Source organism: Vibrio sp. NH-7, from assembly GCF_053643215.1.
The window spans coordinates 518,033-979,405 of the sequence record NZ_CM132188.1 but is presented as its reverse complement, the minus strand read 5'-3'; the positions used below and the strand labels follow the sequence as shown (position 1 = coordinate 979,405).

General features: G+C 45.9%; 385 protein-coding genes, 9 tRNA genes and 4 pseudogenes (1 of these 398 running past the window's edge). 198 read left to right on the top strand and 200 right to left on the bottom strand.

Going from position 1 to position 461,373, the window contains the following annotated elements; genetic code table 11:
- Nucleotides 1–992, bottom strand: partial view of a GGDEF domain-containing protein gene (locus ACUALS_RS18605; protein ID WP_454449358.1) — the 5' portion only. Its footprint begins 70 nt before the window's first position; 992 of the gene's 1,062 nt are visible here — the first part of the coding sequence; the start codon lies at nucleotides 990–992; its stop codon lies off the left edge, out of view.
- 118 nt (nucleotides 993–1,110) lie between these two features.
- Nucleotides 1,111–1,587 carry a MarR family winged helix-turn-helix transcriptional regulator gene (locus ACUALS_RS18600; protein ID WP_038137240.1) on the bottom strand — a complete coding sequence of 159 codons (477 nt, stop codon included), beginning with the start codon at nucleotides 1,585–1,587 and terminating at the stop codon, nucleotides 1,111–1,113.
- 389 nt (nucleotides 1,588–1,976) lie between these two features.
- Here ACUALS_RS18600 and ACUALS_RS18595 point away from each other — a divergent pair, with 389 nt between their 5' ends.
- The 7 genes from ACUALS_RS18595 to ACUALS_RS18565 all read left to right on the top strand — a co-directional run bounded on the left by ACUALS_RS18595 (nucleotide 1,977) and on the right by ACUALS_RS18565 (nucleotide 11,984).
- Nucleotides 1,977–3,554 carry a BCCT family transporter gene (locus ACUALS_RS18595; RefSeq protein ID WP_038137237.1) on the top strand — a complete coding sequence of 526 codons (1,578 nt, stop codon included), beginning with the start codon at nucleotides 1,977–1,979 and terminating at the stop codon, nucleotides 3,552–3,554.
- A gap of 305 nt (nucleotides 3,555–3,859) precedes the next feature.
- Entirely contained in the window at nucleotides 3,860–5,497 is a 1,638-nt protein-coding gene (locus ACUALS_RS18590; RefSeq protein WP_454449357.1) for a methyl-accepting chemotaxis protein, read from the top strand.
- 57 nt (nucleotides 5,498–5,554) lie between these two features.
- Nucleotides 5,555–6,073 (top strand): NUDIX hydrolase, encoded by a 519-nt coding sequence (locus ACUALS_RS18585; RefSeq protein WP_454449356.1) that lies wholly within the window; start codon nucleotides 5,555–5,557, stop codon nucleotides 6,071–6,073.
- Nucleotides 6,074–6,367: 294 nt separating this feature from the next.
- Nucleotides 6,368–8,131 carry an extracellular solute-binding protein gene (locus ACUALS_RS18580; protein ID WP_334474168.1) on the top strand — a complete coding sequence of 588 codons (1,764 nt, stop codon included), beginning with the start codon at nucleotides 6,368–6,370 and terminating at the stop codon, nucleotides 8,129–8,131.
- Nucleotides 8,132–8,266: 135 nt separating this feature from the next.
- Entirely contained in the window at nucleotides 8,267–9,352 is a 1,086-nt protein-coding gene (locus ACUALS_RS18575; protein WP_454449355.1) for a microcin C ABC transporter permease YejB, read from the top strand.
- Nucleotides 9,353–9,354: 2 nt separating this feature from the next.
- A complete protein-coding gene (locus ACUALS_RS18570; RefSeq protein ID WP_038192249.1) occupies nucleotides 9,355–10,389 on the top strand; it encodes an ABC transporter permease in 1,035 nt (344 codons plus the stop codon).
- 2 nt (nucleotides 10,390–10,391) lie between these two features.
- On the top strand, nucleotides 10,392–11,984 hold the full coding sequence (locus ACUALS_RS18565; protein ID WP_454449354.1) for an ABC transporter ATP-binding protein: 1,593 nt from the start codon (nucleotides 10,392–10,394) through the stop codon (nucleotides 11,982–11,984).
- Between the two features lie 51 nt (nucleotides 11,985–12,035).
- Here ACUALS_RS18565 and ACUALS_RS18560 read toward each other — a convergent pair whose 3' ends face one another.
- The 3 genes from ACUALS_RS18560 to ACUALS_RS18550 all read right to left on the bottom strand — a co-directional run bounded on the left by ACUALS_RS18560 (nucleotide 12,036) and on the right by ACUALS_RS18550 (nucleotide 16,290).
- Nucleotides 12,036–13,169 (bottom strand): insulinase family protein, encoded by a 1,134-nt coding sequence (locus tag ACUALS_RS18560; protein WP_454449353.1) that lies wholly within the window; start codon nucleotides 13,167–13,169, stop codon nucleotides 12,036–12,038.
- 235 nt (nucleotides 13,170–13,404) lie between these two features.
- On the bottom strand, nucleotides 13,405–15,177 hold the full coding sequence (locus ACUALS_RS18555; RefSeq protein WP_454449352.1) for an EAL domain-containing protein: 1,773 nt from the start codon (nucleotides 15,175–15,177) through the stop codon (nucleotides 13,405–13,407).
- A gap of 312 nt (nucleotides 15,178–15,489) precedes the next feature.
- Nucleotides 15,490–16,290, bottom strand: coding sequence for a substrate-binding periplasmic protein (locus tag ACUALS_RS18550; RefSeq protein ID WP_454449351.1), 801 nt, complete (start codon nucleotides 16,288–16,290; stop codon nucleotides 15,490–15,492).
- Between the two features lie 104 nt (nucleotides 16,291–16,394).
- Between ACUALS_RS18550 and ACUALS_RS18545 the strand changes: the two genes are divergently transcribed.
- The 5 genes from ACUALS_RS18545 to vctC all read left to right on the top strand — a co-directional run bounded on the left by ACUALS_RS18545 (nucleotide 16,395) and on the right by vctC (nucleotide 20,667).
- Complete coding sequence (locus ACUALS_RS18545; protein ID WP_454449350.1) at nucleotides 16,395–16,847, top strand: RNA-binding S4 domain-containing protein; 453 nt, start codon at nucleotides 16,395–16,397, stop codon at nucleotides 16,845–16,847.
- A gap of 197 nt (nucleotides 16,848–17,044) precedes the next feature.
- On the top strand, nucleotides 17,045–17,956 hold the full coding sequence (locus tag ACUALS_RS18540) for a siderophore ABC transporter substrate-binding protein (protein WP_038137209.1): 912 nt from the start codon (nucleotides 17,045–17,047) through the stop codon (nucleotides 17,954–17,956).
- A 69-nt stretch (nucleotides 17,957–18,025) separates the two neighbouring features.
- Nucleotides 18,026–18,970, top strand: coding sequence for an iron chelate uptake ABC transporter permease subunit VctD (gene vctD, locus ACUALS_RS18535; protein WP_039480271.1), 945 nt, complete (start codon nucleotides 18,026–18,028; stop codon nucleotides 18,968–18,970).
- Nucleotides 18,954–19,904: an iron chelate uptake ABC transporter permease subunit VctG gene (vctG, locus tag ACUALS_RS18530; protein WP_454449349.1), complete on the top strand. Its 951-nt coding sequence runs from the start codon at nucleotides 18,954–18,956 to the stop codon at nucleotides 19,902–19,904. The genes vctD and vctG overlap by 17 nt, the downstream gene beginning before the upstream one ends.
- Before the next feature lie 7 nt (nucleotides 19,905–19,911).
- Nucleotides 19,912–20,667: an iron chelate ABC transporter ATP-binding protein VctC gene (gene vctC / locus ACUALS_RS18525; protein WP_038137202.1), complete on the top strand. Its 756-nt coding sequence runs from the start codon at nucleotides 19,912–19,914 to the stop codon at nucleotides 20,665–20,667.
- 50 nt (nucleotides 20,668–20,717) lie between these two features.
- Here vctC and cueR read toward each other — a convergent pair whose 3' ends face one another.
- The 3 genes from cueR to ACUALS_RS18510 all read right to left on the bottom strand — a co-directional run bounded on the left by cueR (nucleotide 20,718) and on the right by ACUALS_RS18510 (nucleotide 24,161).
- Nucleotides 20,718–21,104 (bottom strand): Cu(I)-responsive transcriptional regulator, encoded by a 387-nt coding sequence (cueR, locus tag ACUALS_RS18520; RefSeq protein ID WP_038137199.1) that lies wholly within the window; start codon nucleotides 21,102–21,104, stop codon nucleotides 20,718–20,720.
- 43 nt (nucleotides 21,105–21,147) lie between these two features.
- On the bottom strand, nucleotides 21,148–22,119 hold the full coding sequence (locus ACUALS_RS18515) for a helix-turn-helix domain-containing protein (RefSeq protein ID WP_454449348.1): 972 nt from the start codon (nucleotides 22,117–22,119) through the stop codon (nucleotides 21,148–21,150).
- Between the two features lie 440 nt (nucleotides 22,120–22,559).
- The gene (locus ACUALS_RS18510; protein ID WP_454449347.1) at nucleotides 22,560–24,161 is read right to left on the bottom strand and encodes a putative bifunctional diguanylate cyclase/phosphodiesterase; all 1,602 of its coding nucleotides are present in this window, start codon (nucleotides 24,159–24,161) and stop codon (nucleotides 22,560–22,562) included.
- Nucleotides 24,162–24,451: 290 nt separating this feature from the next.
- On the opposite strand from ACUALS_RS18510, the gene ACUALS_RS18505 reads away from it, so the two are divergent.
- The 5 genes from ACUALS_RS18505 (at nucleotide 24,452) to folM (ending at nucleotide 28,221) form a co-directional block, all read left to right on the top strand.
- Nucleotides 24,452–25,645 (top strand): acetate/propionate family kinase, encoded by a 1,194-nt coding sequence (locus ACUALS_RS18505; RefSeq protein ID WP_038192271.1) that lies wholly within the window; start codon nucleotides 24,452–24,454, stop codon nucleotides 25,643–25,645.
- A gap of 225 nt (nucleotides 25,646–25,870) precedes the next feature.
- On the top strand, nucleotides 25,871–26,392 hold the full coding sequence (gene folK, locus ACUALS_RS18500; protein WP_454449346.1) for a 2-amino-4-hydroxy-6-hydroxymethyldihydropteridine diphosphokinase: 522 nt from the start codon (nucleotides 25,871–25,873) through the stop codon (nucleotides 26,390–26,392).
- Between the two features lie 88 nt (nucleotides 26,393–26,480).
- Nucleotides 26,481–26,858: a dihydroneopterin triphosphate 2'-epimerase gene (gene folX / locus ACUALS_RS18495; protein WP_454449345.1), complete on the top strand. Its 378-nt coding sequence runs from the start codon at nucleotides 26,481–26,483 to the stop codon at nucleotides 26,856–26,858.
- Nucleotides 26,859–26,869: 11 nt separating this feature from the next.
- On the top strand, nucleotides 26,870–27,508 hold the full coding sequence (folE, locus tag ACUALS_RS18490) for a GTP cyclohydrolase I FolE (protein WP_269978911.1): 639 nt from the start codon (nucleotides 26,870–26,872) through the stop codon (nucleotides 27,506–27,508).
- Nucleotides 27,505–28,221 carry a dihydromonapterin reductase gene (gene folM, locus ACUALS_RS18485; protein WP_454449344.1) on the top strand — a complete coding sequence of 239 codons (717 nt, stop codon included), beginning with the start codon at nucleotides 27,505–27,507 and terminating at the stop codon, nucleotides 28,219–28,221. Before folE (ACUALS_RS18490) ends, folM begins: the two co-directional genes overlap by 4 nt.
- A 126-nt stretch (nucleotides 28,222–28,347) precedes the next feature.
- On the opposite strand, the gene ACUALS_RS18480 is transcribed toward folM, so the two are convergent.
- Nucleotides 28,348–28,686, bottom strand: coding sequence for a hypothetical protein (locus ACUALS_RS18480; RefSeq protein ID WP_005471376.1), 339 nt, complete (start codon nucleotides 28,684–28,686; stop codon nucleotides 28,348–28,350).
- A 156-nt stretch (nucleotides 28,687–28,842) separates the two neighbouring features.
- Between ACUALS_RS18480 and ACUALS_RS18475 the strand changes: the two genes are divergently transcribed.
- Together ACUALS_RS18475 and ACUALS_RS18470 are read left to right on the top strand one after the other, a co-directional pair.
- The gene (locus ACUALS_RS18475; RefSeq protein WP_454449343.1) at nucleotides 28,843–29,166 is read left to right on the top strand and encodes a Fis family transcriptional regulator; all 324 of its coding nucleotides are present in this window, start codon (nucleotides 28,843–28,845) and stop codon (nucleotides 29,164–29,166) included.
- Nucleotides 29,167–29,500: 334 nt separating this feature from the next.
- Nucleotides 29,501–29,866: a winged helix-turn-helix transcriptional regulator gene (locus tag ACUALS_RS18470; protein ID WP_454449342.1), complete on the top strand. Its 366-nt coding sequence runs from the start codon at nucleotides 29,501–29,503 to the stop codon at nucleotides 29,864–29,866.
- 82 nt (nucleotides 29,867–29,948) lie between these two features.
- Here the strand turns inward: ACUALS_RS18470 and ACUALS_RS18465 are convergent, their stop codons facing one another.
- The 3 genes from ACUALS_RS18465 to ACUALS_RS18455 all read right to left on the bottom strand — a co-directional run bounded on the left by ACUALS_RS18465 (nucleotide 29,949) and on the right by ACUALS_RS18455 (nucleotide 31,964).
- The gene (locus ACUALS_RS18465) at nucleotides 29,949–30,488 is read right to left on the bottom strand and encodes a peroxiredoxin family protein (RefSeq protein WP_454449341.1); all 540 of its coding nucleotides are present in this window, start codon (nucleotides 30,486–30,488) and stop codon (nucleotides 29,949–29,951) included.
- Between the two features lie 85 nt (nucleotides 30,489–30,573).
- On the bottom strand, nucleotides 30,574–31,230 hold the full coding sequence (locus tag ACUALS_RS18460) for a DsbA family oxidoreductase (protein WP_454449340.1): 657 nt from the start codon (nucleotides 31,228–31,230) through the stop codon (nucleotides 30,574–30,576).
- Nucleotides 31,231–31,379: 149 nt separating this feature from the next.
- Entirely contained in the window at nucleotides 31,380–31,964 is a 585-nt protein-coding gene (locus tag ACUALS_RS18455; RefSeq protein WP_454449339.1) for an NAD(P)H-dependent oxidoreductase, read from the bottom strand.
- A gap of 377 nt (nucleotides 31,965–32,341) precedes the next feature.
- Between ACUALS_RS18455 and ACUALS_RS18450 the strand changes: the two genes are divergently transcribed.
- Nucleotides 32,342–32,608, top strand: a complete 267-nt coding sequence (locus tag ACUALS_RS18450) for a low temperature requirement protein A (RefSeq protein ID WP_454449338.1) — start codon at nucleotides 32,342–32,344, stop codon at nucleotides 32,606–32,608.
- Nucleotides 32,609–32,653: 45 nt separating this feature from the next.
- Here the strand turns inward: ACUALS_RS18450 and ACUALS_RS18445 are convergent, their stop codons facing one another.
- Nucleotides 32,654–33,871, bottom strand: coding sequence for an EAL and HDOD domain-containing protein (locus ACUALS_RS18445; RefSeq protein WP_454449337.1), 1,218 nt, complete (start codon nucleotides 33,869–33,871; stop codon nucleotides 32,654–32,656).
- 267 nt (nucleotides 33,872–34,138) lie between these two features.
- Here ACUALS_RS18445 and ACUALS_RS18440 point away from each other — a divergent pair, with 267 nt between their 5' ends.
- Nucleotides 34,139–34,387: a TIGR03643 family protein gene (locus tag ACUALS_RS18440; protein ID WP_052125181.1), complete on the top strand. Its 249-nt coding sequence runs from the start codon at nucleotides 34,139–34,141 to the stop codon at nucleotides 34,385–34,387.
- A 47-nt stretch (nucleotides 34,388–34,434) separates the two neighbouring features.
- Here the strand turns inward: ACUALS_RS18440 and ACUALS_RS18435 are convergent, their stop codons facing one another.
- From ACUALS_RS18435 to ACUALS_RS18425, 3 genes are all read right to left on the bottom strand, one after another.
- Nucleotides 34,435–35,118, bottom strand: a complete 684-nt coding sequence (locus ACUALS_RS18435) for a flavin reductase family protein (RefSeq protein ID WP_454449336.1) — start codon at nucleotides 35,116–35,118, stop codon at nucleotides 34,435–34,437.
- A 55-nt stretch (nucleotides 35,119–35,173) separates the two neighbouring features.
- The gene (locus ACUALS_RS18430) at nucleotides 35,174–35,674 is read right to left on the bottom strand and encodes a fasciclin domain-containing protein (RefSeq protein ID WP_005471256.1); all 501 of its coding nucleotides are present in this window, start codon (nucleotides 35,672–35,674) and stop codon (nucleotides 35,174–35,176) included.
- A 78-nt stretch (nucleotides 35,675–35,752) separates the two neighbouring features.
- Nucleotides 35,753–37,231, bottom strand: coding sequence for an FAD-binding domain-containing protein (locus ACUALS_RS18425; protein ID WP_454449335.1), 1,479 nt, complete (start codon nucleotides 37,229–37,231; stop codon nucleotides 35,753–35,755).
- A gap of 271 nt (nucleotides 37,232–37,502) precedes the next feature.
- On the opposite strand from ACUALS_RS18425, the gene ACUALS_RS18420 reads away from it, so the two are divergent.
- From ACUALS_RS18420 to ACUALS_RS18360, 13 genes are all read left to right on the top strand, one after another.
- Entirely contained in the window at nucleotides 37,503–38,525 is a 1,023-nt protein-coding gene (locus ACUALS_RS18420) for an ABC transporter permease subunit (protein WP_038217409.1), read from the top strand.
- Entirely contained in the window at nucleotides 38,526–39,569 is a 1,044-nt protein-coding gene (locus ACUALS_RS18415) for an ABC transporter permease (protein WP_005471394.1), read from the top strand.
- A 17-nt stretch (nucleotides 39,570–39,586) separates the two neighbouring features.
- Nucleotides 39,587–41,410: an extracellular solute-binding protein gene (locus ACUALS_RS18410; RefSeq protein ID WP_454449334.1), complete on the top strand. Its 1,824-nt coding sequence runs from the start codon at nucleotides 39,587–39,589 to the stop codon at nucleotides 41,408–41,410.
- Nucleotides 41,411–41,430: 20 nt separating this feature from the next.
- Nucleotides 41,431–42,300: an ABC transporter ATP-binding protein gene (locus tag ACUALS_RS18405; RefSeq protein WP_454450048.1), complete on the top strand. Its 870-nt coding sequence runs from the start codon at nucleotides 41,431–41,433 to the stop codon at nucleotides 42,298–42,300.
- 2 nt (nucleotides 42,301–42,302) lie between these two features.
- Nucleotides 42,303–43,133 (top strand): ABC transporter ATP-binding protein, encoded by an 831-nt coding sequence (locus ACUALS_RS18400; RefSeq protein ID WP_454449333.1) that lies wholly within the window; start codon nucleotides 42,303–42,305, stop codon nucleotides 43,131–43,133.
- A gap of 41 nt (nucleotides 43,134–43,174) precedes the next feature.
- Nucleotides 43,175–44,011 carry a hypothetical protein gene (locus ACUALS_RS18395; protein ID WP_454449332.1) on the top strand — a complete coding sequence of 279 codons (837 nt, stop codon included), beginning with the start codon at nucleotides 43,175–43,177 and terminating at the stop codon, nucleotides 44,009–44,011.
- 23 nt (nucleotides 44,012–44,034) lie between these two features.
- Nucleotides 44,035–47,985, top strand: coding sequence for a zinc-dependent metalloprotease (locus tag ACUALS_RS18390; protein WP_454449331.1), 3,951 nt, complete (start codon nucleotides 44,035–44,037; stop codon nucleotides 47,983–47,985).
- 213 nt (nucleotides 47,986–48,198) lie between these two features.
- Nucleotides 48,199–48,900: a response regulator gene (locus tag ACUALS_RS18385; RefSeq protein ID WP_454449330.1), complete on the top strand. Its 702-nt coding sequence runs from the start codon at nucleotides 48,199–48,201 to the stop codon at nucleotides 48,898–48,900.
- Between the two features lie 22 nt (nucleotides 48,901–48,922).
- The gene (locus tag ACUALS_RS18380) at nucleotides 48,923–50,230 is read left to right on the top strand and encodes an ATP-binding protein (protein ID WP_331402013.1); all 1,308 of its coding nucleotides are present in this window, start codon (nucleotides 48,923–48,925) and stop codon (nucleotides 50,228–50,230) included.
- A 131-nt stretch (nucleotides 50,231–50,361) separates the two neighbouring features.
- Nucleotides 50,362–50,736, top strand: a complete 375-nt coding sequence (locus ACUALS_RS18375) for a nuclear transport factor 2 family protein (RefSeq protein WP_038137150.1) — start codon at nucleotides 50,362–50,364, stop codon at nucleotides 50,734–50,736.
- Nucleotides 50,737–50,755: 19 nt separating this feature from the next.
- Nucleotides 50,756–51,256, top strand: coding sequence for a flavodoxin family protein (locus ACUALS_RS18370; protein WP_039624472.1), 501 nt, complete (start codon nucleotides 50,756–50,758; stop codon nucleotides 51,254–51,256).
- A gap of 13 nt (nucleotides 51,257–51,269) precedes the next feature.
- A complete protein-coding gene (locus ACUALS_RS18365) occupies nucleotides 51,270–52,010 on the top strand; it encodes an SDR family NAD(P)-dependent oxidoreductase (protein WP_039480321.1) in 741 nt (246 codons plus the stop codon).
- A gap of 233 nt (nucleotides 52,011–52,243) precedes the next feature.
- A complete protein-coding gene (locus tag ACUALS_RS18360) occupies nucleotides 52,244–52,978 on the top strand; it encodes a beta-ketoacyl-ACP reductase (protein ID WP_454449329.1) in 735 nt (244 codons plus the stop codon).
- Nucleotides 52,979–53,028: 50 nt separating this feature from the next.
- Here ACUALS_RS18360 and ACUALS_RS18355 read toward each other — a convergent pair whose 3' ends face one another.
- Complete coding sequence (locus ACUALS_RS18355; RefSeq protein ID WP_454449328.1) at nucleotides 53,029–54,411, bottom strand: aminotransferase-like domain-containing protein; 1,383 nt, start codon at nucleotides 54,409–54,411, stop codon at nucleotides 53,029–53,031.
- Between the two features lie 94 nt (nucleotides 54,412–54,505).
- Here ACUALS_RS18355 and ACUALS_RS18350 point away from each other — a divergent pair, with 94 nt between their 5' ends.
- Nucleotides 54,506–55,396: an EamA family transporter gene (locus ACUALS_RS18350; RefSeq protein ID WP_038137144.1), complete on the top strand. Its 891-nt coding sequence runs from the start codon at nucleotides 54,506–54,508 to the stop codon at nucleotides 55,394–55,396.
- A gap of 36 nt (nucleotides 55,397–55,432) precedes the next feature.
- On the opposite strand, the gene ACUALS_RS18345 is transcribed toward ACUALS_RS18350, so the two are convergent.
- The 7 genes from ACUALS_RS18345 to ACUALS_RS18315 all read right to left on the bottom strand — a co-directional run bounded on the left by ACUALS_RS18345 (nucleotide 55,433) and on the right by ACUALS_RS18315 (nucleotide 62,488).
- A complete protein-coding gene (locus tag ACUALS_RS18345) occupies nucleotides 55,433–56,398 on the bottom strand; it encodes a sensor domain-containing diguanylate cyclase (protein ID WP_038217391.1) in 966 nt (321 codons plus the stop codon).
- Nucleotides 56,395–57,366 (bottom strand): response regulator, encoded by a 972-nt coding sequence (locus tag ACUALS_RS18340; RefSeq protein ID WP_039480329.1) that lies wholly within the window; start codon nucleotides 57,364–57,366, stop codon nucleotides 56,395–56,397. Before ACUALS_RS18340 ends, ACUALS_RS18345 begins: the two co-directional genes overlap by 4 nt.
- Nucleotides 57,367–57,538: 172 nt before the next feature.
- The gene (locus ACUALS_RS18335; RefSeq protein ID WP_454450047.1) at nucleotides 57,539–58,444 is read right to left on the bottom strand and encodes a hydroxymethylglutaryl-CoA lyase; all 906 of its coding nucleotides are present in this window, start codon (nucleotides 58,442–58,444) and stop codon (nucleotides 57,539–57,541) included.
- 13 nt (nucleotides 58,445–58,457) lie between these two features.
- Nucleotides 58,458–59,261 (bottom strand): enoyl-CoA hydratase-related protein, encoded by an 804-nt coding sequence (locus ACUALS_RS18330; RefSeq protein ID WP_005471382.1) that lies wholly within the window; start codon nucleotides 59,259–59,261, stop codon nucleotides 58,458–58,460.
- A gap of 17 nt (nucleotides 59,262–59,278) precedes the next feature.
- A complete protein-coding gene (locus ACUALS_RS18325; RefSeq protein ID WP_454449327.1) occupies nucleotides 59,279–60,883 on the bottom strand; it encodes a carboxyl transferase domain-containing protein in 1,605 nt (534 codons plus the stop codon).
- 9 nt (nucleotides 60,884–60,892) lie between these two features.
- Nucleotides 60,893–62,062: an isovaleryl-CoA dehydrogenase gene (locus tag ACUALS_RS18320; RefSeq protein WP_454449326.1), complete on the bottom strand. Its 1,170-nt coding sequence runs from the start codon at nucleotides 62,060–62,062 to the stop codon at nucleotides 60,893–60,895.
- 57 nt (nucleotides 62,063–62,119) lie between these two features.
- Nucleotides 62,120–62,488: a MerR family transcriptional regulator gene (locus tag ACUALS_RS18315; protein ID WP_005471363.1), complete on the bottom strand. Its 369-nt coding sequence runs from the start codon at nucleotides 62,486–62,488 to the stop codon at nucleotides 62,120–62,122.
- A gap of 120 nt (nucleotides 62,489–62,608) precedes the next feature.
- On the opposite strand from ACUALS_RS18315, the gene ACUALS_RS18310 reads away from it, so the two are divergent.
- The 24 genes from ACUALS_RS18310 (at nucleotide 62,609) to ACUALS_RS18195 (ending at nucleotide 86,182) form a co-directional block, all read left to right on the top strand.
- The gene (locus tag ACUALS_RS18310; protein ID WP_454449325.1) at nucleotides 62,609–63,823 is read left to right on the top strand and encodes a thiolase family protein; all 1,215 of its coding nucleotides are present in this window, start codon (nucleotides 62,609–62,611) and stop codon (nucleotides 63,821–63,823) included.
- Between the two features lie 13 nt (nucleotides 63,824–63,836).
- On the top strand, nucleotides 63,837–65,330 hold the full coding sequence (locus ACUALS_RS18305; protein ID WP_454449324.1) for a CoA-acylating methylmalonate-semialdehyde dehydrogenase: 1,494 nt from the start codon (nucleotides 63,837–63,839) through the stop codon (nucleotides 65,328–65,330).
- A 9-nt stretch (nucleotides 65,331–65,339) separates the two neighbouring features.
- Nucleotides 65,340–66,494, top strand: a complete 1,155-nt coding sequence (locus tag ACUALS_RS18300) for an acyl-CoA dehydrogenase family protein (protein WP_454449323.1) — start codon at nucleotides 65,340–65,342, stop codon at nucleotides 66,492–66,494.
- 12 nt (nucleotides 66,495–66,506) lie between these two features.
- Nucleotides 66,507–67,283: an enoyl-CoA hydratase gene (locus tag ACUALS_RS18295; protein WP_454449322.1), complete on the top strand. Its 777-nt coding sequence runs from the start codon at nucleotides 66,507–66,509 to the stop codon at nucleotides 67,281–67,283.
- Nucleotides 67,284–67,292: 9 nt separating this feature from the next.
- A complete protein-coding gene (locus ACUALS_RS18290) occupies nucleotides 67,293–68,423 on the top strand; it encodes an enoyl-CoA hydratase/isomerase family protein (protein WP_454449321.1) in 1,131 nt (376 codons plus the stop codon).
- Between the two features lie 32 nt (nucleotides 68,424–68,455).
- The gene (gene mmsB / locus ACUALS_RS18285) at nucleotides 68,456–69,361 is read left to right on the top strand and encodes a 3-hydroxyisobutyrate dehydrogenase (RefSeq protein ID WP_454449320.1); all 906 of its coding nucleotides are present in this window, start codon (nucleotides 68,456–68,458) and stop codon (nucleotides 69,359–69,361) included.
- 8 nt (nucleotides 69,362–69,369) lie between these two features.
- Nucleotides 69,370–70,128: an SDR family oxidoreductase gene (locus ACUALS_RS18280; protein WP_454449319.1), complete on the top strand. Its 759-nt coding sequence runs from the start codon at nucleotides 69,370–69,372 to the stop codon at nucleotides 70,126–70,128.
- Between the two features lie 178 nt (nucleotides 70,129–70,306).
- A complete protein-coding gene (locus tag ACUALS_RS18275) occupies nucleotides 70,307–72,619 on the top strand; it encodes a methyl-accepting chemotaxis protein (RefSeq protein WP_454449318.1) in 2,313 nt (770 codons plus the stop codon).
- Nucleotides 72,620–72,802: 183 nt separating this feature from the next.
- Entirely contained in the window at nucleotides 72,803–73,147 is a 345-nt protein-coding gene (locus tag ACUALS_RS18270) for a HopJ type III effector protein (protein WP_454449317.1), read from the top strand.
- Nucleotides 73,148–73,180: 33 nt separating this feature from the next.
- Entirely contained in the window at nucleotides 73,181–73,552 is a 372-nt protein-coding gene (locus ACUALS_RS18265; protein ID WP_454449316.1) for an MmcQ/YjbR family DNA-binding protein, read from the top strand.
- Between the two features lie 150 nt (nucleotides 73,553–73,702).
- Nucleotides 73,703–73,776 (top strand) — tRNA-Cys (locus ACUALS_RS18260).
- Nucleotides 73,777–73,837: 61 nt separating this feature from the next.
- Nucleotides 73,838–73,924 (top strand) — tRNA-Leu (locus ACUALS_RS18255).
- Nucleotides 73,925–73,956: 32 nt separating this feature from the next.
- Nucleotides 73,957–74,030, top strand: a tRNA-Cys gene (locus ACUALS_RS18250).
- A 297-nt stretch (nucleotides 74,031–74,327) separates the two neighbouring features.
- On the top strand, nucleotides 74,328–76,943 hold the full coding sequence (locus tag ACUALS_RS18245) for a nitrate reductase (RefSeq protein ID WP_454449315.1): 2,616 nt from the start codon (nucleotides 74,328–74,330) through the stop codon (nucleotides 76,941–76,943).
- 9 nt (nucleotides 76,944–76,952) lie between these two features.
- Entirely contained in the window at nucleotides 76,953–77,837 is an 885-nt protein-coding gene (gene cobA, locus ACUALS_RS18240) for a uroporphyrinogen-III C-methyltransferase (protein ID WP_454449314.1), read from the top strand.
- Nucleotides 77,834–78,787 (top strand): glycosyl transferase family protein, encoded by a 954-nt coding sequence (locus ACUALS_RS18235; protein WP_454449313.1) that lies wholly within the window; start codon nucleotides 77,834–77,836, stop codon nucleotides 78,785–78,787. Before cobA ends, ACUALS_RS18235 begins: the two co-directional genes overlap by 4 nt.
- A gap of 65 nt (nucleotides 78,788–78,852) precedes the next feature.
- Nucleotides 78,853–79,434 (top strand): ANTAR domain-containing response regulator, encoded by a 582-nt coding sequence (locus ACUALS_RS18230; RefSeq protein WP_454449312.1) that lies wholly within the window; start codon nucleotides 78,853–78,855, stop codon nucleotides 79,432–79,434.
- A gap of 270 nt (nucleotides 79,435–79,704) precedes the next feature.
- A complete protein-coding gene (locus tag ACUALS_RS18225; RefSeq protein ID WP_005471254.1) occupies nucleotides 79,705–81,078 on the top strand; it encodes a CmpA/NrtA family ABC transporter substrate-binding protein in 1,374 nt (457 codons plus the stop codon).
- A gap of 68 nt (nucleotides 81,079–81,146) precedes the next feature.
- A complete protein-coding gene (locus tag ACUALS_RS18220; protein WP_331425312.1) occupies nucleotides 81,147–82,115 on the top strand; it encodes an ABC transporter permease in 969 nt (322 codons plus the stop codon).
- 12 nt (nucleotides 82,116–82,127) lie between these two features.
- Nucleotides 82,128–82,994, top strand: a complete 867-nt coding sequence (locus ACUALS_RS18215) for an ABC transporter ATP-binding protein (RefSeq protein ID WP_454449311.1) — start codon at nucleotides 82,128–82,130, stop codon at nucleotides 82,992–82,994.
- 12 nt (nucleotides 82,995–83,006) lie between these two features.
- Nucleotides 83,007–85,490, top strand: a complete 2,484-nt coding sequence (gene nirB / locus ACUALS_RS18210) for a nitrite reductase large subunit NirB (RefSeq protein ID WP_454449310.1) — start codon at nucleotides 83,007–83,009, stop codon at nucleotides 85,488–85,490.
- Complete coding sequence (gene nirD, locus ACUALS_RS18205) at nucleotides 85,490–85,816, top strand: nitrite reductase small subunit NirD (protein ID WP_005471343.1); 327 nt, start codon at nucleotides 85,490–85,492, stop codon at nucleotides 85,814–85,816. The genes nirB and nirD overlap by 1 nt, the downstream gene beginning before the upstream one ends.
- A gap of 173 nt (nucleotides 85,817–85,989) precedes the next feature.
- A tRNA-Leu gene (locus ACUALS_RS18200) sits at nucleotides 85,990–86,076 on the top strand.
- A 32-nt stretch (nucleotides 86,077–86,108) separates the two neighbouring features.
- Nucleotides 86,109–86,182: transfer RNA gene (locus ACUALS_RS18195), tRNA-Cys, on the top strand.
- A gap of 91 nt (nucleotides 86,183–86,273) precedes the next feature.
- Here the strand turns inward: ACUALS_RS18195 and ACUALS_RS18190 are convergent.
- A complete protein-coding gene (locus tag ACUALS_RS18190) occupies nucleotides 86,274–89,159 on the bottom strand; it encodes a hypothetical protein (protein WP_454449309.1) in 2,886 nt (961 codons plus the stop codon).
- A 470-nt stretch (nucleotides 89,160–89,629) separates the two neighbouring features.
- Here ACUALS_RS18190 and ACUALS_RS18185 point away from each other — a divergent pair, with 470 nt between their 5' ends.
- The 4 genes from ACUALS_RS18185 (at nucleotide 89,630) to ACUALS_RS18170 (ending at nucleotide 93,765) form a co-directional block, all read left to right on the top strand.
- Entirely contained in the window at nucleotides 89,630–92,455 is a 2,826-nt protein-coding gene (locus tag ACUALS_RS18185; protein WP_454449308.1) for a hypothetical protein, read from the top strand.
- 424 nt (nucleotides 92,456–92,879) lie between these two features.
- Nucleotides 92,880–93,389 carry a hypothetical protein gene (locus ACUALS_RS18180; RefSeq protein ID WP_454449307.1) on the top strand — a complete coding sequence of 170 codons (510 nt, stop codon included), beginning with the start codon at nucleotides 92,880–92,882 and terminating at the stop codon, nucleotides 93,387–93,389.
- Nucleotides 93,390–93,583: 194 nt separating this feature from the next.
- Nucleotides 93,584–93,670, top strand: a tRNA-Leu gene (locus tag ACUALS_RS18175).
- A 21-nt stretch (nucleotides 93,671–93,691) separates the two neighbouring features.
- Nucleotides 93,692–93,765, top strand: a tRNA-Cys gene (locus tag ACUALS_RS18170).
- A 146-nt stretch (nucleotides 93,766–93,911) separates the two neighbouring features.
- Here the strand turns inward: ACUALS_RS18170 and ACUALS_RS18165 are convergent.
- Nucleotides 93,912–96,803, bottom strand: coding sequence for a diguanylate cyclase (locus ACUALS_RS18165; protein ID WP_454449306.1), 2,892 nt, complete (start codon nucleotides 96,801–96,803; stop codon nucleotides 93,912–93,914).
- Nucleotides 96,804–96,954: 151 nt separating this feature from the next.
- Between ACUALS_RS18165 and ACUALS_RS18160 the strand changes: the two genes are divergently transcribed.
- Nucleotides 96,955–97,200 carry a hypothetical protein gene (locus ACUALS_RS18160; RefSeq protein WP_005471234.1) on the top strand — a complete coding sequence of 82 codons (246 nt, stop codon included), beginning with the start codon at nucleotides 96,955–96,957 and terminating at the stop codon, nucleotides 97,198–97,200.
- Nucleotides 97,201–97,228: 28 nt separating this feature from the next.
- Here ACUALS_RS18160 and ACUALS_RS18155 read toward each other — a convergent pair whose 3' ends face one another.
- The gene (locus ACUALS_RS18155; RefSeq protein WP_039474235.1) at nucleotides 97,229–97,666 is read right to left on the bottom strand and encodes a DUF4174 domain-containing protein; all 438 of its coding nucleotides are present in this window, start codon (nucleotides 97,664–97,666) and stop codon (nucleotides 97,229–97,231) included.
- A 106-nt stretch (nucleotides 97,667–97,772) separates the two neighbouring features.
- Here ACUALS_RS18155 and ACUALS_RS18150 point away from each other — a divergent pair, with 106 nt between their 5' ends.
- The 3 genes from ACUALS_RS18150 to ACUALS_RS18140 all read left to right on the top strand — a co-directional run bounded on the left by ACUALS_RS18150 (nucleotide 97,773) and on the right by ACUALS_RS18140 (nucleotide 101,561).
- A complete protein-coding gene (locus tag ACUALS_RS18150; RefSeq protein ID WP_454449305.1) occupies nucleotides 97,773–98,303 on the top strand; it encodes a GNAT family N-acetyltransferase in 531 nt (176 codons plus the stop codon).
- On the top strand, nucleotides 98,287–98,673 hold the full coding sequence (locus ACUALS_RS18145; protein ID WP_454449304.1) for a nitrous oxide-stimulated promoter family protein: 387 nt from the start codon (nucleotides 98,287–98,289) through the stop codon (nucleotides 98,671–98,673). Before ACUALS_RS18150 ends, ACUALS_RS18145 begins: the two co-directional genes overlap by 17 nt.
- 254 nt (nucleotides 98,674–98,927) lie before the next feature.
- Nucleotides 98,928–101,561, top strand: coding sequence for a glycoside hydrolase family 31 protein (locus ACUALS_RS18140; RefSeq protein WP_454449303.1), 2,634 nt, complete (start codon nucleotides 98,928–98,930; stop codon nucleotides 101,559–101,561).
- Nucleotides 101,562–101,615: 54 nt separating this feature from the next.
- Here ACUALS_RS18140 and ACUALS_RS18135 read toward each other — a convergent pair whose 3' ends face one another.
- Both ACUALS_RS18135 and trxC read right to left on the bottom strand, forming a co-directional pair.
- Nucleotides 101,616–102,776, bottom strand: coding sequence for an MFS transporter (locus ACUALS_RS18135; protein WP_038217345.1), 1,161 nt, complete (start codon nucleotides 102,774–102,776; stop codon nucleotides 101,616–101,618).
- Between the two features lie 198 nt (nucleotides 102,777–102,974).
- Nucleotides 102,975–103,409, bottom strand: coding sequence for a thioredoxin TrxC (gene trxC / locus ACUALS_RS18130; RefSeq protein WP_038187109.1), 435 nt, complete (start codon nucleotides 103,407–103,409; stop codon nucleotides 102,975–102,977).
- 126 nt (nucleotides 103,410–103,535) lie between these two features.
- Here trxC and ACUALS_RS18125 point away from each other — a divergent pair, with 126 nt between their 5' ends.
- The 4 genes from ACUALS_RS18125 (at nucleotide 103,536) to ACUALS_RS18110 (ending at nucleotide 111,119) form a co-directional block, all read left to right on the top strand.
- Nucleotides 103,536–104,621, top strand: coding sequence for a beta-ketoacyl-ACP synthase 3 (locus tag ACUALS_RS18125; RefSeq protein WP_454449302.1), 1,086 nt, complete (start codon nucleotides 103,536–103,538; stop codon nucleotides 104,619–104,621).
- 133 nt (nucleotides 104,622–104,754) lie between these two features.
- Nucleotides 104,755–105,885 (top strand): exonuclease SbcCD subunit D, encoded by a 1,131-nt coding sequence (locus ACUALS_RS18120; protein ID WP_454449301.1) that lies wholly within the window; start codon nucleotides 104,755–104,757, stop codon nucleotides 105,883–105,885.
- Between the two features lie 7 nt (nucleotides 105,886–105,892).
- Nucleotides 105,893–108,934 carry an AAA family ATPase gene (locus tag ACUALS_RS18115; protein ID WP_454449300.1) on the top strand — a complete coding sequence of 1,014 codons (3,042 nt, stop codon included), beginning with the start codon at nucleotides 105,893–105,895 and terminating at the stop codon, nucleotides 108,932–108,934.
- Between the two features lie 115 nt (nucleotides 108,935–109,049).
- Nucleotides 109,050–111,119 (top strand): ATP-binding response regulator, encoded by a 2,070-nt coding sequence (locus ACUALS_RS18110; protein WP_454449299.1) that lies wholly within the window; start codon nucleotides 109,050–109,052, stop codon nucleotides 111,117–111,119.
- Nucleotides 111,120–111,150: 31 nt separating this feature from the next.
- Here ACUALS_RS18110 and cqsA read toward each other — a convergent pair whose 3' ends face one another.
- From cqsA to ACUALS_RS18075, 7 genes are all read right to left on the bottom strand, one after another.
- The gene (gene cqsA, locus ACUALS_RS18105; protein WP_454449298.1) at nucleotides 111,151–112,332 is read right to left on the bottom strand and encodes an alpha-hydroxyketone-type quorum-sensing autoinducer synthase; all 1,182 of its coding nucleotides are present in this window, start codon (nucleotides 112,330–112,332) and stop codon (nucleotides 111,151–111,153) included.
- 283 nt (nucleotides 112,333–112,615) lie between these two features.
- Nucleotides 112,616–113,590 (bottom strand): TDT family transporter, encoded by a 975-nt coding sequence (locus ACUALS_RS18100; protein ID WP_038187122.1) that lies wholly within the window; start codon nucleotides 113,588–113,590, stop codon nucleotides 112,616–112,618.
- Nucleotides 113,591–113,702: 112 nt separating this feature from the next.
- Entirely contained in the window at nucleotides 113,703–115,103 is a 1,401-nt protein-coding gene (clcA, locus tag ACUALS_RS18095) for a H(+)/Cl(-) exchange transporter ClcA (protein ID WP_005471274.1), read from the bottom strand.
- A gap of 411 nt (nucleotides 115,104–115,514) precedes the next feature.
- Entirely contained in the window at nucleotides 115,515–116,498 is a 984-nt protein-coding gene (locus ACUALS_RS18090) for a CobW family GTP-binding protein (RefSeq protein ID WP_454449297.1), read from the bottom strand.
- A gap of 95 nt (nucleotides 116,499–116,593) precedes the next feature.
- Entirely contained in the window at nucleotides 116,594–117,529 is a 936-nt protein-coding gene (ylqF, locus tag ACUALS_RS18085) for a ribosome biogenesis GTPase YlqF (protein ID WP_334473896.1), read from the bottom strand.
- Between the two features lie 67 nt (nucleotides 117,530–117,596).
- Complete coding sequence (locus tag ACUALS_RS18080) at nucleotides 117,597–120,086, bottom strand: EAL domain-containing protein (RefSeq protein WP_454449296.1); 2,490 nt, start codon at nucleotides 120,084–120,086, stop codon at nucleotides 117,597–117,599.
- Complete coding sequence (locus ACUALS_RS18075; protein ID WP_454449295.1) at nucleotides 120,083–121,201, bottom strand: substrate-binding domain-containing protein; 1,119 nt, start codon at nucleotides 121,199–121,201, stop codon at nucleotides 120,083–120,085. The genes ACUALS_RS18080 and ACUALS_RS18075 overlap by 4 nt, the downstream gene beginning before the upstream one ends.
- Before the next feature lie 85 nt (nucleotides 121,202–121,286).
- Here ACUALS_RS18075 and ACUALS_RS18070 point away from each other — a divergent pair, with 85 nt between their 5' ends.
- The 3 genes from ACUALS_RS18070 (at nucleotide 121,287) to ACUALS_RS18060 (ending at nucleotide 124,993) form a co-directional block, all read left to right on the top strand.
- Nucleotides 121,287–122,372 carry a substrate-binding domain-containing protein gene (locus ACUALS_RS18070; protein WP_454449294.1) on the top strand — a complete coding sequence of 362 codons (1,086 nt, stop codon included), beginning with the start codon at nucleotides 121,287–121,289 and terminating at the stop codon, nucleotides 122,370–122,372.
- A gap of 178 nt (nucleotides 122,373–122,550) precedes the next feature.
- Nucleotides 122,551–124,104: a methyl-accepting chemotaxis protein gene (locus ACUALS_RS18065; protein WP_039480418.1), complete on the top strand. Its 1,554-nt coding sequence runs from the start codon at nucleotides 122,551–122,553 to the stop codon at nucleotides 124,102–124,104.
- A gap of 67 nt (nucleotides 124,105–124,171) precedes the next feature.
- Nucleotides 124,172–124,993: a LysR family transcriptional regulator gene (locus ACUALS_RS18060; protein WP_039480422.1), complete on the top strand. Its 822-nt coding sequence runs from the start codon at nucleotides 124,172–124,174 to the stop codon at nucleotides 124,991–124,993.
- 35 nt (nucleotides 124,994–125,028) lie between these two features.
- On the opposite strand, the gene ACUALS_RS18055 is transcribed toward ACUALS_RS18060, so the two are convergent.
- From ACUALS_RS18055 to tal, 4 genes are all read right to left on the bottom strand, one after another.
- A complete protein-coding gene (locus ACUALS_RS18055; RefSeq protein WP_038217305.1) occupies nucleotides 125,029–126,060 on the bottom strand; it encodes an HlyD family secretion protein in 1,032 nt (343 codons plus the stop codon).
- Nucleotides 126,061–126,063: 3 nt separating this feature from the next.
- Nucleotides 126,064–126,570, bottom strand: a complete 507-nt coding sequence (locus ACUALS_RS18050; RefSeq protein ID WP_005471228.1) for a hypothetical protein — start codon at nucleotides 126,568–126,570, stop codon at nucleotides 126,064–126,066.
- Between the two features lie 160 nt (nucleotides 126,571–126,730).
- On the bottom strand, nucleotides 126,731–128,722 hold the full coding sequence (gene tkt, locus ACUALS_RS18045; RefSeq protein ID WP_454449293.1) for a transketolase: 1,992 nt from the start codon (nucleotides 128,720–128,722) through the stop codon (nucleotides 126,731–126,733).
- An 82-nt stretch (nucleotides 128,723–128,804) separates the two neighbouring features.
- A complete protein-coding gene (gene tal, locus ACUALS_RS18040) occupies nucleotides 128,805–129,755 on the bottom strand; it encodes a transaldolase (RefSeq protein ID WP_038137037.1) in 951 nt (316 codons plus the stop codon).
- Nucleotides 129,756–130,192: 437 nt separating this feature from the next.
- On the opposite strand from tal, the gene ACUALS_RS18035 reads away from it, so the two are divergent.
- A complete protein-coding gene (locus ACUALS_RS18035) occupies nucleotides 130,193–131,173 on the top strand; it encodes a sugar-binding transcriptional regulator (RefSeq protein ID WP_038187140.1) in 981 nt (326 codons plus the stop codon).
- A gap of 139 nt (nucleotides 131,174–131,312) precedes the next feature.
- Nucleotides 131,313–132,605: a glycoside hydrolase family 18 protein gene (locus tag ACUALS_RS18030; protein WP_454449292.1), complete on the top strand. Its 1,293-nt coding sequence runs from the start codon at nucleotides 131,313–131,315 to the stop codon at nucleotides 132,603–132,605.
- Nucleotides 132,606–132,642: 37 nt separating this feature from the next.
- On the opposite strand, the gene ACUALS_RS18025 is transcribed toward ACUALS_RS18030, so the two are convergent.
- Genes ACUALS_RS18025 through moeA form a run of 4 tightly spaced genes read right to left on the bottom strand, consistent with a single transcriptional unit; the run spans nucleotide 132,643 to nucleotide 135,823 of the window.
- On the bottom strand, nucleotides 132,643–133,470 hold the full coding sequence (locus ACUALS_RS18025; RefSeq protein WP_454449291.1) for a sulfurtransferase: 828 nt from the start codon (nucleotides 133,468–133,470) through the stop codon (nucleotides 132,643–132,645).
- Nucleotides 133,471–133,486: 16 nt separating this feature from the next.
- Nucleotides 133,487–133,792 (bottom strand): hypothetical protein, encoded by a 306-nt coding sequence (locus ACUALS_RS18020; protein ID WP_454449290.1) that lies wholly within the window; start codon nucleotides 133,790–133,792, stop codon nucleotides 133,487–133,489.
- 36 nt (nucleotides 133,793–133,828) lie between these two features.
- Nucleotides 133,829–134,578 carry a molybdopterin-synthase adenylyltransferase MoeB gene (moeB, locus tag ACUALS_RS18015; RefSeq protein ID WP_454449289.1) on the bottom strand — a complete coding sequence of 250 codons (750 nt, stop codon included), beginning with the start codon at nucleotides 134,576–134,578 and terminating at the stop codon, nucleotides 133,829–133,831.
- 9 nt (nucleotides 134,579–134,587) lie between these two features.
- On the bottom strand, nucleotides 134,588–135,823 hold the full coding sequence (gene moeA, locus ACUALS_RS18010) for a molybdopterin molybdotransferase MoeA (RefSeq protein ID WP_454449288.1): 1,236 nt from the start codon (nucleotides 135,821–135,823) through the stop codon (nucleotides 134,588–134,590).
- 163 nt (nucleotides 135,824–135,986) lie between these two features.
- On the opposite strand from moeA, the gene folE (ACUALS_RS18005) reads away from it, so the two are divergent.
- The gene (gene folE / locus ACUALS_RS18005; RefSeq protein WP_038137013.1) at nucleotides 135,987–136,640 is read left to right on the top strand and encodes a GTP cyclohydrolase I FolE; all 654 of its coding nucleotides are present in this window, start codon (nucleotides 135,987–135,989) and stop codon (nucleotides 136,638–136,640) included.
- 111 nt (nucleotides 136,641–136,751) lie between these two features.
- Nucleotides 136,752–138,128, top strand: a complete 1,377-nt coding sequence (gene dbpA / locus ACUALS_RS18000; protein ID WP_038137010.1) for an ATP-dependent RNA helicase DbpA — start codon at nucleotides 136,752–136,754, stop codon at nucleotides 138,126–138,128.
- 39 nt (nucleotides 138,129–138,167) lie between these two features.
- Here dbpA and ACUALS_RS17995 read toward each other — a convergent pair whose 3' ends face one another.
- Together ACUALS_RS17995 and msrB are read right to left on the bottom strand one after the other, a co-directional pair.
- Nucleotides 138,168–138,905 carry a MipA/OmpV family protein gene (locus ACUALS_RS17995; RefSeq protein WP_454449287.1) on the bottom strand — a complete coding sequence of 246 codons (738 nt, stop codon included), beginning with the start codon at nucleotides 138,903–138,905 and terminating at the stop codon, nucleotides 138,168–138,170.
- Between the two features lie 137 nt (nucleotides 138,906–139,042).
- Nucleotides 139,043–140,173 (bottom strand): peptide-methionine (R)-S-oxide reductase MsrB, encoded by a 1,131-nt coding sequence (msrB, locus tag ACUALS_RS17990; protein ID WP_416200460.1) that lies wholly within the window; start codon nucleotides 140,171–140,173, stop codon nucleotides 139,043–139,045.
- Between the two features lie 188 nt (nucleotides 140,174–140,361).
- Between msrB and ACUALS_RS17985 the strand changes: the two genes are divergently transcribed.
- Nucleotides 140,362–140,652, top strand: a complete 291-nt coding sequence (locus ACUALS_RS17985) for a hypothetical protein (protein ID WP_454449286.1) — start codon at nucleotides 140,362–140,364, stop codon at nucleotides 140,650–140,652.
- A 61-nt stretch (nucleotides 140,653–140,713) separates the two neighbouring features.
- Here ACUALS_RS17985 and ACUALS_RS17980 read toward each other — a convergent pair whose 3' ends face one another.
- The gene (locus ACUALS_RS17980; protein WP_454449285.1) at nucleotides 140,714–141,916 is read right to left on the bottom strand and encodes an aromatic amino acid transport family protein; all 1,203 of its coding nucleotides are present in this window, start codon (nucleotides 141,914–141,916) and stop codon (nucleotides 140,714–140,716) included.
- Nucleotides 141,917–142,259: 343 nt separating this feature from the next.
- Between ACUALS_RS17980 and ACUALS_RS17975 the strand changes: the two genes are divergently transcribed.
- From ACUALS_RS17975 to ACUALS_RS17955, 5 genes are all read left to right on the top strand, one after another.
- Nucleotides 142,260–142,382, top strand: coding sequence for a hypothetical protein (locus ACUALS_RS17975; protein ID WP_005471320.1), 123 nt, complete (start codon nucleotides 142,260–142,262; stop codon nucleotides 142,380–142,382).
- Between the two features lie 92 nt (nucleotides 142,383–142,474).
- On the top strand, nucleotides 142,475–143,047 hold the full coding sequence (locus ACUALS_RS17970; RefSeq protein ID WP_331400967.1) for an acyl carrier protein phosphodiesterase: 573 nt from the start codon (nucleotides 142,475–142,477) through the stop codon (nucleotides 143,045–143,047).
- Between the two features lie 35 nt (nucleotides 143,048–143,082).
- Nucleotides 143,083–144,342, top strand: a complete 1,260-nt coding sequence (locus ACUALS_RS17965) for a DEAD/DEAH box helicase (RefSeq protein WP_454449284.1) — start codon at nucleotides 143,083–143,085, stop codon at nucleotides 144,340–144,342.
- Nucleotides 144,343–144,359: 17 nt separating this feature from the next.
- Entirely contained in the window at nucleotides 144,360–144,899 is a 540-nt protein-coding gene (locus tag ACUALS_RS17960) for a GNAT family N-acetyltransferase (RefSeq protein WP_331402253.1), read from the top strand.
- A gap of 11 nt (nucleotides 144,900–144,910) precedes the next feature.
- Complete coding sequence (locus tag ACUALS_RS17955) at nucleotides 144,911–145,324, top strand: GFA family protein (RefSeq protein WP_454449283.1); 414 nt, start codon at nucleotides 144,911–144,913, stop codon at nucleotides 145,322–145,324.
- A gap of 59 nt (nucleotides 145,325–145,383) precedes the next feature.
- Here ACUALS_RS17955 and ACUALS_RS17950 read toward each other — a convergent pair whose 3' ends face one another.
- Nucleotides 145,384–146,511, bottom strand: coding sequence for a fatty acid desaturase (locus ACUALS_RS17950; protein WP_454449282.1), 1,128 nt, complete (start codon nucleotides 146,509–146,511; stop codon nucleotides 145,384–145,386).
- A gap of 529 nt (nucleotides 146,512–147,040) precedes the next feature.
- On the opposite strand from ACUALS_RS17950, the gene ACUALS_RS17945 reads away from it, so the two are divergent.
- The 3 genes from ACUALS_RS17945 to ACUALS_RS17935 all read left to right on the top strand — a co-directional run bounded on the left by ACUALS_RS17945 (nucleotide 147,041) and on the right by ACUALS_RS17935 (nucleotide 151,976).
- Nucleotides 147,041–147,601, top strand: coding sequence for a GNAT family N-acetyltransferase (locus ACUALS_RS17945; RefSeq protein WP_005471216.1), 561 nt, complete (start codon nucleotides 147,041–147,043; stop codon nucleotides 147,599–147,601).
- A 99-nt stretch (nucleotides 147,602–147,700) separates the two neighbouring features.
- A complete protein-coding gene (locus ACUALS_RS17940; protein ID WP_039624526.1) occupies nucleotides 147,701–148,813 on the top strand; it encodes an efflux RND transporter periplasmic adaptor subunit in 1,113 nt (370 codons plus the stop codon).
- A gap of 10 nt (nucleotides 148,814–148,823) precedes the next feature.
- Nucleotides 148,824–151,976, top strand: a complete 3,153-nt coding sequence (locus ACUALS_RS17935; protein ID WP_454449281.1) for an efflux RND transporter permease subunit — start codon at nucleotides 148,824–148,826, stop codon at nucleotides 151,974–151,976.
- A gap of 55 nt (nucleotides 151,977–152,031) precedes the next feature.
- Here ACUALS_RS17935 and ACUALS_RS17930 read toward each other — a convergent pair.
- Nucleotides 152,032–153,792 (bottom strand): annotated as a pseudogene (locus ACUALS_RS17930) (methyl-accepting chemotaxis protein).
- A gap of 143 nt (nucleotides 153,793–153,935) precedes the next feature.
- Here ACUALS_RS17930 and ACUALS_RS17925 point away from each other — a divergent pair.
- Nucleotides 153,936–154,544 (top strand): beta-phosphoglucomutase family hydrolase, encoded by a 609-nt coding sequence (locus tag ACUALS_RS17925; RefSeq protein ID WP_454449280.1) that lies wholly within the window; start codon nucleotides 153,936–153,938, stop codon nucleotides 154,542–154,544.
- 39 nt (nucleotides 154,545–154,583) lie between these two features.
- Here ACUALS_RS17925 and ACUALS_RS17920 read toward each other — a convergent pair whose 3' ends face one another.
- Both ACUALS_RS17920 and ACUALS_RS17915 read right to left on the bottom strand, forming a co-directional pair.
- A complete protein-coding gene (locus tag ACUALS_RS17920) occupies nucleotides 154,584–155,888 on the bottom strand; it encodes an inosine/guanosine kinase (RefSeq protein ID WP_038217252.1) in 1,305 nt (434 codons plus the stop codon).
- Nucleotides 155,889–155,999: 111 nt separating this feature from the next.
- A complete protein-coding gene (locus ACUALS_RS17915) occupies nucleotides 156,000–156,470 on the bottom strand; it encodes a CreA family protein (protein WP_005471353.1) in 471 nt (156 codons plus the stop codon).
- A gap of 171 nt (nucleotides 156,471–156,641) precedes the next feature.
- Here ACUALS_RS17915 and ACUALS_RS17910 point away from each other — a divergent pair, with 171 nt between their 5' ends.
- From ACUALS_RS17910 to ACUALS_RS17900, 3 genes are all read left to right on the top strand, one after another.
- Entirely contained in the window at nucleotides 156,642–157,154 is a 513-nt protein-coding gene (locus ACUALS_RS17910; RefSeq protein ID WP_454449279.1) for a flavodoxin, read from the top strand.
- 71 nt (nucleotides 157,155–157,225) lie between these two features.
- Nucleotides 157,226–159,001, top strand: coding sequence for an HD domain-containing phosphohydrolase (locus ACUALS_RS17905; protein WP_231566723.1), 1,776 nt, complete (start codon nucleotides 157,226–157,228; stop codon nucleotides 158,999–159,001).
- Nucleotides 159,002–159,145: 144 nt separating this feature from the next.
- Entirely contained in the window at nucleotides 159,146–159,793 is a 648-nt protein-coding gene (locus tag ACUALS_RS17900; protein WP_454449278.1) for an HAD-IA family hydrolase, read from the top strand.
- Nucleotides 159,794–160,256: 463 nt separating this feature from the next.
- On the opposite strand, the gene ACUALS_RS17895 is transcribed toward ACUALS_RS17900, so the two are convergent.
- Entirely contained in the window at nucleotides 160,257–161,693 is a 1,437-nt protein-coding gene (locus ACUALS_RS17895) for an aminotransferase-like domain-containing protein (RefSeq protein ID WP_005471246.1), read from the bottom strand.
- A gap of 89 nt (nucleotides 161,694–161,782) precedes the next feature.
- On the opposite strand from ACUALS_RS17895, the gene ACUALS_RS17890 reads away from it, so the two are divergent.
- A complete protein-coding gene (locus tag ACUALS_RS17890; RefSeq protein WP_043886805.1) occupies nucleotides 161,783–162,688 on the top strand; it encodes a DMT family transporter in 906 nt (301 codons plus the stop codon).
- 37 nt (nucleotides 162,689–162,725) lie between these two features.
- Here ACUALS_RS17890 and ACUALS_RS17885 read toward each other — a convergent pair whose 3' ends face one another.
- Both ACUALS_RS17885 and torT read right to left on the bottom strand, forming a co-directional pair.
- Nucleotides 162,726–163,181, bottom strand: a complete 456-nt coding sequence (locus ACUALS_RS17885) for a methylglyoxal synthase (protein WP_005471369.1) — start codon at nucleotides 163,179–163,181, stop codon at nucleotides 162,726–162,728.
- Nucleotides 163,182–163,190: 9 nt separating this feature from the next.
- Nucleotides 163,191–164,201, bottom strand: a complete 1,011-nt coding sequence (gene torT, locus ACUALS_RS17880; RefSeq protein WP_454449277.1) for a TMAO reductase system periplasmic protein TorT — start codon at nucleotides 164,199–164,201, stop codon at nucleotides 163,191–163,193.
- 80 nt (nucleotides 164,202–164,281) lie between these two features.
- Here torT and torS point away from each other — a divergent pair, with 80 nt between their 5' ends.
- Together torS and ACUALS_RS17870 are read left to right on the top strand one after the other, a co-directional pair.
- Complete coding sequence (gene torS, locus ACUALS_RS17875) at nucleotides 164,282–167,155, top strand: TMAO reductase system sensor histidine kinase/response regulator TorS (RefSeq protein WP_454449276.1); 2,874 nt, start codon at nucleotides 164,282–164,284, stop codon at nucleotides 167,153–167,155.
- A 9-nt stretch (nucleotides 167,156–167,164) separates the two neighbouring features.
- On the top strand, nucleotides 167,165–167,686 hold the full coding sequence (locus ACUALS_RS17870) for a GNAT family N-acetyltransferase (RefSeq protein WP_454449275.1): 522 nt from the start codon (nucleotides 167,165–167,167) through the stop codon (nucleotides 167,684–167,686).
- Nucleotides 167,687–167,689: 3 nt separating this feature from the next.
- On the opposite strand, the gene ACUALS_RS17865 is transcribed toward ACUALS_RS17870, so the two are convergent.
- Both ACUALS_RS17865 and ACUALS_RS17860 read right to left on the bottom strand, forming a co-directional pair.
- Complete coding sequence (locus tag ACUALS_RS17865; RefSeq protein ID WP_038187214.1) at nucleotides 167,690–168,322, bottom strand: lysoplasmalogenase; 633 nt, start codon at nucleotides 168,320–168,322, stop codon at nucleotides 167,690–167,692.
- Nucleotides 168,323–168,387: 65 nt separating this feature from the next.
- Nucleotides 168,388–169,536 carry an iron-containing alcohol dehydrogenase gene (locus ACUALS_RS17860; RefSeq protein WP_454449274.1) on the bottom strand — a complete coding sequence of 383 codons (1,149 nt, stop codon included), beginning with the start codon at nucleotides 169,534–169,536 and terminating at the stop codon, nucleotides 168,388–168,390.
- Nucleotides 169,537–169,688: 152 nt separating this feature from the next.
- Here ACUALS_RS17860 and ACUALS_RS17855 point away from each other — a divergent pair, with 152 nt between their 5' ends.
- A complete protein-coding gene (locus ACUALS_RS17855) occupies nucleotides 169,689–170,576 on the top strand; it encodes an AraC family transcriptional regulator (RefSeq protein WP_039480509.1) in 888 nt (295 codons plus the stop codon).
- A 402-nt stretch (nucleotides 170,577–170,978) separates the two neighbouring features.
- Nucleotides 170,979–174,137: a chitinase C-terminal domain-containing protein gene (locus ACUALS_RS17850; RefSeq protein ID WP_454449273.1), complete on the top strand. Its 3,159-nt coding sequence runs from the start codon at nucleotides 170,979–170,981 to the stop codon at nucleotides 174,135–174,137.
- Nucleotides 174,138–174,196: 59 nt separating this feature from the next.
- Here the strand turns inward: ACUALS_RS17850 and glgC are convergent, their stop codons facing one another.
- The 5 genes from glgC to fruB all read right to left on the bottom strand — a co-directional run bounded on the left by glgC (nucleotide 174,197) and on the right by fruB (nucleotide 181,553).
- Complete coding sequence (gene glgC, locus ACUALS_RS17845) at nucleotides 174,197–175,423, bottom strand: glucose-1-phosphate adenylyltransferase (RefSeq protein WP_454449272.1); 1,227 nt, start codon at nucleotides 175,421–175,423, stop codon at nucleotides 174,197–174,199.
- A 140-nt stretch (nucleotides 175,424–175,563) separates the two neighbouring features.
- Nucleotides 175,564–177,465 (bottom strand): sensor domain-containing diguanylate cyclase, encoded by a 1,902-nt coding sequence (locus tag ACUALS_RS17840; RefSeq protein ID WP_454449271.1) that lies wholly within the window; start codon nucleotides 177,463–177,465, stop codon nucleotides 175,564–175,566.
- A gap of 215 nt (nucleotides 177,466–177,680) precedes the next feature.
- Nucleotides 177,681–179,414, bottom strand: a complete 1,734-nt coding sequence (gene fruA, locus ACUALS_RS17835; protein ID WP_454449270.1) for a PTS fructose transporter subunit IIBC — start codon at nucleotides 179,412–179,414, stop codon at nucleotides 177,681–177,683.
- 19 nt (nucleotides 179,415–179,433) lie between these two features.
- Nucleotides 179,434–180,408, bottom strand: a complete 975-nt coding sequence (gene pfkB / locus ACUALS_RS17830) for a 1-phosphofructokinase (RefSeq protein ID WP_454449269.1) — start codon at nucleotides 180,406–180,408, stop codon at nucleotides 179,434–179,436.
- A gap of 11 nt (nucleotides 180,409–180,419) precedes the next feature.
- A complete protein-coding gene (gene fruB, locus ACUALS_RS17825; RefSeq protein ID WP_454449268.1) occupies nucleotides 180,420–181,553 on the bottom strand; it encodes a fused PTS fructose transporter subunit IIA/HPr protein in 1,134 nt (377 codons plus the stop codon).
- A gap of 299 nt (nucleotides 181,554–181,852) precedes the next feature.
- On the opposite strand from fruB, the gene cra reads away from it, so the two are divergent.
- The gene (gene cra, locus ACUALS_RS17820) at nucleotides 181,853–182,833 is read left to right on the top strand and encodes a catabolite repressor/activator (protein WP_454449267.1); all 981 of its coding nucleotides are present in this window, start codon (nucleotides 181,853–181,855) and stop codon (nucleotides 182,831–182,833) included.
- 44 nt (nucleotides 182,834–182,877) lie between these two features.
- Here cra and ACUALS_RS17815 read toward each other — a convergent pair whose 3' ends face one another.
- Together ACUALS_RS17815 and ACUALS_RS17810 are read right to left on the bottom strand one after the other, a co-directional pair.
- Nucleotides 182,878–183,396 (bottom strand): hypothetical protein, encoded by a 519-nt coding sequence (locus ACUALS_RS17815; protein ID WP_005471192.1) that lies wholly within the window; start codon nucleotides 183,394–183,396, stop codon nucleotides 182,878–182,880.
- Between the two features lie 94 nt (nucleotides 183,397–183,490).
- Nucleotides 183,491–183,856: a YgiW/YdeI family stress tolerance OB fold protein gene (locus ACUALS_RS17810; RefSeq protein ID WP_039481608.1), complete on the bottom strand. Its 366-nt coding sequence runs from the start codon at nucleotides 183,854–183,856 to the stop codon at nucleotides 183,491–183,493.
- A 163-nt stretch (nucleotides 183,857–184,019) separates the two neighbouring features.
- On the opposite strand from ACUALS_RS17810, the gene ACUALS_RS17805 reads away from it, so the two are divergent.
- From ACUALS_RS17805 to modC, 4 genes are read left to right on the top strand one after another with little or no spacing between them, the layout of a single operon-like run.
- A complete protein-coding gene (locus ACUALS_RS17805) occupies nucleotides 184,020–185,483 on the top strand; it encodes a cobyric acid synthase (RefSeq protein ID WP_454449266.1) in 1,464 nt (487 codons plus the stop codon).
- 4 nt (nucleotides 185,484–185,487) lie between these two features.
- A complete protein-coding gene (modA, locus tag ACUALS_RS17800; protein WP_454449265.1) occupies nucleotides 185,488–186,234 on the top strand; it encodes a molybdate ABC transporter substrate-binding protein in 747 nt (248 codons plus the stop codon).
- A gap of 9 nt (nucleotides 186,235–186,243) precedes the next feature.
- Nucleotides 186,244–186,933, top strand: a complete 690-nt coding sequence (gene modB / locus ACUALS_RS17795) for a molybdate ABC transporter permease subunit (protein WP_005471222.1) — start codon at nucleotides 186,244–186,246, stop codon at nucleotides 186,931–186,933.
- Between the two features lies 1 nt (nucleotide 186,934).
- Complete coding sequence (modC, locus tag ACUALS_RS17790) at nucleotides 186,935–188,032, top strand: molybdenum ABC transporter ATP-binding protein ModC (protein ID WP_454449264.1); 1,098 nt, start codon at nucleotides 186,935–186,937, stop codon at nucleotides 188,030–188,032.
- A gap of 30 nt (nucleotides 188,033–188,062) precedes the next feature.
- On the opposite strand, the gene ACUALS_RS17785 is transcribed toward modC, so the two are convergent.
- Complete coding sequence (locus ACUALS_RS17785) at nucleotides 188,063–188,500, bottom strand: DUF3069 domain-containing protein (protein ID WP_038187250.1); 438 nt, start codon at nucleotides 188,498–188,500, stop codon at nucleotides 188,063–188,065.
- 166 nt (nucleotides 188,501–188,666) lie between these two features.
- Between ACUALS_RS17785 and ACUALS_RS17780 the strand changes: the two genes are divergently transcribed.
- On the top strand, nucleotides 188,667–189,599 hold the full coding sequence (locus ACUALS_RS17780; protein ID WP_038137375.1) for a GGDEF domain-containing response regulator: 933 nt from the start codon (nucleotides 188,667–188,669) through the stop codon (nucleotides 189,597–189,599).
- 79 nt (nucleotides 189,600–189,678) lie between these two features.
- Nucleotides 189,679–190,668 carry a Solitary outer membrane autotransporter beta-barrel domain gene (locus tag ACUALS_RS17775; RefSeq protein ID WP_454449263.1) on the top strand — a complete coding sequence of 330 codons (990 nt, stop codon included), beginning with the start codon at nucleotides 189,679–189,681 and terminating at the stop codon, nucleotides 190,666–190,668.
- Between the two features lie 18 nt (nucleotides 190,669–190,686).
- Here ACUALS_RS17775 and ACUALS_RS17770 read toward each other — a convergent pair whose 3' ends face one another.
- On the bottom strand, nucleotides 190,687–191,922 hold the full coding sequence (locus tag ACUALS_RS17770) for a GGDEF domain-containing protein (RefSeq protein ID WP_454450014.1): 1,236 nt from the start codon (nucleotides 191,920–191,922) through the stop codon (nucleotides 190,687–190,689).
- Between the two features lie 212 nt (nucleotides 191,923–192,134).
- Between ACUALS_RS17770 and ACUALS_RS17765 the strand changes: the two genes are divergently transcribed.
- The 10 genes from ACUALS_RS17765 (at nucleotide 192,135) to ACUALS_RS17720 (ending at nucleotide 202,989) form a co-directional block, all read left to right on the top strand.
- A complete protein-coding gene (locus tag ACUALS_RS17765; RefSeq protein WP_038136909.1) occupies nucleotides 192,135–192,503 on the top strand; it encodes a late competence development ComFB family protein in 369 nt (122 codons plus the stop codon).
- 15 nt (nucleotides 192,504–192,518) lie between these two features.
- A complete protein-coding gene (locus ACUALS_RS17760; protein ID WP_005476869.1) occupies nucleotides 192,519–192,797 on the top strand; it encodes an HlyU family transcriptional regulator in 279 nt (92 codons plus the stop codon).
- A gap of 298 nt (nucleotides 192,798–193,095) precedes the next feature.
- Nucleotides 193,096–194,646, top strand: coding sequence for a Re/Si-specific NAD(P)(+) transhydrogenase subunit alpha (gene pntA, locus ACUALS_RS17755; protein WP_005476855.1), 1,551 nt, complete (start codon nucleotides 193,096–193,098; stop codon nucleotides 194,644–194,646).
- Between the two features lie 13 nt (nucleotides 194,647–194,659).
- On the top strand, nucleotides 194,660–196,054 hold the full coding sequence (gene pntB / locus ACUALS_RS17750; RefSeq protein WP_038136900.1) for a Re/Si-specific NAD(P)(+) transhydrogenase subunit beta: 1,395 nt from the start codon (nucleotides 194,660–194,662) through the stop codon (nucleotides 196,052–196,054).
- 148 nt (nucleotides 196,055–196,202) lie between these two features.
- The gene (gene vxrA, locus ACUALS_RS17745) at nucleotides 196,203–197,657 is read left to right on the top strand and encodes a sensor histidine kinase VxrA (RefSeq protein WP_454450013.1); all 1,455 of its coding nucleotides are present in this window, start codon (nucleotides 196,203–196,205) and stop codon (nucleotides 197,655–197,657) included.
- Nucleotides 197,632–198,291 (top strand): response regulator transcription factor VxrB, encoded by a 660-nt coding sequence (gene vxrB / locus ACUALS_RS17740; RefSeq protein WP_038136895.1) that lies wholly within the window; start codon nucleotides 197,632–197,634, stop codon nucleotides 198,289–198,291. The genes vxrA and vxrB overlap by 26 nt, the downstream gene beginning before the upstream one ends.
- Entirely contained in the window at nucleotides 198,291–199,166 is an 876-nt protein-coding gene (locus tag ACUALS_RS17735; RefSeq protein ID WP_454450012.1) for a DUF2861 family protein, read from the top strand. Before vxrB ends, ACUALS_RS17735 begins: the two co-directional genes overlap by 1 nt.
- A gap of 60 nt (nucleotides 199,167–199,226) precedes the next feature.
- Entirely contained in the window at nucleotides 199,227–200,393 is a 1,167-nt protein-coding gene (locus ACUALS_RS17730; RefSeq protein ID WP_454450011.1) for a conjugal transfer protein TraF, read from the top strand.
- Between the two features lie 63 nt (nucleotides 200,394–200,456).
- Entirely contained in the window at nucleotides 200,457–200,609 is a 153-nt protein-coding gene (locus tag ACUALS_RS17725; RefSeq protein ID WP_005473247.1) for a YoaH family protein, read from the top strand.
- Nucleotides 200,610–202,620: 2,011 nt separating this feature from the next.
- Nucleotides 202,621–202,989: a regulator gene (locus ACUALS_RS17720; RefSeq protein WP_454449204.1), complete on the top strand. Its 369-nt coding sequence runs from the start codon at nucleotides 202,621–202,623 to the stop codon at nucleotides 202,987–202,989.
- On the opposite strand, the gene ACUALS_RS17715 is transcribed toward ACUALS_RS17720, so the two are convergent.
- From ACUALS_RS17715 to ACUALS_RS17660, 12 genes are all read right to left on the bottom strand, one after another.
- Nucleotides 202,986–203,933 carry a hypothetical protein gene (locus tag ACUALS_RS17715; RefSeq protein ID WP_454449205.1) on the bottom strand — a complete coding sequence of 316 codons (948 nt, stop codon included), beginning with the start codon at nucleotides 203,931–203,933 and terminating at the stop codon, nucleotides 202,986–202,988. The two genes, ACUALS_RS17720 and ACUALS_RS17715, sit on opposite strands and share 4 nt — an antisense overlap.
- Entirely contained in the window at nucleotides 203,930–205,111 is a 1,182-nt protein-coding gene (locus tag ACUALS_RS17710; protein ID WP_454449206.1) for a hypothetical protein, read from the bottom strand. Before ACUALS_RS17710 ends, ACUALS_RS17715 begins: the two co-directional genes overlap by 4 nt.
- A gap of 325 nt (nucleotides 205,112–205,436) precedes the next feature.
- Nucleotides 205,437–205,820, bottom strand: a complete 384-nt coding sequence (locus ACUALS_RS17705) for a hypothetical protein (protein WP_454449207.1) — start codon at nucleotides 205,818–205,820, stop codon at nucleotides 205,437–205,439.
- A gap of 358 nt (nucleotides 205,821–206,178) precedes the next feature.
- Nucleotides 206,179–207,558 carry a zonular occludens toxin domain-containing protein gene (locus tag ACUALS_RS17700; RefSeq protein WP_454449208.1) on the bottom strand — a complete coding sequence of 460 codons (1,380 nt, stop codon included), beginning with the start codon at nucleotides 207,556–207,558 and terminating at the stop codon, nucleotides 206,179–206,181.
- A 1-nt stretch (nucleotide 207,559) separates the two neighbouring features.
- Nucleotides 207,560–207,901, bottom strand: coding sequence for a DUF2523 domain-containing protein (locus ACUALS_RS17695; protein ID WP_454448018.1), 342 nt, complete (start codon nucleotides 207,899–207,901; stop codon nucleotides 207,560–207,562).
- Entirely contained in the window at nucleotides 207,901–209,508 is a 1,608-nt protein-coding gene (locus ACUALS_RS17690) for a hypothetical protein (RefSeq protein ID WP_454448019.1), read from the bottom strand. Before ACUALS_RS17690 ends, ACUALS_RS17695 begins: the two co-directional genes overlap by 1 nt.
- A gap of 130 nt (nucleotides 209,509–209,638) precedes the next feature.
- Nucleotides 209,639–209,845 (bottom strand): hypothetical protein, encoded by a 207-nt coding sequence (locus tag ACUALS_RS17685; protein WP_005473248.1) that lies wholly within the window; start codon nucleotides 209,843–209,845, stop codon nucleotides 209,639–209,641.
- A 35-nt stretch (nucleotides 209,846–209,880) separates the two neighbouring features.
- Nucleotides 209,881–210,123, bottom strand: a complete 243-nt coding sequence (locus tag ACUALS_RS17680) for a hypothetical protein (RefSeq protein ID WP_043887106.1) — start codon at nucleotides 210,121–210,123, stop codon at nucleotides 209,881–209,883.
- Between the two features lie 13 nt (nucleotides 210,124–210,136).
- Nucleotides 210,137–210,439, bottom strand: a complete 303-nt coding sequence (locus tag ACUALS_RS17675; RefSeq protein ID WP_005473268.1) for a hypothetical protein — start codon at nucleotides 210,437–210,439, stop codon at nucleotides 210,137–210,139.
- Nucleotides 210,430–211,692, bottom strand: coding sequence for a replication initiation factor domain-containing protein (locus ACUALS_RS17670; RefSeq protein ID WP_454448020.1), 1,263 nt, complete (start codon nucleotides 211,690–211,692; stop codon nucleotides 210,430–210,432). Before ACUALS_RS17670 ends, ACUALS_RS17675 begins: the two co-directional genes overlap by 10 nt.
- On the bottom strand, nucleotides 211,682–211,906 hold the full coding sequence (locus tag ACUALS_RS17665) for a hypothetical protein (protein WP_454448021.1): 225 nt from the start codon (nucleotides 211,904–211,906) through the stop codon (nucleotides 211,682–211,684). The genes ACUALS_RS17670 and ACUALS_RS17665 overlap by 11 nt, the downstream gene beginning before the upstream one ends.
- 10 nt (nucleotides 211,907–211,916) lie before the next feature.
- Nucleotides 211,917–212,477 (bottom strand): 3'-5' exonuclease, encoded by a 561-nt coding sequence (locus tag ACUALS_RS17660; protein ID WP_454448022.1) that lies wholly within the window; start codon nucleotides 212,475–212,477, stop codon nucleotides 211,917–211,919.
- Nucleotides 212,478–212,686: 209 nt separating this feature from the next.
- Between ACUALS_RS17660 and ACUALS_RS17655 the strand changes: the two genes are divergently transcribed.
- A complete protein-coding gene (locus tag ACUALS_RS17655; RefSeq protein ID WP_454450010.1) occupies nucleotides 212,687–213,055 on the top strand; it encodes a DUF3693 domain-containing protein in 369 nt (122 codons plus the stop codon).
- A 137-nt stretch (nucleotides 213,056–213,192) separates the two neighbouring features.
- Here ACUALS_RS17655 and yciH read toward each other — a convergent pair whose 3' ends face one another.
- Both yciH and ACUALS_RS17645 read right to left on the bottom strand, forming a co-directional pair.
- Nucleotides 213,193–213,504 carry a stress response translation initiation inhibitor YciH gene (yciH, locus tag ACUALS_RS17650; RefSeq protein ID WP_005473195.1) on the bottom strand — a complete coding sequence of 104 codons (312 nt, stop codon included), beginning with the start codon at nucleotides 213,502–213,504 and terminating at the stop codon, nucleotides 213,193–213,195.
- A 6-nt stretch (nucleotides 213,505–213,510) separates the two neighbouring features.
- Nucleotides 213,511–213,891, bottom strand: a complete 381-nt coding sequence (locus ACUALS_RS17645) for a DUF3319 domain-containing protein (protein WP_038136881.1) — start codon at nucleotides 213,889–213,891, stop codon at nucleotides 213,511–213,513.
- Between the two features lie 98 nt (nucleotides 213,892–213,989).
- On the opposite strand from ACUALS_RS17645, the gene ACUALS_RS17640 reads away from it, so the two are divergent.
- Nucleotides 213,990–214,949 carry a tyrosine-type recombinase/integrase gene (locus ACUALS_RS17640; RefSeq protein WP_454450009.1) on the top strand — a complete coding sequence of 320 codons (960 nt, stop codon included), beginning with the start codon at nucleotides 213,990–213,992 and terminating at the stop codon, nucleotides 214,947–214,949.
- On the opposite strand, the gene ACUALS_RS17635 is transcribed toward ACUALS_RS17640, so the two are convergent.
- Together ACUALS_RS17635 and ACUALS_RS17630 are read right to left on the bottom strand one after the other, a co-directional pair.
- Entirely contained in the window at nucleotides 214,946–215,938 is a 993-nt protein-coding gene (locus ACUALS_RS17635) for a D-alanine--D-alanine ligase (RefSeq protein WP_039480561.1), read from the bottom strand. The genes ACUALS_RS17640 and ACUALS_RS17635 overlap by 4 nt on opposite strands.
- A 161-nt stretch (nucleotides 215,939–216,099) precedes the next feature.
- Nucleotides 216,100–216,657 (bottom strand): SPOR domain-containing protein, encoded by a 558-nt coding sequence (locus ACUALS_RS17630; protein WP_005473290.1) that lies wholly within the window; start codon nucleotides 216,655–216,657, stop codon nucleotides 216,100–216,102.
- 217 nt (nucleotides 216,658–216,874) lie between these two features.
- Between ACUALS_RS17630 and ACUALS_RS17625 the strand changes: the two genes are divergently transcribed.
- Complete coding sequence (locus ACUALS_RS17625; RefSeq protein WP_454450008.1) at nucleotides 216,875–219,556, top strand: bifunctional acetate--CoA ligase family protein/GNAT family N-acetyltransferase; 2,682 nt, start codon at nucleotides 216,875–216,877, stop codon at nucleotides 219,554–219,556.
- Between the two features lie 32 nt (nucleotides 219,557–219,588).
- Here the strand turns inward: ACUALS_RS17625 and ACUALS_RS17620 are convergent, their stop codons facing one another.
- A complete protein-coding gene (locus ACUALS_RS17620; RefSeq protein WP_454450007.1) occupies nucleotides 219,589–220,485 on the bottom strand; it encodes a LysR family transcriptional regulator in 897 nt (298 codons plus the stop codon).
- Nucleotides 220,486–220,744: 259 nt separating this feature from the next.
- Here ACUALS_RS17620 and ACUALS_RS17615 point away from each other — a divergent pair, with 259 nt between their 5' ends.
- Nucleotides 220,745–222,928 carry a TonB-dependent hemoglobin/transferrin/lactoferrin family receptor gene (locus ACUALS_RS17615; protein WP_454450006.1) on the top strand — a complete coding sequence of 728 codons (2,184 nt, stop codon included), beginning with the start codon at nucleotides 220,745–220,747 and terminating at the stop codon, nucleotides 222,926–222,928.
- A gap of 420 nt (nucleotides 222,929–223,348) precedes the next feature.
- Here ACUALS_RS17615 and ACUALS_RS17610 read toward each other — a convergent pair whose 3' ends face one another.
- The 4 genes from ACUALS_RS17610 to ACUALS_RS17595 form a co-directional block, all read right to left on the bottom strand.
- Nucleotides 223,349–223,600 carry a hypothetical protein gene (locus ACUALS_RS17610; protein WP_043887103.1) on the bottom strand — a complete coding sequence of 84 codons (252 nt, stop codon included), beginning with the start codon at nucleotides 223,598–223,600 and terminating at the stop codon, nucleotides 223,349–223,351.
- Nucleotides 223,587–225,308 carry an SgrR family transcriptional regulator gene (locus tag ACUALS_RS17605; protein WP_038217509.1) on the bottom strand — a complete coding sequence of 574 codons (1,722 nt, stop codon included), beginning with the start codon at nucleotides 225,306–225,308 and terminating at the stop codon, nucleotides 223,587–223,589. The genes ACUALS_RS17610 and ACUALS_RS17605 overlap by 14 nt, the downstream gene beginning before the upstream one ends.
- A gap of 76 nt (nucleotides 225,309–225,384) precedes the next feature.
- Nucleotides 225,385–225,618, bottom strand: a complete 234-nt coding sequence (locus tag ACUALS_RS17600) for a DUF3389 domain-containing protein (RefSeq protein WP_331400015.1) — start codon at nucleotides 225,616–225,618, stop codon at nucleotides 225,385–225,387.
- Nucleotides 225,608–226,072, bottom strand: coding sequence for a hotdog fold thioesterase (locus ACUALS_RS17595; RefSeq protein WP_038190482.1), 465 nt, complete (start codon nucleotides 226,070–226,072; stop codon nucleotides 225,608–225,610). Before ACUALS_RS17595 ends, ACUALS_RS17600 begins: the two co-directional genes overlap by 11 nt.
- A gap of 82 nt (nucleotides 226,073–226,154) precedes the next feature.
- Here ACUALS_RS17595 and ACUALS_RS17590 point away from each other — a divergent pair, with 82 nt between their 5' ends.
- Nucleotides 226,155–226,946: a M48 family metallopeptidase gene (locus ACUALS_RS17590; protein WP_331403115.1), complete on the top strand. Its 792-nt coding sequence runs from the start codon at nucleotides 226,155–226,157 to the stop codon at nucleotides 226,944–226,946.
- Between the two features lie 26 nt (nucleotides 226,947–226,972).
- Here the strand turns inward: ACUALS_RS17590 and ACUALS_RS17585 are convergent, their stop codons facing one another.
- Nucleotides 226,973–228,052: a site-2 protease family protein gene (locus tag ACUALS_RS17585; protein WP_454450005.1), complete on the bottom strand. Its 1,080-nt coding sequence runs from the start codon at nucleotides 228,050–228,052 to the stop codon at nucleotides 226,973–226,975.
- A gap of 263 nt (nucleotides 228,053–228,315) precedes the next feature.
- Between ACUALS_RS17585 and ACUALS_RS17580 the strand changes: the two genes are divergently transcribed.
- Nucleotides 228,316–228,873 carry a PhnA domain-containing protein gene (locus ACUALS_RS17580; protein WP_454450004.1) on the top strand — a complete coding sequence of 186 codons (558 nt, stop codon included), beginning with the start codon at nucleotides 228,316–228,318 and terminating at the stop codon, nucleotides 228,871–228,873.
- A 131-nt stretch (nucleotides 228,874–229,004) separates the two neighbouring features.
- Here ACUALS_RS17580 and ACUALS_RS17575 read toward each other — a convergent pair whose 3' ends face one another.
- Nucleotides 229,005–229,970, bottom strand: a complete 966-nt coding sequence (locus ACUALS_RS17575; RefSeq protein WP_454450003.1) for a questin oxidase family protein — start codon at nucleotides 229,968–229,970, stop codon at nucleotides 229,005–229,007.
- A 309-nt stretch (nucleotides 229,971–230,279) separates the two neighbouring features.
- Here ACUALS_RS17575 and ACUALS_RS17570 point away from each other — a divergent pair, with 309 nt between their 5' ends.
- Entirely contained in the window at nucleotides 230,280–232,373 is a 2,094-nt protein-coding gene (locus ACUALS_RS17570; protein WP_454450002.1) for a hypothetical protein, read from the top strand.
- A 27-nt stretch (nucleotides 232,374–232,400) separates the two neighbouring features.
- Here the strand turns inward: ACUALS_RS17570 and ACUALS_RS17565 are convergent, their stop codons facing one another.
- The gene (locus ACUALS_RS17565) at nucleotides 232,401–233,183 is read right to left on the bottom strand and encodes a class II glutamine amidotransferase (RefSeq protein ID WP_454450001.1); all 783 of its coding nucleotides are present in this window, start codon (nucleotides 233,181–233,183) and stop codon (nucleotides 232,401–232,403) included.
- 154 nt (nucleotides 233,184–233,337) lie between these two features.
- Between ACUALS_RS17565 and ACUALS_RS17560 the strand changes: the two genes are divergently transcribed.
- The gene (locus ACUALS_RS17560) at nucleotides 233,338–233,763 is read left to right on the top strand and encodes a DUF3010 family protein (protein WP_005473307.1); all 426 of its coding nucleotides are present in this window, start codon (nucleotides 233,338–233,340) and stop codon (nucleotides 233,761–233,763) included.
- 37 nt (nucleotides 233,764–233,800) lie between these two features.
- Here ACUALS_RS17560 and ACUALS_RS17555 read toward each other — a convergent pair whose 3' ends face one another.
- From ACUALS_RS17555 to ACUALS_RS17540, 4 genes are all read right to left on the bottom strand, one after another.
- On the bottom strand, nucleotides 233,801–234,499 hold the full coding sequence (locus ACUALS_RS17555) for a DUF1223 domain-containing protein (RefSeq protein ID WP_454450000.1): 699 nt from the start codon (nucleotides 234,497–234,499) through the stop codon (nucleotides 233,801–233,803).
- 194 nt (nucleotides 234,500–234,693) lie between these two features.
- On the bottom strand, nucleotides 234,694–234,882 hold the full coding sequence (locus ACUALS_RS17550) for a hypothetical protein (protein WP_005473141.1): 189 nt from the start codon (nucleotides 234,880–234,882) through the stop codon (nucleotides 234,694–234,696).
- 290 nt (nucleotides 234,883–235,172) lie between these two features.
- Nucleotides 235,173–236,129 carry a TerC/Alx family metal homeostasis membrane protein gene (locus ACUALS_RS17545; protein ID WP_454449999.1) on the bottom strand — a complete coding sequence of 319 codons (957 nt, stop codon included), beginning with the start codon at nucleotides 236,127–236,129 and terminating at the stop codon, nucleotides 235,173–235,175.
- Between the two features lie 445 nt (nucleotides 236,130–236,574).
- Nucleotides 236,575–238,326 carry a bifunctional metallophosphatase/5'-nucleotidase gene (locus ACUALS_RS17540; RefSeq protein WP_454449998.1) on the bottom strand — a complete coding sequence of 584 codons (1,752 nt, stop codon included), beginning with the start codon at nucleotides 238,324–238,326 and terminating at the stop codon, nucleotides 236,575–236,577.
- Between the two features lie 231 nt (nucleotides 238,327–238,557).
- Here ACUALS_RS17540 and ACUALS_RS17535 point away from each other — a divergent pair, with 231 nt between their 5' ends.
- On the top strand, nucleotides 238,558–240,186 hold the full coding sequence (locus ACUALS_RS17535) for an ATP-dependent endonuclease (protein WP_039624564.1): 1,629 nt from the start codon (nucleotides 238,558–238,560) through the stop codon (nucleotides 240,184–240,186).
- 99 nt (nucleotides 240,187–240,285) lie between these two features.
- Here the strand turns inward: ACUALS_RS17535 and ACUALS_RS17530 are convergent, their stop codons facing one another.
- On the bottom strand, nucleotides 240,286–240,771 hold the full coding sequence (locus ACUALS_RS17530; RefSeq protein WP_005473221.1) for a DUF1097 domain-containing protein: 486 nt from the start codon (nucleotides 240,769–240,771) through the stop codon (nucleotides 240,286–240,288).
- 172 nt (nucleotides 240,772–240,943) lie between these two features.
- A complete protein-coding gene (locus ACUALS_RS17525; protein ID WP_005473250.1) occupies nucleotides 240,944–241,849 on the bottom strand; it encodes a LysR substrate-binding domain-containing protein in 906 nt (301 codons plus the stop codon).
- 241 nt (nucleotides 241,850–242,090) lie between these two features.
- On the opposite strand from ACUALS_RS17525, the gene focA reads away from it, so the two are divergent.
- Complete coding sequence (gene focA, locus ACUALS_RS17520) at nucleotides 242,091–243,542, top strand: formate transporter FocA (RefSeq protein ID WP_038136822.1); 1,452 nt, start codon at nucleotides 242,091–242,093, stop codon at nucleotides 243,540–243,542.
- A 121-nt stretch (nucleotides 243,543–243,663) separates the two neighbouring features.
- Here focA and ACUALS_RS17515 read toward each other — a convergent pair whose 3' ends face one another.
- From ACUALS_RS17515 to ACUALS_RS17505, 3 genes are all read right to left on the bottom strand, one after another.
- The gene (locus tag ACUALS_RS17515; RefSeq protein WP_005473202.1) at nucleotides 243,664–244,233 is read right to left on the bottom strand and encodes a YceI family protein; all 570 of its coding nucleotides are present in this window, start codon (nucleotides 244,231–244,233) and stop codon (nucleotides 243,664–243,666) included.
- Entirely contained in the window at nucleotides 244,230–244,769 is a 540-nt protein-coding gene (locus ACUALS_RS17510) for a cytochrome b (RefSeq protein ID WP_454449997.1), read from the bottom strand. The genes ACUALS_RS17515 and ACUALS_RS17510 overlap by 4 nt, the downstream gene beginning before the upstream one ends.
- Nucleotides 244,770–244,931: 162 nt before the next feature.
- Nucleotides 244,932–245,180 carry a DUF2164 domain-containing protein gene (locus ACUALS_RS17505; RefSeq protein ID WP_038136815.1) on the bottom strand — a complete coding sequence of 83 codons (249 nt, stop codon included), beginning with the start codon at nucleotides 245,178–245,180 and terminating at the stop codon, nucleotides 244,932–244,934.
- A gap of 103 nt (nucleotides 245,181–245,283) precedes the next feature.
- On the opposite strand from ACUALS_RS17505, the gene ACUALS_RS17500 reads away from it, so the two are divergent.
- The 4 genes from ACUALS_RS17500 (at nucleotide 245,284) to dcuC (ending at nucleotide 249,326) form a co-directional block, all read left to right on the top strand.
- Nucleotides 245,284–245,919, top strand: coding sequence for a hypothetical protein (locus tag ACUALS_RS17500; protein ID WP_038136811.1), 636 nt, complete (start codon nucleotides 245,284–245,286; stop codon nucleotides 245,917–245,919).
- A 66-nt stretch (nucleotides 245,920–245,985) separates the two neighbouring features.
- On the top strand, nucleotides 245,986–246,774 hold the full coding sequence (locus ACUALS_RS17495; RefSeq protein ID WP_454449996.1) for a lipase family protein: 789 nt from the start codon (nucleotides 245,986–245,988) through the stop codon (nucleotides 246,772–246,774).
- 167 nt (nucleotides 246,775–246,941) lie between these two features.
- Nucleotides 246,942–247,736 (top strand): EAL domain-containing protein, encoded by a 795-nt coding sequence (locus ACUALS_RS17490; RefSeq protein WP_454449995.1) that lies wholly within the window; start codon nucleotides 246,942–246,944, stop codon nucleotides 247,734–247,736.
- Between the two features lie 222 nt (nucleotides 247,737–247,958).
- Entirely contained in the window at nucleotides 247,959–249,326 is a 1,368-nt protein-coding gene (gene dcuC / locus ACUALS_RS17485) for an anaerobic C4-dicarboxylate transporter DcuC (RefSeq protein WP_005473305.1), read from the top strand.
- 50 nt (nucleotides 249,327–249,376) lie between these two features.
- On the opposite strand, the gene ACUALS_RS17480 is transcribed toward dcuC, so the two are convergent.
- Both ACUALS_RS17480 and narQ read right to left on the bottom strand, forming a co-directional pair.
- The gene (locus ACUALS_RS17480; RefSeq protein WP_454449994.1) at nucleotides 249,377–250,009 is read right to left on the bottom strand and encodes a response regulator; all 633 of its coding nucleotides are present in this window, start codon (nucleotides 250,007–250,009) and stop codon (nucleotides 249,377–249,379) included.
- A complete protein-coding gene (gene narQ / locus ACUALS_RS17475) occupies nucleotides 249,996–251,729 on the bottom strand; it encodes a nitrate/nitrite two-component system sensor histidine kinase NarQ (RefSeq protein ID WP_038137371.1) in 1,734 nt (577 codons plus the stop codon). The genes ACUALS_RS17480 and narQ overlap by 14 nt, the downstream gene beginning before the upstream one ends.
- Before the next feature lie 262 nt (nucleotides 251,730–251,991).
- Here narQ and napF point away from each other — a divergent pair, with 262 nt between their 5' ends.
- The 6 genes from napF (at nucleotide 251,992) to ACUALS_RS17445 (ending at nucleotide 256,573) form a co-directional block, all read left to right on the top strand.
- Entirely contained in the window at nucleotides 251,992–252,468 is a 477-nt protein-coding gene (gene napF, locus ACUALS_RS17470) for a ferredoxin-type protein NapF (protein ID WP_331399727.1), read from the top strand.
- Between the two features lie 20 nt (nucleotides 252,469–252,488).
- Nucleotides 252,489–252,803: a chaperone NapD gene (locus ACUALS_RS17465; RefSeq protein WP_038136794.1), complete on the top strand. Its 315-nt coding sequence runs from the start codon at nucleotides 252,489–252,491 to the stop codon at nucleotides 252,801–252,803.
- A complete protein-coding gene (gene napA, locus ACUALS_RS17460; RefSeq protein WP_454449993.1) occupies nucleotides 252,800–255,289 on the top strand; it encodes a periplasmic nitrate reductase subunit alpha in 2,490 nt (829 codons plus the stop codon). The genes ACUALS_RS17465 and napA overlap by 4 nt, the downstream gene beginning before the upstream one ends.
- A gap of 71 nt (nucleotides 255,290–255,360) precedes the next feature.
- Entirely contained in the window at nucleotides 255,361–255,816 is a 456-nt protein-coding gene (locus ACUALS_RS17455) for a nitrate reductase cytochrome c-type subunit (RefSeq protein ID WP_005473252.1), read from the top strand.
- Between the two features lie 29 nt (nucleotides 255,817–255,845).
- A complete protein-coding gene (locus ACUALS_RS17450; RefSeq protein ID WP_005473261.1) occupies nucleotides 255,846–256,424 on the top strand; it encodes a NapC/NirT family cytochrome c in 579 nt (192 codons plus the stop codon).
- Between the two features lie 11 nt (nucleotides 256,425–256,435).
- Nucleotides 256,436–256,573: a TIGR02808 family protein gene (locus tag ACUALS_RS17445; protein ID WP_005473113.1), complete on the top strand. Its 138-nt coding sequence runs from the start codon at nucleotides 256,436–256,438 to the stop codon at nucleotides 256,571–256,573.
- Between the two features lie 97 nt (nucleotides 256,574–256,670).
- Here the strand turns inward: ACUALS_RS17445 and galE are convergent, their stop codons facing one another.
- The 4 genes from galE to ACUALS_RS17425 form a co-directional block, all read right to left on the bottom strand.
- Nucleotides 256,671–257,687 carry a UDP-glucose 4-epimerase GalE gene (galE, locus tag ACUALS_RS17440; protein ID WP_039624572.1) on the bottom strand — a complete coding sequence of 339 codons (1,017 nt, stop codon included), beginning with the start codon at nucleotides 257,685–257,687 and terminating at the stop codon, nucleotides 256,671–256,673.
- Nucleotides 257,688–257,767: 80 nt separating this feature from the next.
- Entirely contained in the window at nucleotides 257,768–259,738 is a 1,971-nt protein-coding gene (locus tag ACUALS_RS17435; protein WP_454449992.1) for a diguanylate cyclase, read from the bottom strand.
- Complete coding sequence (locus tag ACUALS_RS17430) at nucleotides 259,735–260,226, bottom strand: YfiR family protein (RefSeq protein ID WP_038136785.1); 492 nt, start codon at nucleotides 260,224–260,226, stop codon at nucleotides 259,735–259,737. Before ACUALS_RS17430 ends, ACUALS_RS17435 begins: the two co-directional genes overlap by 4 nt.
- Complete coding sequence (locus ACUALS_RS17425; protein WP_454449991.1) at nucleotides 260,216–262,288, bottom strand: TonB-dependent receptor plug domain-containing protein; 2,073 nt, start codon at nucleotides 262,286–262,288, stop codon at nucleotides 260,216–260,218. Before ACUALS_RS17425 ends, ACUALS_RS17430 begins: the two co-directional genes overlap by 11 nt.
- 170 nt (nucleotides 262,289–262,458) lie before the next feature.
- Here ACUALS_RS17425 and ACUALS_RS17420 point away from each other — a divergent pair, with 170 nt between their 5' ends.
- From ACUALS_RS17420 to ACUALS_RS17410, 3 genes are read left to right on the top strand one after another with little or no spacing between them, the layout of a single operon-like run.
- Entirely contained in the window at nucleotides 262,459–263,208 is a 750-nt protein-coding gene (locus tag ACUALS_RS17420) for a 5-oxoprolinase subunit PxpA (RefSeq protein WP_038190541.1), read from the top strand.
- Nucleotides 263,208–263,915 carry a 5-oxoprolinase subunit B family protein gene (locus ACUALS_RS17415; RefSeq protein ID WP_454449990.1) on the top strand — a complete coding sequence of 236 codons (708 nt, stop codon included), beginning with the start codon at nucleotides 263,208–263,210 and terminating at the stop codon, nucleotides 263,913–263,915. Before ACUALS_RS17420 ends, ACUALS_RS17415 begins: the two co-directional genes overlap by 1 nt.
- Entirely contained in the window at nucleotides 263,912–264,844 is a 933-nt protein-coding gene (locus tag ACUALS_RS17410) for a 5-oxoprolinase subunit C family protein (RefSeq protein ID WP_038216439.1), read from the top strand. The genes ACUALS_RS17415 and ACUALS_RS17410 overlap by 4 nt, the downstream gene beginning before the upstream one ends.
- A 46-nt stretch (nucleotides 264,845–264,890) precedes the next feature.
- Here the strand turns inward: ACUALS_RS17410 and ACUALS_RS17405 are convergent, their stop codons facing one another.
- The 3 genes from ACUALS_RS17405 to ACUALS_RS17395 all read right to left on the bottom strand — a co-directional run bounded on the left by ACUALS_RS17405 (nucleotide 264,891) and on the right by ACUALS_RS17395 (nucleotide 269,734).
- Nucleotides 264,891–266,327: an FAD-dependent oxidoreductase gene (locus tag ACUALS_RS17405; RefSeq protein ID WP_454449989.1), complete on the bottom strand. Its 1,437-nt coding sequence runs from the start codon at nucleotides 266,325–266,327 to the stop codon at nucleotides 264,891–264,893.
- A gap of 288 nt (nucleotides 266,328–266,615) precedes the next feature.
- Nucleotides 266,616–269,057 (bottom strand): ABC transporter permease, encoded by a 2,442-nt coding sequence (locus ACUALS_RS17400; protein ID WP_454449988.1) that lies wholly within the window; start codon nucleotides 269,055–269,057, stop codon nucleotides 266,616–266,618.
- 2 nt (nucleotides 269,058–269,059) lie between these two features.
- Nucleotides 269,060–269,734 (bottom strand): ABC transporter ATP-binding protein, encoded by a 675-nt coding sequence (locus tag ACUALS_RS17395; RefSeq protein ID WP_005473293.1) that lies wholly within the window; start codon nucleotides 269,732–269,734, stop codon nucleotides 269,060–269,062.
- Here ACUALS_RS17395 and tesA point away from each other — a divergent pair.
- The 4 genes from tesA (at nucleotide 269,733) to ACUALS_RS17375 (ending at nucleotide 275,492) form a co-directional block, all read left to right on the top strand.
- Nucleotides 269,733–270,332, top strand: coding sequence for a multifunctional acyl-CoA thioesterase I/protease I/lysophospholipase L1 (gene tesA / locus ACUALS_RS17390; protein WP_005473191.1), 600 nt, complete (start codon nucleotides 269,733–269,735; stop codon nucleotides 270,330–270,332). The two genes, ACUALS_RS17395 and tesA, sit on opposite strands and share 2 nt — an antisense overlap.
- A 73-nt stretch (nucleotides 270,333–270,405) precedes the next feature.
- Nucleotides 270,406–271,608 carry an enoyl-ACP reductase FabV gene (gene fabV / locus ACUALS_RS17385; RefSeq protein ID WP_454449987.1) on the top strand — a complete coding sequence of 401 codons (1,203 nt, stop codon included), beginning with the start codon at nucleotides 270,406–270,408 and terminating at the stop codon, nucleotides 271,606–271,608.
- A gap of 201 nt (nucleotides 271,609–271,809) precedes the next feature.
- Nucleotides 271,810–273,732 (top strand): sensor domain-containing phosphodiesterase, encoded by a 1,923-nt coding sequence (locus tag ACUALS_RS17380; protein ID WP_454449986.1) that lies wholly within the window; start codon nucleotides 271,810–271,812, stop codon nucleotides 273,730–273,732.
- 104 nt (nucleotides 273,733–273,836) lie between these two features.
- The gene (locus ACUALS_RS17375) at nucleotides 273,837–275,492 is read left to right on the top strand and encodes a P-loop domain-containing protein (protein ID WP_454449985.1); all 1,656 of its coding nucleotides are present in this window, start codon (nucleotides 273,837–273,839) and stop codon (nucleotides 275,490–275,492) included.
- 27 nt (nucleotides 275,493–275,519) lie between these two features.
- Here ACUALS_RS17375 and ACUALS_RS17370 read toward each other — a convergent pair whose 3' ends face one another.
- From ACUALS_RS17370 to helD, 4 genes are all read right to left on the bottom strand, one after another.
- Entirely contained in the window at nucleotides 275,520–276,137 is a 618-nt protein-coding gene (locus ACUALS_RS17370; protein ID WP_038190561.1) for a DNA-J related domain-containing protein, read from the bottom strand.
- 195 nt (nucleotides 276,138–276,332) lie between these two features.
- Nucleotides 276,333–277,172: an isopenicillin N synthase family dioxygenase gene (locus ACUALS_RS17365; RefSeq protein WP_038190564.1), complete on the bottom strand. Its 840-nt coding sequence runs from the start codon at nucleotides 277,170–277,172 to the stop codon at nucleotides 276,333–276,335.
- Nucleotides 277,173–277,381: 209 nt separating this feature from the next.
- Nucleotides 277,382–277,702 (bottom strand): divalent-cation tolerance protein CutA, encoded by a 321-nt coding sequence (gene cutA / locus ACUALS_RS17360; protein ID WP_454449984.1) that lies wholly within the window; start codon nucleotides 277,700–277,702, stop codon nucleotides 277,382–277,384.
- 27 nt (nucleotides 277,703–277,729) lie between these two features.
- Nucleotides 277,730–279,796: a DNA helicase IV gene (gene helD, locus ACUALS_RS17355; RefSeq protein WP_454449983.1), complete on the bottom strand. Its 2,067-nt coding sequence runs from the start codon at nucleotides 279,794–279,796 to the stop codon at nucleotides 277,730–277,732.
- A 198-nt stretch (nucleotides 279,797–279,994) separates the two neighbouring features.
- Here helD and yccS point away from each other — a divergent pair, with 198 nt between their 5' ends.
- From yccS to ACUALS_RS17330, 5 genes are all read left to right on the top strand, one after another.
- On the top strand, nucleotides 279,995–282,151 hold the full coding sequence (gene yccS, locus ACUALS_RS17350) for a YccS family putative transporter (RefSeq protein WP_454449982.1): 2,157 nt from the start codon (nucleotides 279,995–279,997) through the stop codon (nucleotides 282,149–282,151).
- Between the two features lie 182 nt (nucleotides 282,152–282,333).
- Nucleotides 282,334–282,495 (top strand): hypothetical protein, encoded by a 162-nt coding sequence (locus ACUALS_RS17345; protein WP_005473120.1) that lies wholly within the window; start codon nucleotides 282,334–282,336, stop codon nucleotides 282,493–282,495.
- A 54-nt stretch (nucleotides 282,496–282,549) separates the two neighbouring features.
- Nucleotides 282,550–282,837, top strand: a complete 288-nt coding sequence (locus ACUALS_RS17340; protein WP_005473289.1) for a hypothetical protein — start codon at nucleotides 282,550–282,552, stop codon at nucleotides 282,835–282,837.
- 82 nt (nucleotides 282,838–282,919) lie between these two features.
- Entirely contained in the window at nucleotides 282,920–284,179 is a 1,260-nt protein-coding gene (locus tag ACUALS_RS17335) for a hydroxymethylglutaryl-CoA reductase (RefSeq protein WP_454449981.1), read from the top strand.
- A 144-nt stretch (nucleotides 284,180–284,323) separates the two neighbouring features.
- Nucleotides 284,324–284,989, top strand: a complete 666-nt coding sequence (locus ACUALS_RS17330; protein ID WP_454449980.1) for a PilZ domain-containing protein — start codon at nucleotides 284,324–284,326, stop codon at nucleotides 284,987–284,989.
- Here ACUALS_RS17330 and luxQ read toward each other — a convergent pair.
- The 6 genes from luxQ to ACUALS_RS17300 form a co-directional block, all read right to left on the bottom strand.
- Nucleotides 284,986–287,538, bottom strand: coding sequence for a quorum-sensing autoinducer 2 sensor kinase/phosphatase LuxQ (luxQ, locus tag ACUALS_RS17325; protein WP_454449979.1), 2,553 nt, complete (start codon nucleotides 287,536–287,538; stop codon nucleotides 284,986–284,988). The genes ACUALS_RS17330 and luxQ overlap by 4 nt on opposite strands.
- The gene (locus ACUALS_RS17320; protein WP_038136747.1) at nucleotides 287,538–288,635 is read right to left on the bottom strand and encodes an autoinducer 2-binding periplasmic protein LuxP; all 1,098 of its coding nucleotides are present in this window, start codon (nucleotides 288,633–288,635) and stop codon (nucleotides 287,538–287,540) included. The genes luxQ and ACUALS_RS17320 overlap by 1 nt, the downstream gene beginning before the upstream one ends.
- A gap of 215 nt (nucleotides 288,636–288,850) precedes the next feature.
- Complete coding sequence (locus ACUALS_RS17315; RefSeq protein ID WP_454449978.1) at nucleotides 288,851–290,011, bottom strand: conjugal transfer protein TraF; 1,161 nt, start codon at nucleotides 290,009–290,011, stop codon at nucleotides 288,851–288,853.
- 69 nt (nucleotides 290,012–290,080) lie between these two features.
- Complete coding sequence (locus tag ACUALS_RS17310; protein WP_039473950.1) at nucleotides 290,081–290,392, bottom strand: GIY-YIG nuclease family protein; 312 nt, start codon at nucleotides 290,390–290,392, stop codon at nucleotides 290,081–290,083.
- Nucleotides 290,393–291,052: a YceH family protein gene (locus ACUALS_RS17305; RefSeq protein WP_454449977.1), complete on the bottom strand. Its 660-nt coding sequence runs from the start codon at nucleotides 291,050–291,052 to the stop codon at nucleotides 290,393–290,395.
- Between the two features lie 33 nt (nucleotides 291,053–291,085).
- The gene (locus ACUALS_RS17300) at nucleotides 291,086–291,280 is read right to left on the bottom strand and encodes a hypothetical protein (protein WP_038137366.1); all 195 of its coding nucleotides are present in this window, start codon (nucleotides 291,278–291,280) and stop codon (nucleotides 291,086–291,088) included.
- A gap of 188 nt (nucleotides 291,281–291,468) precedes the next feature.
- Between ACUALS_RS17300 and ACUALS_RS17295 the strand changes: the two are divergent.
- Nucleotides 291,469–291,792, top strand: a pseudogene (locus ACUALS_RS17295) (DUF496 family protein); the annotation flags it as partial.
- Between the two features lie 301 nt (nucleotides 291,793–292,093).
- The gene (locus ACUALS_RS17290; RefSeq protein WP_038136740.1) at nucleotides 292,094–292,345 is read left to right on the top strand and encodes a YgjV family protein; all 252 of its coding nucleotides are present in this window, start codon (nucleotides 292,094–292,096) and stop codon (nucleotides 292,343–292,345) included.
- A 62-nt stretch (nucleotides 292,346–292,407) separates the two neighbouring features.
- On the opposite strand, the gene ACUALS_RS17285 is transcribed toward ACUALS_RS17290, so the two are convergent.
- Nucleotides 292,408–293,025 carry an OmpA family protein gene (locus ACUALS_RS17285; protein WP_038190593.1) on the bottom strand — a complete coding sequence of 206 codons (618 nt, stop codon included), beginning with the start codon at nucleotides 293,023–293,025 and terminating at the stop codon, nucleotides 292,408–292,410.
- A gap of 224 nt (nucleotides 293,026–293,249) precedes the next feature.
- Between ACUALS_RS17285 and ACUALS_RS17280 the strand changes: the two genes are divergently transcribed.
- Nucleotides 293,250–293,870, top strand: a complete 621-nt coding sequence (locus tag ACUALS_RS17280; RefSeq protein ID WP_039473941.1) for a thiol:disulfide interchange protein DsbA/DsbL — start codon at nucleotides 293,250–293,252, stop codon at nucleotides 293,868–293,870.
- Nucleotides 293,871–293,888: 18 nt separating this feature from the next.
- Nucleotides 293,889–294,362: an FKBP-type peptidyl-prolyl cis-trans isomerase gene (locus ACUALS_RS17275; RefSeq protein WP_039624588.1), complete on the top strand. Its 474-nt coding sequence runs from the start codon at nucleotides 293,889–293,891 to the stop codon at nucleotides 294,360–294,362.
- A 43-nt stretch (nucleotides 294,363–294,405) separates the two neighbouring features.
- Here ACUALS_RS17275 and ACUALS_RS17270 read toward each other — a convergent pair whose 3' ends face one another.
- From ACUALS_RS17270 to nrdD, 5 genes are all read right to left on the bottom strand, one after another.
- Complete coding sequence (locus tag ACUALS_RS17270; protein ID WP_038136730.1) at nucleotides 294,406–294,792, bottom strand: NUDIX hydrolase; 387 nt, start codon at nucleotides 294,790–294,792, stop codon at nucleotides 294,406–294,408.
- A 189-nt stretch (nucleotides 294,793–294,981) separates the two neighbouring features.
- On the bottom strand, nucleotides 294,982–295,626 hold the full coding sequence (locus ACUALS_RS17265; RefSeq protein ID WP_038216485.1) for an ATP-dependent zinc protease family protein: 645 nt from the start codon (nucleotides 295,624–295,626) through the stop codon (nucleotides 294,982–294,984).
- Nucleotides 295,627–295,715: 89 nt separating this feature from the next.
- Entirely contained in the window at nucleotides 295,716–296,897 is a 1,182-nt protein-coding gene (locus ACUALS_RS17260; protein ID WP_038136725.1) for an amino acid aminotransferase, read from the bottom strand.
- 168 nt (nucleotides 296,898–297,065) lie between these two features.
- Nucleotides 297,066–297,536: an anaerobic ribonucleoside-triphosphate reductase-activating protein gene (nrdG, locus tag ACUALS_RS17255; RefSeq protein WP_039480683.1), complete on the bottom strand. Its 471-nt coding sequence runs from the start codon at nucleotides 297,534–297,536 to the stop codon at nucleotides 297,066–297,068.
- Nucleotides 297,537–297,619: 83 nt separating this feature from the next.
- A complete protein-coding gene (gene nrdD / locus ACUALS_RS17250) occupies nucleotides 297,620–299,740 on the bottom strand; it encodes an anaerobic ribonucleoside-triphosphate reductase (protein WP_454449976.1) in 2,121 nt (706 codons plus the stop codon).
- A gap of 293 nt (nucleotides 299,741–300,033) precedes the next feature.
- On the opposite strand from nrdD, the gene ACUALS_RS17245 reads away from it, so the two are divergent.
- Nucleotides 300,034–300,921 carry an endonuclease/exonuclease/phosphatase family protein gene (locus ACUALS_RS17245; RefSeq protein WP_454449975.1) on the top strand — a complete coding sequence of 296 codons (888 nt, stop codon included), beginning with the start codon at nucleotides 300,034–300,036 and terminating at the stop codon, nucleotides 300,919–300,921.
- 47 nt (nucleotides 300,922–300,968) lie between these two features.
- Here ACUALS_RS17245 and ACUALS_RS17240 read toward each other — a convergent pair whose 3' ends face one another.
- From ACUALS_RS17240 to ACUALS_RS17220, 5 genes are read right to left on the bottom strand one after another with little or no spacing between them, the layout of a single operon-like run.
- Nucleotides 300,969–304,118 (bottom strand): efflux RND transporter permease subunit, encoded by a 3,150-nt coding sequence (locus ACUALS_RS17240; RefSeq protein WP_454450046.1) that lies wholly within the window; start codon nucleotides 304,116–304,118, stop codon nucleotides 300,969–300,971.
- A 2-nt stretch (nucleotides 304,119–304,120) separates the two neighbouring features.
- Nucleotides 304,121–305,125, bottom strand: a complete 1,005-nt coding sequence (locus ACUALS_RS17235) for an efflux RND transporter periplasmic adaptor subunit (protein WP_043887223.1) — start codon at nucleotides 305,123–305,125, stop codon at nucleotides 304,121–304,123.
- Nucleotides 305,126–305,165: 40 nt separating this feature from the next.
- Nucleotides 305,166–305,624 carry a YeeE/YedE family protein gene (locus ACUALS_RS17230; protein ID WP_038190620.1) on the bottom strand — a complete coding sequence of 153 codons (459 nt, stop codon included), beginning with the start codon at nucleotides 305,622–305,624 and terminating at the stop codon, nucleotides 305,166–305,168.
- A gap of 18 nt (nucleotides 305,625–305,642) precedes the next feature.
- Complete coding sequence (locus tag ACUALS_RS17225) at nucleotides 305,643–306,062, bottom strand: YeeE/YedE family protein (RefSeq protein WP_038190623.1); 420 nt, start codon at nucleotides 306,060–306,062, stop codon at nucleotides 305,643–305,645.
- 30 nt (nucleotides 306,063–306,092) lie between these two features.
- Nucleotides 306,093–306,401, bottom strand: coding sequence for an ArsR/SmtB family transcription factor (locus ACUALS_RS17220; protein WP_269978352.1), 309 nt, complete (start codon nucleotides 306,399–306,401; stop codon nucleotides 306,093–306,095).
- A 163-nt stretch (nucleotides 306,402–306,564) separates the two neighbouring features.
- Between ACUALS_RS17220 and ACUALS_RS17215 the strand changes: the two genes are divergently transcribed.
- The 6 genes from ACUALS_RS17215 (at nucleotide 306,565) to ACUALS_RS17190 (ending at nucleotide 311,914) form a co-directional block, all read left to right on the top strand.
- The gene (locus tag ACUALS_RS17215) at nucleotides 306,565–306,750 is read left to right on the top strand and encodes a YgaP family membrane protein (RefSeq protein ID WP_038137354.1); all 186 of its coding nucleotides are present in this window, start codon (nucleotides 306,565–306,567) and stop codon (nucleotides 306,748–306,750) included.
- Nucleotides 306,751–306,761: 11 nt separating this feature from the next.
- The gene (locus ACUALS_RS17210; protein WP_454449974.1) at nucleotides 306,762–308,465 is read left to right on the top strand and encodes an FAD-dependent oxidoreductase; all 1,704 of its coding nucleotides are present in this window, start codon (nucleotides 306,762–306,764) and stop codon (nucleotides 308,463–308,465) included.
- 149 nt (nucleotides 308,466–308,614) lie between these two features.
- Nucleotides 308,615–308,797 (top strand): hypothetical protein, encoded by a 183-nt coding sequence (locus tag ACUALS_RS17205; protein WP_039624597.1) that lies wholly within the window; start codon nucleotides 308,615–308,617, stop codon nucleotides 308,795–308,797.
- Between the two features lie 475 nt (nucleotides 308,798–309,272).
- Entirely contained in the window at nucleotides 309,273–309,842 is a 570-nt protein-coding gene (locus ACUALS_RS17200; RefSeq protein WP_454449973.1) for a hypothetical protein, read from the top strand.
- The gene (locus ACUALS_RS17195) at nucleotides 309,835–310,179 is read left to right on the top strand and encodes a hypothetical protein (RefSeq protein ID WP_454449972.1); all 345 of its coding nucleotides are present in this window, start codon (nucleotides 309,835–309,837) and stop codon (nucleotides 310,177–310,179) included. Before ACUALS_RS17200 ends, ACUALS_RS17195 begins: the two co-directional genes overlap by 8 nt.
- Before the next feature lie 493 nt (nucleotides 310,180–310,672).
- Complete coding sequence (locus ACUALS_RS17190; RefSeq protein WP_454449971.1) at nucleotides 310,673–311,914, top strand: SGNH/GDSL hydrolase family protein; 1,242 nt, start codon at nucleotides 310,673–310,675, stop codon at nucleotides 311,912–311,914.
- Nucleotides 311,915–311,985: 71 nt separating this feature from the next.
- Here the strand turns inward: ACUALS_RS17190 and ACUALS_RS17185 are convergent, their stop codons facing one another.
- The 9 genes from ACUALS_RS17185 to ACUALS_RS17145 all read right to left on the bottom strand — a co-directional run bounded on the left by ACUALS_RS17185 (nucleotide 311,986) and on the right by ACUALS_RS17145 (nucleotide 324,005).
- Nucleotides 311,986–313,155: an MFS transporter gene (locus ACUALS_RS17185; protein WP_454449970.1), complete on the bottom strand. Its 1,170-nt coding sequence runs from the start codon at nucleotides 313,153–313,155 to the stop codon at nucleotides 311,986–311,988.
- Nucleotides 313,145–313,843, bottom strand: a complete 699-nt coding sequence (locus tag ACUALS_RS17180; protein WP_454449969.1) for an aspartate/glutamate racemase family protein — start codon at nucleotides 313,841–313,843, stop codon at nucleotides 313,145–313,147. The genes ACUALS_RS17185 and ACUALS_RS17180 overlap by 11 nt, the downstream gene beginning before the upstream one ends.
- Nucleotides 313,844–314,002: 159 nt before the next feature.
- On the bottom strand, nucleotides 314,003–315,775 hold the full coding sequence (phaC, locus tag ACUALS_RS17175) for a class I poly(R)-hydroxyalkanoic acid synthase (protein ID WP_454449968.1): 1,773 nt from the start codon (nucleotides 315,773–315,775) through the stop codon (nucleotides 314,003–314,005).
- Between the two features lie 58 nt (nucleotides 315,776–315,833).
- Nucleotides 315,834–316,181, bottom strand: a complete 348-nt coding sequence (locus ACUALS_RS17170) for a phasin family protein (RefSeq protein ID WP_005474523.1) — start codon at nucleotides 316,179–316,181, stop codon at nucleotides 315,834–315,836.
- A 60-nt stretch (nucleotides 316,182–316,241) separates the two neighbouring features.
- Nucleotides 316,242–317,450, bottom strand: a complete 1,209-nt coding sequence (locus ACUALS_RS17165; protein WP_454449967.1) for an acetyl-CoA C-acetyltransferase — start codon at nucleotides 317,448–317,450, stop codon at nucleotides 316,242–316,244.
- A 10-nt stretch (nucleotides 317,451–317,460) separates the two neighbouring features.
- On the bottom strand, nucleotides 317,461–318,201 hold the full coding sequence (locus tag ACUALS_RS17160) for an SDR family oxidoreductase (RefSeq protein ID WP_454449966.1): 741 nt from the start codon (nucleotides 318,199–318,201) through the stop codon (nucleotides 317,461–317,463).
- 614 nt (nucleotides 318,202–318,815) lie between these two features.
- On the bottom strand, nucleotides 318,816–321,875 hold the full coding sequence (locus ACUALS_RS17155; RefSeq protein WP_454449965.1) for an efflux RND transporter permease subunit: 3,060 nt from the start codon (nucleotides 321,873–321,875) through the stop codon (nucleotides 318,816–318,818).
- Nucleotides 321,872–322,927 carry an efflux RND transporter periplasmic adaptor subunit gene (locus ACUALS_RS17150; protein ID WP_454449964.1) on the bottom strand — a complete coding sequence of 352 codons (1,056 nt, stop codon included), beginning with the start codon at nucleotides 322,925–322,927 and terminating at the stop codon, nucleotides 321,872–321,874. The genes ACUALS_RS17155 and ACUALS_RS17150 overlap by 4 nt, the downstream gene beginning before the upstream one ends.
- Nucleotide 322,928: 1 nt before the next feature.
- On the bottom strand, nucleotides 322,929–324,005 hold the full coding sequence (locus tag ACUALS_RS17145) for an efflux RND transporter periplasmic adaptor subunit (RefSeq protein ID WP_052131307.1): 1,077 nt from the start codon (nucleotides 324,003–324,005) through the stop codon (nucleotides 322,929–322,931).
- 184 nt (nucleotides 324,006–324,189) lie between these two features.
- Between ACUALS_RS17145 and ACUALS_RS17140 the strand changes: the two genes are divergently transcribed.
- On the top strand, nucleotides 324,190–324,912 hold the full coding sequence (locus ACUALS_RS17140; protein ID WP_005474588.1) for a TetR/AcrR family transcriptional regulator: 723 nt from the start codon (nucleotides 324,190–324,192) through the stop codon (nucleotides 324,910–324,912).
- A 71-nt stretch (nucleotides 324,913–324,983) separates the two neighbouring features.
- Here the strand turns inward: ACUALS_RS17140 and ACUALS_RS17135 are convergent, their stop codons facing one another.
- The 3 genes from ACUALS_RS17135 to ACUALS_RS17125 all read right to left on the bottom strand — a co-directional run bounded on the left by ACUALS_RS17135 (nucleotide 324,984) and on the right by ACUALS_RS17125 (nucleotide 329,164).
- Nucleotides 324,984–326,744 (bottom strand): hypothetical protein, encoded by a 1,761-nt coding sequence (locus tag ACUALS_RS17135; protein ID WP_454449963.1) that lies wholly within the window; start codon nucleotides 326,742–326,744, stop codon nucleotides 324,984–324,986.
- 363 nt (nucleotides 326,745–327,107) lie between these two features.
- Nucleotides 327,108–328,433, bottom strand: coding sequence for a sensor histidine kinase (locus tag ACUALS_RS17130; protein ID WP_052237890.1), 1,326 nt, complete (start codon nucleotides 328,431–328,433; stop codon nucleotides 327,108–327,110).
- A 26-nt stretch (nucleotides 328,434–328,459) separates the two neighbouring features.
- Nucleotides 328,460–329,164: a response regulator transcription factor gene (locus tag ACUALS_RS17125; RefSeq protein WP_005474552.1), complete on the bottom strand. Its 705-nt coding sequence runs from the start codon at nucleotides 329,162–329,164 to the stop codon at nucleotides 328,460–328,462.
- A 731-nt stretch (nucleotides 329,165–329,895) separates the two neighbouring features.
- On the opposite strand from ACUALS_RS17125, the gene ACUALS_RS17120 reads away from it, so the two are divergent.
- Entirely contained in the window at nucleotides 329,896–330,591 is a 696-nt protein-coding gene (locus ACUALS_RS17120; protein ID WP_005474567.1) for a VV20781 family protein, read from the top strand.
- Between the two features lie 79 nt (nucleotides 330,592–330,670).
- Here the strand turns inward: ACUALS_RS17120 and fusA are convergent, their stop codons facing one another.
- The gene (gene fusA, locus ACUALS_RS17115; protein WP_454449962.1) at nucleotides 330,671–332,692 is read right to left on the bottom strand and encodes an elongation factor G; all 2,022 of its coding nucleotides are present in this window, start codon (nucleotides 332,690–332,692) and stop codon (nucleotides 330,671–330,673) included.
- Nucleotides 332,693–332,974: 282 nt separating this feature from the next.
- Entirely contained in the window at nucleotides 332,975–334,975 is a 2,001-nt protein-coding gene (locus ACUALS_RS17110) for a HAMP domain-containing methyl-accepting chemotaxis protein (protein WP_454449961.1), read from the bottom strand.
- A 281-nt stretch (nucleotides 334,976–335,256) separates the two neighbouring features.
- Here ACUALS_RS17110 and ACUALS_RS17105 point away from each other — a divergent pair, with 281 nt between their 5' ends.
- A complete protein-coding gene (locus ACUALS_RS17105) occupies nucleotides 335,257–335,532 on the top strand; it encodes a hypothetical protein (RefSeq protein WP_005474527.1) in 276 nt (91 codons plus the stop codon).
- 60 nt (nucleotides 335,533–335,592) lie between these two features.
- Here ACUALS_RS17105 and ACUALS_RS17100 read toward each other — a convergent pair whose 3' ends face one another.
- The 11 genes from ACUALS_RS17100 to ACUALS_RS17050 all read right to left on the bottom strand — a co-directional run bounded on the left by ACUALS_RS17100 (nucleotide 335,593) and on the right by ACUALS_RS17050 (nucleotide 346,589).
- Nucleotides 335,593–336,366, bottom strand: coding sequence for a DUF5718 family protein (locus tag ACUALS_RS17100; protein ID WP_454449960.1), 774 nt, complete (start codon nucleotides 336,364–336,366; stop codon nucleotides 335,593–335,595).
- 24 nt (nucleotides 336,367–336,390) lie between these two features.
- Nucleotides 336,391–337,317: a triphosphoribosyl-dephospho-CoA synthase CitG gene (gene citG / locus ACUALS_RS17095; protein WP_454450045.1), complete on the bottom strand. Its 927-nt coding sequence runs from the start codon at nucleotides 337,315–337,317 to the stop codon at nucleotides 336,391–336,393.
- Nucleotides 337,318–337,333: 16 nt separating this feature from the next.
- The gene (citX, locus tag ACUALS_RS17090; RefSeq protein ID WP_005474538.1) at nucleotides 337,334–337,855 is read right to left on the bottom strand and encodes a citrate lyase holo-[acyl-carrier protein] synthase; all 522 of its coding nucleotides are present in this window, start codon (nucleotides 337,853–337,855) and stop codon (nucleotides 337,334–337,336) included.
- A 3-nt stretch (nucleotides 337,856–337,858) separates the two neighbouring features.
- A complete protein-coding gene (gene citF / locus ACUALS_RS17085) occupies nucleotides 337,859–339,328 on the bottom strand; it encodes a citrate lyase subunit alpha (protein ID WP_454450044.1) in 1,470 nt (489 codons plus the stop codon).
- 52 nt (nucleotides 339,329–339,380) lie between these two features.
- A complete protein-coding gene (gene citE / locus ACUALS_RS17080) occupies nucleotides 339,381–340,259 on the bottom strand; it encodes a citrate (pro-3S)-lyase subunit beta (RefSeq protein ID WP_039624612.1) in 879 nt (292 codons plus the stop codon).
- Nucleotides 340,256–340,558, bottom strand: a complete 303-nt coding sequence (gene citD / locus ACUALS_RS17075; RefSeq protein WP_038136616.1) for a citrate lyase acyl carrier protein — start codon at nucleotides 340,556–340,558, stop codon at nucleotides 340,256–340,258. Before citD ends, citE begins: the two co-directional genes overlap by 4 nt.
- 232 nt (nucleotides 340,559–340,790) lie before the next feature.
- The gene (locus tag ACUALS_RS17070) at nucleotides 340,791–341,477 is read right to left on the bottom strand and encodes a response regulator (RefSeq protein ID WP_038136612.1); all 687 of its coding nucleotides are present in this window, start codon (nucleotides 341,475–341,477) and stop codon (nucleotides 340,791–340,793) included.
- Complete coding sequence (locus ACUALS_RS17065) at nucleotides 341,474–343,111, bottom strand: ATP-binding protein (RefSeq protein WP_454449959.1); 1,638 nt, start codon at nucleotides 343,109–343,111, stop codon at nucleotides 341,474–341,476. The genes ACUALS_RS17070 and ACUALS_RS17065 overlap by 4 nt, the downstream gene beginning before the upstream one ends.
- 100 nt (nucleotides 343,112–343,211) lie before the next feature.
- Entirely contained in the window at nucleotides 343,212–344,516 is a 1,305-nt protein-coding gene (locus tag ACUALS_RS17060) for a sodium ion-translocating decarboxylase subunit beta (protein WP_454449958.1), read from the bottom strand.
- 9 nt (nucleotides 344,517–344,525) lie between these two features.
- Nucleotides 344,526–346,325 (bottom strand): sodium-extruding oxaloacetate decarboxylase subunit alpha, encoded by a 1,800-nt coding sequence (gene oadA / locus ACUALS_RS17055; RefSeq protein WP_454449957.1) that lies wholly within the window; start codon nucleotides 346,323–346,325, stop codon nucleotides 344,526–344,528.
- A 9-nt stretch (nucleotides 346,326–346,334) separates the two neighbouring features.
- Complete coding sequence (locus ACUALS_RS17050) at nucleotides 346,335–346,589, bottom strand: OadG family protein (RefSeq protein WP_005474536.1); 255 nt, start codon at nucleotides 346,587–346,589, stop codon at nucleotides 346,335–346,337.
- A gap of 269 nt (nucleotides 346,590–346,858) precedes the next feature.
- Between ACUALS_RS17050 and citX (ACUALS_RS17045) the strand changes: the two genes are divergently transcribed.
- Entirely contained in the window at nucleotides 346,859–347,344 is a 486-nt protein-coding gene (gene citX, locus ACUALS_RS17045) for a citrate lyase holo-[acyl-carrier protein] synthase (protein ID WP_454449956.1), read from the top strand.
- A 44-nt stretch (nucleotides 347,345–347,388) separates the two neighbouring features.
- Here the strand turns inward: citX (ACUALS_RS17045) and citC are convergent, their stop codons facing one another.
- From citC to ACUALS_RS17000, 9 genes are all read right to left on the bottom strand, one after another.
- On the bottom strand, nucleotides 347,389–348,486 hold the full coding sequence (gene citC, locus ACUALS_RS17040) for a [citrate (pro-3S)-lyase] ligase (protein WP_454449955.1): 1,098 nt from the start codon (nucleotides 348,484–348,486) through the stop codon (nucleotides 347,389–347,391).
- A 200-nt stretch (nucleotides 348,487–348,686) separates the two neighbouring features.
- Nucleotides 348,687–350,192 carry a tripartite tricarboxylate transporter permease gene (locus ACUALS_RS17035; protein ID WP_005474580.1) on the bottom strand — a complete coding sequence of 502 codons (1,506 nt, stop codon included), beginning with the start codon at nucleotides 350,190–350,192 and terminating at the stop codon, nucleotides 348,687–348,689.
- Between the two features lie 9 nt (nucleotides 350,193–350,201).
- Nucleotides 350,202–350,696 (bottom strand): tripartite tricarboxylate transporter TctB family protein, encoded by a 495-nt coding sequence (locus ACUALS_RS17030; RefSeq protein WP_039480757.1) that lies wholly within the window; start codon nucleotides 350,694–350,696, stop codon nucleotides 350,202–350,204.
- Nucleotides 350,697–350,781: 85 nt separating this feature from the next.
- On the bottom strand, nucleotides 350,782–351,771 hold the full coding sequence (locus ACUALS_RS17025; protein WP_038191486.1) for a Bug family tripartite tricarboxylate transporter substrate binding protein: 990 nt from the start codon (nucleotides 351,769–351,771) through the stop codon (nucleotides 350,782–350,784).
- Between the two features lie 277 nt (nucleotides 351,772–352,048).
- Nucleotides 352,049–352,384 carry a hypothetical protein gene (locus tag ACUALS_RS17020; RefSeq protein ID WP_331401301.1) on the bottom strand — a complete coding sequence of 112 codons (336 nt, stop codon included), beginning with the start codon at nucleotides 352,382–352,384 and terminating at the stop codon, nucleotides 352,049–352,051.
- A 21-nt stretch (nucleotides 352,385–352,405) separates the two neighbouring features.
- Complete coding sequence (locus ACUALS_RS17015) at nucleotides 352,406–353,086, bottom strand: hypothetical protein (RefSeq protein ID WP_454449954.1); 681 nt, start codon at nucleotides 353,084–353,086, stop codon at nucleotides 352,406–352,408.
- Nucleotides 353,087–353,163: 77 nt separating this feature from the next.
- Nucleotides 353,164–354,168, bottom strand: a complete 1,005-nt coding sequence (locus ACUALS_RS17010; RefSeq protein WP_454449953.1) for a DUF2955 domain-containing protein — start codon at nucleotides 354,166–354,168, stop codon at nucleotides 353,164–353,166.
- Nucleotides 354,158–355,222 (bottom strand): HlyD family secretion protein, encoded by a 1,065-nt coding sequence (locus ACUALS_RS17005; protein WP_454449952.1) that lies wholly within the window; start codon nucleotides 355,220–355,222, stop codon nucleotides 354,158–354,160. Before ACUALS_RS17005 ends, ACUALS_RS17010 begins: the two co-directional genes overlap by 11 nt.
- 384 nt (nucleotides 355,223–355,606) lie before the next feature.
- A complete protein-coding gene (locus ACUALS_RS17000; protein WP_454449951.1) occupies nucleotides 355,607–356,500 on the bottom strand; it encodes a tyrosine-type recombinase/integrase in 894 nt (297 codons plus the stop codon).
- An 802-nt stretch (nucleotides 356,501–357,302) separates the two neighbouring features.
- On the opposite strand from ACUALS_RS17000, the gene ACUALS_RS16995 reads away from it, so the two are divergent.
- The 5 genes and pseudogenes from ACUALS_RS16995 (at nucleotide 357,303) to ACUALS_RS16975 (ending at nucleotide 361,542) form a co-directional block, all read left to right on the top strand.
- Nucleotides 357,303–358,292, top strand: a complete 990-nt coding sequence (locus ACUALS_RS16995; RefSeq protein ID WP_454449950.1) for a replication initiation protein — start codon at nucleotides 357,303–357,305, stop codon at nucleotides 358,290–358,292.
- 225 nt (nucleotides 358,293–358,517) lie between these two features.
- Nucleotides 358,518–359,282 carry a hypothetical protein gene (locus ACUALS_RS16990; RefSeq protein ID WP_454449949.1) on the top strand — a complete coding sequence of 255 codons (765 nt, stop codon included), beginning with the start codon at nucleotides 358,518–358,520 and terminating at the stop codon, nucleotides 359,280–359,282.
- Between the two features lie 358 nt (nucleotides 359,283–359,640).
- Nucleotides 359,641–360,141 (top strand): transposase, encoded by a 501-nt coding sequence (locus ACUALS_RS16985; RefSeq protein ID WP_454450060.1) that lies wholly within the window; start codon nucleotides 359,641–359,643, stop codon nucleotides 360,139–360,141.
- Nucleotides 360,142–360,239: 98 nt separating this feature from the next.
- A complete protein-coding gene (locus ACUALS_RS16980; protein ID WP_454450059.1) occupies nucleotides 360,240–361,163 on the top strand; it encodes an IS3 family transposase in 924 nt (307 codons plus the stop codon).
- Nucleotides 361,156–361,542: pseudogene (locus tag ACUALS_RS16975) on the top strand (regulator). Before ACUALS_RS16980 ends, ACUALS_RS16975 begins: the two are co-directional and overlap by 8 nt.
- Nucleotides 361,543–361,588: 46 nt before the next feature.
- Here ACUALS_RS16975 and ACUALS_RS16970 read toward each other — a convergent pair.
- The 6 genes from ACUALS_RS16970 to ACUALS_RS16945 all read right to left on the bottom strand — a co-directional run bounded on the left by ACUALS_RS16970 (nucleotide 361,589) and on the right by ACUALS_RS16945 (nucleotide 367,346).
- Nucleotides 361,589–364,150, bottom strand: coding sequence for an HD domain-containing protein (locus ACUALS_RS16970; RefSeq protein ID WP_454449948.1), 2,562 nt, complete (start codon nucleotides 364,148–364,150; stop codon nucleotides 361,589–361,591).
- A gap of 416 nt (nucleotides 364,151–364,566) precedes the next feature.
- Complete coding sequence (locus tag ACUALS_RS16965; protein WP_454449947.1) at nucleotides 364,567–364,995, bottom strand: hypothetical protein; 429 nt, start codon at nucleotides 364,993–364,995, stop codon at nucleotides 364,567–364,569.
- A 38-nt stretch (nucleotides 364,996–365,033) separates the two neighbouring features.
- Complete coding sequence (locus ACUALS_RS16960) at nucleotides 365,034–366,362, bottom strand: tyrosine-type recombinase/integrase (protein WP_454449946.1); 1,329 nt, start codon at nucleotides 366,360–366,362, stop codon at nucleotides 365,034–365,036.
- A 76-nt stretch (nucleotides 366,363–366,438) separates the two neighbouring features.
- A tRNA-Gly gene (locus tag ACUALS_RS16955) sits at nucleotides 366,439–366,513 on the bottom strand.
- A 23-nt stretch (nucleotides 366,514–366,536) separates the two neighbouring features.
- Nucleotides 366,537–366,611: transfer RNA gene (locus ACUALS_RS16950), tRNA-Gly, on the bottom strand.
- Nucleotides 366,612–366,806: 195 nt separating this feature from the next.
- Complete coding sequence (locus tag ACUALS_RS16945; RefSeq protein ID WP_038193035.1) at nucleotides 366,807–367,346, bottom strand: DUF3332 domain-containing protein; 540 nt, start codon at nucleotides 367,344–367,346, stop codon at nucleotides 366,807–366,809.
- 543 nt (nucleotides 367,347–367,889) lie between these two features.
- On the opposite strand from ACUALS_RS16945, the gene ACUALS_RS16940 reads away from it, so the two are divergent.
- The 4 genes from ACUALS_RS16940 to ACUALS_RS16925 all read left to right on the top strand — a co-directional run bounded on the left by ACUALS_RS16940 (nucleotide 367,890) and on the right by ACUALS_RS16925 (nucleotide 373,076).
- Complete coding sequence (locus tag ACUALS_RS16940) at nucleotides 367,890–369,440, top strand: alanine/glycine:cation symporter family protein (RefSeq protein ID WP_454449945.1); 1,551 nt, start codon at nucleotides 367,890–367,892, stop codon at nucleotides 369,438–369,440.
- Nucleotides 369,441–369,881: 441 nt separating this feature from the next.
- Nucleotides 369,882–370,973: a pyruvate dehydrogenase (acetyl-transferring) E1 component subunit alpha gene (gene pdhA, locus ACUALS_RS16935; protein ID WP_454449944.1), complete on the top strand. Its 1,092-nt coding sequence runs from the start codon at nucleotides 369,882–369,884 to the stop codon at nucleotides 370,971–370,973.
- On the top strand, nucleotides 370,966–371,949 hold the full coding sequence (locus ACUALS_RS16930) for an alpha-ketoacid dehydrogenase subunit beta (RefSeq protein WP_038193042.1): 984 nt from the start codon (nucleotides 370,966–370,968) through the stop codon (nucleotides 371,947–371,949). Before pdhA ends, ACUALS_RS16930 begins: the two co-directional genes overlap by 8 nt.
- Complete coding sequence (locus ACUALS_RS16925; protein WP_454449943.1) at nucleotides 371,946–373,076, top strand: dihydrolipoamide acetyltransferase family protein; 1,131 nt, start codon at nucleotides 371,946–371,948, stop codon at nucleotides 373,074–373,076. Before ACUALS_RS16930 ends, ACUALS_RS16925 begins: the two co-directional genes overlap by 4 nt.
- Before the next feature lie 45 nt (nucleotides 373,077–373,121).
- Here the strand turns inward: ACUALS_RS16925 and ACUALS_RS16920 are convergent, their stop codons facing one another.
- The 3 genes from ACUALS_RS16920 to ACUALS_RS16910 all read right to left on the bottom strand — a co-directional run bounded on the left by ACUALS_RS16920 (nucleotide 373,122) and on the right by ACUALS_RS16910 (nucleotide 376,679).
- Nucleotides 373,122–374,768 carry a methyl-accepting chemotaxis protein gene (locus ACUALS_RS16920; protein ID WP_454449942.1) on the bottom strand — a complete coding sequence of 549 codons (1,647 nt, stop codon included), beginning with the start codon at nucleotides 374,766–374,768 and terminating at the stop codon, nucleotides 373,122–373,124.
- A 188-nt stretch (nucleotides 374,769–374,956) separates the two neighbouring features.
- Nucleotides 374,957–375,916 (bottom strand): electron transfer flavoprotein subunit alpha/FixB family protein, encoded by a 960-nt coding sequence (locus tag ACUALS_RS16915; RefSeq protein WP_454449941.1) that lies wholly within the window; start codon nucleotides 375,914–375,916, stop codon nucleotides 374,957–374,959.
- Nucleotides 375,917–375,926: 10 nt separating this feature from the next.
- Nucleotides 375,927–376,679, bottom strand: a complete 753-nt coding sequence (locus ACUALS_RS16910) for an electron transfer flavoprotein subunit beta/FixA family protein (RefSeq protein WP_454449940.1) — start codon at nucleotides 376,677–376,679, stop codon at nucleotides 375,927–375,929.
- 152 nt (nucleotides 376,680–376,831) lie between these two features.
- Between ACUALS_RS16910 and ACUALS_RS16905 the strand changes: the two genes are divergently transcribed.
- On the top strand, nucleotides 376,832–378,490 hold the full coding sequence (locus ACUALS_RS16905; protein WP_454449939.1) for an electron transfer flavoprotein-ubiquinone oxidoreductase: 1,659 nt from the start codon (nucleotides 376,832–376,834) through the stop codon (nucleotides 378,488–378,490).
- A 5-nt stretch (nucleotides 378,491–378,495) separates the two neighbouring features.
- On the opposite strand, the gene ACUALS_RS16900 is transcribed toward ACUALS_RS16905, so the two are convergent.
- Nucleotides 378,496–381,057 carry a DUF294 nucleotidyltransferase-like domain-containing protein gene (locus tag ACUALS_RS16900; protein ID WP_454449938.1) on the bottom strand — a complete coding sequence of 854 codons (2,562 nt, stop codon included), beginning with the start codon at nucleotides 381,055–381,057 and terminating at the stop codon, nucleotides 378,496–378,498.
- 365 nt (nucleotides 381,058–381,422) lie between these two features.
- Between ACUALS_RS16900 and ACUALS_RS16895 the strand changes: the two genes are divergently transcribed.
- From ACUALS_RS16895 to ACUALS_RS16885, 3 genes are all read left to right on the top strand, one after another.
- Nucleotides 381,423–382,880, top strand: a complete 1,458-nt coding sequence (locus tag ACUALS_RS16895) for a DUF3360 family protein (protein WP_038136561.1) — start codon at nucleotides 381,423–381,425, stop codon at nucleotides 382,878–382,880.
- A 329-nt stretch (nucleotides 382,881–383,209) separates the two neighbouring features.
- Nucleotides 383,210–384,442 (top strand): L-lactate MFS transporter, encoded by a 1,233-nt coding sequence (locus ACUALS_RS16890; RefSeq protein WP_039624628.1) that lies wholly within the window; start codon nucleotides 383,210–383,212, stop codon nucleotides 384,440–384,442.
- A 64-nt stretch (nucleotides 384,443–384,506) separates the two neighbouring features.
- The gene (locus ACUALS_RS16885) at nucleotides 384,507–386,117 is read left to right on the top strand and encodes a VRR-NUC domain-containing protein (protein ID WP_454449937.1); all 1,611 of its coding nucleotides are present in this window, start codon (nucleotides 384,507–384,509) and stop codon (nucleotides 386,115–386,117) included.
- 6 nt (nucleotides 386,118–386,123) lie between these two features.
- Here ACUALS_RS16885 and ACUALS_RS16880 read toward each other — a convergent pair whose 3' ends face one another.
- On the bottom strand, nucleotides 386,124–386,813 hold the full coding sequence (locus tag ACUALS_RS16880) for a M23 family metallopeptidase (RefSeq protein ID WP_454449936.1): 690 nt from the start codon (nucleotides 386,811–386,813) through the stop codon (nucleotides 386,124–386,126).
- A 520-nt stretch (nucleotides 386,814–387,333) separates the two neighbouring features.
- Between ACUALS_RS16880 and ACUALS_RS16875 the strand changes: the two genes are divergently transcribed.
- Nucleotides 387,334–389,691 (top strand): fatty acid cis/trans isomerase, encoded by a 2,358-nt coding sequence (locus ACUALS_RS16875; protein WP_454449935.1) that lies wholly within the window; start codon nucleotides 387,334–387,336, stop codon nucleotides 389,689–389,691.
- 40 nt (nucleotides 389,692–389,731) lie between these two features.
- Nucleotides 389,732–389,920, top strand: a complete 189-nt coding sequence (locus ACUALS_RS16870; RefSeq protein WP_005473708.1) for a hypothetical protein — start codon at nucleotides 389,732–389,734, stop codon at nucleotides 389,918–389,920.
- 51 nt (nucleotides 389,921–389,971) lie between these two features.
- On the opposite strand, the gene ACUALS_RS16865 is transcribed toward ACUALS_RS16870, so the two are convergent.
- The 4 genes from ACUALS_RS16865 to ACUALS_RS16850 all read right to left on the bottom strand — a co-directional run bounded on the left by ACUALS_RS16865 (nucleotide 389,972) and on the right by ACUALS_RS16850 (nucleotide 397,027).
- Nucleotides 389,972–391,888, bottom strand: coding sequence for a transporter substrate-binding domain-containing diguanylate cyclase (locus tag ACUALS_RS16865; protein WP_454449934.1), 1,917 nt, complete (start codon nucleotides 391,886–391,888; stop codon nucleotides 389,972–389,974).
- A gap of 234 nt (nucleotides 391,889–392,122) precedes the next feature.
- A complete protein-coding gene (locus ACUALS_RS16860) occupies nucleotides 392,123–393,385 on the bottom strand; it encodes a sigma-54-dependent transcriptional regulator (RefSeq protein WP_454449933.1) in 1,263 nt (420 codons plus the stop codon).
- Nucleotides 393,372–395,732 (bottom strand): ATP-binding protein, encoded by a 2,361-nt coding sequence (locus ACUALS_RS16855; protein WP_454449932.1) that lies wholly within the window; start codon nucleotides 395,730–395,732, stop codon nucleotides 393,372–393,374. Before ACUALS_RS16855 ends, ACUALS_RS16860 begins: the two co-directional genes overlap by 14 nt.
- A complete protein-coding gene (locus ACUALS_RS16850) occupies nucleotides 395,729–397,027 on the bottom strand; it encodes an ABC transporter substrate-binding protein (RefSeq protein ID WP_454449931.1) in 1,299 nt (432 codons plus the stop codon). Before ACUALS_RS16850 ends, ACUALS_RS16855 begins: the two co-directional genes overlap by 4 nt.
- Before the next feature lie 288 nt (nucleotides 397,028–397,315).
- Between ACUALS_RS16850 and ACUALS_RS16845 the strand changes: the two genes are divergently transcribed.
- The 5 genes from ACUALS_RS16845 to ACUALS_RS16825 all read left to right on the top strand — a co-directional run bounded on the left by ACUALS_RS16845 (nucleotide 397,316) and on the right by ACUALS_RS16825 (nucleotide 405,075).
- Nucleotides 397,316–398,695 carry an MFS transporter gene (locus ACUALS_RS16845; protein WP_454449930.1) on the top strand — a complete coding sequence of 460 codons (1,380 nt, stop codon included), beginning with the start codon at nucleotides 397,316–397,318 and terminating at the stop codon, nucleotides 398,693–398,695.
- A 167-nt stretch (nucleotides 398,696–398,862) separates the two neighbouring features.
- Nucleotides 398,863–400,317: a pyruvate kinase gene (gene pyk / locus ACUALS_RS16840; protein ID WP_454449929.1), complete on the top strand. Its 1,455-nt coding sequence runs from the start codon at nucleotides 398,863–398,865 to the stop codon at nucleotides 400,315–400,317.
- Nucleotides 400,318–400,569: 252 nt separating this feature from the next.
- A complete protein-coding gene (locus ACUALS_RS16835; protein ID WP_039473793.1) occupies nucleotides 400,570–402,318 on the top strand; it encodes a formate--tetrahydrofolate ligase in 1,749 nt (582 codons plus the stop codon).
- Between the two features lie 138 nt (nucleotides 402,319–402,456).
- Nucleotides 402,457–404,346 (top strand): DUF294 nucleotidyltransferase-like domain-containing protein, encoded by a 1,890-nt coding sequence (locus ACUALS_RS16830; RefSeq protein ID WP_038136539.1) that lies wholly within the window; start codon nucleotides 402,457–402,459, stop codon nucleotides 404,344–404,346.
- Nucleotides 404,347–404,355: 9 nt separating this feature from the next.
- The gene (locus ACUALS_RS16825; RefSeq protein ID WP_454449928.1) at nucleotides 404,356–405,075 is read left to right on the top strand and encodes a 3'-5' exonuclease; all 720 of its coding nucleotides are present in this window, start codon (nucleotides 404,356–404,358) and stop codon (nucleotides 405,073–405,075) included.
- A 48-nt stretch (nucleotides 405,076–405,123) separates the two neighbouring features.
- Here the strand turns inward: ACUALS_RS16825 and ACUALS_RS16820 are convergent, their stop codons facing one another.
- On the bottom strand, nucleotides 405,124–405,906 hold the full coding sequence (locus ACUALS_RS16820) for a sulfite exporter TauE/SafE family protein (RefSeq protein WP_454450043.1): 783 nt from the start codon (nucleotides 405,904–405,906) through the stop codon (nucleotides 405,124–405,126).
- Nucleotides 405,907–406,241: 335 nt separating this feature from the next.
- Here ACUALS_RS16820 and ACUALS_RS16815 point away from each other — a divergent pair, with 335 nt between their 5' ends.
- A complete protein-coding gene (locus ACUALS_RS16815; protein ID WP_038188856.1) occupies nucleotides 406,242–407,219 on the top strand; it encodes a DUF1852 domain-containing protein in 978 nt (325 codons plus the stop codon).
- A gap of 22 nt (nucleotides 407,220–407,241) precedes the next feature.
- Nucleotides 407,242–408,270: a methionine synthase gene (locus ACUALS_RS16810; RefSeq protein ID WP_454449927.1), complete on the top strand. Its 1,029-nt coding sequence runs from the start codon at nucleotides 407,242–407,244 to the stop codon at nucleotides 408,268–408,270.
- 90 nt (nucleotides 408,271–408,360) lie between these two features.
- On the opposite strand, the gene ACUALS_RS16805 is transcribed toward ACUALS_RS16810, so the two are convergent.
- Nucleotides 408,361–410,721, bottom strand: a complete 2,361-nt coding sequence (locus tag ACUALS_RS16805) for a Lon protease family protein (RefSeq protein ID WP_454449926.1) — start codon at nucleotides 410,719–410,721, stop codon at nucleotides 408,361–408,363.
- Between the two features lie 214 nt (nucleotides 410,722–410,935).
- Between ACUALS_RS16805 and ACUALS_RS16800 the strand changes: the two genes are divergently transcribed.
- Nucleotides 410,936–411,430 carry a hypothetical protein gene (locus tag ACUALS_RS16800; RefSeq protein WP_454449925.1) on the top strand — a complete coding sequence of 165 codons (495 nt, stop codon included), beginning with the start codon at nucleotides 410,936–410,938 and terminating at the stop codon, nucleotides 411,428–411,430.
- A gap of 18 nt (nucleotides 411,431–411,448) precedes the next feature.
- Nucleotides 411,449–413,071 (top strand): ABC transporter ATP-binding protein, encoded by a 1,623-nt coding sequence (locus ACUALS_RS16795; RefSeq protein ID WP_454449924.1) that lies wholly within the window; start codon nucleotides 411,449–411,451, stop codon nucleotides 413,069–413,071.
- Nucleotides 413,072–413,150: 79 nt separating this feature from the next.
- Here the strand turns inward: ACUALS_RS16795 and ACUALS_RS16790 are convergent, their stop codons facing one another.
- Nucleotides 413,151–414,050 (bottom strand): LysR family transcriptional regulator, encoded by a 900-nt coding sequence (locus tag ACUALS_RS16790; RefSeq protein ID WP_005473630.1) that lies wholly within the window; start codon nucleotides 414,048–414,050, stop codon nucleotides 413,151–413,153.
- A gap of 189 nt (nucleotides 414,051–414,239) precedes the next feature.
- Between ACUALS_RS16790 and ACUALS_RS16785 the strand changes: the two genes are divergently transcribed.
- The 4 genes from ACUALS_RS16785 to ACUALS_RS16770 all read left to right on the top strand — a co-directional run bounded on the left by ACUALS_RS16785 (nucleotide 414,240) and on the right by ACUALS_RS16770 (nucleotide 421,113).
- A complete protein-coding gene (locus ACUALS_RS16785) occupies nucleotides 414,240–415,931 on the top strand; it encodes an L-lactate permease (protein ID WP_454449923.1) in 1,692 nt (563 codons plus the stop codon).
- 134 nt (nucleotides 415,932–416,065) lie between these two features.
- Nucleotides 416,066–417,202: an FMN-dependent L-lactate dehydrogenase LldD gene (gene lldD, locus ACUALS_RS16780; RefSeq protein WP_454449922.1), complete on the top strand. Its 1,137-nt coding sequence runs from the start codon at nucleotides 416,066–416,068 to the stop codon at nucleotides 417,200–417,202.
- Nucleotides 417,203–417,331: 129 nt separating this feature from the next.
- Nucleotides 417,332–420,169 carry an FAD-binding and (Fe-S)-binding domain-containing protein gene (locus ACUALS_RS16775; RefSeq protein ID WP_454450042.1) on the top strand — a complete coding sequence of 946 codons (2,838 nt, stop codon included), beginning with the start codon at nucleotides 417,332–417,334 and terminating at the stop codon, nucleotides 420,167–420,169.
- Nucleotides 420,170–420,324: 155 nt separating this feature from the next.
- The gene (locus tag ACUALS_RS16770; RefSeq protein ID WP_454449921.1) at nucleotides 420,325–421,113 is read left to right on the top strand and encodes a PhzF family phenazine biosynthesis protein; all 789 of its coding nucleotides are present in this window, start codon (nucleotides 420,325–420,327) and stop codon (nucleotides 421,111–421,113) included.
- Between the two features lie 388 nt (nucleotides 421,114–421,501).
- Here ACUALS_RS16770 and ACUALS_RS16765 read toward each other — a convergent pair whose 3' ends face one another.
- From ACUALS_RS16765 to ACUALS_RS16730, 8 genes and pseudogenes are all read right to left on the bottom strand, one after another.
- On the bottom strand, nucleotides 421,502–422,047 hold the full coding sequence (locus ACUALS_RS16765; protein WP_454449920.1) for a lysozyme inhibitor LprI family protein: 546 nt from the start codon (nucleotides 422,045–422,047) through the stop codon (nucleotides 421,502–421,504).
- Nucleotides 422,048–422,236: 189 nt separating this feature from the next.
- Nucleotides 422,237–422,833 (bottom strand): chromosome partitioning protein ParA, encoded by a 597-nt coding sequence (locus ACUALS_RS16760; protein ID WP_454450041.1) that lies wholly within the window; start codon nucleotides 422,831–422,833, stop codon nucleotides 422,237–422,239.
- Between the two features lie 383 nt (nucleotides 422,834–423,216).
- Nucleotides 423,217–423,378, bottom strand: a pseudogene (locus tag ACUALS_RS16755) (L-threonine 3-dehydrogenase); the annotation flags it as partial.
- 558 nt (nucleotides 423,379–423,936) lie between these two features.
- Nucleotides 423,937–424,824, bottom strand: a complete 888-nt coding sequence (locus ACUALS_RS16750) for an NAD(P)-dependent oxidoreductase (RefSeq protein ID WP_008076621.1) — start codon at nucleotides 424,822–424,824, stop codon at nucleotides 423,937–423,939.
- Nucleotides 424,825–425,122: 298 nt separating this feature from the next.
- On the bottom strand, nucleotides 425,123–426,874 hold the full coding sequence (locus tag ACUALS_RS16745) for a sodium:solute symporter family transporter (protein ID WP_454449919.1): 1,752 nt from the start codon (nucleotides 426,872–426,874) through the stop codon (nucleotides 425,123–425,125).
- A 328-nt stretch (nucleotides 426,875–427,202) separates the two neighbouring features.
- Entirely contained in the window at nucleotides 427,203–427,826 is a 624-nt protein-coding gene (locus tag ACUALS_RS16740; RefSeq protein WP_454449918.1) for a bifunctional 4-hydroxy-2-oxoglutarate aldolase/2-dehydro-3-deoxy-phosphogluconate aldolase, read from the bottom strand.
- A gap of 48 nt (nucleotides 427,827–427,874) precedes the next feature.
- Nucleotides 427,875–428,807, bottom strand: coding sequence for a 2-dehydro-3-deoxygluconokinase (kdgK, locus tag ACUALS_RS16735; protein ID WP_454449917.1), 933 nt, complete (start codon nucleotides 428,805–428,807; stop codon nucleotides 427,875–427,877).
- A gap of 34 nt (nucleotides 428,808–428,841) precedes the next feature.
- Nucleotides 428,842–429,177, bottom strand: coding sequence for a cupin domain-containing protein (locus ACUALS_RS16730; protein WP_005450851.1), 336 nt, complete (start codon nucleotides 429,175–429,177; stop codon nucleotides 428,842–428,844).
- Nucleotides 429,178–429,509: 332 nt separating this feature from the next.
- On the opposite strand from ACUALS_RS16730, the gene ACUALS_RS16725 reads away from it, so the two are divergent.
- Both ACUALS_RS16725 and ACUALS_RS16720 read left to right on the top strand, forming a co-directional pair.
- Complete coding sequence (locus ACUALS_RS16725; protein ID WP_454449916.1) at nucleotides 429,510–431,675, top strand: heparinase II/III domain-containing protein; 2,166 nt, start codon at nucleotides 429,510–429,512, stop codon at nucleotides 431,673–431,675.
- A gap of 2 nt (nucleotides 431,676–431,677) precedes the next feature.
- A complete protein-coding gene (locus ACUALS_RS16720) occupies nucleotides 431,678–433,828 on the top strand; it encodes a heparinase II/III domain-containing protein (RefSeq protein WP_454449915.1) in 2,151 nt (716 codons plus the stop codon).
- Between the two features lie 93 nt (nucleotides 433,829–433,921).
- Here the strand turns inward: ACUALS_RS16720 and ACUALS_RS16715 are convergent, their stop codons facing one another.
- The 3 genes from ACUALS_RS16715 to ACUALS_RS16705 all read right to left on the bottom strand — a co-directional run bounded on the left by ACUALS_RS16715 (nucleotide 433,922) and on the right by ACUALS_RS16705 (nucleotide 437,299).
- On the bottom strand, nucleotides 433,922–434,950 hold the full coding sequence (locus tag ACUALS_RS16715) for a metal-dependent hydrolase (protein WP_454449914.1): 1,029 nt from the start codon (nucleotides 434,948–434,950) through the stop codon (nucleotides 433,922–433,924).
- Nucleotides 434,951–435,142: 192 nt separating this feature from the next.
- A complete protein-coding gene (locus tag ACUALS_RS16710) occupies nucleotides 435,143–436,501 on the bottom strand; it encodes an MATE family efflux transporter (RefSeq protein ID WP_454449913.1) in 1,359 nt (452 codons plus the stop codon).
- A gap of 81 nt (nucleotides 436,502–436,582) precedes the next feature.
- Nucleotides 436,583–437,299, bottom strand: a complete 717-nt coding sequence (locus ACUALS_RS16705) for a FadR/GntR family transcriptional regulator (RefSeq protein ID WP_454449912.1) — start codon at nucleotides 437,297–437,299, stop codon at nucleotides 436,583–436,585.
- 316 nt (nucleotides 437,300–437,615) lie between these two features.
- On the opposite strand from ACUALS_RS16705, the gene ACUALS_RS16700 reads away from it, so the two are divergent.
- The 3 genes from ACUALS_RS16700 (at nucleotide 437,616) to ACUALS_RS16690 (ending at nucleotide 441,050) form a co-directional block, all read left to right on the top strand.
- The gene (locus ACUALS_RS16700) at nucleotides 437,616–438,332 is read left to right on the top strand and encodes a FadR/GntR family transcriptional regulator (RefSeq protein WP_454449911.1); all 717 of its coding nucleotides are present in this window, start codon (nucleotides 437,616–437,618) and stop codon (nucleotides 438,330–438,332) included.
- 139 nt (nucleotides 438,333–438,471) lie between these two features.
- Nucleotides 438,472–440,334 carry a DUF294 nucleotidyltransferase-like domain-containing protein gene (locus tag ACUALS_RS16695; RefSeq protein ID WP_454449910.1) on the top strand — a complete coding sequence of 621 codons (1,863 nt, stop codon included), beginning with the start codon at nucleotides 438,472–438,474 and terminating at the stop codon, nucleotides 440,332–440,334.
- On the top strand, nucleotides 440,334–441,050 hold the full coding sequence (locus ACUALS_RS16690; RefSeq protein ID WP_454449909.1) for a 3'-5' exonuclease: 717 nt from the start codon (nucleotides 440,334–440,336) through the stop codon (nucleotides 441,048–441,050). The genes ACUALS_RS16695 and ACUALS_RS16690 overlap by 1 nt, the downstream gene beginning before the upstream one ends.
- A gap of 54 nt (nucleotides 441,051–441,104) precedes the next feature.
- Here ACUALS_RS16690 and ACUALS_RS16685 read toward each other — a convergent pair whose 3' ends face one another.
- Nucleotides 441,105–441,785 carry an oligogalacturonate-specific porin KdgM family protein gene (locus tag ACUALS_RS16685; RefSeq protein WP_454449908.1) on the bottom strand — a complete coding sequence of 227 codons (681 nt, stop codon included), beginning with the start codon at nucleotides 441,783–441,785 and terminating at the stop codon, nucleotides 441,105–441,107.
- A gap of 1,236 nt (nucleotides 441,786–443,021) precedes the next feature.
- On the opposite strand from ACUALS_RS16685, the gene ACUALS_RS16680 reads away from it, so the two are divergent.
- From ACUALS_RS16680 to ACUALS_RS16670, 3 genes are all read left to right on the top strand, one after another.
- Nucleotides 443,022–444,806 carry a sodium:solute symporter family protein gene (locus ACUALS_RS16680; RefSeq protein ID WP_454449907.1) on the top strand — a complete coding sequence of 595 codons (1,785 nt, stop codon included), beginning with the start codon at nucleotides 443,022–443,024 and terminating at the stop codon, nucleotides 444,804–444,806.
- Between the two features lie 77 nt (nucleotides 444,807–444,883).
- Nucleotides 444,884–446,497, top strand: a complete 1,614-nt coding sequence (locus ACUALS_RS16675; RefSeq protein ID WP_454449906.1) for a polysaccharide lyase 6 family protein — start codon at nucleotides 444,884–444,886, stop codon at nucleotides 446,495–446,497.
- 521 nt (nucleotides 446,498–447,018) lie between these two features.
- The gene (locus ACUALS_RS16670; RefSeq protein ID WP_454449905.1) at nucleotides 447,019–447,156 is read left to right on the top strand and encodes an integrase; all 138 of its coding nucleotides are present in this window, start codon (nucleotides 447,019–447,021) and stop codon (nucleotides 447,154–447,156) included.
- A 210-nt stretch (nucleotides 447,157–447,366) separates the two neighbouring features.
- Here the strand turns inward: ACUALS_RS16670 and tdh are convergent, their stop codons facing one another.
- The 5 genes from tdh to ACUALS_RS16645 all read right to left on the bottom strand — a co-directional run bounded on the left by tdh (nucleotide 447,367) and on the right by ACUALS_RS16645 (nucleotide 454,596).
- Nucleotides 447,367–448,398 carry an L-threonine 3-dehydrogenase gene (gene tdh, locus ACUALS_RS16665; protein ID WP_005473627.1) on the bottom strand — a complete coding sequence of 344 codons (1,032 nt, stop codon included), beginning with the start codon at nucleotides 448,396–448,398 and terminating at the stop codon, nucleotides 447,367–447,369.
- Between the two features lie 79 nt (nucleotides 448,399–448,477).
- Nucleotides 448,478–449,671 (bottom strand): glycine C-acetyltransferase, encoded by a 1,194-nt coding sequence (locus tag ACUALS_RS16660; protein WP_269978873.1) that lies wholly within the window; start codon nucleotides 449,669–449,671, stop codon nucleotides 448,478–448,480.
- A 212-nt stretch (nucleotides 449,672–449,883) separates the two neighbouring features.
- Nucleotides 449,884–452,208 carry a putative bifunctional diguanylate cyclase/phosphodiesterase gene (locus ACUALS_RS16655; RefSeq protein ID WP_454449904.1) on the bottom strand — a complete coding sequence of 775 codons (2,325 nt, stop codon included), beginning with the start codon at nucleotides 452,206–452,208 and terminating at the stop codon, nucleotides 449,884–449,886.
- The gene (locus ACUALS_RS16650) at nucleotides 452,205–453,137 is read right to left on the bottom strand and encodes a transporter substrate-binding domain-containing protein (RefSeq protein WP_454449903.1); all 933 of its coding nucleotides are present in this window, start codon (nucleotides 453,135–453,137) and stop codon (nucleotides 452,205–452,207) included. Before ACUALS_RS16650 ends, ACUALS_RS16655 begins: the two co-directional genes overlap by 4 nt.
- A gap of 58 nt (nucleotides 453,138–453,195) precedes the next feature.
- Nucleotides 453,196–454,596: an aminotransferase class V-fold PLP-dependent enzyme gene (locus tag ACUALS_RS16645; RefSeq protein ID WP_454449902.1), complete on the bottom strand. Its 1,401-nt coding sequence runs from the start codon at nucleotides 454,594–454,596 to the stop codon at nucleotides 453,196–453,198.
- Nucleotides 454,597–455,371: 775 nt separating this feature from the next.
- Here ACUALS_RS16645 and ACUALS_RS16640 point away from each other — a divergent pair.
- Entirely contained in the window at nucleotides 455,372–456,319 is a 948-nt protein-coding gene (locus ACUALS_RS16640) for a LysR family transcriptional regulator (RefSeq protein WP_454449901.1), read from the top strand.
- 2 nt (nucleotides 456,320–456,321) lie between these two features.
- Here the strand turns inward: ACUALS_RS16640 and ACUALS_RS16635 are convergent, their stop codons facing one another.
- From ACUALS_RS16635 to ACUALS_RS16625, 3 genes are all read right to left on the bottom strand, one after another.
- Entirely contained in the window at nucleotides 456,322–456,678 is a 357-nt protein-coding gene (locus ACUALS_RS16635) for a hypothetical protein (protein WP_454449900.1), read from the bottom strand.
- A gap of 141 nt (nucleotides 456,679–456,819) precedes the next feature.
- Complete coding sequence (locus tag ACUALS_RS16630; RefSeq protein ID WP_038136418.1) at nucleotides 456,820–457,203, bottom strand: cytochrome b562; 384 nt, start codon at nucleotides 457,201–457,203, stop codon at nucleotides 456,820–456,822.
- A gap of 79 nt (nucleotides 457,204–457,282) precedes the next feature.
- On the bottom strand, nucleotides 457,283–458,026 hold the full coding sequence (locus ACUALS_RS16625) for a PHP domain-containing protein (protein WP_454449899.1): 744 nt from the start codon (nucleotides 458,024–458,026) through the stop codon (nucleotides 457,283–457,285).
- Nucleotides 458,027–458,181: 155 nt separating this feature from the next.
- Here ACUALS_RS16625 and ACUALS_RS16620 point away from each other — a divergent pair, with 155 nt between their 5' ends.
- Nucleotides 458,182–461,061, top strand: coding sequence for an HD domain-containing phosphohydrolase (locus ACUALS_RS16620; RefSeq protein WP_454449898.1), 2,880 nt, complete (start codon nucleotides 458,182–458,184; stop codon nucleotides 461,059–461,061).
- Nucleotides 461,062–461,373: the final 312 nt, after the last annotated feature.

Genomic DNA, 461,373 nt, shown 5'->3' with positions numbered 1-461,373 from the left:
CAGTAGACAGAAACCCGATTTCGACCAAGAGCTTTGGCTTGATATAAGGCTAAATCGGCACGCTTGATCCAAGCTTGGCTGGTTTCAAATGGTACCGATTCAGCGACGCCACAACTGAGTGTGACTTTGACATCATGTGGGTAGGCTTGCTCTGAGATATTCCTTCCGATCAGATTCATAATCGTTTCTACCGCATACTTATCGACACCGTGAAACAGCAACAAAAACTCGTCTCCTCCGACTCTAAAGAGCAAGTCATTCGCTCTGGTATTGCTGTTGATGGTTGCAACCGCTTGTTTGAGGACCGTGTCGCCCGTGTCATGCCCATAGTTGTCATTAATGGTCTTAAAATTATCGACATCGATCATCACAATGGTTGAGTAGCCATACTGCTCAATGGCCCTGTCGAGGTAACTATGCAGTTGATGGCGATTCAATGCCCCCGTCATCGCGTCTCTTTCTAGCAGGTGCCTTAGTTCACTTTGCAATTTATGCACTTCCTTGACCACCACATGGACAATCGTAAGGGTTGCAACAAGGGAAAACGTGTATCGAGCGGTCACTTCCGGATCTTGCTGAGGGTAAATCGCAGCCGTCACACCGATAATGATGAGCAGGTTTGACAAAAGAGCCACCCGCTCTGAAAACAAGAAGACAATTGCTATCACGATAGGGAACACCCAGTAGGTTGCAAGTGTACCGAAAATGTCGATCGCCATAATAATCGAGGCGCCGAGCAATGTCAGTGGGATCAAATTGCCGATTACTCGTTGTTCATTGTAAACGATGGCTGCAACTTCAAGCAGTAAGGTGATTTCGAAAGCAAGTAGGACGATGGCGAGGACAGTTTCACCAATGAGGATGTTTTTAACCGCAAGTGGAACGAAAACAACCAGCGTGATGATGGCGATAAGTTTGAGGACGCGCTTCTTTTGATTGACGTCTAGGATGGTATCGTCTGCGTGGAGTTCAAAACTTGTCTTTTTAACCATCCGACACCTTTGCACTGGTTAATCAAAGTAGCTTTTGCGTGACGAAAAGCTACTAAGACGCGTTGTTTCACTTATTACAACTTTAGACCAATGCCCGGATAGTTCAATTCAGATAAGGCTATTCCGGTTTAGTGATGCTGCCCAGTTCAAGCACTGGCGCCACTTCAATATCTTCAGCGTTCATCATCGATGAAATACGTTGCACCGACGATAGCAGCAGAGATTGCTCCCACTCTTCGAGCCTTTGAAACTTATTGATGAAGTTCTGTTGCAGAGGCATAGGGGCTTGGCTCAGTACCTCTAAACCTTTATCAGTGATGTACGCATGAACTTTACGTTTGTCTTGATTACTGCGCACACGCTTAACAAGCTCGTTTCTTTCTAAGCGGTCAAGGATTGTGGTCGCAGTTGCTTGACTCATATTGGTATGATTCGACAACTCGCGTATGGTCACTTCACCTAACTCTTTGATTGAACGCATTAGAATCAGCTGAGGGCCTGTTAAACCAGACTCTTTGCTCAAGCGTTTGGAGTGTAAATCGATCGCGCGAATTATTTGGCGAATTGAAACGAGGACTTCTTCGTGCTTTTCCAATGTTCATCCTTAGTCAGCAAGCGTTTTAAGGCGTGAAAATACATGATATTGACGCCTAATTGAAGAGCAAAAATAAATAACAATCTCATTTAGAGATGCGGGTTGTTTAATTATGTTAGAAGACGGGTGAATAATTGCACATCTAATGTTTAGAATTCAAAGTTAATGGTGGTTTGGGTTGAGCGAGATCACAGTTACTGTTTAAACAAAATGGCCTTTTTGTGGTGGATTTGTGAGCGGTTAAGCGCGTTTGACTGGCAACTTACACTGGAAGGCGTACAATAATGTCGGTTCGATCAAGTCTTGAAATAAGATAAAATTACTTTCATCACTAATGAATTTTAGTTTTAGGCTTTGATTAGGGAAAGATAATTATCGAGAGAGGAAAAATGACGAAAGGTATCGATAAGTACAGTATCGACAGTACCGATTACACCATCGGTCAAGATAACGTGCAAAAGTGGGGGTTCGATGTTCATAACCCTGTCTTTGGCGTCAGTGCAGGATTTATCGCCCTGTTCCTATTTGGCGCTCTAGTTATGGATGCGGAAACGGCTAAATCCGCGTTAGATGGCCTGAAGTGGCAAATCATTGGAAGCTTCGATTGGCTGTTTATCTGGTCTGGCAACATCTTTGTCGTCTTCTGCTTGGCGCTTATCGTATCGCCTTTGGGTAAAATTCGCCTTGGCGGCCAAGATGCTACCGCAGATTACTCATTCATCTCTTGGCTCTCTATGCTTTTTGCTGCCGGTATGGGTATCGGCTTGATGTTCTGGAGTGTGGCTGAACCTGTCGCTTACTTTACTGGTTGGTATGAGACTCCGCTCGGCGTTGAAGCCAATACCGCTGAAGCGGCGAAACTGGCTATGGGTGCGACGATGTTCCACTGGGGTCTTCACCCTTGGGCTATTTACGGTGTTGTGGCGTTATCGCTCGCGTTTTTTGCATACAACAAAGGTTTGCCTTTATCTATCCGTTCCATTTTCTATCCGCTACTAGGCGATCGCGCTTGGGGCTGGGCTGGGCACATCGTTGATATCTTGGCTGTGGTCGCAACCCTGTTTGGTCTTGCGACGTCTCTAGGTTTAGGCGCGCAACAAGCGGCGAGTGGTATTCAACATGTGTTTGGCATCGATGCAGGCTTAGGTTTGCAAGTGGTTGTGATTACTGTCGTAACTTTACTTGCGGTAGTCTCTGTTATTCGTGGTATTGATGGTGGCGTTAAGGTCATCAGTAACATCAACATGGTGGTCGCATTCGTTCTGCTGATCCTGGTTGCGTTGATTGGTTACGCTGTGACTTTTGGCAATATCGGTACTACCTTGATGGCGTATGTTGAAAACATCATTCCTTTGAGTAATCCGCACGGTCGTGAAGATGAAGCATGGTTCCAAGGTTGGACTGTGTTCTACTGGGCATGGTGGATCTCATGGTCACCATTCGTGGGTATGTTTATCGCGCGCGTATCTAAAGGTCGAACAGTCAGAGAGTTCATGACTGCAGTACTGCTAGTCCCAACGGCAGTGACGCTTCTTTGGATGTCGGTGTTTGGCGGTATTGCGATTGATCAGGTCGTTAATAATATTGGTGAGTTGGGTGCAAATGGTCTGACGGACGTTTCTCTGGCGATGTTCCAAATGTTCGATGTTCTGCCGATGGGCACCTTGCTCTCTGTTATTGCTGTTGTATTGGTACTGGTGTTCTTTATTACCTCTTCGGATTCAGGTTCACTGGTTATCGATAGCATTACCGCAGGTGGTAAAGTCGATGCACCTGTCCTACAACGTGTTTTCTGGGCGTTTATGGAAGGGGCGATCGCGGTTGCTCTACTTTGGATTGGTGGTACAGAAGCGATTCAAGCGCTGCAAGCGGGTGCTATCTCTACTGCACTGCCGTTTACCATCGTCTTGTTGCTGATGTGTGTTAGCTTGCTAATGGGTATGCGTACAGAGAAGTACCAAAATTAAGATAAAGTTTGTTGATTAAAAGGGCGCTCGGCGCCCTTTTTTTGTACCTGCTCACGAATAAAGTTGAGTTTTGTGATCTGAGCAAGTCCGGTGGCAAAACTCCACTGTGTATCTACTCAATAAGTTAAAATAACCTTTTTGTTATTAACGAAATTTCATCGAGTTTTTCTCCAAGATTCATAAAGTTCGTCACTATTAGCTGCTACATTTTTACTTATTAAAACTATCAAATTTATACAAGTGCCGAATGCTTCCTTAAGAAGGTCTTGGCACTTGAACAATGTTTAGAGCTAGGGATCGGAATTATGAATATAGAAAGCTTATCGAAGGTGTCCATTGCGACACGGGCTTGGTCAATATTAGCGTTGTTCGCAATAGGCTTGTTGTTGAACACCTATTTGAATATCGACAAATCGCGTGAGCACATGCGTGAAAACTACGAGCGCGGCGTCATGACGATAGTGGAGTCTGCGCACGGTGTCGTGGAGCACTATTACGATCTTTATCGTGCCGGTGAAATGAGCGAGAAAGAGGCGCAAGCGAGCGCCCTAAAAGCGGTTTCCGCTATGCGCTTTGATGGTGATAACTATGTCTTTGTTGGTGACAATGCGGGTATCCAACTCGCGACGGGTGTGAGCTCGTTGTTGGGCAAAAACATCATGGGATTGCAAGACAGTTCTGGAGAGTACTTTGTTCAGAGACTCTATCAAACCGCGCGCAGTGGAGGAGGGTTTGTTGACTATACTTGGCGCAATCCAGACAAAGGGACAACAGACCCTAAAACCAGTTATGCGCTAATGTTTCAGCCTTGGCAATGGATGATAGGTTCAGGAATGAACATGGTTGCGTTGCAAGCTGCGACTGAACGTTCAGAAATGGCGTCACTCGGTTACGCGGTCGCAATTTTGTCGGTTCTCTCTCTCATGATTGCGTTCTTCATCAAAACCATTACGTCCCCCCTCAAACGCTCTGTGCGCGCCATGCAGGCGTTGTCGAAGGGCGAGGGAGATCTTACTCAGCGTTTACCCGAAGAGGGCAGCTCTGAGCTAATTCAACTTGCGCGCTACTTCAACCAGTTCGTCGCTTCTGTGCAGTCGATTATGCTGAACATTAGCGATGCGGGTAGCCAGGTATCGAGCGCGGCAAATCAGTTGTCGACGTCTGTTCACCATATTGACGACAGTTTAAATCAGCAGCAGTCTGATGTGGATATGCTGGCCACCGCGATGACACAAATGCTTGCAACGGTAGAGGAAGTGGCGAGTCGGACGGTTGAGGCGAATGATGCCAGCCGTCTAGCGGCCAATGAAACGAACAGCAGCCATCAGATCATAAGCCAAAATGTCAATGAAGCGAATCAACTAGCGCAGCAAATGGATTCGGCCAGTCATGTGGTTGAGCAGTTGGCGAGTGACGCAAAAAATGTCGACACTGTGCTGGAAGTGATTCGTGGGGTAGCAGAGCAAACTAACTTACTTGCGCTAAACGCTGCCATTGAAGCTGCACGGGCGGGTGAGCAAGGACGTGGATTCGCCGTGGTGGCTGATGAAGTGAGAAGCCTGTCGTTACGCACTCACGAATCGACGCTGGAAATTCAAAATATTGTTGAAAAGCTGCAAAATGGCGCTGGCAATATCGTTACGGTTATGGAGCAGGGCGCTGTCAAAGCCGTCAATGCGTCGAGTTTGTCTTCGCAAGCCGGTGAGGCATTAACCCGCATCAACAAAGAAGTTCACACGATTGAAGAGATGAATCAACACATCGCGACCGCCGCTGAGGAACAAACGGTCACGGTCAACGACATCAATCGAAATGTGGTGAGCTTAAATGACATGGCATCGAGTGTCTCTGAGGAATCAGCACAGATGGCGAGCGCTAGTAAAGAGCTGCGCAATGTGTCGGAAAACCTGATGTCGATGATCAATCGCTTCAAATTGGCGTAACTTGAGGAGACAGGGTGATGTGGTAGAATCGGCGCAAATTTTTTTGCTGAGCTGTAAATGAGACATTTAAACACCACCGTTCACCCTGACATCGACCATCTAGACGATAAAGTCATCTATCAACGAAACGCGGCTCGTGCCATTGTGGTTGATGGAGAAGACATCTTACTGCTCTACACGGAGCGCTATCACGACTACACGATTCCAGGTGGCGGCTTGGATGATGGTGAAGACGTCATCGCAGGTATGGTTAGAGAGCTAGAGGAAGAGACCGGAGCGCAGAACATTCACTCTATCAAGCCTTACGGAATCTATGAAGAGTTTCGTCCTTGGTACAAAGACGATGCAGACGTTGTCCATATGATCTCTTATTGCTACACCTGTAAAATTGACCGCCAATTGGGTGAAACCTCATACGAGGATTATGAGATAAAAAACGGCATGAAAGCTGTGTGGATGAACATCCATGACGCGATTGCTCATAATGAAAAAACAATGGCAGAGAGCCCGAAAAAAGGCATGAGCATAGAGCGAGAAACGTTTTTGCTCCATTTAGTCGCCAAAGAAATGCTCTAACAGTGAGTCCGCAAAATGCGGACTCTTTTTTATCCCAACTCCACTTGTTTTAGGAACACTTTCAGCGGCTCCGCGTACACTTTCCTTCAAGAACGGTTTTGCTTCACAATGCTTCCTAGTCTTAACGAAATCGTTTACATAAACATTGTTCCGCTTCTATACTGATCCAAGTAATTGAATTATTAATATTAATTATTCGTACTGTAGAGCGTATAAACCAGATTATTAAAGGATGAGTATATGGGGAAAGTACGTCATTTCGCGGTGGGTTGCTCACTGCTGTTGTCTGCTCAAATGAGTTTCGCTGATGTGATTGAAACGCAAGTTCTTGTCGGGTTTGGCGAGGCAAAATACGCGTCGGATTTCGCGCACTTTGATTACGTTAATCCAGATGCACCAAAATACGGCTCGGTGACCTTTGGTCAGGTTGGAACCTATGACAGCTTCAACCGATTTGGGTCTCGAGGTGTTTCCGCGGCAGGCATTGGTGAAATCTACGATACCTTAATGTTTTCCCCAAGTGACGAAATAGACGCTTACTATCCCCTTATCGCGGAGCGCGTCCGCTACTCAGACGACTATCAGTGGATTGAAATCGATATCAATCCTAAAGCCAAATTCCATGATGGCAAACCTATCACCGCGCATGATGTCGCGTTCACTTTCGACAAGTTTGTCAAAGAAGGTGTGCCGCAGTACAAAGTCTATTATCAAGATATAAAATCTGTCACGGCTAAAAATGATCGTACGGTTCGCGTAGACATGGTTAAGCCGAACCGAGAGAAAATGTTCCGCTTTGCGCAGAACACTCAAGTTTTACCCAAGCACTATTGGCAAGATAAAAACCTCGCAGAGCCGCTATCGACTCCGCCAGTGGGAAGCGCGGCTTACAAAGTGGTGGATTATAAGTCTGGGCAAAGCGTCACTTATCAACTTGTTGACGATTATTGGGCCAAAGACCTCCCGGTGAATGTAGGGCGCGATAACTTTAAAACCATCACCTACGATTACTATCGAGACGAAACCGTCATGCTTGAAGCGTTCAAAGCGGGCGAGTTTGATTTTCGGATTGAAAACGTAGCCAAGTTTTGGGCCAACTCCTACACAGGCGTCAATTTTGACAAAGGATTCATCGTCAAAGAAGAGATCGCTCACGAGCGTCCAGCCAATGCACAAGCGTTTGTGTTTAACACTCAACAAGCTATTTTTAAAGACCCAAAAGTTCGTCAGGCGCTGAACTACGCGATGGACTTCGAGTGGATGAACAACAACCTGTTCTACAACCAATATACCCGTACTCGGAGCTATTTCCAGAATACGGAATATGAGGCTAAAGGCACGCCACAAGGCGACGAACTTGCCTTGCTGACCAAGTACAAAGATCAGCTGCCTCCACGCTTATTTACTGAAGAGTTCCAGCCGCCAGTTACCGATGGCTCGGGTCGTATTCGTAGCCAGATGAGAAGTGCGTTCAAACTGCTCAAAGAAGCGGGGTGGGAGCTAAAAGATAAAGTGATGACCAACACCGCAACCGGTGAACCGTTTAGCTTTGAGCTGCTGATCTATAGCCCGACCACAGAGCGGATTGCGATACCCGTACAGAAAAACTTAAAGCGAATGGGTATTGAGATGAAGATACGAACGGTGGATACCACTCAATACATCAAACGCCTTCGCGATCGTGATTTTGATATGGTCTCTTCATCCTATGGCGCGAATCCATACCCAGGGCCCAACTTGCTGATCGTTTGGAACTCCAATTACATCGATTCGACCTACAACACGGCAGGAGTGATGGATCCGATTGTCGATGAATTGACTGAGCAAATCGCGAAAAGCCAACAGAATCCAGACAAACTGCTTACGCTTGGTAAAGCGCTTGACCGTGTATTGCAATGGAACTACTACGTGATTCCACAGTGGCACTTAAGCAAATACCGCGTCGCGATGTGGGATAAGTTTGAGCGCCCGGCGATTATGCCGAAGTATGACCTTGGCCAAGACACTTGGTGGGTCTCTAAAGAGAAAGCGCAAAAACTGCCTGAGAAACGTCAATAGTGATTGTCTAGTTCACATGGCTACTATGCTGTAGCGCTATCACAAGATGCGAACCAGAAGGTGACGCGTTACAGCAGTAATCGCTAAGAGACCAGAGCGCATTGATTCGCGGCTCTGAAATACGCAGAGGGAAACATGGCTGCCTATATATTTCGCCGACTACTTTTGGTGATTCCCACCTTGTGGGCGATTATCACCATCAACTTCTTTATCATTCAGATTGCGCCCGGTGGACCGGTAGAGCAAGCGATCGCCCAGATGGAGGGGCACACCTCTGGCATTATGGAGCGTTTTACTGGCGGTGGTGCCGAAGTGGAACTCGCGGACGACCAAAATAATGCCTCTGGCTATAAAGGCTCGAGAGGTTTGGACCCAGAAGTAGTTGAGGCGATAAAAAAGCAGTTTGGTTTTGATAAGCCACTGCTTGAGCGCTATGTGGAGATGCTCAAAAATTACGCTACATTCAATTTTGGTGAAAGCTTATTCAAAGGCGGCAATGTCATTGACTTGATTGTTGAACGCCTCCCTGTCTCCATCTCACTTGGCTTGTGGAGCACATTGATTATCTATTTGATCTCTATTCCTCTTGGCATTTTAAAAGCAATCCATCATGGTTCTCGATTTGATGTCTGGTCGAGTGCGGTCGTGATCGTGGGTTATGCCATACCAGGGTTTCTCTTCGCCATCATTTTGATCATTCTATTCGCTAGTGGTAACTATTTCAGTTGGTTTCCGCTAAGAGGCTTGGTGTCGAGTAACTTTGATCAGTTAGTCTGGTATGAACAGGTGATGGACTACTTTTGGCATTTAACCTTGCCGATATTAGCGATGGTGATTGGCGGGTTTGCGACCTTAAGCATGCTGACCAAAAACTCCTTTCTGGATGAGATCAACAAACAATATGTGGTGACCGCAAGAGCGAAAGGGCTCGATGAGCGCAGCATTCTCTACAAGCATGTGTTTCGCAACGCCATGTTGATTGTAATCGCAGGCTTTCCCGCCGCTTTTATCAGTATCTTCTTTACCGGGTCAATGCTCATTGAAGTGATGTTTTCACTCGAAGGGATTGGGCTACTTGGCTTTGAGTCGACCATCCAGCGTGATTACCCTGTCGTATTCAGTTCGTTGTACATCATGACCTTACTCGGATTGCTGCTCAGTATCATCTCCGACTTGACCTACACCTGGGTGGATCCACGTATTGATTTTGAGGCTCGTTAACTGTGATTGAAAAAAGACGCAACCCACTCAATGAAGCTCGTTGGTTACGATTTAAAGCCAATCGCCGCGGTTTTTGGTCGCTTTGGGTCTTTGCTTTGCTCTTCTTTGTTAGCCTATTTGCAGAGCTGATCGCCAACGACAAACCGTTATGGATAACGTACGACAATCAATGGTATTTCCCGATCGTTTCGCAGTATGCAGAAACTGAGTTTGGCGGAGAGTTTGAAACAGAAGCCGATTACAAAGACCCGTTTGTGGTTGAGCTCATTGAAGAAAAAGGGAGTATTGTTTGGCCGCTCATTCCGTTTAGTTACGACACGATTAACTTTGATATTCAAGGCTCGGTTCCATCGGCGCCTGATGCGGTGAACTGGCTCGGCACAGACGACAAAGGAAGAGACGTCTTGGCGCGAATTATTTACGGCTTTAGAATTTCGGTGTTGTTTGGTTTTGTATTGACCATTATCTCAAGCGTCATTGGCGTGGTTGTGGGGGCGACACAGGGCTACTACGGAGGTTGGCTTGACCTGCTTGGTCAGCGTTTTATCGAAGTGTGGTCTGGCATGCCTACCTTGTTTTTGTTGATTATCCTTTCCAGCTTCGTTGAGCCCAATTTCTGGTGGCTACTGGGTATTATGGTCGCATTTAGCTGGATGAGCCTGGTGGGGGTTGTTCGCGCTGAGTTTCTTCGTTGCCGTAACTTCGATTACGTACGAGCCGCTCTGGCAATGGGCGTCAGTGACAATCGCATTATGTTAAGGCACATGTTGCCCAATGCGATGGTAGCGTCACTTACCATGATGCCGTTTATCTTGTCAGGTTCGGTGACGACCTTAACCTCATTGGACTTTCTTGGCTTTGGTTTACCCGCGGGTTCACCGTCGTTAGGTGAACTCTTGGCACAAGGAAAAGCAAACTTACAGGCGCCGTGGCTAGGGTTTTCGGCATTTATTGTCTTGTCACTTATGCTGACACTGCTCGTGTTTATCGGTGAAGCCGTGCGCGATGCTTTCGACCCGCATCATCAAGGGAGATAGCCATGACTCATCCGATACTAACCATGGAAAATCTGTCTGTTGGCTTTGGCCGACAGGCGAACATAGAACAGGTGACCCATCAGGTCTCGTTGTCGATTTGTAAGGGGGAAACACTAGCGCTTGTCGGCGAGAGTGGCTCTGGAAAGTCGGTGACTGCAAACTCGATTCTAAAGCTATTACCCAAAGGCTCCGCGCACTACTTGGAAGGTAAAATTACATTTGATGATATCGACATACTTCAATGTTCTGAGCGGCAGCTGAGAGGCATCAGAGGGGGAAGAATCGGAATGATCTTCCAAGAGCCCATGGTCTCTCTAAACCCGCTGCATAAAATTGGTAAGCAGCTGGTGGAAACTCTCTCCATTCACCGTGGCGTTAGACAAAGCAAAGCGGAAACCATCGCCATCGAATGGTTGGAAAAAGTAGGTATTCGCCACCCAAGCGTCAAAATCAACGCCTATCCTCACGAGTTGTCAGGAGGTGAGCGGCAGCGTGTAATGATTGCGATGGCGTTAATTAATGAGCCAGAGCTTCTGATTGCTGATGAGCCAACAACAGCGCTAGATGTGTCAGTTCAGGCGCAAATCCTCGACTTGCTAAAACAATTGCAGCAAGAGCTCGGTATGGCGATGCTGTTTATTACCCATGATTTGAGCATTGTCCGCCGTATCGCGGATCGCGTTGCCGTAATGCAAGAGGGGCATCTTGTCGAAGTGGGCGAGTGTCAACAAGTCTTCCAGTCACCTAATCACGCTTATACCCAGTTACTCATTAATTCAGACCCTAGGGGGACGCCGGTTGTTGTCAGTGAACCGAGCGAACCAATACTGGATGTCGAGCAACTTAGGGTTTGGTTTCCAATCACTGGCGGCGTGTTCAAACGGGTGGTTTCGCACATTAAAGCGGTCACCGACATGCAAATCAGTTTGTCTCGTGGTCAATCTATCGGGTTAGTCGGAGAAAGCGGTTCTGGTAAGTCGACAACAGGTATGGCGATTCTTAAGTTGGTCAACTCGGAAGGCTCTATTCGCTACCAAGGGAATGAGCTTCAAGGACTAGATCGCAAGGCGATGCTGCCATATCGGCGCCGAATGCAAGTGGTGTTTCAAGACCCGTTTTCAGCACTTAATCCTAGGATGTCCGTTGCGCAAGTGATAGGCGAGGGATTGCGTGTCCATGAGCAGCTTAGCGATGAAGAGATCGATGAAATGATTGTTAAAGTGATGCGAGAAGTGGACTTGGATCCGGATTCCCGTCATCGCTATCCAAATGAGTTCTCCGGAGGTCAGAGACAACGTATTGCGATTGCACGGGCGCTTATCCTAAAGCCTGAATTTATATTGCTCGATGAGCCAACCTCATCCTTGGATCGAACGGTTCAAGCGCAAGTGCTCGATTTACTTAAATCGCTGCAACAGAAGTACGGGCTAAGTTATCTATTCATTAGCCATGACCTGAATGTCGTTAAGTCTTTGTGTCATTACACCATTGTGCTCAAGCAAGGAGAAATTGTGGAGCAAGGCGAAACGAAAGGGCTGTTTACTGATCCTCGGCACCCCTATACCAAAGAGCTTGTCACACTGTCGAGTTTATAGAAAAAGAAACGCCGTCTAAGTAGACGGCGTTATCGATTCAATCAGTGCCAATTAGCTGTTTGGGATGATGATCAGCTCCATCGGGCTTTTCCACACGCTTTCAAACTCATTGCTGATGTCGTACTCGTTCATATGAGCGACATGGAAGTTCATTAGATCTAAGTCGTAAGAAGGAGAGGTGTAGACTTGGCCTTCATCGATCGCTTTAATCAACTGGTCAGCTTGGTGAGCGGTGTATGCCTCATCATGTGGGCGAGTTTGCCCCTCAAGCTCTTTGCGAAGTTGCGACACCACCATTTCGTACTCTACTTGGCTAAAGCCGCTTGAGCGCGCACGGTTGATCTCTTTTTCGATTATCTGCTGTGCGGCTTTCGCCTGCTCGCTGTCTTCACTCGTGAGTGAAACTTGAGAAACCAAGCTAGATTGCGCCAAAATCTGGTTTGAAACTTCGACTTTAACATCTTGATTGGCAAACGCTTCTTCCAAGCGTTTCTCTAGAATTTTGTTTGCAATGGTCACAGTAAGTAGCTTTTTGCGTTGTTGTTTACTGTTTGCCGTATCGTCAAGTGAGGTATGGGCCGTGTATGCCACAGTTGGCTTTTCCTGTTTAGGAACGTCAGAAACACTTTTCGGCATTAGGCTTAGCTCAGCAGGTGCAGAAAACGCCTCGCTTGATTTCCAGTCAGAAAGATTGTCGCTGATTAACTCTGCCGCAGTACGGTTTTTAAAGTTGCCAGCAATAACCAAATCGGTTTGTGACGGCAAGAAAAGCCCTTTGGCTTCCTCGCTCTTAAATAGCGCTGCGAGCTGCGAGATTGCCTCTGCTAAGATTTCTTCTTTATTGTCAGCGAAGTCGCGTTTGAGCACACTTTTGCCATTAAATTCAACCAACTCCCAACCATTGTCTTGCGTCAACGTCTGTGCGACAGACGCATATTTAATTGGAAGATCAGTCAAACGAACGCGGATAGAAAGCGCTTGCGTATTACGGCTAGTCGGTAACAACACGTAGCGCATGGCATTGCTAAGTTTACCTGCTTTCGTGCCTTTAGGTAACGTGATGTCGCTTTGTTCAAACCAGTTAAATTGATTTTGCTCTGCACTTACCGATAGGGAGAAAAAAGGGGAAAGCAGTAAGCTCGCTGAAAGGGTTGCAGTGACGATTTGACGTAATGGTTTAAACACAAAGTTCTCCTAAAACAAGTTTATTATGACTTTCCTTGTTTCAAGCGCTGTTGATGACGGTGTGTGATCTGACAGGCGGTAACGAATCGAATCCTTGATTGCGTTAATTTGAGAGGTTACACGGAGCTTTTGAATGCGTGTCATGTCTCAAAAATCGTGCAAATTTTCTACAACTTAAGTGACGTAGTCAATCACTAAATATTGATATGTTAAATATGTCTTATTTTTGAGAGGGTTAGATCGCAGTATAGTGGCTAGCACTTGCGAATGAAAGGGGTTTAGAGAACCAATACCCTTGTAAATAGGAGGCTCCGAGGTCGGTGAATGCTTGGGCCATTTGCGCGTTTTCTATGCCTTCTATGACAATATCAACATCGTAGGCTTGGCATAACTTAATCACGAAAGAGAGATACTCAAAGGTTGCAGGGTTGGTGAAAGACCGCCAAGCGATGGATTTGTCGATCTTAATTTGTTGTAGCGGAAAATCAAAAAAGCTGTTTAACGAGCTGTAACCCGCGCCAAAGTCATCCAAAGAAAGTTGAAACCCGAGCGCGCTGAGCTTGTTAAGTTGGTCGGCCGCGTTCTTGTTGCCATCCAAAATCATGGTTTCGGTTAGCTCGAGTACGATGTGTTTTGGATCAATCAGGTACTCGTCAGCGACCTTTTTCACTCGCTCAGGAAAGGAATGATTGAGCAGTTGCAGCACAGACACATTGACGTTAACGCGTACCGAGTTGTTATGCGTGGCTTGATATTGCTGGATAAAATGACATGCTTTGGATAGCACCAGATAACCTAAATCAACGATAAGTCCTTTCTTTTCCGCAACAGAGATAAACTCGTCTGGAAATATTTCCCCCATATCTTTGCACTTCCAGCGTACCAGCGCTTCAAAGCTCGCAATGGCGTTTCGTTTGGTGCAAATAATCGGCTGAAACTTAATCGAGAGTAGGCCTTGTTTAATGGCGTTGCCTAACTCGCGTTCGATATAAAAATGGCGGTCTACGCGTGATTTGGTTTTGCTGGCATAAACGCTGATATGGCAATCTTTTTGTTCGCTGGCAAACTGGCTAGTACGGCTAGCGATTTTGATCGCTTCTTCGGCATCAAGCTCTGCTGGAATCGAAGGGTAGATACCGATACTGATTTCGGTGCCATACAGGTAGCCGAACGTTTTTACCGCTTCGTTATACTTCTCGGAGATGCGCTCACCAAGTTGCGTCAGTTGCTCGTCACTGTAATCCCCTTTTACCAAGATAGCGAAGTCATCTGAGCGAATACGATAGAAGTCAACCAAGTCTTCCGGGAAATGATTAAGCGCTTGAATGATGTGATTAAGCACATCACGCATGATTTGAGGACCATAGAGTGATAAGTAGGAACGAATATTAGCGACTTGGATGTAAAGCAAGCTATGCGGTTCACGAAGTGGGTCTATGTTGTCAATATCCATGACCAATCTGTGCTCGTTGGAAAGCCCAGACGCCCCATCTTTGAAAGAGGTTTGCTGTACAAACGCCTCCATCAGCTTTTTGTCGGAAATATCTTTGTGGCAACCAATCATAAACCGTTTACCGTTAACAGTCTTGGTTATCGCCGTTCCTTCTAGCCAAACGTATTGCCCATTGGTGCAACGTACACGATATTGAGTCGCCATTTTGAAATCGTCTTCGGCGATATGCTCGTCAACTTTGCTTTGCAGCATCAAACGATCCATCGGGTGAACGAGATCAAGCCATGTTTCTAGGCAGGTATGACCGGATTGGATGCCGAATCTTTGATAAAAGCTCGGGTTGTAGAAGCAAACATGCTCAGTATCAGACATATAAAAAATGCCATCGTTAAGCACATCGATCATATGCTTAAAATGGTCATCCATAAGCTCATCTAGCTCTGCGCCAGTCAGAGAGTGAGCAAGGTCTTGTGATACTGATTCGACCGCCACGCCACACTCTGAGACCAAAGTGATTTTAGGGCGAGGGACGATACTTTTAATAGTTTGCGACATAAGATTGGGACATACCTTAACAACGATCGGTAGGTCTATTATTCATCTCAATTATTACGACAATTCGTGCGACTTGTTAATGGGCTGCCAACTACTAAACGAAATTACGTCGGACATTTCAAACGTAATTAATGCTTATTGTGAGGTTTGTCGTTAAACGGTGATCAATAGTTGGAGGGTTATCAAACGTCTGACCCGATTCTTAACCGAAGTTAGGAGGCCTGCGACAATGAAATGCTTACTTTACGGGGTGTTATGCTAACAAAATGAGTATCTACTTGTTAATTTTGCGCGTTCGTTGTTTCGCGTATGTTATTTGTAAGCATCTAAATAGTCGACAACAAGTCTGTCAATCGTGCCATCTTGCTTTAACCGTTTTAAATGGCGGTTGAACTGCGTAATGAAGTCTTGCTTATATGGGTAGAGCTCAGGCTGTTGGTTGGTAAACCCTAAGTAACCTTGCTCACTACTCACCACGGAGCCGAGTTTTAATTGCCAATCTCGGTCTATCTGGCCATCTTTGATCATTTGATTGATGTACCATCGAATAGATATTCGGTCATTGATGTAACAATCTGTGCGCCGTTTGTACAGATTTAGCAAGCTGGATTCATTACCTTTTGACGGCCGCAGTGTCAATTTCCCTTGAGTTACGGCATCCCAGAATGCTTGCCCGCCTAATGCAAAACCTTCGTTAATACCAATCGTTAATCCCAGATAGTCGTCAGGCCAGGTATCAAGTTGACGATCCGCCACCTTGTCAGGGCGACAAAATACGACGACTTGTTCATCGAGAATCGGCTCTGAGTAGGGCGATATATAGAATCTTTGGTTGGCGTAGTAATAGGGTGGATAGAGGGCAAAGCCTTTGCCTAACTCCAACATTTTTAATCCCCGCTTCCAAGGGATCGGTTTGATTTTGACGTCGTAAGCCTCCATTTGGGCGAAAATGATTTGGAGTATTTCGGTGTAGATGCCCTTTGCTTCTCCATTGATCGCGTAGCTGTATGGCGGGTAGGAGTCATCCGCATACACAGTGACAGGTGTAGGTGGCTCGTATGCATTGGCATAGCTTGACCATAGGGCAATAGCGGCGAGTAGCCATCGAAACACATTGATACCTTTGGAGTTAGAACACTTATTAGTAACTTTAGTTTATTTCTATACTTATTGGCATTAGACTCTCCGAATTGACAAAACACACTACAGAGTTCGTTATGACTGAAGAGTACCAAGAAGGCGAAGAGATCGAGATTGAAGCGATTGGTATCGAAGTGTCTTCTCATCCCATTGAGTTATATAAGGTATTCAAAATCGCTAACTTGGTTGGCGGTGGTGGAGAAGCAAAACACCTCATTGCCGAAGGATATGTCGCTGTTAACGGTGAGTTGGAAACACGAAAACGTCGCAAAATGTATGATGGTGACTTTTTTGAGTTCAATCAGGAATATTACGTTGTCGTTTGTGATGCGCCAGTGACAGAGCCAGAAGAGAAAGCGGTAAAATCAAAGGCCAAAGAGCGCTCAAGCGCCAATCAACCTAAGCGCGACAACCGTTCTTCGTCGTATAAAAAGGGCAAGTCGAAGAAGAATAGTGAAGCTAAGGGTAAGGAATCTAAACCATCGCAAGGCAAAAAAAACAACGGCCGATCTTCCATCGATTTCTTCTAACGACAAGCTGGGGCTATGGTCCCAGCGCTCTTTTTCTCTTCTCACTTTTCTTCCTATCCTCTTAATACAAACGCCAACTTCCTCCGATTCAACTGATTACAAGACCATCACTTAGCCACATTTTTATTGTTTGAATAGTGACAATAATACAAATCTAAATGATAATGCGTTGCATTAAAATATTAAGGATGGACAAAATGAAACGTAAAGTTGTGGCACTAGCACTGGCGATGACCGCTCTTAATGCGAATGCAAAAATCATCGAAATTGAACATGCACAAGGGAAAACAGCGTTAGAGAGCAAGCCCGAGCGTGTTGTGGTCATTGGATTGGGGCCTTTGGATACCGTTAAGGCGCTTGGCATTGAGCCGGTTGCAGTCTCGACGGTAAGTATGTTCCCTGACTATCTGTCACAATACCGAAGCGGTGAGTTTGTCTCGGCAGGCAGCTTATTTGAACCAGATTTTGAGACTATCTACAGCCAAAAACCTGATTTGATCATCGTAGGCCCTCGTGGTGCCGAGAAATACAAAGAGCTTTCAGAAATTGCTCCAACCATTGTATATGCGCTAGATAAGAGCAAAGGGTACTGGGAAGCGACTCAGGAGGAGTGGCGCAAGTTAGGCGAAGTATTCGAGAAGCAAGATTTTGTTGAAGAGAAAATCGCGCAGGTAGATAAAGACTTCAAACAAGTTCAAAGCTACAACCAAACAAACAATGTTGATGCGCTGACAGTGATGAGTGCCGGTGGCAACATTACAACGTTTGGTGCCAAGTCACGTTTTGGCTCAATTTACAAAGATTTCGGGTTCTCTGAAACCGTGAAAGGCATCAAAGAGAGTCGACATGGTGATCTAATTTCTTATGAGTTTATTCGCGAACATAACCCATCAACCTTGCTGATCGTCGATAAAGATATCTTGATCAACAAAGGCAAAGGCAGCACGGTTCAGCGCGATTTTGAGAACGATTTGGTGAAGGCGACCAGTGCTTACCAAAACAAAAAAATGGCGTACTTAGACATCAACGCTTGGTACCTGTCTATCGCGGGCATGCGTGCGACTGAACAAATGTTGAGTGACGTTAAGTCGGCTACAGGCCTTAACTAATTATTGAGTAAGTATGAAGAACCTCAAGTTCACGCTTGAGGTTTTTTAGGTTCAAGAGGTTATAGACTTTTGAAGATGTTATCTTGGGTGCTCTTAGTTTTGAGTGTCTTGTCTCTATTTGTTGGTATTGGTCAGCTCAATGTCGCACAACTGTTGGCTGGCGATCCTCAAAGTTGGGATCTGTTATTTACCAGTCGAATTCCCCGTTTAGCGGCCGTGCTCTTAGCTGGCGCAGGCCTTAGTATCGCGGGTCTTATCATGCAGCAAATCAGTCAAAACCGATTTGCTTCTCCATCGACATCGGGAACAATTGAGTGCGCGATGTTAGGCTACGTTTTGAGTTTGGTTTTGTTTGGTAACGGCAACCAACTTTGGCTGATATTTTCAGTTTCTATGCTAGGCACGCTGGCGTTCGTTCAGTTTATCAATCGTATTCAATTTAAAAACGCGGTGTTTGTTCCTCTGGTTGGGATCATTTTTGGCAATGTGGTGCAATCGGTCGCGACGTTCTTCGCTTACAAATACGACGCAATCCAAAACTTATCGAGCTGGGCAGTGGCCAATTTCGCTAACTTGTTGCAAGGCGATTACGAACTGCTCTATGTCGCGATTCCGTTTGCCATTTTCAGCTTGTTGTACGCAACACGTATTTCTGCGGTGGGATTGGGAAAAGATTTTGCGGTCAACTTGGGCTTAAACTACCAGCAAGTGTTGGTTGTTGGGGTGTTGCTGGTTTCGGTCATGTCAGCATCTGTTGTGATGATTGTTGGTAAGCTCCCTTTTTTAGGATTGATTGTTCCTAACCTCGTGAGTCGTTTTTATGGCGACAACTTAAGGCGCAACATCCCGCTTACCGCGCTCCTTGGGGCGCTCATCGTCTTAGTCTGCGACCTGGCAGGACGCTTAATAATCTTCCCGTATGAGCTGCCGATTTCAAACATCATCAGTTTACTGGGTGGTGCAGTGTTCATTTACTTCATTCTACAAGGTGAGAAAAATGCACGATCGTCATAAGTTGGTTTGTTTGGCGTTGGTGTCTGTCGTTTTTGCTGGTCTCTTCATTGGTATTGGGCTTAACGCAGATAACTACGAGTACTTCTTGTCTCGCCGCGTACCAAAAGTTCTTGCGATGATTATAGCGGGCGTCGCGATTGGTTTGTCTTCGCTTTCATTTCAGACCATTACCCATAATCGGATACTAACACCAAGTATCATGGGCTTTGACTCGCTCTACTTGTTCACCAAGGTTCTGATGGTAGTGATGTTTGGTGGGTTAAGCGGTATTGCGATGAACAGCTACTTCAACTTTGCTGTGTCAGTGACGGCAATGTTGGGCTTTTCTGTGCTGCTGTTTGGCTTCTACTTCCGTGGCGCGCGACAAAACTTGCTTGTGCTGTTGTTGCTCGGCGTCATCTTAGGGCAGGTTTTCGATAGTGGTTCATCATTTTTGATTATGCTCATGGACCCCAACGACTTTGCGACTGTTCAGGCAAACATGTTTGCGAGCTTCAACAACATCAATGTTGATTTGGTCTATCTGAGCGCGCCGTTACTGTGTTTCATTTCGTGGCGACTCTACACCCTTCATCGACTGCTGGACGTCTTCTGGCTGGATAAAGACAATGCCATCAGCTTAGGGGTTGATGTGAAAAGCGTGACCTTGCAGATCTTACTGCTGTCTGCGGTTTTGATCTCGATCTCGACGGCATTGATCGGGCCTCTGCTGTTCTTTGGCTTGCTCGTGACGAACTTAACCAGAGAAATGTTTGCCAGTTATCGCCACAAAGTTCTATTTGGCGCGGTGTCGCTGTTATCTATTGCTTCGCTGCTGGCAGGGCAATGGATTGTTGAGAATCTGTTTGGTTTTACGACGACGCTCAGTGTCGTGATTAACTTTGTCGGTGGTATGTACTTCTTGTCGATGCTGCTGCGCAATAAGATTATTTAGGTTGAATATGATTACTTTAAAAAGCCTTAACAAGGTATTTGGCCAATCTGCGGTTGTTGATAATGCGAGCGCAGAGTTCGAGAAAGGCAAAGTGACCGCAATCATTGGGCCAAATGGAGCGGGGAAGAGTACGCTTCTCTCTATGGCAAGCCGCCTAGTTTCTCGTGACTCAGGGGAAGTCTACATTGATTGCAAAGAGCTGTCTGAGTGGGATAACAAAGAACTCGCTAAACGACTTGCAGTGCTTCGCCAAGCTAACACCATCACGATGCGTTTTACCGTGCGTGAAATGGTCTCATTTGGTCGCTTCCCTTATTCACAGGGCAACCTAGATGACAACGACCAATCGGTGATCGATAAGGCGATCCGCTATTTGGACCTCGACTCTATTCAACACAAATATCTGGATGAGTTGAGCGGCGGACAGCGTCAACTTGCCTTTATTGCGATGGTGATGGCACAAGATACCGACTACGTTTTTTTAGACGAGCCGTTGAATAATCTGGACATCAAACACTCGTTACAGATTATGCGAAATGTCGGGAAACTGGCCCATGAAATGAACAAAGCCGTTGTGGTTGTTATCCATGACATCAACTTCGCGGCTTGTTATTCGGATAAGATCATCGCGTTGAAAAAGGGAAAAGTGGTTGCGCAAGGCAGTGTTGAAGCAGTGATTCAAGCGGATATTCTTGAGAGCATCTACGAAACGCCGTTTAACATCGTTGAAGTAGACGGAAAGCGCATGTGTACCTACTACTAGCATCCAGAATTGAGTGAAGCCCCACTGGATGGCTTCACTCACTACAGCGTTTACTTCGTGAGATCCTCGATGATAGGACATTTGCTCCCTTCATCACCTGGGCAAGTTGACACCCATTGCTTCAATTGCTTTTCAATCTCTTTGAGTTCGCGAAGTTTAATTTCAACTTCAAGGAGTTTTTCTTGTGCTTTCGCTTTGACTTCACGGCTCTTTCTGTTTGGGTTTTGCGCGAGTTCGACAAACTCTTTACATTCAAGTAAGGAAAATCCGGCGTTCTTAGCCCGCGAAATTAGATTGAGCTCTTGAACATGCTGATCGCTGTACTCTCGGTATCCTGCATCGCTGCGACAAGGCGGCGTGATTAAGCCTTTTTCCTCGTATAAGCGAATAGATTTGCTAGACAAATTTGTCAGTTTAGCGACCGCACCTATGTTCATGTTTTCCTCACTCCTAACGTCTGAGTGTTATCTCTGTTTGTCGTTAAAGATGTTTTACTACTTTTGCTGGTGGAACGCCAAACTCTTTTTTAAACGCATTGGTAAAGTTCGCAGGGTGGTTGTAGCCCGCCTCGTAGGCGGCTTCTGTCACCGTCAGCACACCGCGTTCTAATCCAGTTTTGGCGACGTGAAGCCGTCTCTGGCGAATGTAGCTCTTTACGGTAACGCCTAACTCATCTTTAAAAACGCGCTGCAGGTTGGATGTACTCATCGAGAAACGGGCAGCCAAGCCATCTAAGCTCATCGGCGCGTCGAGGTGGGTTTCAATAAAATGCAAAATGCGTTTGATGCGTTCAGATTGCGGCGTGTCTTTTGACGCTTTGTGTGTAGAGGTGTTTCGATCAACCAGCGCAAACATTCTCTGAATAAGCTGCAAAGAGAGCGATTCAAGCGCTAGGCGACCCAATAGATCGCTTGGTTGCTCGCAGCTGAGAATGCGTTTAATGACTTCGAGAGTATCGCTATTAATGGGGTGTCTTAGGTAATTGAGATGAGATTGAACAAATTGGTTGGGACATTCGTTTTGATTAAGGCGAGCTTTAAGCCAGTTTGGCGAGATAACAAGGTTCACTTTGGTGAGTTGATTGTCTTTTTCAATACTGCGATGAAAACTCACAGGATGCGTTAGATTGACCATAAGAACTTCAGCGCACCGCGAGCCATCCAACTGAAACTCTAGATCGTCATAGCCAAAAGTGAGCGTGCCTTCCAAAACGATAGTCAAAACAATGCAGGGTTTGATTGACGAAACCACGTGTGTATTGACTAACTCATGGCTCGTCCCAGCATACAGAGTGTAGGCATCAGACGCCTCGTAATGGAGGAGTTTACCCTCAAGGATTGGGGAGTTTGCAAACCGGTTTTGGCTAAAGATAACCCTTCGATTTTCTTCTATCACAGTTTTTGTGAGTACTACCTTAGGGATAGAGGTAGGAGTGCGTGAACCCGGTTCCATGGCAGCGATTCCTCATAACCGTTATGCGATTTGGCATAACCGTAAATTCTTCTCGTTAATAAAATTGACACTTATCATACATGCGAATTGTTTTCATTACCAACTAGAGCAGTCTCCAAGACCAGGCGGCTTGAACCACCACGATTTTAATAAACTGCGCCATTTGCTGAGAATAACAATGGAAAAAAAGACCACGATTTACTCCGAACACGCGAGCAAGTATATAACAGTATTGTGTCGCCACTTTGCACGAAAAGTAGACGCCTAGTGGGATGAAGTGAGCGGCAATGTAGCCTTTCCTATTGGGGAGGTCGAAATGCGAGCTGACCCATCACGCTCAGCACTTACCATTTACTGTCGTGCTGATGGGAAGGACAAGCTCAACACCGTCATGGCTATTTTTTTGCTCGCCGTGAGCCTATTGAGCTAGTGTGGGGGCCCTAATTCGCTAGTTCGTCAATCAGCGGTGGGTTGTGGTTTAGCGTCCACAAAATCGCGTCTTCTAGCGGGATTGCCGGACTGTAATAAAACCCCTGAATATAATCGCAGCCATATTTATTTAAAATGTGCAAAATTTCTTGTTGCTCTACACCTTCTGCAACGACGCTATAGCCCAGCCCATGTGCTAGTGAGATAGCGTTAGACACAATCGAGCGATTGCGTTCATTTCGCTCTAACTGATACAAGAAAGAGCGATCGATTTTGATTTGATCAACAGGAAGATCGCGCAGGAGTGACAGTGAAGAGTAGCCCGTACCAAAATCGTCCAAGCTTATTTTAAATCCGAGCGATTTTAAGGACTCAAGACACTTTTCTGGGCTACGTAAGCGGTTAATTGCAGTACTCTCTGTTATTTCCAACACAATAGATTTGGTTAGTGATGGTGAGCGTGCCGTTAAGGCGATAAGCTGTTTCTCTAGGTTTTTGCCTATGAGATCTTTCGCTGACAAGTTGACATGTACGGGGTTGTGGATGCCATGCTGATGAAAAATTTCAATATCTTCAGCGACATGGTCGAGCAACCATTCGGTGATAGAGGTAATTTTGTTGCTTTGCTCTGCAACGGGGATAAACTCAACTGGGCTGATGGTCGTCCCGTCGGGTTTAACCCAACGCATCAGCGCTTCATACCCGCAAACTAGATTAAGCTTACTGCTCACAATGGGTTGATAGTATATTCTGAACTGTTGCTTCTCTAGCGCTTCGTCAATGGCGTGTGAGATGGCCAGTTTCTGCCTTGCGCCTTGGTTCATGGAGGGATCGAACTTAGCGCTTTCTCTGCCGCTGCGCTTCGCCCAATACATGGCCACATCGGCCGCGTTGATAACTTGCTCTGCGTCTTTACCTTGCTCTGGGTATCGGCTAATGCCAACGATAGCACTGCTGGTGAGCTCGAAGCCATCAATAGAGAATGTCTTCTTAAGTTCACTGTTGATGGTGTTTGCAAGGGATTGAATCGCGAGATCATTTTGGTTGGGGCAAATGACAATAAACTCGTCACCCCCAATTCTGGCGACAAAATCGCCGCGGCTTAGGTTGGAGGCGATGCGTTGACCGATTTGAACCAGCAACTGATCACCACAAAAATGTCCCATGCCATCATTGATCTGCTTAAAATTGACCACGTCGACCATTAAAAGGTGAAAGGGTATTTGGTTTTCTGTTAAAGCGTTAATCGTTTCAATGCAGTGTTTCCGGTTTGGTAGAGAGGTTAGGGGGTCATGAAGGGCGTTGTACTTTTCTTCTTCCGCCAAGTGGTGAAGTTTTTTGATGGTGTTGAGGCTGAAGGTGGTCACCATGTAAACAAACACACTGCCTGAAAAGAGAATAATGGATAAACCGAACACCACATTGTTGATTTGCTGTGTCACCAGAAGAGACACCAAAACTGACGTATAACCAATCACAAACAAAGCAATTAACAAGCTGAGTGCTTGCCAACTTTTATGTTTGGTTTTGGCGCAAATTTGGCGAGCAGGAACCAAGCCAAATAATAGCAACAAGATGCCAGCAATGATGAGAAGAATGGCTAATGTATACAAGTTGACACCGTTGATCGTCTATAAACCCTTCAGGCTACTTTCAAAAGCAGATGCGCAAATGAAATCGTTTGCACTACGTATAGTGTAGAGCTTTCGAGACTGTTTATAAAACTCACATTAATTTTTACAGTCGAATTAAATTGACAGTTGCTTTAGATCAACAAAAGTTATTTGTTTTGTTTAATTTAGCTAAAGAAAGTTGAAAGATTCAAAAAAAATTGAATAATGGTATCCATAACGATACAAGCATAGTGCTTTCAATACACGGTCTGAAACAGGATACATCCCTCATGTCAAATTCGTATGTGCTGGTTATTAACTCAGGTAGCTCATCACTTAAGTTTGCTGTTATCGATTCTAAGTCGGGTGACGCGATTGTCTCTGGTCTTGGTGAGTGCTTCGGTCTTCCAGAAGCCGTCATCAGCTGGAAATACAATGGTGAGAAAACGGAAGAAGCGATCACTGCCCCAGATAACCACCATCAACATGCCATCAACCGTATTGTTGCTTTGATGGAAACACTAGGCTTCACACAAGATTTAGTTGCTGTGGGACACCGTATCGTTCACGGTGGTGAGAAGTTCACTTCAACGGTTCGTATTAATGATGAAGTGCTCGCAGAAATTGAAAACCTGTCTGACTTGGCTCCGCTCCACAACCCAGCAGGCGCAAAAGGTATTCAAGCTGCAATGCAAGCATTCCCGAGCCTTCCTCAATTTGCTGTCTTTGATACTGCGTTCCACCAAACGATGCCGCAAAAGGCATTTACAGGTGCTATCTCGAACGAACTGTACAAAGAATACGGCATCCGTCGATACGGTTTCCACGGCACTAGCCATTACTTTGTTAGCCGCGAAGCAGCGAAAATGCTTAACAAACCTGTTGAAGAGGCGAGCTTTATCTCTGTTCACTTGGGCAATGGCGCATCAGTATGTGCGATCGAAAATGGTGAGTCAGTAGATACGTCTATGGGCTTCACACCGTTAGCAGGCTTAATGATGGGCACACGCTCTGGTGACCTAGATCCTGGTGTGATTGAGTTCCTAATCAAGAAAGGTTGGACGACAGAGCAAGTCTTCGAAACGCTGAACAAGAAATCAGGTTTCTTAGGTGTTTCCGGTCTAACGTCAGACGCTCGTGGCATCTTAGAAGCGATGGAAGAAGGTCACGAAGGCGCAAAACTGGCGTTCGAAGTCTTTACCTACCGCGTGGCGAAGTACATTGGTTCTTACCTAATCCCACTTAGCAACCTAGACGCGATTATTTTTACCGGTGGTATCGGTGAAAACTCACTGCCGATTCGCCGCGAAATCTTAAACAACCTTAAGTTACTGGGCTTCGTTGAAGATGAAAAAGGCAACGAAGATGCACGTTTTGGTAACGCAGGTATCATCGCGAAGTCATCAATTCTTGATGCTGTCGCTATGGTTATCCCAACCAACGAAGAATTTGTTATTGCGCAGCAGTCAGTAGAACTACTGTAAAAAAACTCATAGCGTTATTAGAAATATCTCACTGTCAGGCGAACCTTTTTGGTTCGCCTTTCTTGTTTTCAATAAACTTAAACCGGAATTAATATCCAGTCAGGAAGCAAAGAACAAAGAAAGATGGCATTTAGGCACATCGTTTACCTGACAAATAGATGGAACTTAGCTGATCGTCTCACTGAGTTGCTGCGTACAGATAGGCCAAAAAAGGAATAAAATACTATGGCCTTCGTTTATGTCAGTATCGGCAGCAACATTAACCGCGAATATCACGTTACAGAATCTCTCAAAGCATTAAATCGACATTTTGCCCCCCTAGCTGTATCACATTGCTACGACTGCGAGCCCGTTGGTTTTGAGGGAGATAATTTTCTGAACCTAGTAGTTGGTTTCGATTGTGACCTTCCTGTTGCAAAGTTGGCTGAAGTTCTAAATCAAATCGAATTTGATAATGGTCGTCAGCGTGAGACTAAAGAATACGCTTCACGCACGCTAGACATCGATATCCTTCTTTACGGCGATAAAGTAGGAATCATTGACGGAGTAGAGCTGCCACGAGGTGAGATCACCGAGTACGCGTTTGTTCTTCGCCCGCTAGTCGACTTAGCGCCTCAAGAGCGCCATCCAATCTTAGGCGCTCCCTTTCAGCAGTTATGGGATAGCTTCGATCAGCAGAGCCAAAAGACTGACGTTATACCGTTCAAGGTTAGCTTACCTTCGGCCATTACAGTGCCTTCAAAATAACGAATGGCGTCTTAATCGCACGCACTTTATTGATCTTTTGTTGCAACAAGCACGTACGTGACTTCACCTTCTAGGGAGAGAAACTGTCATGAATAACAACGCCATTATTACGATCACTAATCTCAGACTAAGAACCTTCATAGGTTTCAACGAAGAAGAGAAAACAAAGCAGCAAGATATTGTTATAAACGCAGAAATCCATTACCCCGCCAACAATCTCTGCCTCGCCGATGATGTAGATAACGCTCTCAACTACAAAAACATCTGCAAGACAATTATTCACCATGTCGAATCTGGCCGATTTCTGTTGTTGGAAAAACTGACCAGTGACGTACTCGGAATCTGCATTGACCACCCATGGGTGCAGTATGCGCAAGTAAGAATCGACAAACCTCATGCGTTACGTTTCGCTGACTCCGTATCGCTAACCTTGAGCTATCAAGCAGACCAAGATAATAATTCATAAGGATTGAGCCAATGTTGACCAAAGAAGCTGAAAAAGTACGAAATGCTCTACTCTCCAGAGGGCTTGAAACACCGATGACAACAAGCGAAATGAGCAGTGATCAAAAGTACAATCGCATTAAAGGACTATTAACGGAAGTTGTGAGTACGCTTGGGTTGGACTTAACCGATGACAGTCTCGCTGAAACGCCTCACCGGATCGCGAAAATGTATGTCCATGAGATTTTTTCAGGGCTTGATTACGACAACTTCCCTAAAATCAGTGTCATCGATAACAAGATGTCCGTAGACGAAATGGTCAAGGTTTCGGACATAGATTTAACCTCAACTTGCGAGCACCACTTCATCACGATCGACGGTCTAGCACAAGTCGCCTATATACCGGAATCTAAGATACTTGGGCTATCGAAAATTAACCGAATCGTTCGATTTTTTGCCCAGCGACCTCAGGTCCAAGAGCGTTTAACTCAACAAATATTGGTGGCGATACAGACGCTGGTCGAGACTGAAAACGTCGCAGTGACCATTAAAGCGACCCATTACTGCGTCAAATCAAGAGGAGTCATGGATGCAAACTCTGAAACCTCAACAACGGCACTCGGGGGCATTTTCAAGACCAACCCTCAAACCAGAGCAGAGTTTTTAAGATGAGTAAGACAATTCTAATAACCGGAGTGGGAAAACGTCTTGGCTTTGCGTTGGCGCAGAAGTTGTTGTCTGATGGATACCGCGTGATCGGTACTTACCGAAGCGATTATCCTCAGCTGCAACGATTGCGTGACGATGGGGCAGACCTGCAGCAGGTAGACTTTTATCAACATAGCAGCGTTGAGCGTTTTCTTGATTATGTCGGTCAGGAGTATAAGTCGCTAAGGGCCATCATACACAATGCGTCTGACTGGAAGGCGGAGAATAAAGAGAACCCGAACGAGAATGCGTCGCAAATTATGACCCAGATGATGACGGTTCACGTTAGCGTACCGTACCTGATCAATTTGACACTCAAAGATCAACTCATGTTTGGCGACAACACTTCAGACATCATCCACATCAGTGACTACGTGGCAGAAAAAGGCAGCAAGAAACACATTGCGTACGCTGCAAGTAAAGCTGCTCTCAATAACTTGACGCTTTCCTTCTCTGCGATGTTGGCGCCAAAAGTGAAAGTGAATACGCTTTCTCCAGCCATGATCAAATTCAATGATCATGATGATCACGCATACAAAGCCAAGGCGCTACAAAAAGCGTTGCTCCCAAGAGAGGCAGGTTTTGAAGAAGTGATCGATGGGATTAAATTTGTCCTAGGTAGCCACTATATGACTGGAAGAATTTTGCATCTTGACGGTGGGAGACACTTGAAGTGAAAGTCTTGTCATGAAAACGATGCTTATCGTTTTCTATGCTAACTGACTCTTAATGCGTGTGTGAGTTGTTACCAAAAGCGAGCCTAGCGCTCGCTTTTGAGTTCTATACGCTAAGGTGAGTGACGCCTAATCCATCCGGGTAATAAAGGTTTGCTCGTCATCAACAAAAGCGACAAAGCCACCGTGATAGATAAACACTCGACCGCGCCCCTCAACCAGACAGGCAAGCTGAGGATTCAAATCTTCTTCGATGTCCTTGCTTTGAAATGTGCCCGTATCAGTGATCACACCACTGAGTTTAGGCAGATACCCATAAGCGCGCTTGGCTTGATCAATCAAGCTCAACTCGCTGGTGGTAGAAAAGTAAGAGGGAATGGCACCGGCTTCTTCTATGAAAAGAGGCTTCAGCTCTTCAAAAGCGGTAATCACTAGCCAGTCGATATCGTTTACGCGATGAATAAACATAGAGTGTCTCAATAATTCTGATGGCGCGATTTTATCACTATAAGGTGAGCTAAGAACAGTTTCGTCAATAGGGGAGTGAATAAAATCCTCCGCCCAATCTTGTTCAAGACAATGTAGACTTGGACCCTTTCAAAGTTTAAAAACGGAGTTTTCTTTATGCGCAAATCAGATAAGAAGGTAGAGAACCTCATTAGAGAGGTACTGACTGACGTTTGTGAAGATACATTGAAGGGCTACGATGGCTTCCTATGGGTGACGCATACCGTCAAATACGCTGCGTTTCCGCAAAGCCTAGAAATCGTCTGCGTATTTGAATCGGACCAAGACCGAGCCAGTTTTCTCGCGGGCGAGGGCCAACAGCATGTCTCCACAACTATCCAAAACGCATTTAGTAAAGCTGGTGTGCAACTAAAAAACGCGAGCAAGCATATTCGCTACGATGTTCAGCAAAGTCGTAATGGCCGCCGACAAAGAAAGTGAATGAAGTGTTGTTGGGGGAACTCATTTGTGCCCCAAAATGAGTTATAGCCATGTATTGTGACGAGAAAAGATAGTCGAATTGGCCGAAGAAAAACTACTAGTACATTCTATTTATGGAGACTTTTACGTTGGTTGATTCAGCTCATTATGAACTAGGTTACTAAAAGTATACTAATTGTATTCAAACTCTAGGTAACTAAAATATACCGTAAGACGCTCGCCATTCGGTAACTACCCTTACACCTATTCGATGTGAGTATTCAATCACTATGAGTGACGTTTTTATTGTCAGAGCTGATTAGCTACGTTACTTCTCAAAATGACGCGGAGCTGTATGAAAGCAAAAGTTGAAGTTGATCCAAAAGGGCGTAAGAGCGTTGTTGATGCTTGTAACGAGCCTTGTGCGATCGAAAAAGGCATGAGGATTTTGGGTTCCAAATGGAAGGGCTCCATCATCTACCATCTGAAAGATGGCCCTGTGAGATTCAATGATCTTTCCAGAATGTTGGGCGGTGCAAGCAAGAAGATGGTCGACCAGCGTCTAAAAGAACTAGAAAGTGAAAACATGGTAATACGTCGTGTGCTCAATGAAAAACCGCTGGCAGTCAGCTACGAACTCACCGAGTTTGGACGCAGTGCGTTAACGATTCTCGATGAGTTGAGAAAATGGTCTGAAAGTAACAATGTGCAGCTAAAATAGTGTGAGCAACATTCATCCATCTCCCTCTTTTACGTAACAAGGCAACCAATATGGTTGCCTTGTTGCCTTTCGAGCTGAAGATTCAATAATCTAGCGTGCCACGGATAGGGTAGTGGTTTTCTGGGTTACGAATCCATGCCAAACCTCGGGTCAGTGCACCGAGCTCAGGTCTGACAAACGGGTTATTGGACAGGTCAACTACGTGTAAGTTGCCGTGTTCATTGATCACAAACAACCCTGGCTCTGAAAAGTTATGGTCGGTTTCAGCTTCGGAGCGTGGTTGCGATATATAAAGCCCCAGAGTCTTCATTTGCTGCTCAGTAAGACCATAGGCGATTGGAAAACTGATATCGAGCTTTTCTAGGTGTTGCTCCAATTGTTGCTTCGAGTCAGCAGAGACAGCCAGAATATCAACGCCCGCCTCACTAAAGGCCTGCTTATAGGTCTCAATTTCATTGAGGTACTTGGTGCAAAGTGGACAGTGTTTGCCACGATAGACAAACACCGCTTGCCATGTTGCATCACCTTGAGGTTGACCTAGCTTGACTTTGGTTCCATCAAGCTTTGTTGCCTCTAATGTAGGAAAAGCGTCACCCGCTTTGAGTTTTTGTGAGTATGTCATCTCGGCTCCTGGGATTGAGGTCACAACGAGTTTAAAAAAGATATGCCACTAAAAAACAAGTTGCAACCAGTATACTTTTAGTAACCTAGCTTTGATTTGTCTGAGCCATTAACTCAGTTAAGATCTGTTTGTAGCCTTCTACGGGATGCGCCCCTGAAACACCATGTTCTCCATTAAAAATCACCGTTGGCACACTCGATACGCCCATTTTTTGCCATTGTTTCTCTGTACTACGGACTGAACTGCGTCGTTGTGCGTCATTTAGCCAACGCATTCCTTCTTCTGGGTCTAGGCCCACAGAAACTAGCTCTTGCTTAAGAACTTTATGGTTAGAGACGTCTTTCTGCTCACTGAAAAAGGCGGTAAAGAAACGCAATTTTAGTTCAGTTTGCTTGCCCATACTCTTGGCGTAATCAAGCAAAAGGTGTGCGTCAAAGGTATTCACCATCTTCATTTCATCAAAGTAGTTAAACTTGAAGTCATGTTCAGCGCCAATGCTGGCGATACGAATGCGCGCGTTTTTACTTTCCTCTGCGCTACTTCCATATTTACGAGCAACGTGATCTCGAAGGTTTTCACCTTCGGCTGGCATATCAGGGTTCAGTTCAAAAGGCTGCCATTCAATCTCGATGCGATCTTCAATTCCAAGCTGTTCGAGCGCTGCTTTTAAATGGTTGTATCCGATGATGCACCACGGGCAGACGACATCACTGATAATGTCGAGCTTAATTGTATAGTTCATATGAGTTTCCTACTCAAAGCACTGTGCTCACGTGGCAAACAGTGCTTTGATTTGCGTTTACTTATTTTTGACAGAGTTACAAGCTCTTTAGGCTCTTATGGGCCGTTTATGGATTGTAGTCAGTAAATTCAGTGCTCATGACTCCATTCTTAGAAGTGTGCGTCTAGGTGTGCTTCAAAGCGAGCAAAGTCGTTCTCAATGTCTGCGTTTTTCATCACGTCGTAGCAAGCAAACGTTGGCAGTTCAGTCATGCCAAAGAAGCGGAAGTTTGCGTGCATGTGGAACATCAAATCATCAACACTGCGACCATGAAATAAGTATTCGCTATCATCATTAAATGATTCTTCTGGTGCATTGAATGTGAAAGAAAGCATGTATTTGGTATTGGTGCGAGTGCCGCCTGTTCCATAATTTTTCTTTGGTTCTTCAGGCGTTCTGCCATCAAAGGCACATAGTGCACCTCCCATCCCCGCAGTGAATACTTCATCCATGTACTTCTTGAAAGACCATGGGATGGTCATCCAGTTGACAGGTGACTGAAGGATCACTCGGTCGGCCCATTCAAAGTTCGCCAGTTGCTCATCAACTACGATGTCATCTTGCATTGTAACTACACGCACTTCGTGGCCCTTAGATTCTAACTGGGTGCGAGCTTTCTCAACTAAAGCCGCATTGAGTTTGCCTTCAGAAAATGGAGATGGTTCGTGTGCGTTAATGATTAGAACGTTACTCATGATATTAACCCTTCAATATTGGATGTTTACAGAGCGAATAATGATTTCGCTGTCTTGCGGTTTATTATGGTTACCTGCATTTCTAGTGCAATTAGTTAACTTTTAGTAACCACCATGAAGATCGATTAAAGTATGTTTAAGTCTTTGTTTAATCGTAATTTAATTTTTTAAATGAAGTAGGATATGAGTGGGTAGGCGTGGAAAGGTTACCAAAAGTATACTAATTGAAATTATTGAGGGGTTAACATACTGAACACAACATGCGGCTTAGCGCAGTGATTTTGTAAAGGGCGTAAAATTATGGATTTAGCCAAAAGAAACATCCATTATGGCGTAAACCCAAGCATCAGCTAAATGCGTAGACCTGCAGTGATCATGTGCACTGTATAGAGATTTTTTACGATTTGGCTCATGTCGTATCGATTTTCGTGCTGGGAAATTACTTGAGTCATCACCTTGGCATTACCGGATTCACCGTTTTTGCGTTGCTATTTATCGTGATTTGGTCTGCATGGTTTGACATAAGCCTTTTTAAATCGATTTATGTCAGCACTGATGTACAACACCGTTACATTATGGCGGCGCAGATTGCCACAATAATGATTATGTCATCCGCTATCGTGCATATTGGTGGTGCTGGGTAGCTCAATGCAATCTAGCATCATAAACAGTTAAACCATGGCACAAACCTAAAACACATCGCAAATCCAAAGGTCGCTTTCGACGGCAAGTGCGATGATGTCGTTTTCGGATAGACGCAAGTGTTTTGCAATAGGTTCGATGCTTACCCAATCGTTGGTCTCAAGCCATTTAGTGATCTGCAATGTGGCGCCGATCTTTCCTGAGTGGTGTACCAACGCACTGGTAATCGCGGAGTCTAGCTTCAAGCTTTGGCCAATATCTTCAATGTTCATATCTAACATGGCATCGGTTAAAGAGAGCAACCCTGTCAAATAGGCTTGTTCGGCTAAACTCTCTTGGTTTAGATAGCGCATGGTCAAATACATAAGACGTGCTCGCCTTAATGCAAACAACTGAAGGACTGGCGGCTTTTCGCTGCCTAGTTGCGAGAGTAGAGCATAGGAACAGTACTTAACCACTTTACTGTCGCCAAGATAAGCCAGCGCCTGTTTGACACTGGTAATTTCACCGACCAACCCCGCATTATTGACGTACCTAAGTAGTTGATAACTCAAACTTGCACTTTGATTGATTACATTAGTGATTTTGTTGTAATCCAATGGTGTTGATGCGATTAACTTGGATAGACTGACTAGCGTTTCAGTTGAAGAGCTCAGCCTAGTACGCTTGATAAGTTGAGGCTTAGTAAAGAAGTAGCCTTGGAATAGTTCAAATCCCCACTTTTTAGCTGCTTCAAACTCGTCATAGCTTTCCACTTTTTCTGCTAAAAAGCGGATGTCGTAACCTTGGAGACTGCGAATGGTTAGCCCGCATTTTATCATCGACATGCTCTGAATATCGAACTTAATGATGTCAATCAGAGGGTAAAAAGATTGCCATTCATCGCTAGGGGTAAAGTCATCCAGTGCCAGTGTGTAACCTTGTGATTTTAGGCCGCTTAACACTTCAAACAATTCTTCTGTCGGCGAGCAAGTCTCGAGTATTTCGACAACGATAGCTTGTGGAGGGAAGTCCATCGCCGCGCCATTGAGCAGTGAATCGTAGTCAAAATTGATGAAGGCAGGCGTTTTGCCCAAAAGCCCCACGATGTCACCCAAAAAGTGCTCTGCATACATTCTAGCGGTTGCTTCTGTGTCAGCGACACCTTGTGGATAACGATTGGCCATGCTGTTTCGATACAGAAGCTCATAACCAAAAACGTTACCATCAACCTCAAGGATAGGTTGCCTAGCGATGTAGGTGTTGGTGTCCAAATTTGTTTGCATGCTTGCAACTACCATTGTTTTGATTGTATTAGCAGTTATTAATATAACTAAAAATAAGTCACTTTTGTTACAAAAATATTTCACGCGCCAATTTGTTCATTTCTTAACTATAGCGAATAGCAGAGCCAACGATGTAATCGCTTCACATTTGGGCTCGCTCAACATTAAAATTTTAGGTTGCCTTTGACACATTGATTGGACGCAGGAGTGAACCGAGTCCAGCCTTTTACCGTAATTAAATCACTATTAACCAATAGGACCGATCAGATGTTAAAGGGTGACGAAGTATCTCGCGTTATTGAGATGGCATGGGAGGACCGAACGCCATTTGAGGCGATAGAAGTTCAGTTCGGGTTAACAGAGCCTGAGGTGATCCAGCTAATGAGGCGCAATCTAAAGTCTAAGAGTTTCAAGCTATGGCGAGAAAGGGTGTCTGGGAGAACAACCAAACACATCGCACTGCGGAGTCGTGATGTCATCAGGGGTTACGCGCCCACGCAATACAAACATCGTTAACAGGAAGGGGCACGGATAGCGTTTTCGCGCCCCCAATATTCTCATTATTAATCTGGCGCTAAGGCTCGCCAAGATGAGGGTTCTCCCTCTTTGGTGAGGGGAAAGAGCGCTTTGTCTGGTTTGGCATAACTCAAACGGTGAACGCGCTGGGTGACGTGATAGCTGTCCAAGCCAGAAATAGTGACGAGGTCTAGAGCTTCGAGGTCAACGTAACCGTCGGGCATGATGACCTGCTCTGGCAAACTTACGTGAACGACTTCCCCAATCACCATTTCCGTATCGTTGCTATTAATGATGATGTGCTCACGCAGTTCTAGCGCCATTTTTAGGGGACTTTCCAAAACAAACGGGGCAGAGATGTTGTCTTCATAATGGGGCGTCAAACCAGCTGCGTTGAATTCTGAAACGTTTTTAGGATAACGAGCAGAGGTTTGGTGAGCTTGCTGTGCAAAATCAAGCGCTATTGCATTGATGGTGAAACTGCTTGTACTCAAAATATTGTCTAACGTATGTCGTTCCACTTTGCGCGGTCGAACAATAAAGCCGAGCAGGGGTGGGTTCGAGCCCATATGGATCACAGAGCTGACAACCGATACGTTTTCATTGCCTTGTTCATCGCGTGTACCGATTAAGTTGGCACTTTTATAGCCCGACAAACAGTTGATAAGCCGGGTGCGTTGCATTTTTTCGAGCGCTTCAATGTCAGCGCGGGTAAATGTCTTATTGTGCATATGAATTGGGCAGCGAGTCGCTGCCCTCCTATTATTGACGGGTTGGTACGAACGTTTACTTCGGCATAATCACAGTATCGATGACATGGATGACGCCATTTTTAGCTTTTACATCTGTTGCGACAACATTTGCGTTGTTAACCATGACCTTATCGCCCATCACTTTCACCATCACGTCTTGGCCTTGTACCGTGGTTGCTTTGTCTAGCTTAACTACGTCTGCTGCCATCACTTTACCTGATACAACGTGGTAGGTGAGGATAGAAACCAACTTGTCTTTGTTTTCGGGTTTAAGCAGCATTTCTACAGTACCGTCTGGCAGTTTCGCAAACGCTTCATCAGTGGGTGCAAACACGGTAAATGGGCCATCGCCTTTCAATGTGTCCACGAGTCCCGCCGCTTTAACGGCAGCAACTAGGGTGTTAAATGAACCATTGCCAACAGCAACGTCAACAATGTCTTCCTTTTTCATTCCGTGGTCGTGAGCTTGCGCTGGCATTAAGAATGAAAAGAGTGCGAATAGTGCAGTTGTGATAACGAGAAGATATTTACTCATGGTATGTTCCTTGTAGGTGAGGGTACCGAATAATCCCTGTTAAAAGTGAAAGCTTGTACGCGGCTATTCTTAACTCGATCAACTGTGTTTCGGTTTTCCGGCTCGAATGTGTCGTTTTAAGATGCGATAGCCTTCCGAGACGACAGCGGGCTCTTTCTGCCAAGACCATAGACGCTCTCTAGCCTCACGGGCGCAGTTGTCTACATCAATGATGGGGTTCAGATAAAGGCTCTGCTTAGGAATCTCGTACATCATTATTTCCATCGGTGTCATTTTCCATGGTTCGAACAACAGGGGAGCGGGAAGGGCAGCAAGCTCAGGTAGCCACTTCTTTATAAAGTGACCATCAGGGTCGTGTTCTTGGGCTTGCTTGGTTGGGTTGTAGATACGAACGGTATTGATGCCAGTAACTCCAGCTTGCATTTGAAACTGTGGATAATGAATCCCGGGTTCGAAGTCGAGAAACAGCTGCGCAAGATGAGTGACGCCGTCACGCCAATCTTGGTTCATATGATGGCAAAGTACACTGACGAGCATGGCTCGCATCCTAAAATTTAGGTAGCCGGTATGATGCAAGCAGCGCATGCAGGCATCGACCAAAGGCAAACCAGTTGTGCCTGTTTTCCAAGCCTTCAACATCATTTCGTCTTTGCGTGTGCTTTGAACGATCAAGGGTTCGTAACCTCTGTTTAGGCAACGAAACTCCATTTCTACTTCAGACTCAAACTTTTGCATAAAGTGACAATGCCAATGTAAGCGTGAAGAGAGAGCAATTGCACTGCGTTTAAAGCCCTTTAACTGCCAGTGTTGCAACAGGTACTGATAAACTTCCCGCAGTGATACATTGCCCCAAGCGAGATAAGGCGAAATACGGGTACATGCGGACCTAGACAGTGAAGGGCTCGAAATGCGGCGGTAGTAGTCTTTACCACGTCGACGAAAAAAATCATCTAGTGTTTTCCAAGCGAGTTGACTGCCGCCGGTTTGCATGCCGTTAGCTTTGCCTTGCCACTCAAGAGGGGGCGAAAAGCGCATGTGTGGTTCTATCCCTTCGAGGTTTACCCAGCGAGCGTGATCGAGTTGCGGCTCGGCTAGGGGCGCGCGCATGAATGTGTGCCAACGCTCGTCCCACTGCTGGCGAGTTTTTGCCCCGCGTAGTACTGCCCCATGTTGATACTCGTGCCATTGAATTCCGTTGGATGTAAACCAAGCAGCGAGGCGTTTATCGCGTTCAAAGGTATTGTTTAGGCCAATTTCTTGATGGGAAAAGACCCTCCCAATCGAATAGTGATGAGCTAGAGACTCAAAACACTGTGTCGCATCGCCAAACAAAATATTCACCGACGAGCCGAATCGAGAAAGTGTCTCATTGATGTCGTCAAGAGATTGCAGCACAAACCGCCAATGACGCTCTGTATAATGAGGGTCATTAAGAAGAAGGGGTTCAAAGATGTAAATGAGCGCGAATGGCGTGCCATCTTGAATCGCATCATGTAACGGTTGATGGTCGGTGAGCCTTAAATCTCTTTTTAACCAGACTAGATTGATTGATTGCATTTGGGACCTCGTTGAGTTCCCTGGTTTTACGTATTTTTAGCCCTCTGTTGTCACTTTGGTTTAAAAATAATTCCGTGCGGCGCTGCCAGTCTGTAAGCCTTGTGCTCAGAAGGACTTTGAAGATATTCAAACACATAGCATTGGCTTTTATGACATGTTGTTATGTGTAGATATATTGTATGTAAATGTAGTGAAATGTAACCATTTGACTACTTAATATGTTTGTTTATATTGGCCGACCATCGCTTTACACGGAGTTTGGCTAGTAACAATGTTTGCATATTTAATGAAACGCTTGGCGTTAGTTGTACCAACGTTTCTAGGTATCACTATCTTGATATTCGCGATTACGCGCTTTGTCCCCGGGGGCCCTGTTGAACGAATGCTGGCGAATATGCAGCCACAGGGAGATGCGGGTGGAGCGAGTGTGGTTGGCCAAAATTCAGCCCTGTCTGAAGAGCAGATGGCTGATCTCAATAAATTCTACGGATTAGATAAGCCAGTAACAGAAGCTTACATAGATTGGTTGACTCGATTAGCGCATTTTGATCTGGGCGAATCTACGCGTTACTACGAGCCTGTTACCGATATGATTTTCGAACGCCTTCCAGTATCACTTTTGTATGGTGGCGTTACGTTTTTTGTTAGCTACTTCATTTCAATCCCACTTGGTTATTTCAAAGCGCTCAAACATGGCAGCGTGTTTGACTCCGCCTCTTCAATAATGATTTTTGTTGGCTACGCTTTACCCGGCTATGTGGTGGGCGTTCTGCTTATTACACTGTTTAGCTATCACTTGGAATGGTTTCCGATGGGCGGGTTCGTCGGGGAAGACTTTGATGACTTAACCACCGTCTACGACCAAATGATAGACATCGCTTGGCATGCGGTACTTCCGTTAATTTGTTATCTGATCGGCGATTTCGCGACGCTAACCATGACGATGAAAAACAACTTAATGGAGAACCTCTCTTCAGACTATATACGCACTGCGATTGCCAAAGGGTTGCCTTTTCGCAAGGCCGTACGTAAACACGCGTTGCGTAACAGCTTAATTCCTATCGCTAGTCACTTTGGTAATTCACTACTTTTCTTTATGACTGGCTCTTTCTTGATAGAAGTGATCTTCGATATTAACGGCATCGGTTTGCTTGGTTACGAGTCCATTGTCGAACGTGACTATCCCGTCGTGATGGGGATTGTCGCCATTAATGCGTGTATTTTGCTATTGGGCAACATTCTCTCGGATGTCTGCGTTGCGCTTGTCGATCCTCGCGTGAAATTTGGAGCTTAAATGATGACTGTGAATCCGTTAACACTTAAGCAAATCAAACGATTTAAAGAAATAAAGCGTGGGTACTGGTCATTAGTTCTTCTGGCGTTGATGCTCATGCTCTCTTTGTGCGCGGAGCTTTTGATCAACAGCAAAGCTTTGATGGTGAAATACCAAGGCAACTACTACTTCCCCGTTGTTTCTGATGTTTATGCTGGGAGCGATTTTGGCTTAGATTACGCGAGTGAAGCCAACTATCGCGATCTGCAAAAACAGTTTGAAATCCGTAATCAGGGGGATTTCGTCATATTGCCTATGGTGCCTTGGAATCCTTATGAACAGGACTTTTCCGGTGATTTCCCGCCCAACGAGCCGAGTGCAGAGAGCCAACACTACCTTGGAACCGATGTCATTGGGCGCGACATCCTGGCCCGATTGGTCTACGGCTTCAGAACCGCGATGGGCTTTGCACTTTTAACGATGGCGATTTCCTACGTGATTGGAGTGTCAGTCGGTTGTGCAATGGGCTTCTTTGGCGGCAAGTTTGACTTGATTGTCCAACGCATTATTGAGACTTGGTCAATGGTGCCATTCCTTTATGTGATTATGATTTTAGTCTCTATCGCTCAGCCAACGTTCTTCCTCTTCGTCTTGATCAATGTGACCTTCGGCTGGATGGGGATCACCTGGTACATGAGAACCATGACGTACAAAGAGTCTGCTCGTGAATACGTGATGGCCGCGAAAGCGCTTGGGGCATCGACATCTCGCATTATCTTCAAACATATTTTGCCAAATACGATGGTGATGATTGTGACACTTGCTCCGTTCACGATAGCAGCCAACATCACCGCATTGACGGCACTTGACTATTTAGGGCTAGGTCTTGTCCCTCCTACACCAAGCTGGGGCGAGCTACTTCAACAAGGAAAATCGAACCTTGATTCACCATGGATTGTGACGTCAGTCGTTATCGCCATTGTTTCTGTATTGGTTATGGTCACATTCATTGGGGAAGCGATTCGCACGGCGTTCGATCCAAAAAAATATACGTTATACAAATAATAATTAAGGAAGCAGTGATGATTAAAAAAGGACTATTAGCCTTGCTGATTAGCGGATCGGCCTATGCAGACGTGCTGCCTGAAAACTTGTTGTGGCACACGAATTGGGATGACCCTATTTTTTCTTCGCCGGAAGCGACACGTGGCGGCACATTGCGCAGCTATATGCTCAGTTTTCCTCAGACCTTGCGTTCGGTAGGGCCCGATGCCAACTCTGGCGTACGTTACTATTTGATGGACGGTGCTCCGAAATTGGCGCAACGTCATCCAGATACAGGCAACTGGATTCCTCAGCTCGCTAACGAATGGGCGTTTGGCGAGGACCAAAGAACGGTTTACTTCAAGTTAAATCCTTCGGCTAAATGGTCAGACGGCAAAGCAGTCACCGCAGACGATTATCTGTTTATGCTGACTTACTACCGTTCTAAAGACATCGTTGACCCTTGGTATAATGATTTCTTTCAGAACTCGATTTCGAGTGTTGAAAAATTCGATGACTACACCATTTCAATTGAACTGTCTGAGCCAAAGAGTAATGACGAACTTATGTCATTACTCAATACGCCAAGCAATGGCGTTCAACCCCGTCCTAAGCATCATTTTGCAAAGATTTCTGATGCCAACGGCGACGGCATGGATGACAACTTTGTTCGTAAATACAACTTTAAACCAGAACCAACAACGTCTCCTTACTACATAGACAAAGTGAAGAAGGGGAAAAGTATCACCTTCAAACATGTAGGGGCCGATTGGTGGGGTTACGAGAATAAGTACTATCAACATCGCTTTAATGTCGACAAGTTACGACTAAAAGTGATACGCGATAACGATATTGCGCGCAAACATTTTGAAAAAGGGTCACTGGATACCTTCGCGATGGTGCTTCCTCATTTGTGGCATGAAAAAGCGAACACAGAACCATTTCAAAGAGGATTTATCCATAAGTTTTGGGGCTTCAATCAAACGCCGCAAGGGGCTGGAGGGCTGTGGATCAATACCTCAATGCCATTGCTTAGCGACATTAATGTACGCAAAGGTATTACTTACGCCACAGATTTTGATGGGATGATCAAAAACGTGCTTCGTGGTGACTATTCACGTAAACCGCACGCGATGGGATTCGGCCATGGGAAATATGACTTAGCGTCGGCAACACCACCAAGTTTTGACCCCAAGAAAGCGGCTCACTTTTTTGAGCAAGCGGGATTTAAACAGATTGGCCCTGATGGGATTCGAGTGAACGCAGAAGGTCAGCGACTCAGTTTCAAGATCACTTATGGCTACACCATCTGGACGCCGAGAATTGCTTATCTAAAAGAGCAAGCGAAACAAGCTGGGGTGGAATTTGATTTGAACCTTGTTGATGGTTCGGCTGCGTTTAAGTTCATTTTAGAGAAGAAGCATCAGTTGGCTTTTCTCAATATGGGGGGCGGCGATATCCCTGCATACAAGGAGTACTTCCACTCGAGTAATGCGAACAAACCGCAAACCAATAACCACACCAACTACAGCACGCCAGAGTTAGATCAAAAAATAGCGGCGTTTAAGTCTGAGTTTGATGTGGAGAAAAAACAGAAACTGTCGCGCGACATTCAACAAGATATTAGTGATGCCTATGTCATTGTACCGGGCTACATGGTGCCATACACACGAGATGCCTATTGGCGTTGGATTAAGTTCCCAGCTAACCCGATGACGAAGAAAACTGGCGCCATGTTTAATATCTTAGGCACGAGCAACTTCTGGATAGATGAAGATCTAAAGAAGAAGACGCTTGAAGCCTACAAGAAAGGGGCTTCCTTTGAGCCAGTCACCATCATTGATGATAGGTACAAGCTGTAATGTCGAAACAAGTCTCTGAAATAAAGCAAGATGTGATTTTGCAAGTTCGCGATCTGGAGGTGGAATTCGACACCGATGACGGCGCGATAAAAATCATCAAGGGCGTCTCTTTTGATGTAAAAGCCGGAGAAACACTTGGTCTTGTGGGTGAATCGGGTAGCGGCAAGAGTGTTACCTCTATGTCAATCATGGGACTTTTACCTAAGCCCTATGGGAAGGTGACTGCTGGCCAAGTGCTGTATCGTGGTGAGGATTTAACCTGCGTACCAGATACGGAAATGTACAAGATGCGTGGCAACCGTATCTCAATCATCTTTCAAGACCCGATGACAGCACTGAATCCTGTACAGACGATTGGCAAGCAACTGGTCGAAGTACTTGATTTGCACCACGGGCAAATGACCAAACAAGAAAAGGTCGATTATGCAGTCGGTCTGTTGGATAAGGTGCGTATTCCGTTACCTGAGCAACGATTCAATGAGTATCCGCATAATTTGTCTGGAGGGATGAGACAAAGAGTGGTGATTGCCATGGCGCTAGCTTGCAAACCCGACCTATTAATTTGTGATGAACCCACAACGGCACTTGATGTAACCGTGCAAGCGTCAATCCTAGAGCTAATGCGAGAGCTCCAAGAAGAGACTGGGATGGCGATGATTTTCATTACGCACGATCTTGGTGTGGTCGCCGAGATATGTGATCAAGTTGCGGTTATGTACGATGGTCGAATTGTCGAAACCGCTGAAATTTTCGAACTGTTTGATCACCCAAAGCATCCGTACACACAAAGATTGCTTTCATTGGTCCCAAGTTTGGATGGTAAGCCGAAACAGACTATCCAGATCAACCCGATTGATGTGACTCAATTCCCCGAGTATCAAGGAGGTTGACGATGAATGAAGTTCTAAAAATTGACAATATCAAACAACACTACTCGTCAGGAAAAGGCTTATTTCGCCAAGGCTATGTGATTAAAGCGGTGGATGGTGTTTCTTTCTCTGTTGCACAGGGGGAAACGCTGGGTTTAGTTGGAGAATCGGGGTGCGGCAAGAGTACACTTGGGCGCACGATTCTAAAGCTATATGAGCCAACAGAAGGGCGCATCTTTTTCGAAGGAAAGGACATAACGAGCTTATCATGCAAAGACATGAGGCCACTTCGCAAAGAGATGCAAATCGTTTTTCAAGATCCCCTAGAATCGCTAAACCAGCGACACACTGTGGGTATGATCTTGGAGGAACCGTTCATTATTCATGGGGTCGGTTCGCGAGAGCAGCGAAAAGACTGGGTGTTAGAGTTACTCGATAAAGTGGGTTTGCCTCAGACAGCAGTGAACCGATACCCGCATGAATTTTCGGGAGGTCAGCGTCAGCGTATTGGGATTGCCCGAGCTATAGCGCTGAAACCTAAATTACTGATCTGTGATGAGTCCGTTTCTGCATTGGATGTTTCCGTTCAAGCTCAGATTCTAAACTTATTGCTAAAAATTCAAGGAGAGATGAATCTAGCCATTATATTTATCTCCCATGACTTGTCGGTAGTTAAGCATGTTTCGGACCGAGTCGCGGTAATGAATAAAGGAAAAATTGTAGAAATGGGTACGGTAGAAGAAATATATTCCTCCCCAAAAGATGAATATACGAAGAAATTACTTGACGCCATTCCTATTACACACCCATCGCAGAGGAAATATATCAGCGCAAGGAAGGTGGTTAATCAATAAATATCTAGATTAAAACGGAACTTTATTTTCAGAAGGACAATATGAACAATCGCTACTTATTACCAGCTATGCTGCTGGTGGCCCCCTTTTGCGCGTCGGCAAATGATTTGCAAGACAGTTGGAGCGATGATGAGTCGAGCCGATGGTCTGGTTACATCAGCGCTAACTATTCTCGCAATGGTTACAGGGATGGCGCAACAAACGCCAATCGTTCGGCTTCTGCAACTGGGGTTATTCGCTACGCATTTGAGGACAACTCACGCTTGCAGTTGGTCGTCTCGGGGTATCATCAACAAGATGGTGACGTGTATGGGACGAAAGGCCAGTTCTGGAATGACACCTCGATAGGCTACGCAAGAAATGGTCTGTTTAATCCAACAGAAGGTTCAACGGTAAGTGGAGAAGTACGCGCTATTTTGCCGACTTCAAAAACATCAAGGAGGAATGATTTAAAACTAGGGACAAGACTAAAATTACGCTGGAGCGCGGCTTTCGATGAGTGGTTAGAGGGTTTGTCGCTGAGTAATACATTGTTGCTTAGAAAAAACTTTCATGAATATAAGACGGCAGGTGGATATCAACTTATTGAATATAGGTTGAGCAACCAGTTCTCAGTCGATTATGTATTTGCAAAAGATTTTTACTTCAACATCTATTTAATGCCAAGGCAATCTTGGGATTACAACGGAAATACGTTTGATCCCGACATGATGCATGGCGAAGAAATAGGCTATCAGTTCAATGAAGACATTTCATTGGCAGTGGGCATGACTAACGGAATTAGCTATTACGATCCTGAAAAGGGCTCTAGCCCTATCAATGATCTAATTAACTTAAAGAAAACAACTTATTACGCATTAGTTAGTTATCAGTTTTAAAATAAAAATAATACAGGTGAAAAATGTTTAAACACGCATTGATTGCTGCCAGCATAGCCGCGATATTAAGCGGGTGTGGTGCTGACGACAGAGCATACGACACGTACGAAAAACCTTCTCAAGAGATATCCGTTCGCTCTCTTGATACTGAATCACTATGGATGTACATGCCATCTACCGGAGAAGCGCCACGTTACGCTCTCACTCAGCGTGGTTTCTTCCAGGGTGATCCAAAACTCGTCACCTTAAGGTTTGATGAGTTCAACGGGATTTATGTTGAAGAAGTGGATCGCGACAAAGTAAATGTCGATGACCCAAGCCGCTGGGACTCAGAAATTAACCGAGCGCCTGTGCTCAAAATTCCTGGTGAATTTCGTCAGTATCGCTGTGCGGAAAACAGCTACGGCGAATGTACTAACAAAGAAGAAATCAACCAAGACGAAAGCCTAAGTTGGAAAGAAGCGACCCACTTTGTCCCGCAGTATGAAGCCATTAAAACACTTTCTCAGGACTCTTTGAGCGCTTGGTACACAGCAAGTAACGTTAGCGAAAGCGCAGAGCCGCGTTTGATTTCCTACGAGTACAACGCAGAAGAGGGCGTGATAAACGTCGAAGTGGAGCGTACGTTTACAGCGGCTGCAGAAGATCAGTACCAGTTTGGTGGTGACTTTAGAAACCTATCTTTTAAAACGCGCTTTTTCTACTCCTTGGTTAAGTTAGACAAATTAGCCAGTGAAGATTACGAGCCTGTTCTCTACCAAGGGCAAGACAGCGCCTACTTCGGATTCTTTAATGACTCTAAAGAAGTGAAAACACACACTGGCGAAAGTAATGTTCAAGGGTCTCGTTTCTCTTATATAAACCGTTTTAACCCAAACAACGACACGATTGATTACTACTTGAGTGACAGTTATTTCGACGAAGGGAATGAAGAGTTTCTTGATCTAACGATCGACACCATTCGTGAAGTGAACCAGACACTTGAGGATACAGGCGTACCTACGATTAAAATCGTCAACCCGTCGTCGAAAGCAGGGGTTAAAACCGGTGACTTGCGTTACAACGTGTTTAACTTGATTGCTGATCCTGTGGACAATGGGCTGCTCGGCTACGGCCCTTCAGCGACCAACCCGCTGACAGGTGAAATCATCCATGCTCACGTTAACCAATATCTAGGGGTTATTCGCTCGGCGAGTCGTTATACATGGAACGATCTCGCCATGCGTTACAACCGCCAAGAAATCGAGAAGCTCGAACCGACCGTGACTAACACGGCTGATACAGGATCGGATGATACCGATGCACCCGTAGAAAGAACGGAAGTGGATGACTTTAGCGATATGATCGCTGATGACCGAGGTCCAGCTTTTGATGTACCTACGATGTCAGATGATGAAATCAGCTTCATTACCGCAGGTAAGCTGGGTAATGGTTTACCCAAAGCAGATATGGATTTTAGATTCGATACAACCAACTCAGATTTAGCGGTTCAATCTTTCTATAAACGCCAAGACATGCTGAAACGTTTTTCAGAACAAAACGTTTATAGCTTAGACTTTATGTGGCTGAGTACCCAATCGAAAGGCTTGGTTAAAGGCATCGATTATGAAGAGGGCGATTTCTTTGTTGATGATGCCCAGACAACGATGAAAACTTGGGACGAGTTGAACCTAGATCAGCAGAAAATGGCGAGCTTAGCGATTTCTAAGCACATGTTTAAGTCGACTCTGATTCATGAGCTAGGGCACAACTTAGGTCTGCGTCATAACTTTATGGGTTCAACCGACAAGAATCATTTCTACACGGTGGACGAACTCAACGCTCGTGGTTCAGACGATAAGCCAGCAGCTTACAGCTCAATCATGGATTACGGCGCGTCGATATTTGATGAGCTGCTAACGTTCGGTAAATACGATAAAGCTGCATTGCGTTTTGCTTACGGCCGTGAGCTCGAGCTTCAAGAACCTGACTTCTTATATGATGCAGACAATAAACCGCTACCTAATCTAGATAGTACAGGTGTGCAAAAGCGAAAAGTGATTTCACTGGATAAATACGACAAGGCAATGACAGAAGATTATCGTGCGTATCCAACAGGCATTGTAACTCACATTCGTCAAAACGCAGACAAAGAGGGTTTAACCTCGCCGTTGGTTGATTATCGTTACTGTACTGACGAGCACACGACGACCAACTTGATGTGTGATCGCTTCGATGAAGGTACCAGTTTAGAAGAAGTGACCCAGTTCCGTATTCAGCGCTACCATGATAGTTATGAAACAATGAACCGTCGCAATGGTCGTGAGTGGTTTAGCCAGTATCACCAATATACTTACTTCCTTACTCGATTGGATCAGTTCCAAAAAATTCGAGACATCGTAGAGAACGTGGGTGAGATCGATCATATGTTTGCTCGCTACCTAGGTGCGGATACGACCAATAACAATGGTCTGGTCTTCGAGGAAATTGCAGGCAATAACTGTGTCGATTGGCGAGGAAACCCGGTCGATCTAGATACGCTTTCTCCAGCGGTTCGTCCAATTTGTGACACTTACCATGCCGCTAACTTGGCTGCTGACTTCTTTATAGAAGTGCTGACAGCGCCAGACAAAGTGTGTGAACTGGTAGAGCTAAGCGGCGTTGAAGGCGTGCCGAATCGTTATCGCTTTGCACCGTTATCTGAGCTATGGCAAATCTATCAAGGGGCAATGTCACCAGACCGTGATGTACCGTCTACTTGTTATGATGAAGAGCTTGTCGAGGTGCTGGAAGGTCAGCGAAACAAAGTTGTGGTTCGTTCTGAAACGCGAGATGGAAAGATTTGGTCTAGTTTAAAAGCGAACAATCCTTATCAGACGTCATCGTCATCGGTTGATCTATTGGGCGTATGGCCAGACAAACTGCTTGCCGCGCAAATGTTGGTTCGTCGCGACTCGCCATTTGTTTCGACAGAAAACTCAAGCCTAGCGCTGATTGATATGTCGGATAAAGTGACTCACCTCTACACCTATCTCTCGGACCTTGCAGGGCGACCTGAAGCGCGCCAAGCGATCTTTGTCGATAAAAATGGTGACTATGTAGAGACTGTGAAACGCTATACACCGCCAATGACCAAAACCATTGAAGCGACGCCATCATACTTGTGGCCTATGAAGCGCTACTTTGGTTTGGGTGGGGATGAAGCCTTTGTTTATTGGACTGAAGGTGAATACCAAGACACCCGTGTACCGTACTTTAGCGCATTGCTAGAGAACCTAAACAAGTTCAGCCGAGCGAGAGAGTACGGTCTGAGTGACTCTTCCAAAGGTTTGCGTGATGCTATTCATGTTAACTACGCGAACAGTAGCTATAGCGATGAAGATGGCATTAACTTCACGTGGAAGGGGACGCGTTACTCCATCTCGTCTCGCAACACTCTTGCAAGAGCGATGGCATCTCGAGCGCTATACCTTGAAGAACAGAAACCACAGCTAGAGCAGCTTAATAACTTGCCGTACCCAGTGAGAAATGCGCTCTCTGTGTTTAGGGAAACTCGTGATAGGAATGAAGCTCGAATTATTGCTATCGGTGATAAAGATGCGCTTGTCGCGCTAAGAGATACGACTGGCTTTGCTCGTTGGACTATGTATGACAAACAGTTCGTCAAATACGAAGAAAATGGCACTGAATGTCTGCGCTTTAAAGTAGACGGAGAGACAGAAGAGCAGCGCTTACAGCGTAAATGTAACCTTCAATCTCGCCTAGAAACGGTTCAGAACAGCGCAATTGGCAAGTTCGAAGAGGAAGATCACGAGCGTATCTTTAACATCGCACAGGTGTTTGGTAATCAAGTTGTAGAGAATAATCTTGTTCCGCGCTTTGCTGAGAAGAAAGATGTTTATGATTACGACCCTGAGCTGTTAAGACTGTGGAGCACCAATGAATACGCGATGTATCGTCGAGCATTCGAACAGTTCCCAATCTATGATGACTAAACCGTCATAACTCAAACCGGCGACCTATTTAGGTCGCCGGTTTTTTCTTTCAGAAAATTAATCCTTTAGAGCGATTTTAAGCTGCATCTCGCATAAATTATGTGATATACCAATATGACTATCAGTTACATAATGGATTTTTATTTGTAGAGCGAACAAGCACGACACGGATAAAAAGCTAAAGCGATAAAAGTTTGTGAGTAAGAAGGAACTATGACAAACCCAACCCTCGTGATCGTTGAAGATGACCCAATTTTGAGTGAGATGTTGCAGGAGTATTTTGAGAGTCAATCATTTGATGTAGTGACCATCTCTGAAGGGACATCTGCCGCTGAGCAAATCTTATCAATTCAGCCTGACATTGTTTTGCTTGACCTCATGTTGCCAGAGGTTGATGGCCTGACTATCTGTCGTCAATTGAGAAACAAGTTCTCCGGTAAGATCTTAATGTTGACCGCCAGTGATGATGACTTCGACCACGTCGCCGCCTTAGAGACAGGTGCAGACGATTTTATCAGTAAGCCTGTTAAGCCGCGTGTGCTTCTTGCACGGATCCGAGTGCTGCTTCGCAGAGTCGTGGAATCTGAAGCAAACTCAGACGCGAGCAATGAATTGAGTTTTGGTAAGTTAACGCTCAACAAGTTAACCAAAGGATGCGTTCTCAACGGTAAAGACATCGCGATTGCCGAAAGTGAGTTTGAATTGCTGTGGTTACTTGCGTCGTCGCCTGAGCAGGTGCTATCACGAAATTATCTCACTCAACAATTGCGTGGGGTCGATTATGACGGCATTGATCGGTTCATCGACAACAAAATCGTTGTTCTTCGAAAAAAGCTCAACGACAACACCATTCCTCCGAAAAAAATCATCACCGTTAGAGGCAAAGGTTATTTATTTGTCCCTGAGCGCTGGTAATCACTAACCAAAAGCCGTCGATATGCGCCGCATTTATTTTGAGTATTTGATTGGGCTAACCGTTATATTTTTGGTTAGCATTTATTCTTATGCCTTCATCGTTTACAAGCTCAGTACTGATTACGAATATATATTGAGAGATCATCAAGCAGAGGCCTATCAGCAATTGCTCGATGTCATTTCATCGGTCAAAACAGAAACGGAAACACTTGATATTATTCAAGCGTATGCCGATAAAACGCGCCAAAACCTTAGAGTGGTCGATTTATCGAGTGCTCCACAACTTGTTCAACACGTATTTTCTGACCCCAATATAAACAGTTACTACTATGATGAAGACTATCTGTGGTTTCGTTTGAGTAACAGTCGCACTCTATATGAGTTGAGCGATAACAAGGACTCTTTCTTACGCCAAAAAATTCGATTCGAAAATCGACTAATTTGGGTATTTGCAATTACGGGTTTTGCACTCAGCGGGCTGTTTTTGGTCTGGAGAATCAAGCGTCGCCTAAATAACCTTGAACAGGTCACAGTCTCGTTTTCGAATGGTGACCTTTATCAACGCGCATCAGAGAAAAACAGCATCAAGCTAGGGACGTTAAATAAAAGCTTTAACGTAATGGCGGATAAGATATGTGATTTGATCAACAGTAATAAATCACTGACCAACGCGGTCGCTCATGAGTTACGCACTCCCATCTTTCGCATTCAGTGGCAAGCCGATATCCTCAGCGATTTAGAGTTGCCTGCTGCTCAAAGTAAGGCGGTCGCGCGCATTATTGCCGATACCGAAGAGATGGAAGATATGGTGGATGAGCTGCTTTATTACGCCAGATTAGAGCGCGGCGGGTCAGAGTTGCAGTTGCAGTCGATCAATATTAATGAGTGGCTGCAAGAGCGATGTGAATTCTGGCGAAAAGAAACGCGTTTGGAATTGGTCCACGTTGTTTCCGCGATTCCTGTAGGGCTAAATGTTGATTTGAAGCTTTTTAATCGTGCAGTGGACAATATTGTGCGCAATGCCTTCAAGTTCGCACGAACCAAAATTGTGATTGAAGTATGGTCAAGCGATGAAGACGTTGTAATTGAAATTCATGATGATGGAAAAGGTGTAGGCTCTGAGCACTGGCCGTATCTATTCGATCCATTTTACAGCGCGAATGCCGCACGAAATAAAGGCAAAACTGGACACGGCCTTGGTTTAGCAATCGTGAAACAAGTTTGTGATCATCATGGTGCGAGAGTTTCCGTGGCCGACAGTTACTTGAATGGCGCTTGTTTCTCTCTCAGTTTCCCGCGTCAGCGCGCTCGCTCGGTTGATGAGCGTTAACGCTAGCCAGCGTGTTTAATACGAGTTGCATCGTTTGTGGGGTCAAGGTTGTTGTTTTATTTCAACCGTTTGCATACATAAAATAAACAGGGCATTATCGTTATAGTGAATTGACCCAATTGAGAACGCGTATGCAGATTTTGATAGAGCAGGAAGTGGCATTACATCAATACGAAATTCGTCAAAATAAGCACGAGATAGCACGCCTCATACATCCTTCCTTTAAAGAAGTTGGCAAGTCAGGAACAAGTTTTGACTATGCTGACATCCTCGAGATGATGGGTAATGAAAAGCCTTGCCTTGGTCATATTCACTCGCAAGATTTTGAAACCATTCAGCTCGAACCCTCAATTCAACTTCTCCTCTATAAAACGGCTTGGATCGACAAACTGGGCACCAAAGGCCACTATGCTAAGCGATCGTCTATCTGGGTTTTTACAGGGGAAGGTTGGCAACTGAAATATCATCAAGGCACGCCTTGTGCTGAGTTTGAGCTAGTCACCTAATCGGATGTAAGGAGGCGGTATGAATGTCGCAGTGGTGTTAGGAACGTCCAAATCGGATGGCAATACACGTCGCTTGGTCAACGAGTTTGTTTACCAATCGGGCGCGGCTCTGTTTGATTTGTCTGAGCGCGAAATCTCATACTATGATTACGAACACAGAAACCGCATGGACGATTTCTTGCCTCTAATCATCGAGTTAAGCGAGTTCGATCATATCGTGTTTGCCTCTCCCGTCTATTGGTATTCCATGTCAGCGCAGTTGAAGGTGTTCTTTGACCGACTCTCCGATTTACTGACCATAGAGAAACAACTCGGCAGACGCCTAAAAGGCAAGTCCATTTCCATTTTATCGACTGGCTACAATACCGAGTTGCCGGAATGCTTTATTGAACCTTTTGTTCTCACGGCTAAGTACATGCATATGGAATTTAACGGCTGGACTTACGCAGCGATTCAGAGTGAAGTGGATCTCGCTGCGCTAGAGGCAGTGGCGGAAATGGCACTGCATAAAATTCATTAAGCAAGGAGCATCAATGAAGAAAACAGCGATCGTCACGGGTGGTTCAAAGGGCATTGGACTTGAAGTGGTTAAACGTCTCATCGAGCAAGGTGTTCAGGTCATTACGTGTTCACGCAACAAAGCGCATTGGTTGGAACAATGTGACGCGTTCCCAGCACTGCAAAGTGTCGACTATCTCGCGCTTGATATCTCAATTGAATCCCAACTTAGGGATTTTTTTGATTACGTTGAGCGTCAATACGGTCAACTTGATTTCGCCATCAACAATGCCTCTCCCGCGATTGGTTCGCTAGGCGAGTTTGGCAGTGTGGCACTGGATGATTTGAAAAACACATTGGATGTGGATTTTTGGTCACAAGCCTACTGTTTGAAGCGAGAAATTAGCCTGATGGGTTCTGGCGGCGCGATTGTGAATGTTAGCTCGGTCAATGGCATTAGACCTACGCCCAATGCGGCGATGTATAGCGCGGCGAAACACGCACTTGAAGGTTTAACGCGTTCTGTGGCACTCGAAACGATCAGCAAAGGGATACGGATTAACGCGGTGGCGCCTGGTGTGACGTGGACACCGCGTTGGCAAGAGAGAGAGCGTGAAGATCCGGGCATTCGTGAGCGAGTCAACGACGCCGTGCCATTAAAGCGTTTTGCACACACTGGTGAAGTTGTGGACGCCATTGAATTTTTGCTTTCAGATAAGGCAAGTTACATCGTTGGGCACACTTTGGTTGTCGACGGTGGTCTATCGCTCGCCTAATGGTTTTTTCCTGATTTTTCTCTAACTCCTAGTGTGACAGTTAAAAGAAATAGTGCGCTAGGACTCGCAATTTTCGTCACTATGTCTAAGCTCCTTTAAGGGCAGGGCTGCGGTTTAGTTCGTTCCAGTGCTGCCTTTCTCCAACTCAATCACACCGAGAGGCACAAGCTAAGTGTCCATTTTGCACGCTAAAAGTCAGTCAAATAAACGTAAACGAGTTAAGGACTAAGGAAATGTTTAACAACAAAATTTGCCTAGTGACAGGCGCAGCCCAAGGAATCGGCAAAGCAGTAGTGGAACGATTTGCCGAGCAGCACGCTCAAATGGTCTATGCGATCGACATGAATGAGCAAGCGTTACTCTCGGCATTTGAAGGCCGGACCAATGTAAAACCGATTGTGATGAATATTTGCGACCGCGCTGCGGTATTCGAGTTCATCGAGCAGGTAAAAGCGGACGTGGGCAAAATCGATGTATTGGTCAACAATGCGGGCATTACCCGAGACGCATTGATCGAGAAAATGACCGAAGATGAGTGGGACGCGGTAATAAACGTGAACTTAAAAGGTGTGTTTAATCTGACTCAGGCTGTTGCCCCGATCATGATGGAGAACAATGCAGGCTCTATCGTAACCATGTCTTCGGTGGTCGGAACCGATGGCAACATTGGCCAAAGCAATTACGCAGCGACCAAAGGCGGGGTGATTGCAATGACGAAAGGCTGGGCAAAAGAGTTTGCGCGAAAAGGCGCACAAGTCAGAGCGAACTGCGTAGCCCCTGGCTTTGTTCAAACCCCAATGACTGAAAACCTCCCAGAAAAAGTGTTGGACATGATGAAAGCGAAGACGCCGCTCGGTCGGATGGGAACGCCAGAAGACATCACCAATGGCGTAGAATTTCTTGCCAGTGACAAGGCCAGCTTCATCACCGGCCAAGTGCTTAAGATTGATGGCGGACTGGTGTTGTAGTTTAGTTTGACAATTCGCTGTCATGGCATCGAATCCGTGACAGCGGCTTTTTAGCTCGATTTGAGTATGGCATCCACCAGTTTGTCGAGCTCTGTTTTCACGGTGTCGCTGAGTTCATAGCCGATGTTAATACGAAAACAATCATTATAGAGTGCTAGCGTACTAAACAGATGACCGAGTCGAATATCGATTTGATGTTGTTCGATAAGCGAACGAAACTGATCAACGTCCAAATTTGGTACCTGCAACCAGAGTACCATTCCTCCCTTTGGGTCACTCATATTCACATGGCTCGGTAATCGTTCAGAGAGATAATTGACATACGCTTGTCGAAGCTGGAGTAGCCGATTCCTGCGCCGCTTGAGCTGTTTTGCGTAGTGTCCAGACTCAATAAAATCGGCCACTGCGAGTTGGATAGGCAGAGAAACACCAAAGCAAGAGGCGGTATGATGTTGACGGTATCGGTCTGTATAGCGACCTGGAAGGCACCAACCTAACCGATAACTCGGGGAAAGACTCTTAGAGATGGAGCCACACCATAGAACATAGCCGCCTTGATCATAATACTTAGCAGGAAGCGGCGTGTGATCAGCGTAAGAGAGTTCTAAGTAAACATCATCTTCAATAATTGGGGTTTCGTATTGGTTGGCGAGCCTTGCGAGTGTCTGTTTTTGTTGAGCGGACATAGTGATGCCTTGCGGGTTCATATGCGAAGTACAAAAAATGCCCGCTTTTACATTCCCATCTCGCAAATGGCCTTCAAGTTGAATTAGGTCTATCCCATCATCCAGTGAAGGGATTTCAACAATGTGTCTGCCCATTTGACCAAGCAAATCCAATATTCCACTGAAACACGGAGAGCTAATAGCAACCGTATCACCGGCTTGAGTACATGCTTCAAGCGCAGCTTTGATTGCTGGCATACAGCCAGAGGTTACAACGAGTTCTTCTGGATTTAGGTGTAAGCCTAGTTTTGAGAAATGAGTACTTAGTGCATTTCGAAGCAGCGGCTCCCCTTGAGTATTTGGGTAGTGATTTAGCCGCTCTGTGAGTCGTTTGCTGGCGCGTCGAAAACTGCGTTCCAACTCATTTAACGCGATTTCATCAATACTTGTACTAGAAACGCCAAGTGGACCGTTGTGGTTGGAGTGAATCGAAAAGCTGTGGTTTACGGTTGATACCCTGCTGACAAAGCGGGCCCACTCAGGCGTATTGTTTTTGCTGGGTCTGGCACTGACGAAATAGCCAGCTTGGGGGCGAGCATAAATCCAACCTTGAGATTCAAGCTCTTGATAGCAACTCACTGCCGTAGACATACTGACCGCATGCTGCTTAGAGAGTTGGCGCAAAGAGGGCATACGGCTACCTTCGATGAGTTTTCCGCTTTCAATCTCGTGGACAAACTGGTTTGCGAGTGCTCTATAGATGCTCATAGTCATACTGTACTGGTTTTTATGTGAATAATTGTATCTGTACTGATAACTGTACCCGAGCAATACTAATTTTCAACAGAAAGGGAGGGCAGTTATGACAAGAAACGATTTATTGTTGGCTATTTTTGTAATGGCGATTTGGGGGTTTAACTTCTCAATGATCAAAATGGGGATTACAGATGTTCATCCGTTATTGGCGACGGCGGCACGTTTCACACTTGCAGTGATTCCCGCCATATTCTTCATTCGCAGACCCAGCGTGAAGTGGCGATACCTAATGAGTTATGGCGTTGTATTTGGCGTTGGCATCTGGGGAATGGCATCTTGGTCAATCACCGCGGGGCTATCGTCTGGGATGTCATCGGTACTGCTATCATCCAATGCGCTGATCAGTATGGCTGTGGGCGTGTTTATTCATAAAGAAGCGGCTTCGAAACGAAAAGTCATGGGGGCAGTGACGGCCTTAGTCGCCTTGCTTGTTTTGGTCTCTGCTACCAATGGTAATGTCACGGTTCAAGGATTGCTCTTTATTGCAATTGCGGCGGGAAGTTGGACGGTCATGGGGATGATAGTCAAAGGGTCAAAGACCACCCAGGCATTCGCGTTCAATGTATGGGGGATGCTATTTGCGCCGATCCCATTGGTGTTATTTGCTATCAGTTTGTACGGTGCGGATATTGTGTTTGACGCTGTTCGTGTTTGGGATACGAAAACGACGGTCGCAGTGCTCTTTCAGGCTTACCCGACCACTTTATTTGGTTACTGGGTTTGGAATCGATTGTTGATCCGCTATCCATTGAGTACCACGGCCCCGTTGACTTTATTGGTGCCGGTGTTTGCGCTTGTTTCAGGCTATCTGATGTACGCAGAGCGACTTAGTAGCGCACAAGTTTTGGCTTGTGGGATGTTTCTTGTCGGCATCGGTTTGATTGTCAAGCCAGCTAAGGAGAAATGGCGCACTGGACCAAAGGTCAGCGTATCTTAGGTAATGTAAAAAGGGGCTGAATTTCAGCCCCTTTTGCTATTTGATAAACGCGAGATCAAACACGGTTGAGCGGTTTCGCCCAGTTTCTTTGGAGTAGTAGAGCGCTTTGTCTGCATGCTCTAGCCAGTTCAAGTGGTTAGATTGATAAGGTGAGATTTCACAAATCCCCAAACTGATGGTGTACTTAACGTTGTAGCCTTCACATTCAACGATCGAGCTCTCGATCTTCTTACGTAAACGCTCAGTAAAGTAGAGTGCTTGGTTAGCGCATGTCCCCGGAAGCAGCACCGTGAACTCTTCGCCGCCATACCGGCCACAAACATCGGATGTGCGTGATGCCTTTCTTAGTTCATTCGCGGTGTGGCGAATCACGTGGTCACCGACGGTATGACCATAGGTGTCGTTAACGCGCTTAAAATGATCAATGTCGAAAATCACTAGAGAGGAGACCGCGCCTGAAATTTTGCAGCTCTCATACTCCTTCATTAAACACGTTTCCCAATAGCGGCGGTTGAACAGTTGGGTTAAACCATCGGTTCGGCTCAGATCGGACAGTTTTTGATTGGAGTCCATCAGGTGGATTTTGTTTTTGGCGATATCGGTGACGTCATTGATCACTAAGCTCACATGTGACACCTCACCATTGACCGATGTTAACGGTGAGAATGTGATGTTCTGACGCATCTCCCTTAACCCGTTTGATATGGGGCTAAAGTTTTTAAACTTGAAGAGGTAAGGGCGATCTTCCCAGCAGGAAAAGCCGCGGCTGTTGAGTTTAAAAGAGGCGTCGACTTTTTTTCTTAGCCAAGATTCCGGTAGCCCTTCAATCACATCAAACAGAACTTTGCCGATGATTTTGTCGGCGCTAATACCGCTGTAGGACTGCATGAAGGAGTTCCACGCGTAAACACGGTACGCTTTATCTACAACGATAAGGCCAGCATCGAGATCGCCGATGATTTGCATTGTCCAATGGAAGTCACTGATTTCGGTTGCTTTCATAACACGCTCTTTAGAATCTGTTCGATGGCGTCAATGGAGTCATTATCCATCAGGAAAATGACATCGCAGGCAATGTCGAGGTTTTCCGCCTTATAGACGAACTCGATGGTAAAAATATCTTCATCGTACCCCGCAAGAAACTGATTACAGGTCAATGACACTTGAAGCAGCTCTTTTTCAAGTACGATAGGTTGGCGTAAAGAGATGGCGATATCGAGTTGACGGCTAAACGACACTAAGAAAGAAGAAACCAGTAGGTTGGAGATATCGAGAATGACTTCGTTGGTGCCGTTGCTGTCTTCACCCCCGAGGTTATCTAGCCCACGCCCGTGCAAGCAGACGAGCGCTTCGCCATTGATGCCATTGCCCACAAAACGCTGAGATACCGCGCGATACTCAGAGTTATTGACAATGTCTTGGACGGTCATTTTCAGCTCTGACTGATGCAAAGACGCGACGTTTGGCAGCGGCATTTCAATGAACTGGCCAACTTGTTCTGCAATCAAGGAAGCACTGGTCCCTAATGCGATATTACTCATCTCGCGGATACTGCCCATCAAATCGACAGATTGGTGAATGCACTCCGGCGTTGCCATATTAAACGCCTGAAGTGGGATACCGTATTTTGAAAATAGTTGAGTAAGGTCAGAGGTACTAAAGGGTTTTTCGATAAAATCGAGGGCGCCCATTGCGCGGCATCGTTGTTTGGCTTCGCTCTGAATGTCACCAGACACGACGATCACTTTTGTCGGGTAACGGCTTACAGGGAGCGACGCGAGCACTTCAAAGCCATCCATTACTGGCATGGTGAGGTCAAGAAATAGGACATCGATGTCAGTTTCTACAAGCTGCTCTAAGGCTTCTTTACCATTTTCCGCTTGAAGAATGACGGTCTTAGCGGTTTGCCCGATTTTGCTGATGATAGCTTTGCGTGCGATCTTAGAGTCGTCGCAGACCAATATATTCATGAGGTGTATTTTAAGCCCAAGGGTGACGAAGGTTTTTTATAGTTGTATAAAGCAAGAAACGATTATAGTGTGATGTTCGTGCCAAATACTCAGACTTAGTTAACACTTTTGAACGGGTTATATCACGAACTTTTTAATCGCTAGGGGTGATTCTTAGAGCCTCAACACAGAATCATCGTTTGATGTGATCTTGTAATGCTAATGCAACATTCGAGTTAGGTGAGCGGTTTAGATATTGTGTGACTCGCCAACCACTTAGCGCCACTTTGCGAAGGTCTACACCGGTATCAATGCCCAGCCCTTCACACAGATAAAGCACATCTTCTGTGGCTACGTTGCCTGACGCGCCTTTTGCATAGGGGCATCCGCCAAGCCCAGCCACGCTCGAATCGATAACATTCACCCCCATTTGCAATGCTTGATAGATGTTCGCCAAGGCTTGGCCCCAGGTATTGTGAAAATGAACGGCGAGCCTTGATTGATCAACTCGGCGCATCACGGCATCCAGCATTTGAGCGACTTTTAGTGGTGTGCCTGTGCCTATCGTGTCACCCAGCGAGACTTCGTAGCAGCCCAATGAAATAAGTTGTTGGGCGACATCTGCGACTTGTTCTGGTTGAATTTTGCCTTCATAAGGACAGTCAATAATGCAGGAAAGGTAACCGCGCACAGCAATACCTTGTTGCGATGCTTTTTCGATAACTGGTTTAAATCGGTCTAAGCTTTCTTGAATCGAACAATTGATGTTTTTTTGGCTGAAGGACTCCGAGCAGGAAGCAAACACCGCGACTTGGTCCGCTTGAGCTTTCATCGCGGCATCAAAGCCGGTGATATTGGGCGTAAGTGCCGCGTAGATGACGTCAGGGTTGCGTGTGATCTGTTTAAAGACCTCATCAGAATCGGCCATTTGCGGCACCCACTTCGGAGAGACAAACGATCCCACTTCGATGTGAGTGAGTCCGCTACTTGAAAGTTGGTTGATGAGCGCCACTTTCGCGTGAGTAGCGATGCTCGCTTCATTTTGTAAGCCGTCCCTCGGGCCCACCTCAACAATTTTCACACGCTTAGGCAGTGACAGGTGAGCCATTGGGTTACTCCTCATCTGGCCAAATGGGCGGGCGTTTTTCGATAAAAGCGGCGAGTCCTTCTTGCCCTTGTCGTGAAACGCGCACATTGGCAATCATATCGCTGGTATAGCGAACCAGTTCGCGGTCGATGATTTTGTTGTCACAGTGTTCAATAAGCTCTTTGGCGTGACGTAATGCAGCTGGGCTATTACGTAAAATCTGCGCGATGAAGCGATCAATACAGGCTTGTGCATCGTCTTTGTTTGTCAGGTGGTGAACGATGTGCAGTTCTTGCGCGGTTTTGGCGTCGATGGTTTCTGCTGTCAGCATGTATCGCCTAGCTTGTCTAACGCCAATACTTCGAATCACATAAGGCGCAATCGTTGCGGGGACTAATCCCAACTTAACTTCACTCAAGCAAAATCGAGCGTGATGGTCAGCAATGGCTATGTCGCTACAACAGATAAGACCTAAAGCACCGCCAAACGCCCAGCCATGAACGTAGACGATGGTAGGGTGGGGAAACTGATCCAATATGGACATTAACTTGGCGAGCGTTTGTGCATCTTCGACGTTGGCCTCATGCGATTGCTCCGCCATTTGTTTCATCCAGTTTAAATCCGCACCCGCGGAGAAGTGTTCGCCATTCCCTTTAAGCAGCAAACAGCGCACATCAGGATGATTGGCGAGATAATCAAGGGCAAGAATTAACTCGTGAATCAATTGATCACCAAACGCATTGTGTTTATCAAGGCGGTTAAGGCTCAGCGTTGCGACGCCGTTTTGATCAATCTCATACTGTAAATCGCTACTCAGCGTAATGTCCATTGTACCGTTCCTTTGTATTACATCCTGAAAATCCCAAACTCGCTATCTGGAATCGGCGCATTAAGGGCGATTTTTAACGCGCGGGACAGCACGTTCCGAGTCTCTTTTGGATCGATGATGCCGTCATCCCAAAGTCTAGCACTTGCGTAATAAGGCGAGCCTTCGGATTCGTATTGATTGATGATCTTCTGTCTGAACTCGGATTCGGCATCTGGTGACCAGTCCCCATTTTGCCTTGCGATGGCCTCGCGTTTGACTTGAGTCAGCACGCCTGCCGCTTGCTCTCCACCCATCACAGAAATTCGTGCATTGGGCCACATCCACATCATGGTGGGTTCGTAAGCGCGACCACACATGCCATAGTTTCCAGCTCCGTACGAGCCGCCTACGATGACAGTAAACTTGGGCACATCGGCGCAAGCCACGGCCATTACTAACTTGGCTCCGTGTTTGGCGATACCACCTTCTTCGACCTTTTTACCAACCATAAAACCGGTCACATTTTGTAAAAACAGCAAAGGAATTTTGCGTTTGGCGCAGAGCTCAATAAAGTGCGCCCCTTTTTGCGCCGATTCTGAAAACAAGATGCCGTTGTTGGCAACAATTCCAACCAATTGGCCGTCAATTCGGGCAAATCCGCACACAAGGGTGGGTCCAAATAGCGCTTTGAACTCGTCAAAATCGGAATCATCGATGATCCTCGCAATCACTTCACGAATATCAAACGTGAGGCGCAAATCGGCGTTCACAATGCCGTACAGTTCTTCGGCTGGATAACGCGGTGCAACCGATGGTGTGTGATTGTAGTCGGCCGGCGTTAGGTGGCAATTGGCAATGGCTTGGCGCGCGAGACTCATTGCATGTTGCTCATTTTCGGCGTAGTAATCCGCAACGCCCGATTTTCGGCAGTGCACATCTGCGCCGCCAAGTTCTTCGTCGGTGACCACCTCTCCAGTGGCAGCTTTCACTAAAGGGGGGCCAGCGAGAAAGATGGTCCCTTGCTGTTTGACGATGATCGACACATCGGCCATTGCCGGAATGTAGGCGCCACCAGCAGTACAAAGACCGAGCACGACCGATATCTGCGGGATACCCAATGCCGACATGCGCGCTTGGTTGTAAAAGATGCGCCCAAAGTGCTGTTTATCCGCAAAGACATCCGCTTGGTGAGGCAGATTGGCACCACCGGAATCCACCAAGTAAACGCAGGGTAGGTGACATCGCTGGGCGATCTCTTGGGCGCGAAGGTGCTTTTTAACGGTCAGCGGGTAATAGGTTCCTCCTTTGACGGAAGGATCGTTGGCGATAATCATGCACTCCACGCCATTCACTTTTCCTATGCCAGCCACCGCGCCTGCGCACGGTATTGGCTCTTCATACACTTGCCAAGCAGCGAAAAGTCCGACTTCGAGAAAATCACTGTGGTCATCTAAAAGCATGGCAATACGTTCTCGGACAGGATGTTTCCCCTTTGAACGTTGCCTTTCAATTGCCTTGGTACCGCCACCTTGTTTGATGAGCTCGATGTTACTTTTGAGCGCATCGACGAGTGCGATCATCGCTTGATGGTTTTTTACATAGAGCGGTGCGTCAGTTTTAATTTTGCTTGTGATTACCGTCATTGAATTCCCTTAGCGTGATTCTTCAAACAGTTCGCGGCCAATGAGCATGCGTCTTATCTCAGACGTACCCGCGCCAATTTCATACAGCTTGGCGTCACGTAATAAACGTCCAGCGGGAAACTCATTGATGTAGCCATTGCCGCCAAGCAGTTGTATTGCGTCTAAGGCGAGTTGGGTGGCCAGCTCTGCGCTATACAAAATCACACCAGCGGCATCTTTACGTGTCGCTTCTCCCCTATCGCAGGCGGCAGCAACGGTGTACACGTAACTTCTTGCGGCGTTAGTTCGGGTGTACATATCGGCGACTTTGGCTTGCACCAGTTGGAACTCGCCAATGGCTTTGCCAAACTGCTTGCGCTCATGTACGTAAGGGATCACTAAATCTAAGCACGCTTGCATGATGCCCAAAGGTCCGCCCGCTAGGACGACACGTTCGTAATCTAATCCGCTCATCAGCACCTGAACGCCTTTGTTGACTTCACCAAGGACATTTTCAACCGGAACAACGCAATCGTTGAATACAAGTTCGCAGGTGTTTGAACCTCGCATACCGAGCTTGTCGAGTTTCTGCGCATGACTAAAACCTGAGAACGCTCGCTCGACGATAAAAGCGGTGATGCCGTGTGAGCCAGCGGATGAATCGGTTTTGGCATAAACGATGATTACGTCGGCATCGGGGCCATTGGTGATCCACATTTTGTTGCCGTTGAGGCGGTAATGGTCTCCACTTAACGTCGCTTTAAGCTGCATACTGACCACGTCGGAACCGGCGTTTGGCTCGCTCATCGCCAATGCGCCAATCGCGGAACCATCAATGAGTTTGGGTAGGTATTCGGCTTTTTGTTCTTGGGTGCCGTTGCGAAAAATTTGGTTCACGCAAAGGTTGGAATGAGCCCCATAGCTTAATGCAACTGAGGCGGAAGCACGGCTGATCTCTTCCATTGCAACCACATGAGCCAAGTAGCCCATGCCAGCGCCGCCAAATGACTCGGACGTGGTGATGCCAAGCAGCCCCATGTCACCGAGCAGCGGCCACAAATGATTGGGGAACTGATTGTCTTTGTCTATTTGATCCGCGATGGGCGCGATATGTTGGTCGGCAAATGCGCCAACATGGTCACGTAACATGTCGATGGTTTCGCCCAGTCCAAAATTGAGCGGGTGGTATGGAGATAACATAGCGCCTCCCAGTTGCACCTAAAAATGCAAAAAGAAGCGCTAAGTTACTGAAGGGTGCTAGCTTTGACTTAGGGCTTCTTCACATCGTTGACGAGCTGCGTTTAAGTCTTCAAGAACTACAGTAATGTCTTCAAGTTGACGCTTAAGTACAGCTTCCTTTTCATCAATAATCTTGAGCATTTTGGTCAGCTGAGTATCTTCTTGGTGAGTATCATACAGTGCAAATAGCTCTTTGATCTCGGCCAGAGAGAAGCCCAGTCGTTTACCACGAAGAATCAGTTTTAGGCGGATTTTATCCCTACGCTGGTAGAGTCGCATTGTGCCTTTACGTTCGGGCTCTATAAGCCCCACATCCTCATAAAAGCGAATGCTTCGAGTGGTAATACCAAACTCTTTTGCCAGCTCACTAATCTTAAATCTTTCCACCTGTCTTTATTCTCCAACTGCCTAAGAATAGATTGTAAAAAATGCGTTTCTTTACGTTTACGTAAATGTTAGTGCTATGCTTACGTAAACGTCAAGAAATTCCATGGAGTGGGGGACACAATGGGAGATAGCGATATCTGGATTGTTGCGGCGAAGCGGACACCGATGGGGTGCTTTCAAGGAGCCTTATCAAGATTTTCCTCTCCTCAGCTTGGCGCCATGGCGATAGAGAGCGCAGTTGAAGCTGCTGGCATTGCAAGTGACCTAATCGACGAAGTCTTTATGGGCTGTGTGTTGCAAGCTGGTTGTGGCCAAGCGCCCGCAAGACAAGCAGCGCTTGGGGCTGGTTTAAGTGAATCAACACCATCAACGACCGTAAATAAAGTATGTGGCTCAGGCATGAAGGCCGCGATGTTGGCAAACGATCTTATCAAACTAGGCTCGATCCAATGTGCGGTCGCGGGTGGAATGGAAAGCATGACTAACGCGCCTTATTTGCTAAAAGATCAGCGTGGTGGTGCGAGAATGGGGCACAAAACAACGTTCGACCATATGTTTTTAGATGGCCTGCAAGATGCCTATCAAGGCGAGTTAATGGGCGTCTATGGACAACAGGTTGCCGACAAGTTCAAGTTTACCCGCGAAGAGATGGATGCGTGGGCAACTAACTCGATTCACCGAGCTCGAAGCGCAGATGAACAAGGTTTATTTGTTGACGAGCTTTGTCCGGTCACATTGAGCTCTGGTGAAAAGCTTGAGCGTGATGAACAACCTCACCGCGTTGACCCTGCCAAAATCCCCAAACTAAAACCTGCTTTCGACAAACAAGGTACGGTGACAGCCGCGAACTCGAGTGCGATTTCCGATGGCGCCGCTGCTTTGATCTTAATGTCGCCAACACTGGCAAAGCAGCAAAAACTTAAGCCACTCGCCGTCATCAAAGGTCATTCAACACATGCCAGAGCCCCTGAAGAGTTCACGTTAGCGCCGGTGTTTGCCATCGAAACCTTGTTATCGATGCTTGATTGGAGTGTCGATGAGGTTGACCTATGGGAGATCAACGAAGCATTTGCGGTGGTTACCCAAATCGCGGTCAAACAGCTTGGTCTTGATCCCGATAAAGTCAACATCAAAGGGGGCGCCTGTGCACTTGGACATCCCATTGGTGCCAGTGGAGCCAGAATTCTCGTCACCTTGATCCACAGCTTAAGACAACTACAGGCGATAGGGACGGATGGGGATACGGAAAATAAAAACGTGGTGCGAGGTATTGCTTCTCTGTGTATCGGCGGAGGTGAAGCCACTGCTATGGCAATAGAAATTCCACTTGAGTGAAAAGGATACCACTATGACACAGTCAGTTCCGCTTTATATCGATGGTAAGTTCTGTCAGTCGCAATCCAATGAATGGATTGATGTGACTAACCCCGCAACCAATGCCGTGATCGCCAAGTTACCAAAGGCGACGGACGCAGAAATAGCGCGCGCGATCGAGAGTGCAAGCCATGCTTTTCATCAGTGGAAAGAGGTGGCGGTTTCTGAGCGAGCCAGAGTCATGCTCCGCTACCAACATTTACTTAAAGAGCACCACGACGATTTGGCTGAGTTATTGTCTCAAGAAACGGGGAAAATCCTTCTGGATGCAAAAGGGGATGTGTGGCGCGGCATCGAAGTGGTCGAGCAAGCCGCAAATATCGCCAGCAATATGATGGGAGAAACGGTTGAAAATGTTGCCACCGACATTGATAGCTACTCGTTAATTCAGCCGCTCGGCGTCTGCTGTGGCATTACACCGTTTAACTTTCCTGCAATGATCCCATTGTGGATGTTTCCGTTGGCCATTGCTGCTGGCAATACCTTTGTCCTCAAACCTTCAGAGCAAGTGCCATTGACGTCAATCCGTTTAGCTGAGCTTTTTGAGCAAGCGGGCGCACCGAAAGGCGTGTTGCAAATCGTCCATGGTGACAAACATCAAGTGGACACCCTTCTAGCCCATCCAGATATCCGAACCGTATCTTTTGTCGGGTCGGTCTCGGTTGCGGAATACATCTATCACACCGGAACCCTGCACAATAAACGAGTCCAAGCTTTTGCCGGTGCGAAAAATCATATGGTGATCATGCCCGATGCTAACAAGAATCAAGTGGTCAGCAATTTAGTTGGGGCGTCGGTTGGCGCGGCGGGGCAACGGTGCATGGCGATTTCCGTCGCGGTGTTTGTGGGTGAATCCAAGCAATGGATTGCTGATCTCAAAGACGAAATGGCGAAGATGAAACCAGGGGCATGGGATGATGAATCCGCTGCTTACGGGCCTTTGATCAGCAAAGCGGCCAAAGAGCGAGTGATACGACTGATTGATGAAGGCAAAGCGCAAGGTGCCATTTGTGAGTTGGATGGTAGTGATTGCGCGGTAAGCGGCTTGCCTGACGGAAATTGGGTGGGGCCGACGCTGTTTAGTGGTGTGACGACTGATATGTCCATCTACCAGCAAGAAATTTTTGGCCCTGTTTTGGTGTGTCTTGAAGTGGATTCACTGGATGATGCCATTGCGCTCATCAATCGAAACCCATATGGCAATGGTACCTCTATATTTACTTCAAGCGGCGGCGCGACGCGTAAGTTTCAACACGATATCCAAGTTGGGCAGGTGGGCATCAATGTCCCGATTCCCGTGCCGTTACCCTTCTTTTCATTCACGGGCTGGCGAGGCAGTTTCTATGGCGATTTGCACGCTTATGGCAAGCAAGCCGTGCGATTTTTTACCGAAACCAAAACGGTGACCGCGCGTTGGTTCGATGACGACATTCCCACTGGCCCCAACTTAACCATTCAATTGAAATAGGAGCGGCAGATGGACTTTGAACTGAATGAAGAACAACGAGCGTTTGCCGATACCGCGGCACAATTTGCCGAGCAACGTTTAGTGCCAAATGCCGCCAAATGGGATAGTGAGCAAATCTTTCCTAAAGAGGTTCTGAGCGAAGCGGGCGAGCTGGGTTTTTTAAGCCTGTACACGCCAGAAGAGCAAGGCGGTTTGGGCTTGAGCCGTTTAGATGCCTCTATCGTATTCGAGCAGCTTGCGATGGGCTGCACGTCGACCACCGCCTACATGACCATCCACAATATGGTCAGTTGGATGGTGGCAAGTTTTGCAACCGATGCCGTCAAACAGCGCTATTGTGACAAACTGGTCACTGGCGAGTGGTTAGGGTCTTACTGCTTAACCGAGCCAAACGCAGGCTCCGATGCCGCCTCTTTGACAACCAGTGCCATCAAGCAAGGTGAAGGTTATATATTGAACGGGGCCAAAGCATTTATCTCGGGTGCGGGTGATACCGATGTACTGGTTGTTATGGCAAGGACCAGCGACGACGGGGCAAAGGGCGTTTCGGCATTTGTGGTTCCCGCAAGTGCCGAAGGGATAAGCTACGGACGAAAAGAGCCGAAAATGGGGTGGAACAGCCAGCCAACACGCTCAGTCACCTTTGATGGTGTGGTCATTCCTGACGATCATCGACTTGGCGCAGAAGGCGAAGGGTTCACCTTTGCCATGAAAGGATTGGACGGGGGGCGGATTAACATCGCGACCTGTTCCATAGGGACTGCCCAGCAAGCACTGAATCAGGCGACTCAGTACATTCAAGAACGCAAGCAGTTCGGTAAACGGATTGCTGATTTTCAATCTATTCAATTTCGACTGGCTGACATGGCGACAGAATTGGTGGCTGCGAGACAATTAGTGCGTTTGGCTGCGTGCAAGCTCGATCAAAACTCCTCAGACGCGACGGCCTACTGCGCCATGGCAAAACGCTACGCCACCGACATTGGTTTTAAAGTGTGCGACCAAGCGCTGCAGCTTTTTGGTGGCTATGGCTACACTCAAGAATACCCAATGGAGCGCTATTTTCGCGATGTTAGGGTGCATCAAATACTTGAAGGTACCAATGAGATCATGCGTTTGATCATTTCAAGACGATTGTTAGCGCAAGGCGCGCAGCTACTGTAAAGGACAACCACTATGACCAACGCAATCGAACACACAGTGTCTGACCATATTGCCGTGATCACGATGAACAATCCGCCCGCCAATACGTGGACAGAGCAAAGCCTGATGCAACTAAAGCAATTGGTGGAGAGTTTAAATGCCGATCGCGATGTCTATGCGCTAGTACTAGTGGGGCAAGGCGAAAAATTCTTCTCTGCGGGCGCTGACCTTAACCTGTTTGCATCAGGAGATAAAGCCGTCGCGTTTAAGATGGCAAAAGCCTTTGGGGAAGCATTCGAAACCCTATCTCAATTTCGCGGCGTGTCGCTAGCGGCTATCAACGGTTACGCCATGGGAGGCGGGTTAGAAGTGGCGTTGGCTTGCGACATACGCATCGCAGAAACGCAAGCCAAGCTCGCGTTGCCTGAGGCGAAAGTGGGCTTGCTGCCGTGCGCTGGAGGGACGCAGAATCTCACGGCTTTAGTGGGTGAAGGTTGGGCTAAGCGGATGATTCTCTGCGGCGAACAGATCGATGCGCAAATGGCGGAAAAAATTGGGCTGGTTGAACAAGTGGTTGCAAAAGGCGATGCGCTAAATCAAGCCATTGAACTTGCAAAACAAGTCGCCAATCAATCACCTTCATCGGTGGCTGCATGTAAAACGCTGATCCAGACCACACGGTTCCAAACGCGAGACTACGGTTTAGCAAAAGAGAGGGAGCTGTTTATGGCTCTTTTCGATACGGATGATCAACAAGAAGGGGTGAACGCATTTCTTGAAAAGCGTGCACCTGAATGGAAAAACCAATAAGGGGGCAATATGACCGATACTGTCCATTTTAATCTACTGCCTTGCAGTGACAGTCAACACAAAATCGCCGTTGCCACGCTCGACAACACCCCTTCATTAAACGCGTTAAGCGCCAACATGCTCACCTTGTTAACGACTCAATTAGCGTTATGGCAAGAAGACGATGACATCATTTGTGTCGTGCTTGAAGGTGCCGGAGAAAAGGCTTTTTGCGCGGGCGGCGATGTAAAATCGATGCATGAAGTAATGCGTGACAACACCAATGATGAGATTCGTCGAGTGTGTGGTGATTTCTTTACCATCGAGTATCGATGTGACTACCTAATTCACACCTACTGCAAACCGATCATCGCATGGGGAAGCGGAATTGTGATGGGTGGAGGCATGGGGCTGTTTATGGGCTCAAGCCATAAAGTCGTCACGCCCAATTCGAAGCTCGCAATGCCTGAAATCAGCATTGGCTTATACCCTGATGTCGGTGGAACATGGTTCTTGAATCGGCTGGATGACGGGATAGGTCTGTTCCTTGGACTCACCGGTTCCATGCTCAATGCGACTGACGCCGTTGACGTCCATTTGGCAGACTTTATGGCGCTTCCGGAACATAAAGCCAGCTTGATCGAACAACTTCAAGTTGCTGACTGGGAATGCGTGGACGATGCCTATGAAGTCGTGACTGAGTTGTTGGAAACATTTGCTCAAGAGGCGCATCACGAATCACCTAAACCTCAGCTACTTCCCTTTTACCCGCATATTCAACAAGCCTGCCAACAGGACAGCTTACTTCAAGTGGTTGATGCCATTGACGCGATAGAGGGTGAAAGCCAGTGGTTAGCGCGCGCGAAATCAAATCTCGCCACGGGCAGCCCGATCAGTGCCCATATTTGTTACCGTCAATTGACCGCTTGCCATGACCTTTCATTGGCAGATTGTTTTCGCTTAGAGCTGACGTTGTCAGTGTGTTGCTGCCTAGTGGGCGAGTTTCAAGAGGGCGTGAGAGCACGATTGGTCGATAAGGATAGTTCTCCAAACTGGAAGTATAAAAGCCTTGCTGCTGTCGAAGATAAGCTCATTGATGAAATGTTTACCTCCCTGTGGACGCCAGAGTCACACCCTCTTGCACAGTTAGGGCACTACTAGTCAGTTGACTACCAAAACAAAAGGACACTGTTATGACAACCATCGCGTTTATCGGACTTGGCAATATGGGCGCACCCATGGCACTGAACTTAGTGAAAGCAGGGTGCAGGGTGCAAGTATTTGACTTGGTAGAGCAATCCGTAGAGCAAGTGGCGTCACAAGGCGCTGTCGCGGCAAACTCAATCGAAGAAGCACTAAGCGGTGCAAACGCCGTGGTAACCATGTTACCTGCGGGGGAGCATGTTCGCGCGGTCTATCTCGATGACCACCAAGGTAATAAAGGACTCATTGATGTCGTGGCGCCAAATACTCTGTTAATCGATTCCTCAACCATCGACCCAGACTCTGCCCGTTTGGTTGCTTCCCACGCACAGAGCAAAGGGCTTGAGTTTGTCGATGCGCCGGTCTCTGGAGGCGTTGCGGGGGCAGCTGCGGGGTCACTGACCTTTATCGTTGGTGGCAGCGATAAAGCGTTTGATAAAGCAGAGCAAGTGCTAAAACACATGGGCAAAAACATTTTCCATGCTGGCAAGGCAGGCGATGGTCAGATGGGAAAAATCTGTAACAACCTGATGCTGGGTATATTAATGTCGGGGACCTGTGAGGCGTTAAACCTAGGCATTGAAAACGGTTTGGATCCAAACGTTTTATCACAAATTATGCTGCAAAGTTCGGGGCGAAATTGGGCACTTGAGCTTTATAACCCATGTCCGGATGTGATGGATACAGCACCAGCCAGCAACGGTTACCAACCCGGATTCATGACCAAACTGATGCTCAAAGATTTGGGCTTAGGGCTTGATACGGCGGCAAAAAGCCAAACCTCGGTGCCAATGGGATCGCTCGCTCGAAACCTATTCGCTTTTCACAATGCTAATGGCAACGCGGAAAAAGACTTTTCTAGCTTGTTTGAGTTTTACCAAAGCAAAAATAAGTGAGGGAGACGATGAACTTAAAGCAGAGTGTCATTGCGATAACAGGGGCAGGTAGAGGATTGGGCCAGATGATGGCAATCACTTTGGCTCACGCCGGCGCGGAGTTAGCCCTACTTGATAGGGATGAGTCTTCTCTGGAAGAGACCAAGCAACAATGCAATATGTTGGGCGTGAAAGCGCTGTGTTATTGCGTGGATGTCACATCGGAAGAAGAAGTTGAACGCGTTTTTAATGACATCTTGGACGATTTTGGCCAGTTAGACGGGCTCATCAATAATGCAGGGATCCTACGTGACGGCTTACTTGTCAAAGTGAAAGATGGCGTAGTCAGCAAAATGTCGTTGGAACAGTTCAACTCAGTGATTAACGTTAATCTGACTGGGACTTTTTTGTGCGGTAGAGAGGCGGCATGTCAGATGGTCAAGTTACAACGACCGGGCGTCATCATTAATATCTCGAGTGTTGCAAGGGCAGGCAACATTGGCCAAACCAATTACGCGGCGTCCAAAGCTGCGGTAGCGACACTTGCGGCAACTTGGGGCAAAGAGTTAGCAAGGTACGGCATACGCTCAGTTGCCATTGCCCCAGGCGTGATAGAAACGGAAATGACACGCCAAATGAAACCCGAAGCCAAACAAAGATTGGAGCAGGCCATACCACTTCGCCGCTTGGGCTTGGCCAATGAAATCGCCAGCACGGTTCAATTTATTCTTGAAAATGATTATGTCAATGCGCGAACCATTGAGATAGACGGTGGAATTTCATTTTAGTCTGTCCAGCTACCAGTGCACACGGATACGTTGACAGACATTATTTTTCTAATTTTTCGTAAAGTTCCCAAACCTTGCTTACAATTATATCACTAGATGCATAAATATATGTGACGTCAGATGGCAGTTTCCTCTAATTCGATAAGCGGATATGGACTTTCCGCGAGAGGTCATTGTTATGAAAATTGCCACCAAAATAGTAACGGCATCAACCATATTATGTACGTTGGCGGTTGTTGCCACAGGCGTAATAGTAGGTTGGCGCTCCTCGGTGTTATCAGAAGACGCGCTATATAATCGCGCCACTGAGCAGTTAATCTCTGTTCGTGAAATAAAGAAAAATGAGATTGAACTCTATTTCGAACAGATTCGTGGTCAATTGATCACAACAGCACACTCGGTGGGTGTACAAGACGCCATTACCGAGTTTTCTCAAGCGTTTGCTCAATATCCGACGGAGTCAGTGACACAGCGCGATCACTCTGCATTAGAACGTTACTATCAGAGCCAGTTTGGTGCGACGTACCGAGCGTCAAACAGCGGCCGTTCTGCCAATGAAATGCAAAAACTGTCGATGATTTCTCCACTGGGCAAGGCGTTGCAAGCAAGATACATAGGTACCAATCCAAACCCACTTGGTGATAAGCATCAATTGATGGCTGACAGTTTGGGTACTCGTTACGATGAGGTTCACGCAAAATATCACCCAAGTATCAAAGGGTTTCTAGAGCAGTTTGGCTATTACGATATCTTTCTCGTTAACCCAAACGGGGACGTCGTTTATTCAGTGTTTAAAGAGCTGGATTACGCCACCAACCTATTGACCGGCCCTTATGCGGGCAGCGGGATTGCAAAAGCCTTTAGTCAGGCACTTTCAATGAGCGATGGCCAGTTCCATCTTGAAGACTTCGCGCCTTACTATCCTTCTTATCAAGCTGCGGCTTCTTTTATCTCTTCACCCATCAAACAGGGGTCAACAACCTTAGGTGTGCTGATATTCCAGATGCCAGTGGACGAAATCAACAACATCATGACTTTCAACGGCAACTGGGTTAATGCGGGTTTGGGGGAAAGTGGTGAAAGTTATCTTGTTGGCCCTGATGGGCTTTTGAGAAGCGAATCGAGATTTCTCATGGAAGATGCCGATAATTACTATAAAACGATGCTGAATTCAGGGGTATCAAACACCATTATTGAGCAAATCAAGGGCAAAGGATCTGCGATTGGGCGCCAGCCTGTGACCACATCTACCTCAAAATCGGCGTTGCGTGGGCAAAGTGGTTCGGACGTTGTAGTTGATTACCGTGGTGAGGACGTTTTGTCAGCTTACGCGCCAGTCAATGCGGCGGGATTGAGCTGGGGGATCGTTACAGAGATTGATAAACACGAGGCGCTAAAAGATGTAGATAGCTTAATCAATGCAATGATCTTTACCGTCTTGAGCAGCATTGTGGTCATTGTGCTTATTGCAATTGTCATCTCTTACTTCTTAGGTAGAAGTATCGCTTGGCCTATCAAGTTGGCGAGCGAGCGTATTCAACAAATTAGCGAAAATAATGATCTTACCCAGCGACTCGAAGTGGCGGGTAAAGATGAGATGACTGAGCTCGCTCTAAGTTTGAACGGGTTATTCAAACACCTACAGCAAATCATTGGCAAATTTGCACAAGCGACTGATGACTTAAACAGCAATACCAACAGCATGGCGGGCAACATGAACAGTACCCGTGCAGCTGTCGATGACCAAAATCATCGAACCGAGTCGGTGGCTACGGCTGTGAATGAGATGAGCGCTTCAATTGCTGAGGTGGCGCAGTTTGCAACCCGAGCAGCAGAGTTTGTCAAAAACGCCAATGACGCAGGCAGCCAAGGCGTGAATATTGGTCGAAGTTTGGGCGTGGAAATCTCTCAGTTGAATCAGCAAATGCAAACTGCGGTTGAAGCGATCGGGCGCTTACATAATGAGACCAACTCAATCGCAGAGGTGCTCGATGTGATTCAAGGCATTGCCGAGCAAACGAACTTGCTGGCACTCAATGCAGCGATTGAGGCGGCTAGAGCTGGTGAGCAAGGGCGCGGTTTTGCTGTAGTAGCTGACGAAGTCCGTTCATTGGCGGGGCGTACTCAGTCATCGACAGAAGAAATCCGAGAAAAGATTGAGTCACTGCAACGCGAAACCAATGAGGTTTCGAAGAGTATTGAGAATGCAAACATCACGGTATCGAAAGGCGTCGCGACGTGTGATGAGAACACTGATATGTTGGAGCAAATCGTCACGATGTTGATTGAACTTAATGAGATGAACGTTCAAATCGCCGCCGCAACCGAAGAGCAACGCGCTGTAACGGATGAGATTAGCGGCAGTATCACATCCATAGCGGATGCATCTTCAGCAGTGTCAATTCAGGTGAACGATGTGGACGATGTGTTGCAAGGGCTCTCTTCCCAAGCTGAAGAGCTCAATCAGGATGTTACCCAGTTCAAATATTGATCCACTTGTAACCACGGCTACTTTGCATGAGCCTAGTTCAGCAAAGTAGCCTCGGCTCATCTTGAATCCTTTCTTTATAGAGTAGGGTTAACCTACCTATTCTCTGACGATAAATTAGCGCTTTTTATCTGGTAATCAATCGCATAGACTGACCTCTTTATAATATCTATGGAGAGAGTCCAAATGGAATTGAATGCCTTTATTAAAAAACTAAACCAGCAGCCTGAGCAAGTTGAATTTGAACAAACGATCGCGGTGATCGACGCTTACTACGATTTCGTTCCAACCTCGTTTACTAACGGGAGTACCCGCAATGATGCAGGGCAAAACAACGGTTCGTGTAAGATTTTTGCTTTCGGCAAACTGAATGGATTGGATAAGGCAAGTACGCTGGCATGTTTTGGGCGTTTTTATCGACAAGATGTGCTGGAAAACCCACAAGGCGAAGACCACGCTAATATTCGTAACTTTATTCAGTCAGGCTGGGATGGCGTTCACTTTAACGGTGAGGCATTAATAGCAAAATAAGCGTATCGATTTCGACTTTCTGGAGAGCGAACAATGACGAACAACGAACTAGAAAAATACCTTGATACCTTTATGTGCGCGGAGTCGAGCTTCCCATTTGGTCCAGATGCGTTGGTATTTAAGGTCAAAGGTAAGATGTTCGCCATTTTGGCGCAAAGAGAAGGGCGAGAGTACGTGACTGTAAAGGTCAAACCTGAAGATGGAGAAGTACTCACCGATCAGTTTGCGGATATCACACCGGGTTACCACACCAATAAGCGCCACTGGGTGACCGTTTATTATCCTGGTGATGTTGAAGACGGCTTGATTCACGATCTTTGCGAGCGTTCTTATGAGCTTGTGGTGAGTAAACTACCTAAAGCCCAGCGAGAATTATTGCAGGGCGGAGCGATCGGAAGTGTTTAAAAATCGCCTGATTAGATCAAACAAACAGCTATTTGATGTAATTGTCGGCAAACAAACAAAAATATGAGATTTTTGTTTGACTCTCAGTGCTCAATCCGTAAAGTATGCAGCGAACGCAACGGTGGGTAACCTAAAGCGTTGAAAGAAAAGGGCGCCTTGGCAGAGTGGCTATGCAGCGGATTGCAAATCCGTGGACCTCGGTTCGACTCCGGGAGGCGCCTCCATTCTTTATCATATTTTAGATGGTGTTTATTGTTCTAAACGGCATCACAAAGCGATTTGTGTGCCCTGGTGGTGGAATTGGTAGACACAAGGGATTTAAAATCCCTCGGCGTTCGCGCTGTGCCGGTTCAAGTCCGGCCCGGGGCACCATCTTAAATTACTCGAGAGAGTGCAAAATCAAAGGCGCGTTGGCAGAGTGGCTATGCAGCGGATTGCAAATCCGTGGACCTCGGTTCGACTCCGGGACGCGCCTCCACTACTTCTTAAAGTAGCAAGCCAGCCAAGTGCTGGTTTTTTTGTCTTTGAATTCCTTCCTGATGACTATCATAGCTCTATACCATGGCCTATGCGGTGCGTAGTGCACAGGTTTGGTGCATTAATATTTGTTAAGTTAAATCTAACTCCTTGAATATCAAGCCTTAACGACTTGGCATCTAATTTGCTTATCTAGTTTAGCTCGGCTGAAACGGGCACAAAATATATAACAACGTCACAGGCAATGAAGCCTCCTTCACTCGAGCAGTGAAGGAGGCTTTTTTTCAAGGAGTAAGTGATGACAAGGGAATGTACAAAGACAGCTTGCCCATATTGTGGAGTAGGCTGCGGTGTTGAAGTAAATCAGTTAGGAATTCAGGGTGATAAGCAGCACCCTGCCAACTCTGGCGCTCTGTGTGTCAAGGGCTCAGCGTTAGCGCAAAGCCTAGATATGCCATCTCGACTGCTGTATCCAAAGCTCAATGGAGAAGAGATCAGTTGGGACCAAGCGACAGATATTATTGCCAATGCCTACCATGAGGCGATTGTAGAGAGTGGCCCGGATTCGACGGCCATGTATGTCTCTGGTCAACTGCTAACCGAAGATTATTACGCTGCGAACAAGTTTATGAAAGCGACAGTTGGTAGCGCGAACATAGATACCAACTCGCGACTCTGTATGTCGTCGGCGGTTGTGGCTCACAATCGCGCATTTGGTGAAGATGTTGTTCCGGTCAACTATGCAGATATTGATGAGGCTGAACTTATCGTTATCTGTGGTGCGAATACCGCATGGACTCACCCTGTTCTATTTAGACGAGTTCAGCAAGCTAGAGAGCGTAACCCTGAACTGAGACTTGTTGTGATTGATCCAAGAGAGACAGTCACTGCGCAGCAATCTGATCTGCATTTAGCGCTACCGAATGACGGTGATATTGCGTTGTTTAATGGCTTACTTCGCTACTGTGTTGATACCGCGAATATAGACCAAGAGTATATCGAGCAGCACACATCAGGCTTTACTGAGCTATTAGACTCGGTAGCGTCAAACGCTTTCAGCATTAATGAACTTAGCGAGCAACTCGATCTTAGCCAAGAACAACTCAAAACCTTCTATCGCTGGTTCGCTAACACTAAAAAGACCATTACCTTGTTCTGCCAAGGAGTAAATCAGTCTCAATCGGGTTCTGACAAAGCCAACGCGATCATTAATGCCCACCTAGCTACGGCAAAAATTGGTGTTAAAGGGGCAGGGCCGTTTTCAATTACCGGTCAACCGAATGCCATGGGCGGTCGAGAAGTGGGTGGCTTGGCTAATCAGTTAGCGATACATCGTGGTTTTGATGATGAGTCTATTAAGCTTGTCAGCGAATTTTGGCAAACCGATAATCTTGCATCAAAGCCGGGACTAAAAGCTATCGAGATGTTTGAAGCGGTTGACCGCGGTGAGATAAAAGTTATTTGGATCATGGCGACCAACCCAGTGGTTTCAATGCCAGACAATACCTTCGTAAAACGCGCACTAGAAAAGTGCCCAATGGTGATTGTCTCTGATGTGATTGGAAACTCTGATATCGCAAAATATGCCACTTTGTTATTACCCGCTGCGGGGTGGGGTGAAAAACAAGGTATGGTGACCAACTCGGAGCGGATGCTCACTCGTCAGCGTCAATTCACACCACCTAAAGGGCAGTCTAAACCTGACTGGCTAGCAATCTGTGAAGTGGGTGAAAAGCTATGTAATTTACAGTGTAAGCCAAACGCATTTGGCTTTGAGTCTGAAGCGGATGTGTTTAGAGAATTCGCGGCCATGAGCGGTATCAATAAACAGAGTCCACTCCTGTTTGATATCTCTGAATACGCACAGATCAGCAACGAAGAGTATCAAGCGTGGCAGCCAGTACAGTGGGGCGGAACTCGCCCTTACGAGTCAGGTGGCTACAGCTTTGCTGATGGAAAAGCTCGCTTTGTTGTTCCTGCAATGCCTATTAGCGAGAAAGACTCTTCATGGTGGCTCAATTCTGGTCGTCAGCGCGATCAGTGGCACACCATGACCCGCACGGGTTATATCACGCATTTGGCCGCGACTGAGCCGGAACCAACCGTCTATATCAATAGCCGTTCTGCAGCTTATATCGACGTTAAAGAAGGTCAGCTCATCTCATTGGTGAGCGATAATAGCGACAGTCGTATTTATGCAAAAGCAGCCATTGATGATGGTCTAGGTAATCGACAGCTGTTTATGTCGATGCACTGGGCCGGAGAATATGGCCTTGCTAGTCAGGTTAATGCTGTGCTAAGCCGTTATGCTGACCCGCACTCAGGCCAGCCTGCATTTAAGTCGCAGAAAATTGCGATTGAGCCTGTAGCGGTCAAAACCTACGGCCTTTATGTTGGTGAGAAGTTTGTAGACCGAGACTTCCTGTATCAATCTTTCCAAGCGGAAGAACGTGTCGGGATTTGGCGTTTCGCTGACAGCTTGCCTGCGGATAGAGCTTATGTTTCCAATCTAGGGTCGACACCACATCAACGTGAAGTGATCCTCGAACTTGAGCTAGGTTGGTTAACCGTTGGTTATGACGAGTTAGGTGATAGTAAAGTGATTCGTTCGCTCTTGATTGCTTCCAATCAACCCATTGCGGCTGATGCGACAGAACTGGCAGGACTGATTGGTAAACCACTAACCTTTACCGCGCTACTTTCCATCGCGGCTCAGGAAGAAGCAACCGAGTTGATTTGTAGCTGTTTCCGCGTCAACGATAAACAGATCGTGCGTGAACTAGAGAGTGGCGAGTGCACTAGCGTCAACCAACTGAAAAACAAGCTTAAGTGTGGCACTAATTGTGGCTCTTGCTTACCTCAAGTTGAGCAGTTAGTTGCTGAGTACCACCAAACGATTGTTGTGACGAAGTAGGAGCAGAGCATGAAAATGGATTTACTTTACAAAGAAGGTTCACAACTCGGTTTGCGCGGTGCAGGTTTTGTCGCTCACGACTATGTTGAGCACACCATAGACGGTACTGGTAGCGAGCAAAGTAGACAGGGCGCTACAGGCAAGGTGTTGCTAATCGGTGCAGGGCCCAACGACCCGGAGTTGCTAACAGTCAAAGCGATGAAAGCGATTCAGAACGCAGATGTGATTGTCTATGACCGTTTAGTGAACCAAGAGATCCTTGAATTCGCGTCAACTCAGTGCAAACTCATTTACGTAGGTAAACGCTGCGGTCAGCCAAGCCTAAAGCAGGAAGAGATCAGCCAAATATTGGTTGATTATGCCAAGCTTGGTAAGCAAGTGGTTCGGCTTAAAGGCGGTGACCCGTTTATCTTTGGTCGCGGTGGTGAAGAGGGCTTGTTACTCGCTAAAAACAATATTGACTATCAAGTCATCCCTGGAATTACCGCAGCCATTGGTTGTGCCGCATCTTCGTATATTCCATTAACCCATCGTAAAGTGGCTCGAAGCGTTACCTTTGTGACCGGACAAGTGGTAACCGGAGCACTACCTGCTTGGTCTCAGCTTGTCGGTGCAGGTCAAACACTGGTGTTCTACATGGGATTAGAGAAAGCCGACGAGATTCAGCGAGGGTTGATTAGCAATGGCTTAGATGGCGATTTCCCACTCGCGATTGTTACCCATGGTTGTAGCCGACAGCAAAAGGTGCATGTTTCCTGTTTAAGAGAGCTAACTTCCAAAACGCATGAGTTGAAGGGAGTGAGTCCGGCATTGATTATATTGGGAGAAGTGGTCAAACTGAGAGACGAACTAATGTCGACAGTAGAACATGTTGTTTCTCAAGAGGAAGTATGAGCACAATTTTAGAATGTATTCGCACTGTAGGTCGAGGTGAGCGTGGGCGTAAACCGCTAACGTTTGAACAGGCGTACAAAATCATGGATGAGTATCTTGATGGTCAATGTGGTGACGATCAAATGGCGATGCTACTAATGTTGATTCGAGTGCAAAACGAAACTCAGCAAGAGATTGCAGGTTTCGTAAAAGCGTTTCAGTCTCGCGTACCGAGTTTAGGCGCAGATATAGACTGGCCATGCTATGCGGGCAAACGCAGCAGCGCAGGCCAGCCTTGGCATCTGTTAGCCGCGAAAATCCTATCGCAACATGGCTATAAAGTGCTGCTTCACGGCTATCATGATAGACCTGCAGGGCGATTGCATGCGGAAGATTATTTAGAGCAGTTCGACGTACAAATCGCTGACTCACCGGAGCATGCGAAGAGTCTACTTGAAACTCATGGCATTGCTTACCTACCACTTAAGCATTTTGCGCGACAAGCGGAAACCATGATTGGCTGGAAAAATCGCTATGGATTGCGTACTCCGATCAACACGGTTGTTCGTGCGTTAAACCCGGGCGGCGCGAAACTTGGCCTACGTGGTAGCTTTCATCCTGGCTTTCAGCAACTTCATGCCGAAGTGGAGAGTGAAATTGGCTTAACCAGTCACGCAGTTGTTTCTTTTAAAGGTCAGTCTGGCGAGTCGGAGTACAATCCAAAGGTGAGTCAAACGGTTTGGGTAAGTACGCCAAACGGTGTTGAGTCTCACTACTGGACTGAACGAATGCTGACAGACATCCCTCTACCAAACCAATGTCTGTTTGGTACTGATGAATCGAACCTCAACATGATGGCAAACACCATAGTATCTACAATGGCAGCAACGCTGTTTGCCGAATCTAATGATTTAGAGCAGGCCTTCGAAAAAGCCTATAGCTTATGGTCTAGCTACTGTAAAAATCACTGATTTTACTACTTGGCACATTCCTTGTTATGTCTCCTATTAGATAGAGAGCAAAACAGGGAATGTTCATGAATAAAAACCTCTCAAAAAATCCTCTTATTGTGTGTAGTGATCGAGTCGAAGAATCGGTGCGATTAACCACTCAACTCGCGCAAGACTTCGACAATATCAACAGCTGTCAGCTCAACCAGCTTGAGAAGATGCTCGACCGAGAACCCGGTGCCAATGTGGTTGTGGGTTGGCAGCAGCCGAGCGCAGAACTTCGACTGATTATCGAAGAGTGTCGACTCAGAAAGTTGCCGCTTCTGGTTGTGTTAAAGCAATTACAGTCTAATGATATCAGCCGCTTACCAGAGAAAATGGACTACGTAATCATTCCAGCAGACAGTCAATTCTCACTTTTGCCTTGGATCGAAAATGCCTGCCAAATGCGCCAATCAGTGACTGCACTAGAAAGTGAGATAGAGCAATTAGAACTCAAACTAGAAGAGCGAAAGTTGGTTGAAAAAGCCAAAGGCTTGTTGATGAAGATGCATCAGGTCGACGAAGAAGCTGCGTTCAACGCGATGAGGAATTCGGCGATGCAGTCGAGCCAATCGCTCGGACAAGTTGCAAAGAACCTGTTGCAAACCCTGGAAGCCCTTAAGTAACACTCTACCACTTTGGGGTTATAAGAAAAATTCCGCATTGGTGCGAAGTGCACTAATACTAAGCAAATATAATACTGCTCGATAGAGTGTTTCATTTAAGAGGTTGATATTAAAGGATTAAATAAGTTGGCACATAACTTGGAACACTATAAACAGAAACCATGACAATCTGTTCAATCGTAACCTTGAATTATCAACGGCGGTAATAGAAAGGAAGCAATGGCGCTACAGCTCACTGGAGTTGTAGCGCCTTTTTATTGGAGAAAACTTATGAAATGGACGTCAGCAATCAAGCGCACTTTAGTCGGCGCTGCACTTACAACCACGTTTTACGTGCCCACCACTTTCGCCGAGTTAGGGGAGCCTGAAATAGAAGATCTAAAGTTTGGTTTCATCAAGCTTACTGATATGGCACCCCTAGCGGTCGCGTATGAGAAAGGCTTTTTTGAAGATGAAGGTCTGTACGTCACGTTGGAAGCTCAAGCCAACTGGAAAGTACTACTAGACCGAGTCATCGACGGCGAACTTGATGGTGCACACATGCTATCTGGTCAACCGTTAGGTGCGACTATCGGTATCGGTACTAAAGCCGAGGTAATTACTGCATTTAGCATGGACCTTAACGGTAACGCGATTACCGTATCGAACAAAACTTGGGAGCAAATGAAACCAAACATCCCAGTTCAAGAGGATGGTCAATTAGTTCATCCAATCAAGGCCGATGCTCTTAAACCTGTAGTTGAAAGCTATCTTGATGAAGGTAAGCCGTTCAACATGGGCATGGTGTTTCCCGTCTCAACTCACAACTACGAACTTCGTTATTGGCTAGCTGCTGGTGGCATTCACCCAGGCTATTACGCGCCAACAACGGGCGACAACAGCGGCCAAGTAAACGCAGATGTACTACTGAGCGTCACACCTCCACCGCAAATGCCAGCAACCATGGAAGCGGGCACAATTGAAGGTTACTGTGTGGGCGAACCGTGGAACCAACAAGCGGTATTTAAAGGTATTGGTGCGCCTGTCGTGACTGACTACGAAATCTGGAAAAATAACCCAGAGAAGGTGTTTGGCGTATCAAAATCCTGGGCTGAAAAATATCCAAATACTCATATTCGTGTTGTGAAAGCTCTGATTCGTGCTGCTCATTGGTTAGACGAGAACGACAACGCTAACCGTGTAGAAGCGGTGAAACTATTGGCTAAGAGCGAATACGTTGGTGCTGACTTTGAAGTTATCGCGAACTCAATGACTGGTACCTTTGAATATGAGAAAGGTGATGTACGTGAAGTGCCTGATTTCAATGTGTTCTTCCGTCACAACGCAACCTACCCATATTACAGTGATGCGATCTGGTACTTAACTCAGATGCGTCGTTGGGGCCAAATCCCTGAAGAAAAGTCGGATGACTGGTACATGGAAGTGGCAAAAGAAGTATACCGTCCAGACATCTACCAACAAGCAGCTGAAGCTCTAATCGAAGATGGTGTTCTGTCTAGTACAGATTTCCCTAAATTCGCTGAAGAAGATGGCTTCCGCGCTCCACAAACTCACTTTATCGACAATATCGTCTACGACGGCCGTTCACCAAACGCTTACCTAGAGAAATTCGCGATTGGTCTGAAAGGCAAAGACAAAGTTTAACAACATAAAGGAGGGGTTCGCCCCTCCAATAAAAATAGTACTACCAACAAGGATGTATAGGAGTCGTTATGTCGAGCAATGTAATATCATTAATTCCGAGTAGAGAGCTGGTTGCGAATAAAAGCAAAGCTATTCTACTGCCTGTTATCGGAATCTTGCTGTTTTTAATGATGTGGCATTTTAGTGCACGTCAGGTAGAAACATCACTTGGTACCTTACCTGGTCCAGCTCAAACCTATCAGCAGTTTAGTAACTTAGTTAGCGAGCACTGGGCGGAGCGTGACAAAGAGATCGCGTTTATTGAGCGCCAAGAAAAACGCAACGCAGCAAAGCTAGCAAAGAACCCTGATGCTAAGGTGAAAATTCGCCCTTACACAGGAAAACCAACCTTTTTTGACCAGATAGTTACCAGTTTAATCACGGTAGCGAGTGGTTTCTTACTTGCGACAGTTATTGCAATCCCTCTGGGTATTATCCTCGGGTTGAATCAAGGCGTTTACCAAGCGTTTAACCCAGTAATACAACTACTTAAACCTGTTTCACCCCTAGCGTGGCTACCGATAGTGACCATGGTGGTGAGTGCGACCTATGTCAGTGACGATCCTATGTTTGCCAAATCTTTCGTTAACTCACTGCTTACCGTTGCACTGTGTAGCTTGTGGCCAACGCTTATTAACACTGCGGTTGGTGTAACAAGCGTAGATAAAGACCTCATTAACGTAAGTAAAGTTTTGCAGCTGTCATGGTGGCAACACATTCGAGTCATCGTTCTTCCTTCCGCCATTCCGATGATCTTCACCGGGCTTCGCTTGTCATTAGGTATTGCATGGATGGTATTGATCGCGGCAGAAATGCTGGCGCAGAACCCAGGTCTAGGTAAGTTCGTATGGGACGAGTTCCAAAATGGTAGCTCGGCATCTCTAGGGCGAATCATGGTAGCGGTTATTGCTATAGGTTTTATCGGCTTACTTCTAGACCGCGGCATGTTGCAACTTCAGAAGTGGTTATCTTGGAACAAACAGCAGGCATTGCGATAAAAGGAGTTTCCTATGTCTAAAGCACTATTAGATTTAACCCAGTTGGGTATGAGTTTTCCGACACCAAACGGCGACTTTATTGCACTGAAAAACGTAAACCTGCAGATCCAAAAAGGCGAATTTATCTCATTAATTGGTCACTCAGGTTGTGGTAAATCAACGGTACTTAACCTAGTAGCAGGTCTGCACTTGCCAACTGATGGTGGCGTGATTGTTGATGGTCGTGAGGTGAGTTGCCCTGGCCCAGAGCGTGCGGTGGTATTTCAGAACCACTCTCTACTGCCTTGGTTAACGGTATATCAAAACGTTGAACTCGCGGCGAAGCAGATTGCTGATCAACACTCTGGCTCAGTTGACACTAAAACTTGGATTAAGCAGCAAGTTGAACACTATTTGGAGCTGATTCAAATGTCACATGCGGCGGATAAAAAGCCGGATGAAATTTCAGGTGGTATGAAGCAGCGTGTCGGTATTGCTCGCGCGTTAGCCCTGCAACCAAAAGTCCTATTGATGGATGAACCGTTTGGCGCGTTAGATGCGCTAACTCGTGCACGTCTGCAAGACTCACTAATGCAGATTCAAGCTGAGCTAAACAATACAGTCATCATGATTACTCACGATGTCGATGAGGCGGTACTGCTCTCTGACAAAATCGTCATGATGACCAATGGCCCAGCGGCGACGATCGGTGAAGTCTTAGAAGTCGATTTGCCAAGACCACGTAACCGCGTTGAGCTAGCTGACGATCCACAGTATCAGAAATGTCGTCAGTCTGTACTTCGCTTCCTCTATGAGAAGCAGGCAAAAACAGCGGCTAGCCCGGCTGATAAAAAAGATAAAGAGCAAAAAGAGCTCGCAACGACCGCGAAAACGGCTTAAAGGAGTCACATTATGGAACATATCGTTGTTGTAGGTAATGGCATGGTTGGCCACCATCTTGTGGCTCAGTTGGTAGAGCGTGGTGCTCACCTAGAAAAACGCATTACTGTCATCGGAGAAGAGCGTTTTATCGCTTATGACCGAGTACAGCTCTCTTCGCTGTTTTCGGGCAATAGTCATCAAGACCTAATGCTGAGCAGTGAAGAGTGGTACAAAATACATGGCATTGAGCTAATGCTCGGTAGCCAAGTGACGCAAGTTGAACGAGATAAAAAGCGTTTAGTTTTAGACGGTGACAGCGTGATGGGTTACGACCAACTTGTCCTCGCGACAGGTTCTTACCCATTCGTGCCGCCAATCGACGGTAAAGATCGCGATAATATTTTTGTTTACCGAACCCTAGATGATCTTTCTGAAATCAAAACTGCCTGTCAGGGCGCCAAAACAGGTGCCGTCATCGGTGGTGGTTTGCTTGGTCTAGAAGCTGCCAACGCATTGAAACTGCTGGGCGTAGAAACACACGTAGTAGAGTTTGCGCCGCGCTTAATGCCGGTTCAGCTTGATGATGGAGCAGGGCAAGTTCTTAAAGAGAAAATCGAGGACTTGGGCTTAACCGTTCATACCTCGACTGCGACAGAGAAAATCTGTGATGGTGAGAGTGCCAACCACAGGTTAGTGTTCAAAGACGCCGATCCTCTAGAAGTCGACGTTATCGTATTCTCTGCAGGTATTAGACCTCAAGATGCCCTAGCGCGTGAGGCAGGTATCGAGATTGGTGAGCATGGCGGTATTGTTATCAATGATCAGTGCCAGACAAGTGATGAAAGCATTTATGCTGTGGGCGAGTGTGCGTTATGGCAGGAGAAGATCTTCGGCTTAGTTGCTCCGGGCTACACTATGGCGCGAGTGGTTGCGGATCAATTACTTGGACGCGATAACCAAGGCTTCACTGGCGCGGATATGAGTACCAAACTTAAGTTACTTGGCGTTGATGTCGCTTCGATTGGTGATGCTCATAAAGCAACTGAAGGTGCGCAAGAGATGGTGCTGCAAGATGCAGTTGCTGGTATCTATAAGAAGTTGGTTGTCGATGAATCAGGAACTAAGTTGCTTGGTGCGATTTTAGTGGGAGACAACTCAGACTATGACGCGCTACTTCAATGTTACCTTAACGAAACTGAGCTTCCAGACCATGCGGCTAACTTGCTGTTTGATATGGGAATGCTAAACGGCGAGATGGATGATAGTGCCATCATCTGTTCTTGTCATAATGTCAGCAAAGGTGACTTGGTCAGTGCGATTCAAGCAGGTGCTCATGACGTAGATACGCTTAAGGCGGAAACGAAAGCGGGTACAGGTTGTGGTGGTTGTACCAATATGGTTAAGAGTGTCTTGGATGCTCAGCTAACTACTATGGGGGTTGAAGTTAACAACCACATCTGTGAGCACTTTGAATTATCGCGCCAAGAGCTATTCCACATCTGTCAGGTAGAGCAAATTAAAGATTTCGATACCTTGCTAGAAAAACACGGTAAAGGCATGGGTTGTGACCTTTGTAAACCAACCGCTGCATCGGTATTTGCGTCGCTATGGAATGAGCACATCATGGAGCCACAACACAGCTCGCTACAAGACTCGAATGATGCATTCATGGCTAACCTACAGAAAGACGGTTCTTACTCAGTGGTCCCTCGCGTAGCGGGCGGTGAAATTACCCCAGATAAATTGATTGCTTTGGGTGAAGTGGCGAAGAAATACGATCTCTACACTAAGATCACTGGAGGTCAGCGTGTCGACCTATTTGGCGCTCAAGTGGAGCAGCTACCAGAGATCTGGCAAGCATTGATCGACGCAGGTTTTGAAACCGGCCATGCCTACGGTAAATCACTGCGAACGGTTAAATCATGTGTCGGTTCAACCTGGTGTCGTTACGGTGTTGATGATTCTGTCGGCTTAGCTATTGAGCTAGAGAATCGCTATAAAGGCCTTCGTGCGCCGCACAAGATCAAGTTCGCTGTCTCTGGTTGTACCCGTGAGTGTGCGGAAGCGCAGAGTAAAGATATTGGCGTCATCGCAACTGAAAACGGTTGGAACCTCTATGTTTGTGGGAATGGTGGTATGCGACCAAGACACGCAGACCTGATTGCTTCGGATCTATCTAAAGCAGAGCTAGTTGCACTTATCGACCGTGTACTCATGTTCTACGTACGAACTGCGGATCGTCTACAACGAACCTCAGTTTGGATGGAGAACTTAGAAGGTGGATTGGATTACCTGAAACAAGTAGTGATCGAAGATTCGCTTAACCTTAACGAGTCTCTTGAAGCTCAGATGCAGCATATCGTTGATACTTACCAATGTGAGTGGAAGAGCACGATTGAAAACAGTGACAAACTGGCTAAGTTCAAACCATTTATCAATGCCGATGATGCAAGCCAAGCGCTGCCATATCAAAGAGTGCGCGGTCAACGTATCCCTGTGAAGGAGGAAATCTAATGGAAGTTGTAGATAAAGTAAAAGTTTGTCGCTTAGATGAATTGTCTCCCTACCAAGGTCGAGCTGCATTAATTGATGGCGAGCAAGTGGCGCTGTTCAATATTCCTGAGCATGGTGTGTTTGCGATTCAAAACTGGGATCCAATCGGTGAAGCTTATGTGCTTTGCCGAGGAATCGTCGGCGATGTAGCAGGTGAGATGTGCGTCGCCTCACCACTCTACAAGCAGCATTTCAGCTTAAAGAGTGGTGAATGCATCGAAAAGCCGGAAATAAAATTGTCGGTATACAAGGTAGAGATCGAAGAAGGCAATGTCTTGATTGGCTGATAGCCTGATGCGGTTGTGAGCAAATAGATCGCGCCTTGAACACGCAGATTTGTTTTAACCACTTGAACATTAGAGCTAAATGTTTCGTTGACTCTAAATTTCTAGCCGTTAAAGTACACCCCATTCCCACGACAACGTCGTTGGAATGGTGGTGTACCATCGCTTTTAGCGTTGCCCTGGTGGTGGAATTGGTAGACACAAGGGATTTAAAATCCCTCGGCGTTCGCGCTGTGCCGGTTCAAGTCCGGCCCGGGGCACCATCTACCTTAATAAGGTAAAAAGCAAAATTTGAGGCGCGTTGGCAGAGTGGCTATGCAGCGGATTGCAAATCCGTGGACCTCGGTTCGACTCCGGGAGGCGCCTCCATTATTTTGAAGCCCTGACAGAAATGTCGGGGCTTTTTTATGTCTGTAGCTTGGTCAAAAAAATGCCCAGTCAAAAGACTGGGCATTGCTGATTAATAGCTATTCATAATGATGAGTTGCGTATCATCAATGACATAAGTTTGGTAGCCATCGCCTGACACATCCAGTTCATTGTAAATACTATTGTTACTTCCTGACGCGTCACCGCTGTAACGCTGTGAGCCATCCGACTTGAAGATCCATATATCTTTGTCGCCATAGTAGTTGCTTGTGGTGGCATGAACTTCGTTGTTCTCGCCCATTGCTGAGCCAGCGGCGTATCCGTCGGTGGTAAATACCTGCGTAACCTGCATGCTATCGACATCAAGACTGAGCAGTGAGGACCCAACCGGATAGACCACGCTACCATCGTTGTTAATGGCTAGGCCGGTGGCGAACGAATCTGTACCGTGTGGCGCTGTAGCGATATGCTCCATTTTGACATCGTCACGATAGCTGTTGTACGTCAGTTCATAACAGTGCAATGTGTATGGCGATAGACCAGATTCGGTAGCACAGAAGCGGTTACCAAATTGGCTTGATGCAAGAATGTCATAGCCTTGATACCAAGCAACGGCTGATACCCAGTGACCGTCGCCACGTACATTTAGGCGAGTACCGGTATTGGCGTGATAAATGTTCCCACGAGCGCCAACAATCAGTGCTACGCCTGAAGGTTCGGTAATTGTAAACGTCTCTGCGAGCCCATCATTACCTGACCAGATCGTATGTAGGTTAAATGTCGTCAGGTCAAAGACAGCGATACTGTTGCCATCCAAACCACTGTATAACCATCTTCCGTCCTCACTCACTTTAATGTCACCAAACTGGTGCGTTCCGCCAGGTGATAGCCCCGCAACGTATTCTTGCGTATGGCTATGATAAACACTGATTTCAGCAGAATCGGCGGTTCCATCGTTAAGGTAGATGTAAGGTCTAACTGGGTCAGCCGCTACATTGATTGCTTTTTGGGGTATCACCTGCTTCTCGACTGGGTCGGTATCGCCAACCCAAAGGCTGACACGAATGCTATTGCTGTTGGCAATACTCGTGTCATCTGGTACGACGACAACTTCCGCTTCATGCAGCTGATTGGTCGCTAAACCGCGAGCATCCGCAGTAAGCTGCAACTTATCAGCCGTGGTACCAGAGGTTGTCACCGTCAGCCAAGGAGCTTCTGTTGACGCTTTCCAAAGCGTGTTGGTAAAGCCGTAGGTGTCTAGGATATCGATGTCAGCAGTAAGACGTTGTTTGGTTGCAAACTTAGTCAAGGCAACACCGCGATCAGGCACAACAAGCGCACGACGAGACGCAAGCACGTTCACGTCAAATTGTTTGTTGATTGTGTGTTCACCAACCTGAGCAGAAGCCGTTGCGGTAAAGGTGTTAAGGCCTTCCTTTACACTCTCAATCGAGGTCAAGTTCACATCAAGTGTTTTTGCGGTGCTCGATACGTAAATGTTGGAGGAATGCAGACCTTCAGGCAGTGACACTGTTACTGGATGAATGCGATCACCTGTCGATAAGCTGACGTCGAGGCTGCTTGAAATAGGTTCAAACCCATCTGAGATGTCGAGTGTGACGCTATTACTACTTAGCGTTAACTCTGGTAAAGCAAATTCAGCGGAGACTTGGATTTGCGAGTCTGTGCCTTCCGTTTTGTCGCGCAACGTTATAGTCGTTGAATAGGATCCAGGCGTGAGCTTGTAGTCGATAATCGAAAGCTCGACAGTGGTGTCACCGGTGCCCATTCTTTCACTAATCGAGAGCCAGCTAGCGGTGTCTAGTAACAGCCACTCTATGTTAGTTCCGGTAATTGAAAGTTGCTTAACCTCCTTCGCTGAAGAACCAATGGTGTGGGACAAGGTAGTACTTGTGAGGTTTGCCTTGAGTTTATCGTGACGAGTCGGATCGAGTGGGTAGTGATCGTTGACATCCAATACGCCATCGTTGTCATCATCGGTATCATCGTTGTTGCTGATACCATCGCCATCTGTGTCTACTACAGGCTCAGTAGGCTCAGTAGGCTCAGTAGGCTCAGTAGGCTCAGTAGGCTCAGTAGGCTCAGTAGGGTCGGTAGGATCTGTTGGTCCAGTAGGTTCCGTTGGTTCGGTAGGCTCCGTTGGTTCGGTAGGGTCCGTTGGCTCTGTTGGTTCCGTAGGCTCGGAAGGATCAGTTGGCTCGGAAGGATCAGTTGGCTCTGTGACCGGCGCGATGAAGTTTGTGAGTTCAATGACTTGACCGCCTTGAACGCGGCGAACAATACCAACATTGTCGGCAAACCACAGGTCTACTTGCCAAGGAATTTCAAAGAAGTAGCCGTCGATGGTAGAGCTAATGTATAAGTCTACGGTTACGTGAGTGGCATCAAAAGTACCGTAGGGAACGGTAATCGTCTCAGTCCCATTGATGGTTGTCGAACCATAAACATTGATGGAGTTGTTTCCGTATGTCGGTTGGATGTTGGCTGTGCCAGAAGTGGCAACACTTTGCAGCGATCTAGCTGAACTCTCAACTAACTGCATAGATTCATCGAATCGGAAATCAATACTAAAAGTGCCGACGCCAGAAACATAAGTGGATGGCGAATAGAAACCAGCAAACGAGACACTTTCTTCTGTGGCAATAAAGTACTCTTTACCGCCAGTTGGATAGTTAATGACTTGCGCGGTTTTTCCGCCTATTTGGGTGGTCGTTGCGTACGTACCTTCGCTACTGTTGTCGTAGTACCACTTAGTATCACTAGTGGTTGGTAGATAGCTATTGGGAGAGTTAGGCGCGATGGTTTGAGGTTTGTTGCCACCATTACTGCTGCCACCTCCGCCGCCGCCACCACACGCTGACAGCGTCAAAGCACAGGCTAATATAATCCCATGGTGCAATGTTTTTATTGAGGTCGAACCTCGTCGGCTCCGTGCCGAACAATTAAGCCAGTTCACACGATTTCTCCTGAAAAATCAAAATCGTCTAAGTTTATAATTTGCTCAATTATATTGGTTAGGATTGATGGGCAATTTCGACTGACTTGGCATATTTCTCATCAATATTTCAACTGGCTGTGAAGTGTTTCTCAAATGATTGTTTTTGATGTCTAAATAGAATGCTAACTCTACCTTAACCTCATGTTTTACAAATGGAAATATTTCTAAGAGCAAAAATATTAACTAGGGGGGGAAATCAAGTGATATTGAGAACGAGCCGTTAACAAAAGTACGCTCTATGAAGCCTATCTGACTCGAGACTCTATAACGACATAGAGTGATAAGACATCGAACCTAGTTAGCGATTTTATTAAGACCCTTCGAAGATCGCTTTGTAACCGAACACAATGAACGGATTGAATTATTAATAATACAGTGTACATTTAGCAGATGAATCAACCATTATTCTTATATTAGAAACTCTTAACATGAAAAAGAACTTGCTCACTTTGTCCGTAGCAGCGTTGCTAGCCTATCCATTTATCTCTCACAATGCTCGCGCGGTTTCCGTTGCTTGGGACCAACAGAATGAAGCATGGCAAACTCAAGAATCTGATCATTTCTCAATTCACTTTCGTTCTGGGCACGAAAAGCAAGCAGCTCGCTCTCTGGATTTGGCAGAGCAAGTTCATAAAGAGCTGACACCTTTTTTTGGCTACGAGCCTAAAGATAAGACCGAGATAGTATTGGTCGATGAGTTTGACTTTTCAAACGGTTGGGCGACCGTCATCCCTTATCCGCAGATCAGGCTCTATATGAGCCCGCCAGATGACGTAAACAGCCTAGAAAGCAATGATGAGTGGCTACACTTACTGATACGACACGAGTATGTGCACATCCTGCATCTAGAAATGGGGGGCGGTGCGCCAGAGTTTTTACGCAACATATTTGGTCGTAACGTATTGCTTTACCCCCATACTCTTACTCCATCAATGCTAGTAGAGGGCTTGGCGGTGTATTTGGAAACCAATAAAGAGCTTGGTTATGGCCGCTTGCAAGGTTCAAGCTATCCAATGGAAATGCGCATGGAAGTCGCCTCTGGAAAGGTTAAGGACCTCAATCAAGCGATGGTCGCCAGTAAACACTTCCCGCTTGGTTATCAATATCTCTATGGTGCTTACTTTGTTGACTATCTTGTTCGCCAATATGGAGAAGATAAAGTTCAGACCTTCTTAGACGATTACAGTCGTCGCTTACTGCCATTTTTCCTCTTGAACAGAACCGCCAAAAATACATTTGGTGAGTCGTTTGAAGCGTTGTGGCCACAGTTTCAAACCTACCTAAATGAGCGCTTTAGTGAAGAGATCGCGCTTCGCACGGCGAATAAGGTGTCGGGCGAAAGACTTAATGAGACAACTCCCGTTATGCAGGTAATCACGACAAACGCGGCGGGGGATGTTTTCATCAATCGAAACAACGGTGAAGATAGAAATGACGTTGCTCAAGTGCAGGCATCTAAAGAGATCAATCGTATCTCAAGTTCAAAAGGTGTCGTTGCTCTAGATGCTCACCAAACCTCTGGGTTGGTTGCGTCAAGACTGGTTTATTACGCCGATGGGCGAGGCATTACAGACTTGTTCTGGTTACAAGGAGGGACATGGAAGCGGTTAACCGAGCGGGAGCGTTTTAGAGATGTTCGTTGGCTGGCCAATGGTCAGCAGGTTATCGCAAGCCGAAAAATCGATGGGTTTAGTGAGCTGTGGTTGATTGATGTTATGGCTCCTGAAAACAAGCAACGGCTCTGGCGAGGGGCTGAAAACGAAGTGTTAGGTGGGTACGATCTTTCTCCTGATGACACGAACTTGGTGGCGAGTGTTAAGCGATCCCAAGATGGCTGGAATCTTGAGCGTTTGAATCTAACGAACTTGCAATGGTCCACAATCACCAAGACACGATCCGTTGAAAATAGCCCAGTATTTGTGGATGCAGACACTGTGATGTTTAGCGCTGATTACGACGGAGTGTTTAATGTTTACCGCCATACTCTCGGTAGCCAATCGGTTGAGCAACTCACCCGCGAAGTGGGGGGAGCATTTTCACCATTATGGTCAGACACCTTTGGCTTGGTTTATCAAAGCTATGACAGTGAAGGTTATACGCTTCGCGCACTCAAGCAGCCAGACGCCCTTGATAATGTCGTTTTAGGTGAGGTTGCTGCAAGCTACCAATACCCAGATCCAGCACCAGTGTCTGTGGAGAAAACCGATGCGGTTGATTATTCACCTTGGAGCAGTCTAAGACCAAGGACATGGGTGCCGATTTTCAGCCTAGATGAGAATCAATCGATCGCTGGAATCGTAACCAATGGCTCTGATGCGCTTGGCAGGCACAACTACACCATTGAGTTGGGTTGGGATACGGAAAACGGATTAGGTCAATACCACCTTAGTTATCTTTACGACAATCGATGGTTCGCCGCGATTGGCAGAAACCATGACTTTACAACATTCTCAGAATTAGGGGTTGAGTCCCAGCGCATCGAACAGAACGACAACGCCTTGTTACAACGTAACTATGTTTACACCGCGTTTGAAGATCAGTTGTCTCTGTCTGCGGGTCTTTTTTGGGAGAAAGAAAGCGAGGTTCAACAACCTAAGGTAACGACCAGCCCGTATGAAGAGCGGGAAGAAACGCTAGTCGGTTTAGCGGCTTCGTTCGACAACAGAGAAAGCTACCTTAACGTCATGGGCGTGGGTTGGGGGCACTATCTTGATCTCACTGCTGAAACAAATGATTTGCTGGGAAGCGACTATCAAGGGAATAAGTATCAAGCGCAGTGGCGAAGCACGTTTGATCTTCCTGGCCGCTCTACACTGACGCTCCGCTTAGCTGGAGGATACAGCGATGAGAAGGCGAAACCGTTTCGTTTAGGCGGCAGCGACCAAAGCGATGAGAGCGCTCTGTTTGGTCGAGAAACTCAGGCATTAAGAGGCTATGATGAAACTGTTCAATCAGGGAATCACTATTTTACTCAGCGAGTAGAGTACACGTCATGGTTGGCTCGAATTGAGCGCAACTGGGGACTGTTTCCGATTGGTTTGGGTGATATTTCTGCAACCCTGTTTGCCGACTCTGGTAGCGCATGGAGTGAAAGCGGCCAGTATAAATGGCTTACTGGGTTGGGTATTTCAACAACCGTTGAGCTTAAGATGGGGTACAATTTAACGGTACCCGTGACCATGGGGTATGCCAACGGTTTAGATAAAGAGCTAGGAAAGGACCAGTTCTATTTGTCGGTATCAGGCGAGTTTTAAAGGTGAGTCTGAGATTGGAAAGGCGATGCCAACTCGTGAGAATAAAATAAGTTGTCGAGTTTTAACGCAAATTCCTGCACATCCATTACACTTAAACGCACGAGCTTGGTGCAAAAAATTTGCGCCAAAATGCTATGTTATTGAAATTTAGAGAGATGTTTGTTTGGCATCAGATTTGCTCTACTCAGTATTGTGACCTTTGAAAGTCAAAGGCAAGACAAGAATAATATAACAGCGTCAAAGGCAACTAAGCCTCTTCCTGTTTAGGGAAGAGGCTTTTTCTTCTCTGGAGATGCGGTTTTCTCGGTAGCGTTCAAAAGGTCAAATTTGGGAGAATCAGACCAGTATGTAAGCGAGTGTAATCAAGGCTAGTAAATTAATAAAACACTGTTCATAATGAATGCATCTCACAGGAGCAGTTATTATGAAAAGAATTTGGTTAGCCGTACTTTTTAGCGTTGTATTGTCCGGATGTGTCGTTTTTCCAACAACCCGTGACTACTACAAGCCAGTTGTAATACAATCCCAATCTGCAGTACCAAGCTCAGCTTGTGGCTACGTTAAAACTCGACTGGACGGAATTGAGCAGGCTACTGACCACTATGGTGTTAGCGTATTCCCTTCAAAAGACAGTGAAAACGGTATATCCATTACCGCTCTATTGGAATCGAAGAGAAAAGGTCCTGAGTTGGTTAACGTTGAGGTGGTAACCGAGATCGGCGCCTTGATGCGTGATGACCACGCGACCCAAGTCTCTAATACGACTGACAGTGTCGGGATCCACCGTTCTTGGTTCAATGTTAAATATCCGCCTTTAAAAGTGCTACCAGAACAGTTGAAGATAATGGTGACTGATAGCGAAGGTAAGACTTTTGAGTTCAACTTTGAACATACCATTCAAAGTGACGTTTATCATGGCTCTATCAATTGTTGAACCCACAGCTTTAATGTATCAGTCGTGTAAAGTTTGGGCGTGTTGCGGTGGTTTTACTCGTTTAAGCGGTTTTTTAAGCACTTAAACGAATGTGAAGACGTTAATTGTTGACGTGTAAAATCAATCGGTTAAAGTACGCCTCGTTCAAACGGGAAAGCCCGTGAGGATGATGGTGTACCATCGCATTATGCGTTGCCCTGGTGGTGGAATTGGTAGACACAAGGGATTTAAAATCCCTCGGCGTTCGCGCTGTGCCGGTTCAAGTCCGGCCCGGGGCACCATCTCATCAAAGTGAACAATTTGGCGCCTTGGCAGAGTGGCTATGCTGCGGATTGCAAATCCGTGGACCTCGGTTCGATTCCGGGAGGCGCCTCCATGACATTTTGGCTCAGAATTGAGGCCAAACATAAACCAGCATAAAGCTGGTTTTTTTATGTCTGATGGACGCTTAATCTCTTTTTATATCGCAGTACCACACCTTCACCGATAAGCAGGGAACAGTTTAATGCTCCCCAGCGTCGATCACTCACTATGTACATAGATGCTATCGCGACCGTTGGCTTTCACATGCAACAAGGCTCGGTCAGCACGGCGCAGTAACAGATCAAAGTCGTGACTATTATCTGAGTTAACAATGCCAGTACTGATGGTCACGGCTAGATGCTCTGCCACGCTGCCAAAGTCTCGTTGTTTAATGGCATTTCGTAATGATTCACACACCGAAAACACCTTATTGGGCTCCCAGTCTCTAAATCCAATAACAAACTCTTCGCCGCCCCAACGAGCGACAAAACCACTTTGTGGCGTCGCATTTTTAATCTCTTGCGCGACGATCTTTAGCACTTGGTCACCTGCTAAGTGGGTGTAGGTATCATTAATTTGTTTGAAATGGTCAATATCGATTAGCGCGAGGGAAAACGACGTCGATTGACCCGGTGCGTAAACGACTTTCTCAATCCATTCATCAAAGGCACGTCGGTTGTTGAGCCTCGTTAATTGGTCTTCTCGAGCTTGAACTTCAAACGCCGCAGCTTGTTTGCGGAGTGCGAGGGTTTTCTGCATGACCTCGTTTTTAAGCCTTAGCTCTGAGCGTTTTAACAACCTCAAGCGCCACCAAAATAGCAGCGCGATTGACGCTGCGAGCAACAAGAATAACCCTATTTGAACGCTGGCACGTTGCCACCAATAGGGCAATACCACGAATTCAACGCTTGCTAGGTTGACGTCACTTTCATGATGTTCGTAATAGGCTTTCACAACAAAACGGTAGTGGCCGGGGGCAAGGTTGGTATAGTCGGCACTCGTTTGTGATCCGCGAGATACCCAAGCGTTATCCAGACCTTCAAGTTTCGTTCGATAGCGAATGTGTTGAGCAGATAAAAAACCAAGACCCACGTAATCAAATGAGACGCGTTGGCTACCTGCAGGAAATGAGAAAACGTGTGGTTGGGCTAAATCATATTGCGTTTTATCGACGGTGAGACGTTCGATGACGGTCGGGAAATGAGGAACAACTAGCCCCTCGGTATTGCGTGGATTGGTAGATGCAACGCCTTGCGCGGTTGGGAACCACAATGTCCCTTCATTATCGATAGTCGCCGCTGGATTGGAGCCTCCGTTGACTTGCGCGGTTCGCATGCCATCGCGTTCATTGTAGAGCTCGAAACGTATAGGTCCTGTTGCGCGACCGTCGGCTATCGCGTTCGCTTGGTCTAGACTGATCCTCCAAAGCCCACGGTTGGATGTTAGCCAGAAATAGCCCATGTGATCGGGTATCACTTGGAAGAATTTATCAATCGGTAATCCTTGTGGTCGTCCAATAAGGCTGAGCTTTTTATCGCTAAATCGATAACGCACTAAGCCACGATCGGTGGCTAACCACATCGAAGAGCCTTGCGAGTAGAAACCAAACACATATTGCGCATCTTCCATGCTAGTGAGATCGATTTGTTCAACCTTATCACCACGAATGACGGCGACACCAACCGCTGACCCAACCCATATATGTCCATGTTTATCTTGAGCGAGTGCCATCACATAGTTATCTACTAAGCCATCGTCGACGGTAAACAATCGTGTCGTGCCGTCCGGTGAGCGACGCAGTAGACCTGCCGTTGTGCCAAACCAATGCTGATTTTGCTTGTCCTGCAAAATGGCGCGAACTTCGTGCGTAGGAAGCCCATCAAGTGGATAGGGGGCCAATGTTTGACCATCAAATAGGTAAACGCCTCTGTTGTACGTCCCAACCCAAGCGCCGCCTTCTGCTCTGGGGGCGAGGCTCAGTATTGATAGCAATTCATTGTTATTTGAGTCTGTTTGAACATTGCGGATTTCCCGATTACGAATAACACTTAAGCCGCGACTTGTGCCCGCGATAATGTCGCCAGAATCGAGCGCAAGTACGGTTCTTACGTAATCGCCGGCTAACCCACGATGCTGATCCCAAACGGTAAATGGTGCCTTGTGCAACCGAGTCAATCCACCGTTGGTTCCGATCCAGATGCTGCGCTCTCTATCTTGGAAAAGGGAAAGCACGCGGTTGTTGAGCAATCCTGAGCGCTCATTAAAGTGAGTTAATGTGTTGTTTGATAGCCGATAAACCCCGTTATTAATGGTGCCAAACCAGTAATCACCGGAGTCGTCAGCGAGAATTCGAGTGATGAATGCACTGTCTAATGTTGGGTGAACTGAGTACAGCTTGTTATTGGCATCGAATCGCCAAGCGCCATGTTTGCCGCCAAATAGGAACTCACCATTACTCAGTTGGATAGCGTCGTAGATTGGATTTGGGTCCAACCCAGCTTGGGCGCTAATGTTGACCACGCCTTCTTGACCGACCTTAAATAAGCCTTTATTGGTTGACACAAGTACGTCCCCATCGAGCGCGAGGGTCAGTTTGTAAACACCGACTGAGGAGATTTTGATTTCGTTCTTTGCTTCTAAGCTGGCGCGATAGACCAAGCCAAGGCTTTGCGTGCCGATCCAAATTCCACCGTTTGGATCGCGTAGTACTGCATTGATGAGCTTACCGGCGGGCTCGACAGGTTGCCAACCTCGCTGGTGGCGATAAGTCAATCCACCACGTACGCCACCGGCAAGTAGTCCGCCATTGGCGTCTGCATAAAGAGCGCGTACGCCCGAGTCAATTAAGCCTGAATCAACGCCGCGAGTGAAATGTTCAAATCGGTGTCCGTTGAATCGCGCCAGACCTTCCCACGTTGCGAACCAAAGATAGCCGTCATCAGTTTGGGTGATGGCATTAATGCTGTTGTGGGGAAGACCATCTCGGCTAGTCCAAGTCTCGAAGAGGTATTCACTCAGTTCAGAAGCGCGCGCGGAAAGGGGAGAGACGAAAAACAGAACAAAATAGATTAAGCCAGCCACTAATTGAGGGGACCAATTTCGTTCGTTCATCTGTATACCTTTGGCTGCAATCTCTTGGAACGAGACAGCATAGTTGATTTCATATTATTGCTCAATGTATTAGCTCTATGTTATACACAGCGTAAAGCGCAATTGAAGTTAGTGATTAAGGTACAAAAATCCCCAAATAAGGAAACGTTCTATGGAATTGGTTATGATCTTTGCCATTATATTTGGCGCTGTGTTTGGAACTCGGTTTGTGAAGTTGTTTCTATCTCACCGCAAAGAAATCAAACAACTTGAGTTAGAGCAACAGAGCGGCGTAGATCGTGCCCAAAACGTCAAACTTCAGCAGCAAGTTGAGCAGCTGACCGATCGTGTCGAAGTGCTCGAAAAGATCGTTACCGATCAAAAGTATCAGTTAGAGAAAGAGATCGCGTCGCTCTAACTTATCGCAAGCGCAACAATCCCGACAATTATGCGGAACAGGGGCTTGCATTTTGTGCCATTTCATATTGTCGAAGTGGCATTTTATCGATTGTCGATTTAATAGAGTCCCAATTGGTTTTTTTACCCCAGCGCAGCTTTTCCATGCCATCCTTACCAACTAATACCGCGGTATGTTCACCCGGAACGACATCATAGATGTGGAACATACCACTAAGGTTGAATTCCTCTCTGACCCAACTAGGTACTGTAAATCCATCTTCCGTTATAACAAGCGTGACAACGTCACGCTCTGCCAGTTCGCACTCTATCATCAGAGTTTCGAGCAGGAACTGTTTGACATGTTCGTCATTAGTCGGGGCAAAGTAAATGACACTTCTGTGAGCCCATTTTTCCGAATGAGCTGGGTATGCTAGGGTCGTTTGCACAAAACCAAACATCAGTATTGTCAGCAGTAGAACGCGCATTGTGAGCCTCCTAGTCGCACTATCCGAGCTTTGTTGCTTTCATTTCCTATACGTTAATTGTAGGTGTTAAGCTCAGTCATTTCTGATTGTAAGAGGACATCGCATCATGGAAGTGATTCACACCTCAAGATTGAGACTTAGAATGGCGACAAAAGACGATGCGCTATTCATCCAAGACCTCTATTCAAGTGAAGACTTTAAAAGGTTTGTCGGCGACAAACAGCTTCACACCAAACAAGACGCCGAGCGCTATATTGAAGAGAACATTTTAACCATGTATCGAAACCATGGCGTATGTCTGTTGGTGGTCGAGCGCCTTAGTGACTCTACGCCCATTGGGGTTTGCGGACTAATAAAGCGCGACCAATTTGATGCATACGATATTGGCTATGGCTTTTTACCGACCTGCTATGGATGTGGCTTTGGTTTGGAGTCATCGCTTGCCATCATTGAATACGCAAAGCAAAACCCACAAATCGATGAGCTGATTGCGATCACAACGTCAGACAACATAGCCAGCCAAAAGCTACTATCTCGACTTGGCTTTACCTATGTCAAAGTCGAAAGCAAAGTGAGTGATACGATTGATCTACTCTTGTATCGATTACCTCTGAACAACCATGAAACACATCCATAGTGATATCTTGCAAGGTGCTTTACTCACGGAACACAAAACCGTGGCGGCGATGATGGCGATTTACTGCCGTGATAAGCACCATTCAAAAAGAGAGCTTTGCAGTGAATGCGCTGAACTTTTGGCTTACGCTGAGGTAAAGTTAGACCGCTGCCCTTATGGTCAAGAAAAACCGACGTGCAACAAGTGCCCGATCCACTGTTATAAACCCCAGCCCAAAGCAGCAATGAAAGCCGTTATGCGATACTCGGGGCCTAGAATGCTTCTACCTCATCCAATTCTCTCAATTCGTCATCTTTGGTTGGAGCGTCGGGCAGCTCCGGAAAGGCCACTAAACAAGATGTCAAACCGAGCCAAGCGGCGTCAAAAATAGTCGGCTCAACAACGTTTACTCTCTCTTCCCTTCAAAGTCTCAATGTTATACGCCGCGCCGCTTCACGCACATCGCTGGCTAGCTCACAAAACATCACCTTGTTGAATGCATCTCTCTATAGGCATTACCAAAGCAAAGGTTAAAGAGTGGGCGTGATATATATTTTTCCTATATGACACTAGATATAGCCTATTTTTCCAACCGATATCGACTGAGTAAACTGGCTCTAAATTACTGAATTATTGGAGTTTACAATGCGAAGAAAAACGGTGTTATACGGTGCTTTGATGACCGCTATATTAGCGGGATGTACGAATACCGAGCAGGTTTCTACGACAGAGTATTTTGAGGGAACAGCGAGCTATCAGCTTAATGCTGCCGATGTATTTCGTCTCGCAAAGCAGATAAAACAGAGGGATCTCGTAAAGTCGCTTAAGCCACTCTATGGCGAGTCTTACTACTCGGAGGAGGCATTCAAATCGGCCATTTCTACTCGCTTAAATCGTGAACTTAGTGATGAACTCTACGAAGAGTTAAAGCAAAAAGCATTGGTTGCTCCGCAAGTGCTATCGCTGGAGTTTGTCGCTGACAATACGTTGCGGGTGCGCTTCGGTCACGAGCAAGTCCCTCTGCAGCAAAAGTTACTCGATATGAGCGCTTTAACACTCTCAAGTTTAGATAAATTGGGCAAGTACCAGTGGGCGACCAGTTCATTGGTTGTTGCCGTTGAACCGACGACCTTGTGCGTTAAGATTCAAGATAAGCAAGGCAGCGAAGTTAATCAGGTTTGCCCAGCAGAATCGACAGGCTTCACCCTCCACACTGATCATGACTATCACTACCACGGACTCGGCCAAGAGTTTCAAAAAGCGGGCGACTTAGATGGTCGATGGAACCAACGAACACGCCACGCGGGAAACAAAATGGAAGGATTCAATGGCGGTGCGACTGGTAACACTATTATTCCTATTCTTTATGGTGCGAGCCCAACGCAGAGCGATTTCGCGCTCTATCTCAACAACCTTTACACTTCGGAATGGCAGTTCGATGGCCAAGAGATAAATGTAAAAGCCTCAAAAGGAGCCAGCGAAATCATTGTTATGGTCGCTCCTAAACAAAAAGCGCTGCGTAAGCAGTTTATGCAGTTGTCTGGCAAACCTCTTGTGCCGCCACGAAAGATGTTTGGTATGTGGCTGTCAGAGTACGGATTTGACAATTGGGCTGAAATGGATAGCAAGCTCGCGACACTGCGCGACAATCAGTTTCCTATTGATGGGGTCGTTATGGATCTTCAGTGGTTCGGTAATGTGAGTGGCAACGATCCAGAGAGCCAGATGGGCTCTCTTACCTGGGATAGAGAAAACTTTCCACAGCCCGAACAAAAAATAGCGCAGCTTAAACAGCAAGGAATCGGGATGGTGCTGATCGAAGAGAGCTATGTCAGTCAGGGACTTGATGAATTTAAAGCGCTCGAAGAAAAAGGCTATCTCGCCAAAGACCCAGAGACAGGGTTAGGTGCCAATGTGAACCCTCATGGGGGAGGCAACTGGTGGGGGAAAGGCGGCATGATTGATTGGTCGAACCCTGAGGTGAACGGCTATTGGCACGATTGGAAGCGCCAGCCACTGATTGATATGGGAGTCATGGGGCATTGGACCGATCTTGGTGAACCAGAAATGTACAATCATCAAGCTCGTTACTTTGGCGATCAAGCGCATGATGAAATTCACAACCTGTTTAACTACTACTGGCTAGAAGGCATCTATCAGGGCTACCAAAATAATGATGTGGACCAAAGGCCATTTATGATGTCTCGATCCGGAACAACGGGGATTCAAAAGTTCGGTGCGTCGATGTGGTCTGCGGATATTGGCTCTAATCTGACAAGCCTCGCCACTCACATTGGGCAACAAACCAATATGATGTTGTCAGGCATTGACTACTATGGGTCAGATATTGGCGGATTTCATCGTAAAGGGCTTGGGGTAATTGGCGAGAAAAAGCAAGCAGCCCTCGATGAGACGTACACTCAGTGGTTTGCCTACAGCAGTTTGTTTGATGTGCCAGTTCGCCCCCACACCGAGAACTTGTGCAACTGCAAAGAAACCGCGCCAGATCGTATTGGAGACAGAGAAAGTAACCGTAACAACCTTGCTCTGCGCTACGAGATAATCCCATACCTATACTCTCTGGCTCATCACGCCCATAAGGATGGCGAGGCGATCTTTGTGCCCGTCAGTTATGAGTTCAGCGAGGATTCAACCTTGTATGACATCCAGCATCAAAAGATGATCGGCAATCAGTTGATGAGTGCAGTGGTCGCCGAACTTGATGCCAAAGACGTTACTGTGACATTCCCGCAGGGAGATTGGTTTGATTTCCGAACCGGAACCAAGATGGATACGCTGAAAGCGCAATCCAAGACAATTGACTTATACAACGAAAATCACCAATACCAACTGCCACTGTTTGCAAAACAAGGCGCGATCATCCCTGTTTCAAAGAGTAGTGCAGGGCAATGGACCAGCGAAGTGCCTCAAGACATTACACTAAAAATCTTTGGCTTCGCCAATAATGCCTTCACGCTTGTTGAAGACGATGGCAAGACGACTGACTATTTGCATGGCGCGAAACGGGAAACACAAATCACGACGCGTGTATTTGATTCGAGTGCAACTTTGAGTATTGAATCGCTAGGGAAGTACCAAGGTATGCCATCGTCACGTGCACTTGAAGTTAACTGGATCCTAGGTGCGGAGGCACAAGTTTCTCGAATCTCTAGCAACGCAGAGCAAGCAATCACATGGAAACAATCAGGCAACCAACTTTATGTGAAGCTCGCTCAATTACCTGAGCAGGGAGAAACGACCATCACACTCGAGTTTTGAAAGTGAAACGGGCATAAAAAATAAGGAGAACATCGCGTTCTCCTTATTGATTTATTACTCGCCAGCGACCGCTTGACGTTTGGTTTTTATGCTTGCGATGAGCATGTAAACGCAAGTCGCCAGCAGCGTTGCAAACAGGTAGCCCATCAAACCTTGTTCTCCAGACATAAACCAGTCAGCGAGAACTGGACCTGCCACGGAGCCCACGCTGTAGCTAAACAGCATCACTTGTGTCGCTGATACAATGTAGCTTGCATCAAGTTTGTCGCAGCCAAGATTGATTGCAACGGGATAAAGCGCGAATGTCGCCATACCCAAGATAAACAGCCCCGCACCCAACGCATGAATACCGGAATACGCCGCGGTTAGCGCAATCGCTGCAACGCCAAGCAAGCAAAATATCGCCATCAAAAACGTGCGGCCAAAATACTTAGACATCCAAGGAACGATTGGCTGAACCGCCATTCCGCCAAGTACTACCAGTGCCATTAAGCTGCCCAAATTGTCGTTGCTAATACCGCGCTGAGAGAGTTCTAAAGGCATCAACCCGTAAACGGCGCCAAGCGTTAAGCCAGACACAATGCAACCGATGATTGCGGCGTGGTTGAGCTTCGTGATTTGTTTCAATGAGAGCGGTGAGCTGTGTTGGCTTTCAGGTTGGTCAGTTTCACCAAATAGTAGAACAACAATCGCCAACAATAGCATGGTAACAATGGCAATGAATGGCACGCCACCAGTCACACCCAGTACGCCAATCCCAAGTTGGCCAAGTGATGTGCCCCCGTACAACGAGCCCATGTATAACCCAAGGCGTTTTGCTCTTGCAGATTCGTCACCGTGCAGCAACCATGACTCAACAATCACAAACACGCCCGCTACCGCAATACCAGCGACAAAACGTGCACAAAGCCAAACCATGGATTGATTGAATGCCGGCAACAGCGCAATCGTAAACAGAAAAGCCCCCAAACAATAAACAAAAGCGTTTTTATGCCCAACCTTGGTGACTACAGGTTCGATAATCACAGCACCAACTAGTAGACCCGCGTAAAACACACTGGCTAACCAACTGGCAAGGGAAGATTCCAAGCCATAATGTGGCAGCATTAAAGGAATCAAGCTCATTAAATAGCCTGACGCTACCGCATAAAGAGCAAGCGCAATAACAGGTACAGAAATGCGTGCTTTTGGAGCAGGAGCAAGGGTGTTTTCCAACGTCGTGACCTCTGGTTGATGGAGCGAAAATAATCAGAATTTGGCGCGACTATGGGGTTAAATGGGGGAGAGGTAAAACGATAAATATTGTTCGAGACGATAAAAGATGCTTATCGTTATCTATGTGTAGAAAATGAATAATTAAAGCCGAAATTTTTGCTCATTTCGGCTTTCTAGGTTGCTAATTTAATCTGTATGCTACTTCAGTAGAGCTTGGTTTAACCATTGATCAAATTGACCTTTAGGAAGAGCGCCGTTAATCATATCGACTCTTTTCCCATCTTTAAACACCATAATGGTTGGAATGCTTCTAATTTGATATTTAGCGGCGATATTTTGCTGAGATTCGGTATCGACTTTTACAAATCGTACACTTTGTGCTCGTTCAGAGGCAACATCAGAAAATACAGGAGCAAACCCAACACATGGGTTACACCATGGTGCCCAAAAATCGATCACCACTGGCTGTTTTGACTCAAGCAACGCGTCTAGATTTTGCTCGGTCCCTTCAATTGGCGCGCCATCTAACAATGAAGTTTGGCATTTACCGCAGTTTGGGCTCTCTGACACTCGCTCTGTAGGAACGCGATTGACGCCTGAACATGACGGGCATCGTGTATTAAATGTAGACATGACTTTTCTCTTTCTATTTGTAATTGCTGTGACACTAGTTGTTTCAATAGGATGACACCACCCACCAACGCTAGTTATACTCTGAAAAGGTCGAGTGACTCAAATAAGAAAACGAAAAGGCTCAGAATGACAACTTTTTTTGCAGAAATTACTGGCTGGGGCAAGTGCCTACCTCCAGCTACGCTCTCCAATGATGATCTAAGCACATTTATCGATACCTCAGATGAATGGATCCGAACTAGAACGGGGATCGAAAATCGCCGTATTAGCCACGTCGAAACCTCTGATATGGCGACCGTTGCCGCGAAACATGCACTGGCTTGTGCTGGAATTAGCGCCGATGACGTTGATTTGCTCATCGTCGCGACTTGCTCGCCTGATTCACTGATTCCGAACATTGCCTCGAAAGTGTCGCAAAACCTTGGGATGAAAGCGACCACAGCGTTTGATTTGAACGCTGCTTGTACAGGTTTCGTGTACGGCTTGGAAACGGCGACGCGTATGATTCAAGCAGGCAACTACAAACATGCAATCGTGATCGGTGCAGAGCGTCTTTCTTTCTACATTGACTGGACGAAGCGTGACACCGCTGTATTGTTTGGTGACGGTGCTGGTGCAGTCGTGCTCTCGCGTACTGAGCAACAGCTTGGCTTGCAACATGCACAGCTCGGGTGTGACTCGGCAGGACGCGATATTCTTGCGGTACCAAAATTTGGCACATCAATGGACCGCTTTGCCGCTGACAATGGACATTGGGACTTCAACTTTGTTGGCAAAGAGATTTTTAAACGTGCCGTTAAAGGCATGGGCGCAGCGGCTCACAGTGTTCTGTCGAGAAGTCAGCTAGCCACCGATGACATTGACGTGGTCATCCCACACCAAGCGAATATTCGCATTATTCAAACACTGTGTGATATGTCTGGAATCAGCCAAGATAAAGCCTTCGTCAATATCCAGAAGTATGGCAACACCTCTGCTGCTACGGTTCCGATTGCACTGTGTGAATCTTTGGAGCAAGGCGTTGTTAAACCGGGCGACAATTTACTACTTGCCGCATTTGGTGCGGGTCTCACTTGGGGCGCAGGCCACATTAAGTGGGGTGACCGAGTGACGCCGATTGCACAAAGTGATGCGGTATTGCCTGATTGCGATAAAACCGCACTTGAATTGCTTAAAACGGCGATTGAGTTTTGCCATAGCCGCGCAGAGTAAAGCAACGCCTCAAAACAGAAAGCCGCGTATCATTCGCGGCTTTTTTACGCGACTAGCAAAGAAAAAGCGGAGGCATAACCGTAAAGAAGACAGTATCATAGAGCGCAAATCATAAGAATGATAAAGGGCGTTCATGAAGTTTCTGCACACCTCAGATTGGCATTTAGGTCGACAATTCCACAACGTTTCATTACTCGACGATCAAGTGGTTGTTCTTAACCAAATCGTCGATTACATCAAGCAAAATCCCGTTGATGCGTTAGTCGTCGCGGGCGATATTTACGATCGCTCAGTACCACCAACCGCCGCGATAGAAGTCATGAACCGCTTCGTCAACCAAGTGTGTGGTGAGTTAAATCTGCCAATCATCTTAATTCCGGGCAACCATGACGGTGCTCAGCGACTTGGTTTTGGCTCTGGCCGAATGAAAAGTGCAGGACTTCACATTCTGTCTGACTTTGAGCAGATGCTAACCCCGGTTGTTATTGAGTCAGAGATTGGTCCCGTTGCATTCTACGGCATGCCATATAGTGACCCAGAGCAAGTTCGCCACCACTTTAAGCAGTCGGTGTCGACACACGATGAGGCTCATCAACTGCTCACTCAGCAAATCTGCCAGCAATTTCAACCTTCACACAAGAATGTACTAATCAGTCACTGCTTTGTAGACGGTGCCATTGAATCAGACTCAGAACGTCCTTTGTCCATTGGTGGTTCAGATCGCGTCAGTCACGAGCATTTCACTTCATTTGATTACGTCGCACTAGGGCATCTTCATCAGCCACAGAAAAAGGGTGAAGAGTATATTCGCTATTCCGGTTCCTTGATGAAATACAGCTTCTCGGAGCAGCATCAACGAAAAGGCATGACGCTGGTTGAGTTGGATGAGTCGGGTTTCAAGCAGTCTACCCACATTGACCTAACGGCGCCTCATGAGATGCGTATCTTGGAAGGCGAAATGGAAGAACTTCTCTCTGCTGGCCAAACTGATCCTAAGTTTGATGATTATCTACTGGTCCGTTTGTTCGATAAACACGCGATTCTAAATCCAATGGACAAACTACGCGCAGTGTATCCAAATGTGTTGCACCTTGAGAAACCCGGCATGTTAGTAGGGGTTGAACAGCAGATGGCCAAAGCCAAATTGGCAAGAAGTGAAATGGATATGTTTCGTGATTTCTATTTAGAAGCACAAGATTCAGCGCTCAGTGATGAACAAGAAAGTGCACTCTCTGGCATCATCAAACAACTGACAAAGCAGTAAGATCACTATGAAACCAATTAAACTCGTACTACAAGCGTTTGGTCCGTTTGCCCAAAAGCAAGAGATTGACTTCACTCAATTGGGATCAAATCCGCTGTTTCTCATCAACGGACCAACCGGATCGGGGAAAACGTCGATTCTTGATGCAATCTGCTTCGCGTTGTATGGCGAAACGACGGGAAATGAGCGTCAAGGCATTCAAATGCGCAGTGATCTTGCTCCGCTCTCAGTGCCAACAGAAGTGACATTAGACTTTGCGTTGCAAGGAAAGACGTACCGAGTAACACGTTCTCCCGAGCAAGAAGCGCCCAAAGCTCGCGGTGAAGGGACAACCACACGAAAGCACACGGCGTCTTTGTATCAACTGGGTGAGCCAGAAGTTCTAATCACCAGTAAAACAGCGCAAGTGAAAACGGAAGTCACTGACCTACTGGGGTTGAACGAAACCCAGTTCCGTCAGGTAATGGTGCTGCCTCAAGGTAAATTTCGAGAATTACTGCTCGCAAGCTCGAAAGATCGTGAAGAGATCTTCGGCCAGCTTTTTCAAACCGATATTTACAAGCGGATAGAGTATTCGCTGAAAGATAAAGCCAGTGCGATAAGCAAAGCGAAGAACGACTTTGACCATCAAATCCGTGGCGCGCTAAAGGTTGCGGAAGCCGAGTCTGAATCTGAGCTTAAACAACAACTGACCCAGTTAAAAGCCGCACTAGAACAAGCGACAGCCCAAGAGCACGATGCGGCTGCGCAGCTGCAAGCGAAAAAACAAACGCTTCAGCAAGCTCAAACTATTCAACAGCGCTTTAGTGAACTAAGTGCGGCCTCTAAATCATTGGCTGAACATGTTGCTGCGGCAGACCGCTTTACAGAAAAGCAGCATCTTGTCGATATGGCGATAGCCGCCAATGGTTTAGCTTTTACCCATAGCCAGTGGAAGCAGAGTGCTTTGCAGTCTGAGCAGGCAGCGAATCAACTCACCAATGCGAAAGAGAAACTGACCTCAATTAAGAAAGAGGTTGAGAATTCTGCTGCCCAGGAAAAACAGGCAGCAGAGCAAGTCGCGACAGTACCAGCGCTCAACGATGAGCTTTATACTTTACAAACCATTAAATCCAAGTTGTCTGAAAAACAGCGGGTTGATGCTCAGTGCACATCACTGGAAACGTTAGCCGCCGAGCAACAACAGACGTTAACGCAGTACATCGCGCACAAACAAAACCTCGAACAACAAGCAGAAGAGGGCAAGGCGAAATTTGAGCTCGCAAGGCAACAGCATCATGAGAAGCCTGCCGTTGAAGCAGCAATTGCACGTTTACAGCGTTCGATGTCGGATCTGCAAAAGTTTACTCAACTCAAAAATGAGCTTGCTAGCCAGCAGAAACAGCTTACGCCGCTCGAAATTCAGTTGGCGAACGCGAATCAAGCCTTATTGGAAGCCACACAACAGGCTGATAGGCTCGATTGGGCTTGGCATAGTGCTCAAGCAGCGGTATTGGCACTAAAGCTTCAAGATAAGGTGCCATGCCCTGTGTGTGGCAGCGAGGAGCACCCCAATCCAGCGCGATTTGATGGCGAAGAGATTACAAAAGAGCAGGTCGAACGAGCTCGTGCCAAGGAGCGACAAGCGCTGAATACCCAGCAGCAGGCGATGAGTTCCCTTGAGCAGCAGCAATCGTTAACCGCTGCGAGTGAAAAGCGAGTCGCTGAGACGGCGGCAGAACTTGGAACACTAGTGCAAGCCGACCACGTCGCGCTTGAAGAGGAACTGAAATCTAACCAGAGCAAGCTCAAAGAGATCGAATCGCTTGATTTAGCAAACTTGGAGCGAAGCGTCACAGAGCTTATCCAGCGCAGTGACAATGGTGAGCGCAAGATTGCAGAGCTCAAAGAGGTGATGTCTGCGACGCAAGCACAATTAACTGGATTACGAGAGCAATCGACAGTGCTAGCTAAAGAGATCGGTAAAACGTACCAAGAGGCAAGTGTAGTCGACCACGCTTTAGCTCAATTAAAACAGCGTATTGACAGCATCAACCATGCGCACGATCTTGCGCAGAAACAGTTCCAAGCCGTGTCCAACCAGCACTATGAACTTGAAGGGCAGGTGAAAACGCTCAGCGAACACTGCGAACAAGTGACGTTGGCATTAACCAGTAACGCTCAATCTTGGCAGCAGGCGCTGGATAAGAGTCAGTTTTCTGATGAAGCGGCATTTCTCGCTGCAAAAGCGCACGATGAGCAGTTGAAGCAATGGCAAGACGAGATACAAAGCTACCAACAGACGCAAATCAAACTCGAGCAGACAGTAGAAAACTTGACCGAGAGCATAAAAGATCAAACCGAACCAGATATGGCGGCGCTGAATGCGCAACATGCTGAGGTCGAATCGCGTTATCAAACAGCTCGTGCTGAGTTAGATATTACTCGCTCTGCTTATGAGCGCGTTAACAAGGTATGCGAAGATATTTCACTGCTGCACCAAAAGAATGCCGAGTTGGAAAACGAGTACAAGGTATTTGGAACCCTTTACGATGTGGCGAGTGGCAAAACAGGCAGTCGCGTTAGCTTACACCGCTTTGTGCTTGGTGTGTTGCTTGATGATGTTCTGATTCAGGCTTCTCAGCGTTTGAGTCTAATGAGTAAAGGGCGCTACATCCTATTACGCAAGACCGAAGGCTTTAAAGGCGCAGCCGGACGAGGTTTGGATCTGATTGTCGAAGACGGCTACACAGGCAAAACGCGAGATGTGGCAACGCTCTCTGGCGGTGAGTCATTCATGGCGGCGCTTTCTCTCGCGCTCGGGCTTTCGGACGTGGTTCAATCTTACAGCGGCGGCATCCGTCTTGATACCTTGTTCATTGACGAAGGGTTTGGCAGTCTCGATCCAGAATCACTTGATTTGGCCATTCAAACCTTGGTTGATCTTCAGCAGTCGGGAAGAACCATCGGTCTTATCTCACACGTCTCTGAACTAAAGGAGCAAATGACACAGCGTATCGACGTAGAGCCAACCAAACTTGGTAGCTCCATCAAACTCGTGTCATCTTAGCGGAAGATTGGGAGCTCAAATATGGAGGGCTCCCAAGATATGTGCTAATTGTTAATTGAATAAACCCATAAATATAAAAGCAATATAGATAGTCAGCGAGTCGGATAGGTGATTAATGGACGCATTTCGCGTAGCAATCCAAGACACGGTCAACAAAATTTACCAGTACGCAGAGCCTAACCTTACCTTAGTTGGCTGGATGGGGCTGCTAGGGTTTCCTACATACTACTACGTATGGAGCTATTTATTTCCGCAATCATACGAAAGTTTGGCATTAAGAACGTTTTGTTCTTTGCTGTTCGCCGTTATTGCGTTTCGCAATTATTTGCCTGAGCACTATCGGCGCTATATGCCGTATTACTACCTCGTTGCCATCACGATCTGTTTACCGTTTTTCTTCTTCTACATGATGTTGAAAAACGACTGGTCAACGATCTGGGCGATGTCATTTATGTCGTCCATTTTCCTGCATATTTTGCTCGTGCATCAAACGCGTATTGTGTTGGCTCAAGCGGGGGGGGCCATTTTCATCGCTATTGTGCTTGTTTATGGTGCCGATATGAATAAGGCGCTGAACGATGTGGTTTGGCCCTATATTCCTATTTTCCTGTTTACCTATGTGTTCGGTAATTTGTTCTATTTTCGAAACCAAGCCGAGCACGAGAGCAAGGTGTCGATTGCCAAATCATTTGGCGCTGGTATTGCCCATGAAATGCGCAACCCATTAAGTGCGCTTAAGGCGTCTATTGAAGTGCTGAGCTCCATTTTGCCACCGGATAAAAGTGGCTCTCAAAGTGGTATCAGTATATCAACGCACGAACTGTCGATGGCCAGAGAGGTTCTTGACGACGCTGATGAAGTGATTCGCAACGGCAATGAAGCCATCGATCTGCTGTTAACATCGATTGATGAGAATCGAGTGTCGACGTCTACGTTTAGGAAACACTCCATTGCTACGGTCACGCGACACGCGCTTGAGAGCTTCCCTTACAAAAGCGGCCATGACAAATCTGCGGTGGAGCTGGTTGTCGAGCAAGATTTCGACTTCTTCGGTAGTGATACCTTAATCAAATACGCACTCTACAACCTGCTCAAAAATGCGTTTTACTACCAAGCCGACAATGATTTTAAAATTGTAATTACGCTCACCCGCCGTGATGATAAAAATCGGATGATTTTCCACGATAACGGCGTCGGTATTGCCCCTGATGTTATCGAGCATATTTTCAAGGATTTCTATACCTTTGGTAAGACCGGCAGCTACGGGCTTGGCCTGCCTTTCTGTCACAAAGTGATGGTGGCGGTTGGTGGAATGATTGAGTGTGATTCGATACTGGATGAATGGACGCAATTCACGCTCACGTTCCCAGAATATAAATCTAATGCGGTAGGGTCGATCAAACTCGATCTGATGAAGTCAAAATCTATCCTTCTCATTGGCGAACAAGGAACCTTTAGTAATATTTTAAATGAACACGCGTTTTATCAAGGGTTTCGATTTATCACCTTGGACCTTGAGGCGGCGAGTAAAAAACAAGAATATGAATTCGAATTTGATGTCATTTTTATCGATTTCGACATTGCGCTCAAAACGCCAAGCTTAATGAATGAACTTGAAGCAAAACTGCACTTTACCGAAGGACGCATCGCACCGTTATTCCAAAGTGATCACTCGTATCACGACGATATTGAGCGCCACCTGTCCATCTATCCGGTTGAGAAAGAGCGCTTGAAGCAAGATCCCGATAGCGTGCTCGATCAACTTCTGTTTGAACAGCTCGAACCGAGCCGAAGCGTTATTCCAAAGAAACGTGTTTGCCATGGGAAAACCATCGTTATTGCGGACGACAATCAGTCTCTACGTGCTTACACGTCGATTTTGTTGGAGCAACAAGGGTTTGAAGTTATCCAAGCTCAAAATGGTCATGAAGTGATCGAAAAGCTTCAACAAAGCCCTGTAGATTTGGTGATTATGGACATCGAAATGCCGTCTCTTAATGGATTAGAGGCGGCCAATGCAATACGAAATTCAGCCAGTGAGTATGCCAATGTCCCAATTCTTGGTCACACGGGAGACTCAACGGCGCTTGCCATCGATAAAATTCAACAAGCGGGCATGAATGACTATGTCATCAAACCCGCGGGCACCGATGTTCTGCTCGACAAGATTGCCAACTGGATTTAGGTGCCTTCACTTCGAAGGCACGTCGGCGTGACTAAAGAATGTATAGGTTGGGTTGCTGACGGGCCGATTGAACCGCAGCGATGATCTGGTCCAGTTGTCGTTGTGTGGTGCTGCTGTTTAATGAGAAACGAATGATGTTTTTGTTAGGAGTGGTTGCTGGCTGACAAAAAACGGCGCCAAATACGTGTTTACTCTCTAGGAAATCTCGTACGTTTTCTGTGTTTCTCTCATCACCCGTTTCAAGCGTGACGATTTGTGACTCGCTACGAATCGTTACGCCAATTTGCGTCAGTTTTTGTTTCAAATAACGACTGATTTTGCGCAAGTGCTCACGCTGGTGGTTACTTTGGCGAATGATCTCTAAGGTTTTGTCGAGTCGCTCAATTTCATAGGGCAACATGGCTGAGCTAAACACCGCTGGGTAGCCAACAAATGGAATGCACTCATTTGCTCGATTGTTGCACCAAATCGCTCCCGCACGATAGGCAAACGTTTTCGCTAAACTTGCGGTCATAAAATCAACTTGGTGGCTGAGTTTGAGGCTCTTGAGCAAACCTTCACCATGCTTGCCATGAGTACCAAGGGAATGGGATTCGTCTATAACCAGAGCGCAGCCATTCTCCTTCGACATTAAGACAATATCGATGAGAGGGGCAACCGTACCTATTGTGCTATATACCGAATCAATCAAGACTAAACCGGGTCCATGGCGGCGAATCAGCTTTTGTAAGTGACGGACATTGTTGTGCATAAACGGGTGGATGTTTGCCCCTGCAATTCTTGCCCCTTCCCAAAGTGACATGTGGGCAAAGAAGTCAATATACACCTGGGTTTCGCTATCACAGATGGTTTGCAGTAAGGCTAGGTTTGCTGACCAGCCCGATTGAGATAATAAACAGGAGCTAAATCCTGTGTAGTCTGCCAGTTTGCGCTCGAGCGCAGGTTTTCTATCTTCACTTTGCAGGAACACGCCAGACATGACGGATGTGTGTCGTTTTTCGAGAATGGCTTCGGCGTGACGGTGAATGATCTCGGGATGGTTCGCGAGATCAAGATAATCATTGCTTTGCAGTACAATATCGTCATCGTTGGGCTGGGCACCCATCACCAAATGTTTACCGTTTTGATGGCAGTTAACGAGCTTCGCTAAGTGATGTTCTATCTTTTTGTTTATGAATTCTGGAGATGGAGGGCATAGGTTTAGCGTATTCATAATCGTATATCCTTTATTTGAAACCATGTGCCAGCTGACGAAAGAATATATGAATGAAATTTAATAATGTTTCTAGCTAAGATAATTATATTTTCGTGGTAGGTTACAAACAAAAATATCAACTATAATGCATAAGGGAAGTCTTCCCTAGGCTACGGCACTATAACTTACTGAAAATTCGGCGATAAAAGTTAGCCTTTTGCAACGTTTCGGGTTCAGAAAAACGCGTACAAAAGCAGGCTAGGGCGGAAATTGTTAAAGGATAGAAATAGCAAATAGATGGCTAGTTTGCCGCTTGATTAGTGCGGTCGGAAGAAAACAGCTCAGGCCAGTACATTTTTACGTAACCCACCGAAACCCAAATCACCAATCCTGTCGCGACACTTAACTCGAATAGTCCAAAATGGTGGAGCCAATGCCATTGCGGGTGATATTGCTCAAAGAAGCTGGTGAGTCGATGCATTGCAATGGCGCTGATGACAGACGGAAACGTAACCGCTGCAATAGAGGGCTGAAACTTAAGCCTTAGTAATCTGAAGTAACACAAGTAAATAAACAGCGTCATGGTGACCGCTATGCCAGCGAGAGCACCGGTAAGGATCGGGTCTGGCTGCGGAAAGTTCACTAAGTAGGTCGCCAGCGTCAGGTTAATTGGCGCGGCCATAATAGCAAGTGTGGGTCTGGCGCGTCTTGGCAGCATCCCTTCAAACATCAAGCGATAAAGTACCAGCGGCAGCATGAAAAAATAGATCGCGATACAAACTGATACCAAGGTTTCGGAGAATACGGTATGACCAAACTGAGTGCCAGCCAGCGAGCTACTGATAAGCCCAACGGGATACAAGAACCAACTAGGGACGATGTTCGATATTTTGAAGTTGGTTAATTGGAAGCCAAAGAACATCACCATCATGGTGAGGTGCAGTAATAACGCCGCAAACCAAAGCGGGTAGGCGACAACGGGTGAAATCACCGCTAAATAATCGCATAGAATCAGTAGTGCCATGCTCATTGGTGCCATTAAGCTGCCACTAAGCGGATTGCGAATATCGTTAATGAATGTATTCGCATTGGTGAGGTATTTAACTAAGACAGGAAACAGCAATATCGCGCCAAGAGAGGCGAGATAGGGACGCACAAACTCACCAACTTCAGGAATATACAAGAACCACGCGTGTCCCAATCCAATAACACCCAGTGCAAGTGCGGCTTGCGATGGGGGTACACTCTGAAATTGTGTTAAGCGTCTCCAGTTCAACGACCTATTCCTACTGTGTGCGAGTAAATGCTCTAAAAATCGATCGAAGGTTTTGCGAGTTACCGATTTTTCTGCGCAGATGATAACAAGCCAAACGGTTGCGATGCAATTATCATTTCACTTCGCTAGGGAGGTCTTCCTGTCTTAACTTCTCATTTTTAAGAGTTCTGTGGAGTAATTGACTGTAGATCGGCTGCCCACCGAGCATTTGAGCAAAGACCACTGCACCTAAGCTGGTGATGATCAAAGGAAGTATCAAGTAGTAATTGTTGGTCATTTCGATGACCAACAGTATTCCTGTAATTGGCGCTCTCACGGTGGCGGCAAACAGTGCGCCCATTCCTGCAATTGCAAACATACCGGGCTCGATCATCAAGTCAGGTAACAGTTGATGCGCAATCAGACCAAACGCATAGCCAAACAAGGTGCCCAAAGCTAACATTGGCGCAAAGATACCCCCCGGAGCGCCCGAACCAAAACAGATCATGGTTGTGGCGATACGAGCGACAAAAAGCAATAGAAGAAATCCTGCGGTATAACCGCCGCTGGCAATATTAGGAATCAAGGTGATTCCGCCGCCTGTAATCTCTGGCATGTAAAGTAGAGTGATGCCGAAGAATCCTCCAATTAAGCTACCGGTAATCAAATAGCGCTTACGTTCGTTTTTGTGGATTCTGGCAAAGAAATCTTGTGACAGTGTCACTAATTTATTGAAAACAACGCCAAAGATACCAAACATAATCCCAAGTAAGAGAAAGAGCCAAAGCGCTGGTAACTCCGGTGGCTGATACTGAGGTAAGGTAATGACGGCTGATTGCCCATTAATAGCGCGAAAGACAATATTGGCTGAAACCGCAGAAACAATGACCGCTTTTATCGAGATTAATGAATAGCGAAACTGAGGGCGCATCTCTTCAACGACAAACATAATCCCCGCTAAAGGTGCATTGAATGCTGCTGCTAAGCCACCGGCAGCGCCGGAGGCCAATAGGCTGTGTTTGGTGTCGTCATCTTTGACTCGAAAGATATCGGTTACCATGCGACCAATCGCGCCGCCCATCTGAACCGTCGGGCCCTCGCGACCAAGCACCATGCCGGAGCCGAGCGTGCCCATACCGCCAAAAAATTTAACGGGGATTACTCGCCACCAGCGCACCGGGCGAATGCCATCCATCGCACCTTCGATTTCCGGTATCCCAGATCCGGCGGCTTCAGGCGCGAATCGATGCACCAAAAAATAGCCAATGAATGCCAGCGAAGCGCTAATTAAAAATGCGCTTAACCAGAGTGGTAGAGCGCTTCCAATAGAATCTTTCAGCCAGTCGGTACGGGTTTCAGAAACAAAGTGCACCGCCAACTCAAATAGAGTGCCAACAAAACCAGCAAGAACGCCAACGATGATCGAAAGTAACAAGACTGAAACGGGCGTTTTGTCTTTGGAGAGAAATTGATTGATCGCGTCCTTGGGTACTGCTGCGAGTAGGGACTGCTTGAATTTCTCTCTTTTTGTCATGGAGTGTTTTGCCTCGTACGATAAGCGGTGGAAATGATGTTACGGCAAATTATACGCCGGTCTATGCGTAACTATAGCGACAAGAATGGAATATTGATTTTCAAATATGACAATTTATTGAGACTCGTGGTGAATCGAGAGGATTTAATTATCGGATCGGTATCACAGAACCGATTAAATACGGGAGAGGATCAGCTTGCAAACTGGTGGTTTTGAACCATAGTTAAAGGGTAAGACAACTCGAACCAACCCGCATGGAGGAAATAGTGTCTTACCTACAATTTGGATGGATTCAATGATAAAAATTGAAAATCCTCGTTTTATATCGAGTGGCGTAAGTCGCACTCGATTCGCAGACTCACGATTGAGTAACGAGGGATAGGGCGCACTGAATGGTGCGCCTTTTGTCGTTTAGAGAGAGTCGATATTTGATATGCGTTTTAGCACGCCTTCTAACTCATCCCAAGGCAATAATTGGCTATCAATGACCTCTAGTCGGCTTTCAAACCCTTCAAGAGACATTTGGTTCACCGAAACCACGCCATTGCTAACATTGAATGCAAAGCAGCCGTTGTTCGTATTGAGCACACCTTTTACGCGTTCAGCGGTAAGGTCAGATAAAACTGAGAAAAGGTCATCAAAGTCGAACTCGACTTCAGCACCAAATATCCAGCCACAGCTAAAGTAACCCTGTCCTTTGTTTTCTTTACGGACAAAGGTTTGGTTTGGTGGCAACTGAAATTGCGGCTCTTGTTCGGCATGCTCGTGGTGATGCGACTCAACCTCATTCGACTCAGTAGGGTTTCGGCGCGGACTATCGAGTAACTCGATTGGGAAATTGCCTTGCTTTACCAGCTGGCTAAAGATTTTCGGCGGGGATTGATCGGTAACCCAATCGTTAAATGCGTCAACATCACCCACGTGACATTCATCCACCTTATTGCCGATTACAATGTCGGAGATGGCTAACTGATCATTAAAGTTTTGATTCTCAAGATATTTGGGATTCGAAAGGTTACGTGGATCAACCAAGCCAATTGTCGCTCTTAGGTCGATGTAATCTTTAAACTGACTAGACGTCAACGTAGCAAGAACTTTATGTGCGTGGCCAAGGCCTGTAGGTTCAACGATTAGACGATCTGGGTTGGTACGTAGCAGGGCGGTGATAGCGACAGACATCGGCACACCAGCGGCGCAACACATGCAACCGCCAGGTACTTCTTTAATCAAAGCGCCTTGATCGGTCATTAGCGCGCCGTCGATACCAATTTCACCAAACTCATTAACCAGCACAGCCCAATTTTCACTTTCGGGCTTGTTCTTGAGTAGATTCAAAATGGCCGTTGTTTTCCCCGTGCCAAGAAAACCGGTGATGATGTTGGTTGGAATTCTCATAGAAAACTTCTCATTGTTTGTTTTGTTACACTATAACAAAAACTCAATCTTTGTGATCAAAAAAGGGCAGTGTTGTGCTGCCCTGTTTAAGTCTTCTAGCGCTTGTTTCTGAGGTAGCGTTTGCGACGTTCCTCTTTCTTCTTCGCTTTTTCTTCGGCTTTGCGTGCTGCTTCAATCTCAACTTCAATCAGCTCTTGAGTGATCATTTCTGGTCGCTCTAGCGTGATCTGTCCGAGCGTCCCGCTTCTTAACTCATGAAGGAGAATCTCAGAGCACTTGTGAAGATCCACTCGACCTCCGGCGCGCAGTGCACCCCGTTTGCGACCAATCTCTTCCATTAGCTCAATATCTGACTCAGGTAAGTCTTCAATTTGATAGCGCTCTTGTAATCGTTCAGGGTAAGCCTGGGCCAGATATTCGACTGTGTAAAAAGCAACTTCGTCATATTCCATGGCAGTGTCTTTCACTGCGCCAGTCGCGGCCAAACGAAAACCGCTGTGTGGGTTTTCGACTTTTGGCCACAAAATACCCGGGGTATCGGATAAAACGATGCCGTTTTGCAAGTTAATACGTTGTTGACGTCTAGTCACCGCAGGTTGGTTGCCCGTGACCGCGATGGTTCGACCTGCAAGGGCATTAATGATGGTGGACTTGCCCACATTTGGGATCCCCATAATCATGGTGCGAATGTTTTTACCAATCTCTTCGCGGTGGGGAGCAAGCTTACGAACAAGCTCCATGATTTTATTCACTTCGGCTTGCTGTGACGTAGTGATCGCGATCGCTTTTACATTGTGTTCTTTCTCAAAATGATCAATCCAAAGCTGTGTTAGCTCTGGATCGGCAAGGTCTCGCTTGTTCAGCACTTTGACAACAGGTTTATCACCTTTGAGCTCGGCGATCATCGGGTTTTCACTACTAAAAGGAATGCGAGCGTCGAGTACTTCAATAATGACGTCTATTTGAGGAATCGCTTCTGCAATCTCTTTTTGAGCCTTATGCATATGGCCCGGAAACCATTGAATGGACATGGATGTAACCTTGGTATTCTTAATTTGGCTCAATTGTAAGGGTTATAGTGCTAGAGTAAAGCGCAACTTAGCCTCCAATGCGTTTGGGTCTCTCGCTCGGAGGCGTCGATTCCGACTCAAGAAATGCCAACCATTTGTCTACGGCGAGTGGTTTCGAGAAATAGAACCCTTGTGCAAGATCGCAACCAATACCTCGTAGGGTATTCGCGTGTTCACGTGTTTCCACGCCTTCAGCCACCACAGCTAAATCTAACACTTGTGCGAGTTTCATGACCGCGCAGGTGATTTCGAGATCGACATTCGAATGGCTAATGTCCTTGATAAAACTTCGATCCAGTTTGAGGCAGTCGGCGGACAAGTTTTTTAGAACAGACAGTGATGAGTACCCAGTACCAAAGTCATCAATGGCTATTTTGAATCCCTTTTGGTGGAGTTTATTTATCGTGTCGGCACAGGTATCCACGTCTCGCATCATATCGCGCTCGGTAATTTCGAGCATAAAGTCGCTCGCTGAGCCGCCTGTCTCGTCGAGTATTGCCTGAAGCTGATCCGCAAGGTCTGACATGTAAAACATCCTGGCTGAGAAATTGATGGAAACGAGCATCTCAGGCAAAGAAACATGATGAGTTTTCCAGTTGGCAAGCAAACTTGCCACTTTGCGAAACACCCATTTATCGATCTCAATGATAAGGTCTGACTTTTCGGCGACTTCAAGAAAGCTCACCGGAGGCAAAAGGCCAAGTGATGGATGTTGCCAGCGGACTAAGGCTTCGGCACCAACGGTGGCTCCGGTATCGAGATTAATCTTCGGTTGGAAGTGTACGACCAGTTCATCATTCTTAATCGCGCGATGTAAACCGATATTCGTATCGATGAGGTCATTCACCTCTAGGGTCATTTCATCGGTGTAAATGCGGAACTGGTCTCGACCGTTTCGTTTCGCGCAGTACATGGCGGTATCCGCGTTTCTAACCAGTGTTTCACCATTGTGACCATGTGTTGGATACTCACAGATACCAATACTTGCAGAGACAAATATGGTTCGCTCCTCGATGTGATAAGGCATACGCAACGCGAGATTAAGTTTGTGAGCAATGGTTTTGCCTTGATTCAGGTCGGCGTTGTCGATAACGATCATAAATTCATCGCCACCCATACGTGCGACAAAGCCGTGACCCTCAACTTGCTCTCTGAGAATATCGGCGATCTTCACCAACAAATTGTCGCCGGCAGCATGACCCAAGGAATCATTTACGGTTTTAAACTCATCGATATCGAGGTAGAGCAAAAGGAACTTCTGCCCGCTTTGCTCAGAATCTTCAATTTGTTCAGCCAGTTTTTTGGTCGCGAGTAGACGATTGGCCAAATGGGTAAGTGGATCATGGTGCGCGAGAAAGTCGAAGTTCTTTTTTTCTTCGTTGAGATCGCTATAGGCTTCGGCGAGACGCGACGCCATGTTGTTATAGGCGTTTTCTATGTGGCTCCATTCATCACTGCGTCCAAGGTCGATCGGGTTATCTTCGCCTTCGGTAACCAAGTGGTCAAAGCCTTTTTTCAAATCTTCGAGCGGTTTTCTGATGTGGCGATTCACAACGAGGTTAACCAGTAAAACCGAGAAAAGAAACGCCGAGATACTGATGACAATGGCATTGAAGCGAGACTCTTCCATTTCCTGTTCTAGTTGATTGGTTAACGCTAGGGCTTGATTTTGCACTCTTGACTCGGTGCGCTCGACGGCTTGCAGCAACTCAGTTTGTGCTTTAATCAAGGCTTCCATTACCACCCAACGTTGCTCAAGGTTGGCTTTGATTCGTCGCAACGCCGAATTATAGCGTTTAACTGTTTTGGAGATTGCTGCTTTTTCCTCGATGACAGTGGGGCTGTCAGAGTCAACATTTTCAAGGTGGAGTAAGAAAATATCGAGCTCTTTCTCGACTTCAATAATGAGGACTTTTTCGGTCTCCGGTGTTATTCGACTATGAATATCACTGATCATTTTGCCAACGGTCAGGAAGGATTCTCTGAGCATATTGACCAGATCAAGTCCGTTGTTATAGCGCTTAAAATCGGCCGAACCCATGCTTTGGAGCTTGCTGCTCGCAATTGCCAATTCAAGCGAATCCAATTGCTGGGCGAGCTTAGTGTCGATCTTATCTGTTTGCTTTAAGATACGGTTAAGGGCAAGGGAACTGCCTAAAAACCGATGGAAGTTGTCGATAAAGGCATCAATGCTTAATGAAAACTCCTGATTGGTCGATAGGTCTCGAAGTCGTTGCAGCTGAAAATCAATGTTAAACGCCTCTTCAGACAGAGTAGTTTCACTGAAGAGAAAGGTTTGTTCCAACAGTTTTACCCGAGAGGTGAGCTCGAATACGTGACGACTGATCTCGGAGTTAACAATCAACTGTGATACGTGAGTAGAGGTTTCCTTTTTGAGTGTTGACTCAACAAAGTAGAGGGAGCGAATCACCACAAAAACCGCAATGCTCACTACTAACAAAGAGAGCATGCTAGAGATGATCAGTCGTTGGGTGATGCTGATATGTTTAAACATCATTCAGGCTTCCAAATCTTCAAGTAGGCCTCTCGGTAACCATTGTCAGGGTCATATACGCCTCTTCCACGTGCGCTAATCAGGGCGGAGACGTTGTCTGGAGTAACAAGGTGGACGGGGGCGGAATAACCACTTGGCGGCAAATTACTGAACGCTCGATTGATCTCGTCGATGATCTGCCACCCTTGGAGATAAAGCGGTTCGGGTACGGTTGCCAACTGAAATTTATCGTTGTCTATGCGCTTGTAAGCGGCTTTGCTGCCATCTCCCGCAGAAATATTGCTAGGAACGTTTGGGTATTTTTGCTGGTACGACTCCAATGAAGGAATCGCATAATCTATATAAAGATCGTTAATCGCTAATATGTGGGTGATGCGTTGCCCATATTGGCTCCACAGCGAGTCCATAGTACTGGGCATTTGTTCGGCGATTTTATCGAGATGAAGAGGTTTGACTTCAAGTAGTTCACAGCGTTTGCAACGTTTGATGGTCTCTGCCATCGCGTCTGACTTGAGAGTCGCGATTTTGTAGTTGGGATCAGTGAAAATAAGCGCGTTCGCTTTGCCATCGGAATCGACAATCGCTAATAGTGCTGCAATCTCAGCAACATCGTAAGGGTCAGTCGTTATGTTTGTGTACAAGCCATTTTCAGCACTGATACCCGCGGCTTCAGTTGCGTGCCATCCAATGATGACGATGCCTTTGCTCTGAGCGAGTAAAAGAACATCTTTGTGCCTGCTTGCATCAATCCCACCAAGGACAATCGCATCTGGCTCGAATCCAATCGCTTTGCGAATCGCTGCGCCTTGGCGAACCTCCGACCCTAATCCATCAATAAATCTTAAATGCCAATCGAGGTGAGAGTTAGCTTCAGACATGCCTCTAGCGACACCATAAACGCCACCATTACGCAAATCTGAGGCGACGAATATGACATTTTTATCGTAAACCGCTCTTGGTCCCTCTATTGGACCGTCCCAAATAGCGCTGTCCGAAATGGCTTTCTCTACTTGGGTTCGTGCGTACGTAAGAAACGAGTCTTCTTCGAACGAGTCAAACTCTTGAGCGAAGACAACCACAGGTAGACACATTAGCAAGCGCGATAAATAGTTAATCATCAAAATTATAATTGGCAATTTGTATTATATTTGTCGTGTATATTTATAATAATGTTATTACACAATCAAACAATTGGTAACATTCATGATAATAAACCGACAAAAGTGGCGAGTGAATGGTGTTTTTTCCCTTCTAAGCGCAGCTACTGTACTGTTCGTACCGAACGTGCAATCCGCGGATGATGAGGTAAGACGCAGTTTCCAAACGACGGTAAGTGCCGATCCCGTTGAGCTAAGCACGCCAGTAAAAGAAGCGGTTAGAATTGCGGTCATTTACCCTAGTGCTGACATTTCCGATTTTTGGGTAAAAAACTATACCGCATTAACTAAACGGCTCTTTGCTCTTAATGTTCCTTTTCATATTGATGAGTTTTCATCAAAGCAAATCGAGCATTCTCTTCAAACCGAGTACACCAAACAAGTACTCAACGCCGAGAAACCTTATGAATTTGTTATTTTTGGTCCCTCCGAACTGGCGTTGCAAGCAGACAACATCCAAGCCTTATCGAAGTCTGACAGGTTTAAAACCTTTATATGGGCATTTCATACGCCCGTTGCTAAATGGAAGTATCAGCCGGATGCTTGGTTCGATTTCTCCAGCGAAATGGGTGCGGAAGTGCTGTGTGACCATGTAATTAACCACCTTGGGACGGACGTTGAATTTGCAGCGAACCGAGGCATACCGGGGATTACTGATACTCAACGCTCTCAGGGCTTTATCGACTGTGTCACTGAAAAAGGTGAGTGGCTCACCGCCTACGAGCATTTTGGTCAGTACCAGAAACTCGGAGGAGCCGATGGAGTAAGGCTTGTCCTTGACAACTTCCCTGAAGTATCGGTGATTCATAATGCAAATACCGCAATGACAATGGGCGCGATCGACGCGCTACGCGAAGCCAATCGCTTAGATGATATCTATGTGACTGGATGGGGAGGGACTGCGAAAGAAATCGAAAAGATTCGTACCGGAGAGTTAGATGCTACCCCAATGCGAATGAGCGATGATCTTGGCGTCGCGACAGCAGAAGCGATTAAGGCTCATCTAGAAGGGCGGGCAAACCAAGTGCCCCTGATTTATTTGGGTCGGATTACGGTGGTGCATAACGAAATGGCTGAGCGAGAGTTGAACATGCTCACCCGTGAAGCATTTCGCTATTCTGGCGCTCAATAGCGTCGCTCAACTTTTTGATTGTAATGTGCGCAAGGGAACGAGCGTAGCTAGCGCGAGGAATCAAATTTTAGTCACTTAACACGCTTAAGTGCTTAAACTGTGATATTCATATTTTGTCATATATTAAAAAATGTTTATATTCCCGTGCTACAAATAATTACAACTAAAGTTGAGAAAAATGAGCGCTGCCCAAGAACGTGAAACATCATTGAGAGACGATGAACAACTCGTTTCTACTACCGACACAAAAGGCGTGATTACCTACAGTAATGACGCCTTTTGCCGTATTGCTGAATATCATCGCGACGAACTCATTGGCCAAAACCATAACATTGTTCGACATGCCGATATGCCCAAAGCAGCATTCGCTGATATGTGGGCAAACCTAAAACAAGGCAAAGCGTGGCGAGGCATTGTAAAGAATCGTACCAAGTCGGGTGGGTATTATTGGGTCGATGCCTATGTAACGCCAATTTATGACAACGGTACAATCAGCGGTTACCAATCCGTGCGCGTTAAACCTAAGCCTGAATGGGTTCGTATTGCCTCTGCTGCGTATCAAGGCTTACTCAACGCAGAGAAAAATGGCCGCACTTGGTCACTAAAAATTTCAGACTCGGTGAGATACGCGGTGCTACTAGGCTCATTGCTTGCACCGTTAGCCTCTAATGCGTTGGAACTAGAAGGCGCTATGCAGTGGTTAGCTGGGTTATTGCCAGCTTCAGTACTTGCGTTACTGTTTAGACAAGAGCTCATTGACACGCCAAGAGAGCTTAAAAAGCTCCAAAATAAGTTTGATAGCGTCAGTCGTTTAGTTTATTCGGGGAATACACCTTTTTCGGTTGCAGATTTCCACTTAAAAATGATGTCTGCGCGCATCCGCACCGTGCTAGGGCGCATGACTGATTCTGTAAAACCGTTGCAATCACTCTCCGAAAACCTCAACTCCACTGCGGTTGAAGTATCACAAGCATTAGACCAGCAAACCACCAACATTCGCCAAGTTCGGATTGCGACCGAAGAAGTCGAAGTGGCGGCCAATGATGTATCCAATAGTACCTCCGAAGCGCACCAACTTATTGGAATTACGCTAGAGAACTGCACAAAAGCAAAAGCCAGCATCGAACAGACGCATCACAATTTGGAAAACCTAGGTGTTCAAGCTGAAAAAGCGACCGCAACGACCTACGAACTTAGTGAACAAGCGCAAAAAGTCAGCGACATGATGGAAGAAATTGGTGGCATCGCGGCACAAACTAATTTGCTCGCACTTAATGCGGCGATTGAAGCGGCTCGCGCGGGTGAGCAAGGTCGAGGATTTGCGGTGGTTGCTGATGAAGTTCGAGCGCTTTCTGGAAGAACCTCGAATGCGACGGTACAAATCAAAGAGAGTATTGACGTCATGCTGAGTACCATTGGCGCTTGGCAACAGGAAATCATTGCCAACCAAGAGCAGACAATGGAATGTGGGCATGCTGCGCAAACCAGTTCCAAACAGCTGTTAGAGGTAGAGAGCATGATGCAGTCAATGGGGCAGCTAATGAACAGCGTTGAACAAGCCGCCCAATCGCAACGCAAACTCTCTTCAGAAGTGAGTGCACATATCCAATCCATTGCTGCGACGGCTGAGCAAAACTTGGCAGCGACGTACTCAGTGAATGAGCATTCAAAAGCGCTCAATCTTCAAGTGCAAGAGTTCCATTTGCTCGCGAAGCGTTTCGAAGAGAAGTAAACGGTTGGCAGGCTCCCTCTAATTGGTTAATTTGGAGGGAGTTTTACCTTAAAGAGCGCAAATACGAATGCACGATCTTAACGCTTTGCATGTGTTGGTTACTCTACTTAACACACGCTCCACCCAGCGTGCGGCTAAAAAGCTTGGCCGTTCGCAATCCTACGTTTCTAAGGTGTTAGCCCAACTAAGGGAAGAGCTCGATGATCCTCTGTTTGTTCGGGACTCTTCAGGGCTTATGCCTACCGACTACGCATTATCAATTGAACCAAGAATCAAAAACGCCCTTGAGCAGCTTGATCTTGCATTGACTCCTGAAGAGTTCGACCCGAGTAAGTTGAGCAGAGTAACACTGCACATTGTTGAGCCTTACTTAGTCGAAATAGGCAAGGATTTAATTCAGGCGATCCGCGCTCAAACCAACGCTGTTATTGAGCTGCGTCAGTGGAGCGAGCATAGCGAATCACAAATTCTTGATGATCAGGTCGATCTGGGTTTACATGTGCTTAATGATAAGCCGCAAAGTTTCTATCAAAAGAAAATCCACTCGGGAAGTGGCATCTTTGAGGGCAATCAAGAGGGCGAGTACGTCAAATTTATCATTTCTGGTATCAATGAGCATCATGACCACTTTAAGGCGCTCGACCCTAATCTGGAAGCGAGTATCGTGGTCGACAGTGTCCATCTAATCAACCAATTGATGGACGATTGCTTCACGCTACGTTACGAGCCTTACTACGATGACAAGAATTTATCACCACTCAATTTGGATATGGCTTTGATATGCAAAGCGTCGTTAAGATCTGCGCCAAAACAACAGTGGTTGATGGATTTGATCATCCCCATTGTTGATACTCACGTTGCCGCACGGAAAAAGACAAGAAACCAATAAGCACCCCGAAAGGTGCTTATTGAAATTGACGCTTCCTACAATGCTGATAGGTAGGACTTGTATGCTTTTAAGCGCACGGTTGCGGCACCAATGATATCCATAAAGCCGAGCGCTTCATGCGGTTTTTTCGCCGACACCCATCCAGAGCCGGTCGCACCAATAGGCACGTTGTAGCCAGCAGGTTCTTCAAATTCAATCACAATCGTACGGCCGTGACTTCCTGCATTATTGCCGACATGTTGACGTACATGCTGTGAGCCATTAACCACTGACACTCTTGCTTCCCCCGTGCCTGCAGTCAAGCTGTGCACACGGCCGCGGAAGATTTCCCCCGGATAGGCATCGACGTAGAACTCAGCAAACTGACCAACTTCGATATTGCGGTAGGTTTGGTCGGCAATGCGCATTTCAACGAACTTCTTATTGGTGTTGTAAAGGTGCATGTTACCTAAGCGCGTGCCTTCGACGATGTTAGCGATAGAGACTTGCCCATCAAAAGGCGCTCGAATTTCACGACGTTCGTTCTGCCAATTCGCCGTTGCCATTTGCGCTTCGACACTTAGGATTTGAGCATTCACCGCAGCGATCTTTGCCTCAGTCGATTCGATGCGTGTTCTCAAGTCGTCTCGTTGTGACTCTTGTGCGAAATCGTTGAGCTTAGTTAGACGGTCGAGTTGCTTTTTGTCATTGTTGACTTGGTGCGTCAGCGCGAGAATCTCAGCTTGCGCTGCGTCTTTTTGTGCCTTTAACCCTTCGAGCTGCGCTGCGGTGTCTTCAGTTCTAAGCGTGTATATCAGATCGCCTTCTTTGACCATTTGGTTGTGCTCAACAAATACTTGTTCGACTTCTTGGCCAACCAGCGGGCTGAGTACCGCATGGGGCGCTTTAACGGTGGTACTATCAGTTAAATCAGCAGGTGACCAAAAGCGATGAGCGGTAAACAGTGAAAATGCGATTAGGCCGCCTATACCAACGATGATGACAGCGTTCTTTAGTGTCCAACGAACAACGCCAGTTTTTACAAGCAACCAGCAGATAAATACATACGGTAACATGATCTCTTTCATGACTTATTCCTCTGTTGCTTTGTTTGATTGGCGACCGTTGCGGATTATGTTCGACAGTTCGGCGGCGAGTACATCCCAACGAGCGAATGCAATGATGATGGCGAGTACCCACCATGTTTTATCAATAAACAAGCCACATAGAGAAAGTGCGAATACGATTTGAGTGTGCGCACTCGACATTTTTGCAGCGCGATGGACCGCGACTTCATGCAATTGCCACATCAAATAAACCACGTAGACGAGAATGGCGACGGTGACAAAAAATATGAACCCCATAAACACTTCTGAATCGAGCAACGTCAGAATCGCGGGGTAGCCGTTGGAAAAGTACTCTTCTGGCAACTCTTTACCATGAATCGTGCCCAGTTTTGATAACAGTACAGAGGCACTCAAAAGAATGGCAATGGCGCCGATGAGCTTGATTGAATAGGAGAAAACGGTTTTGGCTATCCTTGTCAGTTTACTATCTATTCCATTAGAGCGTAGGGTCTTAGAAGGTGTGGATGACATAGTTTCGCCTTATTTATTGCTATGCCATGAGAATAAAGGATGAGCGGTGTAATTTTGGAATAATCGAAATTCCAGAGTGCAGATTATGGTTTGTGCCAAGAAACAAAAAGCCCCACTCGCGTGGAGTGGGGCTTTACAAGCTATATGAGCTTTGAAGCGATTAAGCGAGAAGCTCTTTCGCTGTGTTCACTACGTTTTCAGTAGTGAAACCGAACATCTTGAACAGTTCACCAGCAGGAGCAGATTCACCGAACGTTGTCATACCGATGATCTTGCCGCTGAAGCCAACGTACTTGTACCAGAAGTCAGCGATACCTGCTTCGATAGCGATACGCGCCGTTACGTCTGATGGCAGTACTGCTTCACGGTAAGCCGCATCTTGCTTGTCGAATGCATCTGTTGATGGCATTGAAACAACGCGTACTTGTTTACCTTCCGCTGTTAGCTGTGCTGCTGCTTCTACCGCTAGCTCAACTTCTGAGCCTGTCGCGATAAGGATAAGCTCTGGCTTGCCTGCACAATCTTTTAGGATGTAAGCACCTTTAGCGATGTTTGCTAGTTGCTCTGCATCACGCTCTTGCTGTGCAAGGTTTTGACGAGAGAAGATTAGAGACGTTGGGCCGTCTTTACGCTCAATAGCCAGTTTCCAAGCGACTGCAGACTCTACTTGGTCACATGGGCGCCATGTGCTCATGTTTGGTGTTAGACGTAGCGATGCCATTTGCTCTACTGGTTGGTGAGTTGGACCATCTTCGCCTAGACCGATAGAGTCGTGTGTGTACACTTGGATGTTCTGAACTTTCATCAGAGCAGCCATGCGCATTGCGTTACGTGCGTACTCCATGAACATTAGGAAAGTTGCACCGTATGGTACAAAACCACCGTGCAGAGCGATACCGTTCATGATTGCTGTCATACCGAATTCACGTACACCGTAATGGATGTAGTTACCCGATGCATCTTCAGCAGAAACAGACTTAGAGCCAGACCACATGGTTAGGTTAGATGGCGCAAGGTCAGCAGAGCCGCCTAGGAATTCTGGTAGCATAGCACCGAATGCTTCTAGCGCGTTTTGAGATGCTTTACGTGATGCGATGTTTGCAGGATTTGCTTGAAGGTCAGCAATGATTGCGCTTGCTTTCTCTTCCCACTGCGCTGGTAGTTCACCGTTTACGCGGCGTTTGAACTCTGCTGCAAGCTCTGGATATGCTGCTTCATAAGCTGCAAGTTTCTCGTTCCACGCTGCTTCCTTAGCTGCGCCTGCTTCTTTCGCGTCCCACTGCGCGTAGACATCTTGCGGAATTTCAAAAGGACCGTGCTCCCAACCAAGCTCTTTACGTGTAGCTGCAATTTCTTCAGCGCCTAGTGGTGCACCGTGACAGTCGTGTGAACCAGACTTGTTTGGTGAACCAAAACCGATGATAGTTTTAGTACAGATTAGAGTAGGGCGAGGGTCAGCTTTAGCTGCGATGATCGCTGCGTTGATCGCTTCAGAATCGTGACCGTCTACCGCTGGGATTACATGCCAACCGTATGCTTCAAAACGCTTAGGTGTATCGTCAGAGAACCAGCCTTCAACGTGACCATCGATAGAGATACCGTTGTCATCCCAGAATGCGATTAGTTTGCCAAGACCTAGCGTACCTGCTAGAGAACACGCTTCGTGCGAGATACCTTCCATCAGACAGCCATCACCCATGAATGCATAAGTGAAGTGGTCAACGATGTCGTGACCAGGCTTGTTGAATTGTGCCGCTAGAGTTTTCTCAGCCAGCGCCATACCGACGGCGTTAGTGATACCTTGACCTAGTGGGCCAGTAGTTGTCTCGATACCTGGTGCGTAACCGTATTCTGGGTGACCAGGAGTCTTAGAGTGTAGTTGACGGAAGTTTTTCAGATCGTCGATTGATAGCTCGTAACCAGCAAGGTGTAGCAAAGAGTAAATCAGCATAGAGCCGTGACCGTTTGAAAGCACGAAACGGTCGCGGTCAGCCCACTCTGGGTTTGAAGGGTTGTGGTTTAGGTGAGAGCGCCAAAGAACTTCAGCGATGTCAGCCATACCCATAGGTGCACCAGGGTGACCAGAGTTAGCTTGTTGAACACCGTCCATGCTTAGAGCACGAATTGCATTTGCTAGATGTTTGCGATCCATAATAAATACCGATTAGTAGATTGTTTCTTAGAAAGGATGTTAAGAGGGGAACGCAAACGTTCCCCTTTTTAAATTCTGTTGATTAAAGTTTTGCTTCAATCATTGCTTCAAGTTTGCCTTGGTCAACTGCGAAGTTGCGGATACCTTCTGCAAGCTTCTCAACCGCCATTGGGTCTTGGTTGTGATCCCATAGGAACTCAGCGTGAGTCATTGGTGCTGGACGCTCTGCCGCGCCTTTAGAGTCTACTAGCTTCTCTACGACTTCACCTTCAGCAGCTTCTAGCTCAGCAAGAAGTGCAGGCGCGATAGTTAGACGGTCACAACCAGCTAGCTCTAGGATTTCGCCGATGTTACGGAAGCTTGCACCCATAACGACCGTGTTGTAGCCGTACTCTTTGTAGTAGTTGTAGATCTTAGTTACAGATAGAACACCTGGATCTTCTTGAGCTTCGAAGTCACGGCCTTCTTTCGCCTTGTACCAGTCCATGATACGACCAACGAATGGTGAGATTAGGAACACGCCAGCTTCAGCACAAGCACGAGCCTGAGCGAAAGAGAAGAGTAGAGTAAGGTTACAGTTGATGCCTTCTTTTTCTAGGATTTCTGCTGCGCGGATACCTTCCCAAGTAGAAGCCAGTTTGATCAGGATGCGATCGTTAGTGATGCCCGCATCGTTGTACATTTTCACTAGTTGACGTGCTTTCGCTACGCTGCCTTCCATATCGTAAGATAGACGAGCGTCTACTTCAGTAGAGATACGGCCTGGGATAGTTTTTAGGATTTCTTTACCGATGTTTACCGCTAGCATGTCACAAGTGTCTTGTACTTGTTGCGCTTTATCAGAGCTTTGAGCTTTAGCGTATTCGATTGAAGCATCGATTAGAGGAGCATACTCTGCGATTTGAGCTGCTTTTAGGATCAGAGAAGGGTTAGTTGTTGCATCTTCTGGTTGGTACTTTTTGATTGCGTCAATTTCACCAGTGTCTGCTACTACAGTCGTTAGTTTACGAAGTTGCTCTAATTTGTTGCTCATTCCGATCATCCTATTTCATGGGTCTCATATATAGATGGCTATATATGGAGAGTGCATTTGCAAGCGAGTTAACCAATAGTATTGAACAAAAACCACCAGTTAACTTTAAACTTTTTCGCGTCAGAACAATTGTTGTGAACATTTGCTCTGTGCTTGAGTAAATGATGGGTTCATAATTATCTTAACCACGCAGAAAGTCAATCATCTAAACAGGGTTAAAGTGACATCCATCAACTATTTTTTGCATTCGTTGTTGCGCAAAATCGTGATAAACGTTTGCCCTTTATTTCCAGGGCTTATGCGAGAAATGAGATGCCCATTTTGTGAGCTGAGAATATGTCACGCAGATGAGCAAATGTTGGTATTTTGATTGCTTATGACATATGCTACAGCACTGAGCATATGTCATGTAAAAATTGCGCTTTGGAATCGAATCTATGAGTAAATCTGCCAACGAGTTGACTGACGACAACACAGACCTACTAACGGAAATCTCCGTTGCCTACTATCAAGATGGGGCAACGCAAGAGGAAATATCGAAAAAGTTCTCAGTTTCCCGAGCCAAAGTGGGCCGGATGCTTAAGCAAGCACGCGATGAAGGCATTGTGGAAATCACCGTAAAATACCACCCAGTATTTAGCGCCAAAATTGAACAACGACTTATTGAACGCTTTGGCGTGAGGCGGGCGCTGATTGCTTTAGACCAACCTGTCGAAGATCAACAGCGTCAGCAAGTGGCTGGTTTGGTTTCGAAATACATGGCGAGCTCAATACAAAATGGGGCGGTAGTCACCGTTGGACAAGGAAGAAACGTGTCAGCGGTGGCGCATCATGTTGGGGTTATTCCGCAACGCGATGTCAAGTTTGTTTGCGGGATTGGGGGGATTCACCCAAGAGGCGGTATGTTTAACGCAGACCACATTTGTCGTCAGTTTGCCAAAAGCTATGGAGGGTCATCAGAAACGCTTTATGCTCCGGCTTACGCTGAAAATCGCGAGCAAAAAATGGCATTCATGCAAAATGCGACAGTAAAGCAGACTCTCGACCTTGCGCGAAAGGCTGACGTGGCGCTCGTCGGTATTGGCGATATGAGTGAAAACAGCTACATGGTAGATCTGGGTTGGTTTACTGCTGATGAGGTCGTTCAGTCACGGATGCAACAAGGGGTTGTTGGTGATTTTGCCGGTTATGACTTTTTCGATATTCACGGCCAGTCTGCAAGAACAGTGATGAGTGACCGAGTAATCGGCTTAAGTATTGATGAATTTCGACCGATCTCTGAAGTGATCGCCATCGCAGCGGAAAACAGTAAACCGCTCGCGCTGCTTGGCGCACTTAGAACGGGCGTGATTGATGTCATTGCAACGAGTGTAAGCAACGCATTGACGGTGCTCAACCTTGACGAACAGATGAAGTAGAGTGTAATTCAATACATTGCTCTGCAACTTGTGAAATAGGGATGCTAAAGACATTAAATCACTCGCATCCCTATTTTGTTCAGACGCAAAAATAAATCTTCCTTGATTAATTGGTAATCAGATTAACAAGGAGAATACAATGAAAAAGACAATCGCTGCTGCCGCCTTGGCAAGTGTGATGAGCTTATCAGCTCACGCACAAGATAAAGTTGTCGCGGGCTACTTTGCTGATTGGCAATACAGTAACCCCGATAATCCTTACCAAGTAAAAGATATCCCCGCAGATAACCTTACCCATATCATTTACGCATTTCTGAGTATGTGTGGTCCTCACACTGGCGCGAGTGAAGCGATTCAAAAACAAGTCGAAGAACACTGTAAAGGCAAAGCACCATTTACTGCGATTGTTGTCGATCAGCAGGCCGCTTTAAAAGAAGACTTTGGTGCGGTGTCGGTAGAGGTTGACTACAAGGGCCACTTCGCCCAGCTCGCGCAGTTAAAACAAACTCATCCAGATCTGGTAATTTTGCCATCATTCGGTGGTTGGACAATGTCAGAACCGTTCCATGCCATGGCAAAAGATCCGAAAGCGATCGAACACTTTTCAAAAACTGCGGTTGAGCTTATTGCAAAGTATGACTTTTTTGACGGAATAGACTTGGATTGGGAATACCCTGGCGGCGGTGGTCTTACAACCTCACCGTGGAATCCGGCAACGAAGTTATCTGACGAGCAAAAAGCAAGTGAAAGAGAGGCGTTTAACCATCTTGTCAAAGCTTTGCGTGGTGAGTTAGACAAACTCGAGAGCAAAACCAAGCGCGAATATGAGCTATCAACCGCTGTGGGCGTTGGCGCTAAAGCGCAACAAATTGATTGGAAAACCGCGAGCCCGTATTTGACCAATATGTTTGCCATGACTTACGACTTCCTGGGTGGTTGGGGGCAGCAAACTGGCCACACGACCAATCTTCACGCCACTGAACGCAGTTGGTGGGGAATGGGCGCCGATGTCTTCATCAATCAAATGATTGAGCAGGGCATACCGAGCGAGAAGCTGGTTATAGGCGCGGCTTTCTACGGTAGAGGCTGGCAAGGCACTCAAGCGTACAACGGTGAGTTGCCAAACGGAGAACTTGTTTCAGATAGCGGTGCGCTGTTCGGAACTGGAGAAAACGGCTACTTTATGTTTTGGGATCTGGTGAACAATTATGGTGCGAAGCAGGGCTACCAATACAAATACGATGAGCAAGCGCAAGCGCCGTATCTGTGGAATCCAGAAAAGAAAGTGTTTATTTCATTTGAAGATCAGCGCTCTATCAAGGCCAAAGCGAAGTGGGCAAAAGAGTCTAAGCTAGGCGGTATATTTACTTGGGAGCTGTCTGGAGACCCAAGTGGTACCTTGGTCGAAGTGATGAACAAAGAAATTCAGTAAAAACACAAGCCCCAGCGAAATACTGGGGCTTATTCTTTTATTCGATTGGCAACTCTTCTCTTTGTCCCCATTCAGTCCAAGAACCATCATAAACGCACAAATTTTCATAACCGCACAAGTGCGCCGCCAGTAACACAATTGCTGCTGTCACGCCCGAACCACAACTGAATATGGTGGCTTCTTTATCGTCGCTCAAAGATAAAGAGAGTATTTCTTGCAACTCGTTAACCGGTTTTAGTTTGTGTCCGTCCATCAGTTCGGCAAAAGGTTGGCACACTGAATTTGGAATGTGTCCACCACGAACCCCAGCACGAGGTTCGGGCACTTCTTTGTTGAAGCGCTGCCTTGAGCGAGCGTCGACGGTAAGCGATGCAGGGTTATCGATTTGGTTAAGAACGTAAGTCGAATCGACAAAGTAATTCGGGTTAAGTGTTCCTGTGAAGTTACCGAGTTTATGCGGCTGTTCGTACTGCTGTACGGTGTCGAATCCTTGTTTCTTCCAATCTGTTAGGCCGCCATCAAGGACATAAACATGCTCATGCCCCATCGCTTTGAGCATCCACCATGCTCGAGGCGATGCGAACGTTCCGCTATTGTCATACACCACAATCACTGATTCGTTGTTTAGACCGAGCTCTTGAGCTAAGCCAATAAATCGTTCTTGAGATGGCATCATATGGGGAAGATCGCAGTCGATGTCGCAAAACTCTTTGTCATAATCAAACCTCAGCGTGTTTGGAATGAGGTTCTCGGTGTCTTTTTCGACTTCTCCGGGGATTTGAAAATTGATGCTGGCATCAAGAAGCACCAAGTTAGGATTGTCGAGTTGCTGAACAACCCATTGCGGTGTAACGAGTGGTGACATAGAGATTCCTTTTCTACTATTGCTTGCACTTTATAACGGCGTAGGAAACGACGTTAGAAAAGACGCCCGCTTGTTGTTTCAGCGTAACAGTCGAACCTTCGGGGCAGTCGATTTTTGCGTCAGATTGGACAAGTAGGTTTTGAGCATGTTCCGTTTCCACGTTGAGGTAACGCCGATGCCCATCTAACGATTGAGTGACAGTCTGTGAAATGACAGTTGCTTGAATGGTTTCGCTATTAAATTGGGGCTTTAGCCAGAGCGTGATCACAAGCACCAGCGAACAAAACAATAAGGCGACAAGATAGATTCTCGGGTTATTCATCAATACATTTCCGCCTTATCGTTAGCGAAACCGCGTTTAGTTACATACTGAACAAGTTGGCATTTTCATCAACTTCATTTCACGCCAAGACATAGTCATCGCATCAAGCATTAGTATCTTCCCTTGTTTAGGGGTACCGTAGTTTGCGATGACCTTGATGGCTTCCATTGCTTGCACTGCGCCAACAATGCCAACAACCGGCGCCATGACTCCGGCTTCAACACAGCTTAACGCGCCATCACCAAACAACGCACTGAGACATTCATAACACGGCTGCTCCGCATCTTGATAAGTAAAGACGCTGATTTGACCTTCCATTCGAATGGCTGCGCCGGAAACAAGAGGTACTTTATCCGCGTAGCAAAGTCGGTTGAGTTGGTTGCGTGTGTCGACATTGTCTGAGGCATCGAGCACCAAGGTGTGTTGCTCGATCAGCGTTTTCAGGTCAGTGTCGCTCAGTCGCTTATCAACCGTCGCAACGTTGAGGTGCGGGTTGAGTTCCTTTAGTGCATCGGCCGCGGAGTCAACCTTTTTTCTGCCAATGTCTGAGTCATGGTGAAGTACTTGGCGCTGTAAATTAGACAGCTCTACCACGTCATCATCCACTAGGGTCAATTTGCCAACGCCAGCGGTTGCAAGATATTGGCTCGACGCGCAGCCTAATCCGCCAGCGCCTAACACCAACACAGAGCTTTGTTTGAGCGCCTCTTGCCCTTCAAAATCAAACTGCTTGAGTATGATCTGACGGTTGTATCGCAGCATCTCTTGGTCAGATAAAATCTCCAATGGATGCTCCTAGTATAAGGTTGAGTTAAATAGTTGAATGTTCACGGTTTCCCCCGCTTCGACACGACCACGCTCGCGCTCCAATACGACAAAGCAATTGGCTAAGCTCATAGAGCGGAAGGCGCCCGAACTTTGGTTGCCTGTGGTTTCAACCACAAACTGACCATTTTCAATGCGATAGATACCGCGCTGATAATCTGTGCGGCCAGGTACTTTCTTGAACGCACTTTTGGTTATTGCAGGGATCGATTCCGGTGCTTTCCATTCAGTATGTCCGGCAAGTTTTGCAAGCATTGGTTGAACAAGAACGTACATGGTTAACACCGCCGAGACAGGGTTGCCCGGCAAGCCGCAGAACCAAGCGGTAGACAGTTTGCCAAACGCGAAAGGTTTACCAGGTTTAATGGCCAGTTTCCAAAAGCCGATTTGGCCAAGCTCTTCGAGAATGTCTTTAGTGTAGTCGGCTTCTCCGACACTAACACCGCCAGAGGTCACGACAACGTCAGCCAGTGACTGCGCTTGCTCAAAGGTTGCTTTTAGTTTCTCAGGGCAATCGGGAATGATGCCCAAGTCGATAGGTTCACAACCAAAATTCTCGATGAGTGGCTTAATGCCGTAGCGGTTGCTGTCGTAGATCTGACCTTCAGCCAAAGGTTCGCCAAGAGGCTTAAGTTCGTCGCCCGTTGAGAAAAACGCAACGCGAGGTTTCCTAACGACGATCACATGGCTAATACCTAGCGTCGCGATCATCGGAATGTCGCGTGAGGTTAGGCGGGAGCCTGATGGCAATACGACGTCACCTTGTCTAATATCGTCACCGGTAGGGCGAATATTGTTTTGCGGTTTCACATCGGTTTGATTGAACTGGACACCTGAATCGGTTACTTCGGTGTTTTCTTGCATGATGACCGCGTCGCAGCCATCTGGGATTTTCGCACCCGTCATTATGCGAACGCAGTGGCCGTTTGGCCAGTCACCTTCAAAGGGCTGTCCCGCAAAGGATTTACCTGCAACAGGCATAACGTTGTTGGCTTGCAAATCGGCAATACGAATGGCGTAGCCGTCCATCGCTGAATTATCGAAAGGAGGAACGAATATCGGGGAAAGAATGTCTTCTGCTAAAACGTAGCCGATAGCTTCGGCAAGCGGCAATTGTAGGGTAGTTTGGATTGGTTTGATTGGCGATAGCATTTGTTCCATCGCATCTTCAAGTGGCATCAAGCCAGGAGCGTCACAACAGCCCATATCGAAATCCTAATTATTTATTTTATTAGAGTGTTTATTGGCAAGCACTTTACCACATAATAGACCGTGGCAATAATGACCCCCAGTAAAATATGGGTGTAATTATTCAAAAATCCGAGTATCCTTGTCTGCCATCCTAAAGGGGTAAATAAGAGGAATTGGAATGTCTGGTCTTAGCGAATCCGCGAAGTTGGTAAAAGATGCGCTAGAAAGCCGAGGATTAGAGACACCGATGGTGCCTAATCAGTTCACTCGTGAAGAGAAGAAACAGAAAATTGAGCATCACATGCACGAGATTCTCTCTTTGCTTGAGCTTGACCTTACGGATGACAGTTTAGAAGAAACGCCACGCCGTATTGCCAAGATGTACGTTGATGAAATCTTCTCTGGTTTAGATTATTCCAATTTCCCGAAAATCACCGTCATTGAAAACAAAATGAACGTCAGTGAAATGGTGCGTGTAAAAGACATTACGGTCACGAGTACGTGTGAGCACCATTTAGTGACCATTGATGGACGTGCCGCCGTCGCGTACATTCCGCGTGGCAAGATTATCGGCTTATCTAAGATTAATCGTATTGTCCGTTTCTTCGCTCAACGCCCACAAGTGCAAGAGCGAATGACTCAGCAAATTTTGGTCGCGCTGCAAACCTTGCTCGAGTCTGATGATGTTGCTGTTACGATCGATGCAACGCATTACTGCGTGAAGTCTCGTGGAGTGATGGATGCAACCAGCGAGACAACCACGACGGCTTTGGGTGGTATTTTTAAATCGAATCCAGCCACACGCCATGAGTTTTTACACGGCATTCGCTAGGCAAGATTCGGTAAACTGATTTCCAAAAACCGCTTCCATTATGAGGCGGTTTTTACTTTTTAAATCGCGTTATTCACACTGTAAATTACGCGTAGTAAACAAGGTAAATTTGTGACAACTTCATTTAAAACGCTCAACTTAAGACCAGAACTGACCGAAACTTTGGATAGTCTAGGCTACACCGAGATGACACCCATTCAGCAACAAGCATTGCCTTTGGTTCTCGCGGGGAAAGATGTGATCGGGCAGGGTAAAACCGGCTCGGGTAAAACCGCGACATTCTCGCTGGGTTTGTTAAGCAACCTAAACGTCAGCCGCTTCAGAGTGCAAACTTTGGTTTTGTGTCCAACACGAGAGCTTGCCGACCAAGTGGCGAAAGAGATCCGTACCCTAGCGCGCGGTATTCATAACATCAAAGTACTTACCCTTTGTGGTGGTATGCCAATGGGGCCACAGATTGGCTCTTTGGAGCATGGCGCGCATATCTTGGTGGGGACGCCAGGTCGTATTCTTGATCATATGTCAAAAGGGCGTATCAGTCTCAAAGAGCTTAACACGCTGGTGCTAGATGAAGCCGATAGAATGCTGGATATGGGCTTTGAAGAAGCGATTGATACCATTATTGAAGCGGCGCCTAGTAAGCGTCAAACTCTGCTGTTTAGTGCGACATTCCCAGACAACATCGAGTCGTTGTCGGCAAAAGTGATGGTTGCGCCTGAAATGGTTAAAGTGGAATCTACACACCAGAAAAGCACCATCGAGCAACGATTCTTCAAGCTAAATAGCACAGAGGAGCGCGATGATGCCCTCGAAGCGCTACTCCTAACGCATAAACCTGAATCTTCGGTTGTGTTCTGTAACACCAAAAAAGAGGTCCAAAACGTGACCGATGAACTGAGCCACCGCGGTTTTAGTGTGGTTGAGTTGCATGGTGATATGGAACAGCGCGAGCGCGAACAGGCATTGACTATGTTTGCCAACAAAAGTATCTCGATTCTCGTGGCAACAGATGTCGCTGCTCGAGGCTTAGATGTCGACAACTTAGATGCGGTGTTTAACTTCGAGCTCTCAAGAGATCCAGAAGTTCACGTGCACCGCATTGGTCGTACAGGTCGTGCTGGTTCGAAAGGTGTAGCATTTAGCTTCTATAGTGAAAAAGAAGAGTACCGCGTTGCTCGTATTGATGAGTACATGGATATCGCAGTTTCACCATCAGAATTGCCTGAGAAACCAATCGAGCGCCCGTTTTACCCTAAGATGCAAACGATCCAAATTCTGGGTGGGAAAAAACAGAAAGTGCGTGCCGGTGACATCCTCGGCGCTTTGACCAAACAAGCTGGCCTTGATGGTAAGAAGATTGGCAAGATCAACATTTTACCAATGGTTTCTTACGTTGCGGTGGAGCACGACATCGTAAAACCAGCGTTAAAGCAGCTACAAACTGGAAAAATGAAAGGGCGCAATTTTAAAGCGCGCATCATGAAGTAATCGAGTGACATGATAAAAAGGAGCCGTTTGGCTCCTTTTTTAATAGGTGAACTTGTAGGTGACGCCAAGACTGGCAGACCAACCGAGATCGCGTTGAATTAAGGGGGAGTCGATATCATGGTGTTCAAGTTCTAACTTGGCTAACCCCAACCAGTTTTCAGACAGATTATAAATACTGATAAGCCCAGCTTGATAAACCCAACTGCTGCCTGAGTCATACTCGTCTAACCCTGACAAGCGAGATTCATCGGCGGAAATCGAGTAGAGGTGGCGAGAGAGCTTTTTGTCTCGATAATCGACCTCGATGTAAGGCGTAAACGTGATGTCGTTGAAGGGCAAATCCAAGGTTCGACCTAAATGTAGTTGCACCTCGTAACCATTATGTTCGCTCGTGACATCGTGTAAGTATGTCAAGCGTGCCCCAACGGTACCGACAGTAAAACCAAGCTCACCATTGCCATCTCGATTGTCGATACCTGATGGAATATCATCGAAATCATCCGAGACTTGTGCAAAGCGCCAGTTTCCACTGAGGCCAAAATAGGGCAGAACCGATACATTGATTAAACTGCCATCAATAAACCCATACTGGCCATTGTAAAAGACATTGGGTTCGGCAGAGATGCCAGCTTCGTCTTTGTCAGAAAACACAGTTTGACCATAATTGACGCTGCCGCCGATAAAGCCGAAATCGTAATATTGCTCTTGCGCGTGGGTAGTAAAGCTAAGCCAAAAAGCGGTAGAGGCGAGCAGCAAGCCCGGTTTTGTGATAGTCATAGATTTCTCCTTTAATCTACAAATATCAGAACGGTCAATAACAAAAATAATTGCATCGAAGCTGAAAAATATTCTGGGCAATGCCTAAACAAAAAGGCCAACTCGAAAGTTGGCCAAATCATCGACGTTTGGATGGATTAACTGTCGAACAAGTAAAGGTACTCAGCGTAGCCCTCTTTCTCGAGATCTTCTTTAGCGATAAAACGCATTGCAGCAGAGTTCATGCAGTAACGCAGCCCTGTTGGCGCAGGTCCGTCTTTAAAGACATGACCTAAGTGGGAATCCCCAAATCGGCTACGAACTTCCGTTCTTGGATAGACTAGGTGATAGTCGGTTTTAGTGACAATGTAACCTGCGTTGATCGGTTTCGTAAAGCTCGGCCAACCTGTGCCCGATTTGTATTTATCGGTGGAGCTAAATAAGGGCTCGCCAGAGACAATATCGACGTAGATGCCGTCACGCTTATTATCCCAATATTCGTTACGGAACGCTCGTTCGGTGCCTTCCTCTTGAGTGACGTAATATTGCAATTCAGACAGCTTGGACTTGATTTCGTCGTCCGAAGGTTTTGCGTACGGCTTAATGCTTGAAACGGCTTTTTTCTCATCGATTAATTGGCGTAACGTTTTTGGATCATCTTTGCGAGATTCACCAAAGATACCATCCAAATATTGGTCACGACCGGATGCGTAGCGATAGTAGTTGTAACGGATTTTATTACGCTTGTAGTAGTCTTGATGATACTCTTCTGCTGGCCAAAACTTCTCAAACTCAATCAGTTCTGTTTTAAGCGGTTTTTTGAAGATACCGAGTTCATCTATCTCGGTCATAAAGCGCTGAGCAATTTGTTTTTGAACATCATTGTGATAGAAGATAGCTGGTCGATAATGTCGACCTCGATCCACAAACGAACCTTGATCGTCGGTCGGATCGATGTGACGAAAAAACTGGTCAAGGACTTGCTCATAGCTGACGGCTTTTGGGTCATACTTCACTTCAATGACCTCGATGTGACCCGTTTTCCCCGATGATACTTGTTTGTATGTTGGGTTTTCCAGCTCACCACCAGAGTACCCGGATACAACGTCTAAAACGCCTGGGAGTTTTTCTAAATCCGACTCAGTACACCAAAAGCAGCCTCCCGCTAGCGTAGCGACCTCGTAGCCTTTTAACGGTTGCCCCGAGCCATCCTTAGCGCTGCCCCAAAATGATGCCATAAGTGCCAGCAAGGCAACGGATGGAAGGGCAAATTTCAACTTCACTTTCATATCAACCTCATCGATTGTTTTTGTTATCGCTAGATAAGAACGAGTTATTTTGGAAAAAATTTCACTTTCTCATTTGTAGTCATATTAGCGTGCCCAGATCACTGACAAAGGTAGAGCGCTGAGAAATCGTTGCCAAAACACTCACCTACGATGCCTACATTGACGATTCCTTTACAGGCACCTTCAAAATGCGGTTTGATGCGAAAGTTACGTACACTCACCATTCCCAGTACCTAACAAAACTGACGTTGTCTGGAAGTAATGACAGCGACGTTCAACTCAATCAGTATGACAATATTATTAAAGGTAATTCTGGTGAAAACACGGTTGTCGCTAGTGGGGCGAGGGCTGACTACACCATAGAGCGTGATAGTGGCGGACAAGTACGCTTAACAGATACGATTTCTGATCGTGATGGCGCAAACACGCTATCGAATATTGAGAAAATTCAATTCACAGATCAAACCGTGACTTTGTAGACCGAATTAAAAAGAAAAAGAGCCCTCGATTTATTGAGGGCTCTTTAGTGTATAACGAGGTTTAGCCAAGTGATGGCAAAAGACCAACAGTGATCAGCACTTGCGCAAACACGATAACAACGCCGACCGCGCTCGTCGCGACAAGCCCCGCATTGCCACCTTTAACTTGGTAAAGATGTTTAGGTGCGTCAACACGAGCTTTTCGCACCATCAAAATTGGCAAGAAAATGGCTAATACAACCAAGGCAATTGCTGCATAGCCAAGTGCCATAATGAATCCTTGTGGGTAAAACAGCGCAAATCCCATGGGTGGCAGGAAGGTGATTAACCCGGTCATCACGCGAGAGCCGCCGTTTGTCTTCTTCTTCAAGGTGTCCCCTAAAAACTCAAACAAACCCAAGCTTACGCCAAGAAAAGAGGTCAGCAGCGCAAGATCTGCGAAGATCCCGATGGTTTGGCTGAGGTTAGATTGATGAACGGTTTGAGAGAGAGTTCCGATCAATGCGCTTAAGCCTTGATTCTCAAGTAGCGTTTGTTGGTTTACGACTCCAAGTGTAACCACTTGCCAAAACACGTAAATGATAAGAGGAATGGCAGAGCCAATGACAATGGCCTTACGAAGCGATGGGGTGTGTCCGTCTAAGTAGTTTACGATAGCAGGAATACTGCCGTGAAAGCCAAACGAAGTGAAAATGACAGGGATTGCAGCGATCACAATGCCTTGCTCGACAGGCATACTTAACAGGTAAGACTCAGTCACATTTGGCGCCAAAAACGTCAGCACGAGTGCCATTGCTACCACTTTAACCAAGAACAAAACGCGGTTTACCTTGTCAACGGTTGCTGTTCCAATCGTGACAACGCTTGCCACGATTAGGGTAAAGAGGAGTGTAGAAGTCGTTGATGAAACCTCTAGCCCAACAAGCGCTTGAATACGCTCACCAAACTGTGAACCGCCTCCAGCGATGTAAGCAGCACAAAGGGCGTAAAACAGGAACATCATAGCAAAGCTTGCTACCCACTTTCCTTTTTTGCCGAGAAACTGGTTTGCTAACGTATGTAAAGTCGCATCTTGTTCAGCATGCTGGTGGACCTCAACCATCAATAACGCGGTATACGCCATCAACGCCCATAGACCTAGCATGATAGCGAGTGATGTGGTGAAACCGATGCCTGCCGAAGCAAGAGGAAGGGCGAGCATGCCTGCGCCAATGGTGGTGCCTGCGATGATCAAAGTACTACCGAAAACCTTTGATTTAGTCATGTATAAAATTCTTTACATTGATGGTTATGTATTTAGCTGTTATGGCTAGTGAATAGGCTAAAATTAGCCATAAATCCTTAGTTTCGTGCATTGTGTAAAAATATAAGAACACTTTCAAGTAAAATGTACAGATTAATTGCTGTTAGTGTAAAATTTAATATACAGTAACTTGTGGTGCTTGATTGTAAACGGTTTCATGGGATTGCAGTCAAAGCGTGATAAAAAATTACTTTGCACTTTCACGAAACTGTCATATAAGAGGTTTAAAAAGGAACAATAGACCACATTTACAAGGTGAGACTTGTAAGCAGGTCTATAAAGTTGTTTATCAAAGGAGGTCAGAATGAGTGACCAAACACAAAATGAAGAATGCCTAGAACTGCTAGATGCAATGGAAATTGGCTTCGAGCTTTCAGACTACGAACAGTCAATCGAAGCATTAGCAGAAGAAATCTTCAATAAATAAGCCTAGGCTCGTGCCTAGCTACCAGAATGAGCCAGTGCAATCGCGCTGGCTTTGTGCTTTTATAAGCCAAGCGATAACAGTCTGGGAATCATGTGAACTATCTTGCCCATTTACACATTGCGGATTATTGTCAGTCGAGCCTGTTAGGGAACTTGCTGGGTGATTTTGTTAAAGGCGATCCGCAAGGGAAATATCAACCGTCCATTGTACAAGGCGTTCGCCTGCATCGTTTCGTAGATGGGTTTACCGATAGTCACCCCCTAGTCAAACAAGCAAAAGGGTTGTTTCCCCAAGGCCCACGCCGATTCTCTGGCATTGCACTCGACATGTTTTGGGACCATTGTCTTGCACGTGATTGGGACGCTTTTCACCACCTATCTCTTGAGCTATTTTGTACTTATGCCGAACGCCAAGTTAACGCTACGCAAACCAACTTACCTGAACGATTTGAACGAATTAACGGTTTGATGTGGGAAGGGCGTTGGTTAGAGTCTTATCAGAGCCTAGACAATATTGGCTACGCATTAGAAAGAATGTCACGTCGTTCGCCACGAATGGGACAATTGACAGAATGTACTCCCTATTTGGAGCAGAATTATGAGCACCTAAGCCAACTATTTGCCCGCCTGTATCCCGATGTACTAACTGCGAGCAAGAGATTCTGATAGAATCGTCGACCTTGCATTTATAGGTAACACGCATGTCGACGCAATTTGAATCACTTGGGCTATGTCCAACCATACTTTCCACATTATCTTCACTCGGCTTTGAGCAACCCACAGAGGTTCAAACGCAAGCCATTCCTCACGTATTGGCAGGGAAAGACGTTTTAGCCGGCGCTCAAACGGGTACGGGCAAAACGGCGGCATTTGGTTTACCGATCATCCAAAAATTAATCGAGTCTGAGGCAAAACGCGATCCACAAAGTAATGACGTTCGCGCCTTGGTTCTGGTTCCGACTCGCGAGCTTGCTCAGCAGGTATTCGACAATCTCGTTCAATACGCACAAGCAACTGAACTCAAAATTGTTACTGCTTACGGCGGTACCAGTATGAATGTTCAAACTCGTAATTTGGAACAAGGTTGCGACATTCTGATCGCCACGCCGGGACGTTTAATTGATCATATGTTTTGTAAAAACGTGAGCCTACTTAAGTCAGAGTTTTTGGTGCTCGACGAAGCGGATCGAATGTTAGATATGGGATTCATGCCAGACATCCAACGTATTCTTAAGCGTTTTAATGCCGTTAGACAGACACTGTTCTTTTCCGCGACGTTTGATAAGCGAATAAAGAACATCGCTTACAAGCTTCAATCTGAACCGGTTGAGGTACAAGTCTCTGCATCAAACAGCACCGCTGAAACCGTAAAACAGATGGTGTATCCCGTCGACAAAAAGCGTAAAGCGGAGCTTCTGGCGTATTTGATCGGGTCTCGAAACTGGCAGCAAGTCTTGGTCTTTACCAAAACCAAGCAAGGCAGTGATGCGCTGGTTAAAGAGCTAAAACTCGATGGTATTAAAGCGGCATCAATCAATGGCGACAAAAGCCAAGGTGCGCGTCAAAAAGCGCTTGATGATTTCAAAGCAGGCAAAATTAGAGCTTTGATCGCAACTGACGTCGCCGCTCGAGGTCTTGATATACAAGAGCTAGAGCAAGTGGTTAACTTCGATATGCCATATAAAGCAGAAGACTACGTTCATCGCATCGGTCGTACTGGCCGAGCAGGGAAAGAGGGCTTCGCGGTCTCCTTTATGAGTCGCGACGAACACTACTTACTTGAAGCAATTGAACGTCTCTTAGACACGCGCTTGCCGCAAGAATGGCTGCAAGGTTTTGAGCCAAGTTTAGTAGAAGAAGTCGAGCCAGAACGTTCACCGCGAAGAAAGAGTCGCTCGTCTGACAAGCGTAAAATGAAGGCAAAATTGAAAATTCACGCGAATCGAGGCAAGAAACGCTAACCATCAAGGTAATGGCTATGACCAGTAAAAGAGAGTTAGCGGACATCAAACTCACATTGCTTAACTTGAGTGATGTAGAGCAGCTGCTCGCGTTTGAGATCGAAAATCAAACTTGGTTCGAGCAGTTTATTCCCCCGAGAGAGCAAGACTTTTACTCGTTGGAGGGGGTTACTCAGCACATTCAAGAGTTCTTACTTGAGTTCAAGTGTGACCGTTTGCTCCCATTGCTGATAAAAGATAATAGCGGGCAGATCATCGGGCGTCTCAATTTTACCAACGTTGATTTAAAAAAAGGCACCGCTCATGTTGGTTACCGTGTTGGCCAACACTCTGTTTCCAAAGGTGTTGCGACGATCGCGTTGAATAAGGGAATAACAGAACTGAGCAGTAAAGGGATCAAGCGGTTATTTGCTTATGCCGATGAAAACAACATGGCGTCACGAAAAGTTCTTACTGCCAATGGGTTTGTCAAAGTTCGTATCGTGGAAAACTACGCGCAGTTGCATAGTAAGCCGATAAATTGTATAGAGTTTACTTGTCTAATAAATAAACGATAAGGAAGCACTCAATGGAATTTCCAGTCTCAGCAGCATGTCAGTGTGGTCAAGTCAGTTACACACTTAAACGCGCTCCAATGAAGGTCTTTGCCTGCCATTGCCAAGAATGCCAAAAGCTCTCAACGAGCCCATATAGCGTCACGGCTGTGTGCAATACCGAAGACGTAGAGTTCCGTGGTGAGATGTCACAGTGGGAGCGCTTAGCCGAAACTGGCAACAAGAATTATGCGAAATTTTGTCCTCAATGTGGAAATCGCATCTACCACTACAACCCAGATGCACCAGAAACAGTAAAACTCAAACTAAAACCTGTGGGCAGTGAAGTCTCCGAGGAGTTTGCTCCTCAAGCACATGTCTGGGTGAGTGAAAAGCAAGCCTGGCTTACCCTAGAGGAAGGGACGGTGTGCTTTGATAAGCAGCCTTAAAAAAATAACCTTAAAAAACAAAATGGGGAGCAATTGGCTCCCCATTTTAATGTTTGGTGTTATGCGTATTGGGCTAACTGCATTTCCCAGCGTTTACGTTGTGAGCTGAGCTCTTGTTTAAGATGTTGATAGCGCAGTTTAAGTAATGAGCATTCGTACTTTTCAGTCAGGCTACTCTTTTGCGCTTCAAGAACTTGTTTCTTGATCTCATAGTAATCACTCATTTTAGTGATCAGTTGTTCAAACTCTCGATTTAACGCCTCTTTAAGCTGTAAAGCATTGGGTAGGTTTTCGATTTTTCTTTGTGCGATTTCACGACACATCTTAGCGCGCGCTTTTTCAATTTTGAGCTTGGGCGTCACTCGTAGTTTACGAGTCAAGCCTAGCCATGAACAACTCTTAATCAGCCATTTCGTTGGGTCATACTGCCACCAATAAATCCCATTTCGGTAATCGTTCTCGAAGATGTGGTGATAGTTGTGGTATCCCTCCCCAAAGGTAAAGAATGCTAACACGCCATTATCACGAGCGGTATTTTTGTCTGTGTAGGGTTGGCTGCCCCAAATATGAGCCAGTGAGTTGATAAAGAAAGTGGAATGGTGGCTAAGAACCAATCGAAGAACGCCCACAATCAACAGCATGCCAAGGACATCACCATATACAATGCCTAAAACGAGCGGGATTCCAACGTTGGTTATGATCGCGAGTGGAATGTAGTACTTGTGCTGCCACATTACGATTTTATCTTTCTGTAAGTCGCGGCAGTTGCTGTAATCGGAATAGGTATTTGCGTTGTACTCACGCAGCATCCAGCCAATGTGTGAAAACCAAAAGCCGCGTTTAGCCGAATAGGGGTCTTTGTCGTTGTGGTCTACATGTTTGTGGTGGATTCGATGGTCTGAACTCCAGTGCAGCGCGCTGTTTTGTAGAGCAAACGCCCCACCAATAGCAAAAATAAATCGCAGCACTCCGTGTGCTTCATAAGTTTTGTGTGACCAGAGACGATGGTAACCCGCGGTGATCGACAAGTTACAGAATGAAAATGCGACAATAAACCATATCAAGTGCTCAACACCATATCCTGTCGTAAAACCATACCAAGGAACGACGACGAGAGCGACGATGAATGATAAGAGAAAAATAGCGATATTGAGCCATATCAGTGGCGGTTTACGCTCGGTGGACATGGATAGATTTCCTTTCAGCTAACAATTGTACGCCAGAATATCAGCGTACACGTGTAAGTCAAATGAAAGAAAATCAAAAAGTGACTAGGGTCTGTTAACCTTTCGCGGTTAAATTTTGTTCGGATGGGGACGCCTAGTCAAAATCGTTTTAGGCGCGGCAAGGGTTGTGTAGCCTAGTCATTCTAAGTAAATACCCCTTAACAAAGCATAAAACGATTTTAGTCCGGGGCGCGTAGCCGAACCCTTCGGGCAGCGTTTGTGGTTCATTTGTACTGCGTTATCGGCTTTTCATGTAGGCTAGCTACACTTCAAAGCCTCTGTCTGCTCTTGCTTGTAAAGAAATAGAAATTTCCCACAAACTGCTGCAGAAATCAGCTCGAAAGCTCAACAGACCCTAAATCATCGTTAAAAGTCGAGCGCGTTGCGACGGCTGCAACACGCTTTTGTTCCAGAGTTATTGGCTTTTTGTTAAATGTTTAATAGTATGAAGAGGTACACAATCCTTAACAGGACGTAATAAGGACTACAAATGGAATTAAAAGTAGCTGAATATAGCGATTACGAACGTATCGCTACGCTGCACGCACAAAGCTGGAAGCAGTTTTACCAAGGTATTCTTGGTAAAGAGTATCTAGAAAACGAAGTATTAGAAGAACGTTTAGCCGTTTGGCAAACTCGCCTTATCAACCCTCCCTTTAATCAACACGTGATTTTAATTGAAGAGGGGGGACTGCTGTGCGGATTCATTTGCGCTTTTGGCAATCATGATTTTGAAAAAGGCACCATTATTGATGCTTTGCATATTGACGATGCCTATCGAGGGAAAGGACTAGGTTCTATCCTGATTGAAGAAATGGCGAAGTGGATTCATCAATATTTTCCGGATAATGGCGTTTATTTGGAAGTGATGAAAGATAACCTTCAGGCTATAGAGTTTTATGACTATATTGGCGGAAAAAATGCGCAAGAAAGACTCTGGAACGCCCCTTGCGGTAATCAAGTCACTGAATTGGTCTATTGCTGGAAATCACCCGAGATTATGCTGGAAAACATCATGGCTCACGCCAAATCCAGTTTAGTAACAAATTGAAACACTTAACTTCCTTCCTCTGATATTCTTCGGACACAACATAGTAGCCCGTTAGGTAATTTGGCCAAGCCTCTTTAAATATTACCTAACGGTCTATTCATGAAAAAAACACTGCTATTGTCTGCACTAACCAGTGCAATTTTACTATCAGGATGTGGTGAACAAAACCAAGGGAACAATCAAGCGCCAGCACCACTTGTTGTTGCGGAACAAGTGAAAACTATTGAGCATCAAGCGAGCAAATCCTACATTGGCCGCGTAGAAGCGGTTGAAGACACCAACATTACTGCTCAGGTCACTGGCTATTTGAAACAACGTCATTTTGATGAAGGCCAAATGGTCGAGCAGGGCCAATTGCTCTATTCGATTGAACCTTCCTCTTTCCAAGCTCAAGTCGCGACTGCAAAAGCGACGCTTGCACAAGCCAATGCGGCACTTAAAAAAGCAGAACTGGACTTTCAGCGCGGTAAAAACTTGCTCCCTAAGGGCAGTATTTCGCAATCAGAATTCGATAACCTTAACGCCACCTTATTAGGCGCAACAGCCCAGGTTGAAGCGGCTAAAGCGCAGCTTCATCTTGCAGAGGTGAATCTGTCATACACCGAAATTCGTGCTCCATTTTCTGGTCGGATTGCACAAAGTAAAGTCAGCACGGGCGATCTGTTGTCACCACAGTCGGGCATCTTAACCACATTAGTGAGTCTTGATCCGATCCATACAAGTTTTAGCATCAGCGAACGAGAGCGTTTACAAATGGGGATGGACAAGGTGACCACTCGTTCTGCCAACGAAGCCGACTCCGTTGAAGTTAAAGTGATGTTGGAAAATGGGGAATACTTCCCACATGCAGGTCAACTTGATTACTTAGGAAACCGAATCGACTTAGATACAGGCACTATTTCAATGCGCGCAGTGGTGTCTAATCCAGAGCTGCGATTATTACCCGGTCAACATGTTCGTGTTGAACTCAAAGAAAAGCAGGCGAGAGATGCGTTGGTGATTCCGCGCCGCGCAGTGCAAACCGATCTCGAAGGTAACTTTGTAATGGTGGTAACAGAGGGGAACGTTGCGGAACGCCGCAATGTTGAACTTGGCCATCAAGTTGAAGGAGGAATCATTATCCGTAGTGGGATTGCCGACACGGATAAGGTGATAACCCAAGGCCTTCAACGAGTACGTAACGGTGTTCCTGTACGAACAGACGCAGAATAAAGGAGCTTAAATGTTAAGTCGATTCTTTATCCAGCGTCCAAAGTTTGCGCTGGTCATCTCCATCATATTAACTTTAGCTGGAGCGATCGCGTTGGCGATCCTTCCTGTAGCTGAATACCCCAAGATAAGCCCTCCGTCAGTAAGCGTCACGGCGTACTACACGGGTGCCAGTGCAGAGGTGGTTGAGCAAGCTATCGCAGATCCAATAGAAACATCGGTCAATGGTGTTGAGGACATGATTTACATGTCTTCGAAAAGTGCCAACGATGGTTCTTACAACCTCAACGTCACGTTTGATGTTGGGACCGATCCTGATATGGCGCAAGTCAACGTTCAAAACCGCGTTTCTCAGATCGAGTCGAAGCTTCCTCAAGAAGTGAGGATGGTCGGTGTAACGGTTAAGAAGCGATCTCCTGACCTGTTAATGGTGCTTAACTTCTATTCACCAGACGGAAAATACGACGATCAATTCTTGATTAACTACATTAACTTGAATGTAAAAGATCAGCTTGCTCGAGTGAAAGGCATCAGTGAAGTAAGCGTCATCGGCGGCGGCGAATACGCCATGCGTGTTTGGCTAGACCCTGAGAAGATAGCGAACCTAAAACTGACTACGTCAGACATACACGCAGCGCTCGCTGAGCAGAACGTGCAAGTTGCTGCTGGTCGCGTTGGTGCAGCGCCTTACAATGATGTTCAAGAAGTCCAGTTTAACTTGGTGACCAAAGGGCGTCTTGAAAGCGTGGGCGAGTTCGAAAACGTCGTCTTGCGAGCAAATAGCGACGGCTCAACGGTTTACCTCAAAGATGTGGCTCGTGTAGAGCTAGGTAAAAAGTTTTACGACGGCAGCGGCAAGTATCGTGGTCAAGATGCGTCAATTGTAACGTTATCGCTTCAATCTGATGCTAACGCACTGGAAAGCGGCCAAGCTGTTGTGGATATGCTTGATAAACTGAGTGTTAACTTTCCTGAAGGGATGGAATACGAAGCAAGCTACGACACAACGCTATTCGTTGCTGAATCTATCAAAGGCGTTGTTAAAACACTTATTGAAGCGATTTTGCTGGTTATTGCGGTGACCTACTTGTTCTTAGGCAGTGCTCGAGCAACCTTGATTCCAGTTGTTGCAATCCCTGTGTCATTAATTGGTACGTTTGCTGTGATGCAAGCGACTGGTTTTACCATCAACACGGTGACCTTGTTTGGTTTGATTTTGGCGATCGGTATCGTGGTGGATGATGCAATCCTTGTGATTGAGAATGTCGATACCACCATGGCAAAAGATCCAAGTATCAGTCCACGTAAAGCGACGTTGATTGCAATGAAAGAGGTGACGGGGCCGATCATTACTTCGACCTTAGTGCTGCTTGCGGTGTTCTTGCCAGTGGCGATGTTGCCGGGTATTACAGGGATTATGTACCGTCAGTTCGCTTTGACGATCTGTATTTCTGTAGTTATTTCATCAATTAACGCGCTAACCTTGTCTCCGGCTTTATGCTCATTGGTGCTGAAACAAGGGGGTGGAAACACCTCGCGTTGGTTCGCTGTATTCAACCAAGGATTAGAAAAAATCACCCATCGTTACGGACAAGTAGCAGGTTTCTTGGTCAAAAAAGCCATGTTACTTGGGGCGTTTTTCCTAGTTGCAATTGCAGCGGTGACCTTCTTCGCGAAAACGACATCAACGGCGTTTGTCCCTCAAGAAGACAAAGGAATCCTGCTGGTTAACGTCCAACTCCCAGATGCGGCGTCCTTGTCGAGAACGCAAGAAGTGACCGAGCAGTTAGTCGATATGGTTGAACAAGAGCCAGGTGTCGATGGTGTCACTGTAGCAAATGGCTTTGCCTTTATGACAGGTGCTGCTGCGTCAAACGGTGCGTCACTGTTTATCAAACTGGAAGATTGGGATACGCGCAATGCGTTGGAAGGCGATCACTCTTCAACTGCGATAGCACAACGCATCAATGGCCGTGCCGCGATGGAATTGCCACAAGCGGTTGTATTTGCGATGGGACCTCCTGCGGTACCTGGTATGGGGGCAGCCTCTGGTTTCGAGTTTGTTCTTGAAGATACCCTAGGTCGCAGTCGAACCGACCTTGCAATGGTCATGGGGCAGGTGATTGAAGCGGCAAATAAGCAACCGGAAATCGCCTATACATTTAGTACCTTCCGCGCCAATGTTCCCCATTACTATGTCGACATTGACCGAGAGAAAGCGCAGCAATTGGGAGTGCCACTTTCAAGTATCTTCCAAACGCTACAGGGTAACTTAGGTTCGCTCTATGTAAATGATTTTACGATGTTTGGTAAAAACTTCCGCGTCACGATGCAAGCCGACAGTGAACATCGTAGCAGCATGGATGATTTAGAGCGCTTCCACGTTCGAACATCACAAGGCATGATGGTGCCGCTTAGTACCTTGGTGAGTTATGAGCAAATCTTCGAGCCAGATGTCGCTTGGCGATACAACATGTACCGCAGTGCGATTATCCAAGGTCAACCAGCACCGGGTTATTCAAGTGGTGATGCCATTGCTGCAATGGAGCGAGTGGCCGCAGAAGTTCTCCCTCATGGCTATCAATATGAGTGGACAGGATTAGCTTATCAAGAAGTGCTTGCTGGAAACCAAGCGATCTTTGCTTTCGCGCTTGCACTGATATTTATCTATCTGTTCATGGTTGCCCAATATGAGAGTTGGAGTATTCCATTGGCGATAATTTTGGTGGTGCCTATCGCCACGTTAGGTTCGTTCTTAGCACTTAATTTGACGGGAACGCCGCTCAATTTATATGCGCAAATTGGCTTAGTGTTGTTGATTGCGCTCGCCGCAAAGAATGCAATTCTGATTGTGGAATTCGCCAAAGTTGAGCGAGAAGAGAAAGATGTGCCAATCGATGAAGCTGCGGTACACGGTGGTAAGCTGCGTTTCCGAGCGGTGAATATGACATCGTGGTCATTCATCTTAGGTATATTCCCGCTGATTTTTGCCTCAGGTGCTGGGCACGTGAGCCAGAACTCGTTGGGTATCTCATTGATTGGTGGTCTACTCTGCGTATTGTTGGCGGGTACCTTCTTGATACCGGGTTTCTATGCTGTTGTTCAGCGCCAGCGAGAGAAGATACACGGTGGTAATACCAAAATGATCCCATTGGATGATGAGTAATAACTAAGACGAAAAGCCCGCAATTAAGCGGGCTTTTTTACACGTTGCGAATCAGTTATGAGGTTTTAAATTCCGCCACTGCATGATCCATTTCAGTGGCTTGTGCCGATACGCGGTCGACTTCTGTCAGGCATTGCTGAGCAGAGCGCATGTTGCCATCAGAGATGACATTGAGTTCAGTGATCGACTCACTGACTTGATTCATCACAATACCTTGTTCCTCGATGGCAGAAGCGATGCGCTCAGAATTAGCTTGGATGTTAGTCATATCATCGATAATCTGAGTCAGACTGAGGTCCAGAGAGTCTGATGCTTTGAGTGTCGCTTGCCCTTGTTCATTACACTGATCAATATCCGTAACCACTTGAGACATCTGAGATTGAATGTCCGTCACCACTTTAGTGATTTCTTCCGTAGATTGGTGTGTACGGCTTGCCAACGCCCGAACTTCGTCCGCAACGACGGCAAAGCCACGACCTTGTTCACCCGCACGTGCGGCTTCGATAGCGGCGTTAAGTGCCAATAAGTTAGTTTGCTCCGCGATTTCTTGGATAATGTTTACGGCATCACCAATCTTATCCACGTGGTTGTTCAATGAGCCAATAGATTGCTGACTGTTACCCAAAATTGACGATAATTGATCGATATTCTTAACCGTCGTTTTCACCACTTTACGACCGTTTTCAGCATTAACTGCCGCCTGTTGCACGCCCTCTACCGCGATTGCAGTACTCTCTGAGATTTCGTTGATTGTGGACACCATTTCTTGCACAGACGTTGCCATCGTAGTGGTGTGGTCAGCTTGGACGTTGAACTGTTCGATAACATTTTGCAGTTCGTCATGCATATTAGAAGTGCTTTGTGACAGCTCTGCAGACTTGCTCTGAGTGCCCGCGATTAGTTGCTCAAGTTTATCTAACAAGCGGTTGAAGTAGTTGGATATCGCAACCAACTCGTTGTTACCACCTAAATTGGCTCTCAAAGAGACATTGTTTGAGCGCGCAATTTCTTGAATGATGGAGAGTAAGCTCGCAACTTGCGTATTGATAGAACGTGAGATTTGCCAAATGATTAATAGGATCAGAATGATAACAAAGCCAGTTACCATCATCTTAAAGTTAGCCAAACGTTCCTGAGTCTCTTGCGCTTGCGAAGTCAGTGCCTGAGAGAAGGATTTAAACTGTTCTTCAACTGTGTGTTAGAGCGCACGAGTATCGCCAAGTAAGCCGACATTGTATTTAAGACCTATCGTCGTCTTTTGCGCTATCAAGGCTTTGGCGGCAGCCAACAGTGCAGTGGCATCACTAGGGATAAGAGATGTATCTAATGAACCAGCTTGAACATTGTTGTTAAATTCGAAAAGGTTCACCAGTTGGTCACTGTTTAATTTAGGTCGAACACTTTCAAGCTCAGCATTGTATCGACCCAGCAATTTATCTTCTGGGTTCAGTCCGTGCTGATTGTAGGCATTAACCAATGAGGTAAAACCGTTTTGATAATCAATGATGTCTGTACGGAGTTGCGCACTAGAGGGGAGGTCATGCTCGGTAAGAATTTTGGCTAGCTGCGACTGCGTATCCAAAAATTTGTCCATGTTGTCATTAAACTTGTCTAAGTACTTCATGTCTTTTCTGAGCAAAAAGTCTTTTTCATTGCGTCGTAAATTTAGCAGGCGTATTTCCAACTTAGCTACTAATAAGTTTGCTTGGTTGAGTTGTTCAGTCGTTTGGGCAAAGTGAGAAGTGGACAAAAGAACGGAAACCACTCCTAAAACGGCTACTGCACCCAATGAATATAGTTTATTCTTGATATTCATGAGATTACCTAAATAAGTCAAAGTTATAACATTATGAGTATTTAAGCTGATGGTAGTCTGTAATTACAATTATATCAATTTAACTTATTGCAAAAGTGTTAATCTATTTATCGTTATAGATTAGCTCAAGGATTGAATACAAGATGCTGAATCTAATACAAAAGTATGAAGGATTAATTTTCGACATGGATGGAACGTTAATCGATACCATGCCCGCCCACCTAGAAGCGTGGCAACAAACATCAGATTACTTTAATTTCCCATTTACCAAAGCGTGGTTACATAGTTTAGGCGGAATGCCGAGTTATAAAATTGCGATAGAAATCAATAAAGAGCATCATCTTTCTCTCGACCCAAATGAAGTCTCGAAATTTAAAATGCGCTGTTTTTCAGAAATTGAAAATAAAGGAGAGGTGATCGCTTGTACCAAGGAAGTACTAGAACACTTTCACGGAAAGAAAAAACTTGCGGTCGGTACGGGAAGCCAACGCAAAAGTGCACTTGCACTGCTGAAACAAACCGAGTTACTGCCCAAGCTCGATGCTGTCGTTACCGCTACCGATGTTGCAAATCACAAACCAAACCCTGATACATTTCTCGAGGCAGCGAGACAACTTGGTGTTAGCGCAAACGCATGTGTCGTCTTTGAGGATACTGAGCTTGGCAAGCGCGCTGCGCATTCTGGAGGGATGGACTGCATTATTGTCGAAGGTGATCAACTGGTTTTCTATCCGTGTCCCAATTCACAGTAAGTACGATCAAAAAAGCCGCATAACGCGGCTTTAATATGGTTAACGATCCCAGTACGCTTCTTCTAAGCTATCTTCACGTTCAGGCAATGCGCGCCCTAGTCGAGGAGAGTGCTGCGTGAGAACTTCGTAGCTAACACGGTTTGCGTACTTACAAATCTGTGAAAGAGAAGAGTAGGTTAAGTACGGCTGATCGTGTTTAGATGAATTAGGGACATTCATCAAGTGATGGCTGTTTGCCGCCATATCATGCAGAAGTGCAGAAAGCGCCGCGTCACCCGCACCATTTGTGTTTTTAATTTCAAGTGGGCCACCCAAATAAGGACCGATATGAGAATAAACTTTCAATGGTGTTTGGCAGTCGGCTTTGCGCATTGCTCGGCTAAACTCATACTTGTTAAATTCAGGTATGTTACCCGGTAACAAAGGCAGCTCTGTGTCGCGCTTGACGCTGTCTTCCGTGTAACCCGCCATATAAAGGCCTGAAGGACCTGCTGTGCAGAGCACCAAGTCAACCCAATCTAACGCTTTGTCAGCGGCCAACAGTGGGTCGGACTCACCAGTTAGAGCTTCACCTTCCTCTTCGTTCATCGCAACGATGGAAATGTTCTCTTTGATGTACTCTTGCCACCATTTGGCGTTACCCTCAATGACCCATTTTGTACCCAGCGTTAGAACCACAGGCACATTCTTGCCTTTAGCGATTTCAATTGCGCGCGCTACGGCTTTTGGCATTGGGTCTTCAGGCTTACCGCGCATAAGGTAAGACGAGACAACAAGCGCAGATGCTTTGTCAAACACATCATCAGGAATGCTTTCAGGGCGTAGGTTGTTCATCTCGCCTTCGTTGATGGCAAACGTACGCTCACCGTCATCTGAAATCAGCGTGTAACAACGGCCAATCGAACCTTCTACCATTTGTAGGTGGTTTAAGTTCATGCGAGAAGAAGTACGGCACAAGTAACGATAAGCAAACGAACCGACTTCGATATTGCGTGACATAACGCCTAACAACACTGATTTGCTATCTGCTAGTACAGAATAGTTGTGTAGGGTGTTACCTATGGTGTCACCAGGGTATTGATGAGTGATTAAGCCACGCTCAACCAGTTCGTCATAGAGTGCATCAGCTTTACTCTCTTCCAAAACGAGAGAGTGCCCTTTACTCAAGTCATATTTCGCTAGGAACTCATCGTCTACACGAGCTTCGATATCAACGATGGTTTGACCCACACCAACAATAATCGGGCGATAAAGCTTAGGGGTTTGCTTCATCTGATTTATTAATGGATCACGAGCGTGTGTAGGAAAGTAGTGCTTTGATTTGCGCTGACCAGGAAATTTCATTTTGAGGTATGAGTTGGAAATTTTGCTGCATCATATCACAAAGGTTAAGGATTGCTTTCACTTTTATTACATAGAAGAGTGCCAAACTTCAGAGTTTGGCACTTGATTGTTCTATTTGTCAGCAGTGAATGTACCGAACGCTTTTGTTCCCCAAAGTGGAACCGTAGACAAGCTATGTTTGAAGCTACCAGAGGTTTCTTTTGTAGAATAAGAAAGGTACATAATAGTCTGATTTTCGACGTCTAAAATTCGGCGAATCTTCATGCTTTTGAAGAAGATACTTTTTGATTTTTTGAAGACAACTTCCCCTGAATCCGATTTGTCGATCTGAGCGATCATCTCTGGCGTAATTTCACCGGTTTGACGACAGGAGATAGAGCTGTCACTTGGGTCAGCTAGGCTGAAGTCCGCTTCAATCGACGCAACGTGACAGGTCACACCCGTTACAATGGGATCTTGCATGTGATTGAGTTTGATATCTTTCATTGTAAAAAGGCCAAGACTAACATCACCAACTTCACCGCTATCACAAGCTGAAAGGGAAAGAGCAAGAATTGAAGCCACTGTAATCTTTTTTATCATAACGAAGTTCATCCTAAACAAAGGGTTGATTTCTGAGTGACGACTCTATGATGTGCCGCCTATGCTCTTAGCATATCAGCTTTCGATGTGATACCGAATAGCCAAGAAAACACTTGTTTACGCGTGTGCTTATCGATAAGCTGACGCAAAATATCGACACAAGTTATTCAAATGAAAGTATCCGGCATAGAAATCGCTAAAACGAAAAATAATTGGTTGTCAGAACAGATAGATGTCCAATATCCAACCAAAGAGAGTTTAGCAGGTCGTTCGTTATACTTGTCTACAGCCGCTCAATCGTCAGTCGTCCCATTAGATACCGCAGTGAGTGCTGATATTGGTTTGACTAGCGATGACCTATTTCTTGTCGATTTTCATCGCCTAACAGTCATGTTTGCGTTGTTGCAATCTAAACGTTGGGAGCAGCAAAGCGAACAAGAACTGATTGTCGAGTTTCTTACACAAATCATCTATTCTGATCCCTGTACTTTGTACGTCGCTTTTAAAGAAGGGGAGCCAGTTGGAGCGGCAATCCTAACCCAAGTGGATAATCAGTTCCTGGTGTCAGACGTTGTGTTAACACAAAACCAAACTTTGGCGAATAAGCACGCGTTTTCTTTATTGTTGGTCAACAAGTTGAATGTTAACTTGAATGAATATAGTGACGTCTATCTAGAAATCTAATGATTGCTAAATGCGATGTGCATTCAATATGTTACTCTGTGGCATCTCCATCGTTATAAGAATCTTTCACCTTGCTGTTGCGTCGGTTTGTCTATTTACTCATTGCGGTCTGCACTCCTTCCGCTTTTGCTCACGTTGAGCATTGGCAACCTAAACATGTACTCATCATCCACTCTTATGAGCCCTCATACCAATGGACAACTCAGTTCCAACAAGGCATTGAGCGGATTACCAATCAGTATCCAGAACCCGTTAAACTCTCAATAGAGTACTTGGACACCAAGCGCATTACTTCTCAAACTTATCTCGATGCATTTAAGCAGTACTTTGCGATTAAATACGATAACTACCATTTTGATGCTGTTCTCCTGACCGATGACAATGCTCAGAGACTCGTTAGTCGCTGGTCACCCAATCCATTTGCCGGCCTTCCTATCATTGCCGGTGGCGTCAACGATTTCTCTGCATCTCTCGACCATGTTACCGACAAAGCTAAGATCCTCTATGAACGCGATGACATTCAAGGAACGTTAAATTTCCTCGACTCGTTAAATCAAAACTGGGAAAACCTTTATTTGTTGACTGACTCGAGTCACACGGCGAGCTTAATCAAAACAGCGTTTGAGCAGGAACTCGAGACCAGTCGTCTAGCTGATATTCCGTTTACGATTGTGGAGGGGAAAAGCCTCGAAAATACGGCGCAATGGTTGACGACATTGGGTAAAACAGATGCGGTGATACTTTCACACTACAATACAGAGGTCGACAAAGGTCACTACTACAGTTACGAACAAATTGCGCATACACTCGCGGAAAAAAGTGCTGCACCAATTTTTGTTTTCTGGGAGTTCTACATCAATCACGGTGTGGTTGGGGGCGTGGTCAACCGACCAGAGGATATCGGTGAGCAAATGGCTGTAGAGTTGGCTCGCTCTCTATCGATTGATATGTCGGGCCTTGATATCGCACATTCCGGATCTCGGGCGGTGGTCGAATATGAAGCATTCATAAAACATAACCTTGATCAAGAACTCCTACCAGATGACGTGATACTACTAAACCCGCCAAAAAGCTATGTTAGAGATAACATCGAAACGATAGGGTATTCATTAGTCTCGTTCTTCTGTTTACTCGCGGTCATCATTAACCAATCTCGTACGATCAATCAAAAGAGAGAGCTCAATTTAAAGAGTCGTAAGATCGTTGAGTTGCAAAAGAAAACCATGCAAGTGCAGAAAGAAATGATACATGTTCTCGGAGAAGCAATAGAAACGCGTTCTGGGGAGACAGGAAACCACGTAAAGCGAGTTGCAAAGCTATCCGCACACTTGGGAAAACTAGCTGGGTTGACTCATCGCGAAATTGAAATGCTTGAAGTTGTCAGTCCGATGCATGACGTCGGCAAGATCTCCATCCCTGAGGCGATTCTCGATAAACCGGGTAAGTTGACTGCTGACGAATGGGAAGTAATGAAAACGCATACTCATGCCGGTTACAACTTACTTAGCAGCTCCAAAGGGGAGATGTTTAAGATGGCGGCAATCATTGCGTATCAGCATCATGAAAAGTGGGATGGTACTGGTTATCCGAATGGCCTATCTGACCAACAAATTCATATTTTTGCACGAATCACAGCCATTGCCGATGTCTTCGATGCCCTCCTGAGTGTGCGCTGTTACAAACGCGCTTGGACAAACGAAGAAGTCAAAGCACACTTTATTCATCAGGCGGGTAAAGAGTTTGACCCAGAGTTAACGTCTCTTTTAATCGAGCACTATTCAGAATTTACTGCGATACGACATTGTTATCCAGACGCCGTAAAAGAGCAATTATCTATCGCGGTGTAACTTTGTTCAATTAACCCCAAATAGTGACTCACCATTGAATTTTTATATTCAATGGTGCGCTTATTCAGATTCTGTTAAGCCAATCATGCGAACTTACCTCTTCTCGCTTATTATTTCTCATGGCGAATTAAGAAGGTAATAATAATGACAAAACCTCAAATTAAATGTGTAATTTTCGATTGTGACGGCACGCTTGTCGACAGTGAGCGTTTGTGCTGTGAAGCGTTGTGCCAAGCGTTCAACCATTTTGGCGCAAATTTATCGATGGAGGATGCCATCAGTCACTTTGAAGGGGGAAAGCTGGCCGACATTTTATCAATGACGAAGCAACGTCTGGGTGTAAAAGTGTCTATTGATAAGCTCGAGCCCGTCTATAGAGATTACTTAGATGGACTATTTGATGCGCAGTTACAACCAATGGAAGGTGTGTTTGATGTGCTCGACTACTTCGATACGAGAGGGATAGAGTATTGTGTTGCCTCGAATGGACCAAGAGTCAAAATCGAACGAGCACTTGAGCTGACGGGGTTGTTGCCTCAATTCAAGGGTAAAATATTCTCAGCGTTTGATACTAACAGTTGGAAACCCGAGCCCGATTTGGTGATGTATAGCGCGATGAATATGGGTTTTCGACTTGAAGAGTGTATGTATGTTGACGATACACCAAAAGGCCTAGAAGCAGGGGTTAGAGCGGGCGTTAAAACGGTCCATTTAATCGGTATCAATGAACGCGCTCATGAACTTAACATTGAAAAAATTCGCCATTTAAAAGAGTTAGAACAGTGTGTCTAAAATTAAAGGCCACGTAAATTGTGGCCTTTAAACAAAAATTAGTGATAAGCGTGATGGGTGGCGACTCGATTTAACCGTTGATGGATCAACAGCTGCACATGAGGTTGATGAACGACTATTTTATCGACGTCTTCGAAAAAAGAGCCACATTCAGCACAGAGAAATTTGTTCGTATTAGATAGTAAATATTCATCACTGCCGCAAAGTGGGCAGCAAAGCGTCTCTTCATTATTAGGTTTGGTCATTGTGAGTTACTCCTGCAGCAAAAGAGCGAACTAAGGTTGCTAGTTATTCTTTCTATTATGGTTATCTAAACTACTAGTCTTAAAACTTACTAGCTATTCTATTTTAGTCTAACGTACCGTTTGGTATTTCTGACGGGTAGTGGTTTGTCCAAATAATGGGAAGCAATTCACTATTAAACGGTAAAATCCTATAAATCGAATCAATAGCAATTTCATTATTAAGCTTCAACATGCTGTGCTACTAACTTGACCAACAATTCAACACCCTCTTTCCAGTTCCGGTATAAACTAAGGTTGGCAACACTAATACGAAAGTAGTGCTGGTATTGCCCCGAAGTACCAAATACTGAGCCAGGCAAAATACTCACTTTATTGGCTTTGCAATCTCGATATAAAGCAAAGCAATCAGTTTGCTCAGGTAGCTGAATCCATAAGAGAAATGAACCAGAAACAGGAACGACTCGATAACGGCCTTTCAGTTTTGGATATTGACTCGCGCTTTGATGGAACTCATTCAAAAACTGCTTAACATTACTCTGATAAAGGCGAGTCATCCTTGTGAGGTGCGCTTTGTACTTTCCCGAACTTAGAAACGTTCCGACGGCAGACTGCATCAAATTTAAGCTCCCCATGTTGTCGCAAAGCAAGAGTTTTTCGATCGTTTGTCGATATTGACCAGCGAGCATCCAACCAATTCTCAGTCGTGAATCTAGGTTTTTGGACAACGAATTCACGTAGATGACACGTTGCTCTGTGTCTAGTGAGCGAATGCTGGGCAACTGAGGTTGGTAGCTCAAACAGCCAAACACGTCATCTTCAATGATTGGAATCGTAGAAGGGGTCGTAAGTATGTCACGTCGCGCATTGAGAGGCATTAAGGAGCCGGTGGGATTAGCAAAATTGGGTGTCACAATAATGGCTCGAATGTCCCAACGGGCAATGGCCTCTTTCAATGCGTTAATTTTAATGCCATCACGTGGGCAACTCGGAATCTCAACCGCTTGCAAGCCCAGAGACTCAAGGAGCAATAAAGTGCCGAAGTAGCAAGGGGATTCAACGGCGATGATATCTCCGGGTTGAGTCGTTGCTCGTAACGCTAAACTGATCGCTTGTTGTGCACCATGGGTGACTAGCAACTCGCTGATTGGCGCGGGTGTACCTAGTTCCTGAGTTAACTTGGCAAGTTGTTTTACGAGCAATGGTTCACCGGGAGGAAGCTGATAATGGCTGAGAATGTTTGCTTGTTGACGACTCTGTCTGCCAATTTCAGCATATAGAGACCGAATAGCGGGCGCATCAATACAGGGGTGAGCGGAGCCTGTTGGCAATAGCTCCTTGTAATCAGGATACGATAGAATTTCTTTGCATACACCCAACAAATCGACCTCAGACGGCGCGACTGTTTCTATCTTCTCTTCTATTGATGCGAGCACTCGGTAGCCCGACTTAGAGACAGCCTCAAGGACGCCAATCGCTTCAAGCTCTTGATAGGCACGTATCACAGTGTTTTTGCTCACAGACAGTCGTTCACTAAGCTGCCTGATCGAAGGGAGCTTGTCTCCACTTTGGAATACGCCTGATTCGATGGCATTTCGCAGATAGTCAATAACACTCTGATATTTGCTTTGCTTCGCTCCGTATAAATCTGTACCCATAAAACTCAACCAAACTGTCACTATTAAAAGAATGTGTACCCATTACATTAGCAACTTCAGTCAATAAAAAACAATGTTGGTGTGAGTTTATGTTTATCAGGATGGTTCCCTTTGTATTCGTTGTGTTGTGGGCTTCAGGATTTGTCGGCGCTCGGTTAGGGCTGCAATATGCAGAACCGGCGACGTTGCTTACGATAAGAATGCTCGCCAATGTGGCGCTATTTACCTTGATTGTTATTTTTCTCCGCCGCCGCGTGCCAACAGGGGCTGGTTTTTGGCATGCTTTCGTTGTTGGCGTGCTGATCCACGGTTTCTACCTAGGAGGGAGTTATGTGGCTATAGGGCTCGGAATGCCTTCAGGTTTGTGTTCTTTGCTCGTTGGTACACAACCTATCGTGACGGCTGTATTGTTAGTTAGCTTTGCCAATCAACACTTTTCAAAAGCTCAGTGGTTTGGATTGGCGCTCGGGTTTCTTGGAATTACACTGGTCTTACTCGGCAAAATGGAGTGGCAATCTGACACAGATAAAGTTCTAGCGGTTGGGGTATGTGTATTTGCTTTAATTGGCATCACATTGGGTACGTTATATCAGAAACGGTACTGTCATGACCTTGATATGGTGGGGAGTGCGCTGGTTCAGTACTTTGCCGCGTTGCTTCTATTTTTGCCTTATGCCCTGATGTTCGAAACCATGACGGTTCAATGGGACGTTGAATTTGTACTGACACTCGGGTGGCTAGTTATAGTCTTGTCTTGTGCCGCCGTGTTGCTGCTCTTATATATGGTAAAACATGGCGCGGCGTCGAGTGTTGCATCGGTTTTCTACCTAGTGCCACCAGTGACCGCAATTCAAGCTTGGTTGATGTTTGGTGAGTCGTTGGATGCGATGGGAATACTTGGATTTATACTAGCAGCGTTTGCGGTCTATTTGGTTACTCAGCGTGGTCATAAACCGAGCGAGCAGCCAGTTCTAAGAGAGTGCGACTCCAAATAGCGAATGAAAAATGCCTGCTGTGAGCAGGCGTTTGGTATTAAGTGCGTTTTGCTAGGTAGGCTTCGTAATCTGGCACTTCGATATCGACTTCTTTTTCCATCAGCTCAGAGGAAAACAAGAACTTCGCCGAAGCTCTGTTTGTCGCAACGGGGATGTTCCACACGCTGGCGATACGAAGTAGGGCTTTTACATCTGGATCGTGAGGAACAGCGTTTAGTGGATCCCAGAAGAAAATCAGCACGTCGATTTTCCCTTCGGAGATTAGCGCACCGAGTTGTTGGTCACCGCCCATTGGGCCGCTAATCATCGATTTAATAGCTAAGCCCGTTTCTTTGCTTAACATAGAGCCAGTCGTGCCGGTCGCGTACAAAAAGTGGCGTTGTAACTTTTCTTTGTTTTCGTTAACCCAGCGCAATAGTTCCGGCTTGCAGTTGTCATGGGCAACCAGAGCGACATGTTTGTGTGCAGGGATGGTACGAATTGTCTTTTCCATTCAGACTTCCTAATTGTTCTCGTTATAGACATAAAATGTAGGGCGATATTCAGAAGGTGACAGCGACTGTGCAATCACCTGGCGATTAAGTTTGTTTGGTGTTAATGCTTCAATGATTGGCGCTTCGTTGTGCTTGTATGGTTCGCCATTGAGATAAGCAATCGCCTGACGGACGGAAAGCCGTCCTTGCTCAACCATTTTATCGGTTGGAGCGAACTCGACGCGTGATCGCAGCAAACCACGGTAAACACCATGACTTAAATAAGTCGAGACCAAACCAACTTGATCCGACTTGTTTACGCTACGTAGTTCACTGATGGCAGCCTCGATCGCCACCGCACTGCCAACAATATAGTCGAGGTCGTCGTGCTCTATCGCTTGCTGCACTAGGTTACGCTGTAACTCTTTGTCGTTATCTGCCCATAGCGTATCCACGATCTGCAAATCGCTGTCCTTAATCGCTGAGTAAAAACCTCTGATAACTGGCTTGGTACCACCGCTAGATTTAGGGCCGGGAAGCAAAACGATGTTTGTTTCTCCTGAACCCTTCGGGTGCTTTTGACTGAGGTATTCGCCCGTGTAAAACCCCATCCAATACCAATCAACACCGACCTCACCTTTTAGCACAGTACGATTAAAATCGTCGAGTACTAACTGGTTTACGGTAGCAAAAACCGGAATTGAGCCAGTGTATTGGCGCAAAGAGTCATAGTATAGGTCCGGCGCAACCGTTCCTAGAATAATGGCATCCGCATCCCAGCGTACGCACAGTTGCAAATGTTCTTTTTGTTTCTCCAAGTTTAAATATCCGCCCGCCTCAAGGACACGCAAATCGACATTGTTGATTCGTGATTCATCGACCATCCCGTAATTAACAGACAACCAATAAGAATCTTTAAGGTGAGGGTAGATTGCGCAGATTTTTAGCTGATCTTCCGCTTGAGCGCCAACGCTAAATAAACCGCCGATCAACAGACCGGTTGGTAAAAGGAGCTTAGTCACGGAGGAGATCAAAGACATAGTGCATTTCATTGGAAAATGGAGGTTAAACACTGCAGAATATAGCGCATTCTATCAGACTTAAAAAGTGAAGTATCTCGATGTTATTAGCAAAGGCCAGTATCGGACGTAAGCTGCTGTTTGCGTTTTTGGCTATGGCATTGCTGGTTCTGATATCAGCGTTGATCGGCGTGTTTGGCTTTAGCTCAGTCGCGAAAACAGAACGGAACGTCGTCAATACTGCCATTCCTTCAATGCTTGAAGCTCGGCAGGTTTCGGAGTTGAGCTCACGCATTATCTCGTCAGTGCAAGGGCTAGCCAATGCAAAGACAGAGCAGCAAAGGCAAGCATCGGGAAAAGAGTTGTTTTCGCAACTGGAAACGCTATTAAGCCACATCAAACAGCTCGGGTCTGACTCTTTTGATTCCAAATTACTCACCAAACTCGAAAGCGACGTTCAACATGTTATTGATACACTTGCCCAACTGGGCATTGTGGTGGAAAAGCGTCTGTTTATTGCAGACGATCTGCTCGTCCGAACGGAAGAGCTTCGTCAACTTGCATCAGAACTCGAACAACTGACTCGTACTCAAGTCGCGAATACGTCAACCATCGCAGTTGCCAACGTTACTCACATCTATGACCTATTAGAGCAGCAACAAATCGATACCGCTTATAAAGCGTTAGATACTTTAGTTGAAGTCGATTTAGATTTGGCAGAACGTCTGCATGAGCTTCATCTGTTGGCGTTTAAGATGCTGAATCATATTGAAGAAGTTCGCACAATTTCTGATTTAGCGCGTATTCACACGATTCGAGAAGAATTTACCAACAACCTACAGATCATGAAACGACGCGTCAGAGCGGTAGAGGATCCGACTCGTTCTATTCAAATGTCGGATCTACTGAGCAAATTAGAGCAGCGTGAAGTTGTGTTTGATGTGCTACAGCAGCGCAACAGCAACGAAAAAGCCGCTCAACAGCTAATGCAAGATACTTTAAATCAGTTTTCTGAGCTTAACGCAACGGTAAGCCGTTTGGTTGATGAATCCAACGTTGCGACCACAAGAGCCGTCGATGAATTAAAAACCACTCTCGACTATGCACAACTTACACTGACTATTATTACAGTGTTGGGCATGCTGATTGTGGTGCTGATCGTCTGGCGAGTGGTGTATGTTCAGGTAGTGAAACGTTTAGCGGAATACTCATCAGCCCTCTCTTCTATCGCACAAGGGCAACTCAAAGTCGACGTTACGGTGAAGGGAAATGACGAGCTCGCTCATATGGGGCAAGCGATCATTACCGCCAGAAACACCGCTCAAGCGTTGAAAGTCGTCGCCGAGAGTGAAGTAAAAGCCAAGCGCGAGTTAGAAGAGCACAAAGAGCACCTCGAAGAGCTTGTCACAGAGCGTACCCATCAGTTACAAAAAGCCAATGCTCGACTCAATGAAGAGGTGCTCAATCACGCTCAAGCACGGCTTCAGGCAGAACAAGCAAGCCGAGCAAAATCGGCATTTCTTGCGACCATGAGTCACGAAATTCGGACTCCGATGAATGGGGTACTTGGCACGGCACGGTTACTTAAAGACGAAGGGCTAAACAGCCAGCAAAGCCGTTATGTCGACGTCATCAACCGTAGCGGTTCCACTTTGTTAGCCATTTTGAACGATGTTCTCGACTACTCGAAAATCGAAGCGGGACATTTAGAAATTCGAACCAAGGACTTTAACCTCAAAGCGATGGTGGAAGACGTTGAACAATTGCTCAGTGGGCGAGCAGCAGAAAAACAACTCGAATTGAGCGCATTGATCGAATCTGACGTCACGACGTTTTGGAAAGGGGATGTGACTCGTATCAGTCAGGTGCTCAATAATTTGGTTGGCAATGCCATTAAATTCACAGATTCGGGTCATGTCGATATATACGTCGCCCATGATCCAGAGCGTGCAGGGCACGTTTTATTTGAAGTTTCAGATTCAGGGATTGGTATTTCCCCTAAAGAGCAAAAAAACTTGTTTGATGCGTTTACGCAAGCTTCGGGTGGCTTGTCATCTAAAGGCGGAACAGGGCTCGGTTTGGCCATCAGCAAAAAGATAGTCGAAGCGATGGGCGGAGAGTTGCAAGTCGATTCTGATTTGGGGAAAGGCAGCCGTTTTTGGTTTAGTATCCCTTTGGAAGTGGGCAACGAAGTCGAAGCCATTGACGCAACGACTCATTGCGACCTTATCGCTAAAGTGCTACTTGTAGAAGATAACCCTGTGAACTGTCTAGTGGCGGAAGGCTTCTTGGCAAGCCTTGGTCACGAAGTTGAAACAGCAATCGATGGGAAATCAGCGAAACAGTGTTTCGAGCAGCAACAGTACGATATTGTCTTGCTCGATATTAATTTGCCTGATTGCAACGGCGTCGAGTTGATGAATGAGTTGCGAGTACTTGACGATACATCGACGCCAATGGTTGCGGTGTCAGCACACGTATTCAATGAGGAAGTAGAAAGCTATCTTGCCGCGGGGTTTGATGGTTATTTGCCAAAACCTCTCGATAAAGATGAGTTGTGTGCACTGATCCAGAATTGTCTTGAGGGTAAGTCGTTAATTCTTCCCCAAGACAAAAAAGACCAGGAGAAAAACGTGACGAGCACAACCATCATTGAACGTAAGGTGTTTGAGTCAGATTTAGCGGTGTTGGGTGAAACCAAGATGGCAGAGATTGTCGACCTTTTTGCCGTTGGTAGCGACGAGATTTTGCAAGCTATTCGCACAGCAGCCGACCTTAACGATGAGTATCAGGTAAAACAATTGGCTCATAAGCTGAAGGGGTCTGCGGGCAGTTTAGGACTCATTGCATTGTTTGAGCTTTGCCAATCTATAGAGAAAGACAATCAACCACTAACTTGCTATCTTGAAAATCGCGTCCGCTTGGAAGAGCTCACGCAGCAGTCGAGACAGGCACTAGAATCGCTAATTAATTAAGGAAACCTCATGCTACTCATTGAATCGTCTAATCTCATAATGCGCTCAATTCAGGAGTCTGATTGGGGTTTGTTTGAGCGCCTACACCAAGATGAAGAGGTGATTAAGTACGCATTTGATAAGCCGTCAAAAGAGGAAATCCGCGCGCGTTTTAACAGCAGACTCCCTTTATGGCGTTGGGGTAGCCAGCATTGGCTTTGTTTGGTGATTAAAGACAAAGCATCGGGTAATACCGTTGGAGTGACTGGGCTATGTCACTCAGAGACCAAAACTGAATGCGTTGAAGTTGGATACCTGCTTCTGCCTGAGTTTCATGGGAAAGGTATGGGTACGGAATCTTTATTGGCTTTAGTGAAATACGCGAAACAGCATTTCCCGATAGAAACCTTCAATGCGATCGTGACAGATGGCAATATTGCTTCTTGCAAAGTACTTGAGAAAGTAGGTTTTCAACTTAAAGAACGGGAGCCAAACGCCTATACTATCGGCGGCATTGAATACGATGACCTTATTTATCGCTATGAGGTGTAGGGATTATCGATAGCTTTCTGCCAGAGCTGACAGCGTGAGTAATATCTGAGCCGTATAGTAGGTCACCATGATTACGTGACGAGAAAACGCCGAGCTGCTTCGAAATCTATCAACCGCCAGCACCACATCAGAGACAATAAACACTAACGCGCCCATCGCGGCGTATCCTGCAAACGGGTTACGCACATCAATCCACACTTCAATGGCGCCCCAAGCCATCAAAAGAATGGCAACCGAGTAGACAGCGACCGGGGCTCGCATCCTATCAAGGGTTGGCAATAACAGCAGGTAGATAATTAAACCAAGGCTAAACAGAATCGCTGGCACCCAATGTGTGAAATGCTCATCTGCTTGGCTAAAAAACGCGTAACCATACACAAGGTGCGCGACAAAAAAGCTCACTAAGCCGGGCAAAAACTTGTCTTTGGGGTGCATTAGGAACAAGTCGCCAATTGCGCTAACGAGCAGACCTAAGGCAATAAGAAATGAGTAATCTGAGTAGGAATCACTACTTTGATAGGCTAGCGCTGACATTAAAACAACGGGCATTGCCTTCGAAACGTAAAACAGCCAACGATTTTTGTGCTCAATACTCCAAATGTGTATCACACATAAACTGACAATCACAAACCACATAAGACCAACTCAAAAAAGAAAAGCAGCATATTGATGCTGCTTTTAGGGTAAGTGGAGTGACCGCTCTAAGCAATAGCTTGCTCTAAGATTTGTCGACTTTCTTCTAGGCCAATCTGCTGGTGCTCGCCAAGTTTGGTCATGCCATGTTCAGATAATTGAGTAACAACAGCGTCAACAGCTTGAGCTTTGGTGGACTCATAATCACTAAACTGCGTATCCACGTTCATTGATGCGTAGAATTGCTCAATCGCGTCAATGGTTTTCTCGGCAAGATCTTCGCTGTGCTGCAAACCAAAAACATTGATTCCCATTTGCTCTAGTTTGGCGCGTTTTGCTTCAATTTGATGTCTTAGTAGAGAAGGTTGAACAATCGCCAATGAACGCGCATGGTCAACGCCCCACAGCGCTGTCATTTCGTGGCCGATCATGTGCGTCGCCCAATCTTGAGGTACACCAGAACCAATCAGGCCGTTTAGCGCTTGGTTCGCTGACCACATTAGATTTGCACGCCATTGGTCATTGTCACGTTGATCAAATGAATCACCCAGTGACTTGAGCGTTTTCAATAACGTTTCTGCGTAGCCATCTTGAACCATCGCACCATGTTGACTTGTCAGGTATTGCTCACAAACGTGGACCCACGCGTCGACAATGCCGTTTAAGAGCTGTTTTTCTGGCAGCGTTTTCATCACATCCGGATCCAACACCGCAAACTTTGGCTGTACAAACGGTGACAGGAAGGCAAGTTTCGTGTGTGTTTCCGCTTTGGTGATGACAGCGCCCATATTCGACTCAGAACCTGTCGCTGGCAACGTCAGGATAGCGCCCAATGAAACTGCACTCGATACTTGATATTGGCCAGTTAAGATATCCCAGCCGTCACCATCATAGTGAGACGCTGCCGCAACGTACTTAGAGCCATCAATAACGGAGCCACCACCGACTGCGAGAATGAAATCAATACTCTTTTCTTTTACGATTGCGACCGCTTTATCTAGCGTTTCTTTCGTCGGGTTCGGTTCAACGCCCGAGAACTCATACCATTCGTAGTCAGCAAGTGTTTTCGTCACTTGGTCGTAAACGCCATTGCGTTTGATTGAACCACCGCCATAAATCACTAAAACTTTCGCGTCATTTGGAAGAGGTTGGGTAATTGAAGAGATTTGACCTTGACCAAAAAAGATCTGTGTTGGATTCGCATAAGAAAATTGCATATCAGTGCCTCTTGTCTAGGAGTTATCTTTATTTGTTTTGACTGTCTATGCATATTAGTGTGAAAGATGGCATTGCAATAGGTGAATTTCTCTAGATTTATTGCCTATTTCTATAAATCTGTTACCTTGGCGTTCTACACGAGGGCGGAATAATGAAATTAGCGACGTTGATGCAAACTTACGTTGACCTTCACGATTTGAACAATCTTGAGGGGATTCATCACACTGACATTGAAGGCGTGTGGTTCTATCGCAGTAGTAAAGGCAACGCACGTCAGCCATTTGTCTATCAGTCTGGCGTAATCGTGCTAGGGCAGGGGCACAAGAATATCTATATTGGCAATCAGCCCGTTGCTTATGGTCCTGAAGATTATCTGGTTGTCGGCGTTCCCATGCCATTAGAGTGTGAAGCACTAGCGACAGATGGAGAGCCACTTCTCGGACTTTCCATCGACATCGATTTGCAGATGCTGCACCGTCAAGTTGCACGGTTAGAGAAACTGGGATTTAGACCTTCGCAATCCCAACAAACCGATAACTTGGGTTTGAAGTCTGTGTCGATGGACAAAGGTATGCTCGACACTTGTATTCGCGTCATGAGCGCACTTTGCGATCCGTATGAATCGAAAATACTGGGTGACTGCCTCAAAGAAGAGTTGGTTTATCGGGCGTTGCAAAGTGCAGAAGGGCATGTGCTGTTCAACTTGGCAGGCTACGATGGTCACTATGCCAGAGTGGCGAGGGCGTTAGAAAAAGTCCACGAGGAATACGCGGAAAACTTAACTGTGCAGTCGTTGGCAGAAGTGGCAAACATGAGCACCTCAGCTTTCCATCATGCTTTTAGGGAGGTCACACTCGAGACGCCCATTCAGTACATTAAAAAAGTACGCTTAAACAAAGCAAAAGAGTTGATTCAGCTAGAGGGAAAAAAGGTCAATGATGCGGCAAGGCTAGTGGGTTACAACAGCAGTTCCCAATTTTCACGTGAGTACAAACGCCATTTTAACCAAACACCAAAAGGTTTAAAACTCGCAAGTTAAAAGGGGAAAGATGTCTTTACATAATTGCTGTTTTTATATGAATAAGAATTATTCATAATAGCTTGCAGTAAATCAAAAGGATTAACAGATCTCATTGATAATTACTACATACCCCTATAGGAGATCTAGTCACTCTCCTCGATAAATAAGCCTCTTTGCGAGCCAGCTCAGAGGCTTATTTTTTTGTTTATAAAATAAATCAAAATTTGGTTATTGATGCAAAATAAGTAACAAATCGTTGCAACAAATGTACATCCATTTGCGAGACAATTGGGAATATAACCTTTTTCTAGGTGTGATTTTCGCAGTGTTATCTATGGTTATTTCGGAAAGAGTTTTAAGTTTCTGCTCGATATGCAGAGAATTTAATACGTTGAAACAATAACTTAAGGATACAACTTTATGCACCTGTCAAAAGGAAATGCGAGTAGACGTGTGTTCACATTGAGCACGTTAAGCGCGTCTTGCCTGATTGCGTTCAATAGCTATGCGGCGGTGGATTGTAGTGCGCTACCCAACTGGGATAGCACTTCAGTTTATAATGGCGGCGACCAAGTACAACACGTAAACGAAGCGTACCAAGCGAACTATTGGACACAAGGCAATAACCCTTCTGAAACCGCAGGACCTTGGGGTTTCTGGAAATCACTAGGAAGTTGTGACGGCGGTGTAGTTGTCAATGAACCTCCTGTTGTTTCACTTACTGCACCATTAGCGACAGATTCCATTTCAGAAGGTGCCGTGATCGCACTGGCTGCATCTGCAAGTGATAGTGATGGTTCTGTTGCTCGTGTTGAGTTTCAAGTCGATGGCGTTGTCGTAGGTAACGCAACTGGTGCACCATACACCGTTGATTGGACGGCAACGGCGGGCAACCATAGCGTGAGCGCTACCGCTTTTGATGATCAAGGTGAAGCAAGCATCGTAAGCACAACAGCAATTACTGTGGATGCTTCGCAGCCTGGTAACCTTGCCCCAACCGTTGATGTGGCACTTTCATCCGCTAACGTAGAAGTCGGTAGTGTGGTCACTCTGACAGCGAACGCAGCAGATAGCGATGGCTCAGTGGATAAAGTGGATTTCTACGTTGCAGGTCAATTAGTTGGTACAACGGTAACACCGCCTTATACGCTAGACTACACGACAACGGCTGCGGGTACGCTATCCGTTTATGCAAAAGCGACGGATAACCTTGGCAAATCAACAAACTCGACCGCTGTTGCCCTTAAAGTAACTGGTTTACCTACGGCTGCAAATTGTCGTCCAGACGGCTTGTATCAAACTGAAGGCGTTAACGTCCCTTACTGTACGATCTACGATGAAGAAGGACGCGAGCAAATGGGCGCTGATCACCCTCGCCGCGTAATTGGTTACTTCACGAGTTGGCGTGCGGGGGATGACCCTCAAGCGGCCTACCTAGTTAAAGATATTCCTTGGGAGCAGTTGACTCATATTAACTACGCCTTCGTCGGTATTGGGCCAGATGGCAAAGTTAATCTAGGTGATGTGAGCGATCCGAACAACGCCGCTACGGGCAAAGAGTGGGCAGGGGTAGATATTGACCCAACACTAGGCTTTAAAGGCCACTTCGGTGCACTTGCGACTTACAAAGAGCGCTATGGCGTTAAGACACTCATTTCAATCGGTGGATGGGCTGAAACAGGTGGCCACTTTGGCGCAGATGGTAACCGCGTAGCTGATGGCGGATTCTACACCATGACAACCAACGCGGATGGCTCGATCAACCATGCGGGGATTGAAAAGTTTGCAGCGTCTGCAGTAGAGATGATGCGTACTTACAAGTTTGACGGTTTGGATATTGACTACGAATACCCAACTTCAATGGCTGGCGCGGGCAACCCTTATGACAAAGCATTCATGGAACCTCGTCGTCCATATTTGTGGGCATCTTATCAGGAACTGATGAAAGTACTTCGTGAGAAGCTCGATGCCGCATCGGCTCAAGACGGCGTTCACTACATGCTAACGATTGCTGCACCTTCTTCTGGTTACCTGCTACGCGGAATGGAAACGTTTGATGTAACCAAATACTTGGATTACGTCAACATCATGTCTTATGACCTGCACGGTGCGTGGAATGATCACGTAGGCCACAACGCCGCGTTGTTCGATACAGGGGAAGACTCTGAGTTGGCGCAGTGGAATGTATATAACACCGCTGCATACGGAGGTATAGGTTATCTAAACACTGACTGGGCTTACCACTACTTTAGAGGCTCTATGCCTGCTGGGCGTATCAACATTGGTGTCCCATATTATACTCGTGGTTGGCAAGGTGTAACTGGCGGAACCAATGGTTTGTGGGGCAGAGCAGCGCTACCGAATCAATCTCAATGTCCTGAAGGTACAGGTGAAGGCGAGAAGAACAACTGCGGTAACGGCGCAATTGGTATCGATAACATGTGGCACGACACTGACCCTAAAGGAAATGAAATGGGGGCAGGTTCAGGTCCAATGTGGCATGCGAAAAACCTAGAGCATGGCATTTGGGGTACATACACTGATGCTTACAAACTTGATCCGGTCAATGATCCTAGCGATCGCTTAGTTGGCACATATGTACGTAACTACGACAGTGTTGCTGTCGCTCCTTGGCTTTGGAATGCTGAGAAGTCTGTGTTCCTCTCTACGGAAGACGAAGCATCAGTTAACGTAAAAGCAGACTATGTCATCGACAAAGAAATCGGCGGCATCATGTTCTGGGAGCTGGCAGGTGACTATAACTGTTACGTGCTAGATGCAAATGGCCAGCGCACGTCAGTCGATGTTAGTGAACAGGCTTGTGCGACCGGTAATGGTGAATACCATATGGGTAACACCATGACAAAAGCCATCTACGACAAGTTCAAGTCAGCGACTCCATATGGTAATAAGATTGCGACGGGCGCAATTCCGACCGAAGCGGTTGATATTTCAGTATCAGTTGGTGGCTTTAAAGTCGGAGATCAAAATTATCCGATTAACCCGAAAGTGACGTTTACTAACAACACAGGGCAAGCGATTCCTGGTGGTACTGAATTCCAGTTTGATATTCCAGTATCGGCACCAGACAATGCTAAAGATCAGTCGGGCGGTGGCTTAACGGTTATTGCATCAGGTCATACACGTGCAAACAATATTGGTGGCCTTGATGGAACAATGCACAGAGTCGCGTTTAGCTTACCTTCATGGAAAGAGCTACCTGCGGGCGGCACTTACGAGCTCGATATGGTTTACTACTTACCAATTTCAGGTCCTGCAAACTATACCGTTAATATTAACGGTGTGGATTACGCCTTTAAGTTCGAGCAACCAGACCTTCCACTAGCTGACTTAGGCTCAGGTAATGGCGGTAACACGGGTGGCGATACCGGGGGTGATAACGGCGGCAACACTGGCTCGGGCACAGTGACGGCATGGGAACCAGGTACAACCAAAGCGGTTAACGGCGAAACCTACAGCTATAACGGTAAGTGCTTTGTAGCCAAAAACAGCCCGGGAAGCTGGGAGTCTCCAACTCAATCAAATTGGTTCTGGGACGAGGTACCGTGTCCACAATAACCAACATTAACTAAACGAAAGCCTTGGCGTAAACCAAGGCTTTTTTCGTTTTCGTTGTTCTAGAATTGATAGCTTTCTGGCACAACGACTACACCGGATTCAGAAACATGAAAACGCTTCGCGTCCTCGACTTGATTGAGTCCTATTTCAGTATTGGGCGGAATCTTTACGTGTTTATCAATGATGCAGTTGACGAGTTTGCATCCTTCACCGACCTGCACATCATCAAACAAAATGCTGTCTACAATGGTCGCACTATCATGGATCTTCACATTTGAGGAGATAACGCTATGTTGTACCGAGCCGCCTGAGTTAACAACGCCGTTCGCGATCATTGAATTGATGAAAATCCCTTCATTTCCGGTAGCCGAAGAGACTGTACGAGCTGGTGGAAATTGAGGTTCATAAGTGCGAATGCCCCAATTCGATTGATAGAGGTTCATCGGTGGAATCGGCTCTAATAGATCCATATTCGCTTGATAAAAAGAATCAATTGTTCCCACATCGCGCCAATAACAGTCTTTTGCAACACGTCCTCTGTCTTGGCAGAAGTTATAACCGTAAACGCACTGTTTATCGATAAGTGTTGGAATGATGTCTTTGCCAAAATCGTGCGATGAGGCTTCATTCTGAGCATCTTCTAATAGCGCTTCTTGCAGCGTCTCGCGCTCAAAAATATAGATGCCCATCGAAACTAGGCTGCGACTGTCGTTGGTCGGCATCGAAGGCGGATCAATGGGCTTTTCAATAAATGAGTCGACTTGATGGTTTGAATCACATGATAGAACGCCAAACGCAGACGCTTCTTCTCTGGGCACATCCATACACGCAATGGTCAGTTTTGCTTCGTTGGCAATGTGATCTTTGAGCATCTCTGCATAATCCATGCGATAAATATGGTCACCCGATAACACAATCACATGCTTGGCGTCGCTGCGCTCTAATAGCCATAAATTGTGATAGATGGCGTCAGCTGTTCCTTCATACCATTTGCCGCCACCACGCATTTGCGGAGGGACGACAGTGACAAATTCCCCTAACTCAGGATTGAAAATAGACCAACCGTCACGGAGATGTTTTTGTAGTGAATGCGATTTGTACTGGGTGAGGACAAGTATCTGACGAAGCCCAGAATGCAGACAATTGGTTAATGTGAAGTCAATGATTCGATACTTACCGCCAAACGGTACCGCAGGTTTCGCGCGATGATCGGTGAGAGGACTAAGTCTTGAGCCCATTCCTCCAGCTAAGATAATTGTGAGCGTGTCTTGCATTCTGTTCTCCATAACGGTGCAAAGTGATCCATATGGATATGAGTACAAGAAACACGCCAAATTTTAAGCTGATGATTTAAATAAGATAAGTACTAAAGCAACGACAAGCCTGAGTTAAATTGGTGCAAGCATTTTTCTAATGTGCACCAAAACTAAGCAATGGAGTCGGACTCGACCACTGACAAAATGTTAACTTGATTGCGCCCAAGCGTTTTCGATTCGTAGAGAGCAATATCGGCACGTTTGTAACTGTTGCCTGCCGTCGGACCAATTTCTGTTATACCGCCGCTGATTGTGATGTTGAGAGAGGTTTCAATGTGAATCGCAGTTCGAACGCGGTTAATCACGATTTCTGCTTCATTGAGTGGGGTATGAGGCATGATAATCGCAAATTCTTCACCGCCGATCCGGGCAACGACATCTGTCTCTCGCAGATGGTTAGTTAAGATACGCGCAACTTCTTTGATGGTCACATCGCCTTTGTCATGCCCGTATGTGTCGTTGATGCGTTTAAAGTGGTCAATATCGAGCAGAGCCAGTGTCGCCGTTTCGCTGTTTGGATAACGTTTCGTTTTTAATGACAGCGATGACATCTCAGCATCAAACTTACGACGATTCCACAGCCCCGTCAGCGGGTCTCGCTCACTGAGCTCTCTTAATCGGTTTTCCAGTTCTTTGCGATGGGTAATATCAATAAATGACGCCACGTAAAACTGAATCACATTGTGCTTATCTTTGACCGTTTGAATACGTAAAATTTCCGTGATTTTTGAACCATCGCGACGCTTATTGACCACTTCACCTTCCCAAATTCCATGGAGCTCAAGCTCTTTCCACATCTCCATATAAAATTCTTGATTGTGTTTGCCTGATGCAAATGTCGAGGGCTGTTTGCCGATAACGTCTTCTAGTTCATAACCACTGACTCGGGTAAATTCTTCATTAACTTGGATAATGCGGTTGTTGTGGTCGGTTATGACCATCGCCGACATACCATTCATTGCAGCTCGGGCAATTTTACTCGCCATGCTGTTTTTCTCATGGTTGTAGTTCCAAGTGACGAAACCAAGGGTTATCAAGAAAATAATGACAAAAAGGAAAGTTGCTTGAATCGCTAAGTTGATCTCCGCATTTCTGGTGATATCTGACATGGCATTGGCATCCGAACGAATAACAAAGATCACCTTATTTACGGTATTGCCATGAGAGAGCTCGGCTTTTGAGTATGAAATCCAAGTATCGGCCTCTCTTTCAGTCCCAGAATTCGTGGTTTTTATTTTGGACCAGATAGTAGGGTATTGGTTGGCCAGATTCGATTCTCGATGCTCTTTAATCACGTTACCGAAGATAGGGTCGCCAGTGTTGGTCAGTAAATAGAAACCATCTTGATCAAGAATGCTCGGTAAGTTAGCGCTATTTCTTTTGTAGGACAGTGCTTTATAAATGCGCGGCAAATCCAAATTGGCAATGAAATACCCCTGAACGGCGCCATTAAGCGCGACCGGAATGATGATCCGATATGCGGGTTTCAAAGGCATGACGTATTCACCATGCTCCTGCTGTAAATCGATACCATAAACGCCCAGCTCACCGGGACGCAGAGTTTGCGCGTAATGAAAGTAATCGCGATCGCCTTTGTATTGGAGACGCTCTTCATTAACGATTTCAGACACTCGCTCACTGCTGTTTATCCTTATCAGCTCTTGACCTTGGGTGTCGAGAAAACGCAGTTGCGCATATACGCCCTGAGTTTGAGTGACTAACAGCCAAAACTCTTTAAGTGCATTGAGGTTAGACTCCGTTGGTGAAACGATCGCTTGATTGAATAGACCATTTGAAGCGAGTGAACGCAAAGACGTATTTATCTTGGTTAAAGTTACTTGCAACTCAGCTTTCGAGTATTCGAGTTTATTTCGATTACTCTGCTCAACGGCGACTGCTGCGGTATCATGGATTTTTTGACTTTCGCTGTAGAAATATAGCGAGGGGACGATGGCAAGTGCGCAAAAAGTAACGAAAAACTGAAGTACTAACTTATAGCGAGAAGATAACATTGCCGATTATATAGTCCGAAAGTTGTATAAGGGATGTATAATATACGATTCATCAATCAATTACTGTGAGCATCCGTGCATAATAGGACACACTGCCTGCGCCTTAGAGGGAGTATAGCGTGAGTGAGCAAAACGTACACGCCACCCTAACCAAACAAACGAAAAAGCACCTCGATTGAGGTGCTTGTAATGGTCAGGAGCATATTCGTTGGGGGTTACGCCTGAGCTTGAACCTGTTTTGTTTGTTCGCGAGACTTTAAGAACGCATAACCAAAGCCAGTTACTGCAGTACCCGCAGCAATCGCGACCAAATACATCAACACAGGGGTAATAGCGTTTGGAATCAAGAGAACAAACAGACCGCCGTGTGGTGCCATCAGCTTCGCACCAAACAGCATTGATAGGGCACCAGTTAAGGCTCCGCCTGCCATACATGCTGGAATAACACGCATTGGGTCTTTTGCAGCAAATGGGATGGCACCTTCAGAGATGAAACACAAGCCAAGTACAAATGACGCTTTGCCCGCTTCTCGTTCACTCTGCTCAAATTTATTTTTAGCGATAAAGGTAGCAAGCCCCATACCAAGCGCCGGGACCATACCCGCTGCCATAATTGCTGCCATAGGCGCGTATGTTTGAGAAGCTAACAAACCAACACCAAATGCGTAGGCCGCTTTGTTCACTGGACCACCTAAGTCAAAACACATCATCGCGCCAAGGATAATGCCAAGTAGAACAGCGCTGTCTGATCCCATGTTGTTTAGGAAATCAGTTAAGCCATTCATAATGCCTGACACCGGACCGCCTACGATGTAGATCATGACTAAGCCAGTAAACAGTGTCGCGACAAACGGAATGATCAAAATGGGTTTAAGTGCTTCCATAGATTGTGGCAGCGACACTTTATCTGCAAGAAACTTCGCAGCATAACCCGCGATAAAACCGGCGGCGATACCACCAAGGAAGCCCGCACCGGTAGAGCTAGCAAGCATGCCTCCCACTAGACCAGGCGCTAGGCCAGGGCGGTCTGCGATAGAGAAGGCGATAAAGCCTGCTAGGACAGGAATCATCAACGCAAATGCAGAGCCACCACCGATAGTCATCAGTGCAGCAGCCAGTGTGCCTTCTTCTTTAAACGCTTCAATACCGAAAACAAAGGAGAGAGCGATGATCAAACCGCCAGCAACAACCACTGGTAGCATATGTGAAACACCAGTCATTAGATGTTTGTAAGCACCTTTCTTTTCATCACTAGGGGTCGCATTAGAATTGCCAGAGTGCTGATAAACAGTGGCAAGTTCAAAAGCCTTATCCATCTCTTCGGCTGTTTTCTTAAGTGCTGGCCCCGTTTTGGTGCGGTACATCTGCTTGCCATTGAAGCGATCCAACGGCACTTCAATATCGGCAGCAATGATGACTAAATCCGCTTCTGCGATCTCTTGATCTGTCAGTTGGTTTTTCGCGCCCACGGAACCACGTGTTTCAACCTTAATTTGGTGTCCACGACGTTTACCTTCCTCTTCTAGAGCTTCGGCCGCCATAAAGGTGTGAGCCACACCTGTTGGGCAAGCAGTAATAGCAACAACCTTTTTCACGCTGCTTTCACTGGCCACTGAGTTTGTCACTTTAGTCGCGTATTCGAGCGTACGAGCTTGTTGGGCAGCTGATTGAAGAAAATCTGCTGGATTCTTAGCAACAGTCGCTATATCTCCCTGATACACTTTTTTACCAACAAAGCGTTCTGTGTTTACAGGAGTGCTTGCCGCAATGATGACCGCATCAGCATGTTCTATCTGTTCTGCGGTTAATAAAGTTGGCTCTATAACACTGGATTGACACTCGATGTTTGCGGTCCATCCTAGCTGTTGTGCAGCTTGTTCAAGTAGGCCAGCAGCTAGGATGCTATTGGCAACCCCGCTAGGGCAAGCCGTAATAATTGCAATGTTCATAACAATAACCTTCTGTTCCTTAGTTTTTGTCTAAGCGTGTAATAGGGTGAAGCTCCGCTACCTGGGTGCGTTGCTTGAGGTTTTCCAGTTCTGCTTGACTGGTTAATCCAACGCCAACTTGACTGACAGCCATAGCTGACAGGGCAGTGGCGAAGCGTAGTAATTCCGTTTTTGGCATCTTTTGCATGTGGCCCCAACAAAGACCTGCGACTAATGTATCTCCCGCACCCACGGTACTGACGACACGCATAAGTGGTGGCTCTGCATGTAGCCAATCGCCTTGGTTGAGCCACATCACGCCTTTAGCGCCCATGGAAACCACAATGTTTTCAATGCCCTTATTGCTTAGGCTTTCCGCCGCGGCTTGGCATTCGCTTGGCGAAGTTAGGTGGTTTTGAGTCAGCTCACTTAACTCTTCGTCGTTTGGCTTAATCAGCCACGGTGCCGAGTTGATTCCGGCACGCAATGCCGACTTACTGCTATCGAATAAGACTTTTTTGCCTTGATTTCGCAATTGTTCAATCCAACTCGCGCATTGCTCCTCTGATACGCCGCGAGGTAAGCTACCTGCAAGTACGAAATAGTCGTGTGTTTTTGCTAAGCGAAATAGAGTAGCTTCAAACTGGGCGATTTCTTCAGCGGTTACTGCAACACCAGGGAAATTGATGTCACTGACTCGTCCGCTTGATTCAACCAACTTAACGTTGATACGCGTTGCGCCTTCAACCTCAATGAACTCATCACACACATTGAGGTTGGCAAACAGTTGGTGGAACAGTTCAGGGTTTTCTTTGCCCAAAAATCCGGTCACTGTAACCTCAGCGCCCAAATCACAAAGGACTTTGGCAACATTTACGCCTTTACCCGCAGCATGAAAGTTACTGTTATCAACAAGACTCACTGCACCTATATTGAGCGTGTCCAAAGATCCCGTGAGATCAAGGGCTGGGTTGAGCGTTATCGTCACGACTTTGTTTGTTTTTAATTCGGTCATTTTGCTGCCCCTTAACCTTCACCAAGGCCAGAAGCAATGGCTTTGCCAATCGACTCTAGGGCGAGTGACGCATCCGGGCCTTCTGCAGAAAATTGCAACTGATGACCATGCTTAACGCCAAGGGCGATGACCTTCATGAGACTTTTGGCGTTCACCTCTTTTCTGTCACCATCAAGGTTAGAAACGCGAATGTTGGACTCAAACTTTTTCGCTTCAGCAACAAGCATGGCGCCTGGGCGAGCATGCAAACCATGCGCATTCTTAATTTTAAACACCGCGCTATGGCCGCTGCTCTCAGATTTAGGCAGACTATCTTCCCCTGTCAATAGGGCTAGGATCTGCTCGGTAGTTGCATTAAGTAGCGCCTGTTGTTCGTTATTGAACACGAGACCGCTTAACGTATTCAGAATGGGTTGATGTGCGTTATTGCAAGCCGCAAAAGCAATCAATGCACGAACGTCTTGACCTTCATATTGGCAAGCATTTGCGGTGGAGACCATCGAAACGGCAGTTCGAGAAACGTGCTTGTTGCTGCCGACTAGCCATAAACCTTGACCTAGGTGGGTTGGGGCTTTTGTGACTAGATCAGCGACAAACTCAGGACCTGCGCTTCCAGTATTTTTAATCAAACCACCCGCGACAGCGCTCATTTGCACCATATCGCTTGCGGGGAAGTTGAGTTGGATAAGTGAGGCATCAAAATCGGCGCTAAGTTGTACATCGCCGTTAAGCAGAGCGATAATTTCTTGCTCATTTTTAGCGTCACGCAAGCGCTGCTCAACGCCATCTGCGCCCAAAACTTTCGTCAGTTGCTTTAAAATACCTAAGTGTTCATCTGACTTTGCCGCAATACCAATCGCAACGAAAACGGTGTTTCCATCTCCCCAGTCGACACCTTGGGGAAAGTGGTGAACGGCGACTCCGGTCGTTTTGACCATATCACGCGTCGTTGTTGTTCCGTGGGGAATCGCAATACCATTGCCTAGAAAGGTTGAGTTTTGCTCTTCACGCGTCAGCATCCCGTCAACATAACCTTGCTCAACTAGACCCGACGAAGTGAGGCTTTGCGCGATGTTTCTAATGGCATCCAATTTGTTGGATGCGTGTTGCGATAATGAAATGTTGTTTGTATCCAGCTTAAGCATGGGGCTTCTCCAGCTTTACATTGGCTAACTTGTTTAAGTCTACAAGCACCGGTTATACATAGTGCTGATATCAACTGAATCGATTCAGCAAAAATCTAAATTTAAAAGAACTCAGGAGAATTAGTTATTCGAGCGATACTCAAGGGAAACAATTCATAACAAACAGTGATGTTCATCAATTTTCTAATTCTGCTGAATCCTTTCAGCTTTTATACTGAATCGGTTCAGCATATACTTCAACCAAACTATGGATCTTTGATGTAGTATTATGATCCCGCGCACAGAACAAGGTTGAGTATATGACACTGGATGAAGTCGCCAAATTAGCTGGCGTTTCCAAGACTACGGCAAGTTACGTTATTAACGGGAAGGCACAAAAATATCGCATTAGTGAAAAAACACAGCGCAAAGTAATGGATGTCGTAAATGAGCACAACTACCGTCCTGATCTCGCGGCATCGACACTTAGAGCAGGGCACAGCCGCTCCTTTGGCTTGATCATCCCAGACCTTGAAAACACCAGTTACGCCCGCCTTGCCAAGCTGCTCGAACAAAACTCTCGATCGGCAGGCTACCAAATCCTTATTGGCTGTTCGGATGATGACGCGGCGACGGAAAAAAATGTTGTCCAAGCACTGGTAAGCCGGAAAGTGGATGCATTGTTTGTGGCGAGTGTTATTCCAGAAGCAAGTGAGTTCTACCTTGAACTTCAGAACAAGGGCACACCAGTGATTGCGCTTGACCGCCCATTAGATGACGAACACTTTTCTTGTGTGATCAGTGAAGATTTTGGTGCGTCCTTTGAACTCACTCAATCCGTTCTTAGTGACGGTGTAACCAACGTGGGTTTAATAGGTGCTCTACCCGAGCTAAACGTATCGCGAGAACGCGAACTGGGATTTTTATCGGCTGCAAAACAACAGGGTATTAGCACTACGGTTGGCTATGGAGAGCACTTCAATCGTGACAGCGGTAAGCGCGTCCTGGAACAATGGATAGCTAATGATGATCTGCCAGATGCGTTGATTACAACGTCATACACGCTTTTAGAAGGCGTACTTGATGTCCTATTAGAGTGTCCAGAACTAGTTGGAAAACTAAAAATTGCCACATTTGGTGACAACAGACTGCTTGATTTCCTACCTGTGAAAATCAACTCTTTGCCGCAGCAGTTTGAGTTAATCGCTGACAGCGCAATGGCATTGGCCTTGAACGCGGCATCAAAACGCTACCAATCAGGCATTGAGTTGATACCGAGAAAGATTGTTGTCAGAGGGTAAATAGTAAAACCCAGCCGAGGCTGGGTGCATTCAAAATTGAGTGCTTATAGTTGGAAGCGGACCGACATGGTCACTTGCGGTCCGTACAAGCCGTTGTTGCGAGTTTCCGCAGATAGCGAGAGCTGTTCTGTAGAATGGAAACGAACCCCCGCGTGAAAAACTGAAGCGCTGCCGTTACGACCCAGTCTCGCAGTCGCTTCAATTTGATCGGTTAACCAGATTCGCGTACCGATATTCATTTCTGTTTGTGAGCGGTTATCTCGACTTGAATCATCAGGAAAATCGACATAGTGAATCAAGAGTTGACCGTAAATATCAGCAAACTGAGAGATAGGGCCATTAAAGCCAACGCCGCCTGCGACGTCGTAATCGCCCTCAAACTGTGAATCAACGCGAGCGATTAAGTGAGAGTTCTCAGTAAGAAACGTACTGACTTCCAGACCAGTGCTCTCTGGTCCAATTGACGTACGTAACTCTCCGTAGGTGTAATTAAAGTTATTGGCTTGTGCCACTCCGGTTAGGCCAGCACATGCAATAGCGCTCGCGATGATAAACTTTTTCAAAGCAGTCTCCGACTTACATCAATTTTTTGACTCTGCAATCTGCAAGCAATATACACGCCAAATACTAACGTAATTGTCGGATAATGAAACACTTTTACAAAATTTGAATGTGTTCTACTTCAATTTCTGGGTGTTTACCACCTTCGTATTCACCAAATAAACGGACCTTTGTCGTTTCATTGATTGATTCATTCAACCGAACGTCGTCATCGAGCTCGATCGTCATCTCTGACTGACCATCACTGAACACAAACTCATCTTTACTTACCTGACGAATAAGAAAACCTTCGACCACAACCTCTTTGTCTCGGAACGATTTCTGTGCCAATAGGGTATCCAAAGAAACCGTCTCTACAGGTCCTGCATAGTTGATAGATGTTTGATCTTTGTCGCCATGAGCAAATGCCATGCTCGGAACAATGAAGGCAACAGCGGTAAGTGCAATTAGGGGTGATTTAATTTTCATGCTTAATCCTCGATATGGTTGGTGCATAGCGTAATTAAACACAAACTCGGTTGAACTGATGCTGAGTGCAGCATTCATATTCGATTCATTATTGAGTATTAGGTTCTAAAACCGCTATTATCACGGTTTAAATCAGATAATTATCATCAACAACATTATGCAGTCGACCAACAGAGCACTTATGGTGCAGGGCACAACCTCCGATGCAGGCAAAAGTGTACTAGTGGCAGCTTTATGCCGCGTACTGGCACGACGTGGAGTGAAGGTCGCCCCATTCAAGCCTCAGAATATGGCCTTAAACAGTGCTGTTACGGCAGACGGCGGCGAAATAGGGCGAGCTCAGTATGTTCAAGCCATTGCTGCAGGCATCTCACCTCATGTTGATATGAACCCTGTATTATTAAAACCTTGTACCGATACTGGCGCTCAAGTCATCATTCAAGGCAAAGCTGTCGCAGATATGAATGCCATAGGTTATCAAAGCTACAAGCAGTTCGCGCTTCCTTATGTGCTTGAGTCTTTTGAACGATTGCAATCTCACTTTGAAACCGTAGTTATTGAAGGTGCAGGTAGCCCAGCCGAAGTGAACCTCAGAGAAAATGATATCGCGAACATGGGATTTGCCGAGTGTGCCGACACCCCTGTGATCATTATCGCTGATATTGATAAAGGCGGCGTATTTGCTCATCTTTACGGAACGTTGGCGCTGTTATCAGAATCGGAGCAAAAACGCGTTATCGGATTTGTTATCAATCGCTTTCGTGGTGACCTCTCTCTTTTAGAGCCGGGATTAAAGTGGTTGGAAGAAAAAACAGGTAAGCCTGTACTCGGCGTTTTACCTTATCTGCATGGTTTTGATCTTGAGGCGGAAGATGCCATCAACCCTGAACAAGTGAAAGGTGAACACGCAAAACTCAATGTTGCGATTCCTGTGCTGCCTCGCATTAGCAACCATACTGACTTTGATGTACTCCGCAGTCATCCAGATGTTAACGTCAACTTTGTTGGTCCGGGTCATTCACTTAGTAACTGCGATCTGATCATTTTACCCGGCTCAAAAGCGGTGCGTGCTGATTTAGAATTTCTGCGTCAACAAGGTTGGGACACGGATATAAAACGCCACCTTCGCTATGGTGGCAAGGTGATAGGTGTCTGTGGCGGCTATCAAATGCTAGGTGAAAGTATCAGTGACCCTCACGGTATCGAAAGTGAACCAGGCACATCGGCCGGACTCGGGTACTTACCAGTCTCTACTGAACTGGCAAAAAACAAAACACTAACCAACATGCAGGGCACACTGACGTTAAATGGTGCGACAGTTCCTGTTTCCGGATACGAAATTCATGCTGGAGTAACAACCTCGAACACGCATTCTCCCGTCACGTTCACGAATGGCGTAGCAGACGGAGCGATCAGCGAATGCAATCAAGTCTTTGGGTCTTATCTTCATGGGTTGTTTGACCAACCTGAAGTGATTCCACTCATCACCAAATGGATGGGGATCGGAGAAGTAAAAACCGTCGATCACAAACAAAACCAAGAGAACGCCATCAATCGAATTGCAGATGCGGTTGAAGAGCACCTCGACTTAAATACTCTATGGCCAACAATGGGCTTTTAATCGCATGAACTTTATACCGACCATCACTGTGGCCATATTGGCAATTTTCAGTATCAGCGCAAACGCAGCGGATAAGCTAAGAGTCTATGCGGCGTCGTCCATGACCAGTGCACTGACACAAATCGCCGAACAATTTGAAAAAAATAATGATATAGACGTAACCCTAATTTTGGGAGGCAGCTCGTCGCTCGCCCGTCAATTGGTCAATGGGGCACCTGGCGATGTGTTTATCTCCGCTAACGACAAATGGATGGATTACGTCGTTAAAACCAACAGCTTAAACAGTGACGCCGTCACAAGTATTGCAAGCAATCGTCTGGTGGTCATCGCTCCAAAGGGCTCATCCACTCACTTAGAGGTTGGCGATACGCAATCTTGGCGAAACGCACTCGGGAATAGTCGCCTTGCTATTGGTCAAACCAACGCTGTCCCAGCAGGCATCTATGCAAAACAGGCATTGGAAAACTTAGGTCAATGGGAGTTCCTAAAAGGGCACCTGGCTCCAACAAGCAATGTCCGTATCGCGCTGACGCTCGTTGAAAGGCAAGAGGCACTACTTGGTATCGTCTATCATACCGATGCGCTTTCTAGTGACGGTGTAACATCAATCGCAACCTTTGACCCATCGTTACATAGCCCGATTAGCTACCCCGCAATAGAGTTGCGTAGCACGCTCCAATCCACTGAGTTTCTTCGTTACTTAAAAAGCGAAGACGCCAAAGCCATTTTGCACAAACATGGATTTCAATAGGAGCAGCGCGTGCTATCTGATTACGAACTTGAAGCATTGATGCTTAGCTTAAAAGTTGCCATGTACTCTGTGCTTTGGTTAATCCCTATCGGTATTTTTTTCGCTTGGGTTCTGGCCAAAAAACAGTTTGTTGGCAAGAGCCTAGTCGATAGTTTTATCCATCTTCCCCTTGTTCTACCTCCGGTTGTTATTGGCTACTTGCTGTTAATCACGTTAGGGCGTCAAGGCGTATTGGGTCAGTGGCTCTATAACGCGCTAGGTGTCTCGTTCTCATTCAGTTGGAAAGGCGCGGTCGTTGCTTGTCTTGTTGTTTCATTGCCACTAATGGTACGTTCAGTGCGTCTTAGTCTGGAAAATGTTGATACTAAACTTGAACAAGCAGCAGCAACGCTTGGCGCGTCTCCTTTAAAGGTGTTTTTTACCATTACATTGCCATTAACAGTGCCGGGCATCATCACTGGTACGATGCTTTCCTTTGCGAGAAGCCTAGGGGAGTTTGGTGCGACCATAAGCTTTGTCTCCAATATTCCTGGAGAAACGCAAACAATCCCTCTTGCGATGTACAGTTTCATTGAAACGCCGGGATCAGAAATGGAAGCGATGCGTTTGTGTGTCATTTCCATCGTGATTGCGTTGGCATCAATGATTGCTTCAGAGGCCTTGGCGCGCTTTAGCTCTAAGCGTTTAGGTGGACGTTAGTATGACGATATTAATTCAATATAAACAAACGCTGGGCGAACAACACTTTGACATCGACCTCAGGCTGCCCGCAAAGGGGATCACTGCCGTTTTCGGTCGCTCGGGAGCGGGGAAAACATCGCTGATCAATGTTGTTGCTGGACTCGCTCAACCCAGCAGTGGCCATATCTCCATCAATGGCAACGTGCTTTACGATTCAACTCGACAATTGAACGTTTCCACTCATCGACGCAATATCGGTTACGTTTTTCAAGAGGCTAGGCTGTTTCCGCATTTTAGTGTGAAAGGTAATCTGAAATACGGCTGTAAAGTCCCAGACGATGACTATTTTCAATCGGTCGTATCTTTGCTTGCGTTAACGCCGTTACTTGACCGTTTACCCAATCAGCTTTCTGGGGGAGAGAGGCAGCGGGTGGCTATCGGTAGAGCGTTACTCTCTAAACCCGATTTATTATTGATGGATGAACCATTGGCTTCCTTAGATCTTCCACGAAAGCGCGAGGTGTTGCCGTTTCTAGAGCAGCTTTCGAACACGGTCGACGTACCAATATTGTATGTATCTCATAGCCTAAATGAAGTCCTTAGGCTTGCAGAGAATATGGTGGTCATTGAACAAGGTAAAGTGGCAGCGAGCGGCACGTTAGAGCAGGTTTGGGCGTCGCAGGCAATGACACCGTGGCAGTCTTTTTCAGAGCAAAGTTCGCTGTTTCAGGCTGTTATTGCTGAGCATAATCATGACTACGCACTTTCACGTGTTCAACTTGCTCCTGAAGTTAATCTTTGGGTACAAAAAATTGATGGTCACGTCGGTGACAGCGTGCGACTGCAAGTAAGATCAAACGATGTGTCCTTAGTGTTAGAAAAGCCTACCAAGACTTCAATCAGGAACATTATTAGCGCAACGATTGAATCGATAGAGACTTTGCAGTACGGTGATAAGCAAAGTGTGTCGGTGAGCGTGAAATTAGCGCCGGAGTGCCGATTGGTGGCAACAATCACTGCATGGGCAAGGGATGACTTGGGATTGAAGCCAGGAATGCCCGTCTATGTGCAAATCAAAGGGGTGAGCGTGACTCAAAAAGACGTTGTTGTCGCATAAAAAACGCCGCGTTGAGCGGCGTTTTTCGTATTACTTAGCGAATACATCCGTAAAGTCACGCTTCAAAATAGGGTCGCGACGCGCTTTTTTAATTTGCTTAACCATATCTTTAACGCAGTTGTGTAGAACTTGATCAAGCAACTGAGCTCGGTACTCTTCTTTTTGTTCTTCAGTCATCCCTTCCGGTAGGTTCAGAGTTGGGAACTCTTCCATGACATTTAGACCTGCGAACGCCTGACTCACAGAAATCAGTGCGTGAAACTGCTCAAAATTATCAAGAACGTTTTGTGCACTCTTTGGAAGCTCATTCCATGCTTCTCTTACCGCATCTTCCGATACTTCGTGGATTGACGTTACCATGTAGTGCATAGCTTCTGGTACTTCATCAAATTCAATTACTTGGCGAAGTTCTGCAGAAACCGTGGCAAGATCGACAGTTTGTTGCTCTGTTTGATTAACGTCAGACATTATAATTTTCTCTTAAAAGTGTGTATGTGACGGCGCTATCGTAAAAAACTGTCGATAAAAGTCAACCATAGTTGGCTCAATTCAATGAGGTGACGTATGATTTGGATATTCCCTACGCGAAATATGGATAGTGACTGATAGAATGATCCAAGCCTCTGGATCGTCAATGAAAATTCTTCTCGTTGACGACGTTCAAATGGAAAGAATGCAATTAGCCATTCGATTAAAGCAACTCGGTCACACGGTCGAGATGGCAAGCTCTGGAACCCAGGCTCTTGAGATATACCCCAGCTTCGAACCAGAGCTTGTGCTGCTTGATGTTTCCATGCCTAACATGAATGGTTTTGAACTATCGGAAAAAATCCGACAGCGCCATCCAGATTGGGTGCCGATTATCTTTTTGAGTAGTCATGATGAGCCAACAATGATCGCCAAAGCGATAGAAGCGGGTGGGGATGATTATCTCATTAAACCCGTAGACAAAGTTGTGCTGAACTCAAAGCTCATTGCCATGCAGCGTATCGCGTTCATGCGACGTGAACTAAAGCAAAAATCTGTCGCTCTTGCTAAAGCCAATGAAGAGCTTGCCAAGCTTGCGCAAGAAGACGGACTAACCAAGGTCAAGAATCGCCGCTTTATTGATGAAAAACTTGAAGAGATGATCGCCATTCACGGAAGGCACTCACTTCCACTCGGGATTATTTTACTCGATGTCGACAATTTCAAACTTTACAACGACAACTACGGTCATATCCAAGGTGATAAGTGCTTAGTTTCGATTGCCAATGCCTTGTCTGAACTGTTTGTACGTAGTGGTGAAGTTGTTGGCCGTTATGGTGGGGAAGAGTTTGTGGTCTTGCTCAGTCACACCGACAAAGATAAATTGTGTAAAGACGCAGAGCGAATACAAAACAAACTCAAAGCATTGAATATAATCCATGATTTTAGCGACGCCGCCCCACTTGTGACAGTGTCACAAGGTCTACTTCACCTGCAGCCCTCAGGCAAAGAAAATGTCGAGTCTTTGTATCAAAAGGTTGACACTGCGTTATACAAAGCCAAACAAGCAGGTCGAAATTGCTTTAAATTGGCCAATTAACGGTTTTCTCGCTTGCGCAATGCAATGAAGATGGTTAATTTAGCTCAAAATTTTTCTGTCGTTGCGCAACTTACCTAACATGAAATCTCAGCGCTTAACATACACTGCCTTAGTCTGCTCCCTCATACCGACGATGTCCACCAATGCCAAACAGGTCGATGCGTTGCGAAACTATCTGGAACAAGCCTTTGCAACGTCCATCGTTCTTACCGATAGTGACGTGTTTACACTCGGTATACATGACTTCGACCCAAACGATTGGTTTAACATACAAAACGAGGACATAGGCTCAGAAGAATCCGTTCAGCTTCGCCAACAGATTGCCGCGACTACGCTCCCTTACACATTTGATCTCGCAGGTGATAATGAAACGGGTAAACATCTGCTCTTTACACGCCTATCAGCGATACGTTCTGAGCAGGATTTCGAGGTTCCGTCGGTAGACATTAAAGATGTGAATGATGAATATGTTGTTGGCGGATTCGTCGCCTACCGCTATCAATACAAGCTGAATGATTATTGGACACTCACCCCAGGGTTTGGCTTACACCTACAGTACTTTCGCAATAGTCATGATTATCGGAGCGACCTATCAGAGGAGTTCGTTAAACCTCAGTTAGATGGCGTGCTATTTAACACTAGCGCATGGGCCGTGAGCTACGAACCACATGTGAAAGCGAAGTATCACCAAACTACCGAATGGGGCAGTTGGAACTTTTCTTCAACATTTCACTATTTCTATGGCTACGGTTGGGGCGAAGCAAACCACGGTGTCGTCGGACACCCTGAAGGGTGGTACATGGCAAATGGTGCAGATGTGTATTACAACGTCAGTCAACTCGGTGATAGTGTTCAATCTGTCTATGCGAGCTTAAGAAGAATTGAAATAGGCGGAGACACAAGTAAACCATTGGCAACGCCACACTATTATGAAGCGTCTTTGGGGTGGTTAATGACACCGCCTTTCCACACTGAGCTTATTGATAATGTTGGGATAGGGCTCAACCTCAACTATGGAAGTGCGCTTAGAGGGGGAAGCATCGTCTTTTTCTTCAATCAGGTTGAGTGAATCGTTCACTCATTGCTGTTAATTCAAACACACTTGATTGCGTCCTGATTTTTTCGCTCGATATAGCGCATCGTCAGCACACTTCATAACGGCTTTAACCTCTGGCGTTTCTCGGCTATCGCAAACACCGATACTAATAGTGATTGTGACGACATCACCATTTTTAGAGCCTTTACGCTTCTTTTGTCCCGCTTTATGGTCTTTAGGGCGAGTATCTTGATCTCTCAAGACCATTTCATAAGATTCAATACTAGCGCGCAAGATTTCGAGATGATCCCGCGCTTGGTCCGCCCATTTTCCCTTAAACAACACGGTAAACTCTTCACCACCGTAACGATAAATCCGAGCGCCTCCGCCCACATGCTTCATTTTGCTTGCGACCAAGCGAAGCACATCGTCTCCCGTATCATGCCCGTAGGTATCGTTGAACGCTTTAAAGTGGTCAATGTCAATCATGGCAATGGTGTATTTTCTGCCTAGATATTTCAGATCAGTTTCTAAGGCCAATCGCCCTGGAATGTCTGTGAGCAAATCTTTGAATGCGAGTTCATAACTGGCAGAAAGCAGGTATATCAGTAATATCACGCCCGACAATGAAAACATCATGCTCGAAATATATGGGACATGAAAATAGACAAAAGTTACCGACGCGAGCAGAGCTGAGGAGTAGATAACCGCGTCAATAATTCGATTTAAACTGGCAACACATATTGCGAAGGTCAATACAATAGCCAAAGAGTAAACGACTAATATAAAAGGAATTTTTGAGACATTCGACACGACAAAAAGGAAGGTATTGTTGATATTATCGAACCCGCCTTTCGAGAAATGGTCTAGAATCAGGTAACACCAGCCGACGAGCAATGCAAGAGTAACGAGATAAACCAAAAATGACTTGGAAAAGAGTACGTTATTTTTGTGGCTGAATACTAACGCGAGTGCAACGGGGAGTATAAATGCAAGTAACGAAAGTTCTAAGATGGTTGTGCCTGAGGAAAGAGGCGATTGCAGTCGATTTTGGATAAACCAATAGGCTCCGATCATCGCAACAGAACACATCGCAATTCGACTCTGCTTAAACGCGTGTGATAGGGCAAAACAACAAAGAAATAACACGTAAGGCAGATTACTCAGTATCCCCAAGTTAGATTGAGTAAAACCGATTGCAGAATCTAGTCCAAAGTAGATAAACGCCAGTAGCATCAATGGAAGCAGCAAACGAAACCAATGACTACTGACGATAGAAAATGACATTAAGTTGAGCCTAAGACTACTAATTAAAAGGTTAATATACTCACTTAGAATACTTTGATTTGATGAATTTCCAAGCTTTTTACTAAACTAATAGATGAAAATTGTCTGTATGCGTGAATAATAACCAAAGTCTATTAGTCAACGATGTACTAAGTTTGGCTCACACATAAAACACTCAACCAATAACAGGACGTTAATAGGAGTTACGGTTTATGCAAATTAGTGTGGATGTTCACAATTATATGGAGACCTTAGTCGGTCAAGTTCTTGCACAACCCGAGTACAGTGAGCACTTTAGTCATGAACAACTGGCGGATCTCGCGTGTTTAGCATTGAGTCAGCTCAGACCCGTCTACATAAGACATGACATTGATTTTCTATCAGCACTGCCAGAAGAAAGGCTGGTAACATTGAAAGAGTATGCCCTCAATGCCGTTATCGCAGCCAAAACCATGGTCATTGACGACAGAAGGAAAAATCGTGATGATGACGTGCCAGTTATCTTCAGCAAACCAAACTTCGATGACGACATCGAACTAGAGTGGTTCGAAAAGCCCATCCTTAGCAAAGAAAACAAGTAAAACAAGGAGACATCTGTGGGACTATTCTCGCGCTTATTCGGTGGAAAGAAACCTGATCAACCCGCACAAGTAGAGCCGATCGAGTATAAAGGATTTCTTATCTACCAAGAGGCGATATCAGAAAACGGCCAGTTTCGCATAGCCGGTCGAATTACCAAGGATATTGATGGTGAGGTCAAAACACATCGCTTTATCCGTTCGGATGTATTACCCAGCCAATCTGATGCTGATGAGTTTATGCTCAAGAAAGCGCAGATGTTTATCGATCAAATGGGCGACAGTATTTTTCATTGATTTAGCATTCCAAGTTGACAAACATCATAAATTTAAGAGCCATTAGCCGTTATGCTGATGGCTCTTTTTGTTTTGTGAGTTAATTTAATCTATTGTTTTAACGCCCATTTCATGCAACTGGTTCGACCTCTGTGCACTGCCATAAGGGGTTGTAAAAAAAGAATCTAAAAGCATGATGGTTCATTACCAACGGTTATATGTAATGAGAATTTGTCCATAGGGTGCAAGTTGTTTCGCGTGTATAAATGGGTTGGATAAAAAGAAAACAATATCGTTGCGAATAGTCAAGGAATAGCTAATGCAAATTGGTGTGCCAAGAGAAATACTCGCGGGAGAAACGCGAGTGGCTGCTTCGCCAAAGTCGGTTGAGCAGTTATTAAAATTGGGGTTCGATGTAGCTATCGAATCTGGAGCGGGGGAACTGGCGAGTTTTGACGACTCTGCATTTGAAAGTGCGGGCGCGACAATCGTCAGTAAAGAGCAAGTTTGGCAATCAGACCTGATCTTAAAAGTAAATGCACCACTGTCTGATGAGCAAAATGATGAAATCGCTCTGCTTAAAGAAGGTGCAACGTTAGTTAGCTTTATCTGGCCAGCTCAAAACCCTGAGTTAATGGAAAAGCTATCAAGCAAAAACATCAATGTGCTGGCGATGGATGCAGTGCCACGTATCTCAAGAGCGCAATCTCTTGATGCACTCTCTTCTATGGCGAATATTGCGGGTTATCGCGCAGTCGTCGAAGCAGCGCATGAATTTGGTCGCTTCTTTACCGGTCAAATCACTGCTGCAGGTAAAGTACCACCAGCAAAAGTACTTGTTGCGGGCGCGGGTGTTGCTGGCTTAGCGGCAATTGGTGCGGCGGGAAGCTTAGGTGCAATTGTTCGAGCATTTGACGTTCGACCAGAGGTAAAAGAGCAAGTCCAGTCGATGGGTGCTGAGTTCCTTGAAGTCGATTTCAAAGAAGATTCAGGTGCCGGCGATGGCTACGCCAAAGAAATGTCAGACGAGTTCAACAAAAAAGCCGCAGAACTTTATGCAGCGCAAGCGAAAGACGTCGACATCATTGTCACTACGGCCCTGATCCCAGGCAGACCTGCTCCGAAACTCATCACCAAAGAGATGGTTGATAGCATGAAAGCGGGCAGTGTGATTGTCGACCTAGCTGCGGCCAATGGCGGTAACTGCGAATACACAGTTGCAGACCAAGTCATCACAACAGCAAACGGTGTTAAAGTCGTAGGTTACACAGACATGGTCGGTCGATTACCGACGCAATCGTCACAACTGTACTCAACGAACTTAGTCAACCTTCTCAAGCTACTGTGCAAAGAAAAAGATGGCAATATCGATATCAATTTCGAAGACGTCGTTTTACGTGGTGTGACAGTAGTCAAAGAGGGCGAAGTCACTTGGCCTGCGCCACCAATTCAGGTTTCAGCTCAGCCAGAGCAAAAAGCGTCTCAGCCAGCAACGAAGCCTGAGCCAAAAGTCGAAGAACCCACTTCACCAGTTAAGAAAATCGCAGGTTTAGTGGTTGGTCTTGGTGCTTTTGCATGGATCGCTTCCGTTGCTCCTGCTGCGTTCTTGTCTCACTTCACGGTATTCGTATTGGCATGTGTTGTTGGTTATTACGTGGTTTGGAACGTTACACACGCACTGCATACGCCTTTGATGTCAGTAACCAACGCGATCTCAGGTATCATCGTCGTCGGTGCTTTGCTTCAAATCGGACAAGGAAATGGAGCAGTGTCGTTCTTGGCGTTTATCGCAGTGTTGATCGCAAGTATCAACATATTCGGCGGCTTCACCGTGACCAAGCGTATGCTTGAAATGTTCCGTAAAGACTAAGGAGTAACAAGGAATGTCTGCAGGATTAGTACAAGCAGCTTATATTGTTGCTGCATTATTCTTTATTTTGAGCCTTGCTGGTCTGTCGAAGCAGGAATCTGCGAAAGCGGGTAACTATTACGGCATCGCAGGTATGACGATCGCATTGATCGCAACGATCTTTGGTCCAGACTCGCAAGGTTTGGCTTGGATTATCGTTGCTATGGTGATCGGTGGTGGCATTGGTATTCACTACGCCAAAAAAGTAGAAATGACTGAAATGCCAGAATTGGTGGCAATTCTTCACAGCTTTGTTGGTATGGCAGCGGTTCTGGTGGGCTACAACAGCTACATCGAACCGCCTGTAATGGAAGCGATCAACGCACAAGAAGCACATGCCGCGCATGTTATTCACATGGTAGAAGTGTTCCTAGGTGTGTTCATCGGTGCTGTGACCTTCACAGGTTCAGTGGTTGCGTTTGGTAAGCTTCGTGGCGTTATTTCATCGTCTCCACTCAATCTACCGCACAAACACAAGCTGAACTTGGCGGCGATTGTTATCTCGACATTGCTAATGATCTACTTCGTTAAAGCCGATGGCAGCATGTTCGCTCTAATCGTGATGACGTTGATTGCTTTTGCGTTTGGTTACCATTTGGTGGCATCTATCGGTGGTGCTGACATGCCAGTGGTAGTCTCTATGCTGAACTCTTATTCTGGTTGGGCAGCAGCAGCAGCCGGCTTTATGCTAGCAAACGATCTTCTGATTGTGACGGGTGCTTTGGTTGGTTCGTCAGGAGCGATCCTATCGTACATCATGTGTAAAGCGATGAACCGTTCGTTTGTAAGCGTGATTGCTGGTGGCTTCGGTCAAGAAGTCGTCATTTCTGAGGATGTAGAGCAGGGCGAGCACCGCGAAACATCAGCGGAAGAGGTTGCCGAAATGCTTAAGAACTCAAAGTCAGTGATCATTACTCCTGGATATGGTATGGCCGTTGCACAGGCTCAGTACCCAGTACACGAAATTACTGAAAAACTGAGAGCTCAAGGTGTTGAAGTTCGTTTTGGTATTCACCCTGTAGCCGGTCGTCTGCCAGGACACATGAACGTACTTCTAGCTGAAGCCAAAGTGCCTTATGACATCGTTCTAGAAATGGATGAAATCAATGATGACTTCAGCGACACTGATACCGTTCTTGTTATTGGTGCGAATGATACGGTTAACCCAGCGGCACTTGAAGATCCAAATAGCCCAATCGCTGGCATGCCAGTGCTTGAAGTTTGGAACGCTCAGAATGTCATCGTATTCAAACGTTCAATGAATACAGGCTATGCAGGTGTTCAAAACCCACTGTTCTTTAAAGAAAACACTCAAATGCTATTTGGTGATGCGAAAGATAGTGTGGACGCGATTTCGAAAGCTCTGTAACATGTTCGTTTAGTAAAAGAAGCCAGCCATTGCTGGCTTCTTTCATTTTGGCGCTAACATTATTGACACAGATATCACAATTCGGATTTATAATTTTGTCATAATGTTTTACTCTTTACCTAAACCACTGATTTAGCGAACTTTTGCATTGATTAAGACTGTACTAAAAACCGCCTTATTCTTCGTTGGCTTTAGCGCGAGTGCCGCCTATGCGGATTCACTGCCAGAAAGGATCGACAAGTTCGTTGACCTATTTGACGAGTCACAGGCAATCGAGTCTTATGATATTCGCAACCTCCAATCTGATTATCCCACTCGCTTGCTAACTCCAGAGTCGATGCTTCCGCAGACTTCTGTGTACCCTTTACGTGATATTCAACGATTGTACGCGCTTGCCAAAAAATGTACCGGTAAGCTGCCTTTAAGCCCTTTGATCACAGAGCCATTGGTGTTCACGAGAGCGATGTGTAAAGGCAATACACTAAGCGCTAAATGGTTCGCGAGAAGTACGCTTATCCACCCAGGAGGTGGCACTTACGCAAGTCGCTATGTCGAAGTTCATCCTGACAAACAGGAAGCATTGCAGCAATACATGCATATCAAAGAGCGCCCAGCGGCACCCGTTAACTCTTTACTCGGTCGCTTACAAAGCATGAATGAAGAGACGATGCTCTCATTAATCGCTGGTGCCAGCATGTTTTTGGAACAAAACGAGCTTTGGTTGCGTCAAAACGATAGCTATTTAGTATTCCCAGAAAAAATTTGGAAACAGCACATTAATAGTGCAGGGCTATCTTTCGATCTGAGAAGCTCATCCACAAGCTGTTTTGTGCAACGCGGTAATCTATGTTGGAGCGTTGAGGATCATTCCGACATTTTGCGCATCAGCATGGTCGCCCTAGTGATCGCAAATATTTTATTGGTCCTCGGTTGGTCAGTGTATCGGTGGAACACGAAACGACAGGAAATGAAGAGCCGAATGTTGATACTTCAAATCTTGACGCATGAACTCCGAACTCCAATTGCCAGCTTATCTTTGACCGTTGAAGGATTTAGGCGTGAGTTTGAGAAGCTTCCTGAATCACTTTACGATGAGTTTCGCAGATTGTGTGAAGATTCTCGACGACTAAGGCAACTCGCAGAGGCGAGTAAAGACTATTTGCAGTCAGATAACAAACCACTCGCAACAGATTGGGTACCATCTGTCCAAGAGTGGTTAGAGTACAAAGTAGAAGAAGAATTTAATGGCAACGTCGAGTTCACCATCAATCAGGACGTTGCCGCCAAGCTCAATGTATATTGGCTAGGCACATGTATCGATAACTTGATACGTAATGCGGTGAAGTATGGCGTGGCTCCAGTGACTCTAGAGGTGCTCACTGGTGAAAAAACGCTCATGGTAAAAGTTATAGATCAAGGCCAACTTAGTAAGAAAGATTGGCGTCACTTACGCAAGCCTTTCGTGAGCAAAAGTGGTCTTGGTTTAGGTTTAACTATCGTTGAATCTATGGTGGATAGAATGGGGGGTAAAATGACCCTGATAGGTCCACCAACAACGTTTATTTTGGAGATACCTTGTGAAACAGACACTGCTTCTCGTTGAAGACGACAAAAACTTAGCAGATGGCTTGTTAGTAAGCCTAGAACAAGCGGGATACGAGTGCTTTCACTCCGAAACTATTGCCGACGTCGCGCAATACTGGGATAAAGCTGATCTCGTTATTCTTGACAGACAACTGCCCGATGGCGACTCTGTTCAGCATTTACCTGAATGGAAAAACATCAAAGAAGTTCCCGTTATTTTGTTAACTGCGCTGGTAACAGTGAAGGATAAAGTGACGGGTTTAGATGCAGGGGCTAACGATTACTTGACGAAACCTTTCGCTGAAGCGGAGTTATTTGCTCGAATTCGTGCTCAACTACGCAGCCCTGAAAATGAAAGCCAAGATGATTCCAAAGTCAAAACCGAGCACTTGGTCATTGATAAAGCGACACGAGAAGTCGTCTATAAGGAAGAATCGATCACGCTCACGCGTACAGAATTTGATTTGTTGCTATTTTTGGCCAGCAATCTTGGTCGTGTGTTTACGCGTGACGAACTATTGGATCATGTTTGGGGTTATAACCATTTCCCAACCACTCGCACCGTCGATACCCATGTATTACAACTTCGCCAAAAACTACCAGGCCTTGAAATTGAAACATTGCGTGGTGTTGGCTACAAAATGAAAGCTTGATGAAAAAAGTTTATCCAATTATCGGTGCGCTCCTATTGAGTGCACCGACATTTGCCAAAGACGACGTCCCGTGGTTTGAAAGTAATACGCCTCTCACTCAAGCGCACAAACACTTATTAAACGGTGACTTACCTGCGATGTTTTCATCGTTAGTAGAGGTCTGGCAGCTCGATAAAAACCAATCTATCGCCCCGCACCTAAACGCTCTGTTTTTGCAATCTCTTGAAGTTGACTGCGGAAAAAGCCTAGACACTAAACCGTTCCCCAACTGGCTTAACAGTGTCGTAGTGATAAGATCGGACATCCAAAGCCCTGGTCGCGATGCCTATCGCGCAATCATTGAAGTCGAAGCTGACAAAACCATCAAAGATATCACACTTAGCAAGTGGGTTACTCGCAACCTTTCTACAGATAGCTCCTTGAATACAGTGGCTTTGAGTGACAATGTCACAAAATATGTAAAACGCTATAACTTAAATAGCCGGATGCAAATGGGGTTATACCGTATCGATGTCACTGCGGCAGATCAAAGCTCTTGGAGCTCATGGTTAGTATTAGGTGATCCAAAAGCAAAAGTATCAGTGCGCTGGCAATCAAAAGACCAGTGGAAAGTAGAGAAAAATGCGCTTTTAAACCCACATTGTCCGTTGCCTAAGCTTGAAGCATCGCTCTATGATTTCATTGATGGTAAGTACAATCGCGTGTGGAGCCAAAGCTATGAGTCTGACTACCCAAATGAACTCAATCAGAACGTGATTGAACCAGGAAGGTATGTTTTAGCCGTCTCAATGAATCACGCTCGCTGGCAAGGACCCATAATTGTAGAACAATCCCAAATAATCAGTAAAACATATGATGTTTCACTAGATGAATAATTAAAGATATCCCACAATATGTCGATATAGCCTTAAGGGACAATAACTGTATATATCGATATGAAAAATACAATAAAACTGCTGCCATTATCATTGGCGCTTGCAAGCACCACAGCATGGTCTGCCAACTACGCAATCGAAGCCCGAGGCGATGCGATGGGTGGAGTAGGTGTCGTGTCCGCGAACTTTTTAACTGCGCCTTTCTATAATCCAGCGCTTACCGCTATCTATCGACGCAATGACGATATTGGGATGATTACTCCGAGCTTCGGTTTGCTTTATGACGATCAGAACCAATTAGTTGACGATCTAGACTCTGCATCAGAGATTATCGCGTCTGCAGACCCTACTAGAGCGAGTGAATTACAAACAGTTCTCGATAACATGGAAGGCGATCAACTCAAAGCAGAGATCGGCGGTGTCGTTGCTTTTGCGATTCCAAACAGATTTATAGCAGCAAATTTGTATGGTAAAGCTTACTACGAATCTTTTGTAAACCCTGTCATTTCAACTGCAAGTACAAACCCTGACCCTAATTTAGCAACACTGGAAAACGCACAAAATAGTACAGTCAACGCTGTATCGATTGGTGTGACTGAAGTCGGTTTATCTCTCGCTAAATACCAAACGTTTCTCGGCCAACACATTGCATTTGGTGTAACACCAAAACTGCAACGCATTTATACTTATGTATATGAAGCTAGCCTATCAGACTACAGTCTAGCAGACACACGAGATAACGATACTGGCGAAACAATGCTGAACTTCGACGCTGGCTTTGTGTGGTTTTATGGGCCAATTCGTGCAGGGATATCAGCAAGTAACTTAATCAGCCGTGATATTGAGACGAAAACGGTCGTTTCTGCGATTCCTACTAACCCAACGCTTTCTTACTCCTATCAGATGCGACCACTTTATACGGTTGGTTTTGGCCTAGTAGCAGATTACGCGACTATTAGTGTTGACTACGACTTAAACGAAGAAGAGCGTTATACAAACTTCGACGATAACACTCAAATGCTCCGTGTAGGCGGCGAGATCGATATCTTACGCCAGCTCAAACTAAGGGCAGGTTGGAAACGTAACTTAGCTTACGATAACCTAGATGACACAATCACCGCAGGTATTGGCATTTCACCTTTAAACCTTTTCCAGATGGATATTGGTGCAAGCTACACCAATGAGAACTCAATGGGCGCGTACATCAACTTCCTGACAAGCTATTAGACATCTGGTGTAAACCGCAGAAACATAATATAGTCGGCTCCTAATAAACCAGGAGCCTTTTTTATGTTTGATGATTTACCTCCTCTCAGCCACGCCGAACAACAAGAAGCTGTTGAAAAGATTCAAAAGCTAATGTCAGAAGGAATGAGCACCGCTCAAGCAATCAAAGTTGTTGCAGAACAAATCCGCGAACAAGCGAAAAAACAGAACTCATAATCCCATCAAATAGTACCCGGTCATCAGGGCAGGGTACTTATCAACTAGCCTTCATTCTCATCCAACTACCACACTATAACCGAATACAAAACCTCGCTCGCTCTCTCTTTGCGATGACACAACTACTAAATGAATATCTATGCAGCTAAACCACGCAACTGCAATTACCTGTGTGCAATGTCCACATTTAACTTCATTTGATGTTTTCTTTATTAAATTAATAACTTGCATTAGCATTATCTACTGCGGGATTAATTGAAAAACTTTAAGGTGTAATTTAATTACAGCCCTGTACTACCTAGCAGCAAGCGCTCACTTCTACGGAGAGTATTATTCTGTGGGGTTACAATGTAATTGGTATCACTATAAACTAGACTAATGCGCAACATTTCCTGATGCAGCCTGGTTAGCTTTATTTTGCAGTTACTTATTTAAGATTTATCGGCGAACAAAGGCGTGACAATGTAACACCGCAGTACCAAAAGAAGGGACGATGGGTTAGTTGCGTAACAAAGGAATGAGAGAAGTTAATAATCAAGGAGCCTGTATCAGCTCTTTCATTGTGAACGATACCTGGCGGGAACTGGATAACGTGAAAATTAAAGTAAGTCTATCTGCACTGGTTTACCCAGAAAATCGGATATAGCGTTACACATTTCTACGGCATGTCCTTGAGAACTACTAGTACATACAGCAATGTACGTTTCGTCATTGAGCACCATATATACTGTGTATTGGCGGGAAAAAGTTTTTCTATGGGTTAAGCGGAAATACTTGACATTATTTAGCTTGTAGCGGCGAAAAAAAACCGAGTATAAACAAGAAGCTTTCAGCCTAACTTCATGCGATTTCAAGTCAAACTCACAAACGTACCGGCCAAAGGTTCCAAGCCAACCTAGCCAGCATAAGAAACCAGTGACCCAAATGGGGAGCGCTCTCGAACCGTCAGAAAAATAGACATTCATCAAGCCAATAATCAATATAAATAGGCCAAGTGATGTAGTCATTGCTCTTGCTAATCCCGTCTGCCGATAAATGTAAAGATCTTTTGATTCTTCAGTCAAAATCATAGTTTCATCACTCCAGCTAACAATGTAAATACAAAGAAAGGAATAGTGACTTTAGCAAATGAAATCTTATCCCAAATCTCTACAAACCTCGGATTCTTGTGCTGCCCGCTGAGTTTACGTCTTAACGTATCCTCACAAAACATCGTTTCTGAGGGAGGCTTCGATATAGTTTCCATAACGCGTACATTATGTTTCAACGATAGATATGAGCACAAACTCAACGCTTCATCCAAAGAATCGAAATGCCACTTGTGTTTAATCATTTTGATTTGGTAAACGTTTTGAGTTTCAATTTTACTCAGATCACATTTGAGGTTGGAGCAATCTTTGAATAATCTTTTGACCATGCTTCTCCTGAAAATGCGAGTGACCCTCATCAACTGATTGTTGTTTAATGAAAATACAAAGTAGCTCTCAATGTTGAGGAGCAAAACTCCACTCAATACAAGGCAGCCTGAAAATATCATAGCAAAGAGTGACGGCGCATTATCGGAGACCATCTGGGCGATTATACTCAAGCTCAAGATCAATAATGCCAGGCCAACGAACTTGAGCGCATAATGCCGTTTGGTTGGCATCCAAACGTCGCCATATTGGCCCTTGTTGATCATACAGTGAGGTAGGTCATTATAATTCATATGGAAAATAGCTTCCTGATTCGGTTGAGCACAGCTGAACATCAATCATTACATAATCTTATAGAATCTTTAAACAAGTAAAAAGATTTGAATAATAATGGTGTTATCAATGCTCGACATACTTGCCGGCTATAGTAAGAAGCCGAGTCGCGCAGTTTACGGCGAATATCAATGGCTTGCGGTGGATTGGCAGCCCTAGTGAAGCTATAGCCAAGTGCGTATTATATGCCCTTATGTTAAGTGCAATTCGTATCATTTGTATGTATGGATTTGTAGACTCTCTCACTTTTGAGAGAGTTAATCATGAAGTATCACGAAATGACTAAAAACTATATTTTTCGTGAATTTGAGTGCGGCTTATCGATTGAACAAACGGCTGAACTTTGTTTTAAAAGTGTGAGAACCGTCAAAGATTGGGATAAAGGAAAAGAGATACCTAAAGAGTGCAAGAGACTAATGCGCAATCAATGCCGTTTAGAGTTGTCTTACCGCGAAGAGTGGGAAGGCTTTAGGATGAACAACCAAAAGCTCGAGCTTCCCACTGGTAAAAGTGTCACACCGCAAGAAATTTTAGCGGGGATTGGTTTATTGGAGATAGGGTCGGAACTCGAATTGAAGACCAGCATCAAAATACTCAGATACGCTAGAGCAATCGCAAGACTGTTACGCTAATAAACAATCCAACCCACTGGGCGCCAATCTAACCGTGAGTTTTGGCGCTTTTTAACCATCTGATTAACCTCGTGTTCGATATTTAATAAATTCATTGGTTCTAGAATAGGCTTATTAAAATCGGTAAAAGGGTCGAAAGAAGGAAGCCTATAGACAAAATCTTTATTGTCGCTAGCAACTTTCTTGAAATGATCATCTAGAATAATCGGCAGCTCATACATTAATAAAGACAACTCTTCTATAAGGATATCAATTTCTCTTATTTGTTGCTCTGTAACAACAAGGAAGTTGACGAAGTTATTAAACCCAAATTCCTCTTCTAAGAATTGGATATGCACACTAGCAATGCTGCCAGACATGGCGTTGACATCTGCCTTTGTTAGACATTCATTAACCTTTAGTGCCATCTCATTTCGAGTTTCAAATATAGATATTATGGTGTTATATTTTTCAATTATATTGTAAATATGATTCGGGTTCTTCGGCGACCGTTCTGGTGTAGTGCCTTGTTTCATTAAAAAGTGGAGTGTGGTTGGGTCGAAATTTATAGGCTTAACACTTTGACGTATCATATAAGGGTACATCATACCTCGCGTAAACTCCGTGCGTCCCCTAAGCCTTGAACAATACCCAAACTTAATAGACCCTAGATCACCGAAACACTTAGATAGTAAGACTATTGCTTTGGTGGCATTCTCCAGATCTTCTCTATTTCGCTTGTTTTGGTCATCCAAGGCTTGTTTTCTGAGTGAATATCTATATGCCAAAGTTGCTGAGACAAAAACACCGCAAAAAGAACCAATCCACGAAGGCATTTTAAGGATTGAATATGATAAAACGCAAAATGAAAAACTGTCAGTATTACAAGAACTCAATGCTGGTTGATACGTCACGAAAAAACCTAAAGAAAGCAATGATGCTACTACAAAAAAAATAGATTTCATTTCGCAGAAACTTCCGATGTTAAGTATTTTTTCTTGAGGTTGTTTACTTCTTGCTCAACAGCTTGTTCAAACTGACTTTCTACTAACAATGAATCCTGTACATCATTGAAGTCTAAGATCGCGAATAACTTAATATAATCTTTGAATGGGTTGATAGTTACGATGTTATCCGTATTTTCCATCATATCTAAGTCCAAGTTAATTATGTCAATGAACAGAGATATGGAAGGCTCATATTTCCAGTTGTTAACAAAAAGGATAAGGCCAACAAAAGCATCCAAAAAGGATTGTTCGTATTTTGTCCTAAATTGATATGGAATATGCTGCGTTACAAATGTTTTGACTTTTGACATCATCATGTATTCATCGCGCAAGACTCTTACGTCAAACAACACTTTGTTTTTCTTTGCAAGTCTTTCTACTTCACTTCTCTGAGGTGGCCGAAGTTGATGCATAGCCACTTGTTCTTTTAAAGAAACATCACTCTTAATGATGTTTTGAATTGCATAGATTTTCCAATTTATACTTTTTAGTTCTGCGAGCTTTGGGAAAAAATCTATTGAACTATGAAAACGTAGTTTGTTGTAATGAGAAAGTTTGTCAGTATCCAAAGAAATATCTACTATGTGTTTTCTTTTTACTTCCAAGTGCCACTTTCGAAAATTTTGTATGTCTAATCGGTTGATTAAACCGACTTTAATGGCCTTGGATACATATGAACCAACAAACTTGGTAGCTGCACTTCGACTTTGAGAGAACGACAGTTTTTCGATAGTTTGATCCTTAAATGCTTTGTCTTCTCGTAAGTCACACAGTTCATGATGGCTTTCTTTGCCATCTTCACCTAAAAACCTGAAATGTGGTTGCTTTAGGCTTTTAGTTCCAGCTTTATTTCTTGCCCCAGAAACCAAAATTGCTCCAACAGCGCCGCAAGAAGGACAAACCAAATCAGTGTGAATACGTTTTCGAGTTTCCGAGTCAACATTTCTCAACTCAGGGTCACTGCTCAAATCATAACTTAGAAACTGAAGGTACTCTGCCGCATCCAGCTCTCGATTAAGCGATATGCTAAAACTTGTTAAAGCCACAAATTTCTCCAATGTAAAACGAAAGTATGGAACCAGTTGGCCATGATTATACTGTACTAATTGAAGTGCAACTAAGTTAATTTTTGCCATTGATTTGGAGACTTTCACCCCGTATTACTATACGGGGCGGTCGAACTCCCTTGGAACCATCGCCCACAAAGCAAAAGAGCGTAGTGCCTCGCAAGAATCGGGAAACAATAAATTGATACAGTGTGGGTCATTTCGAGACAGGTCTAATACTGGCTATTGATGTTTCCCACAGCTAGGTCGGACTTGCTAACTTGGATTGGCATCTTGAGCCCCGGAGGTGCGGTAAAACCTTTCTGATTTAATCGTACGGGGCAACCTTTGCTTGATTGCCAAACTGGAATTAATGAGCCAATACCGTATATGTATTGGCTCTTTCTTTTTCTGGCTAACGTTTCTCTCTGAACTCAGCCAAGTTGACCACATTGTTGTAATAACGAATGGGCTCTAGAGGGGAATAGGGGATTGAGCGAGGAACGCCGTCATACAAAACAACATAGAGCATGTCCCACCTTACAACACCAACCAGATAAGTATTCTTATCAAAATCAACCCAAGTATGGCCACCATCTTTGCTATAGGACGTAAAACCCACGAGCTTAGCCCTTTGGAGCTTCCCGCATTGGCCTTTTTCAATAAAGCCACCAAAGTGCTTATGTCCTTGGGTTCCATCTTGTTTTAGGTAGGCAACACTGCATTTCTGTCCTTTATAGTCGTGACCGTTCTCATCCAAAACAGTACCGACTTGGCTTTTTGTCCAACGTATTATCATACTCACACCCAATACTGTATATATATACATATATTAGCAATCTTGGTACTTTTCATCAATGCGCGTTCAGTTCAGTGTGTTGCAGTGGCAAGAGCCCCATTGACGCTTTAAATCTCTGCAAGGGAGGCTTGGCAGGGCGAGGGGTGGCGATAGGTCTTGGAGATAACAGCAGCTAACCGCGCCAATCGAGATAGGTGATCCTTTTTAGATCATCGTGTGGCTTGGTGCCTCGCTTGCACTTCGTGCATTGCTTATCCCTGCGGGGCTTTGATATTTAGAAAGAGAAACGCCATAGGGCTTAATGCTCGCTGCTCAGTCTTCGCGACTGCGCGTTGCACCCTATGGCTATAAGTGAGGACTAAAATAGTGAGACGTTGGCACTTTGTATTTCTCGCTCTTTGACTAGAGTCTCTAAGGGCTTACAGGTGATGGTTTTGGATACATTGCCGCGCGTTAGCTTCAAGAGACATTCGTTTATCACTTGGTAAGTGATGTCGTATGCCTTAAAGAACTCTTGGTTGAGGCTATAGACTCCATCCGTTGCTACCGCTTCCACTGATATATAGTGTTCAAAGTGGCGTTGATTAGCTCGTATCTTAACCGCATGATTAACCCCCGTTACAAAGGCTTTTTGTATGCCCTCAAGAGGCAACACATCGCCTATATAAACACTCGGAATCCGGCCATTGTTATCAACTTGACCGCTAGTCCCACCATCACGTAATAAGCCAGAACCTTGAGCCCCCGTTTTAACCAGCTTGTCAGCTTGGTTAGGTGAGGCACTGTCCAATTGCGACGTTCCCGCTTGCGGAGCCGTCTCAGGAGTATCAGTAATGCGGTTGGATATTTCATTGATTGCCCATCCCATGCAAAGAATAAAGAGAAGAAAAACCCCGATGACCTTTGGGTTGCGAAAGAGGGTATTCATTGCTCCGGCTCGCTTAGCCACTCCGGTACTGGTTGATTTGTAGAGCAAGAACGCATCAAGGGGGATTTTCTGTGTCGTCAGGTTCACGTCCTTGGTTTTGGGTATCACAGGCGTTGATACTGACTTGTCGTGTTTCCAGATAAACGGTTTGCGTACCGCCCAGAAAAATTGGTCACGGCCTTTGTGATAAAAGTTCTGCTCACCACACGCTTTAATCCCCGAATCAATTTGCTTCCAGTCCGGAGACAGCAGCTCAATATCCCAGTTGTATTTCCGGTGGCGCATGAATCCTTCGTTAAAGGTGTGAGGGTAGATAATCCTGCCTTGTTCGTCGTATTCGGCAATGCCTCTATCGTCGGTTTCCGAAGCCTTAAGCGCAGACATATCCGCAGGGACATATCGAGAGTAAAAGAAGTCGAGATAATCCGTAGGCAATAGGCCATCTTTGCCAGTGTCTTGAGTGATGAAATCCTCGATAGGCTTGTACGTCACCTTTCTCATATCAAAGCCGATGTTCTTTGAATAGATGTCCTGACACTCATCGATAACAATCAATGCACCAAGCGGGCACCAACAGAAAAAGTGCGTCCAAAGATGGACACCCGCCTTATCTCGCGAAGTAATGCGAAAGAGCTTCGCGGTCGTTGGAAACTGAATGTCCATCAGCTTTTCGATTTCTTCCAATGGCTGCATACCTTCCATATTGGTCACGACCACGCGACCCGCCTTGAGCGCCTGATAGATACGAAAGTATGCGGTGTATGCCGATTTGTATGAGCCGTTAGCTCCGGTTCTGATTGTGATAGCCATATCAGCGCGTCATCCTCATTACAAAAGCAGTGGTAAAGAAGTTAGCCAAGATAGAGAGCCCTTGAGGTAGTCCAAATTTAAACGCATAAAAACGTAGCTCGCTTGGCATGGCGTTAAATGTCGCTGCAAGCAGGTCATTGAATCCAATTTCTTCGAGTAGCAGTTGTGCCGTGTTGTAAGACAGTTGGATAAACTGAATTTGAAAGTAGATTTTCATCTTGATGACAAATAGCTGAATGTAACTGAAGAGGTCAGTCATCATCACCGGTATGGATTCGAAGAAGCCCACGACCGTATTGGCTTGTAAAGAGATCCAATCGATAAAGCTGTACAGTGTTTCCATTACTCTTTCCCCAACATGCGTATACCTATAAGCACAAAGATAAACAAGACAACGGCCTTGATGATGTTCGCGTTATCCAACAGCGCTGACAGGACGCCCGTTTGAAAGCTGCGGGTTTGACCATCCAGTTCGAGGTCTAAGGTATGCTCTTTGTACTCCCCATCTTGAAACGAATCCGTGTCGAAGCTGAACAGAGTTTTAAAGGAATCCATTTCGGTTTTTAGCTGCTTTTCTAGCTCGACGATTTCCGTTTCAATCTTGGTTTTCTTGTTGTCTTGAAAGAGAAAACCGGAGTCAAATTGATTAGACTTGGTTGGGGTTTGGAACTGATTTTGTCCACCAAGGAGCGATTCAATATTGCCGATACCCTCAGCCAATCCATCAATCGAAGTTTGGAGCGTGTTACCTAAGGCTTTGATTTCACCTGTTACACCAGAAAGGTCAATATTTGGATTCTCTCCATCACCGGAGCCCGTATCCATCTCAGTGATTAAACGCTTTAATTCGTCTACCTTTCCATCAACAGCCGTAATCTTATCGGTGGCCGCTTTAATCTTGTTGCCGTTCGCCTTGGCTGCTGCTGCGTTTCTAAGTTGTCTCGATTGGGTGGCGTTGAGTTGCAGACCTGAATCGAGAGAGTTGTTGATAGCGGATGTGACTTGGTTATACGCCTCATTGCCGATGCTGTGGGAGATATTGTAAATATCGTTCCTAACGTTACCGACCTGAACCCCTAAATTGTTCAGTGAAATGTGGTAGAGGAGGTGATTGTTCGCATACTCATCCGAGACGCTTTTAATATCAGACAGCATTTGTCGGTCACTGTCGGTAAAACTCGGGTCTGAGCTGCCTACATCGAGGTTAGAAATCTGTGAGCGCAGACGGTTGTATTGCTCATTTTGAACCCGACTTGAGTCATCAATTCTATCGGTCTGTTGGCGGATAGCTTGAGACAGTGTGTTGCTCATTTGTTTGATGTCATCCGTCATCACGGTATTGCTCACGAACTCTCGAACCAGACGAACCAAATCCCCATTGTTAGACGCGATTTCGGCCATTTGCTGGGTCAGAGTTTGCATGTGCTCAGGACAACCCGCCGTTGTACAGTTGACTTGCGTGATGTCGAGCTGCGGATTGAGCTTATCAAGATAGGCTTCGAGTTCATCTGGGATACCGTTTTGGTTGTCATCCGTTAAATACTGAACCTTTTGAAATGGATCATCATCGACGGAGTTGGGAATACCATCACCGTCAAAGTCATCAATATCATCATGGATACCATTACCGTTTAAATCGTCACTGACTATCGGCGGTGGAATGTAGCCACCTGGCACGAACCCATCTTGTGCGCAGGCTTCACCCAAAGACATAAAGTAAGAAGCCGAGGCGGAGTCATTGGCAGGGGCTTCCACAATGACTTCTGGCTTGAATCGACATTGAGCTAAACACGCAGTAGGCATAGTTCCGTAAAGGCTGAGTTTCCAAGACTTTGAAACATCAAGTCGCGTCCCTTTGACGCACTCAGAAGCAAAGGACGGTTGAGCAACCAACAAACTCAACAGCATCAACGAAAGGATAACTAACAGTGTGTTAATAGCGGATTTCATTGCCTAAGCCCTTAAACAAAAAAACGCCCACTAAGAGGCGTTGATTCCCGTATATACGCCGTATATAAAGGATGAAGCCATGACCACCCCCAAGAGGATGGTCACGACATGAGACACTAGCTCGCCCATACTAGCCGCGCATTGCGCCCATGATGGCACGTAGACCGAAGCCCAAAGCACCTAGACCAATAAGACCCACCACCACTAGACCGTAGTTCGATTGACCAGAGCTGATAGCCCCATTAATCGCGGTAGTCACTGCCGAGTCTTCTGCGAATGAAGCACCTGACACTAGAACCGTAGATAGAGCAATGATTTTAGTCTTGACGTTTTTCATAATGTTCACCTTTTATAGTGTGTTTAAGTGTGTGCCTAGAACTTACCTAGGCTTTTGAGTATTCGCCCTAGCACATGACCAGAAACGAAGGAAAACAGGAGCCAACCAGAGACGAGAGAGTACAGTTCCGTGTCAATGTTCAGCTCATAATCCGTAGTGGATGCAGTCAATGTGAGTGTCTGAAACTCATTCACGCTCAGCGCATACATACTGCAATTGGTGTTTCCGTCTTGCAGGACGTAAATGTCAGCGGCAACTTGATTGAGACAGACAGCCATGCGTTGACCTCAACTACAGCGGTTTAATATCGACGACGATATTTCGAGCAGGGTTCTGAGGGTCTGCATCCAAAGAGAGCTCGCACATCAGCGGAAACTTCTCATTCAATTTGCCAAACTCAGCGACCAGAGATGGATTGGGGCTCATGGCGATTTGCTTTTGTGTGAGTCCTTTTGCTTCACATTGACCCTTAGCGGATTTCCAACCCTCGTTGACCGCTAAGTAGTTCACTTGAGCAAAGTTATAAGGCGTGTCGTCTTTTTTCGATAAGCCTTGCGAGTGTTCACAACCAATGACGATGACGGTTAATGGCATAATTGATAATCTCCAGTTTTTTCTAGATGTAAGCCCCGACCGACTGGATAGTTAATGCGGTCGGGAATGTCCGTGATGTCCAGCTCTTTGGTCAGGACATCGAGAATCTTTTGGTCTTTGTCGTACACTTGGCGCATCAAGTTGATGAGCTTGCCGTACTGGACGCGAGCATGTTTGATGGCGTTCTCCAACGTGGTGTTGAACAACACACGAACCGTTGAAATCGCCAGAGGTTCAACGTCCTCAATCAGAGAGGCAAGGGCAGGGTATGCGCCCGCAAAATATTGGTCAGGGTTGACCAACACATCAAAAGGAATGACGCGGAAACGGTTTCCGATTTGCACCTCGAAGCGATTCCAATTGGGGTATTTCTCGCACTTCATTTGAGACGCTTTGTCGTAAGCGCGGAAGATCTTTCCGTTCTCACGCGCACCCACGTAAAACGTATGACCAGCATCGGGAATTAATCCGCATTTCTTACGGTCAGCCGGACTCATACCTTGATAGCCGATAAACTCTCCGGCTTTGGGAGGCGTACCGCGAGTGATGAACTGACCATCAACATACTTTTGCTTAATGTCTTCAATCGTTACGTTACCTTCGAAGTCATCAAGGGCAATGTCCACGCGAGTCAGCTTTGCACCGACCATTTGTTTCAATGCTTTGTTGAGAGTTTCCATGTTGATGGCCTCGCAGCCCTTACCGGAAAACGACACGTAGTAACCGAAGTTTGCCGCGCCCCAAGCAACCAGACCCGCTTGAGTGCCATTGCAAAGTAACTTTGCAGAATACTTGTATCCTGAAAAACCACCTCGACGCTCAAGTGTCCATTCGTTCTTTTCGTAGCTGATTTCATCCGTTAGGACTTCCAGAAACGACTCGATTTCGCCATGACAAAGGGTATCAAGCATATCAATCCCGATATTCCCAATAAGACGTTGGTAACACTCATTAAAAGACACATCGGTATCAATAGTGACGTCAGCATCAATCAGCTCTTTCTCCAATGCCGCCATGTATAAGTCTTTGTTGGCAAAGTCTTCGGACTCGATACAACCAAGCATCTGCGCCAAGTTCTCAGCAAAGTGCGCAATCTTGGTGTTTTCACGCATCGCAATCGCCACCATGTTTTGAGACTCGAACTCGCCAAGCTGCTCAAAGGCAAAGCGCTGTTTTGCCATTTCCTTGCAGCGCTCTAGTAGAAGCGGGGAGCCGGAGAAACTCACATAATCGATAATCGTCTTATTCATCATCGAACACCCTGTCAAACGCACCGTTACGGCGTAACTCAGATTCATTTTCGTGAGTGATTTCAATCAGCTCGCGGTCTTCTTCACACGCATACAAGTACATTTCGTGCTTGGTTTTGAAATACTCAGGCATCCCATCTATCGAACACCAATAACCGTCAGCATGATGCTCGAAGTAAACGGGATTTTTGCGATTGGATTTAGATGCGAAAGCCATGAACAGACCTCTATAGCTTTGAGTTAACAGCAGTAACTAGACGGCGAGTCATTTCACAATCTGCCAATGCGCGGTGAGCGGTTAGGTCTGAGGTATCAATACCTTGCTGGCAACAAGCATTAACCAAAGATTGCCATTTATAGTTGCTGTAATACGGGTTTATCTCAGCATAAAAATCAGCGTACCAAAGCATTACGCAGTGAGACTTTTGGACAAGCATATCTTGAACTTCAAGAACATATAGCGATGAGCAAAAGCGCAACAATGACTGACAAATCAACCGAATATCATAGTCAGAGTTGTAAATAACTAAGGATTTACCAGTAAGCAGAGGCTCAATTTGCTCCCAAACCACCTTAAAGTTGGTTGATTTACAAACATCTTCATTTGAAATTCCGTGAATGGATTGCGCTTGCTCTGGAATTGGGTCGCAAGGATTAACAAGAGAGGTAAAAACAACATCACCAGATACAGCGTCGATAAGAGAGATTTCAACAATCTCAGCATTGGAATCGAGACCCGTTGTTTCAGTATCTAGAATGAGAGCGTTTTCTAAATTAATTCTTTCCATAACAACCACCTTGAACAGTTGAGTGAGAGCGACTCAGCAGCCCCAGAACATAAGTTTCAAGGACAAACGACCCAGAGCCGCTGAGCCAATTCGATTCAGTATGCGAATCTGCATATAGTTAAAACCCATTTTTGCATAGTGTAAATACCCGAATTTGCATGTTATTGAGCTAAACTGTGGGAATGAGGACTGTATAGCGAGGTTCAAAAATGTATATAAACCAACTGCTAGATGCTTACAAAGAGCAAAAAAGATATGTACAAGATAAGCAGATTGCGCACGACCTAGGGATAAGCACCCAAAAGTTGTCAAACATAAGACAAGGGGTTCGGTATCTAACTGAAAACGAAGCGCTTTTTTTAGCTGAGGAAGTCGGTGCAGATAAAGAAACTGTTTTAGTGTACTTAGCAGCCGATAAAGCAAAGAGCTACGAGGCGCAAACGCTTTGGAACAACATTGCAAAAAAGTATAACGGGCTAGGTTTACATGTAATATCAATGGTTTGTGTCGGCTTAGCCATGTGGATTGGCAGCCCTAACGAAGCTATGGCGCAGTGCGCATTATCCATCTTATGTTAAATGTAATTTATTAATTAATAGAGCACCGTGGTGCCCTACAATATCTTCGCTTATAGTATCCAATTCAACATAATCGGATTTACCATAAAATACCTAATAATCAGTTTGATAATCAGAGATTAACAAACTTCTATTAGTTAGCCTCCGGCTAGTTTTACCGTTAAGCCTTTTTTCTCGAGATGAGCCTTGATCTTATCTCGAGCATCGCCTTGAATTTCGATTGTGCCATCTTTGACAGAACCGCCACAGCCACATACTTTCTTAAGCTCTGCTGCCATTAGCTTTAAAGGCGCATCGTCAAGGTCTAACCCGGTGATGATACAAACACCTTTTCCTTTGCGTCCTTTGGTTTGACGTTGAATGCGGACAATGCCATCACCTTTTGGTCGTTGTACTTTTTCTTCTTCAGGCTTTATACGACCTACGTCTGTCGAATATACAAGTGTCATAAACAATTACTTCTTCTGTTGTTGTTCCGCTTTTTGCTTAGCCAGCAAGTATGCCTCTATATGCTTCTGAATAGCAAGTTTGCCACCTTTAATCAGGCGTCCATTGAAGAAGCAATACCAACCATTCACTTCACCTGTATCGTTCTTGAGGGTGTATCCGTTGAAATTCTCTTGAGTCGCTTTCCCTTCGGATTGCCCTTTACTCGAAGCGAGGGAGCTAAACTCTTTTGGATCAATTATCGTTGCGGTATCACAAAACCAATCAATGCTTTTTTTTACCGCTGCCATACTTCCAGACAGCACGTGTTTTTTAATCTGAACTTGCCAGATCTCTGTCGAGCTTCCAGCCGTTTTCAGGGTAAACCCTCGATATGTTGCAGCAGCCATAATCATCATTTTGTTGTAATTAGTTAGTTTAATAATAATTGTATATCTTTCATTATCAAGTATATTTATCTCATTCTTCTTGGTTATAGTGCTCTATCTTGAAAAAAAATATACGCCTTATCGATTGTGAAACCGAAAAAAAACAATTGATTGACCAATTTATAAACCCTGTTGATATCGAGCTAGTTGATTACCTAACCGACCGTAAGTACGCGCGTAATTCTCTTCTTGCCATGACGAAAGATTGGAATCTGTTTGTTCAGTTCTGTCAATTGAAGCATGTCTCTCCTTTACCGGCATCTGCTACAGCATTACGCTTATTTATAGAGCGTGAGTCTAAGCAGCGAAAATATGCGACCATAAAACGTTACGTTATCACAATTGGTTTATTACATCGGATTCTTCGTCTACCAGATCCTTCAACAACGACCGCAGTAAAAGTGGCAGTATCAAAGCTTCGGCTGGACAAGCACGGAGACGCCAAACCGACTCAGGCTTTTGAAGAGCAGCATCTACACGAATTATCAGAACGCTTATCACATTCAGATCACCCAAGAGACATCCGCAATTTAGCGTTGTATTTTGTTATGTTCCACTGTTTGGCAAAACGCGGTGAGTTACGGGATATGACTGTTGATCAAGTTGTAGAAACGAGCGCCGGGAATCTATCCGTCGTTATCAAAGAGAACCGCTACCCGCTGGACGAGTTAGGCAGTGAACTGCTAAGAAAATGGCTTTCTATTCGTAGCTCATCTTCCCGATGGCTTTTCTCTTCTATCGATAAACACGGCAACATTGGCGCAGACAAGCTTAATGACTCATCTATCTATCGTATCGTTCGGGGAGCAAGTGAGTTACTGGGATTGAGTGTGCAGTTCTCAGGTCAATCACTACGTGTTGGCGCCGCCAAACAGTTGGCTAAAGAAGGAATGAAAGTAAAAGATATTCAGCGCGTTGGCCGATGGATGAGCGCCGCGATGCCCTATCATTACCTCGGCAATAGGTCTCTCGCGGACGCTGAAAGAATGGTGTTTAAAACGTTTAAGCCAATCTCTTAAAGCGAGCTTTTAACGCAATCGGCCAAGAACTCACTAAAGCTATGTCCATTGTGCTCTAGCATTTTAGGGAACATAGAAATTGGAGTCATACCTGGGAACGTGTTTACTTCGTTGAGGTAGATCTCCCCTTCTGGAGTCAAGAAAAAATCAATACGTGAAAGATGACGAAGTCGCATCTGGGTGAAAACTTTCAGCGAGTTCACTCGGATCGTTTCTAGCTGTTGTTCGGTGAGATTTTCAGCTTCAACATCGGTGGTTGAATGACTTGATGCGCTGTACTTTTCTTCATAGCTATAAAACGCGTCTTCTGGTGCTTTGATCTCGCCTGGCTTTGACACGTAAAGCTGACCTTGATACTCATAGGCCGCGACTTCTAACTCGCGTGGCTTAACGGCTTTTTCTACCAAGACTTGATCTGAATAACCAAATGCGTCGTTAAGTGACTGCTTTAACTGACTTTCATCATTAACTTTGTAGCAACCAACTGATGATCCTTGTCTTGCTGCTTTAACAAAGATGGTTCCCCATTTCGCCAAGGCTTCTTTGGTTTGCGCGTAAGCAATATCATCGTTCTTTGAAAGGAACAAATACGGGGTATTCGGAATACCCAAGGCATCGTACCAAAGCTTCGAGGTGATCTTGTTAAAACTGTTTGTACTCGCTTCCGGTCCACATCCTAAGTATGGAATACCAGAAAGCTCAAGCATTGATTGTATGTCTCCAGTTTCGCCCGGATAACCGTGAATACAAGGCACAACAAAATCCAATTTGATTGTACTTTCATCAGTGTTGAGCGTACCGGCGTTTGTATCGAGGTATGCCAATGCACCACCATCTGTGTACCAGCCATCTGGTTTCATTTCCACACGAACTACATTGAACTCTGGGGTTTTCTGCAGTTGAGATTGAATGAAGTTAGCCGATAGAATTGAGACTTCGTGCTCCGAAGAGCCGCCGCCACATAAAAGAAGAATTGTCGTATGAGTCATTAATAGATCTTTCCGTGATACAACAGAGGTATTGGTCTCTCTATGATAATGAAAATCGACTTAAGTTACACGGGAATAAACGCCCCCATAACGTGTCAGGCAAATGAGTGACCAAAAATTAGGCATCAAAAAGGGGCTAGACGCCCCTTTCGATTATTTGATTAGTTTAACTTGTTCAATGTTGGGTATTCAGAATTCTTGATCGCATCGATACTTTTCACGAACGGTTTAAGATTTTGAAACTCCTCAGGCAAGCTCGCTATGGCTTCTTTAGCGTCCATACGCGTTGCGTAATCGCCGTATAAAACGGTATACCACTTGGTGCCATTGACCATTTTGTAGTTTTCCCAAATTGGCTGCTCACCGCGTGGAAGTTTACGCGCAAATTGATCAACTTTGGTTTGCGATCCAACGGCAACAACCTGAATGGTGAAACCATAACGTGAGTTCATTGCTTTCTGTTTGGCACTTGGAGGAGTAATTGCTACCGCTGGCTTTGATTTAGGCTGTTCTACAACTGGTGCCATTTTCACCACGTTTGGTTCTACGTTCTTCTCAGTCACCCCTTCGGTCATTTCCTGCTGAGACACAACGGGCTTTTCAACCTTCGCTGTTTTGTAGTCTTCACGGTAACTTTCTGAACTCACATCTGTAACGTAATCGCTCGAGACACATGCACTCAGTAGTACGGATAAACCAACAATCGCAATTTTTTTCATGGAATTTTCAAATGCCTTAAATAGAAATTACTGTAAATCATGCCGTTAGAGTGACTTAGAATCAACCCAACATTTTAATTATATAACAATACTCTGTGACGCAAGGCACAATCTCAACCAGAGCCACAGTGATCTGATTAAAACAACGTCAAATCAGTAGCGCAAAACCTCTTCAGCTTGGTTACGATTTGTCTATCGTCTTGGTTGGAGCCCTTCTATGAGCCAGTTAACTCACCTACTCAAGCCTAAATCTGTCGCCGTAATTGGTGCGTCCAGCAAACCAATGCGAGCAGGAAACATCATTTTGAAAAACCTTCTCCAAGGTGGATTCGAAGGGGCAATAATGCCAGTTACTCCTCGCTACTCTTCTGTCTGTGGCGTGTTAGCTTATCGCTCTATTGATGAGTTGCCTGTCGTGCCAGATGTCGCTATCGTCTGCACCAACGCTTCTCGAAATATCGCTATTTTTCGTCAGCTTGCGGCAAAGCAAGTCAAAAGTGTGATTGTCCTGTCGGCCGATATGCATTTAGCAGACGAAGAAGGTAGCAGTATCCAAAGTACATGTTTAGAGATTGCCAAAGCAGCAAATATGCGAATGCTCGGGCCAAACAGCCTTGGACTTGTGCTTCCATGGATAAACTTCAACGCTTCCTTTTCACCCGTTACAGCACAAAAAGGAAAGATTGCCTTCATTTCGCAATCTGCGGCTATGTGCACCACTATTTTGGATTGGGCGAATGATAAAGACATTGGCTTTTCGGCGTTTGTCTCTTTGGGCAATGCATTAGATGTCGACTTTGCCGATTTGCTTGATTATTTAAGCCGGGACTCGCAAACCGAAGCGATCTTGCTGTATATCGACACAATTAAAGATGCAAGACGGTTTATGTCTGCTGCCCGAGCAGCGTCGCGCAACAAAAGAATCTTGGTCCTAAAAGGTGGTCGTACAGCCGCGGGGCGAAAAGCGGCAAAAGCCCACACTGGCGGTGGCGATACGCTCGATATCATTTACGACTCCGCCATTCGCAGAACCGGGATGCTACGCGTTAACAACTCTCATGAACTCTTTGCTGCGGTTGAGACTCTCACCCATTCCGTTCCGTTAAGGGGTGAGCGGCTTGCGATTATCACCAATGGTGGTGGACCGGCGATCATGGCGGTAGACACGTTACTCGAGCGCGGTGGTAAACTCGCCGAGCTCTCTTCGCAAACGATAGAGTCCCTGAGTGCTTTTTTGCCACCGAGTTGGAGCCATAGCAATCCCGTCGACATGGTGGGAGATGCCGACCACAACCGCTACATCCAAACTCTGAACGCTGTGATGGATGCCGACTGCGCTGACGCCATCTTGATTATGCACAGTCCTTCGGCGGTTGCGCACTCAGAGCAGACAGCACGAGCGATTGTTGATGCAGTAAAAAAACACCCTCGCCATAAACGTTTCAACATTTTGACCAACTGGTCAGGCGAATTAACGGCCAAACCCGCGCGACATATTTTTACTCAAGCCGGTTTTCCGACCTATCGGACTCCTGAGAGTGCAGTCGTTGCATTTATGCACCTCGTCGAGTACAGGCGAAACCAAAAGCAACTAATGGAAACGCCAACAACGGCGGAGCCAGTGCACATTTCAGAACTCAATGAAGCGAAAAAATGGATCGATGAGAAATTACTGGATAAAAAAACAGTATCCCTTGATACCCATCAAATTGGCCCATTTTTGAAGCATTTTAACTTTAATGTATTGCCTACTTGGATCGCATCGGACACGAGTGAAGCGGTGCATGTTGCCGAACAGATTGGTTACCCAGTTGCGGTAAAACTTCGCTCTCCAGATATCGCGCACAAGTCCGACATACAAGGCGTAATGCTCAATTTACGAAACAGTGTTGAAGTCGGCACTGCGGCTGAAGCAATACTCGATCGAGCAAAGCTCTCCTACCCGTCTGCTCATATTCATGGCCTCTTAGTTCAGGGGATGGCTAAGCTCGCAGGCGGCGAAGAAATAAGAATTAAGGTCAAAACCGACGATACTTTTGGACCTGTCATATTGATCGGACAAGGCGGCTCAGAATGGGATGAGTCCATCGATGCAGCCTCAGCATTGCCGCCGCTCAACATGACGCTCGCACGCTATCTGATCGTTAGAGCAATCAAAAATGGTAAGATCCGCCCGCAAAAATTACCTGAACCGATGAACATACAAGGTCTGTCTGAACTCTTGGTTCGCATATCGCAGATGGTGGTCGACTGCCCTCAGGTTCATGAACTGGATATTCATCCAGTACTTGCAAATGGCAGTACATTTACCATTCTCGATGCAGACTTGATCCTGAAGCAATATGACGGCGATGCTCAGCAACGCTTGGCCATTAGACCTTATCCAGTTGAGTATGAGGAAATTGTCCCGTTAAAAACAGGAGAAGAAGTACTTCTTCGCCCTATTCTTCCTGAAGATGAGCCTGATCATGCCACCTTCATCAGTAGAGTTTCGAAAGAAGATTTATACAAACGCTTTTTTACCGACGTTGGAGAATTCAATCACGAAGCGTTAGCCAACTTTACTCAAATCGATTACGACCGCGAAATGGCTTTTGTTGCAGTGCGACAAACTGATACTGAGTTGCAAATCATCGGCGTCTCTCGTGCTTTGATCAACCCAGATAACACAGACGCAGAATTCGCGATATTGATTCGCTCAGATTTGAAAGGTGTCGGACTAGGGAAAATATTGATGCAAAAGATCATCGATTACTGCCGACACAAAGGTACAAAGCAAATTTCGGGGATGACAATGCCAACCAACCGAGGCATGTTGATGCTCGCGCAGAAAATGGGCTTTAAGCTCGACATTCAGTTTGAAGATGGAACCGCCGATATGGTGCTTCCTCTCAACTGACATCGAAAAGGGAGTATTTAACTCCCTTTTCACTAGATAACCGCGTTGGATTTAAACGTCTTCTTCAGATACTGAATACACCAAGATTTAGCCTCACCGATCTTATTGCGCTTCCAAGCGAGAATAATTTCAATAGGCTGAGCGTCTGTCCCTTCTATTTGTTTTAGCTTACCTTGTTCAATTAACGCCAGTGCTCTCTGTTTTGGCAACGTCCCTATTCCTAGACCGTTTTGCAGAGCGGAGACTTTGGCAGCAAAATTGGTGACTGTTAAACGAGGCTGTTTTTGAATCACGTTGATACTGATAGGCGGCTGTTCGCGTGCGGTGTCTGCAATGGCAATCACACGGTATTTTTCCCGTGCTCTATCATCAAATGCGCCAGCTCGTTTATGCACGTAGTGATCAGGGGCCGCGACCCAGATCATTTCCATCGCCCCAATCACCTCGGCCTTAACGTCATGTGGTAGCGTTTCGAGCTTCGGACAAATCAATAAATCCGCACGACCATCAGCGAGCGATTCCCAGCATCCAGCCAAGATCTCTTCTTGTAGCTTTACTCGCGTTGAGCTTACTTGACTAAGTGAATCAACCATCGAGAAAAAGTTCTCGATCGGGATAATACCGTCAAACGCCAAAGTAATATCAAGCTCCCAGCCATTAGCTAAAACACTTGCATCATTCACCAACTTTTGTGTTGCGGCCAGTATAGTTCTACCTGATTCTAAAATAAGTTGGCCCGCTTCGGTAAAATTCGCTTTGTGCCCAGATCGGTCGAAGATCATGATATCTAGATCTTGTTCTAACTTCTGAATTTGATAGCTCAACGAGGAAGGCGCTCTATCAAGCTCATTGGCCGCGGCTGCGAAGCTACCTCGCCTGTCGATAGCATCAAGAATATGAAGCGCTTCTAACGTGATTGGACTTTGCACAATTTATAATTCCTTCATTAAAATACTTGTTTAAATGTGATGAGAATCACATTAATGATAGATTAATATTTCTAGTTAAACTTAGCTATCCTTACCTATCTTATTGTAATTTAATACAATTGTCTTTGAGGCAAGTAAACTTGTACAAATTACGACCCAACCAACAACAATGAGAACGATAGTAATTATCATTTAGATCCAATAAAATTCACGCCGTTCAACGCCAACCGTAAATCAAGGATTTAAAGGTAATAACGAAATGTATAAGCGATCTTTACTGTCTGCGTCAATTATTGTCGCTCTCACAGCATCTGTGCACGCTGAAGAATATTCAGTATTCGATGAAGTTGTAGTTTCTGCGACTAAGACTGAACAAAACAAAACAGACGTATCGAGTTCAATTGAAACCGTGTCTGCTGAAGATATTAATAAGTCTCTATCGACAGACTTAAAACAAGCACTCGATAAAACACCGGGTGTCACCGTGACAACGGAAGGACGCTTTGGTATTTCTGGGTTTACCATCCGTGGTATGGGCGGCGATCGCATTAAAGTTGTCGTTGATGGCGTACAGCAAGTCACCCCATTTAACCCAGGTGGTGGCGCCACTCAAGCCATCTACCCTAACGCGATTGAAGTCGATACACTTCAGTCTATTGAGATCAATAAGGGTGCATCGTCTACCCTATACGGGTCAAACGCGTTAGGCGGTGTTGTTGTAGTCAATACAAAGAACCCTGATGATTTTCTGATCACAGACGAGAACGAATCGCGCTTTGGCATCAAGTCGAGCTACTCTTCAAAAGACAGCCAATTCAAGAACACACTGACCTACGCACTGCGCAAGGATGACGTCGAGGCGATCCTAATCGGCACCTATGCGCAAGGAAATGAAACCCAAACCTATGGTGATGGCGAAGACATCGAAGGCGGAATGCGTGGAATTGCAAACCCAGCCGACAAAGACATGAACAATGTTTTGGGTAAAGTTTTTTACACCATCAACGATGAACACAAGGTTGGTTTTGTCTTTGAGCGAAATGAACAAAACTACCATGAGGATTCAAAGAGCGAAAACTACACCATGACAAGAAACATGGGTGCAGGTCCTGCTCCTATCATTACCTACGATAACGCGGAAACTAATGATGAGTCGCTTCGTACACGCTATGGAGTGAACTACGAGCTAACCAAAGTGACCCCTGTTTTCGATTCCCTTCGTCTTGAGCTCAACTACCAGACTACAGAAACGATCAACGAAAACTATGCAGATGTTATCGACCATATGGGCTTTATTGGCTATAACGGCGGACGAACTCGAGTTCGCAATGCCCTTGATAAAACCATACAGTTCGATGCACAATTTGGCAAAATCCTAAACTTAAGCTCTTCAGAGCATGAATTGACTTATGGCATGAACGTCGTCAATACCCACTTCAGTTTGGATAACCGCGATGTGTTCCACGGAAATGGCACATCTAAACCGGGCTCAACAACGATTCCTGATGCAAAAATGACGCAATGGGGTGTCTTTGCTCAAGATAACATTTTCCTTCTGGAAGACCGTCTAGTTGCAAACCTTGGCCTGCGTTATGACGCCTACAAAGCAGACCCGTCAACCGATGAAGGTTTTGATACTGAACACGAAGAAAACAGCAACAACGCCCTAACGGGTAAACTGGGCGCCGTGTTCCATTTCAACGATAAACTCAGCACCTTCGCACAAATGAGCCAAGGCTTCAAAGCACCTACTGTCAAGCAACTTTACTATGAGTATTCAAGCGGCGCAGACTTTACGCCAAACTCATCGTTGGAAGCTGAAAAAAGTACCTCCTACGAGCTAGGGTTGCGTGGTCAAAACGACTTGGCAAAGTTTGAGCTTGTTGGATTCTTCAACAAATACAAAGACTTTATTGCGCACGAAGACCTACCAGAAAAGCGTCCTGGCTATGAGCATTTTACGCTGACCAACTTGGATAAAGTTGAAATCAAAGGCGTCGAGTTTAGCAATGAAATCTTACTCGATAAGATGTTTGATGCGCCGACAGGCATGTACTCATTGTTCAACATTGCCTATGCAGAAGGCGAGGATAAGCGCACGGGTGAGTCGTTAGATTCCGTTGCCCCACTAACGTCTGTCGTTGGTTTAGGTTACGACAATGAAACGTACAATTTTGGTGGTTTAGCGACGCTAAAAATGGTTGCGCGTAAGACAGAGTGGTCAAGTGAAGACAATATCGATGCTCCGGGCTACAGCGTATTTGATGTTACAGCGTACTATTCACCAATCAGCGATCTAACATTGAGAGCAGGTCTATTTAACACGTTTGATATCAAATACTACGAGTACAGCGATCTTACTGCTCAAGAAGAGAGTGATAACATTCAAAGACGCTCACAACCAGGTAGAAACTGGGGCATCAGCGTAGATTATCAATTCTAAACTGCATGAAACCCATAGAAAAAGCCAGCTTATGCTGGCTTTTTTCGTCTCTTAGCGTCAAAAACAAAAAAGCCCTCAAAACTGAGAGCTTTTACTATTCATTCGTAAAAAGGAAATAAAAAATGTAACGAATGAAGGCTTATTTTGAGCTTGTCATCTCTTTCTTGACCATTACAGCTGATGCGACGATGAAAGTGATGATTAGAGCTAGCTCCATTGTGGACCCCTGTTAAATTGTTGGAAAAACCGAATCGAAACTGCGGATATTCTAACAGGTTTGAAAAACAATGATACACTTTAACGAGATTTTTACGCTTTTTATCGACTCACCTCTAAAACGACGCCCAATGACTCGTTTTCAACACTAATCACCACCCTTTATGGTTGATAAGTTGTTAAATATTTAATTCTTTTATTCTGCTATTTCATAGTGACTTTACCGCCAATCATCTTAAATGCAGGCGTTCCTCGGACGAGTGTATCGCGCGCAAATTCGATACCACATGAAGGGCAAATACATGGCTGCTGGGTGAAGTCTTCCACAATGCGCTCTTTGAAACACTTTACCAGAGCGCCCTTGCCCCCTTTGCGATATTTAAACAGCTGAGTTTTGCATTTGGAGCAATAGATACAGACTGTTTTAGACGGTTGTTTTTTATTAGGTTTCGCCATTACCCGTCTCGTCCTCGCTCAGTGATTCAGGTTTTATCCAAACTTGGCTAAAGTCAAACCAACCCAAGGCGTTACATTTTGCATTTTGCAATGAGCCACATTGATCTTTGCTCACGCCTAACCAACAGTGAAACATTGGGATAATCTGCATTTTTTCGACTAAGGATTTTCCTAGCTCTCTGGCTGGGAAAGCAGCATTTTCTTTGGCTTGCCACTCTTCTACGACTTTAGTCCAATACTCAAAATCATCACTGCGGCTAAAAAGAGAAATATCGCTATAATTCAGCAGCCAACCCGCCAGCGCATCATCTCGATTGTTTGCGATACCCATTGGCTTCACCCAAATATCAATATCATCAATATCTGGTGCAAAAACACTGTATTTGACCAACTCAACATCCAAGTTATCTTGCTTGAGTATCGTCTCTATACATTTAACTAGCGTGGGGAACATGGGATGTTCACCATGGTAAGCAATTTTTACTGTGTGGTAAGACGGAGGAGAGGTGTAATTACCTTGTCGTGTATGGTGATACCAACCAGGCTTTAAACCGTGAGCAGGAAGCACACCCAGCTCGACGATTTTCTCCTGAGGCAACTGTTGATAAAGGTTTAACGCCCCTAGCCTTTGGCTAAAGTAGTTCGCCCACTCACTCGATTTCGCCAAGCCTGTTTTTCGATTAAGAAGTAAGTAGGTACAACCGGGATCGAGTTCGACCTCTTCAGAGAACGTACCGGTTTCGGGCTTAATGGGGCCACTAAGACTGGGAAATACCATCGACGAGTGAACATCATCGATAACCCAAACTTCAATACTATCGAGTAGCGGTCGAAAGCCAAAATAGCCATCAAAGGCTTGCAGTACTAAACGCTTTTCATCGTTTTGCGTAATCTTGTAGGGGCCAGTCCCGATTGGGAAAACGTCATAATCGTCACTTTGCTCGCTACCCTGTAACAGAATTTTTGCGCAGGCTTCAGAAAGTAACAGTGGCAGATGATAATCAGCTCGGCTTGTATGTATGTCTATAACGTAGCGGCTTGGCGAATCAATTTGGCGTAAATGGGAAAAAAGCTGCTTGTCTTGTAACGAACAGAGAGATTCAAGCACCGCCTCCGTGGTGAGTAGATCACCATTGTGGAAACGAACACTTGGTCGCAGGTAAAAGCGCCAGTGCGTTTCGCTCAGCATTTCCCAGGTGTGCGCTAAGTCTGGTTGAAGCTGATCGTTTTCATCAAGTCGAGTTAAGCCACTAAACACCTGCCTGATGATATGTTGCTCAGAACGGCGAATCGGCTTGCGAGGGTTAAGCATCGACAGTTGACGGTAATAGGGTAAGCGAACAACTTGCTGACCTTCTTGATGTTGAACACCCAGATAGCTTTCGACAACTTGAGCCAATTTGGCGGTATCTTGGTCTAATACTTGGAGCGCTTGGCCGATCTTGCCCTCTTCAAGATAGCGTCTGGCTAGGTTTTCGCTAACATCTGCACGACTGCGCTTAAAAATAAGCTGAGAGAGCTTTCCTCGCCCAGGAGCTGGATGCCACTCGATCCAGCCCTGCTCTTCCATTTTATTCAATACAATACGTGCATTGCGGCGGGTACAGAACAGGACATCGGTGATTTCATCGAGCTGAACACCACAATCTTGGCCATTGTAGTGTTCAAATAGGGTTTCAAACTGGACGCGAAGTCGAGGACTACTCATAAAGGGGAAACTCACTTGTTTTTCTTTGTCACTAAGTTTCCCTATTTAGTGGAAAGAATCAAGCGTTTATGCAGCGCTATTGAATCTCAATGCCGATTTCATTCGCGATCGCTTTAAGCTGCTGCTCATCATCCAGTTTTATCGACCATTTCGTTTCACTGCCATTCGCGGCGATGACATTTGCACCGCGACCAATCAGTTGCAGGGCATCGGTTTGCGCCTGAAGTGTGACCATGTGCTCACCCACCAGTTTCACCACAAGCTCGTGCGGTGTGACAATCACTTTTCCGCTTTTAAAATCAATGACCATTCTGATTCGCCTTAATGGTTTGCTTGTCATTTTTCTTTTTCTTGACGGCGATGGTCAATCGACTGGTACACACTAAGCGCTCTCTCTCATCAGTGATATTGATTTGCCATACTTGAGTCGAAACCCCAAGATGAATGGGTGTCGCACGACCAATCACCTGACCAGTGCGCATCGACCGTACGTGGTTTGCGTTGATATCAAGCCCAACGCAGTAGGCGTCTTCCTCAACGCAGAAGTTGGCGGCTACTGAGCCAAGCGTTTCAGCCAACACCACTGACGCACCGCCGTGGAGCATCCCCAAAGGCTGGTGGGTAAAATGACAAACTGGCATAGTCGCTTCAATGTAATCATCACCCACTGCGCTATAAATAATATTTAAGTGATCTATCAAGGTATTTTTTGACGTCGCGTTTAAACGTTCTAGGTCGATTTTGCGTTTCCAGATAGTGCTCATGCTTATTTCCATTTATTTCTGTGCATGCGATTGTAACCTAATGTTATTATTTGCTGAATACAGTCGCTAAGCGGAGAACCCCATGCCCACTCTCAATAAGCTTTCATCTATTCTCATCGCTGTTACCTTAACGGCATGTACTGCATCTCCAACGGGAAGAAACCAAGTGCTGCTCTTCTCCGATTCCGACATGAGCTCACTTGGCGCACAGTCCTTTGAACAAATGAAGCAGCAACAACCGATTAGCAAAGATGCTCGCGTGAATGCTTACGTGCAATGTGTTGCTAGAAGCGTCACTCAACATGTCCCTAAGCAAGCCAGTTTTGATGATTGGGAGGTCGTGGTATTTGATAGCGACCAAGTCAACGCGTTCGCGCTGCCGGGGGGTAAAATTGGTGTCTATACAGGGCTATTAAATGTTGCCAAAAACCAAGATCAACTGGCGACTGTGATCGGACATGAGATTGCCCACGTTTTGGCTGATCACAGTAATGAACGCTTATCTCAATCACAATTGGCGAGCGCCGGATTGCAGATCACCAATGTCGCCTTAGGATCCTCAGATTACGCCCAGTACCGAAACGTTACTATGGCAGCACTTGGGTTAGGCGTGCAATATGGCGTGTTGCTCCCGTATGGCAGAAGCCAAGAGTCAGAAGCTGACATTGTGGGTTTAGAGTTGATGGCGAATGCGGGTTTTGATCCTAACCAGAGCGTCAATTTGTGGCAGAACATGGCAGCCGCGTCTGGGGGCAATCAACCGCCTGAACTACTTTCTACTCACCCATCACACAAAACACGAATTCAAGATTTAAAGTCGACAATCGCACGTTTGCCAACAACGAATACTACTCGGCCAAACTGTGAGAAATAATAAGGGAGCGCCATGCTCCCTTTCCATTAAGTGCCAAGTATCAACAATGGCAATTGCAGTAACTGATCGCCCGTGCCGGCGAAATACCAAATGATTCCAATCAGCCCGGCCACCAGCGCCAAATACCAAATTGCGGAAACTAACTGGCCGTAGCGGTCAAGCGGTAACAGATGACTGTGATGTCGACCACGCCACTCCAAGACGATTTCAAGTGTCCCCATAATCAGCAAGAAGCCGAAAAGCGTCAGTCCCAAGCTGTAGCTGAGCACGACACCACCGAGAGCGGCTAATGTACACAGCACAATACCCGCCAAGCTGTTCATCGAGAAACTGATGCTTTTGAGTACATGACCGCCATCTAACGGCAAGATCGGCAGTAAATTGAATAGGTTCAAAAAGGCGTTAAACACCGCTAACCCCGCAAAGAACATCTCCCCTGTGATCCAGTAAGCAACCATCAATATTAACGAAAGAATAAAGCCAAACATCGGCCCCATAATTGAAATGACCACATCTTGCCAACGAGTATTGATCTTCTCGTCGCTAAGCGCTAATCCTCCTAAAAAAGGAACAAGATAGATACCTTTGGTTTTCATTCCGAAATACTTCATCGCCCGCACATGGCCATACTCGTGAAACACCAAACATGCGATGAATGCGAGAGCAAATTGAAACGAGAACAACCATGAATAAGCGGCAAGACTTGCCGACGCGAGGACAACTTTGATGAGCTTAGCACTTTTCAGTGCTTTCATGGCCAATGAGATCAAGCCTATAAGACTGAATCGTCGTTCGGGTTTGGGTGGATTAAATGGAACCTGTCGCTCGATATCTTTGGTATCTCTTTGACCTTCGGCAACCATCTGGTCGTTCATTGTCGCCTTATATGACAAAACAAAAGGCTGCCACTGCAAATCCACTTCCAATTTGCACGTAAACTCTTGTTCCCCGCTTAACAAGGTGAACTGGTGAATGCTCTCATCTCGTTCTGAATCTGCATTTAACTGTGACACAACCTGATTATCCCAAAACAGCTGCTGCCAGCCTGCCATTGAGCCTTCCAGCCGTAGCGGCTTTCCAAGAAAATCGATAGAAAGTAGTTCCAACGCCTAACCTATTAAATTGCTATAACAACAAAGCGGATTATGCCTAGAACGACTAACAAGGTAAAGAAATGACTCAATTTGTGACATTGTCACTCTATATAGGTTATTGAAATAATTCCACATGTTTCATTTCGCATTACAAACGTAAGAGTTCTGTCAGTTTCCATAATTAAAACCTTTGCTTTACCGGATGCCCCTTTATTTTCTGCGGATAACGTGCATAATAGCCGCCCTTATCAACACCCAAACAATGTGAGTCTACTATGTCTTCTGAAGCTACTATGCTAGAACGCTGCCAATCTAAATGTGAACTTTGTGCTGCTGACACGCCACTAACGGCATACGCGGTACCGCCACACAGCCACGTGACAGTAGATTACGGCATCATGGTGTGTGACAAGTGTCTAGGTGAGATTGATGATCCAAAAGACATCAACCACTGGCGTTGTCTAAATGACAGTATGTGGAGCCAAGTCCCTGCTGTTCAAGTTACGGCGTGGCGTCAATTGACTCGTCTTAATACTGAAAGCTGGGCGCAAGATGCACTCGACATGATGTACATGGAAGAAGAACAAATGAACTGGGCGATGCAAGGCATGTCGGCGGACGACAAACCGTTGGATTGCAACGGCGTTGAACTGAAAAAAGGTGACGACGTAACGGTAATCAAAGATCTTCCAGTGAAAGGTACAAACCAAGTCATCAAACAAGGTACTGTTATTCGCGGCATCAGCATCGGTGACGATCCAAAACTGGTATCGGGTAAAGCAAATGGTGGCCAGTCTATGTATGTTATTGCAGAGTACTGCCGCAAGAAATAACACATCTGCCCCAAAGCACATTGATAAAGCGCTCATCTGAGCGCTTTTTCTTTATCGTTCCATTTTTTGGCTAAAACTCACTTTGAAGTGACTGACTTAGCGCATTAACACCTTTTGCGGCAGTTTGTTCATCAGCAATACTCCTCCATCAACATGGTTAGAATCTTCAAATGATGTTCAGATTGATAATGTCTAGACTCATCCAAACAGCTCCAAGCAAGCTTAATAACGTGGCTATCATCGCTGTTTAATACAGCATTAAAACTCATGTCAGATAACGGTTTTAGCTTTATCGTAGGTAGAGAGCCTAAGCGTAAATCCTCTACAGAAAGTACCGCTGCAATCAATGCAGCCCAGTAATAACGCAGAGAGCGCTCTGGTTGGACAAAATAATCACTGAGATAGCGCATTGCATGGCAGCTTGTCACTGCATGCAACACAGTAAAGTCGCGACTCTTTAGATAAAGTTCTGCGACAAGCTCACTGATTTGCGCAATATCCAGTGATCGTGGCGCGTAATTGACACTTTCAAAGCGTGGGTTCTCTACCACGGACAACATACGGGCTGAAATCAACCCTCCTTGAACATTTACGCCCTCATACGTAGACAATGCGCTCTCGAACACCTCTCTCAGATTTTGTGTACATGCCAGCGGCTCGCTAACAGGCAAGTAACTGCTTGCCAGATCTGCCAACCCAAACGCAACCTCAGTATTATTTTGGACTTGAACGCCGTAGCTCAAGCGGATCACCGCGTGAAACGCTGATGCTCCGCAACCTGGCATCAGTCTATCAAGATATGTGCGTAAGGTGGCCTCAATACCTTCACGTTCCACTTGGCGAAGAAAATAATTGAGATAGTGTTCAAAGGCGCTCTTATCCCCTAAGTGAGCTTCCCATTCAAAGTGTGTAGTTGTCGTTACACTCTCTCTCGCGACCAGTAAATGGGCGTATTTCGCGTAATATGCCTCTAGCTGATCATGATTCGCTCCCATTTCATTCAATGCCACCAGCGCCATAGGTAAATGGTTTGTGTTGCCATTTTGGTTAGTTTCAACTGTGTAGCGTTGCGCTCTGGTTAAGATTTTAGCCAACATCGCTTATTCCCTTATACTGAGTTGTAAAGTGGAATTTAGGCTAAAACCTCACCTTAAGTTGAGGTCATCACAATAGGTTTAATTTCGCGATTGGAATCACAATAATTGTTTCATATGCCAAATTTGACTTTTAGCTCTATTTTGCACGCTTCAAGCCAACGCGCTTTTCGCAAATTCCCATCCTTGTCACGTAAATGAGAATTATTCTACGTTAAACCATGATACACATCACTATCGTGCAACAAATAAATTCTGTATGTTATTCAATCGTTAATGAATGATTTATAAAATTAGAGCTAGGGAAAATGCATGATTAAGAAAACAACGTTGGTCTGTCTATCGGCCGCGCAATTGATGGCTTGTGGTGGCGGCAGTTCAGGTTCGGATACGCCCCAAGCGCCTCCGACATCGAGAACCGTACAAGTTGTCGACGGATATTTGGAAAATGCGACCGTATGTGTCGATCGAAATCTCGACAATCGATGCGCTCCCAACGAGTTTATCGAGGGCACAACGGATTCAATGGGTCGAATCGAAGTCGCGGCCGCTGACGCGAATTATCCCCTCATCGCCAATATCATTGCTGGAGAAACCAAAGATTCAGACCAAATAGCCCTAGCAAGCAAGTCATACCAAATGATTGCTCCAGCAAAAATCAATACTATTAACCCCTTCACCTCCATAGCTCACCTTTCTGGTAAGTCGTTGGAGCAAATCGCCGCGGAACTCAACTTACCTGCAGACGTGTTAACAGGTAATTTTGTAGCTAACCGTTCAACAAGTATTGACGCAGCGATATCACATCTCATTGCTCGATCAATCACCCGTGATTTTCCGCCAGCCCTAAGTGATGCCACACCAGCGGATCTGCAAGCGACCTTAATGGCTTACAAAGACAAAGCAGATGAGCTCGCCAATCAACTCGACATCCATGATCTAAACAAACGATTACTGCACCAAGCTCCTGATGGCAGCGTTTCTAGTGATAATCAAATGGTGGCCAACCTGTCTGACTACTTAGAAAACAACGGTGAGTTTCAAGTCACACCACTGAGCAAAGATGGTGAGTCGACAAGAGCAAACTTCGACGGTACTCATGTGGCAGGCAGCTTCGTAGGTGCCGCCCAAAGAGCCTATACCACAGAAAATAACCGACTGGTGTTAGATGCAACCGATTCAAGTTCAGCGCGCACTTATCAGTTCATTTACTTATCTCACCACCTCTCTGTTAGCTATGAGTCCTCAAGCAAAACTTACCAAGTGTGGACGCATAAAGATCTCTCTTCAGGATACGATTTAGTGATCTCAGACGATCTATTGCGATCGCAAACTCTTACGTTATTGCGCCCTTCTATCAACAGCGCCGACCAAGGCGACCTAGCGCTCGTCACGTTAAGTTTTGCTAAAGAAGGAAATCAAGTCAGCGTCGACTTTGCTGATGCGACACCCGATGTTATGGCGACTTGGACGATTGAGTCAGCTCCTGACGTGCCCGATGTGATACGTATCGATCCCCCTGAAGGCTCTAAAGCTCCAACTATCCGATTGGGCATCATGGAAGATGCAGCGCAGCATTGGCTCGCTCGTGACCTGTCACTCAATGGACGTTACGCGCTGGTGCTCAACGATGCCAATCTAGCTCATACCCTTTTTGACTTCTGGCGGACTCGAAACGACCGTTTTCTTCAAGGTCATTACACACTGGCTGACACCGTCAAAGGTAGCGAATTCGCCTACTTCCCGATGACAAATTCATTAGAGTCTGATGATGTAATTACGGCTTATCAATTTAGGGACGATAATGTCCTTTGCGAAGCAGACTACTCATCGAAATGGGTGTGTGACTTCAATTACAGCACATTGTTTAACGATATGCGCCTATCTCACAAAGGTACCTACGACTTTAATTTTAGGCGCAGTAACCAGTTCTTTATCGGGTTAAACCAAGACAATTACCCAAGCATCTGGCTACGTGACACACCAAACCGAAATATCACGCTCGAACGGGGTTGGTTCGCCGGCAAACAGTGGTACTGGGTTAGAGACATTAACAGTGACGCCAACTCGGGTCCTAAGCCGACCATGGTGAGCCTCAACTTCAGAAATGCTACCGAAGTAGAAATCACAGCGCCCAATGCCGAACCATTCACAGCAAGTTGGCACATTAGACCCTTTGTTGATGATTACCGATCGTTTACATCCGTCTATATTGAGCTTCCAGAAGACAAACGCTCAATCGAATCATTACGCGGCGAAGACATGATTCAGTTCGGTGTAATGGCAAGTGCCGATGACGCACTCGTAATAGAAATGACCTCAACGCTGACAATCGCTCGTGAAAACTTGCTGCTTCGTTCCAAAGATTTAGCCGAATATATGGTCGAGCGCTGGCAAGCAAATTAACAAACCATCTATCAACCCGCTTAGTCTTTAGGCGGGTTGATTGGTGATATCGGTTAAGTTCCAAGCCGTACGTTCACAGCCCTGAATCTTACTGATCGTCTGAGGCTCGATCTTGTTCCACATTTTACCGCTCTCTAACGGCTCTGACGCCAACACAACGCTTTCATCATCACTGCGAATGAAGATGGTTGGCGGCTCACCATCTGTACTGTAGCGAACCACCCAAAACGCCTTTCCATCAGAGACACAAATCGAGGCTTTGAAAGGTGATTCAATAGACTTATTGTTTAAACATTGCTGCACAATATCAATGGTGCGCTTGAGTGCATGTGCAGGATCGTTTTTTAATCCATTCGCTAACGCCAATAAAAAGAGGAGCTCGCTGTCGGTTGTCCCACGTCGAAGAAGATAGAGCGACTCCGGAAGCATCCGTTCTAACTCAAACTTCACCCTTTCAAAGTCGCCGATTTGGCCATTGTGTAAAAACATCCAATTATCAATGATAAACGGATGGCAATTCGATCGCGAAACCTGTGTTCCAGTTGAGGAACGCACATGTGCCATAAACCGATGAGAGCGAATATGGTGTGTCAGCGATCGCAAGTTTTCATCCCCCCACGCTGGCAGCACTTCATGAAACTGTCCTGGTGTTTCTCGCTCTGTGTACCAACCCAAGCCAAAACCATCCGCATTGACCCGCGTCACCGCTTTTCTCGCTTCCAAACTTTGGTGAACAAGCGAGTGCTCAGGTTCATATACCAGTTCATCTAAATAGATAGCCGGACCTTGATACGCTAGCCATCGACACATAATCAGACTCCATAAATTGAGTATATGGTTATTAATAAACCACTCAGACAAGATTTACGCAAGAGACGATTATTTAATGCCCGAATGTGCATTATTGAATAACTCGCATCGCTTCAGGCTGTTATACTCAATCGGAACCAACCGAGGTACTTATATGAAAATTTGTGGCGTAGAGCTAAAAGGCAACGATGCCGTTATTTGTCTACTAGAAAACACATCAGGTGTTGTTCACTTGCCAGATTGCCGAGTGGCAAAACTGACGATTGGTGATGCGAATTCTGGTGAAGAGTTGAAGAAATTTCAGTTTTCGTTCGCGAAACTGATGCAAGACTACCAAGTGGATAAAGTGATGATCCGCCAACGTCAAACTAAGGGTAAGTTTGCAGGTGGCAGCGTTGGTTTTAAACTAGAGGCCATCATTCAACTGATTGAAGGATTGCATGTTGAGCTTGTTTCAACAACGGCTATCAAGGAAAGCTTGAAGAGAAATCCCCTTGCGATTGCGTTTAAAGATACCGGACTTAAACAATACCAAGAGCAAGCCTTCACCACTGCCTATGCGTGCGCAATGCGCAAGTAGTCAGAGCAAGAGCCCAGAAATGGGCTCTTTGAACTGATTATTCTATTTTGCCCGCCACAGTTTGTATGCGTTCAAACCGACCCGGTTCACTCACCCATGCAGCCACAGCGTCAATCGTCTCTAACGGCAATTGAGCCTCAAACTCCCATTTACCATCCGTTGACCGCTGCTGCATTCTCTTGACCGCAATAAAGTCGTGTTCCAACTTACGTCCTCTATTCTCACCACGTTGAACCTGCGTGTACTGGTTGTTGACCAAAAATACCAGCGTGGCATCAAAGCTGCCTGCTTTATCAAACTGTAGAGAGAACGTATTGCCTTTGCGAATCAGTTTTAATCGTTGTGATTCGCGTGGCGTCGCAGTCGGTAATTCACGATTCACCCAGTTGAAAAATCCACGCCACTCTCGACCATCAACCACAAAACCGGGCGTGTAGACGCTTCCAACCAAGTCATACGCATAGTAAAGACGTTGCAACTGAGAGTACTCTGGTTTTGCGAACTTATCTTTCCAACCTAGATGGTCCCAATAGTCGACGTGATACGCAATGGGAATAATCGATGTCCAAAGCCCTTCACTATTTTCTAGCTTTGATAGATAACGATCGGCAGGTGGACAACTGGAACACCCCTCAGACGTAAATAGCTCGATCACTTGAGCGGGTTGTCCTTCGTGGATCCAAATTTGCCCCGCTGACAAACTGGACGCTATCGAGATGGCAAGTAACGAGTGCATAATCGGCTCCATTGTTCACATTCAACATTCTCAACGGCCCACAGGTGACCAAACCTGTAAACAAGCTGGATGTTTCTAAGCGCAGTGTTTGCTCTGTATTCAAAAAGACCGTTAATGCTGGGTGTCCATTTCACAAGGCACAAAAAAAACGCTGACATTTCTGCCAGCGCTTACGTTTTTTAGAGCCTGTTAGATTAGCGATTCAAGCCAATATCTTTTTGAATGTGGCCAGATAAATCGTTCGCGTAGTACGCGCGAGGAGTATTATCTGTGAATAGAATATCTAATAGGTGTGCAATCAATCCTTTGAAAGAAACCGCGTAGGTTTTTTTATCCATAGAGATAGGAGCGTTAATTGTGCCGATCTGCATTGCTTGTGCCATGATTGCCTCTCTATAAATCGTTTAATTCGTTTCGATGGGCTAATAATAAGCAATAATTTACGCACCAAAAAATGAAAAACTTTCGACTTTCAGATAAGTTTTTCTAATAAAACAACACCATAACAATTGACTTTTAAAACTATGCGCAAAACCGGTAATTTTGCGCATAGATACCCAACTTTTTCGACTTAATATTTTATAAGCGTAGATGCGCTCGTTTTCCGTTCACAAAACTTTTACACTTTCGCTAATTAAAATCGTCGAATTTGTTTGGCAGACAATTAGATTAATTATCTAATAGTTAGTTCGGATGGTAGCTGCTGTTTTCGTTTCTTCATCACGGATGCAATCACTGCTATGGTCATGGTCACCAGAAGCACTAATAACGATACAGGAGTTGGGATTTCCCAAGCCGAACCGACAAGCATCATCTTGATACCAATAAACACCATGATGAATGAAAGCGCAGGTTTCAAATAGATAAACTTATCCATCATCCCCTGCAAAACAAAGTACAGTGAACGCAAACCTAGCAACGCAAACACGTTGGCAGCCAGCACAAGGAACGGCTCTCGTGTTACCGCAAAAATCGCTGGTATTGAGTCTAGCGCGAACATAACGTCCATAAACGCGATCACACCAATTACAATGGCCATAGGCGTCAACCAACGTTTACCGCCTTCAACAACAGTTAATGCGTTGCCTCGAAAATCATTAGTCACAGAAGCGAACTTACGGATTAGCTTTTCTGGCAGCGGATTGACTTCTTCCTCGCCTTTATCGCGAGCGAGTTGTATACCCGTCCAGATTAAGAACAGCGCAAATACATACAATAACCAATGGTATTGCGCGAGTAACTGCGCTCCCACAGCGATCATGATGGCACGTAAAATCAAAGCGCCGATTACGCCCCACAGCAAAGCTCTTGGGCGCAAGTGCTCAGGCACCAGGTATTGATGGAAGATAATCGCAAAAACGAATAAGTTATCGACGCTCAGAGATTTCTCAAGCAAGTAGCCCGTTAGAAATGAAACGGTCGCTTTTTCAGCGCTGTAAGCACTGTCTGGAGCGTAAAAGTCCCAGAAAAAATAAATACTCGCAGCGAACAAGAATGCGAGTAAAAACCAAAAGATACTCCAAACGGCGGCTTTTTTGATCGTCACGTTCCCGCCACGGGTTTGCCAAATATCTAATGCAACCATGGTCAGAGTTAATAGTGCGAAGCCGATGTATGTAGAAGGGGTCATGTTACCTCCAAAGGCGGAGGGATCGAGAAGTAATAGACGAACCCACCGCAAACAAAACAACCTACACCGATTTAATGGCGTAGAATATTTGATTACGTTGGTCTCGTCGAAATGGTGAATTGAAACAAACATTTCAACACCATTTATACTTACCGGATAGGAGATTTCCTAACGAGATGACGATAAGTAAACCAGAGGCGACTACTCCCCAAACAGCGCGGATTGTATGCCTGCTTGAGCGCCTCGTCTAGTAAAAAAATCAAAAAAGGAGCAAATATTATTTGCTCCTTTTTATACTGGGGTTTTGGCTCTAAACGCCTGACATTGGGATGAAATAGACCAAAGCAGACCAAACACCAACCCAACTGATAACAACCGCTACGTCAATCCAGTCTTTCCACATGATTTCCCCCTGGCTGTTGAACAATCAACAATCAGTAAGTAATTAGCAACCTTTATGCCATGCGTTGTGCTCGGTAGCAGACTTGGTGCGATTTATCGTTTCGGGATGTTCAGTTAGCAAAGCAATAAAACAATCCGCCATAGAACGATCCGTGACTATTCCCTCGCCTTTCATGTTTTGAATGGCCTCGTAGCCTTCTTTCCCTTTCATGGTATACGCTGACGACGTGCCTCGGTAATAGCGTTCTTTTTCAACCGCTTGCCATCCATTTATCGCCGAATAAATCGCCAAATTGTGGATGCGCTGGCCAATAGGCGCCATTGAATCGTAGTCATAACTCAAGTTATATGTGTAGGGGTATGAGCCGTCACCCGTTCCTTCTACCCCATTGTTCAATGCATTGTTGATCGCCCCTTCTAAAGTGGCGGCAATGTCTTTCCCTTTGAGCTCGTAAACACCAATGGGTACGGCAAAGGGCAACAGTTTACCCGCGATGTCTGCCACAGAGATATCACCAGAATTGAGCGATGTACGCACTCCACCCGCGTTATGAATGGCAAACTCCACGTCATAGCCCATTTCATTCATGGTGTAGGCAAAAGATTCCGCTACCAACGGTGCTAGCTCACTCGCTCCGGTGTCATCAGGTACGCGTACATGACGAAGCGCATGTTTGGCGCACGCGATATAGTCACTTTGCAGTTTTCGAACTTGCGTGGTGTACCGCTGCAACAAAATCTCCTGCGTATGTGGGTCTTTCTTACAAACGTGCACATTTGGGTGCTGATCAACGTAGCGTCGTGCGATCGCGTAACACTCATCGTCACGTACTTCGCTCATACTCGCGTCAATAAAGAGTCTTCGACCAAGCAGCAGTTCATTCTTACCGCTGAAATGCGTCACGTGACCACTCTCGTCAAACTCGATGTCACAGTGGCCCATGCTTAATGCGTGATAGCCAGCTTGTACAACACGTGTTCCGTTAATCTCAATGCCGTATGGGTCATCTTTTTTTAAACCGAGTCCAGAAAAATCCTCTTGTAATCGGTGGCTATGACCGCCAACGATGAGGCTAATTCCATCAACGGTATTCGCCATATCCAAATCCGCTTCGTAACCCATATGGCTAAGTAGGATAATTTTATTTATCCCCGACTTTTGTATTTGAGCGACCGTCTCAATCGCCGTTTTACGAGCACTAACGAAAGGTGTGTCGACGTCTGGGTTTGAGATGTCTGCCATTTTATCTAGCGCAAGTGAAAAAATGGCAATAGGTTCGCCTTGTGCATACTTGACGATCCACCTTGCTGCTTGAACGCTTGGATCATATGAAAACACCTTGGCATTCTCGCTAAGTCTAAGTTTCTTCGCTGAGTCCTCGTTAGACAAATCCCAATTACCGGCCAACAAAGGAAAAGTAATTTTTTGGGCAAACTGGGCAACGGGAAGGTTTCCCATATCAAGCTCATGGTTGCCTAACGCCATCGCATCGATGTTTAGCGCGTTTAACATGGTTGCGTTAGCTTCGCCTTTAAACAAAGAAAAATAGAGCGTACCTTGGAAGCAATCACCCGCATGAAGAAAGATAAACTGCTGATCATTCTCTTTCGCAAGTTGCTCGAGCTGTTGCTTCCTCGTTGCAATGCGAGCAAACCCACCCGCACTGACGTAGGGCTCGAGTTCTTGACCTTCGACATGCAGGGTAAGCTGTAATGAAGTTGGTTCAAAATAGGAGTGCGTATCGTTGATGTGTGCCAGCTTGACTCTCGCCGGCTTATTGTTTTTATCTGTCATATTTTCATTCTCTCTTTTCAGCTACATCCTAACGCATCCCATGTGACAAATTCATTAACTTTCACATTTTTATTGAAAACACCATTTCTGATACATCATTTATTATGAACTTCATCAAGGCGCTAACCTTATGAATTACCGGTCATTAATCCAAGAGTGTGAGCTAACCTTCTGCTTATTCGGCATTTTTCTATTATGCTTAATGAGAAATAGCTCATACGGAGTCACTATATGCAGCTAGAACGAATTGAAATTTCTGGCTTTCGTGGAATCAAAAGGCTCTCTATCGCCTTTGATGAACTCACCACATTAATCGGCGAAAATACTTGGGGTAAATCGTCCCTGTTAGATGCCCTGTCCGTCGCCCTGCCTTCTGAGGGTATTCCCTATCAATTTGAGATGACCGATTTCCACGTCGACTATTCAATTGCTCATCCTCAAAGCCAACACCTACAAATTGTGTTGAGTTTGGTGTCCACTGATAAACATGAGATGAACTCAGGTCGTTATAGAAAGTTAAAGCCCGTTTGGATCAAAGACGATCAAGGGAAAAATCGAATCATTTATCGGTTGAGTGCGAGTCGTGATGGCTACGAGATCAATACGCGCTATGCGTTTCTTGACGAGCAAGGCAACCCAAAGCAGTTGCACCACTCGGAAAAACTTGCGCAAGAGCTGATGACGCTTCACCCAGTTATTCGCCTTAAAGATTCTCGACGTTTTGAACGCCCTATTGGCTCAAATGGCGACAACAATGTTCGTATCGAAAAGCGCATCAACAATACTTGCCGACGCCTAATGGCGATACCTGGCCACGTGAATAAAGGCGAAATGAAAAGTAGCCTCAACTCGATGGGTATTTTGGTCGACCATTACTTCTCGTTCAAATCGAACACCAGAAAAAACCTTCGTAAGCAGCGAGATGGGATCTTCTTCAACAGTACAACGAGCAATAAGCGTTTATCGCAAGTGGTTGAAGAAAACGACAAACAAACTCGGCTACTTTTCATGGGCTTGCTCAATGCCTACCTGCAAGCGAAAGGACCAAATCAGTTGCGCCGATGTGCGCGACCACTGTTGATCATTGAAGATCCTGAAGGTCGCCTTCATCCTACCCACCTCGCTCGCGCATGGGGATTGCTTCAACTGCTGCCAATGCAGAAAATTCTGACTACAAACAGTGGCGAACTTCTTGGTCAAGTGCCGCTTCACTCTATACGTCGACTTGTTCGCCAATCAGACAAGACGATCACCACGTCACTGCCGGATCACGGGTTAAGTCGAGATGAGCTGCGTCGAATTGGCTTTCATATCCGTTTCCATCGCTCTGGCGCCTTATTCGCGCGTTGTTGGCTGTTAGTAGAAGGAGAAACAGAAGTTTGGCTGTTTAACGAACTTGCCAATCAGTGTGGTTATAACCTTGCCGCGGAAGGAGTTCAGATTATCGAGTTTGCCCAATCGGGATTGAAGTCATTGCTTAAAGTAGCGAAGGCTTTCGGTATCGACTGGCATGTTGTCACCGACGGTGATGCTGCAGGGAAAAAATACTCGACCGCGGTTCGAGCTCTGCTGGGTAATGATCAAGAGCGTCATCGTCTGACAGAACTGCCTGATAGAGACATTGAACATTTTCTCTACAACAATGGATTTGAGACCTTCTTCAAACAGATGGTACATATTCCTGCGGATCACCCTATTCCCGCCAAAAAAGTGGTCACCAAGGTACTAAAAAAATACGCAAAACCTGACTTAGCACTGGCGATAGTGAGCCACTGTGAAGAGTTAGGTAATGAGTGCATTCCACTACTGCTTCGCTGGACGTTAAAACGTGTGGTCACCATGGCCAACGGCAACACATAAAAAAGCGGCATTGATGATTAACATCAATGCCGCGTATCGAATCAGATACAAATCAATCGGGGGTTGACCAAATCCATCAGGCAGAATTTGATCACACAATTAAGCTCTAGGCGCAAGCTCAGCACTTGATTGCGTTTGGTGAGCCTTTTGATGTAGCCATAAACCACTCGCTTTCATCAAATAACCGAAAATACCACCCAAAATGAGCGAAGGGATAACCAATTTCCAGTCACCTGAAGCGGCGAAGGTTGCACAACAGCCAATAAACGTACCAGGAATGTAGGTAAGTAAGCTTTGCGTCGCCTGCATGCACATTAGAAATGCGACAACAGCAGTGATGACGTAACCCAAAATTTCCAACGACGCATATTGTGAAGCATGGATAATAACCATTGCCCAAAATACACCTGTCATGTTGGTTAGCAAACTTTGTATTAACCCCTTAAACCCACTGGTAGGTGAAGCAAAATAACTGGTACACCCTAAAAATCCGGCCCAAGAAAGAAGTCCAAGTGAAATGGCAAGCCATCCCCATAAGCCAGAAAGAATACCCGTTGTTAATGCAATCGCGACTAGTGTGCTCATAACGCCTCGTTACGTGTGCTCAGACACATCAAAAGTACAAGTACGCATATTAAGAAGAATTGATAGCAATGAGTAATATCTAGATCACACTATTTAGGTAACAAATATCATATTTATCACAAATTACGTGATGCAATCGATATTTCAACAGATATCGGTAATACCAAGATTATTATAAAACGCTGGGTTTCCCCTTCATCATCCTTAACCCTTCGCGCTTAATACATTCAACCAACGGGTTTTCAACCATGTCTGCACGCCACACGAACGAAAGCGTACGCTCCATATTGAGTTCAGGCACGTTAAGGGCGACCAGTTGACCGCTGTCGATGTGCCTTTCAACGTCTAGATAGGGTAAGCAGGTAAGATATTGACCATGCTCGACCATGCTGCGCAGTACAGGTACATGTTCGTATTCACGCCAGACATCCAAATCTTCAATCAAATGGTGAATGGAGCTATCAAAAATCATGCGAGTGCCACTTCCGTGCTCTCGAAGTACCCATTTGGCTTGCTCTAACTGTGCCAAACTGACCTTTTCTTGCAGCGCGAAGGGGTGATGAGCCGCGGCCACAACGGTTAAGTGGTCTCGACACCACACTTCTTGATGCAGTCGGTTGTCATCACAGCGCCCTTCTATAATGCCTAGGTCATATTTGTAGTCGATAACCCCTTGAATCACGCTGTCGGTACTTTTGACCTTTAAGGAAATTCTCATCTCAGGAAACGAGTTATCAATAATACTGATAAGGTCTGGGACTAAGTGTTCGGCGGGCGTTTGGCTGGCACCAAGTTTGAGGTGACCACTGAGCAAATGCTGCTCATAAAAGCCCATTTCTATTTGCTGCGCATCTTGGAGAAGGCGCTTTGCCTTCGGACGTAACCACATCCCCCAGTGTGTCAGCGCCATCTGTTTTCCTTGACGTTCGAACAGTGGTCTGCCCAACATTTTCTCGAGTTGCGATAACGACATGCTTGTCGCCGATTGCGTCAGCGAGAGTTTGTCAGCCGCTAAGCTCACACTCCCCGTATCTGCAACGGCATCAAAGACAGCAAGTTGTTTTAATGAGTAACGCATAGGACTCCTATCCCTGTTCTTATAATCTCTTTTACCTAGCTTCAGCACGTATTTGAAAACACTGACAAATACGCATTGGGTTTCATTTTACGCCCTCTCCAATCCATATCAATATTTTTGATGAGGATTTTAAAAATTATCAATTTTACCTCTACCTACTCCAACCGTAATCTGAATTGGCAACGGCGATAAAGCCTTGTGAACATCAGGAGGTATGTATGTTTTTTACCGGGGAGCGGCAATGACACAAGCTCAAACTAACCACCAATACTTCTCTCCCATCGAGATGATGGCGGAAGCCGAGAAGTTTGCGTTAAGCAAAGCAAAGAAAAGTAGTGGCATGACGTTAAGCCTTGCTGTCATGGCAGGGGCGTTTATAGGACTCGCCTTTCTTTTCTATATAACCGTGACAACGGGTAGCACCGAGACGGGCTGGGGCCTAAGCCGATTGGCTGGCGGACTGGCATTTAGTATGGGTTTGATCCTCATCGTGATTTGCGGCGGTGAACTGTTTACGAGCTCTGTGCTATCGAGCATTTCATGGGCCAATAAACAGATCAGCTTTACCAAGATGCTGAGTGTGTGGGGCAAGGTCTACGTTGGTAACTTTATTGGTGCCATGTTACTGCTCACCATCGTATCGGCGGCAGGTTTGTATCAGATGGACCACGGCCAGTGGGGATTAAATGCACTTAATATCGCGCAACACAAACTGCACCACACGACAGTCCAAGCCTTTGCATTAGGCGTACTGTGTAACTTGCTGGTCTGCTTAGCTATATGGCTCACGTTCAGCAGCGCAAACGCGATGACCAAAGCAGCAATGACCATTATGCCCGTCGCTATGTTTGTCTCCAGTGGCTTTGAACACTGCGTCGCAAACATGTTTATGGTCCCGCTAGGTATCGTGATTCAAAACTTTGCGCCCGAGGCATTCTGGACTCAAATCGGCGCGACCCCCGCTCAATATGCGGACTTAAATATCTATCAATTTGTCACAGCGAACCTTATTCCCGTGACACTAGGCAACATCGTTGGTGGTGCTGTACTGGTTGGGCTTGCCAACTGGTGTATCTACCGCCGACCACAACTAAAAGCAGCGCAAGTCGCTTCAATTACTAAAACCACTAACATTACGTCAGTTAAGGAAACCACTATGAACACAACTATCCTTGTAAAAGATATCATGAACCCTGCTCCAATTACTTTGGGCGCAGAAATGACCACACCTGCTGCAATCGACACATTATTAGATAACCATTTGATCAGCGCGCCGGTTGTTGATATCGAAGGACGCTTGGTTGGTTTCTTCTCAGCGCATGATGTGATGGTCGATTTGTGGTGCCAAGACTACATTCCTACTCAAGGACAAAAGGTTGTCGATCTTATGTCGCGTGATGTAGTGGCAATTGATGCAAAAGATAAACTGGTCGATGTCGCTGAGTACCTTTGTATCGATAAAGAGCAGCTTTACCCAACCACCAGCATGGGCATCGCAACACAATTCACCACGCTATCTCTTGAAGAGCGCGCAAAGAGCATGAAAGTAAGCAAACCGCATGTACTTCCTGTAATTGAGAATGGTCAGTTTGTTGGAGTGGTCACCCGTGAAAACGTACTCTCTTCACTACGTAATGTTTACGGTGACCGTGTAACTTTGGTCGACACAGAACGCGAATTAGAAAGTGCATAACGAATAGAAAAACAACGTCAAAAACGCTAGGAAATTTGGTCGGGAAATAAGTCGCTTGACCAAAAAAGCCCTCAACCACTTAGGTTGAGGGCTTTCTTTGTTTTTTTGGAGGTAAGTGGAATTACTTCTGAATGCCTTCTACATGCAGTTCCATATCAACGTAGCTTGAAGTACCCATCACTGCGATGTTGAAATCAGCCAACTCTAAACGCGTTGTGCCGTAGAAACCTGCACGTTGACCACCCCATGGGTCTTGACCTGCACCGATAAACTCCGCATCGATGGTAATTGGCTTAGTCACGCCGTGTAGGCTCAGATCGCCTGTTACTTCTAAGTTACCGTCGCCTTTGTCAACCACGCTCGTGCTCTTAAACGTAGCGGTTGAAAACTTCGATGCATCAATGAAATCTGAACTGCGAATGTGCTTGTCACGCTCTGCATGGTTTGAATCCAAACTGCGAGTGTCAACGTTTACCGTCACCTTCGATGCCGCAACATTCGCTGGGTCGTAAGAGAATTCGCCATCAAATTTATTAAAACGACCTTTGATGAAACTATAACCAAGGTGACTAACTTTGAAGTTTACTGACGCGTGTGCGCCCTTTGTATCAATAACGTAGTCCGCTGCGCTTGCACCAAAAGGCAGTGCCATCACCATAGCCAGTCCTGTAGCAAATAACGTTTTTTTCATTTTGAAGCTCCTATCATTTTGCGTAGCGTGTTGTCTTTGTTAATAAAGTGGTGTTTCAATGCAGCAAGGGCGTGGGCAGCAGCCATTAGTATCAGAGCCCATGCAGCGTAAAAGTGGATAAGGCCTGCGGTGTCTGCTTGGTTTTCAAACAACGCTCCCGCGCCAGGCACGGTAAACCATGTAAACACATCAATACCGCGACCATCCTCTGTCGAGATTAAGTAACCGGAAACAAACAACAATAGTAGAGTTGCGTACATTGCGAGGTGAACAATCTTCGCTCCCGCTTTTTCAATCGCACTGCCTTCTAGTTTTGGTGACGCCGTAACATGCTTCCAAACCAAACGGAATAGAGTCAATGCGGCGAGTAAAATGCCAATCGATTTATGCCAGTGTGGTGCTGTCCGATACCATTCGCTGTAGTAGGACAAATCAACCATCCACAGCCCAACAGCAAACATACCAATCACGACCAGAGCAGATGACCAGTGCACAGCACGAGCAACCACATTATAGTTTTTGACTTCCGACTTCATTACAGTTTCCAAGTTAAATGAATCTCTTTATCACATGAGAATAGTTATCTCCCCTTGTGTGTAACAGATTATTTACCATTATTTACATTGGGGAAATCTCTTACCCTTGATGATCTCGTTCGAAAAATTTGATGGAACGAATTGCGTGATAGAAAAGGCACCTCAATATTGGCTAATCTGTTCTATCTCATAAAGCTCATCAGCAATATCCAGCATCTTTCTCTCCATAATCGCCTGTGCATCTTTTACACCTTGGTTGTAAAAGGTGGCACCAAACTTATCAGAGATAAAATCCAGCAAAAAATCGGCATCAAACTGGCCAATTTCGACATCAAGCTCTTGTTCGAGATAGTCCTGAAGGTCTTTAGCCATCGCTTGTTTTTGTTGTGACGTAAATTCAATCTTAGACATAAACCCCTAACTCTATGCAATTTTTTGGACAATAAGTGTAACTGAGTTTATCAACGCCATGTTACTGTATGCGCGAAAACTGGGACCTAGGGAGAGTGTTGCCTTGTTATTGGATGTGTTGATTCAAAGCGTGAATGAGTTTCAAGCAGATTGCATGAAACTGTGTGAAAAGCACTATCCAACCATTCATAATCGCGGAATGAGTGAACATCATTTGGGTTTGGCTTTTGCACGCCGCCTGTCTAGAACATTAAAAGAGTTCGGCCACAGTTACGATTACCAGTCCCTCGAAACCGCTGCCTCCACTGACTATCCACACCATTATCGGGTCACTTCGGAAGTCGGCACCGTTTGGATTCTTACCTCCCATTTGGTCAGTGCTGGAAACTCATGTAGAAACAAACAGTTTAAAACCATTGCGCAGTGGCAAGCTGAGTATGGCTATGCCGTTCAGCCGAATGATCTTCTATTGCTGTTGACCGATCATTGGATTACTAGAAGCAAACCGAGCCGAGAGCTACTCCATTGGTGGACAGGACAACTGCCCGATGAGATAGACGAATACAAGACCCAAGGTATCAGTCTATTTGAGAGCGAATCACAGTTGTCACGAACGTTAGAACAACAATTTGCCCTTAGCCCCTACTACGTAAAGTTTACGCACCCGCTTAAACGCTCAAACGATCAACAACTCGTTAGGAAGTACATCCAACTGTTTTCTGTCATCCAACTCAGTTAGCCTGTCACAAATGCGTCACGTAGCACTCGCATACTGTTAGCTATGCGCTGACCACTCAAACGCCAAGTGAAGAAACTCAAGCGATACCAATACGAAAAATACGCCGTACTCTGTAATCTAGCCTATTCACGGGTGCTAAAACACACGCGCTACGGCTTTGCACCAAAAGGTCAGCGTATTGTCTACAATCGATTCGGCCAACCCATGATGCGCGTTTTATGGAAAAACGATCATGATGAAGTCATTGTCGTCATTAAAGGCTCCCACAACCCGCAAGATTGGTTACTCAATCTGCATTTGTGGCAACGCAGGGCCCACTGTTTGAAGCTTAACTATTCGGTTCATTCTGGCTACCTGCAACAAATTACCCAACCGAGTATCACTAAACATGGCCACTCTCCCCATCCGCTAAATGTTTACCAAACACTGTCCAACATTTTGCAGCCTCTATTAGAAAACGGAAAGCGCGTTACCTTTACCGGGCACTCTTCCGGGGGCGCGATCGCCTGTATTTTGGCTGATGCGCTCGAAAAACAGCGTGCGAAATCGGTCAAGCGTGTGGTCACCTTTGGTCAGCCAGCATTTGGCGGCTTCATGATGAAAAAGCAGTACTCATTGAGCCACAAGACGTATCGAATTTGTTGTGATCTCGATATCGTGACATTCCTTCCACCTCTACCCGGCGTATACCTGCATGTGGGTAAACAATTGTGGCTTTACAATGGTAAGATTTATGAGAACACACCGACGCTGATTCGTTTAGGTCGTTCTGTTGCATCTTGGGTAATAAGACCGTTCTCTTATCATCTGATGTCAAAGTACATTCGCAACAAAGATTTCTTCGATGAACGCTAGCCGTGGTTGTTTGACTGTTTAATGTCTTGAAAACTGTTTCCAGTGCGACGAGCGCTGTAGATAAGACAACAAACTGAAGAAAGAATTGACAAATTTACGACATTGTCAATATTATGTCGAACGACACGCATTATGTCATACGCTAAGGGACCGAGGTCTGCTGTTTAATGATTCTCACAAGCAAAAGTCAATTCCAACACTGCTTAGAAACGACCGACGAGCACCAGTTTATCGCAAACTATAACGGGCTTACTCTCTCGAGTGTTTATCAGCCAATTTTTGACATCGATGAGTCCATATTCGGCGTCGAAGCCTTAGTCCGAATCAAAGATGCCAACGGCAATCCTATCCGACCTGACCACTTCTTTTGCTCTGATACCTTTTGCTACGAAGACAAGATCAATGTTGAACGCCTTAGCCGCGTTATCCATCTTCGCAACTTTGCTCAGTCCGATTTCCGCCATAAGCAGCTATTTCTCAATGTATTGCCTATTGCCGGAGAGAGGCTCGCGACAGAAGATCTTAAAAACGGTTTGCTCGCGAGCCGAATTCAGCACCTAGGGCTTAAAAACTCTCAAATCGTTATGGAGCTCATTGAACTCGATTGTGAAAATCTGCGCTATTTGGAAACGGCGGTGAAAAAGCTCAACCAAAATGGGTTCAATGTTGCCATTGATGATTTTGGCGTGAATGCGTCTACCGAAGCGCGTGTGCTTCAAGTAAAACCGCACATATTAAAAATGGATCGATCACTGCTCCTCCAGTATTGCTCTGGTGATCACGCCCCTCTACTCAGTGCCTTACAGCTTGCGAAACGTATTGGCGCCCAAACCGTGATTGAAGGTATCGAAACCGCACAGCAACTAAACGCGATGCGAGCACTTAACATTGACCTTTACCAAGGCTTTCACCTAGCGATGCCAGTCATGTTACCCGCCAAGATTGTTCTACCTTCTAATTAACGCTCTCTTCCATCGATTTCAGACAGTAAAGCAGCGTTTTATTAACATCTAACAAACAATAACAATACAGTTATTATATCCATTATTTTTACTTTTATTAATTTATTGTTCTAGATCATGAGCACTAGAAGTTGCACTCGTACTGATTAGCGAATTTTTGTACATTGCTGTTCATAGTTTGAAACAGTTTTATACAAATCCAACAATACTAGGGTGATTACTATGCTGGAGCTTCTCATTGGCTTAGCGGTAACAGTAGCTGTCGGTTACTTTATCGTTAAAGGCTACAAGCCTGCAGGTGTACTTCTAACTGCCGGTTTAATTCTTCTTATTCTCACAGGTTTACTCGGACATACCGTTCTCCCTGCTAAAATCGCGTCGACCGGCAATATGGTCACGGATTCACTGGAGTACGTGAAATACATGCTTCAATATCGTGGTGGCGGTTTGGGTATGCAAATCATGTTGCTTTGTGGTTTCGCATCCTACATGACTCACATCGGCGCAAACAATGTCGTTGTTAAACAGTTTTCCAAGCCGTTGTCAGTCATCAAATCACCTTATGTACTGCTTGTTGCCGCTTACATTGTCGCTTGTTTGATGTCTCTTGCGGTCAGTTCAGCGACTGGGCTTGGTGTCCTATTAATGGCAACCCTGTTCCCTATGATGACGGCAATGGGTATTTCGCGCCCTGCGGCTGTTGCTGTGTGCGCCTCGCCAGCGGCTATTATCTTATCTCCTACCTCTGGTGACGTGGTGATTGCCGCTGAAAAATCAGGGTTAGATTTGGATGTCTTCGCGGTACAAACCGTTCTACCTGTGTCGATCTGCGCGATTATCGTCATGGCTGCTGCGGCATTCTTCTGGAACAAATACTTAGATAAAAAAGACAATTCACCAATGGAACGCGTGGATGTATCAGCAATCGAAGTAAAAGCGCCAGCGTACTACGCGGTATTACCTTTCTTACCGATTGTTGGGGTATTTCTGTTTAACGGTCGTACGATTGAAGGTTTAAAGCTCGATATTTACACCATTGTCGTGTTGTCGATTTTCCTCGGTGCCTTGGTAGACTTCGTCACTAAGCGCTTCAAGGGCAAGGAAACACTCGAAGATTTAGAGTCTTGTTATGAAGGGATGGCTGATGCGTTTAAAGGCGTTGTCATGCTATTGGTAGCGGCTGGGGTGTTTGCTCAAGGTCTAATGTCGATTGGCGCAATTGATAACTTGCTTCACCTTGCGGAAACGGCTGGCGCAGGCGGCATTGCACTGATGCTCATCTTGACTGGCTTAACGGTTGCTGCCGCTATCGCAACAGGCTCTGGCAACGCGCCATTCTATGCGTTTGTTGAACTTGCGCCTGCACTAGCCGCCAAGATGGGGCTAAACCCAGCGTTTTTGATTATCCCGATGCTTCAAGCCTCTAACCTTGGTCGCACAGTTTCTCCTGTGTCTGGCGTTGTAGTTGCGACATCGGGAATGGGTAAAATAAGCCCGTTTGAGGTGGTGAAACGTACTTCTGTCCCTGTTCTGTGTGGCTTGATCACCGTGATCTTTGGCACGCTCGTATTGGTACCTATGGCCGCGTAATCCTTATTTCAGTAAAAAGGGCGCTCGATGCGCCCTTTTGTGTTTAATGGCTATTTTATTTCGCCGTAGCGCTCTAAGTACATAACAGTAGCCGCCGTACGCGACGGTACGCTCAACTTTTTGAGTAAGCTTTTCATATGAACTTTGACCGTAGATTCAGAAATGAACAGTGTGTCAGCAATCTGCTTGTTTCGATACCCTTTCGCCACTTCTTTTAAAATTTGCATCTCACGATCCGTTAACTCATCAAAGATATCAGTACTGTTTTCGCGATCAGCAAGGTACTTGGCGACTTCTTTGCTATACGCTTTGTTACCGCGTAACGATACTTTTAGTAATTCAACTAGCTCATCAGGCTCGGTATCTTTTAGCAAGTAGCCATCTGCTCCCGCTTTAACAATGGCTTCAATATCCGCGGGGCTATCTGACACCGTTAAAATAACGATGGTAGCGTCACAGCCATCAGCACGGAGAGCGTTCAAGGTATCTAAGCCAGACATGCCTTTCATATTCAAATCAAGTAGCACGAGATCGGGTTTACACTCGTGGTTTTTCGCCACGGCATCGGCACCATTACTCGCTTCTGCGACTACGTTAAACTCATCCTCAAAGCTAAGTAGTTGATGGATTCCTCGCCTCATGAGTGGATGGTCATCCACAAGTAATACTCTACATTCGGTCAATGTTTGGTTCCTTAGTTTTCGGATATTCTAACAATACTTCACAGCCTTGATTGGCTTGACTCGTTACCGCGAGCGTTCCACAAAGGCGAGACGCTCGCTCGTGCATAATACTCATGCCATAGTGATTCAACTTCTCAACCGATTGATCGAACCCTTGTCCATCGTCAAGGATGGATACGACAACTTTAGTCTCTGTCTCATGGCACTGAATAGTAATATTTTTCGCATTTGCGTGTTTGATTGCGTTGATGGTGGCTTCCCTGATCAACTGCAACAAATGAACCTGTTGATTGGCATCGAGCTCAATGGACGATAATTCATTGCTCAACTTAATCTCGGCGTTAGTTTGCTCCGCCAGTTGCTCTGTCATTTCCGTCAATGCGTGGCCAAAACTGCCTTCTTTGATTGTCAGCCTAAAGGTGGTGAGCAACTCCCGTAACTGAGTATAAGCCGCAGACAACCCCGTATCGAGCTCAGCGAGGATTGGCGTTGTTTTTTCCAACTGATGTGACTCTGGCAGTTTTGCCATGCTCCGTTTAAGCAATGATACTTGAATCTTTAAATAGGAAAGAGATTGCGCAAGCGAGTCATGCAGCTCTCTTGCGATCGTGGCACGCTCTTCCATCAACAACAGCTGCTCAGCTTGACGTTGAGCCTGATTATAATAGACGGCACGCGACAGTATCTGAACGAAGTTATCAATCAACGCTTGATCTGGGCACGGCAGCGCGACCTTCCAAAACAAGGTCCCGAGTTCAACGCCATCTAATGATAGCGCCTTGCTCTGACAAGAATTCTCACAGCCACTGCACGCTTCGCCTTGCGTTAACACAAGCGGTCGCTCACCCTCAGCAGTGATTTCAAGCTTCACAGCACTGATCCCTTCAAGACTGACAATATGAGCTAGAATCGCTTCGAAATTGTCCTGACCAATGCGCGATGCGGTGAGTTCTTGGGAAGATTTGTACAGTACTTTGAGCGAGTCGTTAGCGTGTTGCAATTTTTGGGTCTTTTCATTGACCGCTTTTTCAAGTCCACGATAGAGCTTGCCAAGATCCGCTGCCATCGTATTGAACGTACGTGTTAAGATCCCCATTTCATTGTCGCTAGAGACATTCAGTTCTACATCGAATGATCGTGATTTAATTTGCTCACTGGCACGCACCAGTGCATTTAACGGACGAACAATCTGCTTGCGAATGTAATGAACGACAAACAAACTGACGATCAGAATCCCACCCAGCCCTAACCCGCCGACCCAAGCAAGTTTGATCAATTTCTGTTCAGAAAAATTCTGCAACTTAAAGACGAACGCATCGATCTGGTTAACGAAGCCTTCCACCAACACGAGGTAGCGCTCTCGATCTTGGCTTTTTAGTACCTGCTTAAGCTCATGCCAACGCATGATTAAGCTGTAGTAATCATGGGTGATGTCACTTGGGACGGTCCAACCTTGCAGCGCCTTCATTGAGGGCGAATAGATAGAGCGTTCAAACATCTGAATATGGGAAGGATAATCAACAGACTGGGTTTGAATATCATGGGCTAAACGATAGCTCTGCATACGCATCGAGCCTGCCACGTTGACGGCTTCCGCGTCATTGAGACTTGAGGCTAAGGTAATGATCGCAAAACTCGTCGTCGCAACAGACAAAGCCAAGATCAGTCCCATCGCCTTGGCAACGGTTCTCGTCACCGAGTTTTTCACACTTTTAAACACTCTTTCACCGTTTGGAAGGCTTTGAACAATCACAAATTCTTCCCATATCTTAACTCACACGCCCAATATGTGATCAAACCTGCTGGAATTTATTGATCTGAAACAAGAACCCATAGCGATTAACCCCTAAGGGGTATTTATACAAATATGTCAAAACCTACAATTTATATGTCGGTAAATGACAGCTTATTAACAAACTTCTGAACTATGCTTATCCCATAACAACTGGGCTTATTTCAGAACATACTGGTCGGGAGCATTCGTGGTCGATTTAGCAAAACGTCGTTTTTTCTCTAGAACTAAAGTTGACGATTCAATGATTCGTTTACCTTGGGTCAAGGAAAGCGTCCGTTTTACCGATTTGTGCACCCGATGCGGCAAGTGTGAACAGGCGTGTGAAACAAGCATCATTCAAAAAGGCGATGGCGGGTTCCCTACCGTCGACTTTTCAATCGATGAATGCACGTTTTGCTATCAATGCGCAGAAGTCTGCCCTGAACCGATTTTTCTGTCCAAAGAAGATAGACCGTGGAATGCAAACGCGACCATCAATGAAAGTTGTTTGGCGCACCAAAATGTCGAATGCCGAAGCTGTGGAGATATGTGCGAGACCATGGCCATTAAATTCAAACTCGAAATTGGCAAAGTCGCACAACCGAATATCGAGCTTGATGATTGTACAGGCTGTGGAGCATGTGTCTCTGTTTGCCCAACATCATCAATCATTGTGAGCAATTAGAACAACAACGGAAACATTGTATGTCACTTAACGAAGTGCACATTTCTAGCCTAGTCGTACACTGCGCGCCAGAGCACCTTAGCCAGGTGAAGTCACAAATCGAGCAGAACGACAACGCAGAGATTTATGGTGATAGCCCTGAAGGGAAAATCGTGGTGGTGTTGGAGACCGAAAATCAAGGCTTCATCACCGATACCATTGAGACCATAAACAACCTACCTAACGTATTGAGCACCGCCCTCGTCTACCACCAGATCGAAACTGGGTTAGAAGACGAAGACACGGACAATAACAACACTGGAACCAACTATTCCCAAATCGAGGGTGAAGTATGAAGATGACAAGACGCGCGTTTGTGAAAGCAAACGCAGCAGCATCAGCCGCCGCTGTCGCAGGTATCACTCTACCAGCATCAGCGACCAATCTGATCGCAAGCAAAGACCAAACAAAAATTACGTGGGACAAAGCACCTTGTCGCTTCTGTGGTACAGGCTGTTCAGTTCTTGTTGGCACTCAAAACGGTAAAGTGGTCGCAACACAAGGTGACCCTGAAGCGCCAGTAAACAAGGGTCTTAACTGTATTAAGGGTTACTTCCTTTCAAAAATCATGTACGGGCAAGACCGTTTGACTCAGCCCCTTCTTCGTATGAAAAATGGCAAGTACGACAAAGAAGGTGAATTCACGCCGGTTTCTTGGGATGTCGCTTTTGACACTATGGCCGAGAAATGGAAAGAAGCGCTGAAAAAGCAAGGTCCTTCAGGTGTAGGCATGTTTGGCTCTGGCCAATGGACAGTCATGGAAGGTTATGCGGCCGCTAAAATGATGAAAGCAGGTTTCCGTTCAAACAACATCGACCCTAACGCTCGCCACTGTATGGCATCTGCGGTAGGTGCTTTCATGCGTACGTTTGGTATCGATGAGCCGATGGGTTGTTATGATGACTTCGAAGCTGCCGATTCTTTCGTGCTTTGGGGTTCAAACATGGCAGAAATGCACCCTGTCTTGTGGACACGTATTACAGATCGCCGCCTCAGCCATCCACACGTTAAAGTCAATGTTCTATCGACTTACTACCACCGCTCTTTTGAATTGGCAGACGAAGGCTACATTTTCAAGCCACAAACAGACTTGGTCATTGCTAACTACATTGCCAATTACATCATTGAAAAAGATGCCGTTAACTGGGATTTCGTTAATAAGCATACCAACTTCAAGCAAACTGCAACGGACATCGGCTACGGCTTGCGTGACGATGATCCTCTACAAAAAGCGGCAGCAAATCCTAACTCAGGTAAGCTATCTTCAATCACTTTTGAAGAGTACAAAAAGTCCGTTGCGCCATATACGCTCGAAAAATCAGCTGAGATGTCAGGCGTATCAGAGGAAAAACTACTTGAGCTCGCGAAGCAGTATGCCGATCCAAACACCAAGGTGATGTCACTTTGGACTATGGGTACCAACCAGCACACTCGCGGCGTTTGGGTGAACAGCTTGATTTATAACCTGCACCTTTTGACGGGTAAGATTTCTACTCCAGGTAACAGCCCATTCTCGTTAACAGGTCAACCGTCGGCATGTGGTACCGCTCGTGAGGTAGGCACCTTTGCGCACCGTCTACCTGCCGATATGGTCGTCGCGAACCCTAAACACCGTAAAGTAGCAGAGAAGATCTGGAATATCCCTGATGGTGTCATTCCGCCAAAACCGGGCTACCACGCAGTCCTTCAAGACCGCATGCTTAAAGACGGCAAGCTAAACGCATACTGGGTTATGTGTAACAACAACATGCAAGCGGGTCCAAATATTAATGGTGAGCGTCTGCCTGGTTACCGCAATCCAGAAAACTTTATCGTCTGTTCTGACCCATACCCAACAGCGACCGCACAAGCTGCCGACCTTGTTCTTCCAACAGCCATGTGGATCGAAAAAGAAGGTGCCTACGGTAATGCTGAGCGCCGCACTCAAGCATGGTATCAACAAGTGGGTACTGTCGGTGAGGCGAAATCTGACTTGTGGCAAGTGATGGAATTCTCGAAGCGCTTCAAAATGGAAGAAGTTTGGACCGAAGAACAACTAGCGGCAGCGCCTCAATACCGTGGTAAAACCATGTATGACATGCTGTTTGCTAACGGCGTAGTCAATAAGTTCCCTATCGAGGAATCTCGCGAGTTAAACGACGACGCTCATCACTTCGGTTACTACGTGCAAAAAGGTCTATTTGAAGAGTACGCAACGTTCGGACGAGGTAAAGCTCATGACTTAGCGCCTTACGACGTATATCACCAAGTTCGTGGCCTTCGTTGGCCAGTGGTTGATGGTAAGGAAACGCTTTGGCGCTACAAAGAAGGCTCAGATCCGTATGCGAAACCAGGCAGCGGTTGGGACTTCTACGGTAAACCCGATGGTAAAGCGTTTATTATCTCTGCACCATACGAAGCGCCACCAGAATCGCCGGATTCTGAATATGATATGTGGCTATGTACTGGCCGTGTTCTTGAACATTGGCACACTGGCACCATGACACGTCGCGTTCCAGAACTCTACAAAGCGGTTCCAGATGCAGTGTGTTACATGCACCCAGCTGATGCGAAAAAACGTGGCGTTCGCCGTGGTGAAGAAGTACTGATTGCAAACAAACGTGGTGAAGTTCGTGTTCGCGTTGAAACACGTGGTCGTAACCGTCCACCTGAAGGCTTGGTATTCGTACCATTCTTTGATGCTCGCATCTTGATCAACAAACTGATCCTAGACGCTACTGACCCGCTGTCTAAACAGACAGACTTTAAGAAGTGTCCAGTTAAGATCACCAAGATCGCTTAATTATCAGAGCTTGGCTGCCTAACTATTGGCAGCCACATCTAAGAATTTAGCCATTAGGCGGAGATAAAATAATGAAAAAATTTCTGATTGCACTGTTATCTGTGGGCGCACTTGTGAGCGGTGTTGCGGTAGCAGAACTTGATAACCCAGGTGGTATCGGCGGTTTGGAGTCGCTACGTGGAGCGAGCGAGCTTGAATCAACGCGTCCTGCGGATGAGTTTAAAAAGTATCCAAAGGAGCAAGTTCTCGACAGCAGCTTTGTCTATCAACCACCGTTGATCCCTCATAGTATTCGTAACTATGAAGTGTCTCTCAATGCCAACAAGTGTCTTGCCTGCCACAGCTGGAAAAATGCCAAAGAGATGGGCGCAACAAAAATCAGTGTAACGCACTACGTGAACCGCGAAGATGCGGTGCTGGCAGACATGTCTCCTCGTCGTTACTTCTGTCTACAATGTCACGTTCCTCAAGCGAATGCTCAGCCATTGATTGGGAACGAATTCAAAAGCGTAGACTCGCTTAAATAAGCGGTTCGTGAGTAATTAAGAGGCTGCATATGAAAATACTAAAAGCGTTTTGGAAGAGACTGACGAGCCCAAGCAAAGCTGCCGTAGGTGTGGTTTTGTTTATGGGATTCGCTGGTGGCCTTCTATTTTGGGGCGCATTCAATACCGGTATGGAAGCAACCAACACCGAAGAGTTCTGTTCGGGCTGTCACGCACCGATTGTTGCGGAAATACAAGAAACCATTCACTACTCCAACCGCTCTGGTGTTAGAGCAATCTGTTCTGACTGTCACGTACCACACGAATGGACGGATAAGATTGTACGTAAAGTTCAGGCATCAAAAGAGCTGTATGCTCATTTCATTGCCAAAACGATCGATACGCCGGAGAAATTTCAAGAGCGCCGCGCTCATCTAGCTGAACGCGAATGGGCTCGATTGAAGAAAAATGACTCGTTGGAATGCCGTAACTGTCATGAGTTCGAATACATGGACTTCTCAGAGCAAGGTTCTCGTAGTGCCAAACAACACTCTACTGCCCTAGCATCTGGCGAAAAGACATGTGTAGATTGCCACAAAGGTATCGCACACAAACTGCCAGACATGCATGGTGTTGAAGGCTGGCAATAAGGAGACAGACAATGAGTACATTAGAATCCGTTATCTGGCACATCCTCGGTTATGGAGCAATGCCTTTCATCATCTTATCTGGCTTCGCGGTCGTCGCTGCAATCTCTATATGGCTACTATCGCTTGGCAAAGATAAGGAAGTCGATTGATTAAGACTTCCTGACGCTGACACAATTTTTGCCTATTTTGTATCACGCGTAAAAAAGCCACCGCAGTTGCGGTGGCTTTCTTGTAACTAAAGCAAAATCAGACTTCCGGATAGCCTTGCGGGTTGTTTGATTGCCAGCGCCACGTATCAGAGGTCATTTCCTCTAATGAGCGGGTTGCTTTCCAGTCCAACTCTTTCATCGCTTTCGCTGGATCTGCCCAACATTCTGCAATGTCACCTGGTCGACGTTCAACAATCTTATAAGGTACTGGTTTGCCTGACGCTTGTTCAAACGCTTTTACCATCTCCAGTACACTTGACCCATTGCCAGTACCCAAGTTGTAAATGTGTAGACCTGACTTATCACCCACTTTTTGTAGCGCGGCAATATGACCATCGGAGAGATCCATGACATGGATGTAGTCACGCACGCCTGTGCCATCTACGGTTGGATAATCATTACCAAATACTGATAAGTACTCGCGACGACCGACCGCGACTTGTGAAACAAACGGCATCAAATTATTCGGAATGCCTTGCGGGTCCTCGCCCAACTCACCAGTAGGGTGTGAACCGACAGGGTTAAAGTAACGAAGTAGAGTAATACTCCAATCTGGATTTGCTTTTTGAAAATCCGTTAAACACTCTTCCACCATCAGTTTACTGCGGCCGTAAGGGTTCGTTGCGCTAGTTGGGAAATCTTCCGTAATTGGCACAGAAGCAGGATCGCCATAAACCGTCGCTGAAGAGGAAAATACCAAGGTTTTCACGCCCACTTCACGCATCGCATCGACCAAGACCAGCGTACCATTTACGTTGTTGTCATAGTACTCAAGTGGCTTTTCAACCGACTCGCCCACCGCTTTTAAACCCGCAAAGTGAATCACTGCTTGAATGTTGTGTTGCTTAAGCACCTCAACTAAAAGCGCTTTGTCTCGAATATCGCCTTGGATAAACTCAGGTTTTACCCCTGACACTTTCTCAATACGCTCAAGTACAGAAGACTTACTGTTGTACAAGTTGTCGAAAAGAACGGGAGTCATACCCGCGTCAATCATTTGAATCGAAGTATGACTGCCAATGTAGCCCATACCGCCGGTAACCAAGACGTTCATGCTTATAACCTTTTGAATAATTTGGCGTAAATGTTATCGGACTTGAAAACGAAAATACAGCTCAAACTTGAGACTTAATTTCATTCGGTTTCGCTCAATACAAATTGTCCTTTGCCCAAACTTTTCGCCTGATACATGGCGGTATCCGCCGCTCGAATTAACTGATCCATTGGGATATCGCGCTGCTCAATATAGTGAACACCGATACTCACACCTACATTGAGCACTCGCCCACGATAGACAATATCCTGTTTAATCAGTGAAATGAGACGCTGCGCCAACACAGTGATACTGCTGCGGTCGGTTGACGTCAGGAGTACCACGAACTCATCACCAGATAAACGGGCGACTAAGTCCTGACTTCTCACTTGAGACAGTAAACGTTCAGCCACCTGCTTTAACACCTCATCACCCGCGTCGTGGCCATAAGTGTCATTCACTTGTTTAAAACCATCAAGATCGAGATAAAGTAGTGCTAAGCCATTTTTAGCCTCACGTTCATCTTTCAAAGAATCATCTAAGACACGATACAAATGAGCGCGGTTTGCTAGTCCTGTCAGAGAGTCGTGGTGAGCAAGATATTCTAAGCGTTCCATTTCTTTTACGCTGGAAAGATCGGACAAGATGTACACATAATCACAACGCGATTCGTCCTCGCTGTTGTAGATACAAGAGACCTTTACGAACATTGGTACATTATGACCAAATAAGTGTTTTTCCCAGATTTCACCCTGCCATTGACCATACTGCATCACCGATTCTTTAATTGTTGGCATAAGCGAACGGAACTGTTGCCATTCTAACGTTTCTTCAGGCTTCTTACCCAACAGCGCTTCTTGAGTGTAACCCAGTAATCGGGTCACCGATGGGTTGACCATGGTGATAACGTCATCTTGATCCGTGACCATTAAACCATCCTGGCTGTTCTCAAACACACCCGCTGCTAAACGTTGGCGACTGAGCGCTGCGTCCACTTCGGTAATATCTTGAATGGCGAACAGTATCTGCCCCGCTTTTGTCAGCTTGGTACAGCTGATTTGTAGCAATTGATACTGCTTAAACACATCTCGAATCCAGATTTTCCGATCGGTAAATTCCAGCCCGCGATAAATAGCCTCTCGTACGACGTTTGACTCTTCACTTTCAACCAGATCTTCTAGGTTTGCGCCCTTTAGAAAAGCGCTCGTGCATCGAAATACACTGCACGTTGCGCCATTAAAATGCACGATTTCGCCTTTATTGTTGACGACCACTAACGCATGTTTGACCGTCTCAACAACTTCATTAGCAAATGATTTCTCTTCTTCTAGCTTATCTAAAGTGTAGGCAACTTGTTGTTCACGTTGGCTAAGTCTATCGAGCATGGTGTTGAACGCTCGAACCAAATCACCAATTTCATCATTGGCGGCTGGCGCGACATTGAAGTCTCGCTGCTTGCGGTTAATAAACGCATTCATGGCTAAGTTCAAGTTATAAACCGGCCCCACAATGAACTTATCAACCGTCATGTAAAGGACGATCCCCGAGCAGATCAGAAACACTAAGAATACGAATCCGTTACTTAATGCGGAGTTATATAAGGATTGGAAAGAAGCTTTAGATACAATAATTCGTAATTGAGCAATGGTTTCCCCTTCCATATCAACGGGAATCAAAATGAAGATGTACTCGTCACCGATAGCAAACGTCTGTTCACGAATTTGAGTACGCTCTTTTTCATTGGGAACAGGAGCAGCGCTTCCTTCACGCTCGTACATGGCAAACAACTGTCCGTTTGCGGTATACAGTTTAACCCTGACAATCTCTTCGTCAGCGGAAAACGCGTCTAGAACTTGATTGGCGCTGTAGCTATCGTTGAACAAAATTGCCGCTTGAAGGTTATACGCCACCCCTTTTGCAAGTACGCTAACACGATCAATCAAATTATCCTTTTGAGTTTCAAAAGCACTGTAAAGTGCATACCCTTGTGAAGAGAAGAAAATAAGGCCAGTGAAGATCACGATCGGCAGAATAAGCTTGGTTTTCAGCGACATATTGTGGAGAAGTTTCATTGCTTACCTCCAACAATTTCAGCGACTCTTAAAAAGTTAGCCGACAGCGTGTATTCACCGACGTTTTCTAAATTCACTCTTGGCTTAATTCGTCCACCTAGCGTGCTAAGTTCAACCACCCCTCCAAGCTCAGTAAAACTTTGAATATCGCTGATTGAAATCGTGCGGTTAGGGTTCAGTTTAATCAGGTCTAAGCTTTCTTTTTTGGTGATGTATAAAACGTCACACCCCGAGTTAGAAATATGCAGCGGTTTATTTCGAATCAACTTATCTTTCGTTATATCCGTCAGTATGTCACGCACTTCCTCATCATCAGGAGCGCAAATACTGATTTCGTTCATCTGCTCGTCCGCGCCCCAAAACACAAAGCTGGCAATACGATAGATGTATACAGCTTTAACCTGCTCTGGGGTAAATTTGGCGTTTGCCAGAGGAGAAACAAAGGCGGCAGCGAGGCAGGCAGTGGTCACCCAACGTCTAAAATTCATGGGATAGCCTCACATAAGCCAGTTGCTCATTTGGATAGAGGCTCCAAGAATCGTAGATTTCGTTGGCAAACATCTTTTGCACCACCAGCTCGACAAGCGGAGCGCTGTCGTTTTTACGCCAGCCCAAACGGGTATCCAAGTTCACATGAGGCGTGACATCATCCAGCGTTACACGGCCGGGTATGTCGTAATCAGCCCTCATTTCGTCAGTGTAACGGGTATTGTTATACTTCAGGGCGAAATCCCATTGCCAATTCTTGTTAATCGACCACAAGGTTTGCAAGGTGGCAAGATGTTGGCTAGGTAGTGACAGCGAACTTTCATTGCCACCGTTCGAATAGGTTCCTTTGTCCCAATCGGCGTCAACACGCAGATAACTGTAGGTGGCATAGAAGCTCAAATTGTCCGCCGCTTGATAATGCGCAGCGAGCTCTATACCCGAGGTTGTCGCTTGATAATCATCTGAGACAAAGCAAAACCAAAGATGTTCGTACCCTTGATAGACCAGAGAATCAAAGCAGTCATTACCGCGAATGTTGTCGTAGCGGCTGTAAAAAACCATGCCATCCAACTCAACACGCTCTGACGGCATATAGCGATATCCTAGCTCCCCCGTCCACACTGACTCATTCTTTAGCTTTTCATTTGGCAATGTCAGGTAAGTGGAGCCATACGGAGTGCCGCCGTACCATTCAATGTAGGATTGTTGATAAATGGAGTTTGAGTCCATATAAGACGGTGTGACAACCGCTCTGCCGATGCCTGTCCAAAAACGGTGCGCATCGCTAGGTGTGTAAAGCAACCTAAGTTGTGGTGACAGCTCAAAAGTTTTGTTCTGCTCAAAATATTCGCCTTTTACACCAATAACACTGCTCAACTGGTCAGAGATTTGGTAAGTGGACTGGGCGAAAACGTTCGCAATGTAGTCATTGGCTTTATCGATGTCGTAACTACGAGAGTAACCTGTGAGTGTGAACAAATCGGCATCTTGCCAGCTTTCCGTAAACCTTAAGCCAACATAACGTAAGCCGATTCCTGCGATAAGATCATGTTTGGCGCTCAAAGCTGTCGAGTAGTTAGATTCGAGATCCACAGTCGTGTATTCACCAGGCGCATCGGGGGATTCATCTTTTACGTGATCAACCCAAAAGCTAGTATTAATCAAACTCGATGAATCTAACTGCTTTTGATGATTGAGCTGAACATAGGCGCTATCCACTTGGATACGCTCGTTATCAAACGTAATGGTAACGGGCTGGTTGTACGGATCATTTCTATCGTAGGCGACAGTCCAAACCTCGGCATCATGCGCAAGTTTGGTGCCGCCCACTCTAAATTGCCAAGAGGAATCGGTCAGTTTCCGACTCACTTCTATCCCCGCCGTGTCCGTTTTCCACTTAGACGCTGAATTATTCAAATAGCTTGGGTTGCTTTTGGACTTATAAAACGCGCGCGCGTACAAATCTTCATCCAATTTCAAGCCATGACGGAGCGAATAATCATAAGCATTGTACCGACCCGCTGTTCCGGTCATGTAGGTGCCTTGAGTATCTTGAGCAGATTTGGTGATGATGTTAACAACGCCATTCGCCGCATTACCGCCCCAGATCGCTCCACTCGCGCCTCTGATCACTTCGATACGCTCGATGTCTGCCAAAATATAGTCGAGAGCACTCCAGTACACGCCACCATAGACTGGGCTATAGACACTTCGCCCATCCACCATGACCAGCATTTTGTTGTACAAGCCATCATGAAAGCCCCGTGATGAAACGTGATAGGTGTTTTCGTTCCATTTAGTGACGTACATACCGGGAACCAGAGCAAGAGCTTCTTGGATATTGGTCGCCCCACTACGTTGAATTCGTTCACTTGATAACACGTAGACAGACGCAGGGACATCTGACACTTTCTGTGAGAATTTAGAGGCAGTTTCGACAGCGACATCCAACATCGACAACTCTTCTAAACTCATTGACATAAGTTCGTCCAAATTGTCATCTGCGAATACGGCGCATCCTGCGAGAGAGAGAGAAGTAAAAAGAATCGAGCGCTTGTACATCTAGGTTCCTTGCTATATTAGCAGTCTATATTATTCCACTTATCAGTAAAGATTCATATTTAGAAGCCTATGTTTTTGCTAAGTTGTTGATCAAATAATGAAACTGATCACTGTTTCAAGTATAGAATTGAAACAAGGTGGTAGGAGCAATTTCGGAGAGCTTATTTGCAATGAACAAAACGAACATTAAATTAAATTGCGACATGGGTGAAAGCTATGGTCAGTGGACAATGGGGTGTGATGAGCTCGCCATGCCCCATATTGATCAAGCAAGCATTGCCTGCGGGTTTCACGCATCTGACCCGATGATCATGAATTCGACGGTGAAACTGGCTATTAATCACAATGTTGCAATCGGTGCGCACCCAAGTTACCCAGACATACAAGGGTTTGGCCGCAGAAGCATGACGCTCTCGAAAAACGAGATTTCCAATATGGTGATCTATCAAGTCGGCGCGCTAAAAGCGATCTGTGAAAGTGAAAATACCACCCTTCACTATGTCAAACCGCACGGTGCGCTTTACAACGATATGCTTAAAAATACCAGTGTATTTGAAGCGGTTGTTGATGCTGTCTCTTGCTTTAACGTGCCCTTAATGACGTTAGCCACTCAAGATAATCAAGACCGACTCGACATTGCTGATGATTATGATGTCCCTCTTTTGTTCGAAACGTTTGCCGACCGACGGTATTTATCCAACGGGCATTTAGCACCTCGCTCTATGGCTGGCGCCGTTATACACGATGAGCAAGCGATCTTAGACCAAGTGACGCAGATAGTCCGATACGGAAAAGTAAGAACATTGGACGGTTACACGTTATCTATTGATGCGGATACCATTTGTGTCCACGGGGACAATTTAGACGCGGTGCAAATGATTGAAAAAATACGTAAAGTGATAGATTCGGAGGAAGGATAGTGAAAATAGAAACATCCGTCGACCCTGTGGCTGAATGCTCTGTTTTGGTCAAATTTGAGGCCGAGCCAAGCCCTGAGCTCTCTTGGGTCATTGGCGAGATCAGCCTGTATTTACGCAACCAACTGGGGGCGTGGGTAATGAACGTAACCCCTTCGTTTAACACCATATTAATTGACTACCTGCCGCACCGAATTTCGATCTTCGAGTTTATTCCCTATTTAGAAAAAATTGTCACCGAGTCTCTCCTTCATTTGCCTGAAAAACCCGAACCTAAAATCATAGAACTTCCGGTCTACTATCACCCCGACGTCGCTCCCGACCTTAACGCCTACTTAAGTAGTGGACTTAGCTTAGAAGAGATCATCTCGCTGCATTCATCTGTCGAGTACAGCGTTGGTGCTATTGGGTTTACCGCAGGTTTCGCATTCCTAACCACGGTTGATCCAAAGCTACAAAGGCCGAGGCGGGAAAAACCGAGGGTCAATGTAGCAAAAGGCAGCGTAGCCATTGCCAATAATCAAACCGCTATCTATCCAACCCAAAGTCCGGGTGGCTGGAACATTATCGGCAATTGTCCAATTGACTTATATGACCCACAAAGTGCGTCGATTCTTCCGATTTCGATTGGCAATAGTGTTCGATTCAAACCCATTAGCCGTGAAGAGTTTTTTAGCTTAGGTGGCAAAGTGCAACAGGAGTGGACATGAACGTACAAGAATCCATCACGGTAATAAAGCCCGGACAGCAAACACTGATTCAAGATTTTGGCCGATTTGGTCTTGCGCATTTCGGTATTGCTCAAGGCGGACCACTTGATGACTACGCGTATAGTTGGGCTAATCATCTTCTTGGTAACACTGTAAACGCGGCAACATTGGAAATAACCTTAGGCCAAGCCGAGTTCGAAATTAACCACCGCTGTGAGATGGCGATTGCTGGCGGTGACTTGAACGCGCAATTGGACGGAATCCCCCTAACCAACTGGTCGACATTCGATGCTAAGCCCGGACAACGCCTAACATTTGGGCTGCCTAAAAATGGGTTACGCAGTTATCTTGCGGTTAAAAACGGTTTCGTTGTCGACACGCAACTTGGCAGCTGCGCGAGTGTTCATCGTGACAAACTTGGCGGGCTAATCAATGGAGCGCCTCTCAAAGCAGGCGATGTACTGGGTATCGTGCCTCATTTAGTGTCAACCAAACCGATCCAAATGACATTTCGCTATAAACCTGATTACGACAGAACGCTTGAACTTCGCGTCATCGAAGGCTATCAAGTCAGTGAGTTTTCTACTGATCAAGTCGAGCTGTTTTTCCAACAGGAGTTTGAAGTAAGCCAATTGATCGATCGGATGGGCTACAGACTGACCAGCGGACGCATCCAACCTCCGAATAAAGAGTACCTAAGCGAAGGCATTGCGCTCGGCGCAATTCAAGTTCCACCCAATGGAGAGCCCATCATATTGATGAACGATCGACAAACCATTGGTGGCTACCCAAAACTCGGTTGTGTTGCGCGCATCGATCTTCCGCGTCTAGCGCAAGCTAAACCGGGTCAAAAAGTTCGTTTTGTGAGAGGCGACTTACTTGGGTTGCAAGATGTATGGAGCCAATGGGCAAGGTATTTTGGGTACTGAGACGGTGGCAGTTTTCATAAAAAATGGGCGTCACACGCCCATTTTTTTATTGTCCGTAATACTCTGCTAACTCTTCAGGATAGTCTCGACTTGAGGCTAAATATTTCGCTCGCTCTTCAACCTGTTCATAAGCTAATGACATACTAATAGGATGCAGCTCCTCAATCGATTGATCGCGGTAGTCGTATAGATGCCAATGCTCAACCAGTTTGGTTACAGCCTCGAGTGCCGATGAGCCTTTCACAACCTCTAAACGCGCGTAATCGTTGCCAGCAAAAGTCACATCAGCGGCGCGTAACGTTTCGTCATTACCAGGGATTTGCTGAGCGCCGAACAAAGGCGTTCCGAACTCAACCGCAGATTGGTATTTTGGAACAAACCGCGCCATATGGTTAATCGCTCGTCGAGAGCGCTCAATAACAACATCTTCATTCCAACCTTCGATGATCTTTTTACGTAGACGCATTGGCAGTTGTGGCTGCGAGGATTGGGCATCAGATGAGACCAAACCATCTTCAAACAAGGTAATGTCTTTGGTCATGCCATGAAGTTGAAACACACCATTTGGGTATGGGGTTAGCTGCGCCATACCATTAGGTGTACCGCGAGGGCCATGGAAGATCACCTCCGGCCACAATTCATCGCTCTGGTTCCATTTCGTTACGTATGCGGCTTTAAACTCCACCAAGCGGTTTCTCGGTTTATCCGCTAAATCATCAATGTGCCCGGTCTCGTAACCACACGCATTCACTAAATAGTCAGCTTTGACTTGGACACTTCGCCCAGAGCCATCGGTACAGTGCACTGTCCACCCTTCATCATGGGTAAGGTCAGTGACATAAGTGTCGAGCATTAAGTTACAGTTTTCGCTTTGCTCCAATGCCAATGTCGCAGATGCAGCAATACGAAAAACGCTCCACCCCGGCTCTTGGACCATGACCACAGGAAAACGTAGCGAATCGAGATCAGCATCTTTAGCAAATGGAATCATCCAATCGTCGAAGCTGGAGGGTTCACTTGCCTGAGTACGGTTTGCTAGCGTCTCAAGCTCTTCACGGCTATAGAAACGGTAATAGTCTTCCGGCTCACCCAGTACTTTGTTTCGCTCATCTTCATTTACCAACTCTTGGTAGGCTTTTTGGATGAACAACAAACGCTCGTAAAGCTCTTCAGGCGTTCCGCCATCGGCATAAGGGACAGCGATAATAGTCGGCCGGTTGTTGATCGTATGTGGATACAAGCGTGCTGTGTCCACCGATTGCTTGAGAAGCTCTAGGCATTGCTGCGTCGATATTTCTCGATAGAGGTTTCCACCTGCGTGTAGATGACAAATTGGAGGACCATAAACCAGCCCTGGTTTCTTTTCGATAAGAGTGACTTTGATTCCTAGCTCAGATAAGTGTAAGGCAGCGGTTGCGCCCGCAATGCCACCACCAATAACTGCAACGGAAGATGCACTGGTTTGAAGTTGTTTTGACTGCATTCGTATGGTTAATCCATTCATTCTGAGTGCATTTTACTGTTTACGTGACAAGAAGAAAAACACAATTTTTGCAAGGAAAATTAATGACATTTTAACGACAAAAAAATGAAAAAAATGCTTGACTCAATATCTGTGAATTTCTCAATTATCGATTGTGTGAATAACAAAACTTCGCCACGCTTTACCCCTACAAGGGCTACGACAATTTTGAAGTTATCTACAGGCTGACTTATCCCAAACTTTATCCACTGATTTTGTGGATAAGTGGAAAAGTCAGCCAAGCCTAAGTTAGCTAAACGCTTTATTTATAGGGGTTAGTAGACGTTTTATCATACTGTTAACAACCAATGCTAAAGTAAAGAAAGTTACCACAGGGAGCGCTGCCCAAAGCACCAAATGCAGGTTTGGCTCAAGCTCGAAACCAAACTTCATCAGAGCGCCAACAACCAGTTCCGCTCCGATGGCAGCGATAAATCCTGCGACCAAGGACATGATTCCGTATTCCGCCCATATGGTACGCACGACACGTTTTTTACTTGCTCCTAGAGTGCGATAAAGCTGAATTTCGCTCTGCCGCTGCCCTAGGCTCAAGCGTAACAAGGTGAAGATCAACATCACGCCTGAAACCACTCCTAGTGCTGCTAAAACAGTAATCGACCACACGATTTGCTCCAGCAGACCTTGGATCTTGGCTCCCATACTCCTGATATCCATTAGGCTTACCGTTGGATGATTACGAGATAACTGGTTGATCAGATCATTATGTCTGTCTTCAAGTCTAAAACTGACCAAATAGGTCGCGGGAATAGACTGCAGGACATCAGGTGAGAATATGAAATAAAAGTTCGGTTTCATGTCTCGCCATTCGACATGACGAATCGAGTTTACTTTGGCTGTGACTGTTTGACTGTTGATAACAAAGCCAAGCTCATCGCCGATTTCTAAGCCGAGATCCTGAGCAACATCGGCTTCAACCGAGACGCCATTCGCGTCGGTCCACTCCCCTTCGAGCACGTCGTTGTGCTCTGGAATACCATCATCAAACGTGAAATTGATCTCTCGTCTCAATGCGTCGGTACCTTCGCCCCCTTGCGCATACTCTTTTGCATCTGCACCATTGATTGTTGATAAACGACCGCGAATAATTGGGTAGTCTTCAGAACGGTCAATCTGATTGCTATCGAGCACCTCCAGATACGCGTCCTTTTCATACGGAGCTATATTGAGGGCAAACGCATTTGGCGCATCAGCAGGTAATGTACGCTGCCAATCAGTCAATAGGTCTGTTCTTATCAGCCACATGACTGCTAACAACATCAAAGATAGCGCCAACGCGCCAAACTGAATCCCTGTCGACATGGCAGAACGATTAATTCGGCTCAACGCGAGACGTACCGATGTCGGCAATGGCATTTTACTCAGTAGCTTAGTCAAGCCGATGCTGAGCAGCGCTAACACGAGGAAAAGCGCAACGATACCGGCTAAGATTATCCAGACTAACGTGTTCTGGTAGTAGACAAACAGCATCGGCAACAATGGCACAGCGATTAACCAGTAGTAAGGTCGACTGCGATTGTAAGCCACATCTGACTGCATCACATTGGCAGCGCTCACTTGAAGTAAACCAAGCAGTGGAATGCCCAACGCAGGCACTGCAATCAGTACGCTGGTAGACACCGCAACAAGCGCGGGTTTAAGACCATAGCTCGGCAATGGGTTGGGCAATAAATCAACCAATGGCACTCTCAGGAGTATTTCTAGTCCAACGCCGATCGCTAACCCAAGTATCGAAGCGCTAATCAATAGAATCGCCACTTGGCTCCACAGCCAGCGCCCAATCCACCCTCTGCTTGCGCCCAAACTTTTGAGCATGGCTATCGTCTTTTTACGGGTTGAGACATAGTGCTGACAGGTAAGCACTAAAGTCGTCGCCGCCATGATGACAACAATCGCCACAGTCAAAGACAAGTACTGTTCAGTGCGTTGAAAGACCTCATTAGTTCGGCTGGCACTGTTTTGATCGCGCCAACGGTCGCTTGGTGTCAGTTCAATTGACGACTTGACGGTCTCTATTTGGCTTTGGTCGCCATTTATGAAGAGGTTAAAGCGAACTCGGCTGCCCAATTGAACGGCGCCCGTTCTTTCCAAATCCGTATTGTGGATAAACGCGGTTGGCATTTGTTGAAACGGGTTAAAACTCAAACCCGGCTCTTCAACCACTCGCCCAGAAACGACAAAATCCGCATCCCCTACCGTGACAGCGTCACCAATAGAAACATCCAGTTGCGCGAATAATCGCTCATCAAGCCAAAGTTCGCCGGGTTGAACGTGATTGAACGTTGATTTGTCGTCTGACAGCACCATCTCACCACGTAACGGAAATGCGCTGTCAACGGACTTCACGGTAATCAACTTCATGCCGCGATCGCTAAATGCCATTGTCGCAAAACGAGTCTGTGATGAAATCGTCAGTTGCTGCTGGTTTACCGCTTCTAAAAGCGGTTGAGGAATGGGATTTGAGGAAGAATAAACGGTATCGGCAGTTAACGCCTCTTTCCCTTGTTTTACAACCACTTGCTCCATGCGCTCGGCAAGTGCGGTAAGGGCAAATATACTCGCGATGATAAGCGTTAGCGCGATTGAAACGGGCCACAGTTGCCCATGTCTGATTTCACTCAAACTCCAACTTAACAGGCGGCGATTGAGTTGTGGTGAGCTGACTTCTGACATGATTATGCCTCCTCAATACGTCCAGCGTGTATTCTCATTCGACGCTGGCAACGCTGGGCGAGTGCCATATCATGGGTAACAAGAACCAGTGTAGTGCCATGTTGCTCGTTAAGCTCGAAAAGCAGCTCTATCACCTTTTCTGCGGTTTGCTGGTCCAGGTTACCTGTAGGTTCATCCGCAAACAGCACCTTGGGCTCAATCATGAAGGCTCTTGCTAAGGCAACACGCTGCTGCTCGCCGCCGGATAGCTGTGCTGGTGAATGGTCCATACGGTGAGCCAAACCAACCGATTCAAGCAATGACTTAGCTCGATCCACGTTTTCCGCTTCACCTTTCAGAAGACACGGCAGAGTCACGTTCTCAAGCGCACTCAAACTCGGAATCAACAAGAAGCTTTGAAACACAAAACCGACCGATTCACTTCGAATTGCCGCGCGAGCTTCATCGTCCAAGGCAGAGAGCTCTTGCCCCATTAACTCCAAAGTACCAGAGGTTGGCGTATCTAAGCCCGCCATCAAGGTCATTAGCGTCGATTTCCCTGCGCCGGAGCTACCGACAATCGCAACACTCTCACCCTCTTTGATATCAAGATTTATCTCTTCAAGGATTGTTAATTGCTCTTGATTAGTAGAGACTGTTTTGGTTATTGAATTTGCTTTAATTACGGATGTTTGCATGTTTCGTTTACTTTCCCTTGCTTTTATTCTTCTGTTTTCGTACTCAGCCAACGCGAGCAAATTGTTGATCTTAGGAGATAGCCTGAGTGCAGGCTATCAAATGCCAATTGAAAAAGCATGGCCTTCTTTATTACCAGATGTGTTACTCGCTAAAGGTCAAAACGTCGACGTCATCAACGGCAGTATCTCTGGAGATACCACCGGCAACGGTATCGCACGCTTGCCTCAACTGCTGTCACAACATCAACCCAACTACGTATTGATAGAGCTTGGGGCTAACGATGGTTTGCGCGGCTTTCCGCCTAACCTTATCCAAAACAACTTAGAGACCCTAATCAGTATGGTCCGTGACGCTGATGCTAAGCCGCTGCTTATGCAAATCCGCGTGTTACCTAATTATGGCAAACGTTATACAGAGGCGTTTGCCGAACTCTACCCAAAAACGGCAGCCAAAACTCAAGTGCCTCTTTTGCCCTTTTTCTTAGAAGGCGTAATCATCAAGCCGGAGTGGATGATGCAAGATGGCCTGCATCCGCAACCAGAAGCGCAACCTTGGATTGCAGAGTTTGTTGCAAAAGAGTTACTTAATCACCTCTAATTGGTCTAGCTCAATAAAATTTACTTAGCTTTACGTTAATCTGGTTCAATCCTCGTTGGAAAAGGACATAACAATGATAATTGAACCTGTTATTAAAGGCGTTGTTGCCAAATCTGCGCATCCTGTTGGGTGTGAGCAAGCGGTTCTCCAACAAATTCAATACGTAAAGCAATCTGAGCCGATCACAAATGGCCCCAAAAGGGTTCTCATTATTGGTGGTTCTTCTGGATTCGGGCTCGCCACACGCATCGCCCTCACCTTCGGTGGAAGCAAAGCCGATACAATCAGTGTCTCATACGAACATGGTCCCTCCTCGAAAGGCGTCGGTTCGGCTGGTTTCTACAATAATATCGCCTTTAAAAAATTCGCCGAAGAGGAAGGTCGCATCGCAGTCAACATTCAAGGTGATGCCTTCTCTGATTCCATCAAAGAACAAGTCATCGAGGCGGTTGAAACCTATTTCGAAGGCGAGGTTGACCTTATCGTCTATAGCGTCGCCAGCGGCGTGCGTCCAAAACCAAACAGCGACGAAATGTGGCGCTCGGCTATCAAACCAATCGGTCAATCGGTATCGGGCGCTAGTATTCTCCTCGAAACCGACACATGGCAGCAAACGACTCTCCCACCAGCCACAGACCAAGAAGTTGACGAAACAATCAAGGTCATGGGCGGCGAAGATTGGGAAGCATGGGTTGATGCGCTAATCAATTCAGAGTCCATCGGTGAAGGATGTAAAACGCTCGCATTCTCTTACATCGGCCCAGAGCAGACCCATCCGATTTACCTAGATGGAACATTAGGCAGGGCAAAAATTGATCTTCACCAAACCAGCCATTCCCTAAACCTTAAGCTTGCCAACTTTAATGGCGGCGCATACGCAACGGTCTGTAAGGCGCTCGTGACAAAAGCCAGTGTGTTTATCCCTGGTTTAACGCCGTACATTCTTGCGCTCTACAAAGTCATGAAACAACGTGGCACCCATGAGGGATGCATTGAGCAAATGCAGCGTCTATTTAGAGACAAAGTCTATTCAACAGGTAAGATTCCTGTCGACTGTGAACGCCTGCTGCGCATGGATGACTGGGAATTAGAGTTTGAGACCCAACGCGAAGTGAATCAATTGGTATCGCAGCTTAACGCCGATAACTTCAAGCAACTCGGTGACTATCAAGGGTTCAAGCAAGAGTTTTTACGGCTCAACGGTTTCTCGTTTGATGACGTTGACTACAGTAAAGAGATCGATCTTGAGTCATGGATAAACAGCGATGCTGACTAGCTCAATCGTCTCATTTTTGAGAAATTATTAATCCCTCCAGCTCGCTGTTTCCAGCGAGCTTTTTTTAGCGGTAATATCGTTAATTCTTATTTTTAGGACAGCGAACGACTCATACCTAAAACGTTTGCTGAATAAAGACTATTATTAAAACAAGAGCACGGATAGCTCACACTCTATTGCCTTTTCCAATATGGATACCGTATGTCAAAAATTAACACTGCCAATGTGAGTATTCCTGATGAGATACTTCAAAGCTGGCAGACCATTGTAAATCTTCTTGCTGACATCATTTCTGTGCCTGCTGCTCTGGTGATGCGTATTCACTCCGATGAAATTGAAGTATTCACTGCCAATAACAACGCGTCTCACCCATATAAACCCGGAGATAAAGAGTCTCTCAATCAAGGGCTCTACTGTGAGACCGTGGTCAACGAAATGCGTATGCTTCATGTACCTAATGCCAACAATGACCCGGCTTGGAAAAACAATCCCGATATGGTGCACGGTCTTATGGCCTACTGCGGGTTGCCGGTGCGTTGGCCAAATGGCGATGTCTTTGGCACCATTTGTGTGCTCGACAACAAAGAAAACAACTTCACACAGACCTATCAAGATTTGCTTACCTCGTTTCGAGACTCTGTCGAATCGCATTTAAAAACGCTGTATCAAAACCATCGCCTAAAACAGCTTAACGACGAGTTAAAATCTCGAGTTCACACCAGAACTCAAGATTTAGTTGATTTGAACTACGAACTGAACGTCGAGATTGATAAACGCCGAGCGGCAGAGCAAAAAATTCGCTACCAGCAACGACACGACATTGGCACCGGATTTTTAAACCGTTCAGCGCTAGAGTTTGAGACTGAGACGCTTCTCAAGTCGATTACCGATAACGTTACGACCGATGTCGCCGTTGTGCATATCGGCTTTGCGAACGGTCGCCGTATCCAATCAAAATATGGCTATTCGGTGTGGGACCATATCTTGGTTCAATTTAGACATCGATTGGGAGATTTAACAAAGTTCAACGTGCTGACGGCAAGACCAACCTCTACCGATTTAGCCTTTCTGTTCGAATCAAAAAACCTCGATGGTGACATTCAAGAATTGTGTAGCCTGTTGATTGACGTGAGTCAGTCTCACTTTGATATTGAGGGAGAAAAACTGCACCTTCACAGTTACATTGGCATCGCAACATCCAAAGATACCTTATGCACCTCCAGCATATTGAAGTTCGCGGTTGAAGCGATGCAGTCTTGCAAGGATTCAGGGCACAAGTTCAGTTTCTATTCGCAAGATATTTCCGATGTGCAGAAAAACATTAACCAGCTTGAGAGCTATCTGTTACAAGCCGTACGCAACGACGACTTGTTGCTGTACTTCCAACCGAAAGTCTCTCCGCATACTCACCAGTGGATTGGTGCAGAGGCGCTGCTGCGTTGGCGCCACCCTATTCTCGGCGATATTTCCAACGAAACATTGATTCATTTAGCGGAACAAAATGGCCTGATTTTCGAAGTGGGCAGTTTTGTTCTTCGCTCCGCAATACAGAAAGCGTCTGAGTGGGTCGACCATGTGCAAGAGTTCAAACTTGGCGTCAATGTGTCTGCGGTACAACTGCAAAGCCCCCAGTTTGTTCATCAGGTAAGAGATTTACTCAACACGTACAAACTCCCTGCCCATTATCTTGAGCTCGAAGTGACCGAAAGTGGTCTTATTGCCGATGAGGTCGTCGCGCGTAACACCCTAACAGCACTGAGCAAACTAGGTGTTACACTGTCACTTGACGACTTTGGTACCGGTTATGCCTCATTCAATTATTTGAAGAAGTTTCCGTTCGATGCGATAAAAATCGACAAAAGCTTTGTCCATCACCTAGATGAGAGTAACGAAGACCAAGAAATCGTTCGCTCGATTATCAACATTGCGAAAAAGCTTGATTTGACGGTGACGGTAGAAGGGATTGAAAACGAAGCTCACGAAGCCTTTATTCTCGAAGAAGAATGCGAGGTTGGTCAGGGCTACCTGTATGGAAAACCGATGCCTTGCGATCTGTTCGAAGCGAGCTTTCTGAAGCAACATTTGACCAATCAAATCGATGACTCTGCTCAGACATCCCTCTGAACAGTCTTGAATTGACGCAAGGCCTGAAAGGTCCAATTTACTCGCAATAGGCGATCTTCACGTATATAATCGCGCCTTTTATTTCTCTACCAAGTGAACGTCTTATGGATCAGTTAACCGCTGCACTAAAAAAAATCGAAAAACAGAACTATCGCGCGTATCAGCAAATTAAAGGCTGCTATGACTTTAGCGACTTCACTTTCTATATTGATTACGTTCAAGCTGACCCGTACGCCTCCCCTACACGTGTAAGAGCTGTACGTCCTTGGTCGGTGACTGGCCTCCAATGGCTACGAGAAAAATCAGCGGCTTACCAAGTCGCAGCACGTGACTTCATCGCACGCAGCTTTGCCCAGTTAGCCAAGCAAGAGTCGAGCGTCAGCATTGCGCTGTCAGGGCAAGTGGTGCTAGACAGCACTGCCGTGCTCTTCACCGATGAAGGTATTGAACTGCGTTTTCGCATCAACCTACCCGCAGAAGGGAGAAGCGTGCTTGGCAAAAAAGCCGACAATATTTTAACCTTCCACCTGCCTAAGTATATTCGACGCGCGACACTTGAGCGTGAGTTAGACATTGAAGCGCTCGTTCACCACTGCGAAGTGGTAGAAGATCAAGCATTCTTGCGCAGCAAATTGGATGAACATGATCTATTGGCCTTTGTCGCTAACGGTTCTGTTCTGCCACGTATTGCTGGCAACTGTGACTTACCAATGAAAGACGCCGTCGCTATCACAGCCCCGAAATCTCTTGAAGTGACGATCGAAACGCCAAACCAAGGCCCTATTACTGGTCTTGGTATTCGCAAAGGTATCACCTTGATCGTTGGTGGCGGTTTCCATGGTAAATCCACCCTACTCACTGCGATTGAGCGCTCAATTTACGATCACATCCCGGGTGACGGCCGTGAGCGTATCGTGACCAACCTAAATGCTATGAAGATTCGAGCTGAGGATGGTCGTTGTGTCCACAACTTAAGTTTGGCCAATTACATTAACCATTTGCCAATGGGTAAAGATACGGAAAACTTCTCGACACAAGATGCGTCTGGATCAACGTCTCAAGCGGCTTGGCTACAAGAATCTATTGAATCTGGCGCAACGGGTTTGCTGATCGATGAAGATACATCGGCCACTAACTTTATGATTCGTGACGAAAGAATGCAGGCATTGGTGAGTAAAGGTGATGAACCGATTACACCGCTTGTTGACCGCATTGGTCAGCTCCGTGACGAACTCGATATTTCTTCTGTCATTGTAATGGGGGGATCTGGCGACTATCTCGACGTTGCAGATACGGTGATTCAAATGCACGACTATCAAGCCATAGACGTGACGGAAAAAGCACAGCAAGTCATTGCTCAGCATCCAAGTCAACGTGACAACGAGTGTGAATCACCATTGGTAATCTACAGACCTCGTTCGGTAAACCGAGCAAATCTGCAGAGCATTTTGGCCGACGGCAAGTTTAGAGTGTCCGCGAAAGGTGTTGAATCACTGCGTTTCGGTAAGGAGTTCACCGATTTATCTGCACTAGAGCAACTTGAATCTAGCGCAGAAATTAATGCCATCGGCTGGTTATGGTTCCAGCTTGCCCAGTTACCTGGTTGGTCCGCTAACCCTGCCAAAGAGTTCAGCGAAATGCTTCATGGCAATTGGCACGCTTCAATGCCAAATCATGGTGACCTTGCCAAACCTCGCGTGATGGATGTGATGGCCGCATTAAACCGAATGCGTAAGGCTCAATTCAAGCCGGCTCGCTAAGTAAAAAGCGCCGATAACGGCGCTTTTTTAATGTCTGAGAACATTCCATGCCTCACACAGGATTCGAAATCGGTCACTGTCGCCGTTGTCTCGGTCAGGATGCCATTTCAACGCCAACTTGCGCCACGTTTTACGAATCTCAGTGTGGGTTGCATCGTGAGGCAGTTCAAACAATTTGAGCGCTTTGGCCCTATCCATGTCTTTACCGTCCGTACCGCCAACAAACTCCCGATAACGTGTCCAGAACTCGTTAAGTAGCCGCTTAATCTCCCCTTCCTCGGCTTCGTAGTTTTGCCAGTCCAAATAGTAATCTCGCAGTGGATCGTGATGATCAACTTCATGGCCAAACACTTGGCTTTGGGGCATTAAAATAATGTCCATCGCTTGGACTTGTAACCAGTTGTCGGGATAGAGCGTCTCTTGCAGTTGGTACAGAGCGTTCATGATTAGAAAATTGCGCTTAAATAGGTCTTTGTCTGGGGATGCATCCAGCAAAGGCATGATCTCAATTTCGGTTAAATGAGACGCTAAGGTGTGAACTTTCCAGCCGCTCGGTTGTTTTCTCAACACCTCAAGAATGGGCCAGAGTAGCGGATTTTCCATGTACTGCTGAAATTGTGCGGCAAGTCCTGATTGCTGTGGCATACGAATCACTGGTTGTTGGAGATACTCTAATTGAAAGCCACTCCAACCGATTTGTCGAGTCGCAATCGATCAATTCACAGGGTTTTCTATGAGATTGAGAGTTTACTCAAAGGCATCACAGACCTTGGAAAACGAAAAAACCAAGAGATGACGGTGTCGTCATGACTCTTGGCTTTCGTTCAAGCAATGAGAAGATTAGATTACACCCAACTCTCTCAGGCGCTCCATTAGGTAGCTGTGCGCCGTGTAACGCTCAGATAATACAACATCAGGCTTAGGATGAAGGAACAATGGCAACGAAATGCGCGATTGCTCTTGGCGTTCACCCGTTGGGTTAATCACTCGGTGTGTTGTCGATGGGAAGTAACCTCCCGATGCTTCTTGCAGCATGTCACCAATGTTAATGATCAAGTTACCAAAATCACATGGCACATCAATCCACTCGCCATCTTTGCCCAGAACTTGTAAACCCGGCTCATTGGAAGCAGGAAGTACGGTAAGCAAGTTAATATCCTCGTGAGCCGCTGCGCGGATTGCTCCTGGCTCTTCATCGCCTGTCATCGGCGGGTAGTGGAGAATACGCAGTAGGGTTTTATCACTGCCGTTGATCATTTCAGACAACGCTACTGAGAACTTCTCCTGAACCTCTTTTGGTGCATGCGCTTCAACCCAGCCTAAGAGTTCTTCAGCAAACGCATTAGCGCGTTGGTAGTACTCCATGATCTGCTCTTTAAGTTCTTCCGGCATTTGACCCCACGGGTAAACATGGAAGTACTCTTTAATGTCTTTAACCGAATGGCCTTTAGCTACTTCTGACACAGAAGGCGGAAAGTAACCGTCTTGAGTTTCAACATTGAAGGTAAATTCGTTCTTTCTTTCAGACATAAAGAACTTGTACCAGTTGTCATAGATAGACTCGACAAGCTCTTTGGGAATTGGGTGATTCTTTAGTACCCCAAAGCCGGTTTCACGCAGCGAGGTAACAAATTGCTCTGCGGCATCGTTTGCAAGGTAATCTACAGTTTCCAGTTTCATGACTTTACTTTTTTAGTTATTGATATTGGAAGCAGGATTCTAAGTGTGACATATAGGTAAATCAAACTTTGATGAAATGAAACAGCAACTTTAACGAGTTAATGTGCAGTTAAAAGGTCTTTCAACAGATTTTGTTATCGGAGGGAGTGGCGACGTCTTTGCTCAGCAGCGCATCGCCATTGGTTAGCAGTAGAATTCTAACTCAACGATTAACAACGTGTATTTTGTTCAATCCACGTTAGATAAGGGTTGTAACCCTCAACAAATGGCACTTGAACCACCTGCGGGACTTCATAATCATGAAGCTCGACGATCACTTGTTCGAGCTCTGCGTAACACGATTTCTTGGTTTTGATGACAAGCAATGATTCATCGTCACAACACACCTCCCCTTTCCACATGTAGTGACTTTGAATCGGGATCGCTTGAATGCAGGCTGCCAAGCCTTTGGACAACAAACCAGAGATGATGGATTGTTGATTCTCTTCATTGTTGGTTGTCGTTAACACGATGCAGTATTGGCCGCTCATTTTTCCGCCTATCTGTTGTTCTATTCGTTAATGTTGCACAATCACAGGATAATCGCCGTCAACCAGCTCCCTGACAAAGCTTGAGCCATCCCCTTTATAGGTTACCCATACCTTTTTCTTCGCTCTGGTGAGCGCCACATAAAACAAGCGACGCTCTTCAGCATATGGGTAAGTATCGATAGATTGAGTGAGTGCACCATCAAGATGAAGCGTTTTCACTCGAGCAGGGAACTGCCCTTCATCTACTGAGACGAGGATAACAAAATCTGCCTCTTTGCCTTTACTGGCATGACATGTCATGAAATCAATCGACAACATGGCAAAGCGTTTTTGCCAATCACTTAACAACTCTGGCTTGTGATAATGGTTACGCCCTAGCAATAGTACGGTTTGCGTCGCTTTGGCTTTGCGATTCAGATCATCAAGGATCTTCTCAACATTTGCACTTGGTACCAACACTACCGATTTCGCTTTCTGCTCTTTGTGACTATTGAGCACTTTGTTAAGTTGGGACGGGTTTTGCTGCACAAACTGGTTCGCCACTTCACCAAGTCGATTGTTAAAGCGGTAAGTCGTATTTAGGTGGTGAATCGTCGAGTGCGGGAAACGATCTTTAAATCCGGTAGTAAGGTCGACATCGGAACCCGCAAACTGATAAATAGATTGCCAATCGTCGCCAACGGCAAACAACACACACTCTTGGTGTTCACTTTGTTTGCACAGTGCTTCAACCAGCGCCAGTCTTTGCGGTGAAATATCTTGATACTCATCGATCATGATGTATTTCCACGGAGAGACAAACTTGCCCTTTTCAACCCACTTTGTCGCTTGGGTGATCATGATATTGAAGTCCACATGCCCTTCACTCTTGAGCATCTCCTGCCAAGCGGTGTAACAAGGCCACACCAAAGCGAGTTCACTGTTAAGACGAGTGTATTCAGGATGTTCAATAAGCGACTGCTGAATCTCTTTTTTGGTTGTCCCCATTGCACTCAATTGAGAAAGCTGTTTTTCCAGCCAAGCAATGAGCTTTGGGTTTTCGACATGACTGCCCAGTTCTTCATCCCCAGCTAAATAGGCTATTGGCCATTTCTGGAGGTGCTTTTGCCAACGCTTGAAAGCGGTCGGCGTCATCCAGTGTTTCTTCAGCCAATCCACGCACCATGCAGTACGTAAACCATCATCGAGCGCCATAGGTGAAATAGTTACGTCATTGCCTTCAACCTGCTTAAGAATAAAAAGGCCCAGTTGATGAAAGGTATTCACACGGATTGGCTCTGTACTTAAACCAATCTTGTCGTTTAACCGCGCCTTCATTTCATTGGCGGCTTCACGACCAAAGGCTAGCATTAGAATCTGCTCCGCCTGCGCCAAATGGCTTTGCAGCAAGTATGCAACGCGAGCCGTCAGAACACTCGTTTTCCCTGACCCTGCCCCCGCAAGCACTAGGTTATTGTCGTCATTAAGCAGCACGGCTTGCTGCTGGGTATGATTGAGAGGAGAAGACTCGATCTGGGAAAACAGCACTTTCCAATTCTCAAGTTCGTTAACCATCCAATCTTCATTTCGTTTCGCCAAGGTTTGGTTGGTTTCTAGGATCCAAGGAAGCAATCTATCCACACGATCCGGCATACGCAGCATCGCATCTTCCAAGTCCATTTCCATTTTGTTGAAGTCGTTATCTAATTCGGCAAGCCAAGCGTTGACCGCTGAGTGGGTCAAAAAGGCAGGTTGGCGCTCGAAACTACGAACTTTCGCTTCCCACTTTGGCAAATACTCAATCAGGTGCTGGCACTGGGTTTGATGCCATTGCTGGTAAGATGCCACCGCAAATCGAGCAAACTCACGGCAACGCTCCCAATCGAGTCCTTGCACTAACCAAGATTTTTCAACGCCTTCTTCTTGATGAGCGAAAAACTGCAAACCACCCCAGAAGAGGCCTCGCTTAAGTTTTATTTTTCCGCTCCACACATTGAAAGGGATGCGCTCTTCGCTCCGTTCAGACGCGAGAATGAGATAGTCGGACTCTAAAGTGACTCGATGATATTCGTTTTGAACCAAAAACTGTGCAGTCTTGTTTGCGATTAGCTGCATTGTGCCGTATCCATGTTTTTCATGGCGGGTATGATAACTCAACACGCATTGAGTTTGAAAAGATCCTGTCAATATCCGCCGTCAAGTTCACGTTGAACAATCAATAAACAAACGAACCGGTTTCTTATTCTGTATCAGAAGTTTACCATTGACGAACAGGCTATACTGCCTGCATCAAAACTTACAAGTAGACGAGACGTGCAATTATTTAGTCAGTTACGCCTGTACTGGGCCAACAAAACCGTTAACTACAGCTTACTTATCCTTGTGACGCTGTTAGGTGTCGTCATTCCAACTTGGTATTATGAGCTGAACTCCCTCATCATTCCTTTGATTCTTGGGATCATTGCCGCGGCGCTTGCAGAGAGTGATGATAAGTTCACGGGCAGGATTAAGTCGATCACGCTCACCCTGATTTGTTTCGCCATCGCCGCTTTCTCAATTGAACTGCTGTTCAATACCCCTGTTTTCTTTGCGATCGGCTTATTTACCTCAACCTTCGGCTTCATTATGCTAGGCGCCATTGGCCCTCGCTATGCCAGCATCGCATTTGGTTCATTGCTGATTGCCATCTACGCAATGCTTGGCGCTCACGAAAGCACTAACCTTTGGTTTCAACCATTGATGTTGCTGTCTGGTGCCACATGGTATTTCTTTATGTCGATGATCTGGTCGGCGTTTTGGCCAATGCAACCTGTCCAACAAAGTCTGGCAACCGTCTTTCTTCAACTGGCGAATTACCTTGACTCCAAGAGTCAGCTCTTTCACCCAGTTAACGACTTAACCCCTCAGCCTCATAGAATCGAAGAAGCGCGCCTAAATGCCGCCACCGTCAATGCGTTAAATACGTGTAAGATGACGCTATTAACGCGCTCTAAACGCGGCCACGTTGACGGTGCTTCTGACCGTTTTCTCAACATCTATTTCCTAGCACAAGACATTCATGAACGCGTCAGCTCTAGTCACTATCGATACCAAGAGCTCTCGGCGCACTTCGAGCGCTCTGATGTCCTGTTTCGCTTCAAACACCTACTAGAAAGCCAAGCAAAAGCGTGTCGCGAGATCGCGAAGTCGATTCGTTTGGGTAAAGAATACCAACACAGTGATGAGTCTATCGTCGCTCTTGACGAGGTAATGAACTCACTCAACTATCTTCAGCAACAAGAGAAACCCCAATGGCGCTCGCTGATCAATCAATTGAACTATCTGTTTAATAATTTGGCCACCGTTGAAAAGCAGTTAAGCAACGTTAACAATCCGGATGCGAATAAACTGGAAGAAGATGTTCTCGACGATACTGAAGCCCATACCATCAAGGCGATGTGGCTGCGCATAAAGTCCAATCTAAACAAAGATTCGATGTTGTTTCGCCATGCCGTTCGTATGTCAATCGCCCTCACGTTGGGGTATGGCATCATCCAAGGGTTCGATATTGAACGCGGTTACTGGATTCTTCTCACTACCCTCTTTGTTTGCCAACCCAACTACAGTGCGACTAGGCAAAAGCTCGTCGCTCGTGTCATTGGCACACTTGCAGGCTTGCTGGTGGGCGTACCACTGCTGACATTTTTCCCGTCTCAAGAGAGTCAACTGGTGTTTATCGTTCTATCCGGTGTCGCTTTTTTTGCGTTTCGTTTGGCAAACTATGGCTATGCGACGGGCTTTATTACCGTTTTAGTCTTGTTTTGCTTTAACCAACTGGGCGAAGGCTATGCGGTTGTCTTGCCGCGTCTTGCCGACACCTTAATTGGCTGCGCGCTTGCAGTGGGCGCGGTGGCGTTTATCTTGCCCGATTGGCAATCCAAGCGTTTGCACAAAGTTATGGCGGAGGCGATCAACGCTCATCGAGCCTATCTTGCACAAATCATTGGTCAGTATCGTATCGGTAAGAAGGATAACCTCTCCTATCGCATCGCTAGACGTCACGCGCATAACCAAGATGCAAACCTGACCAATGCAATCAGTGCGATGTTGGCAGAGCCCGGCAAGTACCACAGCGCCACCGATGAAAGTTTTCGCTTTTTAACCCTGAGTCACGCGCTATTGAGCTATATCTCTGCACTGGGCGCGCATCGACAACGCATTGACAATGAAGATACTCACCAGTTGGTATTGGATGCTCACCGAACCATCCATCAACATTTACAGGTGCTCTTTGATCAATTGAATGAACACTGCGAAACATGTGAAACCGCCAGTATCGATGACCCAAATCTGGAAGCGCGTTTATCTGAGTGGCGAGAAGAAGATGACAATTCAGTCAGAATGGTGCTTCAACAGCTCTACTTGATCTACCGAATGCTGCCAGAGCTTCACTCTTTGGCCGCCAAATTCGCGGTAAGAGTGACTCATTAGAAACGAATTTAGCGCCGTTATGGAAGGAGGCAAAGTGAAGCCTCCTTCACCTAACCCTTACACTACCTGACAGTTTTCGGACAATTATTGAGCAGTCAAGCATAGACTAGAAATAAATCAATCAATTGGAGATGAGTGTGAAAGGAGAACACTCAAGTCCTAAGGTTCGGAGGCAGAATACGATGACCCCAATCCAGTTTGAATTATTTAAACAGCAGATTAGCCAGCTCACCCCTCAGCAGCTAAAGGCATTACGCGGTGAAATCAATAACACGTTAGAGGACAGTTCAAGTACGTTAATCACTGACGAAGAGCTAAACCTGATCTCTAGCTTGTTTTCGTAGCACAACTTGCTCAAAACACAAATTCACCTTAAGCTTTAATTAAGGGAGGAGTGTATGGCCGTGTCAGTTATTCAATCAGGGCATCAGTTGATTGATCAGTCATCGAAAATGGCTGAGGAAGCGGCGCGCGACGTTAATCTTACCTCTTCACTTCCGCAAGTCGAAAACGACAAATCTCTCGATTTCAACAAAGTTGAGTTTAAAGCCCCAGCCGTTCCCGACCCTTCTTATGTTGATTCGATGGTCAAACTTAGCCAAGCCACTCAGTACAGTAAAGTGGGAACCAACATGCTACAAAGAGACCAAGAGATGATCGGCACACTGTTAGATATTCACGTTTAAATTGTAGCAATCCATAAACAACGGTTGTTATCCCTATCAGAGCAGTTAGAATCCTCCGATAACTTTTATATACTATTTCGCTATGCCCAAATTAAATTTGTCTTACCGCGACCTGCATCCAATCTTCGATCAAGGTCCGCACACGGACGAGTTAGAACAATTACTCAGCCCACGTTTTGAACGCCCTTCCCTTCGATTGACACCTAGCCCTTACATCAGCCAAAAGACGCTCGAAAAACGTTGGCAAAAAATAGATCCTCTCACAGAAAAAAAGCACCTGTTGGATGAGCACACCCTTGAACATGCAGAGCACTACAACAAAAATATCGAGCACTTTATCGGCACGGTGAAACTTCCTGTCGGTATTGCTGGGCCGCTGCGTGTGAATGGCCTCTATGCCAACGATGATTACCTTGTACCACTCGCGACCACGGAAGCAGCGTTGGTGGCATCTTACAATCGCGGCTCCCAGCTTATTACTGCCGCGGGTGGATCCAGTGCGATGCTGATCAATGAAGGGGTAACGCGAACGCCAGTTTTTGCTTTCCATAACATTACAGATGCAGGCCAGTTTGTTGCTTGGGTCGTTACGCAATACGATCACTTTAAGCAAGTAGCAGAGTCGACGACTTCTCACGGCAAGCTGCACGACATCAATATCAACATTGAAGGGAATCACGTCTATTTAGTGTTTGAGTTCCACACTGGTGACGCCTCGGGACAAAACATGGTGACGATCGCAACAAACGAAGTCTATAGATACATCCTTGAGCACGCGCCTATCGAGCCAAAGGAATCTTTCCTCGATGGCAACTTATCGGGCGACAAAAAACCCAATGCGCATACCATGAGGCATGTTCGCGGTAAAAAGGTCACGGCTGAAGTCACCTTATCTCGACACTTGGTTGAAAAGTATCTTCATACTACACCAGAGAAAATGGTGAAGTTTGGCCAAATGACCACCACAGGATCGGCCCTCAGTGGCGGAATTGGCGTTAACGCTCACTACGCAAATGCGTTGGCGGCACTTTACATTGCATGTGGTCAAGACGCCGCTTGCGTGTCGGAATCTGCAATAGGCATAACCCGCATGGAGTTAAACCCGCAAGGCGCACTCTATGCGTGTGTGACTTTACCTAACATTATGGTCGGGACCGTCGGCGGCGGCACAGGACTACCAAGCCAAAAAGCGTGTTTAGATATTTTAGGGTTACACGGTAACGGGAAAGCGAAGGCATTAGCAGAAGTCGCCGCTGCACTTTGCCTCGCCGGTGAGCTCTCTATCGTTGGCGCGTTTTGCGCAGAGCACTTTTCCAAAGCTCATCAAAAGCTCGCCCGCTGATCGAAAAACAGTTTGGATATGGGGCTGACTGCACTCAGCCCCTTGTTCAAAATGTGCGGGGTATCAACTCCTTACCCTGTAGTTATGCGGTCAATGTCGAAATTTTGTATAGTTTCGTCATTCACCTCAATGCACTACAACACAATGCCTAGCAAAGAAGATTCAATAGAAGAGCTCGGGAATTTGCTTCAACCTGGGGGGAAGCTCTCAGCGACCATTCATTTTGGCCCTGATGACCGCTATTCGTTTGCCACCACGTATGTTGGGTGCAAACTTCCTCAGTTTTTAATTGTTGATTTACCGGCAAAGGCGCGTGAAGCACTGATCATTCGAAAACTGAGCAACACAGAAATTGTTGTCCGAGCGATAACCAATACCAAATTGGGTCATATCATCGCGTTTAAATCGACCATCATCGTTAAATCTTCGACTCCTTCCGCGCTGCTTTTTCTTCGAATGCCAACTCATTTCGCCTCAAAGCCAATAAGGCAGCATGAACGACATTCAATGGACCTTCCCGCTGAACTTAAAAGCCAAGATGTCACTTATCATGGCAAGTTAGTGGACTTTTCGGCGTCAGGGTGTGGCTTTTTTCTCTCGGGCGAGAATGAGTTGACTACGAACAGCGTCATAGAGCTGCAAAGTGCACTTACGGAGTTCTTACCGGAGGGAACTAAACTGAGTATCGTAAACATCACCAGAGAGCGTAACGGGCATAAATTTGGCATCAAATTTAATACTCCCATCAATATTGATGATGAGCTAAAGCAAGCCTTGGTAGAGCACGCTTACTTGGCAAGTCGGTATTAACGCTCGATGTCGATAAACTTCTCTTTAAAATAAATCATCGCTTTGTTCAGGGCTAACTCTTTGATTGGTTTAACAATCACGTAATCGGCACCACTGGCGATAAACGCTCGCTTGGTATCTTGCATACCGTCTGCAGTACACGCGAAAATGGGCACATTCAGCCCAAGTTCTTCTCGAATAATTCGAGTCGATTCAATGCCACCTAAGCTAGGAAGCTGATTGTCCATCAATACCAAGGCGACGTTTGGATCATCGCGCAGATAGTCGATGGCGTTGTGACCATCTTGGACCCAAGTAACGCTCATGCCATACTTTTCACAAAATGCCTTTGCGATAAAAGCATTGGTGTGGTTGTCTTCGACTAACAAAACGTGCAGCGACTCGTCAAACAGCGATTGAGGCTCAACAAGTAAGCTGTTTGGCTCGACATTGCGCTCCCCAATGTACATATCCATCGGGATTCGCGCCACGAGTGTCGTCCCTTTCCCCACAACACTGTCAATGGAGATGGTACCATTCATCAGCTCAACCAAACTATGAACAATTGCTAGCCCCAAACCACTTCCACCATACTCGCGTGTCGTGGTTGCTTCCGCTTGAATAAAGGGTTCGAAGATGGTTTTAAGTTGCTGCTCTTCAATTCCAATCCCTGTATCTTTCACCACAATTTGAAGCTCAAACTGCTGCTCTGTTTCGATGCTCGACAATTCAACACAAACCTTACCTTGATGGGTGAACTTGATAGCATTGCTCACAAGATTAAACAGAATCTGGTTCAAGCGAACTTGGTCACTGTTGGCCCACATCTGTGATTCGATATCACTGCGCATAGAGAGTTCGATCCCTTTTTCGACGCACAGCGGCATGAATATTTTTTCGACGGTGGTTTCAAGCTCGATTAAACGGAACTCATTGGTTTCTATGTTGAACTTGCCCTGCTCGATTTTAGAGAAATCGAGAATATCATTAAGAACAGCAAGCAGATGCTCACCACTGTTACACAACACGTCAACGTGCTCCAATGCTTCTTGTTCATTCAAGCTGTGTTTGAGTAGTTGTGAAACACCTAGAATTCCATTCAAAGGGGTGCGTAACTCATGGCTCATTTTCGCTAAGAAATCCGCACGCACTCGCGCTGACTCTTCCGCTTCTTCTTTCGCTGCTTGGCTCTGTTTTTCCGCTTCAACGAAGCTCGTAATGTCTTGCCCCTGGGCCATGATTTGCTTGGTGGCATTGTCACTAATGATCGGTGAAAGATTCCAGCGATAAGTGATGCCGCCAATGGTAGTGTTCACACCTGTTAGGGTCGCACCTTGAGCACACATTTTGACGTGATGAGACAATGCCTCAACCAAGCGCTCTCGTGAGACTTCGTCTTTAAAGCAACGTTCTGCCGCTGGGTTATACCGCAGCAACTGACCATCGTCGGTGCTCCACAAGGTGATAGGTGAAAGGGAAAAATTAAATAGATCGGCAAACTGTTTTTCTTGCTCGTTGAGTCGCTTAAATGAAAGTTCAAAGCGTTGACCTATTTGGTTAAACTCTTCGATACCTGATCCAGCAAACTGATGTGTTTTCTGTTCGGTAAACGTCGATTCGATGAAGTCCATCAACTTCTTCAGTTCAAGCGAGACTCTTTTCCCAAGCCATAGGCGTGTCGATATCGCAATGAAAGCAATCATGACGCCTGTAAACAACATCCACAAGTATTGGCTTTTTACAAAATGTTCGATGTGATTGTTGCCTTGAACCGTGTATACCGATAAGAAGGTAGGCACACCAGCAATGGTCAGGTCGGTCCGCGACACCATGTAGCTGCTGGTATTGAGCGCTTCAGAAGACTCTTCAAGTAAGGCAACATAACGGAAATCATCAATTTTCTTACTTGATGCGATCACTTGAGATCCTACCGCAAGAATAAGCTCATCCGCATTACTTCCTTTGGTGATCGCATTGACCAGCGAGAAATTGTTGTTCAGGACAACACCAATATAAAGATGCGCGACCACCTCACCATTAGTTAGGTTCACCACTGGGGAGCGGCGCATCATCAAATATCGCATTCCCATGCTTGATGGGGTTTGTGAAATATGCCAAGAATTTCCCGTAACAACATCAGTATTCAAGTGCTGAAGTTGAAAAGGGGAAATCCCATAGAATTCTGCATTGCCATCATCCCAAAACAGCCCTTCACCACTGGCCAGAAATCGGATGTCAGGCGCTAAATTAGGCAGAATCTGATCAATACTGGTGAAGAATCGGTCTATCGCCATCTGGTCTCGGCTGACGACGCCATTTATTAAAGAGACGCTTCGAGAGTAGCTGTCTTGCTGTATCTCTAGGGCTTTCAAGCGAAAGTTGAATATTTCTTGGACGAGGCTTTGGGTCTGAGTTTTTGTACGCGCGACTTCCTGCGCGACAACTTCTCGGTTTACTTGGAAGTTTTGTAGCACCATGACCAAGGTCAACACACCTATGGTCAGAAATATTGAGTTAGTAAGAAGCGTGGCGAGCTGATAACGCCGTCCACGCTTAAATATCTTCATCATTAAAGATCAGAGTACCTGAATGCACGTTGCTTTAATTTTTCAATTTTGATTGGGCTATCTTGCTTGGTTACCAACTCAAAATCACCCGAGTAAACCACTGGTACTTGTTTACCCTCAATGTCCCACTTGATCGCTTCTGCCATTGCAATCCCGGTATCATCATTCATGCGCATAACGGTCACATCGAGATCACCGTTGGCAATCGCATCGAGTTCTGCCGTTCCCCCACCCCAACCATTCAACAATATGTCAGTGCGGTTTAATTCTTTAAGCGCATCTGCCGCTCCTAAAGCCACATCGGTAGAGCAAGCGTAAATAAAACTTAGGTCCTTATCACTGCTTAGCGCTTGAAGTGCCGTTTTATAACCAGACTCCCTTGTCGCCTCAGTGTAAAAAGAGGACGAAAGTTTGTAGCTGTCATGGTGGCTCATCTCTTCAATAAAGGTGTCACCCCGAGCATAGCTCACATAGCCTTCAGAGAAATACAGCACCGAGTAGCGGCTATCTTTCTTAACCGTTGACTTGTAATACTCCTCTAACAACCTTGCGCCATGGAGGTGATCGAACCCAACGTATAAAAAGGGTTGATGATTGTCCCATGCGCGAACTGGCGTGGTGATGTTCTGCAAGATGAGTTTTGTGTCCGTCGAACTCATCACGTGCTCAATGAACTTGCGATGGCGCGTTGTATCAAGCGTGAAAATTAAATAATCCGTATTATTTTGTATGGCCTCTAACAGCGAAAGGCTTTGCTGCCTAACATCAACATTTGGGCGAGTGAACACCTGATTAATGCTGTAGCGAATACCGAGCTTCTCAAGGCGAGTCTCGAACGCTTTAATGTTGCGGCTCCAATAGTCCGAGACCTGCTGCCCAGGATAGACGACAGAGATCGAAATTGGTTTGCTCTGAGTTAAACTTACAGGGACGGGATAATCTCTGACCGCATCGGTCAACGCATCCGTCAGCTGCTTTTGTGCTGGATGCTGTTCCAAGTAGCTATCGTATTGCCAATAACCATTGAGAACTTGAGTGGTATGCGCTTGTGATACTGCCGACGCGAGTGCCAATAAAGAGAATAGTGAGGCTTTATACATTGGTGATTATTCTTCCTACACTTATCGAAATCTAATTTCAGTATAATGATTCATACCAATCTTGGTAGCATAAAAACCCTCTAACGTGTTGAGTGTTCATTAAAACGACGGATTCAATAAATTTCATTTCCTTTTGTGTTTTCAAGCGCTTAACCGTGTCAAATTACAGTCTCAAGTCATTAATTTGACACGGTTCTTCACAAATTTATTGCACCCTAGAATGTAAATGCGAGATTGCCTGATAAGCCGAACTGATTGTCTCCTGCATAGCTACCAGCAAGATCAATACTTACAAGATCTCCCGGACTAATCCCCAACCCGGCGGTAAATGAATTGTCTAACGTGTCCTCCATATCCATTTCGTACCCGGCGCGTAACTGTGCCCAGCCCCAAGCATTTCCTTCAATGCCCATTCGTACAAAACGTGTGTCATCATTTGAACCAGAAAAACGTTTCTGTGTCGTAACATCAAAATCCAAGGTCGCAGTTAACAGTTCAGTCGTATAAGAGCCTGAAATGGTCACTTGCGTATCTAGCTTGTACTTGTCCGTTTTGTCTTTGGTTTCGATTTCTTGAGAGAGAAGATCTTTGATTGCGATGCCAGCGCGAAAGTCGTTATAAAACCAGACTGCGCCCAAATCTAGGTTAAATGCGCTTTTTGACGTTTCGCTTTCGTCGTAATCACTTAAATCGAAATCTTCTACGGTCAGCGTTTCACTGTAGGTGGTCAGTTTTTGGTATTTCGGAGTCACACCGAACGAGAAGTCTTGACCAGCAACGGTCATACGTTTCGCTAAGGCAACGCCATATTCAACGTAGCCAAATGCAGCCATATTGACATTTGAGTTGTTGTAGCGGTCGGCTACTCTTAAATCTTCATCGACGATACTAGTATCGGACTCAGCAATATCGGTTTGGGCGATGATTTCAGCGTAACCACGTGTGTAGAAGTTGCCAGAAACCAATCCAAATGGGACGGCAACGGCCAATCCGCCGCCAACACTCACAGCCAATGGCTTGTCATCAGATAGATTATCCAAATGAGTGTTTAGGTCATTTCGCAGGCTAACATTACTGCTGCCACTATCTTCGTATTGTTCGATAGTGTCTTGCAGATCGTCTAACGTTGTTAAAGACTCATCGGTATCTCGCGCCGTAAAACCAATCGCTGGCGCCAAAATGCCAAAGTCATCTTCATCACGATAGACAGCAGTGAGTGCTGGATTATAGAAAGGAGCAAGGAGATAGTCGGCGCTGGTGACGCCAGTGTTGCCCATGGCATTGCCTCGACCATCGGCGACAAGGTTTGCCGCTGAAGCTGAGGTACCAATAAGGGCGCAAGCCACTGCGGTGGAAAGTAAGTGTCGTTGTTTCATAATTCGCATCAACCTTCTTATTTATTTGCATAACCAAGGTTAATACATTTGAGCTAATTTGATGCTTAATTATTCCACTGATGTCACATCAATCACATTTATTAGTTCAATGCGGCCTTTCACTAGCTGTTCTTTTTTAGATTTTGGCCACTGTTTTATTTGGTATTCTATCTTCGATGCGATACTGCGCGACTCAACCACGTCACTCTGCCAAGCCAAAGAAAGTGGCCCTTTCCCTTTTAGCGCTTTTGCGCCTTGACCAGATACATGCATTTTAAAACGCCGCTCTACATCTGTAGTGATCCCGCAATACAACGCGTTAGAAGCAGTACGGATTAGGTAAACATACCAATCCGTACTGGAATTCGAAGGTGCAGACATTTAGCTTGTCAACTGTTCAACGCGTTGCTTGAGTTCAGCCAACTCAGACTTTAGCTGTGCCACTTCATTCTCAAGTGCCTCAATACGCTCGTTACCTTGGCCAACGTTTGGCAATGCCGCAGAGGCATCAGTAAGCGCTTCAATATCAACCTCACCGCTAAATAAGTGCATGTAGCGCGATTCACGTTTGCCCGCTTCACGTGACAACTTAATCACTAATGCGCCCTCTTCACGTGCTGCCATTTTCTCTAGCACCGCTTCAACTTCTTTGACGTCAGTAAAGTCCGCAAGACGATTGGTCCGCGTTCTTAGCTCGCCTGGCGTTTGCGGACCTCTTAGCAGTAGGCAGCAGGTGATGGCTTTTTCTTGTTTGGACAACTTAAGATCACCGAACTCGGTGTTACAAAAACGATGCTGGAACTTGCTCGCACGGCTGTTAAAACCGCTTTCATCACTGACAAGTCGCTGCGCGATCAAGGCATCAACAGCTTGCTGAACATCGAGATCACTCAACGACATGACTGGCTCACGGTTGCTCTTTTGGTTGCAGGCGGAGGTCAAACTATTCAGGGTTAGAGGATAGTAATCTGGCGTGGTCACCTCTTTCTCGATAAGGCAGCCTATGATTCTCGCCTCAATAGGACTCAGTTCGATATTCATTATTATTTCCTTATTATGCGCTTACAAAGCTCACTAGTGCTCTGCAAGTAGGGGAACTTTTTTCATGTTGCCATCTTCGTCAATCATAACGATCTTAGTTCGATTGAGCTCGACCTCGGTGATTTCTTGTCGAGTTCTTTCACTTCGATATGCTTCAATGAGTTTTTGTGCAGGAGATGGCGTCACCATTTTTTCTTCTTTCGTAACTATAATGTCAGAAGTAAGCATGTCTTTATTGCATTCGATGTCACTGTATTTTCGAATCATATATCGAACGGTAGGCGAGTCTCAATCACCAAATTACGAGATTGGCGATAAAACCGTCAACATACTGTAATGATTGATCTTAAGACTGTTATCGCCCCTAATGATGTGATTTAATCGTTGGTAGTTAAAGGTAAAATCAGGAAAGAAAACCTATGAGTGGTGTATTTGAAATCGTGTCTCAAGCACGTCGTAAGAACAAATTGAAACGTGAGCTTATTGATAACGAAAAGAAAGTTCGTGATAACCGTAAACGTGTAGACCTATTAGAAAACCTACTTGACTACATCAAAGCGGATATGAGCAACGAGGAAATCGTTGGTATTATCAAAAACATGAAAGCGGACTACGAAGATCGTGTCGATGATCATATCATCAAGAGCGCGGAAATCTCTAAAGAGCGTCGTGACATCAGCCGCCGTATTCGCGAACTGACTGAAGAAGACAAGCAAGTAAGCCAAGGTAAGAAAAAATAATTCCTGCCGCTATTACTCTGTTTGAGGCCTACACATTGTGTGGGCCTTTTTATTGCTCGCTGCACGCCGATTCCAACATAAATCGTTATAATAATTCACTAAATAGCGCTAAACGTTTGCGTAATCGCTAACCTTCTCCGTTCCCAAAATTCTGACTTTCATCACACATTTACCACTGCTATATTTCATTTCAGACAGACAACTAGACCATTCGAGGCATGGAGCTTCCTCACTTATCTCACGAAGAGAAGAATTGGTACCGACACTGACACTGATCGGCAAACTTTAAGAGGGTCAAATAATGGAAATGAATATGGTTGAAATTCTAGGTTACGCAGCTTCTATCATGGTTGCAATTTCACTTACCATGAAAGATATCGTAAAACTGCGCGTGTTGAACTTCATCGGCTGTGCTCTGTTTACCGCTTACGGCCTAATGATTGACGCTTGGCCAGTTGTGGTAACTAACGGATTTATTGCGTGTGTGAACGTCTATTTCCTAGCGAAGATGCAAAGCGAAAAAAAGTCTGAAGACGCGAAAAGCGCAGCCTAAAAAATTTGAAACCCTAGACATTGTCTAGGGTTTTCTTTTTTTACTTCCCAGAAACGAAGCTATTAGTTATTCGAAACAATGAATAACACCTCAACTCTTCGATTACATGCCTTACCCGCACTTGATGCATTTGAACACGCCGGAACGAACTCTCCATAACCGCGAGTAAATATTGAATCCATCGCGACATTGTTACGAACCAACTGTTGCTTGACCGCTTTCGCTCGCTTCATAGAAAGACTATCGTTAAACGAAGGTGCGCCCGTGCTATCGGCGTGGCCGTCAATGACAATATCAATACCCGGTTGTGTCGCTAGATACTCACCCATCATATCCAACCAATAGGCAGAATCGGGCATCACTTTCGATGACCCTGTATTGAACTTGATGGTATCAGTCAACTTGACCATGATGTGGTTGCCAGGCAGCACCTCGTAGTCGACACCATTTTTAAGCAAAAAACTTTGCAAATCCTGATAGTGCGGCGCGCGTTTTTGTCCTAGTGGACCTCTCACATCTGACGCAGTTAACTTAGGGTCCGCGCCCCACTCTGGATACTTTACTTCAAAATCAGTCTTTGGTGCCGTATCGAGCATATCATCGGTCATGTTGGCGATGTTCTGCGCCATGTTTGAACATCCTGATAGCAAGATTATCAGAGGCAAAGTTACATATTTCATCTCTACACCATAAGTTCCGTTTTACTACAAATACTGTATCGACAGATTTACCAAATCTTTAGTAAATTTTAGCCTCTTTTTAAACAGATTGACGCCGTTTCCCCCGAAACAATTTGGTAATAAAATCAGCTTCACAACTATTTAGTTCTGCGTATTGAAAGAGTAAAATCCTAGCACTGATTCATCGTGCATCATGTTGCGCGAACCATTTTGAGAAATCGATTATGAAAAAGCTCTTCACCTTGCTGACGATTTTAACAGCTACGGTTTTAGTAGGCTGCTCTGACAGTAATACGCCGCAAGAAGGCAAGCAATACCAACAACTGCCTGTTAACCTCGCTACGTTTCGTTTACCTCAAGTCACGGAAGTCTTCTCGCTAAACTGTGGCCATTGCCGAAAGATGGAGGCTGTCCTTCCTCAATTAGAAGAACTGACTCAACAATCTATTGGTAAAATTCATGTGACCTTTAACGAGAGCGCACAAATCGCGGCCATGATCTACTACACCGCAGAGATGCAACTTGGTAAAAAACCGGATCATGAGTTCATGAATGCGCTATTCGCAGCGACCCAAATGGGTGATGGCGCGACATTAGCAGACAAAAAACAGGCCATTGACGATGCGTTCCAATCTCGCGGGTTAATTAGCCCATATGAGCTAAACGAACAACAACAAGAGCAGCTCTTTGAGGCAATGAACCTAGCACAAGATATTACCGAAAAAGGGCAAATTAACTCTGTGCCTACTTTTGTTGTCAACGGCAAGTACATGGTTTTGACTGCTGGTCATCAGGACATTGAAGGCATCGCAAACACCATCAACTATTTAATCAACCAACCTTAAACAAACTGGACGTTATCAATGTCAAAATTTATTTTCCCAATTGTCATTTTGGTTTTAGCGGTATTCATGATTTACCGCACGTGGAATAACAACAAAGCGGGTGAAGAAAACTTTGCTGCTGGCCAAGCCTTTTTATTGGAAAACGGTAAGCAAGAAGATGTTGTTACCACAGAAAGTGGCCTGCAGTACAAGATCTTAGCTAAAGGTGAAGGCACCGAGAAGCCAACAACAAGTAACACTGTCAAAGTCCACTACCACGGCACGCTGATTGACGGCACCGTTTTTGACAGCTCTGTAAACCGTGGTGAGCCAATTAGCTTCAAATTGAATCAAGTGATTAAAGGTTGGCAAGAAGGTCTTACTTACATGTCTCCGGGCGACAAATTCCGCTTGTTCATCCCAAGCCCACTTGCTTACGGGAAAGGTGGCACAGGCCCTATTCCACCAGCATCGACCCTGATTTTTGATGTCGAACTGCTAGAAATCAAGTAATGAATAAAAGAAGCCAGTCACATGACTGGCTTCTTTGTATTTGCTAGCAAAACTCAGGGAGCTTCTTATGAATAAACTCTCTATCAGCTGCGTAAAACTCTTCAACGGGTAGCTCTGTTGGTGCCAACCACTTAAAGGTTTGCTGTCTTTGTTCATCCACTTGAGTCGGCTCAACTTCCTCTAGTGCTTTCAATACCGCGTAGTAAATTCTCCCACCGTATTCGTTGACGTTGGAGAAGGTTGCAACGTGCTTTAGGCCTTGAAGCTGGGTTTCTTCATACAACTCTCTGATCGCAGCGTCTGTCCCTGATTCGTTGTTTTCCACTTGACCACCCGGGAACTCGACCACCATCCCTTTCGCTGGTCTAAATCTTTCTTGTACCAACACCTTTCCATCTTTGACTACCACCGCCATAGATAAGTGCTTCATGCCTGACTCCTTCCATTCCATATAAAAAACTGGCGTCGCCGCCAGTCCGTTTGTATTGGGATCACTGTTGATTGGCGTGGATGATATCGCAATGTGTGTGTTCTTGCTTATGAACTAATTCACATTTATGGTTTTGCAGCACAAAAAAACCGGCTTCTTTTCAGTTGCCGGTTTTTCGTTGGTTATTGATTACTTATGTTTGTCTTGGACATATTGCTGGCTTACGTCCACGACTGCGACGTCTTTGAAGAAGCTACGCCCCAATAGCAGTGGGAATGTAAGATGAGTACGATCAGCTAAAGTGAACTCTGTTTTCTCTTTAAGATCACCAATTTGAATCCATGCATCAACGACCGCGCGCTCTTGCGTGCCATCGGCACTCGATTGACGAATTTTCACCCAACGCTGAACAGGCAGAGCAATTTCTTTACTCTTGTGCCCTTCATGTTCAATTTTGAACTTAACCCAATCTTTACCATCTCGTTCAAAAGGTTCGATGTCGACAGCGCTGATCGATGAGGTGGTCGCGCCTGTGTCGATACGAGCTCTAAAGTTTTGCTCTAACCCTGGTACATAAACCCATTCCTTCTCACCAAGAATCAGCTTGCCATCTGAAGTTTTCTTCGCTTTTAGGACAATCTCAGGTTGTTTTGGTTTTTCCGCAGGTTTGGTTTCTTTGACCACTTCTTTTTCTTCGACCTTTGGCTCTTCGACTTTAGGCTCTTCAATTTGTGGTTTTTGTTCTGGCTCAACTGGCGTCTGCCCCGTTGTTGTACACGCCATTAAACCGCCACTAAGCATAACTGGAATAATTAGCTTCCACGTTTTGTTCATTCGATCACCCAATTCAATTGACAATAGTTACACGCAATAAAAAGGCCCACAAAAGTGAGCCTTAGATCCGGAATTAAAAACTCGGTCTATTAAGACACTTTAACAATAGCATCCGCAACGTACGGAATGTCTTTCTCAGTCAGACCAGCGATGTTAATACGACCATCACCCACGCCATAAATTCCATATTCTTCACGTAGTTGTAGCATCTGGTCTTGGCTAAAGCCTAGCACAGTAAACATGCCTTTGTGACTTTCAATGAAATCGAATTGTGAAGTATTGTGCGAATTTCTCAATTCCTCACACAAGGTTTGACGAAGGTTTAACAAACGCTGTTGCATTTCACTTAACTCTTGCTTCCAAACCGCGGTTAAGTCTTGATTTTGCAGGATAGTTTTAACCAAAGCTGCACCGTGATCAGGTGGCATGGTGTAAGTCGCACGAGCAAGTGTCAGTAGTTTACCTTTCGCGTTGCCAACATCTTCCATCGACTTACCGACGACGATAGCCGCGCCAGTGCGCTCGCGGTACAAACCAAAGTTCTTAGAGCATGAGGTTGTAATGAGCATTTCCTCGACGTTGTCAGCCATAAAACGTAGGCCTTTTGCATCTTCTTCTAGCCCATCACCAAAACCTTGATAAGCAATATCAACGAAAGGTGTGAAACCATTTTTCTGTGACAATTCGGTGATCGCTTTCCACGCATCGAAGTCGATATCTGCACCCGTTGGGTTATGACAGCAACCATGCAGCAAAACAACGTCTTCCGGCCCAGCTTTGGCTAGGTCATCCAGCATTGCGCCTGCGTCGACTTGTTTGGTATCACGGCTGAAATAACGGTACTCGCGAACTTTAAGGCCAGCCGCTTCCATAACTGGACGATGGTTCACGTAGCTTGGGTTTGAAATCCAAACCGTCGTGTTCGGTTGAGCCACCTTCATTAAGTCACCCAACATACGCAGTGCACCACTGGCGCCAGGCGTTTGAATCGCGGCGACACGATCCATCGCGGAAGTGCCATCAAGAAGTAAGTTCACCATGCTTTGGTTGAACTCTTCACATCCTGCGAGACCAACATAAGACTTGGTTTTTTGCGTTTCAACAACGATATTTTGAGCTTGCAAAATCGCCTTCATCACAGGCGTTTCGCCCGCGCTGTTTTTGTATACGCCAATGCCTAAGTCGACTTTGTCAGGACGAGGATCGTTACGGTACGCAACGGAAAGAGAGAGAATCGGATCTAAAGTTGGTTTTGGTAAATGTGAGAACATGAAAGTCACAACCCTTTGAAATTCAAGTAACGACCAACACGTTAGCATCTAAATTATAAATCTAGAAATAAAATTTCACTGGCTCAGAGCAAAACAGGATAAAAATCTGTAAACTTTAACATACATTTAACAAATCATATCTCGCACGCACGCGTGTAAAGTCACTCTTCAGCCCAACTTGAAGGTATGAATAATCTGGTTTGAGCTGCCACGCCATTCAAGATTGAGATCTTTTTTATCCTGTTCAAACTTACCATCAATTAACGTGTCGATGTACTGGATCACCTCGCGTTGTGCCTCGTCCAACTCTGCCAAGGTGTAACCCGTCCATACCCATATGTCTTTGTCAGGGCACTCAGCTTTAACTCGCTTCACTAACTTGAGAATGTCGGGGACGTTCGCAGGGTGTAAAGGATCCCCTCCAGACAAAGAAAGACCACGACGCTTGATTCGTTCATCCTTTAAGTCTGAGATGATTTGGTCTTCTGCTTGCTGAGTAAAAGCCATTCCCGAATCTAATCGCTGAGTAGATTGATTATAACAGCCACGACATTGATGCACGCACCCAGAAACAAACAAGGTGCAGCGCGTGCCAGGGCCATTGACCACATCCACTGAGTAATATTGGTGATAATTCATCTTCAAACTCAAAAAATAAAGCCCAATAGAGGGCTTAGTCGTTGTCACAATGCCCCACTCATACGAGCGAGGCAAATGGTCAATTACAGGTGCTTAACGCGACGTTTAACTTCTTCTTGCTTACCAAAGTTAAACGGACGAGCATCAGGGCTGCCTAGGTAGCCACAGACACGGCGTGTCACCGATACTTTCGTCGAGTCATGGTTACCGCAACTTGGGCAGGTGAAGCCCTTACTGGTACATTCAAACTCACCGTTGTAACCACACTCGTAACACTCATCGATCGGCGTGTTGGTGCCGTAGTAAGGAACGCGTGTGTAGCTGTAATCCCAAACATTTTCTAGCGCTTCAATGTTGCGCTGCATGTTAGGAAACTCGCCGTAACAGATAAAACCACCGCTCGAGATCTCAGGATAAGGCATCTCAAAATCGATCTTGTCGTATGGGTTTACCTTTTTCTCAACATCAAGGTGGAAGCTGTTGGTGTAGTAACCTTTGTCGGTTACGCCCTTTATCACACCGTACTCTTTATTGTCGATGCGACAGAAACGGCTACATAAGTTCTCACTCGGTGTTCCATACAAGCTAAAGCCGTAACCTGTTTCTTCAGTCCATTGGTTAACAGCGTCTTTCATGTGCTTGATGATATCCAACGCTTTCTCGCGTAATACAGCATCATCGTAAACATGCGCTTCGGTACCAAACAATGCGTTCACGGTCTCGTGAATACCAATGTACCCCAACGAGATAGACGCGCGGCCATTTTTGAAAATGTCAGCTATGGAATCATCCGCTTTTAGACGAACGCCACACGCCCCTTCCATATAGAGGATTGGCGCAACACGCGCTTTAACGTTTTCAAGACGGGTAATGCGTGTTTGTAGTGCGCGTCGTGCCAGTTTCAGCTTCTCATCAAGCAGTTGATAGAAGGTGGCTTCACTGCCTTGCGCCTGAATAGCGATTCGAGGCAAGTTTAGGCTAACAACGCCGAGGTTATTGCGACCCTCGTGAATAAGCTCGCCATTCTCTTCATAAGTGCCAAGGAATGAACGACACCCCATTGGCGTCTTGAAAGAACCGGTGATTTCAACAAGTTTGTCGTAGTTCAAGATATCTGGGTACATGCGCTTAGAAGCACATTCCAGTGCAAGCTTCTTAATGTCGTAGTTTGGATCTTCTGCTTTGTGGTTAAGACCATCTTTAATGCCGAATACCAGTTTAGGGAATACCGCCGTTTTACGGTTTTTGCCCAGTCCCGCAATTCGGTTTTTGAGGATAGATTGTTGGATAAGACGCGATGCCCAGCTTGTGCCTAAACCAAAACCAAACGTAACGAAAGGCGTTTGACCGTTCGCTGTGTGTAATGTGTTTACCTCGTATTCCAAAGACTGGAAAGCGTCATAACACTCTTTTTCAGTGCGCGCCGTTGCGAACGCTTCCGGCTCTGGAATATTCCATTCTCTAGCGATCTTTAAGTGTTTTTCGTAGCTTGTTAGCACATACGGCTCAAGGACTTCATCAATGCGGTTAATTGTGGTACCGCCATAGATATGGCTTGCAACTTGCGCGATGATTTGTGCCGTAACAGCAGTCGCTGTGGATATAGATTTAGGCGTATCGATCTCCGCGTTGCCCATTTTAAAACCACTTGTAAGCATGCCTTGTAGATCGATGAGCATGCAGTTAAACATTGGGAAGAACGGCGCATAGTCTAGGTCATGGTAGTGAATATCCCCCTGCTCGTGAGCCTGTACGATGTCTCGCGGTAGGATGTGCGTTTTCGCGTAGTGCTTTGCAACAATGCCAGCTAATAGATCTCGTTGCGTAGGGATAACCTTGCCATCTTTATTGGCGTTTTCGTTGATCAAATCAAGGTTACTTTCCTCGATTAACCCTTCAATTTCTTGAGTAAGCGCACTCTGCTTTTCACGGGCGATATCGCGATCGTGGCGATATTCAATATAAGCACGCGCAAGCTCTTTGTAAGGACCTTGCATTAGCTCATCTTCAACCAATTTTTGAACTTCAGTGATCTCAACTTCATCGCGATCTTGTAGCTTTAATTCCACCGCTAACGCCACATTAAGTGCGTAAATCGCGGTTTCTTTGCTATTGTGATCCGCTGCTGCTTCCACTGCTGCTTGGATGCGGTCTCTAGTAAATTCTGCTCTAGAGCCATCACGCTTGATTACGATTGGATTCACTGATTCTCCTTACCCTTAGCATATTCACAGTGTTATCCACAAATACACTATATAGGCTATTTTTTGTTAAGCTGACACAAGATGTTGTGGCGTATTTAACGGGATGAACCGACAAAAAGTATTGATTTCGATCAATAAAAATAGGCCGTAGATTAAGATCAACGCGATCTTAGTGGCACCGATCTCAGGCTGAAAGAAAACCATGAAAATTGCAAAAATGAGGATATTTACGCTTGATTTTTTTCAAGCTCTTATAGGATAAAGGCTGTAATCCATTTTATGAATGTTAGAGTATGACACACACTAAACTGCGCTCACTTTTGGTCACTTTACTGTTGCCCATCTGTTTTTCTGTACATGCCGAAAAGACACTCAACTTTTCCACATGGAATCTAGAGTGGTTAAGTTCCACCCCATCCGATAAATTTCCGCAGTCGCAACGCTTAGAAAAAGATTATGCAGCGCTCGCAGCGCACTTTTCGTCTATGGATAGCGACATCGTTGCGTTTCAGGAAGTGAATGATGAAAAGGCTCTGCGCAAAGTCATAGGCCAGCAGTATCGAGTCTATTTCTCTACTCGCCGCAACCCAGAGCATACCGCGCATCAGTTTACCGCGATCAATCAATATACCGGCTTTGCCGTACGTGAAGGCGTTCCTGTGATTGAGAAAGTGAGCCTTCAGCTTGACACAAGCCATCGCAGTAAATTGCGCTTTGCGAGTTATGTTGTTATCTCACCGACATCTGACACGCCCATCCACGCGCTGTCTGTTCACTTGAAGGCACGGTGTTCAGGCGCTTTTCGAAACAACGATGCGTGCCGAACATTAAAGAGACAAGGAAAGGCGCTCAACCACTGGATTAGAGTACGAGAAGCGCGTGGCGAACGTTACATGATTTTGGGTGACTTCAACCACAATATGAGTTACCCCAAGGATTGGCTATGGGAAATCGTTTCACAGGATTCAACCGCAAAATTGGCAACCAAAGAGACCAAAGCAACCTGCAAAGTGAGATCGCGCAACAACCCGAACAAGACTCACCAGTTCCGTTCATTAATCGACCATGTGATTACCAGTGGTCACATATCAGTTTCTAACCTCGAGCAGCGTAACTACAAGACTGACGATTTATTTCGGTACAAACTCAGCGACCATTGCCCTATTACCCTAACCAAATAAAATAACCCCGCTGATACGTAGCGGGGTTTTAGTTTGGTCAACACGCCCTAAGCAAAGCGCTTTCTCATCGCGACATAATACAGTACGGGTATTACGAGCAGAGTGAGTACGGTAGAAACAAAGATGCCGAATATCAAGCTGATCGCAAGTCCATTAAATATCGGGTCGTCGAGAATGAACACCGCGCCAATCATTGCCGCCAGTGCCGTCAGCATAATAGGCTTTGCTCTCACCGCGGCCGATTGAATCACCGCTTCTGAGAACTCAACCCCTTCTTCAACTTGTTGGTTAATAAAGTCCACCAACAGAATTGAGTTACGGACAATAATCCCTGCGAGCGCGATCATGCCAATCATAGACGTTGCAGTGAACTGTGCTCCTAGCAACGCGTGCCCCGGCATAACGCCTATAATCGTCAACGGAATTGGCGCCATAATGATGAGTGGGACAAGATAGGATTTGAACTGAGCGACCACCAACAAGTAAATCAATACCATCCCAATCGCATACGCTATCCCCATATCGCGGAAAGTTTCGTATGTAATGGTCCATTCACCATCCCACAAAATAGAGATGCCTTGCAAACCATCCGGCTGGTTCACATAGAATTGCTCGACATCCATTTTCTCATCGATCGCGCGGCCAATAGTAAACATGCCATACAGTGGACTATCAACCGAGCCAGACATATCACCGACCACCATAACCATCGGCACCATATCTTTGTGGACGATATAGTCATCCATGCGTGTTTGGCGGACAGACACCAAATCAGACAGTGGGTAGGCATGGCCATTAACACTGCCGACCTTCATGTTCAGAACTTGCTCTAGCCTTACTTTAGCGCTCTCACTCGCCTGAACTTGAATCGGAACCGGATATTTGCTGTGTTCGCTGTGTAGGTAACTGACCGGTTTTCCGCCCACCGAGGTAGCGAGCGCATCAACAATCGCACCATAAGGCACTTGAAAATGTGCGGCTTTGCTTCGGTCGATCACAACTTGCCACTTCTGGTGTGATTCGGGTAAGTACATATCCACATCAACAATGTCTTGTGTACCTTTAAAGATTTGTCGAATCTCGCGGGCTGCCTGATGACGAAGCTCCGGCGTTGGTCCGTATACTTCGGCAAGAATTGGCGACCACACTGGCGGCCCCGGTGGTACCTCAACCACTTTGACTTTGCCACCAAACTTTTGCGCGACTTCGTTTAACAAAGGACGAACCGCAGAAGCAATCTCATGGCTGTCTCGATCGCGCTCTTTCCGCCCAATCAAGTTCACTTGAATATCACCTTGATGTGATTGGTTGCGCATAAAGTAGTGACGAACAAGCCCGTTAAAGTTAATTGGCGCGGCCGTACCAGCGTAGATTTGGTAATCGGTGACTTCCGGCACATTATCAAGCTGCGCGCCCATTTCAAATAGCACACGCTGAGTCTTCTCCAATGACGCTCCCTCAGGCATATCCAATACCACTTGGAATTCCGACTTGTTGTCAAATGGCAGCATCTTCAATACAACGGCTTGAACCACTGGCAACATAACGGATCCGGCAATCAGCGCCAAAATCGCGAGCAGCAACATAAATCGATTTCTGCCCTGCGCTTTTGCGGTGACAAAGGGCGACATGATTCGGTGGAAAAAAGTGCCGCCAGCTTTAGATTCTCCATGAACTGCCGGCTTTAACACCTTGCCAGCTAACCAAGGAGAAACCACAAACGCAACCACCAAAGAAATCAGCATCCCCATTGACGCGTTGATCGGAATTGGGCTCATGTAAGGGCCCATTAACCCACTCACAAACGCCATGGGCAACAACGCTGCGATAACCGTCAACGTCGCTAATATCGTCGGTCCACCCACTTCATCTACTGCACTAGGGATAAGCTCGCTCAGTTTCGCTTTCCCCTGCGACATATGACGGTGGATGTTTTCAACGACAACGATAGCGTCGTCGACAAGAATCCCGATAGAAAAGATAAGTGCAAACAGAGAGACGCGATTGAGTGTAAAGCCCCATGCCCAAGAAGCGAACAAGGTGATCATCAGTGTCACGATGATTGCAAAGCCAACAACAAAGGCTTCGCGCCACCCCATGGTAAGCAGAACAAGAATCACGACCGCGGCGGTTGCAAATGCCAACTTGCCGATGAGTGTATTACTCTTATCCGCTGCTGTTTTGCCGTAATCTCGCGTGATCTTGACCGTGACGCTCTTTGGAATCAGTTGATTTTCGAGCTCTTGAACTCGGCTTTCAATCGCTTGCGCGACGTTTACCGCGTTTTCACCCGCTTTTTTAGCGATGGCCAATGTTACCGCTGGGTAAACCTGCTGCTTATCGCTAGTCCATGCGTTTTGCGTGGGCGTGTTGGCCCCCAAGGTGACGTCCGCAACGTCTTGAAGATAGACAGGGGCATTATTATGTAAACCAATCACCAGTTGCTTAACTTCTTGCACACGTGTTAGAAACTGGCCAATTTGCACTGGGAACTCTTGGTTATCATGGGTAAGGCGCAACATCGGTGAACTGTTATTTGCAGAAGGTAAATGTTGGTTCAATTGATCCAATGTGATACCAAAGCTGTTCATTTTCGCGGGATCAAGACGCACATCGACAATGGTGTTGTGCCCACCGATCGTGTAGATATCGCGAGTACCAGGAATACGCTTGAGTTCAGTCTCCAATCCATGAGCAACTTGTGTGAGCTGTTGCTGATCTAGACGGCCCGAATGATCACTTAACGTCAAACTCACAATCGGCACATCCTCAATGCCTTTGGGTTTAATGATAGGTTCACCAACGCCAATACCTTGTGGCATCCAATCTTTGTTTGAGTAGAGTTTATTATAAAGCCTCACCACCGCGTCATTTCGACTCACACCAACTTCGAAAATCGCAACGATCATCGCGCCGTCGGGCTGCGAAAATGAATAGAGCTTATCGATTCCTTGAATTTCGGAGATGATTTGCTCGGCTGGCGTGGTAACCAAGCTTTCGACTTCTTTCGGTGAAGCACCTGGAAATGGAATATAGACATCCGCGAAGGTGACGTCTATCTGCGGCTCTTCCTCTTTTGGTGTGACGATTACGGCAAACACGCCCATTAAGATCCCGACGAGAGCCAAAAGTGGCGTCATCGCGGAGTTTTGGAACGCAGCTGCGATACGACCTGAAATCCCTAATCGGTTATCCATCATCACTCTCCTTTTGGCGCCAACGCAACCGTTGAGATCACATCGCCCTCTTCAAGCCCAGATAAAACCTCTACATAATCCCCATACTCTTGACCTAAGCGGACAGGATTCAACACACGTTGCTGGTTTTGAATCCTGTAGACAGAGCTGAGTTCCCCCCGGCGTACAACTGCCGTAGAAGGAATGACTAATGTCTCTTTCTCACCATAGACAAATTCAGTTTTAACCCACATTCCCGGTACAACAGCATCCGTGTTTTCCGGTAGCGACAATCGAATCTTGAACGTATGAGATTGAGGATCGGCATAACTGAACAAGCTCATGTCGGTCGGTGCGATTTCCTCACCACTTGGGGCAACCACTTGGAACTGATCAACGGTTTCTACCCTTGCTTGGTAACGTTGAGGAATATCGGTTTCGACACGCAGCACATTAAGGGCGAAGCCACTCAGTAACGGCGTACCGGGTGCGACAGTTTCTCCTAACTCAACATGGCGCTTGGTCACAATGCCATCATAGGGTGCTGTTACACTGGTGTATCCCAACAGTTCTTTGGCTTGTTCCACGTTTGCTTGCGCCGATTTGACGGAAGCCGCTGCACTTCTGGCTCGCGCTTGAGCTGAGTCCATCTGATCTTGGGAAATCGCCCCTTTGGGAAACAATTGTGTAAAGCGTTTCAGTTGTGCCTGAGCCTCTCTATTTTGAGCCTCGGCACTGGAAAGTTGAGCTTGAGCCGCATCCAAAGAGGCAGATTGCTGCACTGCACTGATTTCGAGTAGAACAGCCCCCTCTTTGACATAGTCATTCACGTCAACATTCAAACCTACAATACGGCCCGATGTTTGCGCCGCAACCGTCCCCTGATTGATAGGCTGCACCACCCCGTCTAAATGAATAACTTGCGAAAGTGGCTCCAAATTGACGGTGTACAGTTGTTCATTTTGCTGCGCATTTGCTCCCATTGCTATTGAACAGGCAATAGCAACACTCAAACTCATCCTTCTCATCATCACCACTCCATCACGCTTGTTTCATCCATTGTAGTCGCTACGCAGTTTGCGTTTGTGACTCTCGGCTATTTTTCATACAAATCAGTAGGTTTGTTCCTCCCAATCCCACCATCATGCTGGCAAAGAACAGCCAAACACCCATGTTCCCCAGAGCCAAGCTAGACATTGCAGGACCTGGGCAAATACCCGCTAAACCCCAACCTAAACCAAAGACCACTGCGCCGCTTACTAATCGCTTGTCGATTTTGTCTTTTTTAGCAAGGCAGAACTCACCCGCGACAACAGGACGGGTTCTAGGCTTAATGACGAAAAAGTAGGCTGGCATAAATACCAACAACGCACCGCCCATCACAAAAGCGAGGCTTGGATCCCATTGCCCAGCGACATCCAGAAACCCGACAACTTTTGCAGGATCAGCCATACCTGAAATAATCATCCCTAACCCAAATAAAATCCCTGCAAACAAAGACGTTAAACGGAAAATTACTTTATTCATTGTGTCTCTCACTAAGGTTTATAAAAGATGAAATCGTGCAAACACGGTAATCGCTGCAACGGTCATAAAGATCAGAGTTGCGACAATTGAACGTTTGGATAATCGACCAATACCGCAAATACCATGTCCACTCGTGCAGCCGTTTCCTAGACGAGTGCCTATACCAACAAGCAACCCCGCAAGTGCCAGTACCCAGCTGCTACTTTCATAGTGCAATGGGATACTACCGTTAAATACCAACACACCAATGACACCGCCAGAGACCATGCCAATAGCAAATAACAAGCGCCATGCGAAATCTGATGACTTAGGGGTGAGTAGCCCAGTCATAATGCCGCTGATGCCTGCAATTTTCCCGTTAATCAACAACATAATCGTCGCTGATATTCCCAATAAAATGCCTCCTGCCAATGATTCCCATGGGATCGTGAAAGCCATAACTACCTCTTAGCTAAATTAAAAAAACCGTTAACCACAAAACGTGGTTTGTAAATTTTGGATAAGCTGAACAACGCGTTCATCGTCCAGCGAATAGAAAACTTGTTGCGACTCTTTGCGGAACTTGATTAACCCGTGTTTTCTTAACACGGTTAAATGTTGCGAAAAGGCTGATTGGCTCAGCGTAGAGCTACTTTGTAGTGCGGCAACGCCGACTTCGCCTTCAGTCAATTGACACAGCACCATGAGTCGCTCTGGGTGCGCCATTACTTTCAATAGCTCAGCAGCTTCTACCGCATTCTTCTTCATTTCTGCGATGTTAACTGTTTGATCATTCATGGCTCGTCTCCAGTTAGTCAGTTAAATTAGATAATACTAAACAATATAATTTAGTCAACACTAATTTAGGATATTTAAAATTAGCTAAATTAACATTAGACTTTTCTAAATTAAGACTCTATAGTAGTTTTCATCAAGGAAAATGGACACGAAGGAGAACGACATGACACTTGAAAATGCAATCCGAGTATTAGCAGGAAGTATGGTTCTACTCTCAGTTATATTGACGGTAACCGTGCATAGTGGGTTTGTTTGGTTAACGGTATTTGTCGGGGTCAACTTGATCCAAAGTGCCTTTACTGGCCTGTGTCCGGCAGCATATTTTCTTAAAAAATTAGGTTTTCAATAACGGAGTTTCAAATGACTAAGATTCTTATCGTTGGTGGTGTAGCTGGTGGTGCTTCTGCGGCTGCGCGTGCTAGAAGATTAAGCGAAGACGCAGAAATCATCATGTTCGAGCGAGGGCCTTTCGTCTCTTTTGCAAACTGCGGATTGCCCTACCATATTGGTGGCGATATTCAAGAACGCAGCAAGCTGCTACTTCAAACACCAGAAAGCTTCTTAGCACGATTTAATGTCGATGTTCGAGTCATGAACGAGGTCGCTTCCATCGATCGACATAACAAGCAAGTTACGGTTAAGAATCTAATGGACGGTAGCGAATACACTGAAAGCTACGACTTCTTACTCCTTAGCCCTGGTGCAGGCCCTATCGTTCCGCCAATTCCAGGCATCGACAATCCGCTTACTCACTCACTGCGCAACATTCCAGATATGGATCGCATCATTCAAACGATCCAGATGAACAAGCCTGAACACGCAACGGTAGTTGGTGGTGGATTTATCGGCCTTGAAATGATGGAAGCTTTCCACCAATTGGGAATTAAAACCACGCTGATTGAGATGGCAGATCAGGTAATGACACCTGTAGACCGTGAAATGGCTGGGTTTGCTCACGCTGAAATTCGTCAAAAAGGCATTGATTTGAAGCTGGGCGTAGCGCTTCAGGCGGTTGAGTACATTCCGAACGAGCACATTGCAAGCCTTGGCTCTGGTGAAGACGACACGCATCAACATATCGAAGGTGAGCTTAATCTTACTCTTAACAACGGTGAGTCGTTAACCACTGACATTTTGATCATGGCTATTGGTGTGCGCCCTGAAACCAAGCTCGCTCAAGAAGCTGGGCTACAAATTGGTGAGCTCGGTGGTATCTACACCAATGAATCAATGCAAACGAGTGACCCTAGCATCTATGCTGTCGGTGATGCAGTCGAAGAAAAAGACTTTGTTACAGGTGCACAAACTCTGGTTCCACTTGCAGGGCCTGCTAACCGCCAAGGTCGTATGGCTGCCGATAATATGCTTGGACGCAGTGAAACCTATCAAGGTACGCAAGGCACTGCCATTTGTAAGATTTTCGACCTAGCCGTTGCCTCAACGGGTAAAAACGAGAAGCAACTAAAGCGCGAAGGTTTGAACTATGAAAAAGTCTACGTTCACACTGCAAGCCACGCGAGCTACTATCCGGGCGCTGAGATTGTCTCGTTTAAGATGCTGTTTGATCCTGCATCAGGCAAGATCTTTGGCGCGCAAGCAGTAGGCAAAGATGGTGTCGATAAACGAATTGATGTAATGGCAGTTGCCCAACGCGCAGGTATGACGGTCGAGCAACTTCAACACCTTGAGCTCACTTACGCGCCGCCGTATGGCAGTGCTAAAGATGTGATCAACCAAGCAGCCTTTGTGGCCTACAACATCATTAAGGGTGACGCCACTCCGATTCACTTTGATGAAATGGACTCACTGACAGACGAGCAAGTCCTGCTCGATGTACGTAATCCTGGCGAACTTGAAAATGTTGGCTTTATTAAAGATGCGATCAACATTCCTGTCGACCAATTGCGCCACCGCATGGACGAATTGCCAAAAGACAAAGAGATCGTTATCTACTGTCAAGTTGGGTTACGCGGTAACGTAGCATACCGTCAGTTAGTTAATAACGGCTTCAAAGCTCGTAACCTGATTGGCGGATATCGCACTTACAAGTTTGCGAAAGCATAAAAGATTCCTACATAACACTGCGCTAATTTTTTGGGTCCGAATGGACCCATTTTTTTCTTGATGAGTTAAGGTTGATCTGCATCATTCCTCTCCCAGCCTAGTGCCGTTAACTTAACAATTAACACCATTAGTTAACAAGGAGAGAACAAATGGAACTTAAGAAAGACCGTCGCTGCTACACCGATGTCTGTATCAACGGTAAGTGGTTTCATCACGACCATTGCACCACAACGGCGTACATGCTTAAAGGTGGCGCTGAATGTTTGTTGGAGCTTGCGCGCCCGCCTGAAACAGAGAGCGAACTTGTTCAGCTGATTAAAGAGCAATTTTAAACGCTTCGGACGTGGAAGACCCCTTTTACTACACCCTCTTTTACTTCCCACATCGAAAGCACTGCATTAATCCCGATCCGCCAGTCACTGTCCTAGGCTCATGGTGGATCGCCTTCTGATTTGTCTCGATTCGACGCCGCCCAAGTAAGCACGGTTTGTCCGAGCCGATCTCAATCTAAAATGAACTAATTAAAAGATCAGAAAAGTAATAACAATTCGCTCGTGACTTCGATCAGTTTATTCAACGATAGAAATCTTGTTCAACGACTATCCTAATCCTCTTATCGCGTGTTTCTTCGATTCTAGAAAGACCGATATTTCTACACACTAAATTTGTTTAGTCTGGAACAGAACATAACTAGACTGCGCTCTCGTTTTATTAAATAAACCACTTCATTTAATTAGAATCTAAAATACGAGAATTTGAAATCGGTATTATTATGAGTAAATACGGTGGTTGAATAGGAAAATAAAAATGAAGAAAAGCTTTACAGTATTGGTTGGGTGTTTTTTGTTGTCAGGGTGTATCCCTGAGGAAAACCAGAATAACAAAATTGTTTTGTCGGAAGAAGACCGCCAAGCCCTAGAGAGCGCCTCAACGACAAAAGAGCAAATAACGTATCTGTATCAAAATTTTGAGCCCGTCCTTAATCGGGATGATACGTTAAAAGGTGTTGATGCCGATGAAAATGGCATCAGAGATGATATCGATGAATTCATTAACGCATTGCTGATCCCAGAGAATGAGCGCGGGTACTATCAGCAAAGCGCGAGACATTTGCAAACAGCCTTCGACTATGATTACTCAGCAGGTAGTGAGGTCGACACAGAGGTTGCACTCGCGAATGCAATAGCGTTTGATGCCGTAGTTCACTGCATGATGCAACTGAATCTTGATTGGGATGATGCTACTGGCTCTCGGCGAATGTTGTATGCTCTGACACTAAATACCAAACTCAGAAGTCAGCACTATGCTTTTTACAACAAAGCGTTAGACGGGACCGCCTCTGAAGGCTCTGAGCCTACAGGAGATGACTGTGAGTAAATTAATCTCGTTTTTTATGGCTATTACTTTTCTATTCAACTGTTCTGCATTTGCCTATTGTTCGAACGAAAAGGAATATACATTTGTCTACTTAAATGGTGTCGCAACCAAACGAGAAGTTGCACGTGAAGATATGTTTCGACTTTATAGTATGGCAAAATCAGCTACCACCAAAGTGACAAAACCAGTACTTTTATACAACGATACTGGTGGTGCCTTAAGCCCAGTCGAAGATTTTGTTGAGACGTTTGGCCAACGCTTGAGAGAGCTAAATCTCGCGGACTCCAAGTCTGAGCGTTGGGAAATCATGTGGATGATGCTCGATGGGCAAATTTAATCTTCTAATAGCGACACAAATCTGTTTGATAAGAGCGAAGATTCCGCGATATGGAACTTACTGCTTTCAGAACTACGACAAGATCTAAGAAAGTTAATTACTAAAGCAAGCCAACTCCCCCTTCATCAATTTATCTAAAATTTAATATCACCAACCCTGCGCAAACGATTAACTAAAAATATATCGTCACGTATATTTACCTTTTACACTATTTATTTACCCTAATTTCAAAAAACCAACAAAATAAGCCATTTTTTGAGCATAGTAACAAGTCGCATTTCTCTTAAATATAACCCATTCCAAATCAGCAAAGTAGCAACACTTATACTTATAGTATTTATATCCCATAGTCTAATTTAGTATTTTCTAATTATTTAGAATTTGATCTTTATTCAATAAATCAATCATTCACTGCCGCTATATTTTTATTTTATTTATTCTCTCGTGATATCTTTAGTGGAGTTTTAGCTCTAACAACAAGAAAGAGAACGTTATGAAACATACCCTTCTATTGGCTAGTATTTTCGCGGCACTGCCAGCATTGGCCGACACGCTCCCAACAACACCCGAAGCCGTCACAGCGGCTTACAGCCAGTCAGTGCAAGATAACCAAACATACACTTACGTTAAATGTTGGTATCGACCGGCACAGACACACGACGATCCCGCATCAACTTGGGAATGGGCGTTAAATGAAGATGGTAGTTATTACACTATCGATGGCTACTGGTGGTCTTCTGTCTCTTTCAAAAATATGTTCTACACGGCAACACCACAAGATGAGATAGCACAACGTTGTAAAGAAACACTCGCAGTCGATCACGATACCGCAGATATGTTGTACTATGCGTCAGACAATCGTTTCTCGTACAACCATTCTATTTGGACAAACGACAACGCTCCAACCGCGACAATTAACCGCGTTGTAGCGTTTGGCGATAGCCTTTCCGATACAGGAAATCTTTTCAACGGTTCACAATGGGTATTCCCAAATAGAAACTCGTGGTTCTTGGGCCACTTTAGTAATGGATTTGTTTGGACGGAATATTTAGCCAAAGAGAAAAGCTTACCACTCTATAACTGGGCAGTCGGAGGCGCAGCAGGGACCAACCAATACGTTGCACTGACCGGCATCTACGACCAAGTCACCTCCTATTTGACTTACATGAAAATGGCAAAGAATTACGATCCTTCACAAACGCTGTTCACGTTGGAGTTCGGGTTAAACGACTTTATGAACTACAACCGTGAGGTGTCTGACGTCAAAGCCGACTTGAGCAGTGCGCTGATTCGCTTGAAAGATGCAGGAGCAAATCATTTAATCTTGCTTACCCTGCCAGATGCGACGAAAGCGCCTCAATTTAAGTATTCAACGCCAGAAGAAATCGAAAAGGTTCGCGCTAAAATTGTCGAATTCAATCAGTTCATTACAGAGCAAGCGGAGCTTTACAAGCAGCAAGGGATGAACATTGCCTTGTATGACGCATATTCTCTATTCGAGTCTATGACAAGTCATCCACAACAGCATGGGTTTGAAAATGCCACTGATGCGTGTTTAAACATCAACCGTAGCTCTGCGGCTGACTATCTGTACAGCCACAGTTTTACCAATGAGTGTGCGCTGTATGGTTCAGATAAATATGTGTTTTGGGGAGTTACACATCCAACGACTGCTGCTCACAAATACATTGCTGGTAACATCATCGCCGAGCAGTTTTCACAGTTTCCATTCTAACTAGCTAGAACAATATCGAAATAGCTTAAGAGGCAGAGTAATCAGCTTTGCCTCTTTGCTTTAATGAGCTACTAAGCCGCTACGCTTTTCGATTTGTGGTTTGAAAAACCAAAAATTCCGATGACGGCCACAACAAACGGTAGAACGTAGATGTTCATCGCCTCCCAACCGACCGTTGACTCCAACCAACCCGATAATAAAGCTGTGATAGTAACGCAGCTAAACACGAAGAACTCATTAAATGCTTGTGCTTTTGATTTGTTATGAGGCAAGTATGATTGACTAAACAATCCCGTAGCTGCGATAAACATAAAGTTCCACCCTACTCCTAACAGCACCAGAGCACTTGAGAAGTGCCAAATGGACTGGCCATGTATATTGACAGCAATACAAAGAACGAACAGTACGCCACCAGCAAGGATGATGTTTCGGGGACCAAATCGTTCAATCAACCGACCTGTAAAAAATGCAGGGACAAACATTCCTAAAACATGCCACTCAATAACACCTGCCGCCTTATCAAATTCAAAACCGCAACCAATCATGGCTAGAGGGGTGGCTGTCATTAAGATGTTCATAACGGCGTAGGCAACCATCGCAGCAAACACCGCCAGCATAAAGTTTGGTGCAGCAACAATCGTTTTAAGCGGGTCTGCGTTTACTTTAACAGAGGTAAGATTTTGTTTTGGAAAGCGTATCGTTTGCAATAAACACAACGCCATAATGTTCAAAACAATCAACGCTAAAAAGGCTCCGACATAAAGACCATCGTTTGACCATTGCTGAGCGTAAACCGCGAGATTAGGGCCAAGTATCGCCGCAATAACCCCACCAGCCATGGAAATAGAGATAGCTCGATGACGCGCGCTCTCATCACACACCTCGATAGCAGCAAATCGGTAGAGCGTGCCAAACCCTATTCCGATCCCGAGTAAAAAAGTGCCCACACAAAACAACGGAAACTGCTGCGTGGCCAGCGCATAAGTGGAGACTGACGCACCGCTGATACCAATGACGTTGCCAAGACTGAAACCAATTTTACGCCCAAGTTTACCCATAATGAGAGAGGCGGGAATGGTTGCGGACATCAGCCCTAAAAACTGCATCGCCACGGGTAAGGTGATCAAGCTAGAGTCTGGCGCTAGCGCCTTACCAACAAGACCGACGACAGAGATAAGAAGTATATTGCCTGTCATTAGTAACGCTTGGCAAATCGATAAAAGCCAAACATTACGATTCATTCAATGCCTCTTTTATCGCTTCCTGTACATGTATTTCTGCCGTATCAAACAAGGCGATTTCGGTATCAGTTTGATTGACCAATAAACCAATCTCAGTACAACCCAGTATCACCCCTTGTGCGCCATTCATTGCAAGCTCTTCAATGATGGTTTGATAATCATGTTTCGAACGTCTATTGAGCTTTCCTTGGCACAGCTCGTCGTAAATCACATCGTGAACTAACTTTCTTTGTACGCCATTTGGTACGATCACCTCGATGCCAAATTTATTGGCAATTCGCCGCTTGTAGAAATCCTCTTCCATTGTAAATGCGGTGCCGAGCAGCCCAACTTTGCGGATACCGCGACGTGTCAACTCGTGCCCTGTTGCATCCGCAATATGCAAAAGAGGAATCGATATCGACTCTTCAATTTGACCTGCTAGTTTATGCATTGTGTTGGTGGCAATAAGAATGAAATCTGCGCCCGCTTTTTCTAATGATTGGGCGGCCTTGCAGAGTACAACCGCCGCGCTATCCCATGCACCATCACGCTGCATTTGTTCAATCTCAGCGAAGTTGACACTATTGATCAGGACCTTGGCAGAGTTGTGGCCACCTAGTCTCTCTTTGATCCCTTGGTTAAGTCCCTGATAGTAAGTGACCGTCGATTCCCAACTCATGCCGCCAATGACACCGATTGTCTTCATTCTTGCCCCTCCATGCGGTTGATTCATACCAATTAAACAAAATCACAAACAGTTTACAAACAAAATAAAAGTTCGTAACTCACACAAGTGAGAAATAGAGGAGTTACAAAAGGATAGATAAAAAATTCCCCTAACACAGTTAGGGGAAGAGTGATTACGTTAGCTTTGAATAGGGAGTACTTGCTTGACGTATTGGCCTGGGGCGGTATCAATCACCGGGAAATCCTCATTGCCTATAGGGAAGGGTTCAACCTGTTCTTCTGGATTGAAACTTAACAACCATTGGTTCCAATGTGTCCACCAAGACCCTTCCGTGTGCTGGGCGTTGCTGTACCATTCGTCTGCATTGTCATCAAGATTATCGTTCGTCCAGTAACCGTACTTACCTTTAGCAGGATGATTGACGATACCAGCAATATGTCCAGACTCACCAAGAACAAACGTTTTATTACCACCTACGTTTAACGCGCCTCGATACGTGCCCTGCCATAGTGCGATGTGGTCTTCTTTGGTTGACACAAAGTAGCTCGGAATCTTGATTTTATTGAGGTCAATCCATACCCCTCCAATCTTAACACCTTTGTCTTGCACCAACTTGTTGTGAAGATACAGCTCTCGTAGCAAGAAGTTGTGGCTTGCTGCAGACACGTTTGTACTGTCACTATTCCAGTACAACAGGTCGAAATCTACCGGACTGTTTCCTTTTAGGTAATTGTCTACATAGTAGTTCCAATATAGGCTATTTTCTCTTAGCAAACTGAAGGTAACACTCAATGAGCGACCATCCATATACCCTTTAGCATCGTTTTGCTGCGTGATGGCATCGATAATGGTTTCATTGATGTACGCGCCCACTTCTCCTGGCTGTGCGAAATCAAGCAAGGTCGTAAAGAAGGTCGCACTTTTAATGCGTTTCTTCATTCTCTTCGCAGCATAATATGCCACTGTACTTGCCAACACCGTTCCACCAATACAGTAACCTGCGGCGTTAATTTGCTCTTGGCCAGTGATAGATTCAATAGCCGAGACCGCTTTTGCTACACCTTCGGTAACATAATCACCGAACTCAACGTCGCGTTGCTCAGCACCTGGGTTGCGCCAAGAGATCATGAACACCGAGTGTCCTTGCTCTAGGAGCCAACGAACCATTGAGTTCTTTTCTCTAAGATCAAGGATGTAGTACTTGTTGATAAAAGGAGGGACAATCAACAGAGGGACCGCGTTGACCGTTTCAGTTAGAGGTTTGTATTGAATTAATTCAAACAGCTCATTCTTATAAACGACATCACCTGCAGTGTTCGCAACATCGTCGCCTAGTCTGAACGCGTTATTGTTCGTCATGCGAATTTTGAGAATATCCGCACTCGATTCTAAATCTGCTTTAAGTTGGTCTAACCCTGTTAATAGGTTCTCACCATTCTGCTCCAAGGTTAGCTTAAGCAGCTCTGGATTGGTTGCGATAAAGTTGCTTGGCGACAAGGCATTGATCGCTTGACGAGAAAAGAAGCTAATGCGTTCTTTGGCTTTCTCATCTAGCCCTTCAATGCTATCAATGGTTTGCAGATACGTTTTACTAAACAACAAATAGGACTGTTTAATAAAGTTAGAGAACACATCTTGCTGCCATTCTTCATTTGAAAAACGCTTGTCACCACGCTCAGGCGTTACTACATCATTCGTGTTGCCCGCGAGCGCTACGTTTTGCCATATCTGAAGCTGTTGCTGCCACCAGTCGGCTTGAATTTGTAACAGCGCAGCAGGTTGATTGGCGGCGCTTTCAAATAATTTGGCCGTATCTTCGAAATTGACTTCCTGCATCGCTTTATTGAGGGGAGAGTTTACGGCTGCCCTGCTCTGTTCTAGATCTTCCCACCACTTTTGATTGGTTTCTTGGAGCTTAACAAGGTAGTCCGAAAAGAAGTTTTGATACATAGTATTACTCCTAAGATCGGAAAAAAGCCGCCATTGAAGGCGGCAATAAATCACAGTGTTATGCAGGAGTCACTGTCTTAAGGTTTTCCGTTGTGAGTTGCTCAACATCTTCTTTGAACTCTTTAGCGATAGATTGTAGCTTGTTGCTGTCATCGATCATTTGCTGAGAAAGCTTAGTCAGCGTGTTCAGTTGCTGACCGTTAAAAGCAGTCAGTGAGGTAACATCTTTCACTTCGCTCGCTGCTTTCATCTGCGTTAGACCCATTTCGCTGTAAGTGCGAATCGCATTCAGTTGAAGCTCTGTTAGCACTTCGACATTTTTAGTCACAAGCTTGTTGAACTTGATGTATGGCTCCAAGCCTTTTTCTGTTTGATCGGTAAACGTTTTGAAAAAATCGGTATACATGAGTATTACTCCTGAGTTAATTCCATTTAATTACGAATTCAGTTCACTTAACTAGTAGCGTTAAGCAATTGATTTAATTACAACAGCAGTGCCCATTCCACCCCCAACGCAAAGTGAAGCGACACCATAATTGCCTTTACTTCGGTTGAGTTCGTGAATAAGCGAAACCAGTATTCTGTTGCCTGATGCCCCCAGTGGATGACCTAACGCGATAGCGCCACCGTTAACATTGGCTTTATCCAAGATGGATGAGATAGAGACATTTTGCTCGTCTGCCAATTGATGAATAACCCCGAGCGCTTGTGCCGCAAATGCTTCATTCAGTTCGTACAAGTCGATATCATCAGTGGTTAAGTCTGCTTTCAACAAAGCATTCGATACCGCTTCAACAGGACCTAATCCCATAATCTTTGGATCAAGACCAGATTGCGCGTAGCTCACCAGCTCTGCGATAGGTTGCAAGCCCAGATCTTTCACTGCCGACTCACTCGCAAGTACAACCGCGCTTGCGCCATCATTGATTCCTGACGCGTTGCCCGCGGTCACTGACCCTTCTTTGTCAAATGCAGGACGCAGTTTTTCTAATCCACTTAAGGTCGCAGTCGCTTTCGGGTATTCATCCGTATCAAAGACGATAGTTTCGCGGCGTTTTTTCACGTCAACGGCAACAATCTCATCTTTAAACTTACCCGCCTCAATCGCGGCTACGGCTTTCATTTGGCTCGCTAAGGCATATTCGTCTTGTTGCTCTCGCGAGATCCCCACTTGCTTAGCGATGTTTTCTGCCGTCACACCCATGTGATATTGGTTAAACACATCGGTTAAGCCATCATTAATCAGCAAGTCTGTTAGCGCCATGTTGCCCATTTTGTGGCCGTCGCGAATATTGCCGGATACGGTAAAAGGGATTTGCGACATGACTTCCACACCCGCCGCAACCACTACAGAAGCGTCACCAGCTTTGATGTGGCTCGCGGCATCCATGACGGTCTTCATTCCACTGCCACACACCATGTTTAGTGTGTAGGCTGGAACGGTTTCAGGAATGCCCGCATAAATTGATGCTTGACGGCCAACGCTCATGCCTTGTCCCGCGCCAATCACGTTGCCAACAATCACTTCGTCGATGACTTCAGGATTAACATTGGCTTCATTTAGCGCCGCTTTGATAGCGATTGAAGCAAGATTTCCGGCACTGATGTCTTTCAACGTGCCACCAAAATTGCCGATCGGAGTGCGCTTTGCCGAAACGATGTATACTTTTTCCATGTTCAACTCCTTAGTGCATGTATAAGCCGCCATTGACGGACAAGGTTTCACCCGTAATGTAGGCTGCAGCATCACTGACTAAGAAAGAGACCGACTTGGCAATTTCCTCGGGGGTCGCAAGGCGTTGCATCGGGATTTGCGCTTTGATTGAGTCAAGGACTTCAGGTTTCATCTGCTCAACCATTGGGGTGCCCGTGTAGCCTGGGGCGATAACATTAACTGTCACGCCACTTCGTGCCCCTTCGGCAGCCAGCGCTTTTGAAAAGCCAATCATCCCTGCTTTTGCTGCCGAGTAGTTTGTTTGACCAAACTGACCTTTAAGACCATTCACTGAAGAGATATTGATGACACGACCACCGCCCTTTTCACACATTGCAGCGAAAACGGGTTGAGTGACGTTAAATAAACTATTGAGGTTCGTTTCGATCACCTCTTTCCATGCGTCTGCTGTCATCTTTTTGAAAACGCCATCGCGTGTGATACCCGCGTTGTTGACGACAACATCAACCGTACCTTCTTCTTGAAGGAGCGTTGCTAGTCGCTCAGCACACTGGGCTGTGTCCGTGACATCTAATTCGAACAGTCGCACTTGTTCTGGTGTAAAGCCTTTTTCGTCAAACCACTTTTTGGCACACTCATATTTTCCGGTGAAATAAGTGGCAATGACTCGATAGCCATCGTCAACAAGTTGAGAGGAAATAGCAGAACCGATTCCGCCTTTTGATCCAGTGATCAAAGCGATTTTTTTCATTAAGAGACTCCATTCTTAACAGCAATTTTAACAGTAAGTTTTGGTTATCGTTTGATGCTAAGAAATAGCACCAACCAACGTTGTTATTAATATTATTGGAGAGACTTCCCGCTCTCGTTCTATTTATTAAAGCTAAACTGAAAATATGACAGTTCAAATAATTTCTTAAATTAAATGCATAAAGTTGAACAAAGTCTCATAAGGAATGAAATGTTATATAGTTGTTAACCCTTCCTAAGTCATTGTTTTTAAAGAGCTAACTCATAAAGGCACTTTTATCAGTAGTTTCTAAATTACTGTTTTTTCGCCTTTTTTCTCAAATTTGAGCATTTTCATTAAACAGACTGCTGATTTCTCACATCCTATTCTCATGAGCTATTCATGGTGGAATTTATTACATTTTTGTCATTAGCTATATCTACCTTGGTATCAGAATTAACTGCGAGTTTTGTTATTAATGAATGATTTCTATAAATAAGTTACTGAATCAACTTATTTATTGTTTTACTCAACCTATTAATACTTTGGTCTAAGAGAAAAATAAGTCGTTATTATAAAAAAGCCCAGTCAATGACTGGGCTGGCTTAATACGAATCGGTATTCATTCCATGAATTTATCCGGCAGTGGATGGTTTGATTCGATAAAATATGGCAAACAGGACAGGCACGACAATTAGGGTTAACACAGTAGCAAAACCAAGCCCAGCCATGATCGTTATCGCCATAGAGCCAAAGAAAGCATCAAATACCAACGGTATCATGCCTAAAATCGTTGTGAGTGCTGCCATGCTGACTGGCCTAACTCTTGAAATCGCGCTATCAAATACTGCTAAGTACGGATCTTTGCCTGTTTCTAGCTCAATGTTAATTTGATCCAATAGCACGATTCCGTTTTTCAATATCATCCCACTTAGGCTTAATAAACCCAAAAATGCGGTGAAGCTAAACGGCATATCGGTCGCGAGCAAACCAATTGACACACCAATCACCGACAACGGCACAGTAAACCAAATCACTAATGGTTTTCTCAACGAGTTAAACAACAGCATGGTGATAATAAACATCAACAAGTATCCCATTGGGAGCGAGCCAAACAATGCCTGTTGAGCATCCTTGGATGATTCATACTCTCCTCCCCATGAGATTTGATAACCTTCCGGTAAAGGGAGTGCCTCTACCTGAGGGCGAATACGAGAGAACAAACTCGCTGCCGTTTCATCTCCTAATACGTCATGATCGGCAAGAACGGTCAAAGTTCTTTTTCGATCACGGCGCTGAATCAACGGCTCTTGCCACTCAAGCTGAACACCATCAATCACCTGCTCTACGGGGATATACGTCTGTAATGATGGACTCCAAATCTTAACGTTAGCGATAGATTCAAAGTCCACTCGCTCTTGCTCTGGTAAACGAGCAATGATTGGCAGCATCGTTGTTCCATCTCGAAGAAGGCCGATTGGCGTTCCCCCAAATGCCATTTTTAACGTTTCTGAAACCTCTTGTTTTGAGATGCCTAAACGTCTTGCTTTTGATTCATTGAATTGCGGTACCAACTCTTTGGTTCTTTCACGCCAATCATGACGTACGTTTCGAGCGCCTGGATCGGCATTTAGAATATCCTCGATTTCAACAGCGATATTGCGTAACACTTGGGGATCGGCGCCAGTAATTCTTGCCTCGATTTTTGATGCTGGAGAAGGCCCAAATTCCATCAGTTTGAACTGGAATGTCGGCTGCACAAACTCAGCTGAAAGCTCGGAATCCAACTCTTCAAGCAGCGCAAACATGGCGTCACGGTCATGTGTTCTCACTTGAATTTGGGAATACGCCTCATAGCTTTTTTCTGGTTGATAGGTTAAGGCGAACCGCTGCAAACCCTGTCCAGTCGTGGTAGTAACAAAATCAACATTGTCTTTCGCGCGGATGAACTGCTCTACTTTCTGAGTCTCAGCCAATGTTTGTCGGATATCCGTCCCTTCAGGCATCCACACGTCGACATAAAACATAGGCGTATTTGACGGTGGAAAGAACGACTGCTTCACCGCGCCAAATCCAATTACAGCAGCCACAAGTAAGCCCACCATACTCGCGACGGTCAACCAACGGAAACGCAGGGCTAGCTTGAGGATGGATCCAAAGATAGTAAACAACATACCTTTATAGGGGTCGACCTCAACATTACCCTGTTGCTTTTCTTCTTTGAGCAATAGGTTCGCGAGGAAAGGCGTAAGCGTTAGGGCGGTGATCCAACTTAGAAATAGCGAATAGCATAGTACCCAAAACAGTGAGCCCATAAATTCACCCGTCGCGTCTTCAGACAACCCAATAGGGGCAAACGCGGTAATCGCGATGACGGTGGCACCAAGCAAAGGCCACTGAGTTTGCTTGACGATATCAACCGCAGCTTGAAGTTTGGTTTTCCCCTTTTTCAGGCCAACCAGTATCCCCTCTACGACCACAATCGCGTTGTCGACCAGCATCCCTAATGCGATGATCAAAGCGCCGAGCGATATCCGGTGCAATTCGACATCATTTTGTTTCATCATGATGAAGGTACCAAATACCGTAAGTAGCAAAACGACACCGATGATAATGCCACTGCGCAGTCCCATCGCGAACAGTAGCACGATGATCACAATCCCAACGGCTTGACCTAAACTCACAATGAAGTCATCGACTGATTTGTCGACTTCTGCAGATTGGTTGTAAAAGTAATTGATTTCGACGCCAGCAGGTTTGATGTTTTCAAGGCTTGCGATTTTAGCCTCTAAGCTCTTTCCGACTTCAACAACATTGACCCCAGCACCAAAGGAAACCGCAAGGTTTATCGCAGGCTTACCGTTATAAGTGACAATATTGGACGGCTTCTCCTGAATCCCGCGTGATATGGTTGCAACGTCTTTAAGTCGAATTAGATTACCAGTATCTCTACCATGAATGATTAGGTCTTGAAGCTGCTGCTCCGAATTCATTGTGCCATTGGGGCGGATCGTGAGCGACTCACCGTTCACCATCACTTCGCCCGCAGATTGGACGCTGTTTTGCTGTGTCAGCAGCCCCACGACCGTATTCATGTCGAGGTTTAATGCCGCCAATCTCTCCAATGAAATCTCAACAAATAACTGCTCTTGTTGGTCTCCTGCGATGGCAACTTTACCTACACCATCGACCAGTTCTAGCTCTCGGCTTAGGTAGTCAGCGTATCGTTTCAACTCAATATAGTCGTATCCTTCGCCGGTGAGCATCAGCATGATGCCGTACACGTCGCCAAAGTCATCTAAGATTTGAATTGAGTTCACACCGCTGGGCAAATTAGGCCGGAGATCGTTTATCTTACGACGCATTTCATCCCATATTTGAGGGAGCTCATCCGGTCCATATTCCATTTCCATACTGACCATGATTTGAGACATTCCATTGGATGAAGTCGAGGTAATTCGGTCTACATAAGGGAGCTTACGGATCTCTTTTTCTAACGGGTAAGTTAGCTCCTCTTCAACTTCTTGGGAGGTTGCACCCGAATAGGTCGATATGATCATCGCGTCTTTGATGGTGAATGCCGGATCTTCTAGGCGACCTAGGTCCATAAATGAGGTGTATCCACCAATCGCAAGTATGACGAGAAACAGCCAACTAATGACTTTATTTTTGATTGAATACTCAGCAATATTCACAGCTGCGCTCCTTTTATTTCCATTCCTTCACGGAGCTTCCGTAGGCTCGAATTAACCAGTACGTCCCCACGCTTAATGCCATCGAGTACAACTGCGCCTTTGCCATTGATCTGATCAACTGTGATTTGATGTCGGTGTACTTTATTGTTTTCAAGTTTCCACACGTAGAATTCGCGCTGTTGTTCTCCCGCTTCGATAGCAGTTATCGACAGTTGATAAGCCTGAGACATTTGCAGTCCAGCTTCCATTAGGTCCACGGCAATCTTAGCGCCCGTACCAGGCAGAATTTCATCTTCTACTTGAGGCATTGTTAGCCAAAATTCATAGGTTTGACTCTCTGGATGGAGTTCGCTGGTATGCTCCAAGTAACGCATTTCATACTCGCCTTCATGTCCAGAAAACGTCGCTTTGGGTTTGTAACCTCTCGATCCAACTTGTGGCCTCAACATAGCAAGCACTGAGTCTGAAACACTCACTTTGACGTAAACATCATCACTTCGATAAACCGTTGCGACGCTCTCGCCAGGCTGGATAACTTCATGTTTTTGTTTGATCACACTAGAGACTACGCCGCTAAACGGTGCCTTAAGCCGCGTGTAACTGATCCGAGATTGGGCTAATCCGAGATGCGCATTGGCCAACTTATAGTTAGCTTGGAGCTGATCAAGTTCCGCTTTAGATATCATCTTGCTCGCATGCAACTCTTCACCGCGTTTGAACTGCTTTAAAGCAAGCTCAAAACGCGCTTGAGCATCAGTGAGGTTCTCGCGATGCTTGCTGTCATCCAACATGGCGATCACTTGGCCCTTCTTAACATGATCACCTTCTTGCACCATGATTCCGATCATTTCTCCCTCAAGACGAAACGCCAACGGAGTCAACTCCGCCGGTACCACTTGGCCATTGAAACTCCGGTGTTGCGTCGCAATGGGCGCTTGAACATTGAATGTTTCAACCGTCATGCCATTTTTGCTGCGATGCTCGACCTCTGGTTTGCACCCCATCAAAGTGGCAACGGTGAGGGTTAACACTGCTAGCTTGGAAAACTTCATGTTAAATTCCCCCTTCCTTCGTCCATGCTTTTACCCTTTGTCCCTCAACCAAACGGTCGACGCCCGCCTCTATGATGAGGTCACCTGCAGACAGACCAGACACGAGCTTGCCATTTGAGTCGAACTGAACATCAACTCGGCTGATTGTTTCCGTCACCTGATCGAACAAGAACAGTTCACCCGTCTGATCAGTTCGGGCAAGCCACGCACTGTCAGCAATACTTAGACCTGTCGATTGGCGCGAATGAGACGCATGGACTTGCGCGGCCATTCCTGGGAGTAAATTCATCGTTTTCGGTCGTTCCATTGTCACGGTCGCTGTATAGCTGTTGGTGTCAGGATCGGGTTGAGTCGATATCTCTTTGAATACAGCAGGGACGTGGAGCTCGGGGCGGCTATCCATCGTGACGGTCAGCGGAGAAAACTCAATATTCTCTAAGCCGTTTTCTTCAACGTATGAAACAGGCACGGTAAACACAACGTCTAACTCTTGGTTATTGATGATATTGAGCACTGGCTGTGAAGCTGCTACAACTTGATGCTCTTTAGCGAAAGTCATCGATATTACGCCATCAAACGGAGCAATAATCTTCGTGTATTTAAGATCAGCTTGTGCTTGCTTTAGGGATGCCTGAGCAGCTTTGTACTGAGTCTCCGACTGGTCATAAGTGTCGGTACTGATGAGCTTTTTCTTATACAGCTGTTTTGCGCGTTCAAACCCCGTCTTGGCTAATTCAAACTCTGCGCGTTTGGCATCCAACGTCAATTGGTAGTCATTTGGTTCAAGCAAAGCCAGTACTTCTCCTTTGCTGACATTCGCTCCCATTTTCACGTTGAGAGATTCGATTTCCCCTGCCACTTGGAAAGACAAAGACGCTCTGTCGGTCGCATCAATTTTTGCGATGAATGAATCCTGTGCGCTCGCATTCAATTCAGGCACTTGCCATAGCTTTACTGGCGTAATCACCGGTGTGGCAATTTCAGAGTTGGCTTGATTGCAACCAACGAGCATTGAGCCTAGTAATAACGAGGCAAACCAATGCGTTGCTTGCCTTCGATTTATCGATTTTATGATCATATCCAATCCCATAATTACATATTGCACAGGTGTGCAGTATATTAAATTCATCACTGAGTTCAATATTTATTTTCCATGTGTGCAGTAAAAATTTCTGTTATGCTCCTATTAACACTCACGTAGTTAATGAAATATCGGCCCATTTCTGGTAGAAATACCGCGTCCCAAGTGATTGATAGAGAAAATGGTAGAAAGAAAACAAGGTCGCCGTAGCGCACAAGACGCTGAGAAGACAAAATGCGAAATCATGAGAGTTGCTACCGAGCTGTTTTGCGAGCTGGGGTATGAGCGTGTCTCTTTACGAAACATCAGTGATAAAGCAGGCGTGTCACACAGCTTGATTCGTCACCACTTTGGTAGCAAAGAGCAGATTTGGTATGCGATTAGCGATGGTTTGCACAAATATATGGAAAACTATCTGCATACCATTCTCGATAACATTCCCAAAGACGCAAAAGCGAATGTAAAGCTGTATCTTTTTTCGGTACGGTTACTTGCCCACATGCTGATTGCTAAGCAACCCATTCAGCTCATTGCCGATGCGGTACGCCAAGAAGACGCTTTGTTTGATTATTTTATCGACAACACTGGCGAGATTGAGGCGTTAGTGAACAGCATTGCTGACGAGTACAATGAACAGTACCCAGAGACACCCGTGAAGATTTGGGAAGTGAAATGGCAGATGATCATGTTTGCTCATTCAGCTGCAAGCCTTGCGCCGTTCATGGTAGAAACGTGGCGAGACGAAACCAAAGATTTTGACCAATGCTTACTTAACCATTGGGGCATGTTCAATCACATGATGGCTTGCCGCTTCAGTATCCCACAAGAAGAAAGGTTAGCACCGAGTAAAGTCGAAGATTTAGTGTTTGAGGTATCTTGCCCTATCGAACAAGAAAATGATTGATAGGCTGCCATATTTTATTTGGCAACATCATAAAAAAGACGCTACCAGGTAGCGTCTTTTTCGTCTCTAAATTAGTGATGGTGAAGACTCATCATCGCCTCACGAGTAGAGAAAGTGTCATGTTCGCTATGGCGAGCTGAACGCTTCTCTTTTTTGGGTAAGTTGGCCAATTTGTTTGCCAGCGCGGCGAAGCCAGACACGTTTTCATTTGCGTAGATATCATCTAACACCGCTTGTTTATCAAACGAACCCAATAATGCCTCTGCTGCATAGTAAGGAGCCGTTCCCGTCGACAGCTTACTCATATCGTAGCCTAGCTCATTCAAAATCCAGAAGACCGATGCGCCCGTGTCGTAGAATACTCCCCATGCGTACTGCCATTTGACCTGATCATGGTCAGCAAACTCAATTTTATCGAATCCATCATAGACGAAGGTCTGGACAAAATCCCCGAGATGATTGACGGTTGTCACTTCAACGTACTTTGCTCCCCCTTCAAACAACTCCTGACCTAGCCCCATGTTTCTCACAAGACCTGTCGAATCAAGCTCCATTTGCTTGTGCGTTAACGCGACGTATTGTCTAAGTTTCTTTCTCAGCGCCTCTTTACTCAATGATTTGTCAGGTAAACCACTGAAAATTTTCTGAGTAATCAGCTTGAGTTCGATTTGTTTTGCATCTAATGGGTAGTTGTTTATATCTTGTTTGTACCAATCAGGATATTTCACGTGCTTTCCCTGATAGTGATGGAACATCTCATGCACATTTAACGCTATTGAATAGGGTTTGGTATCTCCATCGTGTATAAATTCACTATCGATGTAACGTTGAAGATAATATTTAACACCTTCAAACTCGTAATCAAATTCGTAAGCCGTATTTCCGCTATTTTCTGGCTTGAGTTTATCAGCGGCAAGATGCATATTTGTATCGTATCGATAGACGTCTAATCCGAAGTTTTCATTGTGTCCTAACTTTTGATAGTCTTCCCCGACTTTGGTCGATCTAATTAAATATGCTTTTTGTGGATTACCTCTCCCATCATCTTTCAACATATACAGTGGCGTATTCGCGTAGTAATTTCCATAATCGAACCAAACTTTCTCAGACTTTAATATTTGTGTCGCCTTGCTAATTTGAGAGAGCATGATTTTATCAATATTATCCGTCAATGCTGTTTCCGGATCTTTATTGTATTTGCCAAGCCCATAGAGTTCTAACTCTCCCTCGCTCATGTAGTGCATACCGTCTGCTGGGGCTTGTTCAATAGTGAAAAAATAAAATTCACTTGGTTTTGGTAACCCCATATCTTTGTAATAGTCGATGTAGGGTTGGTGCACTAACGAATCCTTAGGATAGTCCGTTGCTTGTTTGTCACCGTTAGACCAACTGTGCACGCCAATCTTTGCACCATGAACGATGGTGCGCTTGACGCCAGCGACAAACAAATCCGTCCCGCCCGACGCAATATGACCCGATGATTTGATGACAGAATCTAAGTTCTTCGCTCTCACCTGCCTTGCCAAAATTAAGTTTGCGTTGTCGTTAATCGAACCTTCAATTTTGACAAAGTTGAGAAGCGATACATTTTTGTGAGTATTCATCATTTCAGCAAAAGCTTGTGGAGAACCACTACATATCGTCCCGGATAAATCTGCGGTTGTCCCATTGACCGTGAATGTTAACGCTTGTTCACCTGGGTCGAGTTGTTCGCTACACACAGATTGAAACACCGATTTTTTTGCATTGTGTTTAGTTGGTTTGGAATTCCCGCCACCATTATTACACCCAGCCAAAATAGCAACGCTTAACAGAGCCAATTTCATTTTCATTGTTATATCCCTACTTAATAAGTTCGGCAGTATGACAAAGACTCATTAGAATTAGTTCATCAGTTAATAGCGTTGCTTACATTCAATTACGTTGAAACAATAATAAGCCTCTCTCCCTTACAAGGCATTACAAAATGGCTTATAAGCGATGGAACTAATGGAAAAAAGGGAAAGCCATTTTTGCTAATTATTAAACAATTACGTTTAATTTATTGATAAGGTTTAGGTTCGATAACTCACTATTAAATACTAATCACAAGCGAGTGAAATAAACTCTCGCGCTGAAAAAACAGTTCAGCGCGAAGGTGATGAAATAAGAAGGTGATTCGCTAAAGAGCTTGGAATAAGTCTGATTCTAAGAGGTCAAACTGGCTTGCTTTCTTTTGGGACAATAATGGTAAATCGAGCACCACCTAAGTGACTTTGGTCGACAGAAATCGTCCAGTTTAAGATCCTTGCAGCGTTATTGGCGATGGCAAGCCCCAAACCAAAACCACCATCATTGGCATTCCTACTTTTATCTAAGCGAGCAAACGCCAAAAATATCTCTTCCCGTTTATCTTCTGGGATTCCTTGGCCATTGTCCTCAACATCAATAGTCCAACATGTGGGGTACTCATGCAGTGATACTTCCACAATACCATTACCGTATCGCTCTGCATTCTTGATTAAATTATCCAACACCAACTTGGCCAGTGCCGTAGGGAGCGACACCTCATCGAAGAGCATATCCGGGTCGAGATGTAGCCGGGTTTCACAGCCAGCGATCATGCTAAGTCGGTCTCGACAAAACTGCTTTAGCGAGATGGCAATAATTTCAGTTTGATCCTTAAGACCTACCCGATTGTTCAATTTTGAAAGCTGCAAAATATCGGACGTGAGATCCGCAATATCCTCAATGTAATCGTCAATGTTATCGAACAATTGCTCGCGATTTTGGCAATCTTTTCTCCTCGCTAAATCGCAGGCCATTTGGATTCTGCTTAAAGGGGTTCGCAACTCATGAGGGATCGCGTGTGCGAAGACATGACTTTGTTTTACGCGTCGCTCTATGTCTTCAGCCATTTCATTGAAGCTTTCTGACACCTCTTTAACCGGTGACATTTGATAGGGCTCTGAGCGTACGCTAAGTTCGCCACGACCAAAACGCTCTTGCGTTTCGATCAGTTGATTGAGGCGAGCATTCACACGGTACACCGGTAAATAGATAAACAACCCTAGAGCGACGCTCATCGTGACAAAAAGGGCAACAATAAAGTGAATTTCACGATCTTCGTACCAAGGAATGGCATCGACATAAGGGTCATCGATCTGCCTGATAACAAGATGTTTATCAGAGTTAGGAATGGGTAGCGCGGTGAGAAACAGGTCATACTCATCAATGTAGACCTTGATGCCTTGTGAGCTGTAATGGATGGTACATCGGTCACACAGTGATTGCTCTTCATTCCAGTTGGAAAGAAGTGACAAGGTATAGTCGTAAAACGTGAGTTCATTAAAGCGATTTAGGCGCTCATATAACCCGTGTCGCTCGTAACGACTGTTTGCATAACGCTGAGCTTGGTGCACCCCATCATCGACAAAAAGATCAATATCTGCCTGACGTAAATATCCAGCCCCAAAATGCATAAATACAACAAAGGTTAGCACTAACCCAACCAAGCTCTCTGTGTACAAACTTGTAAACATAGAGCGTGACCTTGCCATTTTTGCAACTACTGGCATGCAGCGCTACTCACGAGTTTATAGCCTTGGTTGCGAATAGTTTTGATCGTTGCAGTGAACACTTCGGCTTGAATCAACTTCTTACGTAAACCTGATACTCGCATATCTATCGAGCGGTTGTTCACGTTGTACTCAATTCCTCGCGCAAGGCGACAGCAATGTTCGCGAGAGACGGTTTCGCCAGCGTTTTCGATCAAGAGTTGTAGGATTTCAAATTCAGAGTTGGTGAGGCTGATTGGTTTTTGGTTGTAATAAGCGGTTTGGTTTTGACTGTTAATGACAATGCCGTGAGCATCTGAAACGTGACTAACTTGCTCTAATTTCTGCTGCCTTTGATAGCGCCTCATCAAAGCTTCGATGCGCGCCACTAAAATATGACCTCTTACCGGCTTCGTCACATAGTCATCGGCACCGAACTTAAACAGACTGACTTCGCTCATTTCGTCTTCTGCTGCCGTTAACACCATGATCATGCCCGTATAAAACTGACGAGCCTCATTGCAGATTTCGGCTCCCGACTTACCCGGCAACATCAAATCCAAAAGCACGAGATCTGGCTTATATTCTTGGATTTTATCAATCGCTATTGAACCATCCTCTATCGCTTCGACTTCGTAACCTTCTGCTGTTAAGTACATTTTGGTCAGTTGAGAGATATCCCTATCATCCTCGATCAATAAAATCTTTGAATTCATCTACCTATACTCCCACATTGACATTTGCGCGCAGTATATAGCAAACAATAGACGTATCAAAACAACCCATAGACGCCAGTAATATCTCAAGTAAGGAATCCCTTACACAACCCGACCAACATCACTTGTAAATGCAACAACTTACAACATGACGCACCTTTAAAATGGATGGTTAATTATTTAAATTAATAAAACAAACGCCACTCATCACCAAAACAGATCAATTGGCAAAACATATGAACACAAAAGAAAAACAGTATGTTTACATTGTGATTAATTGAGGCCGTTTACTCGCACTGTAGCTCTATTTTTACGTTTTTTATTCTCACCAATGAGACAATAAATTGTCGAATATTTGCTTACAAATGATGGCTAAACCCCTTACAAACACTTACATAAACCGATTTACCGTATTTAAACACCTTAAATAGGAGCGATAACCAGAGGATTCGTCGCAAATAGTTAATAACTACCGCAAAACCCATCAAATTCAGTCGATAATTCGTTATAGAGATGTAATAAAACCACTTTTGTTACTTACAATCACGACAATTAGACCAATACGCATCCTGATGAATAATTGCCAATTATCTCTTCTGTCAATACTATTCCCCACCAGATAAGCCGCCTCCAATGACATCACATTTGTGTTGAGATGAATGACGGCTTCATAGGTATCAATGTCACTGCTCTTATCAGGAGCAGCCCCAAACACTTAATTGGAATCTAATATGAAAAAGCAATTCGTGATTTTACTTTCTGCTCTTGGTCTTAGCGCATGTGGTAGCCTTGCCATTATGGACAAGTCTGAGGCAGTGAAAGCTCAACCAGAGATGCTGATTAAAACAGACGGTGACCTTTGGGGCCTTGGTGGCGACGGTGAGTTTACACTCGGTGGTCTATACGAAGGTAAATACTCTCGTGATGCCTCATCATCGACTTGGTTTAACACAGTGTCGACTAAAGATGGCTCAATGGGCGCAGAAATCACCCGTAAAGATAACGGTGAATCTTGGATTCTGAGCTGCTCTGGCGGTGGCACTTCGGTTAGCGTAGGCATGATGCAATTTGGTGGCAACGCTCCTTACACATGTGACATTACTTCGAAAGGTCAATCTGTGGGCAACTTCACCATTGCAGGCGAAGAGAAGATGATCGATTTCGGCACGGCGAAAAAAGAGAAAGGTCACATCGTTGTTAACGGTAAACGTTTCGATGTAGAGACAGTTCATACTGCCCCTAACCTAATGATGCCTCTTGAAAACCCATTAGGTTACAGCTTCAAACTTAACGGCAAAGAAGTCGCAGCCGTTCAAACAAACGGTGTTCTAACGGTACAGTGGTTACCTGAAATGACTCAAGAGCAGCGCGATGTGTTGGCCGTTGGCGCTATCGCAAGTGCGCTTAGCTGGAGACCTGCAGAGTAAACCCGTAACAAACGATAAGATTGAATAAAAAAACCAGCTAACATGTTAGCTGGTTTTTGCTTTTTAGCCCGAAGAACAGTTAAGCGTCTGATGCTTCACTGCACACTTTATCCTGCACCGACGTCGGTGCTGGCTCATAATGGCTAAGCGTCATACTGAAACTCCCCTCACCTCCCGTTAAGGCTCTCAAACGTCTCGCGTAATCTTGTAACTCGTTGATTGGCGATTTTGCTTTAAGCAGTGTGAATTGGTTACCTGCGGAATCTGCGCCCTCTATCAAGCCACGATTCCCTGACAAATCACCCGAAACATCGCCGACATTCGCCGTCGGAATGAGCAGCTCCATCTGGACAATCGGCTCTAACACGATGGGATCGGCTTTTAACACAGCATCAAGAAACGCTTTTTTGCCCGCAATTAAGAACGCGATCTCTTTAGAATCGACCGAATGGTATTTGCCATCAAAGACCGTCACTTCAATATCTTTGATCGGGTTGCCAGATATCGCACCTTCTTCGAGAGCCTGGCGAATCCCCTTCTCGACAGCAGGAATCAACGCCGTTGGTATAGCACCACCCACCACTTTGTTGACAAACTTAAATCCCGCACCTCGTTCTAATGGTGCAACGGTCAATTTCACTTCCCCAAACTGACCCGCGCCGCCACTTTGTTTTTTGTGGCGATAATGCCCTTCCGCTGGTTTGGTGATCGTCTCAAAGTATTCGACACTCGGTTGGCTTGTTTCAACGTGCAGCTTGTAAACGCTGACCATCTTCTCTAGCGCCACCTTAAGATGAAATTCCCCCTGTCCGCTGATGATCGTTTCGTTTGTTCTCGCGCGATGTTCAATACGCAGAGAAGGGTCTTCACTGGCAATCTTGTGTAAAACATCAGACAACTTTTGTTCGTCGCCACGCTTGATAGGTTTTAGGCACAGTGAGTACATTGAATCTGGGAGGTGGAGGGTTTTCAAACTGACGCCATCTTCGTCATGGGAGTCATGCACGATAGAATCAAACTCCAACTCATCCACCTTGGCTAAGACACATAAGTCTCCAGCGAGCGCTTTGGATATTTCGTGGCGTTCTTTTCCTTGAAGCTGATACAAGTGACCGACTTTAAACGGTTTATTACCATCGCCAATGAAAAGTTGAGATCCGGTGTTAATTTCCCCTTGGTACACACGAATATACGCCAGTTTGCCCAAGTACGGGTCGACACTCACCTTGTAAACATGCGCGACACTGTGTTCTAGCGTTTCACAGTTCACTTTGATCTGCTTACCCGCTTTCTCAAGTAATGGAGGATTACCCTCATTGGGCATCGGCATGATTTCACTTAAGGTTTGCAGCAACAATTCGACCCCAGCCCCCGACTCAGCAGAAACAAAACACACCGGTATCACATGACCTGTTCGCAGCGCCTCTTCAAATGGGTCATGGAGCTGCTCTGGTGTGAGCGCAGAACCTTGCTCAAGGTAGATTTCCATCAAGTCTTCGTCGACTTCAATCACTTGGTCGATTAACGTCTCGTGGGCGGATTCTACATCACTAAACAAGGTAAGTTGGTCAGTCTGAGGCGCAAAGTAACAATCCACCACATCGTTCGAATCTTGTGAGGGTAAATTGATCGGCAGGCAATGCTCACCAAACTGTTGTTGAATCAACGCCATGATCTGAGACAGCTCACTCTCGGCACTGTCTATCTTGTTGATGATGATCATCTGGCATTTTCCCTGTTCACGCGCAAACTCAAACAAGCGATCGGAGGTTTGATTGAGGGGCATTTTTGGATCAATAACCAGTGCGCTGGTTTCAACGGCGGGGAATATACTCAATGTTCGACCCAAAAGCTCATTTTGTCCCGGAGTGTCAATGATATTGAGTCGATGCTTTTGCCAACTTAATGCAACGGGTGTCGCCTCGATACTGTGTTGGTATTGGATGGATTGAGGATCGAAATCGGTAACCGTGTCGCCTTTTTCAACACTGCCCAATTGGGTGGTTTCTTGGCAAGCGAAGAGTAGTTTTTCAATCAGTGTCGTTTTGCCACAGCCTGCTTGGCCGACAAAAGCGATGTTGCGAATCTTATTGATAGGCATAGAGCCTCCTAGCAAAGTAACGTGGTGGAATAACCGATAAGGTCACGAACTGCGTTGGAGTTTGGCGGGATTACCGCCGTGTCGTCTTCCAGGTCATTTTTCGGATGACTCTATGCATAAGCACTCCATGTGGGCGATAGAGTGTTTAGAATGCAATAATAACCATATTTATTTTGTGACTTATTTCATGCGAGGCGAATCCTAGCCGTCTAATTTATGAGCAAGTATAAAAAAGCCGAACTCCATCAAAGTTTCGGTGTTCGGCTTTCGTACTTGCTGGGATTAGGCAATTTTGAATTGCGCCATTTCCTGATTCAATTCTCTTACTTGCTCAGTCACTTGCTGTGAGACCTGATTTGAAGAACTGGAAATGTTGGCAACGCCTTCTACGGATTGATTCACTTGCGACATTAATGAGTGAATTTCTTGCGTTGCTTTCGATTGCATTTCAGCAGAATGAAGCAAGTCGTTCATCTGTTCGTTCAACTGCTCGATTTTCTCTGTGGTCGCATTTAACATGCCGTAGGCTTGCTCGGTATGCGATGCGCCATCCTCTGCTAGCACTTTGCTGCTGTCGATTTCGCTTACTACTGCCGCGGTAGACGATTGAATCGCATGAACAATGTTATTGATTTCCGTGGTTGATTCCGTCGTTCGTGTTGCAAGTAAACGGACTTCATCAGCAACGACCGCGAAACCTCGTCCATACTCGCCTGCACGCGCCGCTTCAATGGCAGCGTTTAACGCAAGCAGATTGGTTTGCTCAGCAAGCCCTTCGATAACTTCTGTCACACGACCAATCGCCTCACTCTCTTTGCTCAGTTCGGCTACTTGCACACTCGCTTTCTCGATCGTTTGATGCAAAGCCGTTACCGTTTGTCTGTTTTGCTCAAGCGCTCGCGATCCGACCTCAATTTGGCTTTTCGACTCAGACAAATTATCGACCGACAACTTAGCATGGTTGGCCGTATCTGCCGCCGAATGACTGACGTCTGACACTTGCTCACTCACAAGTGACATGGTCGACATCTGCTGCTCAACTTGTGAAGAAGTGTTGCTGTTCGCTTCTTGAAGCGTTGTCATGCTTTCCGTCACGATTTGGGCTTTGTTCGTCACTCCACGAACAATGTTTGAGAGCGCATCGTTCATCTGGTTAATAGAGCGAGTCAGGCTTGATAACTCATCATTGCCATCCACCGCAAGTTTCGCTTGAGAGACATCCCCCTTGGCAATCGCTTGAGCACGCTGCGACACAATGGCGACACGTCGGCCAATACTCTTACCCATATAAGTTGAGACGGTTAATGCCACCAGCACAATCACAACAGCCGATCCAAACAACAGCTGAACCACGGTAGACACCGAGCTAAAGATTCCAACGCCACTAGAATCGGCTTGATTTTGCTGGCGAACGATCAAGGCTTCTAGCGAGCCATTTAACCCCTCGACTGCGGGAATCAGCTCCGCAGCCATTTTCTGATTCGCCATATTCCAGTTTGGCGCTTTTCGCAACTCTATCACTTGCTGGGCTATCGGCAGGTAAAGCTGCTGCATTTCTTTAAACAGTGACCACAAACTTAAATCGCTGTCAGATAACAACGCTTTCTTGGAATCAATTTCTGCCACAAACTTGTCGTGAGATTTGAGAAGATCTTGATACTTTTCTAAGTGTTCCGGCTTGCCATATTGGAGGAAGTCACGCATTGATGAAAGCGCATTAGCAAGTGAGGTATAGCTGTCGGCGTAAAGACGAAACAAGCGCTTTCTATCTCCGCCTTCTTTATTCCCCGCCTCGTCGTTGATTAAGCCTTGGATTTGATCCAATGCAACTTCAGCAATTGGGGCGGCTTCATTTAAAAACAGGGAATGCGCGGGTAAGTTCTCGTCAGAATGGCTGAGTGCTGCTATCTCTAACACCAGTTGTTTGAGTGTTTGCCAACGCACCTGAATCTGTTGATAGGCTTGCTGTTCGAGCAAAACTTCAAGTTTAGGCAGACTCTCTTCCACCTCTAAGATCACGGCATCTAGCTGTGTTTTTTGTTGCTCACCAAGCGCTTCATCACCGCCGAGCAACATGTAGGCGCGTAGGGTAGAAATGGTGGCTTGCAACGACTGCTGAATTGAACGCCCCGTATCGACGGTGGGTAAATCGGACTTGAGCAACGACTCGGTGTGCAACTCTACCGTGTTAACACTGCGGTAAACAAAAAGCGCTGAAACGATAAAAAGTACTGCAAGCGACAGAAAACTGAACTGTAGCTTCCCTGATATCGAGAGTTTCATCCTAATAACTCCTAGTTTAATGGCTCCCTAACTATAGCTTTTTGGCTATCAATGTTAAACATTTGTAAAACAATAAAATAAACTTTTGCATGAATCCTTCCCGCTTTGAGCTAGCGTCGGTCAAAGTGACTGCATTTCCCACATACGCCTACTTTTAAACAGAATTAAGTTCATTTGTGCCAATAACGACATTATTCCCTCAGCAACATGAGGGTTAATTCAAAACTCTGCTACCACCACAGATTTACTATGTAGTTAAAGCTAAACAGCGAGGTAGCGACATGATAGTAACGAATGCATTCAGCGATAAGCTCAGTGAAGAATCAAAACAAAATTGGCTGAGTTATTGGAAACACTTTTCTGAACAAGATTATCATTACTGCGCAGAGAGAAACTGCACAAAACAGCATCAACATGGGGTTCTAGTTACTCAATCCTCTTTCTGCCAAAGGGCGCTGTTTGTTGTGCCATTGTGTGCGGAACACAGCAATAGCTTCGTCAGCCAAATTGAGATTGATGATGGTGCCAGTATCGTTCCAACAGAGCTAAGTTTATAGGATTTGTAGGGATTTTGTTGGAACTCGAGCAATGACCACGTTTTTGTCATTGCTCTTTTTTTATCTCACGATTTGAGTAAATGATAGGATTGCGTCAGAGTTCATCAGTTGCTCACGACGAAACATCTCCTCAACGATGGCTTCATCGATCAAACGTGCGTTATATGCCGCAATGTGGACTTTATCATTGGGCTCTAAAAAGTGCGCTTCTCCCCACTCTGTGTAGTTTGGCGCGCCAGTATAAAGGATCAGCTCTTTGGGGTAGCCAAGCGCCCTCAGCTTAGGCAAGATTTCTTCGTACATTCCTTCGTCAGCTTGGTGATTAATTCTTCCCACCATCCAAGCCATTAAGTGACAGTAAAAAACCTTCAATTCGGTACAACTTACTGATGGCGTCGCCAAGTGAAGGTGACCGTCACGCTCAATATAAGAGACCAGTTTAATGTTTTCATCATAGTTTGCCGGTGACAACCGCGATACATTCCACCAATGACGGTTGATGCCTTTTGAGTGTTTCCCCCATGACTTTCGCTGTGAAATTTTCGTACTTCCAGCGAGATTTCGAATGGTCACATCGTTGCCGATGGAGATGTGGGTGGTCATCAGGGAGTGGACTTTTTGGTCTTGATATTCCACCTGACACCGCAGCACAAACTCGGGTTCTATGTCGACGTTACTACCCTGAGTTGGGTATGAGAGCGAAGGTCCTGACGTAATCGTATGATCTTGCGAGCAGTCGATGACAAAAATGCCATTTGGTAATGCATTTTCTTCAACGTTTTCAGCTCCGCTTAGGTGACCGGAAAAGTTTCCAATAATTCCGAGACTTAACATGACTTTACCTTAGTTATTTTAGAGTTATGAGAGTTGCTTGTTGATCAGCACTTGCGAACAAATGTCCAACTGTGCCAAAAGCCAAGTGGCGGCCAATAGATCGGCACTGCCTCCGGGGCTAATGTTGCGTTTGATGAAGCGTTCATCCAGTGATTGAAGATGACTTTCCAGTTCTTGGTGTGTGGTTATCGGAGAGGCGAGAATCTGCTTGGCTTGCGCTTTGACAAATTTGAGCCCCGGCAGCCCTGCACGGTTAACCACATTGGTATCTTGATTGTTTGCCATCAAAGCCAGCAACGCGATGCTGAGTGCTTTCTCTTCCGACTCACCGCGATGGATCGAATGATGATAGGCGGGCAACCCGTGATTAAAGATGGTCGGATAGCCTTGCTGCGCTTCGCCGCGAATGCCAGTGAAGCCATATTGAACAAACAATCGCTCACCCGCGGTTTTAGGCTCGCCTGACATCATCCTTAGTTGCTCTTGAACCAATCCAGAGCAGCACTCTTTGATAACGGCGCGAACCCGTTTTGAATCGTAACTGATGCCTTTGCGATGAAGCCAACCGACCGCACCACAAATGACACCCAAGGTAAAAATCATACCTTTATGAGTATTCACACCTTGGGTCGCATGATTCATTGCCATTTCAGCGCTTAACCCCACTCTGCGCAGCGGCTCAAGGAGATCGCGAGCGTGTAGAGATGCCGATTGGTACCCTGCTCGGACAAACTCTTTCATGTAGGGGCGAAGTACATCGCAACTGGCAACAAACGTCTTAAGATCCATGTCACTGTGCGCCCCGGAGTTAGCGCAATCCACCAACCCGGGCTTGGGTGTTAAGTGAACTTCTAGCATCATCGCATGGTAAGCAAGGTTGCCCGCCAAGACGCAGATATTGAGTCGCGCTCGCCCTGTGACATCAGGCTCGTATAGGCTGCAATCGTCCATCAGCCATTCTAGGGTTTTATTGGCATGCATTGATTAACTCCGTCATTTTTCTGATTAGCTGTTGAGGGGAATGCGCTTGTTGGCGTATACAGGCTTTCGCCTCTTGGTCACAAACGAGGCAGCGTCGCTTTGGGTGTTTGATAACCGTTCGTGATATTGGCCGAGCATCAGTGCGAATCACATCGATATCAAATAAACGCCCCAGTCGGTGTGTTTCTTCAATGGAGACCATGGTTTGTTTGAGCAGAAGAATGTCAGCAGTGTCGACGATCATCAGGAGTTCATAACCCGTATCGGCTTCGATCACGTCCAGTTTTAACGTCGCCATGTTTGCTTTCATACAAGCGTTGATGATCGCTTTATAGCCATGCTCAAAAGCCACTTTGGCGATAAAATTTTTCTTAACTGCCCCCACCATGTTGATGGTGAAACTTACGAGAGGCAAAGAGTGGGCGTTGACCCACTCTCGCTGTTTTACAGCCCGAAGCTCCCTGCTTTCCAGTATCTGCTCTAAACTGGCAATTGGACCGTCATACACAAGCTATTCCTTAACTTGCTTAATCACGTCAATGACTGAGCCATCTCGATAGCGGACAATCCCCACGACTTTATCGGCATATCGAATCGGTCGAGGCTCCCCCGTCAGCAGTTGGGCACGCTGTTGAAGTTGGTCGACCGTCACCAAGGGCACGCCTTCTTTCTCTAACCGCTGTGCCACTTCGGTTCGATTTGGATTCACGGCGATACCATGATCCGTCACGAGGACATCAATTTGACTGCCGGGCGTGACGATATTGAGAACAGAATTGACGACAGTAGGAATGCGACCTCGAACAAGTGGAGCAACAATGATTGTTAGGTTTGCCGAAGCCGCAGTATCACTATGACCACCTGAAGCGCCGCGGATCACCCCATCGGAACCGGTAATCACGTTAACGTTGAACTCGGTATCAATTTCAAGCGCACTTAGAATCACCACATCCAGCTTTTCAACAGCGGCACCTTTGGATGAAGGGTTCGCATACTGATTAGCCGAGATTTCAATGTGGCGAGCATTTCGGGCTAACGAATCAGCCGCATTTGCATCAAAGGACTGCACATCGAGCAAGGTTTCGATAAAGCCTTTTTCATGCAAATCGACCATCGTTGACGTAATACCACCAAGTGCAAAACTGGCTTTGATTTTGTTGCGCTGCATTTTCTCTTCAAGGAAACGAGTTACCGCCAGCGAAGCACCACCGGAACCCGTTTGCATGGAAAATCCATCGTAAAAATAACCGGAATACTCGATAACCTCAGCGGCGCGGCGCGCGATCAACAATTCACGGGGATTATTGGTCATACGTGTCGCCCCACCGCCAATTTTCGACGCGTCACCCACGCTGCTCACTTGCACAATCGCATCTACGCAATCTTGGGGAATAGACGCAGGTTGATTTGGGTAGTCGACGATCTGCTCGGTCAAAAGAATGGTGTGCTTCGCATGTAGAGCATCGATTTGTGCGTAACCCAATGAGCCACATCGCGCTCGCCCATTGACCGCGTTCGCATTGCCAAATTCATCACTGGTCGAGACCGCCAGAAATGCGACATCAATCTCAACTTCGCCGGACTCAACCAAATGCACTCGTCCGCCATGAGAATGGATATGAATGGGCTCTTCCATCAAGCCGCGTGAAATCTCTTCCGCCAGTTCACCGCGTAGCCCTGATGTATAAATTTTACTGACGACACCAGAGCGAATATGCTCAACCAATGGCGCGTGAACATCCGACAAAGAACTGGACGCAAGCGTGAGGTTTTTTAGCCCCATTTCCGCGATTAAGTCCATCACCAAGTTGATGGTTTTATCACCGCCACGAAAAGAATGGTGAAACGAGACTGTCATACCATCTTGTAGGCCACTCGCTTCAATGGCGGTTTTTAAATCATCGTACAGTTTGCGCGCTTTGCGGTTGGTACTATGGACCAAGTGAGGCGTAATGGTGTGTGGACCTGCATACGGCTGCAAATGGTAGCGCTCTGATATATCAAGGTTGTTGTGTTTCATCTTACGTACTGCCTTACCGTTTGATTCCAGACTTTGCTCGCTCAAGTGTCCAACGAGCTCGCTCTATAATGGGCGCATCGATCATTTTGCCGTTAAGCGACACCACACCCGACCCTTTGCTCTCTGCTTCAGCCGCGACTTCTATCACCGCGAGTGCGTAGTCCACCTCCTCTTCTGACGGGGCAAACACATTGTGAAGTAATTCAATCTGACGAGGGTTAATCAGCGACTTGCCGTCAAAGCCCAAACCATGGATGTGCCGCGCTTCTTTGAGGAAACCTGCCTCATTCCCGGAATCGGAATAGACCGTATCAAACGCCATAATTCCCGCAGAGCGAGCCGCTTGCAAAATCGCACAGCGCGCAAACAGCAGCTCGGTGCCTTCGGCGCTGCGCTGGGTTCTCAAGTCTCGAACGTAATCTTCTGCACCTAGGGCAATGCCGATGAGCCTTTTGGAAGCATGGGCGATAGACACGGCGTTGTTGATGCCCATTGCCGATTCAATTGCGGCGAGCATTTTGGTTGCGCCCAACTCGCGACCAAACTCCACCTCGGCTTGCTCAATCACCATTTCCATGTCGATGACATCTTGCAACGTGTCTGTTTTTGGCAAACGAATAACGTCGACACCCGCTTTCACCATCGCCATGACATCGGCGCGTCCAAAATCTGAATCCAGTGCATTGACACGAACGACAGTTTCAATGTTCTGATAAAGTGGATGCTGTAATGCGTTGTAGACCAGCATTCGCGCCGTGTCTTTTTCTCGCAGTGATACCGAATCCTCGAGATCAAACATGATGGCGTCGGCATCATAAATAAACGAGGTACTTAACATGGCGGCATTTGATCCCGGAACAAACAGCATGCTGCGTCTTAGCGTTTCGCTCATATTGCCCCCCACACAAGTTGGTGACAGTGATTGCCTTTTGCCGCACGCATAATTGCCGCTTGGACACGGGCTCGAATAACACAATCAAGCGCGCCCTTGTCATTGACACTAAGACGAACGGCACTGACTCCCATTTCCTCGAGAGTAGACATGATCACATTGCGTATAGCGGGCTCAAATTGCTTCTCTACAGAGCTGATGATTTCCACATCAATAGAACAACTCGACGCGGGCGAAACTTCGACAAGCACATCGCTTGATTCCAAAGTCCCAGCATATGAGCGCTGAAGTATTTCCATAATGGATCCTTAGGATAGGTTTGGATTAGAACAGACATTGCGGGCAGTGAGGTCACTGTCTGCATGGGTCTATTGTCAGTGAACCAGTAAGGATATTGATGGACTGCGCTCAAATTTCACCATAGGGTAAAGTTGACTTATGGTTTCAATGAACTTAATTGATTGGCTGCTAAAAATAAAAACGCCTTACCCTCGAAAGAGTAAGGCGTTGTCTTATTGGCTAGATGAGTAATTAATTGCGAATATAAACCCGCTCAGGACGGCCAACTCGACCATGTTCGTTTTCAACCGAGAGAAATCCGCTCGCTGAACAGTACTCAAGATAACGTCGTGCCGTGGTTTTACTGATCCCCACTGCTTCACCTAATGTCTCAGCGGTAAACTTGATCCCACAGTTGGCATTAAACACCTGATGTATTTTATCCAAGGTGAGCTCGCCAATCCCTTTCGGCAATCGACTGGAACTTTTGTCCCGCGCCTGCATGTTGAACAAGTCGTCGACATGGCGCTGACTGATGGTGTCGAACGCTTTAATCGCACAGTTGTATTTAAGATAACGATTGAGCGTTTCTTGCAGCCTTTCGTAAGAGATAGGTTTCAAAAGGTAGTCGAAACAACCGCAATGTAAGGCTTCTTTCACTGTATCCATCTCGCTCGATGCCGTCACCAAGATCACATCAGGTTGCGGAGACTTTTTGTCTGCAATGATTTCACGAAGTAAATCAATTCCACGTCCATCCGGTAAGTAATTGTCTAAAATAATCAACTTAGGTTTGTGAATGCGAATCATGGTTCTCGCCATCGCGAGATCAGAGGCGATTCCTATCGGGTTAAATCGCAATGTTTGACGAAAAAACTGGGCATGCAGCTCCGCAATTCCAACTTCATCTTCAATAATTAAGACATCTATTAAATTCATGCTTCTGTACCTTTAATCGGAATAAAAATAGAAAATATCGTTCCTTTAGGCTCAGCATCATCGACCAGGATGACACCTCCTGCATTTGTCACGTATCGATTGATCAAATACAGTCCGATGCCATGCCCCTCCCTATCATCTTTGCTGGTCACGCCGCGGCTAAAGATAGTACTAGCAATATCATCAGAGATACCGCACCCATTGTCAGAGACTTCGATAACGAGATCGCTACCCGCATCCGTAATCAAAACATTGACAACTTTTTCGCTAGCAGGATTTTTCAACGTGGCTTCAAAGGCATTATCAATCAAATTCCCTATGATAGCTGACAGCTCATTTGGCTCTATTGAAGCATTTTGTTTTGTTAGTTGGCACGTTGGATCGAATTTTAACTCCAGTCCTAATTCACAAGCTCTGGCATATTTACCCAGTAAAATGCCCGCGACTTGTTTTAATAGAATTCTTGAGCTAATAAAATCGATGAGTTGTTGTTTTCTTGTACTTTCACTATTAATTAATTCTAATGCTGCGTTATATTCTCCTATTTCGATTAAACCACTGATTGTTGATAATTTATTCGCATGTTCATGTCGCATCACCCGCAGGTTGTCGGTATATTGCTTGATCTGTGTCAACTCCGCCGCCAATGAATTAATATCGTTCTTGGCGCGAAAACTCACCACCCAACCAAATAGCTCTTCTTGATCGTATATTGCGATTCGGTTAGCGATGACAGTTTGGCCATTTAAAACAATAATTTCGTCTTTGACATTTTTTTCAAACGGCGTTTGGAAAAAGAACTGCGAGTTTGAAAGATATTCTAATATTGAGCTTGATTTTAATTTTTCGAAGTAAGACTCAATACGAAGAATTTCCGCTGCGCTTTTATTCACCGCTAGGATCTTACCTTTTCGGTCAATCGCAATTACTCCTTCGTACACCGAAGTTAAAATGGACTTCTGCAAATGAAGCGCCAAGCCAATCTCAGACGGCTCCATGCCATTCATTTTCTGTTTAATGTGGTTTGAAAAGTACCAAGCGCCAACAGCAGTGATCACCAGCATCATCAATAGTTCGACGAGCAGAGGCTCTGCGTAAAACGCCACCCATTGGTCAAAGCGGTTAAACAAATATCCGACAGAAATAACGCCGATGATTTGGCCATCAAAATCAACGATCGGCGCTTTACCGCGCACCCCGTAACCTAGGCTTCCTTCACGAAGTGAAATATAGGATTGACCCCGTTCAAGGACACCTGCGTTATCGCCACCTTGCATCGGCAAACCAATATTCTCTTTCACCGGGTGGGAAAGTCGAATGCCTTTTTCATCACCAATCACTATAAAGCTGGCATCTGATATTTTGTGTAAACGACCGATAAGTCGTTCTATTGCAGGAACGTTTTTAATTCTTACTTCTTGAATTAATTCAGGATCACTGGCGATTTCTTTCGCTTGAATTAATGCACGTGTACCGACTTGATGCTCTAAAGTATCTAATAAGCCTTGGTGAAAATTGGTCGTCACAATGGCTAGTTGTACGATCATCAATCCAAAAATTAATATAAAAACGCGACTTCTAAAAGTGAGTCCACTTTTTAAATTACCCAGCAGTTGCATAACACCTGCTTTCATACAAATTCCTTTTCCCATACTTTTTCAAGTATATTTTCAGACAGTGTGCCAGATTAATGATAAAAAGGAAGATAACCAGATCTTCCTTTTTATCTATTTACTAGCCTCCGATCACATACTTGATCATTACCCCTGCTGCGACAGCAGATCCAATAACGCCAGCCACGTTTGGGCCCATCGCGTGCATCAATAAAAAGTTTTGGCTGTTCGCTTCTAAGCCCACTTTATTCGACACTCGCGCCGCCATCGGCACTGCCGACACACCTGCTGAACCAATCAGCGGATTGACCTTCTCTTGGCACACTTTGTTCATGAGTTTCGCCATCAATACGCCTGTTGCGGTACCAATACAAAACGCGACGATACCCAGTGCAAGAATGCCCAATGTTTGTGGTTGCAAGAACTTATCCGCCATTAACTTAGAGCCGACTGACAAGCCCAAGAAAATCGTCACGATATTGATTAAGCCATTTTGCGCAGTATCGCTGAGACGCTCGACCACGCCACATTCACGCATCAAGTTGCCAAAACAGAACATACCCAATAGTGGCGTCGCGGACGGGAGCAACATCGCAATCAAGATAAGCAGCATGAGCGGAAAACAGACTTTTTCCAGTTTGCTGACACTACGCAGCTGCGTCATTGAAATCTTGCGCTCCTCCGCGTTAGTTAGCGCTTTCATAATTGGCGGCTGAATCATCGGAACCAATGCCATGTACGAATACGCCGCTACCGCAATGGCACCAAGCAACTCAGGGGCGAGCATACTCGATACGTAGATTGCCGTTGGGCCATCTGCGCCGCCAATGATGCCAATCGCAGCCGCTTGAGCGACACTAAAGTCCATAATACCCAGCTGACTAAGACCAAGCGCGCCCAATACGGTTGCAAAAATACCAAATTGAGCCGCCGCCCCTAGGAGCAATGTTTTCGGGTTAGCAAGCAGTGGTCCAAAGTCTGTCATTGCACCGACACCCATAAAGATAACTAACGGGCCAACACCAGAAGCGATCGCTACGCTGTAGAAGGTGTACAACATGCCATCGGTATAGTTGAACTCCTGTGCGAGCAAGTTCAGTTGCACTTTTTCCATCGGCGTGGCCATTTCATAAGCATGTTTCAAGCTCTCTTTGCTTATGTCGGCCACATTTAGAATGGCATTAAGTGCTTGATAGACTTCAGCCTTACCACTGTATATTGCCGCTTCGACACCGCTGACCGCGAGATTGGCATCAGGCAAGTTAGCTAAGATGCCACCCAAACCAATCGGTACCAGCAGCAAAGGTTCGAATTTCTTCACGATCGCAAGGTACAGAAGAATCAAACCGATAAGCAACATGACCGCTTGGCCAAATTGCAGATAGAGAAACCCGAAGTCTTTAATTAACGCTATTACACTATCCATAGCTGCACCTTACGCCAATGCCAGCAGTGAATCGCCAACTTGTACTGCGTCACCCTCGTTGACTGAAACCGCTTCAACCACGCCATCTCTCGACGCTTTGATTTCGGTTTCCATCTTCATCGCTTCAAGAATCAGAAGGACTTGCCCTTCTTTAACTTGTTCACCCGCTTTGGTGTGGACCTTCCAGATATTCCCCGCTAAGGGTGCAGCCACTGTTTCAGCGTTACCTGAGGGAGCGGTTGGTGCCGCTGAAGCAGGGGCTGCTTGGGGGGTATCTATTGTGCTTTGGGCAAGAACTTCTGGGTCTGCACCCTCATTCACTTTGACGACATACGCTTGATTGTTCACATTGACGGTGTATAGACCTGGCTCAGTGGCGACTTTCTTATCATCTGCTGTCGCTGGTGCTTGCTCTGTCGGAATCGGTTCAAACGCGTCTGGGTTGTGGCGGTTTTCTAGGAACTTCCAGCCCACTTGTTCAAACAATGCAACGGTCAGGACATCATCAATCACATCTTCCGTCAGCGAGATGCCTTTCTCTTTCGCCTTTTCTTGAACATCCAATGTTAACGCTTCAATTTCTGGCTCAATGAGATCCGCCGGGCGACAGGTGATGGCCTTTGCTCCTTCGAGTACTTTCTCTTGCAAAGCAATGTCTACTGGAGCAGGTGTTTGACCATACTCACCTTTAAGAACGCCAGCAGTTTCTTTGGTGATGGTTTTGTAACGTTCGCCCATCATCACGTTGATCACGGCTTGCGTACCGACAATTTGCGAAGTTGGTGTCACCAATGGAATGTAACCCAAATCTTTACGAACTCTTGGGATCTCTTCCAGTACTTGGTCTATTTTGTCGATGGCATTTTGCTGCTTGAGCTGGCTTTCCATGTTAGTCAGCATCCCACCAGGAACTTGAGCAACTAAGATTCGCGAATCCACGCCTTTCAGTTGCCCTTCGAAGGCATGATATTTCTTACGAACTTCGCGGAAGTACGCGGCAATATTCTCAAGTTTTGAGATGTCTAACCCTGTATCGCGTTCAGTCCCTTGCAAGGCAGCAACGAGCGATTCTGTCGCCGGATGACCATAGGTACCGCTCATCGAGGAAATCGCGGTATCGACGCGATCAACACCCGCTTCAATCGCTTTTAGCAACGTCATATCCGCCATACCCGCCGTTGCGTGACAGTGCAGGTGCAGCTCTACATCGAGCTGTTTTTTTAGTGTGGAAACTAAATCGCTCGCTTCGTACGGTGTCATGACACCCGCCATATCTTTGATAGCGATGGAGTCGACGCCCATCTCTACCAACCGCTCAGCAAGGTTGACCCAGGAATCCATGGTGTGAACGGGGCTCGTGGTATAGCAAATTGTCCCTTGGGCGTGCGCACCTTGCTTTTTCACCGCTTCGATAGCACGTTGTAGATTGCGGGGGTCATTCAGCGCATCAAAGACACGAAAGACATCCATACCATTATGAACCGCGCGCTCTACGAACTTATCGACCACGTCATCAGCATAGTGACGGTAACCTAAGATATTCTGCCCGCGAAACAACATTTGTTGCTTGGTGTTTGGCATCGCCTTTTTTAGCTCACGAAGCCTTAACCAAGGATCTTCGCCCAAGAATCGAATGCACGAATCGAACGTGGCTCCGCCCCAACTCTCCAACGACCAATAGCCGATTTGGTCAAGTTGTTCAGCGATCGGCAACATATCATCCAAACGCAGTCGCGTAGCAAACAGTGATTGGTGAGCATCACGCAGGACAACGTCCGTAATTCCGAGCGGCTTTTTAACATCAGACATCGATTTCTCCTAGATTTTAGCGCTATTAGTTTTGAGTTGGTTATGATGGTGAATCGCGGCAGTGATCGCGGCGACAAGGTTGCCATCCGACGGTGCGTGACTGATTGATTCATTGACGGTTTCTGTTTTCGGTGGTTGAACGAACGAGGCGACTTTGGTTAGCAGTCGAATGGCTCCTACCATCAAACAGAGAAAAAAGAAGACGAACCCCATGCCTAAGCCCATGAGAACGAAGCCTTCATAAATGATTGGTTGTTGACTCATTATGAATACCCATATTAAAAGAGTGGTATGAGTCTAAGTTGAAGCTAGAAATCACTTCGTGAAGCGCATCATCGTAATAGCTCCCTCTTAAGTGCATTAATGGCGTTAATAAATTTAATTCATTGACCGATTTGCCAAGCAAGAGTTAGCGCCATTTACGCCATTTAAAACTCAACCGTCATCAATAAACGTTTTTTACCTCTAATTCGTAACGGCGAGTTTTCGCTAACGTGTTCACACGAGCCTGTTACGTAGACGAGGACACATTGATGGATACCGTAACTCAACTAGAACGACGCGCTGAGCGTAAGAATAAGATTCGCTTAACTCACCAACTTCCGGTGATTGCACTGACTTTAAACATTCCCGCAAACCTAACCAATCAAGCTTGGGTACCTATGTTGTTTAAATCAGCCTTAAATAGCTTTCTCGCCAAAATGGAAGAAATGGATGTCAAGGTCATCGAGCAGCAATGCGCGACAACACCGACTTACGAAGCCCTTTTTGCCGTCGATATTCGTTCAAGCACTTTGCTGAAAAAAGCGGTCATTGAGATCGAACATACTCACCCTTACGGCGCGCTTTTTAACTTCGACGTCATGTGTCGACAAGGCAAAACCATTTCACGACGCTCATCTTACATGCGCCCAAGGCCGTGCCTAATTTGTGACGATATTGCTCAGCGATGTGCCGCACTAAAGCGCCATTCACCACAGCAAATTGAGCAAGCAATCTTATCGATCATCAAGAAATAATAATCACCAAAACAAAAGCGCTGAAGTTCCAGCGCTTTTTTGCTTTATTGGCTCACTTCTGATGGCTGCTGAGCTTGCTTCACTATCTTCATCGCTTTTCTTTTCACTTGATAGGGGGAGGTTTCCAAGTCAAACAGCTGCTTGAGATGTAGGTAGGTCGTTCTTGGTACTAGCTTCTCAATCATCTCCCATTGATTATCAAAGAGTAAATTTCTCACTAGTGACGCGGACACAGGGAGGTTCTCGCATTCGACGCGTGGAATCTCACTTAATGTAATGGGCGCATCTTGCAAGATTGGCGTGGATAACCATTGCTGCATTTGCTGATTATAAAATCGTGTGACGGCACAAATCGGCTCAGTTCCCACGAAGCGATGCGTAATGCCTAACGCAGGGGCGATATGACTACGGAAGATCTGTAGGTCCATGGCGGTATGGCAGTAGTTAATTACCCCTTCATCTTTTAAGAAGTAACTTGGAAACGTCGCGCGAGAGATGATGTAATCTGACCCTTCATGCACGATGACATTGGGAAGGTCTCTCAAACCCGCTTTGATCATCAACAACCTATCTTGGTAGGTAAAAAAAGAACGATCTTCTTTTACCACAAACAGGTGTACCCAATCGCATTGTGACGCTGCGTGCTCCACCAAGTAACGATGGCCATTCGTGAACGGGTTTGCGTTCATGACAATGCTGCCTATTGTCTCCCCTTCTCGCTTGAAAGCGCGTAACTCGTCACAGTAATCGGTTAGACGATGTCGACTGTTCTCTAGCAATATCACACGATTTTTGACAGAAGCTAGCTTGTAAAAACCAGCCTGCTTGAATAGGCGATAATTGTCAGGTTTGGTATAGATAAACAGGTTGTAGCGCCCCATGTCGTAGGCCATTGTCACCAACTCACTCAAGAGTGATGTAGACAAGCCCTGCCCTTGAACACTTTCATCAACCGCTATTGATTTGAGCGTGTTGCCAGCCAAACCGCCTGTTGCAATGATGGTATGGCTCGAATACGCGACGACGAAAAACTCTACGTCCTGATCGACTCCGAGCCCCATTTTAGTCAGAAATTCCCTCACTGCTCCCATTTTTCGTGAGTTTTGCCTTTGAATTTGTTCGAAGCGGTATGACATGAGCACGGCTCTTTTGGTTAAGTTTGCCCTTTAATTATCAATCTCCCCTGCGCGACAAAGGATGAATCGCGTCATAGCTAGAGACAGGGAAAACTTATTAAATGGCGTTAATTGTTTTTATTCAGATACAGGGCGTTGACCCAAGTAAAAAGAAAAGCCAATTAATCGAAATCAATTGGCTTTGTATATTACGGCTTAGTTAGCCATTAAGCGGGTTGCTGAACTTGCTTACGCTTTTTCATCATACCGATAATTGGTAGCGCGATAGACAGAACAGTAATACCAATCAATACTTGCGATACTGTCGAACTTGCGAAGATAGACAGATCTTGGTTAGAGATTCTGAACGCCTGACGGAACGACTGCTCCATGGTTCCACCCACGATAACCGCAAGGATCATTGGAGCTGTTGGAATGTTCGCACGCTTCATCACAACCCCTGCCACACCTAAAATCACTAGGATGTAGAACTCAATCACTGAGTTACTGATTGCGTAACAGCCGATAAACGCTAGACCAAGTACAATTGGGTAAAGCACTTTAGGTGGAATAGCCAATACGCGAACCAAGACACCCGCTAGAGGAATGTTGACAACCGCTAGGATGATGTTTGCAACGAACATACTGGCGATTAGACCCCAAGCTACGTCAGCGTGTTGAACGAACAGGAGCGGACCAGGCTGAATACCCAACATCAGCAGAGCGCCCATCATTACCGCCGTTGTACCTGAGCCTGGTACACCTAGCGATAGCATTGGAATCATCGCTCCGATTGATGCTGCATTGTTCGCGGATTCTGGAGCCGCTAGACCTTCGATTGCGCCATCACCAAACTCTTCACTGTGCTTAGAAAGTTGCTTCTCGTTGTTGTAACACATTAGAGAGGCCATCGTACCACCAGCACCTGGTAGAGAGCCGATGATGAAACCTACTGGCGCACTACGTAGGATTGCCCACTTAGAACGTTTCCAATCGTCACCTTCAATCCAAATACGTTTAAATTTAGTTTGTGCTTTCTTCGTACCCTTACTCAAAGAACTAAAGCTCTTGAATACTTCACCCATCGCGTAGATACCGATGATGACCACAAGGAAATCAATACCCGTTTGTAGGTGCAAGTTACCAAAGGTAAAGCGTTCTGTACCGGTTTGAGCGTCAATACCTACCGTTGCGATAGCAAGACCGATCACCATAGAAAGGAAGCCTTTGAGCATATTCCCTTTCGACATGGATGCCGTCATTGAAAGTGCTGCCACCATAAGTAGGAAATATTCCGCAGGGCCAAATTTCAGTGCAAACCCAGCAACTGGCTCAGCGAGTAGTGTCATCAATACCGCTGCAATCATACCGCCAATTAGAGAAGCAATCGCCGAAATAGCCAATGCCGATTCCGCACGTCCCTTCATCGCCATCGGGTAGCCATCGAACGTTGCCGCCAAGGCTGCCCCATCTCCAGGCGTGTTGATCAAGATAGAACTACGTGAACCACCAAACATCGCGCCGATATAGACACCTGTCATGGTGATCAATGCAGCGGTTGGGCCCATTGCAAATGTCATTGGTAGCAATACCGCGACCCCAGTTGCAGGACCTAAGCCCGGCAGCATACCTACGATGGTACCTAACACACCGCCGACGGTGACAAGAAGTAGGTGATAAGGCTGAAAAGCAACACCAAACCCGTTAAATAAGTTAACAAAAATATCAGACATACAAGCGCCTTAACCCATAAAAGGTAGTGGTGGAAGACTAATGGCCAGCAGAGTGTTAAAGATAAAGAACACACTAACCGAGAATGCAACAGCTACCATTGCACTCTTCTTCCATGCCTTAATGCCACTGGTAATCGTAAGCATCGCAAATAGGAAGAAGAAAGTGCTAATAACGTAGCCAAGCGTGTCGAACAACAATGCGTAACCGATTGAAACAATACAGGTGTACAAGATACGTTTGCGGTCAAATTTCTTGGTTTCATCTTCATTGATGAGGTCAACGTATGCTTGAATCGACGCTTTGATGTTGCTTTTTGCCAGTAAGATACCGCCAACAATAATGGCGAGTACGGCGACTCCCATTGGGAAATAGATGGGATCTAATGGATTTCCAAATGCTGCCCTAGGCATTGCATATGTCATACCACCATAAATAAGACCAAAAGCGATGCTGAATATGCCGGTAAATGCATCCCAGTTTGGACTAACTTTTTTATTTTCCATTTTGAATCCTTTTCGAACCGAGAGAGAAACTTGGTCATAGAAGGTTAGAGCGCTTTGACACGCCCTAACCCACTAACAGGGAACGTTAGCGTTTAAAGATTTCTGCAAGAATCTCTTTGTACTGCTCATTGGTTTGAGCTAAGAACTTCGTGAAATCCTCACCGTTTTGGTATGCCGCATCCCAGCCGTTACGCTTACGAGCTTCTGCCCACTCTGGTGTTTCAACCATATTTTTAAGTGTGGTATTCCAGTAAGTGACCGCGTACTCGGGCATGTCTTTTGGTGCAAACAGACCGCGCCAGTTTTCGAACGTTGCGTCGATGCCCTGTTCTTTAACCGTTGGGATTTTCGCCACTTCGCCTTCACCCACTCGCTTAGATGCGGTTTGCGCTAGCGCACGAAGATTGCCACTTTCAACTAGCTGCGCCACATCGCCAAGACCGGTCGAAATGAGGTCAACGTGTCCACCCAGTACTTGAGCCACCGCACCGCCGTCTTGAAACGAGATGTAGTCGATCTGGTTTAGGTTTGGCACACCCGCAGCTTTGGCGATCAATAGGAACTGGATGTGGTCCATACTACCTGCCGCCGAAGTACCGCCGACTTTTACCGATTTTGGATCTTTCTTAAGCGCTTCCATAACCTCATTGATAGAGGTGTATTTTGAGTCTTTAGAGACAACAAATGCGCCATAATCGGTAATCAGACGAGCCAGAGGAGTGGTATCTTCGTAGCTGTATTTGCTTGAACCAGTTAGGTGCGTCAACAAAATTGGTGGAGAGTAAACGGAGATCAGCTTGTCACTACCCTTCTGTGTTTGCATGTACGCTAAGTTTACCGCGCCACCACCACCAGGGCGGTTGGTGATTGGCATGTTAGCTTCTACAAGCCCAGTATCTTTCAACGTCTTAGCAACGGTACGGATGGTTAAATCCCAGCCACCGCCAGCACCAGAAGGAGCGACAAAAGAAAGTGTCTTAGGTGGGTAATCCTCTCCAGCGATACTCGTTAATGGAAGAGCAGCAATCGAGGTCATTGCCGCTCCAATCATCAAGCTCTTAAGTTTCATGTTCATTCGATATACCTATTATGGTTATGTTGTTTTGATTTCAACCAGCGACAAAGGGGTACAGATCCCGCGCCAATTGATGAAGTTATTATTGAATGAACAGTGAAAAGGTTATGTGATACGTCACCTTATAAATTAGTTGTTTAATGTAGGTTATGGCGTTAATGGACTTTACTCAAAAGATAAGATTAAGCCATTGTATTTATTAAATAATAGGTAACAGAAATTCACACCACACCCTGTTGTTATGTGGTGAGGGTTAATGGTAAAAATCGCCGAATGGCTATAAGAAAAGGCAGGCAAGTAACGCAAAAGCGCCAGACAAAAACAGCTTGTTGCTCAATGTTAGATCGATACTGGAAGGTAGTGATTGTTCCTCAGTGTCCGCCATAGAAGCGGCAACGCGAGTTGCTTTTGCTGGACTGTGTTTGAGATGAGAAAGACGCCTTGGCGCGCCGACCATAAAGACGGTGCCAAGGCTCCATTGTATGACTAACGCATAAAAGAAATAGTCGCTGACAAAGTTAAGTTGGGGAGTGTTCAGCAAGACAAAAGAACCATGCAACATCGCCATAATGAAGCCATTACACAGCAAAATAAATCGAATCAACCTAAACATAGGCGCTCCCTGTTACCTCAACTAAGAACCAGAAATACGGGCTTCGCTCTCGCCGTTATCGCCAAAATCCAAGCTCGACACATAGACTCGGAAATAAAATACCGACATCAAAACCACCACAATGGAAGAGACAAGCTCAGCAATCAATCCTGAAATAAGAAGGTGATTGAACCCCGCCCCATCTGGCGCAGATAACAGCAAATCCATCACCAAACCACCGCCGCCAATCGCCAGAGCACCGAGCATCAATGTCGAGGTGTAAGATTGTGTTTGCCCCCAACTGCTGCTCATCGCTTCAAAAGGCGTTCGCTTATTGAGTACAGATTCAAACTCCGCAAATCCATAGCGAGCGGATAAATAAATCCCGGGAATAATGAGCACCATCAAGCCGACTAAAACAGCAAGACCATACATCAAATGCACACAAAACAGACGCAACCATTCATAAAGAGAAACAGACAACTCTGGTTTGCTGCCCGTCACAACGGATGCCATGTACTTGATCAATCGGCAAACATAAAATGCTTGCCCAAGTGCGTAGACCGCCAAATAGAGAGAAAACAACAAAACATTATCTTGTTCGGTGGTGTTCAAGTACGCGCCAAACGCCGACATGGCAAGGAAGAACGGCCCCACAATAGTGAAAATAGGACCGCGATGTGAGCGAAGAAAGCTGGCGCTATCAATGAGTAATTTAATCATCCTGACATTGGCGAGTTCAATTTATGGTTGACCAATCATATCAGAAAGATAGCGCAGATGTGACTCAGGTAAAGTGACTACGTGTTGTCCGCGCTGGTCGGCTTCACTCTCGTCAGGTTGAGAATCACCGTCGCAATTACAATCGCGATAGCAATGGAGACAAAACGCATAAACTCTGCGTTGAGCGGTTCACTTCCTTGGTAATTGAGTAATTGATTGAGCAAAACGATAAAATTGGTAAAAAGGAGTTGGTAAACGCTTAAGCGGCATTGACGACGAATAGCAAAACTCGCAAGCTGAAGCCCCATAAAGCAACTCACACCAAAAACTGCCCAAGTCGGCATCATCAATATCGAGTGAGCAATCATAATCGGTAATGTAGCGAGAATACCGACCAAGGTCGCCACCAAACGATTATTACGAAAAATTCTCTGGTCCCTCGATATTGGAATTTTAATCATGCTTCCAAGGGTGATGGCAATTAACAATGTTTGAGAGCTGCCCGTGCCCACCAAAAGGTACATCGCGATCAATACTGTAGTCGCTTTAAACAAGATCAACCCGATATGGGTCTGTGCTCCATCCATGTCCTGCTCGTCTGGTAGCACCTCCTTTTCATCACCAGGAAACAGAATGAAACTCACATAAGTGACAGCGATGGCAATCAGGAAGGTTTCCAATATGAGCCAAGGTAAGTAGGTGACGGCGATATGAAACTGTAGGTTTACGGTAAACGTGATGACAATAAACAAAAACAGAAACGTCGCCAGCATATCCTTGGGATCATTATGGCTGCGATAAAAGCTCCAAAACAGCGCTAACCAACAGAAAAGACCAAAGCCAGTTGGAGAGTCCACCAGCACTTGCCCAACAAGAAGAACGCCTAAACTCGTTACTGCGATTAACACAAACAATTTAGCCATCATACTCACTGGCGGTCTCATCGGCATGATGGTCAAAAATATCACCACAAACAACGGGGCAAGAACTGGCAGAACGGCCCCTTGTGCAATCTGATAAAAGAGCAACAGAGTCGGTGCAATGACCAACCGAATGATCGGGTTCGCGGTACTATGAAACATAAGTCCAGATACTCACGACTCTCATCCAGATACCCGCTAGAAACTCTCCGAAACTACTTTGCTCGGTGTAAAACGCCACGGTAGCTTGAGAGCCGTAACGAATGTTGCTGAGTTCCGAAAGATTATCGAACTCTATGTTGACAGGATAACGCTGAGGCGTTGTATTGCCTTGACTAGCATTCAGAAAGCCCGTTTCCGGATCGATGCTATTGCTTCCACCCGTGCCCCAACCGATGCTCTCGACTTTACCAGACAGCACTCGACCAGGAAGCGCGTCCAGAACAATTTTTACGCGTTGACCCGGCTTGATGTACTCCATCGAATTTTCACGCACAAGAGCAGACAACCAGACATTTCTCGGGTCGATAAACGTCAGCACGGGCGCACCAGAAGAAACATGCTGACCCGTGGTCAATTGCATGTTAGTCACAACACCTCTTGATGGCGCGACAACTTCCGTCTTCCTTAGGTCCAGTTCAGCTTTCTCTAAACTCGCCATTGCTGCCAAAATTTGTGGATTGTTTTCACCTGTAGGACCGAGGTTTTGTTTCGCTTGAACTAACGAGGCTTGCGCCGCATCCAACGACGCTTGAGCGCGCTCTTTTGCTTCATTAGCATTATCAAGATCAGACTGACTTAACACTCCTCGAGCAGCAAGCTGTTTGGTTCGATTTGCTTGCTCTCTGGCATTATCTCTTGCAGCCAACGCATCGACTACCTTAGCCTGTGCAACCTCTACAGCAGCGGTGCTTGCGCCAATATTTTGCCCTGCTATTGCTAAGTTTGCTTGCGCCGATGCCAATGCAATCTCATAGTTTCGCGGGTCGATGCGAAACAACAATTCGCCTTGCTCGACCACTTGGTTGTCGTTCACATCAACGGAAACAATGTTGCCCGACACTTCTGGTGCGATTCGTACCAAATAGGTATGCACCTTAGAGTCTGTGGTAATCGGAGTAACGCGATCCGACCATAGGCTGTATAACCAAACCGTAAGAACGGTACAAATGATATAGAGACTTAACTTACGTGAGGATTTTTCTGCAGAAGACATGGCAAACTCATCAAATTTAACTTGCCAATACTGTACTCTCAGAACAAATTTGTTGCCATTAAAAGGCATACTTTTAGCCTAAATTACTCGAAGTTGCCGTATTTTTTAATAAGAAGCCAAGTACATTTAGGGCGCGATTCAGTCAATCTACAACGAGCTGTTAGTGTGATTTTGAAAGCGATAAAGATTGGAAATTTTGGAGCGTACTGCGGGAATCGAACCCGCGTAACACATCACAAACCACTGAAATTTCACTTTAATTTACAATACGTTAGATAAAAAACCAAAAGACAGAAAGTGGCAAATTGAGCCTCAAACGTATCACTAAATCGTGACACTTGGCAAACGTTTCTTCCGCGACAAAAAAAGCACCCATTTGGGTGCTTAGCCTAAACTGTTTAGGGGCTCTTTTGACATCCGACCTACTACAATAGACTTTTTGTGAATGTAGTGTTTTTTCATCGTTTCAGTATTCGAATGCCCTAAGTATTCACTAATCAAATCTTCACGCATACCTACTATCTTGGCATTAGTCGCAAAAGTGTGTCGTGTTGGATGCAAGCCTCTATAGTTTTTTTCAAGGCCCGCTTTTTTAAACAGTAGCGCTAGTTCTTTGTAGTACTCACTGGAGCTCGTCCACGGTTTTTTATTCTTGTAATTAATAAACAACGCACGTCTACCATCTCCCATAAGAGCAGTAGTCGTGATATTCAAAGCCTGTTTATCACCAATGTGTTTGAACACTATATTTTTCGCCTTTTCAGAAAGATATAAATTTCTTTCTGATTCTTGGTTCTTAGTCGATTTAACTTGACGCTCAACGACAGCTCGCTCGATGCAAATCGCATATTCACCGTCTGAAAATTCCGTCAGGTCAGAATCGGATAAACCCAGCAATTCTTGTACTCTCATTCCAGTACATGTTCCCAGCTCAAATAAATCAAACACACTAGAATCATGTCTGCATTCTACCGAATTCCTCAACTCATCAATAGTTTTCTTATCATACGGAACGCGAGGAACCCTTGCAGTCCCATATGTCACCTTAATAGATGAAAAATCAATCTTGCGTTTAATAAACTTTTTCTCAACGTGATAGTCATATATTTGTTTGAAGACAGACTTTACATTTTTCCTAGTGCTTTTTGAGTAGCCACTCTTGCCAAAAGGCGTTAACTCATCCATATAGTACTTTAGAAAAAAGGTAAGATCTTCGTGAGATATATCTTTAGTTTTCACCGTAGAGAAATGACGAACTAGTATTTTAGCGGCATCCATATAACCACGAGCCGTAGACTTAGCAAGTTTAGAAAACTCCTCAGAACTAACATAGTTATTAACTGACGTTCTAAATGAAATTCTAGATTCCCTCACAACAAAACCTTTCTGTATAAATGTTTACGCTTGAGAAAATAATATTTACCAAAAACCTATGTAGCAAGATAAATAATTTACAGTTTTCCTATGGTAAATATGACGAATTATATTGACAGCCACCTTGACTAAAATTTTTGCTTCAGTTTCATTCAGTTACTAAAGTAATGCATTTACTACTCATCAGAACATTCGTTCAAGAGGTAATTTAAGTGTCTAAAAAACATACAAACAGAACCGAAAATCACAAAATCTGAGAGCGTAGCGACGAATATAGACTGAACAAATAATATAGGAAGGATGGAACCATAAGAAACAAATCTAATAACCCACCTCCCAAAAGACCTGTCTTTGGGTTGGATCAAATTCACTTGATACTCTTAATTTTCTCTTAAAAACTCTTTAGTCATCAAAACCCAAAAAATATACTTTAAATTCATACGCATACGTTGATTTCATAATTATTTTAGAGAAAAATTGCCTGATTAAAGTCATTTTCTGCCAAGAAAAAACACATATTGCCCGATTAAAGTCACGCATTGCCTTATTTTAGAGAATTCCTGCCCATAAGGCGTTAATGATAAAATTCGACTTGTCAATAACCAAATCATCCTAATTACCGCGCTTTTTCCCGCAGATCTACATTGCAATAACTCGGACGTATCCATAAAAATATTTCTTACCCAATATATCTGGACTAAAGTTAATGACAAAATACCATCCAATATTCACGACAGAATCCCCACACATGCCTATAGGTCATCTTTCGACCAATATTGACTCTAGCAAAGTAACCTATTCAAACGAGTTAGCTTTTGCGATACACCATTACACTTCTCAAGAACAAAAGCTATTTGACATCGTAATATCTCAACTACATCTATTCCCTCTCTATGATGAAGAGGTATTTCAAGTAAGCGAAAATGGAGAATCGTCTTTGTCTGAATGTTCAGTCACTTTTAAGATGATTAGAGAAATTTATCGTCATAGCGATTATCGAAGTGTTTTCATACCCAACAATATAGTATGTGAATACCTAGGTTTGGGTGGAAAGATGTCTAGACTTAAAGAGATAGACAAACTAGAAGAAAAAGAAATAACACTTTGGGAAAAGTTCTTTCCGGGGGATATTGAAGAACTCCAATTTGAACATGAACAAACCCCGTCTAAAGGACTAGTAAAACCTAAGCCGTCGACAGTCACTTTAAAGCCTTTTGAGAGCATTGAAAAAGGCAATGGGTACATTAAGTTTGTTATTAATTCAGACTTTGTCCCTTATGTAATAGGCGTTCATGGTTTCAAAATGTATAGCGTAGAGCTAGCCCGACGATTAAAACTAAAGCTGAGCTTAAAGCTCTTTAAGTTAGTTAACTACTACCATAACAACGGAGGATACATGAATGCAAAACATTCAAAAGCCTTTGACATAGATGAATTCATGTCGCTTCTGGGCGACTTACCAGATTCTTACCGAAAAAGGCCTACCCTATTTATTAACAAAGGTATTAAGCCCGCTCTTGAGGAAATTGCGAAGGTGGTTGGCATAAAATACAAACTAGAAACTTCAACTCTATCTATCGGTTTTAAAGGTAGACCTTCGATTTCCTCTGTGCGGCTAGTTCCTCTTCTTATGGAAGAAACGAATCTTAGTCATACCCAAGAAGGTGGTAGCGAATTGTTTAAAAAGAGCTTTTAGGGTAGTCAAGAAGGGCTCCCCTTCTTGCCAGTGGACTAATATAAGCGTAGCTATAGTCCTATCTGGACACTACACAACAATCATAGCAACCCTCATGTTTGTTTGAAAAAAAGGATATTTTTAATATCCTTTTTTAAAACACCACTCATGCTAAAAAACTGGAGCGTTATAACCAAGCCTGTCAAAAACTCTTCATTAGGTGTCTCCCACCGAGAGCGCTATTTAATGGATAAGCGCCACAATAATCATCGAAATACAGAACGGCTAGTTTCAATTTTCGGTAACGCCGCCACGACAAGAAAAATAGCGCTTGCGGGTGAGGCATTTCGATTAATGCAAGTAACTAGCGGCAAAGGTGGTAGACCTCTAACAAGCTATGCAATGGAGTACTGCCTTACCCTTCCAAAAGGATATCGTCCCTCGACTCATCAGTGGCGGTTAATTGTAAAAGACTGCTGTATTGCATTAGCTAAACTATGCGATCTAAACGCAGAGGAACTCAAAGCCTTTCAAAAGCAGATTAGAGCAGTACTACATCAACAGAAGCAAGATGGAAAAAGAGGCAGTGGTGATCATGTCCATCTGATTATTGGCAAAGTCGTTGGCAGTCGCGTATTAAAAGAACTTCAAAAGAAGAAGGCTACCAAAGTCATCAAGCAAGCTTTTAGCCTCGCGACGTTAAAGCATGCCAACATGGATTATCGGCTATATGATGTTGTTGAAAAAGAACGAGGACGTAGACTAAGCACTTGGCTGTACCAACATCAGAATTCGTTAGAAACGCTCGAGATAGAAAAACTGATTAAGCAGATCCAAACGCAGAGTGACAAGTGGACGAAAGCCAAACTAGAAGGCGACTTCAAGCAGGAGCAACGACAGCTCAACAGAATCAAAAGAAACTTAGTTCGAATTGAGGAATACAACCTCTCGTTACAGCAGCAACGTAAGCTAGCGGTAGTCAAAACCACAGTTAAGAAACGTGGTTTATGAATTACTAGTTTTGGTAGTACATCCAAACAGAAGCCGTACTACTTCTGACTAAACTGCACATGAGCTTTTAAGTCGCGACTAGGTAGTCCAGAAAATTTTCTGGTTAAAATTCAGAAATGGACAAAGATGCTTTACTAAAAGTTGAACATTAGCAATTTATTAATAATGTTTTATAAGACAAATATTTCCAGTTCATATGCCTGCGTACAGTGCACATTTTATGTGCTTATGCTCACGTCGAATACCCTTTGTTTATAAAATTCCCCTCGCTTGAGGGACAATTCCATGCAGTATCCCCCTCTGGCAGGATTGTTGTCACTGTTAAAATTTAGCCAGTTTGGGGCGGTAAGAATGAATTGTGTCTCGTATTCCAGCAGAAAGAAAAGAAGCCATACTGAAGAAACTACTGCCTCCATACTCAATGTCAGTAAGCCAACTATCAAAAGAAGAAGGCATTAGCACCGCGACCCTATATCATTGGCGGCAGCAACTCAGACGTTCAGGAGCCGCAGTGCCAAATAGCAACACTTCATCAGAGCAGTGGTCTGCTCAAACTAAACTTGCCATCGTCGCCGAGACTTATTCGATGACCGAGAACGAACTCAGCCAATATTGTCGTGAAAAAGGACTGTTTCCTGACCAAGTCCAAAGCTGGCGCAGCGAATGTATGCAAGGTTTCATGTCGAGTAAGGAGCGGGAAGCGGAAGCAAAGAAGCAGGCCAAAGCGGATAAGCTTGAAATTAAAGAGCTTAAGAAGGAGTTACGCCACAAAGAAAAGGCGCTCGCTGAAACGGCTGCCCTGTTGGTTCTGCGAAAAAAGCTCAGAGCCTTTTACGGGGAAGAGCCAGAGGACGACTAACCTCAACCGATGAAAGGCAGCACCTGATTGCGCTTATCCACGATGCCAAGCAAAGTGGTTGCCGCTCAGAGCAGGCTTGTCATGAGGTTCAAATTGACGTGAGAACGTATCGCCGATGGTATCAACAAGGAGAAGTTCGGGCGGATAAAAGACAGACCTGTGCCAGACCAGAGCCTGCTAACAAGCTCTCACAACAAGAGCGTGATGCGATTATCGAGGTATGTAACCGCCCAGAGTTCGCGAGTTTACCTCCGACTCAAATCGTACCGACACTGCTTGATAAAGGTGAATATATCGCCTCAGAATCGAGCTATTATCGGATACTGAGTGAACAAGGACAACTTAACAACCGAGGCCGTCAGAAGAGTAGACAAAAGCAAGCGAAGCCAACGAGTTATACGGCGACAGGCTCGAATCAAGTCTACACATGGGATATCACTTACTTACCGTCAAAAGTTCGAGGTCAGCATTACTATTTGTACGTCATAGAGGATATCTACAGCCGAAAAATCGTGGGTTATGAGGTGTATGAACATGAGTGCGGTGAGTTAGCATCACAACTCCTGCAACGAACGTTGATGCGAGAGCAGTGCTTCAATCAACCGCTGGTTCTTCACTCAGATAACGGTGCGCCTATGAAGTCGTTAACATTCAAAGCGAAGATGGATGAGTTAGGCATTACCTCATCGTATAGTCGCCCGAGAGTCAGTGATGATAACCCGTATGTAGAATCGTTGTTCCGCACAGTAAAGTACATGCCAAACTGGCCGACAAAGGGCTTTGAAACTTTCGACAACAGTCGCAGTTGGGTTGAAGCCTTCGTACGCTGGTACAACACCGAGCACAAGCACAGTAAGCTAAATTATGTCACGCCTTCACAGCGTCATAGTGGAAAAGATGAAGATATCTTGAAGCGCCGTGCTGAGGTATTACTCGCTGCAAAACAACGGAGGCCTGGTGATATCAGGAACTGTAAGCCAGTTGGTGAAGTTCACCTAAATCCAGAAAGAGAAGCTGCTTAATAAGCAAGCAAATGATGACAACTACCTTGAAAAACGCCGGTATCACAAAATTACCGGAGACTATATTTTCGTGAATTTAGATGCGGTTCAACCATATAACAAGTGACTGAACTTTGCTTGAAAATTGAGAGAGAGATTGAAGTCTGGGATATGCGAAAAACTATTCAACCGGAGTGTAAAGGGCTGATGTACACGAACAAGGACAGAGAACTGTGCAATTGCGATGATTGGGAAAGACTTCGTAATGAGGTATGACCCACTGATTACGGCTCAGTAAGTTTTGGTAGGCGTTGTATAGTTAGAGTTGGGTGCTTCAAATTATATCGAAATCGCTCACCAGATCCTAAAGTATGCGAGAGCATTGAAAAACATAATGTAATATAAAGGCTCCGAGCGGAGCCTTTATATACTTGTATTGCCAGCGTTTATGCATCGCTCGTAACAATTAAACCGTCACATCTCCCGAAGTACGATTCACCTATGTCTTTTTCGATCGTTATTTTAGGCGTTCTACCTAAATTTTTTATCGCTCGGTAAAGGCATCCCAACAATGTAAATTCATTCTCGGGTACATCATCTTTACGGCTAAGAGAAAGGAACTTTGAATTTCGCAAAGGTCTGATCAATACTTTTCCGTCAATTGAGGTGATATTGACGTGAGTCTCCACATGGTCTGAGTTATCCGATTTTATAAATACTATTTCTTCATCTTTAGAAATCTCTGCTAGAGTATCGAACGAACATATTTGATGATCTCCATTTCTAGAAACAAGCACATGCCCCACATTGATCGGGTCATAATCGAAGTTGCACAGGCTATATGCTAAAAGGCAACGCTCCCATGAAGTCAGTCCCGCACTTTCTAATATTTCAACTTGGCCTTCTACCCAAGAACGAATGGCAGCTTCCGAAGCTGTGTAACCCTGCCCTTCTCTCTTCGCTGATTGTGGTAAATAATTTATGTATCCAATGAAATCGTCACCACTCCTGCAATGTACATTGCTCGCTAAATTTCCTACCGTTCTCATACTCATGAAGTTCTGCTGATTGTCAGGCATAATGGAGATTGTCGCTAGACCATGCCAAATATCATCATCAATTATTGGCCTTAGCCTCTTCGAATGCGTTTCAACGGCGCTCAAAACCTCTGAAGGCTGACTTTCTGCAAATGAAATTCTCTTTAGCCAATCAAAATAACTCTCCTCCTTTCTGACATCAGGATGTATTTCAGAGTATTCTTGCTCATCAATCTTCAAGTAGACTGGAACGTCTAAAGCAGTACAAATGGCAGATAGATAATCCTTAACATGAACGTTGAAGTTTGTAGTCTTTGCTAGATTACGCTTAACTTCTATCAAATCTCCGTCGGAAAATGGGGACGCTTTTAGATGTAATTTTACTTGTGTAGAAACACTTGCTTTAAAATCATTAGGTAGCTCGTTTTTCAAAAGAGGACGTAAAGACAGTCCGTTCTTAAAGTTTATTTGCCATACATCTGAAGTACCTCCATTCCATGGCTTACTAGAGACAGTTACTTTGTCTGCAGCCATGAAAACAGAATAAAAACCGATGCCAAACTGACCAACAGATTTAAATTTGGAAGAACGTAAGCCCGGGAATTCAGATTGAACTAATGATGACGTCCAAAAGCTTGTACCGAAGTCAAGTAGCGGGCCTGTTAACACCCTTTTAGACATACCAACACCGTCGTCTTCTATGTAAAGCCAACAACCATCAGTGTCCCTCTTGAGATGTATAGATATTCGTCCCACGAATCCTTCTTCGATTGTTCTTCTTGCATGGATCGAGTCACGTGCATTTTGTATCAGTTCTCTTGTGATGACTTCAAATTTATCACAACTGTTGCCATACAGTTTTTCCCCTCCTAAAGCATTTACAAGACGTTCAATATTCCCAACATGAACTTCTGCCATACATGGGTTCCAACCTTCCGTTTGGATATAATTAGCCATTAGTTCCGGAGATTCGACACCCTTAACCCGCTTCGTTTTGAATTGCGGAGTTTTAATCTGCTTAGACTCTAATAGAGCGTTAGAAGACCTAAGTTCCTTTTCAATCATACAGACTGTGTCAAAAGCAACCCACCATGATTCAGACTCATGTTCTAAGAATCTTTGGGTCGAGGTGAAAAGTAAGGTAGAGCCAGAAGTATCTGATTGGTCTATATCAACAGATGCTAACTTATTTTGGGCTTGCCAATGGTCAAAAGATATTCCTCTTCTTTTTATCAATGCGTGCAAAAAGTCGGGAGCTCTCTCGCTATCTATGTGTGCAGCGTCTGCACAACGAACCATACAGGCAACTTTGATTGGATCTATACGCCAATCTCTAGGGAAACCAGGTAGCACATTCACTTGATGGGGGAGTTTGCTAGCTACTTCTTCAATTGACCAGTGATGACTTGCGGCTATTTGTCCAATAAGCTTTCCAAGATGTTTTCTTAACGTACTATTTTCTATTAAATAAATACTTTGCCCAGTACTAGGGTCTTCCCAACTAATCTCTGTAAGCTTTTCCGCTTGACTTGCATGAAGTGCCCTTAAAGCAGAAAAATCTGCTATCTTTTTCGCTTCATCATAGTCCATACCTTCAGGAAGACTTGCCAAGGAATCTTTCCATATTGTTGTTTGGCGAACGCCTTCAATACCATTCTCGTACGCTTCAAAGCATAATGCTGAATCATGTAATAAAACTGCACCGCCAAAAACATATGCTTCAAGTGGGTTTAAGGGATAGTCATCACCACAGATAAGGTCAGCAACCTCCCACAGAGCGTCCAAGTGGCTGATGTCATGTTGTGTTAAGCCCGGTAATACACCTGAAATGTTAGACACCAAATGTTGTGCTTTTTCCCGAAAATTAACGAAAGAAGAACGCAGCTCTTCGCGCTTAGTTTCGTAATCATCACCCTGTGGCTCAAGGGTTCGCTTCCAAAGTCCCGTGTATGCAATTCTATCGATAGACAAGCCTTGCTCCTTATAGAAGTTAAAGTGGTAAGTATTGACCGTAAACCTAGCCCCTTACACTATTCGATAGCGTAAAGAACTCTTGTTTATCGCTCTATCTTTGTTGTTAGTAAACTGTACCGAAGTAAAATTGTAAAACCAAATACCAAAGCTAATAGTATCAACAATATAATTAAGTTGCATATGGAATGTGAGTTTAAAAGTTAACAGGCAAATAATGGTGGAATTTACCCCGCAACACAGCAAGGTGATGTACAGCGAGCATAGTTAGATGAATGGATAACTTTTAGTAGGGCAATAGCCCGCAAACAGGGTGTGAATGGGTATTTACCCTAGCTGATAATTGGACACTTCAAAGTAGAAAGTGCCAACTGTAACTTGTTCAGGACAAAAGTCGTTTTGTAGCATAGCTCTGACTAGTTACCCAAGTACCCTAGTTCTAGATCAGGCATACGCCCAACCACAGTAGAGTCTCTGTGGCGACTTTCGTTGAGAATTAACTCTTCGATCTCTTTCACTATTCTGAAAGCTAGTTGAGACGCGTTGATACTGACTTCTTCGCTTGGCTTAACTGAGGAAATATAAGTTTTTATAACTGACTCTGATCTCAAATGTGCGCGGCATCTACGAGATACCAGAGCGGCAAACTTGCTCTGGTTTATTAATGCTTCTCCATTTAGGATACCTAGCTCTAAATAAACAGCAAAAACTTTACTGATTACTGCACACTCGAGTTTAGATGCGCTCTCATGATGCGCTATCAAGTAAGGGCGTAGGTACTGATTAAACGCCTCTTGCTCACTCTGCATGATAAATGATTCATATTCTCTAGTTGTATTATCCATAGATTTATTTAAAGAATAGAAAATTTGAGACAAACACTTCAAGGCCGACTGTGAACTTGTTTGGTAATTGGAACAAAACCAAAGTCGATCTCATCTATCAAGCTCTTTAACCTCAACAACGATAGGCGTTTTCCATATCTTCCATATGTCATGCTTTGTTTTGCGTGACCGACGATTTCACAAACCTCATTTTCAGGCAAACCTATAGCCTGAGCAGAATCAACAAACGTATGACGCAAACCGTGCAACGTCGGTCGTTGAGAACCTGTAAAACCGATAGCTTTTAACACCTTAGTAAAACGCTTACCAAACTGCTCTGACCAACACATGGTTTTGCCATATGGCCGAATATCAAATAACTTATCCTTACGAGCCCCGTAACGATAGTTCACATAACTCAAGAAGCCCATATTGAGTAAGTCTTTGTGTAACGGTATATGGCGAATGGACGCTTTAGTTTTAACAGTCTTACCTTCATCTTCGTTCACGCTAATACACCAAACACCTTCTCGCTCTTGAACATCTTCGGTACGTAACTGACAGATTTCACTCACTCGTGCCCCAGTGAACAATAACAGATACGGAATCCAATAATCTTCTAGCTTCTTCTGATAGTTTACTAGTGAGTCATTTGTTCCGATTACACCAACAAAGTTGTCATGTGAGAAAAGCTTAACTAGCTCTTCCCTACTCCATCTACTGCGCTGTTCACTAGGAAGCCTGACGTCCTTTTTGACCCTAACATTTTCAAAGGGATTAACAGTCGCGTACTCCATTGTAATCATCCAGCTATAAAACTGCCGAATCGCTGCGAGATAGTCCCGTGCAGTCTTGGCTGATAGCCCTCGACCATAAAGGCTTTTAAGAAATGCACTAGCGTGACGAGGAGTGACAGAATCGGGGTTAACGGTTTGGCTTTCGAAAAAGTTATTGATTCTGGAGCTAAGCAGATCAACGTTTTTGGGCTTAACACCTTCAAGCTGTTTGTATTCAACGAACTCGCTTAATAACTCTGAAACAGAAGGGCCTACATTAGAGGAAATGGAACTCGGTTCCATAGTTGCTGGCTGTGTCGTACCAATCAGGCTAGGTGCCATTTCAGCAGATTCCACAAAACCGTTTTTTACTATGGAACTGATCGTCTCTTTGAGTGCCGAGACGAAATCTCTAACGTTTGCATCAGGGATTGTCCCACCGACCATTGAACGTGCAGACTGAAGGAGAACTAAAGATCGATCTATAGCGATGGAGCGTTCCTTGGTACGCAAGGAAAAACGCACTTCTTTTGGGTATCCAAAGTTAACCCATTGAGAGGGAAAGTAAAAACGAGAATAGTAGGTAGAATTACGATTTCGAAAAATGTACATCGTGACACCTTGTCGTATCACTGCCAATTGGAATTGCTAAAAATTGATGTAAATCTTTGAAATTATTGAAGAATTTTGGAGCGTACTGCGGGAATCGAACCCGCATCATCAGCTTGGAAGGCTGAGGTAATAGCCATTATACGAAGTACGCATAGAAATGATGTTGCGATGTCTTGGAGCGTGCAGCGGGAATCGAACCCGCATCATCAGCTTGGAAGGCTGAGGTAATAGCCATTATACGATGCACGCATCATCGTGAAGACCGTTTCAATATGCCACAGATAACTGAAAAGAAAAGTCTTTTTTGACGCATTTGGTTTGACTGGTGATTTGATCACCACTTCGGTCTATATTTGACGTCACTCTGCTGATTTTGTTTTCACCGACAAGATCTCAGCCAATTGAGTGAGGCACCTTCCACTAGGCGGGAGGTGCCAGCGTGAATTAGATGTTCGCTGCTGCGATGTACTGATTCAACTCTTCGTTCGATACTGTCGTCACATGTTGATCATTTAGGTAAAACGCAACGCTATCGCTTGCCTTTTCACCGCGAAGGACTTGAGTCGTACCATCGATGTATGAGATGTCCATCTGCATGGTATTTTCATCGATTTGATGCATAGTCGCTTTTTCGATGTTGCCATTGTTCGCCAGCGGTACTGTGGTTAGCGAGCTGTCGAGTTGATCATTGACCTTGATGTAGTTTTTTGTCGGCATATCCACTACCGCAGGAGACTTACCGGTAATTGGGTTTTTGCCCGTCCAGAACTCAACTGCGTTAAAAATAAATAAGTCTGCTGCACCAGCGATACCGTAAACCGGTGAAAGAAGTAGGAACATGCCTTCACGACCATAACGGTTATCAACCACTTCTAGGTTGAATTTAGAGACCATACCCGTGATGCCCATTTGTCCCATACAACCCGTTAGTGAGGTTAATCCAAGACCCGCAACAACCGCCATTTTAATAGCATTCGATTTCATAATATTTACCCTTAATTAAGATGGCGCGCATCCTACTCCTCAATCATTTATAATCAATCTCCCCCACTCCACATTTGACAGAAACTTAACTGTGTTAAGGCTCTGTTTTTAATAGCTTATTTTGCAACCAATCCAGAAAAATCTCTCATTCACCCAAGAAATCGGATTCATCACCCAATGTGCACCTGACAACATATTTGTTATATACAAATCACTAATAAATACGCCAAAAAACTGGCTGTTGTCTGGTTAAATTATAAACAGATAGTTTTATCAACCATGCAAATGTTAAAAATAATGCATCACGCCATCGGCTTATTATTGGTCTATATCTCTACATAAACACATAAAACCAGTGAAAAAGTTTAAAATTACCGATCATTGTTAGTAAAAATCAGAACTGTTTTCTAAGTCATGTTTTCCGACAAAGATGTTGCGAACTAATAGATAAAATGAATAATAGCAGTTGTTACACACATGTAACAAAACACAACATCATATAAACATTATTCATATAAACTTTAATGCACAGGCAGGAAAAGCATGACAAAGCGTCTCTCGCTTGCCCTTTTGGCGAGCACATTTGCAGGTAGCGCTGCGGCTTCCAACTTGGATGACAAGATCAACGAAGTAGTAGCACCCATCGTCAACCCATTTGTAGGAATGATCTTCTCGACCATTCCTTTCCCTTTTACTGACGTACAGGTGCCGTGGATCGTTCTTTGGTTGGTTGTAGCAGCTCTTTTCTTCACGTTTTACCTTGGCTTCATCAATGTTCGCGGCTTCAAGCACGCGGTGCAGTTGGTGTCTGGTAAATTCTCTGATCCAAAAGCAAAAGAAGATGGTGAAGTATCCCATTTCCAAGCTCTAACAACGGCGTTATCGGGCACCGTTGGTCTAGGTAACATCGCAGGTGTTGCGGTCGCTGTCTCTATTGGTGGCGCAGGTGCAACATTCTGGATGATACTTGCCGGCCTACTTGGTATGTCCAGTAAGTTTGTAGAGTGTGCTCTTGGTGTGAAATACCGAAACACAAACCCTGATGGCTCCGTTTCAGGTGGCCCTATGTACTACCTGAGCAAAGGTCTGGCGAATCGCGGCAATGCAGCGTTTGGTCGTACTCTTGCAGTGCTGTTCTCTGTGTTCGCTATCGGTGGTTCTCTTGGTGGCGGTAACATGTTCCAAGCAAACCAAGCGTTCAAACAGGTTGTGGGCGTAACGGGTGGAGATGCTTCATTCTTCGCAGACAAAGGCTGGTTGTTCGGTCTGATCCTGGCGGTTATCGTTGGTATCGTTATCATCGGTGGTATCAAATCTATCGCGAAAGTGACTGAGAAAGTTGTTCCATTTATGGCAACGATCTACGTTGGTGCAGCGCTGGTTATCCTACTGATTAACTTTGATAAGATTGATGACGCATTTGGCGCAATCTTCCACGGTGCATTCACTGGTGAAGGTATTGCGGGTGGTGTTATCGGCGTACTTATCCAAGGCTTTAAACGTGCAGCGTTCTCGAACGAAGCGGGTGTCGGTTCTGCGGCGATTGCTCACGCAGCAGTAAAAACCAAAGAACCAATGTCTGAAGGTTTTGTCTCTCTACTAGAACCATTCATCGACACGGTTGTTATCTGTACCATGACCGCATTGGTTATCATCATTACCGGTTACCTTGATACTGACCACGGCCTTGCGGGCGTTGAGCTAACTTCAGCGGCATTTGGTAGCGCAATTAGCTGGTTCCCATACGTTCTTGCGATTGCGGTTGTTCTGTTCGCCTTCTCTACTATGATCTCTTGGTCATACTACGGCTTGAAAGCGTGGACTTACCTATTCGGTGAGAGCAAAACAGCAGAGCTTATCTTCAAGGTGAAATTCTGTGTGTTTGTTGTTATCGGTGCAGCAATGAACCTAGGTCCTGTTATCGACTTCTCAGATGCAATGATCTTCGCGATGGCGCTTGTGAACATTGTTGGTCTATACATCTTGGTTCCTGAAGTGAAACGTGATCTCGCGGATTACCTAGAGCGTTTCAACGCGGGCAAAGTGTACAAAGTACAACAGAAGCAAAACTTAACGGAGCAGCCAGAGTCTTAATGGCAAGCTCTTAGCAAAACAGCAGGTCTTGGCCTGCTGTTTTTGTTTTTACGAGTTTGATTTTATTTACTGGCAATACTTTCGATTACAGGCAATAACTCTATATCTATTGAACCCAAAACCTTCAAACTGGCACTTCCTGCTGACAAATCACTTAATGTAAATCGTGATTTACTCTCTCCCTCAAGACAAAATTAAGCACAATTTAACATATTGGTTACACTTACCTTAAACCGTAGATACCAATATTCATTGCTAGATTGTTGTGTATTGGCAGTTGAAAAGTACGTGGTGAGAATCATCTTTGGTAATTTGTTTCAAATGAGACCTCCACGACTCACTCAAAGGTATCTACCTTGGCTAGAGCCGAAACATGGCGTTAGTCAGCTATGCGTTTGATTTGGTGCGATCCACCGGACAAAGGCGATGAAGGAGATTCCGATGAACGTACAAGCTCTACCCATGCTGCGATTTATCGACCATTTGGGTGAATCTGTCAATCAACTACCAAGCTGGGCAGATTCCGCAACCCTAACGCAGTACTACAAAGACATGGTAATGTCGCGAACCTACGACAACAAAGCCGTCGCACTCCAGCGCACTGGCAAACTGGGCACCTACCCCTCTCACTTAGGCGCCGAAGCGTATGGCGTTGCCATTGGTCATGCCATGCACCCAAACGACGTGTTTATCCCCTACTACCGAGATATGCCAGCGATGTGGGTGCGCGGCGTGCCGATGGAAAAAAATTTGCAGTATTGGGGCGGTGATGAACGAGGCAGTGATTTCAACGCCAAAGATGGAACACCCAGTGCAGATTTGCCTTTCTGTGTTCCGATTGCCACTCAATGCACCCATGCCGTTGGCGTCGCTTCCGCGCTGAAAATCGAAGGCAATCACCGAGTTGCTCTTGTCACCTGTGGTGATGGCGCAACCTCCAAAGGCGACTTTTTAGAGTCCATAAACTGCGCAGGAGCATGGAATTTACCCTTGGTCTTTGTCGTCAACAATAACCAATGGGCCATTTCCGTCCCTCGTCAGCTCCAGTGTGCGGCGGATTTTCTTGCCGAAAAAGCCAAGGGCGCAGGTATCGAGGGAATAACAGTTGACGGCAACGACATTGTCGCTATGCATGATGCCGTACTTACCGCCTTAGACCGAGCAAGAAAAGGCAAAGGCCCGACTTTGATTGAAGCGATCAGTTATCGCCTTAGCGATCATACCACTGCAGATGATGCGACTCGTTACCGCAGCGACGACGAGCTTAAACAAGCGTGGCAATATGAACCCATTTCGCGCCTTAAACAACACCTTTCCCAAACGGGTGCATGGGATGAAAGCCAAGATGAGTCGTGGCTCAAAGCATGCAAAGAAACCGTTGAGCAAGCCGTTGCCAACTACCTGAGCATTGTCCCCGAGGCACCAGAAACCGCGTTTGACTACCTTTATGAAACCGCCCCTGTCGAACTCAATGAACAGCGAGACGCTTTGATCAACAAGGCAATGCTAATGCAAGGAGGTCATCATGGCTGAAATGACTCTCGTTGAAGCGGTCAACCTCGCCCTCCACCACGAAATGGCAAAAGATGCCAACGTGATTGTGCTTGGCGAGGATGTCGGTGATAACGGCGGCGTGTTTCGCGCAACCGTAGGCTTAAAAGAGAAGTTCGGCTTACGACGCGTGATCGACTCCCCTTTAGCAGAAGCGTTGATTGGTGGTGTAGCCGTGGGAATGGCAACCCAAGGTTTGCGCCCTGTTGCTGAGTTCCAGTTTCAAGGATTTGTTTTTCCGGCTATGGAACACTTAATGTGCCACGCAGCCCGAATGCGCAACCGAACTCGTGGCCGACTCACCTGCCCTGCGGTCTTCCGTGCTCCCTTTGGCGGAGGCATTCATGCCCCAGAACATCACTCTGAAAGTATCGAAGCCTTGTTCGCTCATATTCCGGGCTTCAAAGTTGTGATTCCTTCTTCGCCCCAGCGCGCTTACGGTTTGTTGCTCGCCTCTATTCGCAGTAATGATCCGATTCTCTTTTTTGAACCCAAACGCATCTATCGAACCGTCAAGTCAGAGGTGGTCGACAGCGGCGAAGCGCTCCCGCTCGACACGTGCTTTACGTTAAGAAAAGGGCGCGACATCACACTTGTCACATGGGGCGCGTGCGTTGTTGAGTCGTTGCAAGCGGCCGAAACCCTATCCAAACAAGGGGTTGAGGTTGAAGTCATCGATCTGGCAAGCATCAAACCTCTCGATATGGACACCATATTAAAGTCACTGGAAAAAACTGGACGGCTGCTCGTGGTACATGAAGCGAGTCGAAGCGGCGGCGTTGGCGCAGAGATCATTACTCGGGTGGCGGAAAAAGCGTTGTGTATTCTCAAAGCACCACCAAAACGGGTCACAGGGATGGATACCATCATGCCCTATTACCGAAATGAAGATTACTTCATGATTCAAGAGCAAGACATTGTCTTAGCAGCCAAAGAGCTAGTGGAGGGCTGGAAATGAAACGCTTCTTACTACCCGATTTAGGCGAAGGATTAGCCGAATCAGAAATTATCGAATGGCATGTCAGCGAAGGCGATCATGTCGAGTTGGATCAAACCGTATTAACAGTGGAAACAGCCAAAGCGGTTGTCGAAGTTCCTGCGCCTTATAGCGGCACGATCATCAAGCGATACGGGAACGAAGGCGACGTCGTCAACATTGGCGCGCTGTTGTTGGAAATTGAAGAGAGCGAAGCCACGGTGTCGGTTGCCTCAACTCAAACGGCAGACGCAGCAACGGTTGTCGGCAATGTTTCTCAAGCGGCTCACCATGTTGCCGTGGACAATTTTTGGGTCGGGAATGACAGCAACCACAATGATTCATCACCCGTGATCGCCATGCCCTCGGCACGCTTATTGGCAAAAAAACTCGGCGTGAATATTGATAGCATTGAAGGTACAGGTGATAAAGGCTTGATCACCGACGATGATATCTATCATGAGGCAGGAAGGCAGCAGCCCGGTACCGAAGTGCTCAAAGGGGCGCGTCGCACTATGGTCTCTACCATGACGGAATCCCACCACAATGTCGCTTCTGTCACCATCACTGAGGAAGCCAATTTAATCAATTGGCCAGAAGGCGAAGACATCTCCTCTCGGTTAATTCAAGCTGTGGTCTACGCGTGCCAAAAAGAACCCGCTTTGAATGCCTGGTTTGATGCCGATACCATGACGCGCTGCGTGCACAGCTCCGTCAACATCGGGATCGCTGTCGATAGTGCTCACGGTTTATACGTTCCGGTACTTCGTCACGCTGATACGCAGAATCCGGAGCAAGTCCGGCAGTGGCTTAATGAAACCGTCAAAGGCATTCGAGAACGAAAAATAGGCAGAGAGCAACTGCAACACGCCACTATAACCTTGTCAAATTTTGGCGCCATCGCGGGTATTTACGCCACGCCCGTCGTTTCGCCGCCGCAAGTGGCTATTATTGGCGCTGGTCGAATCATCGATAAACTGACTGTGGTTAACAACCAGCCTGTGATGACTAAAGCAATGCCACTTTCTATCACCTTTGACCACAGAGCCTGCACCGGAGGAGAAGCCGCGCGCTTTACCAAAAAGTTGGTGGAACACCTCGAGAAATAGCACTCCAACAAAACGCCGAATCAAAATTCGGCGTTTTGCTAACGGTTAGATTTTGAAGTTGCCCACCAACCCATCGAGTTGTTTGGAAAGCTGCATGAGATGTTCGCTGCTGGCGTTCAATTGTTCGGCCACCTGAGCGGTTTCCCCCGTAAACTGATTGATTTCTTCAACGTTGCGATTAATTTCGCCAACCACGCTCGATTGCTCTTCGGTTGCCGTCGCCACTTGAATATTTTGATCACTGATATGAGTGATATGCTGTTCTATCTGATGCAATGATTCGTTCGCTTCAGCTGCACTGGTTACCACAAGCAAGCTTTGATCTCGACCATTTACCATTGCGCTCACCGCACGATTGGACTCACCCTGCAAGCGGTCAATCACCCCCTGAATTTCCTCAGTCGAGTCCGCCGACAAGCTGGCTAACTTGCGTACTTCATCCGCTACGACAGCAAATCCTCGACCTTGCTCACCCGCGCGCGCGGCTTCTATCGCAGCATTGAGTGCCAGCAAGTTCGTTTGTTCTGAAATTCCGCGAATCGTATCCAAAATGGAGCTGATGTCTTCAACTTGGTTGGCGAGGGATGTCACCACTTCGCTCGCCTGCTCTAGCTCTCGTTTCAGCTCACTAATTTGCTCACCCGCGCTGCCAACAACGTGGGAACCTGATTGGGCTTGGCTTGTCGCTTCTTTGGCAACTTCGGCGGCTTGCGCTGCATTGGTAGCAATTTCACTCACTGTCGCCCCAAGCTGATGAATCGCTGTCGCGACTTGCGTCGTCCTATCGCGCTGGTTAGTGCAATGCCCTTGCGTAAGCCCTGCATGTTCAGAGACTTGTCGCGCGGTCATCGCCAGTTGTGTAGAGTTCATCGCCACATCTTTGATCGACTCATGCACGCGGCTTACAAAAGCGTTAAAACTGGCCGCTATCGATGAAAGCTCATCTTTACCGTCTAGCTCTAAACGTGTATCCAACGCCATGTTTTCCGCAGCATGGGAAATGGAGTTTTGTAAGTACGCGACACGACGCTTTAGGCTCAACACAGTAACAGCGGAAATAATCAATGAAATGACCAATCCCATCCCGATGATGGTGAACAGTTGGGTTTGGCCAACACTGTAATCTTGTTCACTCTGCGCGTATTGGGCCTCGGCCTGAACCAACAAGGTGTCAAGAATCTTGTTGGCGTGATTTTTCAGCACACCATAAGTTTTCGCATATTTCGCTTTGTAGATTTGGCGAGCACTTTCGAGATCATTGTTTTCCAGCACGGCAAGCATCGGAGTAAGCTCCTCTGCGACCATACGCTCGAACTCTCGCAAAAGTATGCTCACCTCTTGCTTAAGCTCGGGAGTGGCTTGCGCTTGTACTGCGTATTCAATCGCTTGGCGCATTTCGGGGATGTCTTCTTCTCGCGTTTCCTTCACGCGAGTTAATACACCTTTTTTGTCACGTAGGGAGCTATCTTGCAGCAGCATCATATCGATACCCACACGCATTCGCGGGATCCGCGAGGCCACCTCAGCCATGGATCGCATCGGCGCAGACGTGTTGAGGAAGAGTTTCTCTGATTGGAGCTGAATACGAGACATACTGTTGAAACCAGTGATGCCGATGATAATCAGTGCTAAACATGGCAGAAGTACCGCAAAAATAAGGCGGCTTTGTAGGGTAAACTTATTGGCAAACATTGTCGTTCCTTCTTACATCTTTATTATTATTGTTACAATTTATACTTTTGATGATAACGACATGCTTGGGTATGAGACACCTTTCTTAATGCTGTTTATGTCAATCAATGACGTTTATGGTTTTTATGTACAAAAGCCTTGAGGCGACCTCCAAATCGCGCTCAAGGCTTGCGGTGAAAAGCGCTCTGTTAGTGAGCCAGTAAACTGTTGAGTTTGGGCAAAATTTCAAATAGATCGCCGACCAAACCGTAATCCGCCACCTCGAAAATCGGCGCATCTGGGTCACTGTTGATTGCAACCACCACCTTCGATGCCTTCATGCCTGCTACATGCTGAATCGCCCCTGAGATTCCCACCGCGATGTAGAGATCCGGCGCAACAATCTTACCAGTTTGACCCACTTGTAGATCGTTGGACACGTAACCCGCATCGACTGCGGCCCTCGATGCGCCAATCGCAGCATGTAAGCTATCCGCAAGGGATTCAACTAGGGCAAAGTTTTCTTTGCTGCCAACGCCTCGACCGCCGGACACAACCACACTGGCAGACGTCAGATCCGGTCGAGCACTCTCTGTTCGTTGCTGCCCCACCAGCTCAGTGTTAATCACGGGCAGGCTCAGCTCGACAGAGACAATTTCACCGCTTGGTTGAACGCCAAGTGACACCTTATCAAACGCCGATTCACGCACCGTGATCACCACTTTGTCATCCTGAGAGGTCACTTTGGCCAGCGCATTGCCGGCGTAAATGGGGCGTATCACCGTTCTAGCCGATTCAATGGCAATCACATCAGACAACTGCCCGACATCAAGCAGCGCGGCGACACGCGGTGACAAATCTTTGCCAAATGAGCTCGCTGGCATCAGTAAATGAGAATAAGGCTCCGCCACTCTGGCAACAATGGGTGCGAAACACTCGGCGAGTGGTGTACCTAGCGCTGGGTGAGCCGCAACCACAACTTTATCGACCTGTTCAATGCTCGCTAATGACTCACCAAGTGACGTGTGGTTTTCACCCAGCAACAGCACATCCACGCTAGAACCTGAGATATGCTTTGCGACTTGACGCGCAGCTTCAATGGCCGCGAGCGTGCCAGAAGAGATAGACTGACCATCATGTTCAGCTACAACCAAAATTCGTTCACTCATGGTGCTCTCCTTACTCGATCACTTTGGCTTCGTTGCGCAGTTTGTCGACCAGTTCCTCGACGGAGCTCACCATCACACCCGCCTGCTTAACGGGTGGTGCCATCACAGCTTCGATGGTTTGCGTCGGTTGATAGCTAATGCCTAAGGCCTCAAGGCTAAGTACCTCCATTGGCTTACGTTTGGCTTTCATGATATTGGGCAGTGACGCATACCTTGGTTCATTTAGGCGCAAATCGGTGCTCACAATCGCGGGTAACGTAAGCCTAAGCTGCTCTAATCCTCCATCGACTTCTCGTTCGACTTCCACATAATCACCGTCGATATTCAACTTGGAAGCAAAGGTCGCTTGTGGACGCTGTGACAAAGCCGCTAACATTTGTGCGACTTGATTATTGTCAGTATCGATAGATTGTTTGCCCAGCAAAACCAACGCTGGCTGCTCTTTACTCATCAGTGCGTTCAGTATTTTCGCAACGCCAAGTGGCTGACATGTGTTATCAACCTGAACATGAATGGCTCTGTCTGCGCCCAATGCTAAGGCTGAGCGCAACTGCTCTTGGCACACGTCATCCCCCAGCGACACCACAATTACCTCACTGGCGTGTCCAGCTTCTTTGAGTCGTATCGCTTCTTCGACGGCAATTTCGCAAAATGGATTGATGGTCATTTTTACATTAGTGTCTTCAACACCGCTTCCATCGGCTTTTACCCGAACTTTGGTGTAGGGGTCGATAACTCGTTTTATGGCGACTAGTACTTTCATATACCCTCCGGCCAAGTGCGTTAATTTGAAGCTTAGTAAAGTTTACGTTTACGTCAACTGTAACTATATTTACTCCAAGCTGCCGATTTTCGAGTAACCCTTGTGGTCTTCAAGCGGCTTGTTGTCATGAAACCAAGTAAAGGTGAAATGCGATGGAAAGAGAGAGTATGGACTTTGATGTAGTCATCGTAGGCGCAGGCCCTGCGGGGTTATCAGCGGCTTGTCGGCTGGCTCAATTGTCTCAAGAACACGAGCATCCGCTTTCCATCTGCGTTGTCGAGAAGGCTCCCGAAATTGGCGCGCACATCCTTTCCGGCGCAGTATTTGAAACCACCGCACTTGATGAGCTATTACCCAATTGGCGACAAATGGAGGCGCCGCTCTCAACGCCTGTCACGCAAGAGCACTTGGTTTATCTGACCACCGAGCACAATCATCTATCGATTCCAGAATTTCTTACGCCCGACGCGATGAAAAATAGCCCAGAGAACAGAGTGATGAGTCTGAGCAAATTGTGCCGCTGGCTTGCTGATCACGCTCAGAATCTTGGCGTCGAAATCTTTCCTGGTTTTCCGGCTAAAGAGCTGTGCTTTGACGCTCAGGGGCAAGTGACAGGAATCATTACCGCCGACATGGGGTTAGATAAATCAGGCGCAGCCAAAAACACGTTCCAACCGGGAGTCGTACTTAACGCCAAGCAAACCATATTTGCAGAGGGGGCTCGAGGTCACCTTGGAAAGCAGCTCCTGACTCATTTTTCACTTGATAAGGACTGCCAACCTCAACACTACGCTCTGGGCATTAAAGAAGTGTGGCAACTACCCAATGGCGACCCGCGTTATCAAGCTGGTCTTGTGCTCCATTCGATTGGTTGGCCGCTCAGCGAGAGCGACACAACTGGTGGCGGGTTTCTCTATCATCTAGAAGATAATTTGGTTGCCGTTGGCTTAATTACAGACCTCAACTATCAAAACCCTTACCTCAGCCCATTTGATGAGTTTCAGCGCCTTAAGCACCATCCGCAATTTTGCCAGTACCTTGAGGGAGCCGAGCGCATCGCATACGGTGCCCGTGCGATCGCAAAGGGCGGATTGCTTTCATTACCCAAACAACAATTCCCTGGAGGGTTACTGATTGGGTGTGACGCGGGTACACTCAATCCAGCGAAAATCAAAGGCTGCCACTGCGCGATGAAGTCCGGTATGTTGGCTGCAGAGGCCATATTCAGTGCACTGCAAAATAATCAAGACGAAGCCGATTACCACAGCTTATTTCGTGACTCTTGGCTTTACCAAGAACTTGACCAATCGCGTAACTTTGCGGGAATGGTGCACAAATTTGGCCCTATATTGGGCGGTGCTCTCTCCTTATTCGAACAGCAAGTTTGGCAACGAATGACAGGTGGAACAAGCCAATGGAATGTAAGCGACCCACTCGCAGATCATGCCCAGCTGTTAGCCAAAACCAAGTTTCAACCCATCGACTACCCCGCGCCAGATGGCATCATCAGCTTTGATAAGACCTCTTCGGTGTACCTATCATCCACCTTTCACGAAGAGAATCAGCCTTGCCATCTGCACATTGGCGACCAGCTCATTCCGATCAAACTGCATCTGCCCATGTTTGATGAGCCTAGCCAACGCTACTGCCCAGCTGGGGTGTATGAAATTATTGAGGTGGAGGGGCAAAGTCAGCTTCAAATTAACGCGAGTAACTGTTTGCACTGCAAAACCTGCGACATCAAAGATCCGTCCCAGAATATTACGTGGGAGCCGCCAGAGGGTGGCGGCCCCAATTACTCCATCATGTAACGTGACTAAAGGGAAAAGTCTTGAAGTACTTTTTGATGAAACATCATGCTTCGATTGAGCACATTAACGAGGTTTTGTTGCTCTAGCACCGTCAAGTCGCTCACCGTCAGGTTGTCGTTGATGTGTCTTAAGTCACTGTACTCAATCACCTGATTCATAAAACGCAGATGCCAGATGTGATCAAAGATGTAAACCATCTCTCGGTACGTTCTGGCATCTATTTCCTGCGCGGCAAACAACCCTTTCAACCGTTCAATGGTGTTGCATTCACGAATGTCGTGTTTGAGCGCATAGAGACGGCAGAAGATTTCCATCGGTCTCAAGCAATCTTTTAGATTGATCATCGCTCGCCCTTCACTCTTTTCCGTCATCAATTGGCCATCGCTATCTAGAGGGATCGCATGGTTCATACAGTTTTGCGCATACACATTGAGAAACTCGGGGTTCTGCTTAAGTAGATGCTGGATATGGCTCTGAATCTTATCCGCCAGAGCGAACTCTCCAAATGTAGAGCGTATATCGAAAAACACGTTGAGCTCCAAAATGCCCTCAGGTGTTGCTTGCTCAATCCAGCGAGAGAAGTTGGCTTGCCACTCCTTTTCACTCAAACACCATTGATGATTAGACGCCATGATCAAGCCATCACAATAGCGATAGCCCGCTTGGTTCAACATCGCGCACACCTTTTCTGCCAGGTGCAGGAAGTAGCGGCGCGTTGCCTTGAGGTCTTGGTCATCGGGCGTTTCAAAGACGATGGCGTTATCTTGATCGGAGAACAACGTCATGTCATGGCGGGCATTACTCCCAAAAGACAAAAACGAGAAAGGCACGGGTGGCTCACCAATCTCTTCAATGGTCAACTCAATAAAACGGCAGATTGCCGCGTCATAGGTTTGCCCTATTAACCGTCTTAGATGATCAGGTCGCGTCCCAGCAGCAATCATTTCACGAATCAGGTCGGTTAATCGGTTAAGCGATTCAACCACATGGCTATGACTTTCTCCTTGCTCAATATCCGCCACGATACTGCTACTGGTCTTGCGATAGTCAGAGCTGGCCGTCATCGAGTGGAAACTTGCGCCATAGACTTTGCGCACAATCGGACGAAATGAAATCACGTGACCGAGCTTTTCGGAAAGGAAAATGCGTGAAGTACTAAGGATAATGTCAATTTCACGGCCACTTTTGGTCACGATTTGCGCTTCAAACTCGTTGGGCTCAGCTTCATAGCTAAATAGCTTAAGGAGATGTTCAAGAACCTGGGAGTTTTGTTCCGCTGTCGAAAACAGCTGCTGCCAGATCGTTTGTGATTTTAGCTCGGTGTCGGTGTAGCCAAGCAGTTGGTGCAGCCGAGTATTGGAAAAGACAATTTTGCCATCGGCCTCCAAAATGTAGCCCTCATTCGATGATTCGACCAAAGCTTTATAACGGTTTTTCGCTTCATGCAAGGCAACTTCGGCGCGCATTTTGCGTTTTTCCATCGCTTTCGACTGGGCGATGACGTAGAACATGATAAGAGCTAAGCCGAGGGTAATCGCAACGAAAACGCGATACAGCGTGCTCTCGAGATGATCAATTTCCTGTTGTACATCTTCTAGGTAAACCCCAGTTCCAACGACCCACTGCCACTCTTCAACCCCTTCAACGTAGGTCATTTTCGGAGCAGTGATCGTGGCGTCATCTTTCCACTGCCAGAGGTATTCCAAATACCCTTCATGAGAGCTTTCGACCAGCTTTACCAACTCGACAAAAATAGGAAAATCCGAGCTTTTTTCGCTTTCGTAGTAATGGGTTAAATCTTGGTTGGTCAAGTCACTGCGGTACGGGTGCATGATCATTCTTGGATGCATGTCAGTAATGAAAAAGTAATCCTTGTTTTCCGGACCGTAGCGCATCGCTTTTATGTCTAGCGCTGCTTTACGTTGCGCCTCTTCTAAGCTGATTTCACCGCGTTTTTCCATTTCGACGTAGCGGTCAACAACACTCACCGCAGTGGAGGTGAGCTCTTTGAGCATCTGCTGCTTTTGTCCCACCATTGACGCTTCCACTAAAGGCAGAATGAGATAAATGATGGCGGTGACAAACAGGATGATGGCACTGATGGTTGGCAGCACAATTCTCAAACCAAAACGGCTTAAAGGGGAGTCTTGCTCACTTTGCACTGCGCTTAAGCCGCTGAAATAGTCAGCCAGTTCCGATTCATCAAGCACGTCGCCAAGTTGAGCATGGTGGCTAGTGTCGTGGTATTTCGCGGTGAAAGAGCCGTTTTCAAAATCCGCTCGGGTCGGTAGATAGCCGTGGTAATCGTCACGTATATGAGTTTCGAGCACATCTTTGATCTGTTGGCTGGTGTACTTATCACCGAACTCTTGGATCGCTTCGGCTAGTGCTTCTTTGCAATGACGAAAACGACGATGGGAATAAGGATCGAAATCGACTTTTTTCGCCATCGTCTCGTTGTGGCCTTGACCACTGTAATCGAAAAAACCGTCAATCCAACGGTGGATGTCTTCCGCTCGTATCCCATACAGGTGCTCTGTGCGATCGGCGTGTTCTGAAATTTTCATGCAGTATTAGCCACTTTCTTGCATATTGATAAATTAGTCAAAAATGTGTGGTGCGTAGCATTTTTATTACGAAGTAATCATCGTACCAATGACACCGAAGCATTATTTAATCGAAATCAATAATCACGTCATACCCCTTTCTTAGTATGAGGCCAATGTTTCGAAGTGATTTTTGACAAGATGCCCAAGAGTTGTCTTGTCTTCACCAACGAAGTGAACCTATGTTAGTCCCGCCTTTTCAATAAGATAAGGCTCTTGGTAGCGTCTGGGATGTCGTCTCGTACTGATCGAAGGTCAGTATACCAAGTGCAAGTGGAGCACTCATTGACATGGTTCAACTTCGTCTCATTACAAAGGAAGACGAAATGTCTAACAAAAGTAAAACCTTTTATAGGGATATGCGCAAGAAAGCGCATGAGTTTGAGAGCCGCGAAGAGTTTCTCAACCATGATCTAAAAATCATGAACTTCCGCCGCTGGGGTATTCATTTACCGTCACGCGATTACAGTGTCGAGCTTGAAGACTTAGTTCCAGCACTGGCGGCAACCATTGGTAAGGTGGTGATGGTGACCGCCATGGTTGCGGTATTTGCTGCACAATTTGGCTTATCTCCAGAGTTTGTCGCAGAAAACGTTCGCTATGAACTGCTGATCGCAGGTGCGCTGTTCGTTATCCTTTTCTCTGCAATTTTAAACCCTAACTCAAACTTGGCGGGCACTCATGGCCCGATGATTCCGTTAATCCCCTTAATTGCCGCAGCCGGTGGACACCCGCTCGCTTTAGGTATCATGGTCTGTATGTTCGGTTTTATCCTCGCCTATACCAAAGGGGGATCAAAGCTGATGACGCTGACAGGTGTTGGCGTTCGGGGCGGTTTGCTTATCTACCTTGGGGCGGTTGGCCTGATTGGCCAGATCAATAAAACTGAAGCGTGGGCAGCCAGTACCGATCAAGGCTACATCTCGTTTGCAGTCATTGGTGTCACCCTAGCCGTTTACGCCTACCTTGCGAAAATCAACAAGCGTTGGTTGGCGATTCCCTTATGTTCATTGATTGCTGGTATTGTTGCTTATGTTCTAGGGGCAGAGTTCGCCTTTACTACAGAGCCGGGTCTACCGCACTTCAGCCCTTTCTACTGGTGGGGTGAAGACACAGGTTGGCAACTTGGCTGGCCAAATCTAGAACACTTTATCGCGGTAACTCCATTTGCGTTGCTTGCAGTCGCGATGTGGTCGCCAGACTATCTTGGTCACCGTGTATTCCAAGAGCTGAACTATCCGAAAGAAGCCAAAGGCGTTCTAATGGACGTTGATGACACTATGATGGTGGCTTCGATTCGCCAAGGTATTGGTTCGTTCCTTGGTGGTGGTAACCTAGCCTCTTCTTGGGGTACGTACATGATTCCAGCGGCTATCGCAAAACGTCCGATTCCGGGTGGCGCGCTACTCACAGGTATTATGTGTATCGCCGCAGCTGTCATTGGTTACCCAATGGATCTAGCGATGTGGGAACCGGTTCTGCGCGTTGCCTTGATCGTTGGTGTATTCTTACCTCTTCTTGAGGCGGGCATGCAGATGATTCATAAACACAAAGACTCTCTCAGCGCGGGTATTTGTATCTTTGCGTGTGCTTTCGTGAACCCTGTATTTGGCTGGGCAACCACCATGCTGCTCGATAACATGGGTCTAATTGGCGACCATGAACGTGCAAAAGAGCTGTCAGCGAAAGATAAATACCTGATCCCTGGATTGGCGTTCGTTATTTGTGTCGGCTCACTGGCGATTGTTGGTCAATTGCCTGGAATTCCAGCACTCATTGGCTAAGCCATAAATCACTCTATTTACATCAAAAGCGCAGGCCATTTGGTCTGCGCTTTTTTATTTCGCGCGCTTCTTCTGATTGGACAAGAAACATCCAATCATCGGTTATTATCACCGCTTTCTACTCATCAAATCTATCAATAGAAATCGTTTTCGCTACAAAAAATCAACAATATTTGAAAAATATACGATTAAGTTGAAAAAGAGATTCCAATCACATTTTATTTGGTTATAATTCGCGCCCATTGCGCTTTATGTTGATAAACGCAAACTTAATTTGAATTAATCGACTGTTAACCCCTCCTCTCCCCAGAGGACAACCGAGAATAAAAATGAGCAAGATTGATAAAGCTATGCGCATCCTGCTAGCAGGTTTCTGTATCAACCTTTGTCTTGGCATCCTGTATGCTTGGAGTGTATTCAACAAAGCACTAGTGACTGAATCAGGCTGGACGGCTGCTGAAGCATCGGCGCCTTACGCGACTGCAACTATCACTTTCTCTATCTGTCTTCTTGTTGCAGGTATTCTTCAAGACCGTATGGGTCCACGTTTGATTCTTATCCTAGGTACTGTTCTAACAGGTCTAGGCATGATCGCATCGGGCTTTGTTAACTCTCCACTGATGCTAAACATCACGTTTGGTGTGATCACGGGTGCAGGTATCGGTTTTGGTTATGCGTGTCTTTCTCCTTCAGCAATGAAGTGGTTCCACGCATCTAAGAAAGGTATGGTTAACGGCATCATCGCTGCAGGTTTTGGTCTTGCTGCTATCTACCTAGCGCCTGTGACTTCTGCGCTGATCGACAGCATGGGCATCCAAACAAGCTTCCTAGTGCTTGGTGTGGGTATTCTTGCTATCGCGGTTCCTCTAGCAGCGACAATTAACAACCCACCAGCGGATTACACGCCAGCAGAACCTAAAGTCAAAGAAGGCCAAGCACCTAAGGTTGTGAAGAAGTCTGACGACCTAACTTGGAAAGCAATGCTGAAAACGCCTCAGTTCTACTCTCTATGGATCATGTACGCGTTCGCCGCTTCTGTTGGTCTTATGATCATCGGTAACATCACAACGATTGCAAGCGTTCAAGCGAACCTGCCAAACGCGGTTTACCTAGCGTCTATCCTTGCGGTATTTAACTCAGGCGGTCGTGTAGCAGCGGGTATGCTTGCAGACAAGATCGGTGGCGTTCGTACACTTCTTCTAGCGTTCGTTCTACAGGGCATCAACATGGTTCTGTTTGCAACGTTCAAATCTGAATTTACGCTGATCATCGGTACTGCAATTGCAGCGGTTGGTTACGGCACGCTTCTAGCAGTGTTCCCTACTCTAACGGCTGAATTCTATGGTCTGAAGAACTACGGCACTAACTACGGTGTGCTATACACAGCATGGGGTATCGGTGGTGCAATCGGTGCTGCTGTGGTTGGTTTCTCAATGACTAATGGTGACGGCTACGGTCTTGCTTACACTATCTCAGCAGCGATGATGGCGGTTTGTATTGTGCTTGCATTCATTACCAAGCCACTGACTGAAGCGAAAGTCGCGCAGCTGAAAAACGCATAATCGATTGAATTACGATGAGAAAGGCTTAACCTAAGGGTTAAGCCTTTTTTATTGTCTATTGGTTATGGAAAACACGGTCGAGCTCGCCCCAGATTACTACCTGGATAACTTTTTCAAACTCACTCATCACGCCACCCTGTGGTACAGCGATTTACTTAGCCAAGATGAACATCAATGGCTTGCGACGTTCGACGCGATTAGCAAAGGGGCTCAATGCCTGCTTGTTCGTCTTTATAGCCGCAAAGGGCATTGGTTTCGTAGCGACAAACTCAACTATCCAGAAATCGACACTATCCAGTCGGCTTTGGATGAATTGGCCGCTCATGATTTTGTCTCGCTCTCCCCTGAGCTCACAACGCAAGAATTAGCTGTAAACCTACTGACCAAACCAGAGATCCTAGCGCTTTATCCTGAGTATCCGAAATCCCTCAAGAAAGACGCATTAGTTGCGTGCCTAGGCGAAGAGAATTTTGACCAATTTGAGGCGCTTGAGTTTACCGTGATCAAGCTTAACTCCGCCCACATGATTGATCTCTTGCTCACTCTCTTTTTTGCCAATACCCATCAGGACTTAAGTCAGTTTGTGCTTGATGATTTGGGCTTGCATAAATTTGAGCAATATCAGCTAAGTAAAGCTCGACGTTTTTTCGAAAGCAGAGAACAAATCGATCGCCTTATCGAACTAAGCCAACTGTCGAACCTTTATTGGCAGTGTGACAGAAAAAACAAAACCAATCTCGACACCTTAATCGGAGCTATGCCCACTCCTGTTGAACACCGATACGTCGACCGTAAACGCGAGCACATGATCAACGATATCGCCCGTGATTACGAACGGATAAACGAATTTGAGACGGCTCTTACCCTGTTTGAGCAGACTAAACTGACACCAAGCAGAGAACGCCGCGCACGCATCTACGACAAGCTGGAACAGAACGACCTATTTAGTGACATTGTCACAGAAATGCTCACCTCCCCTATCGATATTGCCGAGCTTGAAATCGCAGAAAAGCTAAAACAACGTGTTATGCGTAAACAAGGTTTTAAAGTCCCACGCGCAAGCAAACCAACGTGCAGTGAGTATCGAGTTGAACTGGATCTATCCCAACAACGTGTTGAACTGGCGTCCAAAGCCTATTTTGAAAACCTAGGCTGGACGGTTTTCTACAGCGAGAACATATTGTTAAACAGCTTGTTTGGATTGACGTTTTGGGAGGCGATCTTCGCGCCAATTGAAGGGGCATTTATCAACGCCTATCAGCACCGTCCACTCGACTTGTACCATTCAGATTTTACTAGCAAGAGGCAGCAAGCAATCAATGACGCACTAGAGAAAATTCGAAGTGGGGATACGCAATCGCTGTTTGACACTTATCGAGCCAAATTTGGCATCAGTAACCCATTTGTCCATTGGGGTCTGTTCGATGAGGCGCTGTTAACCATGGCATTGACCCACATTCCAACTAACATGCTCGCTGAGTTGTTCAACGTCATGTTGAGCGATCTAAAACTTTTCCGCAGTGGTATGCCAGACCTTATCGCCTTTAAAGACGGGACCTTTGAGTGGATTGAAGTAAAAGGACCTGGTGACAAGCTGCAAGACAACCAGTGGCGATGGTTTAAAGAATTTGAACGACTCGACGTCCCATTTTCGGTCTGTTACGTCAATCAATAAATGAGGTTAGTTCGTTGCATCTTGGCCTTGAGGCAGATTTCTGAAATACAACCTCGATTGGGCGATAAACTTGTTCGGGTCAACAAACTGGTGAAATGTCGGGTGTTCGGTTGTGTAACCTGTCATCCAATTGCTACGCCCACTTGTTGGGTAGTCAGACGGTGATCCGAGCCGTATCGAGAAGTGCAAGTGTGGCACGATACCAATACCATAACCTTCATCCGTTTCTGCAATATATCCAATAAGCTGCCCTTTGGTCACAGAGGCTCCCTTTTCAATCAACCATCGTCTCGCTGACACGTGACCATACAAAGAGTAAGCTCCTTTGGGAGTATGTTCGATGATAATCACGCCGCCATACGCCGCCTCATGGTCCGAGAAATAGACCGTTCCATCAGATATTGCATACACTTTCGTACCGGGAGCGGCAAAGTAATCCACCGCTGAGTGATAGAGATTGGGAAACAACGACGCCTGACCAAATTCTGCGAAATCTTGGAGCACGCCAGTTTCCTCCAGTGGCCATTGATAAGGCCCATTAGAGGTCGCAATGATATTCTCCAAAATCGGGGCAACTTTTTGCTCTTGGCGCTCTACCGCTTGTTCTTTCTTGTCGCTTATCAGCTTTGCTAGCCAAAAAGTCACCATGAGCAGTAGAGCAAAGAGATAAGGAAGCCATTTTCCGCGTTTAATCATTTTATTTTCGCCAACGGGTTGTTTTGTCACAGCATAACTAACCCAAGTTGGCGAGCAAGAGGAGCGACCTCATAAGGTGAAAAGTTAATCTAACATTAATCATACATCGTACTTATTAGGGTCTGTTGACCTTTTGCGGTTAAATTTTGTTCGGATGGGGACGCCTAGTCAAAATCGGTTTAGGCGCGGCAAGGGGTGTGTAGCCTAGTCATTCTAAGTAAATACCCCTTAACAAAGCATAAAACGATTTTAGCCCGGGGCGCGCAGCCGAACCCTTCGGGCAGCGTTTGTGGTTCATTTCTACTGCGTTATCGGCTTTTCATGTAGGCTAGCTACACTTCAAAGCCTCTGTCTGGTCTTGCTTGTAAAGAAATAGAAATTTCCCACAAACTGCTGCAAAAATCAGCTCGAAAGATCAACAGACCCTAGTATCCCATCCCATCAAACTCGGAGTTTTATTTGATTCTATGTCGACTTTCTGCTGCAATTTAGCCTCCATCAGACTTGAGCACTTATAAGCATGAATTTACGGACATTTTTTGTAATGGCTGCCGTCACTCTGTTCGCAGGGTGCGCGACCTACGCAGGGCTAAATTTCGACCAACTGTTTGGCGAAGCCGAAGTGGTTGAGCGCCGCGTCGACACACAAACTCATGAAGGCGTGTTCTTTCTTGACGAAGTTAAACCGATTATTGATAAACGCTGCGTCGTTTGCCACGCCTGCTATGATGCCCCCTGCCAACTCAAAATGTCTTCTGTCGAAGGCATCGACCGTGGCGCGAGCAAAGAATTAGTCTATCAAGGTACGCGCTTAACAGCGGCAAAACCGAGTCGACTGTTTGAGGATGCGCAATCAACACAAGAGTGGCGAACCATGGGATTCCACCCAGTGCTCAATGAACGCATGCAAACGCCAACCGCCAATCTAGAAGCGGGCTTGGTTGCAAAGATGTTGATGCAAAAAGAAGCCCACCCACTACCAAACGAGACTCAACTGACTGGTTTTGATTTTTCCGTCGATCGCGACCAAGTGTGCCCAACCATTGAAGAATATCAGCAGTATCAAAATGACTACCCGACGTGGGGGATGCCCTACGGAATGCCAAACCTGACCAAACACGAATACTCAACACTGATCAATTGGCTTCAAGACGGCGCCATCATGAACACGCCACTGCCCCTGACACAAGCGCAGCAAGGCCTTGTCGACGAATACGAAGTGTTATTGAATAAGAGCTCACGCAAAGTTCAACTTGCCGCACGTTACATTTATGAGCATCTGTTTCTGTCGCACCTTTACTTTTCTGATCTAAATGAGCCAGAGCCAAGATTCTTTACGCTGGTGCGCTCTAAAACGCCACCTGGTGAACCTGTAGAGCGCATTGCGACCCGCCGACCGTATGACGATCCTAACGTAGAGCGCGTCTACTACCGCCTAATACCAGAACAAGGCACAATTGTTGACAAAACGCATATGCCGTTTGCGCTTAACAAAGAGCGGATGCACAACTGGAAAACATGGTTTATCGACGCTGACTACTCAGTTGCTCAACTACCAGGCTACGAGCCAGAGGTTGCCGCTAACCCAATGACGGCATTTATTGACTTGCCAGTTAAAGCGCGATTTAAGTTCATGCTTGATAATGCGCAGAACACCATCAACGCCTTTATTAAAGGTCCGGTTTGCCGTGGACAACTGGCGCTCAACGTTATCAATGACCGTTTTTGGGTGTTTTTCCTCGACCCAGACAAGTCCGACATACCGGAAGTCAACGAATTCTATCGCTCTCAGGCTGACAACCTTAAGCTACCGGCAGAGCTAGAGAGTAATACCCTACCGATCACCAGTTGGGTCTCCTATTCACGCCAACAAGCCCGTTATTTAAAGGCAAAATCGGAGTTTGTTAATGAGTGGTTTAAAGATGGTAAGCACCTGACCACCGATGTCATTTGGACCGGAAATGGCACCAATCCGAACGCCGCATTAACGGTGTTCCGACACTTTGACAGCGCCTCGGTGGTGCAAGGTTTGGTTGGCACGCCGCCTAAAACAGCTTGGGTGCTCGATTATGCGTTGATTGAACGTATTCACTACTTATTGGTTGCTGGTTTCGACGTATACGGTAACTTTGGTCATCAACTTATGACGCGCATGTTTATGGACTTTTTGCGCCTAGAGGGTGAAAGTAATTTCGTGGCGTTGCTGCCAAGAGATGTACGCCATCAAGAACAATCGAGTTGGTACAAAGATCAAAGCCCGCAACTGAGCGACTTCTTACAGCGTAATGTTGCGCCATTTGATCAACCGACCCAAGTCGCTTACCAAACCGATAACCCGAAAGCAGAGCTCTACGATATCCTCCGCACCCAGCTTGCGCCTGTCCTCAGCAATCGCTATGACATAGAGCAAACTGGCTTCTCTATCGCCAATGAACAGCGATTAAGAAGCATCAATCACATTAAGGGCGAAGGTCTACTCTATGTGCCGCAAATTAGCATGGTGATGATCCGCTCTAAGCAGGGAGACGACCAGCTCTTCACCCTACTTCATGACAACGCGCATACCAATATATCTAGCCTGTTTGATGAGGAAAGCAATCGCGATCCGAAAAACGATAGCCTTACTCTAGTGAGAGGAGTGATCGGCAGTTACCCAGCCGCGTATTTATCTCTCGAGGAGTCCGACATTCCACAATTTGTAACTTTGCTTAGTAACATTGAGAGTGAAGAAGACTACGTTAAGTTATTGGATAGATTCGCTGTTAGACGCAGCTCTGATGAATTCTGGCCCTTTAGCGACCGCGTTCATCGCTGGTATCAGCAAAATCAACCGATCGAATTTGGATTGCTAGACTATAATCGTTTTGAAAATAGGTAAAACCAACTAACAAGCAGTGCCGCTGCTCATGGGAGGTATTATGGGAATTCAAGATAGCATTAAGATTTTGGAACAGCAGATCTATGTGGCGTGTTCGGAAGGAGACTACGACACAGTCAAAATGCTAGAACATCAATTGGATAACTTACGCACCAAAGCGGAACACCCATTTGATGAAGACCCGTATGCTCCAGAGGGAAAGTTCTTCCCGGAGGATGACTGGTACTAATACCAACACCCCACAATCATGTGGGGTGTTTTGTTTTTGCGTCAGTGAGCATCAGTCCGTTTGATAGTAGGATGATTTGTCGCTGTACATGGCAGTGTCGGCTTTTTTGAGTAGCTGACGTAAGCCTGAATGGGATTTAATGTCTCGAGCAACACCAATAGCGACGGTGACCTCAACCTCCTCGCCGTTGGATCTCTTTACACAGACTGTCGACAATTGAGATTTAAGCCTCTCTACTCCACTCAAACCGAGCCGGCTGATGACAATAAACTCGTCACCACCGACGCGATAGGCGTTTTCCTTCGTCAGGCGTTTAATCTGCTTGGCAACCGCTCGCAATACTTCATCACCGAAATGGTGCCCGTACGTGTCATTAAACTGTTTGAAACGATTGATATCGAGATAGAGAACCGTCCCATTTTCCACCGTTGATTTAGCAAGGTATCGATCTAACGCTCTTCGATTCTTCAATCCAGTAAGTTGATCGGTGGTTGATTGGTGATTGAGATAAAGCAAAGCGCCGGTGGCAAACAAGACAAACATCACGAACAACACCCTAACTTGGATATTGAATTTTTGCTCGGCGCTGTACAAATTACGCCAAGCGGGCTGAATGTTGTACATGTTGGCAATAGATTGAATATCAATGATGTCTTGCACTTGCGTGAAGGCTTCTGCCAAGAGTTTCCCTTCCTCCGTTCGATTAAAACCAAATGCGATGTTGGACTCAAAGAAAACACCTAGGCTTGAATCCTCCTCAATATTCAACAACCTATCCTTTCGCAGAACTCGATTCAAAGCAGCGCGATCAACTACAATATAATCCACTTCACCCGTAACCAAAGCATCGATCAGGGCTTGCTGATTATCGACAAAGTAAAACTGCTTTTGAGGTAATGCGGCTTGCAGTTTTTTGACCGCATAGTCTGCTTTCACCACCCCAATGCGCTCGGTGATAAGTTCGGATACATAGCGATAGATACCATCTTTGTAGCCGGAACGTTTCACCAAAATGGTCATTGCTCGATAGTGTGGCTTAGCAAAGTGCGTATACGATTCACGTGACTGGGAAACATGTATCGGCGCGATTACATCAATGTTCTGCGCTTTGAAATCAGAGTACATGCTTTGCCAAGACTCATCAGACCGACTCGTTACCTTACAATTGAGCTCGAGCATTTGACACGTTTGCTGCAAAATCGTGTAAGTCACCCCTTTGATTGCCCCGCTGGTTTGATAAATCACGTAGGGATACACAGGCTCCAGTTTAATTGAGAGTGGTTTTGTTTGGTCAAAGCCATAGCGAATAAGGTTATTTTTGATCGCATTGAGTCGGATCTGCTTTTGGTGATTGAGGATCGAGTCATGGAGCAAACGTTGGACCGATTCTGTCTGTGCGTAACGGACAAACTGTTCAACTAGTGTCACGTCGCTATCTTTCGCCACCGCAATGGTGACAGGAGGCGCCCCGATTTTGTTGTTTATAACTTCCGCTTGAAAACCGGCACTGTTAAACGCTTTCAGGTAATTGATACCGGCAACAATGGCATCAACTTCGCCACCGTTGAGTAGCTTTTGCGCCTCTTCTAGCGTTGAGTATTCATAGATTGCGATACTGGGGTAATGACGCTTCACAAGGTCTACAAATATGGTTCGTATTGGCGCAGCTACGCGTTTGACGTTCTTAAAATAGATGTTGTCTTTATAAAATAGGTAGGTGTACTCAATGTTGGTTGGAGCGGGCAAATGCAGGTATGCCGCCCGCTCTTTGGTGTAAGTTGTGTTCGGTGCAAAATCACTCTCTCCCGATCTGACCGAATCGAGCACTTCGCCGAAGGTATCAAAGTGACGATAGGTAAACTGGAGACCAAACTCTTCACTTAATGCGCCAAAAAGCTGCTTGGCGACAAAATCATCGGCGGTAATAGCAACGTCATAGTTTTGCCGCTCCCGAGCAGAAGCAGCCACTGCATCTATGCAAAACACACAGAGGCTGAGCAATAAAAGGTGTATTCCCGACTTCACTTATTTTTCTATTTATTATTAATTTTGGCATATCGTACAGTATCTTAAGTAAGATAAGCAATCAGTTGATCGGTGATTCCTTTTTAGCCTTAGCGTCAAATCACGCGATAGAGTAGTGCTGTCCTCAACGAATATTCATCACTCTTAACCAGTTATTGACGTAATTTTCTATTCTCGCTACTTTGCACTTTTAAACGATTCTTTATCAATATCGTGCTTTTTCATGCGTAAATAGAGTTTTTTACGCGGCACTTTCAAATAGTCAGCAGCGTCGCTAACTCGCCCTGAGTGAAGAAATAACGCATCTTCTATCACGCCCTTTTCAAAATCATCGACCAGTTCGTCCAGTGGCAACATGGTTTCAGCTTGGGTGTAAATTTTGTCTTTTCCCGTCAACTTAACGATACCTACTGCAAACAACTCAGCCACATTTCTTAGCTCTCGAACGTTGCCCGGCCATAAGTGACCGCGTAACACAGAAAGGTAGTTAGGTTCGACTTTTGGGATGACTTTACCGAGCTTGAGACAGCTCTGTTTCAAAAAGTGATGGAACAACACCACGACATCATCGGGTCTTTGGCGCAGCGGTGGCATCTCTATGACTCCCTGATTCAAAACGTAATAGAGCTCGGGGATGAGGCTTTGCTCAGCAATGAGCTGTTCTGGATCTTTGCCAAATATCGCAATCGCTCTAAACGCCTTACCTTCCCTCTCATTGGCGATCAAATGCTGCGCCAGCATTCGTTGGCAGGGCTCAGAGAGTTGCTCTGCGCCATCAAGCAACAAGGTGCCTGCTGTCACTCTTGCGAGCATCGCGCTCAATTGCGACTCTGATAAACTGGGGTCAGCGTGTATCGCCTCGCATCTGTTTGGTTGTGAAGACATGGTATGCAGCAAATTCGCCGCTAAGTGTCGCCCGCTTCCTGACTCACCCCAAATGACAACATGGTTTTCAAGCAATAAGTACTGAGAAAGGAGATGACGAATTTGCTCCAGTTGAGCGGATTTACCCACCAAGGACTTGTCAATCGTTGCCACCATTTGTTTCTTCTGCTCAACAAAGGCGCGGCGCAGGTCAAGGTGAGATTTCAGCATCTCAAGCAGTTCCGCTGGGTTAATCGGTTTCTCAATAAACTCGCACGCCCCTTTTCTGACGGCATCCACTGCCATTGGAATATCACCATGCCCTGTAATCACGATCACCGGAATGCGAGCATCAATCTGTTTGATCTTTTCCAGTAACTCCATGCCGTGCATTTGCGGCATATACATATCCAGCAATACCACACCGGGCCAGTCTCGTTTCAGATACCCAGTTGCCTCAGTCGGGTCAAGGAGTGCTTTTGCCGTTAAACCTGCAATATCCATCAAATGTTTATAGGAATCTAAAACATCCTGATCGTCATCCACAAGAAGAACAGAGTAATTAAGAGTTTGCATGAGGTAATTCCAATATCACAAGAGCGCCTTTGTCCAAACCAGAGGCTAAAACTATATTGCCAGCGTACTTTTCCATTAAAGATTGGCTGATGTTCAGACCTAAACCAAGGCCGACTTCTTTTGTTGTGGTAAACGGTGTAAACAGTTTATCGACGATATGACTATCAAACCCTTGACCACTATCGAACACACCAATCGCATGATGTGAGCGGGTGCTGTAGAGACTCTCTACTCGAATCTGACGTAACGGGCCATTGTGCTCTGCAATCGCATCACAACTGTTGACCAGCAAATTGATCAACACTTGCTCAATCGCCAACGCATTGCCATGGACGCGCAGTTCGTCATCCAGTTGATTGTCTATCTCAACCATCTGACGTTTGGCTTTGGGGTTGACTATGGTGATTGCTTGTTCCGCAATCTCTTTTAGATTTTGTTCTTTGGCCTGCTGTTCACCATCAGATTTCTTGGCAAAGTTGCGCAAACTGGAAATGATTTTGCCCATTCGCATAGCCAAACCTTCAATGTGTTCAAGCGTTTGATTCAGTGCCTTCTCGTCACCCGATTGCGCTGAAAGCTTGGCGCTGTAGAGGTAGGTCGACATGGCATTCAAGGGTTGATTCAACTCATGAGCCATACTGGTCATGGTTTGCCCTACCACCGCCATTTTCGCCGCTTGAATCAGCTCACCTTGAGTCTGTTTTAAGTTCTGCTCAGTGCGTTCACGCTCGACAATTTCTTCGGACAAACGCTGGTTTTTTTCAATTAAGTCCGAGGTTTTTTCTGCCACGCGTTTTTCTAACTCACGCGTATTGAGCTCTTGCTCGGTGATGTCTGTAATAGTGACAATCACTTTGTTGAGCTGACCATGGGAGAAAAGATGAAAATCAAAATGGAGATAGCAGGCTTTTTGATCAGACACCGACAGTACAATCTCATCGTGCCCTTGATTAAACAGAGCACCGCCACGTCGAAACACTTTTGCCAACGCCCTTTGGCTGCTGTTTTCAAATGAATCCCAGATCAGTTTTTTCTCTACATCCCCTTGCACGGCTAACAAGCGACGTGCACTTAAGTTCGCTGATTCCACGTAGCCTGCCAAGTCACATGTCAGTAGGCTTGCCGAAGTATTGTTGATCAAACTGATTGCATTGGTTCGCTGTATCTCTTTAACGCTCTCGCCGTACTCAATCAGTTTTTCACTCAAACGACCAATCTCATCCGCTCCATCCACTTGTATCGGATGGCTGAGATCGCCCTTCGTGATCGCATCAATGCTCGAACTCAGTGCCGTTAAGCGAGCCACAATGCGACGATTGATAAAGTAATAGGTCAAAAACAGTGACATCAAGATTGAAACACTAAAACAGACGATCAATATATGGTTACCGTACGAGACTAAACTCGCGGTTTGTGCTTTCACGTTGAGGAAACTGTCGTCTGCCAAGCGAACCACGCCACCGATTTGTTGGTGGATATCGTCAAGTTGCTGATCGATGTTTGCTTTAAGCACATCAATCCGCTGGTTCAGCGCCACGTTGTCGAGCAATTGATGGTAAAACACCCCTTCAGGCGCCAACAAGGTGGACAACTCTTGGATCAATTGCTGGTAGGCGATGGACGAAGGCAACTCAAAGATCGGCTCACTGCTGCTCAGAAGCTCATCCATTTTGTACTGAATCACTTTCGCTGCATTATGCACTTGCCCCAGTTGCTGCGCTTGAATCACTTCGCTGGTCATCGCAAACACATTCGACTCTACATCTAGTAGATGCTGAATGGTGCGCAATTGCTCCAGTGCGGTTGTTCGCTCGGTATCACTCTCATCTCGCTTGATAAGCCAATGCAGCTCTTGTCGAATCGGGGTTAACTCAGAGCGCACATCTTGGTGGAGCCAATGAATCTGCTCTTCCAGTTTGTTGACCCGTCGGCTTTGCTCAACGCGTTGCAAGACAAGCGCGCTGTATTGGCTGAGTGTTTCGCCCAGTACAAGATAGCGCTCAGCCAAGGTGGTCGTTTCTTTGTCTGTCAGAGCTCCGGTTTCTTGGTGATGCAGCGCAAGATTGATACCCTCTAGCTGTTCAGAAAGCTCTTCAATTTGGCGATTTAGCTCAACCTTATTAGTGAGTCTAGAGAGCAACTGAACGCGATGACGAATCTCACTGCTTCGGCTTTCTAGTAAGTAACTGGTGTTGTATTTGGGCACACTGTTTTCAAGCAGTTCACTCACTTGATCGTCTAGACGGTTCCAAGTAAGCCACGCGACCGCGCTGACCACCGTTAACAGAATGGTTGATCCCGTAAAAGCGATGATCAGTTTTGCGCCAATGGTACTCCACTTATTCATAATGGAGACTCAACTTGAAATGTGCGCAGCTCGCGAGCAACTTGGTTGAGGTTGGCTTCGAACTTTAGTCCAAAACGGTAGCTAAACTCGGCAAGGATCGCTTGTTCTAACCCATTGGATTGGCCGTCAAACTCAACTCGAGAAACAATAGAGTCACCAAGCTGTTCAATTTCTTGCTCGCTGACAGGGATGGTAAACAACTGCTGTTGTAACTCTCTCAACTGTGTGAGTTTTTCAACATCAGCTCCTTGGTCTTGTTCTAACTGCGCCAGGCTGTGCCAAATATCTTGCAGCTCAGGGAGACGCTTTGTGATCGCTTCATCAAAGATGATGTTGACCAACTTCTCACGCTGCATCAGCTTAGCCAAGTTGAGTGCGGGGTTCTTATTACTGAACAGCGAATCATCATTGATCGAGTGCTTGGCAAAATTGGTGTCCACCATACTTTTTTGGACATCTTGCGATAGCAGCAAGCGAATAAAACGATCGGTCGCGGCATTATCGCCCGATTTTTTCAGGATTCCGATGTAAGTCGGCATCAGTGTAAAGTCAGAGTCGTAGGCAAACTCCACATACTGGAACTGTTTGGGGAGCACCAGCGCGTAACTGTCAATCGTTGGGCCAATACCAAACTGCCCTTTCGCCACATAATCAGCCACACCAAAACTGCGCGAAGAGATCGTGCCTAAATTTGCCCCTACGTTCAAAATGATCGCCCAGCCTTTGCCCCAACCATGTTTGGCAAGAATGCTCTCGATCATCATTTGTGTCGTACCCGAGCGGCTTGGAGTACTCATGGTGATGTGGCCAAAATAATCAAACCGAGCAAGATCTTGAAACCGTGTTGGCGCTTTGAGGTTATTCGCCATTAAGTAGTCTTTGTTCCAAACCAATCCAGCACCGGAGTAGCCAACGCTCACCACTTTATTGCGCTTGGGTAACACAAACGGCACCAACCACTGGGGCATTTCATTCCCGTAGGCAACCTTGGCCAGCTGATTACGCTTGTAAAGCTCTTCCATCAAAAACGGCGATGAGCTGAGTACCACATCGACATCTTGAATATAGCTTTTGTTCAACAGTTGAATTGCAGATTGAGTTCGACGGTGGATCAGTTTGATGTCCACCTTAGGGTTTTGCTGTTTGTACTCGAACATCAGCTCGGCAATCGGCTCGCTGGAGAAGGTGGTCAGTATCACCAATTGCTCCTGACTGATCGCAGCCGATGAGCTCAATGTCAGCCATGCGGCAAGGATAGAATGGCGCCACGCGGTTAACTTTCTAATCAATCTCACTTCACAAAATCCCTTCGAAATGTGCGTCAATTCAAAAACTGGAGAAAACACCATTAATTTCTTTTTTGAGCAATTGGGTCACTGCTGACGCATCTTGTTATTTCACTAACTGTAATTCTATCAATTTCGCCACTGATAGATCGGTTAAAAGTGCCATTTTTAACCCAGCCCAATAGTTCATTTGAGTCACTTTTGTCTCAAAAAGTCACTTTTGAGCGTTTTCGTTACCTTCTGCATGATGCTCCCGACAACTCATTTACCGTCACACATTCACGGAGTGAAACATTTATGTTTAATTTCTTTAAAACACGTCCGGACTTACCTTTGTCCGATGGTTCGAAAGAAGCCATGCAATCTCGCTTTAAGCGTTACCAATGGCAGGTTTTTTTAGGCTTAGTCTTTGGTTATGCCGTTTTCTACGTTGTTCGTATGAGCTTAGGTGTCGTTAAGAAACCGATGCTTGATGCAGGCATCGTAACCATTGAAGAGCTGGGTATTATGGGCTCGGCGTTCTTCTTTACCTATGCGATAGGTAAGTTTTCAAACGGCTTCCTTTCTGACTACGCCAACATTGGCCGCTTTATGTCGTTTTCGCTGCTCTTATCAGGTGCAACGGCCGTGGTAATGGGCTTGAACACCGCTGGTTTCTTCTTTGTTCTGCTTTGGGGCTTGAACGGTTGGTTCCAGTCGGTTGGTTCAGCACCATCATGTGTTTCCTTGTTCCAATGGTTCTCGCCAAAACAGCGCGGCTCTCGCTACTCTGTATGGGGCGGTTCACGTAACATTGGTGAAGGTATCACTTGGATCCTAACCGCAACGCTAGTGAGCTACCTAGGCTGGCGTGCAGGCTTCATTGGCGCTGGTATCGCGGCCATTGCAGCAGCACTTTGTATGTTCTTTGCACTTAAAGACCGCCCTCAAACGTACGGTCTACCAGATGCTGCAACAGCATTCGATGAAGAGCCAGAAATCAAGAAAGCAAACGATCCTAAAGAGACACGTCGTGCTCAGATGTTTGTTCTAAAACAACCTGTGGTATGGCTTATTGCAGCAGCGTGTGCAGCTATGTATGTCTCTCGCTATGCTATGTCTTCTTGGGCAGTGCTTTACCTTCAAGAGTCAAAAGGCTACTCGCTGATCGATGCTGGTTTTGCGATGTCAACGTACCCTATTGCTGGCCTTGCAGGTGCTATTTTGTCCGGTATCGTGTCTGACAAACTATTCAATGCAAACCGTCATATCCCAACCCTACTTTACGGATTGGCAAACATTGCAGGTATGTGTTTGATGTTCTTTGGTCCAGACAACCGCATTATTGATGCCGTCGCACTTGGATTGATTGGCTTCGCGATCGGTGGTCTTGTGGTCTTCCTAGCGGGTCTAACAGCTTGTGACCTAATGCCGAAGAACGCAGTCGGTGCGGTAAAAGGCTTCATTGGTCTGTTCTCTTACATGGCAGCCTCTGCGCAAGAAGTGGTATCAGCATCGCTTATCACAATCACTGAGGTTGATGGCGTTAAGCACTATGACTTCTCTCAAGCTCAGTACTTCTGGCTAGCGGCAGGTGTTGTGTCACTACTCTTAGCATTGACCGTTTGGAATGCGAAGAAAGTGGTCGATATCGACGAAGAGCAAAAACCTGAGCTAAAAGCTAACCCAGCAAGCTAACAACATACGGGGAGTTCGCTCCCCTTTGGCTGGCGGTCGTCATTCTACTGTGAATGCTCGTCTTAAAGGCTCATATCCATGACGAGTATCTGCCCTGTCAAGGAATACGACCACCAGCCTCCCCCTTTTTAATACCCAATTTCAGTTATGTTGTTAAAGGTAAGGTTATGAACAAAACAAAAATTGTCGCAACAGTTGGTCCAGCAAGCCAAAGCTCACCTGTGTTAGAAGAGATGATCCTCGCTGGTGTGAATGTCGTGCGCCTGAATTTCTCTCACGGCAACCCAGCGGATCACATCGCTACCGCAGCACGAGTGCGAGTGGCCGCCGCAAAATTAGGCAAACACGTCGGTATATTGGTCGACCTTCAAGGTCCTAAGATTCGCATTGCAGGATTTAAAAATGACGCGATTCACCTGAACGCCGGTGACACGTTTATTCTCGATGGGGCGCTAGACTCACAATCAGGCGATGAGCAACGTGTCGGTTTGGATTACCCACAACTCATCAAAGACCTCTCACTTGACAACCAACTGCTGCTTGACGATGGTCGAATCCAACTGGAAGTCTCTGCAATAAACGACGAGAAAACCATGGTAGAGACCAAGGTAATCAACGGCGGAAAGCTCTCCAATCGCAAAGGGATCAATTTGCTCGGTGGCGGACTCTCTGCCCCTGCCTTAACTGAAAAAGACAAACAAGATATTCAAACCGCCGCTGTAATTGATGCTGAGTTTCTCGCAGTTTCGTTTCCACGCAACGCGGAAGATTTGCAGGATGCTAGGCAGATCGCTCGCCAAGCAGGTTGCCAAGCGCAAATCGTCGCTAAAATTGAGCGCGCCGAGATCGTTGCTAACCAAGACGCAATGGATAAGGTGATTCAAGCGTCCGACGTCATTATGGTCGCCCGCGGGGACCTTGGCGTAGAAATCGGAGACGCGCGCTTACCGCGCGTGCAAAAAACCTTAATTGGCCGTGCAAAACACTTTGGCAAACCGGTCATTACCGCCACACAAATGATGGAATCCATGATTGAAAACCCGTTGCCAACCCGCGCGGAAGTTATGGATGTCGCCAACGCAGTGATCGATGGCACCGATGCTGTGATGCTCTCCGCTGAATCGGCCACTGGCGCTTACCCTGTCGAGGCAGTAAAAGCAATGGCACGTATCGCGCGCGGCGTTGAGCTGGAAACCGAATGCTCAAGCCAATGCTGGGAAAGCGTTCAACAACTGTGCAGCAGCAGCAGTAAGAGCTTTGCCATCTCTTCGATATTGCTGGCCGCGCGCTCACAACAAAACCTTGGTGTTGCGGTGTTCACAAACAGCGGTGAGACTCCTCTGCTCATGTCTCGTTGCCACAGCAAAGCCGTAATTTGGGCGCTTAGCAATGATGAAAAGCTATTAGCTCGCCTGTCACTGCTGCGTGGTGTTGAGCCCGTTTACGCCTCGGTAGAGGACCGCGACCTATCCGATACGGTATTGGATATCCTCGATAAGCCGATCCGTGATAGCGGCATTCATTCGCTGCTGATCTCGCGTTTTGAGTCCGTTGAAGGTTCAGGCGACATCAACATCAGCCGTTTGATTACGATTGCCAACAAAGAGTCGGTTGCCGCTTAAGATTTCTCCTCCTTAGATATTTATATCTAATCACCCTCCCCCATCCTTGCTCCACAGGGAAACTTAGGGATTTGGCCTACCTTTACGGTAGGTCCTTTTTTTATCGGTGCTGTCTCTTTATGTTCCATCATGGTCCGATTTCAGTTAAAGTCGACATCAAACTAAAACTATCGCTTTACAACGTACTATTTAACGTTATTATCCTTGCGCAAACGTTTGCCTTACTATTTGTGTGTGTTTTTAGAGGGTTTTATGCTGTCCGATATCGAGATCTGCCGTACGACATCACTGCTGCCTATATCTGAGGTTGCTCAACAAGCTGGTTTACTAGAATCAGACTTCCACAGCCAAGGAAAATACAAGGCCAAAATTTCCCTTGATAGCCTAAAGCGCCTGTCAAACCGCGATAGCGGAAAGTTGGTTCTTGTCACCGCCATTACCCCCACGCCACTTGGCGAAGGTAAAACGGTCACAACCATTGGCCTAGCTCAGGGCATTGCCAAATTAAATCACTCAGTGATGGCGTGTATTCGCCAGCCCTCTATGGGCCCCGTTTTTGGCGTGAAAGGCGGTGCAGCGGGCGGTGGTTACTCGCAAGTCGCCCCGATGGAAGAGCTAAACCTGCACCTTACTGGTGATATCCATGCCGTGACTGCGGCGCACAATTTGGCTGCGGCCGCGATTGACGCGCGCATCTATCACGAGCAACGCCAAGGCTATAAAGACTTTGAGCAACGCACGGAGATGAAAGCGCTCAAGATCGATCCAAAACGCGTCGTTTGGAAGCGCGTCATGGACCACAATGATCGTGCTCTGCGCATGGTCACCGTAGGTCGCAACGAACCTAACAAAACCATTAACGGTTTTGAGCGTGAAGATGGCTTTGATATTTCCGCTGCATCTGAGCTAATGGCTATCCTTGCCCTTGCCTCTGACCTAAAAGATCTTCGTGCTCGCATTGGCCGTATTGTTGTCGCTTACGATATTGATGGTAACCCGATTACGACGGAAGATTTGCAAGTCGCCGGTGCGATGGCAGTAAGCATGAAAGAGGCGATCGAGCCAACGCTCATGCAAACGCTTGAGGGCGTACCAACGTTAATCCATGCTGGTCCATTCGCCAACATCGCCCACGGCAACTCTTCAATTATCGCCGATAACATCGCGACCAAGTTGGGTGAGTTCACGGTCACTGAAGGCGGCTTCGGCTCCGACATGGGCTTTGAGAAAGCGTGTAACATCAAAGCGCAAATGTCGCAGAAATCGCCAGATTGTGCGGTTATCGTCGCAACCCTTCGCGGCCTAAAAGCAAACTCCGGTCTTTATGACTTAAAGCCTGGCCAACCAATACCTGACTCCCTATTTAATGACGACCAAGATGCACTCGTTGCAGGTTTCGAAAATCTTAAATGGCATATCAACAACGTCAGCAAATATGGTGTCCCTGCGGTGGTCGCGATTAATCGCTTCCCGCAAGATAGCGATGAAGAGTTGCAAGCCCTTAAAGCGATGATCGAGTCGTTACCTAACGAGGTTGAAGTGGCTATCAGTGAAGGTTTTGCCAAAGGTGGAGAAGGAACGGTAGAACTTGCCAAGAAAGTGATCGCCCAATGCGAAAAACAGGTCACATTCACTCCTCTGTACACATTCAGCCAAACCACGGAAGAGAAACTGATGGCGGTAGCTGAAGTGGGTTACGGGGCAGCAGGTGTGACACTTAGCTATCAAGCTCGCAAACAGCTTGATGAACTCAAAGCGCACGGATTCGATAACCTAGCAGTTTGCCTTGCGAAATCCCCGCTATCCATTTCAACCAATGGCAGCATTAAGGGCGCGCCATCAGGGTTTGATGTGCCAATCCGCGAACTTCGTCTATGTGCAGGCGCCGGCTTTGTTTATGCGCTGTGTGGCAACGTCATGACCATGCCGGGCTTACCAGAAAAACCCGCCTTTATGAACCTTGATCTTGATGATGACGGCAACATCATTGGCTTAAGTTGATTACAATTTAAACCACAGTTCGAGGCTAAGTAGTTCAAACTTAGCCTCTTTTTTATCCTCATTTCCGCTCTCTCCATGCAGTTGGCCTCGATATCATGTACCATTGGTACATCACTTCGCGAAAAACTGGAACTCTTCATGGAAGCAGAACTACTGGAAATCAAAAACTTCCTCGCCCAACACCCGCCTTTCGACGAACTTGAAGATGACGTACTTAATTTCGTCACTAAGCATGTTGAAATCTCTTACTTCCGAGAAGATACCCCTGTGATTCATTTTGGCGACGAAATCCATGACCTTTATATGGTTCGCAGCGGAGTCGTCGAAGTGTATCGACGCAAAGGCGAGCTCTACAATCGACTTGATGAAGGGGCGTTGTTCGGGCAGATGGGACTGCTAACCAACAACAAAGTCCGTTTTCCCGCAAAAGCGATTAAAGATACGCTGCTTTACTGCATTCCAGAAGCGGTCTTTCAAGAGTTGTATGAAAAGCACGAAACCTTTGCCGACTTCGTCGAAGTAGAAGATAACGCCCGATTACGCCAAGCGGTATCGAGCAATAACGAGCAAAATGACTTAACGACGTCTAAAGTGCGCACCCTACTCAGCGGTGAAGCGCCTTTTGTTATCAAAACAGAGTCGATCCAAAATGCGGCCATTAAGATGGCGGATGAAAATGTCTCATCTTTGCTCATTATCGACCCAGATGTTCTCGAAGATGACGAAGATGACAACAATCCGCTCGTCGGCATCATTACTGACCGCGACCTTTGTACCCGCGTGCTTGCCCAAGGTTTAGACCCGAATGATGAAGTCTCGAGTGTCATGACCACCGAAGTGATCTCGCTCGACCACAATGCCTACGTTTACGAAGCCATGCTTACTATGCTTCGCTACAACGTGCATCATCTTCCAGTATTAAAAGACAAAAAACCGATTGGTATCATTGAAGCTACCGATATAGTTCGCTACGAATCACAAAACTCGCTGCTGTTGGTCAGTAGCATCTTCCAACAACAATCGATAGAGGAGCTGGCGACACTCTCTGAACAAGTAAAAGATAGCTTTGTCCGATTAGTAAACGAAGACGCCAACTCTCACATGGTCGGCAGCGCAATGTCGGTGATTGGCCGAAGCTTCAAGCAGCGCATCATTGAACTGGCAGAAGAAGAACTGGGCGAGCCGCCAATTCCATACTGTTTTGTTGCTTTAGGGTCGATGGGGCGCGACGAACAATTGCTGGTCACGGATCAAGATAACGCCATCATTCTTGATAACACCTTTGTCAAACAAGAACACGACGCCTATTTTGCGGAGTTAGCGAAACGCGTTTGTGATGGCTTAGACAAATGCGGCTACACCTACTGTACTGGTGACATCATGGCGACCAACCCAGATTGGCGTATGACCCGCACCGAGTGGGAAGAGTGCTTCGCCGATTGGATTGACGACCCGAACCCGAAAGCGCTGCTCAACGCTTCGATCTTCTTCGACCTTGATGGCGTTTACGGCCGCCTTAAATGGGCAGAGCAACTGAACGGATTTATTGTCCGCCGCGCTAGAAAGAACAATCGCTTCCTCGCGTGTTTGGCTCGAAATGCCATGAACCGAACGCCGCCTTTAGGCTTTTTCAAAGACTTTGTCATGGAAAAAGATGGCCAGCACAAAAACTCTATCAATTTGAAACGACGTGGCACCGCCCCACTGGCGGATCTTATTCGCGTTCACGCGTTAGCGGTTGGCTCACGCTCTAAGAACTCGTTCGAACGCTTAGACGACATTCAGGAAGCGGGCATTTTGCCGAAAGGAAAAGCTCGCGACCTGAGCGACGCGCTGGAGTTTATCTCCATGGTGCGTATTCGCCACCAAGCATTCGATGTTGAGAATCAGATCGATCCGGATAACAACATTGAGCCTGAAAACCTGTCTGATTTCGAACGTCGTAACCTTAAAGACGCGTTCCAGATCTTAAGCAATGCGCAGAACTTCCTTAAATTCCGCTATCAAGCCAGTAACAACTTCAAGTAAGAGGCGATAATGATCAAACGAATTATGACGCCGCCGAGCATAGACTGGCCAATGAAGTTCAAACGCAAACTGGAATCGGTTCAGCATCCCGAACTGCGCGAATACTATCAAGCCGGTGTGGTTGACGCGCAAACGCCTCTCGACGAGGTCACATTTTTGGCAATGGATTTTGAAACCACAGGACTTGATTCTGAGCAAGATGACATCATCACCATTGGTACGGTTCCTTTCACGCTCAACCGCGTGTTGATTAACCAAGCCAAACACTGGACGGTTCGTCCTCGGAAACAACTTGAAGAAGACTCAGTGATCATCCACGGTATCACCCATTCGGATGTCTTGGATGCGCCGGACTTAAGTGAAGTGTTTGCTGAGATATTGGCGCAAATGCAAGGGCGAATTATGGTCGTCCACTATCAGCGTATAGAGCGAGAGTTTTTTAACCGAGCGCTACTTACCCGTATCAATGAAGGGATCGAATTTCCCGTCGTTGACACCATACAGCTTGAAACCTTAGTCCAACAAAAATCCAACGGTGGGCTTTTAAATCGATTAAAGGGGCGCAAACCGGCTTCAGTTAGACTTAGTGCGAGCCGCTCTCGCTACGGTTTACCGCAATACACTCCGCACCATGCGCTGACAGATGCCGTGGCCACCGCTGAGCTATTGCAGGCACAAATCGCTTATCACTACGAGCGTAACACGCCAATCAACCATATTTGGCTTTAATCCACTCTGCCAAGCAAACCGTTCGATTGCTTGGCAGAACGAAGAGCGTTAGCTAAGCGCCATGTTGGTTGCCATCGCAAGCAAGAGTGCCGCGAAAATTTTCTTGATAACCGCAACGGGCAAGGATTGTGTTGCTTTCGCCCCAAGCGGCGCAGTAAACCAAGAGGTACAAACGATGCCAAACAGTGCTGGCAAGTAGACAAAGCCCGCAAACCCATCACTCAGGGCAAAGTCAGCGCTGCCCGAGGTGATATAGCCAACAGAACCGCTCACCGCGATAACAATTCCACACGCCGATGCGCAGCCAATGGCTTTTTTCATATCGACAGAGAAAAAGGTCAACAAAGGCACCAACAACGCACCGCCACCGATCCCAATCATTGCCGACAAACCACCAGTCAACGTGGTTAACACCGTCAGTAACCCTTTATTTGGCATAGCACGCTCTGTCGAGTTGTCCCCTTTGCCACCAAACAACATTTTAAGGGCTATAAGCACAACGCTGACAGCGAATACAATGCGCACCACCTGCTCGGGCAATAGCGCGGCCAGAAAACCACTCACAAGCGCGCCAAGAGCCACGCCAGTCATAATCCACGGAGCCAATTCCCATGGCACATTACCATTTCGATGATGGGCAAGCGCCGAAGAGGTGGAAGTAAACAGGATAGACGCGAGGGAGGTTGCGATCGCACAGATCACCACCTGCTCTGCAGGCAAGACTTGGAAGTGCAACAAGATTACGCTTAGTATCGGCACAATCACTAACCCACCGCCAATACCGAGTAATCCGGCTAAGAAACCAACACCGCTGCCCAACAACGCGCACATCACCACTAATAACACTATGTCACTCACTGCTTCACCTTTATTTGTTTATCGCGGCGACGATTAAACGATTCCATTCGCCGTTTGTAGCACATCAATATATCCCTTCACGGTTCGGAATAAACATGAATTTTTCTCATATTGAATGTGAAGGATTTCCGCTGTTATTAACCTGCTGTTCAACGGTATAAATCAATCAACGCTCAAAATACCCATGACGCTCAATAGATTCACCAAACAAAATACGGGTAGAGCGAGAGAAATATAACAAGGAATATCTCGCAGCGAGCAAAATTATAAATCAGCTTTCATCTCAGGAAATAGGATCGCAGACCGCCATGAGTACAGATTTCAACTTTACGATTAAAAGCATCAGCCTTGATGAACATTACCAACCAGCAGATAGCACTCGAATCACCACTAATTTCGCCAACTTGGCACGTGGGGAAAGCCGCCAGGCCAACCTTCGCAATGCGTTAAAGATGATCGATAACCGTTTCAATGCCTTAGCACACTGGGACAACCCAAACGGTGACCGTTACTCGGTGGAACTCGAGATTGTCTCTGTCGATATGGACGTGGTTGAAGGCGACGAAAGTTTCCCTTCAATCGAAGTACTGAAAACGTATATCGTCGATCATAAAACCAATGAGCGTATTGAAGGCATCGTAGGAAATAACTTCTCTTCCTATGTTCGTGATTACGATTTTAGCGTTCTTCTTCTCGACCATAATAAAGATCAACCGCAATTCACGGTGCCAGATAATTTCGGAGACCTCCACGGTAAGCTGTTTAAATATTTTGTCGACTCTTCAACTTACAAGCAGCATTTTAATAAACCTCCAGTGATCTGCTTAAGTGTTTCAGACAATAAAACCTATTTCCGTACTGAAAACCAGCATCCAGTGTTGGGTTACGAATACCAACCTAACGAGTCTTCGCTGACGGAACAATATTTCCAAAAAATGGGTCTGCAAGTGCGCTACTTTATGCCACCAAATAGTGTTGCTCCGTTTGCATTCTACTTTTTTGGTGACTTGCTAAATGACTACACGAACTTGGAGTTAATCAGCACCATCAGCACAATGGAAACATTCCAAAAAATCTATCGTCCAGAGATCTACAACGCGAATGCGGTTGCCGGAAAATGCTACAAACCGAACCTGAAAAACTCTGACCATTCTGTGACTCAAATCGTTTACGACCGAGTAGAGCGAAGCCAGTTGGCAGTACAACAAGGCAAGTTCGCAGAAGAACATTTCATCAAACCTTACCAATCGATTCTTGAGAATTGGTCGGCGAACTACGCGTTATAACTCATTTACGGTGGCATTGATTATGAAAACTCTATTACCAACTTCAACCGCGGGCAGTTTGCCAAAACCTTCGTGGCTGGCTCAACCAGAAACACTTTGGTCTCCTTGGAAATTGGAAGGCGATGAGCTCGTTAGCGGAAAACAAGATGCGCTCAACTTGTCCCTGCACGATCAACAACGCGCAGGGATCGATATTGTCAGTGACGGCGAGCAGACCCGACAACACTTTGTCACGACCTTTATCGAACACCTAGACGGCGTAGACTTCGAGCAGCGCAAAACTGTGACGATTCGCAATCGCTACGAAGCCAGTGTACCTAGCGTGGTTGGCCCGGTATCAAGGCCAAAGTCGGTGTTTGTTGAAGACGCAAAATACTTGCGCCAGCAAACGGATAAACCGATCAAGTGGGCGCTTCCTGGCCCTATGACAATGATCGATACACTCTACGATGATCACTATCAGAGCCGCGAAAAACTGGCGTGGGAATTTGCAAAAATTCTCAACCAAGAGGCCAAGGAACTAGAGGCGGCTGGCGTTGATATTATCCAGTTTGATGAGCCTGCTTTTAACGTCTTTTTTGATGACGTCAACGACTGGGGCATTGCTTGTCTGGAGCGCGCCATTGAAGGCTTGAAGTGTGAGACCGCGGTTCATATCTGTTACGGATACGGCATTAAAGCCAATACGGATTGGAAGAAAACTCTAGGGTCAGAATGGCGTCAATATGAAGAGGTCTTTCCGAAACTGCAACAGTCCAACATCGACATCATCTCTTTGGAGTGTCACAACTCACGTGTTCCTGTGGAACTGCTTGAGCTAGTGCGCGGTAAGAAAGTAATGGTTGGCGCAATTGATGTCGCAACCAACGAGATTGAAACGCCCGAGGAAGTGGCAAACACACTGCGCGAAGCACTCAAGTATGTAGATGCCGACAAACTTTACCCATGTACCAACTGTGGTATGGCGCCCCTTGCTCGTGACGTTGCCTCGGCAAAACTCAATGCACTCAGCGAAGGCGCCGCCATCGTGCGCAAAGAGTTAACGGAATAGAAAAACAATCGCACTTATCGGGATAAAAAATGCCAGTTCAATCAGTGAACTGGCATTTCATTTTAGGGTTGATTATCTAAGCGAGGAACACTATTTGCGCAATGCATTTAACTTCGCTTGCGCGATACCGAAAATGGTGTCTATTGGATAACTGCCCTCCTCACTCGGTTCACCCGCAGGTTTACCCATAAAGAGCTCAATAGCTTCCGTTACGTGGTCAATCGCCCAAATGTGGAACTCACCCTTCTCAACGGCTTTAACTACGTCTGGCCTTAGCATCAAGTTATGCATGTTTGAACGTGGAATGATCACCCCTTGTTCATTGCTGCGACCTTTAATGCCACAGACATCAAAGAAGCCCTCGATCTTCTCATTCACCCCACCAATCGGTTGAGACTCGCCAAACTGGTTCATCGAGCCAGTAATCGCAATGTCTTGGCGATTTGGTTGTTTGGAGAATGCCGATACCACCGCGCAAAACTCCGCCATGCTCGCGCTATCACCATCGACGCCACCGTAAGACTGCTCGAACGTGATGGTGGTATTAAGCGGCACTTTGGCCGTTTTACCAAACACCGATGACAAGTAGGCACTTAAAATCATCACTCCTTTCGAGTGAATACTGCCACCCAGATCGACGCTGCGTTCAATGTCTATCACATCACCGTCGCCATAACAGGTCGTCGCGGTAATTCGGTTTGGTGCACCAAACATGTATTCACTGGTACTAAGCACCGACAACGCATTCACTTGACCGACCGCTTGCCCCTCTGTTTGTAAAAGCGTTGTCCCGTTAATGAACCCTTCCATCACGGTATCTTTTAAACGGCTCACTCGCAGTTCTTGATTGGACAATGCTTCTTCGACGTGATTTGAGCGAATCATATTTGAGTTGGCTTGCCGAGCGACGTAATTTGATTCACGCAGTAAGTTAGCGATGTTGGCAGAATGCAAAGAGAGCTTAGTCTGGTCACCCGCAAGGCGAGAACTGTGCTCAATGATGCGCGCAATGGCTTTCTTGTCACAATGCAGCATGTTGTTGTCATTGACGACACTAGATATAAAGCGCGCATACTGAAGCTCTGCCTCAGAACAGCGAGGCATTTCATCCTCGAAGTCTGCCGTCACCCGAAATAGCTCGCTGAACTCTGGATCATAGTGCTGCAGAAGTTGGTAAGTACGATAGTCACCAAACAAGATGATTTTCACATCTAATGGGATTGGTTCAGGGTCCAGTGAAACCGTCCCCGTTAACGTCACCTCTTTCTCCAGTGAAGAAAAACTTAACTGACGCGCACGCAACGCTCGCTTTAATCCATCCCAAACGTAAGGTTGCTCAAGCACCTTCTGAGCATCCATCAGTAATACTCCGCCATTGGCCTTATGCAAGCTACCAGGGCGAATCAGTGAGAAATCCGTAAACACGGTGCCTTTAAAGGTTGCCGTTTCTACGTAACCAAACAATGAGTGATAGTTCGGGTTCTCTTCTACAACAATCGGAAAATCGCTGTCTTTACGGCTTACAAGGACGTTAACCTTGTATCGGCGCGGTAATTTCTTATCCAAAGAAGCGGTCGCCACTTCACCTTGCTCCGCGCTTTGCTCAAGAAAAATATCGGCGTTATCTACGATATCTTGCTGCAGTTCGGTCAGGTAAGTTTTGATTTCTGAATAGCCAGAGTAATCTTTTTTGAGCTGCTTAATAAAATGAGTGATCACGTCTAGTGTCACGTCATCATTTAACTTTTTGATTTTCTCACTGTAGGCTTCTTCCCATTCCGTCAACTGGCGAACCATGTTGCGCAGCTGCACTTCAAGATCGTCAATCGCGGCGCCAAAGTGCTCTTGCTCTTTTTTGCTTAATGCATCAAACGATTCTTCGCTGTGCAGTTCTTCGCCATTCATCGCAACAAACTGGTAGTCACCTTGGCTGGTGATCGTCAGACTGATGCCTTTGGCTTTTGCCTCTTTGGTGATTTGCGCGAGCTCCGCCTCTTGTTTGGTCGCCAACTGGTTTTTTAGACGGTCAGCTCGGCTGTAGTAGAGTTCATTGTCGAACGCGAGTGGCATCGCGTTGAGCAGCTTCGAAACTAACTTTTCAATGTCTTGCTTTAACTTGCTGCCCACGCCGCAAGGTAATTTCAAGACTTTCGGGGTTCGAATATCTTCAAAGTTCGCCACGTAACACCAGTCGTACAGCTCGTTCGCATCATGTTGGTGTCGGTTTAAATAACGCAAGATCATCGTACGTTTGCCAAGACCATTTTGGCCGATCGCGTAGATGTTGTAGCCCTTTTCCTTAATGGACATAGCAAACTCTACCGCTTTCTGAGCACGTTCTTGACCTACAATTTCATCGATGGGTGCCAACTCTTTGGTTGATTTGCTCGGCAGGGTTTCTAACTCTGCGGCATGGTATAGCTGGCTCGCTTCTAGTCGCTGAATCGCCATATCCTCGTTCCTTGTTGTTGTTCTTATTGGGTCTCTATTGCCTTAGTTTAGGACATATTTAGTTATAATTTAGTGACTTAGGCAGAAATTGAATCTGTTCGGTCAAATAACCATCAATCATAAGCCAACATTGCGATCAAATGATAATTATTTGCAATCGTAAATGAATTGCATTTAAATATGCTCCATCAAGAATTTGGTGGAGTAAACACACATGGATCTACAACAATGTTGGACGCATTACCTAAAAGCGGAACAATTACTGGAACAAGGTCACTGGCCTGAAGCCCATTATCTGTACGATCAAGTGCTTTCTCATTTGCCCCACCATATTCAATCTGCAATGGACTGCGAAGAGACCAAGCCCTGTCAGTTCAGTTGTTTGCTCACTGGTTTACGAGACGCGGCAGTGTCCCAGTCAGAGATTCTCAACAAAATGGGCCAGCATCAACGTGCGTTTGACCTGTTGAACCAGAGCTACGCGCTCCTTCAGTTTATGTCCATTGAAACATCCGATTTGGTGAGAGCAACTCACCATATTTTGGAAAAAAATAGCGATGAGCTTCTTCGTCACATGGGGGCATTTTGCACCGCACAGCGCAATGCGCAGTGGATGCTTGAGTATGAACAAGTACAAAAAGCACACCATCACTTCGCCGCGTTGAAATCTTTTCATGGCGCTTCGGAGAGCTCTCGCGTCATAAATTAAAACTATAAAGGAATACACATGTCACAGACGCCAATACTAAAGGTGAAGAACCTTTCAGTTAGCTTTACCACCAACGATGGCATCGTTGATGCGGTTAAGGATGTGAACTTTGAACTGTTTAAAGGTGAGACACTGGCCATTGTTGGAGAATCCGGCAGCGGTAAATCCGTTTCATCCAATGCACTGATGCAATTGTTGCCGAACAATTCGATTGTTCATTCACAATCAAGCATCGTGTTTGAAGGTGAAGAGCTGCTTGATAAATCGGAAGTCGCGATGCAATCCATTCGTGGCGATCGTATCGGTATGATTTTCCAAGAGCCAATGACCTCGCTAAATCCATACATGCGCGTCGGAATCCAAGTAGCCGAAGCGATTATGTGCCATCGCCCTGTCTCCCGCTCTCAAGCAAAGGCGAAGGTTCTTGAGCTATTTGACTTAGTTCACCTGCCAAATATCGAGCAAGCCTACACCAAATACCCTCATGAATTTTCTGGCGGTCAGCTGCAACGCATCATGATTGCGATGGCGTTGATCAACGAGCCAGACATCTTGATCGCCGACGAGCCGACCACCGCTCTTGATGTGACGGTTCAGGCAGAAGTGCTTAATTTGATTAAAGAGATTCAAAGCAAACTCGGCATGGCGATCTTGTTTATCACTCACGACCTCGGTGTCGTAAAACACCTTGCGGATCGTGTGGTGGTGATGTGTAAAGGTGATGTAGTCGAAGAAGGTGAATGCCAAGTGCTATTTGCCAATCCACAGCACGACTACACCAAAATGCTGATTAATTCGATCCCTCGTGGAGGCAAAGACCCAATTGAAGACAACGCACCGGCTCTACTAAAAGCCGACGATATTCGCGTCAAGTTCTTAATTAAGTCGCACTTTATTCAGAGCAAAAACCAGTACTTCGAAGCGGTAAAAGGCATTTCTCTCGAACTTAAGCAGGGTGAAACCTTGGGTATTGTGGGTGAGTCTGGTTCAGGTAAATCTACGTTAGGGCGTGCCTTAATTGGCCTACTCCCAAGTAGCGGGACGATTCACTTTAAAGGGCAAGATGTCGGTCAATTGAGCGAAAAGCAACGTTTTGAGTTAAAGAAAGATGTGCAAATGGTGTTCCAAGACCCATACGGCTCACTTTCTCCTCGTATGACCATTGGTGAAATCATCACTGAAGGGCTAACCGTCCACCAGCCAACCATGACGAAGTCAGAGCGTATGCAACGTGCACGTAAAGCACTGGAAGAAGTACGTTTGGATCCTCACTCCATCAACCGCTACCCTCACGAGTTTTCCGGGGGTCAACGCCAGCGTATTGCGATTGCACGCGCGTTAATTTTAGAGCCCTCTTTCATTCTTCTCGATGAGCCAACATCAGCATTGGACCGCTCTGTTCAGTTAACGGTGATTGACTTACTCAAAGACATTCAGAAGAAGCACAATATCGGTTTCTTGTTTATCAGCCATGACTTGAGTGTGGTCAAAGCGCTTTCTGATCGCGTGCTCGTGATGCAAAAAGGTGAGGTTATGGAGCAAGGTACTGCGGATGAAATCTTCCACAATCCGAAAAACGATTACACCAAAAAGCTGATTGCGGCATCATTTGACTTGGACGAATCCGAAGAAGCCGCCTAAGCTTACTCTATCAGTTCGGTTTGGCCGCCGACTTATCGCCGATGCATGGATGCATCGGCGTTTTTCTTTTCAGGGCGGATTAAAAGTAATGTGAAATAGCTAAATAGCGTGCGCGGATATGTTCAATCAGCAGTTTCACTTTATTGGGGGGTTGACGGGTAAACGGATAGACGGCGTAAATGCCCAATCGCTTTCCTACTTGCTCTGGAAACAGATCCACCAATTGACCATTGCGAATATCGTGATACACCAAGCATCGCGGTACATAAGCAATGCCATGGCCACCCAACGCGGCTTTCCTCAGTGCGGTGGCGTTGTCTGTTGAAAACGAGCCCGACACGCGAACAATATAATTGCCCTCTTTCCCTTTAAACTCCCATTCACTCGCCCCTGTGGTTTGGTAAGCATATTGCAAACAGTTGTGCTGAGTTAAGTCTTCAGGTTTCACTGGTTTACTGTTTCGTGCGACATACGCAGGAGACGCGCACACCACCCATTGCGAGTCGAGAATATGTCGGGCGATCAGGCTTGAGTCTTCCAAATACCCTGTGCGAATCACCAAATCATACCCGCCCTCAACTAGGTCGACGAAACGGTTGTCCAATGACATATCAACGCTCAACCCGGGGTGCGTGTTGCAAAATTCGGCGACCGCATCAGCTAAAATCAAATCACCTGAAATGGTCGGCACCGACATTTTGATGTGACCGCTGATGTTTTCACCAAAGCCTGAAACCGCATCCATAGCCTCCAAAGTGGCTTGCTTCACATTTTTGGCCCCATGCGTCAGCGCTTTGCCCGCCTCGGTCAGCGTCAATTTACGCGTTGTGCGATATAATAACTGAACGCCCAACTCTTCTTCCAAACGTGCTATTCGCTTGCTAACTACCGAATTTGTAAGGTTATTTGTTTCAGCCACCTTACTAAAGCTGCCCATTTCCACGACTTGAGAAAACAGAATTAAGTCATCTGCGCGCATTGATTATGTCATTTTTGGAATTAATTATTTTCATTATTTCCCTATATCAATAAAAAATAAAGGGGTAAATTCACCTCGAATTAACACAATTATCACAAATATAAAATCTAAGAGACTCTTTAGAGTCCGGATTTAACAAGTCATCCCTAGCAAAACGTGAAGGGATTATGCCTGTACGAGGATGTACCAATGAGTGAAACTTTACTTGCCCTAGTGGCCTTCTCACCAATCGTGGTGGCTGCCATATTACTTGTCGGCCTTAATTGGCCAGCCAAACGCGCGATGCCTGTCGCATTTGGATTAACCGTTATCATTGCCATATTTGGATGGGACATGTCGACCACACGCGTTTTAGCGTCTGTTTTTCAAGGGCTAGGCATCACTGTCGCGGTCTTATGGATTGTGTTTGGCGCCATCTTCCTACTCAATACGCTTAAACACACCGGCGCAATCACCACCATTCGCAACGGGTTTACTAACATCTCACCTGACCGCCGTGTTCAGGCCATTATCATCGCTTGGTGCTTTGGCTCGTTTATTGAAGGCGCATCAGGTTTTGGCACGCCAGCAGCGATTGCGGCGCCACTGTTAGTCGCGATCGGATTCCCGGCTCTCGCCGCGGTTTTAATGGGTATGATGATTCAATCGACGCCTGTTTCCTTTGGCGCAGTAGGCACCCCTATCATCGTTGGGGTAAACAAAGGTCTTGATACGCACAATATCTCTGAAGCGTTACTCGCGAATGGCTCCACTTGGGACGCCTACTTACAACAAATTACCTCAAGCGTTGCGATGATTCACGCCACCGTAGGTACGCTAATTCCAGTACTAATGGCAATGATGCTGACGCGCTTCTTCGGCAAAAACAAGAGCTGGACAGAAGGGCTAGACATTCTACCGTTTGCTATTTTTGCGGGCTTAGCCTTTACCATTCCGTACGCACTAACGGGTGTTTTCCTGGGTGCAGAGTTCCCGTCACTGATTGGCGGTTTGGTTGGACTTTCTATCGTCGTATCTGCTGCAAAACGTGGCTTCTTGGTACCTAAAACAACGTGGGACTTTGAGAAAGAAGATAAGTGGCCAGCAGAATGGTTGGGCTCACTGAAGATTGATCTAGAAGACAGCAAGAGCAAGCCGATGAGCATGGTGATGGCGTGGTTCCCATACGTGTTATTGGCTGTGGTACTGGTTGCGAGCCGCGTCAGCGCCGATTTCAAAGCGATGCTAACCAGCGTAAGCCTATCATTTAGCAATATTTTGGGCGAAACCGGTATCAGCACTGCCATTCAACCCCTTTACCTACCAGGTGGCATCCTAGTCTTCGTCGCGCTTATCGCTGTATTGCTTCAAGCACGTAGTGCTGCTCCGCTTGCAAAAGCGTTTGGCGAATCGAGCAAAACCTTGATTGGTGCAGGCTTTGTTTTGGTCTTCACTATTCCTATGGTGCGCATCTTCATCAACTCTGGCGTCAATGGCGCTGACTTAGCCAGCATGCCAGTTACAACCGCCAACTTTGCCGCGGGCCTCGTAGGCGAAGCCTTCCCAGCGTTGAGCGCGACCGTCGGTGCACTAGGCGCTTTCATTGCAGGCTCAAACACGGTGTCTAACATGATGTTTAGCCAGTTCCAATTTGAAGTTGCGCAGACACTCTCTATCTCTAGTGCGGTTGTAGTAGCACTTCAAGCGGTTGGCGCAGCAGCGGGTAACATGATCGCGATTCACAACGTGGTTGCTGCATCAGCAACGGTGGGACTACTGGGCCGCGAAGGTGCGACGCTACGCAAAACGGTTATCCCAACGTTCTACTACTTAGTACTGACTGGCGTCATTGGTTTAATTGCCATTTATGGCCTAAACATTACGGATGCACTGGTTAAATAAATCCACGGCGTTAATACTCATCCCCTGACAAGAACGGCACTAGTGTCACTCCAAGCGAGTATTAACGCCACCCTAAACAGTTTGACTCTAGCCTTCAAAGAAAGGCCCAAATACACCATTTGTAGGATTGAATTATGATTATCTCTGCCTCTACTGATTACCGCAAAGCGGCGAAATCAAAGCTCCCACCTTTTCTTTTCCATTACATTGATGGCGGCTCTTATGGTGAGCATACTCTGAGACGCAACACAGAAGATCTTGCAGATATTGCGCTTAAACAGCGTGTGTTGAACGACATGTCTGAGCTTAGCCTCGATACCGAAATCTTCGGCGAAAAGATGGCGCTTCCTATCGCACTATCTCCAGTCGGTCTAACCGGAATGTATGCGCGTCGTGGCGAAGTACAAGCCGCAAAAGCCGCCGATAAAAAAGGTATTCCGTTTACCATGTCGACGGTGTCAGTTTGCCCCATTGAAGAAGTCGCACCAGCGATTGAGCGCCCGATGTGGTTTCAGCTCTATGTGCTGAAAGATCGCGGCTTTATGAAGAACGTTTTGGAACGAGCAAAAGCCGCAGGCGTGACAACCTTGGTATTCACGGTTGATATGCCTGTTCCGGGCGCCCGTTACCGCGACATGCATTCTGGTATGAGCGGTCCGAATGCCGCAGCACGACGTGTGTTCCAAGCGATGCGTCACCCGCAATGGGCGTTTGATGTTGGTTTGTTTGGCAAACCGCACGATCTGGGCAACATTTCAACTTACCGTGGAGAGCCGACCAAACTCGAAGACTACATTGGTTGGTTGGGTGAAAACTTCGACCCTTCAATTAGCTGGAAAGACCTTGAATGGATTCGTGACTTTTGGGATGGCCCAATGGTGATCAAAGGCATTCTGGACGTTGAAGATGCAAAAGACGCCGTGAAATTTGGCGCGGACGGCATTGTTGTGTCAAACCACGGTGGTCGCCAGCTCGACGGCGTTATGTCTTCTGCCAAAGCTCTTCCTGCTATTGCAGACGCAGTGAAGGGAGATATGAAAATCTTCGTCGATTCCGGTATTCGCACGGGGTTAGATGTCGTCCGTATGCTCGCACTGGGTGCCGATTGTGCCATGCTTGGTCGTTCTTACATCTACGCGCTTGCTGCGCAAGGTCAAGCTGGCGTTGAAAATCTCTTAGATCTGTATGAAAAAGAGATGCGCGTTGCGATGACACTGACAGGCGCGAAAACCATTCAGGATCTGAACCGAGATTCGCTGGTTAGCATCTAATCGATTAATTTAATGGGTGTCACGGCTTTTGAGAACAAGATGTGACACCTTTGACTCACGGGAAGAGAGAACAACCTCACAATAATCAGAAAGACGCCCTACCCGTGACATCAGCACAAGGAAGCAATGATGGCCAACACAATTTCGAAAGCCACTTACGAGCAGCTTGAAGCCTTGCTTGCTCTACAAATTGACCCCGAACGCATTGTTACCCAAGAAGCAAAGCGTTTAGCTTACGGCACCGATGCGAGTTTTTATCGCTTGGTGCCGCAAATCGTTTTACGCCTTAAAGATCTCAGCGAAGTCATCTACGCGATACAAAGCTGCCGAGAACTAGGCGTCCACTTTACCTTCCGTGCTGCAGGGACAAGTTTGTCTGGTCAAGCGGTCTCTGATTCCGTCCTAATCACTCTCACCGATGATTGGCGTGGACACGATATTGTTGACGATGGCAACAAAATCATTCTTCAGCCGGGGGTTATTGGCGCCGATGCAAACAAATACTTGGCGCCTTTCAAGCGCAAAATCGGCCCCGATCCTGCGTCTATAAACACCTGTAAGATTGGTGGCATTGCAGCCAACAATGCCAGTGGGATGTGTTGTGGAACCGCGCAAAACTCCTACCGAACGGTAGACAGTGTCAAGGTGGTTTTCGCCGATGGCACCTTGCTCGATACCTCAAGCAAAGCCAGTATCGATGCCTTTAAAGTGACCCGCCCTGACATTTACCAAGGGCTTTCAAACCTAGTAGCGCAAACGCAAAGCAATGCAGAGCTCACTGAGCGCATTCGACACAAATATCGATTGAAAAACACCACGGGCTACGCACTCAACGCACTGGTCGACTATAGTGACCCCATTGAAGTGTTGGAACATTTACTTATCGGCTCTGAAGGCACATTAGGGTTTATCGCCGAAATCACCTACAACACGGTCATCGAGCACGAGTTTAAAGCCTCAGCATTACTGGTGTTCGCCGATATCGAAGAAGCAAGCCGAGCCGTTGCCACATTGGCGAAAACGCCAGTCGCAGCCGTCGAGTTGATGGATGGTCGAGCACTGCGTTCAGTCGCAGACAAACCCGGCATGCCTGAATTTATGCCAAATTTGGATATAGAAGCCGCGGCACTCTTGGTTGAAACGCATGCCAGCTCTCAAACAGACTTAGATAGCCAGTGTGAAGCCATTTTAGGCTCACTCAGTGAGTACTCGATCATTGAGTCGGTTCCCTTTACCACGGATGCCAAGACCGTCGCGACGCTGTGGGGAATTCGCAAAGGCATGTTCCCAGCCGTCGGCGCTGTTCGTGAAGTCGGCACCACGGTCATCATAGAAGATGTCGCGTTTCCAGTAGAGAATCTCGCCAATGGCGTTCGAGATCTGCAGGCACTGTTCGATAAGTATCAATACAGCGAAGCGATCATTTTTGGTCATGCACTTGAAGGCAACTTGCATTTCGTCTTCACCCAAGGGTTTGACTCGCAAGATGAAATTGATCGCTATGGTGGATTCATGGACGATGTCGCTGACCTTGTCGCTGTCAAATATCAAGGCTCATTGAAAGCAGAACATGGTACAGGGCGTAACATGGCCCCTTATGTCGAGCTTGAATGGGGCAAAGATGGCTACGCACTGATGCTGCAAATTAAAAAGCTGTTCGACCCAGAAGGGTTACTCAACCCTGGCGTAATCATCAATGACAACCCGCATTCACATATTGAGAATTTAAAACCCATGCCGGCAGCCGACGACATTGTTGATCGCTGCATCGAATGTGGTTTCTGTGAACCAGTCTGCCCTTCCCGCACGCTTACCTTATCACCAAGGCAACGTATCGTGCTTTATCGAGAGCTACAACGCAGAAAAGCAGCAGGAGAAACCGTTACCGCAAGTGAATTAGAAAAAGTCTTCGAGTACCAAGGGCTCGATACCTGCGCGGCAACTGGGCTTTGTGCTGACCGCTGTCCGGTGGGTATCAACACGGGTGATTTAGTCAAACAGCTGCGCACCGCGAAGTACAAAAAGTTTACGCCAATTGCCAAGTGGACTGCGGATCATTTCTCAACCACCACAACGCTTACTCGCGCCTCTCTCAAAGCCAACCAAATTGCGGTGAAAGTGATAGGTGAAAATGGTGTCTCTAAGTTGACCAATGGCGTGCGGAGCCTCACCAAGAATAAGACCCCAATTTGGCTTCCTGAGACACCTCAATCAAACAGCCATAATCTAGAAAAGTCTTTGGAACTGCTGGTTAAGTCCGACAAAAAAGTGGTGTATGTCCCTTCTTGTGCCTCTCGCACTATGGGGCAACAAACCAATGCTTCTGATCAGCGCAGCTTAACTGAAGTGACAATGTCACTCATTAAAAAGGCTGGATTTGAAATTATCATCCCTGAAGGTATTCATGACCAGTGTTGTGGAATGCCCTATGACAGCAAAGGCATGACAAATATCGCCACGCAAAAAGCGGCTCAGTTAGAGCAAGCTCTCTGGGAAGCAAGCTACGAAGGCGAATATCCTGTTCTCATGGACACCAGTCCTTGCGCTAAACGCAGCATCGATAACTTTACTAAACCGCTGGAAATACTTGAGCCTACAGGTTTTGTTTCTAAGTATCTGCTGCCTCATTTGGAAATCAAGCCGATAAGTGAGACCGTGATGCTGCATGTCACCTGCAGCTCAAGGAAAATGGGATTGGAAAACAGCATGTTGACCCTAGCTCAGCGCTGCGCCAGCCACGTCGTGGTACCTGAGCATATTGCTTGTTGTGGATGGGCTGGAGACAAGGGTTTCACTACGCCAGAGCTCAATGCGGCGGCGGTTCATCCACTCAAAGAGCAAGTACCTGAGAACTGTCATCGTGGCTTTAGTAACAGTCGAACCTGTGAAATTGGTCTATCGCATCATAGTGGCATCCCTTACCAGTCGATTCTTTACCTAGTGGATGAGGCCAGCGTGCCACAATAGTTCTATATCACTCCCAAACCTAACTGGAGAGTTTGTACGCAGAGTATGATTTGAGAAGATCTATGTCGCAACTCTCCAGTTATCTCACCCTTGCTATGTAACAAAAGTTATTATTAATCAAATAGAAAGTTTTGATACGCCAGTAAGGAAGATCTATGGAATTCGAACTATTTGTGTGTGATACCTTCACTCAAGAAAGATTTAAAGGTAATCCCGCGGCTGTTGTCCCACTCACCGATTGGCTGAGTGACGACATGATGCTCAAAATCGCCCAAGAGAACAACCTGTCTGAAACCGCCTTTATTAAACAAATCGCTATCGATCACCATGAGATCCGCTGGTTTTCTCCTATTTGCGAGATCGAGTTTTGCGGTCATGCGACGCTCGCCTCCGCGTTTACCTTGTTTCATTTCTTCAATGCTGGCGAGCGAATTGTCTTTGAAACACGGTTTGTAGGACCAATCGAAGTCGAAAAGGATCGATCTGGCCGTATTCTGATGGACTTCCCACACCAAATGCCGAGCACCACTGAGGCACCTGTAGCACTTCTAGAAGGGCTCTCTATCCCGCCTCTACACGTTATGAAAAACCCACAAGCCTACTTTGTGTTTTACGACAACGAACAAGATGTGCTGGACTTAAGGACCAAAAGCGACTTCCTAACGCAGCTAGCTCCTTACGATGTTGTTGCAACGGCGCCCTCCAAAGATTATGACTTTGTCTCTCGATACTTTTGGCCTGCCAATGGCGGCGATGAAGACCCTGTTACTGGCTCAATTCACTCCGGATTGGCACCGTATTGGTCCGAAAAGCTTACTAAGGATCACATGATCGCCTACCAGGCATCTAAACGCGGCGGCACACTTTACTGCCATGTTTCACCTGAAAAAGCGACTATAGGTGGCGACGCCGTACTCTACTCGCGAGGCAAATTTTACATCTAAGCCTTAGCCTTTGGGTGTCAGATGCTAACTACATATTTCTGCGTTTTGGTGAATTTAAAAAGGCACTCTAAACCGCCGAATAGGCAACCTTTCTCACCGGTACACCTTTAAAAAACAACTTACGCTTCTTTGCCACCTATCGACAAGATAGTGTTCATAGATTCGATAACATTCGTCGTGTAAGTAGCCTTACGGATATCTTGACGGTATTCATCTCCATGGTATGCAGTTTTAATATCGTGTCACCCATCGACCGAGAATGGGGTTGATGGCTACATACGAGTAGAGGCTCAAAAGTAGTATCACGAACTCTTTCTTATCCACATTGTCTTCAAGACTTAAACCTCGAATTACACAGATTGCGCCACCCAGCACCTCTCATTTCTGGTTACTCTTCGCAGTAAGTTGTGTTTGGTCGCGAGGCATCGCAGATAATGCCTCCCCACTGATGGGCCGTTTTTCCAGATACCAGCACCTTGAACCAAGGGTAGCCGTTCCAATAAGCGGCTTCTTCTTGCAAGATAACGATCGCCTGCCTCTCATAGGTTGAGCCTACTTGCTCTGACTCTAATGTCGGTGATTCACGAAGGACGCCACCCCAAGAAAAGGCAAACGACTCTATCGCTTTTAAGGTTGCTAGTCGCTCTAGGCTTCGTTCCTTAAGGCAGTCAAAACTGTACTCACACTCGTTTCTCTGCGTTACCCACGCTCTCTGCACTTGGCGTAGAGTCTGTTTGTCTTTCTCTAAAGCGGCGTCGCTAAGCGATTGACGATACTGATTAGCGATCAATCGGTCTAGGCTAGAGAGCTCTTGACTACCGCAAATGACGTGCTCTGCTACATGGCTGGCGTTGTCACAGTTATAACTCGGCTCCGCGTTGGCGAGCATAGGAAAGGCCCCTATCAATAGAGCGGCCAAAGAGTACATTCGCATGAGTACCTCAATGATGGTCAGGATGTTTGCCTAGTGTATGACGTTGTCGGCACTGAGCCAATCACCGATTTGTTTTCGGTAAGTTGTGTGGCAAGCGACGGACAAACATTGGGATAATCAGTAAAGTATCGCCTTGTATCTTCCATGTATTCGCTAGAAGAGAACGCAAGTCGACAAAGTTTACTTAATCTATTCACAGTACTTAGCCTCAAAATCCAGTGATGTAGAACCAGTACCAATTAGAATCCTATTGAAAGCAAGGTATGCCATGGTTCTGGCTTTAGTATTATAAGTCAGCGCTGTTATCGTCCGAGAAGTATTGATCCGGTCATCTACGGGTATGCCAACATAACCCTTGCATGCGACAACCTTTTCATAACCTTTAATTATATTGAACGCTGTTGTCTTGTTTTCATATGTTTCATCAGTGAAGTCGTGATACAACACTTCCTGCGCATTTCGTGCATCCTGCTTAATTGCCCTTCTCTCTGGTTCTGATATCTGCAGCGCATCAATGAAAGCTTCAATATCATCGCGAATACCATCTTCGTTTGCATCGACACCCATTAATGAGTCACTGCGATCGAGCAATGGTTCAAACTTGTCATAGAGAATACCTACCTGGTCATCAATCGTAGGTTGAGATTTTAACTGTTCTATCAGCTGAGGCGTCAGTTCTATATCGGCTGTACTGGGTACGACACGTTCCGATACACGACTTCCACCTCCACTAGAGCTACTACACCCAGAAAGAACAAGCGTTAAAAGTAAAAAGCGTTTTTTCATGACATACCAATCGGCGGTTCTCTGATGACTGAGTGAAAATATAACCACACCATTTTTACTGTCAACAATGTCCATTCAGATGTCACTATAATCGCTAAGATTTATGGTAAATGGTTAAAACAAACAAGAGTGAGTCAGAACGTGTATGGAAGGAGCTAGACAAGGCTAAGGAGAGAATAACAATTCCAAGTAACGTGTATGATTATCATAAGCTTAATACAAAAAGTGTCCCATAAATTTATGGGACACTTTGCTATATCAGTTTCGCTTTCATGGGACAAATATGGAACATTTTAGTGGGCAAAAAAGGCTATTGTTACCATTTTCTGTTAGAACATTAGTCGCCTAGTAACAGGCAACAAGCCTATTTTACCCTGCTGCCCCTACTCCCAATCAAGGATAACTTTGCCAGAAAGCCCGCTACGCATAGCTTCGAAGCCTTTTTGGAAGTCATCAATCTTTTAGTGATGAGTGATGATTGGCGTTAGATCTAGGCCTGATTGAATCAGTGAAGCCATCTTGTACCACGTCTCGAACATGTTGCGCATGATAGACTAAAAATCATTTACTATTAGTAATTTAGAAAAACATACAATTTCAATGGGACCGATTTGGGCCATTTCACTTCACAGCTTACAAACGACTAAGATATTGTCAAAACAGCTAACACTTCAAGTAAGCCAGGTGATTGGAGAGGTTACTTTTTAGTATGTAAAACAAATAAACACTCTACCTAAATTATAGAAAAATTGAATTGCGACGACATCAATTCAATCGAAAGCAAAGATCACTAGATTAATCACTGTCTCCAGTGCAGGCTCAGTACCTACAGCTAATTAAATTCGAAGCCACAAAGCAGCATAGCATAGCAAACTCACAAATTAGATAGTGAAATAATATTAGGTAAAGGAGCCATTGAACTGGTATACATGCAGCGGGAATCGAAACCCTGTCAAAGTGAAGGTAAGCTCAATATACCACTGCTGAGCGAGACCAACAGCATTGTCAGACTTTTTTCCTTCCCACAAAGAAAAAGAGCAAGCGGCTTACACCACTTGCTCTCCTCCCATCTTGTTAATCGCTTCGCTTATTTGAAACTGGCGTTATTTCGCTTCAGCTTCGAGTTTTAGAAAGTAATCGAAAATTACTGGCACGTCGTTGTTAGCAAGGCCAGAATCTACCGCGGCTTGTAGGCTCTTAGAAGTGCCTTCTGCGATTAGAGATTGTGTACCTAGGTCAGAAACCATCTCTAGGAAGTAGCCAAGATCTTTGTTTGCGTTAGCGATTGAGAAACCTAGCTTCTCTTCACCGTCTACCGCGTAGAACTTACAAAACTGCATGAATGGTGAGTTAGATGGGCCTGCAGACATAATGTCGAACAATTGCTGGCCATCAACGCCGGCAAGTTTAGCAACTGCAAATGCTTGAGACATTGCTGCCACTGTTGTCATACCCATGAAGTTGTTTACAAGCTTAGTCGTGTGGCCTGCGCCAAGTGCGCCTAGGTGGAATACGTTTTCACCCTGCTCTTCTAGAACTGGCTTCACTTTGTTGAATGTATCGATGTCACCCGCTGCCATGATGTTTAATAGACCATCTTTAGCGTGTGCTGGAGTACGACCAAGAGGAGCATCAATCATACCTGCGCCTTTTTGAGCTAGGTCTTCACCAATCTTCTTCGTCGAAGCTGGGATCGAAGTACCAAAGTCGATCAGCGTTTTGCCTTCAGACATACCCGCTAGGATACCTTCGTCGCCGTAAACCACTTTCTCAACAACTGCAGATGTAGTCAGACATAGCATCACGATATCGCTGTTTTCTGCTAGCTCTTTACCTGTGCTTACTGCTGTCGCGCCGCGTTCAACACATACCGCTACTGCATCTTTGTTTAGATCCATCACGTTTAGTTGGTAACCACGTTTTTGTAGGTTCTCAACCATGTTGCCGCCCATTAGGCCCAGACCGATAAAGCCGATAGTAGGTTTAGTCATCTTTGTCTCCAAATGCATTATTGTATGATTATATAACCAGAATAATATTGTTATATAGCCATTAGATCAATCATAAAATAGGTCGAGATAGACAATAGAGCGCCTTTTTGTGATCAAAAACGTCGCTCAATCCTTTGTTTATGGTCATCTCTATTTAAAAATGTTTTTTAAACTTTCGCTTTGGCTTAGCTATTAAGTCATACATATAGTCGTATCTTAGCCAAATCCATAATCAAAACATTAGATGGAAAGCCAGTCAGTCTCCGTGACTGGCTTTAAGTTGAATAACGAGTGCAGGTTACTCCTGACTAGCCAGTTGTTGCTTTGGGTTATTTGCCGCATTCACTAGCAGTACCCCAACCGTTAGAACCATAGAGCCACACAGTAGGAACAGTAGTCGCCCTGTTGGCTCGTTTGGAATCAGAGCCATTGCCAAGATACCAAAGCCCGCAACGCTGATAAGTTTGCCAAGCATGCCACGCTGTTTTGTATCTAGGTTCTGCTGCTCTTCGCTGTCTGCCACGATTGGTGTGTTCCAGTTCTTGAACAGCTGGTCTACTTCTTTCTCACGCTCTGGCGTTAGGCCTTTGTAGAAGCGAGTTGTTAGTAAGAAGAAGCCACCAGTGAAGACAACGTGTGCTGCTAAGCTCAAGCCAACTTTAAGGTCAGCCCACTCACGGCCTGTCAGCGCTTGCTCAAGACCGAAGAAGCGTTTTATGTCTTCTGCTTGTAGTGAGATACCGAAGATGTAAGAAACAAAGCCACCCACAATCAATGTTGCCCAACCTGCCCAATCTGGAGTTTTACGAATCCACATACCTAGCAGTACTGGAATCAGCATTGGGAAGCCAATTAGTGCACCCACGTTCAGTACGATGTCGAACAGACTTAGGTGACGCAGAGAGTTAATAAATAGACCGATACCGATGATGATAAGACCCATCATGATAGTCGTTAGCTTACTGATGATAACCAGCTCTTTTTGAGACGCTTGAGGGCGTACAATCGGGCTGTAAAAGTTCATCACGAAGATACCTGCATTACGGTTTAGACCTGAGTCCATCGAAGACATGGTCGCCGCAAACATCGCTGACATCAGTAGACCAACCATACCTGCTGGCATAACGTTTTGTACGAACGCTAGGTAAGCTGCATCGCCACCCACTGAGCCATATTGCTCTGCGAAGTCAGGCATAAACGCCGCTACGTACCAAGGTGGAAGGAACCAAATGATAGGACCAACAATCATTAGTACACACGCTAGGCCTGCCGCTTTACGCGCGTTTTCACTGTCTTTTGCACATAGGTAGCGGTAAGCGTTGATGCTGTTGTTCATTACACCGAACTGCTTAACAAAGATGAACACTACCCAAAGGATAAAGATACTGACGTAGTTCAGGTTGTTACCAAGCATGAAGTCGCCGTGGAAGTTCGACACGATGTTGCCGATACCACCACCGTGGAAGTAAGCCGTAACCGCACAGGTAATGGTTACTGCCATAATAACGAGCATCTGCATAAAGTCAGACGCGACAACCGCCCAAGAACCGCCCGTAACCGCCATCAGCATCAGAACTAAGCCCGTTACTACGATGGTCGCTTCCATTGGGATGTTGAATACAGCCGCAACAAAGATAGCCAACCCGTTTAGCCAAATACCCGCAGAGATCAAGCTGTCTGGCATACCAGCCCAAGTGAAGAACTGCTCTGACGTTTTACCAAAACGTTGGCGAATCGCTTCAATCGCCGTCACAACACGTAGTTGGCGGAATTTTGGAGCGAAGTAGAGGTAGTTCATAAAGTAGCCAAATGCGTTGGCTAAGAATAGGATTACAACAACAAAACCGTCGTTGAACGCGCGTCCTGCGGCACCTGTAAACGTCCATGCTGAAAATTGCGTCATGAAGGCGGTAGCACCTACCATCCACCACAACATCTTGCCGCCCCCTCGGAAGTAATCACTGGTCGATGTGGTGAACTTTCTGAACATCCAACCAATTGCGATTAAAAAGAAGAAGTAGGCAAGAACAACAAGAGTATCAATAGTCATTTTTTCAGCCTTTTAAGTATCATCATTAACTGACTCCTAGATTACTCCAGTTAGATTTTATTTGTACTACAATATGCTTTTATTGTGATCTAAAACATAACTATTTTAGTGATCAAAATCGCCCCAAAAGCCTTATAAAAGACTATTCATTGGCTAAACACCCGCTAAACCTTAATGTGTCGAGAAATAATTGTAATACAAATATAACTTTAAGAACTTATAAAAGTATGGAATAGTTTCTAGGGTTGCGCTTTGTTCGGTGACAAAAAAAGCGAGCCACGCGGCTCGCTTCAAATAATTCGCTAGTTTAATCGGGGAAGTGCAGCACCTACGCTACGTGTGCAACCGCATCACGAACCAAAGCACCTAGCTCATCCCATTTACCTTCATCAATCAGCTTGGTTGGAACCATCCAAGTACCGCCACACGCCAGTACTGACGGAATAGACAGATAGTCATCAACATTACCTAGGCTTACACCACCTGTAGGCATAAATTTCACTGGGTAAACCGCCGTAAGCGCTTTAAGCATACTCACGCCGCCTGATGGCTCTGCAGGGAAGAACTTCAATGTGCGTAAACCCATTTCCATCGCTTGTTCAACAAGGCTTGGATTGTTAACACCTGGTACAATCGCAACGCCTTTATCTAAACAGTATTGAACTGTACGAGGGTTAAAGCCTGGGCTCACGATGAAATCCACTCCCGCTTCAATCGCTTGATCAACTTGCTCGTTAGTTAAAACTGTACCCGCGCCAATCAGCATTTCAGGGAACTCAGCACGCATCGCTGCGATCGCTTCTGCTGCACACTCGGTACGGAAAGTAATTTCAGCACAAGGCATACCGTTTTCAACCAAAGTACGGCCAAGCGGCACCGCATCTTCCACTTTATTGATGGCAATAACAGGAACGACTTTCAGGTTTGCTAGCTGTTCATTTAATGTAGTCATGAATACTTACTCGCTTTAGTAAGGCCCTCTGTTGAAGACCGTTTAGAATTAGATTAATAAGTTAGGCATTGCATCACGTGGGATGATTGCCCCTTTGTGTTGAATAACCGTGCCTGCAACACAATGGCCGGTGTACGCTGCGTCTTTCGCGCTGCCACCCGTAATACGCTTGGCTAGGAAACCCGCGCTGAATGAATCACCTGCAGCAGTGGTGTCAATCACCTTATCAACAGGGTCAGGAGCGACAAAGTTTGCGCTCTCACCGACCACAACTAGGCAATCTTTTGCGCCACGTTTAATGATAATCTCTTGCACGCCAGCGCTGGCTGTTCTCTCGATACACTGTTCGACATCAACGTCGCCATAGAGTTCTTGGTCATCTTCAAACGTAAGCAGCGCCGTATCTGTTAATGCCAGCATTTTAAGATAACACTCGACCGCTTGCTGCTTGTCTGCCCATAACTGTGGGCGGTAATTATTATCAAAGAATACCTTACCACCTTGAGCTTTGTACTGGTGAAGAAACTCAAACAATTTTTCGCGGCCAGCAGGGGTCACAATCGCCAGCGTAATGCCACTCAAATAAACGGCATCGTATTGGTAGAGCTTATCCAACACAGCTTGAGACTGTGGCTGTTCAAACATGAACTTAGCCGCAGATTCCTTACGCCAGTAGTAGAAACTGCGCTCACCCGTTTCGTCGGTTTCGATAGCGTAGATTCCTGGTTGACGACCCGACACCGTCATCACAAGATCCGTATCAATACCCTCTTCCTGCCAGCTTGTTAGCATCTCTTGGCTGAAAGGATCCGAGCCTAGCGCTGTAACATAACTCGTTTTGATGTCATGTGATTTGGTTAGGCGTGATAAGTAAAGTGCGGTATTTAGCGTGTCACCACCAAATGATTGTTGAAGCTGACCTTCCTTCTTCTGTAGCTCAACCATACACTCGCCAATGATCGCGATATTTAATGATTTCATATTGTCACCTTAGCAACTGAGGTTGCGCTATACGTTACTTCAAGAAGTCTTCACGAGCAGGATTGAAAATATCTAAAAGGATGCTGTCTTGTTCTAGAGCAACGGCACCGTGCATCATGTGTTTACGTGCGAAATAAGCATCGCCCTCTTTTAGTACTTTCTTCTCACCTTCAATTTCTGCTTCAAAACTACCACGTACTACATAACCGATTTGATCGTGGATTTCGTGAGTATGCGGAGCACCGATCGCGCCTTTGTCGAAACATAGGTGAACCGCCATTAGGTCATCTGTGTAAGCAACAATTTTACGTTTGATACCGCCGCCTAGCTCTTCCCATGGGTTCTCATCTAATACAAAGAAAGAATTCATCGTCATACTCCTAAAGATTTCCATTAAAGCGAGCCAGATACATTCAGTTCGCCATCAAATTGATAATGAGCATAACCGATAAATTTTAATTGTCATACAATATATCTAGAATTGTGTGACTTTAATCAAAGATAGACTTGAATAAGTAAAGCCCTGACAATGCATTAACATTACCAAACAATCATTTGAATCATTTAAATTCAATGACCTACATAAAATCACGTGACCTCAATCTCTCTTTTACTGACAAAGACTACCAATAAAATTCATATTGTATTACTTTATAGAAAGTTTAAGATAACAACACACTTCATCTAGAGGGTGGCATTGAAATGACGACACAACCGATTTTATTGACTGAATCTGAAATCGCGCTTTTAAGAAAGGAAGTAGGAAAGCCGAGCTTAATGGGAAAAACCATTGAAGCTAATTGCAAGGAACTGGAAGCATTTATGCGTCTACCATTAGACGTACCTGGTCACGGCGAAGCTGGTGGTTATGAGCACAACCGCCACAAACAGAACTACACTTACATGAACTTAGCGGGCCGTCTATTCTTGATCACCCAAGAAGAAAAATACGCACAGTTCGTTAAAGATCTTCTCGCTATTTACGCAGAGAAATACCTTACTTTTGATTTCCACGTACAGAAAAACACCAATCCAACAGGTCGTCTTTTCCACCAGATCCTTAATGAACACTGTTGGTTAATGTTTACTAGCCTTGCGTACTCATGTGTGGCATCAGTGATGACAGAAGAAGAACGCACAGCTGTCGTTGAGCGTATTTTCGAACCAATGCTAGACATGTTCACCGTTAAATACGCGCACGATTTCGACCGTATTCACAACCACGGTATCTGGGCAGTTGCGGCTGTTGGTATTTGTGGCCTTGCGATTGGCAAACCTATATATCTAGAGATGTCTGTTTACGGTCAAGACCGTGACGATACAGGTGGCTTCTTAGCGCAAATCTCACAATTATTTGCACCGTCTGGCTACTACATGGAAGGTCCGTACTACCACCGTTATGCGATTCGTCCAACTTGCGTATTTGCTGAAGTAGTACACCGTCACATGCCTGAAGTAGACATCTACAACTACAAAGACAAAGTGATTGGCAACACGGTACAAGCGATGTTGGCAACGGCTTACCCGAATGGTGAGTTCCCTGCCCTCAACGATGCTTCTCGCACAATGAGCATCACCGATATGGGCGTTCAAATTGCCGTAAGCGTGTACAGCAAGCACTACGGCCTTGATGACAACATCCTCGGCATGGCGAAGATTCAAAACGCGGTTTGGATGCACCCTTGTGGTTTAGAACTTTCTCAAGCTTATGATGAAGCCATTGCTGACCGTGAAATCGGTATGCCTTTCTGGCCAAGTGTGGAACTGAACGAAGGCCCACAAGGTAATAATGGCGCACAAGGCTTTATCCGAATGCAGGACAAAACCGGTGACGTGTCGCAGCTTGTGATGAACTACGGCCAACACGGTATGGGCCATGGTAACTTCGATACGCTTGGCATTACCTTTTTCAATCGTGGTCAAGAAGTGCTGCGTGAATACGGCTTCTGTCGCTGGGTAAACGTTGAGCCAAAATTCGGCGGTCGTTACCTTGATGAAAACAAATCATACGCACGTCAAACTATTGCGCATAACGCGGTAACGATTGATGAGCAATGTCAGAATGGTTTCGATGTAGAGCGTGCTGACTCCGTACATGGACTACCTCACTTCTTCAAAGTGGAAGGTAAAGAGATCAATGGTATGAGTGCATTCGCCAACGATCATTACCCGAATACAGACATGCAGCGCAGTGTGTTCATGCTTAACTTAGATGAACTCGAAGCACCGCTATTACTCGACCTTTACCGCATTAAAAGTGACGGTGAACATCAGTACGATTACTCTCATCAATACGATGGTCAAATCGTACGTACCAACTTCGACTACCAAAGCTTTGGTGAACTGAGCACCCTTGGTGAAGATTTCGGTTACCAACACCTTTGGAAAGTCGCAAGAGGCCAAGCAAAAGATACGGCACTGGTCAGCTGGCTACAAAACAATACCTACTACACTTGGTTAGGTACAAGCAGCAGCGCCAAGCAAAACGGCGACAATGAGGTAATCTTCACTCGCACTGGCGCGAATGATCCAAGCTTTAACCTACGTAGCGAACCAGCATTCATTCTGCGCAGCAAGGGCGAATCGACGTTATTTGCTTCTGTGCTAGAAACTCACGGTTACTTCAACGAAGAGTTTGAACAATCGGTAAATGCTCGTGGTCAGGTAAAAGATATCCGCGTCGTGGGTTACAACGCTGTCGGTAGCATCGTAGAAATCACAACCGAGAAATCGCTGGTGACTGTCATGATCAGCAATGTACTCGGTGCTAACAACCAAACCCCACATCAAGTAGAACTTAACGGTAAAACATACAGCTGGAATGGCTTCTACTCACTAGAAGTGACTGAATTCGAGCAGGAGAAATAAGAATGAGCTATCAACCACTATTACTGAACTTTGAAGAAGCAGCAGAGCTTAAAAAGTCACTTGGCACGGATAGCCTACTAGGTCACGCACTTGCACGTGATATTAAACAAACTGACAACTACATGGCTGAGGTGGGTATTGAAGTACCAGGCCACGGTGAAGGTGGCGGTTACGAACACAACCGTCATAAGCAGAACTACATTCACATTGATTTAGCGGGTCGCCTATTCCTTATCACGGGCGAACAGAAGTACCGTGACTACATCGTGGATGTGCTAACGGCTTACGCGAAGGTTTACCCAACGCTAGAGAGCAACACTAGCCGTGACTCGAATCCTCCAGGTAAGATCTTCCATCAGACTCTGAATGAGAACATGTGGATGCTATACGCTTCTTGCGCGTACAGCTGCATTTACCACACGTTGAAAGAAGAACAAAAGACACTAATTGAAAACGATTTATTCAAGCAGATGATAGAGCTGTTCGTAGTAACTTACGGCCATGACTTTGACATCGTACACAACCACGGTTTGTGGGCAGTGGCAGCGGTTGGTATCTGTGGCTACGCAATCAATGATCAAGACGCAGTAGACAAAGCGCTTTACGGCTTGAAGCTGGATAAAGTAAGCGGCGGTTTCCTAGCTCAGTTAGATCAGTTGTTCTCGCCAGACGGCTACTACATGGAAGGTCCCTACTATCACCGTTTCTCGCTTCGCCCAATCTACCTGTTCGCAGAAGCGATTGAACGTCGTCAGCCAGAACTTAAGATTTATGAGTTCAACGATTCAGTCATCAAGACAACGTCTTACGCAGTATTTAAGACTGCGTTCCCAGATGGCACTTTGCCAGCACTGAACGATTCATCAAAGACGATTTCGATCAATGATGAAGGCGTAATCATGGCGACGTCTGTTTGTTACCACCGTTACGAACAAACTGAGACACTTCTTGGCATGGCAGACCACCAGCAAGACGTTTGGGTTCATATCTCTGGTAAGACATTGTCCGACGCGGTTGCAGAAGCAGACGACATTAAACCGTTCAACTGGGGCAGCCTATTTGTAACTGATGGCCCAGAAGGTGAAAAAGGCGGCGTAAGCATTCTTCGTCACCGCGACGAACAAGATGACGATACAATGGCGCTTATCTGGTTTGGTCAACACGGGTCTGATCACCAGTACCACTCAGCGCTAGACCATGGCCACTACGATGGTCTGCACCTGAGCGTGTTTAACCGCGGTCATGAAGTTCTGCACGATTACGGCTTCGGTCGCTGGGTAAACGTTGAGCCTAAGTTTGGCGGTCGTTACATCCCAGAAAACAAGTCTTACTGTAAGCAGACTGTCGCGCACAACACAGTAACCGTTGACCAAAAGACACAAAACAACTTCGACACGGCTCTAGCGGAATCAAGATACGGTTCTAAGCATTTCTTCAAAGCGGACGATGAAAAGCTGCAAGGCATGAGTGGTCGTATTTCTGGCTACTATGACGGCGTAGACATGCAGCGCAGCATCATTCTTGCAGAATTGCCAGAGTTCGAAAAACCACTTGTGATCGATGTGTACCGCATCGAAGCAGACCAAGAGCACCAATATGACTTGCCAGTGCACTACTCTGGTCAAATCATCCGTACTGACTTCGACTACAACGTTGAAAGCACGCTGCGTCCTCTTGGTGAAGACAACGGATACCAGCACCTATGGAATGTAGGTTCGGGCCAAGTTGAAGGCAGTTCGTTGGTAAGCTGGCTACACGACAGCAGCTACTACTCGCTAATCACAAGCGCAACAAACGGCGGCAAAGTGTTCTTCACTCGCACAGGCGCAAATGATCCAGACTTCAACTTGAAGAGCGAACCAGCACTGATCTTACGTCAATCTGGTCAGAACCACGTGTTTGCTTCTGTTCTAGAGGCACACGGTTACTTCAACGAGTCTATCGAAGCATCGGTTGGCGCTCGTGGTCTAGTAGAGTCAGTAACCGTCGTTGGCAACAACGAAGTGGGTACCGTGATTCGTCTGCAAACAACCACAGGCAACGCTTACCACTTCGCTATCTGCAACCTAGACGAAGACAAACAGAACGCGGCACATCGCGTTGAGTTCGACGGTGTGACTTACACTTGGGAAGGCGCATTCGCACAGATTTAATCGTGGCGTTATTGACGCAGCGTTTAATGCAAAAAAATCAGGAAATAAGTCAAAGCCGAGCATCACGCTCGGCTTTTTTATCTCAGGGTAAGCTTATGAACTTACTTTGGTTTGATTTGATTGTAGGTTCGCATCAATACTTTGATCGCCCTTTAGCCTTTCCCAAAGTTGACCCATCAATTCAAAGCTACGTTCGCTCGGATAACGCTGTGTGGAGTCCAGTAGTTCCCACTCGCCACTATCACTCTTTTCGGCAAAGATAAACTCAAACGCAAGATTGTTAGACATGCCTAATCGTAAATCAGTGACAATCAAGGAATCGCCTTCAACACGGTAGTTAAGGTAGTTGTGCGAAAAAGCTTTCAACCCAATGAGTGTTTCAGGTTGATCTTCTAATGGCCATTCGCCCAAAGAGTGGGAAATAAAATCAATATTATCGTTACCATCTAACACGGAGGCTAAACCTTCCCAATACTTACCCTCGTCCATAACAACCACCCGCCATAGCAGGGTATTAAAAGGCGTTGGCGTAATCAAAACTTGTTGGTTTGGTAGATTTAGTGCACTCAAGTTCTGTTCAACTCTGGAAGCAATCATCTGTTGAGAGGTGTACCCCCACCCTAAATAGAGCGTTGAAATCAGCACCACGGTTTGACACCAACGCCCGCCGCTGTTTTTCGAGAACAGCGCAACACCTATCGCAAACAATAAAGGCAACGTATAGAGAGGGTCGATGATGAACACGTTTCTCAATTCAAAATAGCCCTCAAATGGCCAAATCAACTGCGTGCCATACGTCGTCATTGCATCAAGCAAAGTGTGGGTAACGAACACACTCACGGTTAAAAAGAACACACGAGAAAGCGTCCAAAACGTATCTGGTCGCCAGCGGCAGTAGAGCCAAGAAATTAGCAAAGCAAAAGGAGGTAACACCAAGAGAGAATGCGTAAAACCACGATGCTTGATTGTGTTTTGTACCGCGTCACCATAATCCAGAATCACATCCAGATCCGGCAAAGTGCCGAGTGCAGCACCCATCAGTAATACCTTCGCATTACAGCGCTTTCCAGCAATCGCACCGGCAACTGTCGCGCCTAATGCAGCTTGTGTGATTGAGTCCATCTATCTCGTTTCATTCATAAATAACTAGCATTGAAAACTAATCGGCTGAGCGAATAGTGTCAAACGCAACAGCCTTTACTACTCAGCTATTTACGAACTTTTACGTGGTAGAGGATCAGTGGGAGAAATAGAGAGTCCCAAGCGAACCCTAGAAACAATGAAGCCCTCACAGTGAGGGCTTCGAGTCAGGGGTTAGTCATACATCAGCTTATCGGCTTTAGTGAGGTCAAACTCATTGAGTGATTTTCTGGCTAGATGTCTAAACGGCAGTGCTTTAACCATCTCTTCAAACGGCAGAATCGCAAACGCCCAAAATATAGAAACATCAAGCCCAATAACGACTAACGCACACAATGGCAGTGACACCACCCATTGACCAGTGAAGTTAATGTTAAAGACCGCCGTTGTTTTACCGAGCGCTCGCAGTACATGGCCATGCACAGTGTTATAGCCTCTGACGATCGGAAGAAAGATATACAGCGGTGCAATCACAGCCAATGCATGATAGGTATCGGCTTCTAGATCTGGATAAAGATCAGGTAAAAACCAGCTCAAAATGAAGAAGAACAGCGCCGACACGATGGAGATGACCACTGCCATATCAATACTGACATCGACATTTTTCCTAAGGTCGTCTAACTGACGCGAGCCAATCGCTTGGCTAATCGTAATGGCCGATGAGTGCGCCCAGGCCGTAATAAATTGTGTACCCATTTTTATCCACGGCATCACAATCGTCATCGCGACATAGGCGTAAAGCGTGAGCTGAGAGAATATCAACATGTAGATGGTCGCACCCGCTTGAAGCATGGTGACATTCGCGGCAACCGGAAAGATCTCTTTGAAGTGACTTTTGACGTTGGTCTTTAATGATGCATCTAAACGTCGGATATCCAGCATCAGAGATAACGTCATCTTAATGCACAGCGACAAAAAGATGAATCGGACGCTAATAGCAACCAAACTGCCCGCCGCTGCGCCCTCGACACCCATGCCTGAGTACCCCATCGCTCCGTGAATCAACACATACGATGCAACAACATTGACTGGGAGTTCTATCAAGTAGCCTTTAAACGGCACCTTAGTACGGCCTAAAGCATTGAACAGTGCGATCATTACTTGAGTTGTTGCATTGAACAAGATGATGTATTTGGCAACGGCAAGGTAACGCTCTGTTTCCGCGATTAATGAAGTATCATCCGTCAACAATCCGATTAATGCAGAGCCACCTATAGAGAGCGCAAGCCAGAACATCAACGCAATCGCCAAGTTAATGGATAGCCCCGCCCAAAAGCCTCGGTTTAAACTGTCACTGTTGGACGAACCAAAGGCACGACTTAATACCAATTGAGAACCATTGGCTAAGGCCATTTGCACACCCAAAACAAAGGCGACTATCGTTGAGGCGATCCCCATTGCAGCAAGGGAGATTTCACCCAATGGAGAGACTAAGAACGTGTCGATCATCAGCATTGATTGCATCAAAAGTGCATTCAGCGCCAACGGCCAAGCAAGCGAAAGGTTCTTTTTTACATACGGCGTAGAGGACATAGTGAACTTATTTGGGTGTTTTAAAAGAAGGCTCCGATAACAAAGCCTCCATATTTGTGTGTGTGACAGAAGAACAAACGCTTATCCGTTCGCCACTAGAGCCAGTTTTTGATTCTCGTCATCAAGCAATATTTGAGAAGCAATCCGCGCTTCCCTTGGGTCACCAGCCATGATGGCATTGTAAATACGTTGATGCTCTTCTAAGCAAAAACGACCGCCCTCGGCAGACTCATCAATAAACTGTTTAAAGATGGTCGATAAAATATTGCTGAACGGAATATAGAATTGGTTACTGGTACAAAGAAAAATGGTTTGATGGAACAGATGATCGTTCTCTGTCCATGCTTGATAATCGTAGCTTTTCGCGGCAATGGTCATCGACTGAAAAATCACGGAGAGTGACTTTCGCTGACTCGCAGATGCGTGTGTTGCCGCCAACGCACAGGCTTCAGGCTCAATCGCTTTACGCAACCCAAGAAATTGCCCCAAAAATGGTGCGGTATCTTCTAGGTCTTGTATCCATTCTAGCAATTGAGGATCAAGAAAGTGCCAGTGCTGGCGGGGTCTCACCGTCGTACCGACTTTAGGCTTAGATTCAATAAGCCCCTTTGCCGACAACAACTTAGTCGATTCTCTAAGTGCGGTTCGGCTGACTCCAAATGCTTCACACAATTCAAGTTCACTGGGTAGCTTTTCTAGTTCTGCTATCTCTCTAGACAATATCTTACGCGCTAATTGCCGTGCTATTTGAACGTGAATCTTGCGACTGGAGTTTTCTACCAACGAAAACGTGGCCATAACTGGCTCCTATAAAAAGACGCTCAATAAATCATACAATATCATCTATAAATAACAAGCGACCAGATCTCATAATCCACTATTGGCGTAATGAGAGATCTATTTGATTCGGCTTTAACGCGCTTATATAGAAATGAGATTCACTTGATGCTACTCGGATGAACACGTTGTATATCCTGTAATGACAGAGCGATTTATTCCGACCAAATATTAAGTTTGTGAATCAAAGATGCCTTTAGGAAAAGAGTGCTTGGAGCACCATAGTCCAAGTGCTAGAATTACACTTAAATAATACATATCAATTATAAGTTAGATTATGACTGGATCATTTAGCTCTATCTCAGGCTCAAAACGCAGCCTGCACGTTCAAGTGGCGCGTGAAATTGCACGCGGCATCTTATCTGGCAAGTTGGCTCAAGGCTCTATTCTTCCTGGTGAAATGGATCTGTGTGAGCAATTTGGTGTTAGTCGTACCGCACTGCGTGAAGCGGTTAAGCTGTTAACCTCAAAAGGCTTGCTTGAGTCTCGCCCTAAAGTTGGCACCCGTGTTATCGATCGCGCTTACTGGAACTTCCTTGATCCACAATTGATTGAATGGATGGATGGACTAGCCGATACCGACCAGTTTTGCAGTCAGTTCTTAGGCCTACGCCGTGCTATAGAGCCAGAAGCCTGTGCCCTAGCCGCAAAACATGCCACTGCGGAGCAACGTATCGAGCTATCAGAAACCTTCCAAAAGATGGTCGAAGTGGCAGAAGCTCCTGTATTTGATCAGGCAAAATGGATGGAAATAGACACGAAATTCCACAGCCTTATCTTCAATGCAACAGGCAATGACTTCTACCTTCCGTTTGGTAATATCCTGACGACCATGTTCGTGAATTTCATTGCACACTCGTCAGAAGAAGGCAGCACGTGTATCAATGAACACCGCCAAATCTACGATGCAATCATGGCAGGTAACAGTGACAAAGCACGTCAAGCATCAGCAAACCATCTACTAGACTCGAAACACCGCCTCGCAACGGTCTAGTTGAACTTCACTTCAAATCCTAAAGCACGCTTTCTGGCGTGCTTTTTTGTATCGAACACTCAAGGTTTAACCAAATTTTGATGCACTCAACACAATAAGAGATATAATAATACAATTACATCTCTATCAATGGTTAGCTATGAGTGATCCGTTACTGCCTAATATTATCCAGTTCATTCGACAAATCGATCCGTTCGATAAAGTGCCTGAGTCTAACTTAAGGCAGTTAGCGTCGAATATACATATCACCTATCTAGCCAAGGGCGATACGGTCAATCCATGTGATAACCCTGAAGAAAAGTCCCTCTATGTCATTCGGACTGGGTCAATGGAACAAAGAAAGAGTGATGGTGTGCTTCGAGCTAGGCTTGGCTCTGAAGATCTGTTCGGATTTACTTTTCTAGACAAGCAGATCAATGATGAGCAAGGGTATCAGGCGGTCGCAATTGAAAGTACGTTGCTTTACATCATTCCCCACTCTGCCCTACAAACTTTGTTCAAAGAGTTTCCCACATGCGCTGAACACTTTGCATCACAGGCACAAGTACGGCTTAAATCAGCGTTAGACGTTGTTTGGTCTAATAAAGAGAAAGGCTTATTCATTAAGCGAGTTGATGAAGTGGCCAGCGGTCGAGTTGCTGTGGTCACCTCAGAGTTATCGATACGGGAAGTCGCTCATACCATGCTAGTGCAGCGCTCTCCTTGCGCCGTAATCTACGAAGATAATCAGATTGTCGGATTAATCACTGACCGAGATATGACCAAACGTGTGATAGCCGTTGGCGCTTCAACCGATGGCCCAATTCGTGACGTGATGACTCATTCTCCGCAAACCGTAAAGCCTGACGACTTGGTACTTCACGCCGCATCCATCATGATGCAATCCAATATCCGAAACTTACCTGTGGTGCAAGATAATAAGGTGGTAGGGCTTTTGACCACCACTCACCTTGTCCAAAACCACCGCGTTCAAGCTATTTTCCTGATTGAGAAAATCAAATATGCCGGTAGTGTCAAATCCCTATCGAGTTTCACACCTGAACGCCAAGCCATCTTTGAGGCTCTGGTTGAAGGTAATGTCTCCCCTGAAGTCATCGGCAAAGTAATGACAATGATTATGGATGCCTACACAAAGCGGCTTATCCAAATCGCCATCGACAAACTGGGTCCCCCGCCTTGTGATTTTTCTTGGATCGTCGCAGGCTCACACGCGCGAAATGAAGTTCACATGCTGTCTGACCAAGACAGTGCAATCGTACTTGCCGATGACGCGACCGAAAACGACCGTATCTACTTTCAACACCTTGCGATGATGGTCACTAATGGCCTCGCTAGCTGTGATTACCCACTCTGCCCAGGCAAATTTATGGCAGCGACGCCGAAATGGTGCCAAACCCTGAGTGTCTGGAAACATTACTACAAGAAGTGGGTAGCAAACCCTGAGTATGAACGCCTGCTCAATATCAGTGTGTTCTTAGAGATTCGCACCGTGTTTGGTGTCAGCGATTATGAAAAACAGCTTAGAGAAGCACTGCATGAGAATATCCGTAGCAACCGCGAATTCTTAAGTATGCTTGTAAACGATGCGGTGACAACAAATCCTCCGCTTGGGATCTTCAACAAGCTTGTACTCGAGAAGTCAGGCGAAAATAAAAAGACACTCAATGTTAAAAAGTATGCGATCAACTTAATTATCGACCTCGCTCGAATCTACGGTTTGGCGGTAGAGACTGATGTTTCTGCCACCGATGAACGCTTTAAAGCCGCCTATGAGAAAGGTATTCTGAGCGAAGATGCGTTTAAAAACATTCTTGGCGCCTACGAGTTTATTCTGTCGTTTCGATTCAACCACCAGCTCGAAGCATTGAAGAGTGGTCATACACCTGATAATCACATCAACCCTGATAGCTTTGGTAGCTTTGAACGCAAACACTTGAAGGATGCGTTTAGGATCATTGCCGACCTTCAAGAAGCGGCGAAAGTGAGATTTGGGAGTCGTTAATGAAAATACTCACAGACTTTTTTCATCCACTTTCAAGGTTTAATCGTAAACGCGCGCACTACAGAGGTCAGGTTCCTTTACCTGCGGATCTAAATAGCGTGTTTAACTTCGAATCAGTACCCGTAGATGCTAACGCTAAAGGCTTGGACTATTTAGTGCTCGACCTCGAAACAACCGGGCTTGATGCCGAATCCGATCTTATCTTGTCGATGGGCTGGGTCGAAATATCAAATGGTGTGATTGATTTAAGTACGGCACAGCATTTTTACCTCAGTAACGAATCGCAGATCAAACCAGAAACAGCTGTAATCAACCATATCACGCCTCAGATGCTAGAAGATGGCATCTCAATCCACGACGCTATGAAGGCGCTATTCGAAGTTGCACAAGGCAAAGTGTTGGTCGCCCACTCTTGTTCGGTAGAGAACAGCTTTATTCAGCGCTACCTTTCGTATCGTTATCAGCTCAATGCCGTCCCTTTAATGTGGCTCGATACTCTTTATATCGAGAAGAAATTGGCACGAGCTATCAATAATCATCAAGATCTTGATGTTTCGCTTGGAGCAACCAGAGAGCGCTACCAACTGCCCGAATACATCGAGCATAATGCCTTAATGGATGCTGTGGCGACCGCAGAGTTATTACTCGCTCAAGAGGCACGACTCGCCTCAAGTAAGCCCGTTACCATAGGTTTACTCTATCGATTAAGCTACTAGAGAAACTAAAAAAGCCAGCATATCGCTGGCTTTTTGATGGATAGTTTGAATCAATTAGAAGCTGTAGGTCAGACCGACACGACTACGCAGTTCACGTTTATCCGATGTAGAATCCACGTTTACATCACCAAACTCAACGTACGGTGCCCATTGACCAAAGTGGCGACGAGCAGTGGCATTCAGTTCATAGTTCGTGTCTGAATTGTCGAAAATATCGTAGCCATCTGCTTTGTAATAGTTCGCTTCAAAGCCGAAACGCCAATCGTACATTCGGTAGTTCACGTTACCTGTTAATCGGTGACGGCGCTGATCATCTGCTTCGATGTTCTGACGAATGTCGTAACGGTAACGGCCGCTTAAGCTTAAGCCTTCAACGCTATCTAAATCATACGTTAGACGAAGTTGCGGTTTGTAGGTCATGCCACTTTCACGACCTTCAATTGGCATTCCCGGTTGAAGCGTCCAGTTGTTGTTTTCACCAAACTTGTAGCGGTAGCCAAGGTCTAGCTCCCAACCATTGTTTTTAAGGTCTTCAAGGAACTTTCCTTTTTCGCCTTTGAACTTTAACTCGCCAGAGTAATAGAAGTTATCGATGCTATCGCCCATCTTTACACGGGTCGCATGCTGCTCTGTGCTGTGTTTGTACTCATGACGAACATCGAAAGAAGCTGCAGAAAGAGAGCCCGCAAATAGAGTCGCCGCAACGGCTAATGAGATTTTATTGTAGTGTTTCATTGTAAAGTTCCACTTATTGGTGTGCCATTAAACTGGCATCGCTACGTTTAATTTGAATTAAAATAATACAAATAGAATACGTATGACCAAGAAGACTTTCTGTGAAATGGATCAAAATACCCCTTTCATTTCTCATCAAACAATTTGTTACAACATCAAAAAAACAATTAAATCATTGTTATAAAAGAAAATAATTGAATTTAGGCCATTCTTTTGAGTTTGAAAAATGTGCGCCAGACCTTAAATTCATAAACCTAACACACCAAGACTATTTGTATTACTTTAATATCTATATCGTTAGTTGTTCAGATTTCAGCAAACCATTTGAGTTACTCGTGGAACAGGAACTCTCGACTTGTGGCTGAGAATAATGAAGTCAATGATCTTAAGGACCCGATGAAGGCTAATGAACGCACCTAATACCAATCTGGATAAATAGGTGTTCAGTAATTGCGCAGACAACATCGCTTAGAGCAAGGCATAGATTGCCGCTAGCTAGTTGACCTACCTACACCATTCTCTAAAAACATAGCTATAACGAAGCTATTAGCGATTTTAGCAAGCAAGAATGACCAGATATTTATTTAGGTTGGTATCATACATTGGAAAGAAAACCTCTGTTATTGCGTTTACTGGCGAGAATAGTCCAGTGTTTGATGACATTAAGTGCAGCACTGCTGGCTACTTCGGTCCCGATTATGATTGCAGCTAACTGGATATAGGAACAAGCATGAACTGACATCGCACGTGGGTTCATAATGTATTCGTCTCAGTTAAATGCCTGAGCGTGACAAAATTCTAGTCCCTAAAAACGTATAATTATTTTTGCTGAGAAGGATTACTCGGCCGGTTACCTACACCGTTGACGTTCATGCGTGGCAGGCTCGCATGAACGTTTTTTATTGCCTACGATAAATCACACAAATACTCAAAAAAAACACAGCAAAACTGACAACTAGCACCATCACTCCCTGTAATAATCTCTCTTCGAACTTATTCACCACGCTGACATTTACTGCGTAATCATGCTCAAAACAAAAGCCAAAGATGTTTTATTGAACACAATTGGTGCAATGTATCACCAGTTTGGCAATTTTAGACATTGATCACTTGTATGATTATTAATATCCCATCAACTAAAACACTTGTCACGATTTTGAGTTATTGTACTACAAATAAGAGTGTCGATAGTTACTATGGACTCGAAGACATAACAAAACTTTCAAAGGTCTAAAGATGGAACTCAATACCCTTATTGTAGGCATCTACTTCCTATTTCTTATCGCAATAGGTTGGATGTTCAGAACGTTTACCAGTACAACCAGTGACTATTTCCGGGGCGGCGGTAGCATGCTTTGGTGGATGGTTGGCGCAACCGCTTTTATGACTCAGTTTAGCGCCTGGACCTTTACTGGGGCAGCGGGTAAAGCGTATGCCGATGGTTTCGCTGTTGCCGTTATTTTCTTAGCCAATGCTTTTGGCTACCTCATGAACTACCTCTACTTTGCTCCTAAATTCCGCCAACTGCGCGTCGTAACGGTTATTGAAGCGATTCGAATGCGTTTTGGTAAATTCAACGAACAGGTATTTACCTGGTCTGGTATGCCAAACAGCGTTATCTCTGCCGGTATTTGGTTAAATGGCCTTGCCATTATTGCATCAGGCATCTTCGGCTTTGATATGACAACGACCATTATTATCACAGGTCTTGTGGTGTTGGTGATGTCGGTTACCGGTGGCTCGTGGGCTGTTATCGCTTCTGACTTTATGCAGATGGTCATCATCATGGCAGTCACAGTAACGTGTGCCGTGGTAGCCATTATTCAAGGTGGTGGCGTTGGTGAGATCGTTAATAACTTCCCAGCACAAGAAGGCGCATCATTTGTTTCAGGTAACAACCTTAACTACCTAAGCATTTTCGGTATCTGGGCGTTCTTTATCTTCTTCAAACAGTTCAGTATCACCAACAACATGCTTAACTCATACCGCTACCTAGCGGCAAAAGACTCGAAAAATGCCAAGAAAGCCGCACTGCTTGCTTGTGTACTGATGACTATGGGCCCTCTGATTTGGTTTATGCCATCATGGTTCATTGCGGGTCAAGGTGTTGACCTAGCCGCTCAGTACCCAGATGCGGGATCTAAAGCGGGAGACTTTGCTTACCTTTACTTTGTTCAAGAGTACATGCCTGCAGGTATGGTCGGTCTACTGATTGCAGCGATGTTCGCAGCCACCATGTCATCAATGGATTCTGGCCTTAACCGCAACTCTGGTATCTTTGTTAAGAACTTCTACGAACCAATCCTACGTCCAAATGCGACTGAAAAAGAGCTAGTGGTTGTCTCTAAACTGACGTCTACTTTCTTTGGTATTTCAATCATCCTAGTTGCATTGTTTATCAACTCGTTAAAAGGCCTAAGCTTATTTGACACCATGATGTACGTTGGCGCTCTCATTGGCTTCCCTATGACCATTCCGGCATTCTGTGGCTTCTTTATTAAGAAAACACCTGACTGGGCTGGCTGGGGAACGCTCGTGGTCGGTGGTATCGTCTCTTACTTTGTCGGCTTCGTTATCACACCAGAAATGGTACAAAACTGGTTCAACCTAGAACCGTTAACGGGCCGCGAATGGTCGGATCTAAAAGTCGCTATTGGTCTAATCGGTCACCTAATCTTTACTGGTGGATTCTTCCTACTATCAACCTTGTTCTACAAGCCATTGTCGGAAGAGCGTCAGAAGAACGTAGATAAATTCTTTGAAAACCTAGCCACTCCATTAGTCGCTGAATCTACGGAGCAGAAGAAGCTGGATAACAAGCAGCGTCGTATGTTGGGTTCACTCATCTCTGTCGCAGGTGTGGGCGTCATGGCGATGTTCCTACTGCCAAACCCACTATGGGGACGCATGATCTTCGTGCTGTGTGGTGCCATTGTGCTCGCCGTCGGCTTGCTGCTAGTCAAAGCAGTCGATGAGAGTGTTGAAGAAAAGAATAACAACAAAGAGGTCGTTCAAAACTAACCTCACCTACCCTACGCGGCTGTTCACGCAGCCGCTTTTTATTTGTGATTTCCACTGTTAATAATAAGAACTCCATTATGAATAAAACCCTTATATCTAGCGTTATCGCTGCTTCCTTATCCGTTGTTGCTCTTTCTGGATGTTCAACGGCTTCTTCACCCCAAGAGCCTGCTCTTACTCAAGCGACTGAGGTTCAAGCAAGTGATATTACTCGTGACTACCTACTCGCCACAGACCGTCTGAGTACTGTGTCTGGCGAGAACCTCAAAGTGGTCGATGATGCTGCTGTCCAAGCGTTAAAGAGCGAGTTAGAAAACGCGGAAGATGGCGATACAATTACCATCCCAAGCGGTAAGTACAGTAACTTAGGCGTCGTTGAAGTCAGTGCAAACAACATCACGATACAAGCAGAGCAAGCAGGAGCGGTTTGGTTAACAGGCCTAGTGCAACTAAAACTGACGGGTGACGACATTACCCTAGACGGCTTAGTTTTTACTGAAGGCGGCCCTGCGGAGCGTTTTGGCGGAGTTAGAATGATGGGCGATCGCAACGTTCTGTCTAATTCTACTTTCTACTACTTTAATCATGATTACGAGTACCTACCGGATGAGCGTCGTGCTGAGTACCCTAAATACCTTTGGGTTTCGCTATGGGGGAAAGATGGCAAAGTGATCAACAATCGCTTTGAAGGCAAGCAAAAGCGCGGCACCTTGATTGGTGTGCAGAAAGATGACACGCCAGACAATCACCTTATCGCAAACAACATCTTCCTTGATCAAAAGCCGAACCAATTTAATGAATTTGATATCAAAGAAGCGATCCGTTACAACGGCAACAGCTGGGAAGCGATTCGAATTGGTGATTCAAAGTCTTCTCAATGGGAGTCCAATTCTAAGTTCACCAACAACCTGATGATTGATATGGATGGTGAACGCGAGCTCATTTCGATTAAATCAGGTGGCAACGAGATCTCTGGCAACACCATATTTGAAAGTGCGTCGCTGATTTCGCTTCGTCACGGTAAAGCGAATACTATTAGTGACAACGTCATTCTGGGTAACGAAAAACTGCTGACGGGCGGTATGCGTATTTATGATGAAGACCACGTGATTGAGAATAACTACATCACTGGCACGCGCGGTCGAGATGGTAAGATCGAAGGAAACGCGGATCTCCGTGGCGGCATCGTTATCAACACAGGTATTATTGATGTGGCAAACGGCGAGACGCTAGACCAATCTGTAAAAGGAAAAGAACTCAACAAGCAATGGACACCTAAGAACATCACTATTCGCAACAATACCCTTGTCGACACAGAATGGGGAATTGTCTACGGCAACCAGACGCACCGTGTGAGCTTATTTGACAACAGCGAAGTAGAAACTATCTACACAGGCGTCGATATCAAGTTCGATCATAATATCGTCGATAACACCCAATCGCCTGAATTTGTCAGTGTTCGCGCTACAGCTGACCACCCACTGGTTGACCCAAGTTATGGCAATGACACTTATCTAGGAACCGTCACGCACTCAGAGCAAATCGGCAACTACAGTGCAAAACTGCCGCGGTTTGAGCAACTCGGGGCTTTCACGCAATACCAGGATGTCGGTGCTGATGTATCTCGACTCTCAGTGATTACGGCTAATACCGCTGGCCCTGATTATGAGCTAACAGGTACCGTTCAGTAAGTTTAAAAGGGCTGTCAAAAGACAGCCCTTTTGTTCGGTCATATAAGTCAAACAATACTATTAGGTCTGAAGTCGAGCCATCTCGCCGTTAATTTCATAAACGGCTTTCACCCACAATGATGATACCGAGCAAACTGATTAGTGGTTTCTTATCGGTTTGACACCCTTAATAGGTGTTATGTACTCCAGTGTACGATTAGCTAGGAAATGGGTAACCACATTGTCTATAAGCTCTCAGCTAAAGGCACCTTGACAAGTAGTCTGATTCTTTCATCTATGCCAAAGCCACCAGCACCAAAAGAGCAAGATGGCGCTGCTGAGAACAAGGTCAAAAACCACCTTCTACCTGAAGGTAAAATCGGCCCCCCCAAGGTCAATAACAACAATCCCCCCGATAGCCAAAATTACAATCGTTCACTATCTACAAGGGCTAAGTAATGCTACCTCTAGTGATGAGTGTGCTTGTCGGCTCTCGGATCAACAGCACACTAATGGCGTCAACCAATCACTAGGGTGATGCTATGAATATCAACTACCTCGCCAAGCAAATGGGACACAAAAACATCAAGATGATCGCAGCTATTTATGGCAAATGGTTGGATGAAGCTAACAAAAAGGAATCTGCACGTGTTTGGGAAGAACTCAAAAAAAGTAGGTAGTTAAAAAGCAACTCGTTGATATAGTGTTAGATAAATATACAAACTGTTTTATACATTATATAAAAATGACGCCTCGATCTTCGTCGAGGCGTCATTCATTTTCTTGGGGCACATTGGGGCATTTCTAGGTGTAAAGCAGGGCTATATTAGCCATTTACATGTTCGGATAACTAGTTAACCGCAACAAGACCATTTTACCCTTGCTGTACCCTATTCCCAATCAAGGATAACTTTGCCAGAAAGCCCGCTACGCATAGCGTCGAAGCCTTTTTGGAAGTCATCAATCTTGTAGTGGTGAGTGATGATTGGTGTTAGATCTAGACCTGATTGAATCAGTGAAGCCATCTTGTACCACGTCTCGAACATTTCGCGGCCGTAGATACCTTTTATCACCAGGCCTTTGAAGATAACTTGGTTCCAGTCGATACCCATATCTGATGGTGGAATACCTAACAGCGCAATGCGACCACCGTGGTTCATTGTTGCAAGCATAGAGCTAAACGCCGCTTGAACACCTGACATTTCAAGACCCACATCAAAGCCTTCTGTCATGCCTAGCTCAGCCATAACATCTTCTAGCTTCTCTTCAGCAACGTTTACTGCGCGCGTTACGCCCATCTTACGAGCAAGGTCTAAGCGATATTCGTTCACGTCTGTGATCACTACGTGGCGAGCACCAACGTGTTTCGCGACTGCCGCTGCCATGATGCCGATTGGGCCAGCGCCTGTGATAAGCACGTCTTCGCCTACTAGATCGAAAGAAAGCGCTGTGTGTACTGCGTTACCAAACGGGTCAAAGATAGACGCAAGATCGTCAGAGATGCCTTCAGGGATCTTGAACGCGTTGAATGCTGGGATCACTAGGTATTCTGCGAATGCACCTTCACGGTTAACGCCCACACCAATTGTGTTACGACATAAGTGAGTACGGCCGCCACGACAGTTACGACAGTGACCACAGGTGATGTGACCTTCGCCAGATACGCGGTCACCGATTTCAAAGCCCCGCACTTCCTGACCAATTTCAACCACTTCGCCCACGTACTCGTGACCAACAACCATAGGCACTGGGATGGTCTTTTGTGACCATTCGTCCCAGTTGTAGATGTGTACGTCTGTACCACAGATCGCGGTTTTCTTAATTTTGATCAGAATGTCGTTATGGCCAACTTGCGGTTTTTCAACCTCAGTCATCCAGATGCCTTCTTCAGGCTTTAGCTTAGAAAGAGCTTTGATTTTCATATTGTTACCTAATTCATCTCGCCCAGCATTTGGGCGAGAATCAAAAATAGTGGTTATCTAGATTCGACTTGAGTCAGACTTAGATGATGCCCATGTCCTTACCAACTTGGATAAACGCGTCGATTGCACGGTCTAGTTGCTCACGAGAGTGCGCTGCAGACATTTGAGTACGGATACGCGCTTGACCTTTTGGTACAACAGGGAATGAGAAGCCGATTACGTAAATGCCTTTCTCTAGAGCGCGCTCTGCGAATTCTGCTGCTACTTTTGCGTCGCCAAGCATGATTGGAATGATCGCGTGGTCAGCACCACCCATTGTGAAACCAGCGTCTTCCATGCGAGTACGGAAGTGTGCTGCGTTTTCCCATAGGCGGTCACGTAGGTCACCGCTCTCTTCTAGTAGGTCTAGAACGCGGATAGAAGCGCTTACGATTGCTGGTGCAACAGAGTTAGAGAATAGGTATGGACGAGAACGCTGACGTAGCCAGTCAATCACTTCCGCTTTACCAGACGTGTAACCGCCTGAAGCGCCGCCCATTGCTTTACCTAGTGTACCAGTGATGATGTCGATACGGTCAACCACGTTGTGGTGCTCGTGCGTACCTGCACCTGTTTTACCCATGAAGCCAACAGCGTGAGAATCATCAACCATCGTCAATGCGCCGTACTTCTCTGCTAGGTCGCAGATAGCTGGTAGGTTTGCTACAACACCGTCCATTGAGAACACGCCGTCCGTTACGATAAGAATGTGGCGTGCGCCTGCTTCTTTCGCTGCGATCAGTTGTTGCTCTAGCTCTTCCATGTTGTTGTTTGAGTAGCGGAAACGCATCGCTTTACATAGACGAACACCATCGATGATTGACGCGTGGTTTAGTGCGTCAGAGATGATTGCGTCTTCTTTGCCTAGAATCGTTTCAAATAGGCCCGCGTTTGCGTCGAAACATGATGTGTAAAGAATCGTGTCTTCTTTACCTAGGAACTTAGAAAGCTTCTGCTCAAGCTCTTTGTGGATGTCTTGAGTACCACAGATGAAACGTACTGAAGCCATACCAAAACCGTGCTCGTCCATGCCTGCTTTACCGGCTTCGATAAGTGCTGGGTGGTTAGCAAGACCAAGGTAGTTGTTCGCACAGAAGTTGAGTACTTCTTCACCAGTAGAGATTTTAACAGCCGCTTGCTGTTGAGACGTGATGATACGCTCTGCTTTGTAAAGGCCTTCCGCCTTCACTTCTTCAATTTGCTGCTGAATCTGTTGGTAAAATGCAGAAGACATTCGCAATTCCTTCCTGTTTATAGTGTCGAGTATTCACTCGATTAGAATTAGGTTGAGCCTTTACGTGACGGGCATCACAGGCACTTACTTATCAATTAAGTGTAGTGTAATTCAAGGAAGGAAAAACGATTATCCCTCAAGGTGGAAAAGCATTAATGAATCCGAGGCACGAATCCAGTTAATACTTTTCTATGAGGTTGTAATGAAAGGAGTTATAGCCAAGTCGGCTTCGCTAAAAGTGCTTCAAAATCCTTAGCAGGCAATGGTCGGCTATAGTGGAAACCTTGTCCGAACTCACAGTTTAGGTTTTTCAGGTAATCCACATGACGCTGTTCTTCGATGCCTTCTGCGACGATCTTCAGATTGAGCGCTTTCGCCATCGCTATAATCACGTTCACAAGCTCACGGTCTGAGTCATTCTCAAACATGTTCTGCAAGAAGCTGCGGTCGATCTTAAGGCGATCAAACGGAAACTTCTGCAAGTAACTTAATGCGGAATAACCGGTACCAAAATCATCAATGGTGAGTTTCGCGCCAAGTGATCGTAGGTTGTGTAACATTTCCATCAGGTCGCCACTGTGATTGAAGAGCAAGCTTTCCGTAACTTCCACATCGAACATTTCAGCAGGCAGTGCCGACTCTTCGAGGTGCTGTTTGATCTGCTCAAAGAGGCGCTCACAGTATCTAAACTGCACACTTGAGAAGTTTACCGACACAAACAGAGATGCAACAGATTGCCAGTGAGCCGCCTGTTGGCACGCTTGGCGAATCGCAAAGTCCCCTAGCTGATGAATCAAACCGTTCTTCTCAGCTATCGCGATAAATTCTTCAGGGTTAACAAAACCGAACTTATCGTCGTTCCAACGCATCAAGGCTTCGGCACCAACAATCTTACCGCTATCAAGTTCAATGATTGGCTGATAGTAAAGCTCAAGAAGATTATGAGATATTGCATGACGAAGGCGACTTTCTAGTTCTAAGAAGCGCTGTAAGTCTTGGTTCATGTTGTGGTCATAGAAGCAGAATGCATTGCGACCATCTTGCTTCACGCGGTACATTGCCATGTCGGCGCAGGCAAGAAGCTGTTCCACATTGCCTCCATCCTGAGGATACATCGACATTCCGACACTTGCCGATAGGAAGAACTCATGGTTTTGCCAAACGAACGGTTCGTTGAACACAGACAGGACAGTTGTTGCAAAACGTTTTGCGCTGTCAGCATCTTGTAAATCAGGGATAACCAAGAGGAACTCATCGCCGCCAATACGCGCGAGCAAATCGGTCTTACGTACTGCATTTTGTAAGCGTTCTGCCGCCAGTTTCAACACTTCGTCTCCAACAAAGTGCCCCATGGAGTCATTGATTTGTTTGAAGTGGTCGAGGTCGATGAACATGACCAATACGTTTGAACCCACTCGCTCGGCGCGTGACAGTTCCAAAGCCAAGCGCTCTGAGCCATAAACGCGATTTGGCAGACCTGTTAGCGAGTCATGTTTCGCTTGAAATGCGAGTTCTTCTTCCGACGCTTTTCGGCGTTCGACTTCACTCGCCAAACGCTGATTTTGCTCAGACAAAAACTCTTTGCGCTTTTTCTCTTCTTCTAGCTTTATTTTAAGCCCTACACGCGTGTTATTGAGATTAAACGCGTAAAGTAGGCCGACCACGATCATTATGGCTAGCACACTTAGCCCGGTAATAAAGGCTTGTGAGGTATATAGGTCGCGCTCGCTCAAGGATTCAAACCATGCCATTAACTTAAAATGGTGGTGGTCGACGGGCACTTCAAAGTAGATCTTCTCCGCGAGTGCTACATTCAGTTCCTTGGTGGATGTGGCGTCAATATCTAGAGTCCGGCTGATAGAATCCCAGACTTTCATCTCTGCGTCGTTTATTTGCAGAACCAGTCGGCTATAGCTGTCTTCATGTTCTTGATTGGTTAACTGTGCAATGACCACCGCTTTGTTGATATCCGCGATCAGATAACCGACCGCTTTACCAGAAAACATAACGGGTTTGACAACTTGAATGACAACGCCGGACGCACTTTGAAACGCAGTCACCCCATCAGACCTTGACTCTACGTCTATAAAACGGGAAGTATCGTTCAAGGTGCGCGCGCTTTTTTCAGTACTGGCGATGGTAGAGCCATCGAGTGCGGTCAAGGTTATCTGTCGGTAAATTATTTGATTATTGACCGCTTTACTGCTCGACTTCTCCACGAGCTTGCGTTTCAGATTAATCAAGCTGGCGCCAAGGCCATACTCCATGGACATACCCGATGCGAGATTGGCGAAAAACGTTTGTACCGTTCTATCGGTCGATAAATGGTCAATATCTTCACTCGCTAGCGTAAACAAATTGTCCAATGTACTCGCATAACTTTTAACTTTAAGGTCAAGTTCTCTATATTGGGCCGCTTTAAGTTTATCTTGACCCAAACTGGTGACCGTAATAATCATCGCCAAATAAAGCGACACTAATATTGCGCAAACGGAAATGATCTTCTGGCTTGATATTTTTCTTGCAGACTGCTTCATATACTTTTCTTACTGTCTTCTAAGAAGTAATCATTGTAAAAGTAGTAAATCGACGGGTAGTATTTTTCGACCAATGCTTGGTACGTACCATCTTGTTTAATTGATTGTAAATATTGATTGAAAGCCGCTTTTAATTCTGGAGAGTTTTTACGAAATGCCACCGCCATGCGCTGATGCTCAGAGATAGGACCGATCACTTTGATTTCTCCAGGCCATTTCTCCAGTGCAATCAATGTATCGGCAACATCAAGCAAGGTGCTCTCCGCGTCGTTTTTCATGATAGCTGGAACCATTTCATTCAAACGTCGCTGAACGCTAGGCAAAATCACATTGGCACCAGTGTCGTATAAGTTATAGAGATTTGGATCTAAGCATGAGTGCTCCATCGCCATCACGTCTCTACCAGAGATAAGCGATTTGACCATCGCGATATCTTGTTGGATTGAGCCCGTGGGCTTAATAGGTTTCAATGTGGAATCACTGCGAGCAACCAACCAGACTGCGGAAGGAAAGTAGTCATCCGAGAAATCTAGAACTTCTTTTCGCCAATCAAGAATGGTCACACCATTAGCGATTAAGTCACCTTCGATGGGCATGTCATCACCAACGACCAATCTAGCGTTTTTATACTCCACTTGCTGGCCAGTCAACTTACCCACAACGTTGTTCCACTTGCCTGGAACGTATTCATAGCGAACGTTTAAAGAGCGTGCGAACCCTTTAATGATCTCAACATCCAGCCCCGTTAGCGTTTGAACCTCTCCTTGGTCAATATAAGAAACAAAGTTTGCGTACGGAACACCAATATGGCGCAGAACTCCGCTCTCCTTAATTCTCTCCAGATCACTGGCTAATGCAGATTGTGGTAGCAGAGAAGTTAAGCCCACAACAAGCGCCGTTATCTTTCGTGTCCAGCGTTTCACTGACATGGTGAGAATTCCTCTCTTTGACAAAGCGCCCTACATCGGGCGCTTTCATTTATCTTTATTAGAATGAGTAATATAGGTCGACGATCGCTTCAACCAATCCATCAACGTCTCTTTCATCGTGGAATAGATGAGTCGAAATTCGCAGAGCGTGGGTCTGGTGAGCGTCGTCTTTATGCACCTTGAAGCTCGTTGTGCGAACAATGTAGCCATACTCTTCACGTAATCGGTCACGGAACAGGGTTAAGCGCTCTTTGTCCGTCACATCACTGAGTGGGTTAAAGGTGGTTAGGCCACTCATTAGCCCTTCTACGTTGGGTGAGTACATTTTGGCATCAGGCAGCGCATAACTCAGTTGGGTTTTACATTGCTGGCTAAGCTCTAGAATGCGCGCTTCGATTCGATCACGGCCGATCTCATCCCACATCTTGCAACTCTCAACAAGCGCTTGCTTTGCTGGGTAGTTGTCATTACCAATGTATTGCATTTGCAACTGCTTACCTAAGTGGTCAGCATGGGATAGTGAGGAGTTAATCAACCACAATGGATTGTCTCGATCACTCCAATACTCATTGAGGCGGTTGCCGTTGTCACGTACATACAAGATTCCCGTTGCGCCTGGACCACATTGCCATTTGTGTCCAGAGCCAGCATAGAAATCACAATCCATATCATGAAAATCCAAGTCAAACATACCCACGGTATGAGCGCCGTCAACCAGCGTAGGAATTTGATGTTGTTTAGCTAGGGAGCAGATCTCTTTTGCTGGTAGAGCCGTTCCGGTTTTGTATGTGATATGTGAAAACACGATTAAGCGAACGTTCTGGTGCGCTTCAATCGCTTCTCGAAACGCTTCAATATAGTCTTGTTGTGTCACCTCTTCTGTACCAGTAAAAACTGGAAGCTGGATCTCGACCACTTCCACACCAAACCGGTGCTTAACAACGTTTAATGGCGACGTTGCCGCAATGTGTTCATGGTGGGTGGTGAGGATGACGTCACCCGGTTCAAAATGGAGACCATTAATAATAGAACAGAGACCATCAGTGGTGTTTCGGCTGAGAATAATTTCATCTGGGTTGGCGCCAAACCCCGGGGCGACATCAGCGACCATCTCAGCGACATAAGGCCAAGAGCCAAACTTGTTCTTCATATCCCAAGGATGTTTCGCCACCAGCTTATTGTTATCTTCATAACCTTCGAGCACATGTTTCGGCATGGAGCCTGTGGTGCCAATGTTCATGTATGTCGTTCGTCTATCCAAAACGAACTGCTTTTTCACTTTTCGCCAAAAACGTCGACTGTTTCGTTGACGCTGTTGATTCCAATCAATTCGGGGTTGCTGCGCTTGAACTACACCCGAAAAAGCCGAAGCACTGACGCCAGCCACAACGGCACCCGTTGCACCTTTCAAAAAACTACGGCGGCTACGATTGGTTTGATTAGATTCCTTGTCGCTCATGTTTTAATCCTTGTCGGAAGTTTAGCCATATCATTTTATTATTAATTATCACTCACTTGCTAAGCGCAGATTATCACTGAATAGTCCTATAGTTTATATTTACAACTGCTATTAAGTGAGGTTAGTTCCAACAATCACCAATGGCGCTGATATAATAAGCAGCTTTATGCAAATTAAATAAATAACATCGATAAACGCAAAGCCATCGTTAAATAATTAACCAACACGTCAGTTGTGTTAATTTTATAAATAACCCCTACCCTGCACTTAAATTTATATTTAATTACTCGTATTGCTTAATATTAACTTCTGCCATTTATGCATTGTCATTGGCTATAGTAATTTGCGTCTAAATTAAATGCATACACCAAACATTTAATTGATACTGCACATTTAGGTAGTAAAAACAAAACTGAGAACGTACTGACATGATGTCGTTTGGATACAGAATTATCCAAACCGGTGTTCTTCCAAGTGATCAACAACAATCATCACACTTCACCTCTCGGTCAAGTGTGATTGTTGAATTTGAGGCACAAATGAGGTGTACTAGCGGCGGTCTAGAGCAATCGTGACGCCGAAAAGGAAAAAGACAACCAGGGCAGCCAGTAGAATGTTTTCAAGCATTGCCCAAAGATCGAGTAAATAATATGCCTGCTGCATGGGATTACCTCCATAGGTCAATGGCAAGTAAAATACCTTACGCAGGCAGAGTAAAACCCGATCATTCTCTCAAAAAATCCTTATTTATAAACATTTTAATATGTGAAGATATATGAATAATACCAAGCTCATTGCCCTTCTCCCTGATTTAGCAAGCTTCATTTTAATCGTTGAAGAAGGCAGTTTTACCGCAGCTGCGAAAAAGCTCGATGTCACGCCATCAGCGTTGAGTAAAATGGTCACAAGGCTAGAACACTCACTGTCGGTGAAACTTTTTGAGAGAACAACGCGTAAACTGATCATCACGCAATCTGGGCAACAAGTGTATGACCAAGCCATCATCATGGTGAATGCAGCAAAGCAAGCGGTGGAACTGTCGACCTCCGATCACACTGAAATGCGTGGCGCGCTGACCGTTGCGGCTCCAGAAGCCTTTCTCAACTCTGTCCTTCAACCGTTTGTTGTGCCCTTCCTCAAGAAGTACCCTGACATCCAACTCAAACTGCGCGCTGCCGATGGTGAAATCGACATTATTCGCCACAACATCGACGTCGCATTTAAACTTACCGACAAACCGGATGAAAATCTGGTACTCAAAGAAATTGGCAGTACCAATCTGGTTCTTTGCGCGAGCCCTGAATACCTTGCTCAGCGTACTACCCCCATGCACCCAACCGAACTCTCCCATCATGATTGTTTGTATCTAGCGGAAAACGATCGCGATCATATCTGGGACTTTTTCAAAGACGACGAATACCATTCCATCGCAGTGAAAGGGCGATACGCCGTCAACCACTCGCAAATGCGTTTAACTGGTGTTAAGAACGATCTAGGAATCGGGATTTTTCACGACTTCGTGATTGCAGATTCGCTCAAGCGAGGCGAAGTAATACAAGTATTGGAAGATTGGACGATAAAAAGTAACTATCACGGCGGAGTCGCAATGCAATATGCGCAAACCAAATATATGCCTGCTAGATTGCGAGCTTTCATCAACTACGTGACAGAAGAGCTAAAGGGCCGCCTGTTTGATAACGGGAATAACAGTGGAACAGAGTAACGTTAAGAATTAGCGGTACGCGGAGGCGCTCTCGGGACGGCTAACTCATAACGCAGGCTTAGAGCCAAATAAGCATACGCATGAACCTTAGCCAAGCGATGGTTGGTTAAGTAGAGTGGTGTTGGAAGCGAATCCTGATGGAAGGTCGAAAAGTGACTAAATGGACAAGGTTTGCTGTGCTGAGTGGTCGAACTGCCCTCTTCAACTTGAACAAGAACGAAACCGTTAATGGTACAGAGCGTCGCCCATACGCCCGCCGAAGAGCCGTGCGCATTGTTCACAGGCATCAGAGTGACCAGTACCCAACTTAGAGCACTTGCCGCTAACATGATTTTCTGGAACTTGGCGATGTGTCTCATGACTGCCCTCAGCAATTAGAAGGTCACTATATAACGAACGAGTAATAAAAGCCCGAATAGAGCGATTAAAACTCGTTCGCTGTCATAAGATTTTCAATAAAGAGACGTGCTCACTCAAAGCAGTCAACTGTAGATGACGGTTTAACCGAACAGCTTGCTCCAAATACTTGGGTTACGTTTATCGTGGTATTCCTCACGCAAAGCATCAACCTGTCGGAGTTCTTGCTTCGCCGCGTCCAGATCACCCTGTTCTAGTTTCGCGTCCACTGCGTCAAGCGCTTGAGATAACTTTGTGAAGCCCTCAAAGTAGAGATCAAATTTTTCTGGTGGGTAATCACCACGTTTTGATTGCTCGACCAAATCAGAGAGATTGTCGACAGCGGCTTGCATACGTACGATCTCGGTTGCTTCTGCAGCCTGTTTAAATTCCACTTTCATCTGCTTCATTGTTGCTTTCAGATCAAAGTCTGACGCATAAACATTCGCAGACAACATCAGAGCTAAAGCTGGTAATAACTTTCTCATCTCGTTTTTCTTATTAGCTATTTAGGGGGTTGCAGTGTACTGAAAAGCAAAGTCTCTGTGTAACGAATTTTGTTTCGACTTATAAATGCTCAAACTCCTCAATTGGAGCTCGACCGCGACGCGCTAAAAAGTCTAAAAACTGATGCGCGCTATGGGTAATCACTTGCTCCTTCGGCACTGCGACTTTTTCAAGCAAGTCTGAAACCAGATCCAGGTTTCCAATGTCTTGGCAGAAATGGGCATCACTGCCTGTGGTAAAAAAGACGCCGATCTCTTTGCCTAATGTGGCGATGTCATAACACCGCTCGACGCTGCCCACACGGCTGTTTCCGCGCAAGGTTGTATTGTTGATTTCGATAGCCACATTGTGGGCTTTGGCACAGGTTAACACCGCCTCAAAATCAAAGTCGTAATTGGGATTGCCTAAATGGCCAAGAGCGTCAACACGGCCACCTTGAATCACATTGATCAAAGCTTCAGTATGCGCTGACTTGCTATCCGGTTTAAACACTGCTTCATGGAAACTGGCGATCGCCCAATCAAGATGACGATCAGTCGTGGGATGGATATCCACATCACCATTTGAATTTAGAATATTCGATTCTACACCTCGGATAACACCAACACCCTCTATAAATCTGGGCAGAACACGTTGATTGGTAAAAAACCAATAGTGTGGTGCACCCGGCATGGACTCCGCGTGGTCCGTGGTACAAAACAGGGTTAAGCCTTTTGCTTTCGCCGCCTTCGCATTCTCTACGAGTGTGCTGTATGCATGACCACTTGCATAGGTATGAGTATGAGTATCGATTTGTAGTTTCATCCTGTATTCACGCCCTTGAATCAAAGAAGCTTCATGGTAACAAGGTTTTATTTCAGTTTCTCCCATTCCTCCTTTATGGACGAATATCGTAGTGATTTTATGCACTCCCATCACTTTCGGCTAATACTTAGTAAGTTAATCACTAAAGGTGAACCATGAGAAAACGCAAATACTCACTCAGCATTCACATAACGAGCTTATTTTTGATCCTCACCACATTAGTAGGATCGGTACTGATTGCGATTAGCTACCGCCATGCCCAAGAACTGTTAGCTGGCAGCGCCAAAGCTCTGAGTGAGGAAAACAGTCGACAGCTTGAATCCACGTTTCAGCTAAAAACGGGTCCCATTCTGACGACACTCGATTTCATGGCATTCAGTACTATTGTTGAAGAAAACGTCAAACTAGAAAAAGAGCGCCGACTCCTAACCTCCATCAACCTCATTTTTCAACGTAGCCCTGGCTTGGTCGCCTTATATTCCGCCAATGAACAAGGCCACCTAACACTCTTTCGATCTTTACGCTCAAGTCAAGATCGCGACCGATTTAAAGCTCCGGATGACGCGACATTTATGATCAACCAAACCGCCGTAGACGGAACCAATGTGTTCTTCTTTCTCGATGAGAATTACGCCACGATTGAGACAAGGAAAACCAACGACAACCAGTTCGATCCTCGCAGTAGACCGTGGTTTCAAAACGCTAAGCAAGATGGCAATATTCGCCTGACCGAGCCCTATTTTTTCTACTTTTTAAAAACCAATGGGATGACGTTTTCCAGGCGCAGTCCCGATGGCAATTCTGTCGTCGGTGCAGATTTCACACTGGATTCTCTCTCTGAACAAATCGCCCAACTCGGTCACTCACAGTCAAGCAAGCTGATTCTTTTTGATAACCAGTTCCGTGTCCTGGCTCAGCACAGAAGTGGCGTTGAGCTCGGCGGCGATGACCAAGTCGCAAGGGAGATGTTAGAGAAGAGCCTTTTCGCTGGCATACTCGATCGTGTTTCTAGTCAAATACTGTATGAAAAAGCTACCGCGGAGGGTATCGATTGGTCCATCACTCTCACGCCCGTCAATTTGAATCGACACACTCGCATCCTTTTAGCTGAAGCGACGCCTCAAGATGATTTGCTCTCTAACTTATTGTCGCTACGAGACAAACAGATTACCGTTGCGTTCTCACTGATGGCGATGAGTTTCGTCGTTGTTTGGTTTGTGGCACAAAGGCTTGCAACCCCGTTACAAAATCTGATGTATCAGACAGATAGCATTGCCCGTTTTGATTTCAAGAAAACACGATACTCAAAGAGTGTGATCAAAGAAGTAGCCAACTTGACCACATCTATCGAACTGATGGAACACACGTTGCACGATCTTCTCCGCCTACTGCGTGAGACCGCAAGCAACCAAGATTTCTCTGTATTGGCAAAAACCATTACCCATCAAAGCTACTTGGTTACCCGAGCCGAAACCATTGTGCTCTATACCAAAGAGTCCTCCGATAGCCCATTTGATGTCGCAGCCAACCACGCGATTATCCCGTTTAAAATCGATATCAACGCATTTCTAAAATCTACCGCTTGGATACTCAAGGATTTATCAAAAGGCGACGTGCTTCACTTTAACCGTGCAGACAACACGGTCGCCAAGTACAAAGACAACCTCTATAACTCCGACTTTTATTTGTTCCCGTTGATCAACCGAAACAATGAACTGGTCGGTATCCTGTTACTTGGATATGAACGAGCTATCACTCAAGAGCAAAGCGATAAGCACGCTTTTTTACGTGAGCTGCTCAGTTTTGCTCAACTCGCGAAAGAAAACATCGATAAAATCCGCGAACAAAAAGAGATGCTCAATGCCTTTGTGGAGCTTATTGCCTCGGCCATTGACACCAAATCCCCTTACACTGGCAGCCACTGCCAACGTGTGCCTAAGCTGTCCAAAATGCTCACTCAAGCGGCATGTTCAGACAAACAGTATTTTTCAAACTTCTCGATGAATGACAGCGAATGGGAAGCGCTACATTTGGCTGCTTGGCTTCATGACTGTGGCAAAGTAACCACACCTGAATACGTAATCGACAAAGCGACCAAACTAGAAACCATCTACGATCGCATTCATGAAGTCCGAATGCGCTTTGAACTACTAAAAGCGCAAGCGGAAATCGACTATTGGCAAGCACGAGCAAATGACCAAGGCAGTGAGGCGCAACGGATCGCAGATCTCAACGCCACACACCAACAGTTAGATGAAGACTTCGCGTTTGTCGCTCAGTGTAATATCGGCGGCGAAAGTATGGACGATGACTCGATTCAAAGGCTAGAGCAGATCAGCCAGTATCAATGGAAGCGCACATTGGATGATCAGCTCGGCGTCTCTTGGATTGAAAAACAACGCGCCGGGAAACCGCAAACTTTACCGGTAATGGAGCCGTTGCTGTTCGACAAACCTGTTCATCATGTCCCGTGGCCAGATAACGTGAACCCTAAAGATGTTTGGCAAGAAGCTTTTGTTTTGCAACCTGGAGAGCTCAAATACAACCGGGGCGAGCTGTACAATCTATCCATCAAACGTGGCACATTGAATGACGAAGAGCGATTCATTATCAATGACCATATAATCCAAACCATCACAATGCTGAATCGCTTGCCCTATCCTGAACATCTGAAACAAGTACCCGAAATCGCTTGTGGCCACCATGAAAGGATCGACGGTAAAGGCTACCCGAAAGGACTAGCGGAGCACCAGCTTTCTATTCCTGCACGAGTCATGGCGATCGCTGATGTTTTTGAAGCCTTGACCTCAAGTGACAGACCTTACAAGAAGGCAAAAACACTCACTGAGTCAATCAACATCATGACCGATATGGCAACGTCTGGACATATCGACCCGAAACTCTACTTGCTGTTCTTGGAGCAATCGCTCGACCAAGAGTACGCATCACTCTTCCTTCACGAGGATCAAATCACGGACTTTGACAGGAGCGCCCATATCTACAAAGTCAAAGCGCATCTAAAAGACAGATTTTGACACCGTGCTACTTGCCCTTTGATAGAGTTTTAACTCTAAATAGGAATAAGTAACCAACAAATAACTTCACCCTTAAAATCAATGCATTACAAAAAAACCAGTCATAATTTAATCGATTGCCTTCTCAAAGGTTGATGTATATCAAATAGTCGTAGACAATACGCTGCCGAATCGAGAGTGAACTCGCTTTGCATAGGCATTACCTTGCTCAACAGGTCGTGCCAAGATGCACTGTCGGTTTTACCTATCAGAGCAATAGGTAAGACCAATTATCAAAAACTTATTACCACTGTTAGGTTTGGCTGCATGTAA

Coding starts and splice junctions, on each gene's coding strand:
- ACUALS_RS18595 (WP_038137237.1), top strand. CDS start 1,977: ATGACGAAAGGTATCGATAAGTACAGTATCGACAGTACCGATTACACC.
- ACUALS_RS18590 (WP_454449357.1), top strand. CDS start 3,860: ATGAATATAGAAAGCTTATCGAAGGTGTCCATTGCGACACGGGCTTGG.
- ACUALS_RS18585 (WP_454449356.1), top strand. CDS start 5,555: ATGAGACATTTAAACACCACCGTTCACCCTGACATCGACCATCTAGAC.
- ACUALS_RS18580 (WP_334474168.1), top strand. CDS start 6,368: ATGAGTTTCGCTGATGTGATTGAAACGCAAGTTCTTGTCGGGTTTGGC.
- ACUALS_RS18575 (WP_454449355.1), top strand. CDS start 8,267: ATGGCTGCCTATATATTTCGCCGACTACTTTTGGTGATTCCCACCTTG.
- ACUALS_RS18565 (WP_454449354.1), top strand. CDS start 10,392: ATGACTCATCCGATACTAACCATGGAAAATCTGTCTGTTGGCTTTGGC.
- ACUALS_RS18555 (WP_454449352.1), bottom strand. CDS start 15,177: ATGTCGCAAACTATTAAAAGTATCGTCCCTCGCCCTAAAATCACTTTG.
- ACUALS_RS18545 (WP_454449350.1), top strand. CDS start 16,395: ATGACTGAAGAGTACCAAGAAGGCGAAGAGATCGAGATTGAAGCGATT.
- ACUALS_RS18540 (WP_038137209.1), top strand. CDS start 17,045: ATGAAACGTAAAGTTGTGGCACTAGCACTGGCGATGACCGCTCTTAAT.
- vctG (WP_454449349.1), top strand. CDS start 18,954: ATGCACGATCGTCATAAGTTGGTTTGTTTGGCGTTGGTGTCTGTCGTT.
- vctC (WP_038137202.1), top strand. CDS start 19,912: ATGATTACTTTAAAAAGCCTTAACAAGGTATTTGGCCAATCTGCGGTT.
- cueR (WP_038137199.1), bottom strand. CDS start 21,104: ATGAACATAGGTGCGGTCGCTAAACTGACAAATTTGTCTAGCAAATCT.
- ACUALS_RS18515 (WP_454449348.1), bottom strand. CDS start 22,119: ATGGAACCGGGTTCACGCACTCCTACCTCTATCCCTAAGGTAGTACTC.
- ACUALS_RS18505 (WP_038192271.1), top strand. CDS start 24,452: ATGTCAAATTCGTATGTGCTGGTTATTAACTCAGGTAGCTCATCACTT.
- folK (WP_454449346.1), top strand. CDS start 25,871: ATGGCCTTCGTTTATGTCAGTATCGGCAGCAACATTAACCGCGAATAT.
- folX (WP_454449345.1), top strand. CDS start 26,481: ATGAATAACAACGCCATTATTACGATCACTAATCTCAGACTAAGAACC.
- folE (WP_269978911.1), top strand. CDS start 26,870: ATGTTGACCAAAGAAGCTGAAAAAGTACGAAATGCTCTACTCTCCAGA.
- folM (WP_454449344.1), top strand. CDS start 27,505: ATGAGTAAGACAATTCTAATAACCGGAGTGGGAAAACGTCTTGGCTTT.
- ACUALS_RS18480 (WP_005471376.1), bottom strand. CDS start 28,686: ATGTTTATTCATCGCGTAAACGATATCGACTGGCTAGTGATTACCGCT.
- ACUALS_RS18475 (WP_454449343.1), top strand. CDS start 28,843: ATGCGCAAATCAGATAAGAAGGTAGAGAACCTCATTAGAGAGGTACTG.
- ACUALS_RS18470 (WP_454449342.1), top strand. CDS start 29,501: ATGAAAGCAAAAGTTGAAGTTGATCCAAAAGGGCGTAAGAGCGTTGTT.
- ACUALS_RS18465 (WP_454449341.1), bottom strand. CDS start 30,488: ATGACATACTCACAAAAACTCAAAGCGGGTGACGCTTTTCCTACATTA.
- ACUALS_RS18460 (WP_454449340.1), bottom strand. CDS start 31,230: ATGAACTATACAATTAAGCTCGACATTATCAGTGATGTCGTCTGCCCG.
- ACUALS_RS18455 (WP_454449339.1), bottom strand. CDS start 31,964: ATGAGTAACGTTCTAATCATTAACGCACACGAACCATCTCCATTTTCT.
- ACUALS_RS18445 (WP_454449337.1), bottom strand. CDS start 33,871: ATGCAAACAAATTTGGACACCAACACCTACATCGCTAGGCAACCTATC.
- ACUALS_RS18440 (WP_052125181.1), top strand. CDS start 34,139: ATGTTAAAGGGTGACGAAGTATCTCGCGTTATTGAGATGGCATGGGAG.
- ACUALS_RS18435 (WP_454449336.1), bottom strand. CDS start 35,118: ATGCACAATAAGACATTTACCCGCGCTGACATTGAAGCGCTCGAAAAA.
- ACUALS_RS18430 (WP_005471256.1), bottom strand. CDS start 35,674: ATGAGTAAATATCTTCTCGTTATCACAACTGCACTATTCGCACTCTTT.
- ACUALS_RS18425 (WP_454449335.1), bottom strand. CDS start 37,231: ATGCAATCAATCAATCTAGTCTGGTTAAAAAGAGATTTAAGGCTCACC.
- ACUALS_RS18420 (WP_038217409.1), top strand. CDS start 37,503: ATGTTTGCATATTTAATGAAACGCTTGGCGTTAGTTGTACCAACGTTT.
- ACUALS_RS18415 (WP_005471394.1), top strand. CDS start 38,526: ATGATGACTGTGAATCCGTTAACACTTAAGCAAATCAAACGATTTAAA.
- ACUALS_RS18410 (WP_454449334.1), top strand. CDS start 39,587: ATGATTAAAAAAGGACTATTAGCCTTGCTGATTAGCGGATCGGCCTAT.
- ACUALS_RS18400 (WP_454449333.1), top strand. CDS start 42,303: ATGAATGAAGTTCTAAAAATTGACAATATCAAACAACACTACTCGTCA.
- ACUALS_RS18395 (WP_454449332.1), top strand. CDS start 43,175: ATGAACAATCGCTACTTATTACCAGCTATGCTGCTGGTGGCCCCCTTT.
- ACUALS_RS18390 (WP_454449331.1), top strand. CDS start 44,035: ATGTTTAAACACGCATTGATTGCTGCCAGCATAGCCGCGATATTAAGC.
- ACUALS_RS18385 (WP_454449330.1), top strand. CDS start 48,199: ATGACAAACCCAACCCTCGTGATCGTTGAAGATGACCCAATTTTGAGT.
- ACUALS_RS18380 (WP_331402013.1), top strand. CDS start 48,923: ATGCGCCGCATTTATTTTGAGTATTTGATTGGGCTAACCGTTATATTT.
- ACUALS_RS18375 (WP_038137150.1), top strand. CDS start 50,362: ATGCAGATTTTGATAGAGCAGGAAGTGGCATTACATCAATACGAAATT.
- ACUALS_RS18370 (WP_039624472.1), top strand. CDS start 50,756: ATGAATGTCGCAGTGGTGTTAGGAACGTCCAAATCGGATGGCAATACA.
- ACUALS_RS18365 (WP_039480321.1), top strand. CDS start 51,270: ATGAAGAAAACAGCGATCGTCACGGGTGGTTCAAAGGGCATTGGACTT.
- ACUALS_RS18360 (WP_454449329.1), top strand. CDS start 52,244: ATGTTTAACAACAAAATTTGCCTAGTGACAGGCGCAGCCCAAGGAATC.
- ACUALS_RS18355 (WP_454449328.1), bottom strand. CDS start 54,411: ATGAGCATCTATAGAGCACTCGCAAACCAGTTTGTCCACGAGATTGAA.
- ACUALS_RS18350 (WP_038137144.1), top strand. CDS start 54,506: ATGACAAGAAACGATTTATTGTTGGCTATTTTTGTAATGGCGATTTGG.
- ACUALS_RS18345 (WP_038217391.1), bottom strand. CDS start 56,398: ATGAAAGCAACCGAAATCAGTGACTTCCATTGGACAATGCAAATCATC.
- ACUALS_RS18340 (WP_039480329.1), bottom strand. CDS start 57,366: ATGAATATATTGGTCTGCGACGACTCTAAGATCGCACGCAAAGCTATC.
- ACUALS_RS18330 (WP_005471382.1), bottom strand. CDS start 59,261: ATGGACATTACGCTGAGTAGCGATTTACAGTATGAGATTGATCAAAAC.
- ACUALS_RS18325 (WP_454449327.1), bottom strand. CDS start 60,883: ATGACGGTAATCACAAGCAAAATTAAAACTGACGCACCGCTCTATGTA.
- ACUALS_RS18320 (WP_454449326.1), bottom strand. CDS start 62,062: ATGTTATCTCCATACCACCCGCTCAATTTTGGACTGGGCGAAACCATC.
- ACUALS_RS18310 (WP_454449325.1), top strand. CDS start 62,609: ATGGGAGATAGCGATATCTGGATTGTTGCGGCGAAGCGGACACCGATG.
- ACUALS_RS18305 (WP_454449324.1), top strand. CDS start 63,837: ATGACACAGTCAGTTCCGCTTTATATCGATGGTAAGTTCTGTCAGTCG.
- ACUALS_RS18300 (WP_454449323.1), top strand. CDS start 65,340: ATGGACTTTGAACTGAATGAAGAACAACGAGCGTTTGCCGATACCGCG.
- ACUALS_RS18295 (WP_454449322.1), top strand. CDS start 66,507: ATGACCAACGCAATCGAACACACAGTGTCTGACCATATTGCCGTGATC.
- ACUALS_RS18290 (WP_454449321.1), top strand. CDS start 67,293: ATGACCGATACTGTCCATTTTAATCTACTGCCTTGCAGTGACAGTCAA.
- mmsB (WP_454449320.1), top strand. CDS start 68,456: ATGACAACCATCGCGTTTATCGGACTTGGCAATATGGGCGCACCCATG.
- ACUALS_RS18280 (WP_454449319.1), top strand. CDS start 69,370: ATGAACTTAAAGCAGAGTGTCATTGCGATAACAGGGGCAGGTAGAGGA.
- ACUALS_RS18275 (WP_454449318.1), top strand. CDS start 70,307: ATGAAAATTGCCACCAAAATAGTAACGGCATCAACCATATTATGTACG.
- ACUALS_RS18270 (WP_454449317.1), top strand. CDS start 72,803: ATGGAATTGAATGCCTTTATTAAAAAACTAAACCAGCAGCCTGAGCAA.
- ACUALS_RS18265 (WP_454449316.1), top strand. CDS start 73,181: ATGACGAACAACGAACTAGAAAAATACCTTGATACCTTTATGTGCGCG.
- ACUALS_RS18245 (WP_454449315.1), top strand. CDS start 74,328: ATGACAAGGGAATGTACAAAGACAGCTTGCCCATATTGTGGAGTAGGC.
- cobA (WP_454449314.1), top strand. CDS start 76,953: ATGAAAATGGATTTACTTTACAAAGAAGGTTCACAACTCGGTTTGCGC.
- ACUALS_RS18235 (WP_454449313.1), top strand. CDS start 77,834: ATGAGCACAATTTTAGAATGTATTCGCACTGTAGGTCGAGGTGAGCGT.
- ACUALS_RS18230 (WP_454449312.1), top strand. CDS start 78,853: ATGAATAAAAACCTCTCAAAAAATCCTCTTATTGTGTGTAGTGATCGA.
- ACUALS_RS18225 (WP_005471254.1), top strand. CDS start 79,705: ATGAAATGGACGTCAGCAATCAAGCGCACTTTAGTCGGCGCTGCACTT.
- ACUALS_RS18220 (WP_331425312.1), top strand. CDS start 81,147: ATGTCGAGCAATGTAATATCATTAATTCCGAGTAGAGAGCTGGTTGCG.
- ACUALS_RS18215 (WP_454449311.1), top strand. CDS start 82,128: ATGTCTAAAGCACTATTAGATTTAACCCAGTTGGGTATGAGTTTTCCG.
- nirB (WP_454449310.1), top strand. CDS start 83,007: ATGGAACATATCGTTGTTGTAGGTAATGGCATGGTTGGCCACCATCTT.
- nirD (WP_005471343.1), top strand. CDS start 85,490: ATGGAAGTTGTAGATAAAGTAAAAGTTTGTCGCTTAGATGAATTGTCT.
- ACUALS_RS18185 (WP_454449308.1), top strand. CDS start 89,630: ATGAAAAAGAACTTGCTCACTTTGTCCGTAGCAGCGTTGCTAGCCTAT.
- ACUALS_RS18180 (WP_454449307.1), top strand. CDS start 92,880: ATGAAAAGAATTTGGTTAGCCGTACTTTTTAGCGTTGTATTGTCCGGA.
- ACUALS_RS18165 (WP_454449306.1), bottom strand. CDS start 96,803: ATGAACGAACGAAATTGGTCCCCTCAATTAGTGGCTGGCTTAATCTAT.
- ACUALS_RS18160 (WP_005471234.1), top strand. CDS start 96,955: ATGGAATTGGTTATGATCTTTGCCATTATATTTGGCGCTGTGTTTGGA.
- ACUALS_RS18155 (WP_039474235.1), bottom strand. CDS start 97,666: ATGCGCGTTCTACTGCTGACAATACTGATGTTTGGTTTTGTGCAAACG.
- ACUALS_RS18150 (WP_454449305.1), top strand. CDS start 97,773: ATGGAAGTGATTCACACCTCAAGATTGAGACTTAGAATGGCGACAAAA.
- ACUALS_RS18145 (WP_454449304.1), top strand. CDS start 98,287: ATGAAACACATCCATAGTGATATCTTGCAAGGTGCTTTACTCACGGAA.
- ACUALS_RS18140 (WP_454449303.1), top strand. CDS start 98,928: ATGCGAAGAAAAACGGTGTTATACGGTGCTTTGATGACCGCTATATTA.
- trxC (WP_038187109.1), bottom strand. CDS start 103,409: ATGTCTACATTTAATACACGATGCCCGTCATGTTCAGGCGTCAATCGC.
- ACUALS_RS18125 (WP_454449302.1), top strand. CDS start 103,536: ATGACAACTTTTTTTGCAGAAATTACTGGCTGGGGCAAGTGCCTACCT.
- ACUALS_RS18120 (WP_454449301.1), top strand. CDS start 104,755: ATGAAGTTTCTGCACACCTCAGATTGGCATTTAGGTCGACAATTCCAC.
- ACUALS_RS18115 (WP_454449300.1), top strand. CDS start 105,893: ATGAAACCAATTAAACTCGTACTACAAGCGTTTGGTCCGTTTGCCCAA.
- ACUALS_RS18110 (WP_454449299.1), top strand. CDS start 109,050: ATGGACGCATTTCGCGTAGCAATCCAAGACACGGTCAACAAAATTTAC.
- cqsA (WP_454449298.1), bottom strand. CDS start 112,332: ATGAATACGCTAAACCTATGCCCTCCATCTCCAGAATTCATAAACAAA.
- clcA (WP_005471274.1), bottom strand. CDS start 115,103: ATGACAAAAAGAGAGAAATTCAAGCAGTCCCTACTCGCAGCAGTACCC.
- ACUALS_RS18090 (WP_454449297.1), bottom strand. CDS start 116,498: ATGAGAATTCCAACCAACATCATCACCGGTTTTCTTGGCACGGGGAAA.
- ylqF (WP_334473896.1), bottom strand. CDS start 117,529: ATGTCCATTCAATGGTTTCCGGGCCATATGCATAAGGCTCAAAAAGAG.
- ACUALS_RS18080 (WP_454449296.1), bottom strand. CDS start 120,086: ATGATGTTTAAACATATCAGCATCACCCAACGACTGATCATCTCTAGC.
- ACUALS_RS18075 (WP_454449295.1), bottom strand. CDS start 121,201: ATGATTAACTATTTATCGCGCTTGCTAATGTGTCTACCTGTGGTTGTC.
- ACUALS_RS18070 (WP_454449294.1), top strand. CDS start 121,287: ATGATAATAAACCGACAAAAGTGGCGAGTGAATGGTGTTTTTTCCCTT.
- ACUALS_RS18065 (WP_039480418.1), top strand. CDS start 122,551: ATGAGCGCTGCCCAAGAACGTGAAACATCATTGAGAGACGATGAACAA.
- ACUALS_RS18060 (WP_039480422.1), top strand. CDS start 124,172: ATGCACGATCTTAACGCTTTGCATGTGTTGGTTACTCTACTTAACACA.
- ACUALS_RS18055 (WP_038217305.1), bottom strand. CDS start 126,060: ATGAAAGAGATCATGTTACCGTATGTATTTATCTGCTGGTTGCTTGTA.
- ACUALS_RS18050 (WP_005471228.1), bottom strand. CDS start 126,570: ATGTCATCCACACCTTCTAAGACCCTACGCTCTAATGGAATAGATAGT.
- tkt (WP_454449293.1), bottom strand. CDS start 128,722: ATGGATCGCAAACATCTAGCAAATGCAATTCGTGCTCTAAGCATGGAC.
- tal (WP_038137037.1), bottom strand. CDS start 129,755: ATGAGCAACAAATTAGAGCAACTTCGTAAACTAACGACTGTAGTAGCA.
- ACUALS_RS18035 (WP_038187140.1), top strand. CDS start 130,193: ATGAGTAAATCTGCCAACGAGTTGACTGACGACAACACAGACCTACTA.
- ACUALS_RS18030 (WP_454449292.1), top strand. CDS start 131,313: ATGAAAAAGACAATCGCTGCTGCCGCCTTGGCAAGTGTGATGAGCTTA.
- ACUALS_RS18025 (WP_454449291.1), bottom strand. CDS start 133,470: ATGTCACCACTCGTTACACCGCAATGGGTTGTTCAGCAACTCGACAAT.
- ACUALS_RS18020 (WP_454449290.1), bottom strand. CDS start 133,792: ATGAATAACCCGAGAATCTATCTTGTCGCCTTATTGTTTTGTTCGCTG.
- moeA (WP_454449288.1), bottom strand. CDS start 135,823: ATGGGCTGTTGTGACGCTCCTGGCTTGATGCCACTTGAAGATGCGATG.
- folE (WP_038137013.1), top strand. CDS start 135,987: ATGTCTGGTCTTAGCGAATCCGCGAAGTTGGTAAAAGATGCGCTAGAA.
- ACUALS_RS17995 (WP_454449287.1), bottom strand. CDS start 138,905: ATGACTATCACAAAACCGGGCTTGCTGCTCGCCTCTACCGCTTTTTGG.
- msrB (WP_416200460.1), bottom strand. CDS start 140,173: ATGAAAGTGAAGTTGAAATTTGCCCTTCCATCCGTTGCCTTGCTGGCA.
- ACUALS_RS17985 (WP_454449286.1), top strand. CDS start 140,362: ATGCGGTTTGATGCGAAAGTTACGTACACTCACCATTCCCAGTACCTA.
- ACUALS_RS17980 (WP_454449285.1), bottom strand. CDS start 141,916: ATGACTAAATCAAAGGTTTTCGGTAGTACTTTGATCATCGCAGGCACC.
- ACUALS_RS17975 (WP_005471320.1), top strand. CDS start 142,260: ATGAGTGACCAAACACAAAATGAAGAATGCCTAGAACTGCTAGATGCA.
- ACUALS_RS17965 (WP_454449284.1), top strand. CDS start 143,083: ATGTCGACGCAATTTGAATCACTTGGGCTATGTCCAACCATACTTTCC.
- ACUALS_RS17960 (WP_331402253.1), top strand. CDS start 144,360: ATGACCAGTAAAAGAGAGTTAGCGGACATCAAACTCACATTGCTTAAC.
- ACUALS_RS17955 (WP_454449283.1), top strand. CDS start 144,911: ATGGAATTTCCAGTCTCAGCAGCATGTCAGTGTGGTCAAGTCAGTTAC.
- ACUALS_RS17950 (WP_454449282.1), bottom strand. CDS start 146,511: ATGTCCACCGAGCGTAAACCGCCACTGATATGGCTCAATATCGCTATT.
- ACUALS_RS17945 (WP_005471216.1), top strand. CDS start 147,041: ATGGAATTAAAAGTAGCTGAATATAGCGATTACGAACGTATCGCTACG.
- ACUALS_RS17940 (WP_039624526.1), top strand. CDS start 147,701: ATGAAAAAAACACTGCTATTGTCTGCACTAACCAGTGCAATTTTACTA.
- ACUALS_RS17935 (WP_454449281.1), top strand. CDS start 148,824: ATGTTAAGTCGATTCTTTATCCAGCGTCCAAAGTTTGCGCTGGTCATC.
- ACUALS_RS17925 (WP_454449280.1), top strand. CDS start 153,936: ATGCTGAATCTAATACAAAAGTATGAAGGATTAATTTTCGACATGGAT.
- ACUALS_RS17920 (WP_038217252.1), bottom strand. CDS start 155,888: ATGAAATTTCCTGGTCAGCGCAAATCAAAGCACTACTTTCCTACACAC.
- ACUALS_RS17915 (WP_005471353.1), bottom strand. CDS start 156,470: ATGATAAAAAAGATTACAGTGGCTTCAATTCTTGCTCTTTCCCTTTCA.
- ACUALS_RS17910 (WP_454449279.1), top strand. CDS start 156,642: ATGAAAGTATCCGGCATAGAAATCGCTAAAACGAAAAATAATTGGTTG.
- ACUALS_RS17900 (WP_454449278.1), top strand. CDS start 159,146: ATGACAAAACCTCAAATTAAATGTGTAATTTTCGATTGTGACGGCACG.
- ACUALS_RS17895 (WP_005471246.1), bottom strand. CDS start 161,693: ATGGGTACAGATTTATACGGAGCGAAGCAAAGCAAATATCAGAGTGTT.
- ACUALS_RS17890 (WP_043886805.1), top strand. CDS start 161,783: ATGTTTATCAGGATGGTTCCCTTTGTATTCGTTGTGTTGTGGGCTTCA.
- ACUALS_RS17885 (WP_005471369.1), bottom strand. CDS start 163,181: ATGGAAAAGACAATTCGTACCATCCCTGCACACAAACATGTCGCTCTG.
- torT (WP_454449277.1), bottom strand. CDS start 164,201: ATGTCTTTGATCTCCTCCGTGACTAAGCTCCTTTTACCAACCGGTCTG.
- torS (WP_454449276.1), top strand. CDS start 164,282: ATGTTATTAGCAAAGGCCAGTATCGGACGTAAGCTGCTGTTTGCGTTT.
- ACUALS_RS17870 (WP_454449275.1), top strand. CDS start 167,165: ATGCTACTCATTGAATCGTCTAATCTCATAATGCGCTCAATTCAGGAG.
- ACUALS_RS17865 (WP_038187214.1), bottom strand. CDS start 168,322: ATGTGGTTTGTGATTGTCAGTTTATGTGTGATACACATTTGGAGTATT.
- ACUALS_RS17860 (WP_454449274.1), bottom strand. CDS start 169,536: ATGCAATTTTCTTATGCGAATCCAACACAGATCTTTTTTGGTCAAGGT.
- ACUALS_RS17855 (WP_039480509.1), top strand. CDS start 169,689: ATGAAATTAGCGACGTTGATGCAAACTTACGTTGACCTTCACGATTTG.
- ACUALS_RS17850 (WP_454449273.1), top strand. CDS start 170,979: ATGCACCTGTCAAAAGGAAATGCGAGTAGACGTGTGTTCACATTGAGC.
- glgC (WP_454449272.1), bottom strand. CDS start 175,423: ATGGAGAACAGAATGCAAGACACGCTCACAATTATCTTAGCTGGAGGA.
- ACUALS_RS17840 (WP_454449271.1), bottom strand. CDS start 177,465: ATGTTATCTTCTCGCTATAAGTTAGTACTTCAGTTTTTCGTTACTTTT.
- fruA (WP_454449270.1), bottom strand. CDS start 179,414: ATGAACATTGCAATTATTACGGCTTGCCCTAGCGGGGTTGCCAATAGC.
- pfkB (WP_454449269.1), bottom strand. CDS start 180,408: ATGACCGAATTAAAAACAAACAAAGTCGTGACGATAACGCTCAACCCA.
- fruB (WP_454449268.1), bottom strand. CDS start 181,553: ATGCTTAAGCTGGATACAAACAACATTTCATTATCGCAACACGCATCC.
- cra (WP_454449267.1), top strand. CDS start 181,853: ATGACACTGGATGAAGTCGCCAAATTAGCTGGCGTTTCCAAGACTACG.
- ACUALS_RS17805 (WP_454449266.1), top strand. CDS start 184,020: ATGCAGTCGACCAACAGAGCACTTATGGTGCAGGGCACAACCTCCGAT.
- modA (WP_454449265.1), top strand. CDS start 185,488: ATGAACTTTATACCGACCATCACTGTGGCCATATTGGCAATTTTCAGT.
- modC (WP_454449264.1), top strand. CDS start 186,935: ATGACGATATTAATTCAATATAAACAAACGCTGGGCGAACAACACTTT.
- ACUALS_RS17785 (WP_038187250.1), bottom strand. CDS start 188,500: ATGTCTGACGTTAATCAAACAGAGCAACAAACTGTCGATCTTGCCACG.
- ACUALS_RS17780 (WP_038137375.1), top strand. CDS start 188,667: ATGAAAATTCTTCTCGTTGACGACGTTCAAATGGAAAGAATGCAATTA.
- ACUALS_RS17775 (WP_454449263.1), top strand. CDS start 189,679: ATGAAATCTCAGCGCTTAACATACACTGCCTTAGTCTGCTCCCTCATA.
- ACUALS_RS17770 (WP_454450014.1), bottom strand. CDS start 191,922: ATGTCATTTTCTATCGTCAGTAGTCATTGGTTTCGTTTGCTGCTTCCA.
- ACUALS_RS17765 (WP_038136909.1), top strand. CDS start 192,135: ATGCAAATTAGTGTGGATGTTCACAATTATATGGAGACCTTAGTCGGT.
- pntA (WP_005476855.1), top strand. CDS start 193,096: ATGCAAATTGGTGTGCCAAGAGAAATACTCGCGGGAGAAACGCGAGTG.
- pntB (WP_038136900.1), top strand. CDS start 194,660: ATGTCTGCAGGATTAGTACAAGCAGCTTATATTGTTGCTGCATTATTC.
- ACUALS_RS17735 (WP_454450012.1), top strand. CDS start 198,291: ATGAAAAAAGTTTATCCAATTATCGGTGCGCTCCTATTGAGTGCACCG.
- ACUALS_RS17730 (WP_454450011.1), top strand. CDS start 199,227: ATGAAAAATACAATAAAACTGCTGCCATTATCATTGGCGCTTGCAAGC.
- ACUALS_RS17725 (WP_005473247.1), top strand. CDS start 200,457: ATGTTTGATGATTTACCTCCTCTCAGCCACGCCGAACAACAAGAAGCT.
- ACUALS_RS17720 (WP_454449204.1), top strand. CDS start 202,621: ATGAAGTATCACGAAATGACTAAAAACTATATTTTTCGTGAATTTGAG.
- ACUALS_RS17715 (WP_454449205.1), bottom strand. CDS start 203,933: ATGAAATCTATTTTTTTTGTAGTAGCATCATTGCTTTCTTTAGGTTTT.
- ACUALS_RS17710 (WP_454449206.1), bottom strand. CDS start 205,111: ATGGCAAAAATTAACTTAGTTGCACTTCAATTAGTACAGTATAATCAT.
- ACUALS_RS17705 (WP_454449207.1), bottom strand. CDS start 205,820: ATGATAATACGTTGGACAAAAAGCCAAGTCGGTACTGTTTTGGATGAG.
- ACUALS_RS17700 (WP_454449208.1), bottom strand. CDS start 207,558: ATGGCTATCACAATCAGAACCGGAGCTAACGGCTCATACAAATCGGCA.
- ACUALS_RS17695 (WP_454448018.1), bottom strand. CDS start 207,901: ATGGAAACACTGTACAGCTTTATCGATTGGATCTCTTTACAAGCCAAT.
- ACUALS_RS17690 (WP_454448019.1), bottom strand. CDS start 209,508: ATGAAATCCGCTATTAACACACTGTTAGTTATCCTTTCGTTGATGCTG.
- ACUALS_RS17685 (WP_005473248.1), bottom strand. CDS start 209,845: ATGAAAAACGTCAAGACTAAAATCATTGCTCTATCTACGGTTCTAGTG.
- ACUALS_RS17680 (WP_043887106.1), bottom strand. CDS start 210,123: ATGGCTGTCTGTCTCAATCAAGTTGCCGCTGACATTTACGTCCTGCAA.
- ACUALS_RS17675 (WP_005473268.1), bottom strand. CDS start 210,439: ATGCCATTAACCGTCATCGTCATTGGTTGTGAACACTCGCAAGGCTTA.
- ACUALS_RS17670 (WP_454448020.1), bottom strand. CDS start 211,692: ATGATGAATAAGACGATTATCGATTATGTGAGTTTCTCCGGCTCCCCG.
- ACUALS_RS17665 (WP_454448021.1), bottom strand. CDS start 211,906: ATGGCTTTCGCATCTAAATCCAATCGCAAAAATCCCGTTTACTTCGAG.
- ACUALS_RS17660 (WP_454448022.1), bottom strand. CDS start 212,477: ATGGAAAGAATTAATTTAGAAAACGCTCTCATTCTAGATACTGAAACA.
- ACUALS_RS17655 (WP_454450010.1), top strand. CDS start 212,687: ATGTATATAAACCAACTGCTAGATGCTTACAAAGAGCAAAAAAGATAT.
- yciH (WP_005473195.1), bottom strand. CDS start 213,504: ATGACACTTGTATATTCGACAGACGTAGGTCGTATAAAGCCTGAAGAA.
- ACUALS_RS17645 (WP_038136881.1), bottom strand. CDS start 213,891: ATGGCTGCTGCAACATATCGAGGGTTTACCCTGAAAACGGCTGGAAGC.
- ACUALS_RS17635 (WP_039480561.1), bottom strand. CDS start 215,938: ATGACTCATACGACAATTCTTCTTTTATGTGGCGGCGGCTCTTCGGAG.
- ACUALS_RS17630 (WP_005473290.1), bottom strand. CDS start 216,657: ATGAAAAAAATTGCGATTGTTGGTTTATCCGTACTACTGAGTGCATGT.
- ACUALS_RS17625 (WP_454450008.1), top strand. CDS start 216,875: ATGAGCCAGTTAACTCACCTACTCAAGCCTAAATCTGTCGCCGTAATT.
- ACUALS_RS17615 (WP_454450006.1), top strand. CDS start 220,745: ATGTATAAGCGATCTTTACTGTCTGCGTCAATTATTGTCGCTCTCACA.
- ACUALS_RS17610 (WP_043887103.1), bottom strand. CDS start 223,600: ATGGCGAAACCTAATAAAAAACAACCGTCTAAAACAGTCTGTATCTAT.
- ACUALS_RS17605 (WP_038217509.1), bottom strand. CDS start 225,308: ATGAGTAGTCCTCGACTTCGCGTCCAGTTTGAAACCCTATTTGAACAC.
- ACUALS_RS17600 (WP_331400015.1), bottom strand. CDS start 225,618: ATGGTCATTGATTTTAAAAGCGGAAAAGTGATTGTCACACCGCACGAG.
- ACUALS_RS17595 (WP_038190482.1), bottom strand. CDS start 226,072: ATGAGCACTATCTGGAAACGCAAAATCGACCTAGAACGTTTAAACGCG.
- ACUALS_RS17590 (WP_331403115.1), top strand. CDS start 226,155: ATGCCCACTCTCAATAAGCTTTCATCTATTCTCATCGCTGTTACCTTA.
- ACUALS_RS17580 (WP_454450004.1), top strand. CDS start 228,316: ATGTCTTCTGAAGCTACTATGCTAGAACGCTGCCAATCTAAATGTGAA.
- ACUALS_RS17575 (WP_454450003.1), bottom strand. CDS start 229,970: ATGTTGGCTAAAATCTTAACCAGAGCGCAACGCTACACAGTTGAAACT.
- ACUALS_RS17570 (WP_454450002.1), top strand. CDS start 230,280: ATGATTAAGAAAACAACGTTGGTCTGTCTATCGGCCGCGCAATTGATG.
- ACUALS_RS17565 (WP_454450001.1), bottom strand. CDS start 233,183: ATGTGTCGATGGCTAGCGTATCAAGGTCCGGCTATCTATTTAGATGAA.
- ACUALS_RS17560 (WP_005473307.1), top strand. CDS start 233,338: ATGAAAATTTGTGGCGTAGAGCTAAAAGGCAACGATGCCGTTATTTGT.
- ACUALS_RS17555 (WP_454450000.1), bottom strand. CDS start 234,499: ATGCACTCGTTACTTGCCATCTCGATAGCGTCCAGTTTGTCAGCGGGG.
- ACUALS_RS17550 (WP_005473141.1), bottom strand. CDS start 234,882: ATGGCACAAGCAATGCAGATCGGCACAATTAACGCTCCTATCTCTATG.
- ACUALS_RS17545 (WP_454449999.1), bottom strand. CDS start 236,129: ATGACCCCTTCTACATACATCGGCTTCGCACTATTAACTCTGACCATG.
- ACUALS_RS17540 (WP_454449998.1), bottom strand. CDS start 238,326: ATGACAGATAAAAACAATAAGCCGGCGAGAGTCAAGCTGGCACACATC.
- ACUALS_RS17535 (WP_039624564.1), top strand. CDS start 238,558: ATGCAGCTAGAACGAATTGAAATTTCTGGCTTTCGTGGAATCAAAAGG.
- ACUALS_RS17530 (WP_005473221.1), bottom strand. CDS start 240,771: ATGAGCACACTAGTCGCGATTGCATTAACAACGGGTATTCTTTCTGGC.
- ACUALS_RS17525 (WP_005473250.1), bottom strand. CDS start 241,849: ATGCGTTACTCATTAAAACAACTTGCTGTCTTTGATGCCGTTGCAGAT.
- focA (WP_038136822.1), top strand. CDS start 242,091: ATGACACAAGCTCAAACTAACCACCAATACTTCTCTCCCATCGAGATG.
- ACUALS_RS17515 (WP_005473202.1), bottom strand. CDS start 244,233: ATGAAAAAAACGTTATTTGCTACAGGACTGGCTATGGTGATGGCACTG.
- ACUALS_RS17510 (WP_454449997.1), bottom strand. CDS start 244,769: ATGAAGTCGGAAGTCAAAAACTATAATGTGGTTGCTCGTGCTGTGCAC.
- ACUALS_RS17505 (WP_038136815.1), bottom strand. CDS start 245,180: ATGTCTAAGATTGAATTTACGTCACAACAAAAACAAGCGATGGCTAAA.
- ACUALS_RS17490 (WP_454449995.1), top strand. CDS start 246,942: ATGATTCTCACAAGCAAAAGTCAATTCCAACACTGCTTAGAAACGACC.
- dcuC (WP_005473305.1), top strand. CDS start 247,959: ATGCTGGAGCTTCTCATTGGCTTAGCGGTAACAGTAGCTGTCGGTTAC.
- ACUALS_RS17465 (WP_038136794.1), top strand. CDS start 252,489: ATGTCACTTAACGAAGTGCACATTTCTAGCCTAGTCGTACACTGCGCG.
- napA (WP_454449993.1), top strand. CDS start 252,800: ATGAAGATGACAAGACGCGCGTTTGTGAAAGCAAACGCAGCAGCATCA.
- ACUALS_RS17455 (WP_005473252.1), top strand. CDS start 255,361: ATGAAAAAATTTCTGATTGCACTGTTATCTGTGGGCGCACTTGTGAGC.
- ACUALS_RS17450 (WP_005473261.1), top strand. CDS start 255,846: ATGAAAATACTAAAAGCGTTTTGGAAGAGACTGACGAGCCCAAGCAAA.
- ACUALS_RS17445 (WP_005473113.1), top strand. CDS start 256,436: ATGAGTACATTAGAATCCGTTATCTGGCACATCCTCGGTTATGGAGCA.
- galE (WP_039624572.1), bottom strand. CDS start 257,687: ATGAACGTCTTGGTTACCGGCGGTATGGGCTACATTGGCAGTCATACT.
- ACUALS_RS17435 (WP_454449992.1), bottom strand. CDS start 259,738: ATGAAACTTCTCCACAATATGTCGCTGAAAACCAAGCTTATTCTGCCG.
- ACUALS_RS17430 (WP_038136785.1), bottom strand. CDS start 260,226: ATGAATTTTAGACGTTGGGTGACCACTGCCTGCCTCGCTGCCGCCTTT.
- ACUALS_RS17425 (WP_454449991.1), bottom strand. CDS start 262,288: ATGTACAAGCGCTCGATTCTTTTTACTTCTCTCTCTCTCGCAGGATGC.
- ACUALS_RS17420 (WP_038190541.1), top strand. CDS start 262,459: ATGAACAAAACGAACATTAAATTAAATTGCGACATGGGTGAAAGCTAT.
- ACUALS_RS17410 (WP_038216439.1), top strand. CDS start 263,912: ATGAACGTACAAGAATCCATCACGGTAATAAAGCCCGGACAGCAAACA.
- ACUALS_RS17405 (WP_454449989.1), bottom strand. CDS start 266,327: ATGCAGTCAAAACAACTTCAAACCAGTGCATCTTCCGTTGCAGTTATT.
- ACUALS_RS17400 (WP_454449988.1), bottom strand. CDS start 269,057: ATGTCAGAAGTCAGCTCACCACAACTCAATCGCCGCCTGTTAAGTTGG.
- tesA (WP_005473191.1), top strand. CDS start 269,733: ATGTTTCGTTTACTTTCCCTTGCTTTTATTCTTCTGTTTTCGTACTCA.
- ACUALS_RS17395 (WP_005473293.1), bottom strand. CDS start 269,734: ATGCAAACATCCGTAATTAAAGCAAATTCAATAACCAAAACAGTCTCT.
- fabV (WP_454449987.1), top strand. CDS start 270,406: ATGATAATTGAACCTGTTATTAAAGGCGTTGTTGCCAAATCTGCGCAT.
- ACUALS_RS17380 (WP_454449986.1), top strand. CDS start 271,810: ATGTCAAAAATTAACACTGCCAATGTGAGTATTCCTGATGAGATACTT.
- ACUALS_RS17375 (WP_454449985.1), top strand. CDS start 273,837: ATGGATCAGTTAACCGCTGCACTAAAAAAAATCGAAAAACAGAACTAT.
- ACUALS_RS17370 (WP_038190561.1), bottom strand. CDS start 276,137: ATGCCACAGCAATCAGGACTTGCCGCACAATTTCAGCAGTACATGGAA.
- ACUALS_RS17365 (WP_038190564.1), bottom strand. CDS start 277,172: ATGAAACTGGAAACTGTAGATTACCTTGCAAACGATGCCGCAGAGCAA.
- cutA (WP_454449984.1), bottom strand. CDS start 277,702: ATGAGCGGCCAATACTGCATCGTGTTAACGACAACCAACAATGAAGAG.
- helD (WP_454449983.1), bottom strand. CDS start 279,796: ATGCAGCTAATCGCAAACAAGACTGCACAGTTTTTGGTTCAAAACGAA.
- ACUALS_RS17345 (WP_005473120.1), top strand. CDS start 282,334: ATGACCCCAATCCAGTTTGAATTATTTAAACAGCAGATTAGCCAGCTC.
- ACUALS_RS17340 (WP_005473289.1), top strand. CDS start 282,550: ATGGCCGTGTCAGTTATTCAATCAGGGCATCAGTTGATTGATCAGTCA.
- ACUALS_RS17335 (WP_454449981.1), top strand. CDS start 282,920: ATGCCCAAATTAAATTTGTCTTACCGCGACCTGCATCCAATCTTCGAT.
- ACUALS_RS17330 (WP_454449980.1), top strand. CDS start 284,324: ATGCCTAGCAAAGAAGATTCAATAGAAGAGCTCGGGAATTTGCTTCAA.
- luxQ (WP_454449979.1), bottom strand. CDS start 287,538: ATGATGAAGATATTTAAGCGTGGACGGCGTTATCAGCTCGCCACGCTT.
- ACUALS_RS17320 (WP_038136747.1), bottom strand. CDS start 288,635: ATGTATAAAGCCTCACTATTCTCTTTATTGGCACTCGCGTCGGCAGTA.
- ACUALS_RS17315 (WP_454449978.1), bottom strand. CDS start 290,011: ATGAAACAACGACACTTACTTTCCACCGCAGTGGCTTGCGCCCTTATT.
- ACUALS_RS17310 (WP_039473950.1), bottom strand. CDS start 290,392: ATGTCTGCACCTTCGAATTCCAGTACGGATTGGTATGTTTACCTAATC.
- ACUALS_RS17305 (WP_454449977.1), bottom strand. CDS start 291,052: ATGAATATCGAACTGAGTCCTATTGAGGCGAGAATCATAGGCTGCCTT.
- ACUALS_RS17300 (WP_038137366.1), bottom strand. CDS start 291,280: ATGCTTACTTCTGACATTATAGTTACGAAAGAAGAAAAAATGGTGACG.
- ACUALS_RS17290 (WP_038136740.1), top strand. CDS start 292,094: ATGGAAATGAATATGGTTGAAATTCTAGGTTACGCAGCTTCTATCATG.
- ACUALS_RS17285 (WP_038190593.1), bottom strand. CDS start 293,025: ATGAAATATGTAACTTTGCCTCTGATAATCTTGCTATCAGGATGTTCA.
- ACUALS_RS17280 (WP_039473941.1), top strand. CDS start 293,250: ATGAAAAAGCTCTTCACCTTGCTGACGATTTTAACAGCTACGGTTTTA.
- ACUALS_RS17275 (WP_039624588.1), top strand. CDS start 293,889: ATGTCAAAATTTATTTTCCCAATTGTCATTTTGGTTTTAGCGGTATTC.
- ACUALS_RS17270 (WP_038136730.1), bottom strand. CDS start 294,792: ATGAAGCACTTATCTATGGCGGTGGTAGTCAAAGATGGAAAGGTGTTG.
- ACUALS_RS17265 (WP_038216485.1), bottom strand. CDS start 295,626: ATGAACAAAACGTGGAAGCTAATTATTCCAGTTATGCTTAGTGGCGGT.
- ACUALS_RS17260 (WP_038136725.1), bottom strand. CDS start 296,897: ATGTTCTCACATTTACCAAAACCAACTTTAGATCCGATTCTCTCTCTT.
- nrdG (WP_039480683.1), bottom strand. CDS start 297,536: ATGAATTATCACCAATATTACTCAGTGGATGTGGTCAATGGCCCTGGC.
- ACUALS_RS17245 (WP_454449975.1), top strand. CDS start 300,034: ATGACACACACTAAACTGCGCTCACTTTTGGTCACTTTACTGTTGCCC.
- ACUALS_RS17240 (WP_454450046.1), bottom strand. CDS start 304,118: ATGGATAACCGATTAGGGATTTCAGGTCGTATCGCAGCTGCGTTCCAA.
- ACUALS_RS17235 (WP_043887223.1), bottom strand. CDS start 305,125: ATGAGAAGGATGAGTTTGAGTGTTGCTATTGCCTGTTCAATAGCAATG.
- ACUALS_RS17230 (WP_038190620.1), bottom strand. CDS start 305,624: ATGAATAAAGTAATTTTCCGTTTAACGTCTTTGTTTGCAGGGATTTTA.
- ACUALS_RS17225 (WP_038190623.1), bottom strand. CDS start 306,062: ATGGCTTTCACGATCCCATGGGAATCATTGGCAGGAGGCATTTTATTG.
- ACUALS_RS17220 (WP_269978352.1), bottom strand. CDS start 306,401: ATGAATGATCAAACAGTTAACATCGCAGAAATGAAGAAGAATGCGGTA.
- ACUALS_RS17215 (WP_038137354.1), top strand. CDS start 306,565: ATGACACTTGAAAATGCAATCCGAGTATTAGCAGGAAGTATGGTTCTA.
- ACUALS_RS17210 (WP_454449974.1), top strand. CDS start 306,762: ATGACTAAGATTCTTATCGTTGGTGGTGTAGCTGGTGGTGCTTCTGCG.
- ACUALS_RS17205 (WP_039624597.1), top strand. CDS start 308,615: ATGGAACTTAAGAAAGACCGTCGCTGCTACACCGATGTCTGTATCAAC.
- ACUALS_RS17200 (WP_454449973.1), top strand. CDS start 309,273: ATGAAGAAAAGCTTTACAGTATTGGTTGGGTGTTTTTTGTTGTCAGGG.
- ACUALS_RS17190 (WP_454449971.1), top strand. CDS start 310,673: ATGAAACATACCCTTCTATTGGCTAGTATTTTCGCGGCACTGCCAGCA.
- ACUALS_RS17185 (WP_454449970.1), bottom strand. CDS start 313,155: ATGAATCGTAATGTTTGGCTTTTATCGATTTGCCAAGCGTTACTAATG.
- ACUALS_RS17180 (WP_454449969.1), bottom strand. CDS start 313,843: ATGAAGACAATCGGTGTCATTGGCGGCATGAGTTGGGAATCGACGGTC.
- phaC (WP_454449968.1), bottom strand. CDS start 315,775: ATGTATCAAAACTTCTTTTCGGACTACCTTGTTAAGCTCCAAGAAACC.
- ACUALS_RS17170 (WP_005474523.1), bottom strand. CDS start 316,181: ATGTATACCGATTTTTTCAAAACGTTTACCGATCAAACAGAAAAAGGC.
- ACUALS_RS17165 (WP_454449967.1), bottom strand. CDS start 317,450: ATGGAAAAAGTATACATCGTTTCGGCAAAGCGCACTCCGATCGGCAAT.
- ACUALS_RS17160 (WP_454449966.1), bottom strand. CDS start 318,201: ATGAAAAAAATCGCTTTGATCACTGGATCAAAAGGCGGAATCGGTTCT.
- ACUALS_RS17150 (WP_454449964.1), bottom strand. CDS start 322,927: ATGAAGTTTTCCAAGCTAGCAGTGTTAACCCTCACCGTTGCCACTTTG.
- ACUALS_RS17145 (WP_052131307.1), bottom strand. CDS start 324,005: ATGATCATAAAATCGATAAATCGAAGGCAAGCAACGCATTGGTTTGCC.
- ACUALS_RS17140 (WP_005474588.1), top strand. CDS start 324,190: ATGGTAGAAAGAAAACAAGGTCGCCGTAGCGCACAAGACGCTGAGAAG.
- ACUALS_RS17135 (WP_454449963.1), bottom strand. CDS start 326,744: ATGAAAATGAAATTGGCTCTGTTAAGCGTTGCTATTTTGGCTGGGTGT.
- ACUALS_RS17130 (WP_052237890.1), bottom strand. CDS start 328,433: ATGTTTACAAGTTTGTACACAGAGAGCTTGGTTGGGTTAGTGCTAACC.
- ACUALS_RS17125 (WP_005474552.1), bottom strand. CDS start 329,164: ATGAATTCAAAGATTTTATTGATCGAGGATGATAGGGATATCTCTCAA.
- ACUALS_RS17120 (WP_005474567.1), top strand. CDS start 329,896: ATGAAAAAGCAATTCGTGATTTTACTTTCTGCTCTTGGTCTTAGCGCA.
- fusA (WP_454449962.1), bottom strand. CDS start 332,692: ATGCCTATCAATAAGATTCGCAACATCGCTTTTGTCGGCCAAGCAGGC.
- ACUALS_RS17110 (WP_454449961.1), bottom strand. CDS start 334,975: ATGAAACTCTCGATATCAGGGAAGCTACAGTTCAGTTTTCTGTCGCTT.
- ACUALS_RS17105 (WP_005474527.1), top strand. CDS start 335,257: ATGATAGTAACGAATGCATTCAGCGATAAGCTCAGTGAAGAATCAAAA.
- ACUALS_RS17100 (WP_454449960.1), bottom strand. CDS start 336,366: ATGTTAAGTCTCGGAATTATTGGAAACTTTTCCGGTCACCTAAGCGGA.
- citG (WP_454450045.1), bottom strand. CDS start 337,317: ATGGACGATTGCAGCCTATACGAGCCTGATGTCACAGGGCGAGCGCGA.
- citE (WP_039624612.1), bottom strand. CDS start 340,259: ATGAGCGAAACGCTAAGACGCAGCATGCTGTTTGTTCCGGGATCAAAT.
- citD (WP_038136616.1), bottom strand. CDS start 340,558: ATGGAAATACTTCAGCGCTCATATGCTGGGACTTTGGAATCAAGCGAT.
- ACUALS_RS17070 (WP_038136612.1), bottom strand. CDS start 341,477: ATGAATTTAATAGATGTCTTAATTATTGAAGATGAAGTTGGAATTGCG.
- ACUALS_RS17065 (WP_454449959.1), bottom strand. CDS start 343,111: ATGAAAGCAGGTGTTATGCAACTGCTGGGTAATTTAAAAAGTGGACTC.
- ACUALS_RS17060 (WP_454449958.1), bottom strand. CDS start 344,516: ATGGATAGTGTAATAGCGTTAATTAAAGACTTCGGGTTTCTCTATCTG.
- oadA (WP_454449957.1), bottom strand. CDS start 346,325: ATGTCTGATGTTAAAAAGCCGCTCGGAATTACGGACGTTGTCCTGCGT.
- ACUALS_RS17050 (WP_005474536.1), bottom strand. CDS start 346,589: ATGAGTCAACAACCAATCATTTATGAAGGCTTCGTTCTCATGGGCTTA.
- citX (WP_454449956.1), top strand. CDS start 346,859: ATGGATACCGTAACTCAACTAGAACGACGCGCTGAGCGTAAGAATAAG.
- ACUALS_RS17035 (WP_005474580.1), bottom strand. CDS start 350,192: ATGTCTGATATTTTTGTTAACTTATTTAACGGGTTTGGTGTTGCTTTT.
- ACUALS_RS17030 (WP_039480757.1), bottom strand. CDS start 350,696: ATGGAAAATAAAAAAGTTAGTCCAAACTGGGATGCATTTACCGGCATA.
- ACUALS_RS17025 (WP_038191486.1), bottom strand. CDS start 351,771: ATGAACATGAAACTTAAGAGCTTGATGATTGGAGCGGCAATGACCTCG.
- ACUALS_RS17020 (WP_331401301.1), bottom strand. CDS start 352,384: ATGTTTAGGTTGATTCGATTTATTTTGCTGTGTAATGGCTTCATTATG.
- ACUALS_RS17015 (WP_454449954.1), bottom strand. CDS start 353,086: ATGATTAAATTACTCATTGATAGCGCCAGCTTTCTTCGCTCACATCGC.
- ACUALS_RS17010 (WP_454449953.1), bottom strand. CDS start 354,168: ATGTTTCATAGTACCGCGAACCCGATCATTCGGTTGGTCATTGCACCG.
- ACUALS_RS17005 (WP_454449952.1), bottom strand. CDS start 355,222: ATGTCTTCTGCAGAAAAATCCTCACGTAAGTTAAGTCTCTATATCATT.
- ACUALS_RS17000 (WP_454449951.1), bottom strand. CDS start 356,500: ATGGATGCCGCTAAAATACTAGTTCGTCATTTCTCTACGGTGAAAACT.
- ACUALS_RS16995 (WP_454449950.1), top strand. CDS start 357,303: ATGACAAAATACCATCCAATATTCACGACAGAATCCCCACACATGCCT.
- ACUALS_RS16990 (WP_454449949.1), top strand. CDS start 358,518: ATGGATAAGCGCCACAATAATCATCGAAATACAGAACGGCTAGTTTCA.
- ACUALS_RS16965 (WP_454449947.1), bottom strand. CDS start 364,995: ATGGATAATACAACTAGAGAATATGAATCATTTATCATGCAGAGTGAG.
- ACUALS_RS16960 (WP_454449946.1), bottom strand. CDS start 366,362: ATGTACATTTTTCGAAATCGTAATTCTACCTACTATTCTCGTTTTTAC.
- ACUALS_RS16945 (WP_038193035.1), bottom strand. CDS start 367,346: ATGAAATCGAATGCTATTAAAATGGCGGTTGTTGCGGGTCTTGGATTA.
- ACUALS_RS16940 (WP_454449945.1), top strand. CDS start 367,890: ATGACAAAGCGTCTCTCGCTTGCCCTTTTGGCGAGCACATTTGCAGGT.
- pdhA (WP_454449944.1), top strand. CDS start 369,882: ATGAACGTACAAGCTCTACCCATGCTGCGATTTATCGACCATTTGGGT.
- ACUALS_RS16930 (WP_038193042.1), top strand. CDS start 370,966: ATGGCTGAAATGACTCTCGTTGAAGCGGTCAACCTCGCCCTCCACCAC.
- ACUALS_RS16925 (WP_454449943.1), top strand. CDS start 371,946: ATGAAACGCTTCTTACTACCCGATTTAGGCGAAGGATTAGCCGAATCA.
- ACUALS_RS16920 (WP_454449942.1), bottom strand. CDS start 374,768: ATGTTTGCCAATAAGTTTACCCTACAAAGCCGCCTTATTTTTGCGGTA.
- ACUALS_RS16915 (WP_454449941.1), bottom strand. CDS start 375,916: ATGAGTGAACGAATTTTGGTTGTAGCTGAACATGATGGTCAGTCTATC.
- ACUALS_RS16910 (WP_454449940.1), bottom strand. CDS start 376,679: ATGAAAGTACTAGTCGCCATAAAACGAGTTATCGACCCCTACACCAAA.
- ACUALS_RS16905 (WP_454449939.1), top strand. CDS start 376,832: ATGGAAAGAGAGAGTATGGACTTTGATGTAGTCATCGTAGGCGCAGGC.
- ACUALS_RS16900 (WP_454449938.1), bottom strand. CDS start 381,057: ATGAAAATTTCAGAACACGCCGATCGCACAGAGCACCTGTATGGGATA.
- ACUALS_RS16895 (WP_038136561.1), top strand. CDS start 381,423: ATGTCTAACAAAAGTAAAACCTTTTATAGGGATATGCGCAAGAAAGCG.
- ACUALS_RS16890 (WP_039624628.1), top strand. CDS start 383,210: ATGAGCAAGATTGATAAAGCTATGCGCATCCTGCTAGCAGGTTTCTGT.
- ACUALS_RS16885 (WP_454449937.1), top strand. CDS start 384,507: ATGGAAAACACGGTCGAGCTCGCCCCAGATTACTACCTGGATAACTTT.
- ACUALS_RS16880 (WP_454449936.1), bottom strand. CDS start 386,813: ATGATTAAACGCGGAAAATGGCTTCCTTATCTCTTTGCTCTACTGCTC.
- ACUALS_RS16875 (WP_454449935.1), top strand. CDS start 387,334: ATGAATTTACGGACATTTTTTGTAATGGCTGCCGTCACTCTGTTCGCA.
- ACUALS_RS16870 (WP_005473708.1), top strand. CDS start 389,732: ATGGGAATTCAAGATAGCATTAAGATTTTGGAACAGCAGATCTATGTG.
- ACUALS_RS16860 (WP_454449933.1), bottom strand. CDS start 393,385: ATGCAAACTCTTAATTACTCTGTTCTTCTTGTGGATGACGATCAGGAT.
- ACUALS_RS16855 (WP_454449932.1), bottom strand. CDS start 395,732: ATGAATAAGTGGAGTACCATTGGCGCAAAACTGATCATCGCTTTTACG.
- ACUALS_RS16845 (WP_454449930.1), top strand. CDS start 397,316: ATGTTTAATTTCTTTAAAACACGTCCGGACTTACCTTTGTCCGATGGT.
- pyk (WP_454449929.1), top strand. CDS start 398,863: ATGAACAAAACAAAAATTGTCGCAACAGTTGGTCCAGCAAGCCAAAGC.
- ACUALS_RS16835 (WP_039473793.1), top strand. CDS start 400,570: ATGCTGTCCGATATCGAGATCTGCCGTACGACATCACTGCTGCCTATA.
- ACUALS_RS16830 (WP_038136539.1), top strand. CDS start 402,457: ATGGAAGCAGAACTACTGGAAATCAAAAACTTCCTCGCCCAACACCCG.
- ACUALS_RS16825 (WP_454449928.1), top strand. CDS start 404,356: ATGATCAAACGAATTATGACGCCGCCGAGCATAGACTGGCCAATGAAG.
- ACUALS_RS16820 (WP_454450043.1), bottom strand. CDS start 405,906: ATGTGCGCGTTGTTGGGCAGCGGTGTTGGTTTCTTAGCCGGATTACTC.
- ACUALS_RS16815 (WP_038188856.1), top strand. CDS start 406,242: ATGAGTACAGATTTCAACTTTACGATTAAAAGCATCAGCCTTGATGAA.
- ACUALS_RS16810 (WP_454449927.1), top strand. CDS start 407,242: ATGAAAACTCTATTACCAACTTCAACCGCGGGCAGTTTGCCAAAACCT.
- ACUALS_RS16805 (WP_454449926.1), bottom strand. CDS start 410,721: ATGGCGATTCAGCGACTAGAAGCGAGCCAGCTATACCATGCCGCAGAG.
- ACUALS_RS16800 (WP_454449925.1), top strand. CDS start 410,936: ATGGATCTACAACAATGTTGGACGCATTACCTAAAAGCGGAACAATTA.
- ACUALS_RS16795 (WP_454449924.1), top strand. CDS start 411,449: ATGTCACAGACGCCAATACTAAAGGTGAAGAACCTTTCAGTTAGCTTT.
- ACUALS_RS16790 (WP_005473630.1), bottom strand. CDS start 414,050: ATGCGCGCAGATGACTTAATTCTGTTTTCTCAAGTCGTGGAAATGGGC.
- ACUALS_RS16785 (WP_454449923.1), top strand. CDS start 414,240: ATGAGTGAAACTTTACTTGCCCTAGTGGCCTTCTCACCAATCGTGGTG.
- lldD (WP_454449922.1), top strand. CDS start 416,066: ATGATTATCTCTGCCTCTACTGATTACCGCAAAGCGGCGAAATCAAAG.
- ACUALS_RS16775 (WP_454450042.1), top strand. CDS start 417,332: ATGGCCAACACAATTTCGAAAGCCACTTACGAGCAGCTTGAAGCCTTG.
- ACUALS_RS16770 (WP_454449921.1), top strand. CDS start 420,325: ATGGAATTCGAACTATTTGTGTGTGATACCTTCACTCAAGAAAGATTT.
- ACUALS_RS16765 (WP_454449920.1), bottom strand. CDS start 422,047: ATGCGAATGTACTCTTTGGCCGCTCTATTGATAGGGGCCTTTCCTATG.
- ACUALS_RS16760 (WP_454450041.1), bottom strand. CDS start 422,833: ATGAAAAAACGCTTTTTACTTTTAACGCTTGTTCTTTCTGGGTGTAGT.
- ACUALS_RS16750 (WP_008076621.1), bottom strand. CDS start 424,824: ATGACTAAACCTACTATCGGCTTTATCGGTCTGGGCCTAATGGGCGGC.
- ACUALS_RS16745 (WP_454449919.1), bottom strand. CDS start 426,874: ATGACTATTGATACTCTTGTTGTTCTTGCCTACTTCTTCTTTTTAATC.
- ACUALS_RS16740 (WP_454449918.1), bottom strand. CDS start 427,826: ATGACTACATTAAATGAACAGCTAGCAAACCTGAAAGTCGTTCCTGTT.
- kdgK (WP_454449917.1), bottom strand. CDS start 428,807: ATGAAATCATTAAATATCGCGATCATTGGCGAGTGTATGGTTGAGCTA.
- ACUALS_RS16730 (WP_005450851.1), bottom strand. CDS start 429,177: ATGAATTCTTTCTTTGTATTAGATGAGAACCCATGGGAAGAGCTAGGC.
- ACUALS_RS16725 (WP_454449916.1), top strand. CDS start 429,510: ATGACGACACAACCGATTTTATTGACTGAATCTGAAATCGCGCTTTTA.
- ACUALS_RS16720 (WP_454449915.1), top strand. CDS start 431,678: ATGAGCTATCAACCACTATTACTGAACTTTGAAGAAGCAGCAGAGCTT.
- ACUALS_RS16715 (WP_454449914.1), bottom strand. CDS start 434,950: ATGGACTCAATCACACAAGCTGCATTAGGCGCGACAGTTGCCGGTGCG.
- ACUALS_RS16710 (WP_454449913.1), bottom strand. CDS start 436,501: ATGTCCTCTACGCCGTATGTAAAAAAGAACCTTTCGCTTGCTTGGCCG.
- ACUALS_RS16705 (WP_454449912.1), bottom strand. CDS start 437,299: ATGGCCACGTTTTCGTTGGTAGAAAACTCCAGTCGCAAGATTCACGTT.
- ACUALS_RS16700 (WP_454449911.1), top strand. CDS start 437,616: ATGACTGGATCATTTAGCTCTATCTCAGGCTCAAAACGCAGCCTGCAC.
- ACUALS_RS16695 (WP_454449910.1), top strand. CDS start 438,472: ATGAGTGATCCGTTACTGCCTAATATTATCCAGTTCATTCGACAAATC.
- ACUALS_RS16690 (WP_454449909.1), top strand. CDS start 440,334: ATGAAAATACTCACAGACTTTTTTCATCCACTTTCAAGGTTTAATCGT.
- ACUALS_RS16685 (WP_454449908.1), bottom strand. CDS start 441,785: ATGAAACACTACAATAAAATCTCATTAGCCGTTGCGGCGACTCTATTT.
- ACUALS_RS16680 (WP_454449907.1), top strand. CDS start 443,022: ATGGAACTCAATACCCTTATTGTAGGCATCTACTTCCTATTTCTTATC.
- ACUALS_RS16675 (WP_454449906.1), top strand. CDS start 444,884: ATGAATAAAACCCTTATATCTAGCGTTATCGCTGCTTCCTTATCCGTT.
- ACUALS_RS16670 (WP_454449905.1), top strand. CDS start 447,019: ATGAATATCAACTACCTCGCCAAGCAAATGGGACACAAAAACATCAAG.
- tdh (WP_005473627.1), bottom strand. CDS start 448,398: ATGAAAATCAAAGCTCTTTCTAAGCTAAAGCCTGAAGAAGGCATCTGG.
- ACUALS_RS16660 (WP_269978873.1), bottom strand. CDS start 449,671: ATGTCTTCTGCATTTTACCAACAGATTCAGCAGCAAATTGAAGAAGTG.
- ACUALS_RS16655 (WP_454449904.1), bottom strand. CDS start 452,208: ATGAAGCAGTCTGCAAGAAAAATATCAAGCCAGAAGATCATTTCCGTT.
- ACUALS_RS16650 (WP_454449903.1), bottom strand. CDS start 453,137: ATGTCAGTGAAACGCTGGACACGAAAGATAACGGCGCTTGTTGTGGGC.
- ACUALS_RS16645 (WP_454449902.1), bottom strand. CDS start 454,596: ATGAGCGACAAGGAATCTAATCAAACCAATCGTAGCCGCCGTAGTTTT.
- ACUALS_RS16640 (WP_454449901.1), top strand. CDS start 455,372: ATGAATAATACCAAGCTCATTGCCCTTCTCCCTGATTTAGCAAGCTTC.
- ACUALS_RS16635 (WP_454449900.1), bottom strand. CDS start 456,678: ATGAGACACATCGCCAAGTTCCAGAAAATCATGTTAGCGGCAAGTGCT.
- ACUALS_RS16630 (WP_038136418.1), bottom strand. CDS start 457,203: ATGAGAAAGTTATTACCAGCTTTAGCTCTGATGTTGTCTGCGAATGTT.
- ACUALS_RS16625 (WP_454449899.1), bottom strand. CDS start 458,026: ATGAAACTACAAATCGATACTCATACTCATACCTATGCAAGTGGTCAT.
- ACUALS_RS16620 (WP_454449898.1), top strand. CDS start 458,182: ATGAGAAAACGCAAATACTCACTCAGCATTCACATAACGAGCTTATTT.